Annotated in this window: 383 protein-coding genes, 6 tRNA genes, 1 pseudogene and 1 riboswitch (2 of these 391 running past the window's edge); of the genes and pseudogenes, 202 read left to right on the forward strand and 188 right to left on the reverse strand. The window is 37.7% G+C overall.

The features are described 5' to 3' along the window. On the forward strand, positions 1-1,006 hold the 3' portion of the coding sequence (locus SJY37_RS06070) for an aldo/keto reductase (RefSeq protein WP_379952892.1). 29 nt of this gene lie to the left of the window's left edge; the window shows 1,006 of its 1,035 coding nt (coding positions 30-1,035); its start codon lies off the left edge, out of view; its stop codon occupies positions 1,004-1,006. A gap of 92 nt (positions 1,007-1,098) precedes the next feature. Here SJY37_RS06070 and SJY37_RS06075 read toward each other — a convergent pair whose 3' ends face one another. From SJY37_RS06075 to panC, 6 genes are all read right to left on the reverse strand, one after another. Then, a complete protein-coding gene (locus SJY37_RS06075) occupies positions 1,099-2,244 on the reverse strand; it encodes a peptidoglycan DD-metalloendopeptidase family protein (protein ID WP_379952893.1) in 1,146 nt (381 codons plus the stop codon). A 121-nt stretch (positions 2,245-2,365) separates the two neighbouring features. Further along, positions 2,366-3,736, reverse strand: coding sequence for a DNA repair protein RadA (gene radA / locus SJY37_RS06080; RefSeq protein ID WP_035334822.1), 1,371 nt, complete (start codon positions 3,734-3,736; stop codon positions 2,366-2,368). Between the two features lie 120 nt (positions 3,737-3,856). Further along, the gene (locus SJY37_RS06085; protein WP_298322788.1) at positions 3,857-5,002 is read right to left on the reverse strand and encodes an alpha/beta hydrolase; all 1,146 of its coding nucleotides are present in this window, start codon (positions 5,000-5,002) and stop codon (positions 3,857-3,859) included. A gap of 47 nt (positions 5,003-5,049) precedes the next feature. Next, positions 5,050-5,955, reverse strand: coding sequence for a lysylphosphatidylglycerol synthase transmembrane domain-containing protein (locus tag SJY37_RS06090; RefSeq protein WP_298322786.1), 906 nt, complete (start codon positions 5,953-5,955; stop codon positions 5,050-5,052). A gap of 53 nt (positions 5,956-6,008) precedes the next feature. Next, positions 6,009-6,359 carry an aspartate 1-decarboxylase gene (gene panD, locus SJY37_RS06095; RefSeq protein WP_013750424.1) on the reverse strand — a complete coding sequence of 117 codons (351 nt, stop codon included), beginning with the start codon at positions 6,357-6,359 and terminating at the stop codon, positions 6,009-6,011. A 21-nt stretch (positions 6,360-6,380) separates the two neighbouring features. Then, positions 6,381-7,229: a pantoate--beta-alanine ligase gene (panC, locus tag SJY37_RS06100; RefSeq protein ID WP_298322779.1), complete on the reverse strand. Its 849-nt coding sequence runs from the start codon at positions 7,227-7,229 to the stop codon at positions 6,381-6,383. Positions 7,230-7,339: 110 nt separating this feature from the next. Here panC and SJY37_RS06105 point away from each other — a divergent pair, with 110 nt between their 5' ends. From SJY37_RS06105 to SJY37_RS06130, 6 genes are all read left to right on the forward strand, one after another. After that, the gene (locus tag SJY37_RS06105) at positions 7,340-8,152 is read left to right on the forward strand and encodes a glycogen/starch synthase (protein ID WP_298322777.1); all 813 of its coding nucleotides are present in this window, start codon (positions 7,340-7,342) and stop codon (positions 8,150-8,152) included. A 7-nt stretch (positions 8,153-8,159) separates the two neighbouring features. Beyond that, positions 8,160-9,917, forward strand: coding sequence for a DUF4270 domain-containing protein (locus SJY37_RS06110; RefSeq protein WP_298322774.1), 1,758 nt, complete (start codon positions 8,160-8,162; stop codon positions 9,915-9,917). A 12-nt stretch (positions 9,918-9,929) separates the two neighbouring features. Continuing rightward, positions 9,930-11,777, forward strand: a complete 1,848-nt coding sequence (gene glmS / locus SJY37_RS06115; RefSeq protein ID WP_298322771.1) for a glutamine--fructose-6-phosphate transaminase (isomerizing) — start codon at positions 9,930-9,932, stop codon at positions 11,775-11,777. A gap of 307 nt (positions 11,778-12,084) precedes the next feature. After that, a complete protein-coding gene (atpD, locus tag SJY37_RS06120) occupies positions 12,085-13,593 on the forward strand; it encodes a F0F1 ATP synthase subunit beta (RefSeq protein ID WP_108877678.1) in 1,509 nt (502 codons plus the stop codon). Positions 13,594-13,641: 48 nt separating this feature from the next. Further along, positions 13,642-13,920 carry a F0F1 ATP synthase subunit epsilon gene (locus SJY37_RS06125; RefSeq protein WP_108877679.1) on the forward strand — a complete coding sequence of 93 codons (279 nt, stop codon included), beginning with the start codon at positions 13,642-13,644 and terminating at the stop codon, positions 13,918-13,920. Positions 13,921-13,989: 69 nt separating this feature from the next. Then, on the forward strand, positions 13,990-14,481 hold the full coding sequence (locus SJY37_RS06130; protein ID WP_298322764.1) for a hypothetical protein: 492 nt from the start codon (positions 13,990-13,992) through the stop codon (positions 14,479-14,481). Between the two features lie 3 nt (positions 14,482-14,484). On the opposite strand, the gene SJY37_RS06135 is transcribed toward SJY37_RS06130, so the two are convergent. From SJY37_RS06135 to SJY37_RS06150, 4 genes are all read right to left on the reverse strand, one after another. After that, positions 14,485-15,015: a GNAT family N-acetyltransferase gene (locus SJY37_RS06135; RefSeq protein ID WP_298322761.1), complete on the reverse strand. Its 531-nt coding sequence runs from the start codon at positions 15,013-15,015 to the stop codon at positions 14,485-14,487. Between the two features lie 11 nt (positions 15,016-15,026). Continuing rightward, entirely contained in the window at positions 15,027-15,233 is a 207-nt protein-coding gene (locus SJY37_RS06140) for a helix-turn-helix transcriptional regulator (protein WP_298322758.1), read from the reverse strand. A gap of 3 nt (positions 15,234-15,236) precedes the next feature. Next, positions 15,237-15,710, reverse strand: a complete 474-nt coding sequence (locus tag SJY37_RS06145) for a DUF2975 domain-containing protein (RefSeq protein WP_298322755.1) — start codon at positions 15,708-15,710, stop codon at positions 15,237-15,239. Between the two features lie 112 nt (positions 15,711-15,822). Then, the gene (locus SJY37_RS06150; protein WP_298322752.1) at positions 15,823-17,595 is read right to left on the reverse strand and encodes a M61 family metallopeptidase; all 1,773 of its coding nucleotides are present in this window, start codon (positions 17,593-17,595) and stop codon (positions 15,823-15,825) included. An 85-nt stretch (positions 17,596-17,680) separates the two neighbouring features. On the opposite strand from SJY37_RS06150, the gene SJY37_RS06155 reads away from it, so the two are divergent. The 4 genes from SJY37_RS06155 to bioA all read left to right on the forward strand — a co-directional run bounded on the left by SJY37_RS06155 (position 17,681) and on the right by bioA (position 21,265). After that, the gene (locus SJY37_RS06155) at positions 17,681-18,865 is read left to right on the forward strand and encodes an aminotransferase class I/II-fold pyridoxal phosphate-dependent enzyme (RefSeq protein WP_298323838.1); all 1,185 of its coding nucleotides are present in this window, start codon (positions 17,681-17,683) and stop codon (positions 18,863-18,865) included. A 36-nt stretch (positions 18,866-18,901) separates the two neighbouring features. Next, positions 18,902-19,318, forward strand: coding sequence for a DUF2007 domain-containing protein (locus SJY37_RS06160; RefSeq protein WP_298322749.1), 417 nt, complete (start codon positions 18,902-18,904; stop codon positions 19,316-19,318). Further along, positions 19,305-19,934, forward strand: a complete 630-nt coding sequence (gene bioD, locus SJY37_RS06165; protein ID WP_298322746.1) for a dethiobiotin synthase — start codon at positions 19,305-19,307, stop codon at positions 19,932-19,934. Before SJY37_RS06160 ends, bioD begins: the two co-directional genes overlap by 14 nt. Before the next feature lie 65 nt (positions 19,935-19,999). Next, positions 20,000-21,265 carry an adenosylmethionine--8-amino-7-oxononanoate transaminase gene (gene bioA / locus SJY37_RS06170; RefSeq protein ID WP_298322743.1) on the forward strand — a complete coding sequence of 422 codons (1,266 nt, stop codon included), beginning with the start codon at positions 20,000-20,002 and terminating at the stop codon, positions 21,263-21,265. Positions 21,266-21,268: 3 nt separating this feature from the next. Here bioA and SJY37_RS06175 read toward each other — a convergent pair whose 3' ends face one another. Beyond that, positions 21,269-21,706, reverse strand: a complete 438-nt coding sequence (locus tag SJY37_RS06175) for a cytochrome c oxidase assembly factor Coa1 family protein (RefSeq protein WP_298322740.1) — start codon at positions 21,704-21,706, stop codon at positions 21,269-21,271. 133 nt (positions 21,707-21,839) lie between these two features. On the opposite strand from SJY37_RS06175, the gene SJY37_RS06180 reads away from it, so the two are divergent. The 9 genes from SJY37_RS06180 (at position 21,840) to SJY37_RS06220 (ending at position 31,976) form a co-directional block, all read left to right on the forward strand. After that, positions 21,840-22,994, forward strand: a complete 1,155-nt coding sequence (locus SJY37_RS06180) for a beta-ketoacyl synthase N-terminal-like domain-containing protein (protein ID WP_298322738.1) — start codon at positions 21,840-21,842, stop codon at positions 22,992-22,994. A 138-nt stretch (positions 22,995-23,132) separates the two neighbouring features. Continuing rightward, complete coding sequence (gene bioB, locus SJY37_RS06185; RefSeq protein WP_298322735.1) at positions 23,133-24,227, forward strand: biotin synthase BioB; 1,095 nt, start codon at positions 23,133-23,135, stop codon at positions 24,225-24,227. Positions 24,228-24,350: 123 nt separating this feature from the next. Then, positions 24,351-25,187 (forward strand): cupin-like domain-containing protein, encoded by an 837-nt coding sequence (locus tag SJY37_RS06190; RefSeq protein ID WP_298322732.1) that lies wholly within the window; start codon positions 24,351-24,353, stop codon positions 25,185-25,187. 194 nt (positions 25,188-25,381) lie between these two features. After that, positions 25,382-25,813 carry a response regulator gene (locus SJY37_RS06195; RefSeq protein WP_298322729.1) on the forward strand — a complete coding sequence of 144 codons (432 nt, stop codon included), beginning with the start codon at positions 25,382-25,384 and terminating at the stop codon, positions 25,811-25,813. Next, on the forward strand, positions 25,810-26,202 hold the full coding sequence (locus SJY37_RS06200) for a response regulator (RefSeq protein WP_298322726.1): 393 nt from the start codon (positions 25,810-25,812) through the stop codon (positions 26,200-26,202). The genes SJY37_RS06195 and SJY37_RS06200 overlap by 4 nt, the downstream gene beginning before the upstream one ends. 14 nt (positions 26,203-26,216) lie before the next feature. Then, entirely contained in the window at positions 26,217-28,919 is a 2,703-nt protein-coding gene (locus tag SJY37_RS06205; RefSeq protein WP_298322723.1) for a TonB-dependent receptor domain-containing protein, read from the forward strand. 16 nt (positions 28,920-28,935) lie between these two features. Beyond that, positions 28,936-30,735, forward strand: a complete 1,800-nt coding sequence (locus SJY37_RS06210; protein WP_298322720.1) for a YfiR/HmsC family protein — start codon at positions 28,936-28,938, stop codon at positions 30,733-30,735. Positions 30,736-30,857: 122 nt separating this feature from the next. Next, the gene (locus tag SJY37_RS06215) at positions 30,858-31,442 is read left to right on the forward strand and encodes a methyltransferase domain-containing protein (RefSeq protein WP_379952896.1); all 585 of its coding nucleotides are present in this window, start codon (positions 30,858-30,860) and stop codon (positions 31,440-31,442) included. A 21-nt stretch (positions 31,443-31,463) separates the two neighbouring features. Further along, complete coding sequence (locus SJY37_RS06220) at positions 31,464-31,976, forward strand: GTP cyclohydrolase (protein WP_298322717.1); 513 nt, start codon at positions 31,464-31,466, stop codon at positions 31,974-31,976. Positions 31,977-32,063: 87 nt separating this feature from the next. Here the strand turns inward: SJY37_RS06220 and SJY37_RS06225 are convergent, their stop codons facing one another. The 8 genes from SJY37_RS06225 to SJY37_RS06260 form a co-directional block, all read right to left on the reverse strand. Further along, positions 32,064-33,173, reverse strand: coding sequence for a T9SS type A sorting domain-containing protein (locus tag SJY37_RS06225; protein ID WP_298322714.1), 1,110 nt, complete (start codon positions 33,171-33,173; stop codon positions 32,064-32,066). A gap of 41 nt (positions 33,174-33,214) precedes the next feature. Continuing rightward, positions 33,215-34,657, reverse strand: coding sequence for an SLC13 family permease (locus SJY37_RS06230; RefSeq protein ID WP_379952897.1), 1,443 nt, complete (start codon positions 34,655-34,657; stop codon positions 33,215-33,217). A gap of 27 nt (positions 34,658-34,684) precedes the next feature. Then, complete coding sequence (recQ, locus tag SJY37_RS06235; protein WP_379952898.1) at positions 34,685-36,775, reverse strand: DNA helicase RecQ; 2,091 nt, start codon at positions 36,773-36,775, stop codon at positions 34,685-34,687. Positions 36,776-36,867: 92 nt separating this feature from the next. Then, positions 36,868-38,409 carry an acyl-CoA carboxylase subunit beta gene (locus SJY37_RS06240; protein ID WP_379952899.1) on the reverse strand — a complete coding sequence of 514 codons (1,542 nt, stop codon included), beginning with the start codon at positions 38,407-38,409 and terminating at the stop codon, positions 36,868-36,870. A gap of 3 nt (positions 38,410-38,412) precedes the next feature. After that, a complete protein-coding gene (gene accC, locus SJY37_RS06245; RefSeq protein WP_379953357.1) occupies positions 38,413-39,855 on the reverse strand; it encodes an acetyl-CoA carboxylase biotin carboxylase subunit in 1,443 nt (480 codons plus the stop codon). A 9-nt stretch (positions 39,856-39,864) separates the two neighbouring features. Continuing rightward, positions 39,865-40,359, reverse strand: coding sequence for a biotin/lipoyl-containing protein (locus SJY37_RS06250; RefSeq protein WP_379952900.1), 495 nt, complete (start codon positions 40,357-40,359; stop codon positions 39,865-39,867). 109 nt (positions 40,360-40,468) lie between these two features. Next, positions 40,469-40,807, reverse strand: coding sequence for a single-stranded DNA-binding protein (locus SJY37_RS06255; RefSeq protein WP_298322701.1), 339 nt, complete (start codon positions 40,805-40,807; stop codon positions 40,469-40,471). Between the two features lie 556 nt (positions 40,808-41,363). Next, complete coding sequence (locus tag SJY37_RS06260; RefSeq protein ID WP_298322698.1) at positions 41,364-43,595, reverse strand: response regulator; 2,232 nt, start codon at positions 43,593-43,595, stop codon at positions 41,364-41,366. Between the two features lie 378 nt (positions 43,596-43,973). On the opposite strand from SJY37_RS06260, the gene acs reads away from it, so the two are divergent. Then, positions 43,974-45,884 (forward strand): acetate--CoA ligase, encoded by a 1,911-nt coding sequence (gene acs / locus SJY37_RS06265; protein ID WP_379952901.1) that lies wholly within the window; start codon positions 43,974-43,976, stop codon positions 45,882-45,884. A 53-nt stretch (positions 45,885-45,937) separates the two neighbouring features. Here the strand turns inward: acs and SJY37_RS06270 are convergent, their stop codons facing one another. Continuing rightward, positions 45,938-46,081, reverse strand: coding sequence for a hypothetical protein (locus SJY37_RS06270; protein WP_013750391.1), 144 nt, complete (start codon positions 46,079-46,081; stop codon positions 45,938-45,940). Positions 46,082-46,363: 282 nt separating this feature from the next. Here SJY37_RS06270 and trxA point away from each other — a divergent pair, with 282 nt between their 5' ends. From trxA to SJY37_RS06315, 9 genes are all read left to right on the forward strand, one after another. Further along, on the forward strand, positions 46,364-46,660 hold the full coding sequence (gene trxA, locus SJY37_RS06275) for a thioredoxin (protein WP_379952902.1): 297 nt from the start codon (positions 46,364-46,366) through the stop codon (positions 46,658-46,660). After that, a complete protein-coding gene (locus SJY37_RS06280; RefSeq protein WP_379952903.1) occupies positions 46,661-47,263 on the forward strand; it encodes a thiamine phosphate synthase in 603 nt (200 codons plus the stop codon). A gap of 19 nt (positions 47,264-47,282) precedes the next feature. Beyond that, positions 47,283-47,447: a hypothetical protein gene (locus SJY37_RS06285; protein WP_013750388.1), complete on the forward strand. Its 165-nt coding sequence runs from the start codon at positions 47,283-47,285 to the stop codon at positions 47,445-47,447. Between the two features lie 125 nt (positions 47,448-47,572). Next, the gene (locus tag SJY37_RS06290; RefSeq protein WP_379952904.1) at positions 47,573-49,084 is read left to right on the forward strand and encodes a carboxypeptidase-like regulatory domain-containing protein; all 1,512 of its coding nucleotides are present in this window, start codon (positions 47,573-47,575) and stop codon (positions 49,082-49,084) included. Between the two features lie 108 nt (positions 49,085-49,192). Beyond that, positions 49,193-49,810: a DUF4230 domain-containing protein gene (locus SJY37_RS06295; RefSeq protein ID WP_013750386.1), complete on the forward strand. Its 618-nt coding sequence runs from the start codon at positions 49,193-49,195 to the stop codon at positions 49,808-49,810. Next, positions 49,810-50,298: an ATP-binding protein gene (locus SJY37_RS06300; protein ID WP_298322678.1), complete on the forward strand. Its 489-nt coding sequence runs from the start codon at positions 49,810-49,812 to the stop codon at positions 50,296-50,298. Before SJY37_RS06295 ends, SJY37_RS06300 begins: the two co-directional genes overlap by 1 nt. After that, a complete protein-coding gene (locus tag SJY37_RS06305; protein WP_298322675.1) occupies positions 50,295-50,651 on the forward strand; it encodes an MmcQ/YjbR family DNA-binding protein in 357 nt (118 codons plus the stop codon). The genes SJY37_RS06300 and SJY37_RS06305 overlap by 4 nt, the downstream gene beginning before the upstream one ends. 1 nt (position 50,652) lies before the next feature. Continuing rightward, complete coding sequence (locus tag SJY37_RS06310) at positions 50,653-52,425, forward strand: DNA mismatch repair protein MutS (RefSeq protein ID WP_298322672.1); 1,773 nt, start codon at positions 50,653-50,655, stop codon at positions 52,423-52,425. Positions 52,426-52,444: 19 nt separating this feature from the next. After that, positions 52,445-53,446: a metal-dependent hydrolase gene (locus SJY37_RS06315; protein ID WP_298322668.1), complete on the forward strand. Its 1,002-nt coding sequence runs from the start codon at positions 52,445-52,447 to the stop codon at positions 53,444-53,446. On the opposite strand, the gene SJY37_RS06320 is transcribed toward SJY37_RS06315, so the two are convergent. From SJY37_RS06320 to SJY37_RS06335, 4 genes are all read right to left on the reverse strand, one after another. Next, the gene (locus SJY37_RS06320) at positions 53,443-53,862 is read right to left on the reverse strand and encodes a response regulator (protein ID WP_298322666.1); all 420 of its coding nucleotides are present in this window, start codon (positions 53,860-53,862) and stop codon (positions 53,443-53,445) included. The genes SJY37_RS06315 and SJY37_RS06320 overlap by 4 nt on opposite strands. A gap of 4 nt (positions 53,863-53,866) precedes the next feature. Continuing rightward, positions 53,867-55,279, reverse strand: coding sequence for an ATP-binding protein (locus SJY37_RS06325; RefSeq protein ID WP_298322662.1), 1,413 nt, complete (start codon positions 55,277-55,279; stop codon positions 53,867-53,869). Between the two features lie 3 nt (positions 55,280-55,282). Continuing rightward, the gene (locus SJY37_RS06330) at positions 55,283-55,831 is read right to left on the reverse strand and encodes a response regulator (RefSeq protein WP_013750379.1); all 549 of its coding nucleotides are present in this window, start codon (positions 55,829-55,831) and stop codon (positions 55,283-55,285) included. A 99-nt stretch (positions 55,832-55,930) separates the two neighbouring features. Beyond that, positions 55,931-56,764 (reverse strand): AraC family transcriptional regulator, encoded by an 834-nt coding sequence (locus tag SJY37_RS06335; RefSeq protein ID WP_298322660.1) that lies wholly within the window; start codon positions 56,762-56,764, stop codon positions 55,931-55,933. A 133-nt stretch (positions 56,765-56,897) separates the two neighbouring features. On the opposite strand from SJY37_RS06335, the gene SJY37_RS06340 reads away from it, so the two are divergent. The 15 genes from SJY37_RS06340 (at position 56,898) to SJY37_RS06410 (ending at position 75,649) form a co-directional block, all read left to right on the forward strand. Further along, positions 56,898-57,812: a dihydrodipicolinate synthase family protein gene (locus SJY37_RS06340; RefSeq protein WP_298322657.1), complete on the forward strand. Its 915-nt coding sequence runs from the start codon at positions 56,898-56,900 to the stop codon at positions 57,810-57,812. Further along, positions 57,812-58,078, forward strand: a complete 267-nt coding sequence (locus SJY37_RS06345) for a DUF1272 domain-containing protein (protein ID WP_298322654.1) — start codon at positions 57,812-57,814, stop codon at positions 58,076-58,078. The genes SJY37_RS06340 and SJY37_RS06345 overlap by 1 nt, the downstream gene beginning before the upstream one ends. Next, the gene (locus tag SJY37_RS06350) at positions 58,075-59,571 is read left to right on the forward strand and encodes an aldehyde dehydrogenase (NADP(+)) (protein WP_298322651.1); all 1,497 of its coding nucleotides are present in this window, start codon (positions 58,075-58,077) and stop codon (positions 59,569-59,571) included. Before SJY37_RS06345 ends, SJY37_RS06350 begins: the two co-directional genes overlap by 4 nt. Before the next feature lie 6 nt (positions 59,572-59,577). Continuing rightward, positions 59,578-61,290, forward strand: coding sequence for a DUF885 family protein (locus SJY37_RS06355; protein WP_298322648.1), 1,713 nt, complete (start codon positions 59,578-59,580; stop codon positions 61,288-61,290). Positions 61,291-61,302: 12 nt separating this feature from the next. Then, positions 61,303-62,307 (forward strand): 4-hydroxyproline epimerase, encoded by a 1,005-nt coding sequence (locus tag SJY37_RS06360; protein ID WP_298322645.1) that lies wholly within the window; start codon positions 61,303-61,305, stop codon positions 62,305-62,307. Positions 62,308-62,328: 21 nt separating this feature from the next. Continuing rightward, positions 62,329-63,576, forward strand: a complete 1,248-nt coding sequence (locus SJY37_RS06365; protein WP_298322642.1) for an FAD-binding oxidoreductase — start codon at positions 62,329-62,331, stop codon at positions 63,574-63,576. 163 nt (positions 63,577-63,739) lie between these two features. Next, the gene (locus SJY37_RS06370) at positions 63,740-64,900 is read left to right on the forward strand and encodes a homogentisate 1,2-dioxygenase (RefSeq protein WP_298322639.1); all 1,161 of its coding nucleotides are present in this window, start codon (positions 63,740-63,742) and stop codon (positions 64,898-64,900) included. Positions 64,901-64,908: 8 nt separating this feature from the next. Continuing rightward, a complete protein-coding gene (locus SJY37_RS06375; protein ID WP_298322636.1) occupies positions 64,909-65,382 on the forward strand; it encodes a CCC motif membrane protein in 474 nt (157 codons plus the stop codon). A gap of 119 nt (positions 65,383-65,501) precedes the next feature. Next, positions 65,502-66,662: a 4-hydroxyphenylpyruvate dioxygenase gene (gene hppD, locus SJY37_RS06380; RefSeq protein ID WP_298322633.1), complete on the forward strand. Its 1,161-nt coding sequence runs from the start codon at positions 65,502-65,504 to the stop codon at positions 66,660-66,662. A gap of 160 nt (positions 66,663-66,822) precedes the next feature. Then, positions 66,823-67,641: a DUF3108 domain-containing protein gene (locus SJY37_RS06385; RefSeq protein WP_298322630.1), complete on the forward strand. Its 819-nt coding sequence runs from the start codon at positions 66,823-66,825 to the stop codon at positions 67,639-67,641. A gap of 103 nt (positions 67,642-67,744) precedes the next feature. Then, positions 67,745-68,683, forward strand: coding sequence for a tryptophan 2,3-dioxygenase family protein (locus tag SJY37_RS06390; protein WP_298322627.1), 939 nt, complete (start codon positions 67,745-67,747; stop codon positions 68,681-68,683). Then, complete coding sequence (locus SJY37_RS06395; protein WP_379952905.1) at positions 68,683-69,990, forward strand: peptidoglycan DD-metalloendopeptidase family protein; 1,308 nt, start codon at positions 68,683-68,685, stop codon at positions 69,988-69,990. The genes SJY37_RS06390 and SJY37_RS06395 overlap by 1 nt, the downstream gene beginning before the upstream one ends. Before the next feature lie 18 nt (positions 69,991-70,008). Next, a complete protein-coding gene (pgi, locus tag SJY37_RS06400; protein WP_298322621.1) occupies positions 70,009-71,622 on the forward strand; it encodes a glucose-6-phosphate isomerase in 1,614 nt (537 codons plus the stop codon). Positions 71,623-71,793: 171 nt separating this feature from the next. Further along, positions 71,794-75,102 (forward strand): carboxypeptidase regulatory-like domain-containing protein, encoded by a 3,309-nt coding sequence (locus SJY37_RS06405; RefSeq protein ID WP_298322619.1) that lies wholly within the window; start codon positions 71,794-71,796, stop codon positions 75,100-75,102. A gap of 112 nt (positions 75,103-75,214) precedes the next feature. Next, a complete protein-coding gene (locus tag SJY37_RS06410) occupies positions 75,215-75,649 on the forward strand; it encodes a hypothetical protein (protein ID WP_298322615.1) in 435 nt (144 codons plus the stop codon). A 113-nt stretch (positions 75,650-75,762) separates the two neighbouring features. On the opposite strand, the gene SJY37_RS06415 is transcribed toward SJY37_RS06410, so the two are convergent. Next, a complete protein-coding gene (locus SJY37_RS06415) occupies positions 75,763-76,839 on the reverse strand; it encodes an endonuclease/exonuclease/phosphatase family protein (RefSeq protein ID WP_298322612.1) in 1,077 nt (358 codons plus the stop codon). 122 nt (positions 76,840-76,961) lie between these two features. Here SJY37_RS06415 and SJY37_RS06420 point away from each other — a divergent pair, with 122 nt between their 5' ends. From SJY37_RS06420 to SJY37_RS06430, 3 genes are all read left to right on the forward strand, one after another. Continuing rightward, positions 76,962-77,906 carry a carboxypeptidase-like regulatory domain-containing protein gene (locus SJY37_RS06420; RefSeq protein ID WP_379952907.1) on the forward strand — a complete coding sequence of 315 codons (945 nt, stop codon included), beginning with the start codon at positions 76,962-76,964 and terminating at the stop codon, positions 77,904-77,906. 84 nt (positions 77,907-77,990) lie between these two features. Further along, positions 77,991-79,736, forward strand: coding sequence for a hypothetical protein (locus SJY37_RS06425; protein WP_379952908.1), 1,746 nt, complete (start codon positions 77,991-77,993; stop codon positions 79,734-79,736). Positions 79,737-79,750: 14 nt separating this feature from the next. Beyond that, positions 79,751-81,250, forward strand: coding sequence for a DUF5689 domain-containing protein (locus tag SJY37_RS06430; RefSeq protein WP_298322607.1), 1,500 nt, complete (start codon positions 79,751-79,753; stop codon positions 81,248-81,250). Positions 81,251-81,258: 8 nt separating this feature from the next. Here SJY37_RS06430 and SJY37_RS06435 read toward each other — a convergent pair whose 3' ends face one another. Further along, a complete protein-coding gene (locus tag SJY37_RS06435; RefSeq protein ID WP_298322602.1) occupies positions 81,259-82,242 on the reverse strand; it encodes an endonuclease in 984 nt (327 codons plus the stop codon). Between the two features lie 69 nt (positions 82,243-82,311). Between SJY37_RS06435 and hflX the strand changes: the two genes are divergently transcribed. The 7 genes from hflX to SJY37_RS06470 all read left to right on the forward strand — a co-directional run bounded on the left by hflX (position 82,312) and on the right by SJY37_RS06470 (position 89,020). After that, positions 82,312-83,541, forward strand: coding sequence for a GTPase HflX (gene hflX / locus SJY37_RS06440; protein WP_144782857.1), 1,230 nt, complete (start codon positions 82,312-82,314; stop codon positions 83,539-83,541). A gap of 170 nt (positions 83,542-83,711) precedes the next feature. Next, complete coding sequence (gene udk, locus SJY37_RS06445) at positions 83,712-84,320, forward strand: uridine kinase (protein ID WP_013750357.1); 609 nt, start codon at positions 83,712-83,714, stop codon at positions 84,318-84,320. Positions 84,321-84,383: 63 nt separating this feature from the next. Next, positions 84,384-84,674, forward strand: coding sequence for a septum formation initiator family protein (locus SJY37_RS06450; RefSeq protein ID WP_317047396.1), 291 nt, complete (start codon positions 84,384-84,386; stop codon positions 84,672-84,674). Then, the gene (locus SJY37_RS06455) at positions 84,664-86,022 is read left to right on the forward strand and encodes a methylmalonyl-CoA mutase subunit beta (RefSeq protein WP_298322598.1); all 1,359 of its coding nucleotides are present in this window, start codon (positions 84,664-84,666) and stop codon (positions 86,020-86,022) included. Before SJY37_RS06450 ends, SJY37_RS06455 begins: the two co-directional genes overlap by 11 nt. Positions 86,023-86,026: 4 nt before the next feature. Continuing rightward, complete coding sequence (locus SJY37_RS06460) at positions 86,027-86,611, forward strand: hypothetical protein (RefSeq protein WP_379952909.1); 585 nt, start codon at positions 86,027-86,029, stop codon at positions 86,609-86,611. Then, a complete protein-coding gene (gene scpA / locus SJY37_RS06465; RefSeq protein ID WP_298322592.1) occupies positions 86,604-88,730 on the forward strand; it encodes a methylmalonyl-CoA mutase in 2,127 nt (708 codons plus the stop codon). Before SJY37_RS06460 ends, scpA begins: the two co-directional genes overlap by 8 nt. Then, entirely contained in the window at positions 88,730-89,020 is a 291-nt protein-coding gene (locus tag SJY37_RS06470; protein ID WP_298322589.1) for a YciI-like protein, read from the forward strand. Before scpA ends, SJY37_RS06470 begins: the two co-directional genes overlap by 1 nt. Positions 89,021-89,027: 7 nt before the next feature. On the opposite strand, the gene SJY37_RS06475 is transcribed toward SJY37_RS06470, so the two are convergent. Then, positions 89,028-89,879 (reverse strand): hypothetical protein, encoded by an 852-nt coding sequence (locus SJY37_RS06475; RefSeq protein WP_298322586.1) that lies wholly within the window; start codon positions 89,877-89,879, stop codon positions 89,028-89,030. A 61-nt stretch (positions 89,880-89,940) separates the two neighbouring features. Next, complete coding sequence (locus SJY37_RS06480) at positions 89,941-90,495, reverse strand: alpha-ketoglutarate decarboxylase (RefSeq protein ID WP_298322583.1); 555 nt, start codon at positions 90,493-90,495, stop codon at positions 89,941-89,943. A gap of 97 nt (positions 90,496-90,592) precedes the next feature. Between SJY37_RS06480 and SJY37_RS06485 the strand changes: the two genes are divergently transcribed. Together SJY37_RS06485 and odhB are read left to right on the forward strand one after the other, a co-directional pair. Next, the gene (locus tag SJY37_RS06485; protein WP_298322580.1) at positions 90,593-93,340 is read left to right on the forward strand and encodes a 2-oxoglutarate dehydrogenase E1 component; all 2,748 of its coding nucleotides are present in this window, start codon (positions 90,593-90,595) and stop codon (positions 93,338-93,340) included. A 120-nt stretch (positions 93,341-93,460) separates the two neighbouring features. Further along, positions 93,461-94,711: a 2-oxoglutarate dehydrogenase complex dihydrolipoyllysine-residue succinyltransferase gene (gene odhB, locus SJY37_RS06490; RefSeq protein ID WP_298322577.1), complete on the forward strand. Its 1,251-nt coding sequence runs from the start codon at positions 93,461-93,463 to the stop codon at positions 94,709-94,711. Positions 94,712-95,015: 304 nt separating this feature from the next. Here odhB and SJY37_RS06495 read toward each other — a convergent pair whose 3' ends face one another. From SJY37_RS06495 to SJY37_RS06505, 3 genes are read right to left on the reverse strand one after another with little or no spacing between them, the layout of a single operon-like run. Next, positions 95,016-95,681, reverse strand: coding sequence for a DNA-binding response regulator (locus SJY37_RS06495; protein ID WP_298322574.1), 666 nt, complete (start codon positions 95,679-95,681; stop codon positions 95,016-95,018). An 11-nt stretch (positions 95,682-95,692) separates the two neighbouring features. Continuing rightward, complete coding sequence (locus tag SJY37_RS06500; RefSeq protein WP_298322571.1) at positions 95,693-97,603, reverse strand: tetratricopeptide repeat protein; 1,911 nt, start codon at positions 97,601-97,603, stop codon at positions 95,693-95,695. Positions 97,604-97,648: 45 nt separating this feature from the next. Continuing rightward, positions 97,649-97,807 carry a hypothetical protein gene (locus tag SJY37_RS06505; RefSeq protein ID WP_298322567.1) on the reverse strand — a complete coding sequence of 53 codons (159 nt, stop codon included), beginning with the start codon at positions 97,805-97,807 and terminating at the stop codon, positions 97,649-97,651. Between the two features lie 245 nt (positions 97,808-98,052). On the opposite strand from SJY37_RS06505, the gene SJY37_RS06510 reads away from it, so the two are divergent. Further along, on the forward strand, positions 98,053-98,451 hold the full coding sequence (locus SJY37_RS06510; RefSeq protein ID WP_298322564.1) for a hypothetical protein: 399 nt from the start codon (positions 98,053-98,055) through the stop codon (positions 98,449-98,451). Here SJY37_RS06510 and dnaE read toward each other — a convergent pair whose 3' ends face one another. The 3 genes from dnaE to SJY37_RS06525 all read right to left on the reverse strand — a co-directional run bounded on the left by dnaE (position 98,452) and on the right by SJY37_RS06525 (position 104,585). Next, the gene (gene dnaE / locus SJY37_RS06515; RefSeq protein ID WP_298322561.1) at positions 98,452-102,843 is read right to left on the reverse strand and encodes a DNA polymerase III subunit alpha; all 4,392 of its coding nucleotides are present in this window, start codon (positions 102,841-102,843) and stop codon (positions 98,452-98,454) included. 145 nt (positions 102,844-102,988) lie between these two features. Beyond that, entirely contained in the window at positions 102,989-103,435 is a 447-nt protein-coding gene (locus tag SJY37_RS06520) for a PA2169 family four-helix-bundle protein (RefSeq protein ID WP_298322558.1), read from the reverse strand. Between the two features lie 337 nt (positions 103,436-103,772). Beyond that, positions 103,773-104,585, reverse strand: coding sequence for a DUF6252 family protein (locus SJY37_RS06525; protein WP_298322554.1), 813 nt, complete (start codon positions 104,583-104,585; stop codon positions 103,773-103,775). A 130-nt stretch (positions 104,586-104,715) separates the two neighbouring features. Here SJY37_RS06525 and SJY37_RS06530 point away from each other — a divergent pair, with 130 nt between their 5' ends. From SJY37_RS06530 to SJY37_RS06545, 4 genes are all read left to right on the forward strand, one after another. Continuing rightward, complete coding sequence (locus tag SJY37_RS06530) at positions 104,716-105,231, forward strand: 30S ribosomal protein S16 (RefSeq protein WP_298322551.1); 516 nt, start codon at positions 104,716-104,718, stop codon at positions 105,229-105,231. Positions 105,232-105,426: 195 nt separating this feature from the next. Continuing rightward, the gene (gene rimM, locus SJY37_RS06535) at positions 105,427-105,951 is read left to right on the forward strand and encodes a ribosome maturation factor RimM (RefSeq protein ID WP_013750339.1); all 525 of its coding nucleotides are present in this window, start codon (positions 105,427-105,429) and stop codon (positions 105,949-105,951) included. Next, on the forward strand, positions 105,952-106,713 hold the full coding sequence (locus SJY37_RS06540) for a tRNA1(Val) (adenine(37)-N6)-methyltransferase (protein ID WP_298322547.1): 762 nt from the start codon (positions 105,952-105,954) through the stop codon (positions 106,711-106,713). It begins immediately after the preceding gene. A 58-nt stretch (positions 106,714-106,771) separates the two neighbouring features. Continuing rightward, a complete protein-coding gene (locus tag SJY37_RS06545) occupies positions 106,772-107,950 on the forward strand; it encodes an acyl-CoA dehydrogenase family protein (protein ID WP_298322544.1) in 1,179 nt (392 codons plus the stop codon). A 103-nt stretch (positions 107,951-108,053) separates the two neighbouring features. Here SJY37_RS06545 and SJY37_RS06550 read toward each other — a convergent pair whose 3' ends face one another. Together SJY37_RS06550 and SJY37_RS06555 are read right to left on the reverse strand one after the other, a co-directional pair. Next, the gene (locus tag SJY37_RS06550) at positions 108,054-110,888 is read right to left on the reverse strand and encodes a pitrilysin family protein (protein ID WP_298322540.1); all 2,835 of its coding nucleotides are present in this window, start codon (positions 110,886-110,888) and stop codon (positions 108,054-108,056) included. A gap of 149 nt (positions 110,889-111,037) precedes the next feature. Beyond that, entirely contained in the window at positions 111,038-111,940 is a 903-nt protein-coding gene (locus tag SJY37_RS06555; RefSeq protein ID WP_298322537.1) for a NifU family protein, read from the reverse strand. Positions 111,941-112,245: 305 nt separating this feature from the next. On the opposite strand from SJY37_RS06555, the gene SJY37_RS06560 reads away from it, so the two are divergent. Further along, positions 112,246-113,247: a type IX secretion system membrane protein PorP/SprF gene (locus tag SJY37_RS06560; protein ID WP_298322534.1), complete on the forward strand. Its 1,002-nt coding sequence runs from the start codon at positions 112,246-112,248 to the stop codon at positions 113,245-113,247. 93 nt (positions 113,248-113,340) lie between these two features. Here SJY37_RS06560 and SJY37_RS06565 read toward each other — a convergent pair whose 3' ends face one another. Continuing rightward, positions 113,341-114,222: an OmpA family protein gene (locus SJY37_RS06565; RefSeq protein WP_298322531.1), complete on the reverse strand. Its 882-nt coding sequence runs from the start codon at positions 114,220-114,222 to the stop codon at positions 113,341-113,343. 134 nt (positions 114,223-114,356) lie between these two features. After that, on the reverse strand, positions 114,357-115,526 hold the full coding sequence (locus SJY37_RS06570; RefSeq protein ID WP_298322528.1) for a VWA domain-containing protein: 1,170 nt from the start codon (positions 115,524-115,526) through the stop codon (positions 114,357-114,359). A gap of 208 nt (positions 115,527-115,734) precedes the next feature. Between SJY37_RS06570 and SJY37_RS06575 the strand changes: the two genes are divergently transcribed. Further along, positions 115,735-117,933, forward strand: coding sequence for a histidine kinase (locus SJY37_RS06575; protein ID WP_298322525.1), 2,199 nt, complete (start codon positions 115,735-115,737; stop codon positions 117,931-117,933). A gap of 3 nt (positions 117,934-117,936) precedes the next feature. Continuing rightward, positions 117,937-118,671, forward strand: coding sequence for a LytTR family DNA-binding domain-containing protein (locus SJY37_RS06580; RefSeq protein WP_298322522.1), 735 nt, complete (start codon positions 117,937-117,939; stop codon positions 118,669-118,671). 9 nt (positions 118,672-118,680) lie between these two features. On the opposite strand, the gene murI is transcribed toward SJY37_RS06580, so the two are convergent. From murI to SJY37_RS06620, 8 genes are all read right to left on the reverse strand, one after another. Beyond that, complete coding sequence (gene murI / locus SJY37_RS06585) at positions 118,681-119,487, reverse strand: glutamate racemase (protein WP_298322519.1); 807 nt, start codon at positions 119,485-119,487, stop codon at positions 118,681-118,683. 80 nt (positions 119,488-119,567) lie between these two features. Further along, complete coding sequence (locus tag SJY37_RS06590) at positions 119,568-120,080, reverse strand: OmpH family outer membrane protein (protein WP_298322516.1); 513 nt, start codon at positions 120,078-120,080, stop codon at positions 119,568-119,570. Between the two features lie 39 nt (positions 120,081-120,119). Next, entirely contained in the window at positions 120,120-121,127 is a 1,008-nt protein-coding gene (locus SJY37_RS06595; RefSeq protein WP_298322513.1) for an OmpH family outer membrane protein, read from the reverse strand. A gap of 37 nt (positions 121,128-121,164) precedes the next feature. After that, positions 121,165-123,846 (reverse strand): outer membrane protein assembly factor, encoded by a 2,682-nt coding sequence (locus SJY37_RS06600; protein ID WP_298322510.1) that lies wholly within the window; start codon positions 123,844-123,846, stop codon positions 121,165-121,167. Then, a complete protein-coding gene (locus SJY37_RS06605; protein WP_108877766.1) occupies positions 123,779-124,519 on the reverse strand; it encodes an isoprenyl transferase in 741 nt (246 codons plus the stop codon). The genes SJY37_RS06600 and SJY37_RS06605 overlap by 68 nt, the downstream gene beginning before the upstream one ends. 7 nt (positions 124,520-124,526) lie before the next feature. Then, positions 124,527-125,201, reverse strand: a complete 675-nt coding sequence (locus tag SJY37_RS06610; RefSeq protein WP_379952912.1) for a DUF6089 family protein — start codon at positions 125,199-125,201, stop codon at positions 124,527-124,529. A 155-nt stretch (positions 125,202-125,356) separates the two neighbouring features. Further along, positions 125,357-126,241 (reverse strand): NAD kinase, encoded by an 885-nt coding sequence (locus tag SJY37_RS06615; RefSeq protein ID WP_298322504.1) that lies wholly within the window; start codon positions 126,239-126,241, stop codon positions 125,357-125,359. 6 nt (positions 126,242-126,247) lie between these two features. Then, positions 126,248-126,904 (reverse strand): CBS domain-containing protein, encoded by a 657-nt coding sequence (locus SJY37_RS06620; protein WP_108877769.1) that lies wholly within the window; start codon positions 126,902-126,904, stop codon positions 126,248-126,250. A 78-nt stretch (positions 126,905-126,982) separates the two neighbouring features. On the opposite strand from SJY37_RS06620, the gene SJY37_RS06625 reads away from it, so the two are divergent. The 8 genes from SJY37_RS06625 (at position 126,983) to clpX (ending at position 135,357) form a co-directional block, all read left to right on the forward strand. Then, positions 126,983-127,696, forward strand: a complete 714-nt coding sequence (locus SJY37_RS06625) for a pyridoxine 5'-phosphate synthase (RefSeq protein ID WP_298322497.1) — start codon at positions 126,983-126,985, stop codon at positions 127,694-127,696. A 3-nt stretch (positions 127,697-127,699) separates the two neighbouring features. Continuing rightward, positions 127,700-128,464, forward strand: a complete 765-nt coding sequence (locus tag SJY37_RS06630) for an alpha/beta fold hydrolase (RefSeq protein WP_298322494.1) — start codon at positions 127,700-127,702, stop codon at positions 128,462-128,464. Between the two features lie 129 nt (positions 128,465-128,593). Continuing rightward, positions 128,594-129,865: an OmpP1/FadL family transporter gene (locus SJY37_RS06635; protein ID WP_298322492.1), complete on the forward strand. Its 1,272-nt coding sequence runs from the start codon at positions 128,594-128,596 to the stop codon at positions 129,863-129,865. Positions 129,866-129,876: 11 nt separating this feature from the next. Further along, positions 129,877-131,463 carry a G-D-S-L family lipolytic protein gene (locus SJY37_RS06640; protein ID WP_298322489.1) on the forward strand — a complete coding sequence of 529 codons (1,587 nt, stop codon included), beginning with the start codon at positions 129,877-129,879 and terminating at the stop codon, positions 131,461-131,463. Between the two features lie 103 nt (positions 131,464-131,566). Beyond that, the gene (locus tag SJY37_RS06645) at positions 131,567-131,917 is read left to right on the forward strand and encodes a phage holin family protein (protein ID WP_108877774.1); all 351 of its coding nucleotides are present in this window, start codon (positions 131,567-131,569) and stop codon (positions 131,915-131,917) included. A 71-nt stretch (positions 131,918-131,988) separates the two neighbouring features. Beyond that, entirely contained in the window at positions 131,989-133,311 is a 1,323-nt protein-coding gene (gene tig, locus SJY37_RS06650; protein ID WP_298322484.1) for a trigger factor, read from the forward strand. Positions 133,312-133,398: 87 nt separating this feature from the next. After that, positions 133,399-134,073 carry an ATP-dependent Clp endopeptidase proteolytic subunit ClpP gene (clpP, locus tag SJY37_RS06655; RefSeq protein WP_013750316.1) on the forward strand — a complete coding sequence of 225 codons (675 nt, stop codon included), beginning with the start codon at positions 133,399-133,401 and terminating at the stop codon, positions 134,071-134,073. Between the two features lie 51 nt (positions 134,074-134,124). Then, the gene (clpX, locus tag SJY37_RS06660; RefSeq protein ID WP_013750315.1) at positions 134,125-135,357 is read left to right on the forward strand and encodes an ATP-dependent Clp protease ATP-binding subunit ClpX; all 1,233 of its coding nucleotides are present in this window, start codon (positions 134,125-134,127) and stop codon (positions 135,355-135,357) included. A gap of 199 nt (positions 135,358-135,556) precedes the next feature. On the opposite strand, the gene SJY37_RS06665 is transcribed toward clpX, so the two are convergent. Continuing rightward, a complete protein-coding gene (locus SJY37_RS06665; protein WP_298322468.1) occupies positions 135,557-137,068 on the reverse strand; it encodes a GH3 auxin-responsive promoter family protein in 1,512 nt (503 codons plus the stop codon). 101 nt (positions 137,069-137,169) lie between these two features. Between SJY37_RS06665 and SJY37_RS06670 the strand changes: the two genes are divergently transcribed. Further along, positions 137,170-137,967, forward strand: a complete 798-nt coding sequence (locus SJY37_RS06670) for a DUF2797 domain-containing protein (RefSeq protein ID WP_298322465.1) — start codon at positions 137,170-137,172, stop codon at positions 137,965-137,967. Here the strand turns inward: SJY37_RS06670 and SJY37_RS06675 are convergent. Together SJY37_RS06675 and SJY37_RS06680 are read right to left on the reverse strand one after the other, a co-directional pair. Beyond that, positions 137,964-138,578, reverse strand: coding sequence for a LysE family translocator (locus SJY37_RS06675; RefSeq protein WP_298322463.1), 615 nt, complete (start codon positions 138,576-138,578; stop codon positions 137,964-137,966). The genes SJY37_RS06670 and SJY37_RS06675 overlap by 4 nt on opposite strands. A gap of 51 nt (positions 138,579-138,629) precedes the next feature. Continuing rightward, positions 138,630-139,259: a LysE family translocator gene (locus SJY37_RS06680; RefSeq protein WP_298322461.1), complete on the reverse strand. Its 630-nt coding sequence runs from the start codon at positions 139,257-139,259 to the stop codon at positions 138,630-138,632. Between the two features lie 164 nt (positions 139,260-139,423). Here SJY37_RS06680 and der point away from each other — a divergent pair, with 164 nt between their 5' ends. The 4 genes from der (at position 139,424) to SJY37_RS06700 (ending at position 147,703) form a co-directional block, all read left to right on the forward strand. After that, entirely contained in the window at positions 139,424-140,731 is a 1,308-nt protein-coding gene (gene der / locus SJY37_RS06685) for a ribosome biogenesis GTPase Der (protein WP_298322457.1), read from the forward strand. 431 nt (positions 140,732-141,162) lie between these two features. Then, positions 141,163-143,943: an outer membrane beta-barrel protein gene (locus tag SJY37_RS06690; protein ID WP_298322454.1), complete on the forward strand. Its 2,781-nt coding sequence runs from the start codon at positions 141,163-141,165 to the stop codon at positions 143,941-143,943. An 82-nt stretch (positions 143,944-144,025) separates the two neighbouring features. After that, on the forward strand, positions 144,026-144,943 hold the full coding sequence (locus SJY37_RS06695) for a patatin family protein (protein ID WP_298322451.1): 918 nt from the start codon (positions 144,026-144,028) through the stop codon (positions 144,941-144,943). Between the two features lie 108 nt (positions 144,944-145,051). Beyond that, the gene (locus tag SJY37_RS06700) at positions 145,052-147,703 is read left to right on the forward strand and encodes a DUF3857 domain-containing protein (RefSeq protein WP_298322448.1); all 2,652 of its coding nucleotides are present in this window, start codon (positions 145,052-145,054) and stop codon (positions 147,701-147,703) included. 6 nt (positions 147,704-147,709) lie between these two features. Here the strand turns inward: SJY37_RS06700 and SJY37_RS06705 are convergent, their stop codons facing one another. Further along, on the reverse strand, positions 147,710-150,391 hold the full coding sequence (locus SJY37_RS06705; RefSeq protein ID WP_298322445.1) for an AsmA-like C-terminal region-containing protein: 2,682 nt from the start codon (positions 150,389-150,391) through the stop codon (positions 147,710-147,712). A gap of 108 nt (positions 150,392-150,499) precedes the next feature. Then, positions 150,500-151,213 (reverse strand): queuosine precursor transporter, encoded by a 714-nt coding sequence (locus SJY37_RS06710; protein WP_298322442.1) that lies wholly within the window; start codon positions 151,211-151,213, stop codon positions 150,500-150,502. A gap of 96 nt (positions 151,214-151,309) precedes the next feature. Here SJY37_RS06710 and folK point away from each other — a divergent pair, with 96 nt between their 5' ends. Further along, entirely contained in the window at positions 151,310-152,446 is a 1,137-nt protein-coding gene (gene folK / locus SJY37_RS06715; protein ID WP_379952914.1) for a 2-amino-4-hydroxy-6-hydroxymethyldihydropteridine diphosphokinase, read from the forward strand. Position 152,447: 1 nt separating this feature from the next. On the opposite strand, the gene SJY37_RS06720 is transcribed toward folK, so the two are convergent. Then, entirely contained in the window at positions 152,448-153,860 is a 1,413-nt protein-coding gene (locus tag SJY37_RS06720) for a CotH kinase family protein (RefSeq protein WP_298322436.1), read from the reverse strand. Positions 153,861-153,954: 94 nt separating this feature from the next. Here SJY37_RS06720 and SJY37_RS06725 point away from each other — a divergent pair, with 94 nt between their 5' ends. Continuing rightward, positions 153,955-154,437, forward strand: a complete 483-nt coding sequence (locus SJY37_RS06725; RefSeq protein WP_298322434.1) for a hypothetical protein — start codon at positions 153,955-153,957, stop codon at positions 154,435-154,437. 15 nt (positions 154,438-154,452) lie between these two features. Here the strand turns inward: SJY37_RS06725 and SJY37_RS06730 are convergent, their stop codons facing one another. Beyond that, entirely contained in the window at positions 154,453-155,427 is a 975-nt protein-coding gene (locus tag SJY37_RS06730; protein ID WP_013750301.1) for a polyprenyl synthetase family protein, read from the reverse strand. 163 nt (positions 155,428-155,590) lie between these two features. On the opposite strand from SJY37_RS06730, the gene SJY37_RS06735 reads away from it, so the two are divergent. From SJY37_RS06735 to SJY37_RS06750, 4 genes are read left to right on the forward strand one after another with little or no spacing between them, the layout of a single operon-like run. Then, positions 155,591-156,196, forward strand: a complete 606-nt coding sequence (locus tag SJY37_RS06735; protein ID WP_298322424.1) for a TetR/AcrR family transcriptional regulator — start codon at positions 155,591-155,593, stop codon at positions 156,194-156,196. Continuing rightward, on the forward strand, positions 156,196-157,536 hold the full coding sequence (locus tag SJY37_RS06740; RefSeq protein WP_298322420.1) for a TolC family protein: 1,341 nt from the start codon (positions 156,196-156,198) through the stop codon (positions 157,534-157,536). The genes SJY37_RS06735 and SJY37_RS06740 overlap by 1 nt, the downstream gene beginning before the upstream one ends. 50 nt (positions 157,537-157,586) lie before the next feature. Beyond that, positions 157,587-158,753: an efflux RND transporter periplasmic adaptor subunit gene (locus SJY37_RS06745; protein ID WP_298323834.1), complete on the forward strand. Its 1,167-nt coding sequence runs from the start codon at positions 157,587-157,589 to the stop codon at positions 158,751-158,753. A 3-nt stretch (positions 158,754-158,756) separates the two neighbouring features. After that, positions 158,757-162,302, forward strand: coding sequence for an efflux RND transporter permease subunit (locus SJY37_RS06750; RefSeq protein WP_298322417.1), 3,546 nt, complete (start codon positions 158,757-158,759; stop codon positions 162,300-162,302). A gap of 143 nt (positions 162,303-162,445) precedes the next feature. Here SJY37_RS06750 and SJY37_RS06755 read toward each other — a convergent pair whose 3' ends face one another. Beyond that, entirely contained in the window at positions 162,446-163,801 is a 1,356-nt protein-coding gene (locus SJY37_RS06755) for a RagB/SusD family nutrient uptake outer membrane protein (protein ID WP_298322415.1), read from the reverse strand. A 9-nt stretch (positions 163,802-163,810) separates the two neighbouring features. Continuing rightward, positions 163,811-166,789: a SusC/RagA family TonB-linked outer membrane protein gene (locus tag SJY37_RS06760; protein ID WP_298322413.1), complete on the reverse strand. Its 2,979-nt coding sequence runs from the start codon at positions 166,787-166,789 to the stop codon at positions 163,811-163,813. A 561-nt stretch (positions 166,790-167,350) separates the two neighbouring features. Here SJY37_RS06760 and mutS point away from each other — a divergent pair. Continuing rightward, positions 167,351-169,942 carry a DNA mismatch repair protein MutS gene (gene mutS / locus SJY37_RS06765; protein WP_379953358.1) on the forward strand — a complete coding sequence of 864 codons (2,592 nt, stop codon included), beginning with the start codon at positions 167,351-167,353 and terminating at the stop codon, positions 169,940-169,942. A gap of 230 nt (positions 169,943-170,172) precedes the next feature. On the opposite strand, the gene SJY37_RS06770 is transcribed toward mutS, so the two are convergent. The 3 genes from SJY37_RS06770 to SJY37_RS06780 all read right to left on the reverse strand — a co-directional run bounded on the left by SJY37_RS06770 (position 170,173) and on the right by SJY37_RS06780 (position 170,569). Continuing rightward, positions 170,173-170,292, reverse strand: a complete 120-nt coding sequence (locus tag SJY37_RS06770) for a GIY-YIG nuclease family protein (RefSeq protein WP_366519227.1) — start codon at positions 170,290-170,292, stop codon at positions 170,173-170,175. A gap of 48 nt (positions 170,293-170,340) precedes the next feature. After that, positions 170,341-170,424 (reverse strand) — tRNA-Leu (locus SJY37_RS06775). 73 nt (positions 170,425-170,497) lie between these two features. Beyond that, positions 170,498-170,569, reverse strand: a tRNA-Gly gene (locus SJY37_RS06780). 524 nt (positions 170,570-171,093) lie between these two features. Here SJY37_RS06780 and SJY37_RS06785 point away from each other — a divergent pair. The 3 genes from SJY37_RS06785 to SJY37_RS06795 all read left to right on the forward strand — a co-directional run bounded on the left by SJY37_RS06785 (position 171,094) and on the right by SJY37_RS06795 (position 188,600). Further along, positions 171,094-185,580: a gliding motility-associated C-terminal domain-containing protein gene (locus SJY37_RS06785; protein ID WP_379952915.1), complete on the forward strand. Its 14,487-nt coding sequence runs from the start codon at positions 171,094-171,096 to the stop codon at positions 185,578-185,580. Between the two features lie 71 nt (positions 185,581-185,651). Then, positions 185,652-186,614 carry a type IX secretion system membrane protein PorP/SprF gene (locus tag SJY37_RS06790; protein WP_298330355.1) on the forward strand — a complete coding sequence of 321 codons (963 nt, stop codon included), beginning with the start codon at positions 185,652-185,654 and terminating at the stop codon, positions 186,612-186,614. A 36-nt stretch (positions 186,615-186,650) separates the two neighbouring features. Next, on the forward strand, positions 186,651-188,600 hold the full coding sequence (locus SJY37_RS06795; RefSeq protein WP_379952916.1) for an OmpA family protein: 1,950 nt from the start codon (positions 186,651-186,653) through the stop codon (positions 188,598-188,600). 122 nt (positions 188,601-188,722) lie between these two features. On the opposite strand, the gene SJY37_RS06800 is transcribed toward SJY37_RS06795, so the two are convergent. Together SJY37_RS06800 and SJY37_RS06805 are read right to left on the reverse strand one after the other, a co-directional pair. After that, positions 188,723-190,000: an amidohydrolase family protein gene (locus tag SJY37_RS06800; RefSeq protein WP_379952917.1), complete on the reverse strand. Its 1,278-nt coding sequence runs from the start codon at positions 189,998-190,000 to the stop codon at positions 188,723-188,725. Positions 190,001-190,003: 3 nt separating this feature from the next. After that, the gene (locus SJY37_RS06805) at positions 190,004-191,137 is read right to left on the reverse strand and encodes a DegT/DnrJ/EryC1/StrS family aminotransferase (protein ID WP_379952918.1); all 1,134 of its coding nucleotides are present in this window, start codon (positions 191,135-191,137) and stop codon (positions 190,004-190,006) included. A 137-nt stretch (positions 191,138-191,274) separates the two neighbouring features. On the opposite strand from SJY37_RS06805, the gene SJY37_RS06810 reads away from it, so the two are divergent. Beyond that, complete coding sequence (locus SJY37_RS06810) at positions 191,275-192,522, forward strand: 3-deoxy-D-manno-octulosonic acid transferase (RefSeq protein ID WP_298330342.1); 1,248 nt, start codon at positions 191,275-191,277, stop codon at positions 192,520-192,522. A gap of 10 nt (positions 192,523-192,532) precedes the next feature. Here SJY37_RS06810 and SJY37_RS06815 read toward each other — a convergent pair whose 3' ends face one another. Next, a complete protein-coding gene (locus SJY37_RS06815; RefSeq protein WP_298330339.1) occupies positions 192,533-193,192 on the reverse strand; it encodes a DUF2461 domain-containing protein in 660 nt (219 codons plus the stop codon). Positions 193,193-193,332: 140 nt separating this feature from the next. Here SJY37_RS06815 and SJY37_RS06820 point away from each other — a divergent pair, with 140 nt between their 5' ends. From SJY37_RS06820 to SJY37_RS06830, 3 genes are read left to right on the forward strand one after another with little or no spacing between them, the layout of a single operon-like run. Further along, the gene (locus SJY37_RS06820; RefSeq protein WP_108877803.1) at positions 193,333-193,554 is read left to right on the forward strand and encodes a hypothetical protein; all 222 of its coding nucleotides are present in this window, start codon (positions 193,333-193,335) and stop codon (positions 193,552-193,554) included. 50 nt (positions 193,555-193,604) lie between these two features. Then, on the forward strand, positions 193,605-193,835 hold the full coding sequence (locus SJY37_RS06825) for a hypothetical protein (protein ID WP_298330334.1): 231 nt from the start codon (positions 193,605-193,607) through the stop codon (positions 193,833-193,835). Between the two features lie 42 nt (positions 193,836-193,877). Continuing rightward, positions 193,878-194,117, forward strand: coding sequence for a hypothetical protein (locus SJY37_RS06830; protein WP_298330332.1), 240 nt, complete (start codon positions 193,878-193,880; stop codon positions 194,115-194,117). A 54-nt stretch (positions 194,118-194,171) separates the two neighbouring features. Here SJY37_RS06830 and SJY37_RS06835 read toward each other — a convergent pair whose 3' ends face one another. Next, positions 194,172-194,942, reverse strand: a complete 771-nt coding sequence (locus SJY37_RS06835; protein WP_298330327.1) for a LexA family transcriptional regulator — start codon at positions 194,940-194,942, stop codon at positions 194,172-194,174. A gap of 239 nt (positions 194,943-195,181) precedes the next feature. Between SJY37_RS06835 and SJY37_RS06840 the strand changes: the two genes are divergently transcribed. After that, a complete protein-coding gene (locus tag SJY37_RS06840; protein ID WP_298330325.1) occupies positions 195,182-195,574 on the forward strand; it encodes a hypothetical protein in 393 nt (130 codons plus the stop codon). A gap of 104 nt (positions 195,575-195,678) precedes the next feature. On the opposite strand, the gene fabD is transcribed toward SJY37_RS06840, so the two are convergent. The 4 genes from fabD to SJY37_RS06860 form a co-directional block, all read right to left on the reverse strand. Continuing rightward, a complete protein-coding gene (gene fabD, locus SJY37_RS06845; RefSeq protein WP_298330322.1) occupies positions 195,679-196,563 on the reverse strand; it encodes an ACP S-malonyltransferase in 885 nt (294 codons plus the stop codon). Between the two features lie 96 nt (positions 196,564-196,659). Further along, entirely contained in the window at positions 196,660-197,226 is a 567-nt protein-coding gene (locus SJY37_RS06850; protein WP_298330319.1) for a cysteine hydrolase family protein, read from the reverse strand. A 20-nt stretch (positions 197,227-197,246) separates the two neighbouring features. Then, the gene (locus SJY37_RS06855; RefSeq protein WP_298330314.1) at positions 197,247-197,729 is read right to left on the reverse strand and encodes a dihydrofolate reductase; all 483 of its coding nucleotides are present in this window, start codon (positions 197,727-197,729) and stop codon (positions 197,247-197,249) included. Then, a complete protein-coding gene (locus SJY37_RS06860) occupies positions 197,726-198,172 on the reverse strand; it encodes a 2TM domain-containing protein (protein WP_298330311.1) in 447 nt (148 codons plus the stop codon). Before SJY37_RS06860 ends, SJY37_RS06855 begins: the two co-directional genes overlap by 4 nt. Before the next feature lie 63 nt (positions 198,173-198,235). Between SJY37_RS06860 and SJY37_RS06865 the strand changes: the two genes are divergently transcribed. Continuing rightward, positions 198,236-199,306, forward strand: a complete 1,071-nt coding sequence (locus tag SJY37_RS06865) for an aminotransferase class V-fold PLP-dependent enzyme (RefSeq protein ID WP_298330309.1) — start codon at positions 198,236-198,238, stop codon at positions 199,304-199,306. A 228-nt stretch (positions 199,307-199,534) separates the two neighbouring features. Beyond that, on the forward strand, positions 199,535-199,828 hold the full coding sequence (locus SJY37_RS06870) for an isoamylase early set domain-containing protein (RefSeq protein WP_108877813.1): 294 nt from the start codon (positions 199,535-199,537) through the stop codon (positions 199,826-199,828). A gap of 63 nt (positions 199,829-199,891) precedes the next feature. Here SJY37_RS06870 and SJY37_RS06875 read toward each other — a convergent pair whose 3' ends face one another. The 9 genes from SJY37_RS06875 to SJY37_RS06915 all read right to left on the reverse strand — a co-directional run bounded on the left by SJY37_RS06875 (position 199,892) and on the right by SJY37_RS06915 (position 207,973). After that, entirely contained in the window at positions 199,892-200,173 is a 282-nt protein-coding gene (locus tag SJY37_RS06875; RefSeq protein WP_298330305.1) for a DUF427 domain-containing protein, read from the reverse strand. Between the two features lie 50 nt (positions 200,174-200,223). Next, entirely contained in the window at positions 200,224-201,189 is a 966-nt protein-coding gene (locus tag SJY37_RS06880; protein ID WP_298330302.1) for an L-histidine N(alpha)-methyltransferase, read from the reverse strand. A 39-nt stretch (positions 201,190-201,228) separates the two neighbouring features. Then, positions 201,229-202,395, reverse strand: a complete 1,167-nt coding sequence (gene egtB / locus SJY37_RS06885; RefSeq protein WP_298330299.1) for an ergothioneine biosynthesis protein EgtB — start codon at positions 202,393-202,395, stop codon at positions 201,229-201,231. A gap of 171 nt (positions 202,396-202,566) precedes the next feature. Beyond that, positions 202,567-203,028, reverse strand: coding sequence for a hypothetical protein (locus tag SJY37_RS06890; RefSeq protein ID WP_298330296.1), 462 nt, complete (start codon positions 203,026-203,028; stop codon positions 202,567-202,569). Position 203,029: 1 nt separating this feature from the next. Then, the gene (locus SJY37_RS06895) at positions 203,030-203,440 is read right to left on the reverse strand and encodes an energy transducer TonB (RefSeq protein ID WP_298330293.1); all 411 of its coding nucleotides are present in this window, start codon (positions 203,438-203,440) and stop codon (positions 203,030-203,032) included. 25 nt (positions 203,441-203,465) lie between these two features. After that, positions 203,466-204,290: a thymidylate synthase gene (locus SJY37_RS06900; RefSeq protein WP_298330290.1), complete on the reverse strand. Its 825-nt coding sequence runs from the start codon at positions 204,288-204,290 to the stop codon at positions 203,466-203,468. Positions 204,291-204,454: 164 nt separating this feature from the next. Then, complete coding sequence (locus tag SJY37_RS06905) at positions 204,455-205,735, reverse strand: carboxypeptidase-like regulatory domain-containing protein (RefSeq protein WP_298330287.1); 1,281 nt, start codon at positions 205,733-205,735, stop codon at positions 204,455-204,457. 210 nt (positions 205,736-205,945) lie between these two features. Next, positions 205,946-207,346: a NupC/NupG family nucleoside CNT transporter gene (locus SJY37_RS06910; protein WP_298330284.1), complete on the reverse strand. Its 1,401-nt coding sequence runs from the start codon at positions 207,344-207,346 to the stop codon at positions 205,946-205,948. A 12-nt stretch (positions 207,347-207,358) separates the two neighbouring features. Next, positions 207,359-207,973 carry a bifunctional nuclease family protein gene (locus SJY37_RS06915; RefSeq protein WP_298330282.1) on the reverse strand — a complete coding sequence of 205 codons (615 nt, stop codon included), beginning with the start codon at positions 207,971-207,973 and terminating at the stop codon, positions 207,359-207,361. Positions 207,974-208,193: 220 nt separating this feature from the next. On the opposite strand from SJY37_RS06915, the gene SJY37_RS06920 reads away from it, so the two are divergent. From SJY37_RS06920 to SJY37_RS06930, 3 genes are all read left to right on the forward strand, one after another. Beyond that, positions 208,194-208,340 carry a hypothetical protein gene (locus SJY37_RS06920; RefSeq protein ID WP_298330279.1) on the forward strand — a complete coding sequence of 49 codons (147 nt, stop codon included), beginning with the start codon at positions 208,194-208,196 and terminating at the stop codon, positions 208,338-208,340. A gap of 431 nt (positions 208,341-208,771) precedes the next feature. Further along, positions 208,772-217,087 carry a gliding motility-associated C-terminal domain-containing protein gene (locus tag SJY37_RS06925; RefSeq protein ID WP_379952920.1) on the forward strand — a complete coding sequence of 2,772 codons (8,316 nt, stop codon included), beginning with the start codon at positions 208,772-208,774 and terminating at the stop codon, positions 217,085-217,087. 11 nt (positions 217,088-217,098) lie between these two features. Then, entirely contained in the window at positions 217,099-218,019 is a 921-nt protein-coding gene (locus SJY37_RS06930; RefSeq protein WP_379952921.1) for a type IX secretion system membrane protein PorP/SprF, read from the forward strand. Between the two features lie 78 nt (positions 218,020-218,097). On the opposite strand, the gene SJY37_RS06935 is transcribed toward SJY37_RS06930, so the two are convergent. Together SJY37_RS06935 and SJY37_RS06940 are read right to left on the reverse strand one after the other, a co-directional pair. Then, entirely contained in the window at positions 218,098-219,060 is a 963-nt protein-coding gene (locus tag SJY37_RS06935) for an electron transfer flavoprotein subunit alpha/FixB family protein (protein ID WP_379952922.1), read from the reverse strand. Between the two features lie 81 nt (positions 219,061-219,141). Continuing rightward, the gene (locus SJY37_RS06940; RefSeq protein ID WP_339849175.1) at positions 219,142-219,882 is read right to left on the reverse strand and encodes an electron transfer flavoprotein subunit beta/FixA family protein; all 741 of its coding nucleotides are present in this window, start codon (positions 219,880-219,882) and stop codon (positions 219,142-219,144) included. 251 nt (positions 219,883-220,133) lie between these two features. Between SJY37_RS06940 and SJY37_RS06945 the strand changes: the two genes are divergently transcribed. The 6 genes from SJY37_RS06945 (at position 220,134) to SJY37_RS06970 (ending at position 229,026) form a co-directional block, all read left to right on the forward strand. After that, entirely contained in the window at positions 220,134-221,111 is a 978-nt protein-coding gene (locus SJY37_RS06945) for a pyruvate dehydrogenase complex E1 component subunit beta (protein WP_339849177.1), read from the forward strand. Between the two features lie 173 nt (positions 221,112-221,284). After that, positions 221,285-223,828, forward strand: coding sequence for a DUF5686 family protein (locus SJY37_RS06950; RefSeq protein ID WP_379952923.1), 2,544 nt, complete (start codon positions 221,285-221,287; stop codon positions 223,826-223,828). Between the two features lie 252 nt (positions 223,829-224,080). Next, positions 224,081-224,608: an inorganic diphosphatase gene (locus SJY37_RS06955; protein WP_298330261.1), complete on the forward strand. Its 528-nt coding sequence runs from the start codon at positions 224,081-224,083 to the stop codon at positions 224,606-224,608. 141 nt (positions 224,609-224,749) lie between these two features. Next, the gene (locus SJY37_RS06960; protein WP_379952924.1) at positions 224,750-227,176 is read left to right on the forward strand and encodes a sodium-translocating pyrophosphatase; all 2,427 of its coding nucleotides are present in this window, start codon (positions 224,750-224,752) and stop codon (positions 227,174-227,176) included. 166 nt (positions 227,177-227,342) lie between these two features. Continuing rightward, on the forward strand, positions 227,343-227,870 hold the full coding sequence (locus tag SJY37_RS06965) for a peroxiredoxin-like family protein (protein WP_298330255.1): 528 nt from the start codon (positions 227,343-227,345) through the stop codon (positions 227,868-227,870). 148 nt (positions 227,871-228,018) lie between these two features. Further along, on the forward strand, positions 228,019-229,026 hold the full coding sequence (locus SJY37_RS06970) for an App1 family protein (RefSeq protein ID WP_379952925.1): 1,008 nt from the start codon (positions 228,019-228,021) through the stop codon (positions 229,024-229,026). A 65-nt stretch (positions 229,027-229,091) separates the two neighbouring features. Here the strand turns inward: SJY37_RS06970 and SJY37_RS06975 are convergent, their stop codons facing one another. The 3 genes from SJY37_RS06975 to SJY37_RS06985 form a co-directional block, all read right to left on the reverse strand. Then, positions 229,092-229,610 carry a hypothetical protein gene (locus SJY37_RS06975; RefSeq protein WP_035334657.1) on the reverse strand — a complete coding sequence of 173 codons (519 nt, stop codon included), beginning with the start codon at positions 229,608-229,610 and terminating at the stop codon, positions 229,092-229,094. Positions 229,611-229,742: 132 nt separating this feature from the next. Next, positions 229,743-230,357, reverse strand: coding sequence for a deoxynucleoside kinase (locus SJY37_RS06980; RefSeq protein ID WP_339849193.1), 615 nt, complete (start codon positions 230,355-230,357; stop codon positions 229,743-229,745). A gap of 1 nt (position 230,358) precedes the next feature. Then, positions 230,359-231,147: a hypothetical protein gene (locus SJY37_RS06985; protein ID WP_379952926.1), complete on the reverse strand. Its 789-nt coding sequence runs from the start codon at positions 231,145-231,147 to the stop codon at positions 230,359-230,361. Positions 231,148-231,197: 50 nt separating this feature from the next. On the opposite strand from SJY37_RS06985, the gene SJY37_RS06990 reads away from it, so the two are divergent. Then, positions 231,198-231,587, forward strand: a complete 390-nt coding sequence (locus tag SJY37_RS06990; RefSeq protein ID WP_379952927.1) for a group III truncated hemoglobin — start codon at positions 231,198-231,200, stop codon at positions 231,585-231,587. On the opposite strand, the gene SJY37_RS06995 is transcribed toward SJY37_RS06990, so the two are convergent. Continuing rightward, positions 231,584-232,261, reverse strand: coding sequence for a response regulator transcription factor (locus tag SJY37_RS06995; protein WP_379952928.1), 678 nt, complete (start codon positions 232,259-232,261; stop codon positions 231,584-231,586). The two genes, SJY37_RS06990 and SJY37_RS06995, sit on opposite strands and share 4 nt — an antisense overlap. After that, positions 232,254-233,915, reverse strand: coding sequence for a sensor histidine kinase (locus SJY37_RS07000; RefSeq protein WP_379952929.1), 1,662 nt, complete (start codon positions 233,913-233,915; stop codon positions 232,254-232,256). Before SJY37_RS07000 ends, SJY37_RS06995 begins: the two co-directional genes overlap by 8 nt. A gap of 134 nt (positions 233,916-234,049) precedes the next feature. Between SJY37_RS07000 and SJY37_RS07005 the strand changes: the two genes are divergently transcribed. From SJY37_RS07005 to SJY37_RS07025, 5 genes are all read left to right on the forward strand, one after another. Beyond that, the gene (locus tag SJY37_RS07005) at positions 234,050-234,889 is read left to right on the forward strand and encodes a GLPGLI family protein (RefSeq protein WP_379952931.1); all 840 of its coding nucleotides are present in this window, start codon (positions 234,050-234,052) and stop codon (positions 234,887-234,889) included. 82 nt (positions 234,890-234,971) lie between these two features. After that, positions 234,972-235,880 (forward strand): GLPGLI family protein, encoded by a 909-nt coding sequence (locus tag SJY37_RS07010; RefSeq protein ID WP_379952932.1) that lies wholly within the window; start codon positions 234,972-234,974, stop codon positions 235,878-235,880. A gap of 141 nt (positions 235,881-236,021) precedes the next feature. Next, on the forward strand, positions 236,022-238,787 hold the full coding sequence (locus SJY37_RS07015) for a carboxypeptidase regulatory-like domain-containing protein (RefSeq protein ID WP_379952933.1): 2,766 nt from the start codon (positions 236,022-236,024) through the stop codon (positions 238,785-238,787). A gap of 78 nt (positions 238,788-238,865) precedes the next feature. Beyond that, complete coding sequence (locus tag SJY37_RS07020; RefSeq protein WP_298330226.1) at positions 238,866-239,489, forward strand: TMEM175 family protein; 624 nt, start codon at positions 238,866-238,868, stop codon at positions 239,487-239,489. Positions 239,490-239,554: 65 nt separating this feature from the next. After that, positions 239,555-240,097: a CIA30 family protein gene (locus SJY37_RS07025; RefSeq protein WP_298330223.1), complete on the forward strand. Its 543-nt coding sequence runs from the start codon at positions 239,555-239,557 to the stop codon at positions 240,095-240,097. Between the two features lie 142 nt (positions 240,098-240,239). On the opposite strand, the gene metK is transcribed toward SJY37_RS07025, so the two are convergent. Next, on the reverse strand, positions 240,240-241,493 hold the full coding sequence (gene metK / locus SJY37_RS07030; RefSeq protein ID WP_298330221.1) for a methionine adenosyltransferase: 1,254 nt from the start codon (positions 241,491-241,493) through the stop codon (positions 240,240-240,242). Positions 241,494-241,932: 439 nt separating this feature from the next. Beyond that, a riboswitch (SAM riboswitch) is annotated at positions 241,933-242,054 on the forward strand. 179 nt (positions 242,055-242,233) lie between these two features. Here metK and SJY37_RS07035 point away from each other — a divergent pair. From SJY37_RS07035 to metF, 7 genes are all read left to right on the forward strand, one after another. Continuing rightward, positions 242,234-243,526: an O-acetylhomoserine aminocarboxypropyltransferase/cysteine synthase family protein gene (locus SJY37_RS07035; protein ID WP_298330219.1), complete on the forward strand. Its 1,293-nt coding sequence runs from the start codon at positions 242,234-242,236 to the stop codon at positions 243,524-243,526. Between the two features lie 74 nt (positions 243,527-243,600). Then, positions 243,601-244,578 (forward strand): alpha/beta fold hydrolase, encoded by a 978-nt coding sequence (locus SJY37_RS07040; RefSeq protein WP_298330216.1) that lies wholly within the window; start codon positions 243,601-243,603, stop codon positions 244,576-244,578. Beyond that, positions 244,566-245,654 carry an aspartate kinase gene (locus SJY37_RS07045; RefSeq protein ID WP_298330212.1) on the forward strand — a complete coding sequence of 363 codons (1,089 nt, stop codon included), beginning with the start codon at positions 244,566-244,568 and terminating at the stop codon, positions 245,652-245,654. Before SJY37_RS07040 ends, SJY37_RS07045 begins: the two co-directional genes overlap by 13 nt. Beyond that, a complete protein-coding gene (locus SJY37_RS07050; protein WP_298330209.1) occupies positions 245,654-246,826 on the forward strand; it encodes a PLP-dependent aspartate aminotransferase family protein in 1,173 nt (390 codons plus the stop codon). Before SJY37_RS07045 ends, SJY37_RS07050 begins: the two co-directional genes overlap by 1 nt. Continuing rightward, positions 246,823-247,821, forward strand: coding sequence for a homocysteine S-methyltransferase family protein (locus tag SJY37_RS07055; RefSeq protein WP_298330207.1), 999 nt, complete (start codon positions 246,823-246,825; stop codon positions 247,819-247,821). The genes SJY37_RS07050 and SJY37_RS07055 overlap by 4 nt, the downstream gene beginning before the upstream one ends. Beyond that, positions 247,821-250,511: a methionine synthase gene (gene metH, locus SJY37_RS07060; RefSeq protein ID WP_298330203.1), complete on the forward strand. Its 2,691-nt coding sequence runs from the start codon at positions 247,821-247,823 to the stop codon at positions 250,509-250,511. Before SJY37_RS07055 ends, metH begins: the two co-directional genes overlap by 1 nt. Before the next feature lie 3 nt (positions 250,512-250,514). Next, the gene (gene metF / locus SJY37_RS07065; RefSeq protein WP_144782964.1) at positions 250,515-251,480 is read left to right on the forward strand and encodes a methylenetetrahydrofolate reductase [NAD(P)H]; all 966 of its coding nucleotides are present in this window, start codon (positions 250,515-250,517) and stop codon (positions 251,478-251,480) included. Between the two features lie 22 nt (positions 251,481-251,502). On the opposite strand, the gene SJY37_RS07070 is transcribed toward metF, so the two are convergent. Together SJY37_RS07070 and SJY37_RS07075 are read right to left on the reverse strand one after the other, a co-directional pair. Beyond that, positions 251,503-252,072 carry a hypothetical protein gene (locus tag SJY37_RS07070; RefSeq protein WP_298330197.1) on the reverse strand — a complete coding sequence of 190 codons (570 nt, stop codon included), beginning with the start codon at positions 252,070-252,072 and terminating at the stop codon, positions 251,503-251,505. Positions 252,073-252,092: 20 nt separating this feature from the next. Then, the gene (locus SJY37_RS07075; protein WP_298330193.1) at positions 252,093-253,232 is read right to left on the reverse strand and encodes a fibrinogen-like YCDxxxxGGGW domain-containing protein; all 1,140 of its coding nucleotides are present in this window, start codon (positions 253,230-253,232) and stop codon (positions 252,093-252,095) included. 254 nt (positions 253,233-253,486) lie between these two features. On the opposite strand from SJY37_RS07075, the gene SJY37_RS07080 reads away from it, so the two are divergent. The 5 genes from SJY37_RS07080 (at position 253,487) to SJY37_RS07100 (ending at position 257,072) form a co-directional block, all read left to right on the forward strand. After that, positions 253,487-253,912, forward strand: a complete 426-nt coding sequence (locus SJY37_RS07080) for an Rrf2 family transcriptional regulator (protein WP_108877849.1) — start codon at positions 253,487-253,489, stop codon at positions 253,910-253,912. Positions 253,913-254,025: 113 nt separating this feature from the next. After that, positions 254,026-254,289 (forward strand): DUF2061 domain-containing protein, encoded by a 264-nt coding sequence (locus SJY37_RS07085; RefSeq protein ID WP_298330189.1) that lies wholly within the window; start codon positions 254,026-254,028, stop codon positions 254,287-254,289. Further along, complete coding sequence (locus SJY37_RS07090; RefSeq protein WP_298330186.1) at positions 254,289-254,912, forward strand: phosphoadenosine phosphosulfate reductase family protein; 624 nt, start codon at positions 254,289-254,291, stop codon at positions 254,910-254,912. Before SJY37_RS07085 ends, SJY37_RS07090 begins: the two co-directional genes overlap by 1 nt. Positions 254,913-254,924: 12 nt before the next feature. Then, positions 254,925-255,824, forward strand: a complete 900-nt coding sequence (gene cysD / locus SJY37_RS07095; protein ID WP_298330183.1) for a sulfate adenylyltransferase subunit CysD — start codon at positions 254,925-254,927, stop codon at positions 255,822-255,824. Positions 255,825-255,827: 3 nt separating this feature from the next. Then, positions 255,828-257,072, forward strand: a complete 1,245-nt coding sequence (locus tag SJY37_RS07100; RefSeq protein ID WP_298330181.1) for a sulfate adenylyltransferase subunit 1 — start codon at positions 255,828-255,830, stop codon at positions 257,070-257,072. 81 nt (positions 257,073-257,153) lie between these two features. Here SJY37_RS07100 and pruA read toward each other — a convergent pair whose 3' ends face one another. Then, positions 257,154-258,785 carry an L-glutamate gamma-semialdehyde dehydrogenase gene (gene pruA, locus SJY37_RS07105; RefSeq protein WP_298330178.1) on the reverse strand — a complete coding sequence of 544 codons (1,632 nt, stop codon included), beginning with the start codon at positions 258,783-258,785 and terminating at the stop codon, positions 257,154-257,156. A 193-nt stretch (positions 258,786-258,978) separates the two neighbouring features. Between pruA and SJY37_RS07110 the strand changes: the two genes are divergently transcribed. Together SJY37_RS07110 and SJY37_RS07115 are read left to right on the forward strand one after the other, a co-directional pair. After that, a complete protein-coding gene (locus tag SJY37_RS07110) occupies positions 258,979-259,695 on the forward strand; it encodes an NRDE family protein (RefSeq protein ID WP_379952936.1) in 717 nt (238 codons plus the stop codon). Beyond that, entirely contained in the window at positions 259,692-260,702 is a 1,011-nt protein-coding gene (locus SJY37_RS07115) for a DUF6695 family protein (protein WP_298330172.1), read from the forward strand. The genes SJY37_RS07110 and SJY37_RS07115 overlap by 4 nt, the downstream gene beginning before the upstream one ends. On the opposite strand, the gene apaG is transcribed toward SJY37_RS07115, so the two are convergent. The 3 genes from apaG to SJY37_RS07130 all read right to left on the reverse strand — a co-directional run bounded on the left by apaG (position 260,671) and on the right by SJY37_RS07130 (position 263,584). Then, on the reverse strand, positions 260,671-261,057 hold the full coding sequence (apaG, locus tag SJY37_RS07120; RefSeq protein WP_013750231.1) for a Co2+/Mg2+ efflux protein ApaG: 387 nt from the start codon (positions 261,055-261,057) through the stop codon (positions 260,671-260,673). The genes SJY37_RS07115 and apaG overlap by 32 nt on opposite strands. A 2-nt stretch (positions 261,058-261,059) precedes the next feature. Then, on the reverse strand, positions 261,060-262,253 hold the full coding sequence (locus tag SJY37_RS07125) for a DUF3667 domain-containing protein (protein ID WP_298330168.1): 1,194 nt from the start codon (positions 262,251-262,253) through the stop codon (positions 261,060-261,062). A gap of 77 nt (positions 262,254-262,330) precedes the next feature. Continuing rightward, entirely contained in the window at positions 262,331-263,584 is a 1,254-nt protein-coding gene (locus SJY37_RS07130) for a type IX secretion system plug protein domain-containing protein (protein ID WP_298330165.1), read from the reverse strand. Between the two features lie 455 nt (positions 263,585-264,039). Here SJY37_RS07130 and SJY37_RS07135 point away from each other — a divergent pair, with 455 nt between their 5' ends. The 8 genes from SJY37_RS07135 (at position 264,040) to SJY37_RS07170 (ending at position 271,594) form a co-directional block, all read left to right on the forward strand. Then, positions 264,040-265,386, forward strand: coding sequence for a Na(+)-translocating NADH-quinone reductase subunit A (locus SJY37_RS07135; protein WP_298330161.1), 1,347 nt, complete (start codon positions 264,040-264,042; stop codon positions 265,384-265,386). A gap of 3 nt (positions 265,387-265,389) precedes the next feature. Beyond that, a complete protein-coding gene (locus tag SJY37_RS07140) occupies positions 265,390-266,613 on the forward strand; it encodes an NADH:ubiquinone reductase (Na(+)-transporting) subunit B (RefSeq protein ID WP_298330158.1) in 1,224 nt (407 codons plus the stop codon). A gap of 2 nt (positions 266,614-266,615) precedes the next feature. Then, positions 266,616-267,362, forward strand: a complete 747-nt coding sequence (locus SJY37_RS07145; RefSeq protein ID WP_298330155.1) for a Na(+)-translocating NADH-quinone reductase subunit C — start codon at positions 266,616-266,618, stop codon at positions 267,360-267,362. Beyond that, entirely contained in the window at positions 267,362-268,009 is a 648-nt protein-coding gene (locus tag SJY37_RS07150; protein WP_013750225.1) for an NADH:ubiquinone reductase (Na(+)-transporting) subunit D, read from the forward strand. The genes SJY37_RS07145 and SJY37_RS07150 overlap by 1 nt, the downstream gene beginning before the upstream one ends. 50 nt (positions 268,010-268,059) lie before the next feature. Next, positions 268,060-268,791, forward strand: a complete 732-nt coding sequence (nqrE, locus tag SJY37_RS07155) for an NADH:ubiquinone reductase (Na(+)-transporting) subunit E (protein WP_013750224.1) — start codon at positions 268,060-268,062, stop codon at positions 268,789-268,791. 2 nt (positions 268,792-268,793) lie between these two features. Further along, positions 268,794-270,101 carry an NADH:ubiquinone reductase (Na(+)-transporting) subunit F gene (gene nqrF, locus SJY37_RS07160; protein ID WP_013750223.1) on the forward strand — a complete coding sequence of 436 codons (1,308 nt, stop codon included), beginning with the start codon at positions 268,794-268,796 and terminating at the stop codon, positions 270,099-270,101. A gap of 135 nt (positions 270,102-270,236) precedes the next feature. Continuing rightward, positions 270,237-270,599, forward strand: coding sequence for a Na(+)-translocating NADH-quinone reductase subunit F (locus tag SJY37_RS07165; RefSeq protein ID WP_298330150.1), 363 nt, complete (start codon positions 270,237-270,239; stop codon positions 270,597-270,599). Beyond that, positions 270,599-271,594, forward strand: a complete 996-nt coding sequence (locus tag SJY37_RS07170; RefSeq protein WP_298330147.1) for an FAD:protein FMN transferase — start codon at positions 270,599-270,601, stop codon at positions 271,592-271,594. The genes SJY37_RS07165 and SJY37_RS07170 overlap by 1 nt, the downstream gene beginning before the upstream one ends. Here the strand turns inward: SJY37_RS07170 and SJY37_RS07175 are convergent. From SJY37_RS07175 to SJY37_RS07220, 10 genes are all read right to left on the reverse strand, one after another. Continuing rightward, complete coding sequence (locus SJY37_RS07175; protein WP_298330145.1) at positions 271,591-273,135, reverse strand: T9SS type B sorting domain-containing protein; 1,545 nt, start codon at positions 273,133-273,135, stop codon at positions 271,591-271,593. The two genes, SJY37_RS07170 and SJY37_RS07175, sit on opposite strands and share 4 nt — an antisense overlap. 26 nt (positions 273,136-273,161) lie before the next feature. Further along, a complete protein-coding gene (locus tag SJY37_RS07180) occupies positions 273,162-273,926 on the reverse strand; it encodes a class I SAM-dependent methyltransferase (protein ID WP_298330143.1) in 765 nt (254 codons plus the stop codon). A 3-nt stretch (positions 273,927-273,929) separates the two neighbouring features. Further along, entirely contained in the window at positions 273,930-274,751 is an 822-nt protein-coding gene (map, locus tag SJY37_RS07185; RefSeq protein ID WP_379952937.1) for a type I methionyl aminopeptidase, read from the reverse strand. Next, a complete protein-coding gene (locus SJY37_RS07190) occupies positions 274,751-275,209 on the reverse strand; it encodes a BT0820 family HAD-type phosphatase (RefSeq protein ID WP_298330369.1) in 459 nt (152 codons plus the stop codon). Before SJY37_RS07190 ends, map begins: the two co-directional genes overlap by 1 nt. Positions 275,210-275,318: 109 nt before the next feature. Then, positions 275,319-275,705 (reverse strand): DUF805 domain-containing protein, encoded by a 387-nt coding sequence (locus SJY37_RS07195; RefSeq protein ID WP_379952938.1) that lies wholly within the window; start codon positions 275,703-275,705, stop codon positions 275,319-275,321. A gap of 128 nt (positions 275,706-275,833) precedes the next feature. Then, positions 275,834-276,406 carry a thioredoxin family protein gene (locus SJY37_RS07200; protein WP_379952939.1) on the reverse strand — a complete coding sequence of 191 codons (573 nt, stop codon included), beginning with the start codon at positions 276,404-276,406 and terminating at the stop codon, positions 275,834-275,836. Then, complete coding sequence (locus SJY37_RS07205) at positions 276,396-277,007, reverse strand: thioredoxin family protein (RefSeq protein WP_379952940.1); 612 nt, start codon at positions 277,005-277,007, stop codon at positions 276,396-276,398. Before SJY37_RS07205 ends, SJY37_RS07200 begins: the two co-directional genes overlap by 11 nt. A gap of 12 nt (positions 277,008-277,019) precedes the next feature. Continuing rightward, the gene (gene gpmI, locus SJY37_RS07210; RefSeq protein ID WP_379952941.1) at positions 277,020-278,534 is read right to left on the reverse strand and encodes a 2,3-bisphosphoglycerate-independent phosphoglycerate mutase; all 1,515 of its coding nucleotides are present in this window, start codon (positions 278,532-278,534) and stop codon (positions 277,020-277,022) included. An 81-nt stretch (positions 278,535-278,615) separates the two neighbouring features. Continuing rightward, positions 278,616-279,401 (reverse strand): M48 family metalloprotease, encoded by a 786-nt coding sequence (locus SJY37_RS07215; RefSeq protein WP_298330133.1) that lies wholly within the window; start codon positions 279,399-279,401, stop codon positions 278,616-278,618. Between the two features lie 137 nt (positions 279,402-279,538). Continuing rightward, on the reverse strand, positions 279,539-280,603 hold the full coding sequence (locus SJY37_RS07220) for a branched-chain amino acid aminotransferase (RefSeq protein WP_379952942.1): 1,065 nt from the start codon (positions 280,601-280,603) through the stop codon (positions 279,539-279,541). 81 nt (positions 280,604-280,684) lie between these two features. Here SJY37_RS07220 and SJY37_RS07225 point away from each other — a divergent pair, with 81 nt between their 5' ends. Together SJY37_RS07225 and mnmD are read left to right on the forward strand one after the other, a co-directional pair. After that, positions 280,685-281,209 (forward strand): DUF4920 domain-containing protein, encoded by a 525-nt coding sequence (locus SJY37_RS07225; RefSeq protein WP_379952943.1) that lies wholly within the window; start codon positions 280,685-280,687, stop codon positions 281,207-281,209. 73 nt (positions 281,210-281,282) lie between these two features. Then, positions 281,283-281,966 carry a tRNA (5-methylaminomethyl-2-thiouridine)(34)-methyltransferase MnmD gene (mnmD, locus tag SJY37_RS07230; RefSeq protein WP_379952944.1) on the forward strand — a complete coding sequence of 228 codons (684 nt, stop codon included), beginning with the start codon at positions 281,283-281,285 and terminating at the stop codon, positions 281,964-281,966. Here the strand turns inward: mnmD and SJY37_RS07235 are convergent. The 11 genes from SJY37_RS07235 to SJY37_RS07285 form a co-directional block, all read right to left on the reverse strand. Beyond that, on the reverse strand, positions 281,950-282,333 hold the full coding sequence (locus SJY37_RS07235) for a DUF2809 domain-containing protein (RefSeq protein WP_379952945.1): 384 nt from the start codon (positions 282,331-282,333) through the stop codon (positions 281,950-281,952). The two genes, mnmD and SJY37_RS07235, sit on opposite strands and share 17 nt — an antisense overlap. After that, a complete protein-coding gene (locus SJY37_RS07240; protein WP_298330123.1) occupies positions 282,333-282,995 on the reverse strand; it encodes a DUF1361 domain-containing protein in 663 nt (220 codons plus the stop codon). Before SJY37_RS07240 ends, SJY37_RS07235 begins: the two co-directional genes overlap by 1 nt. A 2-nt stretch (positions 282,996-282,997) precedes the next feature. Then, positions 282,998-283,303 carry a hypothetical protein gene (locus SJY37_RS07245; RefSeq protein ID WP_298330121.1) on the reverse strand — a complete coding sequence of 102 codons (306 nt, stop codon included), beginning with the start codon at positions 283,301-283,303 and terminating at the stop codon, positions 282,998-283,000. Beyond that, the gene (locus SJY37_RS07250; RefSeq protein WP_298330119.1) at positions 283,272-284,696 is read right to left on the reverse strand and encodes a DUF4153 domain-containing protein; all 1,425 of its coding nucleotides are present in this window, start codon (positions 284,694-284,696) and stop codon (positions 283,272-283,274) included. The genes SJY37_RS07245 and SJY37_RS07250 overlap by 32 nt, the downstream gene beginning before the upstream one ends. Beyond that, positions 284,693-285,163: a Coq4 family protein gene (locus SJY37_RS07255; RefSeq protein ID WP_298330117.1), complete on the reverse strand. Its 471-nt coding sequence runs from the start codon at positions 285,161-285,163 to the stop codon at positions 284,693-284,695. The genes SJY37_RS07250 and SJY37_RS07255 overlap by 4 nt, the downstream gene beginning before the upstream one ends. Positions 285,164-285,213: 50 nt before the next feature. Then, positions 285,214-285,507 carry a transcriptional regulator gene (locus tag SJY37_RS07260; protein WP_298330115.1) on the reverse strand — a complete coding sequence of 98 codons (294 nt, stop codon included), beginning with the start codon at positions 285,505-285,507 and terminating at the stop codon, positions 285,214-285,216. A gap of 51 nt (positions 285,508-285,558) precedes the next feature. Continuing rightward, a complete protein-coding gene (locus SJY37_RS07265) occupies positions 285,559-286,209 on the reverse strand; it encodes a hypothetical protein (RefSeq protein WP_298330113.1) in 651 nt (216 codons plus the stop codon). Positions 286,210-286,562: 353 nt separating this feature from the next. Next, on the reverse strand, positions 286,563-287,480 hold the full coding sequence (locus SJY37_RS07270; RefSeq protein WP_298330112.1) for a glutaminase: 918 nt from the start codon (positions 287,478-287,480) through the stop codon (positions 286,563-286,565). A gap of 3 nt (positions 287,481-287,483) precedes the next feature. Continuing rightward, the gene (locus SJY37_RS07275; RefSeq protein WP_379952946.1) at positions 287,484-287,969 is read right to left on the reverse strand and encodes a hypothetical protein; all 486 of its coding nucleotides are present in this window, start codon (positions 287,967-287,969) and stop codon (positions 287,484-287,486) included. Further along, complete coding sequence (locus SJY37_RS07280) at positions 287,969-289,780, reverse strand: sodium:solute symporter family protein (RefSeq protein WP_298330110.1); 1,812 nt, start codon at positions 289,778-289,780, stop codon at positions 287,969-287,971. The genes SJY37_RS07275 and SJY37_RS07280 overlap by 1 nt, the downstream gene beginning before the upstream one ends. A 63-nt stretch (positions 289,781-289,843) precedes the next feature. After that, the gene (locus tag SJY37_RS07285) at positions 289,844-290,824 is read right to left on the reverse strand and encodes a transglutaminase domain-containing protein (protein ID WP_298330109.1); all 981 of its coding nucleotides are present in this window, start codon (positions 290,822-290,824) and stop codon (positions 289,844-289,846) included. A gap of 37 nt (positions 290,825-290,861) precedes the next feature. Here SJY37_RS07285 and SJY37_RS07290 point away from each other — a divergent pair, with 37 nt between their 5' ends. Further along, the gene (locus SJY37_RS07290; protein WP_298330108.1) at positions 290,862-291,206 is read left to right on the forward strand and encodes a DUF1801 domain-containing protein; all 345 of its coding nucleotides are present in this window, start codon (positions 290,862-290,864) and stop codon (positions 291,204-291,206) included. Positions 291,207-291,223: 17 nt separating this feature from the next. Here SJY37_RS07290 and SJY37_RS07295 read toward each other — a convergent pair whose 3' ends face one another. The 13 genes from SJY37_RS07295 to pyrH all read right to left on the reverse strand — a co-directional run bounded on the left by SJY37_RS07295 (position 291,224) and on the right by pyrH (position 306,555). Continuing rightward, positions 291,224-291,853: a response regulator transcription factor gene (locus SJY37_RS07295; protein ID WP_298330107.1), complete on the reverse strand. Its 630-nt coding sequence runs from the start codon at positions 291,851-291,853 to the stop codon at positions 291,224-291,226. After that, entirely contained in the window at positions 291,850-292,635 is a 786-nt protein-coding gene (locus SJY37_RS07300; RefSeq protein WP_298330105.1) for a sensor histidine kinase, read from the reverse strand. The genes SJY37_RS07295 and SJY37_RS07300 overlap by 4 nt, the downstream gene beginning before the upstream one ends. A gap of 133 nt (positions 292,636-292,768) precedes the next feature. After that, on the reverse strand, positions 292,769-293,422 hold the full coding sequence (locus tag SJY37_RS07305) for a hypothetical protein (protein ID WP_298330103.1): 654 nt from the start codon (positions 293,420-293,422) through the stop codon (positions 292,769-292,771). 273 nt (positions 293,423-293,695) lie between these two features. After that, positions 293,696-294,352 carry a hypothetical protein gene (locus tag SJY37_RS07310; RefSeq protein ID WP_298330101.1) on the reverse strand — a complete coding sequence of 219 codons (657 nt, stop codon included), beginning with the start codon at positions 294,350-294,352 and terminating at the stop codon, positions 293,696-293,698. 36 nt (positions 294,353-294,388) lie between these two features. Further along, on the reverse strand, positions 294,389-295,036 hold the full coding sequence (locus SJY37_RS07315) for a hypothetical protein (RefSeq protein WP_298330100.1): 648 nt from the start codon (positions 295,034-295,036) through the stop codon (positions 294,389-294,391). Between the two features lie 16 nt (positions 295,037-295,052). Beyond that, positions 295,053-295,709 (reverse strand): hypothetical protein, encoded by a 657-nt coding sequence (locus SJY37_RS07320; RefSeq protein WP_298330099.1) that lies wholly within the window; start codon positions 295,707-295,709, stop codon positions 295,053-295,055. 843 nt (positions 295,710-296,552) lie between these two features. Continuing rightward, positions 296,553-297,074 (reverse strand): hypothetical protein, encoded by a 522-nt coding sequence (locus SJY37_RS07325; RefSeq protein WP_298330098.1) that lies wholly within the window; start codon positions 297,072-297,074, stop codon positions 296,553-296,555. A gap of 1,208 nt (positions 297,075-298,282) precedes the next feature. After that, a complete protein-coding gene (gene asnS / locus SJY37_RS07330) occupies positions 298,283-299,725 on the reverse strand; it encodes an asparagine--tRNA ligase (protein ID WP_013750189.1) in 1,443 nt (480 codons plus the stop codon). Positions 299,726-299,902: 177 nt separating this feature from the next. Further along, positions 299,903-300,448: a pyridoxamine 5'-phosphate oxidase family protein gene (locus SJY37_RS07335; protein ID WP_298330097.1), complete on the reverse strand. Its 546-nt coding sequence runs from the start codon at positions 300,446-300,448 to the stop codon at positions 299,903-299,905. A 35-nt stretch (positions 300,449-300,483) separates the two neighbouring features. Beyond that, positions 300,484-302,892 carry an RND family transporter gene (locus SJY37_RS07340; protein ID WP_298330096.1) on the reverse strand — a complete coding sequence of 803 codons (2,409 nt, stop codon included), beginning with the start codon at positions 302,890-302,892 and terminating at the stop codon, positions 300,484-300,486. Between the two features lie 150 nt (positions 302,893-303,042). Continuing rightward, positions 303,043-305,163, reverse strand: coding sequence for a DUF5686 family protein (locus SJY37_RS07345; protein ID WP_298330094.1), 2,121 nt, complete (start codon positions 305,161-305,163; stop codon positions 303,043-303,045). A 77-nt stretch (positions 305,164-305,240) separates the two neighbouring features. Continuing rightward, entirely contained in the window at positions 305,241-305,798 is a 558-nt protein-coding gene (gene frr, locus SJY37_RS07350) for a ribosome recycling factor (RefSeq protein ID WP_298330092.1), read from the reverse strand. A 52-nt stretch (positions 305,799-305,850) separates the two neighbouring features. Further along, entirely contained in the window at positions 305,851-306,555 is a 705-nt protein-coding gene (gene pyrH / locus SJY37_RS07355) for a UMP kinase (protein ID WP_108877897.1), read from the reverse strand. A gap of 282 nt (positions 306,556-306,837) precedes the next feature. On the opposite strand from pyrH, the gene SJY37_RS07360 reads away from it, so the two are divergent. After that, positions 306,838-307,350 (forward strand): hypothetical protein, encoded by a 513-nt coding sequence (locus tag SJY37_RS07360; protein WP_298330090.1) that lies wholly within the window; start codon positions 306,838-306,840, stop codon positions 307,348-307,350. Between the two features lie 71 nt (positions 307,351-307,421). Here SJY37_RS07360 and tsf read toward each other — a convergent pair whose 3' ends face one another. From tsf to rplM, 4 genes are all read right to left on the reverse strand, one after another. Then, positions 307,422-308,387 (reverse strand): translation elongation factor Ts, encoded by a 966-nt coding sequence (gene tsf / locus SJY37_RS07365; protein ID WP_298330088.1) that lies wholly within the window; start codon positions 308,385-308,387, stop codon positions 307,422-307,424. Between the two features lie 91 nt (positions 308,388-308,478). Further along, the gene (rpsB, locus tag SJY37_RS07370; protein WP_298330086.1) at positions 308,479-309,315 is read right to left on the reverse strand and encodes a 30S ribosomal protein S2; all 837 of its coding nucleotides are present in this window, start codon (positions 309,313-309,315) and stop codon (positions 308,479-308,481) included. A gap of 209 nt (positions 309,316-309,524) precedes the next feature. After that, positions 309,525-309,911 (reverse strand): 30S ribosomal protein S9, encoded by a 387-nt coding sequence (rpsI, locus tag SJY37_RS07375; RefSeq protein ID WP_298330084.1) that lies wholly within the window; start codon positions 309,909-309,911, stop codon positions 309,525-309,527. Then, the gene (gene rplM, locus SJY37_RS07380; protein WP_013750176.1) at positions 309,912-310,367 is read right to left on the reverse strand and encodes a 50S ribosomal protein L13; all 456 of its coding nucleotides are present in this window, start codon (positions 310,365-310,367) and stop codon (positions 309,912-309,914) included. A gap of 291 nt (positions 310,368-310,658) precedes the next feature. On the opposite strand from rplM, the gene SJY37_RS07385 reads away from it, so the two are divergent. Further along, positions 310,659-313,352: a DUF5916 domain-containing protein gene (locus SJY37_RS07385; RefSeq protein WP_379952947.1), complete on the forward strand. Its 2,694-nt coding sequence runs from the start codon at positions 310,659-310,661 to the stop codon at positions 313,350-313,352. An 87-nt stretch (positions 313,353-313,439) separates the two neighbouring features. Here SJY37_RS07385 and SJY37_RS07390 read toward each other — a convergent pair whose 3' ends face one another. Continuing rightward, entirely contained in the window at positions 313,440-316,130 is a 2,691-nt protein-coding gene (locus tag SJY37_RS07390) for an immunoglobulin domain-containing protein (RefSeq protein WP_298330080.1), read from the reverse strand. 348 nt (positions 316,131-316,478) lie between these two features. Between SJY37_RS07390 and SJY37_RS07395 the strand changes: the two genes are divergently transcribed. Beyond that, on the forward strand, positions 316,479-316,982 hold the full coding sequence (locus SJY37_RS07395) for a hypothetical protein (RefSeq protein WP_298330077.1): 504 nt from the start codon (positions 316,479-316,481) through the stop codon (positions 316,980-316,982). A gap of 112 nt (positions 316,983-317,094) precedes the next feature. On the opposite strand, the gene SJY37_RS07400 is transcribed toward SJY37_RS07395, so the two are convergent. The 5 genes from SJY37_RS07400 to SJY37_RS07420 form a co-directional block, all read right to left on the reverse strand. After that, a complete protein-coding gene (locus SJY37_RS07400; protein WP_298330074.1) occupies positions 317,095-317,781 on the reverse strand; it encodes a tetratricopeptide repeat protein in 687 nt (228 codons plus the stop codon). A gap of 11 nt (positions 317,782-317,792) precedes the next feature. Then, entirely contained in the window at positions 317,793-320,642 is a 2,850-nt protein-coding gene (polA, locus tag SJY37_RS07405) for a DNA polymerase I (RefSeq protein ID WP_298330366.1), read from the reverse strand. A gap of 1,809 nt (positions 320,643-322,451) precedes the next feature. Further along, a complete protein-coding gene (locus SJY37_RS07410) occupies positions 322,452-323,480 on the reverse strand; it encodes an isoaspartyl peptidase/L-asparaginase family protein (protein WP_298330072.1) in 1,029 nt (342 codons plus the stop codon). Between the two features lie 24 nt (positions 323,481-323,504). Continuing rightward, positions 323,505-324,305, reverse strand: coding sequence for a sulfurtransferase (locus SJY37_RS07415; protein ID WP_298330070.1), 801 nt, complete (start codon positions 324,303-324,305; stop codon positions 323,505-323,507). 10 nt (positions 324,306-324,315) lie between these two features. Then, entirely contained in the window at positions 324,316-327,258 is a 2,943-nt protein-coding gene (locus tag SJY37_RS07420) for a GH92 family glycosyl hydrolase (protein WP_298330068.1), read from the reverse strand. A 101-nt stretch (positions 327,259-327,359) separates the two neighbouring features. Here SJY37_RS07420 and SJY37_RS07425 point away from each other — a divergent pair, with 101 nt between their 5' ends. Beyond that, a complete protein-coding gene (locus tag SJY37_RS07425) occupies positions 327,360-328,076 on the forward strand; it encodes a copper homeostasis protein CutC (protein ID WP_298330065.1) in 717 nt (238 codons plus the stop codon). A 53-nt stretch (positions 328,077-328,129) separates the two neighbouring features. Here SJY37_RS07425 and lepA read toward each other — a convergent pair whose 3' ends face one another. Then, entirely contained in the window at positions 328,130-329,926 is a 1,797-nt protein-coding gene (lepA, locus tag SJY37_RS07430) for a translation elongation factor 4 (protein WP_298330062.1), read from the reverse strand. A 135-nt stretch (positions 329,927-330,061) separates the two neighbouring features. Between lepA and SJY37_RS07435 the strand changes: the two genes are divergently transcribed. Next, positions 330,062-332,473: an outer membrane beta-barrel protein gene (locus SJY37_RS07435; RefSeq protein WP_298330058.1), complete on the forward strand. Its 2,412-nt coding sequence runs from the start codon at positions 330,062-330,064 to the stop codon at positions 332,471-332,473. Positions 332,474-332,700: 227 nt separating this feature from the next. After that, a complete protein-coding gene (dusB, locus tag SJY37_RS07440) occupies positions 332,701-333,693 on the forward strand; it encodes a tRNA dihydrouridine synthase DusB (RefSeq protein WP_298330055.1) in 993 nt (330 codons plus the stop codon). Here dusB and SJY37_RS07445 read toward each other — a convergent pair. Both SJY37_RS07445 and rbfA read right to left on the reverse strand, forming a co-directional pair. Then, positions 333,690-334,895, reverse strand: coding sequence for an ABC transporter permease (locus tag SJY37_RS07445; RefSeq protein WP_298330052.1), 1,206 nt, complete (start codon positions 334,893-334,895; stop codon positions 333,690-333,692). The two genes, dusB and SJY37_RS07445, sit on opposite strands and share 4 nt — an antisense overlap. After that, positions 334,896-335,288, reverse strand: a complete 393-nt coding sequence (rbfA, locus tag SJY37_RS07450; protein WP_013750162.1) for a 30S ribosome-binding factor RbfA — start codon at positions 335,286-335,288, stop codon at positions 334,896-334,898. A gap of 160 nt (positions 335,289-335,448) precedes the next feature. Between rbfA and mce the strand changes: the two genes are divergently transcribed. The 3 genes from mce to SJY37_RS07465 all read left to right on the forward strand — a co-directional run bounded on the left by mce (position 335,449) and on the right by SJY37_RS07465 (position 336,478). Next, entirely contained in the window at positions 335,449-335,856 is a 408-nt protein-coding gene (gene mce / locus SJY37_RS07455) for a methylmalonyl-CoA epimerase (protein WP_013750161.1), read from the forward strand. A gap of 79 nt (positions 335,857-335,935) precedes the next feature. Next, positions 335,936-336,009, forward strand: a tRNA-Ile gene (locus SJY37_RS07460). A gap of 241 nt (positions 336,010-336,250) precedes the next feature. Further along, a complete protein-coding gene (locus SJY37_RS07465) occupies positions 336,251-336,478 on the forward strand; it encodes a hypothetical protein (RefSeq protein WP_298330044.1) in 228 nt (75 codons plus the stop codon). On the opposite strand, the gene SJY37_RS07470 is transcribed toward SJY37_RS07465, so the two are convergent. After that, on the reverse strand, positions 336,462-337,049 hold the full coding sequence (locus SJY37_RS07470; protein ID WP_298330041.1) for a riboflavin synthase: 588 nt from the start codon (positions 337,047-337,049) through the stop codon (positions 336,462-336,464). The genes SJY37_RS07465 and SJY37_RS07470 overlap by 17 nt on opposite strands. Before the next feature lie 59 nt (positions 337,050-337,108). Between SJY37_RS07470 and pdxA the strand changes: the two genes are divergently transcribed. The 6 genes from pdxA (at position 337,109) to accC (SJY37_RS07500) (ending at position 342,183) form a co-directional block, all read left to right on the forward strand. Further along, positions 337,109-338,191, forward strand: coding sequence for a 4-hydroxythreonine-4-phosphate dehydrogenase PdxA (pdxA, locus tag SJY37_RS07475; RefSeq protein ID WP_298330039.1), 1,083 nt, complete (start codon positions 337,109-337,111; stop codon positions 338,189-338,191). 108 nt (positions 338,192-338,299) lie between these two features. Next, positions 338,300-338,839 carry a DUF177 domain-containing protein gene (locus SJY37_RS07480; RefSeq protein ID WP_298330036.1) on the forward strand — a complete coding sequence of 180 codons (540 nt, stop codon included), beginning with the start codon at positions 338,300-338,302 and terminating at the stop codon, positions 338,837-338,839. A 9-nt stretch (positions 338,840-338,848) separates the two neighbouring features. Beyond that, positions 338,849-339,046, forward strand: a complete 198-nt coding sequence (gene rpmF / locus SJY37_RS07485; RefSeq protein ID WP_013750156.1) for a 50S ribosomal protein L32 — start codon at positions 338,849-338,851, stop codon at positions 339,044-339,046. Positions 339,047-339,209: 163 nt separating this feature from the next. After that, a complete protein-coding gene (locus SJY37_RS07490; protein WP_013750155.1) occupies positions 339,210-340,208 on the forward strand; it encodes a beta-ketoacyl-ACP synthase III in 999 nt (332 codons plus the stop codon). Positions 340,209-340,235: 27 nt separating this feature from the next. Beyond that, on the forward strand, positions 340,236-340,724 hold the full coding sequence (gene accB, locus SJY37_RS07495) for an acetyl-CoA carboxylase biotin carboxyl carrier protein (protein WP_298330023.1): 489 nt from the start codon (positions 340,236-340,238) through the stop codon (positions 340,722-340,724). Positions 340,725-340,830: 106 nt separating this feature from the next. After that, positions 340,831-342,183: an acetyl-CoA carboxylase biotin carboxylase subunit gene (gene accC / locus SJY37_RS07500; protein ID WP_298330020.1), complete on the forward strand. Its 1,353-nt coding sequence runs from the start codon at positions 340,831-340,833 to the stop codon at positions 342,181-342,183. Between the two features lie 59 nt (positions 342,184-342,242). Here accC (SJY37_RS07500) and SJY37_RS07505 read toward each other — a convergent pair whose 3' ends face one another. Continuing rightward, complete coding sequence (locus SJY37_RS07505; protein WP_298330017.1) at positions 342,243-342,716, reverse strand: DUF1572 domain-containing protein; 474 nt, start codon at positions 342,714-342,716, stop codon at positions 342,243-342,245. A gap of 131 nt (positions 342,717-342,847) precedes the next feature. Here SJY37_RS07505 and SJY37_RS07510 point away from each other — a divergent pair, with 131 nt between their 5' ends. Next, positions 342,848-343,810 (forward strand): lipid A deacylase LpxR family protein, encoded by a 963-nt coding sequence (locus SJY37_RS07510; RefSeq protein ID WP_379952948.1) that lies wholly within the window; start codon positions 342,848-342,850, stop codon positions 343,808-343,810. Positions 343,811-343,823: 13 nt separating this feature from the next. On the opposite strand, the gene SJY37_RS07515 is transcribed toward SJY37_RS07510, so the two are convergent. The 10 genes and pseudogenes from SJY37_RS07515 to SJY37_RS07560 all read right to left on the reverse strand — a co-directional run bounded on the left by SJY37_RS07515 (position 343,824) and on the right by SJY37_RS07560 (position 354,069). Beyond that, positions 343,824-344,948, reverse strand: coding sequence for a PepSY domain-containing protein (locus SJY37_RS07515; protein ID WP_298330011.1), 1,125 nt, complete (start codon positions 344,946-344,948; stop codon positions 343,824-343,826). Positions 344,949-345,007: 59 nt separating this feature from the next. Next, positions 345,008-347,431: a TonB-dependent receptor gene (locus SJY37_RS07520; RefSeq protein ID WP_298330008.1), complete on the reverse strand. Its 2,424-nt coding sequence runs from the start codon at positions 347,429-347,431 to the stop codon at positions 345,008-345,010. A 323-nt stretch (positions 347,432-347,754) separates the two neighbouring features. Continuing rightward, a pseudogene (locus SJY37_RS07525) lies at positions 347,755-347,823 on the reverse strand (DUF2200 family protein); the annotation flags it as partial. Positions 347,824-347,856: 33 nt separating this feature from the next. After that, positions 347,857-348,774 carry a DUF4240 domain-containing protein gene (locus SJY37_RS07530; RefSeq protein ID WP_298330005.1) on the reverse strand — a complete coding sequence of 306 codons (918 nt, stop codon included), beginning with the start codon at positions 348,772-348,774 and terminating at the stop codon, positions 347,857-347,859. Positions 348,775-348,847: 73 nt separating this feature from the next. Continuing rightward, complete coding sequence (locus tag SJY37_RS07535; RefSeq protein ID WP_298330002.1) at positions 348,848-349,390, reverse strand: DinB family protein; 543 nt, start codon at positions 349,388-349,390, stop codon at positions 348,848-348,850. An 8-nt stretch (positions 349,391-349,398) separates the two neighbouring features. Then, positions 349,399-350,085 carry a GNAT family N-acetyltransferase gene (locus SJY37_RS07540; protein ID WP_298330000.1) on the reverse strand — a complete coding sequence of 229 codons (687 nt, stop codon included), beginning with the start codon at positions 350,083-350,085 and terminating at the stop codon, positions 349,399-349,401. Between the two features lie 102 nt (positions 350,086-350,187). Beyond that, on the reverse strand, positions 350,188-350,493 hold the full coding sequence (locus SJY37_RS07545; RefSeq protein WP_298329997.1) for a dATP/dGTP pyrophosphohydrolase domain-containing protein: 306 nt from the start codon (positions 350,491-350,493) through the stop codon (positions 350,188-350,190). A 24-nt stretch (positions 350,494-350,517) separates the two neighbouring features. Continuing rightward, a complete protein-coding gene (locus tag SJY37_RS07550) occupies positions 350,518-350,814 on the reverse strand; it encodes a DUF4328 domain-containing protein (protein ID WP_298329994.1) in 297 nt (98 codons plus the stop codon). Between the two features lie 258 nt (positions 350,815-351,072). Further along, on the reverse strand, positions 351,073-352,707 hold the full coding sequence (locus SJY37_RS07555; protein ID WP_298329991.1) for a 4Fe-4S binding protein: 1,635 nt from the start codon (positions 352,705-352,707) through the stop codon (positions 351,073-351,075). A 21-nt stretch (positions 352,708-352,728) separates the two neighbouring features. After that, the gene (locus SJY37_RS07560) at positions 352,729-354,069 is read right to left on the reverse strand and encodes an NAD(P)/FAD-dependent oxidoreductase (RefSeq protein WP_298329988.1); all 1,341 of its coding nucleotides are present in this window, start codon (positions 354,067-354,069) and stop codon (positions 352,729-352,731) included. A 357-nt stretch (positions 354,070-354,426) separates the two neighbouring features. Between SJY37_RS07560 and SJY37_RS07565 the strand changes: the two genes are divergently transcribed. The 5 genes from SJY37_RS07565 (at position 354,427) to SJY37_RS07585 (ending at position 360,133) form a co-directional block, all read left to right on the forward strand. Then, complete coding sequence (locus SJY37_RS07565) at positions 354,427-355,149, forward strand: DUF547 domain-containing protein (protein ID WP_298329986.1); 723 nt, start codon at positions 354,427-354,429, stop codon at positions 355,147-355,149. 185 nt (positions 355,150-355,334) lie between these two features. Next, positions 355,335-356,225 (forward strand): hypothetical protein, encoded by an 891-nt coding sequence (locus tag SJY37_RS07570; protein WP_298329984.1) that lies wholly within the window; start codon positions 355,335-355,337, stop codon positions 356,223-356,225. 219 nt (positions 356,226-356,444) lie between these two features. Then, on the forward strand, positions 356,445-357,455 hold the full coding sequence (locus tag SJY37_RS07575; RefSeq protein WP_298329981.1) for a glycoside hydrolase family 113: 1,011 nt from the start codon (positions 356,445-356,447) through the stop codon (positions 357,453-357,455). A gap of 96 nt (positions 357,456-357,551) precedes the next feature. Next, positions 357,552-358,811: a POTRA domain-containing protein gene (locus tag SJY37_RS07580; RefSeq protein ID WP_298329978.1), complete on the forward strand. Its 1,260-nt coding sequence runs from the start codon at positions 357,552-357,554 to the stop codon at positions 358,809-358,811. Positions 358,812-358,873: 62 nt separating this feature from the next. Continuing rightward, positions 358,874-360,133, forward strand: coding sequence for an outer membrane protein assembly factor (locus SJY37_RS07585; protein WP_379952949.1), 1,260 nt, complete (start codon positions 358,874-358,876; stop codon positions 360,131-360,133). Positions 360,134-360,150: 17 nt separating this feature from the next. On the opposite strand, the gene SJY37_RS07590 is transcribed toward SJY37_RS07585, so the two are convergent. Further along, positions 360,151-362,337 carry an ATP-binding protein gene (locus SJY37_RS07590; protein WP_298329972.1) on the reverse strand — a complete coding sequence of 729 codons (2,187 nt, stop codon included), beginning with the start codon at positions 362,335-362,337 and terminating at the stop codon, positions 360,151-360,153. A gap of 225 nt (positions 362,338-362,562) precedes the next feature. Between SJY37_RS07590 and SJY37_RS07595 the strand changes: the two genes are divergently transcribed. The 3 genes from SJY37_RS07595 to SJY37_RS07605 all read left to right on the forward strand — a co-directional run bounded on the left by SJY37_RS07595 (position 362,563) and on the right by SJY37_RS07605 (position 364,811). Beyond that, positions 362,563-362,718 (forward strand): YqaE/Pmp3 family membrane protein, encoded by a 156-nt coding sequence (locus SJY37_RS07595; protein WP_013750138.1) that lies wholly within the window; start codon positions 362,563-362,565, stop codon positions 362,716-362,718. Between the two features lie 222 nt (positions 362,719-362,940). Continuing rightward, on the forward strand, positions 362,941-364,047 hold the full coding sequence (locus SJY37_RS07600) for an acyloxyacyl hydrolase (protein WP_298329968.1): 1,107 nt from the start codon (positions 362,941-362,943) through the stop codon (positions 364,045-364,047). A 2-nt stretch (positions 364,048-364,049) separates the two neighbouring features. Further along, positions 364,050-364,811: a head GIN domain-containing protein gene (locus tag SJY37_RS07605; protein WP_298329966.1), complete on the forward strand. Its 762-nt coding sequence runs from the start codon at positions 364,050-364,052 to the stop codon at positions 364,809-364,811. 90 nt (positions 364,812-364,901) lie between these two features. On the opposite strand, the gene SJY37_RS07610 is transcribed toward SJY37_RS07605, so the two are convergent. From SJY37_RS07610 to SJY37_RS07695, 18 genes are all read right to left on the reverse strand, one after another. Next, positions 364,902-365,501, reverse strand: coding sequence for a nitroreductase family protein (locus SJY37_RS07610; protein WP_298329964.1), 600 nt, complete (start codon positions 365,499-365,501; stop codon positions 364,902-364,904). Between the two features lie 188 nt (positions 365,502-365,689). After that, positions 365,690-366,400 (reverse strand): TIGR04283 family arsenosugar biosynthesis glycosyltransferase, encoded by a 711-nt coding sequence (locus SJY37_RS07615; RefSeq protein WP_298329962.1) that lies wholly within the window; start codon positions 366,398-366,400, stop codon positions 365,690-365,692. Between the two features lie 53 nt (positions 366,401-366,453). Continuing rightward, positions 366,454-367,254, reverse strand: coding sequence for a DUF547 domain-containing protein (locus SJY37_RS07620; protein WP_298329959.1), 801 nt, complete (start codon positions 367,252-367,254; stop codon positions 366,454-366,456). 91 nt (positions 367,255-367,345) lie between these two features. After that, positions 367,346-368,245: a DUF547 domain-containing protein gene (locus tag SJY37_RS07625; protein ID WP_298329956.1), complete on the reverse strand. Its 900-nt coding sequence runs from the start codon at positions 368,243-368,245 to the stop codon at positions 367,346-367,348. A gap of 49 nt (positions 368,246-368,294) precedes the next feature. Further along, positions 368,295-369,185: a sterol desaturase family protein gene (locus SJY37_RS07630; RefSeq protein ID WP_298329953.1), complete on the reverse strand. Its 891-nt coding sequence runs from the start codon at positions 369,183-369,185 to the stop codon at positions 368,295-368,297. Between the two features lie 129 nt (positions 369,186-369,314). After that, positions 369,315-370,283, reverse strand: a complete 969-nt coding sequence (gene arsM, locus SJY37_RS07635; RefSeq protein ID WP_298329950.1) for an arsenosugar biosynthesis arsenite methyltransferase ArsM — start codon at positions 370,281-370,283, stop codon at positions 369,315-369,317. 81 nt (positions 370,284-370,364) lie between these two features. Then, positions 370,365-371,177: a purine-nucleoside phosphorylase gene (locus tag SJY37_RS07640; protein ID WP_298329947.1), complete on the reverse strand. Its 813-nt coding sequence runs from the start codon at positions 371,175-371,177 to the stop codon at positions 370,365-370,367. Between the two features lie 33 nt (positions 371,178-371,210). Continuing rightward, a complete protein-coding gene (locus tag SJY37_RS07645; RefSeq protein WP_298329944.1) occupies positions 371,211-371,813 on the reverse strand; it encodes a TIGR04282 family arsenosugar biosynthesis glycosyltransferase in 603 nt (200 codons plus the stop codon). Continuing rightward, a complete protein-coding gene (locus tag SJY37_RS07650) occupies positions 371,813-371,992 on the reverse strand; it encodes a hypothetical protein (protein WP_021778161.1) in 180 nt (59 codons plus the stop codon). Before SJY37_RS07650 ends, SJY37_RS07645 begins: the two co-directional genes overlap by 1 nt. Continuing rightward, on the reverse strand, positions 371,992-372,183 hold the full coding sequence (locus SJY37_RS07655; protein ID WP_013750126.1) for a hypothetical protein: 192 nt from the start codon (positions 372,181-372,183) through the stop codon (positions 371,992-371,994). The genes SJY37_RS07650 and SJY37_RS07655 overlap by 1 nt, the downstream gene beginning before the upstream one ends. Further along, entirely contained in the window at positions 372,184-372,678 is a 495-nt protein-coding gene (locus SJY37_RS07660; protein ID WP_379952950.1) for a rhodanese-like domain-containing protein, read from the reverse strand. Positions 372,679-372,681: 3 nt separating this feature from the next. Then, positions 372,682-373,509: a metallophosphoesterase gene (locus tag SJY37_RS07665; RefSeq protein ID WP_298329928.1), complete on the reverse strand. Its 828-nt coding sequence runs from the start codon at positions 373,507-373,509 to the stop codon at positions 372,682-372,684. After that, complete coding sequence (locus tag SJY37_RS07670; protein ID WP_298329925.1) at positions 373,494-374,828, reverse strand: sodium:solute symporter; 1,335 nt, start codon at positions 374,826-374,828, stop codon at positions 373,494-373,496. The genes SJY37_RS07665 and SJY37_RS07670 overlap by 16 nt, the downstream gene beginning before the upstream one ends. A gap of 114 nt (positions 374,829-374,942) precedes the next feature. After that, a complete protein-coding gene (locus SJY37_RS07675) occupies positions 374,943-376,382 on the reverse strand; it encodes a SusD/RagB family nutrient-binding outer membrane lipoprotein (RefSeq protein ID WP_298329921.1) in 1,440 nt (479 codons plus the stop codon). 34 nt (positions 376,383-376,416) lie between these two features. Then, complete coding sequence (locus SJY37_RS07680) at positions 376,417-379,632, reverse strand: SusC/RagA family TonB-linked outer membrane protein (RefSeq protein WP_298329918.1); 3,216 nt, start codon at positions 379,630-379,632, stop codon at positions 376,417-376,419. Between the two features lie 66 nt (positions 379,633-379,698). After that, on the reverse strand, positions 379,699-380,304 hold the full coding sequence (locus SJY37_RS07685) for a DUF2064 domain-containing protein (RefSeq protein WP_298329914.1): 606 nt from the start codon (positions 380,302-380,304) through the stop codon (positions 379,699-379,701). Positions 380,305-380,395: 91 nt separating this feature from the next. After that, positions 380,396-381,451: an arsenosugar biosynthesis radical SAM (seleno)protein ArsS gene (gene arsS, locus SJY37_RS07690; protein WP_108877954.1), complete on the reverse strand. Its 1,056-nt coding sequence runs from the start codon at positions 381,449-381,451 to the stop codon at positions 380,396-380,398. A gap of 79 nt (positions 381,452-381,530) precedes the next feature. After that, a complete protein-coding gene (locus tag SJY37_RS07695; RefSeq protein ID WP_013750118.1) occupies positions 381,531-381,866 on the reverse strand; it encodes an arsenosugar biosynthesis-associated peroxidase-like protein in 336 nt (111 codons plus the stop codon). A gap of 130 nt (positions 381,867-381,996) precedes the next feature. On the opposite strand from SJY37_RS07695, the gene SJY37_RS07700 reads away from it, so the two are divergent. From SJY37_RS07700 to SJY37_RS07745, 10 genes are all read left to right on the forward strand, one after another. Next, positions 381,997-382,998: an aldose epimerase family protein gene (locus SJY37_RS07700; RefSeq protein WP_379952951.1), complete on the forward strand. Its 1,002-nt coding sequence runs from the start codon at positions 381,997-381,999 to the stop codon at positions 382,996-382,998. A 178-nt stretch (positions 382,999-383,176) separates the two neighbouring features. After that, positions 383,177-383,249: transfer RNA gene (locus SJY37_RS07705), tRNA-Phe, on the forward strand. A 137-nt stretch (positions 383,250-383,386) separates the two neighbouring features. Further along, a complete protein-coding gene (locus tag SJY37_RS07710) occupies positions 383,387-384,235 on the forward strand; it encodes an alpha/beta hydrolase (protein ID WP_379952952.1) in 849 nt (282 codons plus the stop codon). A gap of 19 nt (positions 384,236-384,254) precedes the next feature. Next, a complete protein-coding gene (locus tag SJY37_RS07715; RefSeq protein ID WP_298329897.1) occupies positions 384,255-385,031 on the forward strand; it encodes a zinc-dependent peptidase in 777 nt (258 codons plus the stop codon). A 63-nt stretch (positions 385,032-385,094) separates the two neighbouring features. Then, positions 385,095-385,820, forward strand: a complete 726-nt coding sequence (locus SJY37_RS07720) for a type III pantothenate kinase (protein ID WP_298329894.1) — start codon at positions 385,095-385,097, stop codon at positions 385,818-385,820. After that, the gene (locus tag SJY37_RS07725; protein WP_298329891.1) at positions 385,813-387,060 is read left to right on the forward strand and encodes a hypothetical protein; all 1,248 of its coding nucleotides are present in this window, start codon (positions 385,813-385,815) and stop codon (positions 387,058-387,060) included. Before SJY37_RS07720 ends, SJY37_RS07725 begins: the two co-directional genes overlap by 8 nt. A 17-nt stretch (positions 387,061-387,077) precedes the next feature. Beyond that, a complete protein-coding gene (locus tag SJY37_RS07730; protein ID WP_298329888.1) occupies positions 387,078-388,457 on the forward strand; it encodes a hypothetical protein in 1,380 nt (459 codons plus the stop codon). After that, positions 388,457-389,026: an LPS export ABC transporter periplasmic protein LptC gene (gene lptC / locus SJY37_RS07735; RefSeq protein WP_298329885.1), complete on the forward strand. Its 570-nt coding sequence runs from the start codon at positions 388,457-388,459 to the stop codon at positions 389,024-389,026. Before SJY37_RS07730 ends, lptC begins: the two co-directional genes overlap by 1 nt. Positions 389,027-389,216: 190 nt before the next feature. Then, entirely contained in the window at positions 389,217-390,515 is a 1,299-nt protein-coding gene (locus SJY37_RS07740; protein WP_298329882.1) for a hemolysin family protein, read from the forward strand. Positions 390,516-390,591: 76 nt separating this feature from the next. Continuing rightward, complete coding sequence (locus tag SJY37_RS07745) at positions 390,592-392,733, forward strand: peptidylprolyl isomerase (RefSeq protein WP_298329879.1); 2,142 nt, start codon at positions 390,592-390,594, stop codon at positions 392,731-392,733. Positions 392,734-392,846: 113 nt separating this feature from the next. Here the strand turns inward: SJY37_RS07745 and SJY37_RS07750 are convergent, their stop codons facing one another. Together SJY37_RS07750 and SJY37_RS07755 are read right to left on the reverse strand one after the other, a co-directional pair. After that, entirely contained in the window at positions 392,847-393,761 is a 915-nt protein-coding gene (locus SJY37_RS07750; RefSeq protein WP_379952953.1) for a GYDIA family GHMP kinase, read from the reverse strand. Positions 393,762-393,785: 24 nt separating this feature from the next. Further along, positions 393,786-395,099: a hydroxymethylglutaryl-CoA reductase, degradative gene (locus SJY37_RS07755; RefSeq protein ID WP_298329873.1), complete on the reverse strand. Its 1,314-nt coding sequence runs from the start codon at positions 395,097-395,099 to the stop codon at positions 393,786-393,788. Between the two features lie 174 nt (positions 395,100-395,273). On the opposite strand from SJY37_RS07755, the gene SJY37_RS07760 reads away from it, so the two are divergent. The 3 genes from SJY37_RS07760 to SJY37_RS07770 all read left to right on the forward strand — a co-directional run bounded on the left by SJY37_RS07760 (position 395,274) and on the right by SJY37_RS07770 (position 399,740). Next, positions 395,274-397,463 (forward strand): S9 family peptidase, encoded by a 2,190-nt coding sequence (locus SJY37_RS07760; RefSeq protein WP_298329870.1) that lies wholly within the window; start codon positions 395,274-395,276, stop codon positions 397,461-397,463. A 40-nt stretch (positions 397,464-397,503) separates the two neighbouring features. Continuing rightward, on the forward strand, positions 397,504-399,093 hold the full coding sequence (locus SJY37_RS07765; protein ID WP_298329867.1) for a peptide MFS transporter: 1,590 nt from the start codon (positions 397,504-397,506) through the stop codon (positions 399,091-399,093). 104 nt (positions 399,094-399,197) lie between these two features. After that, entirely contained in the window at positions 399,198-399,740 is a 543-nt protein-coding gene (locus tag SJY37_RS07770; protein ID WP_013750102.1) for a thioredoxin fold domain-containing protein, read from the forward strand. Between the two features lie 6 nt (positions 399,741-399,746). Here SJY37_RS07770 and SJY37_RS07775 read toward each other — a convergent pair whose 3' ends face one another. The 5 genes from SJY37_RS07775 to surE all read right to left on the reverse strand — a co-directional run bounded on the left by SJY37_RS07775 (position 399,747) and on the right by surE (position 404,695). Then, positions 399,747-401,771, reverse strand: coding sequence for a ComEC/Rec2 family competence protein (locus SJY37_RS07775; protein ID WP_298329862.1), 2,025 nt, complete (start codon positions 401,769-401,771; stop codon positions 399,747-399,749). A gap of 58 nt (positions 401,772-401,829) precedes the next feature. After that, positions 401,830-402,339 (reverse strand): C40 family peptidase, encoded by a 510-nt coding sequence (locus tag SJY37_RS07780; RefSeq protein WP_298329859.1) that lies wholly within the window; start codon positions 402,337-402,339, stop codon positions 401,830-401,832. 23 nt (positions 402,340-402,362) lie between these two features. After that, positions 402,363-403,487: a lipid-A-disaccharide synthase gene (gene lpxB, locus SJY37_RS07785; protein WP_298329856.1), complete on the reverse strand. Its 1,125-nt coding sequence runs from the start codon at positions 403,485-403,487 to the stop codon at positions 402,363-402,365. Then, positions 403,487-403,774: a hypothetical protein gene (locus SJY37_RS07790; protein WP_035334512.1), complete on the reverse strand. Its 288-nt coding sequence runs from the start codon at positions 403,772-403,774 to the stop codon at positions 403,487-403,489. The genes lpxB and SJY37_RS07790 overlap by 1 nt, the downstream gene beginning before the upstream one ends. 147 nt (positions 403,775-403,921) lie before the next feature. Next, positions 403,922-404,695 carry a 5'/3'-nucleotidase SurE gene (surE, locus tag SJY37_RS07795; RefSeq protein WP_298329853.1) on the reverse strand — a complete coding sequence of 258 codons (774 nt, stop codon included), beginning with the start codon at positions 404,693-404,695 and terminating at the stop codon, positions 403,922-403,924. 147 nt (positions 404,696-404,842) lie between these two features. Between surE and SJY37_RS07800 the strand changes: the two genes are divergently transcribed. The 6 genes from SJY37_RS07800 (at position 404,843) to SJY37_RS07825 (ending at position 413,659) form a co-directional block, all read left to right on the forward strand. Beyond that, positions 404,843-406,999: a carboxy terminal-processing peptidase gene (locus SJY37_RS07800; protein WP_298329851.1), complete on the forward strand. Its 2,157-nt coding sequence runs from the start codon at positions 404,843-404,845 to the stop codon at positions 406,997-406,999. Positions 407,000-407,002: 3 nt separating this feature from the next. Beyond that, on the forward strand, positions 407,003-408,103 hold the full coding sequence (locus tag SJY37_RS07805) for an ABC transporter permease (RefSeq protein ID WP_298329848.1): 1,101 nt from the start codon (positions 407,003-407,005) through the stop codon (positions 408,101-408,103). Positions 408,104-408,172: 69 nt separating this feature from the next. After that, positions 408,173-409,756: a vitamin K epoxide reductase family protein gene (locus SJY37_RS07810; RefSeq protein ID WP_298329845.1), complete on the forward strand. Its 1,584-nt coding sequence runs from the start codon at positions 408,173-408,175 to the stop codon at positions 409,754-409,756. Between the two features lie 116 nt (positions 409,757-409,872). Next, complete coding sequence (locus SJY37_RS07815) at positions 409,873-410,112, forward strand: hypothetical protein (protein ID WP_298329842.1); 240 nt, start codon at positions 409,873-409,875, stop codon at positions 410,110-410,112. Between the two features lie 60 nt (positions 410,113-410,172). Beyond that, the gene (locus SJY37_RS07820) at positions 410,173-412,371 is read left to right on the forward strand and encodes a peptidase domain-containing ABC transporter (protein WP_298329839.1); all 2,199 of its coding nucleotides are present in this window, start codon (positions 410,173-410,175) and stop codon (positions 412,369-412,371) included. 1 nt (position 412,372) lies between these two features. After that, positions 412,373-413,659, forward strand: a complete 1,287-nt coding sequence (locus tag SJY37_RS07825; RefSeq protein WP_298329835.1) for an HlyD family efflux transporter periplasmic adaptor subunit — start codon at positions 412,373-412,375, stop codon at positions 413,657-413,659. Here SJY37_RS07825 and SJY37_RS07830 read toward each other — a convergent pair. Together SJY37_RS07830 and SJY37_RS07835 are read right to left on the reverse strand one after the other, a co-directional pair. Further along, positions 413,656-416,268: a CHAT domain-containing protein gene (locus SJY37_RS07830; RefSeq protein ID WP_298329832.1), complete on the reverse strand. Its 2,613-nt coding sequence runs from the start codon at positions 416,266-416,268 to the stop codon at positions 413,656-413,658. The two genes, SJY37_RS07825 and SJY37_RS07830, sit on opposite strands and share 4 nt — an antisense overlap. Positions 416,269-416,391: 123 nt before the next feature. Next, positions 416,392-416,814, reverse strand: coding sequence for a hypothetical protein (locus SJY37_RS07835; RefSeq protein ID WP_298329830.1), 423 nt, complete (start codon positions 416,812-416,814; stop codon positions 416,392-416,394). Between the two features lie 81 nt (positions 416,815-416,895). Between SJY37_RS07835 and SJY37_RS07840 the strand changes: the two genes are divergently transcribed. The 3 genes from SJY37_RS07840 to SJY37_RS07850 are packed head-to-tail and all read left to right on the forward strand — an operon-like array spanning position 416,896 to position 419,095. After that, a complete protein-coding gene (locus SJY37_RS07840) occupies positions 416,896-417,459 on the forward strand; it encodes an RNA polymerase sigma factor (protein WP_298329827.1) in 564 nt (187 codons plus the stop codon). Between the two features lie 2 nt (positions 417,460-417,461). Further along, entirely contained in the window at positions 417,462-418,253 is a 792-nt protein-coding gene (locus SJY37_RS07845) for a hypothetical protein (protein ID WP_298329824.1), read from the forward strand. Between the two features lie 32 nt (positions 418,254-418,285). Then, entirely contained in the window at positions 418,286-419,095 is an 810-nt protein-coding gene (locus SJY37_RS07850) for a DNA/RNA non-specific endonuclease (protein WP_298329821.1), read from the forward strand. A 71-nt stretch (positions 419,096-419,166) separates the two neighbouring features. Here SJY37_RS07850 and SJY37_RS07855 read toward each other — a convergent pair whose 3' ends face one another. Beyond that, on the reverse strand, positions 419,167-420,309 hold the full coding sequence (locus SJY37_RS07855) for an acyl-CoA dehydrogenase (protein ID WP_013750093.1): 1,143 nt from the start codon (positions 420,307-420,309) through the stop codon (positions 419,167-419,169). Positions 420,310-420,391: 82 nt separating this feature from the next. Between SJY37_RS07855 and SJY37_RS07860 the strand changes: the two genes are divergently transcribed. From SJY37_RS07860 to SJY37_RS07915, 12 genes are all read left to right on the forward strand, one after another. Then, positions 420,392-421,474, forward strand: a complete 1,083-nt coding sequence (locus SJY37_RS07860) for an anhydro-N-acetylmuramic acid kinase (RefSeq protein WP_298329820.1) — start codon at positions 420,392-420,394, stop codon at positions 421,472-421,474. 64 nt (positions 421,475-421,538) lie between these two features. Beyond that, positions 421,539-422,771, forward strand: a complete 1,233-nt coding sequence (locus SJY37_RS07865) for a Glu/Leu/Phe/Val dehydrogenase dimerization domain-containing protein (protein WP_298329817.1) — start codon at positions 421,539-421,541, stop codon at positions 422,769-422,771. A 24-nt stretch (positions 422,772-422,795) separates the two neighbouring features. Next, positions 422,796-424,199, forward strand: a complete 1,404-nt coding sequence (gene nhaD / locus SJY37_RS07870; RefSeq protein WP_298329814.1) for a sodium:proton antiporter NhaD — start codon at positions 422,796-422,798, stop codon at positions 424,197-424,199. 59 nt (positions 424,200-424,258) lie between these two features. After that, positions 424,259-424,963 carry a MotA/TolQ/ExbB proton channel family protein gene (locus SJY37_RS07875; protein ID WP_035334504.1) on the forward strand — a complete coding sequence of 235 codons (705 nt, stop codon included), beginning with the start codon at positions 424,259-424,261 and terminating at the stop codon, positions 424,961-424,963. Position 424,964: 1 nt separating this feature from the next. Next, positions 424,965-425,357 (forward strand): biopolymer transporter ExbD, encoded by a 393-nt coding sequence (locus SJY37_RS07880; RefSeq protein ID WP_035334503.1) that lies wholly within the window; start codon positions 424,965-424,967, stop codon positions 425,355-425,357. Positions 425,358-425,422: 65 nt separating this feature from the next. Then, entirely contained in the window at positions 425,423-426,256 is an 834-nt protein-coding gene (locus tag SJY37_RS07885; RefSeq protein ID WP_298329810.1) for an energy transducer TonB, read from the forward strand. A gap of 104 nt (positions 426,257-426,360) precedes the next feature. Beyond that, the gene (locus tag SJY37_RS07890) at positions 426,361-427,578 is read left to right on the forward strand and encodes a bifunctional folylpolyglutamate synthase/dihydrofolate synthase (RefSeq protein ID WP_379953359.1); all 1,218 of its coding nucleotides are present in this window, start codon (positions 426,361-426,363) and stop codon (positions 427,576-427,578) included. A gap of 109 nt (positions 427,579-427,687) precedes the next feature. Then, positions 427,688-427,762 (forward strand) — tRNA-Val (locus SJY37_RS07895). Positions 427,763-427,798: 36 nt separating this feature from the next. Beyond that, a tRNA-Val gene (locus SJY37_RS07900) sits at positions 427,799-427,873 on the forward strand. Positions 427,874-428,004: 131 nt separating this feature from the next. Then, positions 428,005-428,541 carry a hypothetical protein gene (locus SJY37_RS07905; protein ID WP_379952955.1) on the forward strand — a complete coding sequence of 179 codons (537 nt, stop codon included), beginning with the start codon at positions 428,005-428,007 and terminating at the stop codon, positions 428,539-428,541. A gap of 259 nt (positions 428,542-428,800) precedes the next feature. After that, positions 428,801-429,691, forward strand: coding sequence for an ABC transporter ATP-binding protein (locus SJY37_RS07910; RefSeq protein ID WP_379952956.1), 891 nt, complete (start codon positions 428,801-428,803; stop codon positions 429,689-429,691). Position 429,692: 1 nt separating this feature from the next. Then, entirely contained in the window at positions 429,693-433,373 is a 3,681-nt protein-coding gene (locus tag SJY37_RS07915; RefSeq protein ID WP_379952957.1) for a M1 family aminopeptidase, read from the forward strand. Between the two features lie 98 nt (positions 433,374-433,471). On the opposite strand, the gene SJY37_RS07920 is transcribed toward SJY37_RS07915, so the two are convergent. The 5 genes from SJY37_RS07920 to SJY37_RS07940 all read right to left on the reverse strand — a co-directional run bounded on the left by SJY37_RS07920 (position 433,472) and on the right by SJY37_RS07940 (position 439,171). After that, complete coding sequence (locus SJY37_RS07920) at positions 433,472-434,875, reverse strand: TolC family protein (RefSeq protein ID WP_298326936.1); 1,404 nt, start codon at positions 434,873-434,875, stop codon at positions 433,472-433,474. Further along, positions 434,872-436,227: an HlyD family secretion protein gene (locus tag SJY37_RS07925; protein ID WP_379952958.1), complete on the reverse strand. Its 1,356-nt coding sequence runs from the start codon at positions 436,225-436,227 to the stop codon at positions 434,872-434,874. Before SJY37_RS07925 ends, SJY37_RS07920 begins: the two co-directional genes overlap by 4 nt. Before the next feature lie 3 nt (positions 436,228-436,230). Then, positions 436,231-437,892, reverse strand: a complete 1,662-nt coding sequence (locus tag SJY37_RS07930) for a peptidase domain-containing ABC transporter (protein WP_298326929.1) — start codon at positions 437,890-437,892, stop codon at positions 436,231-436,233. A 53-nt stretch (positions 437,893-437,945) separates the two neighbouring features. Further along, positions 437,946-438,614, reverse strand: a complete 669-nt coding sequence (locus SJY37_RS07935) for a TetR/AcrR family transcriptional regulator (RefSeq protein ID WP_298326927.1) — start codon at positions 438,612-438,614, stop codon at positions 437,946-437,948. 131 nt (positions 438,615-438,745) lie between these two features. Then, complete coding sequence (locus SJY37_RS07940) at positions 438,746-439,171, reverse strand: hypothetical protein (RefSeq protein ID WP_298326925.1); 426 nt, start codon at positions 439,169-439,171, stop codon at positions 438,746-438,748. A gap of 139 nt (positions 439,172-439,310) precedes the next feature. Here SJY37_RS07940 and SJY37_RS07945 point away from each other — a divergent pair, with 139 nt between their 5' ends. After that, positions 439,311-440,150 carry an AraC family transcriptional regulator gene (locus SJY37_RS07945; RefSeq protein ID WP_298326922.1) on the forward strand — a complete coding sequence of 280 codons (840 nt, stop codon included), beginning with the start codon at positions 439,311-439,313 and terminating at the stop codon, positions 440,148-440,150. A 47-nt stretch (positions 440,151-440,197) separates the two neighbouring features. Here the strand turns inward: SJY37_RS07945 and SJY37_RS07950 are convergent, their stop codons facing one another. Next, the gene (locus SJY37_RS07950) at positions 440,198-440,737 is read right to left on the reverse strand and encodes a carboxymuconolactone decarboxylase family protein (RefSeq protein WP_379952959.1); all 540 of its coding nucleotides are present in this window, start codon (positions 440,735-440,737) and stop codon (positions 440,198-440,200) included. Between the two features lie 521 nt (positions 440,738-441,258). Here SJY37_RS07950 and SJY37_RS07955 point away from each other — a divergent pair. Further along, positions 441,259-441,945 (forward strand): hypothetical protein, encoded by a 687-nt coding sequence (locus SJY37_RS07955; protein ID WP_298326918.1) that lies wholly within the window; start codon positions 441,259-441,261, stop codon positions 441,943-441,945. A 111-nt stretch (positions 441,946-442,056) separates the two neighbouring features. Here SJY37_RS07955 and galE read toward each other — a convergent pair whose 3' ends face one another. From galE to gldJ, 5 genes are all read right to left on the reverse strand, one after another. Continuing rightward, positions 442,057-443,073, reverse strand: coding sequence for a UDP-glucose 4-epimerase GalE (galE, locus tag SJY37_RS07960; protein ID WP_298326916.1), 1,017 nt, complete (start codon positions 443,071-443,073; stop codon positions 442,057-442,059). A gap of 113 nt (positions 443,074-443,186) precedes the next feature. Next, a complete protein-coding gene (locus SJY37_RS07965) occupies positions 443,187-444,830 on the reverse strand; it encodes a solute:sodium symporter family transporter (protein ID WP_298326913.1) in 1,644 nt (547 codons plus the stop codon). A 133-nt stretch (positions 444,831-444,963) separates the two neighbouring features. Beyond that, positions 444,964-448,143: a glycerol kinase GlpK gene (gene glpK / locus SJY37_RS07970; RefSeq protein ID WP_379952960.1), complete on the reverse strand. Its 3,180-nt coding sequence runs from the start codon at positions 448,141-448,143 to the stop codon at positions 444,964-444,966. Positions 448,144-448,253: 110 nt separating this feature from the next. Next, on the reverse strand, positions 448,254-449,528 hold the full coding sequence (murF, locus tag SJY37_RS07975) for a UDP-N-acetylmuramoyl-tripeptide--D-alanyl-D-alanine ligase (RefSeq protein ID WP_298326907.1): 1,275 nt from the start codon (positions 449,526-449,528) through the stop codon (positions 448,254-448,256). A gap of 72 nt (positions 449,529-449,600) precedes the next feature. Beyond that, on the reverse strand, positions 449,601-451,262 hold the full coding sequence (gene gldJ / locus SJY37_RS07980) for a gliding motility lipoprotein GldJ (RefSeq protein WP_298326904.1): 1,662 nt from the start codon (positions 451,260-451,262) through the stop codon (positions 449,601-449,603). A 212-nt stretch (positions 451,263-451,474) separates the two neighbouring features. Here gldJ and porU point away from each other — a divergent pair, with 212 nt between their 5' ends. The 7 genes from porU to SJY37_RS08015 all read left to right on the forward strand — a co-directional run. Beyond that, positions 451,475-455,284: a type IX secretion system sortase PorU gene (gene porU, locus SJY37_RS07985; protein ID WP_298326901.1), complete on the forward strand. Its 3,810-nt coding sequence runs from the start codon at positions 451,475-451,477 to the stop codon at positions 455,282-455,284. 45 nt (positions 455,285-455,329) lie between these two features. Further along, on the forward strand, positions 455,330-456,523 hold the full coding sequence (porV, locus tag SJY37_RS07990) for a type IX secretion system outer membrane channel protein PorV (RefSeq protein WP_298326898.1): 1,194 nt from the start codon (positions 455,330-455,332) through the stop codon (positions 456,521-456,523). A 31-nt stretch (positions 456,524-456,554) separates the two neighbouring features. Further along, a complete protein-coding gene (locus SJY37_RS07995) occupies positions 456,555-457,037 on the forward strand; it encodes a cytidine deaminase (RefSeq protein ID WP_298326895.1) in 483 nt (160 codons plus the stop codon). A 208-nt stretch (positions 457,038-457,245) separates the two neighbouring features. Beyond that, complete coding sequence (pdhA, locus tag SJY37_RS08000) at positions 457,246-458,244, forward strand: pyruvate dehydrogenase (acetyl-transferring) E1 component subunit alpha (protein WP_298326893.1); 999 nt, start codon at positions 457,246-457,248, stop codon at positions 458,242-458,244. Positions 458,245-458,247: 3 nt separating this feature from the next. Further along, positions 458,248-459,936, forward strand: a complete 1,689-nt coding sequence (locus tag SJY37_RS08005) for a pyruvate dehydrogenase complex dihydrolipoamide acetyltransferase (RefSeq protein WP_298326890.1) — start codon at positions 458,248-458,250, stop codon at positions 459,934-459,936. Positions 459,937-459,999: 63 nt separating this feature from the next. Next, complete coding sequence (locus tag SJY37_RS08010) at positions 460,000-460,995, forward strand: M28 family peptidase (protein WP_298326888.1); 996 nt, start codon at positions 460,000-460,002, stop codon at positions 460,993-460,995. Continuing rightward, positions 460,995-461,373: the 5' portion of an SDR family oxidoreductase gene (locus SJY37_RS08015; RefSeq protein ID WP_298326885.1), read on the forward strand. It continues 302 nt past the right edge of the window; the window shows 379 of its 681 coding nt (coding positions 1-379); the start codon lies at positions 460,995-460,997; the stop codon falls past the right edge of the window. Before SJY37_RS08010 ends, SJY37_RS08015 begins: the two co-directional genes overlap by 1 nt.

A 461,373-nucleotide genomic window follows, 5' to 3' on the forward strand; every position in this document is an offset into this window, starting at 1 on the left:
TATAAAAGTCTCAAAAATTTGTTTGGGATCAATGACTTGGGGTCGCCAGAATACGGAAGCCGAAGGTCATGAGCAAATGGATTATGCACTTACTCAGGGTGTCAACTTTATTGATACGGCAGAGATGTATAGCGTGCCTTTTCAAGAGAAAACGTATGGAGCAACGGAAAAGGTAATAGGTACTTGGCTTGCTAAAAATAAGAACCGAGATCAGATTGTTCTTGCTTCAAAGATTACTGGCCCTAGTCCAACATTTGCTTCTGTAAGAGATAATCTTGGTTTTTCTAAAGAAGCTATTGATGATGCATTGCACAAGAGTTTAAAACGTCTCCAGACGGATTATCTTGATTTATACCAATTACACTGGCCAGAGCGTAACACAAATTTCTTTGGAAAACGAGGGTACACTCACAATCCTGATGAGCAGTGGGAAGATAATATTGCAGAGATTCTTGAGTCTCTAGACACCTATGTAAAACAAGGAAAAATTAGAAATATAGGGCTGTCTAACGAGTCTCCTTTTGGCTTGATGCGTTTCGTAGAGGAAGCTAGAAAAGGTGCTCCAAAGGTTGTAACCGTTCAAAATCCTTATAACCTTCTTAATAGAAAGGATGAGATAGGTCTCACAGAAAGCTTACATCGCGAGAATGTAGGTTTGCTACCATATTCTCCTCTTGGATTTGGGCAACTTACAGGAAAATATCTAAACGGTTATCCAGAAGATGCACGTGTGACTTTGTTTCCTAACTATAACCGTTACCATAATGACAACGCTTTTGAAGCAACACGTCGTTATAAAAAGATTGCAGATGAGTACGGTTTAAGTCTCACACAAATGGCACTAGCATTTGTGACAGACAGACCTTTTGTGACTGGAAATATCATAGGAGCTACGAGTATGGAGCAACTTAAAGAAAACATCGGTAGTGCAGACATTACGCTATCTGAAGAGGTTTTGAAAGCAATAGACGAGGTGCACGCAGCAATACCAAATCCTGCGCCATAATAAAATAAAATTGTAGTGTGTAAAAAAGGTGTGCTGTAAAGCGTGCCTTTTTCTTTTTACGCTTTCGCGAAAGCGGAATTATAAATGTATACTTAAGTATATGGAATGGGCTTGATAGCTGTTTTATATAGATATCCTTGTAAACTATCATGAACACGTACATGAAACCAATTGCCTGTTTTTTCTAGCAACAAGACAGTATCCTTTCTCTTTAATGTGCCAATTTTTTCTGAAGTTGAAGTAGGTGATACGCGCATCGTACTATTGTTCTTAAGTAAACCTAGATTGCTAGATAGCGAATCTGAAATAAGAGGTGACTCCGTTTGTTTAATGTATGGATATGGGTTGATGGCGCCTGTACGATTATAAATGCCAAAATGTAAATGTGGAGGTGTCGTTCTGGCATTCCCAGTATTGCCTACTAAGCCAAGTGTATCTCCTATTTTTACACGCTGTCCAGTGGTAGCGATTATGCTATCTAGGTGCGCATAATATAGCGACTGACCAAAAATACCGTCACGTAACCATACTTGTTTACCTCCTAGACCACGATTACCTGTGGAGGATATCATACCATCAGTAATCGCTACGACGGGGGTTCCTCTTGCTGCAAAAATATCTACACCCTCATGGCTACGCTTGCCGCCACTTCTAGAAGCTCCCCAGAAGCTTTGCACAGCCTTATTGCCTTTTCCCAGTACTGGAAAGCTGTATTGTGGTTTTGTGTATATTTTTAATGCAAAGGATGAGCTTGCGCCTATTTGAGGTTGTACGAGGAGTGTGTATAATCCGGATGCAGTAATCTCGGTAGTGATTTTTCTCTCATTAGGAGCATTGGATAACCTAGGCGTTGAATTCATTATAGAGTCATTCTTCCATGTAAAAAGATCAAGGAATATGGCGGTTGAGTCTACATTGTTTTCAACTTCCGCATGAAAAATCTCACCTGCAGCGAGTGTAAATGTATAGCGGTAGGGAATCAAATAGGTAGAAGAATAAGTGCCTACAGTAGTGTAAGGAAGAGAGGAGAGTACGTTTTGGTTTTGGATTAGTACTTTTTTTTGATACGCTTTCGCGAAAGCGGAATTCCAAGAGTTATAAATACTATCATCTTTCTCAAAGCCACGAGCATAAACTTCGCGAGCGGTAGGCTGCGTGATGGCATCTGTGGCTTTTTGAATTTGGCTACAGCTTACTATGGCAAGAAGTAATAAGGTGTATAGGATCTTTTTAAACATAGCAGCCACTATGCAGAAAAGGTGCCATGTGCATACAAGAATCAGTCAGATATTGACGCAATTGATTATATGTGAACGTTTTTAAAGACTGCTGTAAAATGATGCTCGTTTATCTAGTAGCTTATCCAAAAAGATGCCTCACGACATCATGAACTTTGGCTACTTTAATCACATTGATGTGATAATTAGTATCAGGTATCTTGCAATATTTTGAAATCACGATGCTTGTAAAACCTAGTTTTTCTGCCTCTACGATGCGTTGTTCAATACGGTTTACGGGGCGTACTTCTCCTGCGAGACCTATCTCTGCAGCAAAACACATAGATTTATCTACAGGTATATCTACGTTGCTAGATAATACTGCCGCTACCACTGCCAGATCTATAGCAGGATCATCTACAGTGATTCCTCCAGTCACGTTGAGAAAAACATCTTTTGCCCCTAGTTTAAAACCTGCTCGTTTTTCTAATACAGCGAGAAGCATATTGAGTCGCTTTACATTGTATCCTGTTGAGCTACGTTGCGGTGTTCCATACACTGCGGTACTCACAAGCGCTTGAATCTCAATCATAAGCGGTCGCATACCTTCCATTGTGGTTGCGATTGCTGTACCGCTCAAGTCTTCGTCATTTTTTGAAATGAGAATCTCACTTGGATTACTCACTTCTCTCAATCCTGAGCCTTGCATCTCATAGATGCCTAGCTCGCTAGTGCTTCCAAAACGGTTTTTATGAGCTCTTAAAATTCTATAAACGTGGTTACGATCTCCTTCAAACTGGAGAACGGTATCCACCATGTGTTCAAGAATTTTTGGACCAGCAATATTCCCGTCTTTTGTGATGTGACCTATTAGAATCACAGGTGTTGCTGTTTCCTTAGCAAATCGTATCAGCTCTGAAGTGGTCTCACGTATTTGTGAGATACTTCCAGCGGTGCTTTCTATATGATCAGAATGTAGTGTTTGTATAGAGTCTATAATCACAATATCTGGCTGCATTTCTTCTATGTGTCTAAAGATATTTTGAGTTTTTGTCTCTGTAAGAATATAACACTGGTCGCTTTCTGGATTAATGCGCTCAGCACGCATTTTTATTTGCTGCTGACTTTCCTCTCCAGAGACGTAGAGTGTTTTGTAAGGTAGTGCTAGTGATATTTGTAATAGTAAAGTACTTTTTCCTATTCCAGGTTCTCCACCTAGAAGAGTAAGCGACCCAGGAACTAAGCCACCACCTAGAACACGGTTGAGTTCGCCATTTTTAGTATTCATTCTAGCCTCAGAAGCTGTAGAAATATCGGCGATTTTTAGGGGTTTGCTGGTGCGTGTAAGTCCAGAAACCTTTGCGGTTTCAGACTTCCAGTCCTTTTTATCTGCTTTTTGTACAACCTCCTCAACAATGGTATTCCACTGCTTACAAGCATTACACTGGCCTTGCCATTTGGCATGCTGTGTGCCACAGTTTTGACAGAAAAAGGTAGTTTTTATTTTGGCCATAAAATGAGTAATGTACTTGCAAAATTAGAGAATCAAACCTCCTTTTAAAATTATTTTGATTTAAATAATATGTGATTTACAGCACAAGAATGCGCTATAAAAAGTAGATGTTATAAGTGATTAATAACCAAAGTCTTGTTTGATTTGGTCTGCTCTATCTAGCATTAAATCCTTAGTAAGAAATGATACTTCTTCTAGTAAAAAAGCATTTTGATATGCACGCATCGCCTTTTTAGGTTCTCCAGATTTCTCTAGTGATAGTGCAAGGTAGTAGTTTCCTAACATAGTTTCTGGATATTGCTTGCGAGCAACTTTTCCAAGTTCTTCAAGGCCTTCCCAGTCTCCTTTTTTCTCAAGCGCTGTAGATGTTGCTATAAAGTCATTAATGCGTATAGGGTCATCTAGGCCAAAAAGCGTTTTAACCGTTGCATATTTATCTATAAGATAGTTATAAGGAGACTCGCTAGGTAGAATCTTTTCTTTATACTCTTTTTTGCTAATAGGGCGATAAATAGAAAACATGTTTTCTAGTGCCTTTGGTATAGCGGGACCTACTAGTGAGTAGTGCGTAGCACCGTCAAAATTGTCAAAATTATATTGAACATTCTCATTTTGCACCTGTTTCATCTGAGCGTCTAGTTGGATAATAGGGTCGCGTAGTACACTTATATCGTCACTTGCTGTTGCTAGGTAATAGAATATTTTTTGCTTTGCCTGTCCTAATCTAGCAACAAGACGCTCCTCCATTTGTGGAGCTAGATCTGGACTTAAGGAAATGTATCCTTGAAATAGCGCAGGATCTTTCATTAAGTAGTAATTCATAAAATTTGCGGTCATATCATGGCCTACTGCAATTCTAAACGTACTAGTTCTGTAATTTTCATCAAGATAAGGCATTACTTCTAAGCCTAAAAATTCAAAGAATGAAGCTCCAGTATCAGATGGAAGGTTACTTACATCATCATAAAATGTATCATCATCTCTACTGTCTACTTGATTAATACCTACTACAATAACTTGTGGCATTTCTTCCCAGTAGCTATAATAATCTACATTACCAGCTACGGGTTCAAATAGGTAGTCGCCATCCATAACTACAATTACAGGATACGATTTTTCTATATTCTCATCATAATTGCGAGGTAACTGTATTTTAAGCTGTCTGGATGTGCCTAGAATTTCTGATTGAATCTCTTTGTAGTCAATTTGAGAAGAAACTAGTACACTGTAAATACAGAGTATTAGGGTAAGTAGATTTGTTTTCATGTGGGAATAACTTTTTAGTTATTAGGATAGTCCTAAAATATGAAAAATTACCGTCTTTTAATGAGTAGCAAGATAAGTGCGCAAATGCCGCCTATGATTACATTAAAAATAGTTTGGGTTCCCCAGAGGAGCCAGCCAAAGGTTGCGCCATCTTCGTATCCAAAAAAGGTAAATATTGCAGCCATAGCTATGGGATATAATCCCATTCCTGCATTTGTAGCACTCATTGCAAATGCACCTATTACAAAGGAAGCAAGAATAACCCCTAGTGGAGCCTCTGCAGTGCCAGGTACCGTATATTTCATGATCCAAAACATACCTATATACATACCCCATATAAATAAGGTGTGTAGTATAAATGCAGTGTTATGCTGCATATTTAGAATACTTTTTACCCCATCAAGAAGTCCGAGTCCAAACTTTCTAATTTTCTGAATAAAAGGATGTGAGGACTTTTTAAGTAATCGTAAACCAAAGATTCCAGCAGTAAGACCGACAGCAAGTAGTATGATAAAACCAGTGGGGTTTGCATTTTCTTGAAAATAAGCTACGAGCGCTGTAGATTGTAATATTACGGCGGTAGTCATGATGAGAAGTAGTACGATGAGATCTGCAATACGCTCTGCTACAATAGTTCCAAATGCTTTTTCAAAAGGAATATTATCTGTTTTTGAAAGGCTCATGCCTCTTAAAACCTCGCCAGATCTAATGATAAAGGTATTTGCAAAATAGCCAATCATAATAGCCATAAAGCTTGTGATGAACTTAGGCTTGTACTCTAAAGGCTCTAGTAAATATTTCCAGCGGTATGCTCGAGAAAAATGACTAAATAAACCAAATAGCAGCGAGATAACAATCCATAAAGGATTCACCATTTTTATCGCTTCCCACATATCGCTGCGCTCTACCGCAGTCATTTTACTAAGTTGATACCAAACCAAAAAAACTCCCACGAGTGGGAGTAAGATTTTAAGCGCGAGACTTTTATGTTTATTACTTATCAACGTTAGTTGAGCAAGTTTGTTTCTTCATTAGGGAAGCATAAAGTAGGTTTAAACTTTTTTGCTTCTTCTACTTCCATAAAGGCGTATACAATTAAGATAAGCGTATCTCCTTTTGCAACTTTACGAGCAGCAGCACCGTTTAAGGTGATTTCTCCACTCTTTCTTGGTCCAGGGATTGCATACGTCTCAAGACGCTCTCCGTTTGTTACGTTTACAATTTGTACACGTTCTCCTTCAATTATATTTGAAGCGTCCATCAAGTCTTCATCAATGGTAATACTTCCAATATAATGTAACTCGGCACCCGTTACTTTAACGCGGTGTATTTTTGATTTTACAACATTTACTAGCATAGTGCAAAGGTAATAATAAGTTTAATTTAGGGCTATATTATCTATAAGTCTAATCTCACCAGCATAAACGGCAAGAAAAGCTCGGTATTGTTGATTTTTACGCTTTCGCGAAAGCGTACTTAAATTTTTAATATTTGCAATCTCAAAGTATTCAAGCTCGAGACCTTCTTTTTTCTCAAAAGCCGCTGAAACATATTTTCTCAATTGTAGTGCAGAGTGCGTGTCAAAATTATTCTTCACATACTGCAGCACTTCATAAATAAAAGGCGCAATAGCAAGTTGAGTCTCAGTAAGTCGTGCATTGCGACTACTCATGGCAAGGCCGTCTTCTTGCCTGTGAATAGGGCAGCCTATAATTTCTAGAGGTAGTTTTTCTTTTTCTACAAGCTTGCGCACAATAGCAAGTTGTTGATAATCTTTCTCTCCAAAATATGCTTTGTCTGGATTTACTTGTCTAAAAAGGAGATTTAAAACAGTGCCTACACCATCAAAATGTCCTGGTCTGTGCTCTCCCTCCATAACCTTCTCTATGGCTCCAAAATTATAAGGGGTAGAGGAGACCTCACTGCCGTAAACCTCTGTAGCCGTTGGTGCGTAGACTACCACTTTATCTCCATAATGCGCTAGAAAGTCTAGATCTTTATCGAGAGTGCGAGGATACTTGTCTAAGTCTGAGGCGTTATTGAATTGTGTAGGATTAACAAAAATGCTTACTATAATTAGGGCACAATCTTTGAGTGCATAATCAATGAGTGATGCATGTCCATGATGTAGGGCGCCCATTGTAGGTACAAAACCTACGGATTTGCCATTGCTTTTTGCTTGATGGACGATCTTAGAAATCTGTTTATGAGCTGTTATTGCTTGCACTTTATTAAAATTTTAACGGGATGCAAACTTACTAATATTAAGACTAAGTGCGTAAAAATTTGTACTTTTGCGTGTTTTTTGAATAGATTAACAACCTAATTTTTACATATATGAAAGATAAGAGGATATTATACGTGTCATCTGAAGTGATTCCATACCTACCAGAGACCGAGATTGCCTCTATGTCGTTTGAAGCTCCTCAAATGGTTAATTCCAAGGGTGGGCAAATACGCATTTTTATGCCGCGTTACGGTAATATCAATGAGCGTAGACATCAACTACACGAAGTAATTAGATTATCTGGAATGAATTTGGTTATCAATGATTTTGATATGCCACTTATTATAAAGGTTGCTTCTATACCTAAGGAGCGTATTCAGGTATATTTTATAGATAACGAAGAGTATTTTAAGCGTAAAGCGACTTTTACAGACGAAGAAGGAAATCTTTTTCCTGATAACGACGAGCGTGCCATTTTCTTTGCAAAAGGAGTTGTGGAGACGGTTAAAAAACTAAACTGGGCGCCAGATATTATTCACGTTCAGGGATGGCTAGCATCTTTATTGCCATTATACCTTAAGCATTACTATGCAAGTGAGCCATTATTTTCAAAGAGCAAAATAGTGACGTCTATATACAATCAAGGATTTGAAGGGGCTCTTAATGAGGAGCTTATTAATAAAATCGCTTTTGATGGTATAGATCCAGAAACTATTAAAGAACTAGAAGATCCTACTTACGAAAACCTTATGAAGGTTACTATTAAAAATAGTGATGCTGCAATTGTAGGTTCTCAGGAGTTAAATGAAGACTTAATGAAAATCCTTAATACGACTAAAATTCCTGTTTTGTCGTATAAGAAGAAAGAGGAGTTTCCTCAGGCTTACGAAGATTTTTACACTACTCAAGTTTTAGAAGAATAGACTATTTATGAGATTGAATAAAATGCTTAAGCAAGCAGCCATGGTTTTGGGGCTTGCGCTGTTGATTATTTCCTGCGAGGACGAGTTTGGTTCTATAGGGACTAGTATTGTAGGAGAAGTTAACTTTGATACAGACCTTGCTCAAGATTTAAAAATCGCAGCTTACAGTCGCAACTATGCAGACGCCTCAGGTTTTAATGGGGTTCAAACTAGTGGTACATCCGTTGGAGTTGTTGGTTTCTATAAAGACCCAACTTATGGTTCTACAACTAGTTCGTTGTTAACTCAGGTAGCTTTGTCTAGTACTGATCCTGATTTTGGTGATGAAACTGAAATTGATTCTGTTGTTTTCTCACTTCCGTATTATTCTACATTAGAAGAAACGGATACGGATGGAAATTCTACTTATTCACTAGACTCTATTTTTGGGAATACTCCAGGTCAAATGAAATTATCTGTTTACAGATCAAATTTCTTTTTAAATAGTTTAGACCCTGCAGAAGACTTTGAGAGCTCAGCAATTTATTATTCTAATGAGATTTCTGAATTTCAAGGAGTAGAAGGGGATTTGTTATTTGAGGTGCGTGATGAGTCAGCTGATGGAATGCAAACAGAAGGTTTTGTTCCTGATGCTAGCGAAATCGTATTAACTACGCCAAATCTTGACGATGCTGGCGATCCAGATGGAACTAATGAGGTAGATAGATTGAGTCCAAGAATTAGACTTTCATATATAAACGGAAATGCTGGCGATGCCGCTGTCCTAGATTATTGGAAACAAGCAATCATTGACCAAGAAGGTCAAGGTACATTGTTAAATCAAAATACAGTAAACGATTATTTTAGAGGATTATATCTAAAAGCAGAAGCTATTGACGATAAGGGAAGTGCTATTCTATTTGATGTTGCAAACCTAAATGTTACTATATACTATTCTTTTACTAATGAGGATTCGACAGTAGATGATTCAGGTGAAGAGGTTTCAACAGGAACTGGAAACATATCTTTAAGGTCTTCAGGTGTACGTGCAATAGCATATGAAAATGATTTTAGTCAGAGTCCTATAGGATCTACTAGTTTTAATGAGTCTCAAAATCTAATTGATGGCGAAGAAAACTTGTATCTAAAAGGTGGTGATGGAAGTATTGCGTTAATTGATCTATTTGGGGCAGATGAGGATGACAACGGTGTTGCAGATCAGTTGGAAGCTTTAAGATCATGTAATATTATTGTGAACGAAGCAAACTTGCAATTTTATGTTCAACAAGACGAACTGAGTACTGGTGGTAGTGGAGAGCTAGAGCCGGAGAGAATATTCATTTATGATTATGAAAATAATGCTACACTGCTAGATGCTCTTATCGATAATACGACAGGAGATGATGGAGTAGTTGATACAAGAACTAACCACTTAGGTCGACTTTCTAGAGAAATAGATGGTGATCTTTCAAGTAATGGTGTTAGTTATAGAATACGTCTTACACAGCACATAAATAATATCATTAAAAATGACTCTACAAATGTGAGATTGGCTTTGTCTGTCTCTCAAAATGTGACTATTGATAACACTGCGTTAATTGGTGGTACTGGCGGTGTTCAAGATGGGCAGCGCGTTCCATTTTCTGGAGTGATTTCTCCAGAGGGAACTATTTTGCATGGAACTGCAAGTTCTGATGAAGAGAAGAAATTAAGATTAAGATTGTATTATACAATAACAGAAGAAATTGATCCTAACAGCCCTTGTGGTTTAGCCTTAGGACTATAATAATTTATAAGTATGTGTGGAATAGTTGGTTATATAGGGCATAGGGATGCTTACCCAGTTGTCGTTCAAGGTTTAGAGAGACTCGAATATAGGGGTTACGATAGTGCAGGGATTGCATTGTATGATGGTACTGATTTAAAGTTCTCTAAGACAAAAGGTAAAGTTGCAGATTTGCGTACAAAGCTAGAATCTGAAATTTCTACGACAGGTAGTATAGGTATTGGGCACACAAGATGGGCAACTCATGGTGTTCCTAACGATGTCAATAGTCATCCACATTTATCAAATTCTGGTGATTTAGTAATCATTCACAATGGAATTATAGAAAACTATGACGCTTTGCGTCAAGAGCTTATAAAACGTGGTTACACTTTTCAATCAGATACTGATACAGAAGTATTGGTAAACTTAATTGAAGATGTAAAGAAAAATGAAGGAGTTAAGCTAGGTAAGGCAGTGCAAATTGCACTTAACCAAACCATAGGTGCTTATGCAATTGCGGTTTTTGATAAAACAAAACCTGACGAAATTGTGGTTGCTCGTTTAGGAAGTCCTCTTGCTATTGGAGTAGGTGAAGATGAATTCTTCATTGCTTCAGATGCTACGCCATTTATTGAGTACACAAATAAGACCATCTATCTTAAGGATGGCGAGATGGCGGTAATACGCAATCATAAGAAATTAAAAGTGCGTAAAATTAAAGATGATTCTTTAGTTGATCCGTATATAGAGGAGTTGAAGCTTAATCTAGAGCAAATAGAAAAAGGTGGTTATGATCACTTTATGCTTAAGGAAATTTATGAGCAGCCTCAAGCAATTAAAGATACTTTCCGTGGGCGTATGCTCGTTAAAGAAGGTATTATCAAAATGGCAGGTATTGATGATAACATAGAGAAGTTTAAAAACGCTCGACGCATTATTATAATAGCTTGTGGTACATCATGGCACGCAGGACTTGTAGCTGAGTATATATTTGAAGAGTTTGCTCGTGTACCAGTAGAGGTGGAGTATGCTTCAGAGTTTAGATATCGTAACCCAGTAGTTTTTAAGGATGATGTTATCATAGCAATTTCTCAAAGTGGAGAAACTGCAGATACAATGGCGGCAATTAAACTTGCTAAAGAGCAAGGAGCGTTTGTTTTTGGTGTTTGTAATGTTGTGGGTTCTTCTATTTCTAGAATAACAGATGCAGGAGCTTATACACATGCAGGTCCAGAGATTGGTGTTGCATCAACAAAGGCTTTTACTACTCAGATAACAATACTTACTTTAATCGCCTTAAGACTTGCTCAAGCAACAGGTAAAATGGCCGACTCTGAGTTTAGAAAATATCTACAAGAATTAGAACGTATCCCAGCAAAAGTTGAAAAAGCATTATTATGTAATGATCAAGCAGAGCTTGTTGCTGCACAATATAAAGATGCGCCTAACGCTCTTTATCTAGGACGTGGTTATAATTTTCCAGTAGCACTTGAAGGGGCGCTTAAACTTAAGGAGATATCTTATATTCATGCTGAAGGTTATCCTGCGGCAGAAATGAAGCACGGACCTATCGCTCTCATAGATGAAATGATGCCAGTTTTTGTTATTGCAATGAAAAAGGGTCATTATGAGAAGGTGGTGAGCAACATTGAAGAAATCAAAGCACGTAGCGGTAAGATTATCGGTATTGTTACAGAAGGTGATACGGAGGTTAAAAGACTTGCAGATCACGTGATAGAAATTCCAGAAACGCTAGAGCCTCTTACTCCAATTTTGGCTACTATTCCGTTACAGTTATTATCTTACCACATAGCATTGATGCTTGGTAAAAATGTAGATCAACCACGTAACTTGGCAAAGTCGGTTACGGTTGAGTAATATTTTAATAATCTACTGTTTTGCTTAGGGTATTTTAGAATGCTCGCTAACTAGATTATTCAATTTTTTATAAAAGGACTTATTCGCTAGAAGCTGGATAAGTCCTTTTCTTTTGCATCTATTTTAAAGAAAATCAAATTATTACAGCCGCCGTGTATATTCTTTAATCGCTGAATCATGGGAATCACGAAAAGGCTTATAAAAACTTACATTTTGCATTTTTGTATAAAATATTAAACAGTATCTTTGCACCACGAAAAACGATAATTTTTTCGCTTTTATTTCGCTAAACATTAAATAGATACTAATGTCAAAAGTTACAGGTAAAGTTGCACAGATTATAGGCCCGGTAGTAGACGTCGCTTTCGAGAGCGGATCTGAGTTACCAAAAATCTACGATTCACTAGAAGTTACAAATTCAAACGGAGCACTACTTGTTCTTGAAGTACAGTCACACATTGGAGAAAATACGGTACGTACAATCTCTATGGACTCTACAGATGGATTAAGCCGTGGGGTAGATGCAGTTGCGACTGGAGCGCCTATTCAAATGCCTGTGGGGCCAGATATTTATGGACGCCTTTTTAATGTTATAGGTGATGCTATTGATGGAATGGATAACTTGCCTAAGGCAGGTGATGCTGGTTTGTCAATACACCGTAGCGCACCAAAATTTGAAGATTTATCAACATCTACAGAAGTACTTTTTACAGGTATTAAAGTAATTGACCTTATTGAGCCTTATGCAAAAGGAGGTAAGATTGGTTTATTCGGTGGAGCAGGAGTAGGTAAAACTGTACTTATTCAAGAGTTGATTAACAATATTGCAAAAGGTCACGGTGGTCTTTCTGTATTCGCAGGAGTAGGAGAGCGCACACGTGAAGGAAATGACCTTTTGAGAGAGATGCTTGAGTCTGGTATTATCAAATACGGAGATGACTTTATGCACTCTATGGAAGAAGGAGGATGGGATCTTTCTAAAGTAGATAAAATGGGAATGAGAGATTCTAAAGCTACTTTCGTTTTCGGTCAAATGAATGAGCCACCTGGAGCACGTGCACGTGTTGCACTTTCAGGACTTACTATAGCTGAGTACTTCCGTGATGGAGCAGGAGAAGGACAAGGAAAAGACGTACTTTTCTTCGTAGATAACATCTTCCGTTTTACACAAGCAGGATCTGAGGTTTCTGCACTACTTGGACGTATGCCATCTGCCGTAGGTTACCAGCCTACTCTAGCAACAGAGATGGGAGCGATGCAAGAGCGTATTACTTCAACAAAAAGAGGATCAATTACATCTGTACAGGCGGTTTACGTACCTGCAGATGATTTAACAGATCCAGCACCAGCAACAACGTTTGCTCACCTTGATGCAACAACAGTACTTTCACGTAAGATTGCAGAGCTTGGTATTTACCCAGCGGTAGATCCTCTAGACTCTACATCACGTATTCTTACTGCAGAGATATTAGGGAGCGAGCACTACAACACTGCACAACGTGTAAAAGAGTTGTTACAGCGTTATAAGGAGCTTCAAGATATTATCGCCATCTTAGGTATGGAAGAATTATCTGAAGAAGATAAAATGGCAGTAGGACGTGCACGTCGTGTGCAACGTTTCCTTTCTCAGCCATTTCACGTAGCAGAGCAGTTTACAGGTATCCCAGGATGTCTAGTAGATATTAAAGAAACTATCAAAGGATTTAATATGATTATGGACGGAGAGTTAGATCACCTTCCAGAAGCAGCATTTAACCTTAAAGGAACTATCGAAGAGGCAATCGAAGCAGGAGAAAAAATGCTTCAAGAAGCTTAAGAGATTTTTAATTACGCTTTCGCGAAAGCGTACTCAAAATAATATACTATGCATTTAGAAATTGTAACTCCAGAGGCATCTCTTGTAAGCGGTGAAGTATCATCGGTTACTGTACCAGGTGTAAATGGTGAATACCAAATGTTAGATAATCACGCAGCAACTGTTTCTTTATTAGGAGCAGGAACTGTAAAATTTGAAGGAAATCCTACTATTGCTGCAGGTCACGAAGGTAAATTTACCAAAGCGACAGACGGAAAATGGTCACTTGTAATTGCAAGTGGTACTGTAGAGATGAACAACAATAAAGTGATTGTACTAGCAGATTAAAGCGCATTGAAATAAGTTTAAAAGCCCAAACTCTATCAGGAGTTTGGGCTTTTTTTGTATTATTAAAGTATGTATAAAAAAGATGTAATAATCTCCCAAGGCTCAAGAACTCTTCTAGAGAACATCATTGCAGCTGCTTGTTACACGATAGCTCTTTTCTGTATATATCAAATCGTTATAGCATTAGAACATGTGGTAGGCTACGCTTATATAGGTACTACTAGTGTAATGTTGGGTTTACGATTTTCTATCTCTAAGAACTATCGGTTTAATTTTAAAGCCAATCGTTTTAGAGACATGTCTGCAATAGGTCTTATTGAGTGGGGTGATTGGATAAAGTATGATGAGTTAAATTATGTAGCTGTTTTTCTCAATGCAAAAGATTTTTATGAAGTCAACTTATGGTATGATGAAAATAGACGTTTTAATCTTTCTAATTATGCTGAGTTAGATGATGCACTTATGGGAGCAAAAGAAATCACACAATTGCTAGCATTAGATTTATATGACGCTGGCACAGATCCTTATAATGGGCGATGGGAAGAAGTACAAGTAAAATAGTAATTACCACTCCCAAGAGATGATTTCCCAACTTACATCTTCTGATGCATGATTTTCTAGGATTTTAAATCCTACGGCCTTATGGGCATTCAGTGATCTTGTATTTAGTGTTGCGACCTCAGTAATAAGACATTTAAATTGTGAGGAAAGCTCATCTCTGTAGTATGAATAAAGTCCCTTAAAGATGCCTTTACTTCTATATGGTTTGTCTATACAGATTTGTCCCATCACGAGATAGTTTTTATCGGGATATAGCCCATCTGCAATATCAAACATAGGTGTGAGAATAGGCATTTCGTAGCGAAAACTATGTATCATTGTTAATGCATAACCAACAACTTTCTTATCCTCCATAGCTATTATGTGAGGGTAAGCGTCATTCATTTTTTTTAAAATTGCGAAAGTATGCGGTACAGTAACATATCCTTGCTCCTTTTGCTCCTCTAGAGATACATTCGTTTTTAGCGCTTTTTTCTGAATGTTTAGAATTTGCTGGAGTTCGTTATCACTTTCTGCCCTTTTGTAGCTTACCATATCTTTCGCTTTTAAGTACTTGTATACTCCAGTATATCCCCTGGTTGGCAATCTAGTGCTTCACAGATGGCCTCAAGCGTAGAGAAGCGCACTGCTTTTGCCTTACCGGATTTAAGGATAGAGAGGTTTGCTTCTGTAATACCTACAATCTCTGCAAGCTCCTTGCTCCTCATCTCACGATCTGCCAGTACTTTGTCTAAGTTAATAGTTATAGGCATAGGTTATATAGTTAAATCGTTTTCAGATTTGAGTTGATATCCAGTTTGTGCCATATCAGCTACGATAAGGACTATGAGTCCTAGAATGGCAAGCAAAGAGTCTAGGAGTATGAAGCCAATTTTTGTGGCTTCTTCTCCTCCATTTATAAGTGCTATGATATCAAAAGTTGCATTAGAAATTCCCGAGAGTAAATATATATATCCTGCCCAACGCATTAATTTTCTTGATGTTTCTGTAAAAAAACCACTCCTTAAAATACCAAGAATACATTTAAGGCTTATACATAAACCTATGAAAATAAGTCCAGTGACTAAAAACCCGATTATCATATTGTATTTACCAAAAATAACATCATCTTCAGTTGCTTTAGATTGATTAATGTATGCTTCGGCTATATGAATTGAAGTGCCAAAGTGGATTAGAAACAGAATAATAACAAAAAGCGTAATCGCAAATAGGACTTTAATCTTTCTCATATTTTAGAATATTATCGTTTTACAATAACAATAATTTTATTTAGAATTTGCGAACAAAAAATCCCCAATACTATTTTTAGTATTGGGGATATAACTTGTAAAAGCTACCTTTTTATTTTTCTTGAAGCCAGTATTTTCTGAGCTTGCTAGGTTTTTTACTTGGGTTAGGATTCATTGTTATTGTGTAGGTGGGGTCTGCGCTTACTGTTAGTTTAGTTGTAAGCTTTCGACCAAATTGCTCATAGTTTACTGCTATCGTCTGTCCTACGGTAAGCGAATTCATATAAGTTTCATAGGCCTCACTAGTTCTTAACTCCGTGCCATCTAGTGCAGTAATAAGATCACCTTTGTTAAGGCCTGCTGTATAGGCTGGTGTTCCTTTTGAGGTAGCTCGTGCAATGCGTAATCCTGTTTCAGTAGCGTTTACTCGTATTCCTAGGTACGGCTTTGCTGCGTCTTGTGTGATTGTGAGTCCCGCATTTGTAAGTAGGTTTTGATAATCTGGCATTTGACTATCATAAATATATTGAGAGAAGAACGTTTTCGCGAAAGCGTCACCCGCATACGCAGCTAGTACGTTCTCAAGATCTTGTATAGAATAAGAGATTTCCTTCTTTCCAAACTGATTCCACACTGCTTTAAAATAATCATCAAGATTAAGTCCTTGTTGGCGTAGTGAGAGATCAAGCGCAAGACCGAGTACACTACCATACGAGTAATAGGAGATAAAGTTGTTGTTTCTATTTACAGGATCTACAGAGGTCGCGGCGTCTACAAAGGGCGCCTGGTAGCTCATCTCAATCGGGTTAAAATAGTCACGTGCAGGTGAGTTCCATACATAGTTAAACGTCCCGTTGAGACTTTTTACATAGTCTTCACTAGTGATAACACCGGCGCGGGCAAGTATAAGATTTGTGTAATAGCTTGTAAAACCTTCGGCAAACCAAAGTGAGCCACTCATATTTGCCGCTGTAAAGTCAAAAGGCTCTAAATCTGCTGGGCGTATGCGCTCTACATTCCATGAATGGAAAAACTCGTGAGAGACAGTGCCTATATTTCCTTCCATCCCTCCTGCTGCTAGTGATTCTCTATCTGTAAGAATCGTGCTGTTGCGATGTTCCATCCCATCTCCAGATACGTGAGGAGCATAGCAAGCAAGAAAAGTGTACTCGCCAAAATCATAGGTAGGTAATGTTCCAAAAACCTCTTTTTGCGCCAGTACAATGGCTTTTACCTTATCCCAATAGGTGTCAAAATCTTCTGAGGTGTCATCACTATGCAACGCAAAACGTATGTTCTGACCGTCAACTGTAAATTCCCTAAGCTGGTAATCACTTACCTCTGTAGGGCTATCTAAAAAGTATTGCAAGTTTGGTGCGCTGTAACGTGAATCGTCTATTTTTTTAAGTTGGCTCGCTACTTTCCAATTCAAATCTTTCCTTAGCTTAAAATCTATCTCAATAGGGCGGTGCTCTTCTCCCTCCATAAACATGAACGTTGCTGGCATATTAAGGTGTGCGTGCGACTCATCTACTTGTGAGTATGTGCCGTCTGCTCTATTTGCAAATAGTGTGTATGACACGTTTACCTCTCCGTCATGATCTTTAATCTCCCACGAGTATGGATCTGGGCGTGTTGCTTCTAGCGCTTCTCCCTTGCTGTTTGTAGCCTTAAAATTAAAAACGTTTTTTGCAAACTCATGTATTGCGTAGCGTCCTGGTGAGGATCTACTCATACGCACCACTACGCTCTTTTTCTTGAGTTCAGGAAAAGTGATAGCTATCTGTGCTTCATGGTGGTGTGCGTTATCAAAAGATATCTCGTACACATTAGTTTGTCCATAACAGAGGCTAGTGAGTAAAAGGGCGATACATAAAAATCTCATAGTAGAATATTTAGAATTTAAAAGTAAGAAACTAAGATCACTTCCGTGGGTTATATATGTCAAACCCGTGAAGTATCTTTACCGTATGTTACCAGAAAAACTACAGAAAAAACTTAGCATACGCAGAGACAGTGATTCTTTGCGAACACTTAATACTTCGTCAGGTCTGGTGGATTTTTCATCTAACGATTATTTGGGTTTTTCTAGTAGCCTTCCTATTGCTAGAAATATTGCGCATCGAGCACAAGAAATCTTAGACAAACATCAAATTATTGCAAATGGTGCCACCGGCAGCCGACTGTTATCTGGTAATCATACACTTTATAGTCAGGCAGAGACCTTAATTGCTGGTATTCATAATAGTGAGACTGCTCTTATTTTTAACAGCGGTTATGATGCAAACATTGGTTTTTTCCAAAGCGTGCCACAGCGCGGTGATCTCATTCTTTACGATGAGTTTATACACGCTAGCATACGTGACGGTATCCAGATGAGCCTTGCTAGAGGTTATAAGTTTAAACATAATGATATTGCAGATATAGAAACTGTAGTCACTCGTCTTAAAGCGATGCATCATCTAGATGATCAAGAAACTACAACGGCGATATATCTTGTTACGGAGTCAGTTTTTTCGATGGATGGTGATACGCCAGATCTCATGGCTATTACTCAGCTTTGTAAAAAGCATAATATCTACCTCATAATTGATGAAGCTCATGCAACAGGTGTTATGGGTGAAAAGGGGCTTGGTTTAGTGCAGGAGTTGGCGCTAGAAAACGAGATTTTTGCTCGTATTATCACTTTTGGAAAGGGTATGGGAGCACATGGAGCAGCAATTTTATGCAGTGAGTCATTGCGCGCGTATCTTATTAATTTTGCGAGATCATTTATTTACACAACGGGGTTGCCGCCACATGCTGTAGCTACGATAATAGCGGCTTACGAGCAATTAGATGTACGGAGCGATGCGCAGTTGCCAGCAGTGGGAAGTTTACAGCAACTTATAAGTCACTTCAATAGTCTTGTCAAAAATATTGGGCTTGACAACTTATTTATAGAAAGTAACTCAGCGATACATTGTGCTGTGGTGGTGGGTAATGAAAAGGTTAAAACGCTTTCGCGAAAGCTTGGACAAGAAAATTTTGAAGTGAAGCCTATTTTATCGCCCACAGTTCCAGAAGGTCAAGAGCGCTTACGGATATGCCTACACGCATATAATACGAAAGATGAAATAACAGCATTGCTGACTATTTTAAAAGCGCAGTTATAGCTTACTAATATGTGATGTGAAGATTATATTTGTGCTATGTCAAACACATTTGTAACTATTGCTCAGTTTCAATATTCAAGTGAAGCTCAAATTTTTAAAGGTCGTTTACTTGCAGAAGGTATTGAGGCTTTTCTAGCAGATAATTATACAATCGATACAGATCCGCTAGTGAGTAATGCCATTGGAGGTGTAAAACTACGAGTGCCTTCAGATCAAGAGTCAAGAGCTAAAGAAATCTTAAGTGAAATCTCAGCGTATTCTGTTGCCGAAGATGGTTCGCCTGTGCATTGTCCCAATTGCAATAGTGAGGAAGTTGCACTATTTACAACCGTTTCAGATATTAGATCTCTAGGAGCTTTTCTCCTAGGTTTTGTTTTTGGCGCGCTTCCATTTTATACAAAATACGAGTATCGCTGTGATAACTGTAAAACAAAATTTAATGAAATCAAATAAGACATATTTTATAACAGGAATCTCTACAGACGTAGGAAAGACGGTAGCTGCAGCAATAGTGACACAGTCACTAGAAGCAGATTACTGGAAGCCAATACAGGCTGGAGATCTTGATAATAGTGATACTCATAAAGTAAAGCGCCTAGTTGATAATGAAATATCGCAATATCACGATAATAGTTATTCGCTCAAGACACCTATGAGTCCGCACGCTGCTGCAGCGATTGATGGCATTACAGTTACTGCCTCCTCTATAAAGCGTCCTGAAACGACTAGACCTCTCGTAGTAGAAGGAGCTGGTGGTATACTCGTACCTATAAATAATACAGAAACCATAGCCGATTTAATAGTGCCTTCAGATAAAGTGATCGTAGTATCTCGTCATTATTTAGGAAGTATAAATCACACGTTATTGACTATCGAGCTACTCAAGGCAAGAGGGCTTTCTGTGGCTGGGATTATTTTTTCTGGAGAAGAACATCCTACAACGGAGGCAATCATTGAGAAGATGACTGGTGTTACCATTATTGGTCGCATTGATGAAGAGCCTTATTTTGATGAAAATGTAATAGCAGAGTATGCAGAACGTTTTCGCGAAAGCTTACAAGTCCTATAGATCTTTACTAACTAGAGATTTAAGATAATCAACTCTTTAGCTAACTTTACTCAAAATTTACTACTGTGACTACTCAAGAAAAAGATAAAAAACATCTCTGGCATCCACTTACGCAGCATCAGACTGCGCAGGATCCTGTTGTGATTACGAGAGCAAAAGGAGCGGTAATGTATGATGAAGATGGTAAAGAATATATAGACGGTATTGCTTCATGGTATACCGCCATGTATGGTCACGGCAATGAGCATATTACAACGGCAATGTATAAGCAGATGCAGGCGCTGGATTTTGTAATGTTTAGTGGCTTCACGCATCCTCCAGCAATCACACTTGCTGAAAAGTTAATGGAGATACTACCAGAAAATCAAGAGAAGATTTTCTTTAATGACAACGGATCTACAGCGGTTGAGGCAGCTATAAAAATGGCCATCCAGTTGTATCACAATAAAGGTGATAAGAGAGATACACTTATCGCTTTTCAAGACGGTTTTCATGGAGACACTTTTGGAGCGATGAGTGCCTCTGGATTGAGCTCATACAACGGACCTTTTGAAGATTTTTTACTCAAAGTTGTTAGAATTCCTACCCCTCAAGAAGATAATCTAGAGGAAGTGATGGCTAAGCTAGATGCGATACTCGCAACAAATAAATGCGCTGCTTTTATTTTTGAACCACTAGTGCAAGGAGCTGCCGGAATGAAATTTCACTCTGTAAATGGTCTTGATGCACTCATTAAAAAATGCCGAGAGGCAAATGTACTCACCATTGCAGATGAGATAATGACTGGTTTTGGAAAAACGGGAACCATCTTTGCCTGTGACCAATTGGAAAATAAGCCAGATATAATGTGCCTGAGTAAAGCACTTACCGCAGGGATGTTTCCGCTAAGTATTACAAGTTGTACGCAGGCAGTTTTTGATAGCTTTTTGAGCGACGAGGTACACAAAGGTTTTTTTCATGCACATACATTTAGTGCGCACCCTGTAGGCTGCGCAGCAGCGATTGCAGGAATGGAAGTATTGCAAAGCTCAGAAATTACAGACAGTCGAAAGCGTATAGAAAAGGCACATCAAGTATTTGCACAACAAGTAGCAGCACATCCTAAAGTGCGAGATGTACGCACAAAAGGTGTAATTATAGCCATAGATCTCAACATAGAAATGGAGCGCTATGGGAATTTACGTGATGAGCTCTACCAATTTTTTATGAAACGTGGCGTGGCACTTAGACCGCTAGGTAATACTGTTTATGTGCTTCCTCCGTATGTGATTACAGATAATGAGCTCACTCAGGTTTATACGGCAATACAAGAGGCTTTAGATCATTTTTAAAGACTACTCTATCGCTTTTGGCTCCAGCTCAATTACTTGGTCGCTGCCGTCTATAGTTACATTATAAACCTCATACACTTTCTCATCATCCTCACCGCTGGTGATGATATGTATGACGCCAGTTCCGTTAGGGCCTTTTATGGGAGTAGTGGCTTTACTTCTTTTTTCTCCATTATTTATAGAGATATTAAAACTCCCAAAACCGTCACTTTCTATAGGTTCGCCTAGCACAGCGATCACTTCTTGATTGGATTGAACTTGAATGAGCGCTTCGTCACTTCCAGAGGCTGTTTTAATTTTATTTGCAAAAGCAAAGGCACCACCCACTATCAAAACGACTGCGATAATGATTATGGTAAGGCATCCTCCTGCGGGCACTGCCCACTTCCAATTGCGTTTCCACCAGCTAGGGCGTTCTATAAGTTCGTTTTGATTATCCATTGTGATTGATTTTTAGATAGGTACCGTTTTGGCTGTAAAAGTTACAGAACTTTTCAAGAAAACTTGCAAATTGATGGGGTACGCTTACGCGAAATTGTACTTTTGTGTACGCAAACTAAAATTAAATTATACTTTGAAAACTCCCATAGCCATTACCGGTCTAGGTTCTATCTCTCCATTAGGTTCAAATGCTGAAGAGCAGTGGAACGCATACCAAGAAACAACTACAAAAATTGCTTGGGAAGAAGATCTAGAAGCATTTACGGCAAGGTTAACACCAGAAGGCCAAAAAGCCATTCAGGCTATACGTCGAGAAGATAAAAACTATTTACGCATAGATCCATCTGTTCTTTACGCTATATATGCAGGAAGAATAGCAGTAACACAAGCAGGATGGAAAGACGGCGATTTTGGGATTAATGTAGGGTCATCAAGAGGAGCAACGCAGCTTTTTGAAAAGTTTTTTGAGACTTATAAGGAACGTAATATTGTACCTACACAAGCATCTCCATCTACTACATTAGGTAATATATCTTCATGGCTAGCAAATGATTTAAAATCTAACGGTCCAGATATTTCTCACTCTATTACTTGTAGTACTGCATTACACGCATTACTTAATGGGGTGGCTTGGTTACAATCTGGAATGGCCAAAAAGTTTTTAGTAGGAGGTTCTGAGGCAGCGCTTACTCCATTTACAATTGCTCAAATAAGAGCAATGAAACTTACACCTACAGAAGAGGGAACAAGTGCATATCCAAGTATGGCGCTCAATCTTTTTAAGAAAAATAATACAATGGTTTTAGGCGAAGGTGCAGCAATGGCCTGTCTAGAACTGGGCAAGAAGAAAAATGCACTGGCATACGTGACTAGCGTAGGTTATGCTACAGAAAAGCTAGAACATGCAGTTTCTATTTCAAGTGAAGGTGAGTGTTTCCAGAAATCAATTGCAATGGCACTTGATGGGACTGATCTTTCAGAAATAGATGCAATTGTAATGCATGCTCCAGGTACTCTTAAAGGAGATACCTCTGAGATGGCAGCAATAAAGAAAGTTTTTGGAGAAGAGGTGCCTATGCTTACTACTAATAAATGGAAAATAGGACACACTTTTGGAGCTAGTGGGTTATTAAGCCTTGAGCTTGCTGTAAAAATGTTACAAGAACAACGTTTTATAGGAGTTCCATATCTTAAAGATAAATCTAAGGATAGCGAACTGAAAAAGATACTTGTGAATGCTGTTGGTTTCGGAGGAAATGCGGTAAGTATTATTGTGGAGAGAGCTTAGGTGAATGATGCGTACTTTTTCGCGAAAGCGTAATTAGAACCACCATATCTTATATTACACAAGCAAGGGTTATTAAAATCACAAAAAAATCAAGCGATAGCCGTTTACTTGCTTAAGACTATTTCATATTTTTACGTTATGACAGAAATAAGACACAACTGGACCAAAGAGGAAATACTCGCTATTTATAATAAACCGATGATGGAGCTTTTATATGAAGCTGCAACTACACATCGCGAGCATCACGATCCTAATACAGTACAAGTTTCTACGTTACTTTCTATTAAAACTGGTGGATGTCCAGAAGATTGTGGGTATTGCCCGCAAGCTGCGAGATATCACACAGATATAGAAGGGAATGATTTAATGTCTGTACAGCAAGTAAAAGCTCAGGCATTAAGAGCAAAGTCGTCTGGAAGTTCTCGTGTATGCATGGGAGCGGCATGGCGTAATGTAAAAGATGGACCAGAATTTGACAACGTGCTAGAAATGGTGCGCACGATTAATAAGCTTGATATGGAAGTATGCTGTACGCTAGGTATGGTAACCGAGAATCAAGCAGAACGTCTTGCAGAAGCAGGATTATACGCATACAATCACAACTTAGATACCTCAGAAGATTACTATAAAGATGTAATTTCTACAAGAGCTTTTGAGGATCGTCTTGATACCATCTCAAACGTACGTAAAACAAATGTTACGGTATGTTCTGGTGGAATTATAGGAATGGGTGAGGCAATAGAAGATAGAGCAGGAATGCTCGTGGCGCTTGCAAAACTTGATCCGCAGCCAGAATCTACACCTATAAATGCACTTGTAGCAGTACCTGGAACTCCAATGGAGGATTTAGATCCTATCTCTATCTGGGAGATGATACGTATGGTAGCAACTACGAGAATTGTACTGCCACAAACACAAGTGAGACTATCTGCAGGTAGAACAGATATGAGTAGAGAAGGGCAAGCAATGTGCTTCTTTGCTGGTGCAAATTCTATTTTTGCTGGAGATAAACTTCTTACTACACCTAATCCAGATGTAAATGAAGATATGAAGATGTTTGATCTACTAGGTCTTACTCCTCAAAAACCATTTGTAAAAAAGGCGCAGCCAGCATCTGTAGAAGCCGTGGATTCAAAGTTTGAGTCATTAGGTGAAAAGCCAAAATGGTCAAGACCTGGACACAAAATCGATAGAAACGAAGAAGCAAAGCTTGCAGGAAAATCTTTAAAATAAGGAGAACTGCTGGTTTGTAAATATCGTAGGTATATAAAATAGTTTTATACTAAGCACTAACTCCCATCAGGGAGTTAGTGCTTTTAGGTATTTAATTATTTAGGTTAATTAATTCTATTTATTATGCAGTTACAATCCATTCCCAGAGTACATTCTATAACTAAGAAGGAGTTTGTAAGGGATTACGTGAAGCCCCAAAAACCTGTAGTGATCGAGCATCTAGTAGATGACTGGGATGCTTATGAGAAATGGCGTCTTTCTTACATCAAGGAGGTAGCTGGTGATAAAGAAGTGCCTCTTTATGATGATAGACCTGTAAAGCATGATGAAGGCTTTAACCAAGCTCATGCTACAATGAGTATGAGCGATTATATAGATTTACTTAAAAAAGGACCTACTAATTATCGCATCTTCTTGTATAACCTCATGAAGGAGGTCCCTTCTCTTAAAAACGATTTTAAATTTCCTAAAATAGGTTTGAGATTACTCAAGCAGATACCTATGCTCTTTTTTGGAGGCGAGGGAAGTAAGGTATTTATGCACCATGATATAGACTGGGCAAATATTTTACATTTTCATTTTGAAGGTAGAAAGCAATGTGTGTTATTCCCTCCTAGTGAAACGCCTAACCTTTACAAAGTACCTTATTCTCTAATTACAAGAGAGGATATCAATTTTGATAATCCAGATTATGAGAAGTTCCCTAAGCTTAAGGAAGCTAAAGGATTTATTTGCCATCTCAACCATGGTGAGACCTTGTATATGCCAGAAGGATACTGGCACTACATGAAGTATGAAACGCCTGGTTTTAGTATGAGTTTAAGATCGCTTCCGCGAAATTTTTCTAACCTCAGGAAAGCCTTGTACAATGTCTTTTACATGAGACATTATGACAACTTCATGAGACGTCGAAAAGGACAAGATTGGATAGATGAAAAAAATGAGAAGGCCCTACATTAAGAGTAAATAAGTGTGGAAATGGCTCATTTTATTAACTTTTATTAATAGTTGATGCAAACAATGCTATTTGATTAGGTATTTAGCCGTTTAAATATGATATTTGGTCGAATAAATAAAAATTTTTCTTGATTGGCTAAAATGAATGCTCAACTTTTTGTTATTTGTGAGCAATTCAAATACTCCCTAGCAATAACATGATGAAAGTCCTCCTTATAGACGACGATAAAGCCGTAAATTTTTTTAATCAGCACGTCGTTATTAAGCACAACTCCTTTGAACACATTAAGACTGTTCAAAGCGGACACGAAGGTCTTGCATTTTTATCTCAGGTAAAATCAGGAGAAGCGCCTAAACCAGATCTTATTTTTTTAGACATAAATATGCCAGCTATGAATGGCTGGGAATTCTTAGACGAATACGAGAAGATGTGCTCAGATTTCAGAAAAGATATTAAAGTAATTATTCTCTCTAGTTCCTCAAACCCAGAGCACGTAAATAAAACAATTCAAAATTATAAGGTTATTGACTTTATTAATAAACCACTATCCTTCGACATACTAGATAATGTATTGAAAGTATATAACAATGTATTGTCTAATTGTACTCAGAATAATTCACTAGCTTGACTTATAAAGCCTTAATAATAGACGATAGCAAACCAATAACTTTCTTTAATAAAATAATTTTAGAGAGGTCTTCGCTTTTTTCTGAAATTCTGGTAGCTGTTAATGGAGAAGAGGCAATTAAGGTATTAGATGCAGGATTTAATCCTGATATTATCTTCTTAGATCTTAATATGCCTGTGATGAATGGATGGGAATTTCTTGATAAATATCATCTCAGAAAGATTAGAAATAGTCAAATTGTAATGCTTTTAGGGACTTTACCGTCACAAGAAAATCAAGATAGATTGAATACATATGATTGCGTTAAAGGAATAAGAGAAAAGATGCTTTCTAACACTGTACTAACAGAAATAATCAATAATACATTAGCCGTTGAGCTAAGACCATAAATTACCCCCAGTTAATGTCTTTTTTATCAAAGATTACGTTATTTATTGCGTGTATAATATCTTCTCTTAGTTTTGCTCAATCTAGAGCTACGATAGAAGGAGTGGTTACAGATAATTTTGGAATATTACCAGGTACTACCATAAGTATAGAAGGTTACAACAAGACTACTCAAACAGATATTAATGGAACTTTTTCTTTTCAAGTAGATGAAGGAGAGTATGTATTATCTGCAAGTTTTGTAATGTATAATGTACTTTATAAAACAGTTGTAGTAAAAGCTGGTGAAACACAAAAAGTAAATTTTAAATTAGAGACTGGTTTCTCTGTAGATGAGCCTATATCATTGGGTACAAGATCTGATCCTGTTTCCTCATTTCAGAACACGGCTTCTGTGGATATCATATCACCACAACAAATTACAAACTCTTCTCAAATAGAGTTAAGCCAAATATTACATTACCTCTCACCCTCATTTTATTCGACTAGACAGACAATTTCTGATGGTACGGATCATATAGATCCAGCAACACTACGAGGATTAGGTACAGATCAAGTTCTTGTGCTTATCAATGGAAAAAGAAGGCACAATAGCTCGTTACTCAATGTGAATGGTACGATAGGTAGGGGTGCCGTAGGTACAGATTTTAATGCTATCCCCATAAGTGCTATAGAACGTATTGAGATACTAAGAGATGGCGCAACTTCCCAATATGGATCTGATGCGATTGCAGGGGTTATCAACATCATTCTAAAAAACCAAACGAACGCTGTTACCTTAAATAATTTATTAAAAATTAATGATGAGGGTGATGGTCTAACACAATTTGCAGGAGCAAATTTTGGTATGAAGTTAGGCAAGGAAGGATTTTTAAATATTACAGGTGAATATAGAAAACGAGAAGCCACTAATAGAGCTGGTAATTACACGGGACGTGTATATGTAGATAATGAAGAAGAGGATAATGCGCTCGTAGATCAAAATAATTTCTTTGATCAAACTGGTTATTCAGATAGGCAAGTAATGCAGGTAGGTAATGCCGAAACACAGAATCTAGCCATCCACTTTAATGGAGAAATTAAAGTTTCAGACAGTGCCCAAGTGTACCTGCACGGTGGACGAAATTATAGAGAAGGGAAATCTGCTGGTTTTTATAGATTTCCCAAAGATGAAGACCGCGTCATTACAGATTTGTTTCCTAATGGATTTTCTCCAGAGATCCTAACAGACATTCAAGATGACGCTGTGACACTTGGTTTAAGAGGAAGTAAGCATAATTGGGGAATAGATTTTAGTCATACTATCGGGATGAATGCTCTTGATTATACTATTAATAACTCTAATAATGCGTCTTTAGGTATTGCGTCACCTACTACTTTTTATGCAGGAGGATTTTTATATAGTCAGAATACATCAAACTTAGATCTTTCAAAATCTTTTGATTGGAGGTCAGGTCTTAATTTCTCTTTCGGAGCAGAGCTAAGAGTAGAGAATTATCAGATAGGTGCTGGAGAGGAGGCTTCGTATATTAATGGCGGTAGCGTCTTCACGAATAGTGAAGGGCTTGAGGTGCCAAGAATTGCAGGGGCGCAAGTATTTCCTGGAATTCAACCAGAAAATGAACTTAATAAGTTTAGAACAAACAGCTCGTTTTACCTAGATATCGAAGCAAACGTTAATGATAAGTGGCTCATACAACTTGCGGCCAGAAATGAGCTTTATAATGACTTTGGGAGTCAAGTGATTTGGAAAGTGGCTTCTCGTTATAAGGTAACTAATAATACAAGTTTGAGAGGTGGTATTGCTACAGGATTTAGAGCGCCATCACTACATCAAGTGTTTTTTCAAAATATAAGCACGCAGTTTATTGATGGTAATATCTTACAGGTAGGTACTTTTAATAATGAAAGTGCTCTTGCTGCTCAAGCTTTTAATGTAGATAGACTAAGTCCAGAATTATCAAATCACTATAGCTTAGGTTTAAGTAGTAAGATTAATGCAAACTTTTCTCTTGCGCTTGACTATTACTACATAGCAATCAAGGATAGAATTGTACTTTCAGGACTCATATCTGATGGTTATGAAGAAATCCTAGAGCCATTTGGGGTTGGAGCAGCTCAGTTCTTTACAAATGCGATAGATACAGATACCCAAGGTGTAGATCTAGCGTTAGTTTATAAAAACAAAGTAGGTAATGGTAATCTAGAAAGTTCTTTAGGTTTTAATATCAATACCACGACTGTAGGTAAAGATATAAGAGTGCCTATTGCTTTTGAGGGAGCAGAAGAAGTCATTTTTAGTAGAGAAGAAATTGGAAGGCTAGAGAATGGACAGCCTAAATATAAATTGAGCTGGAGAAGCTTTTATGATATTGAAAAGTTTAAAATTCACTTCAATAATACATTGTTTGGACCTGTAGAATATTTCCACCCAGATGATGGAAATAGCGACAACTGGGTTGTAAATGACTTTACAGGAAATGTAGAGTCCCGAGATCAAAAGTTTTCGGCAAAGGTTCTTACAGATTTCTCTATTCATTATCAGTTCCACTCACGAGTAAGTGCGGCTATAGGAGGGAATAATATTTTTAATGTGTATCCAGATAAGCACACGCATTCATCAAATACTAGTAATGGTAATTTTACATATAGTAGACGAGTAGGCCAGTTTGGTGTACAAGGTAGAAACTACTTTGTAAGTTTATCTCTAAGCTTATAATAAGGATGTATTATTCATGAAAGACTTCAAACTATTAACGGCACTTAAGATTATGGTCGCCTTAATAATCTTTGGGTCTTCTACTCAAATTCAAGCGCAGACTAGCATTGAACAAGTTTCTAGAGTTCAACGGGCTATCTACGTCTTTAATATTGCACAGCAAGTAAACTGGTCACCTCAATCTGGAGACACCTTTAAAATAGGAGTACTAGGCCCAGATAGAACTATTATTGATTTTAAGTCAATAGCTCAAAAACGACAAATACAGTCTAAACCGGTTGAAATCATCAATTTTCTTACTGTAAAAGATATAGCAGATGTAGATATATTGTACGTCAATAAAAAGTACAATTTCCAGATGCCTTATATTCTTCAGTCTTCGGAAGGAAAAGGCATATTAGTAATGTCTGAGGGTTATGCATTTAATGCCTCGATGATAAATATTGTTAGAGTTGGAAATACATTTAGACATCAAATCAATGAGGAACTACTGCGCAGTAATGATTTTGTTATTGCTCCTTCCTTAAAATTTTACGCCATTAAAACTTCACAAAAGTGGCAATCACTTTTTATAGAAGCACAAGACTCACTTAAGATAGCTAAGCAAAACGCAAAGAGAAAGGACTCTTTAATTATTGCTCATCAAAGAGAGATTAATAGCAAAAACGAGATTATAGATACAATTCAAGAGATTGTAAAATTAAAAAATAACTCCATTCAAGATTTGCTCGATGAGGATGAGATTCAAAAACAAACCATAGAAGAAAAGCAAGAAATTGCAAAAGAGCTTGAAGTAGAAAATGAATCTCAACTGGAAGAACTTGAAAGAAGACAGCGCATTTTAGTTCAAAATGCAGAAGAAATAGAGCGCAATCAAGATAGTATTGATAATCAAAACTTAAACCTCAGTGTCCAGAAAAAAGTGCTTGATGAGCAGTCTGTGGAGCTATCTCTTAGAGAGAATATCAACTGGCTTTTAGGTATTATCGCTCTCTTATTTCTGGTGGCAGGATTTGTAATTTATAAGAATTATCAAAGTAAAAGTAATCTGGCAAAGCAGCTTGCATTACAAAATGCAAAAATACAAGCCCAATCAGAAGAGCTCAGTCAGAAAAATGAAGATCTCGAGCAGTTTGCCTACATAGCAAGCCATGATTTACAAGAACCTCTCAATACCATATCTAGCTTCATTGGGCTCATAAGGAATGATTATAGTGCACAGTTTGACGATTTAGGTAATCAGAGTCTTGAATTTATAGAAGAGGCAAGTGAGAGGATGGCTAAGCTTATTAATGTGTTGCTAGAATACTCACGCATAGGTAAGACTAGAAGTTTTAAGCAGGTAGATTGTAACAAGTTGGTAGAAGACTTAGAGAAGGATATTTATGCACTTATAAAAAGGAAAAAAGCATCTATCACATATGCTAAGCTTCCCATACTTATGGGCTCAGAAATTGAACTACGCTTGTTATTTCAAAACTTAATTACAAACGCTTTAAAGTTTTGTGCAGAGGGTACATCGCCCACATTACATATAGAAGTGAGTAAGACTGCGAGCCTAGAAAATCCTAATGAGAAGATGTGGCAATTCTCTTTTAAAGACAACGGTATAGGTATTCGTAAAGATCATCAGGAACGTATTTTTTCTATCTTTCAGCGATTACATACAACAGATCAATATAAAGGCACCGGAATAGGACTTGCGCATTGTAAAAAGATTGTCGGGATACATAAAGGAAATATTTGGGTGACTTCAAAAATTAATGAAGGGAGCACTTTTTATTTTACTATCCCTATGAATCCTGAAGCTGAGTAATGTGATTTTTTACGCTTTCGCGAAAGCGTAACTACAAGTAACACATGCTACATTTATCACTCGCTACACGTAATTTACTTAAATTGCTATGCACTAGATGTTGTTTTAAAACTAAAGCCTAAATGATGGAACTCACGTCAACATATTGGAATAATCGCTATGCAGAGGGAAGCACAGGTTGGGACCTAAAAGAGGTCTCTCCACCTATCAAAGCCTACCTCAATCAATTAGAAAATAGGGACCTTAAAATTTTAATCCCTGGTGGCGGTTATAGCTATGAAGCACAGTACTTCTGGGAGCAGGGATTTAAGAATGTTTATGTAGTAGACTTTTCTCAACTTGCATTAGAAAATTTGAAACAGCGAGTGCCAGATTTTCCTAGTTCGCAACTTATACAAGAAGATTTTTTTACATATGAAGGGCAGTTTGATGTTATCATGGAGCAAACATTTTTCTGCGCATTACAGCCAGAATTAAGACCTGCTTACGCCTCACATATGCATACATTGCTTAAACCTAAAGGAAAGCTTGTAGGCTTACTTTTTAACTTTCCTCTCACCGAAAAAGGACCGCCATACGGAGGAAGCACTACCGAATATAAAAACTTGTTTTCAAAACACTTTGATATTCAAAAAATAGAGACTTCCTATAACTCAGTAGCTGCTCGTGCAGGTAAGGAGTTGTTTATCTCAATGGTAAAAAAGTAAATCTACTAATATCGCAACACAATGATCGTACAACTCGCCGAAGGAACTATTAAAACCAAATATGGTGTCTATAAAGAGATTCTTTTTTATGACGGTATCAAGGAGTGTCACGCGCTAGTGATGGGAGATGTGAGCGGAGCGGAAGATGTGCTTTGTAGAGTACATTCCTCGTGTATTTTTGCCCATCATTTTAATAGTATAGAGTGCGACTGTCGTGAGCAAATGGAAATTTCTCAGCAACTTATAGAACGTGCAGGAAAGGGTATTGTAATCTGGCTTGAGCAAGAAGGAAAAGGAAATGGTCACTATGCACTCCTCAATACCTTACCACTTAAAAAGCAAGGAATGGCGCAAGCAGATGCGTATGAGGCCGTAGGTTTTCATAAAGACAATAGAGACTTTTCGGCAGCAGCAAAGATTTTGAAGCATCTAGAAGTAAATTCCATCACGATGATCACGGGTAATGAAAAGAAAACCAAAACCCTCACAGATCTTGGTATTACTGTAAGTGGCATTCAACCTACAGAGTTATAATATGAGTACGCTTTCGCGAAAGCGTGATTTTAAAACAACACCCTTAAATTAGAAAATGGTTTTGCAAAAATCTATAGTACCCAGTGGCTAGTTTTTTATCACTTTTTGAGTTTCTAGAACCTCACCATCTCTATTGAATAGTTTCAAAAAGTACACTCCAGAGTTTATATTGTGCAAAGTAATTGCCTCGCGATTGTGAGTTCCTTGCAAAACTATTTTCCCATTGATATCTATTAACTGAAACCTATGACTTGATTCAGAACTTATATACAATCTATCGTTAACTACAGGATTAGGATAAACAATTGAATTTTCTCTCTTGAAATCTTTTGTGTTTAATAATTCTGGATCTTCTATTAAGAAAATATTCTGTGATCCAGTGATATAATATAGATTGGATTCATAGCTAGTGATGCCTAAAGGAGCATTGTCCGGAGTTAAAAGAAATTCGGGACTAATTGGTAGCGCGTTCTCTAGATCAAACTTAATGATACTATGGTTTGCCGAGAGTTCAATTGTAGCGTATAGTAAACTATTTTTTAAGTAGACATCTTGCACAAATCCAAGATAACCATCCATATTTGAAACTAGTATAGGATCTGGAGAGCTGTCATCAATATTGATTTTATACAAGGCTAAGTTGTTTGTGGTCCCTGTGTGCTCAAAGAAATAAAGCTCATTATTAAAAACCTCTCCAATAATTATGGAGTTATTATTCTCAAAAACTATGGTCTCTGTGTAGTTAGTGTCATTTATAGAATATTTTAAAATTGTATTACCTCGTACAAAGTACAGTACACTGTTAGATAATACTACACCCATTTGGGTATTTATAGCAGAGTTGTTAATCGCCTCTCCTTGTACAGGTAATGCATCATTTAAATTCAGCTTGTACAAAGTACTAGCTGTTCCACCTATAAGAGTGTTAGAATCTTCGTCATAAGCTAGTTTTATAAAACCAACTGCAGGCGGGGCTTCAGCTACTGTAGTTTTATTAGTAGGGTCGTTAAACGGCACCTTTTGAATGTAAGCCATATTGTTAGCGTTTAGGTCGAAAAGGCCTACATATAATTCATCATCTATGGTGTGTAGTGAAAATGGAGCTCCCTGCCCCGCAAATGAATCAGTAAAAATTTCTTGAGCTTGAGCTACGACACTCTGAAACATTAATAAACCAAAGAGTAATTTTAACTTCATAGAATGATTTTTCTTACAAATATACCTTTAATGATTAAAAATCAAAACAATACTGGAACCACATAGTAAGCCAGCGCAAATAATAATCCCACCGAAATTAAATTTAAAACCACACCCACACGCGCCATCTGGTCTACGCGTACGTGACCACTTGCAAAAACAATGGCGTTAGGTGGTGTTGCCATAGGTAGCATAAATGCACAACTAGAAGCAAGGGTCACTGGAATCACCATTTGTAAAATGGGCACATCCATCCCTATCGCAATACCTACCACTAGCGGAACTAAAATGGTGACAAGTGCAACATTACTCATCAACTCGGTCATAAAGAGCATTGAGAAAATGAGTACTGCTGTAACTACCCACATACTCCAGTCTTCCTGCTGTGATATGTAGGAACCTATCATATCTATAAAACCAGATTGTGCTAGTCCGGAGGCAAGTGCGAGACCGCCGCCAAAGAGGATTAAAATTCCCCAAGGTAATCGAGAAGTATCTTCCCAATTAAGCGGAAAAGAACCTTTTTTATAATCAATAGGTACTATAAACATGAGCAGCGCCGCAATCACAGAGATGGTTGTATCTGTAAGTGTGATTTCTGGTAGTAGTTGGTTGAGATAGGAGCGTAGCATCCACGAGATTGCTGTAATGAGAAATATGGCTAAGACCACTTTCTCTCCTTTTGAAACTGGACCAAGTTTATCTAACTCGGTCTGTATGATATTTCCAGACTTTCCAATGGTGCCTAGGTTATTCTTGTAGAAGACTCTTGTAATCATAAAATATGTGATGATCATCAGTATGATGGAGAATGGAACTCCCATTTTCATCCACTGGAAAAAGCCTATGTCTATATTGTAACTCTCATTGAGAAATGCAAGCATTACAGAGTTTGGCGGTGTGCCTATTAAGGTCGCCATTCCACCTATATTAGCGCCAAAGGCGATACCTAGCATAATGCTTAGAGCAAAGTTGCGGTCGTTTTTTGTAAAACCATCCTCGTCATCTATTAGAAGTTGAATGACAGACACGGCGATTGGGAGCATCACCACAGTACTTGCCGTGTTTGAAATCCACATGCTCATTAAGCCAGTGGCAATCATAAAGCCTAGTATGATTCCGTTTGCCTTTGTGCCTGTAATTTTAAGAATAGAGAGGGCTATCCGTTTGTGCAGGTTAACTTTTTCTAGCGCTAGCGCGATTACAAATCCTCCAAAAAATAGATACACTATAGGATTTGCATAGTTACTGGCGACTTCCTTTATGTCTCCAATACCGAGTAAGGGAAACAAAGCAAGCGGAATAAGTGCCGTAACAGAGATGGAAACAGCTTCTGTAACCCACCAGATAATCATCCACAAAGCGACAGCAATCACCTTGTCTATCGCTGGATTTATGAGTTCAACGGGTGCTGCGAGTAATAAAATACATAGCAAAGGGCCGATGATAAAGCCTACTTTTCGCGAAAGCGTAAATTCTTTCATAGCCTTAAAAATAGGCAAAAAAGAAAACTACTTACCTTTTAAATATAAGGCAAGTCTTATTTTCCAATATGGTAGCTCTTCCTTGAAATATTCGTAAAAAGATTTAAGCTTATCTGCGTCTTCTACCTTTAAAATGGCGTCGTGTATTTGCTTTACTTCTACGGGCTGTATAAACTGGTAAAAGTCTACCTCCATACCTTCATCATGCAACTTCATCAAGTGATTGTACACAGAGCCTATAGTGAGTTTACGGGTCTCTGCAATTTCTTCTAGAGATAGGCCTTGCTGTATAAGTTTTTTAGTCTCTAGATACGTTTTACTACCGCTTTTAGGCTTTGGTTTTTGGACATGCTCTTTAATGACCTTAATAAAATCTGCGCCATATTTTTCCATTTTGGATTGTCCTACACCTTGAATGTCTAAAAACTGCTTTTGAGTGACGGGTTCTTGATCTTCCATATCCTTGAGGGAAGCATCTGAGAATACAATATATGCAGCCACATTTGCATCTCTAGCAAGTTCTGACCGTAGTTTGCGCAGCTTTTCAAAGAGCGTTCCTTTTGGTTTTTTAGGTTTGCGTTCTTTGGTAACAGGTTCGGTTTTAACCTTGGTGAGTTTAGCCAGTTGTATATTTTTCCCGTCGTATAAAACTTCTTTAGCAAGTGGGGTGAGTAGTAATCTTCCGCTTTCGCGAAAGCGTATTTCTAACAATCCCTGATTGATAAGCTGCACAATATATTGCTGAAGATCTCTCCATGGAACATCTTTTGCGGCTCCGTATGTTTTTATTTCTTGATAGCCTTTGTCATATACTTGAGCGTTTTGCGAACCTCTTAAAACGTCAATCACGGTACCCATCGCTTCTTTTTGTTGCATACGAGCAACGCCTGAAAGTACTTTTTGAGCAAGTACAGTACCGTCAAAATAAGCCGGCGGACTATTACAAATGTCACAGTTTCCGCAATCCTCAGAGAGAAACTCGCCAAAGTAGTTGATAAGCACTTTACGTCTACAACTCAGCGCTTCTGCATACTGTTGCATACGATCGAGCTTTGCCATTTGGTAGTCGGCATTTTTTGCTCCGTCTATAAACTGTCTTAGCTGCAAGGTATCTGCATAACTATAAAAAAGCAAGGTGTGAGCAGGTAAACCATCACGTCCAGCACGACCTATTTCTTGATAATAACCTTCAAGATTTTTAGGCATGTTATAGTGAATCACCCATCTTACGTTACTCTTGTCTATCCCCATACCAAAGGCGATGGTAGCACAGATTATTGGCGTCGTATCGTTTATAAAATCTTCTTGCACTTTTGAACGTTGCTCTGCGTGCATCCCTGCGTGGTATGCAGCTGCTTTATAACCGTTAGCTTGTAGTTTGGCAGCCAGGGACTCTGTGCTTTTTCTTGAAAGACAGTAAATGATACCACTTTCTCCAGGGTGCTCTTCAAGGAAATCAAGAATCTGATCATTACGTTTTTGGCCAGGTCTCACATCGAGATAGAGATTAGGTCTATCAAAGGAAGAGACGTACTTTTTTGCATTGCTTATTCCTAATTGATCTGCAATATCATCCTGTGTAGAGCGATCTGCAGTTGCGGTAAGGGCGATAAGTGGCGCTTGTGGGAAGCGTCTTTTTAAATAGCCCAATTGTGTGTAAGCAGGTCTAAAATCGTGACCCCATGATGAGATACAGTGTGCTTCATCTATTGCGATTAATGAAATGGTAGCGGCATTCAGAGCGCCATCCAGCATTTGTAAGCTCTCAGGAGCAACATAAATGAGGTCTATCGCGCCGCTTTGTAAATCGGCTAGTACTTGCTGAGTTTCTTCAAGTGGTTGTGTGCTATTATAGTAGGCTGCTTTTATACCATTTGCACGTAGCGCATCTACCTGATCTTTCATTAAAGCAATGAGTGGTGAGATCACAAGAGCAACCCCATCTAGCGCAAGTGCTGGCAATTGAAAACACATGGATTTACCACCACCCGTAGGCATAATGACAAGCGCATCATCTCCACTACACACAGATTCTATAATCTCTTGCTGGTTAGGGCGGAAATTATCGTAGCCAAAATGAGTTTTTAAAAGGGAGTGTAATTCTTGTGTTGCAACCATGTTACAAAGTTATTAATACCAATTAAAAGAGGCGCTCATATAAGCGCCTCTTTATACAGCAATGATGTATTTATTTTTTCTTAGATATGACGCTATAAAGGAATGTTACCGTGTTTCTTTTTAGGAAGCTCGACCTTCTTGTTTTCTAGCATGCTAAATGCTTTGATGAGTTTGCGTCTTGTGTCTTGAGGCATAATCACTTCATCTATAAATCCACGTTGTGCGGCACGATAAGGATTTGCAAACTTCTCTGCATACTCACTTTCTTTTTCAAGTAGTTTTTCCTCAGGATTATCTGCTGCGCTTATTTCTTTTCTAAAGATAATCTCGCTGGCTCCTTTTGCTCCCATTACCGCAATCTCAGCACTAGGCCACGCATAGTTAAGATCTGCACCTATGTGCTTAGAGTTCATTACATCATAAGCGCCACCATATGCTTTTCTTGTAATTACCGTTACTCTTGGTATGGTCGCCTCACTAAGTGCGTATAATAACTTTGCTCCGTTTGTAATAATTCCATTCCATTCCTGATCTGTACCTGGAAGAAAACCTGGAACATCAACAAGAACGAGCAAAGGAATATTGAAACAGTCACAGAATCTTGTAAAACGAGCGGCTTTCTTTGAGCTATCTACATCTAGCACTCCGGCAAGAAACATAGGCTGATTTGCAACGATACCCACACTACGACCTCCTAAACGAGCAAAACCTACAATGATATTCTCAGCATAATCTTTATGGATTTCATAAAAAGAATCCTCATCTATAATACCCGTTATTACCTCGTGCATATCATAAGGCTTGTTTGCACTATCTGGGATAATGGTTGCAAGTTGGTCACGCACTTCATCCTTAAGTGTAAACGGTAAATTTTTAGGTGTTTCTGTATTGTTTTGCGGCAAGTAGCTCAATAAAGATTTAAGATCTTCAAGACATTGTGCGTCGTTTGAAGAGGTGATATGTGCCACACCAGATTTTGAGCTGTGCGTACTTGCGCCACCTAGTTCTTCTGAGGTTACTTCTTCATTAGTTACCGTTTTTACAACATTTGGTCCCGTTACAAACATGTAGCTTGTGTTCTCTACCATCATAGTAAAGTCTGTCATTGCTGGAGAGTACACGGCACCACCCGCACAAGGTCCCATGATAGCCGAGATTTGCGGGATCACACCAGATGCTTGCACATTGCGGTAAAAGATATCTGCATAACCTCCTAGTGAGCGTACACCTTCTTGTATACGTGCACCACCAGAATCATTGAGCCCTATTAATGGAGCTCCAGTTTTCATAGCGAGATCCATTATTTTACAAATCTTCTCAGCGTGTGTCTCAGAGAGTGCTCCTCCAAAAACCGTAAAATCTTGTGCAAATAAGTAAATCAAACGACCATTTACAGTACCATAACCAGTAACTACACCATCTCCATAATAAATCTCTTTTTCCATACCAAAATCTGTAGTACGGTGTGTAACAAGAATACCTATTTCTTCAAAAGAGCCATCGTCTAGTAAGTAGTGTATGCGTTCTCTAGCAGTAAGTTTCTTTTTCTCGTGCTGCTTGTCTATACGTTTCTGACCGCCACCTAAGTGTGCGAGTTCAATTTTTTCGTTAAGCGTTTTTATGTTAGCATCCATAGGTTATACAGTTGGTAGGCGTAAGATATTTTGTTCTTTAATATGTTGTTTGAGAGCGATAAGAGCAGCAATACGTGCTTCTTCCTTAAACCCTTCTTTTAAAGCTTCTGGAGAATAATAATTTTTTACAAAATGTGTATCAAAATTTCCAGAGCGGAAGGCATCATGCTCGCAAACAAATTTTCCAAAAGGAAGCGTAGTTTGCACACCTTCTATTTTATAATCGTCTATGGCTTTAGATAATAATTCTATTGCCTCTTCACGCGTAGGAGCATAAACAATAAGCTTAGAAAGCATCGGGTCATAATAGATAGGAATATCCATTCCTTGCTCAAATCCATTATCTACACGTATACCTTCTCCTTCTGGGAGTATGTAAGTAGATAGATTTCCTACACTAGGTAAGAAGTCATTGAGAGGATCTTCTGCATATACACGTAATTCTAGGGCATGTCCTTTTATGCTGAGGTCTTCTTGAGCGATGGATAGCTTCTCACCACGAGCAACGCGTATCTGCAATTCTACAAGATCTGTTCCTGAGATAAGTTCGGTTACTGGGTGTTCTACTTGTAATCTAGTATTCATTTCTAAGAAATAGAAATTGAGCTGATCATCTAGTAAAAACTCTACGGTACCTGCGCCACGATAATTACATGCTTTTGCCACTTTTATTGCTGCTTGTCCCATTTCTTCACGCAGTTGCGGAGTAAGGACTACAGATGGAGCTTCCTCTACCACTTTCTGGTGGCGACGCTGGATGCTACATTCACGTTCAAAGAGATGAATCACATTACCGTGATTATCTGCCATTACTTGTATCTCAATGTGTCTAGGTGATGCAACATATTTTTCTATAAAAACAGATCCGTCACCAAAGGCTGCAGTCGCTTCACTAATAGCAGTACTCATTTGTGATGCTAGTTCGCTGTCTTTTTCTACCACGCGCATCCCTTTTCCACCACCTCCGGCAGAAGCTTTTATGAGAATAGGGTATCCTATTTCGGCAGCGATTGCTTTTGCTTTCTCTACATCTGTGATAGCTTCATCAATACCTGGTACCATAGGGATATCATATGCTTTTACAGCTTCTTTGGCTGCGAGCTTACTTCCCATAATTTCTATTGCGTGTGCCTCTGGGCCTATGAAGATCATTTGTGCTTCTGTTACCGCTTTCGCGAAAGCGGAATTCTCACTTAAAAATCCGTAGCCAGGGTGGATTGCATCTGCGTTAAGTTCTTGAGCAACTTTAATAATTTTATCACCTAGTAAATACGACTCCGATGAAGGTGCATTACCCACGCAAACGGCCTCGTCTGCATAGCGCACGTGTGGTGCATTACGGTCTACAGTAGAGTAAATGGCTACTGTTTTAATACCCATTTTCTTAGCCGTGCGAATTACCCTGATAGCTATCTCACCACGGTTTGCAATCAATATTTTCTTTATAGTTTTCATCTATTTTTCTTCTTCAAATTCTACAAGTAATTGCCCTTTATCTACCGCGTCATCTTTTACAACGTGCACGGCCTTGATAACTCCGTCTGTATGGGATACAAAGCTGTTTTCCATTTTCATGGCACTTAGAATCACCAGCGTGTCACCTTCTTTTACTTCTTGACCAGCAGAGACCTGCACATCAATAATAAGACCTGGCATAGGAGAAATAAGATTATTAAGTTGCTTTGAAGCTCCTACTGTGAAGCCCATTTCCTTAATAAGAATGTCAACCTCATCCTTAATTACAACTTCATAGTTGTTGCTATTTACCTGAATGTTGTACGTCTTTTTGCTAAAATCTGAGGAGACTACAGTTGCTTTAAAAGAAGAATTATCCTCTAGAATATGGTAAGAATTCTGAGAGGTATGTACCGCGTCTAACTGAGATAGCTGATCACGAGAAATCTCGAATTCATGCTCCTCGTTTACGGTGGTTTTATAGGTGTTGCTCATCGCTTGTATTTTAAGATATAAATATACGTAATTGCGATATTGTTATCCTAGAGCAAATAAAATAAGAAAAGGCGCTTGTGAGGGCGCCTTTATTATTAAAAATGTAATATTAATTGTTTTTACTAAGCATTAATAACTCGTTACAAACAATCTCTGTCATATATCTTTTTACACCATCTTTATCTTCCCAAGAACGATTAGTAAGTTTTCCTTCTATTGCGATTTCTTGTCCCTTCTGGATGTAGCTTTCTACCACTTTGACAAGGCCGCCGCGTACTACGATGTTGTGCCAGTATGCACGTTCTATTTTCTGACCATTTTTGTCTTTGTAAGAATCATCTGTCGCCATGGAGAATTTGGCAATTTTATTTCCATCTGGAAATGTTGTGATTTCTGGTTCTTGACCTAATCTTCCAATTAACTGTACTTTGTTGCGTAATGCGTTCATAATAATGTGTTTTTCTTGAGTAGGTTAAGCCTACCAAATTGAGTTATATTTCTTTCTCGAGCCGTTCCCGAAAAAATCATTTGTTCTTAGTAAGTAAATTATAATAACCACTTGTAAATAAGAACACTGCAAATATGCGTCAGCTCACAAACCCTAGCCGACTTTTAAACGTTTACTTACGTTTATAGTCGTTTGTAAGTATTTGTAAACGTTTAAAAACGTTTTAATGTATTGATTTAAAGTGTATTGTGGTTTTTTATGTCTGTTGAGTTAGAACTCCTTGTTTTAGAGAATTTTTAGAAGAATAGAGGTTAATTACTTGGTGTGGGGTGAAGAAGAGACTTGGATATCCTTAAAAACTTGAAGATTTTTAAAATCTTTTAGAGGATTAGATATTAAAAAACACTCCGTTATATATAACCCTCAGGCTAGAAGAAAACTTGACTGAAAGAGCCATTTTCGCGAAAGCGTAAAGAATAAAATAACCCATATTATAAGTAGGTCAGATTCTATAAGAAGTAAATAAGGAAGTTAAGTGAAATGTATATCTCACCCATTACGTGGAGCTATACATTAAGAGCATGTCTAAAAGAATTTCTGTCTTATAGGGTTTAAGTATGCTACTATTAATACCGTGTTTTGTTAGTTCTTTATTCCCATCTTTATAACTGGTGGCTGTAAGAGCAATGATGGGAGTTATGCTATCAAACTTTCTAATAACAATACTGGCATCAATACCGTTCATTACAGGCATATTAATATCCATTAATATGAAATCATAGGCATTATTCTTTACTGCGCTCACAGCTTGTTGTCCATCACTCGCACTTTCGTTTTTTATACCGTATTGTTCAAGTACCTTTTTAGTTACTAATTGGTTAATACTGTTATCGTCCACGATAAGTACTTTTTTGCCTTTGAGACGTTCGTAGCTTGAGATATCTGATTGGACTTCTAGGTAGGAGTCGGATCCAGTTTCTAGATCAATTGTAAATGAAAAAGTAGATCCTTTATTTAGACTGCTTACAAGGGATAATTTACTGCCAAGAATGTGTAAAATCTTCTTGACAATGGGAAGACCTAAGCCTGTACCTTGATGGTTTGACATAGCTCCTACTTGAGCAAATTCAGTAAAGATTTTTGCTTGTTCTTCCTTGGCAATGCCTTGTCCTGTGTCTGCTATACTAAAGAGTATGGTGTTTACATCTTTATTCTTTTCTTGAAGTGTGGCCTTTATGGTGATTGTGCCATCCTCGGTAAACTTACTTGCGTTACTCGATAAGTTCATGAGGACTTGAGAGATTTTAGTCTTATCGCCTAGTAAGGTGTCTGGTATATTAGGATCAATAATCACCTTTGTAGTGTTATTATTTTTCTTGTTTATGAACTCAAGGGTTTGTACAATGTGAGGTATTAATTTATGTAGTCTAAAGTTAGTCTTCTGGATACGCTCGCCTTCTTTTGAGTCAAATTTATTTAAGCTTAATATATCATTTACAAGTGCCAGTAGATAGTCGGCAGAGAATTTTAAAGATTTTAAATCTTCTGTATGGTTTTTGAGCGCTGGATCTTCAAGAAACACAGAAGAAAGTCCTATAATTCCATAAAGCGGAGTTCTTAACTCGTGACTTACAGTAGAAAGGAATTTAGTATTACTTCTAGCTAGTTTTTGAGATTTCTTTTTGGCTTGAAGATATTGTTTGTTTTTTGATTTTAAATTATCAAGGAGCCTTTTCCGTTTCTTTCGACCATGTAATAAAGTCCCGATAAATAAGAGCAGGATGGCTGCTAGTGCGAGTGAAGTTTTTAGAAATAATTTGTTCTCACCAGCTTTTTGAAGTGCGAGCTCATTTTCTAATTTTGAGGCTCGTAGTTCTTGTTTAAATTTATTGAGGTTAAAACGAGAGGTAGCATTTTTTTGCTGTTTTATCTTGTTTGCTTCGTATCTCTTTTCGACGAGTACATCATAGGTTTTACGTATGCTATTTACTTGCTCGTAGTTGCCTAAGCTTTCATAGGCCTTCATTAGGTTTTTATAATTATCAATCTTGTAGTTGTCATCTTGTTCATCACCAGCTACCTCCATAGAGTAATTAATTGCTTCAATCGCCTCTTTAGGTCTGTTTTGTAATAGATAGATAGAACTTTGAACGTGATAGACGGTTCCTTCAAAGTTGTTTTTCCTTCCATTAAAATCATCTTTCGTTAGTAATTCCTTTGCTTGATTTAGATAGTGTTGCGCCTCATTTGGCTGCTTCTTTATTACATATAACTCAGCTAGGTTGTTATTTGATATAAAATCAACTAGGATACTATTTTCAATTTCTGGGCTTATGGCGAGTGCTTCTTCAAAATAGGTGATGGCCTTGTCTGGATCTTCTTTAAAAAAAGTATTTCCCAGATTAGTAAGATTTCTTGCCAAATTAAAGGTGTCATTAGACTTTTTATTTTCTTCAATGGCGTTATTAAAAAGATCTTCGGCACCCTGAAAATTGTCTACTTGTATAAATGCATTTCCTAGAATACTTCTTAAACGAGATGTAGTGATAGGTGATTTGACTCTCTTAGCGTTATCTAGAAGGTGTGGTACAACCTCAATAACTTTTTCATAACTAGACTCATTAAATAAGGCAAGTATGGATGGCATCAGAGAGTCTATCTCTGCGACAGTGAATTGCTTTTCTTTTATTAATAAGATTTCTTCTTGAGAGATTGTCTCTTGACTGTAGGATTTAAAAGAGTATACAGTACTTAAAACAACTAGCAGTAGTATGGTTAGTCTAGTCATAAATATTGATTTGGGAATTAAAATTTAAGCAATTGTCCCTAGAGCAGTTGTTACATCAGAAAATGTATTTAATTAACTAATAATATTCTTTTAATCTAAAAAATACTGCTTTTCGTCGATTATTTGAGGTGTTTGATGAGTTTTTTTATTTTTCAAGATTGATTTTAAATTTTTTGTAAGCCGCTAATTATCAGTAATGAATAATTTTAATGTTATAAAAAGGCTCTCTGTTGCACATTTATAGCTTAACTAGTTAAAATTTTATATTTAAAGCAGATTGTGGTGGGTGTTGTCTTTGGTGCGCTTTCGCGAAAGCGTTAAATGTTTTCATTATTAGCCCCATACTCTATATCTTTTATCAATCAAATAGGATACATAATGAGTAATTACCACATAAAAGGTCTACAAGAGTATTTTCAAGTCTACCAAAAGTCTGTAGATAAGCCTGAGCAGTTCTGGGAAGAAATTGCCGAAGAAAATTTTGTCTGGCGCAAGCGCTGGGATACCGTGTTAGAATGGGATTTTAAAAAGCCAGAAGTAAAGTGGTTTGATGGAGCCCAATTAAATATTACAGAAAATTGTCTTGATAGACATCTTTACACTCGTGGTAATAAAACTGCATTGCTCTTTGAGCCCAATAACCCTGAAGACCCTGCCGAACATATTACTTATAAAGACCTGCATGAGCGCGTGTGCAAGTTTGCAAATGTGCTTAAGGATAAAGGGGTGACGCGCGGTGACCGTGTGTGTATTTATGTACCCATGATACCAGAACTTGCGGTATCTATGCTTGCATGTGCGCGTATAGGAGCAGTGCATTCGGTAGTATTTGCCGGCTTTTCTAGTACAGCATTGAGCACGCGTATTAATGATGCAAGCTGTAAGATGGTGATTACAAGTGATGGCTCCTATCGTGGTAATAAAACAATTGACCTTAAAGGTATTGTAGATGATGCATTAGAAAATACTCCATCTGTTGAGAGCGTACTTGTTGTAAAGCGCACTGGTGGTGATGTAGTAATGAAAGAGGGGCGTGATGAGTGGGTAGCACCACTGTTAAAGGAGGCATCAACAGAATGCCCTGCCGAAACTATGGAAGCAGAGGATTATCTTTTTATATTATACACTTCTGGCTCTACAGGGCAACCTAAGGGAATGTTGCACACTACCGCTGGATATATGGTGTATAGTGCATATACATTTAAAAATGTATTCCAATATAGAGAGGATGATGTGTACTGGTGTAGTGCAGATATAGGATGGATTACTGGGCACAGTTATATTGTTTACGGACCGCTTGCAAATGGTGCTACCTCTGTACTTTATGAGGGAGTTCCAAGTTTTCCAGACTGGGGACGCTTTTGGGAAATAATAGATAAACATAAAGTAAACCAATTTTATACAGCACCCACGGCGATAAGAGCACTTGCAAAGGAGAACTTGAGTTATGTGGAGAAGTATGATTTATCATCCCTCAAGGTTTTAGGAACCGTAGGAGAGCCCATAAATGAGGAAGCTTGGCACTGGTATAATGATAATATAGGGAAGAAAAAATGTCCAATTGTTGATAGCTGGTTTCAAACGGAAAACGGTGGGATTATGATAAGTCCTATCCCATTTGCTACTCCTACAATTCCCACATTTGCAACTTTGCCTTTACCAGGAATACAACCCTGCTTAATGGATGAACAAGGCAAAGAAATAAAAGGAAACCAAGTAGAAGGAAGATTGTGCATTAAATTTCCATGGCCTAGTATAGCTAGAACGATATGGGGAGATCACAAAAGGTATAAAGACACGTATTTTTCGGCATTTGATAATATGTATTTTACTGGAGATGGTGCTTTGAGAGATGCTACGGGTTATTATAGAATCACAGGACGTGTAGATGATGTCATTATCGTTTCTGGTCACAACTTAGGTACAGCACCTATAGAAGATGCTATTAATGAACATCCAGCTGTTGCCGAAAGTGCGATTGTAGGTTTTCCTCATACTATTAAAGGAAATGCTTTGTATGGTTATGTAACTTTAAAGGAGACTGGAGAAGGGCGTGATCATGATAATTTACGCAAAGAAATTAATCAGCTTATCACAGAAAAAATAGGCCCGATAGCAAAGCTGGATAAAATCCAATTTACAAATGGATTACCTAAAACACGATCTGGTAAAATCATGCGACGTATACTACGCAAGATTGCCTCTGGAGAAGGAGACAATCTAGGCGATATAAGTACACTTCTTAATCCTGAAGTTGTACAGAGCGTAAAGGACAACGCGCTATTATAACATAAGAAACCCCGAAGATTATTTCTTCGGGGTTTTTTATATATAGTGAGTGATTAACTCTTTAAATTATCTCGTGGCTGGGTAAACTCTTTTTTATCTTTTACCTGATTATTAATCTCTTTTCCATGGGTGGCTTCAAGATTAATCGCTTGTTCTTTCTTACTAGTTTTCTCTGGATTAGGTGTTGTGTTACTCATGACTATATTTTTTAAATGTTTACTTAAAGATAATTTGAAACTACCTTTTTGTAAAAGCAATTAATAAACCTTAACCACCCGTTGTTAAAAAATGTGAATGGAGGTATTTGAAAATTAGACCTGTAGAAGAGAGTAATTCTGAGGATGTTTGCTAGTTCAAAAATGTGCTAGTTTAGATATTAAGGAACACATCAAAAACGACTAAGGTTATAAATCTCTTAAAGCCATTAATGGTACAGAGGTATTTTATTATATTTCAATAAATCTAAAATATACACAACGATGAAATCATCCTTTTTTGATATAATCCAATCTGAAACTCCTGTCTTAGTAGACTTTTATGCAACATGGTGCGGACCTTGTAAAACACTGGGACCTATTCTAGAACAAGTAAAAGACGAGCTAGGTGATCAAGTAAAAATTGTAAAAATAGACGTAGATAAAAATCAGCCGCTTGCTGCTCAATATAATGTGCGAGGAGTACCTACTATGATCCTTTATAAAGCAGGAAAGCAGGTGTGGAGACAATCTGGAGTGCTAGAGAAAAATGCTATCATTGATGTTGTAAAAACTGCATAGATGATCATATTAATTTCTCCTGAGGAAATGAGTGAAAACGAGATTGCCACGTTGCATCAACTATTTGAAGCTGGGCTATCTCATTTTCATCTTAGAAAACCAGATGCGAGTCTTGATGATCACATAGCATACCTGAATATGGTTAATGCTACGTATCATAATCGTATAATGACGCATAACTTTCATAAAGAGCTGTGTAGTCAGTTTAATATTATGGGTGTGCATCTAGAAGAAGCGATGTGGAGAGCCCAAGGAAACCAATTAGAACAATACGTACAGTCATTTACTACTATAGGCAATAGCGTATCTTCCTCGTACCACGAACCAGAAGATCTTGCATCGCAAGCAGTACGTTTTGAGTATACCTTATTAAGTCCTGTGTTTTCGGCAATTTCTAAGAGTGATATGCAAGGAAGAGGTTTTGATGTGCGTCACATCAATAAAGATATTGTAGGTGTGGGAGGAATAAATGCAACTACGACTCCAGAAGCACTAAAACTTGGCTTTAAAGGAGTAGGAGCGCTAGGCGGCATATGGAATGCAGATGATCCCGTAGCAGCATTTATTGAGATGAAAAACGCTTTCGCGAAAGCGAATACCTAACCTTTACTATATTTGCACCATGGCAAAACGAGGAACTCCTAAAAACACGAAAAATAAAGCAAAGCATTCTAAGCTTATGGATCGTAAGAAAAAGAAAGAGCGCGAGAAGAGAGACGCTAGTGAAGCGCGATTACTCGAAGCAAAAGAAAAGATGAAAGCTCTTAAAGAGAAAGAAGAAGAATAACAAAAGCGTCCAGATGGGCGCTTTTTTGATTTTAGAGCGTAACATATTGACTATAAAGACGTCATTTTAATAGTTTAGGCAACCATTTTAATTTTTCTAGCGTCTATATATTAAATAACCATCTTATGACGACACTTATAAAATTCATTCTCACATTACTTACGATAACCTGTGCCGCTACAGCGGTAGCACAATCTTATAGTGTAACCGTAATTGATGAAAGAACTAAAGAGCCCATACCTTTTGCGACTGTAAAATTATCTAAAAATACAGGCACAATCACAAATGAAGAAGGCATCTTTACTCTTGGAGAGTATAAACTATCTGCACTTAGGGACTCTGTGTATATCTCATCTATGGGATATGAAGAGGTGGCTATTTTTCCTAAGAAAGTGATGGATACCATTATATCGCTGCGTGTGAAAACAAACGAACTAGATAATGTGTTTCTCACAAATAATCCACTGGATGCAGAGCAAATTATAGAGCGTGTTAAAGAGAATATAGTTGTCAATTATCCTAATGCGCTCACTGAGAAAAAAATATTCTTCAGACAGTCTGAGTCAGATCGTATTGATAAAATGGATATCGAAGTAGAAAAAACGACTATTCCAGAATTTAACCAAGTCTTTATGGATAGTCTAGTGGGGTCTGTGGCAAAGAAGAGTGATTACTACAGTGAGTCTGTAGGAACACTTTCTGGAAATTATGACAATCAAAAGCTCGTTATAGATAAAGCCGCAAAGCTCTACGATAAAACTAAAGAAAATGTAGGGGTGGAGAGTTTTGGAAAAAGGCTTGAAGAAATTATTGAGAAAAATGTAAAAGCAGATTCTTACTTTAAAATAAAATCTGGAATCATAGGTACAACTATTGAAGTAGATGACTCTACAAAAATGGGCAGCTCAAATGGCGGACTTAAAATAGAGGTAGATACAGAGCAAGAAGAAAATGACAAGGAGAAAGCCATTACAGAAAGTATAAAATCTGACCTTTCTGATCTGTTTGAGGCTATGTTTTATAAAGAGGATACAAAGCTTGACTTCTTAACAAAATCCAATCGTTATCAGTTTACTAAAAGAGAATTTACGGCAATAGGTGATGATATTGTTTATGTAATAGACTTTGAACCTAAGGGAAGAAAAGATTTTAAGGGAACCCTTTATGTAAATACTGATGACTTTGCAGTAATGCGACTAGAATATGAAAATGTGCGTAAGCTGTCAAGTTTTGGGATGTTTGGCATAAGCTACAAGAAGTACTTGTATAAGGGTAAAAGCATCTATGCAAAAGATGATAATGGTGGTTACTCATTGCGATTTATGGAGCTAGAAAATGGAGAACGCGTTGGTATAGATAGGCCTTTAAAAATCATTGAAAAAAATAAAAATGTAGGAGGTCGCCGAAAGCAAAATGAAGTAGCGATGGAGATTGAAATAGCAAATACTAGTTATTCAAAAAAGGAGCTAGTTGTTTTTAGCACCACTAGTATTGATCAAGGTACTTATGATGCTGTAGAAGAAATTAAAGAGATGGAGGCAACATATTTGTCTAATTATGATCCTAATTTCTGGAAAGGGTATACCATTATGGAGCCTAATGCGGCAATACAAAGCTTTAAGTCTGAGAGTAAATAATAGACTAGCATAAAGATTCTTAATATTAAATTATGATGCCAGTATCCCATTGTGGTTACTGGCATTTTATATGGTGAAGTCTTTGAGGGCTTTTAGTATCTTTACTTTATGGAATTAGTATTTATAGGGCTCGCCGTAGGAGCGATACTCTCTTATTTTGTATTTAACTTTATCTCTGGAAAATCTAAAACGCCAGATGCTCAAGCACAATCTGTTGTGCTTATGGAGCGCATAAGAACGGTGTGTAAATTTATCACCGTAGAGGGTGACTTTGCAGAGATATATCACTACGAAAGTTTAAAAAATAAATGGATGAACCTGCTCTTAGGTTCAAAAAAGGCTATTGTCCTCATAGATGCAAAAGCACACATAGGTTTTGACCTTACTAAGATTAAAATGGAGGCAGATGATAAGAATAGAACCATAAAACTATTTGATTTCCCAGAGCCAGAACTACTATCTGTAGAGACAGATTTTAAGTATTATGATAAGAAAGAAGGCTGGGCAAATCCATTTACAAGCACAGATCTTACAGAGATAAACAGAGAGGCAAAGCAGCACATACGCGATAAAATCCCACAGAGCGGACTCTTTGAAGAAGCAAAAACACAGGCGCTAGAAACAGTACAGTTAATGCAAAAACTTGTAGAAACCATAGGCTGGAAACTAGACTACTCATCACTAGAAATACCTGCGAGTAAGGAGCCTAAGAAAATTGAATCTTAGTGGTATATCTCATTACTGGAAATACAGGAGCTGGAAAAACTACGTATTCATTAGATCTTAAGAAAAGCGTTAATGGTGTCTTATTTTCCATTGATCATTGGAATAAAACATTATTTCTAGATGATAAACAAGAGACAGACGGAGTTGACTGGTTTTTAGAACGCATCGCACGTAGCGACCAGATGATTCAATCACTAGTGTTGCAGCTTGAAGAGGCGGATACTCCCGCAATTTTAGATTTGGGTTTTGCAAAGCGAGATAGAAGAGAGCGTTTTTACGCTTTCGCGAAAGCGCACCAAATACCTTACGAGCTTCACTTTCTTGATATTGATAAAGAATTGAGGAAAGAAAGAGTACAACAGCGCAATAAAGAGCAAGGAGCCACCTACGAATTTGACGTTTCGGAAGAAGATTTTGAATTTATGGAAATCTGGTTTGAGCCGCCTGTAGAAGATGAACTCATAGAAGCAACAATAATTACCAAGTGAATATAGAAGCGTTTAGAACATATTGCCTTGATAAAAAAGAAGTGACGGAGGAGTTTCCTTTTGATGCAGACACCCTAGTTTTTAAGGTGATGGGTAAAATGTTTGCACTTTGCTCTTTGAAACGAATTCCACTTTCGGCAAATTTAAAATGTGATCCAGATCGTGCTGTCGTTTTAAGAGAAGAACATGATGGAGCGATCATTCCTGGATGGCATATGAATAAAACTCACTGGAATACCTGTGTTCTGGAAGAGTTGCCACCACAATTACTAGCAGAGCTTATTGACCATTCTTACAATCTGGTCGTATCAAAAATGACAAAAAAACAACAAGCCGAACTTGCGGCTCTATAATATGACAGCACCTACAGCCTTCTACGAAGGACAAATCAAAACATATCAGAAAGAATTATCTGAGATTAAAAGGAAACTTAATATCTCAAGTACCATAAGACTTGTAGTATTCTTAGCTACAGGAGCGAGTGTGTACTTCACTTTAGGTAATACGCAATTACTTATGGGATGTATAATCGCAGGTATAATAGCTTTTTTATTACTCGTGAGTCGCCACAGCCAGTTGCAGCACAAGCGTGATCTTACTAAGGCACTTCTGGAGCGCAATGAGACAGAATTAAAAGTACTAAGTAGGGATTTTTATGATCTGCCAGATGGAAGTGAGTTTCATAATCCAGAGCATGTATTTAGCCAAGATATAGACCTTTTTGGGCGTGGCTCTTTCTTTCAGTACTTTAATAGAACAGCTCTTGACAGTGGTTCTTCAAAACTTGCTTCCATGCTTCTTTCAAACGATATTGAAGCAATATCAAAAAAGCAAGAAGCTGTAAAAGAGTTAGGCGAGCTGCCAGAGTGGAGACAACTATTTAGTGCAATAGCATCATTAGTCACCACAGACATTTCTGCAGATAGTGTGCTCGTGTGGTTAAAAGAGTACACCTCTTTTGTACCTAAGCACATGAAACTTATTTCACGTATATTTTCTGTAATCTCATTACTTACGCTTGGAGCTTATTTTATAGGTTTTATTGCAGGATGGTGGGTGTTTGTAGTATTTGGGATAGGCTTGTTAATAAGCGGCAGATTCTTTGGGAGAATAAATATGCTCTCTGCACATACGGGGAAAATTCAAACCACATTTACACAATATGCGAGCTTGTTATCTAGAATAGAAGAGCAAGAATTTACAAGTGATTTGCTAGTAAATAAGCGCAAAATGGTCATCACGTCAGAGCAATCAAGTTCGTGCATTTTAAGAGCTTTTTCAAAACATCTAGACGCACTTGATCAACGTAATAATTTTATAATTGGACTCATATCTAATGGATTTTTTCTTAGAGATTTAAGTATTGTACATAACATTGAAGGGTGGATTGCAACACATCGCGATGCGGTAGAAAATTGGTTTGAAGTAATCGCTTTTTTTGATGCTTATAACAGTTTGGGAAATTATGCTTTTAATCATCAAGCTCATGTATTTCCAGAGATTACAAAAACTGGAACTACCCTAGTTACCACTGGAGCAGCACATCCTCTTCTAGATCCTAAAACTGCTGTGCGCAATGATATTACTATAAAAAACGATGAGTTCTTTATCATCACAGGAGCAAATATGGCTGGTAAAAGTACCTTCTTAAGAACGGTGGCTTTACAGATCGTGATGGGTAACGTAGGCTTGCCCATATTTGCAACGAGCGCTTCATATACGCCTATAAAGTTAATTACTAGTATGCGCACCACAGATAGTCTTACAGATGATGAGAGTTACTTTTTCAGCGAACTCAAACGTCTTAAGTTTATTGTAGATCAGATAGAAACAGATCGTTACTTTATCATCCTAGATGAAATTTTAAAAGGAACTAACAGTACGGATAAGGCAGAAGGTTCTCGTAAGTTTATAGATAAGCTTGTAGGTGCAGGAGCGACAGGTATTATCGCTACACACGATTTAAGTTTATGTGAGGCTGCACATGATCTTAAGGAGGTTAAGAACTATTACTTTGACGCACAAATAATAAACGACGAACTCTTTTTTGATTACACTTTTAAAGAAGGTATTTGTCAGAATATGAATGCTAGTTTCTTACTAAAGAAAATGGGGATTGTATCATAGCATTATTTAATAAAATAGTATGGATAGTTTAACTCAGATAGTTCTTGGCGCTGCAGTAGGCGAGGCAGTACTTGGCAAAAAGATAGGTAATAGAGCAATGATCTGGGGAGCGGTAGCGGGTACCATACCAGATCTTGATATTGTGTGGAGATATCTCACAGATACTATCACAGCGACCGAGATGCACCGTGGTTTTAGCCACAGTATCTTGTTTTCTATACTCGCAGCTCCATTGCTTGGATGGCTCGTCCATCAGCTTAAAAAGCGACCAGATGTAGGGTGGCAAGGATGGTCAAAGCTATTTTTCTGGGGTCTTTTTACACACCCATTGCTAGATGCATTTACTACATGGGGAACGCAAATATTTTGGCCATTTAATTGGAGAGTTGCTTTTAATAGCATCTTTGTTATAGATCCATTATACACTGTTCCTTTCTTAATATGTGTCCTTATAGCAGCTACTAAAAAACGTGGTTCGCTTTCGCGAAAGCGTACTAACAACCTTGGCATTTACATGAGTACTACATATTTATTACTCACAGCCGTGATAAAATATGTAGCGCATCAAAAGGTGGTTGAAAATCTTGAACAACAGGACATAGCATATACTCAAATATCAACGCGTCCAGCCCCTATGAATACTGTGTTGTGGAATATAAATGTTGATGCAGGCGAAAATTATCTTATAGGTGATTACTCTTTCTTTGATTCCAAGCCAATTGCTTTTAAGGCATATCCCAAAAAGCGCTCAGAAAGTGAAGCGCTTGTCAATACGTCAGAAGTACAACGACTCATTACCATTTCTGAAGGATGGTATATTTTAGAAAGAAATCAAGATGAGTGGATTTATAATGATCTCCGTTTTGGACTTATCGCTATAGATCCAGATAATCCTCAGTTTGTTTTTAGATACAAGCTAGAGGAAAATAATGGTACTATCACCGCCACAGAAGACCGTCCAGATACGTCAAATATGGATGCTGTGTTAGGTAATCTATGGACGAGAATTAAAGGGAATTAATCGTCAAAACGTCCAGGGAATTGCTCTTTTAGAATTTTAAAAAGATTTTCTTGAGTAAGCGGTTTGTTGTCAAAGTGCTGCAGTAGATCATACTTTTCGGCCTTCTTTTTATCTACTGGAGATGTAGAGGTCGTAAGCATAGCAATCACCACTCCTGCTTTTTGCACATCTTCTAATTCTTCATAGTGCTCTAAAAATTCGAAGCCGTCCATGCCAGGCATATTAATGTCTAAGAAAATAAGATCAGGACGTGGGTAATCTTCATCAATGAGAGTTTTAAGGTAGGTAAGTCCTTCTTCTCCAGAATACTTGATGGTTACTCTAGCGGTAACCTTAGCCTTTTTGATTACTCGTGAGTGTACAAAATTATCAGACTCAGAATCATCTATAAGTAATATCTCTCTTAGTGGTTGCATGCTATTATTTTTTTAAAGTGAATGTGAACGTGCTGCCTTCACCTACGGTAGATGCAACACTTATTTTTCCCTTGTGTAATTCTACAATTTTTTGACAGAAGGCAAGACCTATGCCTGTCCCTTCATATTCCTTTGCACTGTGAAGGCGTGTAAACATATTGAATACCTTATCTAAGTGCTCTTTCTTAATGCCTAATCCGTTATCAGAAACTTTAAACGTATAATATAGTCTCGAGTCACTTACACTCACATGAATCTTTGGAGAACGCTCTGGCGGAGTAAATTTGATGGCATTTGTTATTAAGTTTACAAAAAGCTGTCGTAGTTCTACTGGATAGCCAGATACGGTAGGGAGTGTATCGTTAGTAATAACCGCTTCACTCTCTTCTATGCGTGTGCTTAGATCTACATTAATCTCGTTTAAAAGTTTATTGAGATCAATTTTTGAGCGAGTGCCAGACCTGCCTAATCTACTGTAATTAAGTAAGCCAGTAATGAGGCTCTTCATACGTGCCGTAGCGCCTTTTATAAAATCAAAATAAGTTGCAGCCTCGCCGTCTAATTTGTCTCCATAATCTTCTTCAAAGAGTGCAATAAAGTTATCTACGGTGCGCAGAGGTTCTTGCAAATCGTGAGAAGCTATGTAGGCAAATTGGTTAAGCTGCTTGTTCTTGTCCTCCATCTGGTGAATGAGATCTTCATTCATTTCCATTTGCGCTTCCTTGAGAGCAATTTCTTGATCTCGTGAGTGAACTAACTCGGTAAGGGCATCATTGTTTTCGGCAAGCTTTGTAAATAGTGGAATAAGCCTTTTTCTAACAGCATAAACATTAAATAGCATTAATAGCAGCGCTATAGATAATGCTATAAGACTTAAAACATAAATGGTATCATATGTCGATTTACGCTCGAGAAGCAATGCATTTTCCTCAATAAGCATGATGTCTCTCATGTTATCAATAGCGTCTATAAGGCGCAAGGTTTCTGTTCTTCCAGTGCGTTTTCTATTTTCTTCTGGAGTACGGAGCACATAATTCTCCATATTATTATCCATGCCCAGTATGCGCTCATTTACTAGCGCCTCAAACTTTCTTAAGTTTTCTTGTTGAGAAGGATTTTCAAGCGTTTTTATTTCGAGTTGATCTATCTCACCTCTCAATTTTGCTATTTGAACCTTGTAGTCAATGCGATACTCAGGGTCTTTACTTATTAAATACCCTCGCAGCATACTCTCAGCTTTCAATAATGTCTCAGATACATTGTGTATTTGAGTGGTCGTTTCATTTGCGTGAACAATCCATTTTTGAGAATACTGTGACGCGAGATATAAGAGCGTAACTAAAACAATTACAGCAAGCGTCGAAAAAAAACTTAAGTAAAGTGACCTGACTATATTTTTAGATTCGGTAGTATCCATAGATTATTTTATGGATAAAAATTTGAGAACTTTGTCTTTAAGTGATTCTATTGCTTCCTTGTGCTCGTAAGCTTCAAAGTCATGATGACGCAAGTAATCTGTAAGCTCGCGCTCTCTAGCATCTTTTTCACGTTGTCTTTCTAAACGTGTGATAAGCTCTTGCTTTTCTGAAATAAATTTCTCAAAAAGCGGTTGTAGTTTTTGTTGTAAATTTTGAAGGTTTTCTTTCAAGAAAAATCCAGAAGCCCCTTGTAAGATAAGCTCTGCTGCTTTTTCTTCATTGTTGAGGTTTCCTGTAATAATAATTACTGGGATCTCACTATTAAATTCCTTGACTTGTTTAATTACGTCAAACCCAGTAAATCCTTCAAGGTTGAAGTCACTTACCACGATATCTGGTAAAAACTGTTTGAGAGCCACAGCGAGTGAAAGCTCTTTGTCTGAAATGCTGATCTCAACATTGTTACAAAAGCGTTTAATCTGTTTTTGTACGAGAAAAGCATCAGATACTAGGTCTTCTACAATAAGTATGCGTAGTGGAGTATCAATCATTTTTGGTTAGTCTAGGTTGTTTATGTAAAGATATGAGATATTATATCGTAGCTTTCTTAACATTTTTATAAAAATCTAAGAAAAGAAAAACTTAAATAATTACGTCCTATCCTTGTCTCTAAAGGCGCTTGGAGTGATTTTCATCAATTTCTTAAAGTTTTTATTAAAATGTGATAAGGTCTTATAACCGCAGCGATCTGCAACATCTGCTATAGAAATTTCTTGTTGAGCTTCTAGTAAGGAGCAGGCATGTGCAATGCGAACTTCAGTAAGAAAACTAAAATATGACTTGTTTGTGCGCTGTTTAAAGTACTTGCAAAAGCTATGAGGCGTCATAGATGTGAGTGATGCGAGATCATTTAAATGCACCTCTTGCTTGTAGTTTGCTAGTGTAAAGTCAAAGATTGCACTCATGCGTTTTCCATCTTTTTCAGAAATATGACGTTCATAGATAAATGTCGAGAGCGAGATGCTTTTCTTGATTTTCAAGACAGTAATTAGGTCTATAAAATGCCCTAGTCTATGCATTCCTTGAGCCGTGTTTATATGTTGGAACAAAGAGTCAATTTCAGGAGTTACGGATGTTTTAAATCCCGCTTTCGCGAAAGCGTTAAAATCTGCAATACCTTTCCCTTCTTCTAGTTGTAAAAATATATCGCCAAAAGATGCTGCACTAAAGAACACAGAATACATCAAGCAATCTGCGGTGTCACTATTAAATACATGGGGCTGAAAGCTACCTAAAACAATTACCTCTCCAGCCGAAAATGAATGAACAGCATCTCCTGCCACTAGAGTTCCCGTTCCTTTCTTAATGTAGCTTATTTGGATTTCCTCATGATGATGGAGTGCATTGTATAATACACCTTGATCTACTTGAAATAGAATAGCAGCATTGCTAGGCTTCGGAATTTTAAAAGGAAGTACACGCATACATAAAGGTACTTTTTTGTTTTAAATAAATAGCTACTCACGTTAATTTGGATAATATACTATTAGTGATGGATAAAACAGTATTTAATCTTAAGCTTATGGCGCCATTATCTTTGACCAAAATAACATCATTATGAGCATAGAATGGAAAGGTGTCATGCCTGCGGTAACGACAAAATTCACAAAAAAAGACGAGCTAGATCTTGACATGTTTGCTGTAAACATCAAAGCCCAACTTGACGCGGGAGTTCATGGTATTGTACTAGGTGGAACGCTAGGGGAGGCGAGCACTCTGGAAGATCATGAAAAGCGCACACTTACTACGGAGACGGTAAAACTTGTAAAAGGTAGCGTACCGGTTATGATAAACATCGCCGAGCAGTCTACAAAAGGCGCCATCGCTGCTGCACACAAAGCTGAGGAAGACGGAGCAAGTGGCCTTATGATGCTTCCTCCTATGCGATATAATGCAGGAGACGCAGAGGTGGTTACTTATTTTCAAGACGTAGCCAGTAGTACTAGCTTACCTATTATGATTTATAATAACCCTATAGATTATAAAATAGAGGTCACGCTCAACATGTTTGAGACCTTGTTAAAACAGGATAATATTGAAGCTGTAAAAGAAAGTACTCGTGACATTTCTAATGTGACACGCATTAAAAATAACTTTGGAGATAGACTTAAAATAATGACTGGTGTTGATACTCTAGCGCTAGAGTCATTGTTGATGGGAGCAGATGGCTGGGTCGCAGGTTTAGTATGTGCTTTTCCAGCAGAGACTGTAGCAATATACGAGCTACAAAAGGCTGGTAGAATTAAAGAAGCAATTGAGATTTATCGCTGGTTCTTACCACTACTAGAATTAGATATAAATCCTAAACTGGTACAAAACATAAAACTTGCTGAAGTCCATACTGGTATAGGGACAGAAGATGTGCGTAAACCTAGACTGCCACTTTCTGGAGATGAGAGAGAACATGTCTTACAAGTAATTAAAAGTGGATTGGCTAGCAGACCTAGTTTACCTGCCTATAAAAACTTATAATGTTACAGATAAGACCATCATGTGAACATTGCAATAAGCAATTGCCGTATAATGCTAGTGATGCAATGATATGCACTTTTGAATGTACCTTTTGCAAAGAATGTGTAGATGATATATTATTACAAGTATGTCCTAACTGCGGAGGTGGTTTTGAGAAGAGACCAATACGACCAGAGCATCTATTACAAAAGTATCCGGCATCTACAATTACAGTGCATAAACCAGTAAACGTAGCATTGCATCAGCAAAAAATTAAAGCATTATGATTACAGGAAAAAATCAAATAGGTTTTACACAGAGTGCCACGGGTAGCGTGACTTATAAAACTATAAATCCTCAACTAAATAAGGAAAATCCAACCGCATTTTACGAGGCTACTCAACAAGAAATAAATACTGCTTGCGCGCTTGCTCAAAAAGCCTTTCACTCCTACAGTCAAATAAAGGGAAGTAAACGCGCAAACTTTTTAAATACTATTGCAAACGAGATAGAGGCTCTTGGCTCAGATCTTACGGATATGTACACGCAAGAGAGTGGTTTGCCAGAAGGTAGGGCACAAGGAGAGCTAGGCAGAACCTTAGGGCAGCTTAGAATGTTTGCAGAGTTAGTGTCACAAGACAAGTGGCGTAATCCTATAGGAGTTGGTAACACCAGCGGACTTAAAAAAGCATTGATTGCTATAGGGCCTGTAGTTGTTTTTGGGGCAAGTAATTTTCCGCTGGCTTTTTCTACGGCTGGTGGTGATACCGCTAGTGCGCTTGCAGCCGGTTGTCCTGTTATTGTAAAGTCACACCCTATGCATTCAGGTACGGGAGAGATGGTGGCAACAGCAATTATAAAAGCTGCACAAAAAACAGGAATGCCAGAGGGTGTTTTTTCTAATCTTAATAGTGCAGGTATTGATGTAGGAGAGCAACTCGTAAAACACACGGTAATAAAAGCCGTTGGATTTACGGGTAGTCATACCGGTGGTCGTGCACTGTATAATCTCGCTGCACAAAGAGATACTCCTATTCCAGTTTTTGCAGAGATGGGAAGTATAAATCCTGTGATTATAACGCAGGAGGCTTTAAGTAATAGAGGCTCTCAAATAGCCGAAACATATGCAGGTTCTATCACTCAAGGTGTAGGGCAGTTTTGTACAAATCCTGGACTTATTATTACAATCGCGAGTGATGAATCTCAGGCTTTTGTAAATGATCTAGCAAATAACCTGAGTAAGGTAGATGAAGGGTGTATGTTACATCCACGTATACAATCTGGATTTACTAGCGGAGAGAAAGAAATGGCAAAAGTACCTGAAGTTACTTTTGTGATGAGTACTGATAGCAGTAAAGAAAACCATGCAGCTCCCACATTGGCGGTAGTAAGCGGAGGAGATTTTATAAAGAATTCTCAGTTGCACAAAGAAGTTTTTGGCCCCTTTTCTATGGTTGTGCTTGCAAAAGATGAAGCAGAGCAATTAGCGATTATAAAAAATCTAGAAGGGCAGCTTACGGCAACTCTTATCGCTCAAGATGAAGAGGTTGCCACATTACAAGATATTACACTAGCTTTACAAGACAAGGTAGGTCGCATCATTTATAACGGAGTTCCCACAGGAGTTGCGGTAGAAGATGGTATGACACACGGAGGACCATATCCAGCAAGTACAGATAGTCGCTTTACGGCGGTAGGAAATCATAGTATTTTGCGTTGGGTAAGGCCTTTTAGTTTCCAAGACTTTCCTTCGGCGTTGTTGCCAGATTATCTAAAATAATATCTTATGAAGCATATAATTATACTGCTCGTTTTCTGTATTTCTATAAATGTTTGCGCTCAGAATTCTTCGGCGCAGCTTGCGAAAATTATAGAAGATAGTCAGGAGTTCAAGTGGCAAGATGATTTGGCAGATGAGCATCCTATGGGTGTTTTTTCAAAAGAACGGTTTGAAAAGGAGTCCGCTTTCGCGAAAGCGCAACTTAAAAAACTACAGGCTATATCATCAGAAACATTGTCTGAGACAGAGCGTATATCTCTAGAGTTACTCAAGTTCAAGCATCAAGAAACGGTAGATTACTATGCATACGAAAGTTATCTAAACCCGCTGTTATCAGACTCGGGTTTCCACAGTAGTTGGAATTATATGGTGCGTCCCATAAGTACGTATAAGCAAGCGGTTTCATACCTCAATAAGCTGAAAGCGTTACCAGACGTAGTAGATCAATATTTGCCATTGTTGAGAGAAGGAGTAGAAAAAGGTGTCTCGCAGCCGCGTGTGATTTTTAATGGATATGAGAGTACGTATGATTCACAAATTGTAGCCGATTATAAAGACAGCTTCTATTATGAGCCATTTTTAAACTTACCAAGTTCAATAGCGGGCGTGCAAAGAGATTCGCTATTGGTAGCTGCTAGAAGTGCAATAGAACAGCAGGTTGTTCCATCTTTTGAGAGGGTCAAAACATTTTTTGAAACAGAATATCTCCCTAAAACGCGCACTACACTTGGAGTTTCAGAAACACCAAATGGAAAAGCATATTACCAAAACAGAATAAACTATTACACCACCCTAGATATCACTGCAGATGAGGTGCATAATAAAGGACTCGCTGAAGTTGCGCGCATTAAAGCCGAAATGCAGAAAATTATTGAGGAAGTAAACTTCGATGGGTCTTTTGCAGACTTTTTACAATTTTTGCGCACAGATAAACAGTTTTACGCCACTTCTCCAGAGCAACTGCTTATGATTGCTCGTGACATGGCAAAAAGAGCAGATGCACAGTTACCTCGATTTTTTAAGACCTTGCCTCGTAAGCCTTACGGAGTGGCGCCAGTACCAGATGCTATTGCTCCTAAATACACGACAGGGCGATATGTAGGTAGTGCAAAGGGAAGTACAAATCCTGGATACTACTGGGTAAACACCTACGATTTGCCTAGTCGCCCGGTGTATGTGCTGCCATCACTTACGGTGCATGAAGCGGTGCCTGGGCATCACTTACAAGGATCGCTTAATCAAGAGCTGGGAGATAGTATTCCTCAGTTTAGAAGAAACATGTATGTAAATGCTTACGGTGAGGGCTGGGGATTATACTGTGAATACCTCGCTGCCGAAATGGGGATGTATACAACACCGTACGAACGTTTTGGACAATTGACTTATGAAATGTGGCGTGCTTGCAGACTTGTAGTAGATACTGGATTACACGCAAAAGGCTGGACAAGGGAGCAAGTGGTAGATTATATGTCTGAAAACACAGCGCTTTCCATACATGAAATTAATACGGAGACCGATAGATATATTTCTTGGCCGGGACAAGCGCTTGCTTATAAAATGGGCGAACTCAAAATAAGAGAATTGAGAACGCTAGCAGAAAAAGAGCTAGGTGCTAAGTTTGATATTAGAGAATTCCATGAGATCATCTTAGAGCAAGGAACGGTGACACTCGCTATTCTTGATAGACGAGTGAAACACTGGATTGAGAAAAATAGTTAGTACCTATTTAATATGAAACACACTTTTACTTGTATAGACGCACACACCTGCGGAAATCCCGTAAGACTCGTCGCTCATGGTGGGCCAGATCTAAAGGGAGCAACTATGAGCGAGAAGCGACAGCATTTTCTTAAAGAGTATGACTGGATACGCAAAGGATTGATGTTTGAACCACGCGGTCATGATATGATGAGCGGGAGCATCTTGTTTCCTCCGCATGATCCTGAAAATGATTTTTCTATTCTTTTTATAGAGACTTCAGGATGTCTGCCTATGTGTGGTCACGGAACTATCGGGACGATAACAATTGCAATAGAAGAAGGGATCATCACACCCAAAGTGCCTGGAATTATCAGAATGGAAGCCCCAGCAGGATTAGTTGAAATTGAATATCAGCAAACGGGAACTAAAGTTGACTGGGTACGTCTCACAAACGTAGCCTCTTTTCTAGCTGCCGAAAATTTAACTGTTGATTGCCCAGGTCTAGGCGAGATCTCGTTTGATGTAGCTTATGGTGGCAATTATTACGCAATTGTAGATCCGCAAGAGAATTTTACTGGCGTGCATGATTTTACGGCTGGTCAGATTATACAAATGAGCCAAGTAGTGCGTGAGCGTATTAATGAGCAATATCCTAATCAGTTTATCCATCCAGAAAATGATACCATAAGAGATGTCACTCATATGTTATGGACGGGTAACCCTATAAATGCAACATCAGATGGGCGCAATGCAGTTTTCTATGGAGATAAAGCAATTGACCGCAGCCCTTGTGGTACAGGAACTTCGGCTCGTCTCGCACAATTATATGCAAAAGGGAAATTACAAGTAGGAGAGCCCTTTGTTCACGAGAGTTTTATAGGTTCAAAATTTATAGGTCGTGTAACAAAAGAAACAATGATTGGTAATCAAAATGCCATTGTACCCAGTATCCAAGGATGGGCAAGAATATATGGACATAATACCATTACCATAGATGAGGAAGATCCTTATGCATTCGGGTTTTCTGTAATATAGCATTGGGTAAAAGAAGTATTTATGTCAAAAGAAATTATCATCATAGGTGGAGGGATTATAGGATTAAGTTGTGCATACTTTCTACAAAAGTCTGGACATCAAGTCACGGTAATAGATCAATCTAAAATGGATGGCGGCGCGAGTTATGTAAATGCTGGGTATATGTCTCCTAGTCATCTCGTACCACTGGCAGCTCCTGGAGTCATGAGGCAAGGAATAAAGTGGATATTTAATAAAAAGAGTCCGCTGTATATTAAGCCACGTCTTGAAGCAGATTTCTTAAAATGGTCGCTAGCTTTTAATAAGTCGTGTACTCAGAAACACGTAAATAGAGCTGTTCCCGTAATGAAAGAAATTGCGGTGCTGGGCCGTGATTTATATCATCAGATCAAGCAAGAAGAAGGATTTTCTTTTCACTTAGAAAAAAAGGGTTTGCTTATGCTTTGCCAGACAGAAGAAACACTTCATCACGAGGACGAACTTGTACAAATCGCAATAAAAGAAGGACTAAGTGCAAGAACCATTTCTGCGCAAGATGTTAAGAGGATGATGCCAGATGCTACGCTTGATATAGTTGGCGCCTCGTATTTTGAGTGTGATCATCACAGTACTCCTGGCGAATTTATGAAAGAAATGAAAGCGCATCTTTTATCTAAAGGCGTTGTCATTAGGGGAGAGGAGAAAGTGATTGATTTAGAGATTAATAATGGTAAAATCACCAGTGTAAAGACAGACAAAGAAGTTCTTAAAGCAGATGAGTTTGTGATGGCAGCTGGAAGTTGGACAAGTACGCTTTCGCGAAAGCTAAACATCAACCTACTCCTTCAGGCTGGAAAAGGATATCGTGTCCAAACCACCAAAGAAACAGGAATTACCTATCCATCTATACTTGCAGAAGCAAAAGTGGCAATAACTCCAATGAATGGATTTACCCGTTTTGCGGGAACGATGGAGATCGCTGGAATCAATCATACAATAAATAAGGCTCGAGTAGACTCTATTGCAGATGGTGTCAATAAGTATTTTCCAGAAGTGCATATTACAGCAGAAGAAAAAGCTGGTGCTGCCTGTGGCTTGCGACCAGTATCTGCAGATGGAATTCCATATATAGGTAAAAGCTCAAAATGTAAAAACCTCACTATTGCAACAGGTCATGCGATGATGGGGTGGACGTTAGGTCCTAGTACAGGTAAACTAGTGCAAGAAATTGTAGATGAGGTAACACCTAGTATGGATATGGCTATGTTTCATCCAGATAGAACTTTCTAAATTCCATTTTTACAACACGGTAAAAATCCCCTATATTTACGCTCATGAACGCACAAGGCTGGATAAACTTACCTATACTTCTTAATTTCCTCATAAAGAGGAACCCAGAATAGATTGCTTTACTTGATTTTGAGTAACTTTAAGACAATCTAAAAACACAACAATGCCTTTTTATCATAAGTTGGGAGATATCCCTCATAAGCGTCACACTCAGTTTCGTAAACCAGATGGTTCCTTATATTCCGAACAATTGTTTGGTACCATAGGTTTTGACGGGATGAGCACAAATAGCTATCACGTACATAGACCTACGCAAGTAAAGGAAATACGCAAACAATACTCGGTAAAACCAGAAATTGCAAAGGAAAATAACATGCAATCGTATCGTTTTCGTGGTTTTCAAATAAAGCCAGAAAAGGATTATTTAGAAAGTAGGAAAGCCGTACTTACTAACAGTGATTGTACCATCATACTTGCAGCTCCTCAAGAACGCACACAAGATTATTTTTACAAAAACACAGATGCAGATGAACTTATATTTGTTCATAAAGGCACTGGAAAACTGCGTACACACTTAGGAAATCTTGATTTTAAATATGGAGATTACTTACTCATTCCTAGAGGGGTTATCTACAAGATGGATTTTGACACGGATGATAATAGACTCTTTATAGTAGAGTCACGCAGACCTATTTATACTCCTAAGCGTTACCGAAATTATTTTGGTCAACTGCTTGAGCACTCTCCATTTTGTGAGCGTGACTTAAGACAGCCGTATGAGCTAGAAACTAACGATGAGAAAGGAGAGTTTCTAATCAAGGTTAAAAAGCAAGACGATATTTTTGAGATGGTATATGCCTCACACCCTTTTGATGTGGTAGGATATGATGGATATAATTATCCATATGCATTCTCAATTCATGATTTTGAACCTATAACTGGTCGCATTCACCAGCCGCCACCAGTGCACCAAACATTTGAAACAGATGCTTTTGTGATCTGTAGTTTTGTGCCTAGAAAGTATGATTATCACCCGCTTAGTATTCCAGCGCCATACAATCATAGTAATATTGATAGTGATGAGGTGTTGTATTATGTAGATGGTGATTTTATGAGCCGTACAGATGTAGAGGCGGGACATATTTCTTTACACCCAGCAGGTATTCCTCATGGTCCGCACCCAGGAACTGCAGAGAAAAGTATAGGAAAAGAGGGAACAGAAGAGCTTGCAGTGATGGTAGATACTTTTAAACCACTTATGGTTTGTAAAGACGCCATGGCAATTGCAGACGAGAGTTATTATCAAAGCTGGCTAGACCACTAAACATCAATATGCAAAATAAATTACCTGCAGATCCGTCTGCATTAATATTAGGAATCGTTGGCCTAGTGATAGGTATTGCCGGTTGCTGCTGTTATGGATTTACAGCAATCATTCCATTAGGCTTAAGTATCGCAGGGCTTGTGATGGCAAATAAGAGCATGAAACTATATCGCTTAAACCCAGAAGAGTTTTCTGAGTCTAGCAGGAGCAACGTTTCAATAGCACGCGTTCTTAATATTATTTCCATCATTTTAAATGGATTATTCTTACTTATCGTGATAGGAGCACTTGCATTTTTAGGAGTTGCTGGTATGACAGGAGCATTTGATGATCTTACAAATGATGCATACAGTACAGATAACAACTGGGAGTACGAAGATGATTTTAGTGACGACATGTTTATGGAGGAGGAAGTAGACTCTATAAGTACAGATTCTATTTTCTTAAACGAGGTATTTCCAGAAAGAGATAGTATTGATTAATTACGCTTTCGCGAAAGCGTAACAAAAACAACATAACAATCTGCTTAGGCAGAAGACTTATCAATTAGTATTAATAGTGAAGTAATAGCTTAAACTAACTTCACCGAAAAGTAACAACTATGAGCAAAGACTTAAAATCTGTAGACTACGGATTAGAGAAAATATTTGAAGGAGCGCAGGATTTTCTTCCGCTTCTAGGGACAGACTATGTGGAGTTTTATGTGGGTAATGCAAAACAAGCAGCACACTTTTATAAAACGGCATTTGGTTTTCAATCATATGCTTACAAAGGTCTTGAAACTGGATCTCGTGATGAGGTAAGTTATGTGCTTAAGCAAGATAAAATACGCATTGTACTTACTACACCGCTTAACAGTAAGTCACCTATAAACGATCACATTGTAAAGCATGGTGATGGTGTAAAGGTGGTTGCTTTATGGGTAGAAGATGCAAGAAGTGCCTATGAAGAAACCACAAAACGTGGTGCAAAATCATATTGCGAACCATTTGTAGAGAGTGATGAACATGGAGAGACTGTACGCGCTGGTATTTATACCTACGGGGAAACGGTACACATGTTTGTAGAACGTAAAAACTACAAAGGAGCGTTTTTGCCAGGTTTTAGAAAATGGGAATCAGATTATAATCCAGAGCCTACAGGTTTAAAATATGTAGATCATATGGTAGGTAATGTGGGCTGGAACCAGATGAATACTTGGGTGAAATTTTATGAAGAGGTGATGGGGTTTGTAAATTTCTTGTCTTTTGATGATAAGCAAATTCACACAGAATACTCGGCACTTATGAGTAAGGTGATGAGTAATGGGAACGGTCGTATTAAATTCCCGATAAACGAACCAGCAGAGGCAGCAAAGAAATCCCAAATAGAAGAATATCTAGATTTTTATGAAGGATCTGGTGTACAGCACCTCGCTCTTGCAACAGATGATATTATTAAAACAGTAGCGCAGCTTAAGGCTCGTGGTATCGAGTTTTTACCACCACCACCACAAACATATTATGATGATATCCCACAAAGACTGGGTGAGCATATGAAAGTGATGAAGGAGGATATAGAACGTTTACAAGAGCTTTCTATCCTTGTAGATGCAGATGAGGATGGATATTTACTTCAGATATTCACAAAACCATTAGAAGACAGACCAACCCTATTTTTTGAAATCATACAACGTATGGGAGCAAAAGGATTTGGTGCAGGAAACTTTAAGGCACTCTTTGAGTCTATAGAAAGAGAGCAGGCACAGAGAGGAACTTTATAAATTCTTAAGTACGCTTTCGCGAAAGCGTAAAGCTGTTATTTACACAATTACAATTATTTAACTAAAACTTCGTCTTAGAAATAGGACGGAGTTTTTTGTTATTCTATTTTTGGAATAACAATTGTATTACATGCTTTGTACAACCAAATAACGACCTAAGATGAAGTCACATAACAAATACATACCTGCCTTATTAATAATGATAGTATTTCTTGTGAGTACTGCCTTTATGCAGGCGCCAGTAAGTAATGGTGTGATGAAACATAAGGATACATATCAAGCGGGAGAATGGCTTAAATTTAGAGTGCATTACGGGTTGCTTACTGGTGGTTATGCTACTATAGATATTAAAGATGCTACCTATAAAGGAAAGCCAGTACATCATATAAAAGGTTTTGGAGAGACTACGGGGATTGTGGGTCTGGCCTTCGGAGTAGAAGATTACTATGAAAGCTGGGTAGATAAAAAGACAGATTTGCCATATAAGTTTCTTCGTAAAATAGATGAGGGTGGTCACACTAAGAATAAAGTCATAGAGTTTGATCAAGTGGCACATAAAGCGCATATAAACGATATAAAGCGTGATAAGAAAACCACTATTGATACAGAACCAGGCATTCAGGACATGGTCTCTGCAATGTATTACTTGCGTAATAATCTTACTACAGACGGGCTAAAGGCAGGTGATGAAGTCAATCTCACCATGTTTTTTGATGGAGAAAATTATCCATTTAAAATGCGTTTTTTGGAAAGAGAGACGATTCGCACGAAGTTTGGGAAGGTAAAGACATTAGTTTTTAGACCACTTGTACAGTCTGGTCGTGTTTTCCAAGAAAAAGAAAGTCTTACCATATGGGTAAGTGATGATGATAATAAAATACCGCTTCGTATTAAGGCAGAATTATCTGTAGGCTCACTTAAAGCAGATCTAGACGCTTATAAAGGACTTAAGCATCCTTTTGAGATCGTGTTTGATTAAGGATTTTGTAAATTGCCACTTAATAAATCAGGCAACACAGCGTTGATGTTTATCAAATATGAAGTATTTGATAAGCTCAATATTTACGGTCCAATAACTACTCATGAAAAAGCCCATTCAACCAGACATAGAAAAAATCATCAATCAGCTTGATGATAAGTATGAGAAGATAGATCAAGATCTTGATGACCATCTTGAAGGATTACTGCAAAGTAAGCCTATCACTTACTGGGACTACATCCATACAGACGCATTATTAAGTTTGCAGTTGCCACGCACGAGCATGCCAGATGAAAATGTGTTTATCATGTACCATCAAGTTAATGAGCTGCTATTTAAAATGGTACTTTGGGAGATTGAGCAAGTAGCTCACCATCCTAATCTTACAGTAGATTTTTTTAGTTCTCGTTTAGGGCGCATAAGTAGGTATTTTGATATGCTTACAAGTTCTTTCTCGATTATGCAAGAAGGAATGGATGTCGAGCAGTACATGAAATTTAGAAAAACCCTTACTCCAGCTAGTGGTTTTCAAAGTGCGCAGTATAGAAAAATTGAGTTTGCAAGTACAGATTTAATAAATCTTATAGATAATCGCTTTCGCGAAAGCATAGACCGCAATACTCCTTACGAACATGCGTTAGAACATCTATATTGGCAAGCCGCCGGCAAGAATTATCATACTGGTAAAAAATCTTATTTGCTCACAGCCTTTGAAGAGAAGTATAAAAACGACTTTGTAGCGTTTACAAAAGAATATAATACTATAAATTTGTATGCCCGCTTTAAAAGTTTACCTCAAGAAGTCCGTGAGAATCAAAAGTTACGTGATGCTATGCGTCACTACGATTACACAGTAAATGTTACTTGGGTAATGTCTCATTATCATGCTGCAAATCACTACTTAAATAATGGTGAGAAAGTGGTAGAGGCAACAGGCGGAAGCGAATGGACAAAATATATGCACCCTAAATACCAGCGACGTATTTTCTTTCCAGAAGTCTGGACTGCAGAAGAGCTTGCAAACTGGGGGCATGATGTATAATGAATGACAACTTACTTTTTGTGAAATATAACCACCTATATCTTTTAGTTTTTTTTAGTTTTTTAATATCTAGTTGTGGAGATAAGTCTACTGATGCCTTAAGTGATGAGGCTATTTATACGGCGCCACCAGAAGTAGTCAAAGAGTACGGTTACGTGCTTGATGATTATATTGTAGAGCGAGATACTGTGCAGTCAGGAGATAGTTTTGGAAAAATTCTTTTTGATGCAAATGTAGATTATGCAACTATAGAAGAGATTTCTGACTCTGTTGTGTCGGTATTTGATACTCGGAAAATTAGAAAAGGAAAGCCATATGTCTTACTTAAATCAAAAGATTCTCTAGAGGCTGCTCAGGTATTTATTTATGAGCAAAATAGGGAAGATTACGTCGTGGTAGATTTTCAAGAAAATGTAAAAGCTGCGGCAAGAAAACATCCTACAACAACTTATGAGCGTGAAATCTCTGGAGTAATAAACAGCAATCTATCTTCTACTTTTGATGATCTTGGCGTAAGTGTGAATGTTGCTTATAAAATGGCAGATATTTATGCGTGGACTATTGATTTCTTTAAACTTCAAAAAGGTGACCGCTTCAAGGCAATTTATGAGGAACGCTTTGTAAATGATACAATTCCTGCGGGAGTAGGTAAAATTAAAGCTGTTCTTTTTGAACATGCAGGACGTGAGATTTATGCATTTAGATTTGCAAATGACTCACTAGCTGGAGGTTTTGACTACTTTGATGAAAATGGTGACAACCTACGTCGTGCATTCTTAAAAGGCCCACTTAAGTTCAATAGAATCTCATCTAGATATAATCTTAAGCGACGTATAAAGTACTATGGTTATAAGTTGCGACCACATAAGGGAACAGACTTTGCTGGAGCTATAGGTACTCCTATTCTTGCCACTGCAGATGGGGTGGTGACTAAATCTGAACGACGTGGAGGTAACGGTAATTATGTAAAAATACGCCACAATGCTACTTATGATACGCAATACCTACACATGCAAAAAAGAGCTGTAAAAGTAGGTCAGTCTGTGCGTCAAGGAGATGTAATAGGAACTATAGGGATGACAGGAAATTCTGGTGGACCTCACGTGTGTTATCGTTTTTGGAAAAATGGAAAACAAGTGGATCCTTTTAAAGAAGATCTTCCAGCATCAAAACCGCTAGATGAGCTACTCAAGCCTATTTACGATAGTATACGTAAGCCTCTCAGATTGCAATTAGATAATATTCCATTTATGAGTGAAGCAGAAATGGAATTTGCACAACAGCAAACAGAAGAAAAACAACAATAATCTTATAGAACCTACCTAATGAAAAGTATAAACCCAACTACAACGGCAGCTTGGAAAGCATTAGAAACGCATTACAAGGAAACAAAAGATACGCTATTAGTTGATTTTTTTAAGGATAGCGCTCGTGCAGAAGAGTTCACAATCATTTGGGATTCCTTATATGTAGATTATAGTAAAAATAGAATCACAACAAAAACTCGTGAGTTACTTGTACAACTTGCAGAAGAGGTTGGCTTAAAAGAGGCAATTGACAGCTATTTTGGTGGGGATGCAATAAATACTACCGAAGATAGAGCAGTGATGCATACCGCGCTACGTGATGAAAAGAGTGACGCTTTTGCTAAGGAAGAAGTAGAAGAGGTGAAAAAGTCAATCGAAATTTTTACTGAAAAAGTTATTTCTGGCAAGCATAAAGGAGCTACCGGTAAAGAGATTACAGACGTTGTAAACATAGGTATAGGTGGGTCAGATCTTGGGCCAGTGATGGTTGTTGAGGCATTGCAGTATTACAAAAACCACTTGACTACGCATTTTATATCAAATGTAGATGGTGATCATGTAATGGAGACCATTAAAAATCTTAATCCAGAAACAACGCTTTTTGTAATAGTATCAAAGACATTTACAACTCAAGAGACGTTGAGTAACGCCACAACAGTAAGAAAGTGGTTTGTAAATCAACTAGGAGAAGAAGCGGTGAGTAACCATTTTGTTGCAGTGTCAACAAATGAGGAGGCTATTGCTAGCTTTGGTATTTCTTCAGATAACGTATTTCCTATGTGGAACTGGGTAGGAGGACGCTTTTCTCTTTGGAGCTCAGTAGGTTTATCTATAGCGCTTGCTGTGGGTTTTAAAAACTTTGAAGGCTTACTCCATGGTGCATTTAAAATGGATGAGCATTTTAAAAACACGTCATTTGATCAAAATATTCCAGTGATTACGGCACTCTTAAGTGTGTGGTATAATAATTTTTATGGAGCAGAGACAGAAGCTGTTATTCCTTATTCCCAATATTTACATAGACTTCCAGCATACTTGCAGCAAGCAATTATGGAAAGTAACGGGAAAAGCGTAGATCGCAACGGTGACCGCGTTACTTATGAAACTGGAAATATTATTTGGGGTGAACCTGGAACAAACTCACAACACGCATTTTTCCAATTGATACATCAAGGAACAAAATTAATTCCTGCAGATTTTATTGGTTTCAAAAAGTCACTTCACGGTAATCAAGATCACCATGATAAGCTTATGGCAAATTTCTTTGCACAAACAGAAGCACTCATGAATGGTAAGACTGTATCTCAAGTGGAGCAAGATTTTGAGGGAAGTACGCTTTCGCGAAAGCGTATAGAAGAACTCATACCTTTTAAAGTTTTTGAAGGAAATAAGCCTACAACCACTATTTTAGGGGAGAAGCTCACTCCAGAGAGCTTAGGGTCACTGGTAGCAATGTATGAGCATAAAATCTTTGTACAAGGAGTGATATGGAATATATACTCTTATGATCAATGGGGAGTTGAGCTAGGAAAACAACTTGCAAAAAAAGTGCTTAATGAGTTTAGTACTGGAACAAGTGAAAATCATGATGGTTCTACTAAGAATTTAATGAAATACTATAAAGAAGCGTAGTAAATAATTGACTACTAGTATTTTATTGAGAAACCCTTCAGGCTAATGTTTGAAGGGTTTTTTTTGTGCGCTTGATAGCGAATGAACCTGCTTGTATAAGTTAACGTTAAGTTAATATTGGCACTCCACAAATTTAGAGTAATTTTGCAGCGCTAATTATTAACAAATATCATGAAGAAAATTACATTTTTATCATTGATCGCCATGTTTCTAGTGACGGTATCGTCATTAGCACAAGGGGTAACGACAAGTTCTATCTCTGGACGTGTGTTAGACAACACAGAAGGTCCATTGCCTGGAGCAAACATTATTGCAACGCACGTGCCTACAGGTTCTGTGTATGGAGCAGTAACAGATTTTGATGGTTTTTACCGTCTACCTAACCTTAAGTCAGGAGGTCCTTACAACGTTACAATTACTTATGTAGGATTTGAGGATTATGCACTTAATGGATTTAGTTTATCTCTTGGTGAGACTAAGAGAATTAGTGTGACAATGCAAGAAAATGCAAATGCTCTTGATGAGATTGTAATTACTGGCTCAAACAACAGTATTTTCAACACTAATAAAACGGGATCAGAAACTTCTATTTCTGAACGTGACATTGCTACTATTCCTTCTGTTTCTAGAGGAATTGCAGACTTTGCTCGTGTTACTCCTCAAGCTCAACTTTCTGAAGGAGATGATGGTTTTTCTATCTCTTTAGGTGGTCAAAACAACCGTTACAACGCAATCTATATTGATGGTGCTGTTAACAATGATGTTTTTGGACTTGCAGGATCAGGTACTAACGGAGGTCAAACGGGTGTAAGTCCTTTCTCTGTAGATGCTATTGAGTCTTTCCAAATTAACCTAGCTCCTTTTGATGTACGTCAGTCAGGATTCTCTGGTGGTTCTGTAAACGCTGTAACACGTTCTGGTTCCAATAACTGGGAAGGTAGTGTATACGGTTTCTTAAGAAACGAAAGTCTTGCTGGAAAAACTCCAGTAGATTTAACAAACGAAGGTGACGAGCGTGAGAAGCTTGCAGAATTTTCTGCTAAGACTTACGGTATCCGTATAGGAGGACCAATTGTAAAGGATAAATTATTTTTCTTTGCAAATTATGAGCGTCAAGATGACGAGACTCCACAACCATTCAACTTCTCAAACTATCAAGGAAGATCTTCTGAAGCAGAAATTGCAAACCTTGCTAGCTTCTTGCAATCTGAGTATGGTTATAACCCTGGTACATTTGATAACAATACTAGAACTTTAGAAAGCGACAAGATAAACTTACGTTTAGATTGGAACATCAACGATAATCACAAAGTTTCTATCCGTCAAGGTGTAGTTGAGGCAACAAACTTAGAAGCTCGTAACTCAGGAGAAAGAGGAATTGGATTCATCAATGGATCTGAGTTTTTTGAAACTAAAACATATTCTACTGCATTTGAATTAAACTCTACGTTTGGTTCTAAATTTGCAAACAACTTGAAGATTGGATATACTTCAGTAAAGGATGATAGAGATCCTTCTGGAAATCCATTCCCTACAGTAGACATTCAAGATGGTGGAGGTACAATCTCTTTTGGATCTGAACCATTCTCAACTGCAAACTTACTTGAGCAGGATATCTTTACTATTAATAACAACTTCCAGATTTTTTCTGGACGTCACGCTGTAACTCTTGGTGCGAATCTTGAGATAGCATCTGCTAAGAACTTATTCTTTGCTTATAACTATGGAGATTATACTTTTGAAGATCAGTTTGATGCTGATGATAACTTAGTTTCTTCTGGACTTGATCAGTTCTTAGCTGGGCAAGATGCAGATGTATTCCAACATGGTTATTCTCTAGTAGGTAATGGTGCTGTAGGTGATGAGTCTGCTGGATCTGCAGATTTTGGAACTTCACAATTAGGTTTCTACGTTCAAGATGAAGTTCAAGTAACTGAAAACTTCAAAATAACAGGAGGTATCCGTGTGGATGTTCCTTATTGGGAAGATGGTACTGTAAATGATGACTTCAATACAAGAACTGTTGGTCTATTAACTGCTGCAGGTAAAGATTTACAAGGAGCACGCGTAGGACAAGGAGTAGATGCTTCTGCTCACATTGCACCACGTTTAGGATTTAACTGGGATGTATTTGGAAACAACACTACACAAGTACGTGGAGGATTAGGAGTATTTACTTCAAGACTTCCATTAGTATGGCCAGGAGGAACTTACAACAACAATGGTGTTACTGGAGGATTTAGCTTTATCTTCGGAGAGGAATTCCAACCTGATGTAAACCAGCAAACGCAGGTTGTAGCAGCTGGTTCTGGAGGAGTAGGTGGAAACATCGACCTTTTTGCTAAGAACTTTAAGCTTCCACAAGTAGGAAAGTATAACATTGCTATAGATCAAAAATTACCAATTTGGGGATTAATTGCATCTGCAGATTTCTTATATAATGATGTACTTACAGATGTTTACTATGAGAACTTAAACTTAGGTGAGCCAGTAGGAACTTATGAAGGAGCAGATAACCGTCCATTCTATAATCGTAGTGACGAAATCGATGATACTTACGGAAGAATCATTTTAGCATCAAACACAAACGAAGGATCTTCTTATAATGCAACTTTTACACTTAGAAAACCATTCCAGAATGGATTCCAAGGGCAAGTTTCTTATTCTTACGGAGAGTCTGAAAAAATATTTGATGGAACTTCTTCTCAAAACAGCTCACAGTGGAGAGGGATTCAAACTGTAAACGGTAAGAACTCAGATATTCCTTTATCTAGATCTGACTTTTCATTAGGAAGCCGTATCTCAGGAAACGCATCTTATGAGATTGAATATGGAGGAGATTTCGGAGGAAAAACTACAATAGGTCTTTTCTATGAAGGATCACAATCTTCGCCTTATAGCTTTACATATAGAGAAGGACGTGATTTATTAAATGACGATTCAAGAGATAATGCTCTTATCTATGTACCTACAAATGCTTTAGATGCAAATCAGATTAATATTGCAGATATTGTAGATAGAGAAACTGGTGTAGTTCTTGTTCCAGAACAAGCACAACGTGAGATTCTTGAAGCATTTATCGAGAATGATGATTATCTAAGCACTCGAAGAGGAAAGTATGCAGAGCGTAACGGTTCAAGAGGACCTTGGAATCACATTGTTGACTTTAAGTTGTTACAAGATATATATGTAAAAACTGGAGATAAGAAGAGTACATTCCAAATCTCTTTAGACATCTTCAACTTCACAAACTTTATCAATAAAGATTGGGGAGTACGTAAATTTGTAGGATCTAATGTATCTCCACTTCAAACCGTATCTACTTCTAATAGTGAGCCAGTATTCAGTATAGTTGAAAGCTTATTCAATGTTGATGAAAATGGTAATCTATTGAGTGACAATATTGATCGAGTTGATGATCAAGGACTTCAATCTTCAAGATGGCAAATGCAAGTAGGTCTTCGTTATATCTTTAACTAAGAACTATTATCACATAATTGCAATCGCAATAATAAAGCCGCTACTGGAAACAGTAGCGGCTTTTGTTTTTATGGATTATCTTTGAGCTTTAAACTTATTAAACCATTTATTTATGTACTCAGTTGTTCAATTTGTCCATTCGTACTGGGCTTACCTTGTAGTTATCGTTCTTGTGGTTGCCACATTTAATGCACTCACAAAATTCTTTGGAAAAAAAGAGTATGGCGGAAAAGATATGAGCTTAGCTTTATTCACCCTTATAACGATGCACATACAACTGCTTATAGGTCTTGTGCTGTGGTTCGTGTCTCCTAATGGATTACAAGCTATAAAAGCAAATGGTATGGGAGGACTCTCTAGTCAAGCAAGACAACTTGCGGTAGAGCATCCATTTTTAATGATTATTGCAGTGGTGCTTGTAACCATTGGTTATTCTAAGCATAAAAAACAACGCCTATCTACGCCTAAATTTAAGAAGATAGCCATATTTTATACACTTGCACTTATCGCAGTGCTAGCAATTATACCATGGAATCAGTGGTTTTAATAGCCATTGATTAACTATTTATAAAGGTTATTATTACGCTTTTGCGAAAGCGTACTAGAAAATAGAAAGCCCAAAATCATATTGATTGCGGGCTTTTAATTTAAATAATAAGATTAATCAGAGAGTTCTTTCTTAATCAAATAAATATATACTGGGAAGTGGTCACTATAGCCACCTGTATAGCCACCATTTGCAAAACTTCTGTAAGGATATCCTTTATAACGACCCTTGGGGTTGCTCAAGTAGCTTTTGTTGTAAATGCCAGCTTTATAATATCTGAAAGAGGTGTAGTCATCATCTAGTAGCGGCGCACTTATAATTATCTGGTCAAAGAGGTTCCATCCATCGCGATACGCAAGGGTTCCTATGCCCTTTTTAAATATGGATTCCATTGGGTTATAAAGTTCTTTATCTCTTACTTTTTTAATCTTGTGTTGTGTTTGTAACACTTTTTTCACACTAGCATTTGTAGGGTCATCATTGAGGTCTCCCATGATAATAATCTTTGCATAAGGATCATTGCTTTGTAAACTGTCTGTGATTTTCTTAGTTAGTGAAGCTGCGTCCATTCGTTTTTTTCTGCTCTTCGCTTCTCCGCCAGATCTAGACGGCCAGTGGTTTACAATGATATGTATCATATCACCATCTAGTAAGCCAGATACAAGAAGCTGATCCCTTGTAAACTTACGTTTTGATGAATTATCAATCTCGTAAATGAGTAACTCATGCTTGCTAGTAAATAATGGCTTAAATAGCCTCTTTTGATACAACAGCGCTACGTCTATACCTCTCCTGTCTGGAGAATCGTAATGCACGATACCGTAATCTTTCGGCAGTAATTGTGGGTCATTTGCTAGTGCTTCTACAGTTTTTCTGTTTTCGATTTCTGCTAGTCCTATGATGGCGGGGCTATTTTTTGTAACGTCTTTACCTATATCTGCAATTACTCTGGCGATGTTGCTCACCTTGTCTTGGTATATCGTCTCGGTCCAATGATCCTTTCCCTCAGGTGTACGATCATCATCATAAGTGATGGGGTCATTGATGGTGTCAAATAGATTTTCGACGTTATAAAATGCTATAGTGTGAGCTCTATATTTATTGGTTTGTTGCGCTTTCGCGAAAGCGTAAAAACATAACAATATCACAAGTAATGATAATCTCTTGGATTTTAATTTTTCAGAAAGCATTTGTGTTTTATGTAAGATTTTTCGTAATATGCAAATCAAATGTAATGAATTTCAGCGCTTTACGATTTTAAAACTTTCGTCTAGTAATATTTAAAACTGAGATATCACATGAACTGGGAGCTATGAACAAAAATTTATTACGTTACGCTTTCTTATTATTTAGCGGTGTATTGTGGTCTCAAGCACAACTTAAAGGAACGATAATAGACGCCATCAGTTCACAGCCAGTTCCAGAGGTGAGTATAAAAATCCAAGGGGCTAATAGCAATGCAAAAACGGATGCACTTGGTGTATTTATATTGAACAATATTGAGTTGTACGGAGATCAAATTTTAATTGTAGAAAAAAACGGCTTCGTTACAAAGAGGCTACCTGTCATTATAAATGATAAAGAACTATTAGAACTTCAAATTGTAACCCTAGACGTCGATATTACTGAAGAACAACGGCAGATAGGATTAATCTCATTATCAGAAAATGATTTAATTAGTGACGATACGCAAGAGAGTTTTAATACCTCAGGATTATTATCTGCTGGACGAGATGCTTTTTTGAGTGCGGCTGCATTTGATTGGAGTGCTACCTTTTTCCGGCCAAGAGGGCTAGATAATGCAAACGGAAAACTTCTCATTAATGGGATAGAAATGAATAAACAGTTTAACGGGCGCCCGCAGTGGGGAAGTTGGGGCGGACTTAATGATGCACAGCGCAATCGTGAGTTTACACAAGGATTAAAAGCGAGTGAGTATAGTTTTGGAGGGCTAGCTGGTGTAACAAATATAATCATGCGAGCATCTCAGGAGCGAAAAGGAGGTAGGGTTTCATATGCCGCAGCTAGTGCTTCTTATCAAGGTAGAATAATGGGAAGTTATAATTCTGGCTTATCTCAGAAAGGATGGGCTTATGGCGTATTGTTGTCTCGTCGTTTTGGTAAAGAAGGTTTTCAAGACGGTACTTTATACGATGCCAACTCTATATATCTATCTGTAGAAAAGAAAATAAATAATAACCACAGTCTTAATTTTTCTTCCTTTTACACACCTAATCGCCGTGGTCGTGCTTCTTGACTTACACAAGAACAAGTTAATCTTAAAGGACGCACTTACAACCCATATTGGGGTTTTCAAAATGGAGAGCAGCGAAATGCTAGAATGCGCAAAATTGAAGAGCCAGTATTCATGATTAACCACTACTGGGGTATAAGTGATAAGACAAGTATTAATACAAATTTAGGGTATCAAGTAGGCACTATAAAAAGTGGTAGAATAGATAACGGAAGCCTTAGGAATCCAGCGCCAAATTATTATCAGCTCCTGCCTAGTTTTGCACTTCAAGATTCAAGTCCTACTGCGGGAGATTTTCAAACAGCATATTTACTGCAACAAGACTTCATAAATGATGGTCAGCTAGACTGGGAGTCAATATATCAAGCTAATATAGGAGGAGGTAACTCAAAAATAATTCTTCAAGATGATGTGGTGGGAGATAAACAAATATCTGCAACTATTATTTTGAACTCTCAGCTCACTGACGCAATTACCATAAATGGAAATCTTTCTTATAGAGATTTGAAGAGTGAAAACTATGCGCAGGTAAGTGATTTACTTGGAGGCGAGGGATTTCTTGATATAGATAATTTCTCTGTAAGCGAGAGTCAGGATGGTCAAGAAGGCGATCTTGCACAAAGTGATGTGCGTAACCCTAACCGCATTGTTCAAGTAGGAGATCGATATAAGTACAACTATAATATCAATTCAAGTACAATAAGCGGATTTGCTCAAGCACAGTTTACTTTTAAGAATACAGATTTTTTTATTTCTGGCACGGCAAGTACTACAAGTTATCAGCGAGAGGGATTATTTGAGAACGGAAATTTTGTGGGTGAGAATTCCTTTGGACCAAGTGAGAAACTTTCATTTACAGATGGAGGATTAAAAGCCTGTGCGACTTATAAATTTACAGGTAGACATATAGTAACAGTAAACGGAGCTTACTATACCACTGCTCCTTCCATTAGAAATAGTTTTAGTAATGCTAGACAAAATAATGATGTAGTAAATAACCTAACATCAGAACAAATACAAAGTGTGGATGCTAGCTACATTTATAGATCGCCTATTGTAAAAGCACGTCTCACAGGATTTTATACAGGCTTTCAAAACGGAACTGATTTGGGATTCTTTTTTACTCAAAATTCGATAGCACAAACGGAGGCATCTTTTGTGCAAGAAGTGCTTACTAATGTTGCGCGGCAAAATATAGGCGTAGAAGTAGGAATAGAGGCGCAGGTATTACCTACGCTCAAGTTAAAGGCAGCTGCATCTGTAGGTCAATATACGTATGCAAATAATCCAGATATCTACTACACTTCTGATGATTTTGATGGACCTCAGACTTTTGGAGATGGGAAAGTTATATTCAATAATTTGCACGTTGCTGGCGGGCCAGAAAGAGCCTATCAACTAGGTCTTGAGTATAGAGATCCAGATTTTTGGAGTTTTGGGATCACCGTAAATCATTTTTCTAATGCTTACATAGACATTAGTAATCTAGCACGTACAGCAAATTTTAACCAAGACATAGACGGTCAGCCATTCAACGATTTTGATACGGATGTGGCCAAGGGTTTGCTTAGACAATCACAAATAGATGATTACAATCTCGTAAATATTATAGGTGGGAAATCTTGGAGGATAGGAAGTTACTTTGTAGGCTTTTTTGCAACAGTAAATAACGTGCTCAATGAAAATTATATTACGGGTGGCTTTGAAGATTCTCGTAGAGTAAATTATAGGTCAAAACTTGAAGAATCTGAGCGAGCGACTCCCATTTTTGGCGATCGGCTATTCTTTGGGAGAGGAACTACATACTACGCAAATGCTTACGTTAGATTTTAAACTTTAAAATTAAGATGATGAATTTAATCCAGAAACTATCAATAGGTGCCACGATTGTCTTAATTATAGGCTGCGTAAATGATGATGAGTTCACAACACCGCTGCTTGAAATCACTGAGCCAGCTCTAGACGGAGAAATAATCACCATCGCACAACTAGTAAATCTCTATGAGCAAGCTGTTTTGAGTGAAGCAGATAATCTTGGTATCAATGCTACTAGCGAGGCAGATATTACAGCCTTACGTAGCACATTTAGACTTGATCTTTCTGAAACCAATCGTTATGTAGAAGGTTTTGTGATAAGTAGTGATGCCTCTGGAAACTGGTTTGAAGAGCTCATCATACAAGATGCAGCAAGTAGTCCTACAGCAGGTGTTCGCGTACTTATAGATGAAAGTCCGCTGTTTACCTATTATGAAGTGGGTCGCAAGGTATTTGTAAAGTTAGGTAATGCAACACTAGACAATCAAGCTATAGGAGGTTTGTGGATAGGAGATAGTAACGGAGTATTAACGCTAGGCATGACAGATAATCTAGACAAAATCCCAGCGCCAGCACAGTTTAGCTTTATGCAGAGATCAACCATTATTGAAGAGATAATTCCGCTGGAGGTTACTATAGAAGATTTTAGTAATGAGTTAGAAAATATATTCGTCAAGCTCACAGATGTTCAGTTTATAAAGGAGGATGTCATTGATGGGAGTGTTACCTATGCGGGAGAACCTCTTGATGAGTTTGATGGAGAGCGAGAACTGGTACATTGTGCGACTGGGCAATCCACTATTGTAAGTACAAGTACCTTTGCAAATTTTAAATCCATATTGCTACCAGATGGAGTTGGCAGTATATCTGGAGTGCTCACACGTAACTTTTTTGGAGACACGTATAACCTTGCGATTAATGATCCAGAAGCCGTCATTTTTGATGGGACAGACCGCTGTGATCCCGTAGAAATAGATTGCGGCTCAGCTAGTGGAATGGGAGAAAATATACTATTTGAAGAGTTTTTTGAGACGCAAACTAATAACAACCCTATAATAGGCAATGGCTGGACTAATTATCAAGAAGACGGTACACAAGCATGGGAGGCATATACCAGCACAGGTCAAAATGCCTCATTAGGTAGGTCTGCGAGAATTGCATCTGCTTTTTCCGGAGATGCGAGAACGGTGTCTTGGTTAATCACTCCGCCATTAGATTTCACATCAAATACGGGAGAAACCTTACGTTTTAGAACCTCAAATAGTTTTGCAGACGGCAGTAGGTTGACCATACTTTTTTCTAACGATTGGGATGGCGATGTCACAACAATCGCTGCTTCTACTTGGGATGTGCTAGCCGCAGCAGATATTGTGGCAGATAATGATTTCTTTGGAAACTGGATTGACTCTGGTATTGTAGATCTCTCTTGTGTCACAGGTACTGGCTATGTTGCATTTAGATATAACGGATCTGGAAATGCAAGTTTTGACGGTACTTATGAACTTGACGAGATTCAAATTAAAGCAAATTAGAAATCTTTTTATTCAGGTCTTTTAGATAAAATACTATACACAGGAAAATGATCGCTATAGCCGCCTAAATATCTTTTTCCTGCATAGGTGCGGAAGGGTGTTCCTTTAAACTTCCCTTCATATTCTGTGAGGAAAAAGTCATTGTAAATATCTGACTTCTCGTAAAGAAGTGTGTTTTCGTGTAGCTGTACAAAATTGTTCGAAAAGATAATTTGATCAAAAATGAACCACTCAAACCTATAGTTTAAACTTCCCTCATATCTTGTTCCTAAGTACAGCATAGGGTTATAAAACTCAGTTTTAACGAGGTTGTTTTTTACGCTTTCACTGTGTGGCCCGTCGTTAAAATCGCCCATAATGATAATCTTCACTTTATGGTCTTCATTCATGAGTTTATTAATAACTTCCCTATTGCGCTGAGCTGCTGCAATGCGCTTTTGTGAGGTTTCATTCTCACCAGATCTTCGCGAAGGCCAGTGATTTACTAGTATGTGAACAGGATTTCCTAAAAGTTCTCCTTGAACATAAAGAATGTCACGCGTATAGTCTCTGCCACCTTCATCGGCTTCTAGGTAGAGTGTGATGGGCTCACTCTGTGTTACTTTAAAATCTGCTTTTTTGTATAGTAAAGCTACGTCAATACCACGCTCATCTGGAGAGTCATAATGAACAATATCATAGCCTTCATCTTTGAGGTTGTCTGTCGCAATAAGTGATTCTAATACGGATCTATTTTCCACTTCGGCAACTCCTAGGAGAGAAGGTGAGGTCTTAGTGTCATCCTTTCCTATGTTTGAGATGACTTTAGATAGTTTGGCTATTTTCTTATTAAACTTATAGCTATTCCACTCCTTAAAACCGTTCGGTGTGAAGTCGTCATCTAGCGTTTTTGGGTTGTTTGTCGTGTCAAAAAGATTTTCTAGGTTGTAAAAGCCTACTGCACATTGTATTTTTTCTTGTTGCGCTTTCGCGAAAGCGGAATCATCCTCCATAATGAATAGTGTCTATGAGTGTTACAATTTAGTCAAAAAGACTGCAATCCATTTGCTACCTTTGTTAATATGATCGAAACAGAAAAAATAGATTATGAAAAGTGTGTGCTGGTGGGGCTAGTTACCCAAAAGCAATCACACGATAAAATGACGGAATACCTTGATGAACTTGAGTTTCTTGCTTATACAGCAGGAGGTGAAGTTTTAAAGCGTTTCTCTCAAAAATTAGAAAAACCTAATCCCAAAACTTTTATAGGGACAGGGAAGATGGAAGACGTTGCTGCATATGTAGAGCAGCACGATGTGGGTACTGTGATCTTTGATGACGAACTTACTCCCGGACAACAACGTAACATAGAAGCAATCTTAAAATGTAAGATTGTAGATCGCACCTATTTGATACTTGACATTTTTGCTCAGAGAGCTCAAACGAGTTATGCACGCACACAAGTGGAGCTTGCTCAGTATGAATATTTGTTGCCTAGACTTACAGGTTTATGGACACACCTTGAACGCCAGCGTGGAGGTATAGGTATGCGTGGACCTGGAGAGACAGAGATTGAAACAGATAGGCGTATTGTGCGTGACCGTATTACCTTGCTTAAAAAGAAGATGCTTACTATAGATAAGCAAATGGCTACCCAGCGTGGTAATCGTGGTGCACTTGTGAGAGTAGCTCTCGTAGGTTATACGAATGTGGGTAAGAGTACCCTCATGAATGTAATAAGTAAGAGTAAAGTATTTGCCGAAAATAAACTTTTTGCAACCTTAGATACTACCGTACGTAAAGTGGTGGTAGGGAATCTTCCTTTTCTACTTTCAGACACGGTAGGATTTATACGTAAGTTACCTACACAGCTAGTAGATTCTTTTAAAAGTACGCTTGATGAAGTGCGTGAGGCAGATTTACTACTGCATGTGGTAGATATTTCTCATCCGCAATTTGAAGATCACATTAATGCTGTAAACCAGATTCTTGATGAGATTGAGAGTATGGATAAGCCTACGCTTATGGTTTTTAATAAGATTGATGCGTATACGGCAGAGGCTTATGATGACGAAGATCTTATGGTAGAGCGCACTGGTGCACACTATACGCTTGACGAGTGGAAGGAAACATGGATGTCACGTACTAATGGTGATGCTATCTTTATCTCTGCACTTAACAAAAATAACTTTGAGGAGTTCAGAAAGAAAATCTACGAACGCGTAAGAGAGATTCACGTAACAAGATTTCCTTACAATGCTTTTTTGTATCCAGAATATGAGGAGCAAGTGGGAAATAGCGAGGAAGAATAGGGTTATTTATTCTTAATAGCGTAATAGAAAAAATCGAAGGCTTTCTTAGGGCCTTCGATTTTTTTTTGCTCAAAAGCGATGGTTGAGCTTTTACTATTATTCTTGATTTTTTGAAACCTCTCATAAAAGACTAATCCGTAAATAGTACCTTTACCTCAAAATAATATTATATGCTTATTATAGGAATAGGCGGTGGTACCGGAAGTGGTAAGACTACCGTTGTAGATCAGATTGTGTCAGATCTACCAGAAGGACAAGTAACAGTAATTTCTCAAGATTCTTACTACAAAGATCTCTCTGCATTATCGATGGAAGATCGTAAGAAGGTGAACTTTGATCACCCTAACGCAATAGATTTTCCTTTGCTTTGCCAGCATCTTGTTGAGCTTAAAGAGGGAAGAAATATATTACAACCTATGTATTCATTTGTTGCACATAACCGCATTGATGAGACCGTCCTTACGAGCCCTACAAACGTGCTTGTGGTAGAGGGGATTCTTATTTTGACAGATCCTAATATTCGTAATCTTTTTGATATTAAAGTATTTGTGCATGCAGATAGTGATGAGCGTTTAATACGCCGTCTTAAGAGAGATATTGCAGAGCGTGGTCGTGATCTAGATGAGGTGTTAAATAGATATCAAACTACACTAAAGCCCATGCACCAGCAGTTTATTGAGCCTACAAAGGAGTTTGCAGATATCATTATACCTAATAATAGGTACAATACAGTGGCTGTAGATATCGTTCGTAGTATCATAAACGAACGATTACATTAAGGTTTTGTTATATTTACAACAATGAACATCAAGGAACTAAAACAGAAAAAATGGTTTAGAATAATGAGCAATAAATACTTGCTCATTTTTTTCATTTTTATAGTGTGGATGCTGTTTTTTGATGGAAGTTCTTATTTGTTACACAGAGAGCTCAATCAAGAATATGATAAGCTGGAAGGTAATAGAGCATACTTTAAAAAGGAAATAGCAGAGGATAATGCACAAATCTTACAACTTAAAGATAGTGCAGGTTTAGAAAGATTTGCTCGTGAAGAATACCTTATGAAAAAGGATAACGAGGAGATTTATATAATTGAATATCAGGATAGTTTATCTACAGAGAATGAAGACTAATTTATTTTCAGAATTTGACGCAGTTTCGGCAAAGGCTTTCAAGCAAAAAATACAGTTTGACCTCAAAGGGGCAGACTACAATGAGACGCTTGTCTGGCAAAGTCTAGAAGGAATACATGTAAAGCCTTTTTATCACAGTGATGAAATAAAAGAAACCGTCGCTGTTCAAGCTCCACAACAATGGTTTATAGGAGAGAAAATATTTATAGTAGATGCGGCTAAGTCGGCGCAAACGGCAAATAAAGCTATAGACAACGGAGCAGAGGCTATCTACTTTCAGGCAGAAACTTTGTTTGATCTTGAGCTGTTATTTGAAAGTTTAAAGCATAAAGGAATCCCTCTTTATTTTGAGCTCAGTTTTCTTGATGAAGATTTTTATAAACGTTTTCACGCTTTCGCGAAAGCGTATCATATCACCACAAAGCTCGATATCATTAATCATCTTGCACTTGATGGTAACTGGTATCACAATTTGCAAAAGGATCACGATATAGTGAGCAGTTTGCTAGAGGGAGAAGAAAGTAAACTTACTGTAGATACCACCTTATATCAGAATGCTGGTGCCACTATGGTACAGCAACTAGCTTACGGCATAGCTCATCTTACCGAATATTTAAATCATTGTGAGAAAGAGAAGCTTAGTGTAAATCTTGTCACTTTTGAAGTTGCAGTAGGAACTAACTACTTTTTTGAAATTGCAAAGCTAAGAGCACTCAGAAAGCTTGCTGCGGTAGTGCTGTCTGCATTTAACTACATGGATGCAGCTATTAGCATAATTGCGCACCCATCAAGACGCAATAAAACGATTTACGATTATAATATAAACATGCTGCGCACCACTACGGAGTGTATGAGTGCTGTGCTAGGTGGCGCAGACTGGGTGGTAAATATGCCTTATGATGCACTATATCACAAGACTAATAATTTTGGACAGCGCATTTCTCGCAATCAGCTCATTGTACTTAAAGAAGAAAGCTATTTTGATGTAGTTCAAAACCCTGCAGATGGTTCTTATTACGTAGAAGAGCTTACCTCGCAATTGGCTGAAAAAGCGCTTACTCTTTATAAAGATATAGAAGCGCAAGGAGGATTTTTGAGACAACTTAAAGAAGGGACTATCCAGCGTAAAATAAAAGAAAGTGCTGCAAAGGAACAGGCTAAGTTTGATGAAGGAGAGTTGATTCTTTTGGGGACAAATAAACATCCTAATCCAAAAGACGTAATGAAAGGTGAGTTAGAAATTTACCCTTTTGTAAAAATTAATCCTCGTAAAACATTACTGGAGCCTATAATTGCAAAACGCCTAGCTGAGGCATTAGAACAAGAACGTATTAAAGCAGAAAAGTAGTCTTATGAAAAAAGTGTATAACCTTATTGTTGCAATAATTATAGCAGTTGGAGTGGTATCATGTGAAAATCAAGCTTCACTTGAGTATAAACACGCAGATAAGGAACAAGTAATTAATTGTGAAAATGAAAATAATGCACTGCTTAATGAAGCACTGTACCAATTTGAACAAGATATTACAAATGCCTATGATCCAGAATCACAATTGATTAATAAGGCCTATGCAAATTTTTTATATGCTGGTTTTTCGGGAGTAGCAGAATATGAGCGATTAGCTACATCACATACTTTAGCAATAAGAAAGGAACTTGTAAAAGAAGGATTTATAAAAGACGGCGGATTTAAAAGTAATCTAGTGTATGATAATATTTTATGTGTTCTTAAAAATATAGAGGATCCGCAGCTTGCTCTTATGATAGAAGCGCTTGTTGATTCAAACACAATGGATCCAAAATTATTTAATTCTCGAATGAGAAATTTTGCATACAAATCTCAATCAGATAGATATACGGCTTTATATGTGGCTTTGGATACTTATTATCAACAGCTTACAATGACTGAGATTCCTGTAAAAAAAAGTAATGAGTAGAAGAAATATTCAACATATCACACTTTCTTCCCAAGAAGAAAATTCTCCTTCATTAGCAGAAGTTAAGATCACTACTACTGCAGAGAAGATTGATGTAAAGTCTCGTTATACAAAGGATGATGTGCAAGGGTTGGAGCATCTTGATTTTATTGCAGGTGTTGCTCCTCACTTAAGAGGTCCCTATAGTACGATGTACGTGCGTCGTCCATGGACGATACGACAGTATGCAGGTTTCTCAACTGCCGAAGATAGTAATGCGTTTTATAGAAGAAATCTCGCTGCAGGTCAAAAAGGGCTTTCGGTAGCTTTTGATCTTGCCACGCACCGTGGTTATGATAGTGATCATGAGCGCGTAGTAGGTGATGTAGGTAAGGCTGGTGTTGCGATAGATTCTGTAGAGGATATGAAAATTCTCTTTGATCAGATACCGCTAGATAAGATGTCTGTTTCAATGACTATGAACGGTGCCGTGTTACCTATTATGGCATTTTACATTGTAGCAGCTCAAGAACAAGGAGTGGATCCTGCACTGCTTTCTGGAACCATACAAAATGACATTCTGAAAGAGTTTATGGTGCGTAATACGTACATATATCCACCTACTCCTTCAATGAGAATTATCTCAGATATATTTGAATATACGGCTGCAAACATGCCTAAATTTAATAGTATATCTATCTCAGGATACCATATGCAAGAAGCCGGCGCTACTTGTGATATAGAACTTGCTTACACACTCGCAGATGGTCTAGAATACATAAAAACTGGACTCGCTGCAGGTATGGATATTGATAGTTTTGCTCCAAGATTATCATTTTTCTGGGCAATAGGGATGAACCACTTTATGGAAATTGCCAAAATGCGTGCAGCACGTATGCTTTGGGCAAAAATTGTAAAGCAATTTAATCCCAAAAACCCTAAATCTCTCGCTCTTAGAACGCACTGCCAGACAAGTGGGTGGAGCCTTACGGAGCAAGATCCTTTTAATAATGTGGCTCGTACTACCATTGAAGCTGCTGCTGCTGCCTTTGGAGGTACACAGAGTTTACATACAAATGCACTGGATGAGGCTATTGCCTTACCTACAGATTTTTCTGCGCGTATTGCAAGAAACACACAGATATTCTTACAGCAAGAAACGCATATTACAAAAACAGTAGATCCTTGGGCTGGTAGTTATTATGTAGAGTCACTTACAGATGATATTGCTCACCGAGCTTGGGAGCTTATTGAAGAAGTTGAGGAGCTAGGTGGAATGACTAAAGCGATTGAGGCTGGGATTCCTAAACTGCGTATTGAAGAGGCCGCTGCTAGAAAGCAAGCACGCATAGATAGTGCGCAAGATATTATTGTAGGAGTAAATAAATACCGACCTACAGAAGATGAGCACCTAGATATTCTTGATGTAGATAATACAAAAGTAAGAGAAGGGCAGCTTAAGCGTTTAGCAGATATTAGGGCAGCTCGTAATACCGAAAATGTAAAAAAAGCCCTCGCTGCACTTACAGAAGCGGCTCGTACGGGTAATGGTAATTTACTTGCACTGGCGGTTACAGCTGCACAGGAGCGAGCAACTTTAGGAGAGATTTCAGATGCGCTGGAAGATGTATATGGAAGGCACAAAGCACAAATCCAATCCTTTAGTGGTGTATATAGTAAAGAGATGAAACAAGATCCCGCTTTCGCGAAAGCGCAACAACTCGCAAATGAGTTTGCCGAACAAGATGGGCGTCGCCCAAGAATTATGGTTGCCAAAATGGGCCAAGATGGTCACGACCGTGGTGCCAAAGTGGTAGCGACAGGATATGCAGATATAGGATTTGATGTAGATATTGGTCCGTTATTTCAAACGCCTAAGGAAGCAGCAAAACAAGCAGTGGAAAATGATGTGCATATTTTAGGAGTGTCATCACTTGCGGCTGGTCATAAAACATTAGTGCCTCAAGTAATCGAAGAGTTGAAGGCGTTAGGAAGACCAGATATTATGGTAATTGTAGGTGGGGTTATTCCACAGCAAGATTATCAATTTCTATTTGATGCTGGTGCTGCAGCTGTTTTTGGTCCTGGAACAAAAATTAGCGAGGCTGCAATAGGTCTTCTAGAAATCATGATGAACTAATGAAGCATTACCTTCTTATATATCAATACGTAGAAGATTACCTCGAGAAGCGCACGCCGTATCGCCCAGATCATTTTACGCTTGCAAAAGAAGCAGTTGCTGCTGGTTATTTATTATTAGGTGGCGCCACAGAAAACCCTGCAGACCAGGGAATCTTAATTTTTAAAGTGTCTGATAAAAGTATCATAGAAGACTTTATCTTTCGAGACCCTTATGTGCAAAACGGCATCGTTTCTTCTTGGAAAATTAAAGAGTGGAATGTGGTTGTAGGCAGTTTACTAGAGCTGTGATTTTCTATTAATCATCACCCCAAGAGCTTCCGCTATTATGAGATTTGAAAAAATATTCTGGACGCGTTTCAATAAAATCTGTATCGTTAAACTCAAATAAAGAAGGATCTACCTCGCCACGCTGTATACTTTTTACTTTGTTTTCTTTGGTGTTTAGTTCATTAAAGACTTGGGTTATCTTGTCTTTCCATCCCTTTTCTGAGAGATTAGTTTTATTGTCAATCCCATTATCTCCAGTGTTTTTAGAGACCTTAAAAAGTAATGGGAAGTGCACATTTTCTGGCATGTTAGGAAAAACTAATGCTATCATTTCTCGTCTTACTTTAATCTCATCGGTATCAAAATTCTCTTGACGGATACTAAGATTGCTGTATAGCTTATAGTCAAGTTGGAGAGATTCAATCTCTAGTGCATTTTCTTTTGCGACAATAGCAGTATAATCGTTTAAGAAGCTATAGGTGTAATCGTAAGATGCTACAATAGGTGCGTATGGGAAGGTGTCTCTAGCTAATGCATTTTTATACCCTTCAATAGTGTATGTTGTCCATTTTGCTCCTCCATATGTGTTATATAAGATAACTTGGTCCTTATCATAATTTACGATGATACCAGCTTTATCACCTAGGAAGCCATTACCGCCTTGGTGAGTTTGCTCTCTTCGTATACTCTTTACATCTATGTGAAATGTAACTTCGGTTTTTGTGTTGCCTTCAATATTTTCAAGAATAATTTTGCCCACGAAAGGCTCATTTGTGTCACTTAGTTCTATAATTGGAGTTTTAGTTTCTGATGAGAAACCACAAGAATTGAGAACACAGAGTGCTACTAGTAATAAGAGAAAGCGAAGTTTTTGTATCATAATAAAGCTTGCATGTAATGTCAAGCAAACTTAGCAAAAACGACTTGTTATAAAAGTCTCTTTAGAAATATACTCTTACAAAAGGTTGCCATGCATCTGCATAAACAGAATCATCATTATCAAAAAGCACATTGTAACGCACTCCGATAGCGCCTAGGCTATTTCCTCCTACGTTAAGACGGTATCCCGCACCAAGAAAAAGTGCAGTATTCCAAGAGTTTGGAATATCTGGTTGTCCAGAAACCGATTGAAAAACGCGAAGCTGCTCAAACTCTCCAGAAAGCTGTAAGAAATCAAGAGGATTGGAAATCACAATAGCACTTGCTCCCACAAGTGTAGTTTTAAAATCACCAAATTTTTGATAGGTATAGTTAAGCCCTGGTCCAAAGGCAACATATTGATTGGGTTGGTATAACGCACTAGGCGCAACCGTGATATTTGTATTGTTTCGGCCAAAATTTAATCCTAATCCACCACCAAAACGCACCTTACTCCAGAAATCACTTTTTGGTGTAGTAGTAGTCTGTTGTGCAAAAAGGGTGTTGTTTCCTAATAACAGGAAACTAAAAACTAATATAGCGCAGGAAATTCTCTCTCTCATTGTTAATCGTATCATAATTAAGTGTTATAAATATAAGGATTATATGGACGAAAATGTTAATTATTGTATTTTTGCATCTCTATTGTCTCAAGACGCAGAACAAAAATATCAAATGGATAGATTTTCATTTCTGAATGCCGCACATACCGCTCACTTTGCTGAGCTTTACGATCAATATTTACTAAATCCAGATAGTGTAGAAGCTAGTTGGCGCGCTTTTTTCCAAGGTTTTGACTTTGGAATGGAGAATGCTGAGCCAGTTTCTGACGATTCAGGAACAACTCCAGCTGCTATTCCAGAAGCAATACAAAAGGAGTTTCAAATTGTAAAATTGATTGATGCTTATCGTAACAGAGGTCACCTCTTTACGAAAACAAACCCTGTGCGTGAACGTCGTAAGTACGCACCTACTCTTGAAATAGAAAACTTCGGGTTGTCACAAGCTGATATGACTTTACAGTTTGAAGCTGGATCTATTTTAGGTCTAGGTAGAACTAGCTTACGCGAAATTGTTAATCACCTTGAAGCTATCTATTGTGACCACATTGGGATAGAGTATATGTACATACGTAACCCAGAAGAGATTGCGTGGATACAAAACTGGCTTAACAAAAACGATAACCACCCAGAATTCTCTGCCGAAGAGAAAAAACATATTCTTAAAAAGCTTAATCAAACAGCTTCTTTTGAAGGATTTTTACATTCTAAATATGTAGGTCAAAAACGTTTTTCTGTTGAAGGACTTGACGCTATGATTCCTGGATTAGACACGCTTATCGAGCGTGGCTCAGATAATGGAATCGAACAGTTTGTAGTGGGGATGGCTCACCGTGGTCGCCTTAACGTTCTTGCAAATATCTTCGGAAAATCGCCAGAGGCAATTTTCTCAGAATTTGACGGTAAAGAATATGCAGAAGATGAACTTTTTGATGGTGATGTAAAATATCACATGGGTTGGACGAGCTTTCGCGAAAGCAGTAAAGGAGAAAAAATCCGTATGGATCTAGCGCCTAACCCGTCTCACCTTGAGACTGTAGGAGCAGTTATAGAAGGAATGTCTCGTGCTAAGATTGATAATCAATTAGGTGGAGATGAGAAGAAAATACTACCTATAGCAATACACGGTGATGCCGCAGTTGCTGGGCAAGGTATTGTATATGAGATTGTGCAAATGGCACAACTAGAAGGTTACCGTACTGGAGGAACTATCCATATTGTAGCGAATAACCAAGTAGGTTTTACAACAAACTATCTAGATGCAAGGTCATCTACATATAGTACAGATGTTGGTAAAGTAACATTATCACCAGTACTACACGTAAATGGAGATGATGTGGAGTCTGTATGTCATGCATTTGCATTTGCATTAGACTTTAGAATGAAATTTGGTCGTGACGTATTTGTAGATATTTTAGGATATCGTAAGTATGGACATAATGAAGGTGACGAGCCACGTTTTACGCAGCCACTTTTATATAAGGCAATTGCAAAACACGCAAGCCCGAGAGACATCTATGCAGAGCGCCTTATTAAAGAAGGTGTGATACAAGATGGACATGTAAAACAACTAGAAAAAGAATACAAAGACGATCTAGAAGAAGACTTAGAGGAGTCACGTAAAAAAGATAAAACAGTCATTACTGAGATTCTTGCAGATGACTGGGAAGGGTATGAGTTAGGTAGTAGAGAAGATATTCTTGCTCCTATTGATACTACTTATGATCAGAAAAAGCTAGACACCATTGCAAATGGTATTACAAAGCTTCCTGAGGATAAAAAATTTATACGCAAGATCCAGCGTATTGTAGCAGATCGTAATAAACAATATACAGAGACTAACAAGTTAGACTGGGGTATGGGTGAGTTACTTGCTTATGGTTCACTAATGGAAGAAGGTTTTAACGTGCGTATATCTGGTCAAGATGTAGAGCGTGGTACGTTCTCTCACCGTCATGCTATTATTAAGACAGAAGATGATGTTGAGGAGATTAATCTTCACAATCGTCTAGGCGTTGCTGGTAGAATGGATATTTACAACTCACTACTTTCTGAGTATGGTGTTGTAGGTTTTGATTATGGTTATGCAATGGCATCCCCAAAAACGCTTACAATCTGGGAAGCTCAGTTTGGAGATTTTTCAAACGGTGCTCAGATTATGTTAGATCAATACATAAGCGCTGCAGAGTCTAAGTGGAAGACACAGAATGGTCTTGTAATGTTATTGCCTCATGGATATGAAGGTCAAGGTTCTGAGCATTCAAGTGCTCGTATGGAACGTTACCTTCAGCTATGTGCTACAGATAACTTAATCATGGCAGACGTAACGACGCCAGCAAACTTCTTTCACCTGCTTCGTCGCCAGATGAAGTGGAATTTTAGAAAGCCACTTGTTGTTTTTACACCTAAATCATTATTGAGACATCCTCTAGTAGTAAGTAGTAAAGAAGAACTTGCGACTGGAAGCTTCCAAGAAGTTTTTGATGATGTAACTGTAGATAAGAAGAAGGTTACTTCTCTTGTATTTTGTACAGGTAAGTTCTACTATGATTTATTAGAACGACGTACAGAAAATGGACGTGAAGATGTAGCATTGGTGCGTATCGAGCAATTATTCCCGTTGCCACAAAAGCAACTGGAAGAGATTATTGCTAGTTATCCTAATGTAACAGATTATGTTTGGGCACAAGAAGAGCCTAAGAATATGGGAGCTTGGGGTTATATGCTTATGAATTTTGAGCAAGTAAAACTTAGAGTAGCTTCGCGCCGCGTGTATGCCTCACCAGCAGCAGGTAGTAGTACAAGATCTAAAGCACGTCATAAAAAAGTAATAGATAGCGTTTTTGATGCAACACTAGTCTAGTATATATTCAATTTTGAGAATATTGCTAATAAAAAAACACCATAATGACAGACAAAGTGCTGTTTACATGGATATTAATGAATTAAACTCCGCTTTCGCGAAAGCGTAATTATAACAACTATGGTTTTAGAAATGAAAGTCCCTTCACCGGGAGAATCCATCACAGAAGTTGAAATCGCACAATGGCTCGTTGCAGACGGCGATTATGTAGAAAAAGATCAGGCTATTGCCGAAGTAGATAGTGATAAAGCAACTTTAGAGCTACCTGCAGAAGCAAGTGGAGTAATTACTCTCAAAGCCGAAGAAGGTGATGCTGTTGAGGTGGGCGCTGTTGTGTGTCTTATTGACACATCTGCAGAAGCTCCAGCAACTACTACCTATGAAGGTGGTGACGAAGGTGGCGGTGATGCAAATGTCGAAAAGAACCTTAAGAAGGAACAAGCAAAAACTCCAGACACTGGAGCAAAAGCTCCTGCTGAAACTCAAAAAACATATGCATCTGGATCTGCTAGCCCTGCAGCAAAGAAAGTGCTTGCAGAAAAAGATATCGACCCTAAAACTGTTACAGGTACAGGTCGTGATGGACGTATCACTAAGGATGATGCAGTAAATGCTAGACCATCTATGGGAACTCCTGGACCAGGAGCTCGTGGAGAATCTCGTACTAAATTATCAATGTTACGTCGTAAAGTAGCAGAGCGTCTTGTAGAGGCAAAGAATACTACTGCAATGCTTACTACGTTTAATGAGGTAAACATGCAAGCTATTTTTGATCTTCGTAAGGAGTACAAAGAAGACTTTAAAGCTAAGCATGGTGTAGGACTTGGATTTATGTCTTTCTTTACACTAGCTGTAGTAAGAGCATTAGAAATGTATCCTTCTGTTAACAGTATGATAGATGGTAAGGAGATGGTCACTTTTGATTATAAGGACATCTCTATCGCTGTATCTGGACCTAAAGGTTTAATGGTGCCTGTGATGCGCAATGTGGAGAACCTTTCTTTTAGAGGCGTAGAGAGCGAAGTAAAGAGACTTGCAATAAGAGCTCGTGATGGACAAATCACAGTAGATGAAATGACAGGAGGAACGTTTACTATCTCTAACGGAGGTGTATTTGGTTCTATGTTATCTACTCCAATAATCAATCCACCACAATCTGGAATTTTAGGAATGCACAATATTGTTGAACGCCCTGTTGTAATAGATGGTGGTATTGTTGTAGCGCCTATTATGTTTGTGGCACTATCTTATGATCACCGTATAATCGATGGTAAAGAATCAGTAGGATTCTTAGTAGCAGTAAAAGAAGCGCTAGAAGATCCTATCAATATATTAATGAATGGAGATATCAAGAAAGCATTAGAAATGTAATATTGATATTATCTTAACTTTCAAAAAAGTCTGCTCTCGAGCAGGCTTTTTTTTATGCGCAAAAAAAACACCTATCGGTACATCGATAAGGTGCTTTTCGGTTGGGGGACCTTAGAATAGTCGTCAGAGCATTATTAAACTGTGTATAATATGCTATAAAGTTTCTTCCAAAAAAACAAATTACAAGTACTTAATAAAACATATCCTCTTGGAAGAGAACTGTAGGGTGTTATAAAGATAGGAGTGGATGGAGGTAAAATTTTACGCATTTCCTTTATTTGCGTGTTTTTATTTAAAATTTATTTTAAATAAGGCGTAAATCAGCTAGTAGTCGTATGAGATGTATGGTTGTTTTTGCCCCAAACTCCGTGCGTAACTCGCGTAGTCGCTTCTCAATACTACTCCTGCTAAAGGGTTTCATATTTTTAGATTTAAAATAATGCTGTATTTCATCTTGTGTAGCACCATCTGCTAGAAGACTCAATAGTTCAATGTCATAGTTGTTAAGTTCTACCAAGTTTTTTTGCTTAACGTTATCGGCAAGATGTTGAGAGATGTATTTCTCACCCTTTGCGACTTGTTCTATGGCCTCTTTAAGGTTTTCTAGCCCTCGTCTATCCTTGCATACATAACCATCTAGTAAACCAGACTTCCAGAGGCTGTCAAAGCGTTGAGGATGATCTTCCATAGTGTAGACGATTACTTTTATAGTAGGGTCTACATCTTTTAGTGCTTTAAAAAGATGCTCTCCAGAGGTAAGACGTTCTTTTCGGTAAGATTCTTTGAAGGAAAGATCTGTTATTAAAAGATCAAAAGGAGCATTGTCTTGAATTGCCATTTTAAACTCTAAAAAGGCCTCATCACAATATTCAACGTGTACGACTTCTGGTATTTTGAGCTGTTTAAGAATAGAAGAGACACCCAGTTTAATGTTATCTATATCTTCTGCCGCTAGTATTTTTTTAAACATGGTACCGTAAATTAAATGGGAATTGATAATTCTGCTCTAAAACCTTCGTCTATGGCAGAGTCAAACTCTATTTGTCCTCCTAAAGATTTTAGACGGGTTTGTGTATTTAATAAGCCGCTGCCGCGATTATCTCGTGATAGTGACACCCCTTTGCCATTGTCACTGTAATTAATTTCTAAAAGTTTATCTACACTTTTAAATACAAGTGCTACAAGAGAAGCTTTACTGTGCTTCCTCATATTAGTCATTAATTCTTGAAGTACTCTGTATATTTCGATTTTCACTTCTGGTTTAATAACATTCCAGTTTATAGACTCAAGACCCCTCAATATAAGTTTACGTTCTGATGAGGTATACGTTTGCAAGTTCATTGCAAGTTCAGTTGGAAAGTTCTCATCAGTCTGTATAGGTTTTGTCTCTCTAGAGAGATCCCTACTTAATTTGTAGATATCCTCAAGTCTATCTGCCACAGCCGGAGAATGTATTTCATTTTCAACCTCGTTCATTACTAAGTATATCTCGTTTGCAAGCTCATCGTGAAGTTTTTTTGCGATACGCTTTTCTGTTTCATAACGGTCTAATAGTCGCTGTTTTTTTGATCGCTCACGCTGGTAAAGTATAAAAACAACACCAATGATTAAAAGACCTCCTATACCTGCGAGAGCCCAATTTATCTTTCTAATTGCTACACCCTCTCTCAGCTGTGAAGCTGTAATTTCTTTTAAGGCCATGTTCTCTCTTTCTTCGGCCTTTTCTACATCATAACGAAGTTTTGCAAACTCAAACTTAGCGTTGTTTTGTGCTTTAGTCAGAGAGTCTGATAAGGAGGTGTATTCTTCAAAAAGCACATTAGATTCTTTGGTTACAGGTATTAAATAGTCAAGTGCCTTTATAACAGCTTCTGTATTGTTAGCTTTGGAAGAAATATTATAAGCTTGTTGCGCGTGATATGCAGTTTCTTGGGTGTTTTTTAATGCCATATAAGCTTCGGCGAGGTGTATATGACTTGCATATGTTCCTGGTATGTCATCTATACCACTTCTCAACGCTAATGCTTCCTTTAATAGTGGTATAGCGTCATCGTGTCCAGCACGTGATTTTGCAAATCCATAATTATCTTTAAGACGGAATAACGTGTTAGGAGATATACTGTCTTTATATAAAAGACCTACTTCTAGCTGCTGTATAGCCCCATCATTATCGCCAGACTTTAGGAGTGTGATGGCATAATTGTTAATAAGGGAAGCCTTGCTACTTGTGTTATTTGCAATTTGTAATGCCTTTCGATGATATCTTATGGCTTCTTGCCACAAGCCACGCTCTCTATATACCCTACCTAGAATGTCATAAAACCAAGAAATTTCTGAGGGATCTTTTAGTGCATCGCTATAGTCAAGGGCATTAACAATAGTATATTCTGCTCCGTCTATATCACCAAGACTGGCTTGTATATAGCTAGCCTTTTTTGAAATTCTTATAACCTGCAGGCTGTCCTTTATCTCACTAAAGAGCTCTATCGCGTGCACATAGTTTGTAAAAGCGTCAGAGGTATTCTGTTTCTTTTTATAAAAGTCACCTAACAGAGAATAAGATTTAGCAATAAAACTTTTGTTTTTAAGTCTTGTGGCTTCATATAACAACCTTTTACTTTGGGTAATAGCTTGGTCGTATTGCTTATCGTAATTATACAAGCTACACCTATAGTCTAGTTGCTTAAGATATACAGAGTCTGATACTTGTTTTGACCAGAAAGTAGCCTTTTCATTTGCGGCGAGCCTATCTTTGTAAGATTCTTTTTTTGTGCGGCTCAACTTCTTGTAATACAGTAAGCTATCCTCAGCTGTATGTTTTTGAGGTGGTAAGGCGCTGTAAGCAGTAAAACTATACAGCAAAAAAAGGGATGACAGAACAAGCTGTTTCATCCCTCTAATATACGAATAAGGAAAAAATATTAAGATAGAAATAGTCTAATTACCATCTTTATCTTCCTCTGTTTCTTCATTGTTATCATCCTCTCCCCAAGTGCTTTCTATGTGGTCACTTTCTTCTGTTACGGTATCTGGAGTACATGCTGTAAATGTAACTCCCATAAATAAAAATGCTAAGATGTAAATAGTTGCTTTCATAATTTTAATGTTTCAGGGTTATATACTTCTGTAAGAAAAATCTTAACAAACAAAGAGAAATGATGCATTTTATGGATTTCCTTTATGAAACCTAATGCTATTTATCGTTCTTTGTGCGCTGATTATCTTTTAGATACGTAAATATCTAGCTTGTTAAGAGTGCTAGATGGAAAACCGATGGAAAATACTTTCCAATCCCTAATTGAAAAAAATATAAGAATGATTTAGAAACAAAAATTACCATTATGATGTTTAGAAAAATTGTTTTGTCCGCTTTCGCGAAAGCGCAAACAGAAACCCCCGGAAACACAAAAACACAATGGGCAGATCACCTAGCAAATAGTCTCTGGTGTGAGTGTAATTATCAAATCTCAAGAAGAACACTTCTTAATTATTACAATAATTATATAGAAGATGGAGATAACGAAGAGCTATCGCCAAATGCAAAGATGATAGAGATGCTCTGTAAATACCTAGGCTACCCCAACTATGGAACATTTCTTTTGCATCAAGCAAGTATACAAAGTGTCGAAAGTAACGAGTACCCACAAGCGTTCACCTACACATTGCAGACAGAGAGCTACAAGGAGGAAGTGACTATACTTGTACGAAGGGAGCTAGTAGCTCCACGTAATGTGGCGTAACTAGTTGAGTTTATAATGGACGCTATTCTCTTCTAAAGTGTCAAGAAGTTCTTGGCAGATTTTTACTTTTATGCGCTTGCTGGGCATTTTCACAAAGAGTTTTTCAAGTGGTTCAAAGACTTGAAAGTGAAGTTTAGCCTCACCCACATGTAGGTCAAGAATATTCTTTATTTCTTCTATGCGAGCCTCTGCAACCTCATTAATATCGATATTAATGGTTAGTTTTTTTGCATTTGTTTCCATTACATCCTGCAATTGCTGGATGCTATTAAACTGCGTTCTTGGATCACTCTTTCTGCCAGTTTCTCTATTGGTAAAGCCATCCTTTATAAACACTTTTGCGTGTATGAAGCTATTAGGAATCAAAAAGTGACGCATCTTGAGGTACTCCTCTCCAAACATTCTAAACTCAAAGGTGTCTGTAAAGTCTTCTACTATAAAGGAAGCCCATCCTTTTCCATTTTTTGATACACGATGTTGTACATCAGATATTACACCGCCAAAGGTGAGCTCTCTGTTAATATAAGCTTCCATTTGGTGGAAGTTTGACACCGTTGCATTACAAAACGTTTCCATTTCTGTTTTGAAGTCATCTAGCGGGTGGCCTGAGATATATACTCCTACTACCTCCTTCTCACGTTTTAGTTTTTCCATAGTTCCCCATTCCTCACATGGAGGAACTTCTGGTTCTGGTATTTGAACTTCGCTAGATTCTCCAAAGAGACTTACCTGAGAGCTATTTTCATTTTCTTGGTAACGCGCACCATATTTTACTGCTTTTTCTAAAAAGGTAATGTTATCTCCGTCGTGATTAAAGAATTGAGCTCGGTGCGTGTCTCCATCCATTTCATCAAAACCTCCAGCTAGCGCTAGACTTTCGAAAGCTTTTTTATTTGCGGCTCGTAAATCTACGCGTCGTGCAAAGTCAAAGACAGATTTATAATTTCCATCCTTTCTATTTTCAACAATGGTCGCAACAGCTCCAGTACCTACACCTTTTACCGCACCCATCCCGAAACGTACAGCACCATTATCGTTTACTGTGAACTTTCTAAAAGATTCATTCACATCAGGTCCTAATACTTCAAGGCCCATGCGTTTTGCCTCTTCCATAAAGAACGTTACTTGCTTGATGTCGTTCATGTTGTTAGACAGCACAGCAGCAAGATACTCGGCAGGGTAGTGGGCTTTTAAGTAGGCAGTTTGATAGGCAATCCATGCATAACATGTAGAGTGTGATTTGTTAAATGCATAAGCGGCAAATGCTTCCCAGTCTTTCCAGATTTTTTCTAGTTTTTCTGGATCATGGCCTTTGGCAGAAGCTTGTTCTATAAACTTAGGCTTCATTTTATCAAGAACGGCAATTTGCTTCTTACCCATTGCCTTACGAAGTACATCGGCCTCACCCTTTGTAAAGTCGGCTAGCTTTTGAGAAAGTAGCATTACTTGCTCTTGATAGACAGTAATACCGTACGTTTCCTTTAGATACTCTTCCATGGCAGGAAGGTCATATTCTATCTCTTCTTCACCGTGCTTTCTCCTTACGAATGATGGTATGTATTCCATCGGTCCTGGACGGTAAAGCGCATTCATTGCAATAAGATCTTCAAACACGGTAGGTTTGAGAGATTGCATGTGCTTTTGCATCCCAGGTGATTCATATTGAAATATACCTACAGTATCACCGCGCTGGAAAAGTTCATACGTTTTTTCATCGTCAAGAGGAAAATTCTCTGGATCGAGATCTACGTCATGTCTATACTTGACGAGTTTTACAGTGTCTTTTATTAAAGTAAGGGTCTTCAGACCCAAGAAATCCATCTTTAGTAGTCCAGCCTCCTCAACTACCGAGTTATCAAATTGTGTTACGTAGAGATCAGAATCTTTAGCAAGTGCTACAGGGACAAAGTTTGTAATGTCACTAGGCGTAATAATCACACCACAGGCATGAATTCCCGTGTTACGTACAGATCCTTCAAGCTGTCTTGCTTGACGTAGCATCTGGCCTTCAAGATTATCGGCTTGTTCTAGGGTAATTAGTTCTTGTACTTTAGGTAAATCATCAGATCTAAAGGCACTGCGTAGCTCTGCATCTGTTTTGCCAAAAATCTTTCTAAGCTTACTCATCGTAGGGATAAGCTTTGCTATTCTATCTGCATCCCCTAATGATAAATCTAGTGCTCTAGAAGTATCTCGTATGGATGACTTTGCAGCCATGGTACCGTAGGTGATAATCTGCGCTACTTGATTTGCACCATATTTATCAATTACATATTGCATTACTCGCCCGCGACCTTCATCATCAAAGTCAATATCAATATCGGGCATACTTACACGATCCGGATTTAAGAATCTCTCAAAAAGTAAGTCATACTTAAGCGGATCAATATTTGTAATCCAAAGACAATATGCTGCCACAGATCCCGCTGCAGATCCACGTCCTGGTCCCACAGATACATCCATCTTGCGAGCCTCTCTAATGAAATCTTCTACAATCAAGAAGTAACCAGGGTAACCCGTCTTTTCAATAACGTCAAGCTCAAAGTCTAAGCGTTCTACCACTTCTTCAGAGAGCTCTTGGCCATATCGTTTTTTTGCCCCCTCGTAAACCAGATGTTTTAAGAAAGCGTTTTCACCGCGTTTTCCTCCATCTATGGCATCTTCTGGAGAAACAAACTCTGCTGGAATATCAAAAGCAGGAAGTAGGACATCACGAGCAAGCTCGTAAGATTCGATTTTATTTACTACTTCTTGTACATTAAGTATGGCTTCTGGTACATCTGCAAAGAGCGTTTTCATCTCATCTGCACTCTTAAAGTAGTATTCGTCATTGGGTAATCCAAAACGATATCCTCTACCACGACCTTTTGGTGTGGCTACTTTCTCACCATCTTTTACACATAATAAAACATCATGCGCATCTGCATCAGACTTATCAATGTAGAAGGTGTTGTTAGACGCGATAAGTTTTACATCATGCTTTCGCGAAAGCGAAATTAAAACAGGCATCACACGATCTTCATCTTCTTGCCCGTGACGCATGATCTCGACATAGAGGTCGTCGCCAAATTGTTCTTTCCACCAAATAAGAGCTTCCTCGGCTTGTTTTTCTCCTACATTAAGAATCTTACTTGGCACTTCACCATATAAATTTCCGGTAAGTACAATAAGATCTTCTTTGTATTGCTCAACAACTTGTTTGTCTATACGGGGAACGTAATAAAAACCATCTGTGTAGGCTATAGACGCCATTTTACAGAGATTTTGATATCCGTTTTTATTTTTGGCTAAAATGACAATTTGATATCCGTTGTCTTTTTGGCTCTTGTTTTTGTGATCAACACACACATTAAACTCGCAACCTATGATGGCTTTAAGCGGCACATGCTCTTCTGCTTCTCCAGCTTCTGTGAGTTTTGCGTTTTCCGCTTTCGCGAAAGCGTTATGACTTTTTACCGCTTTTGTAAAGTGAAAAGCACCCATCATATTTCCCATATCTGTCATAGCAACAGCGGGCATTTTGTGTAGTGCAGCAGCTTTTACAATATCTTGAACGCTTGCGGTAGATTGTAATATGGAGAATTGTGAGTGATTATGAAGGTGAGCAAACTTTACATCAGAAAGCTGTTCTTTATTTTCTTCTATCTCTGCCTTAGAAATCTCTGGAGTATCATCTTGAGCAGCGAGCGCTTGAGCAATTTTTGCAGAAGCTTTTTTAAGATTTATGTGCTTAAGCCCAATAAAAGTAATAGGCTGCGGATTAGATTGAGAGAATCTATCAAAATAATCTGGAGCAACATCTAGCTCTTCCTTTGTATAAACACGCTGGCGTATAAGTTCTAGAAAGCAACGTGTAGTTGCCTCCACATCTGCCGTGGCATTGTGAGCTTCTCCAAACCCTTCTCCAAACAAGTGCTTGTGTAGTTCTGTAAGTGTAGGTAGTTTAAACTTGCCTCCACGTCCACCGGGTAGCTGGCACAAGGTTGCTGTTTTTTCTGTACAAGTGTCTAGCACTGGTAATTCTTGTAAGTCATTACCTATGTTGAGTCTGTGAAACTCGGCTCCCATGATATTTGTATCAAAGCCTACATTTTGACCTACTACGTACTTTGATTTTGAGAGTGCAATATTGAATTTTGAGAGTACTTCAGAAAGTTCAATCCCGTCTCTTTCGGCAAGTGCTGTGGAGATGCCGTGTATACGCTCTGCATCATAAGGGATGTCAAATCCATCTGGTTTGATAAGATAATCTTGATGCTCTATGACGTTACCCATCTCATCATGCAACTGCCAAGCGATCTGAATCGCTCTAGGCCAGTTATCTGAGTCTGTAAGTGGAGCATTCCAATTTTTAGGAAGTCCTGTGGTTTCGGTGTCAAAAATAAGGTACATAGGCGTAGAAAAAGTGGATATGAAAAGTACTACATTTTAGTGCTTTTTACATGAGATTACGGCTATGAGTTATCAACTTTTATGCACAAAAAAAATCCAGCCATTATGGCTGGATTTTCAATTTTATCTGGGTTGCATAACATACTTATGCCCACTCTTCTAGAGTTTTTACTTCGTTCAATGCATTCTGGATGCTATTGCGCTGCTTCTCTAGTACGTTTCTTGTTGAGCTAGGAAGTGACGTCTCTGCGAGTACTTCGTTATATGCTTCTACTGATGCTTTTTCTCCACGAATTGCTTCTTCCAGTGTTGACTCATCGTCATCTGTAGAAAAGGCAGTTTTTACGTCCATCCATGCTCTGTGCATGTCTGCTTGGAAGCTTGTTCCCTTATCTACTTCTTGTCCAAAACTTCTTACTTCTTCTTTAATTTCATGTCCAAAGTTATATCTGTCTTGTGCACGATTTTGAAAAAAGTTTTTTAAGCCAGTATTTTTTACATTTTCTGCTGCTTTCTTGTAACCAGCTTCTGCATCATATGACTTAGTTAATAGGCTATTTAATTTATTTGCAACTTCTTCTGTATAGTTCATAATATATGTTTTTGTTGTTAGTGTTGATGTAAAGATATGAGCATAAAACACTATACATAAGTAGTTTAACTACCTTTAACCAGAAACATTTATAATTGGCTTCTTTTAACGTAAATCGATGTTAATTGTCTTAATAGTATGATAAGATAGGAAGTGATTGAAGCTGCTGTGAGTTGTTTGTTGCCATTGTAAAGACAATACATAAACTATACGCAGCGACAATCGATAGATAATTAAGAAGGTTATCTATAGCAGAGTGTTGTTTTTTGGTATTTAAAGTAATCAGTTGTTAGTTGGGCAAACTAAAATTAGGCGATATAATAGGATATCAGCTCTACTAATAATTAATGGTGAACGCACCATCAGTAATTGAAAAGCCTTGAGCAGTCATGAAGCTAAATGTTCCTACGGCAATGTTATTTTCTTGATCATTAGAAATAATCGTAATCTCGCCAGATATGGCATTTGAGATTCCAGAAGGAGTAGTATAGGCTGCGGAGAAGTCAGGATTTGTGCCTAGTGTATATGTTTCGGGGGTACTGTTTATAGGGAAACTTACAGCAATATTGGTAGAAGATGTACGGCCTAGAACCGTAAGAACATTGCCAGAGATAGCGTGATTAATAACTATAGAATTAAAAACCGTGGTATTAATGAGAGCTTCAAAATTATCGTTTATAACTTCAATTTCTGGCTCAATTACTACCGGAGTCAGGATAGGTACTTTGAAGAAAACACCTTTACTAAATACTACAGTATCTGCAAATGACGGAGTAAAAGCTATAAATTTAAAATCACCAGAAACTGCGTTGTTACCGTTAAACGAAAAGTCTAATAGACCGCTAGCTTGGGATGATGCAGTAGTAAATACCTTTCCATCTTTATTAATATAGGTAGCAACACTAGGGTTGTTCTGACCGCCGAAGGTAATTTGAGTTTGTGCTTGATTTTCTATTTGAAAGCTTATTACTTCTGCGCCAAGTTCTCCGCGTATCAATAAATCTCCGTCTTCGTCAAAAATTGCTCGACTGTCTGAAGTACGCAGTAATACAGTGTCGCGTACACCTTGCAGTGCAGGTGTATTATCTTCTATAGTACTACAAGAAATAAATGTAACAATAGAGATGAGAGCAAACAGTAGATTACGCATAATAAAAATTCAATAATAGAGGGCAAAAGTACTTTATATTAAAGATATAACGTGATGAGTGCCAGAAAAATTATAGTATATTTGCAGACTTATTTAAAAACGGGGTCGGGTACCCCACAAATTAACTTTTATGTCAGTTAAAATTAGATTACAAAGACACGGTAAGAAAGGTAAACCTTTTTACTGGGTTGTAGCAGCAGATGCTCGCGCAAAGAGAGATGGTAAATACTTACAAAAAATAGGTACTTACAATCCTAACAGTAACCCAGCAATCATTGACCTTGATGTTGATCTTGCTGTAACTTGGTTACAAAACGGAGCGCAGCCTACTGAAACTGCAAAGCGTCTTCTTTCTTATAAAGGAGCAATGCTTAAAAATCACCTAGCTGGTGGTGTACGTAAAGGTGCACTTACTGAAGAGCAAGCAGAAGAAAAATTCAATGCTTGGGTAGAGGAGAAAGCTGGTAAAGTAGAAGCTAAGAAAGGAAACCTTTCTCAAGCAGAAGAAAAAGCAAAAGCAGAAGCTCTTGCAGCTGAAAAAGCTGTAAACGAGGCTCGTATCGCAGCAGCTCAACCAGAAGTGGTTGCAGAGACTGAAGATGCACCTGCAGAAGGTGAAGCAGCAGCTTCAGATTCTGAAGAGTAAAAAATCTAGTGGAAGCGTTATGCTTTCGCAAAATTTTGAAAATGCCCTAATTTAATTATTGGGGCATTTTTTATGGTCTAAGTTTATTATTACTAATAGTAGCTGAAGCCTCTTATAAAATAAGCTTGCTGTGTGCGATTGCTTATCGATTAACTTTTACATCTTTTTATAAGATATCCCGTATTTTTACACCCTATGAAAAAAGAAGATTGTTTCTACCTCGGAAAAATAGTTAGAAAGTATAGCTTTAAAGGTGAACTCCTGGCTAAACTTGATACTGACGAACCAGAGATATACGTAGACATGGACTCTGTGTTTATTGATTTTGGTCCTAGTCTTGTGCCATATTTTATAGAGTCTTCTCAGTTACATAAATCAAGTTTGCTTCGGGTAAAATTTGAAGATATAGATACAGAAGAAGATGCAGATGATATGATAGGCGCAGGTTTATACTTGCCTCTAGACTTACTTCCTGAGTTAAAGGGTGATCAATTTTACTTCCATGAAGTGGTAGGATTTACTGCGGTTGATAAAGATTTTGGTGAGATAGGTACAATCACATATGTAAATGATAGTAACACGCAGGCCATTTTTGAAATTGACAGAGACGGTAGTCAAGTACTTATACCTATGGTAGACGAGTTTATCAAGAAAGTAGACCGCGAGAACAAGCAAATGCACTTCGAACTTCCTGATGGATTGATTGATCTATACCTGTAGATGTCTTTAAAACCTTTTCAATTTAAAGAATTTACGGTAGCTCAGGATCGCTGCGCTATGAAAATAGGCACAGATGGTGTATTGCTTGGCGCTTGGACCTCAGTGGCTCAGTATCCAGATAGCATATTAGATATAGGCACTGGTACTGGTGTTATCGCATTGATGCTTGCGCAACGCAGTGATGCTATGACCGTAGACGCTGTAGAGCTAGATGATAACGCTTATGAGCAGGCTACCGAAAACTTTGAAAATAGCATTTGGGGAGACAGACTCTTTTGTTACCATGCACATTTATACGAATTTGCCGCAGAGATAGATGATGAGTACGACCTCATTGTGTGCAATCCACCTTTTTATGCGGAGACGCTCAATGATGAGTCCACAGCGTTGCAGCGTTCACGTTCTACTAAGGATGGTGCGGCTATAGAAGCTAGAGAACAAGCACGCTCAGAAGAGTCAATGCCTTTTGAATTACTCGTAGGTGCCGTAGCAAAGTTACTATCAGAAGATGGGGCGTTTAGTGTGATTATTCCTCATGAAAGGGAAGATGACTTTATATTGTTATGCTCTCGTGCTGGTTTATTCCCATCTAGAATTACACGAGTGAAGGGGAATCCAACTTCGCCTATTAAAAGGAGTTTGATGGAATTCCGCTTTTGCGAAAGCGTGCCTAAAACCACAGAGCTTACTATAGAGCATAAACGTCACGATTATACAGATGACTACATTTCTCTAGTTAAAGACTTCTATCTCAAAATGTAGTAGGAATTTTGGGCAGTGAAAACGTTTTCGTTACTTTTACTACGCTAAAATAAATGCTATGAGACCAGATCTTTTTGAAGCTCCTGATTATTACAATCTAGACGACCTTTTAACAGAAGAACATAAGTTAATACGAGATGCTGCGCGTGCTTGGGTTAAGCGAGACGTTTCTCCTATAATAGAACAAGCTGCACAAGATGCAAAATTCCCAAAATCAATCATCCCTGGACTTGCAGAGATAGGAGCTTTTGGTCCTTATATTCCTGAACAATATGGTGGTGCGGGCTTAGATCAAATTTCTTATGGTCTTATCATGCAAGAAATAGAGCGTGGTGATTCTGGAGTGCGATCTACTGCATCTGTACAATCATCCCTAGTAATGTATCCTATATGGAAATATGGATCTGAGGAGCAACGTAATAAATTTTTACCAAAACTAGCTTCTGGTGAATTTATGGGTTCCTTTGGACTTACAGAGCCAGATCACGGGTCTAATCCTAGTGGGATGGTCACTAACTTTAAAGATATGGGGGACCATTATCTTCTAAATGGAGCCAAATTATGGATTTCGAACAGTCCATTTTGTGATGTAGCTGTAGTATGGGCAAAGAATGAAGAAGGGCGTATACATGGACTTATTGTAGAAAGAGGAATGGAAGGATTTTCTACTCCAGAGACTCATAATAAATGGTCGCTTAGAGCAAGTGCAACAGGAGAGTTAATCTTTCAAGATGTAAAAGTCCCTAAAGAAAATTTATTGCCTAATAAATCTGGATTAGGAGCGCCATTAGGTTGTCTTGATTCGGCACGATTTGGTATTGCTTGGGGAGCGATAGGAGCCGCAATGGACTGTTATGATACTGCACTGCGTTATGCAAAGCAACGTATCCAATTTGGGAAGCCTATTGCCGCTTTCCAATTGCAGCAAAAGAAGCTGGCAGAAATGATTACAGAGATTACAAAGGCACAGTTACTAGCTTTTAGATTAGGACAGCTCAAAAATGAAGATAGAGCTACATCTGCACAAATATCTATGGCAAAGCGTAATAATGTTGAGATGGCTATAAAAATTGCTCGTGAGGCACGCCAGATGCTAGGTGGTATGGGTATTACAGGGGAGTATAGTATTATGCGCCATATGATGAACCTAGAAAGTGTAATCACTTATGAAGGAACACATGATATTCACCTTCTTATAACAGGTTTAGATATTACAGGTGAGAATGCTTTTAAATAGTACGTTGCTCTGGAGTAACAATTGAAATATTTATACAGGAATAAACATAAAAAACCCGATTGTTACAAAACAATCGGGTTTTTGTATTCTATAAGTATTGAACTTAGTTTTCTTCAGGCATAAGGACAGATATAAAATACTTGTCATCTAGAAAACGTTGTGCTGCGTCTTGAATATCTTTTGCCGTTAGTTTTGCTACAGCTTTTTCAAAACCAAGAATGTAATTGTCATCACGATCTTCTTGATATTTACTTACAAGACTGGTGAGCCAGAAATTATTAGTTTTAATTTGCTCTTTATGCTGTACTAGGTAGGTTTCTTTAACCTTAGCAAGATCTTCTGGAGTCACGCCGTCTTTTTTAATTTTCTCTACTTCGGCGAGAGCGGCAGCTGTTAGTTTTTCTACATTTTCTGGACCACAAGGGAAAGAAATACTAAAATCCATATCAGAAAAAGTAATCTTACTTAACGATCCTCTAGCACCTACACCGTAGACACCACCTTCTTCCTCACGTAGTTTTTCAACTAGCTTAATTGTGAGAACCTCACCTAGTGCTTTAACAGCCATCTCTGTATCTGGATTATAGTCCATTTCTTCTCTCCATGCTATAGATACAGAACTCTTTGGGTCTTTGCCACGGTTTACAACAAACTTATCGTATGCATCTTTTTCTCTAAATTTTGTTGGTATATAATCTTCGTTACTTCCTAAACCTGGTAGAGGTGCTAAGTATGCTTTCGCGAAAGCGGAAACCGCCTCCTCTTCTACATTGCCTACAAAGAAAAAGTGGAAATCTCCGGCATCAGCATAACGCTCTTGATATTTTTTATAGGCCAGGTCATAGTCTGCAGCTTCATATTTTGCAGCAGTTGGGAATCCCGTGTAACGTGGATTTCCTTCTTGACGTCTATCGCTTACTTGACTTTGGAAGTAGAAATTAGGATTTGCCATTAGGTTACCTAAAAAGCTTTTTTGTTTTGAAACAAAAGAGTTGAATGCTTCCTCATCTTTATTGAGGTCTGTGAAGTATAAATGTACCATCTGGAAAAGTACTTCCAGATCCTTTGGTGCAGCAGATCCTCTAAAGTTTTCGGCTCCCTTTGTTAAGAAAGGTGACACATTAACAATTTTGCCACTCATAAATTTACTCATATCGGTAAGTGATAGTCCACCTATTCCAGCTTGTGAAAGTCCTTGGTTTGCAAAGGCTGTAGCTATTATTTCTTCATCAGAATATAAGCTTGTTCCTCCAGGGCTAAAAGCTGAAAATAGAATTTCATCATTCTTAAAGTCTGTTTTTTTGATAGTTACTTTTGCACCGTTTGAGAGTGTCATAGTCTTAGTTCCTAGATCTTTATTTTCAGTAGTAGAAACTATAGTTCCAGGAGCTGGCATTTTTTCAATAAGTGAGTTGCGTATTTCCTCATCTTCATAAGCTGTAATTTCCGCATTTTCCACCTCTTTAATAAGAGCGAGTACTTGTTCTTCTGTTACTTGAGTTAGACCTTCTTTTTCTGGCCCAGTGAGGGTGATTACACGGTTATCCTCGTGTATAAAGTAAGTAATAAGCTCACTTACTTCTTTAATAGTGATTCCTTCTAATAAATCTTTAGTGGTTTTAAACTGCCACTCAATACCTGGAATAGGCTGTTTGTTTAGGTAATTGCTTACGTATTGTCCTACGATACGTCCACTTTCTAGTTTATCTCTGTCGTTATATGACTTTTCTAAACGTGCAATTATACTCATTTTGGCACGGTCAAGCTCGCTCGGCTGAAAGCCATAACGCTTTACCCGCTCATTTTCCATTAGTAACGCTTTAAGTCCTTCTAGTTGACCTTCTGCACTGGTCTGTGCTATAGATTGGTAGGCATTTTTTGTACGTGCAAAGGTGCCTCCATAAAATGAAAATCCAAAAACAAAAGGGGGTTGAGCGCTATTTCTTAGTTCGCTCAAACGATTATTAATCAATTGAGAAAAAAGATTGCGTACTAGCCCTTCTCTAAAATCTCCAATTGTTTCTGAAGGTTCTGAATTTTTACGATCTTTATACATTACATTCACCCGGCTGAATGCAGCTTCCTTATCTGATGCAATGGCTATTAAAGTTTCCTTGTGATTAGGGAGTTGGTAGCTTTTACGCTCTTGAGCACTTTCTGAAGTTGGTATTTTACCAAAATGGTCTCTTATCTTTTGCTCCATTGTAGCCACATCTAAGTCTCCAACTGCAACGACGGCCATTAGCTCTGGACGGTACCACGTTTTGTAATAATTACGAACATCTTCGTAAGTAAAGTTTTCTAGATTTTCTTTGGTTCCTATAGGGAGGCGCTCTGCATATTTTGAGCCATACATAAGTTTTGGCAAAGTCTCGCGTTGCATGCGTTCATCCGCGCCAAGACGTAAGCGTAACTCTTCTAGTACAACTCCACGTTCTCCATCTATTGCTTCTTCAGATAAGGTAGTGTTGTGAGCCCAATCTTCGATAATCTGAAAGCCTTTTTCTAACTTTTCTGGATCATCACTAGGAATAGGCAAGATGTAGACGGTCTCATCAAAGCTTGTGTAAGCATTAAGATCTGCACCAAATTTTACTCCTATACTTTGTAGGTAATCTACAAGATCATTTTTTTTGAAATTCTCCGTTCCATTAAAGTTCATGTGCTCCATAAAGTGAGCAAGTCCCAATTGTCTTTCCGTTTCCATAATGGAACCAGCATTTACCGCGAGACGTAGCTCTACTTTATCTTCTGGTTTTCCATTATTACGAATGTAATAGGTAAGTCCATTTGAAAGTTTACCTACTTTAACATTAGGATCTACTGGAATCTTTGAAGTAGGGATGGATTGAGTTGTTGTTAAGTCTGCATTATTTTGGGCTAGTAACATGCCAGCGCTAAATAAAAGGCCTATTGATAAGGCTAATGTTTTTTTCATAATGATTGATGAATTTAATGTATAATTGATTGTCTCACAAAGTACTAGATATTTGCTTAGAGTCCAATAATTTTAAAAAAATTATAAGAAAAAACCCTAACACTTCTTAGTGAAGTATTAGGGTTATTCTACTTTAGAAGAAGTATTTTCTATCCGTTGATAGCTTCTACCATATTTATTTTTCCAGGTAACATTTGCTTAAGCATGTTTTCAATACCATTTTTAAGTGTGAATGTACTTGAAGGACATCCGCTACAAGCTCCCTGTAGAATTACAGAAACATTCTGTGTTTTTGGATCATAACCTTTGAACATGATATTTCCACCATCACTTGCAACTGCTGGCTTTACATACTCTTCAATAATATTTACTATTTCCTTAGAAATATCGTCTAAAGTCTCAAACTTTTCTTCGGCAATTGCTTCTGCTTGCTGTGGTGTTTTAAGTTGAGCTGCTGTTACAATTTCTTTTCCATCTTGGATGTAATCACGTATAAACTCTCTAGTTTCAGTAACAACTTCATCCCACTCTGCAACATCATATTTTTGAACAGAAATATAATTTTCATCAAAGAAGACTTCCTTTACATAAGGAAGGTGAAACAAAGCCTTTGCCATTGGAGCATTTGCCGTGTCATCTATACTTTTAAACTCAAAAGCTGTAGTTACAAGCTTCTTGTTTGCAACAAACTTAAGTGTTGATGGATTAGGTGTAGACTCTGCATAAACTGTTACCGGTATTTTCTTTGCAGCAACATCTTCTATAATAACAAGACCATTATCATTTAAGTAGTCTTCTATTTGATTTGCAACTTCTTGTTGTACATCTATCCACTCTACAATGTTGTACTTTTCTATAGCAACAAAGTTTTGAGTAATATATACTGTCTTTACAAATGGAAGATAAAATAACTGTTGAGCAAGCGGCGAATTTGCAGCTTCATCTATATTTTTAAATTCGTAGCTGTTATGATTAACTAGAAACTGATCTGCCTGAAATTTTTTAATAGCAGGGTTAGAAGTTCCTTCTACAGATATACTATATGTTGACATTGATAATTTTTTTACAAAGGTATGGAAGATGGAGCGTACTTGGTATATAAAGTATGGGTAATGGCTTTATGAATATTAACTCATTAAGTCCGTTATATTACAAATCATATATTTGCGTGTACTAGTTAATATTGAGGGTATCTACATCGTAGTTGGGGAGTTATATAGCGTGATGTATTGTAAAAAGTCCTATATTTGAGAGCTATGGAAGTATTGTCTTTTATAGATTTTACTCAAGTTTAAAGTATACAGTCGTAAGGGTCATAATATCTTCGATTTGTAGCCGTATAGAAAAAGAAAAGTCCATGAGTTTAAAGAAATCCTACTTTCTAATAGCATTGTTTTTTGCACAGTTTGCGATGGCGCAAGAAGGTATTCCAGTATATCTTGATTATTTACAGGATAATTTATATTTACTTCACCCATCAATGGCAGGAGCTTCTCAAACTACTAAGTTAAGAGGGACAGCTAGATCACAATGGGCAGGTGTAGATGATGCTCCAGCACTTCAAACAGTAAGTTTAAATGGTCGAGTAGGAGATAATATAGGAATAGGTGGTGTGCTTTTTAATGATAGCAATGGCTATTTTTCTCAACAAGGGGTGTATGCTACTTTTGCATATCACTTAATGTTAGGGCGTAACTATGTAGATTTAAATCAGCTTTCTTTTGGGATAAGTGCAGGAATTATTCAAGGTAAGCTTGATGAAACTAATTTTGACCTTACAGATTTTGATCCTATTATAGCTGGGATAGAGCAGAGTGATTCTTATTTAAATATAGACTTTGGAATGTCTTATAATTTTTTAAATTTCTCTACACATTTTACTGTTAAGAATGCAATCCCTGTGAAGCGTGATATTTTCAGTGAAGATTTTGAGCCTAACAACCAGCGTCGCTATTTAATATCTATGGCGTATACAATTTCTCCTAATTATTCTGAATGGAGTTTTGAGCCATCGGTAATGTTTCAAGCTACAGATAGTACAGGCGAAGCTACAATAGATGTAAACGGTAAGGCATATTATAAAACAGACTGGGGTAGATTATGGGGAGGTCTTTCTTATAGAAGAAGTTTTGACGGAGCAGAGTTTACTACTAATGGAGAATCTGTAGATAATCAAAAACTTCAGTATGTAACACCATTTGTAGGAGGTATGTATGATCGTTTTATGTTTGGATACACGTATTCATATCAAAGCAACTCAGTAGTGCTTACTAATGGTGGTTTTCACCAAATTACGTTGGGTATCAACCTTGGTAAAAACAAAGAACCTTATGATTGTAACTGTCCAGCTATCAACTAGCATTCGGTTAGCTATCTAGTATAGAATAAAAAAAATCCCTCGCCAGTCATGGCGAGGGATTTTTAGTTTTATAATTATAAGAGATTATAGCTCTTATTCATTTGAAGCCATTAGTGCTAGAAATTTATCAAGGTTAGGAAGAATTAAAATTCTAGTTCTTCTATTTCTTGACATATTCTCTTTACTATCATTTTCTACTAAAGGAACATAGCTACTACGTCCAGAAGCAATTAGTTTTGATGGATCTACATTGTGCTTAGTTTGCAGCTCACGTACGATTGCTGTAGCACGTTGTACACTTAGATCCCAGTTATCCTTGAGGTATGAGCCTTTCTTTACAGTACGACTATCTGTGTGACCTTCTACCATTACTTCTACAGCTGGTTCAGAATTTACAACGGCAGCAATACGTCTCAAAAGAGCATCTGCTTCCTTGCTTACTCTATAACTCCCAGAGCGAAATAGCATTTTATCTGAAATAGAAATCTGTACTACAGTATCATCTATATCTATATTAATGTCATCTTGTGCATTTGCTCCATAAACATCTTTATCAAGGTTACGTTTAAGTTTATGAGAAACTGCAAGATTCATAGAGTCCTCTAGTGTTTGTGCTTGCGCTAGCTCACTTGGATCTACATTTGCGAGTGCTGCTCTTAACTTCTGCTTTGTGTTTTCTGACATTACAGTACCATTAGTGGTAATCTCAAATTTAGCATCGTTAGAAGCTTGCAAATCAACGTTAGTGTCACGTAGAGAATTGATTTTAGTATTGTAATCATCCACACGTTGCTCTATAGCCGCATATTTTGCTTCTATTTCCTCTTTTTCAACTTTAGTTTTAGTCAAAGTAACTTTTGTAGTGTCATACTCAGATTGAAGCTGAGTGTATTTCTTCTTTGAGACGCAAGATGTAAGTGCTCCAGCAGTCATTGCAATAAGTAGGGTATTCTTTGTAACTCTTGAAATAATCATAAGTGTTTAGTTTAGTGTTTACTTCTTAGTTATACGGTGACAGGTTTTTGTATAGACGTTAAGGATATCATAAAGTAAAACATCTTGCATATGATAACATATGCAAGATGTTTGTAGTCAAATAGTTGAAGTGGTTATTCCCAGCTGTAATTTTTTAATCGACCTTGTTTTTTTATGGCATCCACTAGTGCGTTGCGAAGTTCATTGTCTTTAGCATTGGTTTTAGATTCAAGAAATTCTTTACGTTTTGTATTAAGATCAGCAATTTCTTGTTGTATTGCCATGCGTTGCTCTTTTTTCTTAGAAACGTACTTTTTTATTTCCTGTTCGGTTTTCCCTTTGAGTTCTTGAGGGAGACTAGTTTCTTTAAGCTCTACTATGATTTCTTCATTTTCTTCCATGGCATCTACAAGGTCCCAGCTAGTATTTTTATATAATCTAGAGCTTTTGCTCACTGCTCTTTTTACGGCATTTGCATTTCCATATGATTGTGCATTGCTGTCTTGACTATTTTGTAAGGCCATTTTAGAAGGGGCTAGATTACCATAACCTACATAGGTCTTATTAAGCTCCTCATTCTTGTGTAAGATTTTATTATCGTATGGAGATGGGATGTGCACTGTTGCTTTATCACTATTTATAGCAATATAATCTCCTTGTGTAAGGGATGCCCCATCTTTCCATTTAGTTTGCAAACCTTCATTATAATCACCGCAAAAAATTGTATTTATAGTGACATCCTTTCCACAGGCATTGCTGGCAGCATCTTGGTAACGCACTGGTCCTTGATCAAAAGGTTCATTACCAGCTATAAAAATAAGGTTGAGATCGTTTTTGTTTTTACCCCACTCTAATTGATTGAGCGAATTTTGAATCACATTACCGCAATATTCGTTTCCTCCATTTGTTGTGAGAGAAAAGAGGTTTTTAGAGATTTCATCCAGATCTGTACTAAAAGCACTCACCATACGTATATATCCTTCTCTTGCATTGAGCCTGTCATTCCCATATTCATAAAGAGCAATTTTAAGAGCTGGACGGCTTTCATTTCCGCATTTGGCTTCGGCTAGTTCGTTGACTAGCTCCCACAATTGTGCTCTAGCTTGATCAATCAACCCATCCATACTATTAGAAGTGTCTAAGAGTAGTGCTACTTTGATGGTATTTTGTACGGGATCTTTTTTTAATGATGAGGCGTGATTTTTTTCCGCTTTCGCGAAAGCGTGCCCATCCTCATTTCCGTTTGTGGCTAAGAGTCCGCTGTGTAAAGCAAGTGTTATTGCTAGAATAAAAAGAGTTTTCATTTGCTGATTTTTATGATGAATAGAATTCAAAATTACTAGTATGAAAAGTCAAATTTTAGATAGAATGAGGGAATAGGACAGATGAATGAGTAAACGACCCTGTGCGATTAGTGAAAGGAATGTTTTTATGGGTAAAACCATGAAAATGGGCGTGTTTGCTTCTTTTATGGTTTTAAGATGCTATTTTTTTAGAGTAAGTTTGACTACAATGAAAACAAGAAATTACATATTATTTATACTTCTTCTTTTACTGGGGTCGTACACAGCTCTTGCGCAACAGGAACGCGAGGCGGTTAGTAGGAGCACTAATAGAGTTTTTACATTGAAGGGAAGTATACTTGATACGGAGTATATGAAGCCTGTTGCCAAAGCAAATGTAGAGGTCACTGGTGGAGCTTATACCACCTCGGGGAGTGATGGTGAATTTAGAATAGCTGCCAAAGTAGGTGATGAGCTTGTGATACGTAGTGAAGATTTTGAGACGGTCTTTTACACCATAAAGGATCAACAACGCATAAAATTAGAAGTGAGACCTATAGAAAAAATAGTTGAGTTTGATGAGGTTTCAGATGTTCAAGCTCCTCCTATTACTTTTAACTCACTTATTAATCAAGCGACGTTAGTTTACAAATCAAATGCCGCAGCTGGTGTTGATAATGTTGCACAAGCACTTTCTGTCCCTACTATTACCACAAGTGAAAGAGCCAGAAGTTTCAAATTACTAGGAGATATTTATAGTCACTGGAAGCAGTACGATCTTGCGGTCACTAATTATAAGTTGAGTATTAAAAATGAGCCAAGTATTGCAGTAGAAATTGCGCTTGCTCAGGCATATTATGACAATAAGAACTACCAAGAGTCTATAAGACTATACACGAAGCTTGCAGAGAAGAAACTTACTGCAACACAACAAATAATTGTAAAAGAGGGGCTAGGTGATGCTTATGTTGCAACTGGAGACTACGTAACTTCTATTACAAATTATGAAGAAGTGGAGAAAAAAGTCACCCAACTTCAAAAGCCATCAGACGCAGCAAGACTAAATACCAAAATAGGTGATGCTTATGATCAACAAGGAGCACCGCAAGCTGCTGCTTTAAATTACTCTAAGGCGGCCGAGTTATCTAATATCGAAAAAACAGAGTCTGCTGTAAGAGCAAAGACAAAAGTAGCAGATTATTATAGTAGGAATAAATCTTATGATGCAGAGATTGAACTACGTAAATCCGCAATAGAAGATATGAATCTTGTTGCACCAGATTCTATAGCTAATGATGATGTGATAACAGTACAAAAGCAAAATTATAAAATAGGATTTGCACTAGCGGCACAAAATAAATACGAAGAGTCTATTCCTTTTTTAGAGAAGAGTATAGAAGAAGCACGTGATAAGGAAGACCTCATAGTCGAGAAAAATGCAAGGCGTAGACTCTCTGAGGTATACCGCGATAAAGGTGATATCGATAAAGCCAAAGAAGCTTATGAGGCATATAAAAATATTGTAGACCTTAGTTATAGCCGCAAAGAGCAAGAAATCTCTCAAGCAACGCGCTTTGCAAAGGATATTACCGAAAAGCAGAATAGAATTATTAGTCTTGAAAAAGACAGACAACTTAATGAGAGTCGATATCAGCTTGCTTTCCAAGAACAAGAACTTGTAGAGGCTAGAGATACCAGGCAGAAAGTAATAATTGGATCTCTCATACTGGTTACGGCATTATTGCTGCTTACTGCATTCTCTATGTATAGAAGTAGTAAGAAGCAGCAATACGCAAATAACCTCCTTGCTCTCAAAAGTTTGCGATCACAAATGAATCCGCATTTTATTTTTAATGCATTGAATTCGGTTAATAGCTTCATAGCAACTAATGATGAACGTACTGCCAATAAATATCTTTCAGATTTTTCTATTCTCATGAGAGCCGTGCTAGAGAATAGTGAGGAAGATTTTATACCTCTGTCTAGTGAGATAGACCTTATCAAGAGGTACACGATGCTAGAGCATTTTAGATTCAAAGATCGCTTTGATTATGAGATTGAGGTAGATGAAGCGCTAGATGTAAGCTCCTTTATGATTCCACCTATGTTATTGCAGCCTTATGTAGAAAACGCTGTGTGGCATGGAATGCGCTACAAAGAAGAGAAAGGTATGCTGCGCATTAGTTTTGATCAGAAAGATGAGAATACAGCAATAATAACAGTATCAGATGATGGGGTAGGGCGTACACGTAGTAAAGCATTAAAGACTGAGAATCAAAAGAAACAAAAATCTAAGGGAATGGGAAACATTAAAAAGCGAATTGCTATTCTCAATGAGATGTACGGTGATCGTATTGCTGTCGCGGTTTCTGATGTTTTTGATAATGGAGAAGGAACAAAAGTGACGCTCACGCTTAAAAAAGTATAATACATGAAACTCAAAACCATTATAGTAGAAGACGAAGAGACTAGTAGAGAGATCTTACGTAACTATCTCACTAAGTACTGCCCTAAAGTTGACATTGTAGGTGAGGCAGAAAATGTTGATGAAGCGTTGGTATTGATAAGAAATCATGAACTTGATTTAGTTTTTCTAGATGTAGAAATGCCTAAGGGAAATGCTTTTGATTTACTAGAGCAAGTAGGCGACCGTAGTTTTGAGACGGTTTTTGTAACGGCATATAATCAGTATGCTATGGATGCGCTTAATACGCATGCTTCGTACTATCTATTAAAGCCTGTGTCTATAGATGAGCTCATAAAGGCGGTAGATTATGTGAGTGAGGTAAAGACAAAAGAAAATGCTTTAGATAATAAAGTGCTCACTGCACATACCATTGACAAGCAAGGTAAAATCACTATTCCAGTACAAGATGGTTTTGAAGTACTATCTGCACAAGATATTTTATATTGCAAAGCAGATGATAACTACACAGAGATTTTTCTGAAAAATGACGAGAAGAAATTGGTAAGTAAAACACTTAAATTTTTTCAAGATGCGCTTACAGATTTTGGATTTGCACGTGTTCATAAATCATATTTAGTGAACGTAAACGAAATCACCGCCTACAAAAAGGGTAAAGGAGGAAGCGTCGTGTTGAGTAGTGGGAAAGAGGTAATGGTTTCTGCTAGTCAAAAAGCAAACTTACTGACCTATTTTCAATAATTAGGTAAGCTAAAAATCAAGTTTCTTGATAGTGATATCAAGTGGAGGGGTTACGCTTTCGCGAAAGCGTACTAATACTTTTTCTAAAATACTCGGATCCCCATTTGTAAATAATTGATGATTTCCATTCGTAGCAGTATTGCAGGCGTTTATTTCTGTAAGAACAGATTTGGTCTGGCGGGCGACGGCTAATCCGGAATCTATGATAGTAACCTCTGCAGGTAATAACTCAATTAGAAGCGGGATGAGGTATGGATAGTGACTACATCCTAAAACGAGATAATCGATCTCTTGGGCAATCATAGGAGCAACATATGACTCAAGGAGTTTTCTTAAAACAGAACTCTCAAGATCTCCCTTCTCTATAAGCGGCACAAGGCCTTCTCCTATGACTTCTATAACTTTAGTTCCCTTTGTCCACTTCTCTGAAGTATCTTGAAACAGAGTGCTGTTTAGCGTTCCTTTGGTCGCTAGAATACCAATTGTCTTATTTTTAGAATTGAGTGCCGCAGGCTTTATGGCAGGTTCAATACCTATGAATGGGATGTCATAATTTTTCCTGAGGTAATCAATGGCGTTTGTGGTTGCGGTATTGCAAGCAACAACAATAATTTTTGCGCCTAGTTGTATAAGCTTTTCTGTGTTTTTTACAGATAGCGCAATTATTTCCTCTTTTGATTTTGCGCCATAAGGTGCATGCTTACTATCGGCAAGGTATATGGTGTTTTCATACGGTAGGTGTGTGACTACCTCTTTCCAGATGGAAGTGCCTCCTATACCACTATCAAAAAGTCCAATGTTACCTTTATCTTGCATGTATCTAAAATAAAAAACTGCCCTTTAAAAAGGGCAGTTTTTAATATTTGTTTTCGCTTAAGCGAAAGAATATTTTAAAATTATATTCCTAAAGAAGCTTTTGCGTCTGGCATTAAATCATAACCATCTGCCATGATAACTCCTGCAGCTCCAGGTGTAGAATCAAGTACGAATTCAAAACCTTTTGCTCTAGCAACTTTTTGAATAGCTAATCTTGCTTTTTCAATAATAGGCTTGATGAGTTCTTGCTCTTTAGTTTGAAGTGTTTGTAATGCCGTTTGTTGGTACTTTGCAATGTTAGTACGAGTTTCTTGAACTTCTTGCATGCGTCTTCCATTTTCCTCATCAGTTTGAGTTTCTGCCTCACGGTTATAACGCTCGTATGTTTTTTGAAGTTCTGCACCCATTGCAGAAATTTCTGTATCATATGATTTCTGTAGCTTTTCTAGCTCAGACATTGCATTCTTATATGTAGGCATAGCTTCTACAAGAGACTGTGAGTTAATGTGTGCAACTTTGCTTTGTGCTTGCATAGCGCTACTCATTCCTACGATAAGTGCAATCGCTGCTAATACTTTTGTAAACTGTTTCATTTTAATCTAATTTGAGTTAAGTGTAATAATTAATAAGGGTTATCTACCGTCTCCGTCATTTCCATTTTGTGCTGGAGGCGTAGTTTTCTTTTTCCTTGCTTCTAAAATTGAATCTCTTTTTGCCTTTCTTACAGCAATAATAGAATCTTTTTTTCTTTTTCTATCTGCAATTGCAGCTTCTTTGGCTGCTTTAGCATTTGCAGGATCCGTGCCTAATGTTGGCGTGCCTCTTCCGCTAGATGTTGTGGTTTTTGCTTCACGTACAGCTTGTATAGAATCTTTCTTGCGCTGGCGTTCTTCAAGTAATAACCTTCTTCTTTCTTGAAAGGCCGCTTGGCGTTCTGCTTTTTGCGTTTCTCTATCTTTATTACGGGCTTCAAGAGCTGCATCACGTTCGGCAGTCTTTGCGTCTATTGCTCGTTGTCTTTCTTGACTGGCTTTATCTTGCTCTACTGTTTTTGCCTCATCGATGTCAAAATCTCTCTCGTCTTTCTTACTATTGATTTGATTACGTTTTGCAGCTCTAGTAATACTTCTAAGGACTTGGTCACTTATATTAAGTCTGTCTGCCGTATACAGCATCATTAAGTCTGATGATTTATCAAAAACAAGGTCAAATTTCTTTGCTGCAGATATTTCTTGTACAGCGTTAAATACTTGATCCTGTACTGGCTCAACAAGTTGTCTTCTCTGGATTGCTAAATCTCCACCTGGACCAAAACGTTTTTGCTGGTATTCTAATATTTGATCTCTTTCAAAAGTGATTTCTTCATCACGTTCTTCTATAAGCTCTTTTGTGAGTAATGCTCTTTCATTATCCAGTTGCTTTTTCATTGCAGCAACCTCTTCAAGTTTAGTTTCAATCTCACCTTTCCATTTCCCTACCTTGTTATCTAGCTGTGCAGATGCTTCTTGGTATTCAGGAACATTTTCAAGAATATAATCCATATCAATGTATCCTATACGCACACCACTAGCTCTTTGAGCTTCTAGTGAAGTAGATAACAACATTGTTGCGATTAGTAAGAGAAAAACATGTGTCTTCATAAGTTCAGAATTGCATTAGAAATAATCGTGCCAAAAATTAGAACTGCTGACCAATAATGAAGTGTGTCTCCCATCCATTTGCTCCTACAGTACCAGGAATTGGGTCGAATCCATATCCAAAATCCAATCCTAATAAACCAAAGGCTGGCATAAATATACGAATTCCTGCTCCAGCAGATCTACTCAATTGAAACGGGTTATAGTCTCTAAAATTGTCATAAGACGATCCAGCTTCTGCAAAAGTTAATGCATAAATAGTTGCCTGAGGATTAAACGAGATAGGGTAGCGAAGTTCTAAGCTGAATTTATTGTAGATAGTAGCACCATCATTTGCTTGATTTGTGCTAGAAAGCGCTGCTCCTCTATCAATAGGAGTCACCGCTTGGTTAGGATAGCCTCTAAGTCGTACGATCTCTCTACCATCTAGTGAGAAACCACCTAGACCATCACCTCCTAAGAAGAAACGCTCAAATGGAGGTACACCTCTGTCTTGATTATAAGCTCCAAGCCATCCAAATTCAATCCCAGTTTGTAAGACAAATTTGCCAACGAGCGGAGTATACCATTTACCATCAAATTTTACCTTGTAGTATTCTAGCCAGTTAAAACGCTCTTGATCTATTTCTCCTACGGTTTTACCTGTACTGCTAACGCCATCTGCTAGTGCTTCATCACGCTCCACAGCTAGGCCTTTATAATCCACACCGTTCCAAGCTGAGTAAGGGAGTGTAAGTTTTGCTGTAATGCTTATGTCTGATCCGCCAGTAGGGAATATAAGTCCACCAAATACTTCTCTTCTACCTAAACCTATTGTATATGCTAAGTTTTCTGATGATCCATCACCAAAGGTGAATAGTCCTGTGTTGTAGTTTTGTAAATCAAAATGCTGGAAACTTATAGCGTGTGATAAGCTAAAGTTGCGATCTGGCCATGAAAGACGTTTTGAGAGCCCAACAGAACCACCTGTGATTAAAAACTTTCTATCCTTGTCTACACGATCGCTAGCATTACCACTGTTTACTCCGGTAAAGAGATATTGAATCGTATGTGAAAAAGATGTAGAAAATTGTACTGGTTGTTTTCCGCCAAACCATGGGTCTGTAAGTGAAGCACTATACGTTTGGAAAAACTGACTTGCTTGCGCTCTTAAAGAGAATTTTTGACCATCTCCCATAGGAAGAGGTTGATATGCATCCTTATTAAATATGTTCTGAATAGAGAAGTTATTGAAAGAAAGACCTAGCGTTCCTACAAAACCACCACCACCAAAACCTCCTTGAAGCTCTATCTGGCTGGCACCTTGCTCTACAACATTGTATTCTAAGTCTACAGTACCTCCTACGGCATCAAAGTTATCAAAATTAGGAGTAAGCTGTTGGGCATCAAAAAATCCTAATTGACCAAGCTCTCTAATAGTTCCAACAACTGCAGCTTTACTATAGCGCTGACCAGGCTTAGTAAGTAATTCTCTATAAATTACCTTATCCTTAGTTTTGTCATTACCTTTTACGGTTACTTTATTAAAATAAGCGAGTTTGCCTTCAGAAATACGAACCTCGAAATCTATAGTGTCGTTTTGGACACTTGTCTCTACTGCATTAATATTTGAGAAGAGATAACCACTATTTTGGTAAAGGTTTGCAATGTTATCTGAATCTGGATCTGTATCGTCTTGAATACGTTCTTTTAAGAGAACTCCATTATATACATCTCCTTTGAAAAGCCCTAATTGACGGCTTAATTGCTCATCTGTGTAGACAGAATTTCCTATAAAATCAATGTCACCTATGTAGTACCTATTACCTTCTTCTACGTTCATTTCTATCGTAATACTCTTCTCGTTATTCTTGATGATAGTATCAGAAACAATTCGTGCGTCACGGTATCCTTTTTCTTTATACTTATTAATAAGTGAAACTTTATCTTCTTCGTAATCTGCTTTTATAAATTTAGATCGCTTCCATACGCGCCAGATTTTCTTTTCTTTGGTACTTTTCATAGAGCCTAAGAGGGTTCCTTCTTTGAGCTTCTCACGTCCTATAATATTGATATCAGCTATTTTTACACGCTCTCCCTTATCAATATTTACAGTCATATTGACTTTGTTTGCACCTATACTATCTACAGTAGGAACAGTATTGATAAAAACTTTTGAGTTGAGATATCCTTTCTTTTTGTAATTGTTCTCGATATAATTCTTGGCTGTTGTCTCTAGGTTTTCTGTGACCTTTGCGCCTTTATTAAGACCATTGTCTTTGATAAAGTTGGCTCCTTTTTTCTGTTTGATCCCTTTAAATCGTACTTCATTAAGTTCTGGAACTTCTTTGATATCTAGTTGTAAGTCAACCTTGTCTCCATTAACGCCAGTAACATATAAGTTAATGTCTGAAAAGAGTTCTAGTCCCCATAGCTTTTTGATTACATCTGTAATCTTTTGCCCAGGTAGAAAGATACGTTCTCCCACTCGGAGTCCTGTAAATGCAATTACAGTGTTCTCATTATAAGTAGAAACCCCACTTACTTTGATGTCTGCAATTTCATATTTAACTTCGGGGTCTAACGGTAATTGTCTTTGCGCTTGAGCAAAAGTAAAGCTCAAAAGGGCTAAAAAAATCATCCATTTGCTTGTCACTTTTGAAAAAGTAGATGCACTATTTAATTTGTTCACTTGTCTTTCCAAATCTTCGTTCTCTTTTCTGATAATTGTAAATAGCGTCATGTAAATGTTCCTTTCTAAAATCTGGCCACAGTATTTCTGTAAAATAAAACTCAGCATAGGCTATCTGCCACAACAAAAAATTACTAATTCGTTGCTCTCCACTTGTGCGTATTAACAAATCTACATCCGGCATGTCATGGGTGTAAAGATGCTCATTTATACAAGACTCATCTATTTCAGCTGGCGAAATTAGGTTATTTTTAACTTTATCGCTTATTTCTTTGACAGTTTTTATTAGTTCTTCTCTGCTGCCATAACTCAATGCAAGTGTAAGTTTAAGCCTTTTATTGTTTTTTGTTTTTTCTATAACTTCATCAAGTTCTCTTTGTGCTTTTTTAGGCAAAGAGCTAGTGTTTCCAATGGTGTTGAGGGAAACATCATTGTCTTGTAGGGTTGAAATTTCTTTTTTTAAGGAAGACACAAGCAGGTTCATGAGAGTATCTACTTCTGCCTTAGGGCGGTTCCAGTTTTCTGTAGAAAAAGCATAAAGAGTTAGGTAAGGCACGCCAAGTTCGGCTGCGGCTTCCACCGCTTCTCTTACTGCTTTAGACCCTTTCTTGTGACCTACAGCTCTAAGAAGGCCTTGTTTTTTTGCCCATCTGCCATTACCATCCATAATAATAGCGATGTGCTGGGGCAATTTTTCTTTATTAATCTGGGCAAGTACGTCCATTATATTCTTAAAATCCGCAGTAACAAGGTCTGCGGCCAAAGGTAAAACTCACGGTCAATCCCGTAAATACATACCAATCATTATTATTTTTATTTCCTAAACTTAAAGCCTCTTCTCCTGCTGGATTGCTGCCATCTATATTATCTGTAAATGTATAACGAGCACCACCTTCTAAGGCTATGACCATTGCATTATTTACTGCTACTTTATATCCTAATACAATTGGAATCGCTACATCTAGCGCGTTTCCACTTGCTGTCACACCATCTATGTTTGATATGTTTTCCTGATTAAAAATAGTAAGACCAGTATATAAATACGGGGCGTTTGCATTACGGTCTTTAAACATATCAAATTCCCAAAATGTATACTCCAATCCTAATGAAATTTCCTGAAGACTATTAGTAAAAGATAATCCTCTGCTTTGTCTTCTTGACTCATGACTATCCTCGTCATTTCCTTCTAGCTCTGTAAATAGCGCTGTAAATCTAAAGGAATGTCTTGAACTTCTATTCCACTTCAAAATAGCTCCAAAAACAGGCTTGTTAGGAGAAAAGTAGCTAGTAGAGCCTATGTCACTTACAACATTAGATCCGCCTATAAACCCTCCTATTTCATAAGTCTGAGCTTGCGTTTCAGTATTCCAAAAAATGGCGATCAATAAAATCGTCAGGTACTTCATATGGTGTTAAAAGTTTGCAAATATAACAATTCTGTGTTGGTACTAGCAATTAGGGATTGCTAAGATGCTGTGGGTTAGTTTACGCTTTCGCGAAAGCGTACTCAAATACATGCTGGTAACCCCTACAGAAAACACATTAAATGCATAAATATTGTCTAGTTTCTTTTGTCCTCTCCCCAAAGGAGCTTGCGACGAAGTGTTTTTAAAAAACTATCTCCTTCTAAACGTATGAGACTTATTTGAAATGGTGCCTTTTGCAAAGTGATAATAGTCTCATTATCTAGGGTTGCTATGCGGGAATCCAGCGAAATCAAATGTTGCTCTTCTCTTCCTGAAACGCTAAGTTCTATCACTGTGTTATCAGGGATTACTAGTGGTCGTGCGTTTAAGTTATGCGGAGCTATAGGTGTGAGTATAAGGCTCGAGGTGTGCGGCGTGATTACCGGGCCACCGCAGCTAAGCGAGTATCCAGTGGAGCCCGTAGGAGTGGCGACAATAAGTCCATCTGCCCAGTAGTTTGTTAAGTCTTCACCATCGAGCTTAGTCTTCACCGAAATCATGGAAGTAGTGTTTTTTCTACTCACAGCAATCTCGTTAAGAGCAAAGTTAAGCTCTCCTATTTCTTCTGAGGCCTTGCTAGTTGTAATCTGCAACAAACTCCTTTTAGAGATGCTGTATTTCCCAGTTAATATTTTATCAATAGAGGCTTCAATTTCATTTTTCTTGATAGTTGCTAGAAAACCTAGTCGCCCAGTATTTATTCCTACTATAGGGATGTTAAGATCTCTTACGTAGGTTACCGTCTTGAGGATGGTTCCATCGCCACCTATACTCACAAAGAGGTCATAACTGTTGTCTAATTCTTTGAAGGTGGAGAAGTGATTATAGTCTTTTTCAATAGTGTCATTCTCATGTATGAGTTTGAGAAAATTCTTTTCTATAATGACTTCTATCTGTTTTTTGTCAAGAATATCAAGAAGCTGCTGAATGTATTGCCCCGCTTCTTTATGATAAAACTGACCGTAAATACCAATTTTCATAATTTATTAGATGTTAAGGTATTTTTCTAGGTATTGAGAGCGCTCTCTTAGGTCTGTAAGAAAAGTGTCTTCATGGTGACTAGACACCACATTATAGCTATATCTTCTAAAGGCTGCGAGAATATCATTAAAATTTGATCTGCCTATTTTTACTGAAATTTCGGCAACGTCATTTTCTATTCTAGAGATAAACATACCCCAGATTTTCCCATCATTAGACTCTACAATCTGGCTTATCTCACTAAAGGAGTAATCTTGGATTCCTTTTTCTATAATTACCACACTTCCTGGCTCACTTATAAAAGGAGTGCTGTTAAAGAAGCTCATTACGTCTTCTAGCTCGTAGTAGCCTAGATAAGTGTTTTTTTCATCTAGCACTGGCATCATATTGCAGCCGTGTCGTGCAAAAGTCTCGAGTACATCTAGCCAGTTTGTATCATAACGCACAAAAAACTGCTCATACCCATGGCTGTATTCGCTTATAGGAATACCTGCATCTAGGCAATGTGTGTCATTTTCAGGTAGTGACCCTACGTAAACACCTTCCCTTTCGATAGGAACATGAGAGTAGGTAGTTTGACTAAAAATAGACTGTACTTCTCCTATATTCTGCTTTTCAGAAACTGGAGAAATATCATTTATAATGAAATCTGTTAACGTCATACTGCAAAATAATGAAAAAATAACCGCCTAGCAGCGGTCTCTTTGTATTTTTGTGATATCAAATAATACCATATTGCTATGACAAAATTAAGTGTAAACATAAATAAGGTTGCCACATTGCGTAACGCAAGAGGAGGTAATGTTCCAGATCTATTAAAAGTAGCGAGTGACCTAGAGAAAATGGGTGCTCAAGGAATAACTATTCATCCTCGACCAGATGAGCGTCATATAAGGTATCAAGATGCGAGAGATCTTGTAGATGTAGTTACTACAGAGTTTAATATAGAAGGAAATCCTATCCAGAAGTTTATAGATCTAGTTCTCGAGACTAAGCCTACGCAAGTTACCCTAGTTCCAGATGCTGTAGATGCTATTACAAGTAATGCTGGCTGGGATACTATAAAGCACAAAAGTTTCTTGCAAGAAGTAATTCAAGAGTTTAAAGATGCGGGAATTCGTACCTCGATTTTTGTAGATCCAGTGCTAGAAATGGTAGAAGGAGCTAAAGAAACTGGCGCAGACCGCATCGAGCTGTATACAGAGTCGTATGCAGATGGTTATGTGCTTAATAAGGAAGAAGCGATAAAACCATTTATAGCTGCTGCTTTTCACGCGAGTGATTTAGGAATTGGGATTAATGCTGGGCACGATTTGTCACTAGATAATATTGAATATTTTCATAATAGCATTCCAGACTTACTAGAGGTGTCTATAGGTCATGCGTTGATGGCGGAGTCTTTATATCTAGGTTTTGAAACAGTGGTGGCTTCTTATCTCAAAAAACTTCAATAGTTTATGTTGCATTCTAATATCATAGGAGAAGGTGAGCCGCTCATAATATTACATGGTTTTCTAGGAATGGGTGATAACTGGAAAACGCTTGCAAAGCAATTTGCAGGAGACGGTTTTCAAGTGCATCTTATAGATCAACGTAATCATGGTCGTAGTTTCCATAGTGATGCTTTTAGCTATAAGTTAATGGTAGAAGATCTCAAGTCTTATTGTGTAGAAAATGGACTAGAAGAATTCTATTTGCTTGGACACTCAATGGGAGGTAAGGTGGCTATGCTTTATGCTACCACCCATCCAGATATGGTAAAGAAGCTGATCATAGCAGATATAGGTGTAAAAGAATATCCACAGCATCACCAGATCATTCTTGAAGGATTAACTGCCTTGTCAAACGACGCACAAGCAATGACGAGTCGTTCAGGGGCAGATGATTTTCTTTCAAAATATATTACAGATGACGGGACTAGAATGTTCTTGCTCAAAAATCTTTATTGGAAAGAAAAGGGTGTGCTAGGTTTTAGAATGAATCTCAAGGCGCTTATAGAAAATATAGAACAAATAGGGAAGGCGCTTCCGGAGGGATCTTCATACGAAGGAGAGGTGCTTTTTTTAAGGGGAGATAAGTCAAATTATATTCTTGATGAGGATGAAAAAGGTCTTTATAACGCTTTCGCGAAAGCGCAATTAAGCACTATTTCAAATGCTGGACATTGGCTTCATGCAGAAAATCCTAAAGATTTTTATAAAGAAGTGATAAATTTTTTATAACATTGTTTCAGCAAATTTACTATGTATGCATAGTAAATTGGTAATAAAACTATCAATCCCTTATAAATACTGTATTTTTGAGGATAGATTTTTAAGAATAACACATTTCCCTTAACCTTAAATTAAATTATGAAAAAAGTATTAAGTGTCGTTGTGCTACTACTCGTATGTGCTGTAACGTATGCCGGTGGATACCGTGTAAGCTTACAAGGACAACGCGGTCTAGCGATGGGTCACACTGGTGTGGCAATGGTTAATAATGCAGAGATTGCATTTTTTAACCCAGGAGGTCTAGTTCATCTAGAAGGAAAATTAAATATAGCCGTAGGAGGTTTTGGTGTATTCTCTGATGTAAAGTTCCAGAACGCTGAGTTTGGACAAACTTCACAAACAGAGAGTCCTACAGGAACGCCTTTGTATCTATATGCAAGTTATAACGTGAGTGAAAAACTAGCAGTAGGTCTAGCTGTGTATACTCCTTATGGAAGTAGTGTAGAGTATCCTACAGACTGGTCTGGGTCGCACCTTGTTAATAATATCGATCTGTCGGCCATTTTTGTACAACCTATGGTTTCTGTAAAATTACTTGAAGATTTAAGTATTGGAGGAGGGCCTATCCTAGCTATTGGAGGGGTTAACTTTAATCGTAACCTATCTCGTAACCTTACAGATATTGATGGTAATCGCTCTAATGTTACGATTGATTCACAAGGACTCACCGCTTTTGGTTTTTCTGTAGGAGCTTTGATTACTCCTAATGATCAGTGGTCTTTTGGTGTGAACTACAGATCTAGAATCGATATTGACGTAGAGCAAGGCGATGGAGATGCAGTATTCTCAAATGTGCCTAACTCTCCACTTGCTCCTATTGCAAATGGAACTTATGACTTCACTGCAACTTTACCATTACCAGCTGAGTGGACAGTAGGGGTTTCTTACAAGCCATCAGATAAGTGGACACTTAACTTTGACTGGAACTATGCAGAGTGGGATGCTTATGAAGCATTAGATATTATGTTCCTTAATACAGATGGTTCTCTTGCATTAGAGTCTATTAACCCTCGTAACTATAAAAATGCTTCAAGTTACCGTCTAGGTGCTCAGTTTGATGTAAGTTCTAAATTTGTTCTTCGTGGAGGTGCTTACTTTGATGAGTCTCCGGTACAAGATGGTTTCTTTGCTCCAGAAACTCCACGTAACGATTCTTACGGATTTACAGGAGGATTTACTTATAATGTAACAGATAAGTTAGCGATTGACGCTTCTTTCCTTTATTTGACATTTAAGGAAATTGATGCTTCTTACGATTCTTATATAGAAGGTGGAGAGCGTGTTCCTTTTGGAGGGACTTACAAATCAAGTGCGTTTGCACCAGGTTTAGGTCTTAGTTATAAATTATAAAAATAGCATTGATGAAAAAATATTTCAATTATATAGCACTTCCGGCACTTGCACTTGGACTCGTTGCATGTGAGCCAGAATTTGATAACGATATCACAGAGAATGAGGATTTTTACACTAGTGGTAGTGCAGATTTCTCAAATTATGTATCTGTAGGAAACTCTCTTACTGCAGGATATGCAGATGGAGCTTTATATATCACAGGTCAAGAAAACTCTTATCCTAACATTATGGCGCAACAGTTTGCGCTTGCGGGAGGTGGTAGTTTTTCTCAACCACTAGTAAGCGATAACCTTGGAGGACTTACTTTAGGAGGTATGCAAATTGCTGAAAATCGTTTTGTACTTGCTACAGACGCAGAAGGTAATCCAGGACCTGCACGTCTTGCAGGAACTCCTACTACAGAGGTTTCAAATATTGTTGCGGGACCATTTAATAACGTAGGCGTGCCAGGAGCAAAAAGTTTTCACCTTGTAGCACCAGGTTATGGTAATGTTGCTGGTGTAGCTACAGGTCAAGCAAACCCTTATTTTGCTCGTTTTGCTAGTTCAGCAAATACGACAGTTATGGCAGAAGCAGTTGCTGCAAATCCTACATTTTTCTCTTTATGGATAGGTAATAACGATATCTTAGGTTTTGCAACATCAGGTGGAGCAGGAGCAGATCAAGCAGGAAATTTAGATCCATCTACTTATGGACCTAATGACATCACAGATCCTAACGTATTTGCAAGTGTATACTCTCAAGAGGTTGCGGCACTTACAAGCACGGGGGCACAAGGTGCATTGATAAACATTCCAGATGTAACTTCTATTCCTTTCTTTACAACGGTTCCTTCTCAAGCAATACCGCTAGATGAGGAAACAGCAGCAACACTTAACGCTAGTTTTGCAGCTTATAACACACAAGTATTGCCAGGACTTGCTTCTTTTGGGGTTATTACAGCAGAAGAAGCTGCTGCTCGCCAAATTAACTTTAGTGCAGGAGCAAACTTTATCACAATTCAAGATGAAGATTTAACTGATATTTCAACTATTGTTCAAGGAGCGCCTTTTAACTTAGATCCTATTACTGCTGCTTTATTATCTCAGTTACGTCAAACTACAAATGATGATTTAATTCCACTTACAACTGCTGGAGTTTTAGGAACTATAGATGAGGCTTATGTAGGATTCTTAGTTTCTCAAGGTCTTCCTGTTGAACAAGCTGGTTTACTAGCTATTAACGGTGTGTCTAGACCATTACAAGATCAGTTTGTACTTACTACGCAAGAGCAAGCATTAGTAACTGCAGCACAAACTCAATATAATGCAACTATCCAGGCACTAGCCAGTGCTAACGGACTTGCTTACGTAGATGCTAGAACTGCGCTACAAAATGTAGCAAATGGTGGTGTGGCTTTTAGTGGGGGTATTCTTTCTTCACAATTTGTGACAGGAGGTGCATTTTCACTAGATGGAGTACATCCATCACCTAGAGGTTATGCTTTTACTGCAAATGCTGTTATCAGTGCCATTAATAATACATATGGATCAACGATTCCAGGTGTAGATATAGGTGACTATGCGACGGTAACAATAAGCAATGATGTGAACTAGAATACGTTTACTAATAATATGTAAAAAGCGCCTTTTTAAAGGGCGCTTTTTTTATGTGTAAATTTGCGCTTTCGCGAAAACGTAACTCTTAAAACTCAATCTTATGAAATCTATAATCAAAATTTTACTAACAGCCGTTGCGGTAGTAGTGCTTTCGAAGCTGCTTCCAGGTGTTGCTGTAGATGGTTTTGTGACGGCGATTATTGTCGCTATAATACTAGCATTACTTAAATTTATCGTGAGACCTATACTAGTCATACTTACATTGCCAGTGACGATTTTGACCTTTGGATTGTTCCTTTTTATCATCAATGCTTTCATAATCTTGATAGCAGATTACTTTATAGGAGGCTTTTCGGTGAGTGGTATTTGGGTGGCATTACTCTTTAGTATCTTATTGAGTATTTTTCAAAGTATATTGTTTTCACTTATTAAAGACGACAGCAAGAGCTAGTTAAGCACATCTTAAAAGATTGTTGTACTCGTAAAAATATTGTATTTTTGCGCCCTCAAAATTACATCATAATGAATATTACAAAAGAGCAAATAGACGACCTGAACGCAGTAGTAAAGGTAGAAATCGTTAAAGAAGATTATAACGAGAAAGTAGAGTCTATCCTTAAAAACTACCGTAAAACGGCAAATATTCCTGGTTTTAGAAAAGGTCATGTCCCTATGGGAATGATTAAAAAGCAGTATGGAACAGCAGTGAGAGTTGATGAGGTAAATAAAATACTTCAAGAGGCTTTAGGTAAGTTTTTACAGGAGGAAAAGCTAGATGTGTTAGGTAATCCACTTCCTAAAAATCAAGAAGGTTTTGATTGGGATGCAGACGACTATAATTTTGAATTTGAATTAGGAATGGCTCCTAAGTTTGATGTAAATCTTACTCCTAAGAAAGCCGTTACAAGTTATAAAATCAAAGTAGATGACAAGATGGTGGATAGCCAGGTCACTACCATAAGAAAGCAATACGGTACGCTAGTTTCTCAAACTGAAGTAGCAAAGGATAGTGAAATCACTGGTACTTTTGTAAACGAAGAAGCGGGAATTGATAACCAAGCGACTTTTGAAATAGAGCAAGTAAAAGGAAAGAAGAATGTAGATGCATTAGTAGGAGCAAAGCCTGGTGATGTAATTACGTTAAAAACTAAAAGTTTATTTTCTGAGCCAGGAACTTACCAGGCGGCTTTAAAGATCTCTGAAGATCAAGCAAAAGAAATGAACGCAGAAGTTACCTTTACACTAGCCGAAACAAATAAGCGTGAGCAAGCAGACCTTGATCAAGAGCTTTTTGATAAGTTATTTGGTAAGGATGTTGTAAAAAGTACAACAGAGCTTAAAGAGAAGATTAAAGAAGATGGTGAGCGCCAGTTTGTACAACAGAGCGATCAACAACTTATGAATGACGTTACTGAGCGTCTTATAGATGAAACTAAGTTTGATCTTCCTTCAGACTTTCTTGCTAGATGGATAAAATCTAGTGGTGAGAAGCCTATGACAGATGAGGAGGCAAAAGAAGAGTTTACTCGTTCTGAAAAAGGTCTAAGATGGCAGCTTATAGAAGGGAAAGTAGTTACAGATAATAAACTTCAAGTAACTTTTGAAGAATTAAAAGACTACGCAAAAGATATGATCAAAGGGCAAATGATGCAGTATGGTCAAATGAACCCTGAAGATAAAGAACTTGAAGATATCGCAGCACGTATACTTGGTAATCAAGAAGAAGTAAAGCGCTTATCTGAGCAGTTTATGAATGTAAAAATGCTTGCATTCTTTAAAGAAAATGTAAAACTTAAGGAGAAGGAAGTAACCTTTGACGAATTTGTTAAGGAAGTTTACAATTAGAATACTTCCTATATAATAAGTATCTTTAAAGCGTTTTACTTGTATTAGTAAAACGCTTTTTTTTAAAATATATATTGCTATAAAAATATGGATTACGGAAAAGAATTTAAAGATTTTGCAATCAAAGATCAGGGTGTAAACTCTAATTATTACGATAAAATTATTACGAGTATGTTGCCACAAGGCCTTACTCCTAATATCATTGAAGAGCGCCAGATGAACATCGCTATCTTTGATGTATTCTCTCGTTTAATGATGGATCGCATCATCTTCTTGGGAACAGGAATTAATGATCAGGTTGCAAATATTGTACAGGCACAGTTACTATTTTTAGAAAGTACAGATGCAAATAAGGATATTCAGATTTACATCAACTCTCCAGGAGGAAGTGTGTATGCTGGTCTAGGTATTTATGATACGATGCAGTTTATCAAGCCAGACGTTGCTACCATCTGTACAGGTATGGCAGCATCTATGGGGGCTGTATTACTTTGTGCAGGAGCAAAAGGTAAGCGTAGTGGTTTGCCACATAGCCGTGTGATGATTCACCAGCCTATGGGTGGAGCACAAGGTCAAGCATCAGATATCGAGATTACTGCAAAGGAAATCTTGACACTTAAAAAGGAACTTTACGATATTATCGCAAAGCATTCTGGTCAAGACTACGATAAAGTATATAACGATAGTGATCGTGATTACTGGATGAAAGCAGATAAAGCGCTTGAGTATGGTATGATAGATGAAATATTGAAGAGAGACTAATGAGGTTTATGCTTTCGCGAAAGCGTATAATATCTCAAAACAGTAAATAAAATGGCAAAGGAAGATTTAGAATGTTCATTTTGTGGTAGAAAAAAACCAGAGACTAGCTTACTAATTGCTGGGCTTGACGCGCACATCTGTGATAGATGTATTGAGCAAGCACATGGTATTGTGATAGAAGAGTCTAAGGATGTTGCTACAAATGATCTTGAAGGAGAGCTTAAGTTAAGAAAGCCACAAGAGATTAAAGAGTTTCTTGATGGGTACGTTATAGGTCAAGAATTTACAAAAAGAGTAATGTCTGTAGCGGTATACAACCACTACAAGCGATTATTACAGCCTGCGACAGATGATGATATAGAGATCCAGAAGAGTAATATCGTGATGGTGGGACAAACAGGAACTGGTAAAACACTTATAGCAAAGACAATCGCTCGTATGCTTAATGTGCCTCTTGCTATTGTAGATGCTACAGTGCTTACAGAAGCAGGTTATGTAGGTGAGGATGTTGAAAGTATTTTGACACGTCTTCTACAAGCAGCCGACTATAATCTTGAAAAAGCACAGAGAGGAATCGTTTTTATAGATGAGATAGATAAGATCGCTCGTAAGAGTGATAATCCATCTATTACTCGTGATGTGAGTGGAGAAGGTGTGCAACAAGCGTTATTAAAACTATTAGAAGGTACCGTAGTAAACGTACCGCCTAAGGGAGGACGTAAGCATCCAGATCAAAAGTTTATTGAGGTAGATACAGAGAATATCTTATTTATCGCTGGAGGAGCCTTTGATGGTATTGAACGCCACATTTCTAAGCGTTTAAATATGCAAGCAATGGGGTTTGTGGCTAGTAAAAGTGAAGATGTAGTAGAGAAGGATAATATGCTTAAATATATTATTCCTAAGGATCTTAAAGATTTTGGTCTTATCCCAGAAATCATAGGTCGTCTACCAGTATTAACACACATGGACCCACTAGATGCTGGAACATTGAGAGCTATCCTTACAGAGCCTAAAAATGCTATTATAAAGCAATATAAGAAGCTTTTTAGCATGGATGATATAGAGCTTACCATTACAGATGAAGCTTTGGATTATATGGTAGGTAAAGCTATTGAGTACAAACTTGGTGCAAGAGGATTACGTAGTTTATGTGAGGCCATCCTTACAGATGCTATGTTCGATCTGCCTAGTTCTGACGAGAAATCGCTGAATGTAACTAAGACGTATGCAGAGGGTAAATTGAATAAATCTACGCTCAAAAAATTGAAAGCAGCTTCATAATAATGAGGTCACATAAATAGAATAAAAAGGTACTCTTATGAGTGCCTTTTTTTTATGGTTTTTAGTGAGCATTTTAGGTTTTAAAAGGAGAATGTATTGTGGTGAGTACGCTTTCGCGAAAGCGCAAAAAACAATTAATTTTGCTTCGCGGGCGTATTTTTTTAATATGAAAACCAACTTAAAAATGCCGATTGCAATGCTATGCAAGCTCAAGTAGTGCTTCTACAAAATCTCTTTTGTTTGATAATCTAGGTACTTTGTGCTGGCCGCCAAGCTTATTATTTTTTCTAAGCCAGTCATAAAATAGATTTTCTCTAGCACTATGAATCGTGGGCGCGTTTAAGGTAGTGTTATTAAAACGCTTTGCTTGATAATCACTGTTTACTTCTTGAAGTGCAAGATCTAGTTTGTGATTAAATAGTGCGATATCCTGAGGTGGATTCTTAAATTCTATAATCCACTCGTGAGCACCTTTTTCCTTTCCTTCCATGAATATAGGCGCAGCGGTATAATCCTTTATTTCGGAGCCTGTCTCTCTGGTCGCTTTTTTAAGGGCTTCTTCTGCATTCTCAATGATAAGCTCTTCTCCAAAAACGTTGATGTGATGTTTTGTTCTCCCCGTAACTTTAATTCTATACGGGCTGGTGCTTGTAAATCTTACGGTGTCACCTATTTTATATCTCCATAAACCAGCGTTTGTAGTGATAATAATCGCATAATTCACTCCTACTTCTACCTCTGTAAGTGGTATTACGTTTTGTCCAGGAGTTCCGTAGGTAGTCATGGGTATAAATTCATAAAAAATACCATAATCGAGCATGAGCAATAATTCCTTAGAGTCATTCTGGCCTTGTATGGCAAAAAAGCCTTCTGAGGCATTGTAGATCTCGTAATACTTAAAAGAATTAGACGGAATCAATTTTTGATATTGCTCCATGTAAGGATCAAAACTAACACCTCCATGAAAGTAAACCTCAAGGTTAGGCCACACTTCAAGTAAATTTGATGTACCAGTAGTTTCAAGAACATTATTTAATAAAACTAGCATCCAAGAAGGAACTCCAGAGAGGCTAGTTACATCTTGCTGGATAGTCTCGTCTACAATGGCTTGCATCTTGGTTTCCCAATCACTTAGAAGTGAAACGCCATTAGTAGGTGTACTGCTGAACTCTGCCCAAAAAGGCATGTTATCAATCAGTATAGCCGATAAGTCACCATAAACAGTTCCATTATCTTGATACAACTGCTTGCTGCCACCTAGTCTTAGTCCTTTGCCAGAAAATAGCTGTGAGCCTTCGTTATTATTGAGATACATGCACAATAAATCCTTACTTGCTGCATAGTGGCATTTTTCAAGTGATTCTGGACTTACGGGAATGTACTTGCTACGAGCATTTGTTGTACCGCTACTTTGTGCAAACCATTTTATAGGAGTAGGCCACATTATGTTTGTCTCACCTTTACGGCTACGCTCTATATATTCTTGATTTTCCTCATAAGAAGTCACTGGAATGCGGTCTGCAAACTCACGATATGATTTTATAGATTTAAAGTCATAAGCTCTACCTATCTCGGTATCTTTTGCTTTCTCTATGAGTTTAGTGCGCAATTCTTCTTGAACCTCAGAGGGGTACTTCATAAAAAGCTCCATCTGGTGAATGCGTTTTTTTAAGAACCAAGAAGCAATGGAATGCACTAAAGGGATAGCCATAAAGTTGGTATATTTACACGTATATAACGGGATAGGTTATTGCTTTCGCGAAAGCTAATTTAACCTTATTTCCCCACATTTTGTAATCAAAGTTTTCTTAAATGCAATACCAAGGTGTCCTTAGAAAAATGCAAACGGAGCACACAGATCCTATAAATTACTATTTAGTAATGGATGGTGACTTCATACAAATGAATCAACTCTTAGGAAAAAGGTTGCATATAGAATTTGTAAGATACGAATGCCTCGCTTGTGGAGAAAATAAAAAGATTTTCCGTCAGGGGTATTGCTATGATGATTTTTATAAAGTTCCACAAGCTGCCGATTGGATTATGAAACCTGAGCTTTCTAAAGCCCATCTAGGTGAAGAAGAGAGGGATCTAGAGTATGAGAAGAAGGTACAATTACAGCCGCATATTGTTTACTTAGCAAACTCAAGCAATGTAAAGGTAGGAGTCACTCGTAAGACACAAGTGCCTACTAGATGGATAGATCAAGGTGCTCATGAAGCGGTAGAGATTGTTGAAGTGCCTAATAGATACCTAGCTGGTATAACAGAACTAGCGCTTAAAGAGCATGTCTCAGATAAGACTAACTGGCGCAAGATGCTTAAAAATGATATAGAAGATGTAAGCCTAGCAGAATATCGCGATGAACTTAAAAAATATATACCAGAAGAAGCACAGCAGTATTTTATACCTAGCAACGAAGAAACTCACATTCACTTTCCAGTAGATAGTTATCCGGAAAAGTTAAAAACACTTAATCTTGATAAAACTCCTGCTTATGAAGGTGTACTAAAAGGAATTAAAGGGCAGTATCTCATTTTTGAAGATGACACTGTTTTTAACGTGCGTAGTTGGGAAGGATATGTGGTACGTCTAGAAGTACTTTCTTAAATAACAGTCAGCTTGATAACTTGTATACAAGCTAATATTATGAGGGTGATACCTATGTAACGATTAATGTTACTTCCTGAAGAAGATTTCTTTTTTTGAATATGAGTGCCAAATCTACTGTAGCCATAGAGTGTTGCAACCTTTCCAATAAATACACCACTAAGGAATAAACCAAGCCATAATGCAGAGATAGATGTAGCGCTTGATAACCACTTGCCTAATAGAGAAAACACTAAAATCCAATAAATAAGTACAGGCGGGTTGATGACACTAAGTGTGAATCCTAGGAGGTATTTAGATGATTTTTTTCGTTTGGACTCAATTTTTTCTTTTTTGTTAAGTGTAAAGTAAAGCCCTACAGTTGCAAGAACTGCAGCAACTAAATATTGTACCCAAAGATTCATTTCAAAAAAATCTTGCACAACCATACCAGAGGAAAATGCTATAAAGGCAAGTAATACCTCGCCTAGTCCAGCACCATAACTTATTTTTAAAGACTCACGGTGTGATTCATTTAGGGAGGTTTTAATTACAGCGAGATTTGATGCGCCAGGAGGAAGTGCTCCCAGAATGGTAGCGATAGTGCCAATAAGTAAAGCTATAAGAATCATAAGCACTTAGTAGTGTGCTTTTATAAAAGCTTACTCATTATTACTCAAATATTATGCAATATTGAGTTTGATAGCTTGTATCACACCAGCCACTATAAGAACTACTCCTATAATTTTATTAAGCGTTCCTTTAAACTTTGAAAAATTTGAAGTCATATACTCGCTAGCTCTTCCATACAAATAAAGCAGTCCAAATTTACCGGCAAAAACTCCAACTAAAAAGCATAGGATAAGTAGCCATGGAGAATTTTTATCTAAAACAACATATCTTGAGCTTATAGAAAATATAGCAGTCCAGTAAATAAACATCGGGATATTAAGTCCTCCTAGTAAGAGACCATTAATAAAACGCTTAGGTCTGCTTGATGATTCACTATCGTTTTCTGTTGTTTTTTTTATGAGAAAATAGATCCCTACAGCTATCATGATAACTATAAAAGTGATCTGTATCCACTCATGTTTTTCAAATATTCGCTTTGCAAGAACTCCAAAAGCAAGAGCAAGTCCAGCTATTATCACCTCTCCTAGCGCAGCTCCATAGGCTAGGTGAAGTCCTTTGGTGAGGCTTTTGTCACTTGTGTATTTTACAACAGCAAGATTCGTCGCGCTAGGTGGTAACGTGGCGATTATGGCTCCTATAAGTCCTATAGAAAGGGTGAGTATATATGCGATAATGATCATAGCAGTTGGCAAAGCTACGTTATAATCATATGTATAGACAAGAGTTTATCATATCCTTAGGATTTACGAAATTTACCTCCCAAAATGTTGGTTTAAAGAGAACAATCATTTAAATGCATAAGACTGTAGATTAACGCTATCTTTGCACACCTAAAAAATTTACAATGAGTACCATAGTAGCTATCGTAGGACGCCCTAATGTAGGGAAGTCTACTTTTTTTAACCGTCTAGTGCAACGTCGTGAGGCGATTGTAGATGCCGTAAGTGGAGTGACGCGTGATCGTCATTACGGAAAAACAGACTGGAACGGTCGCGAATTTACCGTTATTGACACAGGAGGATATGTAGTAGGAAGTGATGACGTTTTTGAAGCCGAAATTGATAAGCAAGTAGAACTTGCGATAGATGAGTCTGACGCTATTATCTTTATGGTAGATGTAGAGCATGGTGTGACAGGGATGGATGAAGAGGTTGCAAAACTACTTCGTAGATCAAAAAAACCTATTTTCCTTGCTGTAAATAAAGTAGATAATAATAAAAGAGCAGCAGATGCTGTTGAGTTTTATAACCTAGGATTAGGTGATTATTATACTATTGCCGCAACAAATGGTAGTGGAACAGGAGATTTACTTGATGCTGTAGTAGAAGCACTTCCGCCAAAAGTTGAGGAGGAAGAAAAAGATGAATTACCAAGATTTGCTGTAGTAGGTCGTCCTAATGCAGGAAAATCGTCTTTCATTAACGCGCTGATAGGTGAGGATAGATATATTGTAACAGATATCGCTGGTACTACTCGTGACTCAATGGATACAAAGTACAATCGCTTTGGGTTTGAGTTCAACCTTGTAGATACAGCAGGAATACGACGTAAGGCAAAAGTAAAAGAAGATCTTGAGTTTTACTCAGTAATGAGATCTGTAAGAGCTATTGAGCACGCAGATGTGATTTTACTAGTAGTAGACGCAACAAGAGGTTTTGATGGTCAGGTTCAAAATATATTTTGGCTAGCAGAGCGTAACAGAAAAGGAATCGTGATTCTTGTAAATAAGTGGGACCTTGTAGAAAAGGAGACCAACACGATGAAGAATTTTGAAAAGCACATTAGAGAGCAAATTGAGCCTTTTACAGATGTGCCTATTGTATTTATTTCTGTGCTGGAGAAACAACGTATCTTCAAAGCAATTGAAACTGCTGTAAAAGTATATGAAAGCAAAACGAAGCGTATCAAAACAAGCGAACTTAATGAGTTCTTCTTGCCGCTAGTAGAAGCATTCCCGCCACCAGCAATTAAGGGTAAATATGTAAAGATTAAGTACTGTATGCAACTTCCTACACCACAACCACAATTTGCGTTGTTCTGTAACTTGCCGCAGTATCTTAAAGAAGGTTATAGAAGATTCTTAGAAAATAAACTTCGTGCAGCTTACGACTTCTCAGGAGTGCCTATTTCTATATATTTTAGAAAAAAATAATTAAAAGTACACTTTCGTGAAAACGAAACATAATACAAAAAGCTATCAGACATCTGATAGCTTTTGTTGTTTATAATAGTTTCCTAATGGCTATTTGCAGCCTGTAATAAATCTCCCTAATATTAGCCTAGTAACCCTAGAAGCCAGAAAATAATAAAAAAGATGATGATGGTGCTTATGCAACCGCCACCTAATTTTTTTGCGCCATATGCGGCAATAAGTCCTTTGATGATTTTATTCATAATAATTGGTTTAAGGGTTAGTTACACAAACTTACACTTCTCTATTTCTAGTATGAGTTAATAATCTGTTATGAGTTGAGATTTTAAGAAGAATAACTTGTTAAATATTTACTAAATTTTAACTGTCAGCATATCATTTGGAAGTAAAGATTGTTTATTTGATAGACATCAATCAATCAACCGTTTATAATGCGAATTAATCAACTAGTACTCCTTGCGATAGGGTTATGCTTATCTGTAGCTATGCAGGCGCAAAACTTTTCAATTACTGGAACTCTTAAAGACAAAGATTCAAAGCAAACCTTAGAGGCTGCCACAGTTTTCTTAGAGACTGTTAAGGATAGCACACTCATTACTTATACCATTACAAATCAAGATGGGCTCTTTCAACTAGAAGGTCGAGCGCAAGAGAAAAATGCACGTGTGAACATCTCTTTTTTAGGTTATGAGAACTTCACAAAAAATGTAGATTTAAGTACGGGTGATATTGTGCTTGGAGATATAGAAGTAGCACCTTCTACAAACACCTTGGGCGAAGTCGTTGTAAAAAGTAGAGCTCCGGTAACCGTAAAAAAAGACACGCTCGAGTTTAATGTTTCTTCTTTTAAAACCAAGAAAGATGCAAATATAGAAGACTTGCTTAAGGAGCTACCAGGAGTAGAGGTAGACGAGAGCGGTAAGATTTTAGTAAATGGTAAGGAAGTAAATAAAATTCTAGTTAATGGGAAGCCGTTCTTTGGTGATGACCCTACAATTGCTACGCGCAACCTTACTAAAGAAATAGTAGAAAAAATACAAGTAGTAGATACTAAGACAGATGATGAGGCCTTTGCTGGCGAAGATGGTGATCAAGAAAGTAAGACTATCAACCTCACCATCTCCGAAGAAAAGAATAAAGGAGTCTTTGGTAGAGTGGCTGCTGGTGGCGGGACAGATAATCGTTTTGAATATGCAGGTATTGTAAATGCCTTTGATAACGAGCGACGCATCAGTGTGCTTGCTGGTGGTAACAATATCAACTCGGCTGGGTTTAGTTTTGGAGAGATAAGAAAAATGTTTGGAGGAGGAAGAAGTGTCTACTTCAACGGCAACGGAAGCTTTGGTATTGACGGCAGAAGCTTTGGTGGCGGACAAGGAATTGTAAATAGTCGTAGTGTAGGAGCAAATTACACAGATGAGTATGCAAAAGGATTTGATGCCAATATGGATTATTTCTACTCGGCTGCAAATTCTTTTGATGAGACACGTGTAGAGCGAGAGAATATTCTTCCAGATAGAAGATTCTTTACAAACAGCGATTCTCGTAATGACTCAAATTCAGATAACCATAGTATTAATACCACTATTAATATTAAAAAGGATTCTACACTACTCATTAATATAAAACCAAAGTTCTCTTTTGCAAATAGTGAGACACGCTTCCGCCGTACAGAGGAATCACTTAATGAAGACGGTGAGAGAATCAACGAGTCGGCAACAAACAACTTCGTAACAGACGAGGGGAAGAATTTTGAAAACACCTTAAGTGTCACCAAGAAATGGGGAGACAAAGGAGCATATGTGAGGGCACGTGTACAAAACGAAATCAATAGACAAGAGAGTGAAGACTTTATAGTGTCAAACACAGAGATATTTGGCGATAACCCATCAGAAATTAATCGTAATCAGTTTACGGATGGAGAGACTAAACTTAACGGTTATAATCTCAACCTTACATACAGAGTTCCTTTGGTCGCCAAAAAGCTCTTTCTTGATGTAGATTTTGGTCACCGTAATGATACTAGGAAGCGCAAGAGAAGCACTTTTGACTTTGATGAGGTAACACAGCAGTATAGCATCCTCAATCAAGAACTAAGTACAGACTTTGAAGGTCGCAATTCACGCACGACTCCGAAACTGGGACTTAATCTTGATGGAGAAAAACTCAATGTGAACGTGAGTGCAGGATACGTATTTCGCACCCTAGAGAATAACGACAACTTGCGTCCAGAATTAGACATCAAGCAAAATTTTGAAGCACTAGAACTTGATACGTATGTGAATTACAGGTTTAGTCCTAAAGCATCTATGTATGCAAGTTTAGGTAAGAGCAATAGACCTCCAGAAGTCACGCAACTTAATCCTTTTGTGGATGTGTCGGATCCACTTAATATTGTAGAGGGTAATCCTAACCTAGCTCCAGCAAATGATTATAATTTTTACGGAGGATTTAATAATTATGACTTTCAAAAAGGAGGCGGATGGTATGTTAATGGAAATGGAAGATTTACAAACGATGCTATTGTACGTAAAACTAGCATAGATGACAATCTAGTAAGTCGCACTACCTATGTAAATGTAAATGGGAATTATAGCGTAGGAGCAGGAGGAGGTTATAATAAAAATGTAAAAATAGATTCCTTGCGTAGTATAAAATATGGAGGAGGTATTTATACAAACTTTGGGCGTAATGTAAATTTTAACAACGAAGTGCAATACGCTAGTAAAACGAGATCTCTAACGCCGCGTGTAAATTTCACATATACTTGGAAAAATCTGTTTGAAGTTAAACCTAGCTATAATATCTCTATCTCAAAAACTCAATTTGGTCTAGACGCTTTTGAAGATCAAGATTTTATTTCTCATAATGTTTCATTGGGAACGGCTTTGTTTGTTCCTAAAAACTGGGAGTGGCGCAATGATATTAACTATAATTACAACCCTAACATTGCATCAGATTTTCAGCGAAGTGCAGTGTTTTGGAACTCGACACTTGCTTATTCATTTGCAAAAGATCGCGCTACCGCAACCTTAAAAGTGTATGATGTACTAGATCAAAATACAAACGCAAGGCGTACTGCAAATGCAAACTTTATACAAGATGTACAGAGCACTGTACTAGAGCAATATTTTATGCTCAGCCTTAGTTGGAAATTCAACACGCTAGGTAAAAAGGGGGAAACAAATGATGGTGGGGTATTTTTCTTTTAACGCTTTCGCGAAAGCGTACCTCAACAAAACACTCATTTCTTAATTAAAAACCTTATTTTTCTAAGCTCAAAGAGAACCCACAATGCGAGCATTAGTCATTTCAGGAGGAGGAAGTAAAGGCGCTTTTGGCGGAGGCGTAGCCCAATACCTTATGCAAGAAATGGGTAAGGATTATGATATGCTGGTGGGAACCTCTACAGGCAGTTTGCTAGTGCCTCATCTTGCACTTCAAAATATTGAAAAGATAAAGGATGTGTATACTTCTGTTAATCAGAATGCAATTTTTAATGTGTGTCCATTTGTAATCAAAAAAGATAAATGGGGAGAGCAAACCATCGCTATTGATCACTGGAGTGTATTGCGTAATTTCTTAAAAGGATCTAAAACCTTTGGAGAGAGCAAAAAACTGCGCAAACTCATAGAGCGTACTTTTACTCGTGAGGATTATGCGCAGCTACAGGCTAGTGGTAAGGAAGTGCTAGTCACTGTTTCAAATCTATCTTTACATAAAACAGAGTATAAATCTAGTAACGTAGAAACCTATGAAGATTTTTGCGACTGGGTGTGGATGTCGTGTAATTATATCCCTTTTATGAGTCTTGCGACCAAAAATGGGTGCGAGTATGCAGATGGAGGTTTTGGCGCGCTAGTGCCCATTAAGGAGGCTGTAGAACGCGGCGCAACAGAGGTTGATGTAATCATTCTAGAAACAGAAGTTACTTATTACAATAACCTCCCTTCTACAAATGTATTTTCATTACTGAGTAATCTGCATGGTTTCATGATGGATCGTATAGAAAAGCAAAATATCACCATAGGTAAATATGCTGCCAATCAAAAAGAGGCAATAATTAACTTCTATTATACGCCTACAGTACTCACCACAAATTCATTGATTTTTAACAAAGAAAAGATGAAAATATGGTGGCAAAGTGGCTTTGACTATGCCAAGTATAAAAACGAAGAACTCAACGAGATTAAGGTGGATGATGAGGGGTAGGAGCATTATCCAGTATGATATAGGAAAAAAATGAACCTTAATATATTGTCATTTTGAATGGAACCGACTATATTGTAGTCTTTTACCCACAAATCAATCATCCATATCTTGCAGCATTTTCTACGATTATTACTTGTTTTATTTTCTACAATACTTTCTTCTCAAAATCCCAGCATTAAAAGTGTTCCCTCTTGGGTAATTGAAGTTTCTTATCAAGAATCTATAAAAAATGAAGAAGCAGAGAGCGGTTACTATTATCTTTTATATGATAAGCAAATCAACACTCAGCAAAAGTCAAGATATAGTAACTCTGTCGTTAAAATCATCAATGGAGAAGGTATTGGGGAGATGTCAAATTTAACTTTTGAATTCGATCCATCTTACGAGAAGCTTATTTTTCATAAAATAGATTTGATACGCGATGGTGAGCGTATTTCTAAGCTTAATTTGAGAGATATTGAGACTATACAGCGAGAATCAAACTTAGAAAAAAACTTATATGACGGCAGACTAACGAGTCTTATTAATCTTACAGATGTTCGTAAGGGAGATATTATTGATTATGCATACACGATTGTGGGGGCGAATCCAGTTTATGACGGCGGATATAGTAATAATTTCTATTTTCAATATGCGGTACCTGTAGGTAAGTTACATTATATAGTGAACGTACCTAATGATAATTCTTTTGAGTTTAAATATTTTAATGACGCTCCAGAGGCTACAATCAATATTGTCGAAAAAACGAAAGCCTATGAATGGAGTTTAGAAAATGTAACACCTAAATTTTATGACCCGAACACTCCAGTTTGGTATGATGATTATGGATTTGTACAGTTTGGGAATTACCCTTCTTGGGAAGCTGTTGTCAATCAATATAAAGAACTTTATACATTAAGTACACCTGACAAGAAAAAACTAAAACAACTCTCAGATCAACATATCAAATCTAAGACAAAAGATATTGTTCTATCAAAAGAAGATATAGCGAAGAGTCTTATAGATTTTGTGCAGGATGAGGTGAGATATTTTGGTTTTGAAGATGGTATGAATTCACATCGACCAGAATCACCTCTAAAAGTATTAGATCAACGCTATGGGGATTGTAAAGGGAAATCTTTTCTATTGAGCGAACTCTTACAGGCTAATGGCATTGAAGCATATCCCATGCTTGTGCATAGCTCTAATGGTAAAGGTCTTGATGATAAACTTCCTACTCCTAACCTGTTCAATCATTGTGTAGTTACTTACGAACTTGACGGGAAACAATTGTATATAGATCCTACTATTTCTAATCAAGGCTCTGGAATTAATGGTAAATATTTTCCAAACTATGAAAAGGGTTTAGTTTTAAAGTCAGGAGAACAAAAACTCACAACAATTGAATTTGTAGGAGAAAGTGCAATCTCAATAAGTGAATTTTACGATGTCAAAGCTATTAATGGAGGAGGTGAGTTATCTGTTGTGACAACATATAAGGGAAGTCAAGCAGATAGGGTTAGAGCAGACTTTGAGCAGCGTAGTAATGCCTCAATCCAAAAGGATTATTTACGTTTTTATAGTGCGCTCTACCCTAATATTAGAAAAGGAGATGATATAGAGACAGAGGATTTAAGAGAAACGCGTAATGAGTTTATCGTAAGAGAATCTTATGATATAGATTCTATATGGGCCACTTCTTCAGAAAATGAAAGTCTAATTTATATAGAGACTTATCCTCTACTTCTAGAAAGCTATGTTAATCCTACAACTTCCCCTGAGCGTGCAGCCCCTTATGCTATAAATTACCCCTTAGATATCGATTTTGACATTACTGTTAATTTACCTGAGGAGTGGGAGTTTGAAGATTATAAAAATACGATTGAAAGCTCGTATTTTACATATGAACAAGAGGCAAGTAACTTTGGAACTAAGTTATTGGTTTCACACAAGTATTCAAGAAAAAAAGACTTTGTAGATGCAGTTGATGTACGTAAATATATAGCTGACCATGATGAGGTTCAAGATGATCTTTCTTACTTCATTACATACGACTTTGAAGAAGCATCTGCTATTGAAAATTCTGGATTGAGTTGGATTTCTATTTTCTTGGTTTTACTCACTATTATTTTTGCGAGTTATGGTGCTTACAGACTTTATTATGAATATGATATTCCAGCTAAAGGGAATTATAAAGAAGGAAAGAGTATAGGAGGCTGGCTTATACTACTAGCAATAGGTCTAGTATTCACGCCTATTGGAATTATTGTACAGATACTGTCTGAAGAGGGCTATTATGATGCTTATACATGGTCTGCCTTATGGAATACGGAGGGACTTAGCGGAAAGCCCATGGTTTTAGTAATCGCTTTAGAGATGATTATTAATGTTGCACTTGTAATATATAGTATTGTCCTAATCATTTTGTTCTTTAAGAAAAGAACGGTAGTGCCCAAACTTATGATTATACTTTACGCTTCTATGCTTATTTTATTAATACTAGATACTGTTGCGGCAAATTTACTTGCTCCAGATCTATACTCTGCAGAAGAAAATCAAGAGTTTTTAAAGGACATCATGAAGGCTCTTTTTAGGTGCACTATTTGGATTCCATATTTTGTAATATCAAAACGTGTAAAAGAAACTTTTGTAAATAGAGGGCCCAATTATGTTGAGCCAGAGGAAATAAACAATGATATTTTAGGACAAGAGAAGGTTTATCTTTCAGAAAATGATAAGCCTTATAACAGTCTTGAAAGTAGATTTGGAAAGGATGCCTAACAATATTTAATTAACCGTATCCTTCACCGTTTCTTTTGTTGTTTTCTTTTTCCCAAAGAGACCACCTAATATTCCCGTTGCGACATCTTTAATGGCATCTTCGGCTTTTGGGGTTATGGTGGTGTTTTGAGGAGTCTGTGTGTCAGTAGTTGTACTATCTGTTGTAGTGGTATTTGGTGTTGTTTTGTTTCCACCTAATAGACCTCCTAACACATCTGTAAGTTTATCTTCTACTTTGTCTTTTGCGCGTTGCTTCTGGATTTCTATAATCTGGTTAGTAAGTGCAGTAGTAGCTGCTTTTAGATTAAGGTCTACTTTAGGCGCAGTAAAATTTCCCGAAAGGGAAACAGGTACGTCTATATGGATATTCTCTTTTTCGGCATCTGTAAGTTTTGAGAGTAATCCGCTCACGTCTCCGCCTAGGTATTTTGCAGGAAGATCGAGGTTGAGGGTGTAATTCATCTCGTTTGTAAAGCTATGTCCACCGCTTACCTGCACATTGATTCCTTTCACATTAAAATCAAATGGCTTTACAACCACCTGACCATCATTAAACGTAAGGCTCGTTTTGAGCTTGTCTAGTTTAAGGTCATCAAGGTTTATAAAATCAAGTTTTTGCGATAGGAGATTAAGAAGCGGCATTTTATCTGCATCTACATCTGCGGTCAAAATCTCTGCAAAGGCATCTCCAGTAATGGTACTAAGGATAGGGCTGAAGTTGTCATCTAGCTGTCCTTGCAATTGTATTTTTGTATTGAGAGCGCCTTGTAGAGCTTTTGCAATAGGAGCGAGTCCTTGCAGCATCTCGAGCTCCTTAAAAGAGCGGTCTATGTCTATACTACTCAAATCTACAATCATATTAAAAGTAGGAGTGCCATTACGTGTGGTGACAGATCCAGAGAGTCCTGCCGCACCACCAAAGATGCCAGAGTTAAGATTACTCAATGATGCCTGCTCATTTGCAATGGTCACACTACCCTTTGTGTTACTAAGTTCTAGCCCATCATAAATTACCTTTGCGGCATTAAAGTTTACAGAGGCATCTAGAAAATCTGGAATTTGTATAGCTGTATCGCTTGAGCTCGTGCTAGACTGATTAGTGCCAGATGTAGTTGCTGTGCTAGTTGCAAAATCATCAAGGTTGAACACCTTTGAGGTCACGTCAAAACGCCCTTTTAAATCTTCCTTAGACATTACAAACGGGATGAGGTTTTCTATAGATCCCGTTGCATTTATATCTGAAGTCCCACTTGTAGCAGCAAATGAGCTAAGCGTGATATTGCCTGTTTTAAAACTTACAGCTGCATTTTGTATAGCAATGGGATTAGGTAGTTCTGGAGTGCTGTAAGTGAAGTTACTAAGCGTAGCGTTACCAGAGCTTTTTATATTTTGATACAGCTGTTTCTCAACAGAGTTCATATCAAAACTCGTCACAATATCTGCAACAAGTCTACCTTGTAGCGGCTGGTCTAGATTAAGTGGGTAGACTTTGTCTATATTTCCTAAATCTAGCGCACCATCTAAGTCTAGATTTACAAGCATGTTACCCATCAAGTTTTTGAGCGTTCCCTTTGCGGTAAAGGTGTCTTGGTCAATCTTAAAACGTAAATCGTTTATCTCAATATAAGTAAGTTCTGTGATGCCTGTATCGTTTTTAATCTTTACATCTATATTGATGTTGTTCATTCTTTTAGGTAGGTCTGGATACTTAAAAGAAGCATTGTTAGACACAATCTCAATATCCAGATTTGGGATGTTAGTCTCCGTTGTTTTCCCTTTTATAATTCCGCTTACGCGAAAATCGCCACTCGTTTCCACCCCATCAAGATTTGCTCTGTATTCTTTAGGGATTAGGGCTAGAAAGTTTTTAAAATCTGATGAAGGCGTTTTGAACGATAAGTCCATAAGATTGCCATCTTCTAGAAGCTCTATAAAACCATTAAACTCTAGTGGGAGTTCGTTTATTTTGGCTAAGTTTTCCTTAAAAGTATACTTCTGTTTTTCAAGCTCCATTTGGATTACAGCCTCGAGGTCTAGGTCGTGCCCGTCCAAGTAATGTGTGCCACCATAATCAAAAGATACTACAGCGTGTGTCTTTGTATCTAGCACACTCTCAATAGCCGAAAAATCTCCAGAACCCGTATGGTTTACCTCTGTAAGTTCAAGGTGGGTTTGTGTAGAGCGGTCGTCATAAATTATTTTTGAGTCTACGAGGCTGTACTCTTGTAAGTTAAAAACAAAAGGTTCTGAGCTCTCTTCACTAGCGGTATCTGTAGTTGCTGTCTCTTTTACAATGTCATAATTTGCATTGCCTAAAGAATCTACTTGTACCTGTACGTTTGCTTCCAGAAGTGATAAAGCGTCTATTGCAATAGGCTCATCTGCTGTGTTTTTAAAGAGTTGGGTAACGCCCATCTCAATGCGTATTTCTTTACCACTCGCAAGTGTGTCACCAGCAAATGGTGCATTATTAATTACCGTAAAGTCGTTTACTATAACCGTAGCATCAGGAAAACTCCTAAAAAGGCTTAGATCTAGAGAAGACCATTCTACTTGAGCGTTTAGATTATTATTGATGGTTTTCTTGAGTAGGTCTTCTAGTTTTCCTCTAAAAAGGAATGGTGACGCTGCAAGCAGTATCACAACAACGAGAAGTATAATACCTGTAATTTTGAGTGCTTTTTTCATAATATTTGTTGGCTCTTTCGAGCAAGATTTTCATCCCTTTTTTATTGTACTACTTTCTTTTTAGTACGCTTTCGCGAAAGCATATCTGTAATTCTTATAAACAACCGCCTAAATAGGTAGCTTTAATTCTTCACCTTCCTCTAGTTTAAATTTCTTTCTAAATAGTCCTACACCTAGGTATAGCAATGGGGTGTCTAAAGCGGCAATAATCACTTTAAATAGAAAACCTCCTAAGAGAAGACCTCCAAACAATTGCCACTCAATGAGTCCAAAGATACAGAGTAAAGAAAGGACCGAGAATGTATCTATAAACTGAGATAAGAATGTCGAAAAATTATTTCTGAGCCAAAGGTGTTTGCCCTTAGTTATACGTTTCCAAAAGTGATAGATGTGAATATCTACGTATTGTGCTAGTAAATAGGCTATCATACTCGCAAAAACTGCCAGCGCAGTAACTCCAAAAACCTTAGTAAATAGTGTGTCATCTACAGGAGACCAGCTCGTAGCGGGTACAGCGTTACCTATATAAACGATGAGTAGTGAAAATAGAGAGGCAAAAATGCCAGCAGTGACCATCTGGTTTGCTTTTTTTCTGCCGTAAATCTCGCTTACAATATCTGTAATAAGAAAGGTGATAGGGTAGGGAAGTATCCCTACCGAAATCTCAAAAGTATAGATTCCAAAAAAGTCCCATGAAAAGAACTTTTGAAAAATTAGATTAGATACAACTAGTGCGCAGATAAAAAGAGCGCCTAAAATCACATAAATGCGATATGCAAGTTGTAAATCCTTTGTATTTAAATCCTTAGAGGGTAGTTGCATTTTCTTAATAACTTCGATTTCAAAATTAGCGCATTGTGATTTTGATTTCCTTAATTTGTTGTGAAATGTTATTCTCGTAATTCAACAGCTAGATCTTTGCATACCACATTCTTATCATTAGGCAGTAATCAAGGAAACACTTATGAAGCACTCGATAAAGCGATACAATTGCTTTTTGAGCGTGTAGGTAGGGTTGTGAAAATTTCTCCTGTGTATCAAAGTCCTGCTTGGGGTTTTGATGGGCCAGATTTTCACAACTGTGTGGTGAGGATGGAAACATCATTACCTATTAAAAAACTCTTATACACGACACAGGCTATAGAGCAATTACTAGGTCGTAAGGAAAAGGAAGGAACAGCTTATCAATCAAGAATAATAGATATAGACATATTGCTTTATGACGATGTTGTAAAGCAGTCAGAGCAACTCACGGTTCCTCATAAGCATATGAAAGAGCGGTTGTTTGTACTACAGCCACTTGCAGATATCGCAGGTGATGAGGTTTGTGAGGCATTATCTACACCTGAAAATCCAGTCACTTACTTAGAGTTATTAGAAGATTGTAACGATGATAGTATTCTTACAAAACAGGCTAAGTGGCTTAAGAAACCACAAGACAGTATTGATTTAGGTGGTTACAACTATATCACCATAGAAGGAAATATAGGAGCAGGAAAAACAAGCCTCGCCACGATGATCTCAGATGAGTTTAATGCAAAGCTTATTCTTGAGCGTTTTAAAGACAATCCTTTCTTGCCTAAGTTTTACAAAGACCCAGATAGATTTGCCTTTCCGTTAGAAATGTCTTTTCTGGCAGATAGGTACCAGCAGCTATTAGATGATTTAGGACAATATGATCTTTTTAAGGATTTTATGTGCGCAGATTATGATCGTTACAAATCGCTCATATTTGCACAGGTAACCTTACAAGAGGAGGAGTTTTTGCTTTACAAACGTCTCCATGAGATGATGTATAAAGATATGCCGCAGCCAGACTTATACGTTTACCTTTATCAAAATACAGAGCGTTTACTTAAGAATATAAAGAAGCGTGGTCGTAGTTATGAGAAGAGTATTGATCCTACATACTTAGAAAAAATAAACCAAGGGTACCTTGATTTTATAAAGACTCAGCATAATCTCAATGTAAAGATTATTGATATTTCAGAGTTAGATTTTGTAAAAAATAGAGCTGATTTTTTATCAATTATCAACCAATTTGCAAACGAGTAATTTAGAGTTTAGAAATATAATCGTCTAGAAACGCGAGTCTTTTTTTAGTCCATTGCTGCATATAGTCTAGTCCTTCCCGGTCAGATATAAAATCTTTCCATACCAGCTGTTCTCTTTCAAAAACTAGATTAGATGAGAGTTTTTCATATACATTTCGTTGTCTAGTGAGTAGTTCTTCCTCACTCAACACTTTAGTGCGCAGTGTTGCCCATCGTGCTTTAAGACGCGCGTTAAAATCATCTGCATTTGTTTTGATAAGTCTTCTCACGAGACCGTTTGTGAGAAAATCGTCGGTAGTTTTTATTCGTTTACCACTAAAAATAGTCCCGAAGCTTCCATCTAGGTCCCAGGGCGCATAGAAGTAAGGTTCTCCTGCATCATACCGTATGAGATATAAATTCTTGCCTAAATTATCTGGTGCGCGCACAGCGTTGATGTATAGGAAATAATCAATCGCATTATCGATTACAAATTGTTCTGAAATTCCTTTCGCGAAAGCGTCATCATCACTATTCACGACAAAGTCTGTAAACGGATACACATTATCCCACGGAGCATTAGTGTCAGATGGGTATTTAATATCATAACCGCCCCAGCTTGCTAAGAAATCTTTTTTAGGAGGTATGGAGTCAAAAGAGCTAGCGCCTAGGTAGCGCGCCCCTTGAAAAATCTCACCACGTACGGTGTCACCACGATTCTTTTTTACTTGTACGAGTTTGCGATCTACTTGTTCTTGCAGTAAGAAAATCCCTTGATACCTTCCGTTTACAAAAACCTCGGAATAGGCGGCCGTTGCGCCAGCTTTGGCTGTTGGTTCTTTATCTAGATAATGTGGTGTATAGATGTCATTCCATAAATTGAGAGATAGATAAGAACGCATTCTCAGTGGCTCGTTGTAAAGCCCATCTAAAATCCAGTCGTCATCACTGCGCATACCTGCAAGCTCATAATCTTGATTCTCAAAGCCTAGGCTATCTTTATAAAAGTTGAGATCGTACGTCTTTTTTGGAAACACTAGAGAGCTGCTTCCTCTCAGTTCTATTCCTGCATGACTTGTAAATTGAGTGTCTTTATCTGCATAAGAGATTGTTGCCATACGTTTAGGCTCATTTACAATTCCTTGAGGAGCATCTATCTGTATAAGTGGATATGAAGTGAGATAGGTTTTATAAGTAGTTGCGCCATGTTTAAGTAAGTGCGATGTAGTATAAATAGAATCCTTACTTGAAAGATTAAGAGTGTATGATAGTCCGCTAATCTGGAAATCTCCGTCCTTTATTGTGGTCCCTTTAGGTATTTGGATAATGGCGATATTGAGAGAATCGTCTATTGCGACGCTTTGTGGAGTAAAGGTTACTTGCGCGCAAGAGTTTATAGAAATTGCTAATGCTAATAAAAAAATTGAATATCTCACAATAGATTGATTTACAGTAAAGATAATGCAATTGAAATGCCACAAATGAATGTTATTGAAATTTTGAGAGTCTTATAAAGTGTATTTTTATGCTATGAGATTGATAACTAGTTTTTTACTCTGCCTTTGTGCCACGCTTTTGATGGGTCAAGAAGGCGTAACATCAAGTGTAGCACTGGGTCCTCCTAACCCAAAACCAGGGGTTTGCTACCTTTCACGTGACAGTGGAGGTGAAGATAAATTATGGAAAGCGGTACTCTGCGAGTGGAAAGAGTATCAAACTTTAGATATTCTTAGTGATAGCATGGAGCCTAGATTATCTAATTATGATAAGCATTACATCAATAAAAGAGTGCGTGTATTACTTGAACGTAAGCTCTCACTAGAAGTTGAAAGTTATTATTCTTCAAGCGCCAGTGACACCACAGATGCTTGCCTTGCCAAGGCAAGAGCTGGTGAAGTAGGAGAGTATCTTATAAGTCAGGGACTAGAAAGAGATCAACTTAAGATTACCTTGCTCCCAGTTAAAGATAGCGTGGGTTTAAGTTTGAGAGTAAGAGCTATTAATGCGTTATAATTATGTTACGTATTCTTAGTAAGTACGCTTCATTAAACTCTCTCCAAAAAGGCGTAGCACCTCTTTTTTATCTTCAGATATATCAACGTTATCTAGTGCTGTAAATGCTTTCTGCGTGTATTTGGCAATTTCTTGCTCGGTAGCTTTTGCTGCACCAGAGTCTAAAAACTGTTGCTTAACTGTTTCTATTTTCTCCGCAGGATCTGCTGGTGAGATAGAGAAGAAATGCTCTAGTTGTTGTGCATCATCTTTATCTGAGTTTATAAGCGCAGTAAGATATAAGAAGGTCTTTTTGTTTTCTATAATATCACCGCCTACTTGCTTTCCAAAACTCTCTGGATCACCAAAAGCGTCTAGATAATCATCTTGCAATTGGAATGCGAGACCTAAATCACGACCATAATTATAAATTGCTTCTTGACAAGTTTTTGAAGCGCCAGCAACTATGGCTCCCATTTTAAGAGCAGCGCCCACAAGTACAGCTGTTTTATACTCAATCATTTTCATATACTCAGGGATAGTAACATCGTCACGAGTTTCAAAATCTACATCATACTGCTGTCCTTCACAAACTTCAATTGCCGTTTTAGAAAAGAGCTTTGCTAGCTCCTTAAACGTATCTCCTTCATAATTTTCAAATAGCTGGTAAGCTCTTATAAGCATTGCATCTCCAGAAAGTATACCTGTGTTTATATCCCATTTTTCATGTACAGTTTCCTTACCACGACGCAATGGAGCATCATCCATGATGTCATCATGCACTAAAGAAAAGTTATGAAAAATCTCTATAGCCAGTGCAGCATCAAGTGCGATAGCATGGTCTTTTTCAAACAGTTCACAAGCCATAAGTGTAAGTACAGGGCGCAGTCTCTTACCTCCTAAACCGAGTATATAATTTATAGGGTCATATAAATTTTTCGGCTCTTTCTCTAGGGTGTGTTTATTTAAATAATCAATAAATACCTCTGTGTATTCTGGAATGCTGCGCATGAATTGCAATTTTTTTTGTAAAAATAAGTGATAAGAGATGATTATGCCCTATTACGCTTTCGCGAAAGCGTACCGTAAACCCCTACAACTGTTAAAATTTATTTAAAATAGTTGGAAACTATAAAAACTTTAAAAGTTTCCTGCGTATTTTTGCACTCGAAATATGAAAGACCAATTATTACACACTGCAACCGAATTGTTTTTAAGTCAGGGATTTAAGAGCATCACAATGGATGATATAGCCAAAGAGATGGGTATGTCTAAGAAAACAGTGTACAGCTACTATTCAAATAAAGAAGCGATAGTCTCTGCAAGTGCGATGCAGATGTTTACAGATGTATGCGGAGGGATAGATACCATATTTGAGCGTGAGTTAAATCCTATTGAGGAATTATATGACATTAAGAAATATGTACTTGAGCACATTAATGGAGAGCGTACTTCTTCTATGTATCAGCTTCAAAAATATTATCCTAAGATACACCAGACGCTTAGAAAGAGTCAGTATGATTACATGCAAAGTTGTGTGACTAGAAACGTGCTCAAAGGGATAGAACAAGAACTTTTTATAAGTGATATAAGTGTAGAGTTTGTAGTAAATATTTACTTCACAGGGATGACAGGTATTAAGGATGAGACTATTTTTCCTAAATCTACATTTCCCGTGTCAGACTTATATGATATGTATCTAGAGTATCACATACGTGGTATTGTAACACCTAAAGGAAGAAAAATTTTAAATAAACTCATCAAATCTAACCACAACTAATGATACAGAGATTATCTATAGCGATATTATTACTAGTAAGTGTTGCCACGGTAGCACAAACTAGAAGTTTTACCGTAGAAGAGGCTGTAACCTTTGCTCTAGATAGCAATTATACAGCTATCAATAGCCGCCGAGACATCGCAAAGGCAATTAAGAGAAAATGGGAAACCACCGCTAGCGGATTACCACAGGTAAGCGCTAGTCTAGATTATAACTACCAGATAAAACAGCCTACACAGCTTATTCCAGCCGAGTTTGTAGGTGGTGATGCAGGTACTTTTATTCCTGTAGTTTTTGGAACACAACAAAATGCGACTGCAACGGCAACGTTAAGTCAGCTTATTTTTGATGGGTCATACCTTGTAGGATTACAAGCAGCCAAGACTTTTCTAGACTATTCTAAAAATGCCAATGAAAAGACACAACTTGAAGTGCGCAAGGGTGTCATAAACGCCTATGGAGGAGTGCTTCTTGCTCAAGAGAGCGTGGCTATTTTAGATAAAAATATCGCAACACTAGAAGACAACTTGAGAGAGACAAGAATCATTTTTGAAAATGGATTTGCAGAGGAGGAAGATGTAGAGCAACTACAGATTACCTTTTTGTCACTCAAGAACCAGCGAGCAAATGCACAGCGTATGGTAACCATTGCTAAGCAAATGTTTAATCTAGCAATAGGCATCGATGTAAATGAAGAAACGGTACTCACTCAAACGCTAGAAGGGCTCGCACTACCAGCATTAGGACTTCTTAATGATACCGTAAACTTAGAGCAAAACGTAGATTATAAGATTGTAAATAATCTTAATGAGCAACGCGAGCTTGAGCTTAAACTTGAGAAAAGTAAAGCGCTACCTACACTAGGAGCGTTTATAAATGTAGGAACATTTGCAGGGCGTAACGAGTTTAACTTTTTTGATAGTGATGAGAAGTGGTTCCCGCAATCTATTACTGGTTTCCAACTTAATATACCAATTTTTAGTTCTGGCATGCGTAATGCGAGAACGGCACAAGCTGCAATAGCACTGGATCAAGCCAAAACTCAAAAAGAGGAGACAGCACAGCAAATTAAACTTGCATATGCATCGGCAAAAAGTGATCATGAGCTTGCCATAGATAACTACAATACATCTCTTAAGAATATCACGCTAGCAGAGCGTATTGAGAATAAGAATCAAATAAAATTTAGAGAAGGATTAAGTACAAGTTTTGATTTGAGACAAGCGCAAACGCAACTTTACCAAGTACAACAAGAGTTACTGCAAGCAATGTTGCAAATAATTACAACTAAGGCAGATCTAGAGACCATACTTAATGTGCCTAATTATACCAATAACTAGTTCTCTCAACAAGAGATTTTAATAAGCTACCAATCAGAAATAAAATAATGATGAAAAAATATATCACACTTGCTATCTTAAGTATCGCACTCGTTTCTTGTGGAGGAGACTCTAACGGAAAATCTGTAGAGACACTCATAGAATCTGGCACAGTAGAAGAGCTTCAGTCTAAGAAAGAAGCGCTTAAGGCAGAAATAACTACTAGTAATGAGCAATTGGCACAAATTGAAAAAGTGCTAGAAGAAAAAACACCTAGAGACAAGAAAGAGGTTCTTATTACTACAATGACCGTTAAGGATACTTTATTCAACCACTTTATAGAAGTACAAGGTAATGTGGAAACTAAGCAAAACGTACTTATATATCCAGAGTATCAAGGAACACTCTCAAGAGTGCTTGTAAAAGAAGGGCAGCGCGTAAGAAAAGGGCAGTTGCTAGCTCGTATAGATGATGGAGGTTTAGGAAGCCAAGTAGCACAAGTAGAGTCTCAGGCAGCACTTGCAAAGACTACTTTTGAGCGTCAACAACGTTTATGGGATCAAAAAATAGGGTCAGAGATTCAATACTTGCAAGCAAAGACACAATATGAGTCATCGCAAAATATGGTGAATCAGATTAAAAGTCAGCTAGGTAAGACTACGGTAACTGCACCTTTTTCTGGTGTGATAGATGAGGTGATTACAGACCAGGGTACCGTAGTTGCTCCAGGAGTTGCCATTTTTAGAATCGTAAATCTTGATAATATGTATGTAGCTGCAGAGATTCCTGAGAGCTACTTACCTACAGTTACGGCTGGTAAAACGGTAAAAGTAGAGTTTCCAGTACTAGGAGAGAGTATTGATGCTACTGTACGCCAGACGGGTAACTACATTAAACCATCAAATAGAAGTTTTGCTATAGAGGTAGATGTTCCTAATAAGGATGGTAAAGTAAAACCTAACCTTACTGCGCGACTTTCTATCAATGATTATACAGCAGAGAATGCAATCTTAATTCCTCTCAATGTGATTAATGAAAATGCAGATGGTGAGCAATATGTATATATCGCTTTCGCGAAAGCGGACGAAATGATAGCGCAGCAAAAAATCATAACTACGGGTAAATCTCAAGGAGATCGCATTGAAGTACTTTCTGGAATAGAAGTAGGCGATAAGATCATCGTAGAAGGAGCACGATCTGTAAAAGATAACCAGGCTGTAAAAATCTTAACATACTAAGCGATGACAGATAAGAAAAAGAAAAATGTAGATAAGGAATTTGCAATCTCCAGTTGGGCGATTGATAATCCTACCATTATTTACGTTCTTATGGCGCTGTTTCTGGCCTTAGGAATGGGTGCATATTTAGGTATGGCACGTGAGAATTTTCCAGAAATTAATGAGACTAAAATTTATATTTCGGCTCCTTATCCAGGGAACACCGCAGAGGATATAGAGCGTCTTATTGTTGATCCGCTGGAGGATAAACTTCAGAATCTATCTGACGTGGTAGAGGTGCTTTCTACTTCGCAAGAAGATTATGCAATCATCACCATAGAGTTCAAGGAAGGAGTTGATGTACAAGTTGCAAAGCAACGTGTAAAAGATGAGGTAGACTCAGAAACAGCAAATGAAGACTGGCCTACGTTTAATAATGCAAAGGTGGAGCCTAACGTATTTGACTTAAGTATCTCTGAGGAAACACCTATTCTTAATGTAAATGTATCTGGTAACTATCCTACTATAAAGCTTAAAGAGTATGCAGAGTATTTACAAGATGAGATAGAAAGTCTTAAAGAAATAAAGGAGGCAACCATACGTGGTGCTCAAGAGCGCGAGGTAGAAGTAGCAGTAGACGTGTATAAAATGATTGCTGCTCAAGTGAGCTTTAATGATATACTTGCTTCTATAGGAAATGAAAATATGACCCTATCTGCAGGTAACCTTGTGAGTAGTGGGCAACGTCGTAACATTCGTGTGATAGGAGAAATTCAGAGCCCAGAAGAGCTTGAAGATTTTGTAATCAAATCAGATAATGGTGCTGTGTATCTTAAAGATATTGCAGAGGTAACTTTTTCTGAAGAAGATAAAACTACCTATGCTAGAGACCTCACATTATATGAAGGAGATACGGTAAATGACGAGGAGATAAGTGAGACGGTGGTAATGCTAGATGTAAAAAAGCGATCTGGTGAAAACATGATTGAGGCCGTAGAGCAAATCAACGAGATAATAGCAAATGCTACAGCAGAGGTGTTTCCTCCGGATGTGGTTGTGCGTACAGCAAATGATCAGAGTGCAAAGACAGAAAACCAAGTAAACGACCTTGTAAACAATATCATCTTTGGGATTATACTTGTGGTAGGCGTACTTATGTTCTTCTTAGGATTTAAAAATGCACTTTTTGTAGGGTTTGCAATTCCTATGTCTATGTTTATGAGTTTTATGATCCTCAACTTGATGGGTTATACGATGAATACCATGATTCTCTTTGCCCTCATTATGGGACTAGGGATGCTAGTAGATAATGGTATTGTGGTAGTAGAAAATGTGTATCGTCTCATGGACGAAGAAGGAATGGGACGTATAGAAGCGGCCAAAAAAGGTATCGGAGAGATAGCTTTTCCTATCATTATTTCCACACTTACTACGGTAGCAGCTTTCGTGCCACTAGGATTGTGGCCAGGGATTATGGGTCAGTTTATGATTTACTTCCCTATCACACTATCTGTCGTACTTGGTTCATCATTATTTGTTGCAATTTTTATAAACTCGATGCTCGTATCACAGTTTATGAAAACAGATGAGAAGGCGCTTTCGCGAAAATTTCTTATCCGCACCTCACTCATCATGTTGCCTATTGGGTTAATGATATTATTTTTAGGTGGAAGCATACGCGGACTAGGAAGTCTTGTGATTGCGACTATTATCTTCATGTGGATTTATAAATACGTACTTAAAGGTGCTGCCGATGCGTTCCAAAAGCGTTTCTTGACATGGTTAGAAGATATTTATAAGAGATTCTTAGGATGGGCAATTAGAGGATATAAGCCTATAGGATTTGTAGTAGGGATTTTCCTGATGCTTATATTAACCTTTATGGCGTTTGGAGGATCTGTAAGCGCAGGTCGTACAGCAATCGAATTTTTTCCAGATAACAAACCTAACCAGATTACGGTTTATATAGAATATCCAGAAGGTACCGCAATTACCAAAACAGATGCAATCACGAAGGAGATAGAACAACGTGTATTTAAGGTTTTTAATGATGAAGCATACTTAGAAGGTGAAGATTACAATGCACTTGTAGAAACTTCTGTGTCACAAGTAGGAGAAGGCGCAGGTAACCCACAAACAGACGGAGGAAGCGCCGCCGAAATGCCACACAGAGCAAAGATTACAGCTACTATGCGTGAGTATAAGTACCGTAATGAAGCAGATAGTGAAGAGCTACGTTTTAAGGTGCAAGACGCCGTGAGAGGAGTATATCCAGGAGTTGTAATTACAGTAGAAAAAGATGCAGCAGGACCACCACAGGGATATCCTATCAATATTGAATTAGAAGGTAAGGATTATCAAGAACTCATCATCGCAGCAGAAAAGATGCGTAACTATATTAATAGCCGGAACGTTCCTGGAGTAGATGAGCTTAAGATTAATGTAAATAGAGGTAAGCCAGGAACAGAAGTTCTTGTAGATCGCCAGAAGGCAGGAGAACTAGGTGTAGCAACTGGTCAAGTAGGGTTGCAATTACGTCGTTCTATTTTTGGGGATAAAGCAGGAGTGTATAAAAAGAATGGAGAAGATTATGATATCTACGTGCGCTTCAATGAAGAGCAGCGATATGATAAATCTGCTTTATTTAATCAGAATATTACCTTTAGAGATCCTGCTACTGGACAAGTAAAAGAAGTGCCTGTAAGTGCAGTAACCACTACAAGAAATACCTCTTCATTTAGTGCAATAAAGCATAGAGATTCTAAACGTGTGGTGACAGTATACTCTAACCTTGCCGCCGGGTTTACAGATGCAGGAGTAGTAGTTGCCGCAGTGCAAGAAGAGATGCAAAACTTTGATGAAATTCCTAAAGATATTAAGGTGAATTATACAGGTCAAATTGAAGACCAAGCAAAGGAAATGAACTTTCTGGTAAGTGCCTTTTTTGGCGGACTAGCATTGATATTTTTCTTGTTGATATTTCAATTTAGTTCCATATCAAAGCCTATCATTATTATGATAGCCATCTTCTTAAGTTTTATAGGAGTATTTGGAGGAATTATTATAAGTGGATCACCGTTTGTAATCATCATGACCATGATGGGTATTATTTCCCTCGCCGGTATTGTGGTAAATAATGGAGTGGTACTTCTGGATTACACGCAGTTATTAGTAGATAGAAAAGAAGTAGCGCAGGATCTGGAAGGAAAGCAAATGCTTGATAAAAAGACCATGCAAGAACTCATTATCGAAGGTGGTCGTGCACGTTTGCGTCCAGTATTACTTACAGCGATAACAACGGTGCTTGGTTTGATACCACTTGCTATTGGTATTAACATTGACTTCTTTGGGTTGTTCCAAGAGTTTGATGCTGGTATTTATGTAGGAGGTGATAACGTGATTTTCTGGGGGCCACTTGCGTGGACAGTTATTTACGGATTAATCATAGCGACTTTCTTAACGCTTATTATTGTACCACTACTATACTACATAGTATATCGTATTAAATTCAAAATACGAGGTGGTAAAGATGCGGTAGAAGAAGAAAAAGATTTGCCAGAAGCAGCATAAGTAATTAGTTAGTTAATTAGTGTAGAAAAGCGCATTCGGCAATAAGCTGAATGCGCTTTTTTAATGAGTAATTACGCTTTCGCGAAAGCATAAAAAAACCCTCTCAATAGAAATTGAGAGGGTTTAAATGAATTATCTGAGTTTTATTGATTCTCAGTAAGTGGTACTGGGAATTGAGAAAATACATCATCATTTGCTCTATCAATAGGTAACTCATCAAGACGATTGTAACGACGTACATCTATCCATCTGTGTCCTTCGGCAAATAGAGAATATCTACGTTGTGTTAACATCTCATCAGTAAGCTCTGTAGGGTCTGTAGTTCCAGAATATGGATCTAGACCAGCACTTTGTCTAATTAAGTCAAGTGCAACTATCGCTTCGGCAGGATCTATTGTAATATTTGCTTCTGCATAAAGTAATAATAACTCTTCGTTACGAATGATTGGAATATTATCAACATTAGTAGTGTAACGGAAAACGTCATATTCACCAGTAAGACCATCTAGTGTTAATGGGTTTGCAATAGTGTTGCCAGCATCATCTACAGCACTACGTAGTACTACTTTATTAAGTCTAGCATCGCCTGCTTCTGCATCTGTGATAAAAGATGGTTGTGCGATACGTGCACCTGCAGTAGATGAGTTAACAGCAAAGAACATAGGATTAAGAAGATCCGTCTGATCTTGTGAAAAGTTGTGATAAACACCAAGATCGAGGTTTACATTATCTAACCTTAGGAAAGAGTCATCAAGTAATGATAACACTCCTGCAAAATCTCCTTGATATGCAGCTACTCTTGCTGCAAGGGCGTTACTGACTAAAGCAAAATCTGTTGGAACTTTAAAACTTTCAAATCCATCTGAAAGTTGAAACGGAAATTCATCACCTCCACCATTAAGATCTGTAGCAGCATCTATTAATGTAGTTCTTATAAAGGTTAGTGCTTCGCTTTTTGATACAAATGGTCCTAAGTTTGCTTCGTCTGCAACATCTACACGTATACCTCCCTCATCTACTAAGTTTAAGTTAAGTAATAGCTCGTGGGCAATCATTGTCTTTAAGAATCCAGTTGTTGCGCTGAGCTCCTCTGCGGTAAATATTGCAGAAAGATCTTGTCCTTCAATAAACCCTAAGATCAAGTTGGCGTTTTTTACAGTTCTATATCTAGCAGCCCATGGGGTTGTAATATAGAAGGTGTTGTTGTCTAGCACAGCATTTTCTCCACCTAATAAATCACTTGTATATCTAGGGTCTGAGCTTGAGAATCTATAGTATTCTCTACCTATAACGCCACAATTATCAAAGTAATTTCCTAAGCCTACACGAGAGCTGTATAGCACTCCACCTACTAGATCTTGTAAGTCACCACGAGTTAGATTGTCTTCAAAGGCATCAACCTCGGGGTTGTTTAAGTCTGAGTATTCTTGTACGTCACATGAATAAAGCCCAGCGCAAATACTTAATGCAAGTAGGCTTTTAGTTATATATTTTTTCATCTTTTTATATTAAAAGTTTACAGCTAGGTTAAATAAGAATCGCTTAGAAGATGGGAAAGGTGTAACCTCTACACCAGTAAAGATACCGCCACCACCAAAGTTTGAAACTTCTGGATCATAACTATTGTAATCAAATATGTTGATTAGGTTTGTTCCTGAAAATCCTACTTTAATATTGTCTATGTTTCCTCCTAAGAAATTTTCTAAAGTTGTTGTAGGTATAGTGTAGTATAATCCCACTTCACGCAATCTTAGGTAAGATGCATCCTCTACAAATACATCTGCAGATGAACCAAGCTGACTCACTCTATATGGGCCATTTGCAAGAGCTCCAGAAGGGTCAAGCCCAGAATCATCATAATCTGCACTAGTGCCGTTTAAATCAGATAATAATGTAGTTAGGTTAATGTTATCTCCACCTTTTTTCCATTGCCATAAAAATGATAATTGGAAATCTTTGTATTGAATACTATTATTAAGCGCCATTTGAAAATCTGGCTCTGAATCTCCAAACCTTTGGAATCCATTTGCACCTGGATTAGGGCCAATTCCTACTATCTGTGTAGCACTAGAACCTTCTTCAATTCTAAATGTACCAAGTGTCGCTCCAAAAGCACCTACGTTAAAAGGATCAACATCTAAACGAGTTATTTTAGAAGTATTTTTAAACCAGTTTACACTAGCATTCCACACAAAATCCTCTGACTCAATAATATTACTATTTAATGATAATTCAAGTCCTTTGTTTTGTAATTCACCTGCATTTACAAATTCGCTCGTAAATCCAGAAGATGGAGGTAGCGCTGAGTTAAGAATTAAATCATCAACAGTTTTAATATAGTATGTTGCAGAAAAATCTACTTTACCATCAAGAATACTAAGGTCTGTACCAAATTCTAATTCTTTTTGACGTTCAGGGCTTAAATCACCATCTCCACGCACACCTACTAGGCTTATTCCTAGTAAATCATTTGTAGAGAATGATGTATATGATGTAAATAATGCTCCAAAAGGAGCAAAGTTACCTGCTTCTCCATAAGCTACACGAAGCTTAAATTTGTCTACAAAGCTATCTTCTTTCCAGAAATCAAACTCATTAAAGTTTGCTGCAAGTGATGCTTTTGGGTAATAGTTAAGCTCGTTTGCATCTCCATTATTTGAAGACTTATCTCCTCTTAACCCTATCGCTCCTATAAGCTTATCTTGAAAATTGATTTCTTCTTGTACAAAGAATCCAGCATCTTCTTGGAGTAGTCTAAACTGGTTAGTTCCAGTATTTGCAGCTTGATCAACATTAGTTTCTGAAGCTACAAGTCCACTAGCAGTAATAAGTTGCGTGTTTCTGTCAAAATACTCTCTCGTAACACCGGCTTGAGTTCTAAAGGATAGGTCATTGTCTGTTCTATAATTATGTACTAAGAATGCCGCTAGATTGTAGTTTCTGTTTTGAGTATCTCCTTGAACTGCAACTCCATTTTGTCCACCATTAGCAGGTTTTTGAAATTGTAAATCCTTTGGAAAAATAGCTCTAGATTTCTGTCCATAAGTGTCTAAACCTCCACGTAGAATTAATTCAAGGCTTGATTTTTCTTTTTTGAAAATATCAAGATTTGCAGATGCCCCAATAATAAAGCGATCTACTATTTCTTCGTTCGTTACTCTATCTCTTGTCTGTAGAGGATTTGACGCACCAGATGGATTGTCCGGATATACACCATTTTCATCTGGAAATAACTGTAGCCAAGGAGTTGTACCTGTTAAAGTTACACCAATAGTGGTGCCTGAGTTGTCATTATTAAAGAAACCACGATCAGACTTTGAGTTGATGTAGTTTGTATTAAGTGATACTTTTAAAAAGTCTGTAGCTCTATGATCTAAGTTAAGACGAAGTGAAGTCTTTTCGTAGCCTGTATTTTTTACAATACCATTTTCATTACTGTGAGTCACACCAGCATAAAAGCGAGTTTTTACATCTCCACCGCTCATGCTAAAATTAGTTTTGCTTATAAGACCTTTCTCGCCGTATATCTCTTCTTCATAATCTACTAATCTTCCCTCATCTCTAGCGGCTATAAAGAGTGGTACTGCTTCTGCACCAAAGCTATCCTCTACGCGTTGCTCATTATAATTACGAAGTCCCAGTAGTCTAGTTACCTGAGTCCATCCAAAAGATTGTCCAAATTTAAACTGAGTTTCTCCAGCTTTACCTTTCTTAGTTGTAATGATGACAACTCCCGCAGCAGCTCTAGAACCGTATATAGCAGCAGCAGATGCTCCTTTTAATATTTCGATATTTTCAATATCATCTGGATTTATATCAGCTATTCTGTTTGTAGGGTTATCTTGGTTTGAAGCACTTCCTCCAGCAGATGCAGCAGAAACTGCATTAAGACCTGCAGAAATAGAAGAGTTATCTACATAAACACCATCTACAATATAAAGCGGTTGTGTGTTACCTTGTATAGAAGTAGCTCCACGAAGTTTAATAGAGAGTCCTCCTCCTGGTGCTCCAGAATTCTGGCTTACGAGTGCTCCAGCAAATTTACCATAAAGCGCTCCATCTAATGTAGGTGGTGGTGTAGTGCCGGTAATTTGCTCTGCTGATACTGATGCTACAGCATTTGCAGCATTAGATCTCTTTACAGAAGAAGCAAGTCCAGAAATTACTACTTCATCTAGTGACTCTGAGGATTCTTCAAGAGTTACGTTTAATGTTTGTGAGCTTGAAATTAATTTTTCTTGTGTAGCATACCCTAGGTATGAAAATTCTAAGGTTCCAGAATTTCCGTTTAATGTAATGGAGTAATTACCGTCAAAATCTGAGGTGGTTCCGTTTGAACTTCCTTTTTCAATAACATTGACAAAGGGAATTGGGTTATTTCCAGCATCTTTAATAACTCCTGTAACAACAGACTGACCCATCAGGGCACAAGGAATTAAAAATAACAAGAAATAGACCATTTTGAGTAATGGGTACTTTTGTTTCATTTGATATTTGATTTAGTTTATAATCCAAATTATAAATAATATTTAACTTATTTAGCTAATAGTTAACTATATGCTAATAATATTCTAAAAATTACACGAAATAAGCGAATTTGCCAATCATCATCTTGATTCTTCAAATAAATAAGCTTTCTTTTGAGAACTTTTCATAAGGTTATTGATTATATATATGATTACAAGGGTGTTGTAAAATTGTCTTCGGCTTTTTTACTCTCACGGTTATGAGGTATCACCTTAAAATGTTAAAAATTGAATCACTAAATTTTGTCTATTAAATTTATTTTTTCGATAACTATAATCTATCTAATTTTAATCTATAAGCTCTTTTTTAAGAGAAAGTATTCAATTTTATGAGCACTACAGTCGTGGTGAGATCGAAGTGCTGTTAAAACGCTTTATTTTGCGCTTTCGCGAAAGCGTGTGTATAAAATGTGGAAAAACTAGGAAAGTCTGGTCATTTTTGAGAAAGCGAACCCAATAGAATAGTGTACTTTTATTTTTCTTAAAATAAATGATTTGGCTAAGAAAAAAGTGACCCCCTTAATGCAGCAGTATAATGGTATTAAAACAAAATACCCGGATGCTTTGTTGCTTTTTAGAGTAGGAGATTTTTATGAAACCTTTGGAGAAGATGCTGTAAAAGCAGCGGGAATTCTCAATATCACATTAACAAGTCGCAATAATGGTGGAGATCGCACGGAGCTTGCTGGCTTCCCACATCATTCTCTAAATACCTATTTGCCTAAGCTTGTAAAGGCAGGTTGTAGGGTGGCTATTTGTGACCAACTAGAAGATCCAAAGCAGACTAAAAAAATTGTAAAGCGTGGTGTGACAGAGCTTGTAACGCCTGGGGTTGCAATGATTGATGATATACTTTCTGCAAAAACAAATAACTTTCTTGGGGCTGTTTTTTTTAATAAAGAAAAGGTAGGAGTTGCTTTCTTAGATGTATCTACTGGTGAGTATCTCACTGCTCAGGGTGATATCGCTTATATAGATAAGCTATTACAAAATTTTGCTCCTAGCGAACTGCTAGTCTGTAAAAAGCAAAAAAAGACTTTTTTAGAAGCATATGGCTCAGATTATCATACTTTTTATCAAGAAGATTGGGTATTTCATATAGACTATGCTACAGAATCTCTGCATAAGCACTTTAATGTAAATTCTTTAAAGGGATTTGGGGTAGAGCATCTATCAGAAGGAGTGGTTGCTGCTGGTGCAGCGCTTCATTATTTAGGAGAAACGCAGCATCACAAGCTACAGCATATTACAAGAATAAGTCGCATTGCGGCAGATGATTATGTCTGGATGGATCGCTTTACCATAAGAAATCTCGAACTCTATAACTCGGCTTCTGGAGTAAAGGCCATTACTTTAATAGATATTATAGATAAGACCACTTCGGCTATGGGAGGGCGTCTACTTAAACGTTGGCTAGCATTACCCCTCAAACGTCTTGATGAAATTAAAAGGCGTCATGAGGTGGTGTCTTTTCTCTCAGATAATGGAGGGATTTTTGATAAAATGCAGTCTAACATTAAGAAAATAGGAGACTTAGAGCGCCTCATAAGTAAGGTTGCTACGAGTAAAATTAGTCCGCGAGAGGTTATTCAGCTTAAGAATTCGCTAGAAGCAATCGTTCCTATAAAGGGGTTAGCGCTTAGTACGGATAATGAATCACTTAAAATTATAGGCGAGCAACTTCAAGATTGTGTGGTGTTGCGGGATAAAATAAAAGAAACACTTAAAGAAGAAGCACCAGTTTCTATAATAAAAGGCGGAGCAATTGCAGCTGGCTTTCATGAAGAGCTAGATGAGTTAAGAGCGCTGTCTCAAGGAGGTAAAGATTACCTAGAGCAAATGCTAGAGCGAGAGACTAAGCGTACAGGGATTACCTCGCTTAAGATAGCGTCAAATAATGTTTTTGGGTATTATATAGAGGTGCGTAACACCCACCGTGACAAAGTACCAGAAGAGTGGATAAGAAAGCAAACACTAGTTAATGCAGAGCGTTACATCACCGAGGAGCTTAAGGAATATGAAGGTAAAATTTTAGGAGCCGAAGAGCGTATTCAGGCGATAGAACAGCAGCTATTTTCTGCATTGGTAAACTGGATGAGTAGTTTTATTCCTCAAGTGCAGGCAAATGCCTCTCAGATAGCCCAGCTAGATTGCTTGTTAGGCTTTACACAGCTAGCTAGGGAAAACAATTATGTGAGACCTACGCTAGATGAGTCACAAGCAATAGACATAAAAGAAGGACGACATCCGGTAATAGAAAAGCAACTCCCACTAGGCGAGTCTTATGTGACAAATGATGTGTATTTAGATAGTGGAGATCAACAAATGATTATGATTACTGGGCCTAACATGTCTGGTAAGAGTGCCATCTTAAGACAGACAGCTCTAATAGTCTTGCTCGCCCAGATGGGGAGTTTTGTACCAGCCCAAGCAGCACATATAGGCGTGGTAGACAAAATCTTTACAAGAGTAGGAGCGAGCGATAACATCTCTATGGGTGAGAGTACCTTTATGGTAGAGATGAATGAAACGGCTAGCATTCTTAATAACTTAAGTGACCGTAGTTTAGTCTTGCTAGATGAGATAGGTCGTGGTACCAGTACTTATGATGGAATTTCCATTGCTTGGGCTATCAGTGAGTTTTTACATGAACATCCAGGAAGACCTAAAACGCTCTTTGCAACGCATTATCATGAGCTTAATGAGATGTGTGAGACATTTGAACGCATAAAGAACTACAATGTCTCTGTAAAAGAGCTTAAGGATAATGTATTGTTCTTACGTAAACTAGTGCCAGGAGGTAGTGCTCATAGTTTTGGGATACATGTCGCAAAGATGGCGGGAATGCCTCAACAGGTACTACGTAGAGCGACAAAAATGATGGAGAAGCTGGAGAAATCTCACGGAAGTGAGGAGCTTACAGGTAAACTTAAAGAAGCTGGCGAAGAAGAAATGCAGCTTAGTTTCTTTAATCTAGATGATCCATTGCTAGAAGATATTAAAGAGGAGATTTTACATATAGATATCGACACGCTTACGCCGGTAGAAGCGCTTATGAAGCTCAATGAGATAAAGAGAATGCTTGTTAAAAAGAAGGGTGGCGCTACTTCTTAGAAGGTTAATTGAACGCTATAAAATACAAAAGGCTTCCTAATGGAAGTCTTTTGTACTCGGGATGAACCCGTTACTTATATTTTTGAACTAGTTTTTGTGCTATTTCTTTATGTTTTTTGATATTCACTAAGTATGTTGTGCTTTTTATACTCTTGATGTGTTTTTCGATGCTCCGTGCTTGTTGATATTCTAAATTACTTATTTCAAAAAATATCTCCCAATCTTGAGCTCTAGTAGTAAACCCTTTGTGTTTTGGATATATGTTCTTGTATTCTTAGTGCTAGGTCTAGGCAACTCCCTATATAGTATTTATTGATGTTTTTAGAGTAAAGTATGTAGACGGTTACCATGGTTGAAATATATAAAAATAAAAAAGGCTTCCTGATGGAAGCCTTTTGTACTCGAGACGGGACTTGAACCCGTACGTCCTAATGGACATTGGATTTTAAGTCCAACGTGTCTACCAATTCCACCACTCGAGCATTTTCACTTACGTGAAAAAAATTGGTATTTATTTTTATGCGCTTTCACGAAAGCGTTATAATTTCAAACTAGAGCGAAAGACGAGATTTGAACTCGCGACCCCCACCTTGGCAAGGTGATGCTCTACCCCTGAGCTACTTTCGCATTGCATTCTATAAGAACGACGCTATTTCTCGTAGCGGATGCAAATTTAATCTTTTTCTTCTTTTGGCAAAGGGTTTTTCAAACTTTTTTCAAACTTTTTTTAAGCTATTCCACATACAATATTAATCAAAATAATCTCTAGTGTATTTTACTTAAAATGGCTTTTTTCGAGGCTTTTTGTGTAGGAATTATCGGATGAATAGTTTTTTTTTTAGTGTTAAAATATTCAAAATCCTGATTTTAAGTCGATTATATTTGTACTTGAAATTGCAATTCGTCGACATAAAGCTGCATTTCGTCGAAAAATACATGTAGAATATCTACTAATGGTTAAATTTAATCGATTAAGTGTCTATTTTTAGTGATATAGATGCTTTAAAATGCTAATTTTGATTATGCGATTAAAGTGAATCTACATTTAATTTTAATATCACATTAATTTAATGTGGGTACATGTCTAAAATCTGATGTTTGTTAAGGTTTCAGGTTGTGCTAAAAGTTCAATTAAGTTATAAATTAATTATATGGGAAAAATTACTATTCCTTCTGGACAGATTAAATTATCATCTTTCTTATCCAATAAGAGTGAGCTGGTAATGTCAATAAATAGCGCAAAAAGTGCTCTGGGTAAACTCGGAGTTTTTTCTGTGTTGTACGTGCTTTTAATTGGTTCTTCTCTGGCTGCACCAAGTGAAGTGGGTGAGCGCTGTAGCGATGAGCTAAAAGGAAGCTCTTTATTTGCGGATCCTGTTCTGGATCTTAATGGTTCGGTGCCAAGTTTTGATAAGAATGTCCAATTTAGGCCTACCCCAGCCTCTCTTAGTTCTTTAGTAACTGTGCCAACCTTAACAACAGACACAGGTACTATAATAGCTGCAACAATAAGCTTTGCAGGTACTGTTCAGGCGACAGAAAATTTATATAGTAACTATGGAGGTGTTAACAATTTTTTCCCTTTTAATGCAGCTGCAAATACTCAGAGTTTTGTTGTTAATGGAACGACAATTCAATTAACACAAAACTTTGTAGATTTTACTATTACAGAAATAGCGGGGAATCCAATACCAAATGCTGACTTTTTAGAATTTATTAATTCATTATTTTATTATAATAACACAAATACACCTACGCCAGGGGTACGTACAGCCACTTTTGAAGTTACAGATCCTAATTTAGCTACTGGCAGTGCACAGAGTGTAATTCGTGTTTTTGATACGGCTCCTGTAGCGGTTGATGAAGTTGATAGTGTAGATGCAGATGAGATTGCAACAATAAGTGGAAATGTATTAACTAATGACACAGGTATTAGTCTAACAGTTACTGAGGTTGATGTATATCCGGGGCAGGTGAATTCTCCTTACACAACGCTTTATGGCGAAATTACTATTCAATCAAACGGGACGTACATATATGATGTTGATGAGACAAATCCAGCTGTAGTTGGTCTTAAAAATGGTGAGTCTTTGGACGATATTATTTCATATACAATTAGTGATAATATCGATATAATAGATTATGGTATACTTACGATTACAATTGACGGTGTAGATGAAGCTCCAGATGCTCAAGATAACGCTGACAGTATTACAGTTGTCACAGAAACAGACGTAAGTGGCAACATTATTACAGATGAGGGTGTGAATGGCGTGGATGCCATTGATAGGGGGTTGAGTACGCTTGTTTGGGAAAATGAGTTTCCCACAGCTGGTCCCAACCCTATGTATTCGACTCCAGTAGATGGTCAGGCTAGAAATATTAATGCCGTTCAACTTGACTTTTTTTCAACAGATATAGATAATATTGGTATTCCTAATCAAAATCAAACAGTAGCGTTAACCGGGTCTAATGGTGGACACTTTGGGTATTTGAGATTTGGTATACAGGCTAGTACTAACCCTGTGAACGATACAGAGCTTCGTATCACTTTTGATGAGCCAGTGTTTAATTTAGGCTTCTTAATTGTTGATATCGATTTTTCGCAGGCACCAGTTTGGCAGGATCAAATGCAAATTAGTGGATCATTAGGTGGAGTGGCATCTGCATATAAGTTTGTTACGACAGGAGGTGTTGTGATTATTGGGGGTGATACTTTTTATGGAACAGGAAACGCAATAGAAAGTGATGCTACAGGAAATGTAAATGTTGTTTTTGAGGAGCCTATTGATGAGTTGGTTTTCAGTTATAATTATGGGCCTAATGTCACAAATAATCCTCCTGGAGGGCAAATTGCTGGAATATCAGATTTATATTGGCAAGGTAAGGCAGAAGATGTTGTGGTTATCGAGATAGATGGTGACCCTGTCGCGGTAGGTGGTTCAGTATTTGTAGGAACTTATGGAAGTATTCAAGTGTTTCCTGATGGAACATACACTTATACTCCAGATATAAATAATCCCGCAGTTGCTGGATTGTTAACAGGAGAGACATTAACAGAAGACTTTGCATACGTATTATCTGATGGCGTTAATTCTGATAATGCAAATTTGGTAATTACCTTAAATGGAGATAAAACTGCACCTACAATCACGATTGATACTCCTATTGAAGGAGATGGTATAGTTGATAGCAATGAAGATGATGATGTGACTATATCAGGAACTACCACAGATGTTGAAGATGGACAAATAGTTACAGTAACTTTTTCCGATGGAGTAAATATTGTAACAACAACAGCAACTGTAATAGGAGGAGTGTGGACTGCTACAGATGCTGATATATCTGGACTTAATAACGGATCAATCACTGTAACTGCAGATGTTACTGATTTTGGTGGTAATCCCGCTAATGATTTAGAGTCGATAGTGTTAGGAATCCCGCCAATAGCACAAAATGATGAAAGTTTAGCCAATACACCTGGGGCAACGGTAAGTATCGATCCAACTGCTGACAATGGTTTTGGAGTTGATGCAGATCCTGATGGCATCTTAGATGTAACTTCTGTAAGTTTAGTAGTTCCAGGAGGTTCAACAATGGTTCAGACGGATGGAGATGGAGACATTATTGGATATACAGTACCTGGTGAAGGAGTTTGGGAGGTTAATCCTGTGAATGGTGAGATTAGTTTTGCACCATTGGCTGGGTTTAATGATGATCCAACATCTCCAGCCATATATACAATTGATGATAATGCTGGTAATACTTCTAACCAAGCTACAGTAATAATTGATTATGTGCCTGTTGCAACTGCAGACGAGGTTTCTGGTATTATGCCAGGAGACCCTGCAGTGATTGATGTCTTAGCAAATGATGTAGATGGGGATCTTGTTGACCCAACGACGGTAATGATAATAGATCCTGCAAATCCAGGTGTTCCTGTGACAAGCTTAGTAGAGCCTGGAGTTGGTATTTGGAGTGTTGATCCAGTAAGTGGAGCAATTACCTTCACCCCTTGTAGTGCGGCAGGAGTTCCAGATGCTAGTTGTACAGGATTATTTGAAGGTAGTCCAATGGACATCTCTTATGTAGTATCTGATGATGAGGGTAACGCAACAACTCCTACAAAAGTAAGTGCAGCTTATGCTGTTCCACCAGTGGCTCAAAATGATGAGAGTTTAGCAAATACTCCTGGTGCTACGGTGAGTTTAGATCCAACCGCTGATAATGGTTTTGGAGTAGATGTCGATCCTGATGGAACTTTAGATGTAACGAGCGTGAGCTTAGTAGTTCCAGCTGGAGCAACAATGGTACAGACGGATGCAGATGGCGATATTATTGGGTACACAGTACCTGGTGAAGGAGTTTGGGAAGTTAATCCTGTAAATGGTGAGATTAGTTTTGGACCACTAGCTGGCTTTAATGATGATCCAACAGATCCTGCTAGTTATACAATAGATGATAATGCGGGTAATACTTCTAACCAAGCTACAGTAACAATTGATTATGTACCTGTCGCAACTGCAGATGAGGTTTCGGGTGTTATGCCAGGAGACCCTGCAGTGATTGATGTATTGGCAAATGATATAGATGGTGATCTTGTAGATCCAACGACGGTGCAAATTGTAGGAACTGCCAATCCTGGTGATGATTTAGTAGAGCCTGGCGTAGGAGTTTGGAGTGTTGATCCAGTAAGTGGAGCCATTACATTTACTCCTTGTAGTGCAGCAGGAGTTCCAGATGCTAGTTGTGTTGGATTGTTTGAAGGTAGCCCAATGGATATCTCTTATGTAGTATCTGATGATGAGGGTAACGCAACAACTCCTACTAAAGTAAGTGCAGCTTATGCTGTTCCACCAGTGGCTCAAAATGATGAGAGTTTAGCAAATACACCTGGTGCTACGGTGAGTATCGATCCAACCGCTGATAATGGTTTTGGAGTAGATGCTGATCCTGATGGCACTTTAGATGTAACGAGCGTGAGCTTAGTAGTTCCAGCAGGAGCAACGATGGAGGTGCTTGATGCAGATGGTGATATTATAGGATATACAGTACCTGGTGAAGGAGCTTGGGAAGTGAGTGAAACCACAGGTCAAATTAGCTTTATACCATTAGCTGGTTTTAATGATGATCCAACAAGTCCTGCTAGTTATACCATAGATGATAATGATGGTAATCCATCAAATGTGGCTACGGTAACAATTGATTACGTTCCTGTTTCAACCTTAGATGAGAGTGCAGGTAATGACACTGGTCTTCCAGTAGTGGTAGATGTACTAGCAAACGATGTTGATGGAGATGTAGTAGATCCAACCACGGTACAGATTGTAGGTACTGCAAATCCTGGTGATGACTTAGTGGTTGTTGGTGAGGGTACTTGGAGTGTTGATCCAGTAAGTGGAGCCATTACGTTTACACCTTGTACGGTAGTTTTATTACCTGATTGTCCTGAGATTTTCACTGCAGACCCTACAGATATAGCGTATGTGGTTGCAGATGATGAAGGTAATGTTACAGACCCTGCAAGTGTAAGTGTGAGTTTTATTCCAGAGCCACCAGTTGCAATGGATGATGCGAGTAACAATAATATGACTGGAGATTCCGTGCTTATTGATGTTGCTGGAAATGATATGGATCCTGATGGTACTTTAGATTTGACGACTGTTCAAATCGTAGGTACTGCCAACCCTGGTGATGATTTAGTAGAGCCTGGCGTAGGAGTTTGGAGTGTTGATCCAGTAAGTGGAGCCATTACCTTCACCCCTTGTAGCGCAGCGGGAGTTCCTGATGCTAGTTGTGTTGGAGTATCTACACAAGATCCACAAGACATTAGCTATACAATAAATGATAATGATGGCAATGTATCTAATGCAGCTACGGTATCTGTGATGTATGATGCAGAGCCACCAGTAGCTCAAAATGATGAGAGTTTAGCAAATACCCCTGGTGCTACGGTGAGTATCGATCCAACCGCTGATAATGGTTTTGGAGTAGATGCCGATCCTGATGGAACTTTAGATGTAACGACTGTGAGCTTAGTAGTTCCAACTGGAGCTACGATGGTACAGATGGATGCAGATGGTGATATTATAGGATATACAGTACCTGGAGAAGGAGTTTGGGAAGTTAATCCTGTAACTGGTGAGATTAGTTTTGCACCATTGGCTGGTTTTAATGATGATCCAACAAGTCCTGCTAGTTATACCATAGATGATAATGATGGTAATCCATCAAATGTGGCTACGGTAACAATTGATTACGTTCCTGTTTCAACCTTAGATGAGAGTGCAGGTAATGACACTGGTCTTCCAGTAGTGGTAGATGTACTAGCAAACGATGTTGATGGAGATGTAGTAGATCCAACCACGGTACAGATTGTAGGTACTGCAAATCCTGGTGATGACTTAGTGGTTGTTGGTGAGGGTACTTGGAGTGTTGATCCAGTAAGTGGAGCCATTACGTTTACACCTTGTACGGTAGTTTTATTACCTGATTGTCCTGAGATATTCACAGCAGACCCTACAGATATTGAGTATGTGGTTGCGGATGATGAAGGTAATGTTACAGACCCTGCTAGTGTAAGTGTGAGTTTTATTCCAGAGCCACCAGTTGCGATGGATGATGCGAGTAACAATAATATGACTGGAGATTCCGTGCTTATTGATGTTGCTGGAAATGATATGGATCCTGATGGTACTTTAGATTTGACGACTGTTCAAATCGTAGGTACTGCCAATCCTGGTGATGATTTAGTAGAGCCTGGCGTAGGAGTTTGGAGTGTTGATCCAGTAAGTGGAGCGATTACCTTCACCCCTTGTAGTGCAGCGGGAGTTCCTGATGCTAGTTGTGTTGGAGTATCTACACAAGATCCACAAGACATTAGCTATACAATAAATGATAATGATGGCAATGTATCTAATGCAGCTACGGTATCTGTGATGTATGATGCAGAGCCACCAGTAGCTCAAAATGATGAGAGTTTAGCAAATACCCCTGGTGCTACGGTGAGTATCGATCCAACCGCTGATAATGGTTTTGGAGTAGATGCCGATCCTGATGGAACTTTAGATGTAACGACTGTGAGCTTAGTAGTTCCAACTGGAGCTACGATGGTACAGATGGATGCAGATGGTGATATTATAGGATATACAGTACCTGGAGAAGGAGTTTGGGAAGTTAATCCTGTAACTGGTGAGATTAGTTTTGCACCATTGGCTGGTTTTAATGATGATCCAACAAGTCCTGCTAGTTATACCATAGATGATAATGATGGTAATCCATCAAATGTGGCTACGGTAACAATTGATTACGTTCCTGTTTCAACCTTAGATGAGAGTGCAGGTAATGACACTGGTCTTCCAGTAGTGGTAGATGTACTAGCAAACGATGTTGATGGAGATGTAGTAGATCCAACCACGGTACAGATTGTAGGTACTGCAAATCCTGGTGATGACTTAGTGGTTGTTGGTGAGGGTACTTGGAGTGTTGATCCAGTAAGTGGAGCCATTACGTTTACACCTTGTACGGTAGTTTTATTACCTGATTGTCCTGAGATATTCACAGCAGACCCTACAGATATTGAGTATGTGGTTGCGGATGATGAAGGTAATGTTACAGACCCTGCTAGTGTAAGTGTGAGTTTTATTCCAGAGCCACCAGTTGCGATGGATGATGCGAGTAACAATAATATGACTGGAGATTCCGTGCTTATTGATGTTGCTGGAAATGATATGGATCCTGATGGTATTTTAGATTTGACGACTGTTCAAATCGTAGGTACTGCCAACCCTGGTGATGATTTAGTAGAGCCTGGCGTAGGAGTTTGGAGTGTTGATCCAGTAAGTGGAGCCATTACCTTCACCCCTTGTAGCGCAGCGGGAGTTCCTGATGCTAGTTGTGTTGGAGTATCTACCCAAGATCCACAAGACATTAGCTATACAATAAACGATAATGATGGCAATGTATCTAATGCAGCTACGGTATCTGTGATGTATGATGCAGAGCCGCCAGTAGCTCAAAATGATGAGAGTTTAGCAAATACACCTGGTGCTACGGTGAGTTTAGATCCAACCGCTGATAATGGTTTTGGAGTAGATGCCGATCCTGATGGCACTTTAGATGTAACGAGCGTGAGCTTAGTAGTTCCAGCAGGAGCAACGATGGAGGTGCTTGATGCAGATGGTGATATTATAGGATATACAGTACCTGGTGAAGGAGCTTGGGAAGTGAGTGAAACCACAGGTCAAATTAGCTTTATACCATTAGCTGGTTTTAATGATGATCCAACAAGTCCTGCTAGTTATACCATAGATGATAATGATGGTAATCCATCAAATGTGGCTACGGTAACAATTGATTACGTTCCTGTTTCAACCTTAGATGAGAGTGCAGGTAATGACACTGGTCTTCCAGTAGTGGTAGATGTACTAGCAAACGATGTTGATGGAGATGTAGTAGATCCAACCACGGTACAGATTGTAGGTACTGCAAATCCTGGTGATGACTTAGTGGTTGTTGGTGAGGGTACTTGGAGTGTTGATCCAGTAAGTGGAGCCATTACGTTTACACCTTGTACGGTAGTTTTATTACCTGATTGTCCTGAGATATTCACAGCAGACCCTACAGATATTGAGTATGTGGTTGCGGATGATGAAGGTAATGTTACAGACCCTGCTAGTGTAAGTGTGAGTTTTATTCCAGAGCCACCAGTTGCGATGGATGATGCGAGTAACAATAATATGACTGGAGATTCCGTGCTTATTGATGTTGCTGGAAATGATATGGATCCTGATGGTACTTTAGATTTGACGACTGTTCAAATCGTAGGTACTGCCAATCCTGGTGATGATTTAGTAGAGCCTGGCGTAGGAGTTTGGAGTGTTGATCCAGTAAGTGGAGCCATTACCTTCACCCCTTGTAGCGCAGCGGGAGTTCCTGATGCTAGTTGTGTTGGAGTATCTACCCAAGATCCACAAGACATTAGCTATACAATAAACGATAATGATGGCAATGTATCTAATGCAGCTACGGTATCTGTGATGTATGATGCAGAGCCACCAGTGGCTCAAAATGATGAGAGTTTAGCAAATACACCTGGTGCTACGGTGAGTATCGATCCAACCGCTGATAATGGTTTTGGAGTAGATGCCGATCCTGATGGAACCTTAGATGTAACGAGCGTGAGCTTAGTAGTTCCAGCAGGAGCAACGATGGAGGTGCTTGATGCAGATGGTGATATTATAGGATATACAGTACCTGGTGAAGGAGCTTGGGAAGTGAGTGAAACCACAGGTCAAATTAGCTTTATACCATTAGCTGGTTTTAATGATGATCCAACAAGTCCTGCTAGTTATACCATAGATGATAATGATGGTAATCCATCAAATGTGGCTACGGTAACAATTGATTACGTTCCTGTTTCAACCTTAGATGAGAGTGCAGGTAATGACACTGGTCTTCCAGTAGTGGTAGATGTACTAGCAAACGATGTTGATGGAGATGTAGTAGATCCAACCACGGTACAGATTGTAGGTACTGCAAATCCTGGTGATGACTTAGTGGTTGTTGGTGAGGGTACTTGGAGTGTTGATCCAGTAAGTGGAGCCATTACGTTTACACCTTGTACGGTAGTTTTATTACCTGATTGTCCTGAGATATTCACAGCAGACCCTACAGATATTGAGTATGTGGTTGCGGATGATGAAGGTAATGTTACAGACCCTGCTAGTGTAAGTGTGAGTTTTATTCCAGAGCCACCAGTTGCGATGGATGATGCGAGTAACAATAATATGACTGGAGATTCCGTGCTTATTGATGTTGCTGGAAATGATATGGATCCTGATGGTACTTTAGATTTGACGACTGTTCAAATCGTAGGTACTGCCAATCCTGGTGATGATTTAGTAGAGCCTGGCGTAGGAGTTTGGAGTGTTGATCCAGTAAGTGGAGCCATTACCTTCACCCCTTGTAGCGCAGCGGGAGTTCCTGATGCTAGTTGTGTTGGAGTATCTACCCAAGATCCACAAGACATTAGCTATACAATAAACGATAATGATGGCAATGTATCTAATGCAGCTACGGTATCTGTGATGTATGATGCAGAGCCACCAGTGGCTCAAAATGATGAGAGTTTAGCAAATACACCTGGTGCTACGGTGAGTATCGATCCAACCGCTGATAATGGTTTTGGAGTAGATGCCGATCCTGATGGAACCTTAGATGTAACGAGCGTGAGCTTAGTAGTTCCAGCAGGAGCAACGATGGAGGTGCTTGATGCAGATGGTGATATTATAGGATATACAGTACCTGGTGAAGGAGCTTGGGAAGTGAGTGAAACCACAGGTCAAATTAGCTTTATACCATTAGCTGGTTTTAATGATGATCCAACAAGTCCTGCTAGTTATACCATAGATGATAATGATGGTAATCCATCAAATGTGGCTACGGTAACAATTGATTACGTTCCTGTTTCAACCTTAGATGAGAGTGCAGGTAATGACACTGGTCTTCCAGTAGTGGTAGATGTACTAGCAAACGATGTTGATGGAGATGTAGTAGATCCAACCACGGTACAGATTGTAGGTACTGCAAATCCTGGTGATGACTTAGTGGTTGTTGGTGAGGGTACTTGGAGTGTTGATCCAGTAAGTGGAGCCATTACGTTTACACCTTGTACGGTAGTTTTATTACCTGATTGTCCTGAGATATTCACAGCAGACCCTACAGATATTGAGTATGTGGTTGCGGATGATGAAGGTAATGTTACAGACCCTGCTAGTGTAAGTGTGAGTTTTATTCCAGAGCCACCAGTTGCGATGGATGATGCGAGTAACAATAATATGACTGGAGATTCCGTGCTTATTGATGTTGCTGGAAATGATATGGATCCTGATGGTACTTTAGATTTGACGACTGTTCAAATCGTGGGAACTGCCAACCCTGGTGATGATTTAGTAGAGCCTGGTGTAGGAGTTTGGAGTGTTGATCCAGTAAGTGGAGCGATTACCTTCACCCCTTGTAGTGCAGCGGGAGTTCCTGATGCTAGTTGTGTTGGAGTATCTACCCAAGATCCACAAGACATTAGCTATACAATAAACGATAATGATGGCAATGTATCTAATGCAGCTACGGTATCTGTGATGTATGATGCAGAGCCACCAGTGGCTCAAAATGATGAGAGTTTAGCAAATACACCTGGTGCTACGGTGAGTATCGATCCAACCGCTGATAATGGTTTTGGAGTAGATGCAGATCCTGATGGAACTTTAGATGTAACGAGCGTGAGCTTAGTAGTTCCAACTGGAGCTACGATGGTACAGACGGATGCAGATGGTGATATCATAGGATATACAGTACCTGGAGAAGGAGTTTGGGAAGTTAATCCTGTAACTGGTGAGATTAGTTTTGCACCATTGGCTGGTTTTAATGATGATCCAACAAGTCCTGCTAGTTATACCATAGATGATAATGATGGTAATCCATCAAATGTGGCTACGGTAACAATTGATTACGTTCCTGTTTCAACCTTAGATGAGAGTGCAGGTAATGACACTGGTCTTCCAGTAGTGGTAGATGTACTAGCAAACGATGTTGATGGAGATGTAGTAGATCCAACCACGGTACAGATTGTAGGTACTGCAAATCCTGGTGATGACTTAGTGGTTGTTGGTGAGGGTACTTGGAGTGTTGATCCAGTAAGTGGAGCCATTACGTTTACACCTTGTACGGTAGTTTTATTACCTGATTGTCCTGAGATATTCACAGCAGACCCTACAGATATTGAGTATGTGGTTGCGGATGATGAAGGTAATGTTACAGACCCTGCTAGTGTAAGTGTGAGTTTTATTCCAGAGCCACCAGTTGCGATGGATGATGCGAGTAACAATAATATGACTGGAGATTCCGTGCTTATTGATGTTGCTGGAAATGATATGGATCCTGATGGTACTTTAGATTTGACGACTGTTCAAATCGTGGGAACTGCCAACCCTGGTGATGATTTAGTAGAGCCTGGCGTAGGAGTTTGGAGTGTTGATCCAGTAAGTGGAGCCATTACCTTCACCCCTTGTAGCGCAGCGGGAGTTCCTGATGCTAGTTGTGTTGGAGTATCTACACAAGATCCACAAGACATTAGCTATACAATAAACGATAATGATGGCAATGTATCTAATGCAGCTACGGTATCTGTGATGTATGATGCAGAGCCACCAGTGGCTCAAAATGATGAGAGTTTAGCAAATACACCTGGTGCTACGGTGAGTTTAGATCCAACCGCTGATAATGGTTTTGGAGTAGATGCCGATCCTGATGGCACTTTAGATGTAACGAGCGTGAGTTTAGTAGTTCCAGTTGGAGCCCTAGATGTTGCTATTGATGCTAATGGAGACGTAACTGGTTACACAGTACCAGGAGAAGGTTCTTGGCAGGTGAATCCAATTACTGGAACAATAAGCTTTATTCCATTAGCTGGATTTAATGAGGATCCAACTTCGCCTGCTAGTTATACGATAGACGATAATGATGGTAACCCATCAAATATAGCTACCGTAACGGTGGATTACGTTCCTGTTGCAACTGCCGATGTAAGTGCAGATAATACAACTGGTCTTCCAGTAGTGATAGATGTACTTGCAAATGATGTTAATGGGGATGTTGTAGATCCATCGACGGTACAGATTGTTGGTACAACAAATCCTGGTGATGACCTAGTTGAACCTGGAGTAGGAGTTTGGAGTGTAGATCCAGTAACGGGTGCAATTACTTTTACACCTTGTACTGCTGCGGGTATTCCAGATGCTACTTGTACAGGATTATCTGTAGAAGATCCAGCACCTATCGCTTATACAATAATGGATAATGATGGGAATATAAGTGATCCAACAGAGGTTTCTGTTTCTTTTGACGAATGTAATGGACAAGGACTTGGAGATTGTGATGGTGATGGTGTTTCAAATGATGATGAAGTAAATGGTGGTACTGATCCTAACGATCCTTGTTCTTATAATGCTATGGATCAAGATTTAACTATCGTTACTAGTGAATGGAATAGTATTGATTGTGATATGGATGGTCTTACTAATAATGAAGAGACTACGGGAATCGATGATCCTTCAACTCCAAATGATCCAAATGGTAATACAACAGATCCACAAAATCCTGATACGGATGGTGATGGTGTAACAGATGGTGATGAAGCTGGAGATATGACAGATCCTAATGATCCTTGTGCTCTTGAGATAGCTAGTCAGACAGTTACTCCTACCATGGCATGGAATGATCTTGATTGTGATATGGATGGGTTAAATAACGGTGAGGAACTTACTGGAATAGATGATCCAACAACGCCTGGAGATCCTGATGGTAACATTACAGATCCATTAGATATTGATAGTGATGGTGATGGTGTAACAGATGGTCAAGAAGCTCTTGATGGTACAGACCCTAATGATAACTGTAGTTTAGTAGTAGCAAATCAGACAGAAACGACTGATGCTGCTTATAACAGTGCAGATTGTGATATGGATGGTCTTACTAACAATGAGGAGACTACGGGAATCGATGATCCTTCAACTCCAAATGATCCAAATGGTAATACAACAGATCCACAAAATCCAGACACGGATGGTGACGGTGTAACAGATGGTGATGAAGCTGGAGATATGACAGATCCTAATGATCCTTGTGCTCTTGAGATAGCTAGTCAGACAGTTACTCCTACCATGGCATGGAATGATCTTGATTGTGATATGGATGGGTTAAATAACGGTGAGGAACTTACTGGAATAGATGATCCATCAACTCCTGGAGATCCAAATGGTAATATTACAGATCCATTAGATATTGACAGTGATGGTGATGGAGTAACAGATGGTCAAGAAGCGCTTGATGGTACAGACCCTAATGATAACTGTAGTTTAGTAGTAGCAAATCAGACAGAAACGACTGATGCTGCTTATAACAGTGCAGATTGTGATATGGACGGTCTTACTAATAGTGAGGAGACTACAGGAATCGATGATCCTTCAACTCCAAATGATCCAAATGGTAATACAACAGATCCACAAAATCCAGACACGGATGGTGATGGTGTAACAGATGGTGATGAAGCTGGAGATATGACAGATCCTAATGATCCTTGTGCTCTTGAGATAGCTAGTCAGACAGTTACTCCTACCATGGCATGGAATGATCTTGATTGTGATATGGATGGGTTAAATAACGGTGAAGAACTTACTGGAATTGATGATCCAACAACGCCTGGAGAACCTAATGGTAATATTACAGATCCATTAGATATTGATACTGATGGTGATGGTGTAACAGATGGTCAAGAAGCTCTTGATGGTACAGATCCTAATGATAACTGTAGTTTAGTAGTAGCAAATCAGACAGAAACAACTGATACTGCTTATGACAGTGCAGATTGTGATATGGACGGTCTTACTAACAATGAGGAGACTACAGGAATCGATGATCCTTCAACTCCAAATGATCCAAATGGTAATACAACAGATCCACAAAATCCAGATACGGATGGTGATGGTGTAACAGATGGTGATGAAGCTGGAGATATGACAGATCCTAATGATCCTTGTGATTTACAGGTAAGTAGTCAATCTGTAGATCCTTCTCAGATGTGGAATGATCTTGATTGTGACCTTGATGGATTAACTAATGCAGAAGAAATCACTGGAACAGATGATCCTGATACTCCTGCAGATCCTAATGGTAATACAACAGATCCTACTAACCCAGATACAGATGGTGACGGAGTATCTGATGGTGATGAAGCAGAAGATGGTACAGATCCTAACAGTCCATGTGATTTCTTAATAGATAGTGTTACACTACCTATGGATACTGATTTTGCTAGCCTTGATTGTGATGGCGATGGTGTAACTAACGCAGACGAAATAGCAGATGGTACAGATCCATTTGATGTTTGTGATTTAGTAGCAGATAGCCAGACTGTAACAACAACAGCAGAGTTTAACAATGCAGATTGTGATAATGATGGGTTAACTAATGAGGAGGAGATTACTGGAATAGATAATCCGCTTACTCCTTCAGATCCTAACGGTAACACTACAGATCCTACTAATCCTGATACAGATGGTGACGGAGTTTCTGATGGTAGAGAGGGATTAGATGGTACAAACCCTAATAACTCTTGTAGTTTAGAAGTAAGTAGCCAGACACTCGCTGCTAGTCAAGAATTCCTTGATGGAGATTGTGACGGTGATGGTATTCTAAACGGTGAAGAACTAGGTGATGAGAATGATAATGGTATTCCAGATTTCCTAGAAGTAAATAATGGAAATCCAGATGCAACAGACGGATTAGAAGTATTTGATATTATGACTCCTAATGGAGATGGTCTTAACGATGTCTTTGTAATAAGAGGTATCGAGCAGTATCCTAATAATAAGTTACGTATCTATAACAGATGGGGAGTGCTTGTTTGGGATGCAGACGGATATGGACAAGATAACGTCTTCTTCAGAGGAGAGTCTAATGGACGTGTAGTTGTAGATCAAGACAGGTTATTACCTGTAGGTACTTATTACTACGTACTTGACTATACAAACGATGCTGGTTCACTCAAGCAACTAGCAGGACCATTATATATTAATAGATAATAAAACAATAATATTTGGTACGCTTTCGCGAAAGCAAAAAAAGATAGTGTACCAAATTTAAATACACACCTATGAAAAGAACATACATCGCCATAGTAGCCCTGGCAGTAGTCGTTTTAGGTCTTACAACTGAAACTGCAGTAGCACAACAAGATGCTCAGTACACGCAGTACATGTATAATACATTAAGTATAAACCCAGCCTATGCCGGCGCAAGGGGAGGTCTAAGTGTATTAGGATTACATCGCAGTCAGTGGGTAGGTTTAGATGGAGCTCCTAGAACGCAAACGGTTTCCATACATTCTCCAGTAGGAGAGTCAAAACGTGTAGGACTAGGTTTAAATATTACTAATGATGAAATATTTATAAGTAATGAGACTTACATAGATGTAGATTTTAGCTATACGATACCTACCAGTGATGAGGGAAAGCTAGCTTTTGGGTTAAAAGGGGGTGTGCATTTACTTGATATTAATTACAGCGAGGCAAACCCATTTCAAAATGGGGACAATCTAGCTACGGCTCAAAATAATATTGACAACAAGTTTTCCCCACAAATAGGACTTGGTATGTTTTACTATACTGATAAATATTATTTAGGGTTAAGTGCTCCTAATTTATTGCGCACAGAGCATTTTGATGCTAGTGACAACTCAAATAGTACAAACTCGACGTTTCTAGCTCGCGAGAGAATCAATTACTACTTAACTACTGGATATGTATTTGACATCACTCAAGACTTTAAGTTTAAGCCAGCAGGACTTGTGAAAGCCGTTCAAGGAGCACCACTTCAAGTGGACGTAACTGCAAATGCATTGCTTTATGATAAATTAACCCTTGGACTTGCTTACAGGTGGAGTGCTGCATTAAGTGGTCTTGTAGGCTTTCAGATTACAGATAGCTTAATGATTGGTTTTGCTTATGATAGGGAGACCACAGAGCTACAACAGTTTAATAATGGTAGTTATGAAGTGTTCTTAAGGTTTGAAGTATTTAAGCAGCCTAAAAAACTTATCTCTCCACGTTTCTTTTAATTCTTAAATAGTAGAAGATTTTTAAAACACATATTTATGAAACAAGTATTCCACTATATAATTATTTTATCCTTCATTTTTGGTGGTGCCCTTGGGTATGCTCAAGAAGGTAAGGTTAAAGTTGCAGGAGAACAATTTGAAGATCTTGCATATGTAAATGCACGTGATTTATACTTAAGAGTTGCGAATAGAGGGTTTACCTCTCCAGAAGTTTTTTCAAAACTAGGAGACTCTTATTACTTTACAGCAGACTATGCAGATGCAGTGCAATGGTATGAGAAGTTAGTTGCGACAGGTGGAGAAATAGCACCTGAGTATTATTTTAGATATGCACAATCACTTAAAAGTATTAAGAAATACGATAAAGCAGATAAAATGATGGCTGTATTCGTACAAATGAGCGGGACAGATACTCGAGGGAAAATGTTTGAGAAAGAACGTGATTACCTTAAGGAAATAGAAGCACAGTCTGGACGTTATGCTATAGAGCAAGTTAATTTTAATACAGAGTTACAAGATTTTAGTCCAAGTTTCCTTGGTGAAAGAGTTGTGATTTCTTCAAACAGAAAGAGCAGTACTGGTGACTACATTCACGATTGGAATAATCAGCCATTCTTAGATCTATATGTAGTTGATAATGCAAAAAGTGATAATCCTACCATTGAAAAATTTTCAAAAAACATAAATACTCCTTATCATGAGAGTAGCTCTGTCTTTACAGAAAGTGGAGATGAGATGTATTTTACTCGTAATAATTATAGTAAAAAAACCAAACTCAAAAGAGATGAAGCAGGAACCACTAATTTAAAGCTCTATCATAGCTATAAGCGCGGAGGTGTATGGAGTATTCCAGAAGAGCTTCCTTTTAATAGTGATGAGTACTCTACAGCGCATCCTGCATTGAGTCCTGACGGTACGATATTATATTTTGCGTCAGATATGCCAGGTACAAAAGGATTAAGTGATATATGGATGTCTACTATAAACGAAGATGGTACTTATGGAACACCTATAAATCTAGGAAGCGAGATTAACACAGAAGGAAGAGAAACCTTCCCTTTTGTGAGTAGCGACAACAAATTGTTTTATGCGACAGATGGCCACATAGGTCTTGGAGGATTAGATGTGTTTGTTACTCAACTAAGTGATGATGGTAAAGTAGGAGCTTCATATAATATAGGAAAGCCTGTAAATAGTAGTGCAGATGATTTTGGACTTATATTAAGTGAATCTAGAGGGACTGGATATTTTTCATCAAGCCGAGCATCTGGTTTGGGTAACGATGATATTTATAGCTTTACAAGAGATAGAAAGATCTTGACTAATTGCGCTCAGAATATCGTAGGTACTACTAGAGATGTAAAGACAGATGAAATACTTCCTCAAACTACGGTAACATTAAGAGATAAGGTGAACCAGGTTGTGGCAACGGTAATAAGTGATGACCTTGGAAAATTTACTTTTAGTGATGTACATTGTAGTGAAACTTATGTGATACGAGGTGCAAAGGATAATTATGAGCCATACGAAGTTATTTTAACGACAAGTAGTGATGTAGGTGGTATTATAAATCGTGATGTTTATTTGAAGCCAGGAGCTCAACTTGTTATAGGAGGAGATCTTTCTGATATACTAGAACTTAATCCAATTTATTTTGATTTTGATAAATCGAATATACGTCCAGATGCTGCACTTGAACTAGAGAAGGTGATTGCGGTAATGCAACAGTATCCTACGTTAAAAATTGACGTTAGATCACATACAGATAGTCGTGCGCCAGATGCTTATAACATGAAGCTCTCTCAACGTAGAAATGTATCTACCATACGTTATATTGTGCAGCAAGGAGGTATTGAAGCTTCTAGGCTTACGGGTCGTGGCTATGGTGAAACGCAGCTTACAAATGCTTGTGCAAACGGCATAGAATGCACAGAAGAAGAGCATCAGCTAAATAGAAGATCAGAATTTATTATAATGGCAAAGTAACATCCATTTATAACTTATAAAAAAACCTCGCTCATATACTGAACGAGGTTTTTTTATGGGCAATGTCGAGCTTCTTAAACCCTTAAGAAAAATGTGCGTCAATTGATATAACTTAGGTTTATTTACTGCTTATATACAATACCGTTCTTCATGACAAATGAAACACGCTCTGTTGTTGTGATGTCTAGTGTAGGGTCATTATCTGTTGCAACAATGTCTGCAAGATACCCAGCAGCAATTACACCTAGTTGTCCTTCCATATCTAATAGCTTTCCGTTAGTAATGGTAGCAGATTGAATAGCAAACATAGGTGACCACCCATATTCTGTCATGTAGCGAAACTCTTTTGCATTCTCTCCATGAGGAAATACTCCGGCATCTGTTCCAAAAGCTATGTTTACTCCAGATTGTGCAACCATGGTAAATGTCTTTTTAAGTGTAGCATCTACTTTTTCAATCTTAGGAATAATAATGTCTGGATAGTATCCTTTTACTTTTGCCTTAGCTGCAACATATTTTCCTGCAGATAGTGTAGGCACTAGATAGGTTCCATGTTGTTTCATGAGTTTTACGGTTTCTTCATCCATAAAGGAGCCGTGTTCTATAGTTTGTACACCAGCTTTGATAGCGCGTTGCATACCTTCTTTTCCGTGGGCATGCGCAGCGACGTGCATTCCGTATTCTTTGGCGGTGCGCACAATCTCATCTACCTCCTCTTGGCGAAACTGTGGGTTGTCTCCGTTCTTACTCACGCTAAGTACTCCACCAGTTGCGGTAATCTTTATTAAGTCGGCGCCATTTTTATAGCGTTGTCTTACTGCTTTTCTAGCATCATCTACACTATTAATAACTCCTTCGGCTGGACCAGGATCACCCATATTAACCTTTTTAAAGCCATTTGTGGGATCTGCATGACCTCCAGTTGTTCCTATGGCCTTTTCGGCAGTAAAGATGCGTGGACCTCTCGTTGTGCCGTTATTTATAGCATTTCTTAAAGATACATTTACACCGCTTCCTCCTAAATCTCGTACAGTAGTAAATCCTGCCATGAGTGTTCTTTCTGCAATTTCGGCAGCAGTAAAAGCTACGTCTGCTTCATTTTTAGTAAAGGTTTCCAGATATTGTTTCGGATTGGTCTCACTCTCGACGTGCACGTGCATGTCTATAAAGCCAGGCATTACTGTCTTTGACTTAAGATCAATAATGGTCTGGCCACTTTTCGCGGAAGCGTAACCTTTCTCAACTTTTATAATGCTATTGCCTAAAATGGTTACTGTTTGTTCGGTTAAAACTTTTCCATTATTAGTGTCAATCAGTTTCCCGCAATGGAGAAGCGTTTCTTGACCTGATAGCACAAAACTTGTAAATATGACAAGTAGTAGAGAGAGGCAGTATTTCATAGCTTACTTGTTTACAAAATCAATGACAGTTTTAGTTATAAATGCAATCTGATCATCTTCTAGTTCTGTGTGCATAGGTAAGGAGATACAATCCTTCACAATGGCATTGGTTACTGGGAAGTCTGCCTCATTATAGCGAGTATCTTTATACGCTTTCTGGCTATGTAATGGTATTGGGTAGTACACTCCACAAGGGATGCCGTTTTCATTAAGGTGCTTTACTAGCGCATCACGATCAGTATCTTTTACTCTCAATGTGTATTGGTGAAATACATGGCAATCACAGCTGTCACAAATAAATGGAGTTATAATTTTAGGATCATTTGTAAAAGCGGCATTGTATTTACGTGCAGCATTTTGCCTAGCTTTATTATAGCTATCTAAGTGAGGCAGTTTTGCTCTAAGTACTGCAGCTTGGATGGAATCTAGTCTACTATTAACTCCTACAACATCATGATGATAGCGTTCGTACATTCCGTGATTTACAATTCCTCTAATCATATGAGCTAGATCATCATCATTTGTGAAAATAGCACCACCATCACCGTAACATCCTAGATTTTTAGATGGAAAGAAAGAAGTTGTACCTACGTGTCCTATACCACCAGTTTTAACTTTCTGTCCGTCACGACCAGTAAATGTAGATCCTATTCCTTGTGCATTATCCTCTATTACATAAAGATTATGCTCCTTAGCAAGATCCATAATGGCATCCATATTTGCTGCCATTCCAAAAAGATGCACAGGTACTATCGCCTTTGTTTTAGGGGTGATTGCTTTTTTTATGGCTTCAATGTCGATGTTAAAGTTTACAGGGTCAACATCTACTAGTACAGGTGTAAGTTTTAAAAGCGCAATAACTTCTACAGTAGCTGCAAATGTAAAATCTGCAGTAATAACCTCATCACCTTGCTCTAGTCCTAAGCCCATCATAGCAATTTGTAAGGCGTCTGTTCCGTTTGCACAAGGAATTACATGTTTCACACCCAGATATTCCTCTAATTCACTTTGAAAACTACGCACTTCTGGGCCGTTTATAAAAGCAGTTGTTGCTATAACTTCTGCAATTGAACTGTCTACGCGATCTTTTATCTGTGCATATTGGCCTTGAAGATCGACCATTTGTATATTTTTCATCTGATATGGCTTAAAGGCGAATGGCCTCTTATTAGAATTGTTGTTAATAAAATAGAGATAAATTTCCTTAAACGAAATTACAAAAACTACAACCGCTTAACAATTTATTTATAGAACAAAGCACTATTTTTGAAATCATGCATAAATTGTATTCTCTTTTAATCACGCTTATTCAAGCGCTAATTCCAGTAGCTGGTTTTTTTAATGCAAAGCTTAAGAAGTCGATAGTGGGGCGCAAGCATACCTTAAAAATTTTAAAAAAAGAACTCATCCCTAGTAAGCCTACTATCTGGGTGCATGCAGCCTCTTTAGGAGAATACGAGCAAGGAGTGCCCGTTCTTGTGGAGTTAAAAAAGAAGTATCCAGAGCACCAGATGGTAATTAGCTTTTTCTCCCCTTCTGGTTATGAGATTAAAAAGAATAACGCTTTCGCGAAAGCTACCGTTTACCTACCATTTGACACTCCAAAAAATGTTTCTAATTTTTTAGATATAGTATCTCCTGAGATGGTATTTTTTGTCAAATATGAATTTTGGCCGAACTATTTAAGCGAACTCCAACGTCGAAAGATTCGCACTTTTTTAATTTCAGGGGTGTTTAGGGAAAGTCAGCCATTTTTTAAACCTTATGGAAAGTGGATGACAGCATCTCTCAAAAGTTTTGAGCACTTTTTTCTGCAAAATAAAGATTCGGCAACTGCATTACAGAAGTTAGGATTTGGAAATTTTAGCGTAAGCGGAGATACGAGATATGATAGAGTGAGTCATCAAATCGAAATGGATAACACTTTAGATTTTGTTCATACTTTTAAGAATGACAAAACATGTATAGTATGCGGCAGTACTTGGACAGAAGATGATAATGTGATTGTAAATTATATCAATAGGAATGAAGGCGCAGCAAAATTTATCATTGCACCACATGAAATTAAGCCTGAAAAAATTGCATTACTAGCCTCAAGTATTAAGGGCAGAGTAATGCTATACTCTCAAATGAGTACAGCGTCACTGGCATCTTGCGATGTATTGATTATAGATACTATAGGTCTTCTTACTAAAATATATAGCTATGCAGATATTGCTTACGTAGGTGGAGCGATGGGAACTACAGGACTGCATAATATTCTCGAGCCAGCAACTTTTGGTGTGCCTATAATTACTGGAGGCAATTTTGATAAGTTTCCCGAAGCAAAAAAACTACAGCAACTCGCAGGACTTTATGCCGTAACTAATCAGGCCGAATTTGATGAGCGTCTATCTAAGTTCATCGTAGATGAAAAATTTAGAGCGCAAACAGGGATGATTGCGGGACACTTTATTAATAGTAATACGGGTGCTACAAAAGCGATTATTGACTACTTGAGTAATAAATTTACTCAAGACTAAATGATGGTTTCTAAGTTACTATAGATACAGCCTCTCTTAAGTATCTTCTAAAGGGTAGCATCTCTTTATAGACTGCAATAATTGTTTTCTCAAAATCGTCTGCTAGTACTTGTTTTTTCGACAGTGTTACCTCTACTGCAAATGTTTTGTTTCTTAATAAATCTATGTGCGGGTGCTCCTTAGAAAATCCTTTTGGAGCTGTTTTTAGTTTATCATCTTCCCATAAACCACCAAAGGTTTTTATAAAACTAGGTTTGTTGATAATAGCTTTTAATTCCTCACCATTATAATCTATAGCTTCACGGATACTTTGTAGTATCTCTTTTTTAGGCCTCCAGAAGCCTCCTGCTAGTAAATTCTGACTGAGACCTATTTCTATATAAAAATCTCCTTGTTTTGTTTTCTGGTCTAGTCCTGCGCCTATGTGGTCTTTATAAATAGGCTTGTTAGGATGAAACATCAAATTGTTATTGATGCGATTAATTGCCTTTTTACCTGGGGTGTCAAAATACTCAGGATCAAATTGGGCGAGTTTGTCATTTAAATGATTAAGCCATTTGATGTGGTTGTCTCGTACATGATGATACTCATTTCTATGAGCATCCATCCACTCTTTTGTGTTGTTCTGTTGTAGTCGTTCTAAGAAATTGTAAGTGTCTCTAAAATTCATGAAAATAAAATTAACAGTTTTTATCTTTAAATGAGCTAGATATTCAAAAGTTAACGAATGATTTGGAAAACATTGGTTATAAATTGTGCTTTACGGCATTATTACTAGGATACATTTGTACTCTAAACAACCACCAAATTATGAAAACAAGAAATATTACAATTATCGCACTATTAATTGCATCATTTACAATAGCAAGCTGCAGAGAGACTGAAGTAAAAGAAACTACAGTTGTAAAAGAAGTTCAGGTAGAAACTGAAAGAGAAAGTGAAGGTATCTTAGAAAGAGCAGCAAAGAAAGTTGATAATAAAGTAAACGAGGAAATTAACGAAGAGATAGAAAAAATAGGAGACGACAACTAAAACGTCGTGGCGTTCGTATATGGTTTAATTAACTATTTAATTTAATCAAAATGAAAAGAATTTTTTTAAGTCTAGCACTTGTAGCTCTTTTAGGAACGTCATTTACACTTACTTCTTGTAGAGAGAATAAAACTGTTGAAGTATCTACAGATAATGGAGATGATCTTGAAGATGCAATAGATGATGTAGAAGACGCTATGGATGATGCTGGAGATGCTATAGAAGAAGGTGTTGACGAGATCAAAGAGAATACAGGAACTGGCGGTACAGACGATAATTAAGTCTAACAGCTATTTTTTTTCAAACAACCAAAATTTAAAATTATGAAATCATTAAAAATAGGAGCTATAGCTCTTGGTATCCTTGCGGTATCATTTACATCTTGTAAAGAAAAGAAAACTGAAGCCGAAGTTATTATAGAAGAAGCAAAGGCTAACGGTGAGGTAACTAAGGAGAAAGATACTGACGATGGCTACAAATTAAAGGTAGAAGGCGTTGACGGTTCTGAAACTAAGGTGAAAGTAGATGAAGACGGAGAGGTAAAAGTTAAAACTGATAATTAATTATCAAGTTTATATTGTAAAAGGTCGATAACTCTATGAGTTATCGACCTTTTTTTATGCTTTAAATTGTGTCATTTGTGCTTTGAGATCAAGCATGGATTGCTGTAGCTCCTTAAGTAAACTATTGCTACTTCCTTCGTCAAGATTAAAAGTGAGCTTGCTGTTAACCTGCCATATTTCTTGAATGTCACTTACCGCTACTTCGTAAGGTACATACTCTTCATTTATTGATATTAGTAACACCTTCTTTGAATCTGGCATTTTCTGTAATTTCTTAACTACTACGGCATCTTGTAAGACAATAACGTAAACCTTATTATCACTAGCATAATCTAAGCTCTCTACTCCTTTTGCCAGAACCCAGTCTTCTGGTCTAAAACTAGGCATCATACTATCGCCTTCTATTTGAAAACCTCTATAAGTAGCATTCCGATACTGTGGGATAGGAAAATCAAAGGCTGGGAGTTTTTGATACCACTCTACATCTGCAATGTTATTAGGGTATCCTGCAGCTGCTTTTTGATTTACGAGCACCATGTTTTCATTATCATCTTTATCGACAATAACAACCTTAGGACTTACATCACTTTTATCTGTATTGAGATGTTTTTGCTTACTATAGCCATAAATCCATAACGGATTGATATTAAATAGTCTCAATAGCTCAGTAATAACTTGTCCAGATAGTTTTGTTCTACCACGTTCTATATCTGCCGTGCTATTTTTTATCCCTAATTTATCTGCAAATTCTGCTTGCGTGAAGTCGTGATCTTCTCGCACTTCTTTAAATCTGCGTATTTCTGAAGGTAAATCGTTTATGCCCATAGGGTAAATGTATGAAAATTAGGAATAATTCCTACCATAAATTGTTTTATTAATTTTTTTGGAAAAATTCAAGAAATGCATTCCAAATCAAGATTTCTCTTAAATCGTTAATATTTTGACATAATACCTAAGAAATTTGCATTTTGTCGATAAACACCTTATAAAGTAAACCTATTGTGTTAGGAGAATGTGAAATTATGTTAAATTCGCGCATCTAATTATCCAAACAAATTTCAATTATGAAAAGATTTATTTTAAATGTTGCTGCTTTAGCATTAATCGTAGGAGCTGTTTCTTGTAGAGAAATGGAAGAAAAAGCAAACGAGGCTGGAAATGCTGTTGAAAACGCTGCAAGCGCAACAGGTGATGCTTTAAATGACGCAGGAAACTCTGTGAAGGATGCTGCTGGAGAAGCTGCTGATGCTGCTGGAAATGCTGCTAACGAAGCTGGAAATGCTATCGAAAATGCTGCAGATGCAACTGTAGAAGGCGCAAAAGATGCTGCAAACGCAACTGGTGAGGCTATAAACGATGCTGCAAATGCAACTAAAGACGCTGCAAACGATGCTGCAAACGCAACTAAAGATGCTGCAACTAAAGCTGGTGATGCTGTAAAAAAAGCAGTAAACTAATTTATATATAGTTTACTAAAGCTAGAATGTTATTCAACATTATAGCTTTTAGACAATAAAAAACCAGCCCTAGGGCTGGTTTTTTTATGAATAGTATTTATTATTTATTCAGGAAGTACTGCACTACTCGCAGTTGCATCTCTATTTATTTTTCTTACAAGACCTTGTAATACTTTACCTGGTCCTACTTCTACAAATTCTGTAGCACCATCTGCTACCATTTGTTGTATAGTTTGTGTCCATCTTACAGGAGCAGTAAGCTGTGCGATAAGATTTTTTTGAATCTCGCTAGCACTTGTAACAGCACTAGCGGTTACGTTTTGATAGATAGGGCATACTGGGTTTTTAAAAACTGTATTCTCTATCGCTGCGGCTAGTTCTTCACGAGCTGGCTCCATCATAGGAGAGTGAAAAGCACCACCTACAGGTAGCACTAGAGCGCGGCGTGCACCTTTCTCTTTCATAGCCTCGCAAGCTTTGTTAATCGCCTCTACCTCACCAGAAATAACAAGCTGGCCAGGGCAATTATAGTTTGCTGCCACAACAACACCAGCAATTTCATTACAAACTTCTTCTACAATGTTATCTTCAAGACCTAAAACGGCCGCCATAGTAGAAGGTTGTAATTCACATGCCTTTTGCATAGCCTGAGCACGCTTACTTACAAGTTTAAGACCGTCTTCAAAATCCAGCGCACCACTTGCAACGAGTGCAGAGAATTCTCCAAGAGAGTGACCAGCAACCATAGATGGTTTAAAATCTGTCATCACGGTTTTAAGAGCTATAGAATGAATGAATATGGCAGGTTGAGTAACTTGAGTTTGCTTCAAATCCTCTGCAGATCCTTCAAACATTACATCTGTAATATTAAAACCTAATACATCATTTGCCTTTAAAAAAAGACTTTGAGCAAGAGGGTACTTTTCAAAAATATCAAGGCCCATTCCTGAGAATTGAGCTCCTTGTCCTGGAAATATATATGCTTTCATGGGTAATCCTATTTGAGTGCGCTTTCGCGAAAGCGTACTAGATGAAATTTAAAAGTTCAAAAATACAATAACTATTGTATTGATATAAGCAGGGTATTATAGAATCTTTAAAAGACTAGCGGTGTCAATTACTGTAGTAAATTCTTCATGTAAGCTCGCTAGTGCCGTCTGGTGGATAAGCTCAGAAGGATATATTGTGCCATCTATTCCTTTTCTATCAAAAGTTGCTGTAGCGTCAGAAACTAGGTAGGTTTCAAACCCATAATTACCAGCCATACGTGTTGTGGTAGAGATACAGTGATTTGTGGTAAGACCGACAATTACTAGTTGCTTGATGTGCTGGGCGTCTAGTTGTGCTTTGAGATCTGTATCTATAAAGGCACTATTTACGTGCTTTATAATGAGAGGTTCATTAGGTTGAGGTACGAGGTCATCTAGCATTTGAAAACCAGGTTGTGATTCATGTAGTGGTGATAGTGGATCTCGAGAGCTATGAATGCTATGAAATATAGGGAGACCTAATGAGCGCCACATTGTAAGTAATTCTAATGCTTTTTCTTCTGCATTGGGATTGTTACGATTGCCTCCCCAGTGGGATTCTTCAGAAAATCCTTTCTGTAAATCTATTAATAGTAAGGCAGTCTTTTTGTCTCGAAGTTTCATGATGTACTATTTAATGAGGATTACAGCTTTTTCCAGCTTTCGAAAGTAAATCCATTTTTATGTCTATCATCTACGTTGTGAAAAACACTGCTTACTAACTCCCATTGATTTGTATTAATCTCTGGAAAAAAAGCATCTGCTTCAAATTCGTTATGAACGCGTGTAAGTTCTATGTGTGTTGCATAGTCCATCCCTAATTTATAAATCTCACCACCTCCTATAATATAAGTATGAGCTTCATCCTTGCAATATGCTAGTGCATCTTCAAGAGAATGCACTACAACAGCATTTTCTGCCTTATAACTATGATCGCGTGTTATTACCACATGCGTGCGATTAGGTAGCGGTTTAGGGAAAGTTTCCCACGTTTTACGCCCCATTATGATGTGGTGACCAGTAGTTAATTGTTTGAAGTGTTTGAAATCATCTGGTAAATGCCAGGGGATGTCACCATCCTTTCCTAAGGCATTATTTTCTGCAGCGGCAGCGATCATTGTTATCATAGGAGCGTATTCTGATCTTCTAGAGGAAAGGAAGGATTCCTCATTACTGGACTTTTTTTTTCTGGTAATGGATGTGATAAAGCTACATCTTCTTCAAGTTCTGCTATACGCACTTTCTGTTTTGCAACAAGTCTATCAAGGTGCTTTTGTTCCCACTCCTTATTCATAAACTTGCTCATGAGCAGTACGTTTATAAGATGAATGAGGAAAAAGAATGTCCATATAAGTATTGCCCACACAAACCAAGGTTTCTGAAATGGCTTAAATTCTTCACCTACATGAAGTACTTGGTTAATAACAATAAGTAAGATTGCCCCAGCAAGAAAAGTAACAAAGTGTCTATAGAGATTCTTCTTTTGACGTACGCGTGCTTGCGCGTTTTCAATAAGTTCTTTTTGAACAGGATCAATAGAAGTAGTAGTTTTCTTTGAAAATAGTGACATAAAATGCGACCTTTAGATGGTTATATAAAATTAGCCTTTTTGAGCGTCAATCGTAAATAGCTTATGAAAAATTTTGCAAAACTCTTTCCTATTTTAAAACAGTACACCTATCTCAATACTGCGGCATCGGGCTTATTATCACTGCCTGTAATGGAGTGGCGTCAAGAGCATGATCTCGATTTTCTTATACAAGGTAGTATACTTAAAGAGAATCAAGCAAAAGTACTCACAAGCGTACGAGAAAAGGTAGGTAAGCTTTTTTCTTGTAAAGCAAACAGAGTAGCACTTGTACCTAATTTTTCTTACGGATTCAATACGCTTATAGAGGGGATTACTACACATAAAAAGGTACTCCTTTTAGAAGGAGATTATCCTTCTGTAAATTGGCCTTTTGAGAGTCGTGATTTTGACGTGAGTTATATAAAAATTACGGGAACTATTGAGGAGGGGATAGCAACCGCTTTCGCGAAAGCGCAACCAGATATTTTTGCCTTTTCCATGGTACAGTGGTTATCGGGTATAAAAATCAATCATGAATTCCTTAGAGAGTTAAAGTCAAAATATCCCAACACCTTATTTTTTGCTGATGCTACGCAATATCTAGGCACCGAAGTATTTGATTTTGACAATTCTGCCTTTGATGTGATAGGAGGTAGCACGTATAAGTGGATGAATGCTGGATACGGCAATGCGCTATTTTTATTTAAAGAATCTGTAGCAGAACGAGTAGCTCCTAGAACCTCAGGTTTCAATTCTATACAAGGGAAATATAAACCTCAAGAAGGTAGTTTTTTAGGAAGGTTTGAGCCTGGTCATCAAGACACGCTCAATTATGGAAGTTTAGGTGTTGCCATTGATGTAATACGACAGCTAGGTATGACAACCATAGATGAAAAAGTAAAAGTCATCAACAGTAAAGCAAAAGCAGCATTTGCTGAGAAAGGACTTATCTCAAAAGAAATTATAGATCGAGTAGATCATGGATCGTTTTTTAATATTAAAGGAGATGACCAGCTTGTAGCTCGATTAAGGGATGAAGGAATAATAACTATTGCACGAGGTGAAGGTGTGCGAGTAGGGTTTCACTATTTTAATACAGAAGAAGATCTCAATAAATTGCTGGCTCTTGTGTAGCATTAAGCAATGATTGGTTGTAAAATTTATGATTAATACAGCATTAATTTTGTGATGTGCAATAAGCAGTTATGATATTTTTAGGAAGTGCAAACGTTTTCGCTTTGTGGCTTTTTAATTTTAAAGCTCCCAATATTGTTATATCGTAAAAATAAGGTTAAACTATTGATTTAGTGTTTTTTAAGTAAATATCCTGCTATATTTGGGTGTATTTTTAAACCTCTTATTATGGCAGTCACAAAGAAATTTTTAAAAACAAAACCTGTTTGTAAAGTTACATTTGCAATACCTGCAGCACACGCAAGTACTGTAGCTGTTGCTGGTGATTTTAATAACTGGGACACATCTACATCTCTCAAGAAATTAAAGAATGGAACTTTTAAAGGAACTTTTGATATTCCTACAGAGAGCTCTTACGAGTTTCGTTATGTAGTAGATGGTGAGTGGGTAAATGAAGCAGAAGCAGATCGTTTTCAGTATAATGCTTATGCCGCTACAGAAAATAGTGTTCTTGAATTATAATATATAGAAAAAGCCATTTCTTATTAAGAAATGGCTTTTTGTGTATTGTTTCGACAAGTCGTTTTAATCAACTACTTGTATCCCTCGCCAGAAAGCAACGTGGTTTTTAATTCCTTTTGCTAGTTCGCTCACTTCTGGATAAAACCAAGCGGCGTCTTTATTTTCTTTTCCATCTACAGTAACGGTGTAATAAGAAGCGACACCTTTCCATGGGCAGGTGCTCTGCAGTTCACTTGATGTAAAAAATTCTTTCTTTATAGCGTCATGAGGGAAGTAGTGATTGTTTTCAATTACAACGGTATCATTACTTTCTGCTATCACTTGATTATTCCAAATTGCTTTCATAATAATTTTTTTTATAAATGTGAGAAGTTACTTCTGCGCTTATAACATTGTTATTTTTTCTTAAATAAATAGTTTTTATAATAGGCTTTGCTGTCTGAGAATTCATTGATTATCTCAAGTCCAGACTCACTTGCTAGCCACTCTACAATGTTGTCATCATATTTCTGACTAATCTCTGTATGTATGGTTTCCCATGCAGTAAAATCTACCTTAAGGTCGAGTGATTTTATAGTAACAGACTGGTCTTTTGTACTTACAAGATAACTTTTGGCAGTACCAGTTTCTGGGTCGTAAACTTCCCAGTGTTTAAAATTATCAGGATTAAAATCTGCATCCATTTCATTATTAATACGGTGCAGTAAGTTTTTATTAAACGCCTCGGTAACCCCTTCTGGGTCATTATAAGCGTCAAGAATAGTCTGCGGATTTTTCTTTTGATCAAACCCCATATAAAGCAAATCTCCTGGGGTCATTGCTTTCTGGATATTTGTAAGGAAATCTATAGCCTGTGGGTGAAGTAGATTCCCTATGTTTGAACCTAGTACCATGATTACTTTCTTACGTTCATTGTATCCTGCAACATCTTCAAGGACTTCAAAATAAGTTCCCTGCTGAGGTTTTATGATAATGTCTGGTATTTCTTTTTCTACACTTTCTTTAAGTCCATCCAGCACATTCTGGCTAATGTCAATAGGTAAATATGCAAAGGTGTCTCCTCTTTCTATTAAGTGCTTTAAAAGGACTTTAGTTTTCTTGCCATCTCCAGCGCCCAGTTCTATAAGGTCAAAACCTTTGCTATCTGTAAAAGCTTTTGAAATCGCTTCCTTATGCGTTTCAAAAATTTCAAACTCACAGTCCGTGAGGTAATAGGTAGGCATTGCCATAATATCTTGAAAAAGCTTATCGCCTTTTTTATCATAGATATATTTTGAGGAAAGAAACTTTGGGAAGGAGGTGAGTCCTTCTGTTACTTCTTGACTAAATGCAGATGTGATGGTAGTAGTTTTGGTCGTCATAGACGTTTATGTCGTGTGTTTTTATAAATACTTTCAATATTATTTGGCGAGGCGTAAGCCTGTAAATTGCCAGCGTAATCCGGTCTGAAAGAAATTGCGATATGTATGTCTTGTATGTTTAGATGGCGTGGCTACAGAGCCACCTCTCAAGACTTTTTGATTAACCATGAACTTCCCGTTATATTCCCCTAGGGCTCCTTCTTCCTTGGTGTAACCAGGGTAAGGTAAGTATGAACTTTCTGTCCATTCCCAGCGACCACCCCAGTCTAGTTGAGAGCTGGCGACTTCCCACTCAAATTCTGTAGGTAATCTCATTCCTTTCCATTGTGCAAAAGCAAAAGCTTCATAATAGGAGATATGTACAAGGGTCTCATCTGGATTAATTTTTTGTAATCCTTTATCGAGAGTGTATTGATACCATTCGTCACCTACTAGATGCCAGTACATGGGAGCAGTTATCTCATGAGTGTTTACCCAGTCCCAGCCTTCGGCGTGCCATAAGAGTGTTTCTTGATAACCTCCAGCCTCAATAAATGCTATCCACTCGCCATTGGTTACTAGTTTGTTTGATATTTGATAATCGTGCAAGTAGACTTTATGATGACCTAATTCATTATCGTAGCAAAACTCTTCTCCAGTGTGGCCTATCTCATAAACTCCTTCTTTAATGGCGATAAAGCTTGGTTGTGTTCCTTTTTCGCTTTCGCGAAAGCGTAATTCTCCTCCGTAAATAGGCGTGAGGGGATTGTTACCTAGGATATATTTAATATCTGTAACAAGTAATTCTTGATGCTGTTTCTCGTGGTGTATGCCAATAGTAAGCAGCTTTTTTACTGTAGGTGTAATTTCTTCTTCAAGAAGCTCTTGGAGTGCTTGAGTCACGTATTTACGATATGCATACACTTGGTCTACGGTTGGTCTTGATAGGTTGCCGCGATCTGTGCGCACGACTCTTTTTCCTACGCTCTCATAGTAGCTATTAAATACGAATGCAAAGTCTTCACTAAAAAGGGTGTATCCTTTTTTATGATGCTTAAGAATGAATTCTTCAAAAAACCAAGTAGTATGGCCTAGGTGCCATTTTGGGGGAGAGACGTCTGCAATGGGTTGCACAACGTAATCTTCAATTTCTAGTGGTTTACAGATATTCTCTGTGTGTGCTCGAGTTTCAATAAAGAATTCGACAAGGTTTTCTATAGCAATCATACATATGACTTTTATGAGTCATATAAATTTACGGGTTTTTACCATGCCGTGCTTGTGAGAAGCCCGTGACAGAAGGAATAACGTAATAAATGTTTGTTAAATGAGCAAGAAGAGCTACTCAAACAGATAAAACAGGGTCAAATCCTTATTATATATAAGGGTGTAAGAAATTTAATTCTTATCGTCTTCCGTAGCTATGATACCTTCATTTACAACTACAGTAAATGCTGTAGCAAATAAAGCATTTCCTGGTTTGTCTTTGTGGATAGCTCCCTCAAACCGTGGTAGATTTGATAGCGCCTTAATAGCTTCTTTTTCTATAGAAGTATACGGTGTACGCACAGATAACTGGTCGTAAGTACCGTTGTCTAAAATCCTGAATTGCACAAAAACTCTGTGCTTACCTTTAGGAAGAAGCGCCTCAAATTGTTTAAAATCAAAATTATCTGTAATAAGGGCTTCTACTTTGTTGCGAAAACATTCTTTGAGAAAGTTGGCATTTGCACCTTTACACCCTGGATATCTAGGCGGAGTATCTACTATTGTAAATGAGATGTCCTTTTGAATTTGTGCATGCACATTCTGCGAGAGAAATGTACATGCGCAAACTAAGCTTAATAAGAGGTAACGCATATTAAAATTTGAAAGGAAGTTTGAGTTTACTCTCTTTAGGAGTTCCACCTATATTTCCAGGTTTTAATTGTGGTATAGTCATGATAGCTGTTTTTACAGCCTTTTGCATTCCAGGCGTACCGCCAGTTACATTATTTACTACCGGCTTTCCTTCTTTATTGATAACCATATCAACTACAACGCGAGCTCCTTTTTGATAATCACTAGGAAATTTCATATTGCGCACGACATGCGTAGCGAGTTTCTGTCTCAGGCAGTTGTTTTTCTCGCTAATAGATCCTGTGCATCCTGGCCAGGTAGGAGGAACTTCATCTAACCTAAGTGTGGTAGATTTTTTCATGTAAACTCCTTCTTGAGCGTTTATCGTTGTGATTCCGGCTACAAGTGCGAGTACAAATAATAATTTTTTCATTAGATAGGTAGGTTAATTTTGGGGGTTAAATTGCCACTGCTCCTTTAATATGTGGATGCGGATTATAGTTTTCTAATGTAAAGTCATCAAAAGTGAAGCCAAAGATATCTTTTACATCAGGATTAATTTTTAATGTAGGCAAAGTACGGAATTCTCTTGAGAGTTGAAGTTCAACTTGTTCCATGTGGTTTGAGTAAATATGAGCATCTCCAAAGGTGTGTATAAACTCTCCAGCTTCGTAACCACACACTTGTGCCATCATCATTGTAAAAAGTGCATAGCTACCTATATTGAAAGGAACACCTAAGAAGATATCTGCACTGCGCTGGTATAGCTGGCAACTCAACTTTCCATCTGCAACATAAAACTGAAAGAAAGCGTGACATGGTGGAAGCGCGGCTTTACCATTTGCAACATTCTCTGAGAAAGATGCCGAGGTATCTGGCATCACAGAGGGATTCCATGCGCTCACGAGCATTCTACGACTGTTAGGATTAGTTTTAAGAGTTTCTACAATATCTTTTATTTGGTCAATCTCATCACCATTCCAGTTGCGCCATTGGTATCCGTAAACTGGACCAAGATCACCATTCTCATCTGCCCATTCATTCCAAATACGTACACCATTTTCTTGTAAATATTTGATGTTTGTATCTCCTTGTAAGAACCATAACAGTTCGTAAACAATAGATTTGAGATGTAATTTCTTAGTTGTCACCATTGGGAATCCTTCAGAGAGATCAAATCTCATTTGATACCCAAAAACGCTCTTTGTTCCTGTACCTGTGCGGTCACCTTTTTGATTTCCGTTTTCTAGTACATGTTTGATGAGGTCGTGATATTGTTTCATAGATGCAGCTGTAATTTTTCGTAAAAGAGTTGGTGTAATTGAGGTAGGTGCTATGTCCCATAAACGAATTAAGTCTTACTCTCTTATAGAGTATAAAAGTAAATACACCTTGCTAGTTGTACAACGCAAGGTGTATATTCTTATTATGAGTTATTAACGAGGTTTTATTTACCTCCTAGAGAAGCGCGATAATTATCATCTTTTTCTAGGTTTCGTTTTATCTTTTTTATGGCTGCTTCAATAGATCTTTCGGGTTCAATCACATTATATTCTCCCCAAAATTCTGGATCGCCAAATCCTAGATTTTCATCTGCCATGATGATTGATGGTGATATCTCTCCATCTTTACTAAATGCATCGGCAGTAGTAACTTTCCAGTCTGTTATTGCCATCTCACAAGAGAGTGTATAAATTGATTTAAAAAGTCGTCGTCGCTTCTTTACTTCAAAAGACAAGTTTGCTTTTCCATAGCCGTAATACCATTTTCCATTTTTCTCGCGATAATCTACTTCATAAGAGATCTCTCTAGCTTTTACTCGAACGCCATTGGGTTTGCTTTTTACAAACATTTTATTGACTTCAATTTCATTTGTAAGATCTAGTGTAAATGTTGCTTTTTGCAATGCTAGTGATGTAGCACTTACATAGAGTTGGCCGGCATATAAAGGTCCTACAATGTTAGGTTTTGGCTCAAAGCCCACTACTAGTACATCTTTACCGTTGAGCTCTGTAGGGGTTTCAAAACTAAAATTATAAGCTTCCATGGTTTCTGGTGTAAAGATGTATTCTGGATACTTCATCACATCTACGTACAAAGTGCTAAAAGGGCCTCCTTGCAGTTTTAAAGCAATAGTGTCTAGCTTAGCGTAATCTGTGCTTTTTCTTGATTTAAGTAAGCGTATTTGGTCTTCCTTGTTGCTTATGTATCCTTCCTTTTGGATAGAGACAACAGCCTCGGCTAGTGATGCATTTTTGTTTCTTTTCTTGATAGTCTCTCGATAGAATGCTGTCATCTTAAGCGGTTCACCTATGTAGTTTTCTCTCTTTTTATTAAAGACTTTTTTTACAAGCTCTTTAGCAGATTTATATCCCACAACTTGCACCTCGCTTAGGTCTAGGCTCTTTGGAGATAGGCGTATGTCAATATCACTATCAATATCTGTAATATCTTGTATGCTGTTTTTATATCCTAAGGCTTCAATAAGTAGGGAAGGACTAGTTGTGGCTTCCATTATTTTTAAAGCAAAATTCCCTTCGGTATTTGAGATGGTACTTATGTTTGTGCCTACTAGCGTGATGGTTGCTCCGCTTATAGCTTGTTTAGTTTCGCGGTCATTTATAGATCCGGTAATGGTCGTGGTGGCAGTTTGAGCCATTATTAATAATGGGAAGAGTAGTAGTATGCTCGCCCAAGTTAATTTGGTAACGTTGTAAATAGTTTTCATAGCAATGAGTTTAAGTGAATTCTCAAGAAGTCTTTTTAACACTATAAGTTAGTATATTTTCATGGCATATTTAAAATCCCGCTGTTAATTTATTAAAACTAAGAGGCTAAGATTTTAAGAATAAGGCACAATGAATGGGTACGCTTTCGCGAAAGCGGACTTATATAGTCGAAAAGAAAATGAATTATTTACAATGATGGATGTGGTTTCTTAACCAATAATCATCCCTGCAATAGTAGCCGAAATTAAGGAAGCAATAGAACCTCCGATAAGAGCCTTTAGTCCAAAACGAGACAGCTGCGTGCGCTGTCCAGGAGCTAGAGATCCAATACCACCTATCTGAATACCGATAGAAGCAAAGTTTGCAAAGCCACAAAGCATATAAGTCGCCATAATGATAGACTTTTCATTGTTGAGGTGAATTGCATTTGCAGTATTCTTAAGTTCTGCGAGCTGGATATAACCTACAAACTCGCTGGCTGCTAGTTTGATTCCAAGTAGTTGTCCCATCATTGTGGTGTCTTCACTAGCAACACCTATAAGCCACATTAACGGTGCAAAGATGGTTCCTAAGATAGCCTCCAGTGAAAGCTTAGGGTATGTAGAGTTTGCTGCAACCCAATCGTTTATTGTAGTTACTTCTCCTATCCAGCCTAATATGCCGTTTGCCATTGCTATAAAAGCTACAAATACTAGAAGCATCGCGCCTACGTTTACGGCAAGTCTAAGACCTTCTGTAGTACCATTTGCAATAGCGTCAAGAACGTTTGCTCCTATCTTGTCATTAGATACACTCACGTCTGTGTTTACCTCTTCAGTTTGAGGATATAGTATTTTTGATATTACAATTGCGCCAGGTGCAGCCATTACAGAGGCCGCAAGTAGGTGCTTTGCAAATATGAGACGCAAAGCCTCGTCCTCACCGCCTAGAAATCCTATATATGCCGCAAGAACAGCTCCTGCTACTGTTGCCATACCACCTATCATAACAAGCAGAATCTCTGACTTGTTCATTTTTTCTAGGTATGCTTTTATTAAAAGTGGCGCCTCAGTTTGTCCTAAGAATATATTGCCAGCAACACTCAAGCTCTCTGCTCCAGAGATTCCTAATAATTTAGATAATAACCATCCAAAGGCCTTAACCACCTTTTGAATAATCCCGAAATAGTACATTACAGAAGTAAGTGCAGAGAAAAATATGATGGTAGGTAGTACTTGAAAAGCAAATATGTACCCAAAGGTAGAGGTGTCACTTACCAGTCCTTGAAAAAGGAAGTCACTACCGGCGAGTGTAAAGTTGAGTATGGCTACAAATATTCCTCCAATGAAGTCAAAAATCTTTTCTATAAAGGCAACTTTGAGAACCCCAACAGCAATAACAAGCTGGAAGGCGAGGCCTACGGCTACTGTTTTCCAGTTTATCGCTTTGCGATTACTACTAAATAAAAAGGCAATTAATATAAGAGAAAACATCCCTAGTACACCACGCCCAAAGCTCTCAAGAGAAAACCCTTGAGAAGGAACCACATCCATAATAGCCTGAGGTGCTTCTTGCGCAAATGCGGTAAATGAACTTAATAATACCAATAGGGTAAGTAGTAATTTGCGCATATAATAAGTATGTTAGTTGCGTTTTGAGATTTCATCTCTTAACTGGGCAGCAGTTTCATAGTCTTCACTATTTACGGCTTGATCAAGTTTATCGTGTAAGTCTTGAAGCGACATTTTGTTATAGTCACTATCGCTAGAAGATGTCTCGTCTTCTAATAAGATTTCATCCATTAGGATTTCGTCATCTTCTGTAAACTCTTCAGGATTTGTATTTCCTTTTAAGAAAATCCCTGCTTTGTCTAAAATGTTTTTATACGTAAAAATAGGTGCTTGGAAACGTAAGGCTAGCGATATGGCATCACTAGTACGGGCATCTACTATTTCTTCAATGTTATCACGCTCGCAAATAATGCTAGAGTAAAAAACGCCATCTACAAGTTTATGTATAATCACTTGTTTGATAACCACATCAAAGCGATCTGCAAAATTTTTAAACAGGTCGTGAGTAAGAGGGCGAGGTGGTTTAATTTCTTTTTCTAAAGCAATTGCAATAGATTGTGCCTCAAAGGCTCCTATAACTATAGGTAATTTACGATCTCCTCCTTGCTCCGTTAGAATCAAAGCATATGCTCCATTCTGAGTCTGGCTGTAGGAGATTCCTTTTATATTTAAACGCACTAAGCTCATAGGCTGCAAAAATAGGAAAAGTTACTTTAGTTTATAAGTTTAATATAAATGCATTCATTAAAGTCATCGTCCTTTAAATTAAGTAGTTCATTTGAAGGTAGGTTATTTGTGGTTTAACTTTCTGTTTGTGAGTTGTTTGTTTCGATTGATTGCTGCTTTGTCGTTATAAGATAAGCCTTTTTTTAGACAATAAATCGATGGTTTTCTTGATTAATTAGCCGTGTTTTACTTCATAAATACCCGCTTTCTTATTGAAGATGCTGCTAGCATTGTCATTAGCACTTTGTTCGTCACGGTCGAGATGCTTACAAATGGCAATTTCTGCTCATTTATGATGGAGGGTGGTACCGCTTTCGCGAAAGCGTAAAAAACTACTATTACCAGCAGAGCTTTTTTAAGAGATTACAGCTATATGTTGTTATGCTATTTGCTGAATTGAAATAGTTATTTAAACATTTTAATAGGTAATGATGTTACTGGTTTATGTTCTGCTTCCAGTTGTAAGCTGCTGAATAGTTTTCTTTAGAAATTTAGATGAGTTTAAGCTTTAATTAGCGTGCTTCATGTCAAGTTGTTGGTTCAAAATTAGGATTCACCAAACGATACGTTTTTAACATCGCAGGTCGTACAGATTATTTTATAGGTCGGAAGTTTAGAAAATAGCGGCAAAAATGCGATTAAGAGTTGTAAATATTCGATAAGGTGCATATTGGTAATCTAATTAGTTTGATGCAATATTGACCCCTTAAAATTTTGTTAAATTGCCTCGCTTAACCTTGTTCTAAATAACATCAAACATTGAAGTACGTATTATCTCTATTATTCATTATACTATTTAGTGGTGTTTACGGTCAAACTGTTGTCTGTGAGGGATCTCCTTGTACATCAAATGACTTTACACTAGATGATTTTTATTTAGCAGGTGAGGATGGAATTCCTTTTGGACCTGGGTATTGTGAACCAGGTGATCCTGTTAATGCAAACCTATGGATCAATTTTACGGCAAATACTGCTGCATCGAGATACTCCATGTACGTTCACTTCAATTTATACATAGATGGTCTTTTTGTAGATACTATTGACCAATGTTATTTTGAAAATACTCCAATACCGGTAAATGTAAGTTTGAATACTTATCAATTTTCTTGGACATGTGGTTCAGAAATTACCATGGAAGATTTTTACGTGTCATGGCAGCCTAATGGAAGTCGGGATTGTGATTGCACAAATGCGAGTTGTTATAATGAAGAGGTTATAACGGTTCTTGCGCCACTTATAGCAAACTATGATTTTTCTGTAAACTGTTCAGGAGATTATACAATAGATTTTGAGTCAACAACTTCGGGAGGATTGCCGCCTTATACATATTTATGGGATTTTGGAGATGGAACCACAAGTGCTGAAGAAACTCCTACTCATGTATTCCCAAATTCTGGTCCATTTACTGTTTCATTAGCAGTTTTTGATGCAGAAAACACAGATTCCTTTGAGCAGACAATTGTGAATTTTCCGGAATTAATAGACGTCTCTATAGACGATTTTACAAATGAGTCATGTCCAGGAGCAAGTGATGGAACTGCTACTGCTACTGTTTCAGGTGGCGAAATGCCCTATATTTATTCTTGGGATACGGTGCCTGTACAGACCACGCAAACAGCCACAGGCCTATCAAGTGGTGTTTATACTGTAACCGTTACTGATACAAATGGGTGTGTTTCCAGTGATAATGTCATTATAGGGATTGATGATACTGCACCGCCAATTATTACTGCTCCACCAAATATAGTTATTGAAGGTTGTGCGACTGATGATGTTACAGGAGCCTTTCCATATGCAGTATCTAGCACCATACTAGCCGAAGCTCAATTTATTCTTGGGGGAGGAGCTGTAAGTGATGATGTTTCTATAGTTCAGATAGATTATATAGATACGCTATCAGGTACTTGTCCTCTTGTGATTTCTAGATTGTTTACTGTTACAGATGGTTGTGGGGCTACCGCAAGCGATACGCAGTTGATTACGATACAGGATACGACCTTACCTACTGCTTCAAATCTTCCGGATATTATGGTTTCATGTACAGCAGATGTCCCTATGCCTGATATTGCTGTCGTAACAGATGCCGCAGATAATTGTAGTGATGTAACGGTGACTTATGTTAATGATGTTTCTGACAATGCTACTTGTGCAGAAGTAATTACGAGAACTTATGTGGTAACGGATGCTTGTGGTAATACCTTTGACGTTACTCAACAAATAATTATTAATGATGAGATTAATCCTACGGCCTCAAACCCTGCCTCTATTGAGGTTTTGTGTATTGAGGATGTTCCTTTGCCAGATGTTGCTGTTGTAACAGATGCTGCAGATAATTGTAGCGTTCCTACGGTGAATCACGAAGGGGATGTCTCTGATGGTAATACTTGTGGAGAGACCATTACACGAACTTACAGTGTGACCGACGCTTGTAATAATTCTATTGCAGTTATCCAGCTTATTGTTGTAAATGATACAGTTGATCCTACAGCGTCAAATCCTGCTCCTATTGAGGTTTCATGTGTTGAAGATATACCTACGCCTAATATCGCTGTTGTAATAGACGAGGCTGATAACTGTAGTGTTCCCGTTGTAGCTTTTGTTGAAGATGTTTCTGATGGAAATACTTGTGGAGAGACTATAACACGAACTTACAGTGTAACCGATGCTTGTGATAATTCAATAGTTGTTACTCAGCAAATTATTATAAACGATACAATTGACCCTACGGCATCAAATCCTGCGCCCATCGAGGTTTCTTGTATTGCAGATGTTCCGACTCCTAATATTGCTGTTGTAATAGATGAGGATGATAATTGTAGTGTTCCCGTTGTGGAATTTGTTGAAGATGTTTCTGATGGTAAGACTTGTGGAGAGACTATAACTCGAACTTACAGTGTAACCGATGCTTGTGATAATTCAATAATTGTTACTCAGCAAATTATTATAAACGATACAATAGATCCTACAGCTTCAAATCCTGCTCCTATTGAGGTTTCATGTGTTGGGGATGTTCCTTTGCCTGATGTTGCTGTTGTAACAGATGCTACAGATAATTGTAATGTTCCTGTGGTAGAATTTATTGAAGATGTTTCTGATGGAAATACTTGTGGAGAGACGATAATTCGAACTTATAGTGTAACTGATGCTTGTGATAATTCAATAATTGTTATTCAGCAAATTATTATAAACGATACAATTAATCCTACAGCCTCAAATCCTGCTCCTATTGAAGTGTCGTGTGCTGCAGATATTCCTATGCCTGATGTTACTGTCGTAACAGATGCTGCAGATAATTGTAGCACTCCTGTAGTAGCTTTTGTAGAAGATAATTCTGATAATGCTAATTGTGCGGAGGTAATTATACGAACTTATAGTGTGACGGATGCTTGTGATAACACCATAATTGTTACTCAACAAATTACTATCAACGACGAGGTTAATCCTACGGCATCAAATCCAGCTCCTATTGAGGTTTCATGTATAGAAGATGTTCCTTTGCCTGATGTTACTGTCGTATCAGATGCTGCAGATAATTGTAGTGCTCCTACGGTAAATTTTGAGAGTGATGTCTCAGATGGTAATACTTGTGGAGAGATCATAACGAGAACTTATAGTGTAACCGACGCTTGTAATAACTCAATTGAAGTAACTCAGCTTATTGTTATAAATGATACAATTGATCCTACAGCCTCAAATCCTGCGCCTATTATTGTTTCTTGTGATGCGGGAATTCCATCTCCAGATGGTACTGTAGTTATAGATGCCTTAGATAATTGTGGTACTCCTACAGTTTCTTTTGTGTCTGATTTTTCCAATGGTACCTGCCCTCAGGTAATAACAAGAACGTATCGTGTGACTGATTTCTGTGGAAATTATGTAGACGTGGAACAGGAGCTGATTTTTGATGATATGGAAGCTCCATTATTAAATACACCATTTGATGAAACTCTTACAGTAAACTGTAATAGTATCCCTGAAGTACCAACCTTGGATTTTATTGATAATTGTTCTGTTGACTTGATGATTTCTTTTAATGAGGAAGATACAAATGTTAATGGTATAGATGATTATGAAATAACTCGAACATGGACAGTTGCAGATAACTGTGGAAATCAAAGTGTTTTTACTCAGGTGATAAGCGTTTTAAATGCAGATTGTTCTGTTACTAATTGTGCATTTGCTTGTGGAGGTTCAGATACAATTTTACCCACGGCTTCAAACCCATCTACTACTATTGTTGGTTGTAACGATGATATTCCCCCTGTTGATATATCGGTAGTGACTGATGCAAATGACAATTGCAGTAGTCCTGTTGTCGCTTTTGTTTCAGAAGTTATTAGTATTGATTGTTTTGAAACTGTGGTTAGAACCTATAGCATAACTGATGGATGTGGTAATTTTATTACTGTTGAACATACAATCTCTGTTGTGGATAACGATTTGCCTACTGCTTCAAATCCCCCTAATATCGAGGTTTCATGTATTGCAGATGTACCTCTAGTAGATGTAAATGTAGTAGTCGATGAGGCCGATAATTGTGGGGTGCCTACAGTGACCTTTGTGTCAGAAGTGTCGAATAATGATTGTAATCAGAATGTAGTAAGAACCTACCGTGTTACCGATAGATGTGGAAACTTTATCAACGTCACTCAGAACATTGTTGTAAATGACAATATTGATCCTACGGCATCAAATCCTGCACTCATTGAGGTTTCTTGTATTGAAGATGTTCCTACACCTAATATTGCTGTTGTGATTGATGAAGCTGATAACTGCAGTGTTCCCTTTGTAGCGTTTGTTAAAGATGAATCTGATGGAAATACTTGTGGAGAGACTATAACACGTACGTACAGTGTAACCGACGCTTGTAATAATTCTATTGAAGTGACTCAGCTTATTGTTATAAATGATACAATTGATCCTACAGCATCAAATCCAGCTCCTATTGAGGTTTCTTGTATTGCAGATGTTCCGACTCCTAATATTGCTGTTGTAATAGATGAGGCTGATAACTGTAGTGTTCCTGTGGTAGCTTTTGTTGAAGATGTTTCTGATGGAAATACTTGTGGAGAGACTATAACGCGAACTTACAGTGTAACCGATGCTTGTGATAATTCAATAATTGTTATTCAGCAAATTATTATAAACGATATAATAGACCCTACAGCATCAAATCCTGCACCCATCGAGGTTTCTTGTGTTGCAGATGTTCCTGTACCTAATATTGCTGTTGTAATAGATGAGGCTGATAATTGTAGTGTTCCCGTGGTGGAGTTTGTTGAAGATGTTTCTGATGGTAATATTTGTGGAGAGACCATAACGCGAACTTACAGCGTCACCGATGCTTGTGATAATTCAATAATTGTTACTCAGCAAATTATTATAAACGATATAATTAATCCTACAGCCTCAAATCCAGCTCCTATTCAGGTTTCATGTATAGAAGATATTCCTGTGCCTGATGCTACTGTCGTAACAGATGCTGCAGATAATTGTAGCACTCCCGTAGTAGCTTTTGTAGAAGATAATTCTGATAATGCTAATTGTGCGGAGGTAATTATGCGAACCTATAGTGTAACCGATGCTTGTGATAATACCATAATTGTTACTCAACAAATTACGATCAACGACGAGGTTGATCCTACAGCCTCAAATCCAGCTCCTATTCAGGTTGCCTGTATAGAAGATATTCCTATGCCTGATGTTACTGTCGTAACAGATGCTGCGGATAATTGTAGTGCTCCCACTGTAAATTTCGAGGGTGATGTCTCAGATGGAAATAATTGTGGAGAGACCATAACGAGAACTTATAGTGTAACCGATGCTTGTGATAATTCAATTGAAGTAACTCAGCTTATTATTATAAATGATGAGATTAACCCTACGGCATCAAATCCAGCTCCTATTGAGGTATCTTGTATTGCAGATGTTCCGACTCCTAATATTGCTGTTGTAATAGATGAGGCTGATAACTGTAGTGTTCCTGTGGTAGCTTTTGTTGAAGATGTTTCTGATGGTAATATTTGTGGAGAGACTATAACGCGAACTTACAGTGTAACCGATGCTTGTGATAATTCAATAATTGTTACTCAGCAAATTATTATAAACGATATAATAGACCCTACAGCATCAAATCCTGCACCCATCGAGGTTTCTTGTGTTGCAGACGTTCCTGTACCTAATATTGCTGTTGTAATAGATGAGGCTGATAATTGTAGTGTTCCCGTGGTGGAGTTTGTTGAAGATGTTTCTGATGGCAATACTTGTGGAGAGACTATAACGAGAACTTATAGCGTCACCGATGCTTGTGATAATTCAATAATTGTTACTCAGCAAATTATTATAAACGATATAATTAATCCTACAGCCTCAAATCCAGCTCCTATTCAGGTTTCATGTATAGAAGATATTCCTGTGCCTGATGCTACTGTCGTAACAGATGCTGCAGATAATTGTAGCACTCCCGTAGTAGCTTTTGTAGAAGATAATTCTGATAATGCTAATTGTGCGGAGGTAATTATGCGAACCTATAGTGTAACCGATGCTTGTGATAATACCATAATTGTTACTCAACAAATTACGATTAACGACGAGGTTGATCCTACAGCCTCAAATCCAGCTCCTATTCAGGTTGCCTGTATAGAAGATATTCCTATGCCTGATGTTACTGTCGTAACAGATGCTGCGGATAATTGTAGTGCTCCCACTGTAAATTTCGAGGGTGATGTCTCAGATGGCAATACTTGTGGAGAAACCATAACGAGAACTTATAGTGTAACCGATGCTTGTGATAATTCAATTGAAGTAACTCAGCTTATTATTATAAATGATGAGATTAACCCTACGGCATCAAATCCTGCACCCATCGAGGTTTCTTGTGCTTCAGATGTTCCTATGCCTGATATTAGTATGGTGACGGATGCTGCCGATAATTGCAGTACTCCTACCGTTTCTTTTATTGAAGATGTTTCTGATGGTAATTCTTGTGGCGAGACTATCGAGCGTACTTATCTTGTATCTGACGCTTGTAATAATTCTCTAGTTGTCACTCAGCGTATCATTATTAATGATACAATAGCGCCTACAGCCTCAGACCCAGCTTTTATTGAAGTTTCCTGTGCAGCAGAAGTTCCTATGCCTGATATTAGTGTGGTGACAGATGCTGCCGATAATTGTAGTGCTCCTACCGTTTCTTTTATTGAAGATGTTTCTGATGGTAATTCTTGTGGCGAGACTATCGAGCGTACTTATCTTGTATCTGACGCTTGTAATAATTCTCTAGTTGTCACTCAGCGTATCATTATTAATGATACAATACAACCTACAGCCTCAGACCCAGCTCTTATTGAAGTTTCCTGTGCAGCAGAAATTCCTATGCCTGATATTAGTGTGGTGACAGATGCTGCTGATAATTGTAGTGCTCCTACCGTTTCTTTTATTGAAGATGTTTCTGGTGGTAATTCTTGTGGCGAGACTATCGAGCGTACTTATCTTGTATCTGACGCTTGTAATAATTCTCTAGTTGTCACTCAGCGTATCATTATTAATGATACAATAGCGCCTACAGCTTCAGATCCAGCTCTTATTGAAGTTTCCTGTGCAGCAGAAGTTCCAATGCCTGATATTAGTGTGGTGACGGATGCTGCCGATAATTGTAGCGCTCCTACCGTTTCTTTTATTGAAGATGTTTCTGATGGTAATCCTTGTGGGGAGACTATCGAGCGTACTTATCTTGTATCTGACGCTTGTAATAATTCTCTAGTTGTCACTCAGCGTATCATTATTAATGATACAATAGCACCTACAGCTTCAGATCCAGCTCTTATTGAAGTTTCTTGTGCAGCAGAAGTTCCTATGCCTGATATTAGTGTGGTGACAGATGCTGCCGATAATTGCAGTACTCCTACCGTTTCTTTTATTGAAGATGTTTCTGATGGTAATTCTTGTGGCGAGACTATCGAGCGTACTTATCTTGTATCGGACGCTTGTAATAATTCTAAAGTTGTCACTCAGCGTATCATTATTAATGATACAATAGCGCCTACAGCCTCAGATCCGGATTCTATGGAATTCTCATGTATTGAAGAAGTTCCTGTGCCCGATATTAGTGTGGTGACAGATGCTGCCGATAATTGTAGTACTCCTACAGTTACATTTGAGGGTGATGTTTCTGATGGGAATACTTGTGGAGAGACTATCGAGCGTACTTATCTTGTGACTGACGCTTGTGGTAATTTTTTGGAGGTTGTTCAGCTCATTTTTGTTAACGATGAAATAGCACCAGTACTAATTTCTGATTATGAACCTATTGTTGATGTGCTTTGTGGTGATATACCAAGTGTTCCGGAATTAATTTTTGAAGATAACTGTGGTGGGAAAGTGAATGTTAATTATAGTGAGACATCAGATCAGTCTGCAAACCCGGATAATTATACCATAATAAGAACATGGGAGGTCGAAGATTTGTGTGGAAATGGACTAGTAACCACTCAATTGATTAATGTGTCTAATGAAGATGAAATCGAGTTTTCAAACTTATCATATTGTATTGAAGATACTGGTATTCTTTTAGATTCCTTGATTTCTAATACAAATGGAACTTGGACGATTCCTGAAGAATTTATTATTGAGAATGGAGCAATACAACCTTCTCAAACTCCTTTAGGTGAATACTCTCTTGTTTATGAGATTATAAGTGGAGATTGTAGCTTGACTCAAATCTTTAATGTGTCAATTAATGATGGCTGTATAGTCCCTCCTGATTGTAGCAGTAAAGAAAATGTAAAAATCTCTAAAGTCGTTACTCCTAATTTTGATGGCAATAATGATTTCTTTGAAGTAGCTCTAATATATCAAGGCGATTGTAATTTTTCGATTGACGTACAAATTTTTAATAGATGGGGTAATCTGGTGTATGAAGCACAAAATTATGAGAATAACTGGAGCGGAGAGTCGCCAAATGCGTCATTTGGAAATGCAAATAGGCTTCCTTCTGGGACATATTACTATATCGTTTCTTTAAATAATAGTGACTTGTCACCTATACAAGGCTACATTTATTTAGGATCAGAATAATATAAAAGAAAATGAAACTCAATTTAAAGCTTATAATGATTAGTTTTCTACTCCTTTTAGGGTTAGGAAAGTCATATGGGCAACAACTTCCGCAGTTTAGCCAGTATATGTACAACACAATAGTTGTTAATCCTGCTTATGCAGGAACTAAGGAGACTATTAATATAATGGCTTTACATAGGAGTCAGTGGGTTGGTGTAAAAGGTGCTCCTGTTACTCAGTTTGCATCCATACACGCACCTATCTCAGAAAAAAACTTAGGAGGAGGTATCTCATTCGTTAATGATAAGCTGGGATACGAAAACTCTGCACACATTTATGCAGATCTTTCATATACTATTAGAACCTCGTATACTACATTATTATCATTTGGTTTAAAAGCAGGAACAAGCCATTATAATATAGATCAAGATCTACTTAGTGATCCTGAAATTATTCAAGATGTCTTTTTTAATGATAAATTAAATAGTTGGAATTTTAACGTAGGAGCAGGTGTATTTCTTGATGGAGAATCATGGTATTTGGGTTTTGCTATACCTCGCCTTAAAAATCACGATAGAAATAAAAGTCCTTTTTATAGTTCATTAGAAAGAGTAAACTATTTTGTAAATGGAGGTATTGTACACGAAGTTAGTCCGTGGTTGACTTTAAAGCCTACTTTTATGGTTAAAATGACAAATGGTGCTCCAGTATCTGTAGATGTGACGCTTAATGCGCTCTTAGAGGATAGATTTTGGCTTGGTGCCACCTATAGACATAAAGATGCATTAGGAGCTATAGGGTCGTTTAATATAACAGATGAGTTTAGTATCGGTTATGCTTATGAGTACAATACTTCGGCCTTGTCTAGTTACTCTTTTGGATCTCATGAATTACTACTTACTTATAATCTAAAGTTTAGAGATAACTGTAGATGTGCAGATCTATATTAGGACAAAACATCAAATAAAAAAAAGCGCCTTTTGCATAAAAGGCGCTTTTTCTTTATTCGTTAATACGGAAATTTTTTCTTAAGAATTTGCAGCTTTAAATGCTCTTAATTTCTCATTAAGTTCTGGAACAACTTCAAAAGCATCTCCTACGATTCCATAATCTGCAGCCTTAAAGAAAGGAGCTTCTGGATCGTTGTTGATTACTACTTTTACTTTAGAAGAGTTAATCCCTGCAAGGTGCTGTATAGCTCCAGAGATACCTATAGCGATATACAAGTTAGACGCTACTGGCTTACCAGTTTGTCCTACGTGCTCACCATGAGGTCTCCATCCTAGATCTGACACAGGCTTAGAACAAGCTGTTGCTGCTCCAAGAATATCTGCCATTTCTTCTATCATTCCCCAGTTTTCTGGTCCTTTAAGACCACGACCTGCCGAAACAACAATCTCTGCATCTGCAATAGATACTTTATCTGTTGCTTTATCTACAGACTGTACTTCTACACCAAAATCTCCAAGCTCTGGAGAAAAGTCTTCTGTTGCTGCTGCTCCAGAAGCTTCTTTAAGACCATAAGCGTTTTGCCCAAGTCCTACAATTTTTATTGCTGTAGTTATTTCTGTGTGGCTAAAAGCCTTGTTTGTAAAAGCTGTACGCTTTACTGTAAATGGAGAAGCACTTTCTGGGAGTGATACTACATTTGATGCATATCCTGCCTCTAGCGCTACCGCTAGAAGAGGTGCAAGATACTTAGCATTTGCACTCTGTGTAAGTACTACTACTTGAGCACCTTCTGTCTTTGCAGCGGCTGCGATTCCTTTTGCGTAAGCTGCAGCATTAAATGCATCTAGCTTCGCGTCTTTTATGTTAAGAACTTTATCTACTCCGTAAGTTCCTAATGGTGCAGTATCTCCACCATTTACGGCAACTGCAGTTACAGATGTTCCCATCATATCTGCAATTCCTTTTGCATAAGAAGCAACTTCTAAAGAAGCTTTCTTAAACACTCCGTTTTCTGATTCTGTATATACTAAAACTGACATATTTATAAGAATTTCCAAAGAGGCGAACACGTGGTTCAACTATTCGGTATTATTATTAGATTAAAAAGTTACCTACGTAAATTAGATAGCTTTTGCTTCGTTGTGTAACAGGTCGATTAACTCGTCTACTGTTTCTACAAGTTTAACAGCTCCTTTAGGTGCAGGCTTTTCAAAAGAAACAGCATTTGTTTCGGTTTCAGCGCCAGAAGGTTCTACTACGTTTAAAGGCTTTTTACGTGCCATCATGATTCCTCTCATGTTAGGAATACGTAGGTCGCTTTCTTCTACAAGACCTTTTTGACCTCCTATTACAAGAGGAAGCGAAGTCTTTACAGTTTCTTTTCCGCCATCTATTTCTCTAGTAGCAGTAGCAGTTGTCCCGTCTACATCTAGTGAGATACATGTATTTACAAAGTTTGCTCCTGTAAGTCCAGCAAGCATTCCAGGTACCATACCGCCGTTGTAATCAATAGATTCACGACCTGCAATTACTAGGTCATACCCTCCATCTTGAACAACTTTTGCAAGTTCCTTTGCTACTTGAAAACCATCTTTTGCTTCCACATTCACACGGATTGCAGTATCTGCTCCTATTGCAAGTGCTTTACGCAATGTAGGTTCTGTTTCTGGTCCTCCTACGTTAATCACGTCTACAGAGGCTCCTTGTTTTTCTTTAAACCACATAGCACGTGTCAATCCAAACTCATCGTTTGGGTTGATTACAAATTGAACACCGTTAGTATCAAATTTTGTATCTCCGTCTGTGAAGTTAATTTTTGATGTCGTATCAGGTACGTGACTGATGCACACTAATATTTTCATAGAATTTATATTTTATATAAAGGTACGCTTTCGCGAAAGCGTAATCCTAAACTATTTCGTTTTCGTAACAAAAATAACATAAAAAAGTATAATTTACTGTGCGTGCATAGTAAAATTTTACAAAAATGTAATTTATTGAGGTTTTGGAATTGCTTATTTTTGTGATTGTTAAAAGAAGACAATATTAAGAAGGTAATTTTCAGTGTTATGAGAAGCCTTGATTAAATTTCCGCCAGAGCGGTTTATATACTATGAGAACAATCCAGTTTAGAGAAGCCATTTGTGAGGCAATGAGCGAAGAAATGCGCCGTGATGAATCTGTTTATTTAATGGGTGAAGAGGTAGCAGAATATAATGGAGCTTATAAAGCCTCAAAAGGAATGCTAGACGAGTTTGGAGCAGATAGAGTTATTGATACTCCTATTGCAGAGCTTGGTTTTGGAGGAATAGGTGTAGGTAGCACAATGACAGGATTACGACCTATTATTGAGTACATGACCTTCAACTTCTCATTAGTAGGTATTGATCAAATTATAAACAACGCTGCCAAAATCAGACAAATGTCTGGTGGTCAGTTTCCTTGTCCTATAGTTTTCCGTGGTCCTACAGGATCTGCAGGGCAACTAGGAGCAACACACTCTCAAGCTTTTGAAAACTGGTTTGCAAATACGCCAGGTCTTAAAGTAGTAGTGCCATCTAATCCTTATGATGCAAAAGGACTTTTAAAAGCAGCAATACGTGATAACGATCCTGTGATTTTCATGGAGTCTGAGCAGATGTATGGTGATAAAGGAGAAGTGCCTGATGGAGAATATGTATTGCCAATAGGTGTTGCAGATATTAAGCGTGAAGGGAAAGATGTAACTATCGTTTCTTTTGGAAAGATTATTAAGGAAGCTTACAAAGCGGCAGATCAACTTGCAGAGGAAGGGATTTCTTGTGAGATTATTGATTTACGTACGGTAAGACCTTTAGATAAAGAAGCTATTTTTGAGTCTGTAAGAAAAACAAACAGACTTGTGATTCTTGAAGAGGCTTGGCCTTTTGGGAATGTTTCAACAGAAATTACATATCAAGTACAAGCGCATTGTTTTGATCATTTAGATGCTCCTATACAACGTATAAATACAGCAGATACACCTGCGCCTTACTCACCAGTATTACTTAAAGAGTGGTTGCCTAACAGCGACGACGTGGTAAATGCGGTTAGAAAGGTGATGTATAAATAATATTTTCGCGAAAGCGGAATGAGATTTAATCCCTTTCATAACCGGAAGGGATTTTTTAATTTATTACATCCTTGAGTAAGGTTGTGGTAGATGTACTGTCAAAGAATTGATATTACACAATTATAAACCGATGGTGTCCCCAGTTGAAAGGCTATCCTCACAGATTATTTAGTATGAAATATAATTTTTTTCTCATTATTGCTAGCGTGTTTTGTGTAGCAAGTTTATTTGGTCAAACCAAGGTGAGTGGTGAGATTTTTGACGCAGATGGTAACGGTCTACCTTTTGTAAATGTCATATTTGTAGGGTCTAACGAGGGTACGATAACTAATGAAGATGGACGTTTTTATCTAGAGTCTGACCAGACCTGGGATCAAGTGCGATTTTCTTTTATAGGTTTTTCAAATAAGATAATTGACCTAAGTGAGAAGGTGAATTATGAGATGAAAGTAACGCTAGAAGAGGAGGCAGGAGCATTAGACGAGGTAGTCATATTTACAGGAAAAACAGATAAGAAAAATAACCCAGCGGTAGATATACTACGTAAAATATGGGCAAACAAGCGTCAGAACGGATTGAGACAGTACAAGCAGTATGCTTATGATAAGTATGAAAAGCTAGAGTTTGATCTTAACACTATTGATAGTTCGCTTATCAATAGCCGCATCTTTAGAGGGATGGAGTTCATCTTTGAGCAAACAGACACAAGCCGAATTACTGGAAAAACTTACCTACCTATTTTTGTAAACGAAGCATTTTCAAAAGTATATGGGGATAATGAGATTAATAAGGAAAAGGAGATTCTAGAGGGGAACAAGAATAGTGGTTTTAGTGAGAATCAAACGATCATAGGTTTTGTAAAAAGTTTATACAGTGATTATGATATCTATGATAACTACCTACAGTTTTTTGACAAGAGTTTTACAAGTCCAATTTCTCGTACAGGTATCCAAACCTATAACTATGTACTTGCAGATAGTGCTTACATCAATAATAAGTGGTGCTACAACATTATTTACTACCCTAGACGTAAAAACGAACTAACCTTTAAAGGAGATTTCTGGGTTAATGACTCTACATGGGCTATTAAGGAAATCAATATGCAGCTTTCTAAAAGTGCAAATGTAAACTGGGTAAAAGAGATTTACATGGAGCAAGAATTTGATATCGTAAATGATAGCACCTTCTTACTTTCAAGAGATTACTTTTTATCTGATTTCGCTTTGCGCGAAAAAGAGGAGTCCAGAGGTATGTACGGTAAGCGTACTACGTTATATGATAATCACAACTTTGATAATAAGCTAGAAAAGGACTTTTACGACAGACAGGTGTATAATTATGATAAAGATGTTTTTAATCGTAGTGATGAGTTCTGGCAAGAAAATAGAAAAGAGGCACTTAGTAAAGATGAGCTAGGAGTTTATAAGATGCTTGACACCTTAAAAACGGTAAAGAAATTTAAAAATCTTTATAACCTAGGTTCTATTCTTGCATCTGGATACTATGAAATCCCAAGTCTAAACTTTGATTACGGTCCTATATTCTCAACCTTTGGGTTTAATGAGGTAGAGGGATTACGTGTGCGCACGGGAGGAAGAACTTATTTCTCACAGAATGATCCATGGAGATTAGAAGGATTTTTAGCCTACGGATTTAAGGACAAAAAAGGAAAATTTGGAATCTCAGGAAAATGGCTGCTAGATAAGAAAAGTAGGTTTATTGTCTCTGGTGGATATAGACAAGACGTGGAGCAGATAGGAGCGAGTCTTACTACTTCTAGAGACGTGCTAGGAAGAAATCTAGCATCATCCTCGCTAGTAAATACAGCGACCAATGATAAGCTTACCTCTATCAAACTAGCAAATATTGCAGCAGAAGTAGAGATCGTGCGTAACCTCCAAGTAAGAGCAGACTTTTCTGTGAGAACTTTAGAGTCGGCTTCAGAAACCTTTAGCCTAGATTATTTTACAGATAACACGCAAACTGCCACTACAGGAGAGTTGAAACAAGCAGAAGTTGTCTTAACCACTATCTGGGAGCCAGGAAAGAAAACTTCAGGGTTTGGAGTGGAGCGTAGAGTAACTAATGAGTGGTTCCCTAGTTTTTATGCGAGCTACACGCGTGGCCTAGAAGGGACACTTGATAGCGACTTTGCTTATGATAAAGTACAGTTTTCTGCAAGGAAGGCAATCCGTATAGGAGGTCTTGGTACATTAACCGCCTCTACAGAAATAGGTAAAACATTTGATGAGGTGCCACTAGCGTTATTAAGCCCAGTACCGGGTAACCAGTCGCTGTTTTCAATCTTTAATACCTTTAGCCAGCTTAACTTTTATGAGTTTACAACAGATGAGTATGCCTCATTACAGCTAGAACATAACTTTGGAGGCCGTATTTTTAATCGTATTCCATTACTCAAAAATTTGAATCTACGTGAGATTGTAAGCGTGCGAGGTGTGATAGGAAATATCTCTCAAGGGAATATAGACTTAAACCGTCCAGCGTTTGAGAGTTTACTATTTGAAGAAGGACAACCTATTACTGCAATAACTCCGAGCATGGTAGCTCCATCTGTAGAGCCATATTATGAGTATAGTGTAGGAGTGGGTAACATTTTTAAGGTGTTCCGTATTGACCTTAACTTTAGAGGAAATTATAATTCTGTTCCAGATGCGAGGAAGATAGGAGTGACAGGAAGTTTTGGGTTTTATTTTTAACGGGATACTTCTTGTGGGATAGCTTGTTAGCATTTTTAAAAGCATGTCTTTTTTGAAGCCATAACCTAATCTTAACGCATCATAATTTGGCTAAATCGCTATTTCAGCGTATTTTTGCACGCCTTAAGAAATATGTTTTAAAGTAAATGGTTGTTATGCAGTTGTTTAATAAAGTGTAAGCTTAGGAAATTGTGAACTAATTGACACATTTCTCATGTATTTAAATACGAGAGATTTGAAATATAATATATTATGACAGCAGATAAAGTAACAACATTTGACGTATTAGTAGAGATTCCTAAGGGAAGCCGTAACAAGTATGAGTACGATTTTAAATTAAAGAGAATGCGTTACGATCGTATGATTTTCTCTTCCATGATGTACCCAGCAGATTATGGTTTTATTCCAGAAACTCTTGCGCTAGATGGTGATCCTCTTGATGTATTAGTATTAGTTACAGAGCCTACTTTTCCAGGTTGTGTGATTGAAGTAAAGCCTATCGGAGTATTCCACATGGCAGATGAAAAAGGACCAGATGAAAAAGTAATCTGTGTCCCAGTAAGTGATCCTTCTGCTAGTAAGCTTACAGATCTTTCTGACTGTAACCCACACTTAATAAAAGAGATTGAGCACTTCTTTCAAGTATATAAAGATCTTGAAGATAAGAAAGTAGACGTAGGTGGATGGGGAGATGTTCATGAAGCGAAAGCAATTATTCAAAAATGTATCGAACGTTACGAAGAATCTGATGTTCCTGTAGAAGAAGTTACTATCAAATAGATACTTTTTCATAATAAAGAATTAGTCAAAAAAAGCAGCCTTTAGGCTGCTTTTTTTGTTCTATCTTATTTCCTACATTAGTAGTTGTTAAATATTTTAAGGATTTATTTAAGAATCCCTTATAAAAACACCTAATAATATATGGAATCAATAATGATTTATGTGCCTATCGCACTAGCATTACTCGGGTTGATCTACATGCTCGTAAAAAAATCTTGGGTAATGAAACAAGACGCCGGAGACGGTAAGATGAAAGAGATTTCTGATCACATCTACGAAGGTGCGCTTGCCTTTCTTAATGCAGAATACAAGCTGCTCACCATTTTTGTAATTATTGTAAGTGTCTTACTTGCAATTGTATCATTTGTAGTTCCCACTACACACTGGCTCATTGTAATCGCATTTATATGTGGTGCAGTTTTTTCTGCTTTTGCAGGAAATATAGGGATGAAAATAGCCACAAAAACAAACGTGCGTACTACGCAGGCTGCAAGAACTAGTTTACCTAATGCACTTAAAATCTCCTTTGGTGGAGGTACTGTGATGGGACTAGGAGTTGCAGGATTGGCAGTATTGGGTCTTACGGCTTTCTTTATCTTTTTCTTTCACTTCTTCATGGGTGGCGTGTGGACTAACACGACAGATATGACGGTAGTTCTTGAAACGTTAGCAGGCTTCTCACTGGGAGCTGAGTCTATCGCTTTATTTGCGCGTGTAGGTGGAGGTATTTATACCAAAGCGGCAGATGTAGGTGCAGATCTTGTAGGTAAAGTCGAAGCAGGTATACCAGAAGATGACCCACGTAATCCAGCGACTATAGCAGATAATGTGGGAGATAACGTAGGAGATGTTGCCGGTATGGGAGCAGATTTATTTGGTTCTTATGTTGCTACAGTGCTTGCGGCAATGGTTCTTGGTAATTATGTGATAAAAGATATGGGCGGAAGCATTACAGATGCCTTCGGAGGAATAGGTCCTATTTTATTACCTATGGCAATTGCAGGTGTAGGAATCATCATTTCTATTATAGGTACCATGCTGGTGAAAATTAAAAGTAACGATGCAAAGGAGTCTGAGGTCATGGGTGCGCTCAACATAGGTAACTGGACTTCTATAGTGCTCGTTGCTATTGCGTGTTTTGCACTTTGTAAGTGGATGCTACCTGAAACTATGCAAATGGAATTTTTTGGAGAAGGAATTCAAGAGATCTCATCTATGCGTGTCTTTTATGCAACAATCGTAGGATTAGTTGTAGGAGCGGTGATATCATCTGTGACGGAGTATTACACAGGGTTAGGTAAGTCACCTATCCTTAAGATAGTGCAACAATCAAGCACTGGGGCAGGTACAAATATCATTGCAGGTCTTGCAACAGGAATGATTTCTACGTTTCCTTCCGTACTGCTATTTGCAGCTGCCATCTGGGCGTCATATGCATTTGCAGGATTTTATGGAGTAGCACTAGCAGCTTCTGCGATGATGGCAACGACGGCAATGCAACTAGCAATAGATGCCTTTGGACCTATATCTGATAACGCCGGAGGGATTGCAGAGATGAGTGAGCAAGAGCCTATTGTACGTGAGCGAACAGATGTTTTAGACTCTGTGGGTAATACAACGGCGGCTACAGGTAAAGGGTTTGCAATAGCATCTGCAGCATTAACTTCACTAGCGCTTTTTGCGGCCTATGTAACTTTTACAGATATAGATGGTATTAATATTTTTAAAGCACCTGTTCTTGCAATGTTATTTGTGGGTGGTATGGTACCCGTAGTATTCTCTGCCCTTGCCATGAATGCGGTGGGTAAAGCAGCCATGGAAATGGTGGAGGAAGTACGCAGACAGTTTAGAGAGATTCCGGGTATCATGGAAGGTACTGGAAAACCTGAGTATGATAAATGTGTGGCTATTTCTACAAAAGCGTCACTCAAGGAAATGATGCTTCCTGGAGTACTTACTATAGGTTTTCCATTAGTAATAGCTTTTTTACCTATGTTATTTGGGATGGAGCATAAAGCGATTGCAGAGATGCTAGGAGGATATATGGCGGGAGTAACCGTAAGTGGCGTGTTATGGGCAATATTCCAAAACAATGCTGGAGGCGCATGGGATAACGCAAAAAAATCATTTGAAGCAGGAGTAGAAATAAATGGTGAGATGACTTTTAAAGGCTCAGATGCACATAAGGCTGCGGTAACTGGTGATACGGTAGGAGATCCTTTCAAAGATACATCTGGACCTTCTATGAATATATTAATAAAACTTACATGTTTAATAGGTTTAGTGATTGCTCCCATATTAGGTAGTCATGGTGACGAGGGACTCGCAATCACTGCTCCGGATGGTGCCGTTATTGAGATTACTCAAGATGGTCGGATAAAAGAATCTAGGGAAGTAAAAAAAGAAGTTCGCTTCTCCATGGCAGAACAAAATGGACAATTTGTAGGAACGGTCACCATTATTACGGATGATAATGGGGAGGTGAGTACGACCAAAAAGGAATTTATGGGTACAGAAGCTCAGGTTAAACAGCAAATGGATGATTATGAAAAGGAAATAATAAACTAACATTCAAGTAATTCAAAACTAAAGCGAGCCAATTAGGCTCGCTTTTTTTATAACTAATTGGTATGGAGGTATAATGGTGTGTGTAATGTGATTTCTTAACAAACCTTTATTGTCATATTAATATACTTTAACCTTCATCTCGGGTATTTTTATAAAAAACAAGATTATGATACTACCTAAAACTAAAGTGCCTTCGCTAGAAGTGCCTTTAATAAATGATACTAATTGGAAATTGAGTGAGCAAAATTCAGAAAATTTTACGCTCATTATTTTTTATAGAGGCTTGCATTGCCCTGTATGTAAAGCACAGCTTGAGGATCTAGCGTCACAACTAGATAAATTTACAGAGCGAGGAATTAATGTAGTTGCGATAAGTGGAGATACAGAAAAGCGTGCAAAAATAGCAGGAGAAGATTGGGACGTTCCATCACTTCCTATTGGTTATAACTTATCATTAGAAAAAGCTAGAGAGTACGGGCTGTATATTTCTAAAGCAATTTCAGATAAGGAGCCAGACTACTTTACAGAGCCTGGACTGTTTTTAATAAAGCCAGATGGTACACTTTTCTTCTCATCAGTGCAATCTATGCCGTTTGCAAGACCACAGTTTGACGATCTTTTAGGAGGGATTGATTTTATTATGAAAAAGGACTACCCTGCAAGAGGAGAGGTAAAAGATATTACATCATTATAGTACATACTAAGCCACATTCTGTAGAAGGCGTACCATCTTATGCGTACGCCTTTTTTATGAGCTGTTTAATTTGCGCTTTCAGTTTGCTGAAGTTTATACTGAACCTGTCGAAGTACGAAAGCGTAATTTTAATAAAAACCACCAAACTATGTTTTTTTCATCAAAGTCCGATCCTATACAAATAGATGGCTACCAGTCGTACGGATCATCAAATCATTTATATTTAATAGGCAGAGCCCTCGAGCACGAGGGAGTAGATCTCAAGAAAACCAGCTTTCTTTCTGCACTAAAAAATGCGTACAAGCAATTTGCTAGTGATGAGTTAAGACACACAAAATTAAAGGTAACACTGCCAAATAATAGATCATTTTACACTACTACAGATGCTGAGGGATATTTTAAAATTGATGAAAAGGTTGATGGGCTAGGAGCACTAACAAATGATGAAGGTTGGCTGCAAATGGTGATTAGTTTTGACGATGTGCAAAAGGGAATTACCGTGTTAGGAGACAATAGATTCCCTATTGAGATGCTCATACCGGCAGAGACAGCTTCTTACGGGGTGATAAGTGATATAGATGATACCATCTTGCACACAGGTGTTGCCTCATTGCTTAAGTGGAGAGTGATTATAAATACATTCTTTAAAAATGTAGGGAAGCGCACTTCGCTGGAGGGAGCGCCACAACTTTATAGAAAATTACACGGAGGGAAATCTGGACAAGATGCAAATCCTATGTTTTACGTGAGTAACAGTCCATGGAATTTATATAGTTACCTCGAGTCTTTTGTAAGGAATCAAAAGTTTCCTAAAGGGCCTATATTATTGAGAGATTTACGCGGTCCTTTTGAAAAAACACCAAAACCAGAAAAACCTCATAAGCAGCATGAGATTAGAAATATACTAAATGCTTATCCTAAGCTTAAGTTTGTACTTATAGGTGATAGTGGAGAGCATGATGTAGATATTTATCTAGAAGTGGCTAAGGAATACCCAGAGCAAATAATAGCTGTGTATTTACGTAGTGTAAAGCACAAGAAAAAGGTGCTTAGAGTAAAAAGTGTTTTGAGTCAGTATGAGACTACTCCTGCTGTACTAGTAGAAAAAAGCTCCTTTGCAGAGGAGCACGCAAGATCAATAGGACTTATATCGTAAAAGCATAAAAAAACGGCTACTTGAATCAAGTAGCCGTTTTTGTGTATTATTAAGTTGCTTTGTGACTACTGTCTTTCAAAACGAAATTCTTGATTTGTTGTAGATGTTCTATCTGTACTTACGTCTACATCCATAAATTCTATTCTCAATTGGCTATTGTTAAATAAAGTCACATCTCCTGTGTTACCACCGTCAAAAGTTATTGTTTGATCTGTATCGTTTACAGTATAACTACCTGTATCAGAATCGACAATAATTTCAGTTTCTTCTACTGGGTCGTTGTTTTCTAATTGAGTAGTTGTTGTTAAACGGTATTGGAAGCTAGTAGTGTAAGTTCCGTTTGCGTTAAAAACGATGTTTGATGATCCAAAGGTGTCACCTACCTCAGTGATAGTTGTCGTAGCCGTCCCTCCTGTTACTTGCTGTTCTATTACCTCCTCACTTTCAAAAAATGTGAAGTTATATGTTCCTTCAAGAAGTGCTGGAGTAAGCGTAGGTCCTGCTGGTGTACCGTCATCATCATTACCACAAGAAATAGCCATTACAGAAATAGCAAGGACTAAAATAAATTTAAGATTTTTCATAATATTTGTTAGTTTTTCAAGGCGCAAAACTAGAGTATTTTATTCAATTAGAAAAGCTTTTTACAGATGTAAAGAAATACATTTCTATGTGTAAATAGCTGAAATTAAGCAAGTAGTAATGTTGTTTTAACTCTAGAAAAGACCGTTTAACTCAGCATCTATTCTATTAATAATATCCCCTAAGTCTTCTGGATTATCTACAAAGTTAATATCATCTACATCGATAATGAGAAGCTTTCCTTTTTTATAACCATGTATCCATGCTTCATAACGCTCATTAAGACGACTTAAATAGTCGATAGAGATAGAATTTTCATAATCTCTCCCTCTCTTATGTATTTGTGATACTAGATTAGGAATAGAGCTACGTAAATAGATCATCAAGTCTGGTGCATCTACCACACTTTCCATCAAGTCAAAAAGAGACTTGTAGTTATTGTAATCACGATTAGTAAGAAGACCCATCGCATGAAGGTTAGGGGCAAAGATGAATGCATCTTCATAAATAGTACGATCTTGAATAATCGTTTTGTCGCTATCTTTTATATCTAGTAGTTGTCTAAAACGACTGTTTAAAAAGTAAATCTGAAGATTGAAAGACCAGCGTTCCATCTCATTATAAAAATCATCTAGATATGGATTATCTACAACATCTTCATATTGTGGAGTCCAGTTAAAGTGTTTAGATAAAAGTTTAGTTAAGGTAGTTTTACCTGCTCCGATGTTACCGGCAATTGCAATGTGCATGTTAAGGTTTTTTAGGAAGTTTTAGTCGGAAAGCAGCTAACTTTTGACCGGTGTAAAGATACAGGATTTCGCCATTCAACGAAAGTTGTTTTATGGTAAAATCTGGAGTATTTAATGCAATAAAATCGTTGGATTCTTTTGGTTTGTAGTGTAATTTGCCCTGTGATAGCAAGATAACAGCGCCTTTGCTTTGAGAAATGAGCGTGATATCTTGTAAGGCTGTTTTACTTAAAAAGCTACCGTAGTTATTGTAATGAAACAACCCTATTTCATTTACTACCCACGCAAAATTAAAATTAGTTGATAGTGTCGTAGCATTGACTGGCATAGGTGGGAATTGTGTGGTTATTTGATCTGTATTCCAGTCAAAAATCTCAAGTTGTTGTAGGTCTGTATTAAATACCCATAAACGTCTATCACCATTTGTCGCAACATGACTTATGTTTCTAAAATCATCTATGGCAGAAAAATTAATGCGGGTAATCTCACTCAATGTATTGTCTAGTATTACTGCGGTATTTGTAGCTTCATGAAACACACTTATTTTAAGCGGATTAAGAATATCAACCGAAGTGATAGCACCTAGCTGTAGTGCAGTAAATTGATAACCGTCATTAATATCGTCTTTATATAAAACATCATCTTTAATATGATACAAGGCATTAAAAGTATCAACTCCTATAAAAATATCTGCCTCGAGTGTCACCTCATTAACCTTTTCTAAAGTGTAATTCTGGCTAGTTACCGTGATGGTGGCAAGCAATAGTAATATGTAAATCAGTTTGTGCATTAATGAGCAAAGTACAAAAATCTAGCCGTTATAGTTAATACCTTTGTAAGGTGAAAAAAGAGATTGAAAATAGAGAAGATGTATATACACTTGTAACCACTTTTTATGGTCGCATACGTAGTGATGTTTATTTGGGACCTATTTTTAATAAACACATTACAGACTGGCCACATCACTTTGAGCATCTCACAGACTTTTGGGAAGGCAATTTGTTCTTTAAAAAGATCTTTACGGGAAGACCTTTACAAACGCACAAACGTGTAGATAGAGATGAAGACTACACTATAAATGAGCAACACTTTGGTGTGTGGCTCAATCATTGGGTACAAACGGTAGATGAGTTATATGAAGGCGAACTTGCAGAGATGGCAAAGTTTAGAGCTCGTAAGATTGGAACTTTTTTTCTTGTAAATATGTTTCAAGCAAAGCCTTCACGCTAGCAGATGAGCTTATAGCCATATCCTCTTACGTTTACGATTTCTATAGTACTGTCCTCTTTCAGCTTTTTTCTAAGTTTTGATATAAAGACGTCCATACTTCTCGCAGAAAAGAAGTCATCATCACCCCATAATTTTTTAAGAATAAGTGATCGGTCTAGAACGGCATTACGATTTTTATGAAGATGAAACAATAAATGAGATTCCCTGTGAGTTAACTTTTGTACGCTTTCGCGAAAGTGTAATTCCTGCCTCGTAAAATCAAAATGATAATTACCGATGGTAATGGCCTCTGCCTTTTGCTGTAATGTTTTACGTTGCAGTAAATTCTGAATTCTAACAATAAGTTCTTCTACACTGAAAGGTTTTTTGAGATAGTCATTACCACCTATACTAAATCCCTCGACCACATCTGCAGTTTGTGACTTTGCGGTGAGGAAGATTATAGGAATCTCATCATCTTTTTCACGAATCTCTTTTGCCACGGTAAATCCATCTTTTTTTGGCATCATGACATCAAGAACTAAGATGTCTGGTTTTTTAAGTTGGTATTGATTCATGGCTTGTACACCATCTATACAGAGTGTCACATTAAAGCCACGGCTCTCTAGACTTTCTTTTACAATAAGCCCAAGTGCTGGCTCATCCTCTGCGAGCAAAATATAAGGTTTAGTCATTGCCATCTGGGATTGTAATTTTAAATGAGGTTTGAGGAGTAGTGAGAACTTCAATAGCGCCTCCGTGTTTTTCAATAATAGTTTTGGTGTAGTAAAGTCCTATCCCAAAACCTTTTACATCATGGGTGTTTCCCTTAGGAACACGGTAAAACTTCTCAAATAATTGAGCCGCCTGATCCTTAGTAAGTGATGTGCCAGCATCTGTAATTGACAGATGGATAGTGTTATTGCTGTTTGTTATAGCTATTACTATTGGTGGTTTACCATATTTAGTAGCATTATCTACAAGATTATCTATGGCATTTTCTAGATGAAAAATATCTACAGTAGCCCATATGGAAGACGTTGTACTCTTAAGTGTTATAGGAATCTCAGGTGCAATTTCTTTATATTTTTTAATCAGATGTTCAAGTACTTCCACTAGGTTACAACGCTCTTTTTGTAACGATAAATCATTCTTATCGAGTGTAGCGGTGTCTAGTATGCGCTCTACCATAGTATTGAGCTTGCCTAACTGTGTGGTAGACATGGCGAGGTATTTTTCTGTTTTTTCCTTGTCGTTTTCTTTGTTAAAATGCTGTATCCCCTCAATTGCTGCACTTATGGTGGCTATGGGTGTTTTAAACTCGTGCGTGATATTACTTATAAAATCATTTTTAATTTCGGCGAGTTGTTTTTGTTCTCGTATAATTTTGAGAAGGTAGAGAAGGCTAGCAATTACAGCTGCAATTAGTATAAATGAAAGTAATATACCTGCTAGGTTACGTTTTAAGATAATGGTGGTAATATCATTAAAACCTAGAGAGAGTATACTTTCTGCAGGGAGCAATTTTGAATTTGCAACCACATTAAAATCATAGGTTGGGCTGAGTTGTGTGGAAACCCCTGGAATGGGGCGTGAGATGGTGTCTCCTTTTGGGCTATATGTGAGACTGTGTGCTGCGCGATCTATTCCTAATGTCAGTAATTGCTCTTTTACAAGTGTATCTAATTTTTTTATATCAATGGTATCATCGTTAAATGATATAACGATTTTTGATGAAAGTGTTTCTAGAGCGTTTTTTCTATCGCGCAACCTCAATTCTCCAGAAGCAAGTGTGTCATATTTAGCGATACTATCTGTTTTAAGGCGTTGCTTTGCAAAGAATCGCTGCAACCTATTACTGTTGTTTTTTAATGTGTCTTTATTTGAGCCTCCATTGATGACAAGCGTAGAGGTGTTGGCATTATTTTTTTCAAAGTGCTTGGTGAGTGCTTGTTGTTGCTGGCTCTGTATTATAGAATCTATTTTTTCTGGATGAGCACCTTCTATCGTGAGAAAACCTAAGCTATCCAGATTGTTTTCTATCTGTATATGTTCAATGCTTATAACACTGCTATCCGTTTTCTTTCTAAGAAAATCTTTAAACCCATCTGTTTCGAGGTAATCCCCTGTACCTTTTTCATACTTTGAGAAAATACCTATGGTATTTTGTGCAGCTAGCTCCTCATAATATTGGTCTACTGCTAGATCAAGACCTATTTGCACATCACGCACAAGCTGTACTTTTCCAGCCTCATAGTTTTTGTAGTTCCAATATAATTGGATTGCTAGCGTCAGTGTAATCACGGTAACGATAAAGTATATAATATAAGTGTACCTCTTGTCTTCCATAATTCAAAGATGCTTTATAAGGAGCTCTTAAGCAAATTGGTTAACACTCGTTAACGGTAGTTAACGTTAGTATCTTGTTTATTTTCAGATATTTGAATCATCAATAAATCATGTCAATCAAAAAGCAATCAATTATGAAATCACTTATTATTACCATGCTAGTTACAGTTTTTGCTTTCGCGAAAGCGCACTCACAGCAACTCTCAGGAGTAGCAACCTATCAATCACAACGATCTTTTGACTTTAAAATGGATGATGATAAGAACAATGGAATGAGCGCCGAAATTCAAAAGCAAGTTCAAGCTCAGATGAAAAAGCAGTTTCAGCAAGAGTATACACTTGCCTTTGCAGGTGCAGAATCTACTTACCAACAAGAAGAAAGCCTCGCTGCTCCGGCGCCATCTACAAATGGAATTACAGTTACAGTTTCTGGAGCCAAAGGCGTTACCTATCACAATACTGTAGAAGGAAGGCTATTAAAGGAAACTCAGATTATGGGAAAGGAGTTCTTAGTGAAGGACTCACTATCTAAACCAAAATGGATATTAGAAAAAGAAATCAAAAATATAGGAGTATACACCTGTTTTAAAGCTACCATCTCTGAAGAATATGAGCAGCCATCTTTTAATGAAGAGACCGGAGAGGAGGAAGAATCTGTTACAAAGACGAGAACAATCACCGCATGGTACACGCTAGATATACCTGTAAATCATGGTCCAGATGAGTACTGGGGATTACCAGGCTTAATACTAGAAGTGAGTGATGGTAAATTCTCACTTATGTGTACAAAAGTAGTATTGAACCCAAAAAAGGAAGTGCAAATAGCTTTACCAGAAAAAGGTAAAGTGGTTGCTCAAGATGAGTTTAATAAGATTCAAGAAGAAAAAATGGACGAAATGATGGAGCGTCACGGAGGTAAAAGAGGGAAAAATGGAAGTCGTGTGTTTACAACCACAGAGATCATACGGAACTAGAGTTCTTAAAATTTTCTTAAAATTTAAAAGCTCATCAAACTATGCGCTACTTTAAAAGTCTAAAGTATAAATAATTAGAAATATGACTCTTAAAATATCCCAGTGGTTGTGCATTGCATTTGTGACACTTACAGTAGGTACAGCTGTTCAAGCACAGAAAATTGAAGGTGTTGCAACTTACCAAACTAAAACTACGATAGATATGTCACGCTTTAATCGTGGTGGACAGCAACTGACGGAAGCTCGTAAAAAGCAGATTGCAGAGCGCATGAAAAATTTCTTAGAAAAGGAATATACACTGAGCTTTAATAAAGATGAGTCTTTTTATAAAGAAGAAGAAAAACTTCAAGCGCCTGGACAAGGTGGAGGTGGACGTGGTTTTGGAGGAGGTTTTACACAAGGAGGTATCTACTCTAACCGTGCATCAAATGATTATGCCCGTGAAAATGACATGATGGGTAAGATTTTCTTAGTAAAAGACACCTTAAATAATTTAAAATGGGAGCTCGTAAAAGAGAGCAAGGTAATAGGACAATATCCAGTTTTTAAAGCGGTAGCGACTAGAAATATAGAGCAGAATATGTGGAGCCGCATGGGAAGAGGAGCGAGACAAGGACAGAGAGGTCGTGAGAAAAAAGAAGATAGTACTGCTACTGCCAGTACATCAAGCGACATTGAAATAGCAGAAGAGGAGCCTAAGACAGAAACTATAGTTGCTTGGTACACACCTATGATCCCTGCGAGTCACGGACCAGATGAGTTTGGTGGTTTACCAGGACTCATTTTAGAGTTAAGCACAAACAATACGACCATCCTTTGTACTAAAGTGGTGCTTAATCCTCAGGAGCCTATTGCTATTGAGCCGCCTGTAAAAGGTAAAGAAGTGAGTAGAGAGGAATACCAAGCCATCGTTGAGGAAAAGGCAAAAGAAATGGCAGAACGTTTTGGTGGAGGGAATAGAAGAGGGCAGCAAGGAGGAAGACGTTTTTAATAAACTAAGTAAGCTTTCAGTTAGTTGAAGTTTATACAGATCTTATGTAAAGATGAAATCAAGCAAACAATAACATCAATCAATATAATGATCATACCTGAAATCTTTTGATAGCAGGTATGACTAATCCAACCAACCTAAATGATACTTAAAAAAATAATTTTGGTAATGCTTCTAGCATTACCCCTGACGCTCTTTGCCCAGTCTATAACGCTTAGAGGTGTTGTAAAAGACTCTATAGGGTCGCCACTTGAACTAGCAAACATTATCGCTACAAATAAAGTAGAAGGTACATTAGAATCTTATGGTATTACCGATGCATCAGGACGCTATCGCCTTGATCTTACTACAGGAATTACCTATGATATTAAAGTGAGTTATTTGGGATTGCAATCTGTAAATGAAGAAATAAACGTTGCTCAAGATGCCCAAGATATCACTAAAGACTTTACGTTAAAGGAAGATCCTAATCAGTTAGATAATGTGGAGTTGGTATATGAGATGCCTGTTACCATTAAAGGTGATACCATTGTTTATAACACGGATAGTTTTACAAATGGAAATGAAAAAAAACTAGGTGACGTTCTCAAAAAGCTTCCTGGGATAGAGGTTAATGATGATGGTGAGATAGAGGTAGAAGGAAAGGTTGTCTCTAAGGTGATGATTGAGGGTAAGGATTTTTTTGATGGAGACTCTAAACTTGCTACCAAAAACATCCCTGCAGATGCACTCAAGAAGGTTGAGGTTCTTAAAAACTATAATGAGGTCTCTCAAATGCGAGGTCTAGGTAATGATCAAGATAACGTCGCGATTAATATACGTCTTAAGGAAGGTAAGACAAATTTCTGGTTTGGAGATCTTACAGCAGGTGCTGGTGATGGAGAGAAGTTTAGATATTTAGGTAAAGCAAAACTATTTTACTATAGCCCTAAAGGGAGTATTAATATTATCACAGATTTTAATAATACGGGAGAGGTGCCATTTACCTTTAGAGACTACTTTAATTTTACCGGGGGTTTTAGAAACTTTAATCAGCGAGGTGGGACTTCTTTTAATGTAAGTGATGGTGGTCTAGGTTTTCTTACTACTCAAAATAATCGCGCAAACGAGATTGAAACTGGTTTTGCAGCGGCCAATTTTACATATATGATTAACCCGAAATGGGATATAAGTGGTCTTGCGTTACTTTCGGATAACAAGACAAACTTTGTAAATAACTCGCTAAATACATTTATTAATCAGGGATTTACACAAGGTTTCAATGAGAGTACAGATCAGCGCAATCAGTTAGGTATGGCAAAACTGAGTTCTGTATATAAGCCTAACGCAAACTTGCAGTTTGATTATGATGTGCTTGTAAAAAAGTCCAAGCAAACAGAATTTTCAGACGGTACTAGTATCGTAACAAGAGATGGAGCCGTACAAGAAGATGTGGTAGATCAAAATAAGGAGAACGAGCCATTTTCTGTCAATCAGAATGTAAATTTGTACTACACACTTGATGAGAACAACATATTCTCAGGGACTATCCAGCATTTATTTCAAGATGAAGATCCGTTTTATAATGCCACGCTTTCTCAAGAGCCATTTACAGTGCCTGACCCAGCAGATATGACAAATGAAATAAGCTCTATTGATTTTATGCCTGGTGCAAATGGTCTTTTTGATATCAATCAAAACAAAAATATCAAAACCAATAAGCTAGATGCAAAATTAGATTACTATTACATCCTTAATAAAAAGAGTAACATTAATATTACTGCAGGAACAACCTTAAGTCGCCAAGACTTTAATTCTAATCTATTTCAAATTTTAGAAACAGGAACGGTAGATGATCTTACCGAGACACTAGATGGTACTATTATAGGTAACGATGTTGCATTTAACTTTAGTGATGTGTTTGTAGGACTTCACTATAAACTTAAAACGGGAATTTTTACAATTACTCCAGGATTGACATTACATAATTATACTACAAAGAGTGAGCAACTAGGCACAACAACAGAAGATAGTGATGTGAGATTACTGCCAGACTTATTTACGGTATTAGATTTCTCTCAAGGGAAAAGTTTACGAGTTAACTACCAGATGACAGCGCAGTATACAGACGTAAATAATTTTGCCGAAGGCTTATTATTTAATAACTACAATAGTTTATATCGTGGTAACAGAGAGATAGAAAATGCTATCTATCACAATGCAAGTATCAATTACTTTAGCTTTAGTATGTTCAACTTTACGAGTCTCTTTGGAGGAGTAAATTATTCTCGCAGAGTAGATCCTATAAAGACTTCTGGGTCATTTGTAGGGATAAACCAAGTAGCTAGTCCAGTAAACAACACAAACTTTGCAGATGAGACATTAAGTGCTAACGCACGTTTCTCAAAACGTTTTAAGAAGTGGAAACTTAACGTGAGTGCAAATGGAAGCTATAGTGATCTTAATAACATTATCAACGGTGAAGATAGAAACACAAAAAACCTAACACAGAATTATAGAGCAAGTGCAGAGACAAATTTTAAAGAAGCGCCAAATTTTGAAATAGGTTACAACTTTACAAGCACAAACTCAGATAATGGCGTGACAGATAGAACCTTCTTTACAAACAGACCTTTTGCAAACGCAGAGTGGAATTTCGGTAAAGGCTTTACATTAGGTGCAGACTGGAGTCTTTATAATTATGATGATAATGATGATAGTACAGAAATTGATAATATGTATTCTTTTCTAGAAGCAAACTTGTATTACCAAAAGCCAGATAGTCAGTGGGAGTTCCGTATACAGGCTACAAACCTCTTAAATGTGGATACCATTTCAAGTAACAATGTGAATGATTTTCAAATTTCAAATACAGAGTATTTTGTACAACCTAGAATAGCGATGTTTACAGTAAAATATAATCTATAATGAGCTAATTGCTAAGTAGATATTGCATAACGACCTCTGTAAAAAGAGGTCGTTTTTATTTTTTATTATTATTTTAGGATGATGATTAAAGAAACATATGATAAGTCAAGAGTAATTAATTTCTCAGACGCTGTATTTTCTATAGTAATGACGCTGCTCATTCTAGAGGTGGGTGTTCCTACTATAAGTGAGATTAATACACAACCCTTCCGTAGTGTTCTGTCGGCTAGAATACCTGATTTTATAGGGCTTTTTGTGAGTTTTATGGTTAGTGCACTCTACTGGATGGGTCACATAAAATTAATGCGTTATGTAAGTGTGATTTCTGGTAGATTACTTTGGATAAATATCTTTTTTCTACTTGCTATCGTAATTTTACCATTCTCAACAGCGATGTATATAAATGGCTTTGACCAAGCTGGCCCTTTCATATTCTACTGTATTAACCTTAGTGTGATAGGGTTTTTTAATATAGTGATGTTGCGTTATGTCTTTCACTCAGAAAAGCAACTCTCAGGTTTTACAAGGTTACGTTACCGCTGGTACAGAGCTAGAGGTCTTAATGTGATGATTGTTTGGGTTATTGCAGGTGTTGTAGCGATCTCCATGCCTAGTCTTTCTCGTTTTATATTTTTACTTCTTTTTGTAGTTCAATTTGTTATTGATCGTCGTTTTAAGAAAAAATTGACAGTAGCGAGCTAGTGTTAAAAATGTGGTAAGTATAAGGTTCACGCTTTTGCGAAAGCGTAACTTTAAAGAAAAAAGCTATGAAATACCTCTTAGCCTTACTGATCACAACGACTATGAACACGACAACGCTCTCTTTTGATTTTGGAACTTCTTGCAACACCTGTGATGACTGGTTTGTCGTCTTGGATGGTGTTATGGGAGGATTATCTACAGGTAGCATTGAGCAAACTAGCGAAAGTATCATCTTTCGCGGAAGCGTAAGTCTCGAGAATAATGGAGGTTTTGCCTCGCTGCGCACTCCTTATCAATCTTATGATTTGTCGAGTTATAAAACCGTAGCTGTACGATATAAGTCTACGGGACAAGATTTTGGGCTTACGCTCAATAAGTATAAAAGATTCTGGAGACCGAATTATAAAATCAATTTGCCGATAACAGAAGGTGAGTGGAAAACTGTCACTTACAATCTTTCAGATTTTGGAACATATAGACTTGGTGAACCTTTGGAAGGTCACCCAGGTAAAGATGACCTGGCTTCAATCATTCGTCTCGGACTTATCTCAAATACAAAAGCCGCTACAGATTTTGAGATTGAACTAGATAAAATCGTATTTGAGTAATTACATCTAAGTCATTTCGAGCCTGTCGAGAAATCACATAACAGGGAGCGCATGCGAGTAATCATAAAGCTATCGCTATGATAATGTATAAACCAAAAAAAGGGAGCCATTAGGCTCCCTTTTTAATACATATATAAGTCAATTATAGATTGAAAGCCTCTTTTACTTTCTCTACATAATCAAGTTTTTCCCAAGTAAATAATTCTACTTCGATATTCTTTTCTTTACCGTCAAAGCTCTTGAAGGTTTTTGTAACTACTTCATTTGTACGTCCCATGTGTCCGTAAGCAGCAGTCTCGCTGTACATAGGAGAACGTAGCTTTAATCTACTTTCAATAGCAGCTGGTCTCATGTCAAATAGTGCAGTAACTTTCTTTGCAATCTCACCATCAGATAAGTTTACTTTAGAAGTACCGTATGTGTCTACAAAGATTCCCATAGGCTCTACAACACCAATAGCATAAGAAACCTGCACAAGAATCTCATCTGCAACGCCTGCAGCAACAAGATTTTTTGCAATGTGACGTGTTGCATAAGCAGCAGAGCGATCTACTTTTGATGGATCTTTTCCAGAAAAAGCACCACCTCCGTGAGCTCCTTTACCACCATAAGTATCTACAATAATCTTACGACCTGTAAGACCTGTATCTCCGTGAGGTCCACCTATTACAAACTTTCCTGTTGGGTTAATGTGATACTTAATATCATCATTAAAAAGATTTGCAATATTTTCTGGTAATAAACCTACTACGCGAGGTATTAAAATATCTTGAATATCTCCACGTATGCGACCTAGCATAGCTTCGTCCTCATCAAAATCATCATGTTGCGTAGAAACTACAATAGCATCAATACGTTGAGGTACGTTTTCATCACTGTATTCTATAGTCACCTGCGCTTTTGCGTCTGGGCGTAAATAAGTAATCTCGTCGTCTTCACGACGTAGGTTACCTAGTTCAATAAGTAATTTATGAGAAAGCTCAAGTGCCAGTGGCATGAAGTTTTCTGTCTCCTTAGTAGCATAGCCAAACATCATTCCTTGATCTCCTGCTCCTTGCTCTTCTTTTGAGTCGCGATCTACACCACGGTTAATATCGTCAGACTGCTCGTGTATGGCAGATAATACACCACAAGAGTTTCCGTCAAACATATATTCACCCTTCGTATAACCTATTTTATTAATGGTTTCACGAGCGATTTTTTGAACATCTAAGTAAGCACTAGATCGTACTTCACCAGCAAGTACTACTTGTCCAGTGGTAACTAGGGTCTCGCAAGCAACTTTAGATTGCGGATCAAAAGCGAGAAAATTATCAATAAGCGCATCAGAAATCTGATCTGCAACTTTATCTGGGTGTCCTTCAGAAACAGATTCTGAGGTAAATAAGTAAGCCATTTTTTAATTTTTTGTCAAGAAGTAGATTTGACGTATGCTGGGTAGAAACATAACATAAGAAACGTTAAAGTCTTATGTTTGATTTTAGCCATTTTTTATTGAGGTTGCAAGCAGTCAAATCTGTCCTCGTAATTATGGCACAAAGGTAAAGAAACTTTAATAATATAAACAATCCATTATCCTACCAATTTAGTAGGGTTATGTTATTGTTTTGTGAAAATTTAAAGAGTAAATTTCAACGTCTCATTATCTTAATTAGAATATTATACTGTAAAAATAATTTAAGCGGAATATTTTACTGAAATAGTGATTTTAATAAAACTTTTTAGAAAAATATTCTAAAAAGTTTGTTTTTGTAGATTTGTTTTTACAATATTTGTGCTCACAAAGTTCAATGACAGTTCAGATTTTCGCGAAAGCGCAATAATGAACAGAATAAATGTTATCAAGAAAGGCTGAGGGAATGACCCTATGAAGCCTTAGCAACCCTTTCACTTAGAAAGAAGGTGCTACATTCTACCCAAGAATCGCTCATTACCGAAACTTGAGGATAGATAACATCGAGCAAGTACCTCACGGGTATGCGCTTATGTTTTTTCTTATAATATTTTTCTTTAAACATTTCCTCGACCTTGAGATAAGGATTCGCATTGGAAATATTTGGCTTTTGTTTTTAATCCTTTCGCACGAAGTGAATGGCTAAAATTAATCCTAGTAGTACTGGGACAAAAAAGAGAAAAATGAGTACACAAAAATTGGCAACCAAAGCGTTGCACGCAGGACACGATTATGCAGCAAATGGAGGAACCCGAGCAGTTCCTATCTACCAGAGCACGGCTTATGTATTTAAAGATGCAGACCATGCAGCAAACCTATTTAACCTGTCTGAGCCAGGTTTTATTTACACACGTCTCAATAACCCAACAAATGACGTGCTTGAGAAGCGCCTTACAGACATAGAGGGCGGACTAGCAGCTGTCGTGACTGCCTCAGGAACTGCGGCCATTAACACGACTTTACTTACGTTACTAAAGCAGGGAGATCACATTGTAGCTTCTAGTAGTCTTTACGGAGGCACATGGAATCTTTTGAGCGTTACTTTACCACGTTTTGGGATTACAACCACATTTGTAGATCCTTCAGATCCTCAAAATTTTGAGAAGGCTGCCCAAGAAAATACGAGAGCTTTCTTTGTAGAGTCATTAGGTAATCCTAAGCTTGACGTGTTAGATTTAAAAGGTATTTCCGCTTTCGCGAAAGCGCACAAAGTCCCTTTCATTGTAGATAACACCGTAGCAACACCAGCGCTACTCAATCCAATCGAGCACGGTGCAGATATTGTGATTCACTCACTTACAAAATACATAAATGGTAATGGTACCGCATTAGGTGGAGTTATTATAGATGCTGGAAAATTTGACTGGAGTAATGGTAAGTTTCCAGAATTTACGGAGCCTTCCGCCGGATATCACGGTTTAGTTTATTGGGATGTGATTAAGGAAGCATCGTTTATTGCAAAAGTACGTATAGAAGGATTGCGCGATCATGGTGCAGCTCTAAGTCCGTTTAATGCATTCCAAATCTTACAAGGTCTAGAAACACTAGAACTTAGATTACAGAAGCATTCTAAAAATGCGCTTGAACTTGCAGAGTGGTTACAAACTCGTGATGAGGTGGCATGGGTAAACTATCCAGGTCTTGCTTCTAGTAAGTACAACGACCTTGCAAAACAATACTTGCCTAAAGGACAGAGTGGGATTGTGACCTTTGGTGTAAAAGGAGGTTTTGAGAGCGCAAAAACAATCTCAAATGAAACTAAACTTTTCTCACTACTAGCAAATATAGGAGATAGTAAATCGCTTATAATTCACCCTGCAAGTACAACACATCAACAGCTTAGTGATGATGATCAAGTAAGCACAGGCGTGACTAAAGATTTAATACGTCTTTCTGTAGGTCTTGAGGATATAGCAGATTTAAAAGAAGATCTCGTAGCAGCATTTGCGCGAGTAGATAAAAACGTCTTAGTGTAATTAATCTTAGTTAATTAATTAGTGCGGGAGTCCCCTGTTCATAGGGACTCCCTTTTTTAACTTATAGATAGGGTATGCTTTTACACATTGATTTACAAGATTTTAAAACACACTCGGGATACACGTGTCATTTACATGTCACGTATCAATTATTTGGTGAGCCATTAGGCACAGCGCCTGTCGTGCTAGTAAATCATGCGCTTACGGGAAACTCTTCTGTAACTGGAGAAAACGGTTGGTGGAGTGACTTGATTGGTGTAGATAAAGCGATTGACATAAGTTGCTATACCATACTTGCAATGGATATTCCTGGGAATGGTTATGATAATAATCAAAATCATCTAGTGCTTAATTATAGGGCATTTACTAATAGTGATATTGCAAAGGTCCAAATTGCCTTACTTGAGCATTTAGATATTAAAAAACTCTTTGCTATTATAGGAGGTTCGCTTGGTGGTCAGATTGCTTGGGAACTTGCAACACAAAGACCTAACCTTGCAGAGCATCTTATCCCAATAGCGACAGACTGGAAAGCAACAGACTGGGTGATTGCACAATGCCATATTCAAGATAGTTTATTGAATCACTCTCAGAAACCTATCTATGATGCACGCATTCATGCGATGACTTTTTATCGCACGCCTGCCTCTTTTAAAGAAAAATTTAAGCGCACTAAAAAAGAAGCTTCTTTATATAATATTCAAAGTTGGCTAGATCATCACGGTAAGCGATTATCAGAACGATTTTCTATTGCTTCTTATAAATTAATGAATCAATTATTGCTTACGGCAGATACCACAAAGGGTAAACAAAGCTTTAATGAAGTAGTGAGCCCACTTACAGCAAAAGTGCATCTTGTCGCAATAGATACCGACGGACTTTTTCTAGCAGATGAGATATATGACACACACCTTGCGCTACAAGAAACTGGAATTACGTCTAGCTATCATGAAATAAATTCCATCCACGGTCACGATGCCTTTTTAATTGAATACGAGCAGCTCGCTGCTATCGTACAACCTATTTTTCAAAAACAGTTATGTCACAAATAAATATAGTCATCTTTGGGATCGGTAATGTGGGGAGTACCCTCATCACGCAGATCACAGATTTTAATAAAAAAACTACAAATAGAAAGCTCAACATTTTTTGTATTGCAAATTCTAAGTTGGCGCTATTTAAAGATAACGTCACCTCTGGTTGGAGTTCTAATTTTGAGACCGCAGCGCAGCCTTATACGCTAGATGATATTTACGCTTTCGCGAAAACAATAAAAGAACAAAACCATAATGAACACAAGAAGGAACAAGAATTTGTAGCAGTAGATGTGACTGCTAGCGCAACCTTTGCAAATAATTACATAGACCTCGTGGAGCATGGTTTTCATATCGTGACGGCAAACAAAGTTGCAAACACACTGTCGTATGATTTCTATAAAAAGTTGAGAGCATCGCTTACACTTAATAAGAAGAAATTTGGTTACGAAACAAATGTAGGAGCTGGGTTGCCTATTATAGAAACTATTAAAAACCTCTATGAAAGTGGAGAAGAGATCCATAAGATAAGAGGAGTCTTTTCTGGATCATTGAGTTACTTGTTCAATAATTTTTCTAAAGAAGATAAAGACTTTTCAGACATATTATTAGAAGCAGACGCGCTTGGACTTACTGAGCCAGACGCAAGAGAAGACCTTTCGGGGAAAGATGTTGCTCGCAAGCTATTAATTTTAAGTAGAGAGATAGGCCTTGCAAAGGAGTTTGGAGATGTGAAAATCCAATCTCTAGTTCCTAAGGAGCTTAACGGAAAAACTACCTTGTCTCAGTTTCGCGAAAGCGTAAAAACACTTGATACCATTTTTACAGAAAGTAAAAGTAAACTCTCAAGACATGAAGTGCTACGTCACGTGGGAGAACTCAATGTCAAAACACAAGAACTGGAGGTAAAACTAGTCCAAGAGTCTAAGTTTACCGCACTAGGTCAGACACAAGGAGCAGATGCTGTTTTTGAGATTTATACCGCTTCATATGGAGATCAGCCGCTTGTGATTCAAGGTGCGGGAGCTGGCAAAGCGGTAACGGCAAGAGGTGTTTTAAGTGATATAATTAAGATAACGCAAAGCCTTAATTAATGAGCAAGCACCACCCAGAAACACTTGCCATACGCACGCAGCTTGAGCGCTCTGTGCATCAAGAGCATGCCGCGCCGGTATATCTCACTTCGAGTTTTGTGTTTGACAGCGCCGAAGAAATGAGAGCCTCCTTTGCCGAAGAAAAAAAGCGTAACATCTACAGCCGTTACACAAACCCTAACTGTGCAGAGCTGGTGGAAAAAATCTGTTTGCTAGAGGGAGCAGAGCAAGGCGTGACTTTTGCCACTGGGATGAGTGCTATTTTTAGCACCTTTGCCGCCTTGCTTGATAGCGGTGATCACATACTTTCGGCGAGAGCGATTTTTGGGAATACGCACACTTTATTTACAAAACATCTACCTAAATGGGGAATCACTCATACCTACTTTGATATAACTGATCTAGACGAGATCTCCTCAAAAATAAAGCCTAACACAAAAATTATATACGTAGAATCTCCCACAAATCCTGCTACAGAAATTGCAGATTTAGAACGTCTAGGAGCGCTTGCGCAAAAGCATAATCTCATATTTATAGTAGATAATTGTTTTGCAACTCCTTACCTGCAGCAGCCTATACACTATGGAGCAGACCTTGTAATACATTCTGCTACAAAATTACTGGATGGGCAGGGGCGCACCATGGGAGGAATCACCGTGGGAAGTGCACAATTAATAGATACGATATATCGATTTGCAAGAGTGACGGGACCTGCATTATCTCCATTTAATGCTTGGACAATTTCAAAAAGTCTTGAAACGCTAGCGGTGCGCATGGAGCGTCATTGTAAAAACGCGCACGAACTTGCTATATCGCTAGAATCTCACGCTAAAGTGAAGCAGGTGCGCTACCCATTTTTACCATCGCATCCACAGCATAAACTTGCTCAAAAGCAAATGAAAGCTGGTGGAAATATTGTGACTATTGAGATACACGGAGGTTTAGAAAAAGGACGTGACTTTCTAGATGCTATCACAATGTGCTCCCTCACTGCAAATCTTGGAGATACTAGAACAATCGTAAGTCATCCCGCAAGTACAACCCATGGAAAATTGTCAAAAGATGAGCGTGAAGCCGTGGGAATCACTGATGGGTTAATCCGTATTTCTGTGGGGCTAGAACATATTGAAGATATTAAAAGTGACATTTTTCAAGCTCTTAATCAATTATGAAAAGCCAACTCACACGCGCATTACAAGAAAGAATCTTGGTTCTTGATGGGGCTATGGGAACCATGCTGCAAGCATATAACTTCTCTGAAGAAGATTTTAGAGGAGAGCGCTTTAAGGATTTTCACCTCTCTGTAAAAGGGAATAACGACATGCTGTCTCTCACACAGCCAGAAGCGATTGCAGATGTGCACCGCAAGTATTTTGAAGCAGGAGCAGATATTGTGGAGACTAATACCTTCTCAAGTACGACTATCGCAATGGCAGATTATGAGATGGAGGAATATGTGTATGATTTAAATTATGCTTCCGCGAAAATTGCTAAGGAAGTAGCACAATCTTTTACAGAAAAAGAACCGCACAAACCACGATTTGTAGCAGGAAGTATAGGGCCTACAAACAAAACAGCAAGCATGTCTCCAGATGTCAATGATCCAGGCTATCGTGCAGTGAGCTTTGAAGAGCTCAGAGTTGCTTATAAACAGCAGGTAGAAGCTTTACTAGATGGAGGTGTGGATGTGTTACTTGTGGAAACTGTGTTTGATACCCTTAATGCAAAAGCTTGTCTTTTTGCAATAGAGGAAGTAAAGGAAGAACGCAACTCAGACATACCAATTATGGTGAGCGGTACGATTACCGATGCCTCGGGACGCACGCTTTCTGGGCAAACAGCAGAAGCTTTTTTGATCTCTATCTCTCACATTCCACTACTTAGTGTTGGCTTTAATTGTGCGCTAGGTGCTTCTCAATTACAGCCGCACCTCGAAGCTATTGCAAATGTCACTAACTACGGGATTTCTGCTCACCCTAATGCGGGCTTGCCTAATGCCTTTGGTGAATATGATGAAACACCAGAACAAATGGCGGCGCAGATTAAAAAATATATCGATAAAAACCTCGTGAACATAGTGGGTGGTTGTTGTGGCACTACACCTGCTCACATTAAAGCTATTGCTCAACTTGTAAAAGGAGTGACTCCACGATCAATAACCTTATAATGAATACTACACCCAGATATATGCGTCTTTCAGGCTTAGAGCCACTAATAATTACTCCAGAGAGTAATTTTATAAATGTGGGTGAACGTACAAATGTAGCGGGTTCAAAGAAATTTTTGCGGCTTATAAAAGAACAGAAATTTGACGAAGCGCTATCTGTAGCTAGAGATCAAGTAGAAAATGGTGCGCAGATTATAGATATCAATATGGACGACGGCCTTATTGATGGAAAGGAGGCGATGGTTAAGTTTTTAAACCTCGTCATTGCAGAGCCAGACATCTCTCGTGTTCCTATAATGATAGACAGTTCAAAATGGGAAATTATAGAGGCTGGTCTTCAAGTCGTACAAGGGAAGTGCGTAGTAAACTCTATAAGTCTTAAAGAGGGTGAGACGCAATTTATAGCGCAAGCAAAAAAAATAAAACGATACGGTGCTGCCGTAGTCGTCATGGCTTTTGATGAGGTGGGTCAGGCAGATAATTATAATCGTCGTATCGAGATTTCAAAACGTAGTTACGAGATTTTGGTTAATGAAGTCAATTTTCCACCAGAAGACATCATTTTTGATCTTAATGTTTTTCCTGTGGCGACAGGAATGGATGAGCATAAACGCAATGCAATAGATTTTATAGAAGGCACGCGATGGGTAAGAGAAAATCTACCTCATTGTTCTGTAAGTGGTGGGGTAAGTAATGTGTCTTTTAGCTTTAGAGGTAATAACGCAGTGCGTGAGGCCATGCACTCCGTGTTTCTATATCACGCTATCAAGGCTGGAATGAATATAGGTATTGTAAACCCTGCTATGCTGGAGATTTATGATAACATTCCAGAAGATTTACTAGTGCGTGTAGAAGATGTAATTCTCAATAGAAGAGATGATGCCACAGAACGATTACTAACATTTGCAGAGACCGTAGGTCAAAAAGCAATTGCAGAAAAGGAGGCAGAAGCCTGGAGGACAGAAGATATCCAAAGTCGTATTACCAGAGCACTTGTAAAAGGAATAGATGCCTATATTCTAGAAGATGTAGAAGAAGCTCGCTTATCTGTCGATGCTCCTATTAAAGTGATAGAAGGTCACTTAATGACTGGGATGAACGTAGTAGGAGACATGTTTGGAAGTGGCAAGATGTTTTTGCCACAGGTGGTTAAATCTGCTAGGGTAATGAAGAAGGCAGTTGCCTATCTCCTGCCTTTTATAGAAGAGGAAAAACGTAGAAATGGAACATCTGGCAGTAATCAAAGTGCGGGTAAAATCCTCATGGCTACCGTAAAAGGAGATGTACATGACATAGGAAAGAATATTGTTTCTGTAGTACTTGCTTGCAATAATTATGAGATTATTGATCTTGGCGTGATGGTCTCACCAGAAAAAATCATCCAGACAGCGATTTCCGAAAATGTAGACATTATAGGCTTAAGTGGTTTAATTACGCCTAGTCTTGATGAGATGGTATATCTAGCTAAGGAGTTGCAACGTCAAGATATTAAGATACCGGTGTTAATAGGCGGTGCAACCACGAGCAAAGCCCACACTGCTGTAAAAATTGACACTCATTATAACAATGCTGTTGTACACGTAAATGATGCCAGTAGAGCAGTGACTATAGTAGGTGATTTATTAAAGAAAGACTCAAGTATCCTTTTTAAAGATCAATTAAAAGATGAGTATGCACGCTTTCGCGAAAATTTTAATTCAAGACAACGTATCAAAGAATACGTAACGATTGAGCAAGCAAGGGAAAATAAATATCAAATAGATTTTAGAGCCGAAGATATTGTAGCTCCAAAACAATTAGGTGTACAAGTAATTGAACATTTAGATCTCAAGAAACTGGTGCCTTTTATAGATTGGAGTCCATTTTTTAGAAGTTGGGATTTACACGGTAAGTACCCAGAGATTTTGACAGACGAAGTAGTGGGAACACAAGCCAGCGAACTTTTTGCAGACGCACAACAAATGCTTCAGCAAATCATAGCCGAAAAATGGCTCACTGCCAAAGCGACTTTTGGGTTATTTAAATCAAATGCAAATAATCAAGATGATATAATTATAAGTCAGGAGCAGAGTGAAGATTCGGTAACATTTAGAACGCTACGCCAACAATCCAAAAAGGCAGCAGGAAAGCCTAATATCGCGCTGTCAGATTTTATTGCACCACTTGAAAGTGGTTTGCAAGATTATATGGGTGCCTTTTGTGTCACGACAGGATTTGGAACAGCCGAAAAGGCAAAAGAGTTTGAAGATGCACTAGATGACTATAGCTCCATCATGATTAAAGCACTTGCAGACAGACTCGCCGAAGCCTTTGCCGAATATTTACACAAAGAAGTACGCACAAAGCACTGGGGATATGCCACCAGAGAAGCACTAGCAAATACAGATTTAATTAAAGAGAAATACCAAGGAATACGTCCAGCGCCAGGTTATCCAGCGTGTCCAGATCACCTTGAGAAAGAGACTATCTGGAAGTTGCTTGGTGTGGAAGAGTCAATAGGTGTTTCACTTACAGAGAGTTTGGCAATGTGGCCTGCGGCAAGTGTAAGTGGTTATTATTTTGGGCACCCTGAGGCGAGGTATTTCGGACTAGGAAAAATAAAAGAAGATCAAGTAAAGGACTATGCGAGCCGCAAAAATATTGCTTTCGCGAAAGCGGAAAAATGGCTCACCCCAAATATAGCAGAGTAGATTATGACAAAAGTAAGAGATCACATAGCAAAAGCAATAGAAGAGAAGAGAACCGATTTTTCATTTGAAATCTTGCCACCTCTCAAAGGGCAAAATATCAACACCATTTTTGATAATATAGATCCGCTTATGGAATTTAAGCCACCCTTTATAGATGTAACCTATCATCGTGAGGAATACATTTATAAGGAGCGAGAAGATGGATTGCTAGAGAAAAAGGTAGTACGTAAACGCCCTGGTACAGTAGGAATTTGTGCTGCGATACAAAACCGCTATCAAGTAGATGCCGTCCCACACGTTTTGTGCGGAGGTTTTTCAAAAGAAGACACAGAGAATTTTTTGATAGATATGGATTTTCTAGGTATTGAGAATGTGATGGCTTTGCGTGGTGATGCGGTCAAGAGTGAGACTTACTACAAGCCTAATAAAAATGGAAATATCTATGCGCAGGACCTCGTAGAGCAAATTATTGATTTAAATAATGGCACCTATCTAGATGAAGATTTGCAGAATAGCGCCAAAACAGATTTTTGCATAGGTGTGGCGGGTTATCCAGAGAAACACTTAGAAGCACCAAGTCTAGAAAGTGATATTCATTTTTTAAAGAAAAAGCTAGAAGCTGGTGCCTGTTATGTTGTAACTCAAATGTTTTTTGACAATCAGAAATACTTCGACTTTGTAGATAAGTGCAGAGCCGCAGGTATCACAAAACCTATTATTCCTGGATTGAAACCACTAGCGACAAAGAAGCAACTCAATTTGATTCCGCAACGTTTTAGTGTAGATGTTCCAGATGCATTAGTGATGGAAGTTGTAAATGCAAAAGATGCTGCAGCCATTCGGCAAGTAGGGATAGAGTGGTGCATTCAGCAAAGCAAGGAACTAAAGGCTGCGGGTGTACCCGTACTTCATTACTACTCTATGGGGAAGAGTGATAATATTAGACAGATAGCAGAGGCTGTTTTTTAAGATATGGTATTAAGAGTTGCCATTAGTTTACAACAATAGTGGCAGTACACGTGTTTGGATTTCCATCTAGAGTGATGGTGAAAACATCTGTTTGGTTTGTTGTAGGAGTTCCAGAGGCAGTGAGTGTAATCGTATTTATTCCTAAATTAGGAAAGATGCCTGTAGTACTAAAGCTATAGCCATTAGTAGTATTTGTACTTATTGTGTAGGGAGCAATGACTTTAACGAGCACATCAATAGTGATTGTATTGCTTGTGTTTAGAGTAGTCCCGCTTATATAGGTCCCATTTATTGCTGTTGACGTACAATCTAAATTATTCTCACCACGTTCGGCAAGGCATGTAGACCACGCAGTTCCTTTATAATACTGAAAACAATGATCGTCACTATTATATATAAAGAGTCCAGCTGTAGGTGAGGGTATTGCATCGCGTTCTTGGGTGGTTAATGCCGGGAGTAGGACTCCTTTGTCTTTAGATACTATATCTAGCGCAGCAGATGGATGTGGAGAGGTGGTGTTGATACCTATTTGAGCTAGGCTCACAGAAAACCAAAACAATGATAATAGTAATGAAAACTGTGTTTTAGACATTTCTTTACGTTTAAAAACTATTATCTAATATATAGTTGAACAGCATTTGAAGCAGTAGCATTTGCAGGAATACCTCCTCCCCAGGGATTTACACTTCCAATAGAATAAAACCAATTACCAAATCCTACAGAGCCGTCTAGATAAGTAGATCCTCCTGATGTTTCTAAGCCTCCCCAACCGCTTTGAGTCATATCAATACTAATGGGTACGTAACCAGCTACGGGGCTAGTGCCAGGTCCGCTTCTTGGATCAAAATCTTGTTTCCAGTGGTTTCTTAAATTAGATGTAGGATAGTAGATCCTAAACTCATAAGCGCTATCACTTTTAATGTCATCTAGTCTACTCAAAATAGAATATTTAAGTGTTGTGAGTCCTGGTAATAAAACATTGAACTCACTGGCTTGGGTGTCATTTAGCCAATATCCTCCTGCAATGTTATGATTAAAGACAAGGGTCCAACCCCCACCGTCATTTGTCATATCACAGTAACAGTCGTATGGTGCCAGCGGCCCAGTGCCATCTGTGTCAATAGTATATATGCCATCTGTTGTAGATCCGCTATTTCGATATTCTAGGCAGTTGCGTAGTATGGAATCTGTAGTGACGTCTACAGTACATAAGTTGGAATTTCCAGCGAGGGATATTGTAAAAGTATCTGTTTGAGTAATAAGCGGTATGCCAACACCAGTTAGCGTTACACTTGTTAAGCCTGCATTTGTAAATACCCCTGCTCCCGTAAAACTATAACCATTTACGGTGTTTGTTGTAATCAAATAAGGGCCTACTACATTTACTAAGACATCTATGGTGATAGTGCCATTACCAGCAAGAGGAAACCCTGTAGCAAAAGTTCCATTTGCTACTGGAGAAGTACAATCTAAGGAAGTGGTAGGGGCTTCGGCAAGGCAATCAGACCATCCAGTTGCTTTATAAAATTGAAAGCAAGTACTATCTGTGTTATAAATAAATAATCCTTCTGCAGGTGAAACAATAGCATCCCTCTCTACGGCTGTCATTCTAGGTAGTAATAATCCACGATTAGATGATGATATATCAAGAGCCGATGATGGATCTGGATTTGTAGTATTTATACCAACTTGCGCATTAGAATAAGAGATAGATAATGCAAAAAGGAATAAAAAAAAGAAATTTTTAAACATTTAATGAAGTTGAGGGATTTTTCTTTTATCAAAAATAAAGGTTCTTTATGTACTTGTAATAAATAAGTTAGGGGAATTTTGCAGAAATTTTCGGTGTGAATAGTCTATGATTTTTCGGTGTCGTTAAACATTTTAAAGCTCATGATGAGATAGAATTATTTTAGAATTAATATTCAATACGTGTATGCCAGTATTTTTTAATTATAAATTATCCCTATTTCTAAGTAGAGTTTTTTAGTACTTTCGTTTTAGATATGCTTTCGCGAAAAACTAAATACGGCATTAAAGCCTTAACGTACATTGCCCGTGAACAACGGGAAGATGCTTTGGTGCAAATAGGCACCATTGCTGAAAGTGAAAATATCTCTCAAAAATTCCTTGAAAGCATTATGCTTACGCTTAAAAAAGCAGGTTTCGTATCCAGCCGAAAAGGTAAAGGCGGCGGTTATCAACTGCGACGCGAGCCTAAGGATATCAAAATGGTTGAGGTCATGAGAGTACTTGAAGGACCCGTTGCCATGCTACCATGTGTATCTCTCAATTATTATGAACGTTGTGCAGATTGTAAAGATGAGGATGCATGTTCTGTTCATAGTTTGATGATTCAAATTAGAGACAACACACTACTCGTGTTAGAAAAGAACACGCTTGCAGACCTTGTAGCGGCTGCTAGTTCGTAGTTCTATTTGTTAGCTTTTTCCTTTAAAATAGCAATTATTCTTGTTAACCTAAGTTAATAATTTTACATTTGCTGATTAACCCTAGTAATCCGATAGGAATAAATAATTCTGAAATGATTATCGATTCGCTTATTTTAAAACAATCAAAAAATACTTCTAAAGAGAAAACTCCTGCTTCGGCAGAAAAACCTATGCGCAGTATTGTGAAGTCCATAAGCTGGAGAGCAATAGGGACACTTGATACAATCGCTATTTCGTGGTTTGTAACTGGTACGCTAGCCTTAGCGTTGAGTATAGGGGCAGTAGAATTAGTATCAAAAATGGCGCTCTATTTTTTTCATGAGCGTGTTTGGAATTTAATAAAATGGGGAAAATAATGAAGTTTACTCAAGAGCAAATAACACAATTTAATAGTGATTTAAAATCACAAAGCCCGTCAGATATTGTAAAATGGGCATTAGAACATGCTGAAAAACCTGTGATAACAACAAATTTCAGACCTTATGAGGCAGCCATCTTACACGTGGTTTCTCAGGAGTTTAATAATATTAATGTAGTATGGTGTGATACAGGTTACAATACTCCAGAAACCTATAAACATGCAGAAGAGGTTATTAATCAACTAGCACTTTCTATTGACTTGTATGTTCCACAACAAACCCGTGCTCATCGTGATGTAGTTATGGGTAATCCATCTGTCACAGATGAAAGTCATAAAGAGTTTACAGAGCAGGTAAAATTAGAGCCTTTCCGTAGAGCTATGGAAGTCCATAAGCCAGATGTGTGGTTTACTAATTTAAGGCAGGGGCAGACGGCACATAGAGATAATCTAGATATTTTAAGTTTAAGTAAAGATGGCGTTCTTAAAGTAAGCCCTTTTTATTATTGGTCAGATAGTGAGTTAGACAAGTACTTAGTAGATCATAAGTTGCCTAATGAACACAATTATAATGATCCAACAAAAGTTTTAGAACATAGAGAATGTGGTTTACATCTCTAAGCAGAGAGACATATGAAAGAGATATTAAAGACTAATGCACTCGAGAGTGAGTCCATTTATATATTTAGAGAGGTAGTTGCTCAGTTTGAAAATCCAGTATTATTATTTTCAGGAGGGAAAGATAGTATCACATTAGTGAGACTTGCTCAAAAAGCATTTTATCCAGCTGCCATCCCATTTCCATTACTACATGTAGATACTGGTCACAACTTCCCAGAGACCATCAAATTCAGAGATGATTTAGTAAAGGAACTTGGACTCAATTTAATTGTACGTAATGTGCAAGATGCAATTGACCAGGGGAAAGTGACAGAAGAAACTGGAAAGTATGCGAGTAGAAATAGCTTGCAGACTACCACACTTCTGGATGCTATTGAAGAATTTAAATTTGATGCGTGTATAGGTGGCGCTCGTCGCGATGAGGAAAAGGCACGTGCAAAAGAACGTATCTTCTCCGTACGAGATGATTTTGGTCAGTGGGATGAAAAAAACCAGAGACCAGAATTATTCGATTTGCTTAACGGTAATATAGAATTAGGACAAAACGTACGCGTTTTTCCTATCTCAAACTGGACAGAGCTTGATGTGTGGAGCTACATACAACAAGAACAAATTGAAATTCCAAGTATTTACTTTTCACACACAAGAAAAACATTTGAGCGTGATGGAATGATATGGAGTGCTTCAGATTGTGTGTATAGAGATGATAATGAAGAGGTAGAAGATCGTGTGGTACGTTTTAGAACCGTAGGTGATATGACATGTACTGCAGCTGTAGCTTCTGAGGCAGTTACTATACAGCAGATAGTAAACGAAATTAAAGTAAGCCGTATTTCCGAACGTGGTGCCCGTATAGATGATAAACGTAGCGAGGCAGCAATGGAAAAGCGTAAACAACAAGGTTATTTTTAGATTATGGAAGTATTGAAACTGGCAACTGCTGGAAGTGTAGATGATGGAAAGAGTACTTTAATAGGTAGGTTGTTATACGACACGCAATCACTTACTGATGATAAACTTGAGGCTATAGAAAAAAGCAGTAAAAAGTTAGGGTATGATTACCTAGACTTTTCACTTGCGACAGATGGATTAGTGGCAGAACGTGAACAAGGAATCACGATTGATGTAGCTCACATTTATTTCTCGACACCTACTAAAAGTTATATTATAGCAGACAGCCCTGGGCATGTAGAATACACCCGTAATATGATTACAGGAGCGTCAAATGCTTCTGTGTCTATTATTCTCATAGATGCTAGAAAAGGCGTTATCGAGCAAACATTTAGGCATTTCTTTATCAATGCGCTTTTACAAGTTAAGCACGTGGTAATTGCAGTAAATAAAATGGACTTGGTAGATTATGATCAGTCTGTTTTTGATAGCATTAAAAATGACATTGATGCACTTCGAGCAAAGAGTGGTTATAAAGATCAAGAGATAACATTTATTCCTATAAGTGCCCTTACAGGGGATAACGTGGCTTCCGCTTCCGCGAAAATGGGCTGGTATGAAGGACCATCTATTTTAGAATATTTAGAAAACGTAACACCAGAAGCAGCGAGCGATACGCCTATGCGTTTTCCAGTACAATCGGTAATACGACCAAAAACCAATGCCTTTCATGATTTTAGAGGGTATGCAGGTAAGGTATATGGAAGTTCAATAGCGGTAGGAGACGAGATAACGGTACTGCCTAGTTTAAAGTCATCAAAAGTTCAAGACATATTCAGCTACAAAGATTCTTATAAAGAGGCCCAAGCGGGTAATTCTATAACACTCACGCTAGAAGACGATATTAATGTCACTAGAGGTGATGTTATTGTAAAGTCTACCGAAGTGCCTCAGCAAACCAAAGAGCTTACGGCAACCGTATGCTGGATGGATGACATGGTGCTTACGGCAGGTAAAAAGTACGAGCTGCAGCACACGACGCAGCGCATACTTGCAAAGGTGTCTCAAATACAAGAAATTATCCCAACAGATTTTTCTACACCAGAAACTGGCGCTAGTGAAGTGGCAATTAATGAAATTGCTACGGTACATTTTAAACTTGCCAAATCACTTTTTTATGATCGTTATACAGATCATAAGCAAGGAGGTTCATTTATCATTATTGACCCTATTACAAATACGACAGCTGGTGTTGGGTTTATACAGTAAGCCAATCATCACACTGTATAGAAAAACAAAGCCCATTCTTTAAAAAGAATGGGCTTTATCATTTATAGTTGTCTTAGTGTATTACTTCTTTGCTAAGAAAGGGTATCTGTAATCTGTAGGCGTTACAAATGTTTCCTTAATCATACGTGGGCTTACCCAGCGTAATAAGTTAAGCATAGAACCAGCCTTATCATTAGTTCCAGATGCACGAGCTCCACCAAAAGGTTGTTGCCCTACAACTGCTCCTGTAGGCTTGTCATTAATATAGAAGTTACCTGCAGCGTTTTTTAGAGCTTTAGTAGCCTCTTGTACAGCATAACGATCTGTAGAAAGTATAGCTCCCGTAAGTGCATACTCACTAGTCTCATCTACTAGAGTAAGCATGTCACTCCAATCTTTATCTTCATATACGTAGATAGTCATCACTGGGCCAAAAAGCTCTGTGTGCATCGTTGTGTACTTAGGATCTGTAGTTACAATAACAGTAGGCTCAATAAAGTAACCTTTCTTCTTGTCGTGTCCACCACCTACGATGATCTCTGCATTTGCATCTTCTTTTGCTTGGTCAATGTATTTTGCAAGCTTGTCAAAAGATCCTTCGTGTATTACAGCAGTAATAAAGTTAGTCATATCCTCTGGAGAACCCATTTTAAAAGACTTCACATCTTCTATAACGTACTCTTTTACTTCTTCCCAGATAGAAGCAGGAATGTAACCGCGACTTGCTGCACTACATTTCTGTCCTTGGAATTCAAAAGCACCACGCGAGATTGCTGTTGCAACTTGCTTAGCAGGAGCACTAGGGTGAGCAACGATAAAATCTTTACCACCAGTTTCACCTACGATACGTGGGTATGTTTTGTAATTGTGAATGTTCTCACCTATTTTTTTCCAGATATCCTTAAATACATGCGTAGATCCTGTAAAGTGTAATCCAGAAAAATCTGGGCTTGCAAGTACTGTATCTGTAATCATGATAGGATCTCCGTGTACAACTTGGATTACACCATCTGGCACACCAGCCTCACGGAAGATGTCAAGAATAATCTTAGCCGAAAGCATCTGGCTATCAGAAGGCTTCCATACTACTACATTCCCCATAAGTGCACAAGCAGCAGGAAGGTTTGCAGCAATCGCTGTAAAGTTAAAAGGAGTAATCGCATAGATAAATCCTTCTAGTGGACGATATTCTAATCTATTCCAAGCTCCAGAAGTAGATTCTGGCTGCTCGTTATAGATGTCTGTCATAAACTGCACATTAAAACGTAAGAAGTCTATAAGCTCACAAGCAGCATCAATTTCTGCTTGATATATAGTCTTAGACTGATTAATCATCGTTGCAGCGTTAATCTTTGCGCGGTATGGTCCTGCAATAAGCTCTGCAGCTTTAAGAAAGATACCTGCACGTTGCTCCCATGGAAGCTCTGCCCACTCTGTACGAGCTTCTAGTGCTCCAGTAATTGCTTGGTCAATATGTGTTTTTTCTGCAAGATGATACTCACCTACCACTTTTTTGTGATCGTGTGGTGGAGTGATCGTGCGTGTATTTTTTGTGCGCACTTCTTTACCATTGATGTACATCGGTACTTCTGTGTGTGCATTAAATAATTCTTTATAAGCTGCTGCTACGGCCTCGCGTTCTGGAGAGCCTGGAGCATACGATTTTACCTCTTCGTTTACAGCAACTGGAACTTGAAAAAATCCTTTTCCCATGATGTTTTTTTTGTTTTGTTTTTTACGAGTTGTAAAGTTACAAATTTAAGATAGGATGATACAGGTCTTTGGGAAGAGTGTAACAGGTGAGTTTTTTACGCTTTCGCGAAAGCGTAACTTAGAAACAAACCTTAGGAAACCTTACTATTCTTTTTTTCGTAATTTCACCCATTAAACTGCGACTTATCCCTCAATGTGTACTGTAACCTATATTCCTAAAGAAAATAATACGTTCATTCTTACGTCTAATCGTGATGAAGCGGTGGGTAGAACCACCCTCGCTCCAGACTTTTATGATGTGGATGGAACAAAGATGCTATTCCCAAAAGACGTTGTCGCTGGCGGTACGTGGATAGGCATTTCTGAAAAAAATAGGATGATATGCTTGCTTAACGGAGGTTTTGAAATTCATGTGAGAAAGGAAAGCTATGCAATGAGTCGTGGCATCGTTGTAAAAGAACTTCTTAAGGCAGCCGATTTGTCTGAGGCTATCGATACGTTCAATTATGAGGGTATTGAGCCTTTTACGATTGTAGCTATAGACTGGAGTAATACACTCAAGGCTACAGAACTAGTTTGGGATGGTGAGAAAGCGCATGTAACAGTCTTAGGTAAAGAGCCGAAAATATGGTCTTCATCTACCTTATATGATGCCACCATGAAGGATAAACGCCGTACTTGGTTTGCTGCTTTTAAAGAAACAACAAATTGGAGTAAAGAGAGTTTATTTGATTTTCATACCAAAGCAGGAGAAGGTGATGCACATGTAGACCTGCAAATTAATCGCGGCCTGTTAAAAACAGTAAGCGTTACTCAGGTAGAAAAAATAGATGACACTTGTGAGATGACGTATAATGATCTTCAAAAGGAAGAAGTTCACACCGCTCAATTTGAAATGATACCTGCGTGATATATAATGGAAAGATTATAGTGCTCGCTTTTCCAGATACGTTTGTAAAAATGTCTGATGAGCTCATGTGTAAAATTTTACCTCTCATGGGACTTGGTACGCGCACGCACATCAAGGCGGGTCATGCTGCATTAGTCCTTATAGAAAATGAGACTGGTAAAGCAAAATATTTTGATTTTGGCAGATATATTACTCCCAAAGGAAAAGGTCGTGTGCGAGGTGCAAACACAGATATTGAGCTGGAAGTTCCCGTGAAAGCTATTGTGAGAGAAGGAAATCTTGAAAATCTAGATGAGCTTTTGCTTTGGCTTGATGCACATCCAGAAAAAACGCATGGGTCTGGAAGACTTGTAGCTTCGCTTTGCTCGAACATTAATTATGAGAAAGCACTTGCTTACATTCACTCACTGCAAAATCAAGGAAGCGTTCCTTATAAAGCATTTGGGAAAATAGGAAGTAATTGCGCTCGCTTTGTTACAGAAACGATACTCGCTAGTACTGAGGAAAAGGCAATTATTAAATACTTAAAGCGTAATAAAAAATTTACGCCAAGTACCATTGGTAATGTAGAGAAAAGCGCATCACAAGAGGGGGTTTATCAGATTTTTAATGGTGTGATTACACCTTATAATTCTACTGCGCTACGCGAGAATCTTACAAATTACTTTGATAGACGAGTTCCCGCTGCATACACTGTTGAAGATGAGGTTGTGTTGCCAGAAAACGTTCACTTTCTAGAGGGCACAGGTAGTAGTGCTTATTTTCATCTTGAGATTCTCTCTGAGATAAAAGGTATTATTAGAAGATTTACTGAGTTTGGCGAGCAGGACTTTGAAGGTGTGGCAGCATTTCCAGACGGTTTCTCTGCCGTGAGTGATTATCGTTTTGTGTATGATAGTAACTGTGCATATTGCACGCTTGAGCAGGGAGATTCACTTTTTCGCCTTGAGCTTACTTCTCAAAAATTCTCGGCTATTAGTTTAAAGCAAACGGTGCACTCAGCTTAAATACTGGGATTTTTACTCTAAAATTACGTGTAGTAGTAAAGTTTACCATTTGGTAAAAACCTTGCATTGCCCCAAAGGCAGAGTTGAGCAAGCATCCAGAACTGTAGGTGTGGCTTTCGCCAGGTTTAAGAACAGGTTTTTTACCTATGACACCTTCTCCAGCAACGGTCTCTGGTGCGCTAAGGGCATCTGTGATTCTCCAGTGACGAGCCATGAGTTGCACGCTGTCTTTACTTTGGTTTGCTATCGTTATTTTGTAGCCAAAGGCGTAGCGCATTTTATGATTTTTATAAAATGTGCCCTCAAAGGTAGTCTCTACAGAAATTTTAATTCCTCTTGTAACTTGTTGTACCATTCTTAAAATAAAAGTGCAGTAATCGTAAAGAATATAAGTGCAAAAAATATGGAGCTTATAAAAAATACGATATTTAAAAATACGAATTTTATAAGTGTCCAGCGCCTCTTCTGTTTGTAAAAATTGCGCAGTGCCTTGTAAAAGTAGAACGGTCCTACTAGAATTAATAGTATGGCGGCTAGAATATTATCTCCTGGCAGTAATAGATCTGGAAGTAAACAGATAATTAATACCACAAATATCCAACTGAATATATGGAAGATAAAAACCAAGTGTTCCATGTAGTTAAATTTCTTCTTTGAGTAAATAAGCCAAAAGAAAAGGGCTACAAAAGGTGCCATGAAAAACAGAAAGAATGGGGTTTTAGAAAGTAGATATTTTGAGAATTTCACTGGATTTTCTTGGACACGCTGGAAGTCATTTGTCTTGGTGTATAGAAATATGTTGGTCTTTGTTTTAGGGTACCTTAAGCTGTCTAGCGCTGTTGCTGGATTTGATATATCTGTATGTTTATTAAACTTGTAGAAGTATTCTGCTTTGTGTGCTAGAATATTTAAATAACTGCCTGATCCTTTGTAGGCAGCGGTGAGTGAGTCGTCTGTAATAAATGTAAACTCCTTTTCCTCTTCTTTCTTGCGTTGCGCTTTTTTGGTAGTGATAGATACAATACCAGCGTTAATTTTTTCTTCAATCTCGTTGCTTAATGAGTCGGCTTGTTCTTGGTTGTAATTCTGCACATTGCTAAAATCCATTTCCTCTATGGATTTTTGAACATTTACAATATCCTCTTTACCATCATTTACTACGAAAGCACCCTTACTCAAATCTACTTCTTTAGGCTCTTGAAAAAGTCCCACTATTGCAAGTAGAATAAAATAAAAAATAGAAGCACTTAAAAAGAATCGAAAAGGGTTTGCATACTTAAGCCTCTTCCCGTCTACGTAGTTGCGGGTGATGGTGCCGGGTTTGAAGAGTAAATCTTTTATAGTGAACCTAAATTTAGAGTCGTAGGTGAAAACGCTTAGAACAAATTCGCCTATAAAATCTTTGAGCGTAAGTCTTTTGGTGGTGTTTATTTGACCGCAGTATGCACAAAAGCGGTCAGAGAGTTCTAGAGGGTGCTTGCAGTTTAAGCATTCTACGCCTCTATATCGCATCGCCTTTCGGCTAGTTGGTTTGATTTCTGTTTCCTTCACGATATAAATATAGGATTTTTAGAAGGATACGCTTTCGCGAAAGCGTAAAGAAATAATGCTAACTACATATTTTGTAATTAGTTTGTAATCTGGCTAGAGTTTGTGGTGCCATATCCTAATAACTCATCAAAGCGCCCGCCAGGCTTGCGGTAGTATACTAGTATCTGGTAATCATTTTCTGTCTGCCAGAAATTACCGTCTATATTATCTTTCTCTTCAATACTTCCATCTGCGTTTACTAGTACGTAGCGATAATTGTAAAATCCTTGTTTAAGCAAATAGGGTAATTCATAGCGGCGTGAGTCACCATTATAAGTAAGAGCAGTGCTTTTATCGATTACATAATTATTAAAGTTTCCATAGACATGGATAGATTGTCCGGCGTTAACTTCTGGATATTGTAAAGAGAAGTGAATCCACACATACTCTGCTTCTGTAAGTGGTGTGCGACCTTGCAAAGTGTTGATTAAGAAATTACCGTTAATATCTGGATTGTACGTGTATGGCTCATCATAACGAGCAGGGTTTGTGTAGAGGTAGTTGTGGTAGAGACTTTTAAGCTCTATGCTACGTATGGCAAAAGTAGAAGATCGTACATCCTTATTTTCAAAGTTGAAAAATTCATTACCACCCCAAAAAGCTGTTTCTTGATCATAGCGGTACTCAAGCTTACTCCCTATATTATATTGAGGATCTATGCCTGTAATAGCCGTTTTTAAGTTATTATTTTGGATGAGAACGGTGTGTAAATTAGTTTTTGGGTTGATGATGAGGTCGTCTCCAGAGTCTACAAAAAAGCGCAACACTTGTTTGCTGTCTATATATCTCAAGTCGCGAGACCTCTTAACCTCTGCTCCCACACTATATTGAGGATTAAAAATCATAAACTTACGAGAGAAAACAAGATTGTCATCCTCATCATAAATACTCAAGAGGTAATTACCTGTTTTAGTAAGTCTCTTAGTCATCTGATTAGGGATGCTCAGGTCGTAATGAGTGTAAAGTTGTAGGGTGGCAACCGAGTTTTCAAACCCGAGAATACGCACATTATCCATGCCATCCATAAACTCAGAACGTACGAGATTACTAGGTGTCCAGTCTGCATTATGATGTGTTATCTTATAAAAATAATCACGCTCATCTCCTATAATATCGTCAAAAGAAAGTCGCAAACTGCTCCCCAGTTTTATAATAGGCAGCGAGGTGCCGGTAGTGCTGTTTTCATTAAACTGTACAGTTTTTATAAATGCAGGTTCTGGAACTTCTTGCACTGCTTGAGCAGCAGCAGACAACGAAATTACAATCAATAAAATGGTGAAATATGGTCTCATAAAACATGGATGGATACCAAATATAAACAATTTTGATGCCGAGATATTGCGTTAATCAATATGGTGTGGCAAATGATGATGTTAGATGATTACGCTTACGCGAAAATGTGATAGCGGGAAGTGAATCTTAAAAATGGAGCATAATGTAAGATTGCAAGCATTTTACATTCCTTTTTAAGAATTGTGCGCCTCAGTTTGATGTTATTTTAAAATTAATTTTGCAGAGTCTTAGCCAAATAGGCTTAACAAGAATCTTAAAAAGAGATATTTTTTACGGTGAAAACGTTTGAAATATAGTGTTTTGAGAAGCTTTGTTTAATGAGTTGTGTAAAACATTATTTAGAAATGTTATAAATAATACTTTCACTTAGTCACACTCGGAAATACGGACGGTATTATGTAAATTTGCAAACCTCAATTTAAGAGGATTTTAGATAACATAAATCTACTGACATATGTCAAAAGACATCAGAATCAAAAAAGGTCTTGATATCCGATTAGTAGGCGAAGCAGAAAAAACAATTTCTGAGGCGCCTAGATCGCGTACCATTACTATTAGACCTTCAGATTTTCATCTCATTACTCCTAAAATGGTCGTAAAAGAAGGAGCGACCCTACAGGCAGGAGATGTAATATTTTACTCAAAGTCTCAAGAAGAAATCAAATTTGTATCTCCCGTAGCTGGAACAATTACAGAAATCAAGCGTGGCGCACGCCGTGTGATTACTGATATTGTAATTGAAGCAGATTATGCTGGTGCTACTCGTGATCTAGGAGCTTTAGGTGCATCTGCAAGTGCAGAGGCGATAAAAGCGAGATTACTTGAAGGAGGGGTTTGGCCATTTATCAAGCAACGTCCTTATGATGTTGTTGCAAACCCAACAGTAACTCCAAAGGCGATTTTTATCTCTGGATTAAATACAGGGCCACTCGCTGCAGACCTTGATTTTGTTCTTGCAGGTAAGGAAGCACACTTACAAGCAGCAGTTTCTGCACTTGCAACGCTTACTTCTGGAGGTGTTCATGTTTCTATAGGAGCAAGCTCTTCTATATTTTCTGGACTTAAGGATGTTGTAACTCATACAGTAAAAGGACCGCACCCAGCTGGGAACGTTGGAACTTTAATAAATAAAACAAGCCCAATCAATAAAGGGGAAACTGCGTGGACGATTGCTGCACAGGATCTAGCTATTATTGGAGAGTTGTTACTTACTGGAAAATTTAATGCACAGCGTGTAATATCTGTATCTGGTTCATCTATCAAAGCACCTAAGTATTATAAAACAATGATAGGGGCAGAGGTTTCTACATTTGCTTATGCTGCGGGAGTAGAGGGTGATAACAACCGTTTTATCTCAGGTAATGTGCTTACTGGCGATAAAATTAGTCCAGATGGAGCTTTAGGTTTTTATGCGACGGAATTTGTTGCTATCCCAGAAGGTGATGATTATGAATTCTTTGGGTGGAATAAGCCTGTTTTTGATAAGATATCTCCATCTAGAGCACTTACGTTCTCATGGATGCAACCTAATAAAAAGTATGATCTTGATACTAATACAAATGGTGAGCACCGTGCGTTTGTAGTAACAGGAAACTATGAAGAGGTTTTTCCTTTAGATATTTATCCTATGCAAATCCTTAAGGCTTGTATGGTAGAAGATCTAGATGAGATGGAAGCACTTGGTATGTATGAAGTAGCTCCAGAAGATTTTGCACTTACTGAATTCATGTGTGTGTCTAAACAGCCACATCAAGAAATTATCAGAAAGGGATTAGATGTTATGTATAAAGAAATAGGGTAAGTTATGGGAATGAAAGAAAGTTTACATAAGCTTAAAATGAAGTATGAAGGGAAGAAGATGGCTCCGGCTTTCAACGCGCTTCACACTTTTTTATACGCTCCTAACGAGACAACACATAGTGGTGGTCACATTAGAGCGGTAGATGATTTAAAGCGAACAATGAACACGGTAATCATCGCATTGATTCCTTGTTTGTTATTTGGAATATTTAATGCTGGATACCAGCATTACTACGCAGTTGCAGAAGTAGCTGGAACAGCAGCAGATTATAAGGCTGTAGGTTTCTTTGATGGAAATTTCTGGAACTGGGATAACTTTGCAATGGGAGCTTGGACAGTATTACCACTTGTTGTGGTTTCTTACGGTGTAGGTCTTTTAGTAGAATTTATTTTTGCAGTTATAAAAGGACACGAGGTAGAAGAAGGTTACCTAGTAACTGGAATGCTTGTGCCACTTATTGTTCCTATTGATATCCCACTATGGATGCTTGCGGTAGCAGTAATCTTTGGTGTAGTAATAGGTAAAGAAGTATTTGGAGGAACAGGGATGAACATCCTTAACCCTGCACTTACTATCCGTGCTTTCTTATTCTTTGCATATCCTACTTGGATGTCTGGAGATAAAGTATGGGTACACCAAGCAGTAGATATGGCTGGACAGCCAGATGCAATCTCTGGAGAAACTATCTTAGGTAGTTATGCACAGAATAGTACTGTTGCTTATGACTACTGGGACATGTTTGCTGGTTTTATACCAGGTTCTGTAGGAGAGACATCAAAACTTTTAATCATTTTTGGAGCGGCATTTTTGATCTTTTCAAAAATAGCAAGTTGGAGAATTATACTTTCTGCTGTAGCAGGAGCGCTAGTAATGGGGCTTATCTTTAATGGTGTAGTTGACGCAGGATGGATTGATAGTTCAAGTAAATTTTACGGATTAATGAGTGTTCCTTTCTGGCAACACCTTATCATAGGTAGTATCTTATTTGGTGCTGTATTTATGGCAACAGATCCAGTTACAGGATCACAAACTAACAAAGGGAAATACATCTACGGATTCTTAATAGGATTTATATCTATCATGATTCGTGTATTTAACCCAGCATACCCAGAAGGAGTATTCCTTGCAATCTTATTAATGAATGTATTTGCTCCTACTATTGATCACTACGTGGTTCAAGGGAATGTGAAGAAGAGAATGAAACGTCTTAAACTTAAAACAGCATAACGATGGCAAAGACAGACGGAAACGGATATACGATTCTATTTGCAACTATTATGGTAGTTGTAGTAGGAGGAGTGCTTGCAGGACTTGCAACAGGTCTTAAGCCAGCAATTAAAGAAAATGAGCGCTTTGAAAAGCAACAGAACATTCTGTATGCAATGGGTGTGAATGAAAATATTGAAGGTGAAGGTGGTGTTAACTTTATCCCTACTGATAAGGTAGAGGCAGAGTATGACAAATACATCAAGGAAGCTTACATTATACAGAGTGGTAAAATCACACAAAGTGATGAGGCATTTACTGTAGATATGAAGAAGCAAAGTAAATTACCTAAAAATGAGCGTAAGATGCCTCTGTTTGTAGGTGAGAAAGATGGTCAGAAGTTTTATGTTGTACCTATGTACGGTAAAGGACTTTGGGATGCTATCTGGGGTTACGTAGCTTTAGATGATAACTTGATTGTACAAGGTGTGTATTTTGATCACAAAGGTGAGACGCCTGGACTTGGTGCAAATATCAAGGAGCGTTATTTTATGGATGACTTTACAGGAGAGCAGATAATGTCTAAGACACAATATTCTGGAATCACTGTAGCAAAGGGTAATAACGATCCAAAAAACGAACGTAAAGAAGATAATAAAGTAGATGCTCTTGCAGGAGCTACTATCACAGGTGATGGTGTAAGTGCAATGATTAAGAGTACTCTTAAGAATTACGTTCCATTTATTCAAGATTTTAAAACCAAAGCATAATGGCGATACTATCAAAAAAAGATCAAAGACTTATACTTGATCCGCTTGCAGATGATAACCCAATTACTATTCAAGTATTAGGTATCTGTTCTGCACTTGCAATTACAGCGCAACTAAAAGCATCTATTGTAATGGCAATTTCTGTACTCTTTGTACTCGGGATTGGTAACGTAGTAATATCGCTTTTACGTAATGTGATTCCTTCAAAAATCCGAATCATTGTACAACTTATCGTTGTAGCAACGTTGGTAATTGTGGTAGATCAAACTCTTAAAGCATTTGCTTATGAGTTGAGTAAAGAGCTATCTGTCTTTGTAGGACTGATTATTACAAACTGTATTATTATGGGGCGTTTTGAGGCATTTGCTTTAGGAAACGGACCTTACAGATCATTCTTAGACGGTATAGGTAATGCACTTGGTTATGGTGTGATACTTATTATGGTAGGTTTCTTTAGAGAGCTTCTAGGTTCAGGAACACTTCTTGGATTTAAAGTACTTGGAGATCCTATTGAAAAAACAGGACTATACAGTATAGGATATGAGAACAACGGATTCATGTTGCTTTCACCTATGGCACTTATTGTGGTAGGTTTGATTATCTGGGTACAGAGATCAAGAAATCCTGCTTTAGTAGAAGAGAACTAAGAATTAATTTTCACGCTTTCGCGAAAGCGTAAACCTATAAAATCAAAGATATGTTAGAGCATATTGAATTATTTTTTAAATCCATTTTCATCGATAACATGGTATTTGCAACATTCTTAGGGATGTGTTCTTACCTAGCGGTGTCAAAAAAAGTTACTACTGCTGTAGGACTTGGAGCTGCAGTAATATTTGTACTTGCGGTAACAGTGCCTATTAACTGGTTACTTGATCAGTACATATTACGTGACGGTGCTTTAGCATGGTTAGGTCCTGAGTATGCAGATTATGACTTAAGTTTCTTATCGTTTATATTATTTATTGCAACTATTGCAACAATGGTACAACTGGTGGAAATTGTAGTAGAGAAATTCTCGCCATCACTGTATAACTCACTTGGTATTTTCTTACCACTTATTGCAGTAAACTGTGCCATCTTAGGAGGGTCATTGTTTATGCAATCTAGAGATATCCAAACGTTAGGTCTTGCCTTCAACTACGGTATATCTTCTGGTATAGGTTGGTTCTTAGCAATTCTTGCAATTGCAGCCATTCGTGAGAAAATACGTTACTCAAATGTTCCTGCACCTTTAAGGGGGTTGGGAATTACTTTTATCATCACAGGATTGATGGCAATAGGATTTATGAGTTTTGGAGGAATGCTTACTGGAGGTGATGAAGAAGAAGCTCCAGCAGTAGAAGCTGCACAGATAGAAGTAAAAGAAGAAGGTCAACCGGTAGCTATGATCGCTGTTGACAAAATTGCTAACGAAAAAGAAAACTAATTATGATACTAGCCGCATCAATGTCCGGCGTTGTCATCGCGACAATCGCTGCCTTTTTAGTACTTACGTTACTGCTCGTGGGATTATTGCTTTTTACAAAGCAAAAGCTATCTCCATCGGGACCTGTAACAATTACAATTAACGGAGAGAAACAAGTAGAGGTTGCCTCTGGAAGTACATTACTTTCTACACTAGGTAACAACAAAATATTCTTACCATCTGCCTGTGGAGGTGGAGGTACTTGTATACAATGTGAATGTCACGTTCTTGAAGGAGGTGGAGAAGCATTACCTACAGAAACGCCGCACTTTTCTCGTAAGGAACTTGCTCATGGAGCGCGTCTTGCTTGTCAGGTAAAAGTGAAGCAAGATATGAATATCACTATCCCAGAAGAAGTATTTGGGATTAAGAAGTGGGATGCAACAGTAGTACGTAACTACAACGTAGCATCATTTATTAAGGAATTTGTAGTAGAGATTCCTGAGGATATGGGGTACAAAGCTGGTGGTTATATTCAGATTGAAATTCCTGAATGTACAATCAACTATAAAGATATTGACATTACTGCTCACCCAGAAGAGCATGAAACTCCAGATAAGTTTCAAGCAGAATGGGATAAGTTTGGTCTATGGCCTCTTACTATGAAAAATAACGAGACTGTAGAGCGTGCATACTCAATGGCTTCCTTCCCTGCCGAAGGTCGTGAGATTATGTTGAATGTACGTATTGCTACGCCGCCATGGGATAGAGCAAAGAACCAATGGATGGATGTTAACCCTGGGGTTGCTTCATCATACATATTTGCACAGAAGCCTGGTGATAAAGTAGTGATCTCTGGTCCTTATGGAGAGTTCTTCATAAACGAGTCTGAGTCTGAGATGCTTTACGTAGGTGGTGGAGCAGGAATGGCGCCTATGCGTTCACACCTGTATCACCTTTTCAAAACCCTTAAAACAGGACGTACGGTTACTTATTGGTATGGAGGACGTTCTAAACGTGAGTTATTTTACCTAGAGCACTTCCGTGAGCTAGAAAGAGAATTTCCTAACTTCAAGTTTTACCTAGCGCTTTCTGAGCCTATGGAAGAAGATAACTGGAAAGTAAAAGATTCTACAGATGGAGAAGGAGACGGTTTTGTTGGTTTCATTCACCAAGTAGTAATTGATCAATATTTAAGTAAACATGAAGCTCCAGAAGATATCGAGCTTTACTTCTGTGGTCCTCCACTTATGAACAACGCTGTTCAGAAAATGGGAGAAGATTATGGAATTCCAGATGAGAACATCCGTTTTGATGACTTTGGAGGATAGTATATAATTTCGCTTTCGCGAAAATTTAAAAACCCGATACAGCAATGTATCGGGTTTTGTGTTTCTAGCCTCCTCGATGCTTTCAAAATTATCGGGTGGTTAGGTATAATTGTACGTGAATATTATCTTTGCACAATGGCAGAACTTCTTACAGAACAAGAGCTTCATAACCTCGCGATGAATATCGTGGGTGATGATCTTACTAGTCAAGGCTACGAATTTATGGCAGTAAATTCTAAGCTCAAAAAGGACCCGCAATTTGTGGCTCTCAAGGATAAAAAACTACATTTTGTTATCGTAAGAGCTCGTACGTTTCCAGAAGATGCAAATGTGTATGACGAAGCGCAGATGATTAGAATGCGAGATCATGCCCTCAAATTTGAAGCGCGTACTTTTTATGCTGGAGTAGGGTTAGGACACGGTGATAACTATCAGCTACCTGTTGAAAAGGATAAGCCATACCGAGAGATTTATAACGGACTTCAAGAAATAATGTAATGAGAATACTTTTACTATGTTTAGCTATCACCGTATTTTCTTGCAAACAAGAAAATACCGTTGATGAGATTATCATTCAAGGAGATGCGTTTGGAACTACGTATGCTGTAAAATATTTTGGCGCAGAGCAAGAGGCAATTAAAGTGAAAAGTGGTATTGATTCAGTTATTAATGTGGTCAATACATCACTGAGTACTTATTTGCCAAATAGTGACATATCTAAAATTAATAGTGGCGATAGTACTATTGTCGTAGATAGTATGTTTAAGGATGTATATACGCTTTCGCGAAAGCTAAATAAATCCACCTCAGGCTATTTTGACCCAACTGTGGGGACACTGCGCAATGCATATGGATTTGGAGATACTGAAGCGCTTAAAGTAATTGATAGTGCAGCTCTTGATTCATTAATGCAGTATGTGGGTTGGGATAAGGTAACTCTTACTGAAGATGATAAAATCCAAAAAACCTATCCAGAGATATATTTTGATTTTAATGCCGTGGCAAAAGGTTATGGTGTAGATCGAGTTGCAATTTTCATGAATGAAGAGGGATATCGTAATTTTCTTGTAGATATAGGGGGGGAAATAGTAGCTTCTGGGTTTAACGAAAGGAAGCAGGAGTCATGGGTAGTTGGAATAGAAAATCTTGACTCGCCCTTAGAGAAACGCACGCATAGCGCATTGGTCGGTCTAAGAGATAAAGCCATGGCTGGGTCTGGTAATTATAGAAAAAACCGAATTGATGAAGCTACTGGTAAGCAATATGTACATACTATAAATCCGCTTACGGGTTCTGCAGAGCGCAGTGATGTGCTTAGTGCAACCATTATCGCAGTAGACTGCGCTACGGCAGATGCTTGGGCAACTTCATGTATGGCAATGGGACTTGACCGTGCTAAGGAAGCTTTAAAAGGTCAAGATGTAGAGGCTTACTTAGTTTATGACGGTGGAGTGTATATGACGGAGGGGTTTAATAAATATATACAGGATTAACGTTTTAATAGAAAATGTCCAGCAACGTCTTCTCGGTTATTAAACTTTAATAAAAACCAATAGTCACTAGAAGGAAGTATTTTCCCTCTGTATGTTCCATCCCATCCATTAGATTGAGGTGATAGTTGCTTTAATAATTTACCATATCGATCAAATATGTAAATGGATGCTATATCTTCTATATCACCTATGCCAATGATTTTCCACTCATCATGATATCCATCACCATTAGGTGTGAAGTAGCGAGGGTAATCTAAAATGAGTTGTCTTTTAGTAACAGTGCCACATCCATTTTTATCTCTTACATAAAAGTCATAATAATCGTTAGTCAGTCCTGTAAAAGTATTGCTGTCCTGGAAGTTGCTTGCTTCGTTAATGGCATATTCATATTCGCCTAGGCCTTCCGTATTTACTATTGCAGTGTTATTGTTTTCCTCAAAACTTGTGACAGAAATTTCTGTGATATTTGCAGTTGAACTCGCTGTTACTATTGTATTGGAAGTAGCTCTACAGCCGTTATTGTCAGTCACAATTACACTGTAGTCTCCAGGTTCATTAATGGTTATTTGATTAAGTTCTGCTCCAGATTCTCCATTGCTCCATTCATAAAAGGCATAATTTGACTCTGTGGTGAGCAAAGCAGATTGAGATTGATTTGTGCAGACTTGTAAATTCTCAGGTAAAGTAATACTAAATGGTGTTGACACAGTAATGTCAAATGAGCCAATATTGAAGCACCCCGAGATGTTGTTTTCCACACGATAATACAAAGTTTGTGGATTTGTAACGTTCATGTAATTTAAATCCAAAGGTTCGGTTCCCGTACTTACATTGTCAAGAGATTCATGAAATGTTACAGCTATATTATTTTGATTATTTATTGACGGAATAAGTGTAGCTAAATCAAAAATTGTTCTCTCGTCTACAGGGCCGTCCAAGTCACATAATTCTTGATCTGGAGTTGGGTTTATAGTTGGAGTTTCTGGTAGTTGCGCAGTTCCAGTTGTAATGATGTCAAAGCTTTCATTACCTATTGCACGATTGATAAATACATAATAAGTTTGTCCAGCGAATACATCTATAGCACTTAAGAAGCCATCTCCATCGGCTCCTGGGCCTTCCGATACGTCGCCATTTGGTTCTGCTGTGGATAAGCCAGTTGCAGCTGGAACTCCTGCAGATTGTGGATTTGTGGTAGAGCATCTTACTGCCTCTCCTAGCAAATTACAATCATTTGTTGGGCCATAGACCGCAAAATCGTAGTCATCGATATTATTAGTGGGGTTTAAGCTAAAACCAAAAGTGCCATCGGATACAAATGTAAAACGTAACCAAATTGTATCAGAAAGGCCAAAAAAACATGATGGACGTGTATTATTAGGTAATGAAAATTCGTCAAATCCAATGCCAGCGGGTTCTATGCCTAATTCTAAACTGCCACATACTTGGATAGCATTAATACAATCATTTGAGCTTTGTCCCAATAGAACGCTAGAGCTAAAAAGAATCAGTAAATAAATTATTTTAGCAAAATTTCTCATTGGATTAAAAGTACATGAAAATATGATTATTTATAACAAACAGGTAGTATCTCACCTTGAGCTAGTCTATATCTATCTACTTCTTCTTGAGATAGGGTGTTTGTGTAATCAACTTCGTCTACTTTAAACCCTACGCTTCTTAGTTTGTCAAAATAGTCGCGACCGTAGACACGAACGTGATCATATTGTCCAAAAATCTTAGCTCTTTCGTCACGATCTGTGATGGTGTCATCTTCAAATGTTATGGATCTATCAAGTTCTTGAGGAATTTGTAAAATTGCCATTCCACTAGGTTTCAATACGCGATATAATTCTTGCATCGCCTTAGTGTCATCAGGGATATGCTCTAATACATGATTACAGAATATGAGATCATAACTGTTTTCGCCGAAAGGCAAATCACATATATCTGCTTTAACATCTGCTAGCGGAGAGTTTAAATCTGTGGTGGTGTAATCTAGGTGTGCGCTTTCGCGAAAGCGTTTATAAAAAGCTTGCTCTGGAGCAAAATGCAACACTTTTCTTGGTTTAGTAAAGAAATCTGTTTCCCGTTGTAACCAAAGCCATAAGAGTCTATGACGTTCGAGTGAGAGCGTAGATGGAGATAGTACATTCTCTCTTGGAGTACCATAACCGTACGGTAAAAATTTCTTAAATGTTTTTCCGTCTATAGGATCCTCGTAACGGTCACCTTTCAAAAAGGTAGCCATAATAGGTCTCACCACATAACTAGCCCTGATTAATAAAGGTCGCGGAATGGCGTTTAAGAAAAATTTGAAAAGCTTTTTCACTAGTTACAGCACTAAAGCTTGCTGACGAAAAGGAGTTTCCTCTTCGCTCTCAATTCCTAATGCTTTATAGATGTATGCAAAAGTGGATAGTAGCTCCGGCTTTCCATCAAGTATGGCTACATCATGTTCAAAGTGGGCACTTGGTTTATTATCACGTGTAGTTATCGTCCAACCGTCATTGTGCTGTGTGATATTGCGAGTTCCCATATTAGTCATAGGTTCGATGGCTACTACCATCCCTTCTATAAATTTTTTACCACGTCCACGTTTACCGTAGTTAGGCATTTCTGGATCTTCATGCATGGTAGTTCCTAAACCGTGACCTACGAGTTCACGTACTACACCATAGCCATGATCTTCTGTAAATTTCTGAATAGCGTAGCCTACATCACCTGTGCGGTTACCTATTTTGAGTTGTTCTATTCCCACGTAAAGAGATTGCTTAGTAACTTCAAGTAATTTCTTTACTTCTGGTGCTACTTCGCCTACTTCAAATGTGTATGCGTGATCTCCATAAAAACCATTTTTTATAGCACCACAATCTATAGAGATAATGTCTCCTTCTACAAGAGGTTTATTGTTAGGAATTCCATGAACGACCTGGTCGTTAGGACTCATGCAAAGTGTGTTCGGAAAATCATATAACCCCAAGAAACCTGGAATCGCATCTTGTGAACGTATATAGTCTTCTGCTATCTTATCGAGATATAGTGTGGTTACTCCCGGTTTTACCTCTCCAGCAAGTATGCCTAAGGTGCGAGATACTACTAGCGCACTCTCACGCATTAATTCTATCTCTTCTCTTGTTTTCTGTATAATTGCCATTATGCATTTTCGTCTTTAAAAAGCTCCTCTATGCGAGACATAAAGCTCTTTTTTGATTGTTTTCTAGCAGGTTTACTGCGTTTCTGTTTAAGCGTGGGTGATGTCTCATCACTGCTACCTAATATTTGATAGATCTCACCCCATCCCATCATACCACGTACATCGCGATCGTCAATAAAAATATCTGCGTTGATCTTGCGGCTTATCTCTTCACTTAAAGCTTCCTCTGGATAACTTTTATTTATGGCATAAAATGTAATGCCATTATCCGCACAGAACTGCACGGCTTCATCTAAGCGAGCACCACTTCTATAAGTCCATAAGATGAGTCTGTTTCCTTCTTGTTGTAATTTTTTAAGAGTATCAAAAGCAAATAGCATAGGCTTACCAATTCCAGGGTATGCATTTTCTACAATGGTACCGTCAAAATCTACAGCTATGGTTTTTGTTGTTTCGATTGCTTTAAAGTTTATGCAAAATTACAAAAAGATCAACGGTTAGTTATGCATAATAGCAAAGGGCTTCTAACGATTTATTAGAAGCCCTTTATTATAAATTAAATAGTTGTTATTGTATCAAGTCACCTTTTGGGTCTGGGCCATATTGATTAGGGCCGTGAGTTCCTTCTGTAGCCATAAGTATCAATAACCAAATACCGCCTATAAACGGGACAAAGCCTATAAAGTACCAAGTGCCGCTTTTACCTTGGTCATGAAGCCTGCGCACTACTACCGCAATACTAGGTATGAATAGAGCGACTATGTACAGAAAAAGTAATAGACCTCCTATCATCATTAGTGCTTCGCTCTCCATAACTGCTCCAGCAATAAATGGTATGTACGAAAGAACTACAAAAATTACATTAAACAAGGCAAACATCCAATATTCTTCCCTACGTGCTCTTCCTTCAAAGTTTGCATAATTGTCTCTTACTACTTTTAAATACCATTTCATAAATTGATTGTGTTTTGATTAATGTTTAAGGCGCTAAACTAATAAAATTAATATCTCCTTTGAAAATTATGTCAAAAATAAAACCCTCATGAAGATGAGGGTTTTAAGATTAAATGTTGATTCTCTACTTACTCAGCATAAGCATGCTTATAATCTGCGCCAGATAGAATCTTTGCCATATCTTTCTCTAAGCTTTCTAGAGGATACTCTACAATGCGACCTAGTTCTTGACCATCTTTCATAAAAATGAATGTAGGCACATTTGTTATATCTTTTCCTTTTACTAGTTCTTCTGGAGCTGTTTTATCTTGTGAAACAGTGATAAGTTTTACTGTTTCACTTTCGTAATCTACTTCGTCAAGGATTTTGAAAAAAGCAGGCACCTCACGCTGGCTGTCCTCACACCATGTTCCCATGAAAATGGTAATTCTTACATCTTTAAGGCCTTCCTTGATAGCCGTAAGAGACTCCACGTCTATCGTGTGATTCTTATAGCTATTCATAAACCATTCGTTATATGGTTCAGACTCTAGGGTTTCTCGTTCTTGTGCGCCCAAAAGGATGGCAATCCCATTGTCGTCCACATTTTCGTCAATTACTTCTACCTCTTCTACCACCACAACTTCTTCGGTAGTGGTTTTTTCTTTACAAGAGAAAGTAAGTGCTATAATAGCTGCTAAGGCAATAATATTAGTTTTCATAAGAGTGTTTATAAGGTTCTCCATTTAAAATTTTAAGCATGTCTTCTTCAAGACTTTCTACTGGACGCTCCACAATACGGCCTATTTCTTTACCATCTTTTTTAAAGATAAAAGTAGGTACACGTATGATGTTATTACCGTCAGTATATATTGTAGGTTTCTTTTTGGTACGATCTACTGTAATAAGCTCTAAGTCTTGATTTTTAAAAGAAGCATCATCTAGTATTTTAAACATTCTTGGTGTTTCACGTTTACTATCTCCACACCATGTTCCCATAAAAGTGGTGATAGTAACGCCTTCTAGCCCTTTTTCTATATCATTTATGTAATCTGTATTTACTACATATTTTGCATAGTTAGGATTGAACCAACTATCAAAAGGAGCTTGCTTTAGTGCACTTCTATCTTCTTTACCTACTAACATTGTTTTAACTTTAGGAGCAGGTTTTACCACTACTGCTGGGAGTGCAGGTTTAACAGGTGTTTTCGGTTCTACGGTTTCTGCAACTTGAGGTGTAGGAGTAGCTTCTGCTACTTTTTTTGAGCTATCACAACTTGACATAAGTGCAAGAAGTGCGAGTGTTATATAAAAATTTTTCATTGTCTATGTAATTTATATTAGTGGTGTACAATCCATAACTGGTGGTTGGTCTACGCCTAGTAGTTTTAAAACTGTAGGTGCAACATCAGATAGAATACCATTGTTGATTTTTTTGATATCCTTATCAACTAGAATTACGGGTACTGGGTTTGTTGTGTGAGCCGTATTTGGAGAGCCATCAGGGTTAATCATTACCTCTGCATTTCCATGGTCGGCAATGATGATTACAGTGTAATCATTTTCTTCGGCGGTGGTAACGATATCTTTAACGCAAGTATCTACAGTCTCACAAGCTTTAATTGCTGCCTCCATAACGCCCGTATGACCTACCATATCCGGATTTGCAAAGTTGAGACATACAAAGTCTACGTCTCCTTTGTTTATTTCTGGAACAATTTTATCACGTATTTCAAAGGCGCTCATTTCTGGCTGTAAGTCGTAGGTGGCAACCTTAGGCGAGGGTGCTAGCAATCTAGACTCTCCATCAAAAGGTTCTTCACGGCCTCCAGAAAAGAAAAATGTTACGTGTGGGTACTTCTCAGTCTCAGCGATGCGTATTTGCTTTTTTCCAGCATTTGCAAGTACCTCTCCTAAGGTATTTACTAAGTTATCTTTATCATAGATGACTTTCATACCTGTGAACGTGTCATCATAATTTGTCATGGTAACGTAGTACAAGTCTAGCTTTTGAGTGTCTTGCTCAGGAAAATCTTTTTGAGACAACATTTCTGTTAGTTCGCGACCACGATCTGTTCTAAAGTTAAAGAAGATCACCACATCACCTTCTTGAACGGTAGATATACTCTCGTTATCTTGGGTTACGAAAAGCGGATCTATAAACTCATCCGTCTTACCAGCATCGTAGCTATCTTGAATAGACTGTACAACATCTTTAGTAGGTGTTCCAGCACCTTTGGTAATTAGACTATATGCAAGAGCAACACGTTCCCATCGTTTGTCTCTATCCATCGCATAGTAGCGACCTATGACAGATGCTAGTTGTGCGTTGTGCGCTTTCGCGAAAGCAGAAATATCTCCTATAAGTTCTTTTCCAGATTTTGGATCTACATCACGACCATCTGTAAATGCGTGGATGTAAGATTGAGGAACTCCTGCATTTTCGGCAGCGAGAATAAGACCTTTAAGGTGGTTGATGTGTGAGTGTACACCTCCATCAGAAACAAGACCGAGAAAGTGAACAGATTTATTGTTTTCTTTCGCGAAAGCGAAAGCATCCTTCAATACTTGCTCATCTTTAAGCGTATCATCTTTGAGTGCTTTATTGATTTTAGCAAAATCTTGATATACAATACGACCTGCACCTAGGTTCATGTGGCCTACCTCGCTATTGCCCATTTGCCCTTCTGGAAGGCCTACATTCTCACCGTGGGTGAGTAGCTGTGCGTGTGGATACTTATTATAAAGGCTATCTATAAATGGCGTTTGCGCTTGGTCTACGGCAGATACTTTCTTGTCTGGAGCCATGCCCCATCCATCAAGTATCATTAGGATTGATTTCTTGTTCATGATCTTAAGTTGAATAGTAAAGATAAAAACAAAACCTCGCGAGAGCGAGGTTTTGGGTATGTTTTGACGAAAACGGTTGCGCTACATTGTAGCTGGACCCGTGTAACCATATTTCTGGATACTCTCCTTTATTTGTTCAATACGATTCTCTGGATCTGGGTGTGTGCTAGAGAATTCTGGTTGGCTACTGCCACCACTTGCTGCCTTAAGTATTTTCATCACGCCAATCATCTGATACGGATCATACCCAGCGCGTATCATAAAACGTACACCTAGGTCATCACTTTCTAACTCGTCATCACGACCATTACCTAACAATACACTCTGACCTATAGAACCTGCAGCACCGCCCATGCCGCCGCCTACCTCTGCCCCCATAGAGATGGTAGACCACATACTAGAGTTTTCGGCACGTTCTGCGCTATGTTTTCCAAGGACGTGACCTATCTCATGGCCTAATACGCCAGCCACTTGATCTTCGTTTTCAAGTTTTGAGAGTAGGGCATAGGTGATGAAAATTTGTCCTCCTGGGAGTGCAAAAGCATTTACCGTTTGCTCATCTCGTAGTAGGTGAAAATCATAATTATACGGAGTCTCGCGAGCCATGCTTTCTTGTACGAGCTTATTTCCTACTTGATCTACAAAGGCTTGAAGTTGCTGGTCTGGGTGTAAACCGCCATGCTGCTCTGCCATTTGAGGTGCATACTGTATTCCCATCGCGATCTCCTCATCTGGAGACATGCTTATCGCCTGTACTTTTCCGGTATATGGGTTCTCCTCGCGGTTACTGCAATTCTTAAAAAGTGCAAATGCAACGATGGCAACTCCAATAAGTAATCTGATCTTAAGACCGCTACCTCTTTTCATATTATAAGATGGTTATTTTAGTTATGATTACAAGGTAATAAAAACTCATAAGTCTTGCAGTATTATGGGTGTTATAGAAAACAAAAAAATCCAAGCAACTTGCGTCACTTGGATTGTATATGTAGAATAATCGTTTTTTATTTTACAGCGACTCTCCAGCCATATTTATCTTCTGTGCGGTTGTACTGTATGTCGTTTAAGTCTTTTTTAAACTTCATACCGTAGCTATTTTCTGGTGCGTTGAGTTTGTGATCTTCACCTTTATAAGCAAAGCTCTTAAAAGGAACAACTACTGCGGCAGTACCTACGCCAAAAATTTCTTTAAGCTCACCAGCTTGTGCAGCTGCTACAATTTCTTTTACAGACACTGGTCTTACTTCTACTGTAATTCCTGCTGCTTCTGCAAGTTGGATAACACTTTTACGAGTAATACCGTTAAGAATTGTATCATTAGTAGGAGCTGTAAGAAGTGCATCTCCCACACGGAAGAATACATTCATCGTACCAGCTTCTTCTAGGTATTCATGTGTATTTGCATCTGTCCAGATTACTTGCTGGTACCCTTCTTCTTTTGCAAGATTAGTAGGGTAAAACTGAGCAGCATAGTTACCTGCAGCTTTTGCATAACCTACACCACCACTAGCGGCACGGCTATACTTTTCGGCAAATACTACGCTCACTTCTCCAGAGTAATAAGACTGTGCAGGAGCAAGGATAATCATAAACTTATACCTATCTGCAGGTGATGCAGATACTCCAGGTTGCGTTGCAATGTGAAACGGGCGAATGTAAAGCGAGTTACCGTCACCAGCTTTGATCCATGCTTCGTCAAGTTTAAGAAGCTCCATAAGACCTTCCATAAAAATATCTTTAGGAAGTTCTGGCATTGCAAGACGAGCAGATGATGTATTAATACGCTCCCAGTTATCTTCTGGACGAAATAAGAAGATATCACCATTATCATCCTTAAATGCTTTCATTCCTTCAAAAACAGCCTGTCCATAGTGAAAAACTTTTGCACTAGGATCCATAGAGATAGGGCCATAAGGAACTATTTCTGGTTGTTGCCACTTGCCATCTGCATATTCCACAGAAAACATGTGGTCTGTAAATACGCTACCAAAAGCAAGGTTACTAAAATCAACATCAGCAATTTTACTGTTGTTACGTTTTGTAATACGAAGTGTAGAGGTTGTTTCCATAGCAACAAATTTAATGATTTGTCATCCTTGTCGAGTGATTTTTGCATAATTTTACGATGTTCAACTAAAAACCAACCTATTATGAAAATATATGCAACGATATTCTTAATTTTCTTGACATTACTAAGTTGTAAAGAGGTTAGCAATGAGAGTGATAACGCTTTCGCGAAAGCGGAAACTGAAAATAAAGAAGCTCAAGAGATCTACGCAAGCTATGGAGAAAAGATATCTGCAGCAGGTGCAATGACCAAAATCGAGATCTCAGAAAAATATGCAGCTCTTGCCGAAGGCGATACGGCTGTAGTAAAATTTGAAGCACCAATTAATGATGTTTGCGCCTCAAAAGGTTGCTGGATGCGCTTAGATATAGCAGATGAGGAACAAGTTTTTGTAAAGTTTAAAGATTACGGATTCTTTGTGCCTACAGATACTAAAGATGGAAATGCTGTAGTAGAAGGAAAAGCTTACTTAGAGGAAGTATCTGTAGATGAACTGCGTCACATGGCAGAAGATGCTGGAAAATCTAAAAAAGAGATAGCTGCGATTACTAAACCGGAGCGCGAGTTACGCTTTATGGCAGATGGTGTGTTAATTAAAGCAGACTAAGCCACACTTTATAAAATCATTAAAAAAGGGTAGGCGTATGCTTACCCTTTTTTACTAGTATTACCTAACAGAAATGAAGAGAGAAATTATAACTACAGGAGACGGCTCAAAGACGATACATATTGCAGAGTGGGATGAGCAGTATCATTCTAAACATGGAGCGATACAAGAAGCACGTCATGTGTTTTTAATGACCGGAGTAGAACACTATGTTACACAACATCGAGATCAAAAAAAAATTGCAATACTAGAAATGGGTTTTGGTACAGGACTCAATGCGTTGCTAACCTATTTTGAGGCACAAAAGCATCAAGTCTCTTTTAACTACGTGGGAGCAGAAGCCTATCCCGTTACATCAGAGGAAGCTGCAGCAATGGATTATGCTAGTCAGCTAGAGGAAGAGGATGCAACAAGCATTTATAATAAGTTACACGATGCTACGTGGGAAGAGGAGTCAAAAATCAGTGATGATTTTAAGCTTACAAAGCGTAAGCAGCGTTTTGAAGATATTAATGATACTGAGGTTTTTGATTTGATTTATTTTGATGCTTTTGGTCCAAGAGTTCAGCCAACATTATGGACAGAAGAGATTTTTACAAAAATGTTTAATGCATTAAAACCTAACGGTGTGTTGACAACATATTGCGCTCAAGGAGCCGCAAGGAGAGCAATGCAAGCTGTAGGCTTTCAAGTAGAGCGGTTACCTGGACCTCCAGGAAAACGCGAGATGTTGAGAGCGACTAAGCTTGGTCTCTAAGTTTTTCGACAATTATAATAAAGAGATATCCGCCTACATAAGCGAGCATATCCCACCACGAGAATGAGGTGCCTAGAATAATGCGCGCGAGTTCATTATCTGCTAGGCCTGTGTAGTTTATAAAGGAAATTGCTTGTAGGCCTTCTACTATAAAAGCAAATAGTAATACCGCCAGCGCCGTAATGTTTTTGCTTTTAAAACTTCTCGGAATATTAAACAACCCCATTATAAGCACATAGATTAACACTACAACGATACTATCGCCTAAGTAAGGTCTTATGAAATCGTCATGTACGTAAATGGCAATAAATATTTCCGTTGCTAGTAGGACTAAGAATGCGATGATGTATTTAATTGATAAGCGCATTAGTTTTTGTGTTTTGAATGAGTGAATTGTAGCCCAAAAAAGGATAGAATCATGATAGCTGCATAACCAAATGTGACCATCCAAGTTTTACTATTTATAAATGGATGCCTAATTTGATTCCATATGTCGTTAGTAAGACCTGAGGGGTTTTGAATAATATCCCAGCTATTCCATCTTAAAAATCTACCTAGATAAATACCAAAGCCACAAAGGATAAATATGCCTATGGTAACATAAGGAATATATCGAGATCTCAATTTTAAAATGAGTAGATTTTGCATGTCACTTACCGTTAAGTACATTATAAATAGCGCGTACCAAACAAAGGCTGTCAGCATTAAGATGTCGTACCAAATAACATCTAGAGTACTATGCTGTAAGTGCTGTAGGTCACTTATTAAATAAGGTGTATTTGGTAAAAACAGTAACCATATCATTGCTATAGGAATCCACTTCCAGTTAGCTTGCATCCATTGTTCTTTTGATACTAGAAGTAGTGAGCAAGCATAGGGTATAAATGCAAGAAACAGGTTCCACACTAAAAAGAGAAAGAAAAATGACCCAGTCATCTTAATGCGTATTGCAAGTAAAATGAAGCATAATAAAAGACCTCCTATGAGAATATAGAATTCTCTAAGTTTTGAGATGATAATTTTTTCCATGACTATAAAAAATTAAGAACAATTGCTCCACATGCAAAAGCTAGCGGAATATTTAATAGCATAATGACTAGTGTCAAAAAATGCTCTGGAAGCTCATTGCGATGTATTGCAGCATTAAAGAATACCCATATAAAAACCACAAGATGTACGATTACTGTTGGGATTAGGTGTAAATAACCTGCCATAGCAACTTCAATATCTTTTGTAATCATATATACAAATACAAATAAGATCCCAAGACAGGCACTAAATGCTGCTAGCTTTATCGCAAATCGATTAATTGCGTGCTGCGGTGTCGGTAATTTCATAAGTTGAGGTGTTTGGGTTTAGTAGGCCTAGAAGTGTTTTGGATTGCCAGGTTTCTTCAGATAAAGAAGTTTGCCATTGCTCATATCTATGTTGAATACTTGTACGATTCATAGGTTTTTCGGGGTGCGCTTTCGCGAAAGCGTGTAAAATATCTCCATTGCTACTCCCCATAGAGAGGAGATAATTGACATCTGGAGAGGCTACTTCATGCAGATTATATGTAGTAATCACACGATCCCAACTAAAACTTGAAATCATGATAACAAGCACAAAAGCAGTACGGGTATTTGCTTTGAGCATAAATAATAGATTGAGTTTACGAGCAATTTTTACATAAGTGGTAATCATACCAGCAATACATAGTGCGAGGTAGATAAAGACACCTATTCTTTTGTAAGTAAGCCCGAAACCACTGCTGTACATATAGTTTTTGTAAGCCGTGAATAGGATGATAATTATGTTAAGCGCAATCCAGATATAGGTAAAACGTCTTAGTGTCTCACTTTTTTTGTAAAAATTAAGATTACCGCGAAAGAGAATTAATATCGTAGTAATCGCAATAATAATAGAAGTGATAAGCGCACTCACGCCATCGTGTACCGTGGTAGAAAGTGTAGCTGCATCCGCAAGCGGATCATGAAGTATATACCAAATATCTGTAGTGATAAATATTATAATGAGCGCATTAAGTGCTCCTAATAGAATGGTGCCCAGTAGTTGTTCTCTATTAAGGGTAGTAGCTTTAATGTCAGATATAGGTTGTTCAGATAGAGTAGTGGAAGCATTGCGATCTATTGTGGTAAGAACATCAAGCTCTGCTTTTGAGGTTAGATTTATAATTAAATAGTACCCCATAGCTGTAGTGAGTATCCAATTAAAGTTTATAAAATCAAGATTAATAGCCGCAATCCATTCACCTAGTATAGGGTTTGCTTTACCATAAAGCATCGCAAAAACCACTACCAGCGTAGTGACAATAGCTGTGGTAAGGATGATAAATTTATAATTGTGATTACTTTTTACCTTAGGGATGTCTTTATTAGGATTCATCGTACTATGTAAAGCACCTAGCAAAGATTGATACAGTCCGTTGAGCCACTGGACATATACTGCGTTTTTAATTCCCGAGATACTACCTGCAAATACAATAAAAGCCAAAATACAAGTGGTCATCGCTAGCAAACTATTTACTGTAAATACAAATACGGTACTCAATAGATAGAGCCCTGCAGCAAGGAGAAATGATTTGTTGGACTTGGTTTCCGGACGAATGATAAGAACCGCTACTACTGCAATTATTGAAAATAATAGCATATTGAGGCCAAGGCTTTGACCGTAAAATAGAAGACTAAAAAGTATAGCGCCTAGACATCTGATTATTGAATTTTTCATGAAAGTTTGATTTTTAAAGTATGTTGTAAATCTGCGAGTGGTTCTGTGAGAAGCTCTAAGTAATTGAGGTTATAAAATCGATTTGCCTTTTTTCCTCTCTTGAAAGCTTTTATAAATGACTTAAAATGATCTATAAATAATGTTGAACCTACGGTGAGTGCAATAAAGAGGTATAGAGATCGCTTTCCATTCCCAAAGAGTAGCCATTGCATGGCGATTTCGTCAGGCACAGTAATACTAGTAGCAGTAAGTACGTGAAAGACGTCGTGATCTTCTAGTTGAGGTTCTGAAGTGAAGTGATGAGTAAGTAAAAAGCAGCCTAGATGATAACCTAGCGTTTCTGGTGAGTACTCTAGTAATTCTTTAAGAGAAATTCCCCACGCATCTTCTTGCTTAAAAAGCATTTTATAAGGGATTTTACTCCATTCATATAGGCGTTCTAGTAATAAATAACGAAGTGTTTCCATAATTATAAAGTACTTTGTATTTCAAAGTAAAATGATAAAAAAATATATAGTTAGTTGTTGCCTAATAACTTTTCAAGCGCTTCAATGTGTTTTTTAAATGCATTTTTACCCTTTGTTGTGACACTATAACTCGTGTTAGGCTTGCGGCCAATAAATGCTTTTTGGACCACGATATAGGCTTCTTTTTCTAATGCTTTTGCGTGACTTGCAAGGTTACCATCTGTCGCTCCTAGAAGTTCTTTTAATTCTTTAAAATCTGCCTTTTCATTCACCATAAGCACGCTCATAATCCCTAGGCGGATACGATGATCAAAAGCTTTGTTTATGTTGTTTATGATGGACATTGTTGTGTTTTGTGGCGTCTATATGATGTGGTATACGCTTTCGCGAAAATTTTAGTTGCTTCTATCATATTTATTATACATGATTGCTCCATAAATAATATGAAATACACCGAATCCCAATGCCCAAAAATACAATCCATATCCTATAAATTGAGTAGCAAAGAGACCAATAATCACATTTGCAAGTCCTAGGTATTTGATATCTCCTAGTGTGTATTTACTCGCGTTTACTAAGGCTAGGCCATAGAAGATAAGTGTTGCTGGAGCAATAAGACCAACAATACCATATTGAATAAGTACGATGGAGAAGGCGCCTCCCGCAACTAATGGAATGGCAAAATTTGCAATAAGTCGTTTTGACGAACTGTCCCAAATGGACTCTTTGTTTTTAGCCGCTTTTTTATAAGTTAAAATAATACCAGTTCCTATAGCAAGAAGTAATGTAACGAGAAATAATATGATTAAGTTTCCAGCCAATTCTACAGAAGCAAACATGCGCATAATAAGATTCAAAAAATCTTCTCTATTTGTAGCAAAGAGCTGAATATGTCCTTGTATTAAATAATGAGCAATAACGGCAGCCACAAGAGCATACACTCCAGCAAGTATACCAGATAACCCACTTAATGACATAAAACGTGAAGATTTGCTCATCATCGTTTTGATGCTGGCAATGTCTTCTAGATATTTTGATGACTCCATAATAAAGTACTTTGAAATTCAAAGTTAAACTTTAATTTTGAATTTTAGCAAACATTATAAATTATTTTTTTCTAAGTGGTGTGAGATATGCGCTTAGTGGTAATCTAGGTAGGTTATGGGGGAATGTAGACTCTTGGAAAGAAGCTGTTATTGCTTATTCTTAGATAGATAAGGCATGCGTTAAGAAACAACTGCATGACTCCATAGCCCTGATTGCAATGAAAATCCCGCAATGGAGCGCTAGCGCAATAAGGAATTGTAATGTAAAGCGGGTAGTACTCGCAAAATAAACAAAGTCCCTTCCCCTTCTGCTCAAAAAAGAAAGAATGAATGTAAAAAAGGGTAGGGAATTCTTAAAAAACCGTATCCTGAGTCTCGTCTGTAAAATACTCTAGAAATTTCATGCCACGGTAAGAGTTACCGTGTTTATTGAGTTTTGGGCTCCATACGGCGATAGAAAATGCGTTAGGCAAAATAGCAACCATACCGCCACCTACACCACTTTTACCAGGTAACCCTACACGGAAGGCAAACTCACCAGCCTCATCATAAAAGCCGCAGGTTTGCATAATGGCATTTATGCGTTTTGCCTGAGCGGGTTTTACTACTTTCATATCTGTTTTGATCTGCTTACCTTGATTTGCAAGAAACCCAAAAGTATAAGCCAGCTGCTCGCACGTCATCTCTATAGAGCAGAGGTGAAAGTATAAATCTGTTACTTGATTACATGTGTTATGAATGTTCTCAAAGGACTTTATGAAATTTGCTAGTGCATAATTTCGATAGCCGGTTGCCTGCTCTGAGGCGGCGATATCGGTTGCGTATTGTAAATCCTTAATTCCTGATACTTCTCGCACGTAATCTAATAATGCGGTTTTAGGATCATCAAAGAGGTCGCAAATAATATCACACATTACAATCGCCCCAGCATTAATAAGAGGATTTCTCGGGATTCCGTTCTCACTCTCCAGTTGTACCAGCGAATTAAAAGCAGTTCCAGAAGGTTCAAAATCCATGCGTTCCCAGAGTTTATCGCCTATTTTTGAAAGCACAAGGCTTAAGGATAAAACCTTAGCAATACTTTGTATAGAAAACTTTACCGTGGCATCACCGCAAGTGAACTGTTCTCCGTTTTTTGTAATGAGACAAACGCCAAATTGATCTGGATTTACGGTCGATAGCTCAGGGATATAGCTAGCCACATCACCTACATGCTCCATTTTCAACACTTTCTGGTATGTGTTATCTAGTATGTTTTGGCAATCTATCATTCTCTAATTATTCTGCAATGTTAGTGTCTCAACGAGTCGTACGCCAGTTGCTGTTTTTTCAAATAAAAATGAGGTACTTCCTCCTTGATAAAATGTAGGATACTTTGCGGTGCGTTTACGCTTTCGCGAAAGCATTTCTATCACAAACATATCATTCTCGGTCTCAGAAACATAAAGCTGGTAGCGTGATCTTCTTTTATCTCGTACTTTTTTAAAAGCAGGAATCTCGATGGGTTGGTATAAATCACCAAAGAAGTTCTCAAAATCTTTGTCTGCAAAACGAGTGTCCATACCATCTAGCCAGAATGCATAGGCTTGATTTGTAAAACTTACGGTCTCTGCCGAAGCTGTAATTACAGTGGCTCCCGTCTGTTTAAATTCTGGCGTTTTTTTGATTAAAGCGACAGCCTTTTGATATGTCTCCGTAGTTTCTTGCGCTTGTAGTCCTAAGCTCAAACACAAAATGGTGATAAATATTGATAGTCTCATTATAGTACTTTTCCTTTTATTTTTTTCCAGACAGTGAGTAGTGATCCTCCAGATACAACGCAAATGCTCAATCCAATAAGTGCATTAGTAAGTTGGCCATAAATGAAGTAACCCGTAGTAAATAACGTTCCGTAAATTAATACACATCCTAGCAACATTGCGACAATACCCATAGGTACACTCCACTTTTCTGTAGTTTTTATGATGTTTACTTGTTCTTGGTCTGCTTGAAGTATAATTTTTTTCCATCCTGGACCTCCAGGTTGTGTTTTTCTATAGAACGCATAAAGTGTTTCTTTAGTTTCTGGTTGTGTGAGATAGGTGACAACAACCCAAATAAGCGTCGAGCTAAATACCACAAAAGGAAATTTTGCATACGCTGGCAACATTCCGCTAGCTCCAAAGAGTGTTTCACCCAGTGAAGTAAACTCTATGAGGATAGAAATCACACCAGAGGCAAGCATGGCGCTTATCTCTGTCCACGCATTAATACGCCACCAGAACCAGCGTAGTATAAAAATAAGCCCAGTACCTGCACCAAACATCAGTATGATATTGAAGAGTTGTAGTGCATTTGTAAGAGCAAGCGCGATGAGTGCGCTTATCACCATAAGAATTACCGTGGTAATACGACCTACAGCAACGAGTTCTTTTTCTGTTGCATCAGGTTTAATTTGTTGTGCATACACGTCATTTACTACATAAGATGCTCCCCAGTTGAGGTGTGTACTTATGGTACTCATATATGCGGCAGAGAGTGATGCGAGCACGAGACCTAGCAATCCGCTAGGTAACATTGTGAGCATTGCAGAGTACGCTAGATCTTGTCCTAGCTTATCTTCAGATATATTTGGGAAGGCCTCCTGTATACTTGCGAGGTCTGGAAATACTATAAGTGACGCTAATGCTACTAAAATCCACGGCCATGGGCGTAAGGCGTAGTGCATGATGTTATAGAAAAAGGTTGCTCCTATAGCGTGGTTTTCATCCTTGGCGGCAAGCATACGTTGTGCTACATAGCCTCCACCGCCAGGCTCAGAACCTGGATACCAGGAACTCCACCATTGTACTGCTAGCGGGATGATGAGAAGTGTGATAAGCATTTCTGTGTCGTTAAAATCTGGAAGGAGATTGATTTTGTCTTTTACATTTTCATGCGAAATTAGAGCTTCTAGTCCGCCTATTTCTGGCATACCTACGATGTAATATGCAGCGCCAAATGCTCCTGCCATCGCCACAAAGAATAATATAAAATCTGTATACACCACTCCTTTAAATCCTCCTATGGCACTAAAGACAACGGTAATCACTCCAGCAACAACCACTGTTGTGACAGGATCTAGACCCAGCATTACTTCGCCTATTTTTATTGCGGCAAGAGTTACACCAGCCATAGCGAGTACGTTAAATACAATCCCAAGATAGATAGCTCTGAAGCCTCTTAAAAAACGAGCAGGAGCGCCACCGTAGCGAAGCTCGTAAAACTCGATATCTGTTTTTACCTCAGACTTACGCCATAGTTTTGCATACACAAAAACCGTAAGTAATCCAGTAACGAGAAATGCCCACCATACCCAGTTACCTGAGACACCATTAGTACGCACAATATCTGTAACCAGATTAGGAGTATCTGTAGAGAATGTTGTTGCTACCATAGAAAGCCCTAAAAGCCACCACGGCATATTACGACCCGATAAAAAGTATTGTGTAGTGTTTTTTCCTGCGCTTTTGCCTACGTAAAAACCTATGCCTAAAATAATTACAAAAAGAGCAATAATAATGGCAATATCTAAGCCAGATAAGTCAATCATAAAAAAAGAAGAATGTATGGTGAATCAGAGTAGGAAGATAATGATTTAAAATAGCATCTATATTTATTGAGATGCCCTTTCTAATTTAAAATTTACAATTGCTTTGTTATCAGTAAAGAGTGTAAGAAAAGGTTGGCTGGGATTTTTGACTTTAACTTTTGCTACCAATTTGTTGTTTTTTCTGTGGATAAAAAGCTTTTTAGCAAATTTAAATGATGCATTTTGGTAATAAATTTCCTTTCCTTTTGGGAGCTTATCAAAATAAATTAGATAAGTGTCATTTTTATATTCTGTTAAAATACCTTCGTGATCATCAGCTAGATGAATATCTGATGAGCTGTAGTAGGTGTAAAATACTGGTTTTGAGAAAAATGTTTTTTTTGATATTGGTTTTTCAAGTAATTGCCAAGTTGGATTTCCAGGGTAGTGGTGCTGAATAAAAACCTCTGGAGGAGCTTTATAAAATTTATTTGAAAAATGAAATTCCCATTTCGTTTTATACTCAACTTCATAACCGGCTCCCCACGTAGTATCTATCAAGTGCCACTCCTCATTCAAGTATACAGCGTTCCATACATGATCTTTCATGCCAGGATCTGCCCCAATAAAATTGGGGTTTAGTTTTGTATAACCACGGATTTTTTTTGCGGGAATTTCTAATTTTTCGCAAAGGGCGACAAATAAAGATGCATAATCATCGCAAATTCCCTTTCTGTTTTTTAAAGCTTGAGTGATTCTTTGCTCCTCTAAGTTTCTTAATTGTCTAGCTTGTTCTTTTGATGAACGATAGATCATCAATGGAGGAGATCTAAAGCTGTAATATCTGCTTAAATCGTAGGCAATATTTTTACTAATCCAAGTGTAGACAGCTCTTGCCTGTAGTTCTTTAGAGTTGAAGTCATTGTGAATTCTATAAGCAATGTCTTCAATGGTATTTAGTGTTTTTGGATAAGTATTTACCTGTAGCTCCAGTTCTTCAATTGTCTGACCGTTTGCAAACAGTGAGAAAAAGAGAAATATAATTGCTAAATGTTTTATTTTCAAGATCTTTAGTTTTAAAAATTAAAGATAAAACAAAACAATGAACCCAGCCGAAGAATACATCCTCGCTAAACCAGAGCCTTGGTGCTCTATGCTTATGGAGTTGCAAGCAGTGATTAAGCGTACCGTTCCTGAGGTAGAAGAGGGTTATAAATGGCATTTACCATTTTATAGCTTAAACGGTAAAATGTTCTGCTTTTTAAATTTCAGAAAGACATTTATAGATATAGGTTTTCCTAAGGGGATACTTGTACAGGGATTTGATGATGTATTAATAGCTGGAGAAGGCCGCAAGCAATTACGCTCGCTTAGATATCATTCACAAGAGGAGATTGATGTGCGTAGGCTAGAGGAAGTACTCAAAGCAGTTGCTAGATTAACTTAACCTATATTTTTACCTTATTAGGGTCTAAATAGCCCATTTTTAAGTGCATAAATCACCAAGCCTGTCCTGTTTTTTAAGTTGAGTTTTGAGAATACGCTATCACGATATCCTTGCACAGTTTTTGGACTCAAAAACATAACATCTGCAATCTCATTATAAGTCATCTCTGTACAGGCATGTTTTATAAATTCGATCTCTCGATCTCGCAATGCATCTTTGTTGTTGCCATTTAGGCTTTTTACAAGTAGCTGACTTACCGTATTTGTGTGATAATAACCGTTTAGAGCAAGTTCGTTGAGAGCATTTTCAAGTGTCCTTTTTTCTGTGTCTTTAAGTAAATATCCTTTTGCGCCAGCGCGTATCATTTGTAAGATAGTGTGGTCATCCTCCTCTACAGAGAGTGCGAGTATGAGAATAGTAGGGTAGAGCTCTTTTACCTGTGCGGTAGCTTCTATACCATCCATAATAGGCATGTTTACATCCATCAAGATGATGTCTGGGCGCTTATTTTCAAAACGAAGGTTGTCAAGAAGTTCTTGCCCATTTTTACAAGTGTAAAGGACTTCAAAATTGTCGAAAGAATTTACTAGGCCGCTTATAGCTTGGCTTAATAAGGTATGGTCATCTACAATAACGATAGTTTTCATAGTGGTTGTGGTTTGTAAGTAAGCGATAGCGTTGTTCCCTCGCCTACGTTTGATTTGTAGTCTACTGTAGCTCCTATAAGCTTTGTACGGGTCTCAATATTAGTGAGTCCTATACCGTTTTTTGCTCTTGCTTGATGGTAGTCAAAGCCTACGCCATTGTCTTTTACAGTAACATGTAGTGTGTCAGATTTATAGAGTAGGTTAACGTCAAGGTTAGTTGCTTTAGAGTGCTTGATGGTGTTTGTAAAAAACTCTTGTAAGATTCTAAAGATGATGGTCTCAATCTTTTTATCTATAGTAATAGGGGTTCCTGTAATTTTGAGAGATGGTTTTAGATACGCCATTCTGTTAAAGCGTTCTAGCTCTAAGTTTAAGGCTTCCGGTAGTGACATATTTTTGAGTGCCTCTGGATTTATGAGCTTAGAGAGCGTTCTTATTTCTGTAAGTCCTTTGCCTATAGTGGCTGCTGCCTCGTCAAGATCTTGCTGACTGCCACCACAATTTTGGGTTTGTATTTTGGCAAGGGTAAGTAACTGGCCTATGTTATCATGGAGCTCCCAGCTTATATTGCGTAGTGTCTCTTCACGTATTTCTATCTGCGTCTCTGCAATTTCTTTTTCAAACTTTTTCTTTGTGTGCTCCTGTTCTAAGAGTAAGGTGTTCTTACGTTTCATAAATACAGAGAAGAGCACCACTACAACAACTAGTAGCAATAGTAATATGGTAATAGCCACTAAGACTATAAACAGGGTGCCATTATCTTGATTTTGGATAAGAAGCATAGTTTGGATTGGAGTAATTATAATGAATGTTGAAGGTACTTATTTTGATATTGATTACCCATAGGGCATTTACCCCAAAGTCAATGTGTGATGGTTTTAGAAATACGCTTTCGCGAAAGCTTACTATAAACACCTACATTTCGTAAGTACTTAATTTTTTAGGGTCTGTCCATATAAACCCAAACACTAAAATGATATTAGTTACTACGAGAGAAAATGTCTGGATTGCTCGTAAGGTGTTCAATAATTCTTTTGAATACTGAAAATCCATCTGGCCTACCATAAATGGAGCTAATGGTATAAAGGTGATACCAAATAATAAGTATCCAGCAAATACAAAAAGTTCGAGTTGGTTTTTAAGCCTAAGAGGTGCATCGCTCTTAAGACGGTCTATGGCATAATACATAAGTAAAACGACCAATAAGATCATGGCAATATTATAGATAATACTCATATAGTGCGTGACCACAGGCACTGTAAAAGCTCTAATAATAATGGCTATGATCATCGCTGTAGATAACCATGTTACAATACGTTTTCTAGTCGTATTTTCTATATGATCATACACCATCTTATAAAACAAGATGTAGAATAAGAATGCATAAAGGTTATATGCCCAGTGATTATTGTGGTAGTAGTATGAGTATATTTTAGCCATACTTTCTGTGATGACCGCTATCCAGAGAATATACAGTATGGTTTTTATAGGGAGGTGTTTGTACTTAGAAAAGAAGATAGTTGCCACAAGTGCCACTATAATTTCTGAGATATACATTAGAGTACTCAAGTAGGGGTTTCTTTAAGTTAGTGCTGAAAGGTAATAAATTATAAAGATGGATTTTGTAAGATTTTTACTCGTGGAGCGCTGTATTACGCTTTCGCGAAAGCGTACTCAACACTAAAATTTCATATCAAAATAAGAAAAACTGTATTTACGGCAATCGCGGCTTATTATCAAAACGATAATACAGCGCAATCGCACAAAACAAAGTCGCTACTAAAAATAGTAGAAACAAAATGGTCACGCAGACCAGCCATATGACAAGAACTTCTTCCTTAATCATAAGATGCGCCTTATTAAAGTTGCTGAATGTACTCCTCTATAAAAACCAAATGCAATCGTGCCATAACACGCAATTACTGCAATGAATTGAATAAGAAAAATCGCCTCATATAGAAAAACACTATCCGTAACAAGGAAGTATCTCGAAAACATTATCACGGGATATGAAATGTGGAATATTAAAAAACCAATACTTACCCACAAAAATATATCTCGAGTATATCGTACAATTTTATTACTTCTTAATTGCTCTACTAGGTATAGTGTGAGTGCTATAATGATTAAAATGGTAGATAACGTAAATGAGAACACAGGCCAGTCTTTAAAAGGGTCTTGAGTAATCGCAGTAATAGTAAATGCGATAGCGCTTATTACGATTAATACATTTGCTATAGCGATGCGTATATGATGTGATAAATGCAATCTTGTGATTATTAATAAGCCTAAACAAACGATAACCTCGTAAAAATTATAAAGTATCTCAAACCTATAGGGTGCTAGTAGTATGTGACAAGCAAACTCATTGATTGCGATATACCATAGAAGCGGTAGCATCCACTTTAAAGGGGTTGACTTGTACTTTTTATAATATACAGTGGCAGAGATTGCGGCAGCAAACTCAAATAATAGCACTATGTATATTAGGTAGTCCACAGGGTGTACAGTGTGTTGTTTTTCAGTATGACTGTTTTACTTGTCCATTTCTATCTTATTTCCATAATAGAAGCCAAAGGCAATAGTGAGGTATGATAAAATGGCCACTGTAAATTGAATATAATTTAACGATCTATGTATTTTATCTCCGTCACTTACAAACTCTCTTGCGAGTAAGATTACAGGGAATGAAATAAAAAATATTAGAAAACCGAGAGCAATCCATAGAAATAAATTTTTACTCATATTTAATACTTTGTCAGATTTTAATAACTCTATGAAATAGATTAATAATGAAATTAACACAGCAATTGTAAAAATGGTGAAAGTAGTTTTCGAGAATTGTTTAAGTGGGTTTGAAAAATAGATACTTATCAAAAAAGTGAGAAAACAAAAAGCAGAAAGTGCAAATACAATTTTCTTTCTCAATGAATCTGAAATTTGTGTGCCAATCAGATATACAAAACTTGCAGGTACTATAATGCGATACAAATTGTAAAGTAGGTATCCAGTTTCAGTTCTTGCAAATAAGTACTGACCTAATACCTCATTAATAGGTATGTACCACATTATAATTAGTAGCAATTTGAGTTTTGAGTTCTGATACTTGTAAAAGTATATAGAAGCAAATATTGCTGCAATAAACTCAGATGCAATACCTGCTATTTTAAATTCTTCATACATTTAAAACGGCTTAGTTTTATTGAAAATCATCTGGATCATTTTTTGGTGGTGGATTCCAAGGGAAACTATTCCCCGCTAAACTCTGTACGCCATTCTGTATGGGCATTGTTAAGTCTGCTCTATTAGATTTTTCAGATGGAATTTTGATAAGTTTCCCTACTGGTACAGCTGTACTTTTATTGCCATCTGTTTTAATTGCAAAAGCGACATCATCTCTTATGTCTCCTTTCTGTCCTGCCTCCATTATAGGGTTTAAAAAGACGGTCGCTCTATTGTCATTTTTACCTTTTTCATATTGAGAAAAATATATACGTAATCCTGAGATATCTGTTTTTGTAGATTTAGATTGTTGTTCAATAAAAGCCAGATATGCCTTAAGGTCTTTATAGTCCATAGATAATGCGCGAGTTGCCTGAACGTAACGTTCATCATCCGGCTTGATAGAGTCACCATCTTTATCAATGTTTACTGATTTTTCTATAAGCGGTACTCGTTGGTTACCGTACCTGTGGTACATATCTTCTGCTTCTTGCAATGAAATTATGGTGTTAGGAGCAGCCAGAGGTTCTTCATCGTGATCATCTGTGTGAGGTGTGCCCTTGGGGTCACCGCCGCAGCTTAGCATTAAGAATCCGCCCAATAAAAGGAAGGTTAGAAATTTACATGTTTTCATGTGTATTAGAATTTTGGTTAGTATTAATGTAAATAAAACGTTAACCAAGCTAGGGAAATACAAGTATACTATCCCTACTACTCATGGGGTAGGGGTAAATGTCCCTTTATGGGAAATCAGTGCTAACGCTATAATTAGTAGAGCATGTTGTAGCATAAATAAAGCAAGCAATCTAGTTCTCTTTTAACCCAGATCAGATGCTTTTTTAGAATAGATAAAGCCAAAGGAGAAGATGGTGTACATTAAAAAAACTATGAACCCCATTATGTATGAAAGTTTAATACTCATCTCAATATTATTTATATACATATTTCTTGCTAATAATATTACGGGCGTTGAGATTAAAAACAAGGTAAAACCTAATAAAAAATATGTATACAATTCCCTAAGGGGATTGTATAAGCTATTTGTTTTAAAGAGTCCTATTATATAAAGAAATAAACTTATTAGAGCTATTAGATAGCCGGTAGTTTTAGAGACAGAAAGAACTTCCTTGAAGCCTTTAAATATTAGTTCTACAAGAAAAATTAATAGCGCTATACCAGAAAGTATGAGAGTTGTATTCTTGAATTTTTTAATCTTAATGTATTTGTAACTCATCCATACCACAAAAAATGTAGTGATGAATCCATAGAGGTTAGTGAGTTGAAATCTTATAATACCTTCTCTAAGTAAGAAATATGCTACAGCTTCGTGCAATACTACATACCATAAGTACACACAAAAATATTTGAGAGGTGTCGATTTATATTTCCCAAGAGTAAATAATGAACACAATGCCGCTACTAGCTCTATTGTATGAATCAATATGCGTATCGTATTCATTATTTTAATACATTTTTATTAATGATAATCGTTAGGATCATTTTGTCTCGGCGGTGGTGGATATTCCCAGTCATCACCAGCGAGACTTTGGATACCACCATTAAGTGATTTTGTGTCAGAAGGCTTAGGTATTTTTCCATCTATCACATCACCTACCGTGATTACTTGTTTGTTACCATCTAAGTCAGTATGAATCGCATAAGATATATTACCATCAACTCCTTTAAAGGCAGCGACTGGATTTATAAAAACAGTTTCTCTGCCAGGTTTCCCTTTTGTAGGTTTTGTAGCACCAAAATAAATACGAAGCCCTTTTGGAGTTACCCCGGCTTCTTTGGATTCTTTCTCAATAAAAGCCATATATGCTTTCATCTTTTCATAATCTGCAGTGACAAATCTGGTCGCTTCATAAGGCTTATCAAGATCTTCATACATTTTATTTACTCCACCCTCTATAAAAGGTGCTCTGTTTTGACCATAAGTCCTGTAAAGGCTATCTGCCTCTTCAACAGAGATAATGTTATCTGGTACGTCTTCCATTGTTTAATTCGGTTGGTGCATTCTTTCCTAACAGTCTTAAGCTTGTTTATCACAATCTAATGTGAAGCAATATTTGAAAAAGAAAGAACACGCGTTAATAATTTGATTCCAGAAATAGTTTGGATTGTTATTTCACTACCAAAATACAACTTATGATTGTAATTGATACAATACCAAATATTTAAAGATTAATATGCCCTTTTTAACTTGAACTTGAACTTGAAGTCGAAGTTCAAGTCGAACCTAAAGCTGAAATTGAAATCATTGTCATTTCGACCTTGTGGAGAAATCACATAACGCTGAGCACACTCAAGTAATAACTACTAGTAAGCAACTTCCCTAAGCCAAATAATGAGATCTCTCCTAAGGTCAAGATGACGAAAGCTGAAGCTGAAATTGAATTTAAGTCCCCTCCTTCGAAGGAGGGCTAGGGAGGATGTTTCGCATATGAGTAAGCACACCCGAGTAAGAACCCCAACATAGCAACTTCTCCAATCTAGATAATGAGATCTCTCCTAAGGTCAAGATGACGAAAGCTGAAGCTGAAATTGAACTCAAGTCCCCTCCTTCGAAGGAGGGCTAGGGAGGATGTTTCACAAGAGTAAGCACGCAGGAGTGAGAACAGTTGGATTTGAGAACTTGAATCTGAACTTGAACTTGAACTTGAAACCGAACCTGAAAATGAAACCCTCGTCATTTCGACCCTGTGGAGAAATCACATACGAGTAAACACGCAAGAGTAAGAACCCCAACGTAGCAACTTCTCCAATCTAGATAATGAGATCTCTCCTAAGGTCAAGATGACGAAAGCTGAAGCTGAAATTGAACTCAAGTCCCCTCCTTCGAAGGAGGGCTAGGGAGGATGTTTCACAAGAGTAAGCACGCAGGAGTAAGAACACCAACAAAGCAACTTCTCTGAGCTAGATAATGAGATCTCTCCACAAGGTCGAGATGACGAAAGCTGAAATGGATCATGTATTTAAGTCCCCTCCTTCGAAGGAGGGCTAGGGAGGATGTTTCGTGCGAGTAAGCACGCTTGAGTAAGCAGGCAAGAGTAAGCACACATAATTGAGGATGTTCCACAAAAAAATCCAACATACCTAAGTACATTGGATTTAAAATAGTTGATATATTCAAATTTTCGCGAAAGCGAAAACAGGTATTTAATACTAGGGCATGAGTTCCCTCCTTTGGAGGGCTAGGGAGGATTAAAACTCCGCGTGACCAGGAAAACGTGGGTAAGGTATTACATCACGTATGTTTGTCATTCCCGTTACAAATAGCACGAGGCGCTCAAAACCAAGACCAAAACCACTGTGCGTACACGTTCCAAACTTGCGAGTGTCTAGATACCAAGAAAGCTCCTCCTCAGAGATATCTAAGGCAGCCATTTTTTCTTTAAGAACATCTAGACGCTCCTCACGCTGTGATCCTCCTACCATCTCACCTATTCCAGGAAAAAGTACATCCATCGCACGTACGGTCTTACCATCTTCGTTAAGACGCATGTAAAATGCCTTGATGTTTGCTGGGTAATCAAATAAGATTACTGGGCAGTTAAAGTGCTTTTCTACAAGGTAGCGCTCATGCTCAGACTGTAAATCTGCTCCCCATTCATTAATTGGGTATTTGAATTTTTTCTTCTTGTTAGGCTTACTATTGCGCAGGATGTCAATTGCCTCCGTATAGCTTACACGCTTAAAGTTGTTGTCTACTATAAAGTTAAGTTTCTCGCGCAGTGGCATAGGCGCACGATCTGCTTCTGGCTTACTTTTATCTTCTTGAATTAATCTGTTTTCTAGAAACTCAAGATCATCTTGACAGTTTTCTAGTGCGTAGTTAATTACATACTTGATAAAATCTTCGGCAAGATCCATGTTACCATCTAGATCACAAAAAGCCATCTCTGGTTCTACCATCCAGAACTCTGCAAGGTGGCGAGAAGTGTTACTATTTTCTGCTCTAAAGGTTGGTCCAAAGGTATAAATCTTCCCAAGTCCTAATGCATATGTCTCTCCTTCTAGCTGTCCAGAAACCGTAAGGTTAGTCTCTTTTCCAAAAAAGTCTTTGCTATAATCAATCTTTCCATCTTCTGTGCGTGGCGGATTTTCTGGGTCCAGTGCGCTTACGCGAAACATCTCACCAGCTCCCTCTGCATCACTACCGGTAATGATAGGCGTATGAGCATGGAAGTAGCCGTTTTTATTAAAATACTCGTGTATGGCAAACGATAACTTTGAGCGTAAACGCATTACAGCGCCAAAGGTGTTAGTGCGAACTCTTAAGTGTGCCTGCTCACGTAGTTTTTCTAGTGTGTGACGCTTAGGAGAGAGTATCGTGTTTTTTAATTCTTGAGGATCTGCATCGCCCTCAATCTGGATATCTTTTACTTTTATTTCTATACGTTGCCCTCCACCTTGACTTTCTTCTAAGGTTCCTTTGATGGCAACGGCAGCACCTGTCGTGATACGCTTTAAAAGTGCTTCGTCTGTATTTTCAAAATCGACTACACACTGAAGGTTATTAATAGTAGAACCATCATTAAGTGCGATAAACTGGTTTCCGCGGAAGGATCTTACCCATCCTTTTACCGTAAATTCTTGATGAATTTTGTCACTTTCGAGTAGCGCTATAATAGGCGTATGTGTCATTGTATCTTATTTAAATGAATTCTCTAGATAGAGGGCAAATATAAAAGATTTTTGTGGTAGGGTAAGGGGTAAATGGACTGAAATATACGCTAAGGCGCATTACTCTTTATTGAGATTTGCAGCAGTGCTCAAGTTGAGGTGTAAAAAAGGTTTTCACGCTTTCGCGAAAGCGTACCCTTAAGGGTTTAAGAACTGCCCGTTCCATGTTCCATCTTCAAGTGTAAAACTCGCTCTAATGTGGTTAGGTCTCTTAAGCTGAAGAAACTCTAAATGTGTAGGTGCAATCTCAATAATAGTAAAGTAGTGGGTGTTCTCAAGATAATCTACTGCATCTGGGTTTGAAATCTCTGCGCCAGGAGCATCAGTAGTAGTGTAATCTTTTTTTGATGAAGGCTGCACGCCGCTGTAATAGCGTTGCAGCTCTACGGAATCTGTAATGATAGACGCGTTTCCTGTAACTTTAATCTGCAGCAATTTTTTAGGATGGTAGAAGAGCAAGCTAGTGACATCATTCTGTAGTAACTGAGCTACTTTATTGGATCTACTGTCAGTATAAATTCTCAGTTTAAAATCGTCTGTAACTTGTCTTAGTACGACTGTTCTAAGCGCAGGAACTCCAGAAACATCTACGGTTCCCATAGTGGTGTACCTAAACGGGTGTCCCTTTTTGTTAACGCCAAGTTGTAACTCGTCTTGTGCTTTCTTAAAATACTGATCTGTCATACCTTTTTGTATAAAGATACAAAGGGAATACCTAGTTACTCAAGCTCTTTGTCAGCAGTTTCTTCATCACCCTCACGTTCCACAATTTGCAGTGCAGGTTCTTTAAAGGTGTCTTTATTTGCAATCTCTTTTTCTAGGGATAACAACAGTGACGGTAATAGTAAAAGGTTAGCTAGCATTGCAAATAATAGAGTTGCACTTACAAGACCACCTAGTGCTACAGTTCCTCCAAAGCTACTAATCATGAACACAGAGAAGCCAAAGAATAACACAATTGAGGTGTAAAACATACTTACGCCCGTCTCACGGAGCGAACCGTAAACAGACTTTTTAATCTTCCATTTATTAGCTTTTAGCTCCTGACGGTATTTGGCTAGAAAGTGAATTGTATCATCTACAGAAATACCAAAGGCAATACTAAATACAAGTATTGTAGATGGCTTGATAGGGATGCCTATAAAGCCCATCATACCCGCCGTAACTAGCAGTGGTAATAAGTTGGGAATGAGAGACACTATAATCATACGTAGCGACTTAAACATCCACGCCATAAATAATGCAATGAGTAAGATGGCAAGTGATAAACTTATCACAAGGTTCATTACAAGGTAATCTGTTCCTTTTTGAAAAACGAGTGCAGTACCTGTCATGGTAACTTCATAGCGATCTTCAGGGAAGAGCTTGTCTATTTTTAATTGAATGTTTTCCTCAGCGCGTTCCATCTTGTCAGTACCTACATCTTTCATGAAGGTAGTGATTCTGGCATATTGACCCGTACTATCTACGTAGGCTCCCATGAGGTTTTGATCATTGTCAAAACTCTTTGCATAGGGCAGTATAAAATTACGCTCGTTGCTAGTAGGTAGTTGGTAGTATTTAGGATTTCCATTAAAGTAGGCTTGCTTTGCATACTTTACAAGATTTACAATAGATATAGGAGCAGAGAGTTCTGGTTGCTCCTCTATAGTAGCGCTTAGCTCCTCCATGCGTTTAAGCGTGGCAAGCTTCATGACTCCTTGTTTTTTCTTAGTGTCAATCAGAATCTCAAGTGGCATTATACCATCAAATTCTTCCTCAAAAAACTTTATGTCTTTATAGAAGTCGGCTTTTTTAGGCATGTCTTCTATGAGTGAACCAGAAATACGTATTTGATATATACCTACAATACTCAGTGCAAGAAGTAATACACTTGATCCATAAATTGCAGTACGTCTTGTACGTACCATGCGCTCCATCCAGTTTACAAACCCTTCTATCCAAGTTTTACCTAGGTGTTTAAGGTGCTTTTCCTTAGGAGGAGACATGTAACTGTAAATAATAGGAATGATAAGTAAGCTAAGTAAAAATATAGCGATGATATTAATACTCGCGACAACACCAAACTCGCTTAGTAGCGAACTCTCAGTAAGAATAAAAGTTGCAAACCCAGAAGCTGTGGTAATGTTAGTCATCAAGGTCGCATTACCTACTTTGGTAATAACACGCTGTAATGCTTTTACTTGGTTACCGTGATTTTTATATTCTTGCTGGTATTTATTAATCAAGAAAATACAGTTAGGAATCCCAATCACAATAATAAGCGGCGGGATAATAGCTGTAAGTACTGTGATCTCATATCCTAGTAATCCTAGAAATCCAAAAGCCCACATCACACCTATGATTACCGTAATCATGGAGATAAAAGTTGCTCTGTATGATCTAAAGAAAAAGAAGAATATAAAAGAAGTAACTAGTAACGCAGCGCCTACAAAAATGCCAATCTCATCAATAATATTTTGAGCATTGAGCGTTCGTATGTATGGCATCCCACTGGTGCGTACATCGATATCGTAGTCTTTTTCAAAAGTCGCGATAGCCGGCATAAGATCATTTACTACAAAATCTAAACGCGCTGGAGTGTTGATTAAATCTTTCTTAAGATATACCGCAGAACGCACGGTACCTGTCTCTTTATTGTATATCAGATTTTCATAAAATGGTAAATCGTCAAAAAGTAATTTTCTATAACTAGCAGCACTTTCGGCAGTGAGCGTGCTATCTGTCATGAAGGGAACAAGATCAAATCGCTGCGGATTTTCTTGTTTATCTAATATCTTGAGATCTTTAAGAGAAAGGGATAATGCAACAGCATCTGCCTTTGCAATCTTGGCAGATAAGTCATTCCAAGCGGTGAGCACTTCAGGTGTAAAGAGACGTTCGTCTTGTATTCCTAACACGATGAGGTTTCCTTCTTCACCAAACTTATCTTTAAAATTCTGGTATTCTAGATTTACTTCATGGTCGTCAGGAAGTAAGTTTGCCTCTGTATAGGTAAAGCGCATATTGCGCCATTGAAAGCCTAAGAAAATGGTGAAACCCACAATAAGAATGAGAATCAAAGGACGATTGCGTAGTATTAAACTCGCTACAGACTCCCAAAAACCTTTACTCAGAAATTTTGCCATTGACTTGTTTTAGCACCGCAAAGATATTCTTTTGGATGCAGATATGCGGGCAAATTGAAAAAGGCTTGTAGGTGGTAGGGGTTACGCTTTCGCGAAAGCGTAAAAAATTAACCTAGGTTCAGTAAACTGAATGAGGTTACGATGGGTTTACTACAGTTTGAGATTGAATGTAAACTTAAACGCAATGTTATCTCCCCAGTTAGGTAAATGGTAAGCTCCGTAACGGTAGGTGAGACTCGTTCCAAAACCAAAAAGCAGCTTGTTAAGTTCAAAACCAGTTTCTGTATATCCTTTACTAAGCGAGCCAAATTCTCCAATGTCGAGATGATCTTCTGGGTTACTTATATCTCCTATGGCAAAACGGCTTATAAAAACCAATTCTGGTTTAAAGCTCTTAGAGATATTAAATGGCGCCAGTCTATGTTTTACCTGAGCAGTAAGTAGTTTGTCTGAAAAGAATTCACCAAAAAACATAGTCTCAAAACTATTAACCCCAGCCACCGAAAAACGCTGAAGTATAGTCTCCTTAGTAGGTGCATTAGGAAATGCGTGGAATAGGTGGGTGATAGGTAAATCTCCAAAACCAACATTTCCTTCTACCAGAAACTCCGTAGCAGATTTGTTGAGTCTGTCTACTCTGTAAAATACTTTGGCGGCAAGTTTTGTAAATGCAAGATCCCCTCCTAGACCATCAATAGCTTGAGATACCTGACCAGAAATTATAGGGTAGCCCTCATAAACAGGGACAATATCATTTTCTGTTTTTAAATATTTATTAGATGGACTCCAGCGGAAAGAGGCTGTTGCTTCAGAAATATCATAATTACGTATGATGTTCCCATCGTTATTATAGCGATAAGGTGTTGTCTGATCTAGTCTTCTATGAGCAATTTGCAACTCAGAAAGTAATTGTGGTGTAAGTCTGTATTCTAGATTTAAACGGGTAGTGCGGTGTTTATAAAACTGGGTGATGTTTACAAGGCGTGGCTCAAAGAGGGAATATACACGGCGATCTGTTAAGTATGCATAATTACCTACTTCTTCTAGGTCACTGTTGTACGTTCCAGAAATCCACGCTCCCTTGTCTGGATCTAGAAGATAACCAGCTCCTATACCATACTTGATATCTTGGTCTTTAAATCCATAAGCAGCATAGCCTTCTATTCGGAAACGCTTAGAGAAAGACTCATTAGTCACTCCGCCAAGGCCAAGTCTCAAACCCTCATAATTATTAAATTTTACAGGGTATGTAAGGTCAAAATCAAAGGCGTCAAAGCTAAAATAACCAATACTAAAATTATTAGTAGTCCCTAGTCTACGTTCTATGTTTTCGGCATTTACGATGCGCTCTAGTTCTGAGAAACTGCGTTCATCTTTGCTGGATAATGGGGTTGTACGATAGTTTTGCCAGAACGATTCTGGTTGCTCGCTTGCACCTTCCTTAAAAGTAATCGCATACTTAGAATCTGGAATGGTAACCTCCTTGTTCACATTGTAATTACTCATTCTTGTAGTAGCTACAAGAAACTTACGAGTAACCATATCTTCCAGCACTTCGTTTTCTATAGTACCTATAGAGATACGCCCTTTAAAGAAAGAAAGCTTGCGATCTTCACTTCCTTTATCTAGAAATAATTCTCGCTGCTGCGGTAAATAAATGTTTGCGTCTTCTATGTATGTGTACTCTTGATTAAGAATAATGTTAAGCTTATCTGTAATACGCACTTGCACGCCTTTTATAGCGAGTGTGTTTTTATCTAAGGTCATTGTCCCAGTAAGCCCAGGAATTTTCTTAGGTTTTTTAGGGCTAAAACTTACTTGGTAATCACCATTTACAGCGCTAGAAGTAACACTGTAATTATAATTGCGCATTCCTCTTTTAGACAGAATTCCCGCATAGCGATTATTAAAAATCACAAAATCATCATCATAAAATGAGCGTGATTGCACATTTACAGCAAAAACCTCATATCGCGGATTTTTAAAACCAGCAAGCTGATATCCAATAATATTCTCCGAAAACTGGTGATGCTCTGTAAATTGAAGTTGGCTTACTTTCTCAGAAAAGAAGTTGTGCGTACTTCCATTAAGGCTGTCTGTAATAACCGTTTTCTCATAAACGTCATATGTGTATGAAGCGAGTACCTCTCGCGGGTCGTTCTTTGCCTTATTGTCAATTGCTTGATTAATAATGCCCTGCACGTCTGGCTCATTCTGAGCTACCGCAGTAAAACTTATGAATAAGAGATAGACAATTATGAACTGACGCATAGAGTAGGTTGAGGGGTAAATGTATCAAAAAAGCGACCATGAGGTCGCTTTTTTATAATTGTTTAACGTCTGTAGTATTATACAGTCATGATCTCAGCTTCTTTCTTGCTAAGAACCTCTTCTATTTTCTTGATGTGAATGTCAGTAAGTTTCTGGATATCAACCTCTGCATTTGCCTTTTCATCTTCAGAAGCATCCTCTGCTTTCTTGATGTCATTATTGGCATTCTTACGATCATTACGCACCCCTATTTTTGCATCTTCAGCTTCTCCACGAGCTTGCTTTACAAGGTCTTTACGACGTTCCTCAGTAAGTGGCGGTACATTTATGATGATGTTTTCCCCGTTATTCATTGGGTTAAAACCTAGGTTTGCATTTATAATAGCTTTTTCAATCTCTTGCATAAGACTTTTCTCCCATGGTTGTACAGTAATAGTACGACCATCTGGAGTATTTACATTTGCCACTTGGCTCAAAGGAGTAGGGTTGCCATAGTAGTTTACCATTAACCCTTGTAGCATTGCTGGGCTCGCTTTTCCAGCGCGTATAGTAACTAATCTCTTTGCTAAGTGATTAATAGCATCATCCATTGATTCCTTAGCAGAATCTATTATAAATTTTAAATCTTCGTTCATGGTAATATAATTATGATAGCAAGTTTACAAAAATTGAGCCAATTCTCTTTTCCTAATTTACGGTAGTACCTATAGCGTCACCTGAGACCACTTTCATCAAGTTGCCACGAGTATTCATATCAAAAACAATAATAGGCAACTCATTTTCTTGACTTAATGTAAAAGCGGTAGTATCCATTACTTTTAATCCTTTGCGTAGCACATCGTCAAAAGAGATATGGTCATACTTAATAGCATCTGTATTTTTCTCAGGGTCTGAGTTGTAAATACCATCTACTCTCGTTCCTTTTAAAATTACATCTGCTTCTATCTCGATTGCTCTCAATACCGCAGCAGAGTCTGTAGTGAAGTAAGGATTACCCGTTCCTCCACCAAAGATAACAACACGTCCTTTATTAAGGTGTGCCATTGCTTTACGGCGTATAAAAGGCTCCGCTACTTCATTAATTTTAATAGCTGTTTGTAATCTCGTTTTTACGTTTGCTTGTTCAAGTGCGTCTTGAAGTGCAAGACCGTTTATTACAGTTGCCAGCATTCCCATGTGATCACTTTGTACGCGATCCATTCCTTTACTAGCTCCCGCTACACCTCTAAAGATATTTCCGCCACCTATAACAATAGCCACTTCAATACCTTTTTCTGTTACTGCTTTAATGTCCTCTGCATATTCTGCAAGACGGTTAGGATCTATCCCATACTGGCGATCTCCCATTAAGGCCTCGCCAGAAAGTTTAAGTAATATTCTTTTATATTTCATAGTCTGTGTAGTTATGCAAATATACTATTTAAACAGAATGATTTAAAAATGTGTGGCAATGGTTTTTCACGCTTTCGCGAAAGCGGACTTTTATAAAACAGAGATCTTCTTAAGGTCAATTAACTTGATAAAGACCGAATGTTTAATGTGTTTATGGGATTTTAGAGGGGTTTTAAGGCATTGGTAATAAGTGTTTTAGCGTTATTTTTTAAGGGTGGAGTGATATTGAATTGTATGTGTCTCGTTATAATTTTGGGGTAGTAATCATAAAAACAACATACAATGGCAAAACTACGAGCTACATTATTAAAAGTTATTGGTAACGCGTCAAGCGGTATTGATATAGAGATTAAAACAGATATTATTTTCAGTAATCTAGATAAGCAACTCGATGTTATCTACTACGTACAAGGATTTGTTTACGACGTAGATGGAGAGGAAGATATTATGATGCCGCTCATTAATGAGTTGCATTGTCAACTAGACGTTGAGCAAGTAAAAGACTCTTATTCTAACGAGGATGATATGATTTACAACAAGCTAGGCAAGAGTTATAAGGCAAGTAATGGCAATGTTACCGCTCGTTTTAAGTTCCAATTACAAAAAGACCCGAGCTCCGTTAGACCAGGTAATTTTCTTGTAAGCAATAAGGTCATTGAGGCATTGCGAGATGAAAAAGATGGCTATGCTCTTGAACTCAAAGCAATGTTTGTACTCACTAATGAACTTAATGGCATTGCCATAAGTAGAAGTAAAGAGGTGTCTGTGCCGATAATGGATCAGTACAATTCGTAGTCTTCTTTAAAGACCTAAAAAAAACGCCTCCATATGGAGGCGTTTTTAATATAAATAAGTTTGTAAAGCGATTATGCTAGAGAAACTCTTTTAAAAGCTACTACAGATGCATCACCTTTTGAAGCAACAAATTCTGCTACGTTCTGGCTTTCATCCATAATAAAACGTTGGTCAAGTAACGCTTGCTCGTGATCAAGAGTCGTGTTGTCTGCAACAAAACGAGCTACTTTACCAGGTACAATGTTATCCCAGATTTTCTCTGGCTTACCTTCTGCTTTTAATTGTTCTTTAATATCTGCCTCTGCTTGTGCCATTACTTCTTCAGTAAGTTGTGACATAGATATGTAAGAAGGAACGTTCTTAAGAGTTTTTCCAAGACGGCCTAGCTCGATATTGTCCTTTTCGATAGCAGCAATACGTGCCTCAGTTTCTGATGCTACAAATGCAGCGTCAAAATCTTTGTAAGAAAGCGTATTTGCTCCCATAGATGCTACTTGCATAGATACGCTCTTTGCAACCTCCTCAGCATTATCTGTAGCAGTGCTAAGACCTACTAGGGCACCTATTTTGTTACCATGTACATAAGAACCTACAAAAGGAGCTTCTAATGTCTCATAACCTCCTATTTCGATTTTCTCACCTATGACACCAGTTTGCTCAATAAGCTTTTCTGTAACCGTCATTCCGTCAAAATCTGCAGCAAGCATTTCTTCTTTAGAGTTTACGCTTAATGCGATATCTCCCATTTTGTTTGCTAGCTCAATAAAAGAATCATTCTTTGTTACAAAGTCAGTCTCACAGTTAAGTGATACAACAACTCCGCGTGTGTTATCTGCATTAATTTTTGCAATAACTACACCTTCAGAAGAATCTCTATCTGCTCTCTTTTCTGCAACTTTCTGTCCTTTTTTGCGTAGTACAGTGATTGCATCATCAAAGTTACCTTCTGCTTCAACAAGGGCCTTTTTACAGTCCATCATTCCAGCTCCAGTAGCTTCTCTTAATTTCTTTACGTCTGCGGCGGTAATGTTTGCCATGATATATAAGGTTTTAAAATTGAAAAAAGTCGTCTATTCGTTTTCAACAAAGAAAAGAAGTAGACGACTTTTAAGTATTATCAAATAGTTATTATTCTTCTTCTTCGCTAGCCGCTACAGGTGCTTTTGCAGCCTCAGCTTTAGGAGCTTTTGCTTCTGCCTTTGGAGCGTCTGCCTTTTTAGCTTTCTTTTCAGCCTTTGGAGAATCATCACCTTCTTTTTCTGCGTCTTTACCAGCTTTGCGATCTGCAAGTCCAGCACTAACAGCTTCAGAAACAAAACCTACGATTTTATCGATAGATTTAGAAGCATCATCATTTGCAGGTATAAGATAATCAACCTGACGTGGGTCAGAGTTAGTATCCACCATTGCAAAAATTGGAATGTTTAATTTTTGAGCTTCTTTAATCGCGATATGCTCACGCTTGATATCTACTACAAATAGTGCTCCTGGAAGACGTGTCATATCTGCAATAGAACCTAAGTTCTTATCAAGTTTTGCACGTAAACGGTCTGTTTGTAATTTTTCTTTCTTTGAAAGTGTATCAAAACGACCATCTTTTTTCATCTGGTCGATTGTTTGCATTTTCTTAATCGCTTTACGGATTGTAACAAAGTTCGTAAGCATTCCACCAGGCCATCTTTCTGTGATGTAAGGCATGTTTGCGTTACGAGCTTTTTCAGCTACGATATCTTTAGCTTGTTTTTTGGTAGCTACAAAAAGTATTTTTCTACCAGAAGCAGCAATCTTTTGAAGAGCCTCGCAAGTCTCTTCTATCTTTGCTGCAGTTTTATAAAGATTGATGATGTGTATCCCATTGCGCTCCATATAGATATACGGTGCCATGTTAGGATCCCATCTTCTTGTGAGGTGTCCAAAGTGTACACCTGCATCAAGCAATTCTTTTATTTCGATGTTGTTTGCCATTTTTGTAATAGTTTACGTTCCGTTGGACATTAAAATTAGCAACTTCGAGTTCACGAAGTTTAGATGCTAAACTAACCTTACTAAGATTTTGCTTGCGCAAAAACATAATAAGCAACGACAACATTTCAATTAATTTTTAAATTTTGATAGTAATCAGTTTCAATTCATACTCGTAAAAAGCCAAAAGGCATTGCGAGTATAGCGATATATTAACGCTTAGAGAATTGGAATTTCTTACGTGCTTTCTTCTGACCAAATTTCTTACGTTCCACCATTCTTGGGTCACGAGTAAGAAGTCCTTCTGGCTTAAGGATAAGACGATTTTCTGCGTCTAGTTCACACATTGCTCTAGAAAGAGCAAGTCTGATTGCCTCAGCTTGACCAGTAATACCACCACCGTAAACGTTTACTTTAATATCAAAGTTACCTTCGTTGTTAGTCATAACAAGTGGTTGGTTTACTTTGTACTGAAGTGTTCCTGTAGGGAAGTAGTTGTTCAGTTCTTTTTTGTTAATAGTGATGTTTCCTGTTCCATCAGAAAGGTAAACACGAGCTACTGCGGTCTTACGACGACCGATTTTGTGTAAAGTCTCCATTTACTTAATTTCGTTTAGGTTAATGGCACGAGGCTTCTGCGCTTCCTGATCGTGTTCTGCACCTGCATACACTTTAAGGTTACGGAAGATAGCACTCCCCAATTTGTTTTTTGGTAACATCCCTTTCACGGCAGCTTCTACTACACGTGTAGGATCTTTATCGTAAAGCTCTCTCGCTGTAAGACTACGTTGCCCACCTGGATAACCTGTGTGACGGATATATGATTTTTCCGTCCACTTGTTTCCTGATAATTGCACCTTTGCAGCGTTTATGATAACAACGTTATCTCCACAATCTACGTGAGGTGTAAAACTTGGCTTGTACTTACCGCGTAAAAACTTAGCTACGATAGAAGACATACGACCTAGCGTTTGTCCGTCTGCATCTATCAAAACCCACTCCTTGTTTACGGTAGCTTTGTTTGCAGATACTGTTTTGTAACTTAATGCGTCCACACTAATTAATTTTAATTAAACATTCCATTTCCCGCCTAAAAACGGGTTTGCAAAAGTACATAAATTTATTTATCACACAAACGTCTGTCTGACTATATTTTATATTGATCTTTTTATGAGCCTTATATGTCCTATTATAAAGGTGTAAACGAGTACTATTAATTGTGATTTTCACGCTTTCGCGAAAGCGTAACCCGATACATTGTGTTAATAAAACCTTAAAACAAGGAAGTTGTTGTCACATTCTGAGATGATTGAAGTCTTTCTAGTAAATCAATCAAAACCAAACCAATGTTACCTAAAATCAATCAACTCAGAGCAGTAATCGCGTTCCTTTTTCTAAGTTCCCTTAATGTAGTTGCCCAAACAGAAGCAACTGAAACTGCCATACCTAGGAAGGTGTATAACACAATTGCCATTAATGGTGAAGCTCCAGATATAGATGGAGACCTCTCTGATGCTGCATGGAATAATGTGGAGTGGTCTACAGATTACTTACAGTTTGAGCCAGATGTGGGTACACCTCCTACTAAGCAGACTAAAATGAAAATCACGTATGATGATAAAAATCTTTATGTGGCTTTTCATTGTCTTGAAAGTGATAAGTCTAGAATAGAGAGAAGGCTAGGGCGTCGAGACGATTTTCCAGGTGATTGGGTAGAGATTAATATAGATAGTTATAATGACGATCGCACGGCATTTTCTTTTACTGCCTCTGCTTCGGGAGTAAAAGGCGATGAGTTTGTGTCAAACAATGGCAACTTTGATAGTAGCTGGAATCCTATCTGGTATCTAGCCACTGGAGAAGATGAACAGGGCTGGACGGCAGAAATGCGTATACCTCTGAGTCAGCTGCGCTTTAGTGCAGAAGATGCGCAAACTTGGGGCATTCAATCTACAAGACGTTACTTTGCAAATGAAGAGCGTTCTACCTGGCAACCGCTACCTGCCAATCCTCCCGGATGGGTGAGCGAATTTGGAGAACTACGAGGAATTAAAGGAATCAAACCACAGAAACAATTAGAGATTCAGCCTTTTGTATTAGGTCAGTACGATACATTTGAGGAAGAGGCGGGTAATCCCTTTAGAGATGGAGACGATTTTGGCGGAAATATAGGGCTCGATGCAAAAATTGGAATAACAAATGATCTTACGTTAGACCTTACGGTAAATCCAGATTTTGGACAAGTAGATGCAGATCCAGGCGCTATTGCATTAGATGGATTTGAAATATTTTTTGAAGAGCGTCGTCCTTTCTTTGTAGAAAATAAGAGTGTCTTTGATTTTAGAGTAGGCGGTGGAGCAGATAATGTATTTTTCCCCAGACGTATAGGGCGCACTCCACAAGGAGGAACCACATTTGATGCTTCAAAAAGAGAGTACGAAGATTTCCCTACCAACACTACCATATTAGGAGCAGCAAAGTTTAGTGGTAAAACAAAGGATGGCTGGACTATAGGCGTGCTAGAAAGTGTGACAGGAAAAGAATTTGCCGAGATTGAAATAGACAATCGAGAAGAGATTACAGACCCTCTGGAGTTAGATGGACTTTTAGGAGAAAAGCGCAAAGAGCTAGTCGAGCCACTTACTAATTATTTTGTAGGTCGTATACAGAAAGACTTTAATGACCGTAACTCTTTTGTAGGCGGGATATTTACCACAACTCATAGAGATATGGAGCGTAGTCTAGATTTTCTCCATACCCAAGCTTATACTGGAGGAATTGATTTTAGACATAACTGGAAAGATCGCAAGTATTATGTAGAAGGTCGTGGTATTATAAGTCGTGTAAATGGAGACCCTCAAGCTATTTTAAATACGCAGACGTCACTTACACATTTATACCAGCGAGTAGATGCAAATCATCTAGAAGTAGACCCAGATGCGACAAGTCTCTCAGGAACTGGTGGTAATCTAGCTATAGGTAGAGGGAGCGGTAAGTGGAGATACGAACTAGGAGGAAACTGGAGATCTCCAGGGTTAGAGCTCAACGACATAGGTTTCTTGCGTCGCGCAGATAGAATTGTGCAATTTGCAAGTGTGAGGCGCTTTTGGAATAACTCAACTTCTTGGTATAGACAAGCAAATGTAGGGGTAGAGCAAACCACGCAATATGATTTTGATGGAAACTTCAACCGTATTCAGTATGAAGGTAGAGCAGAAATTAATTGGAAGAACAATTGGTTTACAGAAGTAGGTGGTGCGCATAAACCTCGCATATTTATAAACTCCTTTTTGCGTGGCGGGCCACGATGGAGATTTAATGAAGAGAATTTTTATTTTGCTGCTGTGGGTACAGATCAACGTAAGAAATTAAGTGCAATCGCGATATATGTAAATTCTCAAGCAAAACAAGATAACTTTTCCTTAAATAGGTACGAGCTACGTCTCAACTATCAACCTCTAGATGCATTGAGTTTATCACTCTCTACGCAATATGATATGAACCCTAATAAAACGCAATACGTATCACAGCAGTCGTATGCGCCTGCTACTTTTGGGACGAGATATATAACTGGGGAGATTGAGCAAGAAACGCTAAGTGCGACATTACGTATTAATTACAATATCAATCCTAACTTTACCATACAGTATTATGCGCAGCCATTCATTGCTAAAGGAACTTATACTAATTTCAATTTTGTAGCAGATAGTGATAATGAAAATCTAAACGAGCGAGTTACACTATTTAATCAGAATCAAATAAGTGAGATAGACGGAGGCTATGCCATAGATGAAGATGTAGATGGTACTGCAGACTATAGTTTTGGTAATCCAGATTTCAATTTTGTGCAGTTTCGTTCTAACCTTGTGGCAAGGTGGGAATACATCCCCGGCTCAGAAGTATTTTTAGTTTGGTCACAAGGAATAGAAGGAGGAGCGTCTTCTAGAGAAAATCTAACGGAAGCTTTTGATAGTCAGGTGCTAGGACAGCAAATTAGAAATACGTTTTTAGTGAAGTGGACGTACCGTTTTGTGTTGTAAGCTGAACGATTTATAATTAAAAACCCCAAATTCTTCACAGTAAGAATTTGGGGTTTATTTTTTTGTTGCGCTTTCGCGAAAGCGTAATTATTTTATGAGCACCTTTCTAGTTACAATAGTATTTTCAGATTGTAGCTTAACAACATAAATACCACTACTCCACGTCGAGGTAGGTAAGGTTGTAGCTTCAATAAACGAAGTGGAAACCACTATTTGGCCAAGTAAATTATAAACGGTAAGGCTAACTTCACTTTGTAAGTTTGCGTTTGTTTCAATACTTAGTTGTTTTTCTTTAGCATTAGATATAATAGAAACACTATTAGAAAAGTTATTATTATTAACGCCTAAAGTTATATCGAGTGTGATAGTATTTCTAGTAAGTGTAAGGTTGGGTACCTCAATGTTTTTTACTTCACAGGTATATGCTCCAGAATCTGCAAGCACAAGGCTGTCTATTGTGAAATCTGCTTCTGTTGCACCATCAATGGGGTTTCCATTTTTAAACCACTCATAAGTGTTTGTGGCACTTGAAGTTTCTGTTACAGAGAGTGTCACGGCTTCTCCTTCTGTGATAGCTAGAGTTTGCTCGTCATCAATGTTCGCTTGTCCTATATAATTAAAAATTAAAGGCCCTCCAGACGGATAGTAGTCTATTGCAGGTTCTAGGTTTTCAAAAATATACTCATTGTCATTAAGAGCAAAAAAGCTAAGTCTTGATAAATTTAATAATGGGATATCACCAGATAATTTATTGATAGCGACATCTAGTGTGCTTAAGAGCTCGAGCGCAGTTAGTGATTGTGGGATTACTCCACTTATTTCATTATTACTTATCACCAAGTCTCTTAGAGCATCTAGGTCTGCTAATTCTGAAGGTATGGTACCTACAAGATTATTATTAGGCAAGTTTATGCGAGTTACTTTGTTTTGATCATCTGTAGTGATTCCAAACCAAGTATCATATCCTTGAGTCAAGTCCCAAGTAGTACTCCAGTTTTCTCCATCTGTTGCATTATATAAAGCGATGAGAGCTTCTCTGTCTGGTTCTGGTAAAGTACCTCCAGTAAGTGTTATGTTATTACGAGTAAGTATGAGGTCAGTAATTATTGAGTTACTAACCTCACATGTATAAATCCCCGCATCTAACGAGCTCGGATTTTCTATTGTAAATGAAGGAGATGTAGCGTCCTCAATAGGGGAGCCGTTTTTTAACCATTGAAATGTATTATTCATATTTGGCACCCCCGTTACAGATAGGGTTATGGGATCATTCATTATTGAGATCTCCTCTTCTTGATTTAATTTCTTTTGATTGCTGTAGGTTAGAGTTGTAGTTTCATTGTAATAATCTACTCCAGGAATTAAATCATCAAAAACATAATTATTTTCGCCTAGAGCTAGAAAATTGAAATTTGGACTCGCAATTTGCGGAATCACGCCACTTAAGTTATTCCCACTAAAAACAGCTATTTCTAAATTTGGTAAATCTTCAATGCTACTTGGTAGAGAACCTTGTAATGAAACTTCTCCTAGCCACAGCGATCTAATAATTTGCAAGTTTGAAAATGCGTCATCTGGTAAAGAAAAAGCTTCGAAATCATTGCCTGACATGTCGAGACTGAATAATTGTTCAAATTGAAATATATATTGAGGAAAAACACCAGTAAAATTATTACTTCGCAGTTTCAGTTGAGTGAGGGCGGTTAAGCTTGATAAATCAGGAACCACACCCTCTAAGTTATTTCTCTCTAAATCTAAATATTGTAATGATGTATAATTACCATAATCTTGAGGTAATGACCCTGTAAGATTATTGAAGCTCAAATCTAAACGAGCTATTTGAGCCCCATTTGTTATTGTTTCAGGTAACTCCCCTGTAAACCCACAGCCTTTTAAACTTATAAATGCTAGATTGGGCATCTCAAACAGGCCTAGAGGTAATTGTTCATTAAAATTTGCTGTATTGTCTAATGATAAGGCAATTAAATTTTGTAGTTCAAATATAGCCTGTGGAAAAGCTCCTGTAATATTCGAATTTCTACCTAAGTAGAGTTCTGATATAGCGTCAAGTTGTCCTATTTCTTCAGGGATTTCGCCAGAGAGATTATTGTTGAAAAGGGCAAGTCTTGTTACTTTATATGTTGTTTGATCATATGATACTCCGTACCATTGTGTGTAAGGAGCATCTAAATCCCATGTATTTGTCCAGTTAGGTCCATCTAATGCATTATATATTGCAATTAGTGCATCTCGATCTGGCTCTGGTATTACCTCTGTAAATGATATATTATCTATATATACCTCAAATGCCTCATCAATAAAATTACCGAGACTTATTTCAAACTGCCAGTCCTCAGTTTCTGTAACTTCTATTTCTACTTCTCTAGTGTTCCAGTCAAAATTCTGAGGTATACGGCTGCTTGAAGTGTAAGGAGAAAAGTCTGCTCCTCCATACTTAGTCCCGATAACTTGTTGTCCAAAATTACTAGATCCTGTTTTTACTTTAAAATCATAGCTCAAAGTATAGGTTTTTCCTGCCTCTACAGGGAAGTTTAATGCGAGAAGCCTGGGAGTAGTGTCGCCATCTACAAATAGGGCACTACTTGCGCCGCTAGTGAGTTCTACAAGTTCTTGAGAAATAGATCCCTCTTGACTTTGCCAATTGTCTAGCGAAGTAGAAGACCAATTTTCTAAGTCTCCATTGGTAATTAGATTAGTTTGTGAATTTGCTAGCTGAAAGACTAACAAACAAATGATTAGTAAGTTGATTTTTTTCATGATTGATGTTTAGAAACGCTAAAGTATAATTTTATTGAGGAATTTACTTACGTATTTGAGGTTTTTGTTAGCTAGCTATTAAATGGTTTGCCGTAAGTCTTATTTTACGTAACTATGGGTTAGCATTTAAAACAAAAACCCCAAATTCTTAGTAATAAGAATTTGGGGTTTTTTCTTTTTACACTTTCGCGAAAGCGTAAAAAGAAAGCTAGTTCTTCTGATGATTAACTGCTTTTTAAAATTTATCAAGTTTTATAACTAACAAATTTGAGTAAAATGTTAAAATTATTCATGCTTACTCAATAACTCATGATAGAACGCTCTATATTTGATAGCGTAAATTTTGTTATGAAAAGAATTATTATTTTTTGCCTTGTATCATTTAGCTTCTCTAGCTGTGGTAATGATGATGTGAATAAGAAAGACAGCATTAAGGGAGGCGTGTACAGACAAATATCTTACGACCTTACGGTACCGTTAGACTTAAATAATGATGGTATTTTTTCTACCAACCTATTGGAAGAAAACGGAGCAGTTTTGAGTCCGCAACAGATTAATTTTAGCACAGATAACACGGTGATACCACCTTATCCTATTACTACCTGTGTTGACGATGATGGTAACGGACACCTGAATGAGTTTGTATGCTTAGTTGTAGTAAATTATGTAAGCCCTCCGTCATATATTCAAAACGAGAGAACAGTAACTATTAATAATGGTGTAGTAGGAACGCTTTCTGTAGATAGGGACACTTTAAGATTTGAAGAAACACTTACTAGGGATTTATTAAATAATGCTCCTTCGGGAGGTTTTGACGATACAATGGCAATATCTACTTACGTGAGAGAGTAACTAGAAAATATAAAATAGTACAATGACAAAATCCCAAACATCGTAAGATGTTTGGGATTTTGTCATTGTAAAAAAATATTAATACTCTATTTTTCTAATATTGTAGACTAATCTATTCACTTTTTTTTAAACCTTTTAATAATTTTTCCGCATCAATAAATCCATAGGTTACAGCCTCTTTTAAATGTTTTCGGGCATTTAATGTGTCATTTAATTTGAGAAATGTTTGACCCAGCCAGCTGTGGCTATTCCCAATTTCAAATCCATATTTTATTGAGGTTTTTAAATCTTCTATGCCAGAATTATAATTATTGAGATATAAATGAGCTATTCCTCTTTCGTGTATTATTTCAAAATCTTTTACACGGTAGTCAGAATCACTGTCCCATCTACCTGCATAATTAATAAATAGTCTTATACTATCACTTTTTATGGCACCTTCTGTTTTAAGAGCTTCGTTATAATAATTTATCGCTATCTGATACTTTTCAAGGCGCTTAAAATTATTGCCAATATTGTTTAAGACCATAGTGTTTTTGGGATCAAATGCAAGAATAAGTTTGTAGTCCTCAATTGCGCCTTCAAAATCACCAATCATAGATTTGTCAGCACCGCGATTAATTAATGCTGGTCGAAAGTTTCGTCTTTTGTTAATAGCTTTATTCAGAAGCCCTATAGCTTCTTCATATTTGCCATCTTCTTCTAGATCAAAAGCCTCATCGAAGTAATCATCTGCACTTCTTATATCGCAAGAGCTGAAAACTAATAAGGTTAATAAAATAATTGAAAATCTTTGCATGTGACTTAACTCTAATGCGCCTCTAGCCAATTCTGTCCTAATCCAACCTCAACATCAAGCGGCACGGCCATCTTAAAAGCACTTTCCATTTCTGTCTTGATTAGCTCTTTAATGGCATCTAGTTCGTCATTAGGAACATCAAAAACAAGTTCATCATGTACTTGAAGAAGCATCTTTGTTTTGTAGTCGCTGTTTTCTAGTTTTTCAAAAATATTAATCATCGCGATTTTAATAATATCTGCAGCACTTCCTTGTATAGGTGCATTCACCGCATTTCGCTCGGCTGCGCCTCGCACAACTCCGTTGCTGGAGTTAATACCATTAAGGTAACGGCGACGGTCTAATACTGTTTTTACATAACCATTTTCTCTCGCAAACTCAACAAGCTCGCTCATGTAGTTGCGTAGTTTTGGGTATGATTTATAATAGTTATCTATAAGTTCTTTTGCCTCGCCACGAGATAAATCGGTCTGGTTAGAAAGTCCAAAGGCAGACACTCCGTATATAATCCCAAAGTTTACCGTCTTCGCATTACTACGTTGCTCGCGAGTAACTTCTTCTAGTGGCACATTAAAAACTTTGGCAGCCGTACTAGCGTGAATGTCTTCTCCGTCTGTAAATGCTTGGATCATGTTCTCCTCCTCACTTAACGCGGCAATAATGCGCAGTTCTATTTGAGAATAATCGGCAGCAAGTAGGGTGTGGTTTTCATCTCTAGGCACAAAAGCCTTACGCACTTGACGGCCACGTTCTGTACGAATTGGAATATTCTGTAAGTTAGGATTGTTTGAGCTCAAACGTCCCGTAGCTGCAACCGTTTGCATGTAATCTGTATGCACACGTCCATCATGAGCTACTTGCTCTGGTAGTGCGTCTACATAGGTAGATTTTAATTTTGATAAGCCGCGATAGTCTAGTACTTTCTGGATGATGTCGTGATCTTTTGCGAGGTACGATAGCACATCTTCGGCAGTAGAGTACTGCCCAGTTTTTGTCTTTTTAGGCTTGTCGACAAGTTTCATTTTGTCAAATAATATCTCACCCAACTGCTTAGGTGAACCTATATTAAATTCTTCTCCCGCTTCCGCGAAAATTTCTGATGTAAGACGCTCTATATCTGCATTGAGATCACCAGAAAGGCTTTGTAAGAAAGATACATCAAGATTGATTCCTTCTACTTCCATAGCCGCTAGCACACGTAATAACGGAATTTCAATATCATCAAATAGCTTTCGAGTACCAGCCTCATCTAGCTCTTTTTCAAAATGATGTTTAAGTTGTAAAGTAATATCTGCATCCTCTACTGCATATTCTGTTTGATCATCTATAGAAACATCGCGCATCGATTTCTGGTTCTTTCCTTTCTTCCCTATAAGTTCTGTGATAGAAACAGGTGTGTAGTTAAGATAGGTCTCCGCTAGCACGTCCATATTATGACGCATATCTGGATTGATGAGATAATGTGCTAGCATGGTGTCAAAGAGTTTTCCTTTTACCTTTACATTATACTTAGCAAGTACTTTGATATCGTATTTTAAATTCTGTCCTATCTTTTCAATTTCGGTATTTTCAAAGAAAGGTCTCAACTCTTCTATAAGTACCTGAGCTTCTTCTTTACTTTCCGGAAAAGGAATGTAGTATCCTTTTCCTGCTTCCCATGAAAAAGCAATCCCTACTAGTTCTGCAACAAGCGGATCGAGACCTGTAGTTTCTGTGTCAAAACAAACAGAAGACTGATTGTTGAGGTTTTGTATAAATAATTTTCGCGCAAGCGGACTATCAATTTTCTGATAAAAATGGTTCGTGTCTTTTATAGTCTTTCGTGTTGACGCATCAGAAACTGCCGCAGCAGTCGCTCCGCTATCACCACCAAATAATGAAAACTGACCAGCTCCAGCACTAGAAGCAACCGCTTTCTTAGCCGAAGGTGTAGAAGAAACTTGCGTTCCTTGATCTGCTTCTCCAGAAAATATTTTGATAAACTGATCCTTCATTCGGCGGAATTCAAGCTCTTCAAACTTTTTCCCCACTGCCTCGGCATCTGGTTCAGAAAGTTCGTAGTCTTTTGCGTTAAAAGTCACGTCGCAATCTAGCATGATAGTCGCTAGTTTTTTTGAAAGTAAGCCTAATTCGGCATTTTCTATAACTTTCTCCTTCATCTTACCCTTGAGCTTATCTGTATTTGCCAGTAAACCCTCCATAGATCCGTATGCAGCTATAAATTTCTTTGCCGTTTTATCACCTACACCTGGCAGTCCAGGTATATTGTCAGACGCGTCACCCATCATACCTAGGTAATCAATTACCTGTAGCGGGTTTTCTACTTCAAAACGTTTTTGCACCTCCGGAATACCCCAGATTTCTATACCGTTACCCATTCGGGCAGGCTTGTACATAAATATATTTTCAGAAACTAGCTGTGCATAATCCTTATCTGGTGTGACCATGTACACCTTGAAACCTTCCTTTTCGGCTTGCTTAGATAGTGTTCCTATAAGGTCATCTGCTTCCACACCCTGACGTTCTATGATGGGAATGTGCATAGCCTTAAGAATCTCTTGGATATGAGGAATCGCAATACGTATTGCCTCTGGAGTTTCATCGCGGTTTGCTTTGTAATCTTCAAAAGCCTCAACACGTGCAGAGCTTCCACCTTTGTCAAAGGCCACTGCGAGGTGATCTGGACGTTCTCTTTTTATAACATCAAAGAGACTATTAGTAAATCCCATGATTGCACTTACATCCATTCCGGAGCTTGTGATACGTGGGTTTTTTATAAGCGCATAATATCCTCTAAAAATGAGCGCATATGCATCTAGTAGAAATAATCTCTTCTGGGTATTCTCGGTGGTATTGGTCACGTGAAGTTGTTTTGAATTACGCTTTCGCGAAAGCGTATGACGGCTAAAACTCAAATGTAAGAAGATGTGCTTAGATATAGCAGCGGTGTTGATAAATAGTAGTGCCAAACTTTATGACCTAAGCGAATTTTGCGTAAAAAATGAAGCAAGTGAAGGGTAAATCAAACTAGCGATAGCCTCACAATTATTGATTTATTGCCATATTTCGAAGTCAGCAGAATAAGACAAAATCATCAATGGCTGTTAGTTTGTGCCGCAACGAGGGAAATTTTTAGTAGAGTTCGATTAAGTCTAGACTTTTTTGGTTCGTTTTTTTTGTCAATGAAAAAAATGAACAACTTCTTTGAAAAGGACTCAATTAATGGAATGAAAACTATTGTTTTTAAAAACTACAATTGAATCCATAATTTTTTGAGAATTAACATTTTAGTTCACAATTATTTTAAATGATCTAAGCGAATTTTACGTAAAAAAAATGAAGTAAGTGGAGGGTAAAGCAAACTAGCGATAGCCTCACAATTATTATTTGCTAGTCATATTTCGAAGTCAGCAGAATAAGACAAAATCATCAATGGCTTTTAGTTTGCGCCGCAACGAAAGAAATTTTTAGTAAAGTTCGATTAAGTCTAGACTTTTTTGGTTCGTTTTTTTGTCAATGAAAAAAATGAACGACTTCTTTGAAAAGGATTCAATTAATGGAATGAAAACTATTGTTTTTAAAACTACAATTGAATCCATAATTTTTTGAGAATAAACATTTTAGTTCACAATCATTTTAAATGACCTAAGCGAATTTTACGTAAAAAAAATGAAGTAAGTGGAGGGTTGAGCAAACTAGCGATAGCCTCACAATTATTATTTGCTAGTCATATTTCGAAGTCAGCAGAATAAGACAAAATCATCAATGGCTTTTAGTTTGCGCCGCAACGAAAGAAATTTTTAGTAAAGTTCGATTAAGTCTAGACTTTTTTGGTTCGTTTTTTTGTCAATGAAAAAAATGAACAAACTTTTTAAAAAGTTTAAATGAATCGAATAAAAGCCGGGCAGTTTTTTGGGTAGCCATTGAACTCGCGATTTCTAAGAATAAACACTTTATAGTCTGCATTTATTTTAAATGACCTAAGCGAATTTTACGTAAAAAAAAATGAAGTAAGTGGAGGGTTGAGCAAACTAGCGATAGCCTCACAATTATTATTTGCTAGTCATATTTCGAAGTCAGCAGAATAAGACAAAATCATCAATGGCTTTTAGTTTGCGCCGCAACGAAAAAAATTTTTAGTAAAGTTCGATTAAGTCTAGACTTTTTTGGTTCGTTTTTTTGTCAATGAAAAAAATGAACGTATCGGGTGTTGGAACTTAACCTAAATCACAGTAGAAGCCAAGCAAGAATGAGAAATACATGAAACCGCTCGTTTAAAAAATGTACTAGCATTAGAGCTCGTCTACTCGCGACCCCGTTCTAATTTGTTGTGAAAGCCAATCCTTGACTTTTGGGTATAAAGAAAGCCAAGCAAGAATGCTTGGCTTTCACCCCAAATCATAATTGATTATTTAAAGTCAATTACAACAGTCTTAAATATTTTTTGCCTTACAGGCTCACGCAAATATATAACAATTCTTTAGATAGAATATTGTCTTGAAATAAAATGAAGTGCTGTTGCATGGTGTAACCTCCTGTTGATCAGTGATTGGTGAATTGTCATATTCAGCCTCAATTTTTTGATTCTTACTAAAATCACTGTAATTTGCGTATTTCACCGAGAATAAAGGGCAATACATCTATTTTAACAAGTAGTCTAAAAATTTATGTTAATTCGTCTTATTTTCATAGTATGATGACGAAAAGTTCTCATTTTCACCATTTTGATATCTCATCATCGTAAATCCTTTATGAATGCAATGACTTCCCGTTTCACCAGATTTATTCAAAGCAATATATGCGATTTGAAAATCTTTAAAACGAGATCCCTTCTTTGTGATTCTATGGATTGCCTCTTCGCAAGCAGCTTGTGGTGACATCCCGGAACGCATTAACTCTACAATTAAAAAGCTTCCTACTGTCTTGAGTACTTCTTCTCCCATTCCTGTTGCTACAGCACCACCCACTTCATTATCTACAAAAAGCCCAGATCCTATAATGGGAGAGTCTCCCACACGCCCTTTCATTTTATAACCTAATCCAGATGTAGTACATGCACCTGCAATATCTCCGTTGTGATCTATAGCAAGCATCCCAATGGTATCGTGATTTTCTATGTTAATTTCAGGTTTGTAATTACTAGTTTTTAGCCATTCTTTCCAAGCTTCTTTGCGTTCTTCTGTGAGTAGTTTTTGTTTCGTGAACCCCTGCTCATAAGCAAATTCTTCGGCGCCTTTTCCTGCTAAGATTACGTGTGGCGTTTCTTCCATAACCTTGCGGGCTAAAGCAGCGACATTGACAATATTTTCAACTGCAAGCACAGCTCCACAGTCTCCATCAGAATTCATTACGCAGGCATCTAGCGTGACATTACCCTCTCTGTCTGGTGTGGCTCCTATCCCTACTGTAGTATTTTCTATATTTTCTTCTTCCGCAGCAACGCCTGCTATGATAGCATCTAGAGCATTAGCGCCATTGTCTAGCAGTTCGCCAGCTTTTGCTGTAGCTCCAGAAAAGCCCCATGTGCAAATGGCAATAGGAGATGGTTTTTTGATATTTTCTTTTTGCGCTTTCGCGAAAGCGGTATTGTCCACATCACTAGTGCTTGCGCCTAGGTCATTGCATGCCATCAAACTTGCGCCTGTGGCAATCCCAGCTCCCGCAACTGCAGATTTATTTATAAATTTTCTTCTGTTCATAATGCAATATGTACTACAGTGATATTAAACAAATAGTTCTTGCTTTTCTGCCCATTCTGTCCATGAGCCATCATAAACACTAAGCTCTCTATCTGAAATTAAGGCCAAAGCAAATAAAATGATGCAGGCTGTAATTCCAGAACCGCAGCTAAAAATAATAGGCGTGTCTGCAAGATTAAGATTGTCGAAAGTGAGTTTTAATTCTTCCTTAGACTTAAACTTTCCATTATCTAAAACTTCTGTATACGGTAAGTTTAAGGAGTTTTTAATGTGGCCGCTTTGTATATGTGTCCTAGGTTCTGAATCAGTTCCATTAAACCTACCGCTAGATCGGGCATCAATGAGTTGGCAGTTTGAGGTGGTGATATTTTGAACTACTTGTGCGTAGCTCTTAATAGCAGACTCATCAAGGTGAGCTTTGAAATTGCCTGGAGATCTTTTTACATTAACAATCGTTGTAACCGGAAAATTATTTGCTATCCATTCTGGAAGGCCACCGTCTAATACAGATACATTGTGATGCCCCATTGTTTTAAACATCCACCACACGCGCGGACTGGTAAAAATCCCTTTGTCATCATATACGATAATATGACTGTCACTATCTATGCCTAAGGTTTGGCATTCTTTTTCAAACTGTGCAGGCTGAGGAAATGTGTTGGGAAAAGAACTTTTTGTGTCGCTAAAAGTGTTTTTAATATCAAAGTGTTGCGCTCCGCGGATGTTTGAAGTAGTATTAAAATGAGCGCTTGCATCTAGTAATACAATATTGTCATCATTAAGATGTATCTTAAGCCACTGTACTGAAACTACTTGATCTACCATAATTATTCTGTTACTGCACTACAATTTCGTCTACAAATACCCAACTTTTTCCTTGATAAGGAAAACCTAAGTGCCACTCTGGAAGATCTCCTAGTGTCTTTGCTATAAGTTGTATATAGCGCGCTTGTGTACCTTGTTGTATCCCTTTAATACTTTTAATAGCTATGTCCTCATCACGAGAAGCAGCATCAATTTGCTCTTGGTGATAGATTTCAAAATTTTCACCGTCCATAGATGTAAGTAATGTTACTTCTGTAGGGTAGAAAATCCAACTGCGTTGATCTTGTAAAAATGCAGTTTCAATACTAGTGATGGTTTGTGCTTTACCTAAGTCTAGCGTAGCTAGTACATCTTGAGCATCATAACCCTGCCATGTTCCTGAACGGAATTCTTTTACTCCTCTTACTCCATCTATCAATGCATTATCTCCACCGGCATTATATGCATTTGCGTAGGTAGCGTCTAGTGTGAGACTATAGTTTTCATTTAGTTTAAACAACGGAGTTTCTATGGTAGCACTTTGTCCATGACGACCCATCGCATAGGTGCGTAAGTTGTTGTGATCTTTAATTTTAATGGGCAGTCTGTATTTTTTGAAGTTATTGCCATCTTCTTCTAGAGCGTAGAAAATATCCACATTTTTATCTGTGGTAGCGAGTGTGATTTCTGTGTCTTTTTTAAAGTTGGCTTCTCCTTGTGCTATAAATGGAGCTGCTGTAAATTTATTATTCTCAATACTTGTTTTAGGACTATGCGCGGGGTGTTTTGCCCATCGGGAATGAGTAGCTGCCATATTAAATATGAGTTCGCCGCCATCCATAATATCTTCATGTTTCAAGTATGAATATGGGTAAGCCTTATCGTCCATATACGCACTTTCAATGTGTATATTTTCTTCAGAAAGATTTTGTGCAACAATGATAAAACTATTGCCATTTTCTAAATGTATGGTAGCCTTATCAAATAATGGCGTGCCAATTACATACTCATTACTTCCTGGGGTTAAAGGGTAGAAGCCTAAAGAGCTTAGTACGTACCATGCGCTCATTTGCCCACAATCTTCATTGCCAGAAATTCCATCTGGAGAATTGGTATATAATGTAGTTAGGATCTCGTGTACACGCTCTTGTGTTTTCCATGGTTTCTGGATGTAGTTGTATAAATATGCCATGTGATGGCTAGGTTCATTGCCATGTGCATATTGTCCTATTAATCCTGTGATATCTTGCTGGTGACGACCAGAAGTTGCAGTCTCGGCCGTAAATAGTGTGTCTAGTTTTCTTTCAAAAGCCTTGTTTCCACCGGTAAGATGAATAAGTCCACTTATGTCTTGAGGCGCATAGAGACTATATTGCCAGGCATTTGCTTCGGTATAATTAAAATTTACTTCAAAGGGATCAAAAGGAGAGAACCATGTGTTGCGCATGCGACCTCGCATAAAACCAGAAGAAGGATCATATACATTTTTGTAAGACTGCGCGCGCTTTGTAAATTCTTGGTAGATTTCTTCATTACCCATTTCTTGCGCCATTTGAGCAATGGTCCAGTCGTCATAAGCATATTCTAGTGTCTTTGATACAGACTCTGCTTCGTCATTTGCAGGTATAAAACCGTATTTCTTGTAAGATGCAAGGCCAAGTTTGTCTTGTGAGGCACTATGAAGCATCGCTTCAAAAGCTTTATCTACATCATAATCACGTATTCCTTTCATATAAGCATCTGCGATTACGGGTACTGCATGGTAACCTATCATACAGCCTGTATAGTTGCCAGCTAGATCCCAGATGGGCATAATACCACCTTCATCATACTTGGCAAGAAAAGTATTTATAAAATCATTGGTGCGCTCTTCTTCTATGATGGTGTATAAAGGGTGGGCTGCGCGATACGTGTCCCACAGTGAGAAAACAGTGTAGTAATCAAATACGTCTGTTTGATGAATTTCTAGATCCATCCCTCGGTAGCGGCCATCCACATCTTGATAAAGGTTAGGGGCTAGCATGGTGTGATATAGCGAAGTGTAAAAATTAGTTTTGTAATCTGAGTTTTCACTTTCTACAACAATTTTTTCTAGCTGACTTTCCCAAGTACTTTGTGCTTCTTGCTTTACTTGGTCAAAGGTTTTGTTTCCTATTTCGGTTTCTAGGTTCTTTCGCGCCCCAGCTTCATCTACGGCAGATATTCCGATTTTTATGATGATTTCTTCATTCTTGGGATTGTCAAACTGCAATGCAGCTTTGTGCGATATCGCGCCGTTCTTCGTCCCTTTTGGTTGCTTTAGGTATTTGAAACTGTGTGATGTTTTAATGTAATAAAACAGCTTTTGGTTGCTAGCCCAAGCCTTGGAGTGTCTATGTCCCGAGAGTTCTGTGCTAGAGAGTGTATCTATTTTGGTGCTCAGTACTTCATCACGGTGCTCAAGATCTAAAATCACAAAGTTTTTTAAAGAATCCGCTTTCGCGAAAGCGTACTTATGCACACCACTACGAGCAGCAACAGTAAGTGCTACATCGATGTTTGAGTTGTCAAGATGTACGCTGTAATATCCAGGTTGTGCTACTTCAGTGTCATGCGTAAAATGGTCCCGATAACCAGGTTTTCCATTTGCACCATTATTAAACATTATGGCAGTAGAAGGCATCAATAGGATATCTCCATAGTCTGAAACTCCAGTGCCGCTTAGGTGTGTGTGACTAAAACCATAGATGAAATCATCATCATAATGATACCCAGAACAACCGTCCCAGCCATCTAATCGTGTGTCTGGACTAAGCTGCATCATACCAAAAGGCATGGTCGCCCCAGGGTAGGTATGACCGTGACCACCGGTGCCAATAATTGGATTTACATAGCTTATAAGGTCTTGATCTTTTTGAGCGGGAGTAACCTCCGTAATATGCTCGCAACTAGTGACTGTAAGTAGGAGAAGAAAAAGAGAGAGTAGGTAGCGCATTGATATGGTAGGTTTGTGTCTAAGATACAGAAAAGCAGTAATTCTTTAAACCGACTTTTACATTAAAAGAAAGGGCACATATGGTTTAGTATCTTTAATGTATGAAAGTAGAAATATGTGCAAACTCGTTTGAAAGTGCGCTGGCTGCTCAAGATGCAGGAGCGCACCGTATTGAACTTTGTCAAGAGCTGTCACTTGGAGGGATTACTCCTAGTCATGGTTTGATAGAGAAGGTACTGCAAGAACTTGAGATTCCTGTGTTTGTATTGATAAGGCCAAGGTCTGGAGATTTTATGTACTCGGAAGCCGATTTTGATGTGATGTTGCGAGATATCGCTTTCGCGAAAGCGCAAGGTGCACAAGGGATAGTTTCTGGGATATTAAATAGAGACTTTACGATAGACGCGGTACGAACTAAACGCTTAATAGCTGAATGTGGCGAACTGCCTTTTACCTTTCATCGCGCTTTTGATTGGACGCCGGATGTTCTTGCTGCCTTAGAGCTGCTAATAAATATAGGAGCTAGTAGGGTTCTAACTTCTGGAATGAATGTTAATGTGAATGAAGGTTATGAAACCTTGCGGGAATTACTAGCAGCGGCTAGAAATCGTATAGGTATTTTACCTGGTGGAGGAGTTTCTGTTGATAATATTATGAAATTTAAGAATGCTGGTTTTAGCGAAGTGCATGGTAGTTTAAGTAGTAGCACGGTTGGGTATAATCATGCTATAAAAATGCACTCGCTAGCAGGTCATGAAAATAACTTACTTCAAACCTCTGATGTTTCCAAAATAAAAGCACTTTTAAATAGGCTATAAAAAAAAGGGTGCAGTTTGTAAACTGCACCCTTTGATATTATCGTAGTTGATGATTAATCATTCAACTTTAGAACCGCCATAAACGCTTCTTGTGGTATCTCTACATTACCCACGGCGCGCATACGCTTCTTACCTTTCTTTTGTTTTTCTAGTAGCTTACGCTTACGAGAGATATCTCCACCATAACATTTAGCCGTTACATCCTTACGAAGTGCTTTTACCGTCTCACGAGAGATAATTTTAGCTCCAATAGCTGCTTGTATTGGAATATCAAACTGCTGGCGTGGTATTAGCTCTCTTAGTTTTTCACACATACGTTTACCTATATCGTAAGCATTGTCTTGGTGTAATAATGCAGACAGAGCATCTACCGCTTGCCCGTTAAGAAGTACATCTACCTTCACAAGTTTTGATGCGCGTAAACCTATAGGAGAATAATCAAAAGAAGCATATCCTTTTGATACAGTTTTTAAACGATCATAAAAGTCAAAAACAATCTCTGCAAGTGGCATGTCAAAATTGAGCTCTACTCTTTCTGTAGTAAGGTATGTCTGACTTACAATCTGCCCTCTTTTTTCAATACATAAAGACATGACAGGTCCCACAAAATCAGATTTTGTAATAATTGTTGCTTTAATAAAAGGCTCTTCTACTCTGTTTAATGAAGAAGGTTCTGGAAGATCTGAAGGGTTATTTACTAAAATAATCTCCTCAGGGTTTTTATGAGTAAAGGCATGGTAAGACACGTTAGGTACCGTAGTGATAACCGTCATGTCAAATTCACGCTCAAGACGTTCTTGTATGATTTCTAGGTGTAGCATTCCAAGGAATCCACAACGGAAACCAAAACCTAGTGCTGCAGAGCTTTCCGGTTCAAAAACTAGAGAAGCATCATTAAGTTGTAGTTTTTCCATAGAGTTACGAAGCTCTTCGTAGTCCTCCGTATCTACTGGGTAGATACCGGCAAAAACCATTGGTTTTACATCTTCAAAACCTGCAACAGCATTTCGTGTTGGGTTTTTAGCATCTGTAATTGTATCACCCACTTTCACTTCGCGGGCATCTTTTATTCCAGTGATTAGGTAGCCTACATCACCAGTTTTTACTTCTTGTTTTGGGGCTTGCGTAAGTTTTAACGTACCTACCTCATCTGCGCCGTATGTGTTTCCTGTTGCAACAAACTTAATTTGTTGGTTTTTCTTGATACTCCCATTAATAACACGGAAGTAAGTCTCCACACCACGGAAGGGGTTGTAAACACTGTCAAAAATAAGTGCTTGAAGTGGCTCGTCTGGATTTCCTTTTGGTGCAGGAATACGATTGATTACTGCAGCAAGAATCTCCTTAATGCCAATTCCAGTTTTTGCAGAAGCAGGAATAATCTCAGAAGGATCACATCCCAAGAGATCAACAATATCATCTGTTACCTCCTCTGGATTTGCACTTGGAAGATCTATTTTATTAAGAACAGGTATGATTTCAAGATCATTTTCTAATGCTAGGTAAAGATTTGAAATTGTTTGTGCTTGTATACTTTGAGCAGCATCAACAACTAGTAAAGCTCCTTCACAAGCAGCGATACTTCGAGATACTTCATAAGAGAAATCCACGTGTCCAGGAGTGTCTATGAGGTTGAGAATATAATTTTCTCCCTCATATACATATTCCATTTGTATAGCATGAGATTTGATCGTGATTCCACGCTCACGCTCTAAGTCCATACTGTCTAGCAGTTGTGCTTGAGACTCACGTTTTGTAACTGTTGCAGTCTCATCTAGTAGACGATCTGCAAGTGTACTTTTACCGTGATCAATATGGGCAATTATGCAAAAATTTCGGATGTTCTTCATAGTCTCTCAAATAGATTGCAAATATACGAGATATGAGGCCATATTGTAAGTGTATTAAAGATTAGAATAATTATTATAAAAAAATGTTAAATACATTGCGCTCATTATTAGGTTTCTACCTATTTTTATCAACTTATGACAGAAATTAAGAACTCCCTCATTCTCATATTCATAGTGTTAACAGCGTTTTCCGCTTATTCTCAAGACTTTAACATTAGTGGTAAAGTGCAAGATGTTAATGCACAACCTATTCCATTTGCAAACGTAGTGTTGCTAGATGCAGAAAAGGAAATTGTACAAGGTACTATTACAGAAGACAATGGGTCTTTTGTAATTTCATCACTAAAAGGAGCTGATGAGTATTATATTAAAGTGAGTTTTGTAGGGTTTGAAGATGCTACAACTAGTGTGTTTTCCCTTTCGGGAAATAAAACGCTTCCTCCAATTATTTTACAAGCTAGTCAAGAAAGCTTAGATGAAGTCACAATTACTGCCAAGACACCTACTGTTGTGCGTAAGGCGGATAGACTTGTGTTTAATGTAGAAAATAGTATTCTCTCTACTGGAAGTACTCTTGATATTTTAAGGCGCACGCCAGCTGTGGTGGTAACTCAAGGAGGGATCAATGTAAGGAACCAGCCAGTCACTGTATATCTCAATGATAGAAAAGTGCAACTTAGTGTTGAAGAGATAAGAAGCCTACTAGAAAGCCTAGATGGAAATAATATAAAGTCTGTTGAGGTAATTACAAATCCTCCAGCCAAATATGATGCAGAGGGAGGAGCTATTTTAAATATCAATACTTCTAAGGCTGTTGCAGCTGGTTACAAAGGGAATGTAAGTGCTACAGGTACTTATGCGATTTACCCAAAACATACTTTTGGTACCAGCCATTTCTTTAAAAACGATAAGGTAAGCTTGTTTTTTAATTATAGTTATAATCCGCTTAAAGCTACAAAGCAGAGTGATAACTTAATTAATTATTTAGATGGAGGTGTTAGTACAATTTGGGATCAAGATTTTGAGCGCAAAACGTGGTCTAAGGCACATAATGCAAATCTTGTAGTCGATTATGAGTTAACGGAGAAGTCACAGCTTAGTTTGTCTGTAATAGGTTTATTTTCTCCAGATGTTTTTGAATTTACAAGAGCAACGACAGATGTTGTGTCTCCCTCGCAAGATCCATTTTTTATAAGAACACAGAGTTCTATAGATAGCGATCGTAATAATATAGCTTTTGATTTAAAGCATACATATGCCCTAGAGAAAGGAGAGCTTAGTACAAGCGCGCACTTTACTAGCTTTGATCGCAATAAATTACAGCGACTAGGGTCAGTCTATACAAATGAAAGTGATGATGTGCTCAGTAACATAAGATTTGCAACAGATGCTACTCAAGATATTGAGATTTTTACTGGACAAGTAGATTACAATACAAGTTTTGGCGAGGTGTTTTTTGAATCAGGTGCCAAAGTTGCAATTATAGATTCTCAATCTAAAATTGATTTTTTTGATTTAAACAATGTAGAAAATACCGGACTTGAGCAGGCTCAAAATGACAACTTCTTGTATGATGAAAATGTATACGCTGCTTATGTTTCGTTTAATAGAGATTGGGAAAAATGGTCTATTAAAGGTGGTTTGAGAGCTGAGCAAACAAATAGCGTAGGGAATTCTATTGTTTTAAATACGAAGACGGAGTTAGATTATTTCGAACTATTCCCTAGTGCTTATGTGCAGTATAGTCCTTTCGAAAATCACAGCTTTGCGATAGATTATTCTCGTAGGTTAGAAAGACCACGTTATCAAGATCTTAACCCTTTTGCATATTTTATAAATGAAAATAACTTTATTATAGGGAACTCTGGGTTGCAACCATCTTTTAGCCATCAATTCAATGTGAACTATTCATTGAAAGATGAATACTTTTTTGATGTTTATTACAGAGATAACGGAGAGAACATTGTATCGGTAGCCACGCAAGATAACCAGAATCAAGTGTTGAGGTCAGACAGCCAGAATGCTTTGGGGAGTAAATCTTGGGGGCTAGATTTTAGCCATGGTCGCTCTGTAAGTAGCTGGCTTTATACAAGCGTGTATCTAAGTGCTTTTCATGAGGAGGATTCATTCCTTATAAACAGATCTACAAACACTAGCTTTAAAAATGATGTAAATGGATTTTATGCCTACATAGGAAACTATCTCACATTAGATAAGCAAAAGACCTTAACGGGTTTTGTGACGTTTGAGTACTTGTCCAGTTTTATAGTAGGTTCATACACGCAAGATGAAACTATTCAATTAGATTTAGGTCTTCGTAAGTCTTTATGGAATAAGAGAGCTTCTTTGAGCTTATCGGTAGGTGATGTTCTGAATAGAGCAAATGCTAACGTGAGCGCAAAGTACGAAGGACTAGATAATCAATATTTTCCTGAATTGGAGACTCAATTTCTTAGAATTGGGTTCAAATATAATTTTGGAAACTATAAGTTGAAAGATAATAATCGCGATTTAGATAAGGCAGAGCGAAATAGGATTAATAATTAAGACAAGTATTCGTCGATAATACTATTACAAAACCACTTCAACGAAGTGGTTTTGTTGTTTAGAGACAAATCCGTTTTACAATTACTTCTTGAGCGCTTCGTTTTATTCACTTAGAAAAAGAAAGTACCTTTGCGGTTGTTACGCTTTCGCGAAAGCGTACTAAAAACATAATGCGTTTACAATAAAACAGTGGTAACATTTATTACCACACTTTTTAATACTGAATAATGGCAAAAATAGGAGATATAGATGTAGGAGATTTTCCGCTATTACTGGCGCCTATGGAGGATGTGAGTGATCCACCTTTTAGGGCGTTGTGTAAAGAGCAGGGGGCAGATGTGGTTTATACGGAGTTTATCTCTAGTGAGGGCTTGATAAGAGATGCTGCCAAAAGTGTCATGAAGCTTGATATTTATGAAAAAGAACGCCCTGTAGGAATTCAAATATTTGGTGCTGTAGAGGAGTCTATGCTGCGCAGTGTAGAGATTGTGGAAGCGAGTGGTCCAGATATTATTGACATTAACTTTGGATGTCCAGTGAAAAAAGTGGTTTCTAAAGGAGCGGGAGCTGGAATTTTGAAGGATATTGATTTGATGGTGAGTCTTACTAGAGCGATGGTTAATCATACCAAGCTGCCAGTAACAGTAAAGACGCGTCTAGGCTGGGATCACGATAGTATAAAAATAGTTGAGGTTGCAGAGCGATTGCAAGATGTAGGTTGTGCAGCCATATCTATTCATGGACGTACGCGCGCGCAAATGTATAAAGGAGACGCAGACTGGGGTCCTATTGCAGAGGTGAAGAATAATCCTCGTATGCATATTCCAGTGTTTGGTAATGGCGATGTGAACACACCAGAACGCGCTATAGAGATGCGTGATAAGTATGGACTAGATGGTGCGATGATAGGTCGTGCAAGTATAGGGTATCCTTGGTTTTTTAATGAAGTAAAGCATTTCATGGAAACGGGAACGCACAAGGCGCCTCCTACTATGAAAGAACGTATAGAAGCCGCAAGGCGTCACTTACAGATGTCTATAGACTGGAAAGGTGAGGTGCTGGGTGTTTTTGAAACACGAAGACACTATACAAATTACTTTAGAGGGATTCCTCACTTTAAGGAATATCGTATGAAGCTTGTGACATCAGATCAGAGTGAAGATGTTTTTAGCGCACTTGATCTTATCGAAAAAGAATTTGGTGACTACCAGTTCGTTTAAGAGTCTTCTATAAGTTTTCTATTTATTCTAGTAGCTGCAAGTCTGGCTGCTAGAAAACCTAATATTAATATAGTGGCGTATACGAGCACAATATTAATTACTTCAAACTTTACAGGATAAGGAAGTTCTGCGGTGATTGGTATAAAGCCAAATTGTTGCTGCAGGACTATAAGTATTGCTCCTAGTAGAATACCAATAGCTCCACCTATCACAATCATGAGCGCGCCCTGAGTAAATATTATTTTTCTTATAGTAGGTAGTGTCGCGCCTAAGTCACTTAGTGTCTTGATGTGCTTGCGTTTATCTACAATAATCATAATTAGACTTCCTACGAAGCTAAAAAGAGCGATAATAAGTACGAGCGTACATATAAAGTATAAAGCCAGATTCTCTGTATTAAGCATTTTATAAAGAGCATCGTTGAGTTCTATTCTATTCTTGATAATGATATTATTATTAAAAATAGTGCTTAACTCTTCTCGCAGATTATCTTCATCTGCATCTGGTTTTAGTTTAAACTCAATGGTGCTTATTTGGTTTACTGGATAATCAAGGAGAGAACCTACAAAATCAATATTACCAAAAACGTGATCGTTATCTAGTGCATCTCCTGCTTGAAAGACGCCGCTTACCATCGCTTTAGAGGAGTTAAAGGCCTGCGTTGGGTCTGTAATTTGTCCTGTGCCTGGTTTTGGCGTCATGATAGTGACAAGGCTTCCATAATCTCCTACGTTTATTGAAAGGCGCTTGCGTACTAGAAGTCCCATAGTAACCTCAGGTTCTCCTGGGCTAGGCCAGTAGCCTACAAATATGGTGCTGTCCATTTGAGTAACATCTAGGTAGCGCTCATCTACCCCTTTTAAGAACGCAAGAGAAGTCCTTCCGTCATACTCTAGATATGCACGTTCTTCAATAATTTTAGAATAAGAAGCTACACCTTTTAAGGAGTTGAGCTGCTGTTCTTGATCTGGAGATAGGGTGATGGTCTTTCCTGAAGCTGGAGCAATTTTTAGATCTGGATCTATAATAGAAGTTATAGATAAATTAAACTCCTTAAGTCCAGAAAAAGCCGAAAGTACTATAAACAGCACTAAGGTTCCTAGTATAATGCTCACCACAGATACTAGTGTGATGATATTTACGGCATTCGTGCCGCTTTTAGAAATAAGATATCTCTTTGCAATATAATAGGGAAATTGCATTTATATCTTTTTACGTCGCGCTAGTAGGCTAGGATCTTCAAGTGGATTTTCCTCGCGCTTAAGAGAGCGTTCAATACCGTCTAGATACTCTAGTGTATCATCTATAAAAAATTGTAACTCAGGCATACGGCGCAGCTGGTGGCGTGTGCGTTGAGAGATATTATGTCTTATAATAGGTTTTACTTGATTTACCTCCTTAAGTATATCGGCTGCTTTGTCGTTTGGGAAAACGCTTAGATATACTTTGGCAATAGAAAGGTCTGTAGGAACTTTTACCTTAGTAACGGACACAATGATGCCTCCCTTACCACTGTCACGTAGTGCGTTCTGAAGAACTTCTGCAAGATCCTTCTGAAGAACTCCTGCTACTTTTTTCTGTCTGTTTGATTCCATAGACTGCAAAAATACGTTTTTTGAATTGTATTACTTTTGTGTAAGTAAGTTATCATTAAACTTTAGTAGTAATAATGGTTGTAATTACGCTTTCGCGAAAGCTAAACCTGCCTACGCGATACTATTAGTATGAAACAACATATCATAAATTAAATAAACTATGAAAAAAATAGAGCATATAGGAATCGCAGTTAAAGATCTCGAGGCGGGAAATGATTTATACGAGAAGTTACTGGGTGTAGCTCATTATAAAATAGAAGAAGTAGCCTCAGAAGGAGTGCGCACATCTTTTTTTCAATCTGGGCCTAATAAGATAGAGCTTCTAGAAGCAACAACAGAGGATGGGCCTATTGCTAAATTTTTAGAAAAGAAAGGAGAAGGTATCCATCACATAGCCTTTGCAGTAGATAATATAGTAGAAGAAATGGAGCGATTAAAAAAAGAAGGCTTTATTTTATTAAATGAAAAACCAAAGAAAGGAGCTGATAATAAGCTGGTTGCCTTTGTACATCCTAAGACTGCTGGAGGTGTTCTAGTAGAATTATGTCAAGAAATTGATAATTTGTAATAAAAACCTTTGGTTGGGTTAAGATTTATACTAAATTTGCAGCCGTTTTCAACCTCATCTGAGAAACATAGAAAACAACGGTCCCATAGCTCAGCTGGTTAGAGCATCTGACTCATAATCAGAGGGTCCTTGGTTCGAGCCCAAGTGGGACCACTTTTTTTAGTAAGAATACTAAATTCACAATCTTTATCGTTTTACTGTACTATATTAATTAGATAATTTATCTAATTGGTATTTCAGTACGTTCTTGTATTAAATTAAAATTACAAGTAATTTGCTTGCAATTCCGTTTAAATGCGTATTATTGGTGTCGAAATACACAAATACACCCAACCCAACATTCTGAGGCTGATAAAATCAATTTACAGCCTAAGAGTATTACTTTTGAATTATTATGAGCCCCAATCTCAGAACTTTCATTGCAACTATCTTCCTGTCATTTATGGGATTATGCGCTTATGCGCAAGATGGACCGCCACCACCTGATACGCGAACTAGTTCGCTACCAGGTCTTGTTATGCCTATAGACGATAATATTATTGTATTAGTGATTTTTGGTATTCTTGCAGGAGCTTTTTATGCTTACAAGAATAACAAAGCTAAGTCTAGTAGCCCTGCGTAAGTCGCTTTACGTATTTTCCTATCACGTCAAACTCTAAGTTTACCTCCGTTCCTACTTTGAAGTCTTTAAATACTGTGTTCTCATAGGTGTAAGGAATAATAGCTACGCTAAAACCTCCTTCTGTAGAGTCTACAACTGTTAAGCTTGTTCCATTTACAGTGATAGAACCCTTTTCAATAGTTACATTTCCAAGTGAGGTGTCATATTTAAATGTAAATCTCCAGCTTCCATCCTCTTCTTCAATGTTGGTACAAGTCCCTACTTGATCTACATGGCCCTGTACAATATGCCCGTCAAGACGTGCACCTAGTTGCATAGCGCGCTCTAGATTTACAGTGTCGCTAGTAGCGAGGCTGTTAAGATTTGTTTTGTCAAGTGTTTCTTGTATGGCAGTAACTCTATAAGTGTCATCCTTTATGGCAACTACAGTGAGGCAAACACCGTTGTGAGCAACACTTTGGTCAATTTTAAGTTGGCTAGTGATAGTGCTTCTTACGGTATAGTGTATATTTTCTTGGTCTTTTTCAATAGAAACTATGGTAGCAAGATCTTCGATAATACCTGTAAACATGAATGGATTTTATTTGGTTACTTTTGTGTTGTAAAAATACAAAACGCTAGAAGCATCACATGAATAAAGATCAAAAAGTACGTGTAGGGATTTCTATTGGAGATTTAAATGGAATAGGGGCAGAGGTTGTGATAAAGACATTTTCAGAAGTGATGATGTTTGATTTTTGTACGCCTATAATTTTTGCTTCGGCAAAGACACTTTCTTATATCAAGAAGTCTTTGAGTTTACAAGCAGAGTTTCATGGGATAGACGCTTTCGCGAAAGCGTTAGATAACAAAATAAACGTCTATAATTTATGGAAGGAGCCTGTAGAAATTAAATGGGGAGAGGCGACTGAAACAGCAGGCGATTATGCTTTGAAGTCTTTTGTGGAAGCTACCAAGGCGCTGAAAAATGGAGATATTGATGTACTTGTAACCGCTCCTATAAATAAGGCTAATATCCAGAAAGAAGATTTTACATTCCCGGGTCATACAGATTATCTAGCACAAGAGCTAGAGGGTGATGCGATGATGCTTATGATTACAGATACGCTTAAAGTAGGTTTACTAACGGATCATGTTCCTGTAAAAGATGTGGCTAGTGAGATAACGCCAGAGGTGATTGTTAAGAAGGTAAATACATTATATAATGCCTTGAAGCAAGATTTTGGTGTAGATAGGCCTAAAATTGCCTTACTGGGTATTAATCCACATGTGGGAGACAATGGAGTTATAGGAGATGATGATGATAAGGTATTGATACCTACGCTTGAAAAAATGCGTGCAAATGGTCAGTTAGTTTACGGGCCTTATGCTGCAGATAGCTTTTTTGGGTCAGGAAATTATAAAAATTTTGATGCTATCCTGGCTGCTTATCATGATCAAGGCTTGATTCCTTTTAAGACATTGTCTTTTGGTAAGGGTGTAAATTATACTGCGGGATTAGATAAGGTTCGTACTTCTCCAGATCACGGCACAGCTTATGAGATTGCTGGAAAAGGCACTGCTGATGAAGGTTCTTTTAGGGAGGCTGTGTTTTCTGCAGTAAAAATTTATAATAAAAGAAAAGAATATCAGGAGATTACAAAGGATGTACTTAAGGTTTCTCCTAGACGTGCTGGTAGAGAGCGATCAGGCAGGCCGCCAGCAAAAAGATAAGATACTAAAGAGCAATTTTAGTATTTGTAGAGAATTAAAATAAAATTGAGCTTGTGCTTTGTGATATAAAAAATTATGTATCTTTGCACGCTCCAAACGGCTGATGTGATGAAAGGATTGAAACCATACACCATACAATACGTAGGTTTAAAAGAAGGAGAGCATACATTTGATTACACGATTACAAAATCGTTCTTTGATCTTTTTGAATATGATGACTTTAATGACTCAAACATTGAGGCTACACTTCTCTTAACAAAGAAGTCTACTTTTATGGAGTTTGATTTTAAAATCTCAGGTACTATCAATGTGAATTGTGATGTTACTAATGAGCCTTATGATCAACCTGTAGAAGATGTCTACACTCTTGTAGTGAAGTTTGGTCAAGAGTTTAATAATGATATTGAAGATATTTTAATCTTGCCTTACGGTGAGTATGAAGTAAATGTCGCTCAGTATATTTATGAACTCATTATATTGGCACTGCCTAATAAGAGGGTTCACCCTGGTATTGAGGACGGGACATTGCAGTCAGATATATTAGATAAGCTGGAAGAATTAAGTATTCCAGATCAAAAAGTAAAAGAAGAAAAAGAAGATACAGATCCTAGATGGGATTCTTTAAAAAAACTATTAACAGATAAATAAGAGTACGTAATGGCACATCCTAAGAGAAAAATCTCCAAAACAAGAAGAGATAAAAGAAGAACGCATTACAAAGCTGCTATACCACAAATAGCTGTAGATCCAACAACTGGAGAGGCACACCTTTACCACAGAGCACACTGGTTTGAAGGGAAGTTGTACTATAGAGGTCAAGTAGTTATTGATAAGACGGAAGAAGTAGAGGCGTAAGCTTTGCTTTTATAAAATAGAACTCTCACGTTGTGAGAGTTTTTTTTATGCTCACAATTGATCAAAAAAAGTTAATTAAAGGCTGGTTTTGATCAATTTTTAGTATTTTTCCCCTCGTTTTTGACTATAATCGTCAATATTCGAAAAAATCTAACTGAAACAAATGAGTAAAATCTCAGCGGCAATTACAGCTGTAGGCGCTTACGTTCCAGACTATGTCTTGACCAATGAAATACTGGCAGGCATGGTAGATACTAATGATGAGTGGATAACCTCTCGCACTGGTATTAAAGAACGTAGAATCCTCAAGGAAAAGGGAAAGGGAACTTCGTTTCTAGCCATAAAGGCAGCCCAAGACCTTCTTGCAAAAAGACAACTTGACCCCTCAGAAATTGATATGGTCATAGTTGCGACTGCGACACCAGATATGCCTGTTGCATCCACAGCAGTATATACTGCAACTCAAATAGGAGCCGTAAATGCATTTGCATTTGATCTTTCGGCTGCATGTTCTAGCTTCCTTTATGGAATGTCTACAGCAGCGAGCTATATTGAGTCTGGTCGTTATAAAAAAATACTTCTTATCGGGGCAGATAAAATGTCCTCTATTATAGACTATACAGATAGAACAACCTGTATCATCTTTGGTGATGGTGCTGGTGCTGTTTTGTTTGAACCTAATCAAGAAGGATTGGGGTTACAAGACGAGCTATTAAGATCTGATGGAATAGGTAGAGAGTATCTTAAGATTGATGCCGGAGGAAGTATATTACCTCCTTCACAAGAAACTATAGATAATAAACAGCACACGGTTTTTCAAGATGGGAAGACTGTTTTTAAATTTGCAGTGTCTAATATGGCAGATGTAAGTGATAAAATAATGAAGCGTAATAACCTTACGGGTGACGACGTAGACTTCCTTATCGCACATCAAGCAAACAAGCGTATTATAGATGCTACTTCAAGACGAATGGGTCTTGATGATGATAAAGTACTTATTAATATACATAGGTATGGAAATACCACGTCAGCTACCTTACCTTTGCTGATGAGTGATTACGAAAACCAACTAAAAAAAGGAGATAATATTATATTTGCTGCCTTTGGTGGTGGATTCACTTGGGGTTCTATTTACTTCAAGTGGGCATATGACTCCAACTAAAACTAAACAAGCTAAATTCAAACACTTATGGATTTAAAAGAAATTCAAAACCTGATCAGATTTGTTGCAAAGTCTGGCGCGAGCGAAGTAAAACTTGAAATGGATGACGTAAAAATCACTATCAAGACTGGCGAAGATGATAAGGCACCTACTACTTTCTTACAGCAAATGCCTGCAATGCAAATGGCACCACAAGCGCCAGTAGCAGCAGCACCTGCTCAAGAAGCAGCGGCTCCTGTAGCACCAGCTGCTCCAGCAGAGGATGAAAATTCAAAATATATCACTATAAAGTCTCCTATTATTGGAACTTTTTATAGAAAGCCTGCACCAGACAAGCCTATGTTTGTTGAAGTAGGAAAACAAATCTCAGAAGGAGATGTACTTTGTGTTATTGAAGCGATGAAGCTTTTTAACGAGATCGAAAGTGAAGTATCTGGAACAATCGTAAAGATTCTTGTAGATGATTCTTCTCCTGTAGAGTTTGATCAACCATTATTCTTGGTAGATCCGTCATAATCCCCTACGGGTATTTTAATCATTGAGGAGGTATTGTGGTATTATGCTTTCGCGAAAGCGTAATCTTACTGCTCATTTTTACGTACCACAATAAAAAATAAACACTATGTTTAAAAAGATACTTATAGCAAATCGTGGTGAGATCGCACTCCGTGTTATACGCACGTGTAAGGAGATGGGAATCAAAACCGTAGCGGTATACTCTACTGCAGATCGTGAGAGTTTACACGTGAAGTTTGCAGATGAGGCCGTATGTATAGGACCTGCGCCTAGTGCAGAGTCTTATCTTAAAATGTCTAATGTTATTGCTGCTGCAGAGATTACAAATGCAGATGCCATTCACCCAGGATATGGTTTCTTATCTGAAAACGCAAAGTTTTCAAAAATATGTGAGGAGCACGATATCAAATTTATAGGGGCATCTGCAGAGATGATTTCTAAAATGGGAGATAAGGCAACTGCAAAGAAAACAATGAAAGCAGCTGGTGTACCATGTGTGCCTGGATCTGACGGAATTATAAAAGACTTTGAAGAGTGCCAGAAACTAGCAGATGAAACTGGTTACCCTGTAATGCTTAAAGCTACTGCCGGTGGTGGTGGTAAAGGTATGCGTGCTGTATGGAAGAAAGAAGATCTTCTTAAAGCTTGGGAAGGTGCTCGTCAAGAAAGTGCTGCAGCATTTGGTAATGACGGGATGTATATGGAAAAGCTTATTGAAGAGCCACGCCATATCGAGATTCAGATTGTAGGAGACAGTAACGGTAAAGCGTGTCACCTTTCTGAAAGAGATTGCTCTGTACAAAGACGTCACCAAAAACTTACTGAGGAGACTCCGTCACCATTTATGACAGATGACCTTCGTGAGCGTATGGGAGAAGCTGCTGTAAAAGCTGCCGAATATATTAAGTATGAAGGAGCAGGTACGGTAGAGTTTCTTGTAGATAAGCATCGCAATTTCTACTTTATGGAGATGAATACTCGTATCCAAGTAGAGCACCCTATTACAGAGCAAGTAGTAGATTACGATTTAATACGTGAGCAAATACTTGTTGCTGCTGGAGTACCAGTATCAGGAAAGAATTATTACCCACAGTTACACTCTATCGAGTGTCGTATAAACGCAGAAGATCCTTATAACGGTTTTAGACCATCACCAGGGCGCATTACTAATTTACATGCACCAGGAGGTCACGGAGTACGTATAGATACTCACGTTTATAGTGGTTATATGATTCCTCCTAATTATGATTCTATGATTGCAAAGTTGATTACTACTGCGCAAACTAGAGAAGAGGCAATTAATAAAATGAAGCGTGCTCTTGATGAGTTTGTAATAGAAGGTATTAAAACAACAATTCCTTTTCACAGACAGTTAATGGATCACCCAGATTATATCGCTGGTAATTATACAACGAAGTTTATGGAAGACTTTGTTATGAAGCCAGAAGAACAAGAATAATTTTTAAAAAATCTCGATAGCAATATCGAGATTTTTTTGATTTAGATGGTAGCGGTAGATTACTTTAATTGGGCTCGCAATATTTTCTTTATAATCACCATTTGGCCAAAATGATAATGTGAGTGTTCTAGTAGGCCTACTAAGTTATGCTCATAACTGCCATATTTTTTCAACACAAATTCTTCTTTTAATTTCTCTTGAGGAAAATCTTTTGCTAGTTGTGCACAACGATGTGTCGCCGCATAGAGTTGTTCTTTTTGTAATTGCCATGCTGCTTCCGTATTGATCAAGGGAGCATTAAAACTTAAAGAATCCTTAGCAAGAAGTGGTTTGCCTTCTAGTACATCTCCCACAGCATTTATGTAATAGTGAATATGAAATACTAGCTGCGCTATACTATTGAGTCCATAGAGACTCGTGATGCCTTCTTCTATAGAAACATCATCTAGGTGTTGCGATAGATGTGATCCCGTCAGATTAGGCCCTGTAATGAGTTTCTGTAGGTGAACGCCTAGTAATTGTGAAGTAGTCATCTATGTAGTTTTATGACAAGATATTATTTATTACGCTTTCGCGAAAGCGTGCATGGTGATCATATCTTTTATGATATAAAATTTGGCTCTTATTTTGAAAACCTTGAATACAAGTTTCTCGTATACTTAGTATGAAGAATTTGTGTTATCTACTACTTATGTTATCGCTTTCATGTCAGTATTCTTGGAGCCAAAAAATTGATAATACCACTTCTTATAGAGCAATAAACGCGAATCACTATTTTAGGTTTAGCTACGACAATGACTACTTTGCTGCAACAGATGAAAATTATACCCAAGGCTATAGTTTTGAATTGGTAGCACCATCCTTAGCTAAAAACCCTGTTAATAAGCTGTTTTATATACCTGAAAACACCGAGCGTCGCTATGGATTATCCATCGAGCATATAGGGTTTACACCTAATCATTATGAGCGCCCAGAAATACAAGTGGGCGACAGGCCATTTGCTGCAGCAATAATGCTCAAGAGCTCCATGATTGCGGTAGATGTTTCTGCAAAAAATATATTTAGTAGTGGTTTAAGTATTGGAATTATAGGCCCGGGAGCGTTTGGAGAAGAAATGCAGCGAGGCATTCATGAGGCTACTGGAAATAAAATCCCGCTAGGGTGGAAAAATCAAATTAAAAATGATCTCGTACTTAACTACGAAATAGGATATGAAAAGCAACTTGTGCGATATGAAGATCTATTTTCGCTTCAAGCGAGTGCAAATGTAATGGTAGGAACCCTTTTTACTAATGGATCACTAGGAGTAAATAGTACTGTGGGAATTATTAATAATTCATTTTCATCACTATCAGAGCGTAGCGGTTTCAAACTATATGCCTATGCCGCTCCTATGGTGAGTGTCATTGGTTATGACGCTACATTACAAGGAGGATTGATTAATCGCGATAGTCCATACACCATTGAGTCTGGAGATGTACAAAGAGTAACAGGACAGTTTGATTACGGAATTATTCTTAAAACAAAAACGCTCTATTTTGAATACACTCGCTCCGTAATCACAAAGGAATTTGCAACTCGTAGCTCTTATAAATGGGGAGGTATTAGGATTGGGTTTACGTTGTAATATTTTTATTAAACTATGAGTTAGGTCTCTTTTTATAAGTTCTTCCATACCATAGTAATATTCCAGTTATTGGTAAAGTGGCTGTAAGTAAACTTATTAAAAACGCTATTATTTTACCTGCGATACCGCCTATGGCACCTATATGTATGTCATAATTCATTCTCTGAATTTTATCTGCAACACTAGCATTTTTATACGTTCCATAAATACTTGGAGTAGTTAACTCTTCAAGAGTATGTTGATCAAAAAATCTAAAATCTGCATCATAATATAGGCCTGTGCTATTAGATACTTCAACATAAATACTTTCATGAGAGGCTTGAGGGTAATGTAGTTCAAAAGCTTCTGCTTCTGGATTTTCCTTAAGTAATTTTACAATGAGGTTGTCTATAGGTAATAGTCCTACAGAGTCTTGACTACTATTTACGTTATCTGGAATTATAAACTGAACCTCCTTATCACCACCCGTCGATTTATAGACTACATATTTAAGCCAATTGTACGACATCATAGATCCTGTAAAAGCTAAAATTAATGCTAAGGAGCAAATGTAAAAACCTACGACTGTGTGTAAATCAAAGTTTTTGCGCTTCCATCTCGTTGTTTTTTTCCAGTCGAAACGCATGCGTTGTTTTATATTTTTACGCTTTTTAGGAATCCATAAGATAAAGCCCGAAATAATGATGGCAATAAATAGTAGTATGGATACACCAACTACTTGCTCTCCTATATCTTTAGGTAGCCATAGGCGCATATGCCCTTTAAGTATAAAGGCAAAGAAACCTGTAAGGTGATTGTCTACTTGAATAACCTTACCAGAATAAGGGTTGAGAAATACACTTTGATAAAATTCTGGTTCGGCATCATAAAATATTACTTCTACAGCGTTACCAGCTTTTTTAAATACGGTTCCGTGCACTGTGTTTTCTGGAAATACTTCTTGTGCAAGCATCTTTGCCTCGGTGGGAGTAAGAATAGGCAAATCTTGAGGTGTGACCGTTTTATAATCATCATAAAGGTGCTCAATCTCTTCTCTAAAAGCCCAGCAACACCCTGTAATAGCAACTATAAAAACAACTAAGCCTGTAGCTAGACCAAGTATTTTATGAATTTGAAATATGATTTTTTTGTTAGTCATTATCAGAAATTTAAAAAAGAGGACATGACCAAGTGGTCATATCCTCTTTAGTGGGCTAATTAAAAATTATATGAAATGTTTGCCATTACTGCTCTTGGCGTTTGTGGGTTGATGGTTGTCCAGCCTTTATAATATTCTTTATTAAAAGCATTATTAACCTTTAGACCTATCCTATATTTATCTGCTTGGTAGAAAATTGAGGCATTTGCAATGACATAACTTGGAAGTGTAAACGTTCCCGTTGATGCATAGTTTATTGCAAGTCGCTCACTAGCTCCATTAAATCCTAGGCCTATACCAAAGCCATCAAGACTTCCTTCATGAAATTCATAATTTGTCCAGAAGTTATAAAGTGTTTCGGGTCCAGCTTCTAGTGGTCTACGGTTGAGAATTTCGGCGTTATCAGAAGCTGTGGTTTCACTATCATTATTACTGTATCCGGCTCTAATATTTAATCCTTTTAGCGGATTTGCATTTATTTCAATTTCAAAACCACTACTTGTAACTTCTCCGCCTTGAATTTTATTGAATGGCGAGGACGGATCAGTAATCACGCGGTCTTTTACCGTAATGTCATAGTAGCTTAGAGTAGCGTTAAGCTTATTATTAAAAAGGTTTGTTTTTAAACCAAATTCAACTTGATTAGCTTGTTCTGGATCAAAAGTTTGTAGAGTTTGCGGTCCATCTTCTGGATTTCCTACGAGTTGTGGAGCTACGTTTGTAAAACCATTCTGGTAGTTCCCAAATACGGAAAGTACATCTTTTATAGGTTGATATAATAGGCCGAACTTAGGCGAGAGTGTAGTTTGATTGTAATCATCATCTGCATTTGCTAGATCACCTTCATTATCAAAATGGTCTAATCGTAATCCCACCATCGCAGATAGCGATTCGGTGAGGTTAAGTACATCAGATGCGTATAGACTATAGATGTGATATTTTGATTTGATGTTACTTACACCTTGAGTTGCAATAGCCGCATCTACGGCAGATGTAGATAATGGAAACGGAGTGTCTTCAACATCTGCGGTAAATGGATTGTCATTATTAATTCCGCCATCTGGAGTTACATTACCATAAAAAGCATAACCTGAGCTATTGTTAGTTTCGGTTGCATTGAAGTAATCAACCCCTATTACCACTCTGTTTCTAAGAGAAGCTACTTTAAAATCACCCACAAAATTCTGTTGTATATCTGTAGTCTGGGTGTTTGCATTTTGTTTATTAATAAATCGAGAGAATGTGTCATTACCAAGAATGCCAAAATCAAATAGGTATGAGTAATAGCCTTTTGTAGATGTGGCACTTTTTGATAAAAGTGTTTGGGATTGCCATGACTCAGATAACTTATAGTCCATCTCAACCCTATAGTTTTGTGTTGGGTTTTCTAGAGTAAGCTCATTACTCGTAAATGATAATTTGTTATTGTATTCTAATTCATCAAGATTAGATGCCTCGGTAGGAGCGCTTCTATTTAAGAATAGAAATGTTGGGTTTGTTTGTTCTGCTTGGGTGATTTCTCCATAGAATGAAAATGACAGTTTGTTATTTACCTTATACGATAGAGAAGGAGCAACAAAAAATGATTTTCTAAAACCTGCATCTTGAAAGCTTTGTTCAGTAGTATATGCTGTATTTAGTCTAAAGTATAGATTGTCATCCTTACTTAGAGGAGTATTAAAATCACCTACAATCTGATTGAGTCCGTAGCTTCCAGAAGTAAAAGATAATTCTCCACCAGTCCCTGCATATGGTTTTTTAGTAACTACATTTATAAGGCCTCCATAAGAGCTTACTGCATTACCAAAAAGTGTAGCAGAGGGACCTTTCAAGACTTCTATGCGCTCTATGTTTGCAGGGTTTATAGTTCCATTTGTAAGACCCGGTAATCCATTAACTAACTGTGGTTGCACAGAAAAACCTCGTAAGGAAAAATATCCTGCACCATCACCACCACGACCTGTAGAGGTCCATAACTGTTCAACACCTGTTGCATTTTTAAGGGCATCGTCAAAGTTTGTTATTACTTGAGATTTTAATAATTCATTTGTGATAGTACTATAAACTTGCGTGTTTTCAATGTCCTTTAGAGGTAGTTTGGAAACGTAAGCAGTTTTCTTTCTTGAAAATTTATTGCGTCGTTCACCTTCTAGAATTACTTCAGATAGGATTTCATTTCCTTCATACAGCGTGATCGTGTTTAAGTTAGTTGGTAGGTCATTAGCCACCGTAACTGTAAATTCCTTTGTTTTAAAACCTAGATATGAGATTGTAAGAACATGAGTTCCATCACTCACATTTTGAATAATAAAAGTTCCATCATTTCCTGTTTGTGCTCCTTGCTTAGATGTTTTGAGAGTAGCATTAACACCGTATAGATGAGATTTATTTGCATCTACTACAGTAGCGGTGATGGAGCCTTGTTGTGCAATAGCCACATTTGTAAGCAATATGAGACTTAAGATTGGTAAAAATTGTTTCATTGTTTTTATTTAGACTTAATATAAATAGTAAATTTGATGCAAACATATCCATGTCTTTTTAAATGACCAAATTATTTATAATAATTCTAAATAGTATTTTTAGCGTCAATTTGTAATCGATGCTTTATCGAGTAGTTATAAAAGTTTATTTGCAATGATTTGAGTCCAGAATTGTGGAGGGAAGGTGAAAATTATCCTCTAAATATCAAGATAAGGGTATCAGGAATTTGCGTTACATAATTGCCCGCCACTATTAAGAGTAGGCGGTGATCAAGAAATATGTGCTCATAAATGACTTATTGAATAAGCTTAAAGCGAAAATGTTATAGTGTGCGTAAGATTTTTTCCATAGAACGACCTTTGGCCAGCTCATCAACTAGTTTGTCAAGGTATTTTTAATAGTGTCTGAACGTGTAACAGCTTTTTTAATTTTCTTCAAAAGTCATCCATAGTTTAGGATATTTATTCTTCAAATCATCTCCTTCTTCATCCCATTCATCACCAGAAATAATCATGTTTTGTCGAATTCCTATAGGCATATCTATTCCTGTCTTCTCTTCAAAGGCAATACTTGGTACATAGCTTAAGCCTTCCCAATCACCATCATTAGTATCTTCAAGTGTAGCTAGGCTTTCAATATCTTGAACTGCATTGTCAAAGATTTGTTTTCCTCTGCCTATTAACCAACCTCTGAAGTCTGAGAAGCAATCATCAGAGCACCCTCCATTAATTATATACGCAGCTGCCCAAAAGTCCCAATTGTAAATGCTTCCTTTTAAAAACTTAAAGGTGTTATTAAAAGCAACAATTTCTGGAGGATTAAGGAGTAGTAATTCTTTTTTTAATTGCTCTTGCTGCTGTTCATAATCACCATGACTTTTAATATTACTAGTCTCAACGATTTGCCAGAACTTATCTAATTGCATCTGTCTCTCGTATAAGCCGGGAGCTTGGGTAATGTTAGTTTTTTGAGATTCAAAAAATGCCTTAAAACTTTTTGAAAAGCTGAAATGATAAACTGCCATTCCATAGACGAAAATCATTACTAAGAATGGTGTTTTATTTAGAAAATAAGTGTCGGTTGTAATGAATCCAAAAATGGCTCCTAATATTCCAAAAGCAAATAGAATTATAGCAATAATCCTTGCCCAATTTTTTCCTTTATAAACCATGAGTAGTAGCCCAATAGTTAATAAGAAACGTATGAATTGTTGAAGGAGTTTGGTAGGTTCTATCTCTAATACACTCACATTGTAAAAATAAATAGTATGTATGGAGACAAGTAAAATACTTAATGAAATAAGCAATGTTCGTTTCTTTCCAAGTTTAATTAAATCGTTCATTATTAAAATTTATTCGTGATGATTTTCATTTTAGAAATATGGTAGTAACCTTTTAAATACGTTCTATCTTATACTACTGATACAACATATACCGTGGCGGTACTAAGCCATTAAGGCGTAATGCAACTAGCATTTGTGCCCTGTGGTGCGTAATGTGATCGGTGAGGATAAGTAACACTTGGCGCTTTGTGCGTTGCAGATTGCCGTAAGCTACTGTGTCATTCAATTGGGATGTATCAAGCTCTTGGATTAATTTGACAGTGTGTTCAAAAGTCTTGTTTACAGCAGCAATCATTTCCTCCTTAGTTTTGGAAGCAACTTTAAGTTCGCTATCTGTCTCCCAGTTCCTTGCTGGACGCCCATTTAAAAGTGATTCACTGTGCCAGTCCATCGCCCATGCGATGTGCATTAAGTTTTCTTCAAAACTACTAGAGGCTGGTGTAACTCTGTAGCTGTAGTTCTCACTAGGCATTGCTTCTGCAACGAGATTGAGATATTCTTGGGAGTTTTCTAAACGCTGTATATAATCGTTTATGAAATTAGTTTCTTGAGCATGTAGCAAGGTGTCGCTGATACTAAAACATAAAATGATCGATAAGATAAAAAGGTGTCTCATAGTACTTACTATTTTTTACAATATAACCACCAATTCATATCCCTAGTAACCTCAAATCCTAATCTTTTATACAATGGAATCGCAAGGTTTCCTTTGTTGGTATGTAAAATGGGTGTTTTATTTTCTTTTAAAATCTCTTGAGCGTTGTGAGCAATGAGCTGACTAGCTAGTTTTTGCTTGGTGTAATCTGGATGGGTGACTACGGAGCTTATTTCTACAAAGAGATTGGTTTGCATGCGTTGTCCCGAGATGGCAACTAGTTTACCGTTTTTAGTAATTCCATAGAAATTGCCCATTTCAAAACTGCGCTTTTGATAGAAACCAGGCATTACTAACCATACGAGCTCATAAATCTCATCAATATAAGACTCGTCCAATAATATGATATCTTCCTTGATTACAACGTCACTTAACTCTTTCAACACCATCTGACAGCCATCAATTTTTCTGTTTAGAACAATTTTTGTGTCATCTATTTGTGGAGTTTGGTTTTCTGTGACGAAGAAGAAATCTTTTCTGGTCTTTATATATTCCCTAGAAGCGCTTGCAGTCTTCGCCTCATCAAAGAAAGCCCCAAACGTGCATACCGCGGGGTTATAAAACAGAACGCCATCAAAAGTAACTGCAAACTTTTTATGTGTTTCACGTAAAGAATACCAGACAGGGTTTTCTAATTGTTGAGGTAGGGTTGTCATTGAGCTGAAGGAAGATTGAGTTTTATTAAAATTTTTACAGTTTTGTAGTCGTTTATAAAGTTGATTTCTTAGCCAAAAGTATACCTTTAAGAAAGCTTAAAATTATGACTTTATATGTGAATAGCTATTATTAGAATTCTTCTTCCAAGTTCGCTTCATATTGACGGCAAGCTTCTCTTCATAGGCAATCATGACATCTTCTGCACTTATTCCCATTCTAGCTGCTACGTCAAAAATGCACATGATAGCATCTGCATATTCAACTGGATTTTTAATGTCATTGTTAATATCGTCTTCTATTTCTTTTATCTCTTCCTTAGCTTTTTCAAGCGATCCCATTGGGGTGGCTTCTGTAAATGTTCTAAGAGACCATTCTAGTCTTTTCTTTTCTAATGCGATGATATCCATGATTTAGTTGAATTAAGCTATTTACTAAATAGATTTTTGTTTTTCTATACTTGAAATTTTCTCTTCTTTGGACGAATAGTTTTTGATAATAGTTACGGTCACGATAGCTAGCGGTATTCCTAATATTGACATAACCATCTCTGCAATAGTACTACTCATTAAAGTCTCAATAGTCTGTTCTTTAAAGATACTCTTAAGTACATAATTACCTATATAGTTAGACACAATCCATAATGTCCACCAAATTCCGATAACTGTAGTATTGCTGTCTAAGTAGTTAGAGTCTTCAGCTTTTATTAAACGTGTCGTTTTTTTCCACATTTCCCTCATTAAAGTTTTCCAATGGATTAGCCGTTTTTTTAAGGTTATATATTTGTATTTGGTATGTAGCCACCGAAAATACAACACCTTAGTGCTTTGTTTTTACGGATTCCCATATAATCATATTTTTTTTGAAATAAAGTTCATATCACCTTATCAGAAGCAAGCTTTAATACACAGTTTAAAACCCAAAAACCACCACAGTTTCCTGAGGTGGTTTTTGAAATATCACATTTTCGCGAAAGCGTAATAAAATAGTTACGCTACATCTTGATCATTATTTACATAGTCCATAAGGTCTACGTCATTACCTAATAATACTTGAGTAGGGTTGATACGACCTGCTTCTGGTCCGTTTTCTAATTTAAGTACGCCACGAGGACATACTGCGCTACATACACCACAACCTACACAGCTAGAACGTACGATGTTCTCTCCTTTCTGAGCATATGCACGTACATCAATTCCTTGCTCACAATAGGTAGAACAGTTACCACAAGAGATACATTGTCCTCCGTTTGTAGTGATTCTAAAACGAGATTTAAAACGTTGTACAAATCCTAAGTAGGCTGCTAGCGGGCATCCAAAACGACACCATACACGGTTACCAAAAATAGGGTAGAATCCAGTCCCAATTACTCCTGCAAACCAAGCACCTATCAAGAAACTATACGTATCCTTAATCCACTGCGTGTTAATACCTAGTAGCGACTCTGCTCCTGTAAAGTAGCAATATAAAGTAACCACGGTCATTACAAGTGAGAAAGCAAGTACAGAATGAATGAGCCAGCGCTCCAGCTTCCAAGCTTTCATCGTTTTATTAGAATGCTGGCGGTAAGGATCTCCAAGTGTTTCGGCAAGACCTCCACAACCACAAACCCAACTACAATACCATCTTTTTCCAAAGAAGTATACCATTACTGGTACTATCACGAGTGTAAGTACAACACCCCATACAAGGATGAAAATACCTAGGCCACCACTTTCTGTAAGTGTTTCTAGATTCCACTCAAAAAAGAAATCATAGTCAAGTGGGAATGCATTTTTAAAATCATATCCTGGCTTTCCTAAGCTAGACATGATCTCTGGAATAAGGAAGGCAAATACAATCTGGAAGAATAATACAGACGTAGTGCGTACAATCTGGTATTTATTATGACGGTACTTTATATACATACGCATAGCCATCGTGAGCATGATGGTACAGTATAAGAAACCGTACACAAACCACTGGCTGGCATCTCCACCGTTAAGCGCATTACTAATAGGGTCGAGTATAAATGTCCAGTTTACTACATAGTCTGCATTAAAATAAAGCACTAGGTAAAATAGCACGAGGTATATGAGTACTAACCAGGCAATCCAGCCGCGGTTTGTAGCTGCGTCGTGGTAGATGTGGTCGTTTTTAATTCCTGGTTTACCTAATAAAACAAGGTTAGGAAAAATAAACATAAGTGCTCCTAAGATGCTTAGTCCAAAAGTTAAGAACCACATGAGCCCTTTATTTTCAACGATGAAGCCTGTTCCTGCTTTTTTGGCTAGGGAGAAGCTAAAGGCTTGAAAGTCTTTATTATTAATGCGATACTGGTATTGTTCTCCTTTTTTATCCCACTCCTTTGCAGCGTCATATTTGGCTATTTGAGCATCATAATAGGTGTTGTTTTCGGCAAGGGCATTACGTATGGCACCTGTAAAAGCAAAGGTGCCTAGGGTTTTGCCCACTACGTCTTCGGTTATTTTTTTAGTAATGAGTTCGCTTTTAATTCCTTTTTCGGAAACAAAAGCGTCTAGTTGATCTTGTTGTAATGTAAAGCCTCCCATAAACACAGAAGCAGTCCATATTGCTAGTCCAGTAAGAAAGATAACCAGGCCTAAGTTTTTAATAATTTTCATAAGTGTAAGTCGTAAGGTAGGTTATGCAAAGATTCTTTTCCAGCTCTTTTTCTTAGGAGCGAGAGAGGTTCCGTATTGTTTGTTATACTCAGCTAGGATTTCTTTTTCGTAATGAGTGTAGAGCTCTGGGTCAAAGTTTGCATCCTTAAGATGCTCTAGTACATAGTCTGTAGTTTGACCCTCGGTAAGCCAGCGGTCAAATAGTTCGTGACGTAGGCGAATCCCAAAATTATTTATTCCTATAAACTTGCGAGTACCTTCTTGCATCTCGATAGTGATACATTTATTATCATCCTTATGCATCCAGTGGAAGTGGATATTACCTTCTTTAGGTTTTGAGAACACCCATCCGTAGGTCTGGTACTCTATATCCATAAACTTAGCACTATTAAACCAGTGTCCCGGGTTATATGCTGTAGGTTTTCCAGTAAGTGTCTGAGCAAGTGCCTCGCCCATCATTCTGCCCGTATACCAGACAGCCTCTATAGGACGACGGCCGTTTATACCCTCGTGCTGCTCTGCACAATCACCTATGGCATAAATATCTTTTATATTAGTCTCTAGCATAGGATTGACCTTGATACCTCGTCCTAGCTCAATACCGCTATCTTTTAAGAAAGCCACATTAGGAGACACACCAGCGGTAAGACCTACAACGTTACAAGCAATCTCTTCGCCAGTCTCTTTTATAGTTACAGCGCGTACTTTACCATGATCATCTGCTAGAATACTGTCTAGATTAAAACCTAATCGTAAATCTACGTGATGGCTTTTTATGTGACGATTGAGCATCTGGCTTTCACCTATAGGGAGCACTCCGTTCCAGAAGTTATTCTCACGAACTAAAAAAGTCACAGGGATGTCACGAGTGAGTAACATCTCTACCATCTCAATACCTATAAGACCTCCACCTACTACCACAGCACGTTTACACGTTTTGTTATCTGGAGCATTTGCTTCTAGTTTATCTAAATCTTGTTTTGAATACAACCCTTGTACACCCTCGAGATCTTGACCGGGCCAGCCAAATTTATTAGGAGTAGATCCCACGGCAAGCACTAGCTTATCATAACTCATTTTTTCACCACTAGAAAGTAGTAATTGTTTGTTTTCATGATCTACAGTCTCTACGAAAGCGCGTTTAAGATCAATGCGGTTTTTCTTCCAGAAATAATCTTCATACGGTTTTGTATGTTCATATTTCATGTGTCCCATATAGATATACATGAGTGCCGTACGAGAAAAGAAGTGATCCGTTTCGGCAGAAATGATGGTGATCTTTTTGTCAGAAGCTTTGCGGATGTGTCTCGCGGTGGTTACGCCAGAAATACCGTTACCTATAATGACGATGTGTTCTTCCATAGAGGTTGGTTTTATATGATTTTCACCTAAGTAAAAACTAAAAAATGAATGGTTGTTGTTATCTCGCTTTCGCGAAAAAATCTTTTTGTTACCCTTTCGCGAAAGCAAAATATATAGTAGTCTAAACAAGCATTTTAAAACTTGTTTCTATGAGATAACATATCCTTGGGTCGTTTTAAAGATAACAAACTTAATGTGATGCTGTCTATTTAGAATTTATCTAAATGAAGAGAGTGCTGTAAGGAAATTATAGTCTTGATTATGAAGCGTGTTGAATTGATTATTTTAAATTTTTAATGGTCTAGTTGTAAGTCTCTCTATTTGAGCTCGACCCATTGTGCAGAAAAAAGTTTACTTATGAAATCAATTACCAACCTCGCACTACTTCTCGTAATCACCTTGTCAAGTGTGCATATCCAAGCTCAAGATACTGCATCATTTTTTTCTGATGCAGATACTTTCTTTAAGGCAAACGTAAAAAACGGTTTAGTTAACTATGCCGCTGTAAAGGCAAACCCGCAAGCGCTAGATGAGCTATTAGAAAATGCAGCATCTATATCTGCAAGCACATCTGATACGGCAACGTATCAATCGTTTTGGATTAACGCATACAATCTAGCAGTAATAAAAGGAATCACAGAGAAGTATCCAGTAAAGCAACCACTATCTATAAAAGGTTTCTTTGATAAAAACACCTTCAAGTTAGGCGGGACAAATATCACTTTAAACGATATAGAAAATAAGAAGTTAAGAGCACAATTTCCAGGTGAACCTCGTTTTCACTTTGTGCTAGTATGTGCAGGACTAGGATGTCCACCTATCATCAATGAGGCATATACACCAGCCAAATTAAAATCACAATTACAACGCCAGACTACGCTTGCTGTAAATAATCCTAACTTCATTAAAGTGAAAGGAAATAAGGTGCAGATTTCTCAAATATTTGAATGGTATAAAGAAGACTTTGTACGCAATGGTACAGAGATAGATTTTTTAAATAAATACCGCAAAGAGGCTATTTCTAGTGATGCAAAGCTGTCATACTACTCTTATGACTGGACACTTAATGATACTAAATAATAGTTTCTAGTACATTAGAGCTGGTATATATTACTTGCTATAACTCCATTAAAATTTACCTGCTAAAACTACTCGACACTAGTCGGGGTAGATAATTATTGTCTTAAAAGCCGTTCTCACCAGATAGTATTAAACCCTAGCCGTCTGGTGTGTGACGCACAAATAAATAATTAAAAACAACTACAATGAAAAAAACAATCCTACTAGTCGCTTTAATGCTTATTGCAGCAACTTCTTTTGCACAAGATAATACAGAAAACCTTGAAGAAGGAGGCTCTGTAATACAGACACTCACACCTTCTAAACTTATCTCAAAAGGGCAATTTGACATCAAATGGTTTAATAATCTGTACACAGAGACTAAAGATACCTTTGGAGAGAATGGTGAGGATCGTGATATCCCAAGAAATAATTTCTTCACATCAACACTTGAAGTGTATACCGGTGTTTCAAATAATAATAGAGTAAACGTAGGATTAATACTAGAGGCAAGATCTAGCACTATAGGCGGTCGTGATGCCTTTGATGTATTTAAATTTGATGGTGAGCGAGGCACTGCTCGTAGCGGTCTTACATCTATAGCACCATCTGTAAAGTTTGTTCCATTTAGTAAAGTAAATAACTTCTCTATCCAGAGTTCGTTTTTTATTCCTCTAGTAGATAATGAGACAGAAGAAGGTGTTTTTCTTGATCAAAAAGGATTTACATGGCAAAACAGATTTTTCTTTGATCATACTTTTGCAGGAGGAGACTGGCAACTATTTGCAGATTTGAATTCTGAGCTCAACTTTGGAGATGATGAGGATAGTTTTGCAAATGATAGTTTGCGTCTTACTCCTGGATTGTTTTTAAGTTATTTCCCAAGTTCGAAATTTACAGTATTAGGCCTTGTACAGCACTCACAACTTCTTGACCTAGGAAACGAATTCTCGCAAGACTTTACAGCTGTAGGTGGTGGGGCAAAATATCAACTTACAGACGCCCTCAACCTTGAGGCATTGTATACAAACTTTGTAAGAGGAAACGATACTGGATTAGGGCAGACTTTTAACCTAGGGTTGAGAGCCGTTTTTTAACATATAGCTAGAGCGCTTAGGTTCCCCTAATCTAAGCTCTTTACGAGTGCAATGTATATTCATATACGTTAACTACAATGAGTATACAGCACACTATGATAGACCTTGAGAGTTACCCAGCTCTTAGGGTCTTATTGTTTTTGAGATCTTCTCTTATAGCTCATATGCTTTTCAAATTTTAATCATAAACACATATCTTTAAATCAAAAAAATAAGTAGATGAAAAATATTATAGGATGTTTCTTTTTATTGATTTGTCTACAAGCATGTACCGCTCAAAAAACAGAAGAAAAGAAAATTAATGGGGTGAGTTTTGTTGCAAATCGTAATCCTGTAGATAGCACTCATGTAAGCCCTGTACAACTCGTAAATGCAAACTATGCTGCGGTAATGCCGTTTGGGTTTGTGCCACAAAAAGATATACCACAAATTATATACAATACAGACAGGCAGTGGTATGGTGAGACCAGAGAAGGAGGTCGCAACTATGTGTCAGAACTTCATAAAGCAGGTATTGAGGTGATGGTAAAACCACAGATATGGATACGTAATGGTGAGTTTACAGGATACCTTAAAATGGAGACAGAAGCAGAGTGGGAAGCACTAGAAGATTCATACCGCAACTTTATAATTGATTATGCCACACTAGCTCAAGAAGAAGGAGCAACCATCTTTTGCATAGGTACAGAGTTAGAACAATTTGTAACAAACAGACCAGATTTTTGGACGCAACTTATTATTGATATAAGAAAGGTGTACAATGGTAAACTTACGTATGCTGCAAACTGGGATGAGTATAAGAAAACCCCATTTTGGAGCCAACTAGACTACATAGGTATTGATGCTTATTTTCCTGTTTGTGATGATCAAACGCCATCTGTGGAGTGTGTTACAGCGGGATGGCAACGATGGAAGGAGGAGATGTCCGCTTTCGCGAAAGCGCAAAACCGCAAAGTGATTTTCACAGAATTTGGGTACCGCTCTGTAGATTATACAGGCAAAGAACCTTGGAAGGCAGATAGATCTATGACCACCGTAAATCTTAAAGGACAGGCACAAGCGACGCAAGCTCTCTTTGATACAGTATGGGATGAAGAGTGGATGGCAGGAGGATTTATATGGAAGTGGTTCATAAAACATGATGAGGTAGGAGGTCCAGAAAACAACCAGTTTACACCCCAAAATAAACCAGCCGAAGCTGTAATAAGACAGCATTATGGTAAGTATTAAATAAGATGCTCATCATTTATTTAAGTAAATAATGGCGTGTTGCGCAATGATTGTGCATTACTTTCGACCAACGTTTTTAATATAGCTATTGCCTTTATGAAATATTTCTCCCTCGTCTGCGCGCTGTTGATGACTTCATTTCTTTTTTCACAAGAACCTATTATAGAAGAAATCACTTTTGAAGGGTTAAAACGTGTAGATGAATCTTTATTGAGAAGGCTTATTAAAGTAAAATCACAAACGGCATATGACTCTATTAAAGTCGCAACAGATATTGAGCGTTTAAATAGACTACCAGCCATTGCAAATGCAACCGTTGTTCAAACTAAACTTACAGACAGCACGTACAAACTCACCTATAAGATTGTCGAAAACTTTACCATTATTCCAGGTTTGCGCATCTCTGAGGCAAACGATGGTAGTTTTGCTTTTCGCGTAAGCGCATTCGAATTTAATTTTCTTGGTCAAAGTCAGATACTTGGTGGCTTTTATCAGCGGGATGTTTTTGACTCTTATGGAGCTTACTGGGAAGCACCTTTCTTAATTACTAATAAATTAGGGTTAGGTGTCAACTATATTAAAAATGTGACTTTTGAACCTATTTACCTCGATGAAACTCCTATAAACTACAAGAAAGATGATGTAGGTGCAGAGATTTATGGTTTGTATGAAATAGATTTTCACAACAAGGCAGAGTTAGGAGTGAGAGTGTTGAAAGAGTCTTACGACATTGATGATACGGAGGTGCAAAGTGTACTGCCAGCTGGACTTGATGCAAATAAAGTATCTCTACGCGGAGAGTATGAGACTAATTTTTTAAACATCACGTATCAATATGTAGAGGGAGTGCGTAACCTTCTTGATGTGCGTTATGTTTTAGGCGGTGATGGTCTCTTAGAAGAAGGGCTTGTAGCACAAAATGCAACAGAGTATTTTAAAAAAATAGGAACAAAGGGGAACTGGGCAAGTAGACTACAGCTAGGGTATGCTTCTTATAATGAATCTGAGTTTGCTCCTTTTACGGTTGATAATCAGTTTAATCTTAGAGGAGCAGGTAATGATATTGATAGAGGGACATCCTTTGTTTTTGTAAATACAGAATACAGACACACGCTTATAGAAAAGGACTGGTTTGTACTTCAAGGAAATGCTTTTGTAGATGCTGGATCAATACGAAGTCCTAGAGAGGGTTTTGATAATCTAGCGAGTATTAATAATGTGGAGCTGTACTCTGGTCTTGGAGTGCGCTTTATACATAAACGTATCTTCAACGCTGTCATTAGGTTGGACTATGGAGTAGGACTGGGAGCTACTCAAAATCGCGGACTTGTATTCGGGATAGGGCAGTATTTTTAATGTAAGAGAATTTGTAGATTATGAGATAATCTAATTATAAAGCATAGTAAATCCTATCGTACATGAAATACTTTTGGTTATACATTCTACTCATGCTGTATTGCTCTATGAGTAATGCGCAAGAAGGCATTGTGGAGGATTTTACCATTCATGGCAATAAAAAACTTAAGACCTCTTTTATTAAATTAATTAGTGATTTGCGTGTAGATAGTCCTTTAGATTCTACATTACTAGAGGTAGATATTATAAGACTCAAAAGACTACCAGCAGTACGGCACGCATATTATCAAGTGATTCCTTCTTATGATAATTATGAAGTTCGCTATTATATTGAAGAGAATATAACGATAAACCCTCAGCTCAATGTCTATACTACAAATGATGATGAATTTGCCTTTAGAATAGGTCTATACGAGTTCAATACCTTAGGGAGAAATATAGCCTTTGGAGGATTTTATCAACGAGATATTTTTAATTCTTATGGGGTGAACCTTAGAGCTCCATTTTTATTTAATAATAAGCTAGGAGTTGCGATAAATGCGCAGCGATTAACTACACAAGAACCTGTTTTTCTAGACGAAGGTACCGCAGATTATAAGTACAGTAACACCTCTTTTGAAATATTAGGATTATATGCCATAAACTTTAAGCATCGGGTAGAGGCAGGTGTAAATTTATTTAATGAAAAATATGAATACCTAGCTGGTGCGACTTCTGCAGGGGTTCCTCAAGAATTTAATGTAGATAAGATTCTTTTAAAAGGTATCTATGAATATAACGCACTAGATTACTATTACCAGTATATATCTGGTTTTAGGAGCACATTTAATGTGCAGCATGTGATGGCAAATGATCGCAGATTACCCGATTTTACAATCTGGTGGAATGACTTTCAATATTATACTAGAGTAGGTGATAAGGGTAATTGGGCAAACAGATTACGAGTAGGTCTAGCATCTAATGCAGACTCACCATTTGCACCATTTTCTGTAGATAACAATTTAAATATAAGAGGAGTAGGGAATACGATAGATCGTGGCACAGGAGTAATTGTGATAAACACAGAGTATAGACATACACTGGTTGATAAAGAATCATTTGTATTACAAGGTAATGTGTTTGTAGATGCAGGATCTTGGAGAAATCCAGGTGGAGATTTTGATGATTTTGGAGATGATCAAAACCTTAGAGTGTATCCCGGACTAGGATTGCGTTTTACTCACAAAAAGATTTTTAATGCAACTTTTAGGATTGATTATGGATATGGAATAACCCCAAACTCCACTAGCGGATTCGTATTTGGAGTAGGGCAATACTTTTAATCAAGAGTGAATTACTATTAAACCTGTAGCTGACTAGTAGCAGTAGGTTGTCCAGTATTTAAATGCTGTAAATTGCGCAAGATAGTACGCTTAAAAAGAGTGATATCATATGGCTTTACGATAATATCTGTAAGTCCAGCGTTGTAGATTTTATAACGCATTTCCTTTACCTCTACAGCTGTAAGCGCTATAATAGGGATTTTTTTATCAAAGAGTCTAATCTCTTTAGTAGCTTCTAATCCGTCTTTTACAGGCATATTAATATCCATAAGGATAAGATCATATTCATTATCTCTAGCGCATTCTACAGCTTCATGACCATTATTTGCAATGCTGCAAGTAACTTCTAGTTTCTGTAGTATTTTCTTTGTCACTATTTGATTGATACGGTTATCATCTACAATAAGGATGCGTTTATTTTTGAGTTGTTTGTCATCTATAATAACTATGGGATCCACAATTAATGATTCATTTGACATCTCAAAGTCTAGCGTAAAGAAAAATGTAGAACCTTTTCCCACCTTACTTGATAAGTGTATTTCAGCTCCAGAAAGTGCTAGTAGCTTTTGTACAATAGGCAGTCCTAATCCAGTACCTTGATATGTGTAGTGTCTTGAGCTTACTTGAGAAAATTCATCAAATATACTTTGTTGTTTTTCTTCTGGAATCCCTATACCCGTATCTTGAATTGTAAAGTGAATACTAGCCTTTTGATCATTAAGACCAGACGCTTCAAGTAATATATAGATGTCCCCATTTTCTGTAAACTTACATGCATTCCCCACTAAGTTCATTAGTATTTGAGAAAGCCTAGTAGCATCACCCTTTACAAACTCTGGAACGTTGTCATCAATGTTAATATGAATGTTGTTCTTGTTTTGCTGGCGCATGTATTCAAAAGAAGAGACGATGTTCTTAATAAAATCTCTTGTATTAAAAACTTCATTATTTTCTATAACTGTATTTGAATCAATTTTATTGATTTGTAGTACATCATTTATGAGCGCAAGCAGGTAGTCTGCCGAGAATTTGAGAGACTTAAGATCTTGTTGATGAGATTTTAATTTTGGATCATCCATGAGGATAGTACTGAGCCCTATAACACCATAGAGAGGAGTTCTTAACTCATGGCTCACCGTTGAGAAAAAGGCCGTCTTAGCTTTTGTAGACTCCTCAGATTCATTCTTTGCCGTAAGATATTCTATGTTCTTTTCAGTCAGGCTTTTTACATAATCTTTCTTACTTCTATACATTCTATAGAGTAGGATTAAGAGCAGAATACTTGATGCGGTAACAACAATTAGAAATTTATTCCAGTTTATTTGGCTTCTTACGATTTCTGCCTGAAGCCTGTTTTTTAATTCATTTCTCTCAATATTCTTTTTGTATTCGGCTACTTGAAAGTTTGCTGCTATTTTTTGAGATTCCTCATTCTGATATTCTTCTGTAGTTTCCTCATATAAATTTTGATATTTCACTCCATACTCATAAGCTTCCTTGTACCTTTTTTGACCATAAAGGCTCAAACTATAACTGAGGTAGCTATCTGCAAGTTCAAAGCTAGAAGACTGTAACAAGGTGTCTTTAAAAATCCTTGATAAATGATAATCTACTTTCTTGTAATTTTTCTCATGTAAATAGTAAATGGCCCATTGATTTTCAAGGTTTGCTTTTAGCCCATTTGATAGGTGGTCTTTAAGTTGATCTGCCTTCGTTAGGTACTTTAATGATTTATCAAATCGCTCATGTTCTTGTAGCGTAAGTACAGCGTTTAGATAAGCATTACTTAAGTTAAATGAATCTTTTAATTTTCTGAATACTATAATAGACTTGTCATGGTATTGAAGAGCTTTTTCCATTGAGGACTCAGAGTAACCATAAAGATTTGCAAGATCCATATAGGTCAGACCTAGCCCTAGACTATCTTGTGCGAGGCTAGCGTACTCTTGAGATCGCTCAAAGCTTTCTCTAGCTTGTATGGTATCTAGTAAAATCAAATAGTCATACCCTAGATATCTAAAGCCACTTTGTAAATAACCAGTATCATTTATTTTTTTTGCCTCTTCAATGATTCTAACATTAAGCTCGAGCGATTTACTATAGTTATTAGCCTCGTAATAGGTGGCCGAAGAGTCCATGAGACGCTGTAATCTTTCTTTTATTTTCAAGCTGTCAATCTGTGCAGTTCCTATAGAACTAGACATAATTAGGATTAAAAAAAAAGTAATTCTCTTCATTTCAGTGGTTTAATGTCCAGCAATATACAAAACATTAATAAAAATGGTATTTAATCGTGTGATTTGATATAAATGTTAAGAAAAATCCTACAAAAATAAGATTACTTAGTTAAGACTATCTCAATTAATAATGACTTAACGTTCTCAAACACTGATGCTCGATATATTTGTGACTAACTAAAACCAAAAACAATGTCAATTCTAACCATCATTTTAAATATCATATTTCCACCACTTGCGGTTGCTTTAAACAAAGGCGTAGGTAAGGATTTAATCATAAATATTATCCTTACAATTCTAGGTATAATTCCAGGTATAATACATGCCTTTTATGTTAATAGTAAATAATTGAATATCAACATATAGTAGGGATGCATGAAAGTGCATCCCTTTTTTTTTATAGCAGTTCCTCTCTATAAATTGACTAATAAAGTATTTATTTATACTACGCTTTCGCGAAAGCGTAACTATCCATCCCATTTAGGTTTTCCATTATTAGATAATTAGAATAAAAAGCAAACCTGCACGTTCAAATTTTCGTAAGTTCACAAACACTAACCAGTGACTCTTATGAATTACTTGCGCCAGCTAGGAATTGCGTTTTCTTGTATACTAACCATCACGATATATGCACAAGAGGAAAAAGTGCGTCCTTTTGACCTCGAGGCAGATTTTTTTTATGGTACGCTCTTAGAGCATAATCCAGATATATCTCATCTTATAACAGAGCATCCGCAGGGAATAATGCTTGCCTATAACCGAAAGACTTACGGGTATGAAGCATGGGAGCGACGTTATAATTTTCCAGATGTGGGTTACACTTTTGTGTATCAAGACATGAAAAATGAAAATCTAGGGGAATTGTATAGTGCTTATGCGCATTATAACTTTTATTACTGGAAGCGTAAATTACAGTTTAGAATAGGGCAAGGAGTTGCAATTGCCACAAATCCATATGATAGAGAGACTAACTTTATAAATAATGCTTACGGTACCACTGTGTTGAGTAGTACCATGCTTAAATTTGGTTTCAAGCAGGATAATATCTTCAAAAATATAGGAGTACACGCAGGGGTTACCATTATACACTACAGTAACGCAAACCTCAAAGCGCCTAATAACTCCACAAATACATGGGCATTTACTGCGGGGATTAATTATTTTCCAAAAGCAAATGAGTTTCCGGATTACATCCCACTAGGAGAAAAAACAGCATACTCAGAGCCTATACATTATAATCTAGTAGTGAGTGGTGGTGCAAATCAAAGTGATATAAATAATTCTCCACGATACGGATTTTTAACCCTTACGGCATTTGCAGATAAGCGCATAAATCATAAATCTAGTTTTACAGCAGGTGTAGATGCTTTTTTTGCAAATTTCTTAAAAGAGCTTATTCGTTATGAGTCTGTAGCTTTTCCTGAGGGCGAGGTTACTGGTGATGAAGACTGGAAACGTTTTGGAGTTTTTGTAGGTCATGAGTTACATTTCAATGAACTTTCATTTGTCTCTCAGTTAGGATACTATGTGTACTATCCATACGATTTTGAAGGAAGGTTTTATAATCGATTAGGGCTCAAAAGAAAATTTGGAGATCACTTTTCTGGAAGTATGGTTGTTAAAGCTCACGGCGCAAAAGCAGAGGCAGTAGAATTTGGACTAGGATATAGATTTTAAAGATGAAAAATAAATATTTAATAGTAGTGTTGTTGCCAGTGATGATGTGGTTTGCATCATGCGATACTGAGGATACATTATCATGCCTTAAAACAAGCGGTTCTATAATTACTGAGGAATATGACCTAGCAAGCTTTGATAGTATCATAGTCTTTGAACGTGTACAGTTAGTCGTAAAAGATGCTCCTGAGATCTCAGTTGTACTTGAGACTGGAGAAAACCTGCTAGAAGATTTTGAAGTGTATGTAGAGGATAATACGCTCATCGTAAAAAATAATGCCTCATGTAATCTAGTGAGGGATTATGATACTTCTATATTACGGGTGTCACATCCTAACCTTAGGCAGATTAGAAATAGTAGTGGCAGTACAGTTTTAGGTGATGGCTTAATAAGCTGGAATACGTTGCGACTAGTTTCTGATGATCTTATTGAGGAAGATTTTTACCATAAAGATGGAGATTTTGATATGGAGCTAGACTCAGAAAATGTATTCCTTCAATGTAATGGCTTGTCTAACTTTTTTATACGAGGAAGCGTAACCAATTTAGATATTAACTTGCTGGAGGGTGATAGTAGATTACCACTACAGGATCTAGCAGTGCAAAATGTTACCATTTTCCATAGAGGTACAAACGACGTGTTGATAGCTCCTCAACTATCCATAAGCGGCGAACTAAGAAGTACGGGTGATTTAATATTAAGCAATACACCTCCCGTAGTTGACGTGGAAGCATTCTTTACTGGCGAGGTTATTTTTGACTAGTTCTATACTTCAGGTTTAGGTTTTAAAAAAGGAGTCACTTTAAATAAGTAACTCCTTTTTTAATGATGCTCATTTAACAACCTTAGTGACTTAGATGCTTTCTACTACTTTTTCTAAAGCTATTCTTGACTTTGGCTTTTTACTAGGTTGATTAAAATCATCCTCATCGCGATATCCTATTGCCACAGCTACTAGCGTTGCGTAGCCTTTGTTATCTATAATCTTATCGTAATTTTCTGGCTCTATACCTTCCATTGGGGTTGCATCAATGTTCATTGCAGCACAGGCGCTTAATAATACTCCTAGCGATAAATACACTTGCTTGTCAAACCATGCCTTGATTTCTTGCTCTGGTAACGGTTTTAGATATTCTTTATAGTAATCTACTGCACCTTGAGGTAGTTCTTCTTCTATTTGTTTTTCAAAAGCTGCTAGATCATTAATCCTGCTAAAAACAACTACAGTATCACTATCTGTTACCTTCTCGGTATTAATCCAAGATACTTTAGAAAGTTTTTCTTTGGTAGCTTCGTCAGAAACAAAAGTGAATTTCCATGGCTGGCTATTTATGGAAGATGGACTTAAGCGAAGTATTTCCTTAAGCTCATCTATATGTTTACTATCTATTTTTTTTGATGCGTTATACTTCTTTGTAGTATAACGTTCTTGCATTGCATTTATAAAACTCATATCAATTGTTTTTAAACCATATTAGGTATATGAGTAAAATTAAGTATCGCAATATTACATTGCAATAACTGGCTTAATAGACAGTACTATTTTAAGAGAACTTTATGCGTTTAGTACGATAATTGGGGTTTTGAATTAAATTCCAATAGTAAAAAGTATAAAATGAAGTAGTATACTATACTTTTAGGTTATGAAATTTTCTTGAGATAGTACTTATGTAAATCTTCTGCACTTGCACCAAACCATTTACGCACATAAATACTCCAAAAGTGAAATTGTAATTTCCAGACACCGTTTTCATCATAGCGTCTTGCAGAGGTGGTAAGCCACTCTTGAATTACTACAAACTTACGCTTAGCATATAACTTATTGATAAGGTCATTATCTTCATAAATAATATAACGCTCGTCAAAAGTGCCTAGCTCCTTAAATAACTGTGCGGTAATAAACTGACTTTGATCTCCTCCTCTACAGGCTCTCCACTTGAATTGTGTAAGCCATCCAGCGAGTCTTAACCACCAGTGATTAGAGTCAAATTTCATTTTAAAACACCCAGCAGGATTACCAGCAACCACTTGCTCCACGATATGCTTATCATAATCTTGAGGAGGGTAAGAATCTGCATGTAGAAAGTAGAGGATTGAGCTTGTTGCGATGGCTGCTCCTGTGTTCATTTGTTTAGCTCTGCCCTTTGCAGATTTTATCACTGTGACCTGAGGATTGTGATCGCTATAGCTGCTTACGAGCTGGTAAGTATCATCCTTGCTTCCTCCATCTACTACAATTATTTGTGTTACATAATCACAAGAAAAAGCCCTCTCTTTCAAATGTGCTAGTAATTTAATAATCGTTTCAGATTCATTAAGTACCGGTATGACAATCGAAATAGAAGGCTTCATTAAATAATTTATGGTCATCAAATCTACGCAAAAAGAGTAGAGATGGTTTTCAATTATTGTTTATTTAATCCCCAGTTATATTCTTTAAAGTTGACAGGCGCATCACCTTCAACTTCTACCGTGCTGTATTTATTTATGAAAGGGATTAAACTTTCATTAGATCCTCTATAAAAGTCCTTTGTATAAAATTTAAAAATAGAAGATAGCTCAGCTTTATTTGCTGTGATAGTATTCTTGTCGCTGTTTATAAACTCCTTTGTGGCTTTCTCTAATTGCTCATTAATTTTTCCAGCAGTATATGCTTCTCTCAATAGTGGTGGGCATGAAATAGAGGCGCAATTTATAGCAAAATGTATTCTAGGTTCGTTCATCTTACGTAGCACACCATTCTCAATTCCTCCTAGGGAAAGTTTGCGGTTTTGCACGGTTACAATTCCTTTAGTCCATACACCGTCTATTTCTTTTATGCTCGTAACATTGGGATTTTTAAGGATTTGATCTACGGTATACGCATTGTAAATATTGATGTAATAAGCCAGCAATTCTTGAACGCTCCAGTCATTATTAGGGTCTAGACTCGCAAGTTTATCTAAGTATGCATTAAGAGCTTCTTGATCTTTGGCAAATCCTTTATAATCCACCATTCCATTAGCGTCTACATGCTTTTTAAGAAGCTCGTCCCACGCAGAGTGATCTACATTTACAGTAGAGTTTGCAGTCGTTGAGGTTAGAGTTCCTTCTACTTGTTTCGTAGGCTGTCCTTGACTTGTAATTCCGCCTGCAGCCAGCGTAGCGCAACTTTGCAATGTGATTGCAAAGGCACTTAGGGTAAGTAATCGTAAGAAGTTTTTCATAATATATCTTATTGAGAGTACAATATCGCTTTCGCGAAAGCAAAACCAACACCCATTAACGTGTAGTTAAGTGAGTTTTGTGAAAACATTACTACTTATTCAATGTCCAGTCATAATCACGATAACGCACCCTTGCATTCTCTGAAATTGAGGTCGTGGAATAACGATTTAAGAAATCTATAAGAGAGCCGTCTGTTTTAAAGTCTTTTGAAAACCATGTGAAAATCTTTGAAACTTCTACGCGATCACTTGTGATAGTATTGCGGGTAGGATCATTAATAAATTTTCGAGAAAGCATTTCTAGTTGTGCATCTACCTTGCTAGGTATAAATGCCTCATTAAGCAGTGGCGGACAGGAAAAAGAAGCGCAATTTATCCCGAAGTGTATGCGAGCATCTCCCATTTTACGTAAAATCTCATGCTCAATCTCATTGAGATTATACCACTTGTCTCCTAATTTCCAAAACCGTTGATCCCATGGATCTTTAATATCTTTTATGCTTTCAAGTGGATAGTTGCGTAGTATAAGGTCTATCGTCATCGCATTGTAAGCATTCATCCAGTAGGATAGCTTCTCTTCTTGCGACCAAGTCGCTGTAGGCAGCGATTGCCCTAGGGAAGCGATATATGCACGTAAACTACCCCAATTAGATTTAATACCATTGTAATTTACATTACCTTCTATAGAAACGTATTTCTTTAAAAGTGTATCAAAAGCGTCATGATTAAAATTGGAAACTTCTTCTATAACTTCAACTTCAACAACCTCTTCGGGTTCATTATTTGCGACGGCAACTTCAACGACTTCCTCTGGTTCGGAGATTGTAGTTTCTACTTCTTCTGATTCGGTAATTACCCTTTGCGGGATTTCAACGCGGGTTTCGGTAATAACCATTGGAGTCTCAGGTTCGGGAGTAGTTGTAACATTTTTAGAACTGCTACAGCCAGTGAGCAGTGCAATTGTAAGTATGAAGTAAGTTAATTTTTGCATCAGATTTTTTCTAAGATTAGTTCGCTTTCGCGAAAGCGTATGCAATAACCTACTTTTCTTTTTCAGAAAGAGGATAGGTGATTTGACCTACAAAGTCCGTTGGAAATGTTTCATCTCCGTCAAACCCTAATTCGATATCACGACCATCATGCGGAACATGACTTGTTCCAAAAAGGTAATCCCATACACTCAACGTTAGTCCGAAATTTACGCCATACTTTACACGCTCAGGTAATTCTTTTGCGTGATGCCAGATGTGCATTTTCGGGTTATTGAGAATATACTTAAGCGGGCCATAATCCCAGCCTATGTTTGCATGGTTGAGGTGACCTACGGTAAGAGCGGTAAAATGAATGATAGCCACATATGCAAGGTCAAAACCTCCTATAATCGCAATAGGAATGTATAAAAAGGACTTATACATAATGGGCTCTACCCAGTGATAGCGCATCTGTGCTGCAAAAGCCATCTCCTTTGTGGAGTGATGTACTTTGTGAAAATTCCATAAAAATGGTACTCTGTGTAGTATTCTGTGCGTGTTCCACTGCACAAAGTCAGATATGATAAAAAAGATAAGCAACCCTACGCCAAAGGGTAGTGTGTCTACATCAAAAAGTTGGAAATCACTTAATTCTAATCCTACCACGCCTAGAATATCATCAAAGAAGAGTGCTGCGGTATTTGTGAGTGCGATAAATACAATGAGATTAAGGAAGAAGAAATTAAAGAACATGTAAAATAAGTCCATCCAGAAATCTTCACGAAAAATCTTCTGATTCTTACGCCACGGAAATGCAATTTCTAACCCCCATACTACAAGAGATACAATGATTAATCCCCAGAAATAATTATCCCAGTTATTCTCAAAGAAAATCTCGCGCTTAAAATAACTCCAATAGTCGGAGTAAGATTGTAAGAAAGTATCTAAGTATTTGCGCATATTATATTGGTGATAATAACAAATTTACAAAAATCAAAAGGCACAACCTTAGTTGTGCCTTTTGTATTATCCTTACAAGGTTTCAATAGATTTGAATACTTACAAGGGTGCTTATTTATAAGGATACGCTTAGCAACATCCACCACCATCATAATGGTATGTAGACTCACTTATAAATATATCATCACGACCTAAAGCAGCAAGTGCTCCTGCTGTCTTATCACAAATAGCCAGCGGCTGATTTTTAAGAAGTATGTGTCCTAGCTTATCATCAAAGTGATTATCCTCACCATAATAAATAGCAGCTTTTCCTGTGAAAATACAAGGTCCATCTGCTGGCATAGGATCTTTGATTGCTGCTACTTCAATAGACTCAATATATATGAGCTCATCTGTAGGATACGCCTCAGGATTAAGTATTCTATATGGTTTACGAGCTCTTATCTCTATGGTTCCAAAACCAGCATCTGTAAGTGCTTTTACATACTCGGCTATGGGTAGACTTCCAGAAAGACAAAGCGCACGTAAACGATCATCATTCCGTAGCTCCTCATTCATTTCCTGCTCACAAGTAGGGTCGCTCATTACAAGTTTACCGTGAGGTTTAAGCACGCGATACATCTCTGCAATGGCGCGTTTTAAATCTTCGGCTTTAAAGATGTTGAAGAGGCAATTTTGTGCTGCTACGTCTATTGAGTTATCTGCCACATTAAGGTTAAGGGCATCTCCTTTTTGAAGATCTACAAATTCACTCTTAAACCAAGGGTTTAACTTCTCTGCTTCTATAAAGTTTTTGCGAGACGCTTCTAGCATTTCATCCACCACGTCTACACCTACTACGCCACCTTTATTACGATTAAAATATGCAAACTGTAAAAGCTCCATGCCACCACCTACACCTACATATAGCATCTTAGGCTCATTAGTAAGATCACGAGCGTTTACAGTGCTTCCGCAACCGTAATTCATCTCTTGCATAATCTTTGGGATCTTTAATCCAGGTAATTCCCAAATAGGATTTGTAGTACAGCACAGTCCTACATCTGGTGTAAGTGCCGCTTCTTTATAAAGATCATTTGTAGCATTAAGGTAACTCATAACTCGTTGTTTAAATAGATAGTAGTTTGTATGTAATGATGATATCTTTTGGTTTAGATTCCGCTTTCGCGAAAGCGTACTTTACAAAGATTTTAGCAATCCTGTAAAGAGCGTAATCATCTCGGGCTCTGCCTTACCAGCCATTGCAATTATTTCTGGAATATTTACCGGCTTAAGATTATCTGGGTCACACTCATCTGTAAGTACAGAAACTGCCACAACAGGTAGATTCAAATGATTTGCTACGATAATTTCTGGCACAGTACTCATTCCTACAGCATCTGCTCCTATGATTTTTAAGTAACGATATTCTGCTCTAGTTTCTAGCTGTGGGCCTACTACAGATGCATATACTCCTTCGTGTAAGTTTATGCCATTATCTTTTGCAATAGTGCGTAGCGTATTGTTCATAGCAGCATCATAAGGTGCGCTCATATCTACAAAGCGCTCTCCCATTTTTTCTACTCCTTTAAAAGCTAGCGGTGATCCTCCTTGTAGATTAATGTGATCATCTATGAGCATTAATTCTCCTTTTTTGAAATCAAGGTTAATCGCTCCAGAAGCATTAGATACTAATAGGTGCTTGATGCCTAAAGCGTGCATCACACGTACTGGGTAGGTTACATCTGTAAGTGAGTAGCCTTCATACACGTGAAAACGACCTTGCATAATAATAACCTTTTTGCCTTCTAGCGTACCGTAAATTAATTTACCGGTGTGGAACTCTACCGTTGCCGTTGGAAAATTAGGGATATGATTATAACTCGCAGTGTGTTCTATCTCAACACGATCAATGAGTTGCCCAAGACCAGTACCTAAAATGATACCTACTTCAGGATTTTCAAAGCCTTTGCTTTTTAAGTAATCTGCTGTTTCTATGATGTATTTTTCCATAATATGTTTTTTTAAACGTATTAAATTCTCTTGTTATTGTAAATACTGAGCAAACTCAGCATATGGCTTTAAATCTTCGGCAAAGTCTATATCGTTAAGCGTTTCTAGTTGGTGTGTTTTTAACGTTGCTAGATTATCCATAGTGCTTTTAAATACGGTATCTCCACCCCATTCTTTGTTGTAAAACACTTCTTTTATAAGCTTACTCATGCCTAATAAATAATAACCACCATCTTGGGCTGGGCCTATTACTGCATCATTAGAGTGTAGCGCGTCAAAAGCCTCATTTATGTGAGAAGCACGCAAGTCATAAAGGTCACTGCCTACAATGAGTACATTGTCATACCCATCTGCAAAGGCCTTTTCAAATGCATTATACATACGCACTCCTAGATCTTCACCTTCTTGCTGGAATTTTTCAAAAATAGCATTATCCCACATATCATTATCGCGCACCTTCACAGAGTAGCCTACGCGCTTAGTACAATTTAAAGTGCTTACTACGTCCTTGGTGTGTGACAAGAGCTTCTTGTAAATCTCAAGAGCGTTTTCTTGACCTACACCTTTGGCTAGTCTGCTTTTTACTTTGCCTAGTTCTGGATTTCTGGTGAATATGAGTACTATGTTTTTTTTCATTATTGCTTTCTATAATTATATACGAGGTACAAAAACATAAGCGCCATCGTGATGAGCTGCTGGTATATACTCGCATTAATAGACCAACCTAGGTTCTCAAAATTTAGCTTGCTTACAGTAAGTATGAGTAATAGGATAAGGAGTATGATAAATATGAGAATGATTTTCTTTCTAGTCATTACTCATCATCTTTTTTTGTCCACTGGTCACTTTTTTTAATGGCTATAAACATCCCAATATTTGCAATAATAATAAGAATACTAGAGAGGTAGTCTTTCCAAGTGGATGTCTCGTTAGTAAGATGATAAGCCAGTAAAGCAAATCCTCCTATGGTGAGTCCTATAAAAATGAGTGGTATATATTTATTCATTTAGTAAACTTTATGTCCTGTTTTTAAATACTTTCCCCAAACTTTGGAAAATACGTGAACAGAGTCGGTTGGTTGTTTTTTCTTGTTTTGAATTTCGTAGCCTTCATCTTTCCAAGCAAATATGCTTCCGTATAGATTTTTGACATTTGTAAACCCTTTCTTCTTCAGTCGCTCGCCAAAGTCTTCAGAGCGTATGCCTACGGAGCAATAAACGATGATGGGTTGATCTTTTTTTGCTTTCGCGAAAGCGTAAATACTATCATTCACCTTCTCAGAAACCCACACCGCTCCAGGGATATGGCTTACCTCAAATTCTTCCTTTTTGCGGGTATCAAGTATGAGGTAATCTTTCATTTCCATCTTGAGTTCTTGCACAGAAATATAAGGAACAGAGCGCGTGTTGTACTGTTTTAAGAGCACATCCATATCCGACTGTCCAAATGAAACTGCCGAAACTAATAGAAGTAATATGTAAGCGATATTCTTAGTATTCACGTCTTATAGTTTTATACCAAATCCTTGTAAGCCACTCTCTACAGGTGGTAGTATTTCTGTGTTGTCCCAGATGCCAGTTACGATGGTACGCGCATACTCTTCTGGCAGTAAGCCGTTTTGCATTAACTGGCTCGTAAGCTTGTAATTATATGCAAAGGTATGATGTTCATAGCTAAGATTGCCAGAAGTGTCATCTAGAATGGCATACCAGACCTCGGTAGAGCCATCATTTGCTGGCATCCCGATCACGCCAGGGTTGAGCCAGAGTTTATCTTCTTGCTCCGTATGAAAAGGCAAGCCGCAATGTCCCGCAATAATCACATCACTTTGGGTTGTATCAAAATTTGAACCTTTTATTTCCCAAGGCGTATATTTAAATATAAATTCAGAAATATGATTATATGAGCCGTGTACAACCGTCACCTTTTTACCAGCGTAGGTAAATGTAATATGGTCTGGAAGCGCCTCGATGGTGTCTAGCGAATTCTTAGAGAGTTTGCTTTGTGCATAAGGATACCACAGCTGGCTAAAACCATCACAACGCGATCCTTCTCTAAAGTCACACCCACAATCTTCTGCGCCCTCACTCAGTTGTTTTTCTACATTACCTGCAATACCGTGTGTTCCCCATATTTTATAGAGTTGTACGGTTTCTTCTGGTTGCGCACAATATCCCACGATGTCTCCAGTGCATATGCAATTTTCTGGTGCAATCCCTTGCTGCTCTGCAATAGATTTTAGTTTTTCTAGCGCTTGTAGATTGCTATACACACCGCCATAAAGGAGTACTTTGCCAGTGAGCTTGCCTATGTTTTTTATCTTTTTATCCATCGTGGTATGAGGTATAATATGGTGCAGGCTGTGATGCCCCAGACGTTTGTCCAGAGTAACGCAGCATAAGATCCTGTTGTAAATTGTAATGATAGTGGTAAGGCATCAAAAACTAATATGAAGCCAAAAACGATACCAGTTACTACACTCAAGTAATAACTAATTTTTGGGGCTGGCTTTCGCCAAAATAAAAATACTGGGGTTAGTCCAATTACCATTGTTCCAGATATGGTCGTGGCGCTTAAAATCTCTGCATTAAGAAATACGGGAATGGTTCCCAATATGGCAATTACAGCCATAGATAATCTCCCAAACGAAAGATTTTTACCCAAATTTAAATCGACTGAAAGTAATTTTGAAAATGAGGAGAATGTACTATCTAGCGTAGATGCCGCCGAGGTAATCATAATAAAGTTGATGACTAACAATATGACTACACCAAAAGCTTTACCAACTTCTACTGCGGCTTGGCCTGCCATTCCTTGTGACTGGGCATACACACCTATAACACTAAACAAGATAATACAAGCTGCTCCCAATACCGAGGCGATTAAAAAGCTACGTAGGGTAACCTTAGGCGAACTTAAAAAAGCTCTGTCTGTCAATACTGGATCGTGAAAGGGATATGAAAATGACTGTAACAAGGCTGCAAAAAGTAAATTAAGACCAAGATCAAAACTCCACGTTCCAGAAGTCGCAACCTCCTTCACACTAAAATCATCTACCGAAAATATACTCCATAAAATCACACATAGCAGTACGGAAAATAATCCCATTTGTATCACATCTGTAAATATAGAACTGCTCAACCCGCCCTTGAGTGCATATGCCAGGGTGAGTATGGTAAATACAAGAATCGCCCAATAGTAAGGAGTGCTTCCCATTTCTCCAAAATAAGAACCTATAACCATCGTGTTACTCCACACCTCATTAAAAAGCCGAATGGCAATGAGCACAGAAAATAAGCGCATCGCTCCTTTTCCAAATCGAGTAGTCAGAAACTGATGTATACTTGTAAATCCACCTTGCAGGCGCATCTGGTAGATAATAATACCAGCCACGGCAAAGGAGAGGTAATAACCCGCATAAGCCACACCACCTACAATCCCAAAACTCAGGCCTAGGTTAGCAGCATTGGTTATACTCTTTGCAAAAATCCATGAGATAATGAGACTACCCGTAAGCATCCATACATTAGGAGACTTCTTACGATGCGTAGCCTTAAAAAACTCATCAGGACTTTTGGCAAGCGGGGACAGCACAAACATCAACACACTCGATGCTATAATTAATCCCCATTGCCAGATTTCTACATTCATATAGTAATTACTTAACTAGTTGTAATCGCTTTTGCTTTGCAAAAGCTTGGTTCTTGTGTTCCCCTCTTTGAAGAGGGGCTAGGGGAGATGTCCGCAGTACCCTCCCGCAATTCCTTAATCTACATCCCACCACACGCGCACATTAAGGCTATTGCCATCTGTGGCATCAAATGCTGTCTGGTAATTATCTGCATTGAGCGCTTCTTCTTCAGATGGGTAAGGCATACGTACGGGAATTAAACCGTCGTTAAGACTTGCTTGCACATCCATAAACTCAGGAAAACCGGTACGTCTATATTCTATCCAACCTTCATAGCCGTTTATGATGTTTGCAATCCATTTCTGAGTAAGTATTTGTTCTAGCGGCGAACTATCTGCACTATTGAAAGCAGCATTGATTGTGAGATAATCTGCTGGCAATGGTGTTTGCCAGTATTCAAAAGCGAGTGTCACGCCGTTTTCATAAAGTGCCTGCGCATCTGCGGTGATAAGTCCGCGCTGGGCAGCTTCGGCTAGAGCTAGCGAAGTTTCCCAAGCCGTCATAAAATTGGCATCTAATACAGAAGTATCTTCTCTAAAAGCTGTGCCTGCAAGTGATAAATCTCCTAGCACGGCAGCCGTTGAGGTTGCATCTATTCCGTTTATAAGTCCGTTAAAATCATCAGTATTTGATGCTGGTCTAAAAAACGTATTAAGCCTCGTGTCTTCAAGGTCTACAAGAATGGTTTCCATTGTTTCAGAAAGTACGAAGTTGTTAAAGTCACCCACACGTAATTGTGCAAGTCTAAAACTATTAGGCTCTGTGTTGCTAAAGTTAAAAACAGCATTATCACTATTACTAGTTATAAAGTTATCCTCATTAACCAGCGCTTGTAAATCTGCACTTACATCTACACGATCTGAGATACGTAAAAGATGTTTTATTTTAAGACTGTTTGCAAAGCGTACCCAAGCTTGTAAATCACCACCATAAAGAATATCTCCTTCTAGCGGGATCACATCTTCATAAGCTTCTATAGCAGCAATTCCCGCATCTAGATTTGCTAGAATGCCATCTGCACCTGTATATATAGCCTCCTGCGTTTCATAAGCTGGTGTTACCGTTCCATCTATTCCGTTAAATGCTTCTGAGTAAGGAACATCGCCAAAAAGATCTGTAAGTCCAGCCGCCATATACGCCTTGAGGATAAGTGCAGGCCCTTCATATACAGCAAAGGTCAAATTAGTTTGCGCCTGCTGTAAGATAATCTCATTGTCTCTTAAATTCGTATAAAATATAGGCCAAGGATTTCCGCCTAGCTGAGGTGATTTTAAGGCGTGACGATCAAAGAGGTTAAAGTCAAGAGCAGTTCTGTGCTGCGAGAGTAAATCTCCAGCCACAAAACCTTCGTAACTCATTTGCTCTCCGTAGTCATAAATAACTTGTCGCAATAACAAGCTAGGTTGCACGCTTACGGGATCATTTGGGTTGGTATTTATTTCTTCAAAATCTTCTGTGCAACTGCTCATTCCGAGTAAAAGCAGGAGGGAAGTGATGTATAAAAATTGTTTCATTTGTAATGTTTTATGTTACGCTTTCGCGAAAGCGTTAAAAGTTAAATCCTGCCTTAAATCCGAAGCTTCTTGTTGTAGCATAGCTCAAATCTTCTACTCCGCTCACAAATCCTTGTCCCTGCACTGCGAGTTGCTCAGGGTCAAAATGTGGATTTTCTGTGATGGCAAAAAGATTGCGCCCTATAAGTGATAGGTTTACGTCTACACCTTCTTTAAGACCGATAAATCCGTCTTTAAGCTTGAAAGAATATCCTATCGAAAACTGACGAAGTTTTAAGAATGATGCGTCATAAATGTTGTTTTCTTCGTGGTTGCGGTCATAAAACTGACGGTAGTAGCTCTCTGCCGAAACTGCCGTGGTGTTTGGAACAAAATTTGGATTTGCCGCAGTGCCTGTGTTTACAACTCCTTGCGCAATAATTCCCTCTTCCGGGCGGAAAGCAGTTTCTGCTAGTTGGCCTCCTACATTACCTAGCGCTCGCGTTCTTGAGACAATATCTCCACCTTGACGCCAGTCAAATAAGAAAGAAGCACTCCATTGCTTGTAACGGAAATCATTGTTCCAGCCTAGGTTGAAATCTGCTGTGTAGTTTCCTATTTTCTTGAGGTTGTTATCTGCGATAAAGCGACCATTATCATCAATGATAAAATCGCCATCGTCATTACGTAGGTAACCTGTTCCATAAATATCGCCAACTTCCCCGCCTTCTTCTACTTGAAAAAATACGGTTTGGTTTGCGCTGTCATAAATACGACTAAAGGCAAGCGTAAGACGACCGTCAGATTGTGGTAGACTTTCAACTACAGATTTATTGGTGCTGAAGTTAAAGGTCGTGTTCCATCTAAAGTTTTCATTTACGATAGGAGTGATGCCTGCAATGACCTCGATACCCGAAGTGCGTACCTCACCACCATTTACCACCTGCTGATTAAAGCCTGAGGAAATAGCAATAGGCAAAGAGATAATCTGATCTTTAGTAAGGGCGTTGTAGTACGTGAAATCTACATTAAACCTGTCTTTAAAGAAACGTATATCTGTACCTATCTCGTACGATGTAGTTTGCTCTGGTTTAAGGTTTGCATTAGGGATGAAGTTTTGTGCGCTAAAAGTAGGTTGTCCTTCAAAAGGAGTTTGTGCGATAAATGCCCCAGAAGTTTGGAAAGGATTAGTGTCATTACCCACCTGCGCAACACTTGCTCTTAATTGCAAGTAGCTTATCGCTTCTGGAAGTTCCCACACATTAGATCCTATAAAACTCAAACTAGCCGAAGGATAGAAAAACGAAGTGTTATCTGCACTAAAAGGTGTTGCAAGTGCACTAGACCAGTCATTACGTCCTGTAACGTCTAGGTATAAGAAATTCTTGTAACCCAGTTTTGCCACTCCGTAAAATGAGTTGATACGCTTTTCAGATTCAAATTGGAATGCTTCTATAGGTGATGCGGCATTATTAAGGTTAAAGATGCCTGGTTGTGCAAGGTTTGTAGTTTGCACCTGTTTTGTAGAAGCCACTTGAGATAAACGATTACCACCAAGGCTTACATCTAGCGAGAAATCGCCAAACTTGTTATCATAGTTAAGTAAGAAGTCTGTATTGATCTCACGATAAAAAACATCGTGCTCTGCATAGCCACCATTCTGGAAACGGTTAGAACTAAAGTTTCTTAAAAACTGTCGTTTCTCACTACTGTAGTCCATCCCTGTGCGAATAGTGAGGTCAAGATTTTTGGCGAGTGTTTGTGTAAGGGCTATGTTACCAAAAACACGGTCACGGTTAAAAGAGTTCCTGTTTTCTTGTAAGATAAAAAACGGATTGTCAAAGAAAGTGTAGTTAAAAGAGTACTGCTGCACACCTTCTAAACCTGGCTGCCAGTAATCACGGAGGCTGTCTATATTAAGAGAACGAGGTCCCCAGGCTACGAGTGAGTAATTTACATTCTCACTTCCGTATCCGTTTGATGGGCGGTTGTCGCTTCCAGAATTCACATAGCTAATGCTCGCCTTGATTTTAGTTTTGTCTGTTGGCTTAAAGTTGAGTTTAGTCGCGATGGTTTGTCTATCTAAGTTCACACCAGGGATGATAGACTCACTGCGTAGGTCTGTAAACGATATACGGAAATCACCTTTATCAAATCCGCTAGAGACAGATACATTATTTATGGTGGTTACACCAGTTTCATAAAAGTCTTTTAGGTTATCTGGGTTTGACCTAAATTCGGTAGGAGTGATGGCAAGTCCATTGTATAAAGCTGTATCTCCACCACGTACAATCGTCCCATCTGGAAGCGTCACCGGACTATCAAACTGCGGAATTAAATTTCCTGCATCAAGTCTAGGTCCCCAAGAGTACGTAATGTTATCTGAGATTCCTGCTCCAAGACCATCTACATATTCAAAAACTCCACCTTGTCCTTGTCCGTACTCGTTTTGAAAATCTGGAAGTTGGAAAGCACTGTCAAAAAAGATAGAAGAGTTAATACTTATGCCTAATCCTTTTTTCTTGCTACCATCTTTAGTCTCAATAACAATGACTCCGTTTGATGCACGCGTACCGTATAATGCAGCAGCACTTGGACCTTTAAGTACAGAAACAGAAGCAATGTCATCTGGATTTACTTCCATTGCGCCGTTCCCAAAATCTACTTCTTGGAAACCTGCGGCTGCTTCATTTGTGAAGTTAAAAACAGTGTTGTTATTAATAGGTACACCATCTACCACAAACAACGGATTATTATTAGAAAAAGAAGCTTCCCCACGTATGCTTATGCGTGATGAAGATCCTACTCCTGTTGCGCCTTGTGTGATGGTAACTCCCGCAAGCTTACCAGAAAGGTTGTCCAGAAAGTTTACAGACTTTACCTCGTCTATATCTTTTGCATTTATGGTTTGTACTGTATATCCTAGTTCTCTTGTGTTACGTTTTACACCTAGAGCAGTTACAACGACTTCGTCAAGTCCCTCCTGGGAGATGCTTAGTGCAACGTCTATTTGAGTTCTGCCAGCTACAGTGATTAATTGTGAGCTATAACCGAGCGAAGAGAATTTTAAAACGGATGCATCCGTAGGTATGGTAATGGAGTAAGCACCATTTTCGTCTGTAATGGTTCCTTGGTTTGTGCCTTCTACAAGGACATTTACAAATGGTATTGTAGTGTTATCTTCTGCGCTTGTAACGGTTCCGGTAACGGTAGTTTGAGCATACAAACTTGCTGTAAAAAGCAAGAGCATACTAAGATAAAATGATTTCATCTGAGTGTATTAGTTGGTAATTAAGAAAATCTAAGAATAACTGTAAGCTGTTGTGGCTTACAAGATTTAAATACGAACTAATGATGGTGATCCTTTATTAAAGTGGCTTTTAGTGAGCGACTCAAAGAATCGGTTTGTAGTGTGATAACCAAGAGAAAGACCTTGATTTACTATGTTTTTTATAAGTAGTAATAGTCTTTTTGATAATGTGGAAGTCTCTTTGAGCATCTGCTGCAAATCTGCAAATGTGTCAAGATCTGAAAGGGTCTCAAGGAGGTAAAGGTTTGTACGCTTTCGCGAAAGCGTATCAGAAATAATAGCACCCAATTTACTAGACTGCCACGGTAGATTTTTAAACTGCTCAGGCTTAAAATGGTTCTTTTTAATCCCCATTAGATAACAGCCGCCATCTGTACTTGGGCCAATAACAAGCGCAGACTGTTTGAGCTTTTCTTGTGCTAAAAGAATATGCCCTGCCGAAAGGTGCGGCGTGTCATTACCTATGGTTATAATTTGGTCATAACCACTGTCAAAAACCGAGGTAAGCGCATTTGTAAAACGCTCGCCAAAGGTGTTTCCTACCTGCTCATTTTCAGAAAAAATGACGTAGGGGATTCCCGTCTTGCGCGCGGTAGCAATAGTTTGCCTATTGAGCTCTTTAAATAAAGCCACAGACTGCCCGAGCTTCTTGCGAGAAGCTTCGGTAGTTGCTGTTTGAGCAAATATGAGTATGGCGGTTTTTGGTGTCGTGATTCTCTACGTATTAAGCGACGGTTCCTTGACAACTACTTCCTGCACCTGCAGTACAACCATAACAGTGCTGAGAGATCATAATGTTACGATCATTAAGTAAATCTTCATTATAATCTTTAATGTGCTTTACACTACTCGCCACTGGCAATTCTAGCATTTGATTAAAATCACAATCAAATAAATAACCATCCCAACTTATTGAAATTGTGTTTTTACACATCACATTCTCTACTGCTGCAGGGTTATATGCCTCTACGAGTTGATACATATAATCCTCATAGTTTTCTGATGCGATGAGGTAATCTAAAAATCGTGCTATAGGTAAGTTTGTGATTGCAAAAAGGTTGTGGAACTGGATATTAAAATCTTCCATCAATCCTTTTTTAAAGTCTTTTTCCATGCTTGCTTGGTCTCCCGGTAAGAAAGCTCCAGATGGATTGTAAACTAGGTCAAGTCTTAAGTCACTGCCTGGCATACCATACCCGCGCTCATTAAGTTCTTGAAGTGCCTTTATTGATTTATCAAAAACACCATCACCACGTTGCTTGTCTGTCTTTCCGCGAGTCCAGTGTGGCATAGATGAGATGACGTGTACGTTGTGTTTTTTAAAGAAATCAGGGAGGTCGTAGTACTTTTTATTTGCACGAATAATGGTAAGGTTAGAACGCACAATAAAGTCTTTAATTCCAGCCTTACTCGCTTCTTCTACAAAACGTCTAAAATGCGGATTCATCTCTGGCGCACCACCAGTAAGATCTAGCGTGTGAGCACCAGTATTGCGTATCACTTCTAGACATTGCTCCATAGTCTCCCAAGTCATAATCTCCTTGCGATCTGGGCCGGCATCTACGTGACAGTGATCACACACTTGATTACACATGTACCCCACGTTAATTTGGAGTATTTCTAGCTTGTTAGGGCGTAACGGTAGCTGATTAGTCTCCTTTATTTTCTTAGCAAACGTAGGTAGTTCATCTTTGAAAATACCATTAGATAAAATTTCTATCTGCTTGTTTGCTTGTGCGAGTTCGCTACCTTCTTTCTTCAGTGATTTTGTTGCTGACATTTAAAAATATTTGTCGTTTGTAGTGTTGATTTCTTTTGGTTGGAAATCTGTATGAGTACGCTTTCGCGAAAGCGTAAAACTACCCGTCTAGTTTATTTACTTTATTCATCATCATCACTCCGTGTACCAGCGTCGCACCACTTTTTATAGCGGCACCTACGTGCACAGCCTCCATCATCTCTTCCTTAGTGATTCCTTTCTGTAGGCCGTCTTTAGTATATGCGTCTATGCAATATGGGCACTGCTCTGTGTGGGCAACGGCAAGCGCGATGAGCGATTTCTCACGTGCAGTGAGTGCTCCCTCTTCAAAAACTTTACCGTAGTAGTCAAAAAACTTAGTTCCTAACTCTTCACTCCACTCTGTGATTTTTCCGAATTTTCTTAAATCTTTTGGGTCGTAATATTGATCTGCCATAATAAAATTGTTGTGTAAACACACGAATATACCTTTAATCGTAATCACTCACTATTACTTACGTAGAAAATTAGATTCAAGTTTTGATGTCTTGAAATTCTAGCAGTACATTAGCATACGAACCATTGATATGACTATAACTAAAACAACTTTTGGCTTCACATCGAGCGGTGAAGAAATTTTTAAATTTATTTTAAAAAACCATCGCGGACTGCAAGTAGAGGTGCTCACATACGGAGCAACTATACAGAAACTTTATGTTCCCAATGGGGATGGTGGAGTAGTGGATGTAGTTTTAGGTTTTGATACTTTACCAGAGTATGAGGCTGCACATCCGTATATAGGGAGTTTTATAGGGCGCAATGCAAATAGACTTAAAAAAGAGGTGGTTATCGCGGGTGAAAAAATAGCGTTAACTGTAAATGAAGGAGAGAGCCAACTTCACGGAGGTATTAAAGGTTTTGATAAACGTGTCTGGGATGCAGCAATAGTAGATGACAGCTTGGTGCTTTCTTTATACAGTAAAGATGGTGATGAGGGCTTTCCAGGTAATTTAAAAGTCCAAACTACTTTTAAGCTTGTAGACCTACGACTAGAAATGCAATTAAGTGCTACTACAGACCAGCCAACTATCGTAAACTTCACCAGGCATGATTATTTTAACCTGTGTAGTGGAGTAAAGAATTCTGTTGTAAGTCATAAGTTGCAAGTTCATGCAGGCTCGTATACTGAGCTAGATGGGAATAAGATTACTACTGGTCACTTAGTGCCAGTTGCGGACACTCCATATGATTTTATGGAAGTGAGATATGTGGGAGATGCAGATGATGGTTTTGATTTAAATTACGTGCTAGACAACGCACCAAGTAAACTTAGGCTAGCGGCTCAAGTATGGGCTCCAGATAGCGATATTACTTTGAAGGTATATTGCACGCAACCGGGATTACAGTTTTTTAGTGCAAAATCTATTATGCTTGCAAGTGGTAAAGAGGACTATGAGCCTGTAGAAAGTCCAGGATTATGTTTAGAGCCACAATATTTTCCAAATTCTCCATCCCATTCACATTTTCCTTCAACAATCCTTTTGCCATCGGAAGTGTATGAAGAACAGATAGTTTATGATTTTGAATGAGCTTTATTTGATTATGGGTGTGAAATTAATTTTAAAAAAAATGAATTTTATTTGAAAAAATACTTGCCAGAGTTCAGAAAGGTTTTATATTTGCAACCGCTTACGAAAGCTACTAGAGGTTATCCTAATAATAATTAGAAAACTTGAGTAACAAACATAAGCAACCTAAAAATATTTAGGTGCCTTAGCTCAGTTGGTAGAGCAATGGACTGAAAATCCATGTGTCCCTGGTTCGATTCCTGGAGGCACCACTAAAAACCCGATCTTTTGATTGGGTTTTTTGTTTTTACATCTCACGCTATCTCTAAGTTGTGATAATTATAATATTTGCTTACCATATGCTTAACACACAGTCGTGATATTCTAAAGTAGCTTCGCATAAAAAAATATGCGTCCATATATCTATATAGCAATGGCAATTTTAAGTGTGACTATGCTGAGCTGTTCAAGTACTAAGCATAAAAACATCTCTTATCTAGGTGAAGAAATTATAAGCACTAGTCAAGCAGAAAATCTTGAGGCACCTACCCTTAACATCTACGAGCCTTCTGGTGATCAAGAAAAAACACCTGTACTTATTTATGTGCACGGTGGTAACTGGAATCAAGGTAAAAAAGAAATATACTGGTGGCTAGGACGCAACTTTGCACAAAAAGATGTTCTTGCTGTACTGCCAGGATACACGCTCAGTCCAAACGCTACGTATGATGATCAAGCTGCACAAATCGCAAAAGCAATAGCGTGGACAAAGGAAAACGCTGCTCGATATGGCGGAGACCCTGAAAAGATTTTTGTTACGGGACATTCGGCTGGAGGGCACCTCGTGGCGCTGGCGGTAATGAATCCCAAGTACAATATCAATCCTGATGATATTTCTGGAATTATCCTTAATGATGCAGCTGGACTTGATATGTATCATTACTTGAGTGAGAATGCTCCAAGTGCGAGTGATAATTACAATGCCACGTGGACTACTAATCCTGAGTTGTGGAAAGATGCCTCTCCCAAATATTTTATTAATGATAAAACGCCACCTATACTTAGTTATTTAGGTAGTAAAACGTATCCTTCTATTACGGTGGCAAATAATCGCTTTAAAGAAGAGCTAATTAAATTTCAGCCAGATGCACGCAGGATCACGCTAGACAAAAAGCACGTGCCTATGATTACTCAATATATTTTTGGTTCAAATAATAGGTATGATGAGATTATACAATTTATGAGCGAGCAAGAGTAGGATGACGTATTTTTAGCAAATGATTTTATTTATAGCTAGTGCAGCTCTTTTTATATTTATGGGCTACGGCCTTTTTACGCTTTCGCGAAAGCGTACCCCACAGCAATTTCCTGTAGCATGGGAGGAGATTTTAAGTAATGAGGTGCTATTTTACCAGAAATTATCTGCAAAGAAACAAGCATTTTTTAAAAAGCGCATGATGGCTTTCCTCGCGGAAGTAAATGTGGAGGCCGTGCAATTTGAAATTACAGATAGAGATAAGATTTTTGTCGCTGCAAGTGCTGTCATTCCCATTTTCAATTTTGGAGATTGGCATTATAATAACCTTGATACGGTTTTAATCTACCCAGATTATTTTAATGCAGACTTGGAGTTTCACTCAGAAGGAGAGGGTAGAAACATAGGCGGTATGGTGGGCTCTGGCCAGTTTGAAAATCATATGATTTTATCGCGCAAAGCACTGGTGTTTGGATTTGCAAACAAGACAGACAAGGGTAATACCGCCGTTCATGAATTTGTCCACCTGCTGGATAAGATGGACGGAGAGACCGATGGGATACCAGAGTTTTTATTAGGAAAAGAAAATATAGCTCCTTGGTTAGACCTTATGTATAAGGAGATGGATGCTATAAATAATGACAAGTCAGACATAAGGAAATACGGAGGAACTAGTGAGATAGAATTCTTTGCGGTGGCCTCTGAGTATTTCTTTGAACGTCCAGAATTGTTCAAAAGGAAACATCCTGAACTTTATAAAATGCTAGAGCTCTGTTTTGTGACAGGTGTTTCGGCTTAGTTTTATCATTCCCTTAACACCCTAGGTGCTTTGCTTTTGTATTTTTGGTGCTTACTTTAATTTATGCAACTTATTATTGATGTTGGAAATACTAGGGTCAAGGCGGCTATCTTCCTTGATGATGTATTGCAGGCGCGACACCATTTTCTTTTAGAAAATTTTATAGAAGAGGTAGGGGAGTTTGCAGGTTTGTATCCTGTGAAGAAAGCTATAATTTCATCAGTAGGTAGATTATCTGAGGAGCAAGCGCAATCTGTGCAGCTGCGTTTTCCTACTATTATTCTTAGTCATAAAACATCGCTTCCATTTAAAAACGACTACGGCACTCCACATACACTTGGTGTAGATAGGATTGCGTTGGTAGCCGCTTTCGCGAAAGCGTACCCTCAAAAAAATGGACTCATAATAGATGCAGGTACGTGTATAACGTATGATTTTATTACTGCAGAAGGCTCTTACAAAGGAGGGGCGATATCACCGGGATTGCGATTGCGATATAAAACTTTAAACAATCTCACGGCAAATTTACCACTACTTGAAAAGCAAATGCCAGAGAGCATTGTGGGGACAAGTACTCATGAAGCAATACATTCTGGCGTTGTCCAAGGGGTTTTACTTGAAATTGATGGGGCAATAAATCATTATAAAGAGCATTATAATGTAGAAACCGTAATAATAACAGGGGGTGATGCCGAATTCTTGGCAAAACGATTAAAAAATAGCATCTTTGCGCACTCAAAATTTTTGTTAGAGGGCCTCAATTATATCTTAACATATCAGAATGATTAAAAAACTTTTTATAGTAGCAGTGTTGATGGTGGCCTTTAAGGGTCTTGCACAAGAGGGAGCTACGACATCTCCATATTCATTTTACGGAGTAGGTTTACAGCAGTTTAAAGGTACTGTTGAAAATAAATCTATGGGAGGAATACAGTCTTATAGTGATAGTTTACACTTGAATTTACTAAACCCAGCTTCGTTAGGTAAACTGCGTTACACAACTTTTACTGTGGGTGGTAATCACCAAGAGGTTACAGCAAAAGATGCATTTACAGAAGAGGGTTCTTCAAAATCTACATTTGATTACCTAGCGATAGGTTTTCCGGTTTCTAAAAAAGCAGGGGTGAGTTTTGGACTCATGCCATATACTACTGTAGGTTATAAGCTTGATGATAGTGATGAGGATATTGTAAACGCCTTTAGTGGTCGTGGAGGTATCAATAGAGCATTTTTATCTGCTGGATATACAGTGGCGCCAGGTCTAACTGTAGGTGCTAGTGCAAATTATAACTTTGGTAATATTCAAAATGAGGCATTGAGATCTCAAGAAGGGGTGGAGCTAGCTACACGAGAAAGTAATCGTAGTGACTTTTCTGGATTTACATTTGATCTTGCAGCTCAGTATGAGCGTATGATATCAGATAAGCTTCAACTTACGTCATCTGTTAAATATTCGCCATCTTCAAGTATAGGCACAGAAAATTCACGTCAAGTGGCTTCTGTGATTTTTAATAGCACTGGTATAAGCGCAGATGTAGATTCTGAGCAAATTGATGTACAGGATACAGATTTTGATTTTCCTTCTACTTTGACGTTAGGATTAGGAATTGGAGCAGTAAATAAGTGGTTTGTAGGTGCAGAATATACATCTCAAAAAGCAAGTAATTTTAGTAATAGAACATTTACACTGGATGATGTGGCTTTTGAAGATGCAAGCCAGATGCGTATTGGAGGATTTTATACTCCTAAATATAACTCTGTTACAAGTTACTGGGATCGTATTGCTTACAGGGCTGGTTTCAGATATGAAGAGAGCGGTATTGTAGTGTCTAACGAGGACATAAACGAGTTTGGCATATCTTTTGGAGTAGGACTACCTACAGGACGTAGAATAAGTAATTTGAATCTTATGTTTGAGATGGGCCAGCGAGGAACGACAAGTTCAGGTCTTATTCAAGAGAACTTTATTAATGTAGGAATAAGCTTATCAGTAAACGACTTATGGTTCGTCCAAAGTAAATTTAATTAATTGAAAAACCCAACACTATGAAAACTAAATTAACCACACTTTTTGTAGCTATAGTAATGACAGTAGGATTTACTGCTCAAGCTCAAATAAGTGAAGAATGTATGACCACAGGTTCTATATTCAACGAAGCTGCAAAAGTTAAGAACTGGGATGCTGCGAGAGCACCATTTGCAAAACTTAGAAAAGATTGTCCTAACTGGTCACTTGCATTATACCAGTATGGTGAGAAATTATTAAAAGCAGATCTTAAAGCCGCAAGCGGTGAGCAAGAGAAGGCAGTAGCTCAAGATTTAATCTTATTACTACAGCAAAGAGAGCAGTATTTCCCAGGAAAAACTGACAAAGGTGAAAATGCTGCAGATCAAGCTCAGATAATGTTTGATAGCAAAATAGGAACTAAGAAATCGCAGTTTGATGCATTTCAAAAAGCATTTCAACTAGACGCAGCTTCTATTTCAAGCGCAAAAAGCATCTATACTCGTTTTAAACTAGCTGTAGATTTATATAAAGAAGGAGAACAAATTCCATTACAAGATGTTTTTGACCTTTATGATGATACTCAAAGTAAATTAGGAAAAGAGGCAACTGTTCTTGATTCTAAGCTACAAGCTCTTTTAGATAAGGAAGAGGCTGGTACAGCACTTAGTGCTAAGGAGAAAAGAAGAGTAAAAGGTTATGAAACTAACCTAAGAGCTTTTGGAATCTTTGGAGGAAGTACTGATGGTGCAATGGGAGCTTTAGGTAACTGTGAGAACTTAGTGCCACTTTACCAAAAAGATTTTGAGTCTATGAAAAATGACAAAGAATGGATTAAGAAAGCTGCTGGACGTCTTGCTGGAAAAGATTGTACTGATACAGATTTATTTAAGCAAATGGTTGAAAGTTTACACAGACTTGAGCCTTCTGCAAAATCTGCAAAGTATTTAGGTATCTTAGCTGGAAACAGAGGAGATTCTGCAGCAGAGTCTAGATATTACCAAGAAGCAATTGATCTTGAAACAGATCCTACAGAAAGAGCAAATGCTTATTACAGACTTGCAGAAAAAGCAAGAAAATCTGGAAGCTATGGTAAAGCAAGAGGTCTTTATAATAAGGCGCTTAGTGAAGATGCTTCTTACGGAATCGCTTACTTGAGAATTGCAGCAATGTATGCAGCAAGTGCAAATAACTGTGGCGAGACTGCATTTGATAAGAGAGCGGTATACTGGTTAGCTGCTAGTACTGCAGAAAGAGCTGGACGTGTAAGTCCATCACTAGCAGGAACTGCAAATAAGACGGCTGCAAGTTATAGAGGAATAGCTCCTAGTAAAGCGGATATATTCCAGTCTGGAAAAGGTGGTCAAACTATCAAGATAGGATGTTGGATTGGATCAAGCGTAAGAGTTCCAAGTAACTAATGTATCTACTACATAGAAATATATTAAAATTCTTAGTCACGGCTTTTGCCGTGACTTTGTTTTTAGGTTGTGGTGATAAAGGAGAGGAGATACGTAAAATGAGTATCAAGTCTGATGGGCCTGTGACAGAAGGAAGAGGTATAAACTTAAAGTATACAGACTCTGGGAAGGTAACGGCTCATCTCAAAACACCATATATAAAGAATTATGCAAACTCGCCTTTTCCATACGAGGAGTTTCCAGAAGGGGTAGAGGTTATTTTTATAGATGACGATAAAGAGAATGTGATTACCTCAGATTATGCAATACGTTATAAATACACAAATCTCATAGATTTGCAACAAAACGTAACCCTTGTAACTAGTGATTCTGTTACACTTAAGGCAGAGCAGTTGTATTGGGATCAAACTAATAACTGGATTTTTACAGATCAACCATATACCATTATTACGAAAGACGGTTCCCGCAATGATGGAGACCTTTTTGATTCTAATGAAGACTTTACAAATTTTGTATCTTTAAACAACGTAAGTAAACAATACGTTAAAGAAAATAAAGAAGACTTATGATGCGATATATAAAATACACGGAGTACGTTTATATCATAGTAGCTGTGCTAGCGGGGTATAAGGTGGCGACACTTTGGGGGGAAGATCAGCCCAAGGCTTATTTCTTTTTGTTTTGCTTTGCTGTAAGTGTTGGTATGTATTTCTTTAGACGTCACTTCCGAAAGAAATTTGAAAACAGGAAAAACTCTTAATGGGCAGCTTTGAAGTCCAGGTTATTGTCGTTTGTTGCTCATTAATATTATCTGCATTCTTCTCAGGAATGGAGATTGCATACATTTCGGCAAATAAAATCCATATTGAAATAGAAAAAAAACAGAATGATTTTCTTTCTATTGTATTAACTCGCCTTACTGCGAGACCTTCAAAGTTTATCGCAACCATGTTGCTGGGTAATAATATTGCTTTGGTGGTTTATGGTTATTTTATGGGAGCACTCCTGCAAGGGTGGCTTGAGAGTTTGCCTTTCGGCGAAAACTTGACGTGGTTAGCTACATTCGTCCAAGAATTTAGTCTATTAAGTCAGACTATTATTTCTACCATTGTCATTCTAATTACTGCAGAATTTTTACCCAAAGTATTTTTTCAGATTTATGCAAACAAGCTGTTGAAGTTTTTTGCAATACCTGCCTATATTTTCTACCTGCTGTTTTATTTTTTAAGTGCTTTTATAATCTGGGTTTCAGATTTAGTACTTAAATATTTGTTTAAAACAGATGGAGATGAAGTGCAGCTGGCTTTCACGAAAGTGGAATTAGGAAATTATATTTCTGAACAAATGGAATCTGTAAATGATCAAGATGATGTAGATACAGAAATTCAAATATTTCAAAATGCACTAGAATTTTCTGAGGTGAAGTCTAGAGAAGTGATGCTTCCACGTACTGAAATTATCGCTGTCGATGAACGTACTACGCCAGCAGCGATTAATAAAATATTTATTGATACCGGTTTGTCTAAGATATTAGTCTATAAAGACACCATAGATGATATTATAGGGTATGTACACTCTTTTGAGTTGTTTAAAAAGCCTAAAACGATAAGTAGTGTCCTTATGCCTGTGGTGTATGTGCCAGAAACAATGCTTGTAAAAGACGTGTTGAATATGCTCACAAAGAAGCGCAAGAGTATTTGTGTCGTTATTGATGAGTATGGTGGTACTAGTGGTATGATGACCGTAGAGGATATTGTAGAAGAGCTTTTTGGAGAGATAGAGGATGAGCATGATACTGCAGAGCTTATAGAAGAGCAACTAGGAGAAGATCACTATAAACTTTCTGCTAGACATGAGGTAGATTACCTCAATGAAATGTATAAATTAGACCTTCCAGAGAGTGAAAATTATGAGACATTAGGAGGTTTAGTAGTGAGTCACGCAGAAGAAATACCACAAGAAGGAGAGAACATAGAGATAGACGGAATAATCTTTCATATCCTTGAGACTTCAAACACAAAAATTGAACTCTTGGAAGTCCGTATTTCTAAAGACTAAATTGGCTTATTTTTTTATTTTTTATTATGGGAGAAAATGGTATTTTCGCCCACTATTATAGCATAAACAACAGACAATGGCAATTTTAAATAAAATACGTAGCAAGAGCATCTTTTTGATAATCATTATTGCACTTGCGCTATTTGCATTCATTTTTTCTTCAATTTTAGATAGTGGAGGTTTTAATGCTGATAAGCAAAACCGAGTAGCTTCTATTAATGGAGTAAGTATTGATCGTGAAGCTTTTGCTTCAAAAGTAGAGGAGCAAACACGTAGATTAGGAGCAAATGCCTCGACTACACGTGCTGTAAATACAGTGTGGGAGCAAGAAATTAATCGTGTTGTCCTTGAAGAGCAGTATGAAGAATTAGGTATTGAAGTAGGTAGAGACCGCACTCAAGAATTATTAAAGCAAGCATTGCAAAACGATACACGTTTTCAAGATGGTGATGGTTTCTTTAGTGAGGGTAAGATGCAAGAATTTATCGCAACTCTTAAAGACAGCCAGAATCCTAGTGATTACCAAAACTGGTTAAATTTTGAAGAAAACTTAAGAAATCAAGAAAAGCAAAGTATATACTACAACCTTATTAAGGCAGGAGTAGGATCTACACTTAAAGATGGTGAGATTGCCTACAGACTTGATAACAATAATGTAGATATACAGTTTGTACAAGTTCCTTATACTTCAGTTCCGGATGAAGAGGCTACAGTAAGTAAGGAAGAAATTCAGAAATATGTAAATGAGCATAAAGAAGAATACAAAACAGACGAAACTCGTAGCATACGTTTTGTGAAGTTTTCAGAAGAGGCTTCTTTAGAAGATGAAAATGCACTTAAAGCTGAATTATCTAAACTTAGAAATGAATACACATCTCGTAACGGTGCAACTGGAGTAACAGAAACACTTGCAGGATTTGATAAAACAGATAGAGTAGAAGATTTCTTACTAGATAATTCTGATATCCCTTATGTAAATCGTTGGTTCTTTAAAAATAACTTACCTGCAACAAACGCAGATACATTATTTGCTCTTGGTAAAGGTGGCGTGTACGGTCCTTATAAGGATAACAATTACATGAACCTTTCTCGTGTGATGGATGTGAGAAAAATGCCAGACTCAGTAAAATCACGTCATATCTTAGTTGATTTTAAGGGAGCAGTAACAAATACACAGAGAGGACCAGTTCCTTCATCTGCTACTCGTTCTAAAGAAGATGCAAAGAAACTTGCAGATAGCTTACTTACGGTAATCAAAAGAAATAAAGGGAAGTTTGAAGAACTTGCAAAAGAATTTTCTTCAGATAAAATTAATAGTGAAAAAGGAGGTGATCTTGATTACCAAAATCCAAATCTTTTCGCTGAAGGTTACAGAGACTTTATCGTAGATAACAGAACTGGATCTGTAGGCGTTGCCGAAACAAACTTTGGTTACCACGTGATTGAGATTACAGATCAAAAGAACCTTCAAGATGTAATCAAAGTTGCAACGGTAGTAAAAGAGATTGTACCATCAGATAAAACAATTTCTTCAATCTACAATACAACACAAAAATTTGAGCTAGCTGCTGCAGATGGAGATTTCCAAGAAGTAGCTACAGAAAATGGTTACACAGTAAGACCAGTACAACGTATACGTGCAATGGATGAGAATCTTCCTGGTGAGGGTGCTCAACGTTCAATCGTACAGTGGGCTTTTGAAGAAGAGGTTTCAGTAGGAGATATTAAGCGTTTCCCTGTAAACAATGGATACATTGTAGCACAAGTTACTCGTCGCACTCCTAAGGGAACAGAGCGTGTAGAAGATGTATCTACTCAAGTTACTCCTATACTTCGTAACATGAAGAAAGCAGCTATCATTAAAGGGAAGCTTTCTGGAGCTACGCTTGCAGAGATGGCACAGTCACAAAGCCAAACTGTAAAAACTGCATCTGCAATATCTATGAATGCACCAACGATTGCTGGGGCAGGCAATGAACCTAAAGTTGTAGGAGCTGCATTTGGATTAAAAGAAGGAGAGATTTCTGATCCAATTGAAGGTTCTAGAGGAGTATATGTGGTTCAAGTAACAAAAATTACGGAAGCACCAGCACTTGAAAACTACGCATCTTTTGCAACTCAAGAAGCTCAAAAGGCAAGAGTAGCAGTAAGTTCTAAAGTACTTAATGCACTTAAAGAAGCTGCAGAAATTGAAGATAACAGAGCTACTTTCTACTAGTAGACATTTTACACATATATTAAAAAGGCTCGAACGTAATGTTCGAGCCTTTTTAGTTTGTCATCGTTTAAGTGCGCTTTCGCGAAAGCGTAAAACTTACAGGTAAATCGTTCTTAGAAGTTTAGTATCATCTCGTTGTACGGGATGATAGTATGGAAGCCTTTGTTTTTAAAATACTCCATTTCTTGAGCTTCTCCGGTAACCATTACAAAATCACCGCCCCAACCTCCTAAACTCTTAATGAGGTGTGGATAGTCAGAAAATAGCTGACTTTTAATAGTAGGAGTTTTGATGATTTTAGAAAGTCTATCCTCGTGTTCAGTAAGCAGTTTTTCAAAAGCTTGAAGTGTTTTGCATTCTTTGACTGCTGTGGTGAGTTGAGAAAAATGAGAAACCTCACTAAGCAATAGCTTGCTGTCTAGGCTTCTATAGTGCTTAATGCTTTCTCTACTATTCTGCTTCTTATTAAGGTGTATAAAGAAGATATTTTCTTTAAAGTCAGGGTCAAATGCTACACTTTTAATAATTGGATCGCTTTCAGCTCTCTGGTAAGTAATGGCGCCCTCTGAGGTGGCGCAGGCAATATCATAGCCACTTCCTCCAAAAGTCATTTCAAGTAGCTTATAAGGGTTAATCTGCGCCCATAAAGCAATATTTGCAATAAGAGTAGAAGAGGAGCCTAATCCCCAATCTCTAGGAAATTCCAAAGAACTCGTAACGCTATAACCTTTTTGCGTGTTTAAAAAATCAGGGTTGAGTTGTTGTGCTGCTTGTAATATGGTAAGTAAGCGCTGCGGGATATCACCGTTAGGGATTGCGCAGTCATTTATTGGTAATGTGAAATAGGTTTCAAACCATGTGAAGCCATCGTGTAGCTCGCTTTTCCAAAGTAAGCCGTGGTCCTGCGTTGTTGTGACTGTAAGTTTTTGACCTTTGGTAGTTGGAAGCGCAAGTGCTTCTGCTCCATCAAGAACCAGATATTCTGCGGTTAATAGTAACTTACCGTGGCTATAAAAAGAAGGGTTCACTGGGTATATTTTTTTATTAACTGCTTATGAGCGTAGTGCTTCTATAAAAGAAACAACAGCACTATGAGTAACTGTGTTAGTCTTAAAATGAGTGACTGTTTCTTGTTTCTCGGCGTCTGTGGCTTCCATCTGATTAAGGATATTCATGAGGTGCATTTTCATGTGGCCTTCTTGAATTCCTGTTGTAGTAAGTGATTTTAAGGCTGCAAAATTCTGTGCAAGTCCAGCGACAGCCACAATTTGCATAAGCTCTTGTGCAGATGGATTTTCCAGCAATTCCATAGACCACTTTACCAGCGGATGTAATTTTGTAAGTCCGCCTACGGTTCCTAGTGCGAGTGGTACCTCAATCCAAAATTTAAATATCCCATCATCTACACTAGCATGTGTAAGACTTCTATATTGCCCGTCCCTAGCAGCATATGCGTGTACGCCAGCTTCTACAGCTCTAAAATCGTTTCCAGTGGCAAGAATTACGGCATCAATACCGTTCATAATCCCTTTGTTGTGAGTCACTGCGCGGTAGGGCTCTTCTTCGGCAATGGAAATTGCTTGGATGAATTTTTTAGCAAATTGTGCACCATCTATGTTTTTTTCAGAAAGATCAGCTACTGGGCAACTTACCTCTGCTCGTACTACACAATCTGGGACGTAGTTTGATAAAATAGACATGATTACAGAGAGATTTGCACCGCTTTCGCGAAAGCGTGCTTCTGCCTCAAAACCTGCTTTAAGCGTCGTTGCAAATTGTTCTAGACAACTATTTATAAAATTGGCTCCCATTGCATTTAGCGTTTCAAACGTGCAATGAAGTTGGTAGTAATCTGCTACTGCTTGGGTTTTATTAACGAGCGTGATGTCTTTAATGCCACCTCCACGTTTCTCCATGTTTTTTGTAATAGCAGCGGTATCTGCAAGTAACTGTGGCTTGATGGATTCAAAAAATGAAGTCAAAAGCGACGCATCGCCATCATATGTGAAGTGTACCTGTCCTACTTTTGTAGTTCCTAAAACAGTAGTTTTAAAACCTCCTCTATCTTGCCAGAATTTTGCCGCTTTACTTGCGGCAGCCACCACAGAGCTCTCCTCAATCGCCATAGGGATGGTGTAAATACGGTCATTAATAACAAAGTTAGGAGCAACACCTAGCGGTAAGTAGTAGTTAGTAACGGTGTTTTCTATAAACTCGTCATGTAGCTGTTGTAGTTTTTTATCATCATTCCAGTAAGATGATAGTACTTGAGTTGCCTGTGTTGGATTTTCAAAATAGGTAGACGTGAGCCACGCTATTTTCTCCGTTTTTGAAAGTCTTGAAAATCCTGATATTGCCTTTGTCATTAAGCTGTATTTATAAAAGTGTCAAAGATACTGAGAATGAGGTAAACCTAGCTTTGTGTAAGTAATCTAGTGATTTTATTTCTTAACAATATGGCGCTATTTAACAGCTTTTACGGGGGTTTTTGTGTTATTTTTAGTAAAATTGAGATACATTACTAGAATTAGCAATTATATATGAAAATACAACTCTTTTTGAGTGCCATTTTACTCATGGCAATCCAGAGCGCAACTGCGCAAAAAAAGCAAATCACCCTTGAAGATATATGGAAAGAAGGCACTTTTAGTGCAGAGAGACTCCAGTCTATTCACTCCATGGCAAACGGACAAGAGTATGCCGTTCAAAACTTTGATAGAGCAACACGTACAGGAAGCGTAGATATTTATAGCTATGCGACAGGAGAAAAAGTGCGTACAGCGGTAAGCAGTGCAGATATTGATGGCCTTGACTATTTTATTAGCTATGAGTTTAGCGGTGATGAAAAGCAAGTGTTACTAGCGACTAAGCTACAGTCAATCTTTAGAAGATCTACGTTAGGAGAGTTTTATGTTTGGAATACGCTTTCGCGAAAGCTAACAAAAGTTTCAGATGATCTTATCCAAGAGCCTACATTTTCTCCAGATGGGACGATGATTGCTTACGGAAAGGGTAACAACTTATATGTATTTAACATCGCAGAAGGTACAACGCAGCAGCTTACTACGGATGGAAAGAAAAATAGTATTATAAACGGTATTACAGATTGGGTTTACGAAGAAGAGTTTGGTTTTGTGCGCGCCTTTGATTGGAGTGCAGATAGCAAGAAGATTGCTTATGTACGTTTTGACGAAACAGATGTGCCAGAATTCTCTATGGATATTTATGGTAAAGAATTATACCAGACGCAGTCAGTTTTTAAATACCCAAAAGCAGGTGAGGCAAATGCAAAAGTAACGCTACGCCTTCATAACCTAGATAGCGGAAATAGTCGTAAAGCAAAAGATGTTGAGATAAATCTAGGAGATAATGCTGGGTACTATATTCCACGTATATCTTGGTCAAAAGATCCAAACGTACTTTCTGTACAAACTTTAAATCGTCATCAAGACACATTAAAGCTTTCTCTTTTTAATGCGGCTACTTATCAAACAAAACTCGCTGTTCTTGAAACGGATAAGGCATATGTAGATGTAACAGATAATCTTACTTTTCTAGAAGATAACAGCTTTATCTGGACGAGTGAAAAGGATGGATGGAATCACGTGTATCACCACAATGCAGATGGTACTCTTAAAAGCCAAGTAACTTCAGGCGACTGGGAAGTGACAGGATACTATGGTTATGATGCAAAAACAAAGAGGATATTTTATCAGAGCTCAGAAAATGGTTCAATCAACCGAGGGGTTTACGCGATAGGACTTAACGGTAAAAAGAAGCAAGCACTCGCTATAAAGGAAGGAACAAATGATGCCGATTTTAGTGCAAACTTTAGCAACTTCATCCATACATATTCAAATACGACAACGCCTTATCGTTTTACACTTAACGATGCTAAGGACGGAAAGCAAATACGTGTTATAAAAGATAATAGTGATCTCAAGGAGCTTTATGCTACTTATGATATTTCTCCTAAAGAATTTTTTGAGATTGACGTAAACGGAGTTTCTCTTAATGCTTATATCATCAAGCCTACAAACTTTGATCCTAATAAAAAATATCCATTATTTATGACTCAGTACTCTGGACCTGGATCGCAGAGTGTGGCAAATAAATGGGATACAAGTAATGATTACTGGTTCCAGATGCTTGCTCAAAACGATTATATCGTGGTTTGTGTAGACCCTAGAGGTACAGGTTTAAAAGGGCGTGATTTTAAGAAAGTTACTCAGAAAGAATTAGGAAAGTACGAAGTGCAAGATCAAATAGCAGCAGCTAAACAATTAAGTGAGCGTCCATATATAGATGAAAATCGCACAGGAATCTGGGGATGGAGTTACGGAGGTTTTATGGCATCTAACTGTCTTTTCCAAGGAGCAGATACTTTTGAAATGGCAATAGCAGTGGCGCCAGTTACTTCATGGAGATTTTACGATTCTATTTATACAGAACGATACATGCAAACACCCCAAGAAAATGCAAGTGGGTATGATAACAACTCTCCTATGAGTCATGTAGATAAAATGGAAGGTGATTTATTACTTGTGCATGGAGGTGGTGATGATAATGTGCATGTGCAAAACTCTACACGTCTTGTAGAAGCTTTAGTACAAGCCAATAAGCAATTTGATTACTTCAATTATCCAGATAGAAACCACGGTATCTATGGTGGGAATACGCGTTTTCATTTATATACAATGATGACAGAATTCATAAAAGAGAAACTTTAGAGATAAACAACTTATATTAGCAGTAAATAAATAATACAATATGGAATATAGATTCGGTGGTTCTGAAACCAACCAAAAGACTGTGCTAGGGCATCCTTCAGGTCTTTTTGTTCTCTTTTTTACAGAAATGTGGGAGCGTTTTTCTTATTATGGAATGCGTGCATTACTTGTTTTATTTCTAGTATCTGCTATCATTGATGGCGGCTGGGGCTGGGAAAGAGCAGAGGCTTTACAGCTGTATGCTTTTTATACTGGACTTGTTTATGTAACTCCTATTCTTGGAGGATTAATAGCAGATAAGATTACAGGTTATAGAAAAGCTGTTGTTATAGGGGCATTTTTAATGACTTTGGGTCATGCTTCTATGGCATTTGAGATAAGCTCAGACTTTTTCTTTTATGCTGGACTTGTACTACTTATTATAGGAAACGGTATGTTTAAGCCGAATATTTCTTCAATGGTAGGGCAGTTGTATAAAGATCAAGGTAAAGAAAAGGATGCTGGTTATACCATATTCTACATGGGTATCAACTCAGGAGCATTTTTAGGTATTTTACTTTGTGGTTATATTGGAGAATCTGTAGGATGGCATTACGGTTTTGGACTTGCTGGTATTTTTATGCTAGTAGGTATGCTTCAATTTCATTTTGCACAAGATATTTTTGGAAAGATAGGTCTAGCTCCTAAAAAAGCTGGTGATCTTGATGACGTTATTGAGGATGGTGTAGAAAATGCAGCAGATACTATTGAAGACGTAATAGATGAGGCCGAAAAGTCAAAAATCACTCGTGATAGACTTATTGTAATTAGTGTGCTAGCATTCTTTACTATATTCTTCTGGTGGGCTTTTGAGCAAGCAGGAGGGTCTATGACCATCTTTGCGGCAGACTATACAGATAGAGTTTTAGAAGGAAGTAGTGGTATGACTTTTAAAATAGTAAATACACTACTCACAGTAGTTCCTATGCTTATTATTACATGGGTTCTAGGAATGTTATTTAAACAAACCTATGCTAAGTTTGCACTCGCAAACATTATTTTAGGTTTAGGTTTCGTTATTATTTGGGCAATTGTAATCTGGATGTTATCTCGTCAGTTTGCAGATGATGCACCGGAGGTTCCTGCTTCTTGGTTTGGAATATTAAACTCATTCTTCATCATTGCATTTGCTCCATTATTTTCAAAAATATGGAAGAGTAAATACAATCCTAGCGGACCAGTAAAGTTTGCTATTGGTCTTATTTTATTAGGTCTTGGATTTGGTATTCTATCTTTTGGATCTATGGGAATTCCATTAGGAGCAAAAACAGCTTCTGTGAGCATGGTATTTTTAGTACTTGCATATTTATTCCATACACTAGGAGAGTTATGTGTATCTCCAGTAGGACTTTCATATGTAAGTAAACTTGCACCTGCAAAACTTGTTGGTCTTATGTTCGGTATCTGGTTTGTAGCAAACTTTATTGCAAACTTTGCAGCAGGTATAACAGGGAGTTATATAGATCCTATAGTTGAAGAGCATGGAATGGCAATCTTCTTTTTGATATTTACAGTAATACCAGCAGCAGCAGGTGTAGTAATGTTATTATTGAATAGAACACTTATTAAAATGATGCATGGTATACGCTAAGCACATATAATAGTATAATTTAAAAACGTTCCCTATTTTGTGGAACGTTTTTTGTCTGTAAGAATTTGAAATATAAACAGACTATACCTAAAAGAAAGAATTCAATGAAAAAAGTATTATACCTTCTTCTATTTATTGCGACGGGAACTATGAGTGCCCAGAAGATTAACTGGATGACCATGGATGAGGCGCTTGCTGCCCAACAAAAAGAGCCTAAAAAAATCTTTATGGATGTGTACACTGTATGGTGTGGGCCTTGTAAAATGTTAGATAAAAATACCTTTGCAAATCCTGATGTAGCTGCTTTTATAAATGAAAACTACTACGCGGTAAAATTTAACGCAGAGGGTACGGAGGTAATTAATTACTTAGGTAACACATATACTAACCCGCGTCATGATCCTAAAAAATCAAGAGGGCGTAACAGTCAGCACGAACTTGCACAGGCTCTTAAGCTTCAGGGGTATCCAAGTATGGTATTCTTTGACGAAAAAGGTAATTATATCCAGCCTATTGTAGGTTATCACTCTCCTAAGCGTTTAGAAATATACGTGAAGATGGTGGGTAATGATGATTATAAAGAGATTACTACTCAAGAGAAGTGGGCAACCTATCAAGAAGAGTTTGAGTACTCATGGCCTAATTAGAAAAAATCATTCAATTATATAAGCTCCCTTTTCATAAGTACTATGAAAAGGGATTTTTTTATTTAAACATGTTGTTTTCCATCTAGTGATGTAACTTTTGTAGTTTGATGCATCTGCAATGATTTGAGCTTTCGGAAATCTCTCTGTAAGTCTATTTATATTAATCTTTGGGGACTGGGTGAGAAGTATGTAATCTGGATTTGCATTAGCTAATTGGTATATACCAAGGCTATCTACAACGAGTATTTCTTTTCGCTTAAAGCGAAAATAGTTCTGCATGCATTCTACGGCCACTTCATCTATACGTAAGCCATCCTTATAATTGCGTACTCTGCTATCTTGAATTATAGTGTGTAATGAGTCAGTGCTATGTATTTTAAGCGTGGAGTTGTGGAAAGTACCTATCATGGTAGATTTACTTTTGTTGAAAATAGTGAGATGAGTAGCGGGAGGATTGCTTTTCTCATAAATAATAATAGAGGTCAACAATACCATAGATAGGGATGCCGCTACAAGTCTGGGATTATTGTATTTCTTGAATAAAGAAATACTAAAAATAATGCAGAGGTATAAGCCTATAAGAAATGCAAAACTTATCGTGATGTGATTTGTGATAAAGGCCTCCTTGCTAGCCACCCAAAAAATAAATCCATTCATTAGGTCTATGGCGTAGCCATACGTGGTTGCTAAAGCATCTGGTAAGATGTTTAATACAGCAAGCAATGCAACTAGGATACCACCGCCTAATATGATTCCTAGAAATGGAATAATGATAACATTAGATAGAAAAAATAATCCAGGAAACTGGTGGAAGTAAAATAAACTCAAGGGTAGCACGCCTAACTGAGCAGCTACTGAAACCGTAGCTATACCCCAGATAAGCCTATCTATATAATACCGCGGAGTATAAAAAGAAGACAGCCATGGCTGAATCCATAAAATTCCAATAACAGCGAGATAACTAAGTTGGAAGCCTACTTGATGTATGAGAAATGGATTGTATATAAGTAATAGTACGGCAGAAGCCATAACGGCATCTGTAGTTTTTCTTTTTCCGCCTAGCTGTTGTCCTACCTCAAGAAAGCTAAACATAGTCGCTGCCCTCAATACAGAGGGTGATAATCCAGTGATAAAAGCAAAAGCCCAAATCATAACAATAATAATTATAGACCGAAGCCATCGTAGTTTGTAGTCTGCTATTGGTTTGGTGATAAAGCGTAGCAATAAAAGCATAATTCCTACATGCAGGCCCGATACGGCGAGTATATGCATCATTCCAGCAGATGCGTAATTAGTGCTCATTTGCTTATCTATACCATTTTTCTGCCCAAGAACGAGTGCATCTATAACTGCAAGCTGGTTGCGACTAAATGAATGAGCGTGAATTGCTTTTAGTACGCTTTCGCGAAAGCGTGATGACCACACCCTCAATCCGCTAGAGGTGTGTTGAGATATAAGTAACTCGTCTTTATTGATTGACAGCTGTCCGTGTATTTGTTTTCTTTTTAAATAGCTCCCGTAATCAAATTGATATGGGTTTTTGGATTTGGGGACGGGTAAGAGTAAAGCTCTTGTGTAGTACCATTCTCCTACGCGAAGACGATGCGATATGCCATCTCTATTGACATTGAGAATTACCTTGCCCGAAGTAGCTTCTTTGTTTATCGTCTTTAATGTAACAACATACTTTTCTTGATATATTGTGGGTTTTAGTACTTCGTCTATAGAGAATAAAAAAGTACTTGGGTTGTTGGTGTTTGTGTGGGTAAAATGCGTCTCGTTGTTTAGCGCGTTTGCTCTTTCAGAGGTTGCATAGCCTATGGTTATAAATACAATGGAAATACCTGCGGTAAACGCTATGGCGTTCAAAGGTCTTTTAAAAGCAAGTCTGTGTATTAGAAAAAGTAACGCAATAGCTAGTAATAAAATAGCAGCTATCCAGAACAAGGATACGCGGTAGGCGTCATAACAAATTATCCCAACAATGAGCGCTAGAAGTATTACTAAAATGGGCGTGTTAATCCTCTTCAATATATTACTAATTAACCTTTTGTAAGGTGTAACTGTTAGTAATATAGCAAATTATAATTTACAAGACGCGTCTGGCCATGATATATGCGTCGTTCCAGTAACGCTCATTGAGGTTAGAAGTAAGAACACCTTTTGAGGTAGTGGCGTGTATAAAGTAAATGTCATCGCCCGTAACTTTAGTGACGAGTCCCACATGATTTATGCGTTTGCTACTTTTGTTCGTCTTAAAAAATAATAAATCACCCTTAGAGATTTCTTTGTCTTTTATAGGCTGTCCTCTTTCTGCCATCTGTCTGGAGATACGAGGTAAGACTATATTTTCTTTTTGAAAGGCAATGTAAATCAATCCAGAGCAGTCCATTCCTTTGCTTGTGGTTCCGCCAAATTTATATCGAGTACCTGCAAAGGATTGTGCTTGGTTAATAATGCGTTCCGTCTTTGATGCGCTTATATTTTTAATCCTAGCAGTAGTTCTTGTCCTAGTTCTGTTCGGAGATTTTGTCGTTTTTGAACTTCCACATGAAGTAAGTAAGAAGAGTAAAGAAAGCACTATGAATAATTGTTTCATATAGTAGATGGGCTTGTAGGTTTTTAATTGCTAAGCTGTGCTTCGGTAGTTGCAACAATGAGAGATGCAGTTTTTTGACTTGCTCCAGCTCCACCTAATTTTTTCTCAAGCGCAAAATAGTCTTCAAAAAGAGTGGCGCGATAATCATCATTAGTAATCTTGTCAAGTTCCTTTTTTAATTGTGCAGTATTGAGATCCCCTTGAATTAATTCTTTTACCACCTCACGATCCATAATAAGATTTACTAGGGAGATGTATTTTGTTTTGATAATGCGTTTTGCAATACTGTATGAGACTGCATTTGCTTTGTAACAAACTACCTGTGGTACTTTGAAAATTGCCGCTTCTAGCGTTGCCGTACCAGAAGTAATTAAAGCTGCATTTGCAAAACTTAAGATGTCGTAGGTTTTATTCATCACCAGTTTTACTGGGTAATCTTTAAGGAAAGGTTGGTAAAAAGATACCTCTTGGCTCGGCGCTCCAGCGATTACAAATTGATAGTCTGGATAATCATTTACTACACTTAGCATGACATCTAGCATAGCGCTTATTTCTTGCTTACGACTTCCTGGAAGTAGGGCAATCATAGGTCGCTCATCAAGGTCGTGTTCTTTTGTAAAAGTAGCGGCATCTGCTTGCTCACGACCAGCAACCGCATCTAGAAGTGGGTGACCTACAAAATGTACTTTGTAGTCATGCTTGTCATAAAAGTCCTTTACAAAAGGTAATATCACGTACATATGATCTACATAGGCTTTAATTTTTTTGACACGGCTCGCACGGGATGCCCATACCTGCGGACTGATATAATAGTGCGTAGTAACACCTAATGGTTTTGCCCACTCTGCAATGCGTAAGTTAAAACCAGAGTTATCTATAAGTATGAGCGCATCTGGTTCAAAACGGGCAATATCTCTCTTACAATCTTTAATGAGACCTGTGATTTTACGCAAGTTTGTGACAACCTCCACAAAGCCCATAAAAGCACGCTCTTTGTAATGTGTCACAAGAGTGCCACCTACTTCCTGCATGAGATCACCACCCCAAAAGCGTATATCTGCCTCTGGATCTTCTTTATACAATGATTTCATAAGGTTTGCACCATGTAAATCACCACTGGCCTCGCCTGCAAGAATGTAATATTTCATTAGGTAAACATTAATATCATAGTTACAAATGCAATAGTAATCGTAGCAAGAAGAACGCCTCTCGCTCTCGCATCTTGTCCTTGTCTAAGCATCATAAAAAACGCAAGCAGATTAAGGACGGCACCTATTGCCATAATTTTGCCTAGACGACCTTCGGACACTGCTGTTTGAAGTACGTTTGTGATGGTTCGGTCTTGTGTGCTGCCTATGTATAGAGAAAACAACAGTACACCTATTGCGTTTGCAATGAGTCCTACTATGATTCCTATAATGATGTCTTTTTTCATATGTAATGTTTCGGCTTTCGCCAAAATTTGAATTCTTTACAAATATGCTTATCGTTTTAAAATTTTCGCGAAAGCGGAATTCTCAACCTTAAGCTATAGAAAGATATTGATGTGTGTCAAAGTTACGATTGCTTTGTAAACTTTAGACTAGTCTTCCCACTCATTTAATTCTTGTAAAAAGTGATGCGCCGTGAGGTCAAATTGCACTGGCACAACAGATACATATCCTTGAGATAGTGCCCACTCATCTGTATCTTCTCCCTTGTCTTGATTTACAAACTCGCCAGTGAGCCAGTAGTAATCTCTGCCCATAGGGTTTGTGCGCTTGTCAAAATCTTCTACCCATTGCGCTTTTGCTTGACGGCATACCTTAGTACCTTTAATTTCGGCTGCTGGTAGTTTTGGGATATTTACATTTAAAACAATTCCCTTAGGAAGTCCATTTTTTAATACTTGGCGAGTTATACGCTCCACATATTTTTTTGCAGGCTCAAAATCGGCATCGTGACTGTAGTCTAATAGTGAAAATCCTATTGCTGGGATGCCTTCTACACCAGCTTCTACTGCTGCGCTCATCGTACCACTATAAATTACATTGATGCTGGAGTTGCTGCCGTGATTTATGCCGCTCACACAGATGTCTGGCCTGCGAGGTACAATCTGCTGGTTTGCAAGTTTTACACAATCTGCTGGAGTTCCAGAGCATGTGTATTCTTTATGTGTCGCCGCAGAATCGAGTTTTACAGGGTCACAGTAAAGTGTATCGTTTATGGTAATGGCGTGTCCCATGCCACTCTGCGGGCTATCTGGCGCTACAACAATAACATCACCTATGGTAAGCATTACATCTATAAGGTTGCGTATTCCGGGAGCGGTAATACCGTCATCGTTGGTAACAAGTATTAATGGTTTATTGTTCATAAGAGGAGTTGTAAACTAAGCACGAAAATACGTAAATTGTACTTCAATTCGAGCGACAGTCGGGTTTAACAAAAGATTACGAAGGTTAATCTTATCGTGGCACAATTTTTAATGTACATTGCTAGTTACATGCAAATAAAAGATTTTATGAAAAGGAATTTAAAATTAATCGCAGTAGTACTCCTCTTCTCGGTAGCGAGTTGCAGCTTTACTACAAAGTCATTTGATGATCCAGATAAGGATAAGACATTACTTGATCTTATTTCTTATTTACTTGAGAGAGGTCATTATGATGCAAAAGATATTAATGACGAATTCTCTGCAGCGGTATTTGATGATTACATAGATGCATTAGATCCATATCGCCGTTTCTTTTACAAAAAAGATATTGAAGAATTTGAGAAATATAAGGACAAGATAGATGATGCTATTAGAGATAAGGACTTGACGTTCTTTGATCTTACTTACTCACGTCTTATGGAGCGCACAAAGGAAGCAAATGAGATTCAAGCAGACTTGCTAGAAAAGCCATTTGACTTTACCGAAGATGAAATCTTAGATACAGATTATGAAAAGCAACCCTTTGCAAAAAATAAGAAAGAGCTTAAAAATCGCTGGAGACAGCAATTAAAACTCAACGCATTGAGTTCTTATTTTGATAAAAAGGAAGAGCAAGAAAAAACACCAGAAGAAGGTGAAGAAGAGGTTGCTGCAGATGAACCTAAGGAGGTTCTTTCAGACAAGGAGCTCGAAGAGAAAGCTAGAAATGAAGTAAAGGATAATACAAAGGAGTTTTTTGAATTTACAGATGAACTAGAGCGTCAAGATTATTTTGCAATATTCTTGAACGCAGTAGTTGAGGAATTTGATCCTCACACATACTACTTTGCTCCTGTAGCAAAAGATCGTTTTGATACTCAAATGAGTGGTCAGTTTCAAGGAATAGGTGCGAGACTTCAAAAGAAAAACGGAGAGATTAAAATTACAGATGTTATTTCTGGAGGTCCAGCATGGAGAGGTGATGAGCTGCGCGAAGGTGATGTTATTATGAAAGTGCGCCAAGAAGACGAGAAAGATGCCATTAGCATTGTGGGGATGCGTTTACAAGATGCAATAGAATATATCAAGGGCCCAAAAGGTACTAAGGTGATTCTTACGGTAAAAACAAAACTAGACGGAAGCACTCAGAATATTACTATAGAAAGAGACATTGTTGAGCTTGAAGAAACCTATGCAAAATCTGCCGAGGTTGAAAAAGATGGTAAAAAGTATGGTATTGTAAATCTTCCTAAGTTTTACTTTACGATGGATGATTACAAAGAGAAGAACGCTGCAAGTGATGTAAAGAAAGAAATAGAGCGTCTTAAAGAAGAAGGAATGGAAGGTCTAGTTATCGACCTTAGAAATAACGGAGGAGGATCTCTAAAAACAGTAGTAGACATTGCTGGATTATTTATTAAAGATGGACCTATTGTGCAAGTAGCTTCTAGTGGCGATGAGCCAGAAGTACTTGAAGATGCAGATTCTTCTATTTTATGGGATGGACCACTTGTGATTCTTGTAAATGAAATATCTGCTTCTGCAAGTGAGATTCTCGCAGCAGCAATGCAAGATTATAAACGAGCAATCATCATAGGAGGTAAACAAACATACGGTAAGGGAACTGTGCAAAATGTTGCAGACCTTAACCAGTACTTACGTAAAAACCCTTATGGAGATCTTGGAGCTCTTAAGTTGACTACGCAGAAATTCTACCGTGTAAATGGTGGGTCTACTCAGCTAGAAGGAGTGAAGAGTGATGTAGTGGTTCCGGATCGTTTTAAGTATATCGACATAGGAGAGCGTGATCAAGAAAACCCGCTTCCTTGGGATAAAATAAAAGCTGCAAGTTATGACGTGTGGGATGGTTATGTAGATTTTGATGAAACTATCGAAAACAGTGTACAACGTATGTCTAAAAGCGAGCATTTACAACTAGTAGATGATTATGCTAAGTGGATTAAAGATCGTAGAGATGATCAACAATGGTCACTTAATTATTCAAAATACAAGGAGCGTCTCGCGCAAAGTGAGGAGTTTGCAAAGAAATTTGATGCGATAGATGATTATGATACGAAGCTATCATACAAGTCACTTCCTTATGAGCAGAAGCTTTTTGAAAGTGATACTATTTTAAAGGAAAAGCGTGATCGCTGGCACAAGAATTTAGCCAAAGATGCTTATGTAGAAGAGGCATTAAATGTGCTTAAGGACCTTAAAATAAATAATATAAGAAAAGATAAACTTGCTGCGATAAAAGATTAATTAATGTCGCAACGAGCAAATTCTTTAACAGGCTTAGCGCTCCAAAAATTCAAAAAGAATTTTTGGGGCGTTTTGAGTTTACTATATATTGTATTGTGTGGTCTTGCAGCATTGTTTGCCTATGTGATTGCCCCAGATAGTAGTGAGAACGCAAATCAAATGCACCTCTCTATTCACTCTCAAGGCCCAGGATTTACGGTAGATATACTCACCATACCCGCTCAGGTTGATGCAAGTCAAAGTTTCTTTTCAAAATGGTTTTCTGGCAGTAAGAATGCGAGTACAGAGATTCCTGTTACTTCGTATACCATTTCAGAAAGTAGTATTTCTTACATCCAGTATGTAGGCGACGGTGTAGAGGGAATGCCTAAAACGCTGGAGATAGATGGTGTTGAGGATTATAACGCTTTCGCGAAAGCGAATATCTCCTCACGTACATTTTTGTTAGGTACAGATAAGTATGGTCGGGACTTACTAAGTCGTATGCTTATAGGTGCGCGTATTTCCTTTTCAATTGGATTTGTTGCTGTATTTATTTCGCTTATCATAGGCTTACTTATGGGGTCGCTTGCGGGGTATTTTGGAGGGAAGATTGACGCTGCAATCATGTGGGTGATTAATGTGACTTGGTCTATCCCTACATTATTACTTGTAATTGCTATAACACTAGCTCTAGGAAAGGGGTACTGGCAGGTGTTTATTGCTGTAGGTTTAACCATGTGGGTTGAGGTTGCTCGCGTAGTACGAGGTCAAGTGATGGGAGTAAAACAAATGCAGTATGTTACCGCAGCGAGAGCGCTAGGTTATACAGATGGACGAATCATCATCAAACATATATTACCTAATGTAATTGCGCCACTTATTGTGATATCTGCAGCAAATTTTGCGGGAGCTATCTTAATAGAAAGCGGACTAAGCTTCCTGGGGATAGGTGCGCAGCCACCTACGCCTAGCTGGGGAGCGATGATTAAAGACCACTATAGCTACATCATTCTTGGGAAACCTTATCTTGCGCTCATTCCTGGTGTAGCAATCATGCTTCTTGTAATGGCTTTTATGCTCGTGGGGAATGCGCTGAGAGATGCGCTAGATGTGAAAAGTTGAAATTTTAATTTTTTTTGGGGTAAGATTTTCATTATTGAATAACATACTTGTATATCCAATGATAAAAGTATGACTGATCTTCTCTTGAAACTCCTGAAAAAAGCTGCAATTACTAGTGTTAATAAGCAAGATCTACATTTACAATTATTATCTCACACAGATTACCCAAGTCTTAAATCTATAACCGATTCTCTTGATTATTTTGGTATTGAAAATGTTGCTGCAAATGTCCCACATGATGCATTAACTCAACTTCCCTCATCATTCCTAGCACTCATTCAATTAGAAGATAACAATGAACTTGTACTAGTACATCAAGAAACATCAAAAATTCATATAACCTTTGATTCAGGAAAAACAAAGAAATTTAAGGTTGATGAGTTTAAAAATTTATGGATGGGGACTATCATAGCAATTGAAGTTCCTGAAAATATATCTTCAAAAAATCAATATCATATACCAAGAGAAAGGCTCTATGTAGTATTATTTACACTTCTTATTTTGGGAATTTATAGTCTTCAAGAAGTTAGTCTAGTGTCTAATATCTATATGGCGTTAAGCCTTTGCGGTCTTGGAATTAGCTACTTGGTAGTTAAGGAGGTAGAAGGCGCTGGAAATCCAGTTGTCGCAAAAGTTTGTGGTGCAATCACCTCTGATGTAAAGGGGTGTGGTACTGTTATAAATAGTGCAAAAGAAAAATTTTATAGAGGTTTAGGACTAGGCGATTTATCATTAATGTATTTTTTAAGTATTACAGTTTGTAGTGCAATCTTAGGGGTAAGTACTAGTACATTTTTTGTAATCGCCTTTTTGTCCTTACCAATAATTATATATACTCTGTATACACAAGCGGTAGTTTTAAAAAGTTGGTGTGTGCTTTGTTTAGGTATAGCTGCAGTATTGCTATTGCAATTTACAGTTTTAGCTATTTCATTTTCCGGATGGGTGTTTTCTTTGTCATACACAGTGAGTGGGTTACTCATAACCACATTGGTCAGTATGGTTTGGCTACTAGTAAAACCATTACTTGAAAGTAAGAGGTTACTTGTTGAAGTTCAAAAAGACTACTTAATTCTCAAGCGTGATACGTCAGTTTTAGACGCTATTATTAATGAGAATAAAATTGAAGGTCTCGAGGTATTAAGCGAAGATTCTCAAATCTTTTTCGGTAATAGAAAGGGCATATTACAACTTACAGCATATACAAATCCTCTCTGTGGCTATTGCACAGAAGCTTTTCAAGCTTATAATAATTTATTATCGCAATTTCCAGAAGATGTAGGAGTACAATTTATCTTCAGTACACCAGACGATGCTACAAACCCAAGTACAATTATTTCAAAACGAATTGTAGAGCTGTACAAAGAAGATACTTTAAAAGCTCTTCAGGCTCTTAAGGATTGGTTTTCTATTAAAGATTTAGATCTATGGAAAGCGACTCATGGAGAAAGTAACTCGATGTTACTTATTTATGATGACATTTTAGAAGCGCACCGTAATGTAGGAGTTACAAACAATATAAATTACACCCCAGAAACGCTTATAGGAGCCTCTAATTTTTCTAGAAAGCATTATGATTATAATGATATTCCCTTATTCATAAATCATTTGAAAGAGCAAAAGGAAGAGGAGCCAGTTACGGTTTCTGCATAATTAAAATAAAAAAGAGCCCAGCGGTAACTGGACTCTATAAACATCTTGCAAGGACAGACACAAACCGTGAGTGTCTCTAAATGTTCACGGTAAAATTAATATTTAAATTTTACATTATGTTAAAATCAATTTTAAATTTAGAAGGTGCTCAAGGGCTTACTAAGAACGAGCAGAAAACGATTAATGGAGGCACAGGAACTCAATACTCTTGTGAAAGCGCAGGTGGTAATTGGGAATGTTGGGAGGATCCAAACTCCACTCCTCTTGGAAGTAGTAATGATAGGTGTTATTGCGTAGGCGGCAGTGGAACCACAGGACCTAAGCAACATCCTGATGGAACTACAATAATGGAGTAATTGAGTAACAGTATAACAGGTTATTATAAAATATAGCCTGTTATATTTTATATTTTTTTAATGACAACATTTCCCTTCTATAAGCAACCAGATTCTAAAGATTGCGGTCCCACCTGCTTACGTATTATCGCGAAGCATTACGAATACCATTTTTCGATAGAGGAGTTACGCGCTCTTAGTGAGACTACGCGAGAGGGGAGCTCATTATTGAACATAAGTAACACTGCAGAGCATATAGGGTTTAGAACCTTAGGGGTAAAACTCAATGTAGAAGTTCTGAAAAAAGCAGATTTGCCTTGTATTCTGCACTGGAACAATGATCACTACGTAGTTCTTTATAAGATAAAAAAGGACAAATACTATATTTCAGATCCTGCACACGGTCTAATCACATACAACAAATCAGAGTTTCTAGAGCGTTGGATAGGTGTAAATGCAAAAGATGAAGATGTAGAGGGTATCGCACTTCTGATAGAGCCCACCCCAAAAATTAAAGAATACCAAAGTGAAGATCTAGAAGAGGAGAAAAAGAAGTTTGGGTTCTCGTTTCTTTTTCAATATCTCTTTAGATATAAAAAATTTATAGTCCAGCTCATTATTGGATTAGGAGCAGGTAGTTTACTGCAGCTCGTGGTTCCATTTCTTACCCAGAGTATTGTAGATGTAGGGATCCAAAATCAAGACATTAACTTTGTATACCTTATTCTATTTGCTCAAGTAGCCCTTTTTATAGGAAGAAGTAGTATTGAGATTATAAGAAGTTGGATACTCCTTCACTTAAGTACGCGAATAAACATCTCCTTAATATCAGACTTCTTTATTAAACTTATGAATCTTCCCATCGCATTTTTTGACACAAAAATGACTGGAGACATTATGCAACGTATTAATGATCACCAGCGCATTGAGAGCTTACTCACTACTTCATCTCTCAACGTGCTATTTTCTGCAATTAACTTTATCGTGTTCAGTTTTGTGCTTGCATATTATAGTGGTCAGATATTTGGAATTTTCTTACTGGGAAGTGTCTGTTATTTTGGGTGGATACTACTCTTTCTTAAAAAGAGAAAAGAGTTGGATTACAAAAGATTTTCACACGTAAGTGCAGAGCAAAGTAAAGTGATTGAGCTTATCAATGGGATGCAGGAGATTAAACTCCATAATGCAGAAAAGCAAAAACGCTGGCAATGGGAACACGTACAGGCAAAATTATTTAATGTGTCCATAAAAAACCTAGCCTTAGAACAATATCAGAGTGTAGGTTCTGGACTTATTAATGAGCTTAAAAATATATTGATCACGGTCTTTTCTGCTACCTTAGTGATAAAGGGTGATATTACACTAGGGATGATGCTAGCCATTACTTATATAGTAGGACAGCTTAATAGTCCTATACAACAGTTTATCAATTTTATACGCCAGGTACAAGATGCGAGAATTTCTATAGATCGCCTTGCAGAAATACATAACAAAGAAGAAGAGGATAGGATATCTGTTAATCAAATTACAAACCTAACAGGGGCGTCTGGATTTGATTTAGACACTGTAGATTTTAGGTATGTTGGGACATCTGAACTTGTTCTTAAAGGGCTTACCTTAACAATACCTGCAAATAAAACGACAGCAATTGTAGGAACTAGTGGGAGTGGTAAAACTACTTTAATGAAACTTCTATTGAAGTTCTATGACCCTATTGCTGGAACGATTCATTTAGGATCACATAACCTACAAGATGTGGCAAATAGAACGTGGAGATCTCACTGTGGAGTAGTGATGCAAGAAGGATATATTTTTAATGATACGATAGCTCATAATATCGCAGTAGGAGAAGATCACATAGATCGTGAGAAATTAAAAAAAGCCATTCATCTAGCAAATATTCAAGATTATATTAATGGGCTCCCTCTTGGCTTAAATACTAAAATAGGGATGGAAGGTGTAGGTTTAAGCACAGGACAGAAGCAACGTTTACTTATTGCGCGGGCAATATATAAAGATCCAGATTATCTCTTCTTTGACGAGGCAACCTCCGCCTTAGATGCAAATAATGAAAAAGTAATAATGGAGAACCTCAATACTTTTTTAAAAGGGAAAACGGCCGTGGTGATTGCTCATAGATTGAGTACGGTAAAGAATGCAGATCAAATACTGGTACTAGATCAAGGAAAAATTGTAGAACAAGGTACACACCAGGAGCTAGTAAACCAGCGAGCAAACTATTTTCATTTAGTAAAAAACCAACTTGAACTAGGAAGTTAAGATGCCAGAGATACAATCAAACATACGAAGTGAAGCGGTTCAAGATATCTTGACAGCAGTACCTAACTGGATGATTAGATGGGGTAATACGCTTATGTTAATAGTATTACTTTTATTTTTTGTCCTTAGTTGGGTAATCAAGTATCCAGATGTTATAGAAGCTGGCGTATTAGTAACTACAGAAATGCCACCACAAAAGGAATATGCACAAGTAGGCGGTAAGCTTAAACACATATTAGTTTCAAATGCAGATACTGTAACTCAGTCTCAAGACCTCGCCGTAATTGAAAATACAGCAAATTATCAAGATATCTTATACATAAAAAGTATTATCGATACATTGTCATTTACAAAGGAGCGTTTTGATTTTCCCATTAATGAGATTCCATTGCTGTTCTTGGGAGAAGTAGATGGTAGATATGCCACTTTTGAAAATAATTATATCGCTTATAATCGTAATCGTACACTCAAGCCATTTAGTAATAAACAAGTAAACCAGCGATTAACTCAAGTAGAAATTAGATCTAGATTGTCAAATTTATATACGCAACAATCTATTCAGAAAAAGGAATTAAGGTACCAAGAATCAGATTACAAGCGTCATAAAGACCTTTTTAATAAAGGAGTTATTTCATTACAAGAATTTGAACAAAAGGAACTTGTATACCTCCAGTCTAAGCGGAATTATAATGCTTTAAGAAATAGTATCTCACAATTGCGAGAAACGCAATCAACCACTATTAGTAGTTTTGAGATAGAAAAAACAAACCAATCGGGTGAAGATATAAGACTGTTAAGAAGCACTATTCAATCATTTAATCAACTTAAGAAAGCGATTTACGATTGGGAGTCCACCTATGTGTTGAGATCAGAAATAGAAGGTACTGTATCTTTTTTAGATTTCTGGAGTATTAATCAACAGGTGCGACCAGACGATTTGATTTTTACTATAATTCCGAGTGATAATAAAAGGCATATTGCTAAGCTGAAGATCCCAGCACTCAATTCAGGGAAGCTCGCCATTGGTCAAAAGGTGTTCTTGGAACTTGAGAAATTTCCAGAGAATGAATATGGGAGGTTAACTAGTTCTGTTGATAAAATCTCTGCAGTTACAGATAGAGAAGGTAATTACCTTGTAGATGTTATCTTAGAAGAAAAGCTTATAACTACGTATGGGAAAGAAATTCCATTCCAAAGTGAGATGAGAGGGACTGCAGCGGTGATAACAAAAGATCTAAGGCTATTAGAGCGTTTTTTTTATCAAATACGTGGAATCTTTCAAGGTTAATTTTTGTTGCGCTTTCGCGAAAGCATAACACTTATAATTACTGTAATTATAATACTACCTAGCACATAATATCTCCAGTTATTGTTGCTTAATGGCACAGGATCAATAGCTCCAGTTAATATAAATGAGGACCAGTAATAGGGAGAAAGTTCTGATCCAGAGTGGGTAGCTAGGTATGTTAATTTTGCCTCTCGCAATGCCGAAGATTTTGTTTTTCCCTTACTTAGATGTTCATAAAAGGCATCCATTAATTGGTAGGTTGCTTTGTCATCTACTTTCCATAAAGAGGATAGTGTCCCTTGCGTTCCTCCATGAAAGAATCCTCTGGCAAGACTTAAAATGCCTTCTCCAGCAGCGATCTCTCCAGTTGTAGTCTCACAAGCGCTCAATACAATTAATGATGCATTATTAGGGAGTGCACTTAATTGGTCAAGATAAATCTTATCATCAGAAAACTGTATCCAAGGGTCATCATTGTCTGAACTCGCGTGTGTAGCTAGGTGTAGTATTTTTGATTTGTCAACAGTGTTTATGAAATTTGTAGTAGATGCATTAGTTCCTGAAAACAATGTACTATTTATATGATTGTCAATCATTTCAATTTCACGTTCAGAATTTTCAAGTGATGGCATATTTTGAAATCGTACGGGAGCAAACGCGTTAAGATTATCTGTCGTTGTAGGAGTATGGGCTTTTTCTCTATTCAGTTTGTTAAAAGATACACTAAATAAGTAATGAATCTCGTTATCTTCTATGAGATACTGCACTGGTTGCTCTACCGGACTCGTCACTAGAGCCTCAAAGGGTATCGTGTTCAAGTATCTGTCTGGAATGATGGTAAGATGTTTATCCTTCAGGTGAGTTCTTATTTGCTCAGGAATAATTTTATCATAAAGTGATATTGATACGTTTTGAAATTCTTTGAAATCGATTGTTGTTTGTTGTTTGACTCTTAATTTCTTCAAGAAGCTATTAGATAAATCCTTTAAAATACTAAGGTCATTAATTTCAAAGATGAGTTTTTCTTTACTCATGATAAGGATACCATACCCCGTTTCTGTATTTGGCGCTAGACCAAAACCATTATCTGCCGAAATATGATAAGTTAGTATTGCTTCATCCTTATTTAATGATTTTTGTGTTCCTGCAATCGTATAAAATGAAAAATTAGTAGTCAGACTATCCTTTTGATATAGATTGCTTTTAATAATCTCTTTATGAATCCAGTCTAGGCTGTCTTGCAATACAATCGTTTTTTTTAAGGAGTCTATTTGTATAGCTGTAGATCGTTCCAAACGGTTGATCTGTGATTTCCATAGTCTTCGCTTTTTTAAAATAAAATCTGGAATATTTGAAGATTGTAATTCCTTTAAATTTGCTCTTTCTTCATAAAGAAGTAAAGCTTTACTTTTCTCCATAAATAAAAAAGCGCTTTCTAGATCATTTGCTGTAAAGCAAGATCGTATGGCTCTGCTATAAATTAGTGCTGCTTGTTCTCTCCATAAAAGTTTTGATTGTATACTTACATCACTATTAAAATAGTTGTCAATAATGCGATCTGAGTATTTGAAGAACTGAATAGAGGTATTTAAATCTATTTTGTTTTTACTCTTTAAATATCTCAAATAGTATGTTTCTGCTAGATTAGAGAGGGTGGTCTTCAAATTAAACGTAGATTTTTCAATAGAAAGTAAGTTGTAAATTTCTTTATTATCTAAATATTGAAGACTTTCATTTAAAGCTAATTCTATTGCTTTAACTTGTGATTTAATAGATTGGTCATAATTCCCTAACCTAGCTTGGTTGAGACCAAGATTTGCGTAAATAACACTGCGTTGATTGTAGTCATTTTGGTCTACGTATTTTAGAGCTTCCTCGAGGTTATGAATACTTTTTTCTGGTGACTCAATGTCTAAAATTGTACCATAACTCATATAAGCTTGGGCAATAAAACTAGAATCTTTTATTTTTTTTGCTAAATCAATTGCTTTTAATAAATAAGGTTCACCTTTCTGAATATTTCGGTTTTCGTAAGCGGTGTAAAAGTTACCAAGAACTAAATTTAGTCTATATAAATTCCTGGTAGAAGGTGTGTAGTGTATTGATAAAGAATCGGCTATGAGAAGTTTACGTTCAATTTCTGATCTTGCAGTTTCTCCGCTAATTTTATTATAAGTATAAGTAGAGTAAATAGTATTTTTTATTAATTTATCATAGTCACAAATGTTATGTAACTCTATTTCTGAAAGGTTATAATATATCATAGAAGTTTGGTAGTCTCCTATTTCATTATAATCATCAGCAATCCGATATAGTGCTTTTAAGTAATAGCCGTCATAATTTTTTTCTTTTATAATAGATTTCAGCGTAAGAATACTTGCATTATAATTTCCTGATCTCCTGTAAATCGTACTGCTTTGAAATCGTCTTTGTTCGAGTATTCTTTTATCAGAAGGCGGAGTGTTTTCGATTAATTTTAAAAGAGTTGATAAGCTTTTTTCTAATCTGTTTTTCCTGTAGAGCCAAACCACAAAAGAATCTGATATTCTAAAATAATCTGAACTTTCTTTATTTTTTGATTCAATCTGTACTAATGAATCTATTGACATTATTTTAATGTCAATAGATTTATTAGTGCTAATAATTTGTTTGTAAACTGCGAAATTTTGAGAGCTAACTTGTAGTGTTAACAGACAAAAAAGAGTAAATAAATATTTCAAATACAGTGATTTTTAATGGTCACCTTTACTAGAATCATATTCCACCTCTTCAATATCTCCATCTTCTTTGTCTTCTTCTAATTTGACAATAATTACTGTCGTCTTACACTGAGTTCCTGGCGGAATCATGCCGGGACTCATGTTGTCTAAGTTAAAATTCCAATACTCAATATTTGGATTTGATATACTTACTGGAATCATATTAGTATTTAAACCATATTGTATGTAACTATTACGTATACTTGTTTTTTGGAATTCTTTCAAAAATGGATTCCAAGTAACTGTTACCCCAAAATTTCCAGAATTACAATCATAGAAGGTGTTTGTAGTAAATACATTTCCAGTGATTTTGGGCTCCGTGTGATTTTTGATAAGTGAAATTGGCCTTAATAAAAAAGTAATCATAATCGTTGTGGTGATAATAAAAGTTTTCATGTTCATAATTTTTTATTTGTTTAATTATGTAAATAAGTTCCTTGTTAACTAAAATCTTACCCGAAACTTCTTAGAATATTTATGTCACTCCTTTCTAATCAAGAATATTTAGACGGCCTTTTGTCTGGAGATCAATCTGTTATTCTTAGTATCTATGACAGAATTTTTTCTAAAGTAAGGTATTTCATTTTAAAAAATAATGGCTCGCAAGAAGAATGTGAAGAAATATTTCAAGAAGCTTTATATCAGCTCACTATTAAACTGAGAAATAGTGATATAGAAATTAAATCTTCATTTGAGGCTTACTTCTTTACTATTTGTAAAAATCTTTGGCGCAAAGCGCTTAATTCGAAAAAAAGATGGGTAAGAAACGATGAAGTTATAGCACTAACCAGAGAAGAAGATACAATTGCAGAGTCGTATGAGAATGAAGAACGTTGGAATTTGTTTGAAGAAAAAATTCAAGAACTTTCAGAAAACTGCAGAGAACTCTTAAAAGATTATTTCCAAAAGGTATCTTATGATGAGATTGTAAGGAAATTTAATTACTCATCAGAGAATGTAGCTTTTCAGCGTATGTTTAAGTGTAAGAAGAGACTCAAAGATCTTATTAAGAATGATGTGAGATTTAAAAATTTAAGTTAGTAATGGAAGAAAATCTAGAGCCTGAAATAGAACAATACTTAGGGGGAATGATGACTCCAGAACAGGAACTTGCATTTGAAAATAAAATGAGTGCAGATATAACCTTGTATGAAGAAGTGTTGTTAATAGAAGATATTAATCTCTATCTTAATGATAAATTCTACGATAACTCAAAATCTCAAGACATTGATTTAAATACAAACGTTTCACTATTATCGGAAAAAGAAATCCGAGAACGTATTGAAGAAGTTAATAGTCTTTACAAAGCCAAGAATTTTTCAAAAAATAGAAGGAGTAGGATTGTTTATTGCATATCGAGTACGGCAGCTATTATAATGCTATGTATGGGAATTTATTTTTTTTACTCTAAGAAAAGTAATCTCGATTTGTATACTGCTTTTTATAGTGAGAATGATCTTCCTTCATTTACAACGCGTTCTGTAGATGTGAATTTGCTTTCTCAGATAGAAAAGAGTTTTAAAGCTGGTGACATAGATATCGCTCTTGAAAACTTGAATGCCTACATAAATACTTCTGAGTATGTAGACCCCCTTAGCTATATTTATAAAGGACTTATCTATTCAGAGAAAGGTCAGCTTTCTGAAGCTATAAAGCAGTTGGAAATACTGAAAAATAGCGATTCTCTTGATGCAGAAAAAGCAACTTGGTTTGAGGCCTTAGTGTATTTAAAATTTGAAGATGAGAATAACGTGGAATTATTACTTAGAGATATTGCTTCAAATCCCTCACATTATAAATATTCAGAAGCTATTGCTCTACTTGATAAATTGTAAATCCATTACTTTGTAGTTCTATACTAATAAGAATGAAAAGAAAATACACCTATCCGTTACTAGTGCTATTATTTACATTGGGGTGGTACATATTTGAAAATTATGCTCATCAAGCTATTGATGCACCAGTTGTAGAGGAAGGAAAGCAGCCTAAATCTACTACTAACACTTACTTTTTGCCTACGTCAACTACGGGTCAGATTGTACATCATAATTATTACTCGCTTAGTTATAGTGAGAAAGATGAACAAGCAGAGTGGGTTGCGTACGAGCTTAAAAAAGAGCACATCGTTAATGCCGATTTTAAACGCCCTTACTTTGAAGTAGATCCTAAAGTTGGAACAAAGTCTGCTCACTGGCGTAACTACAAGAAATCTGGCTATGACAGAGGGCATCTGTGTCCGGCTGGAGATAGAGAGTTTAGCAAGGCGGCTTATGACGAGACGTTCTTGACAAGTAATATTAGTCCGCAGCGGCATGATTTTAATGCTGGTATTTGGAACGAACTAGAACAACAGGTACGCTATTGGGCAAAAAAGTATGATGGTGTATATGTGGTAACAGGAGGTGTTCTCAAAGATAAAATGGGTGCTATAGGAACAGAAGGTGTGACTGTTCCAGAATCATTTTATAAAATTATTTATGACCAATCTGGGGGTAATGTAAAAATGATTGCCTTTTTAATGAATCACTCGGCATCAAAGAAGTCATTAAAAACATTTGTAACCTCTGTAGATCAGATTGAGAAACTTACGGGTATTGATTTCTTTCCTGAGCTAGAGGATGGAGTAGAAGATAGGCTTGAAGCGAGTACAAGCACTAGTGGCTGGAAGCTTAGATAGTAAAGTGATATTATATAAAATAAAAAATGCGGCAATTGCCGCATTTTTTGTTGATCTATATAGAAGGAATTTTATCCTTTAATTACACCTCTTGAGATTACGATTTTCTGGATCTCACTAGTTCCTTCGTAAATCTGAGTGATTTTAGCATCACGCATAAGACGCTCTACGTGGTATTCTTTTACAAATCCGTTACCACCGTGTATTTGCACAGCTTCTACAGATTGTTCCATTGCAACTTTTGAAGCATAAAGTTTAGCCATTGCACTCGACATATCGTAGTTATTTCCTTGGTCTTTATCCCATGCTGCTTTCATTACTAGATGACGTGCAGCTTCAATCTCCACATACATATCTGCTAGTTTAAAAGCGATTGCTTGGTGATTGCAGATTTCTGTACCAAAGGCTTTACGTTCCTTAGAGTATTTAAGAGCAAGCTCATAAGCTCCAGATGCAATACCTAATGCTTGTGCAGCAATACCAATACGTCCACCAGAAAGAGTTTTCATCGCAAATTTGAATCCAAAACCATCTTCTCCTATTCTATTTTCTTTAGGAACTTTTACATCGTTAAACTGTAGCGTGTGTGTGTCACTACCGCGTATTCCTAATTTGTCTTCTTTAGGTCCTACTTCAAAACCTTCCATGCCTTTCTCTACGATAAAAGCATTGATTCCTCGGTGACCTTTTTCTCTGTCGGTTTGTGCAATAACTAAATATACATCAGAACGACCGCCATTTGTAATCCAGTTTTTTGTTCCGTTAATCACGTAGTGATCTCCTTTGTCTATTGCAGTGGTAGCTTGTGATGTTGCATCAGATCCAGCTTCTGGCTCAGAAAGACAAAAAGCACCCACCATCTCACCAGTAGCAAGTTTAGTTAAGTATTTTTGTTTTTGCTCTTCACTTCCGTAAGCTTCAAGACCGTAACAAACTAAAGAGTTGTTTACGGAAACTATAACAGAGGCAGAGGCGTCAATTTTAGATAATTCCTCCATAACAAGTACGTAAGAAGTAGCATCCATACCAGCTCCACCGTATTTAGGATCTGTCATAATACCCATAAAACCTAAGTCACCCATTTTTTTAACGAGTTCATCAGGAAACTGCTGGATGTTATCACGTTCAATAACGCCAGGAAGTAATTCTGTACGGGCAAAATCGCGAGCCGCATCGCGTATCATTATATGTTCTTCTGTTAAGCTAAAATCCATCGTGTTTGAATTATTAAGAATTATCTAAAAAATCTACACAAAGATACTTGTTTCTTGCCTTTTTCTCAATAGATTTAGACCAATGGGACAAAAAAACTATAACGTTATAGGAGTGATGAGCGGCACAAGCTTAGATGGTATTGATTGTGCCTATGCAAAAATTGGTGTTTCTCCATCAAAAGATGACTCGATATATCCATCATTTACCAGTGATATCATCGTTGCAGAAACTGTTCCCTATCCTAAAAAGTGGAAAGATATACTTTCTACGGCTCATTTGCTTAGTAGAGAAGACCTAGACGCTCTTAATGAAGATTATACAGCTTATCTAGCCCACGTAATTAAAGATTTTATAAAAAATAACAAACTTGTGGATGTTGATGTAGTTTGTTCTCATGGACACACGGTGCTCCATCAGCCGGATCAGGGAGTTACTTTGCAAATAGGAAACCTGCCAGAAATTGCCTCTTTAATTAACCACCGCGTGGTTTGTGATTTTAGGGTGCAAGATGTAGCAATGGGTGGTCAGGGAGCGCCATTGGTGCCTATTGGCGACCAACTATTATTTGGCAATTATGATTATTGCCTAAATCTTGGTGGTTTTGCAAATGTTTCTAAAGATGAAAATGGTGTGAGAATTGCGTATGATATCTCTCCTGTAAACGTAGTGCTCAATAAATATGCACAAGAATTAGGTAAGGAGTATGATGATGGTGGCGCTTTCGCGAAAGCAGGAAAAATAAATCAACCTCTTCTAGAAAAACTCAATAAACTTCCATTTTATGCGCTACCAGCTCCAAAATCTCTTGGGATAGAATGGGTACACGCGCATATTTTTCCACTTATTGAGGCTGTTCAACTTTCTCCAGTAGATGTGCTGGCTACATTTACAGAGCATATTGCTATTCAGCTTGCGGCGCAGTTTAAAGAAGGCGCTACTGTACTCGTTACTGGTGGAGGTGCTTATAACACTTATTTATTGGAACGTGTCCGCTTTCGCGAAAGCGTAAAACTCATAGTGCCAGATGGTAAGCTGGTTGAATTTAAAGAAGCGCTTATTTTTGCATTATTAGGAGTGTTAAAACTTGAAAACCTCCCGAACTGTCTAGCAAGTGTGACGGGTGCAAGGCAGGATCACGCAAGCGGAATGTTATATCAATCTTAAATTATTAACACTTCTTCTACAAGGTGTTTCTAAATTGTATATTTGGGCTTACCAAATAGAAAGTATGAGAGCTCTTTTACAGCGTTACGAAGATAAATTACCAGAAATAGTTTTCCATTGGAATGACCCAGAAACAGAAGCAGAAGGCTGGGTTGTTATCAATTCACTACGTGGCGGTGCTGCGGGTGGAGGAACACGTATGCGTACGGGTCTGGATATGAATGAAGTATTGTCACTTGCCAAAACAATGGAAGTGAAGTTTACCGTCTCGGGACCTGCTATAGGTGGAGCGAAATCTGGAATCAATTTTGATCCTAAAGATCCACGTAAGAAAGGAGTTTTAGAGCGCTGGTATAAAGCAGTGTCACCATTACTAAAAAGTTATTACGGTACAGGAGGCGATCTTAATGTAGATGAAATACATGAAGTAATCCCAATTACCGAAGAAAGTGGAGTATGGCATCCTCAAGAAGGAGTCTTTACAGGTCACTTCCAACCTACAGAGGCAGATAAAATTAACCGCATCGGGCAATTACGTCAAGGTGTGATTAAAGTGATTGAAAATCCAGTTTACTCTCCAGACGTAACACGTAAGTATACGGTTGCAGATATGATTACTGGATATGGAGTTGCAGAAGCCGTACGTCATTATTATGATATTTATGGCGGTGATGTAAAAGGAAAAAGAGCCGTTGTACAAGGTTTTGGAAATGTAGGAGCAGCAGCAGCTTATTACCTTGCTCAAATGGGAGCAAAGGTGGTAGGAATCATTGATATAGTAGGAGGTTTTATTAACAAAGACGGTTTCTCTTTTGAAGAAATACGTGATATGTACCTCAATAAAACTGGAAATACACTCAACGCAAATGCAGAAGGATTAATTCCATTTGCAGATATGAATGAGCAAATATGGAATCTTGAGACTGAGATTTTTGCTCCATGTGCGGCGTCTAGACTTATTACAGAAGATCAAATCAATAGCATGATAGGCACTGGACTTGAGGTTATCTCTTGTGGTGCAAACGTGCCGTTTGCAGATAAAGAAATTTTCTTTGGACCTATAATGGAGCATACAGATGCAAAAGTGAGTTTGATACCAGATTTTATTTCAAACTGTGGTATGGCTCGTGTATTTGCATACTTTATGGAGCGTCGTGTACAAATGACAGATGATGCAATCTTTAACGATACATCTCAAACCATTAGAAACGCTATTGAAAATACGTATAACAACAACAGTAGTAAGCAAAATATAAGCAAAACTGCTTTTGAGATTGCACTAAAAGAATTACTTTAATACTTACAATTAACCAGACAACTTATGGAATCAGTAATTATTCTCATTTTTATCATTGGGTATCTTTCTATAACCCTTGAACATCCTCTTAAATTAGACAAAACGGTACCTGCTTTAATTATGGCATCGCTTATATGGGCTTTCCTAGCGGTAGGTTTCCATTTAGGCTGGTTTGACGTAATTGATACGTATGAAAATGCTTATAGCATTTTCCCTAATGGCACCGCCCTCACGGGAGATGCATTGCACGAAGCAGAGCATGGTTTTGATAACACACTGTTACACCACTTAGGTAAAACTGCAGAGATACTTATCTTCCTTATTGGAGCGATGACTATTGTGGAGATTATAGATTTACACCGTGGTTTTGAGGTGCTTAAAGGTGCTGTGCGTACTAAGAGCAAGAAAAAATTATTGTGGATTATAGGGATACTAGCATTCATACTTTCTGCTATTATTGACAACCTTACAGCAACTATTGTACTTATTACATTATTACGTAAGCTTATTGTAAATAGAGAGCAGCGTTTATGGTTTGCAGCAATGGTGGTAATTGCAGCAAATGCCGGTGGTGCATGGTCACCTATTGGAGATGTTACAACGACCATGCTTTGGATTGCAGATAACGTAACTGCAATGGGACTTGTGAAGTTTGTAATTGTTCCTTCTGTGATTTGTTTTGTACTTCCATTTATAATTGCTTCTTATTTACCAGCATTTAAGGGTGAGATTATTGTAGACACCACAGAAGACGAAGAAGCAGGTAGACTACTTAGTAGTAAGACCATGCTGTTCTTAGGTCTAGGTATGATTGTATCTGTGCCTATTTTTAAGACTATAACACACCTTCCTCCTTACATGGGAATGATGCTTGCACTTGGAGTAGTATGGTTAGTATCAGAATATATTCACCCAGAAGAAGATTTTACAAAAGAACGTAAGCACTTATACAGCGCTCACAAAGCATTATCTCGTATTGAGATTTCTAGTATCCTGTTTTTCTTAGGAATCTTAATGGCTGTTGCTGGACTAGAGAGTTTAGTATATGGAGTATCAGAATCTGGAGATCCAGTGGGAACTTTACGTTACGTAGCCGAAATCTTAAATGGAGCAGTACCTAATCAAGATGTTGTTGTTGTACTCCTTGGTATATTATCTGCAATTATTGATAACGTTCCTTTAGTAGCGGCATCAATGGGTATGTATGAAGCGCCTACTGATAGTTTATTATGGCACTTTATAGCATATTCTGCAGGAACAGGTGGAAGTATGCTTATCATAGGATCTGCGGCTGGTGTTGCAGCAATGGGAATGGAGCGTATCGATTTTATCTGGTACCTTAAAAAAATAACATGGTTAGCATTTATTGGATTTGCTGCAGGTGCAATTGCTTTTGTTCTTCTTACGGGAGGAACAATGGGATCTTAAGCTCATACAATTTAATACCATAACCATCGTTTCATATTAAAGTCACAACGACCTAATTTATGATTAATATCTTATTACAAGACGGCGCTCAAGATGCAGCAGACGTTCTTACAACAGATGAGCCTGTAGAGCAGACTTTATCAATAATAGACTTGCTTATCACAGGTGGTACAGCAGGAATCATCATAATAGCAGTACTTTTTGTACTGCTATTTGTTGCTATTTATATTTATTTTGAACGCTTATTTGCAATCAAAGCAGCTTCAAAAGTTGATAGCAACTTTATGAATCAAATACGCGACAATGTACAATCGGGTAATATTGAAGGTGCAAAAATATATTGCGCTCAGGCAAATTCTCCAGTTTCAAGACTTACGGCAAAAGGAATCTCACGTATAGGTAGCCCTCTAGAGGATATCAATACAGCAATAGAGAATCAGGGTAAACTTGAGGTGTATAAGCTAGAACGCAATGTAAGTGTTCTTGCTACCATAGCAGGAGCTGCACCTATGATTGGGTTTTTAGGAACCGTAATTGGGATGGTACTTGCTTTTCATACACTTGCTACTAGCTCAGGACAAGCAGAAATGGGAACACTAGCCGAAGGTATCTACACAGCAATGACCACAACTGTAGCGGGTCTTATTGTAGGTATTATTGCTTACATGGGATATAATCACTTAGTAGTGCGCACAGATAAAGTAGTGCATTCTATGGAGGCAAATGCTGTAGATTTCTTAGATCTTCTAAACGAGCCAAGCTAATATGAACCTGCGCGGAAGAAATAAAGTGAGTCCAGAGTTTAGTATGAGTAGTATGACAGATATTGTCTTTCTATTACTCGTGTTTTTCCTCTTAACCTCACCAGCCATTACGCCAGATGCTCTAGACCTAATTTTGCCTAAAGCAAAAGGGAAAACCAGTAACAAACAGAACCTCTCCGTAAGTATTACTAAAGACTTAGATTACTACGTAAATAAAGAACGTGTAACTGAGAATAGTATAGAAGGGTTTATCACAAGCCAACTTGTAGGAGTAGAAGATCCTACCATTATTTTAAGAGCAGAGGAGGGAGTTCCTATCGAGAATGCAGTTAAGATAATGGATATTGCAAACCGCAATAAATACAAAATTGTCCTTGCGGTACGTCCTAATTAATTAGTTGATATTTCTTTTTTATACGCTTTTGCGAAAGCTTAATTTTAAATTTTTTAGTACATCAATTGGCATTCTTAGATACCATACATAAACGTAAATCCTTTACCATAAGCACTATTGTGATGGCTATCATACTATTGCTCATGTTTGTAGTGGGGATGAAATACCTCGATCCACCTGAAGAAGGAGGAATCGCTGTAAACTTTGGTACGTCTGAGGTAGGGTCTGGTAATGTACAACCTACAAAACCGGTGGCTTCTGCGCCTAAGAATACGGCTCCACAGCCTAAGCCTACAGTGCAAGAGCCGGAGATAAAGGATGAGGTAGTAACTCAAGATATTGAAGATGCTCCCGTTATCGAAGAAAAGCCAAAAGAGAAGCCTACGCCTAAGGTTGAAAAGCCAAAAGAAAAGCCTATTGAAAAACCAGTCGAGGAGGCAAAGCCAGATCCAAAACCAGATAAATCTACTACGAGTGCTTTAGATGCATTAATTAACGGGCCAAAAAGCGACGGAGCTTCACAAGCAGGAGAAGGTGATGATAATCAAGCGGGAGATAAAGGTGATCCTAATGGAGACCCAAACGCCTCAAGTTACTACGGAACTGGAAAAGGCCTTGATGGAGATGGTAATTACCAACTAGGAGGTCGTAAAGCACTTGGGAAGCCTAAGCGCCAGCAAGAGTGCAACGAAGCAGGTACTGTAGTTGTGAGTATCGAAGTAGATCGTAATGGAAAAGTAATTAAGGCAACTCCTGGAGTACGTGGAACTACTAATAATACACGCTGTCTTCTTGAGCCAGCAAAAGCCGCAGCGCTAGCAACAAAGTTCAATGCAGACTCTGGCGCACCGTCTAAACAAATAGGAAAAATAGTATATCGTTTTAGTCTCTCAGACTAATAGGTTTTCTCATTAATGGAGCGATATATAATGCTCTCAGTTCTTTACGTCAATTATCTAGGTAATATCTACCTATCTTTGCATACACTTAAAAGCGACGCACTATCACTTACCAAGAAACTTTAGATTGGCTATTTGCTCAATTACCAATGTATCAACGCAAAGGAGCAGCTGCTTATAAGGCAGATTTGGATAATATTAAATTATTATCAGAATACCTCGGCAATCCACACACTCAGTTTAAAGCTGTTCATGTGGCGGGAACTAATGGTAAAGGTTCTACAAGTCATATGATGGCGTCTGTGATGCAAGAAGCTGGATACACTGTAGGTTTATATACGTCTCCACATCTCAAAGACTTTAGAGAGCGCATCAAGATTAATGGAGAGATGGCAAGTAAGCAATTTGTCATGGGGTTTGTAAAAAAGCACAAAGCCTTTTTTGAGGAGCACCAATTGTCATTTTTTGAAATGACGGTAGGAATGGCTTTTTCTTATTTCGCAACAAAAAAAGTAGATATTGCTATTATTGAAGTTGGCTTAGGAGGTAGGCTAGATGCAACAAATATTATAACGCCTGTGTTGTCTGTTATTACAAACATAGGTATTGATCATACTCAATTCCTGGGCGACACATTACCACTTATCGCCACCGAAAAAGCAGGAATTATAAAAGAAGGTGTTCCCGTAGTGATAGGAGAGTATCATGAGGAGACAGAAGATGTTTTTAGTACGCTTTCGCGAAAGCGTAACGCAACACTATACAAAGCCTACGATTTTGATTTAATGTCAATGCAATCGGATTTGATAGGTTCGTATCAAAAACATAATATTAGAACCGTTCAAGTAGCATTTTCAGTATTGCAAGGTGCAGATTTCCATGTAGGAATACAGCATATTGCAAAAGGGCTTAAAAATGTAGTTAAGAATACAGGACTTTTAGGTCGCTGGCAAGTATTACAAGAATTGCCAAGGGTGATTTGTGATACAGGGCATAATAAAGAAGGTCTGACTTATGTCATGGAGCAGCTAAGTAAGGAGAAATATAAAAAATTACATATTGTATTAGGTGTCGTATCTGATAAAGATTTATCGAGCATTTTACCTCTTTTTCCAAGTTATGCAACTTATTATTTTTGTAAACCTGATGTGCCGAGAGGAATGGAGGTACAATTGCTAAGAAAAACGGCAGAGACTCACCGATTGAATGGGAAAGCGTATCCTAGTGTAAAAGAAGCATTTAGTGCTGCAAAAAAGATAGCTGGCGCAAGCGATCTTATATTTATAGGAGGTAGTACATTTGTGGTGGCAGAAATAATTTAATTTTTCTTCAAAAAGATTTCAAACTATTAAACTTTAATTCTATATTTGCACCCGCAATAAGAGAAAGGCAGTAGTCAAGATTTTATTGTTACCTGATTATAAAATATCGGGGCGCATAGCTCAGTTGGTTCAGAGCACTTGGTTTACACCCAAGGGGTCGGGGGTTCGAATCCCTCTGCGCCCACAAACAAGAAGCGACACTCTTGTATAAAAAATAGTCGGGCGCATAGCTCAGTTGGTTCAGAGCACTTGGTTTACACCCAAGGGGTCGGGGGTTCGAATCCCTCTGCGCCCACAAAGGCTTCCAGAAATGGGAGCCTTTTTTGGTTTGTATGAGTTTCTACATCTACATATTATTTTCTTCTAGTCTCAATCGATATTATATTGGTTCGACTAATCATAAAGAAATTATTTAGAAATTGTAAAATGATTTTAACTGACGGGAATATTGATAGCAAGAAGATTGATAAACTTATAGGTAAAGCACTTAAGTTTAATTGGAAGAACCGCAGAGTAGTAGGTGGTGTTGGGATGTTTCTCAGTTCTTTTGAGAATAAAACGAGTAGTTCAGAAAAATTGAAAGTTAACTCTAAATGCAATTTAGAAATTAGAGGTAAAGGGCTGCTACTTCACTCAAATTTTTCAGGAAAACGGTCATTAGTGCCAATTGTCAAAGCAGATATTTTAGAGATAAAGTTAATACGAGGTGAAGAGAAGATTAATCCAATTCCTTTCTCTCCCATGTGGATTTTATTAAAGCTTGGTTTTTCAGTATTACAATCACGCTATTTGGGGCTGACAAAGCAACAGTATTCTATAGAATCAATGGAGATGAGTTTAAAAACTGATAGTTATGAAATGGTCTTTAATGCAAATGGATTTCTATTTGAAAGGCAAGAAGCTTTTTTAGAATGTTTAGACTTAGGCGATAGATTGGCTATCATAAAAGGTTTTTCCAACTAAGGTTCGTATGCTATTTATTGCTAATGCTTTTTGAGCAATATGAAACTCATATCCTCTTTGAATTACATTGGTTTAACAAATAACGTAGAAGAACGTCTCGGGAAACATTCTTCTATAAAATTAAATTAAAGAGCGAGATTTTCTCAAAGCAATGTGCACTCAAATAGGCTGTCTTTAGCTATTTCTTCTTTATTTATATAATTACTTGTAACAAACTCTATATATGTCATACCTATGCTACAACTAAAAAGCAACAGGTATGATTCTCAGTTTAAAGAATGTTTCAAAAACGTATAGTAATGGTGTAAAAGCCTTAGATGATGTAACTATAGATATTAAGGCAGGAATGTTTGGTCTTTTAGGACCTAACGGTGCGGGAAAATCATCTCTTATGAGAACCATTGCCACGCTTCAAGAACCAGATACAGGAAGCATAGAGTTTAATGGACTTGATATTCTTAATAATAAAATTGAGTTTAGAAAAACCTTGGGCTATTTACCACAAGAATTTGGGGTGTATCCAAAAATGAGCGCAAGCGACCTCTTGCATTATTTTGCAAGTTTGAAGGGGATTACAAATAAAGCAGAGCGTAACGCAATTGTTGATAAAGCATTAGAAGTTACAAACCTTAGTGATGTGCGTGATAAGCACGTTGCAGGCTACTCTGGAGGGATGAAACAACGTTTTGGTATCGCACAACTCTTACTTAATAATCCCAAACTTATTATTGTAGATGAGCCTACTGCTGGTTTAGATCCTGCAGAGAGACATCGATTTTTAAATGTATTACGTGAGATAGGGACCAATCACATTGTTATTTTCTCTACGCATATTGTAGATGATGTTAAGGAACTATGTACTGATATGGCAATCCTTAATGGAGGAAGAATTTTATCTCAGAGCACACCAAAAGAGCTTGTACAAAGTCTATCTGGTCGTATCTGGAGGATAAGTGCTTCTAGAGATAAAATAGATGAGCTGCAAAAGCAATACAATGTGATTTCTTCAAGCTTTAATGATACCAATGATCTAGATGTAAGAGTATATAGCACTACCTTACCTGGAGAAGGTTTTGAATCTGCTGTTGCAACCCTAGAGGACGTATACTTTACTACGTTAAATCAGAACCAACCTGAAAACGTACAGTAATATGTTCAACACAATATATCTACACGAAATAAGAACGTGGTTTAAGAAACCACTTTTTTACATTTTTGCAGCAATCATGTTTTCACTAGGTGTCTTGATTATGGCAGCTGGTTTAGGCGTTTTTAGTAGTGATAATGTCACAGTAACCAGCAATGTATATCTCAATAGTCCCCTGGCAATAACGGGTATTTTATCCCAGCTGGCATTGTTATCCTATTTATTAATTCCATCAATTACTGGAGGAACTATAGATAGAGATTTTAAAAATAATATGCATAATGTATTGTATTCTTATCCTCTTACAAAGGTGCAATACCTTCTTGCAAAGTTTTCTGCTGCAATAACGGTAAATCTTTGTATTGCCGCTGCGACTATTTTAGGATTATTGATAGGTTCTATATTGCCTGGCGCAAATGAAGAACTTTTGGGACCTTTTGGATTATGGAACTATATACAGCCATTTGCGTTCATAATTTTCCCTAACGTACTTTTTTATAGTGCTATAGTTTTTGCTATTGTGGTGTTCACACGTAACATGAATATAGGTTTCATGGCCATACTTACCATGATTATCATACAGCTTATCGCTACAAGCATGGCTGATAATGCAGATGACAAATTTTGGTTCTCATTATTAGACCCTATGGCAAATGTGGCACTGGCAGATGCAACAGAGTACTGGACTCCAATTGAGCAAAATAGTCGTTCTATACCTATGGTAGGAGCATTACTGTATAACCGTTTATTATGGGCGGGGATTTCATTTGCAATCTTATTTGGGGTTATAGCACGCTTTAATTTTTCTCAACATGCAATGACCATTCGTCTTTTTAAGAAAAAGACGGTAAGAGCAACTAAGAAAAACTTTAGTGAAGTAAGAAACATTGAAATGCCAGCAGTATCTACAGATTTCTCTCTCGTTGGGCAATTAAAAACATTGTGGCTATTGGTTAAAAGTGATACTAAATATATAATTACAGGCTGGCCATTTATTATCATTAGTTTTCTAGCCATTGTACTTACCATTGTAATGATGAGTTTTTCTCAGCTCATTTTTAACACGGCTATACTACCAAAAACATGGACCATGCTTGCAGAGCCATCTGCATACATTATAATATTTTCATTTTTACTGATTCACCTGTATGCTGGATTCTTGATGGATCGCTCCAGAGCAGCTCATCTTAACCAGATAGTCGATGTAACGCCTACAAAGGACTGGGTGTTTCTAGTGTCAAAAGGGATATCGCTATTTCTCATGACAGGCTTTCTACAAGTAGTACTTATTCTTTGTGGTCTAGCATTTCAAACGGCAAATGGCTTTTATGATTACCAGATAGACCTTTATGTATTTCAAGCTTTTTTCATCAATATCTGGAAGTGTATTCCGTGGATTTTGATGGCGCTTCTTGTGCATACATTGATTAAAAATAAATGGCTAGGCCTTGTAACTTTATTAGTGCTTGCTGTTGCGATTCCGTTATTACAGAATGCAATTGGAGTAGAGCAGGCTATCTATGATTTTAATTCGGGAGGTACACCTAGTCCCTCAGATTTTGATGGTTACGGTTCTGTATTACCTCGTTTCTATACGTTTAGGGTCTATTGGATCTCATTTGGTGTTATTCTTTTAATGGCAGCTATTTTATTCTACAGACGCGGTATGGGGACAAATGTAAAAGGTCGTATCGCTTTCGCGAAAGCGAGATTATCTACACCCATCATAGCAACGGCAGTAGTTTCTCTAGTGATATTTTTAGGGATAGGTAGCTACTCTTGGTATGTAAATAACGTGGAGAATGAACTACTCACAGGAAAAGAACGTGAAGAACTACGCGTGCAAGCCGAAAGAGATTTAGGAAAGTATGCAGGAATACCACAACCTAGACTCGTAGCTGTAAATACGTTTATGGATATGTATCCAAAAACTAGAGACTTTAAAGCAGGAGCAACCTTTACCATGGTTAATAAGGATAGTGTTGCCATAGATACATTACATGTTAATCTCACAGATTACCCTACAGAAATCACGCTAGACAGAGATGCAGAAGTGGTTTATGATAACGAAGATTATAACTATAAGATGTATGCTTTTAGTAAGCCTATGCAGCCTGGAGATACTTTAGTGTTTAAGTTCACCATGCATAATGAGGAGAATAAATTTCTAGATGATAAGTCGCCTATTTCTACCAATGGAACCTTTGTAAATTATGGTATGTTTCCTTCTATAGGTTACAATGATAATTTTGAATTGAGAAACACACAACTACGTGAAAAGTATGAGCTAGCACCTAAGGATCGCTTACCAAATCCAGATGCTCCTGGGGCAAGAGATCGCAGTTATATAGGTGGTTATAGTGACTGGATAGACTTTGAGGCTACATTGAGTACTTCTCCAGAGCAAATAGCGATTGCGCCTGGTTATCTCATTAAAGAGTGGGAAGAGGATGGAAGAAAGTATTTTCATTATAAAATGGATTCAAAAATGCTCAACTTCTATTCTTTCTTAAGTGCAGAGTATGAAGTGATGCGAGAAGAATATCAAGGAATTAATCTTGAAATTTATTACAATCCTGGTCACACTTATAACCTTGATCGTATGATGAATGGTATGAAAAAGGGCCTCGCTTATTATAATGAGAATTATACACCTTACCAGCATAAACAAGTCCGTATCATAGAGTTCCCTAAAGCTTATGGAAGCTTTGCACAGGCCTTTGCAAATACAATCCCTTTTAGCGAAGGGGTAGGTTTTGTGGCAGATGTAGATGATGAGGATCAAGATGCAGTAGATTATCCGCTGGCGATAACTGCTCATGAGCTAGCACACCAGTGGTGGGCACACCAAGTGATAGGAGCACAGGCTAAAGGAGCAACATTACTTTCAGAAAGTATGTCTGAGTATAGTTCGCTCAAAGTGCTTGAGAAAACCTACGGTAAAAACCAGATGCGTCGTTTCTTAAAAGACGCGATGGATGGATATTTGACAGGTAGGACTAGTGAGCAGATTAAGGAGCAGCCGTTAATGTATAATGAGAATCAACAGTATATTCATTATCAGAAGGGATCATTAGTTTTATATGCCATGAGTGATTACTTAGGAGAAGGTGTCTTTAACGGTGTGGCAAAACGCTTTGCTGAGAAGTATCAATTTAATGGACGTCCTTATCCAGTAGCTACAGAGTTTGTGGCAGATATAAAAGCGGTCACACCAGACTCGCTTAAATATCTAGTTACAGATATGTTTGAGACCATCACGCTTTATGATAACAAAGTAGAAGATGCCACTTATACAGAATTACCAGATGGTAGCTATGCTGTACATATAGATGCGATTATAAGTAAGTATCGTTCTAAAAAGAAAGGAAAAAAAGAATATAAGTCCATCGCAGGCGATAGTCTTTCATTTACTCCAGAAGGTGAGGAGGATGCCATTGCATCCTTACCACTAGCAGATTATATTGAGCTAGGAGTTTTTGGCGAAGAGGATGAGGAAACAGGAGCAGAGAATGTGCTCTATTTAAAGAAAGTAAAAGTGAGCGACATCAATAATAGTTTTGATATTATAGTTGATGAGAAACCAGTAGAAGCTGGAATAGATCCTTTTAATAAATTAATAGACCGTCGTGGTAGTGATAACCGTAAGAAAGTAAAAGAAAACGGGAGCGACAAGGAAGAATAACTTGTGGTGATTTTTAAAAGTAAAAACCGTAATTCTTATATAGAATTACGGTTTTTTTATGCTTAATAATAAGTTGCTATCGCAATGTCATGATGGATTTATAGCCCTGCCGCATTATACAACTTAGCCTTTGCCGTAAGCTCCTTTACAGAAAGTGCATTTGCTTTAAGTCTTGCATCTATTAACTTTTGCTCGCGGGAGTTAATGAGGAATAGTGAACTTTCTCCTAGAAAAAATTTACGCTCCTCTCCTTTTACAAGGGCTTCATAATCTACCACAATCTCAGTAATGAGGTTGTTTTGTTCTAAAAGCGATGTAATCTCTGCCTCTGTGGCGTCAAGCTTATTTTTGATAGCTAGAGAAGTGGCTGTACGTTCAAACTCGGCGTCTTGTACTTTAAGCTTAGCAAGATTTAAATCTCCACGTTCCTTACGCAAGAAAATAGGAAAGCTTACATCTACAAAAGCCTTGTAATTTGCCGTATTAAAACCATCTAATCGATCTGCATCTGGTGATAGAAAATTGTATTGCAAGTTTACCTTAGGAAGCAACTTATTTTTCTTTAAAAATCGATCTACTTCTAAGCCATCTATTTTTGCGTCTAGACTTTTAAGCTTAGGGTGATTATTTAAAAAAACAGAGGTATCTGTAATCCCCACTAATAATAATGAAGCGTCTAGCACTGAAAGCTCTGGCTTTTCTGGGTACACGGTTTCTTGTATTTCTAGAGGAATACCATCTATCCATAAAAAATTACTAGCAATAAGACGTGCCTTCTGCGCGTTGAGTGACGCAGCTTCTAGGTCAAGTCTTCTTGTCTGAGCAGTGATTCTAGCTTCTGTGATATCTATCGCTGCTTTGTCACCTTCGGCTACGCTTCTTGTTACGGCATCTAGTCTGGTGGTAGCATTCTTCAAAAATGTATCATAAATGACTTTCTCATTTTCTGTTTCTACCCAGTCAAAATAAGCTAAGCTCGCCTCATAAATTAAGTTGTTTACGAGTAAGTCACGATCTGCGATGGTTTGCTGTTCAAAAAAGCGTGCTTTCTTTAACGTAGCCATACGTTCATTAATAAGAAGCCCTTGTGCCAGTGCAAAGGAAACTCCGGCGCTATATAATCCATCTTCTGGAACGGTAAGATTAGGGTTGAGAAACTCTCCTGTGTTTTCCTCAAAGCTTCCTTTTAACTCAATTCCGTACCAGGTAGGGATTTTAAAAGTAGCGTTAAGCTGATCAAAATATTCGGTGTCTTTAAATTTTTTACGGTCATAGTCTACCTCAATTTTTGGATCAAAACCTCCTCTTGCTTTAAGTAGATTTGCTTCTCCTGTGCTTAATACTAATTCTGCTTGTTTGATTAATGGATGATGTTGCTTTACATACCCTAAGTATTCCTCAAAAGAAATAGTTTGTGGAGAAGGTACAAGTGTTTGAGCTAGTCCCGCTTTCGCGAAAGCGTAACACAACATAAGTACTGTATATTTTATAAGTAACCTCATTTTTTCTCTTTTCTAGGAGTTAATGTGCCTTCTGGTAAATAGTAATCTGGTGGAAATCCGTTGAGTTGTCTCCATAACTCGTACCAGATAGGAACATCTTGTAGTAAGGCGATTGTTTGTGCTCCAGAGCCTACACGTACATTTTTTGGCCATGCTTCTGCTTCTTTATCTGGCGCGATAAGCACTCTAAATTTTCCATTAGTGCTAATGAATGTTTCTACAGCAACTACGGTTCCTCCATAGGTTCCGAAAGAGGCGTCTGGCCATCCACTAAAAACAATTGCCGGCCATCCGTCAAACTGGACACGTATTTTTTCTCCAGCGTGTATGAGTGGTAAGTCTATAGGTCTCACAAAAGTCTCCACAGCTAGGTCATAGTCGGCTGGCATGATTCCTACTAGTTGCTCTCCTTCTTTAAATGTTTCTCCTAGCCCTGCTTTAATCGCTTTATTTATGAATCCATTTTGAGGAGCCGTGATATACTGCAGCGCGCTACGCATCTCGTAGTTGGTGCTTGCATTTGCTAGTTTGCTCACTTGAGCTTCTGTGTCATATTGCGCACTAGATGCGCTAAACTTATCACTTTGTGCTTTGCTTATCTTCTCGGCATAGGTGGCACTTGTTCTAGTTATATCTATAGATGCGTTGAGTACATTGTTTTGACTCGCGAGTAGCTTGTTGTTTTGAGAGATTAGTTTTGCCTCTGTCTCTTGTAGTTTTAAGCGTTTATCCTCTACATCTGCTGTAGATTTTAAACCTTCTGCCTCTAGCGTAGCAGTACGTTCATATTGTTTTAAGGCAATATCACGATTAGTAGTCGCAGCAACAAGATCAATACTATCACTTTGCACCTTAAAACGAGCTTGCTTTAATTTGTTTTCTGCCTGTTGTAGTTTTAATCCACGTTCGCGCTGCAAAGCTCCTAGCTGATTTTCTAGCGCTATTACTTTAGATTTATAAGAACCTACCGCATTACTTTTTGCATCGCGTTGCTGTCTCGTACGTTCAGCAAGGAGAGGATCTTGATACTCATTTTTGATTTCAGAAATGCGTAGAATAGTATCTCCTTTTGCTACATAGTCTCCTTCTAGCACGTACCATTGTTCTACACGTCCAGGAATAGGAGACTGTATGGTTTGCGGTCTTTGATCTGGCGTTAAAGTGGTCACATATCCTTTGCCATTCACGTTTTGCGTCCATGGTAAGAAAAGTACAATAACACCTATGATAGCAAATGCTAGCAAAAATCTATTGAAGTATTTGTAGTGACGTGCTTTATACGCCTTTGTAAATGCAGAATACCCTTCTACATCTACCGTTTTATTAAGCTGATTATTAGATATGTTAAGCATCGCTTATTTGTTTTTTGAAATGATGTTACCTTTATCTAGCACTATATGTTGATTACACATCTCTTGCCAGTCTTTATTATTACTTGCTACTATAAGCGCCCATGGTCTCTCAGGACTTGCTAGATATGTCATGATCTCTCTAGCTTGTTTTCCTTCAAAGTGTTCTAGAGCATCCTTAAGTAATAATATCCTTGGGTTGTGTACAAAAGCTCTAGCTAGCAGTATGCGTTTAGAGATAGTGTGTGGTATTTTCTGTCCCTCTGGAAACAGTTTAGTTTGTAAACCATTAGGCTGCGTGCGCACAAATTCTTGCAGTCCTACTATTTTGATCACCTCATTTACACGAGTTGTAGAAACATCTGGATTACCAAAACTTATATTTTCAAGAATAGTCCCTTCAAAAGGGTTTTGCTCTGGTAGTACCTGGCCTATTTTTGATCTATAAGCATTAGGTCGCATTCCTTTGAAAGAGAAGTTGTTTACATAGATACCTCCAGAAGATGGCTGTATAACTCCAGAAAGTAACTTTAATAACGTGGTCTTACCAGATCCAGATAATCCTGTTATTAATATGCGATCATTATCTTTTACATTTAAGTCAATCTCATTAAGAATAGCGCCAGTTTCCTGAGTGCTATAGCTTACTTTATCCATCTGGATATCGATAGTATCGTTAATCTCAAAAGGATCTGAGCCGTCTTGTGGTTCCAGTTTTTTATCAACTACTTGCCCTATTTTTTCAAGAGAAGTAAGTACATCATAAAAACTTTCTAATCCAGAAATGAGTTTCTCGACAGAACTTATAACTAAAAGTATAATGATCTCAGCCGCTACAAACTGTCCTATATTCATTTGCTGGTTGAGAACTAGTAAACCACCTATGACTAAAAGCCCTGCCGTAACGAGTACCTTAAAACCTATCATCTGTATAAACTGTATCATCAATACTCTAAAGTGACTTTCACGCGCCTCTAGGTATGATTGTGTGAGCTTATTGTTGCGATTCATAGCAAGTGAAGTACGACCAGAAAGCTTAAAGCTTATAAGTGATCGCGCTATTTCTTGTAGCCAGTGTGCAACTTTATACTTACTCTTAGACTCTGCAAGGCTAGTTTCGAGCCCCTTCTTTGCTGTAAACTTGAATACTAAGTACACGAGTATCACAAGTAGAAAACCATAAATGATGAAGAATGGATGGTAAAAAGAAAGTAGTATTAACCCAAAGAGTATCTGCAGTATAGCCGCAGGAAAATCTAATAAGATTTTTGATAATCCTTTTTGCACGGTAAGTGTATCAAAAAAACGATTTGCCAGCTCTGGTGGGTAGTAATTGTCTAGTTCGCTCATTTTTAATTTAGGAAAGCGATACGCAAACTCAAAAGAAGAACGAGTGAAAATCTTTTGTTGTATGTTTTCAAGGATACGTACTTGCATTAATTGCAAGATTCCTTGAAAAGCTACTCCTAAGGTTACTAGTATAACAAGTACAATCCAAGAAGTACTCACCTGAGCACCCTGAATGAGGTTAATAATAGCTTGGATACCTAGTGGTAACGTAAGCGCTACAAGTCCAGCAAAAATTGCGTAAAATAAAATTTGTTTAATATCTCGTCTATCTAGTTCGAGCATATTTACAAATCGTTGCCAAGGTGTCATTTCTTTCATTGAAAAACGGTGTTTTTCACCTCCATAACAGAGATTTTTGTTTAAATAATATCTTAGTTGATGGCTTTAAAAACCATGTCTGTATAAAACTTTTCTATTGTATTCAATCCTTCTTCTACGTTAGTAAGCGCAGGAAGATGTTTTGAGAAATAACGTTGATGGTGTGCTCCTTCTATCACAGTAGAGATAAGCATGTGAGGAAATGCATACGCTGGGTTAATCTCAAGAACAATATCACTTATGCGTTGTACCACACGTTTATACGTTTTATAATACCCCTTTGCGTTTTCCTTGTCTACATCCTTTGTGTGGTATGCTTTTGACGACTCTGAGATAATAATACGATGTAGCAGCATCTCATTTACATAAGAAATTGCGCTATCTTGAGTAGCATCCTTAGTGATAAGCGCTAGTGCACTTTCAAGCTTTATCTCAGGGTTAGAAACGTTTGTAGTAGAGAATACAAGCTTATACTCTACCCAGCTCCAGTACCAGCTTGTAAGATAGACTAGTAAAGTGTGTTTACTATCAAAGTATCTGTAAATCGAACTTTCATTTGAGTTAATTGCTACACCTAGTTTCTTAAATGTAAATTTCTCAAAGCCCAGCTCATCAATCATTTCTATACTCTTGCTCACGATATTCCTGCCCAGTTCTGTAGTCTCGGGATTACGCGTATACAACGCTGGATCAATAGTAATTTGTACATGCAATTCTTCCATGCATCAAAGATATGATAGTAATACTATTATAATATAAAGTTTAACTATTTATTATGAAAATATAACTATCAAAAAAAGCCCTGAGAAGGGCTTTTGATTTTATGAAGTAACGCTTTCGCGAAAGCTAAACTTTAAAGAATGTTAGGCAAGGTTGATAAATACCTTGCTATCGTCTTCTCACTGAATTTACTGTACAAAGCATTAAGTTCCATTGGTGTGAGTTGGCTATAAATGCTTGGGTAATTAGTAGCTAAATACTTATTGAATTCCTGCTGCTCGTTAGACTTCCTGCTTGCTTTTCTAAAAATTTTGACCAATTCTTTTTTAGAGATTTGCTTCCCATCCACTTTATAAACTGATTTTGATTCTTTGCTTTTGGTTAAAAACTGTTTGTAACTAACGCTTTCGTCATCTATTACTTCTATGGTAAATGAAGATAAAGTGGTCGATGATCTAGAAGAAGATGTTAGCCTGTTTCCATTACTAGCGATGTAATCTTGTGAAAATGTTTGGCCAGTAATTAATATGGATAGGAGTGTGATGTATAGTGTTTTCATAGTAAATTTAATTTATAGCATAGTCTGTTAGTACTATTGTGATTAAAGATTGTACAAAGTTATCGTAAGGTTACCTGGTATAGTATGGACATACTTCCTAGCCTCTTGTACATTTTGTACATTGTCTTAATTTATATTTATGAAGCTCACATATACATCTATAAAAGAGGATAGCAAACTAGTGCTTACTGACTTTAATTGTGCGCCGTCGCAGCAATTGCTTTCAGACAAAGGAATGTATAAAGTGCTATGGGCAAAAGACGCTTCTAGGGATATTGTAATTGATGGATATACGCTTCGTTTAGAAAAAGGGCAGCTTATCTTTTGCACGCCACTCAATGTATTAGAGATTACACAGAGTGATGGACTACTAGCGCTAGTTTTTAATAGAGAATTTTACTGCATAAGAGAGCATGATGAGGAGGTTTCTTGTAACGGTTTTCTCTTTTATGGATCATCACAACCGCCAGTAATAACGTTGAGTGAGAAGGAACTCAAAAGTTATGATGCTATGTTTTTAATGATTCAAGAAGAGTTTGAGACACGAGATCATATACAAGGAGAGATGTTGCGAGTACTGCTCAAAAGGTTATTGATAACCTCTAGCAGGCATATTAAAAGCCAATTACCAGAACCAGAGATGCCTAGCAATCAGTTTGATTTAGTGAGGAAATATCATATTCTTGTAGAGCAACATTTTAGAACCTTGCACAAGGTCTCAGATTATGCAGAGCTACTCTTTAAATCGCCTAAAACGTTATCAAATCATTTTAAAAACATGGGTGATGCATCACCACTTAAAGTGATTAATGATCGAATCATTTTAGAAGCAAAACGTTTGCTTCTTTACTCAGATAAAAATGTAGAAGAAGTCTCTTATGACATTGGGTTTAACGATGCTGGGCACTTTTCAAAATTCTTTAAAAAGCACACGGGAGTCCCGCCAGGAACTTTTAAAAAGTCAAAAAGCCCACTATAAAGTGAGCTTTTAAACAAAACAATCAATCTAACTAGTATCACTACTATTTACTTGCTCAATAAGGTTACTGCAGGGAAATCTACAGGAATCTTTGTAGTATTATTAATGTAGTTTGAGATAGTTTTATCTCCTACTAATGAGATGGTATCTATAAGATTTTCCTTTGTCCATCCAGCGTTAAAAAAGTTTTCTAAAACCTCTTCACTCGTGTTACCACGATTTTCTGTGATGTTTTGTGATAGCTTAGCTAGTGCATCTAGCTTGGTGTCAAAAGAAGCTTTTCCAGCTCTCAACTCTAATATTTGCTCTGGTGTATAACCATTCATGCCAGCAATAACAGTGTGTGCAGAAAGGCAATACTCACAACCGTTAACCTCACTCACAGCTAGATTTACAACCTCTTTTTCCTTAGCCTTAAGGGAACTTGGCGCATTTGCAAAGTCTAGATAGTTTTTAAGAGCATTGTTTGAGTGTGCATATGTTGCATATAAGTTTGGTACAAAGCCCACTGCTTTTTTAAGATTATCAAAAATTCCTTGGTTAGTCTCGCTTACTTCTGCTCTTGTTGGTACGTTAAATGTGCTCATAATTTTAAATTTTTATAATTAGAATATTATTAGTGTGATGTATTTATATTTTTTCTGCGTCGCAGTAATAGTCATCGTTAAAGTTGGTCTCGCAATTAGTTTTAAAAAGTTGCTTTGAGACGCGATTTGTAGTATTTCTAAAAATCTCAATGAGATTAAAAATGGAGTTGGTTTTTGTTTTCATAATGTTGTTACTCTTTTGGTACACAACAATAGACGAGCAGTTACAAGCAACCTTATTGTGTATACTTCCTCGCTTATGGTATATTATTCCCTTCCTTATATTAAAAGAGTTTACTTAGGAGCGATTGGATATTTTGTATTTGCATTGTAGTATCCCGCTTTACATTGCAATTCCTCGCGTCTGGTCGTGCCAGACAGCTGCGGGATTTACATTGCAATCGGGGCTAGAGACTACTGCCATTGCATTACTGGGTAATTTATCGTGGTTCAATAATTATACAATTCTTAACTATAACGAGACTAGCTTTTGCATACCTTCAAGTAATAAATAATGTACTATGAAAATTAATTTTAAAGTATCACCAGATCACGTAAAAACTATCGAAAAGCTTCCAGGCGCTTGGAGTGTGGATGACTATAAGAAGCTTTTAGAGATTATGGATTATGGCGATACTACAGGTATGACGGATGCAGAGCTTGAAGAAATGGCGCTTCTTTCCCTATCTGATAATGAAACCAACGATGCTGCCGAAATCGTACTAGAATACCTTTTTAAAGACGAACTCAATAAAGGGCAAAGAGAAAACCTATCGCATGAGATGCTTAATGAGCATCCATGGGAAGAATACTCAGACCTGTCTATGCATGAAACATTTTTTAATGCAGGGCAAATTTTATACAAAGCCTACAATGGAAAGTTTCCGCACCCTAAAGCGATACATTTTAATGTTACTTTTAGTGTAAAGAGTAGTATGATGCTTGATGTATTTAATGAAGATACAGAAGAGCAAGTTATACGTATACTAGCTCAAGGAATGCCAGAAAACACACTTCTCAAAAGACTTTTTAAAGATGAGTTAGCACACGGAGGCTTAACTGATGCGGCAAATATTATCTGGCAACTTAAGAAAGTGTCACAAGAAGAAACGGCTATTACATTTGATGTACTAAGTTCAAACCGATGGTTTGAAGATATTAAATATGTGGAGGATTTTGAGGCAACTATTGACTTTGAACAAGAATAAATAGTACTTGCTATCTCAAACAGGAATTTTTTAAGAGGTGCTTATTAAAAGCTGCACATAAAAAAAGCTCTCAGTGTTCCTGAGAGCTTTTTTATTATTACATCATCCTTATCAGGATCTAATTTTTTGCTCCCATTTCCAGGCAGAAGCCATGGCCTCATCTAGCGAGCTTTCTGCTTTCCAGCCTAGTTCATTATTTGCTTTGTCTGTATCTGCATAAGCAGCTGTGACATCACCTTCTCGTTTATCTGCAATCTTATATTTAAGTGATTTTTCGGCTACTTTTTCATAAGAGTTGATCACTTCTAATACAGAGCTACCTGTGCCTGTGCCCACATTAAAAACTTCATAATTAGACTTGTTGTTTTCTTTAATGAGCCGTTCTAGCGCAATTACATGTGCCTTTGCAAGATCTACCACATGTATGTAGTCACGCACAGCAGTACCATCTGGAGTAGGGTAGTCATTACCAAAAACAGAAAGCTCCTCCCTTAGCCCTATTCCCGTTTGTGTGATAAAAGGAACTAGATTTGCAGGTACTCCTAGTGGTAATTCACCTATCTCTGCAGTAGGATGCGCTCCTATGGGATTAAAGTATCTTAAGGAGATAGCATTAAGCTGTGGTTGTATACTGCAAGTGTCACGTATAATTTCTTCGCCTACTTGTTTCGTGTTCCCATAAGGGGATGTCGCTGGTTTAACAGCTGCATTTTCTGTTATAGGTAATTCATCTGCCTGCCCGTATACAGTGCAAGAAGAGCTGAAAATAAATGAAGCCTTCTCCTTTTTTTGTAATTCTTGAAGGATGTAAATTAAGGTAACAAGATTGTTTTCATAGTATAATAAAGGTTCCTTTACGCTTTCACCCACCGCTTTTGATGCCGCAAAATGTATGACACCCACGATATCATTATGACGATTAAAAAAGTCTTGCACTTTTGACTTATCGCGAAGATCAAATTCTTCAAAAAGAGGAGTCATCCCCGTAATATTTGAGATACCCTTCAACACCTCTATAGATGAGTTTGAGCAATTATCAATAATGACCACATCGTGTCCAATTTGTTGAAGTTCAACAACTGTGTGTGACCCTATAAAACCTAGACCTCCTGTTACTAAAATTTTCATTCTATAACCTATTTAGATATCTGCTAAAGTAATTGATTTTGTCAGTCCTCTATTAACACTAAGTACTTAATGATGCCACTTTCCATTTTCGCGAAAGCGGATATTTACCATATTTAAAAAATGAGGTAGGTACTTAATACTAGTAATACGATTAATGCGCCTACGATGTATGCATATTTCCACGGAGTAGTATCTATCGCTTCTGTTTGCTTAGGTACGTAAATATCTGTTTTAGGTTTTATAGCGCCTACTATGAGCATGATAATTACATTCACCACAAATAAAATTCCCATAATATGTAAAAAATGAGGGAATGCCTCCGCTTTTATGATTGCGAGTTGTGCAGCATCTGTTATGCCATTTGCATCTGCCTCTGCAAGGGCAGTTGCTTGATAGCTAGGTCTCATAAATATGGTACATACGTACATAATTACACCAGCTATTAAAACAATTTTTGCACCGATTGCGGGCACTTTTTTTGTTACAATACCTACAAGTACTACTGCAAGAATAGGAACACTAAGACTTCCTAAGGCTTGCTGGATGTAATCAAATAACCCTGCAGGTGCATTTGCAATAAACGGGGCAATTATCATTGCGATAATAGCAACAACAACTCCAAAAAGCTTTCCAGCCTTTACCGCTTTATGCTCTGAAGCATCGCGGTTAAAGAATTTTTTATACAGATCAAACCCAAATAGCGTTGCACTACTATTTAATAAACTATTAAAAGAACTAAGTACAGCTCCAAATAAAACAGCCGCAAAAAAACCAACAAGCGCTGGAGGTAGCACCTCTTTTACAAGTTCTGGATAAGCTTTATCTGCAGAGCTTAAATCCCCTTCAAACAGGTGCCAAGCTATGATACCTGGTAATACTACAATCACTGGTATTAAAAACTTTACAAAGGCCGCTAGCATCATCCCTTTTTGCCCTTCTTTAAGGCTTTTTGCTCCAAAAACACGTTGTAAAATAGCTTGATTTGTTCCCCAGTAATACATCTGCGCAATCATCATACCTGTAAAAATAGTCCCTACAGGAATAGATGATGTTACATCTCCAGTTACATCAAATTTATCTTGATTTTCTGTCCATAACTCGTTCAGACCAGCACCTACACTACCATCACCTATCATTTTGAGACCAAAATATGGGATTAGTAATCCTCCTATTAAGAGACCAACGGCATTTACTAAGTCTGATACGGCTACTGCCTTGAGACCTCCAAAAATCGCATATATAATTCCTATAACACCTATTGTCCACACACAAAGCCAGATTACTGCTCCCTCAGACATACCTAGTAAAGTAGGTAAGTCAAACATAGTGCTGAAGGCGAGCGATCCAGAGTAGAGGATAGTAGGCAGTAATACGATACTAAAAGCGATAAGAAATAATACAGAGAGAATAGCTTTTGTATTTTCATCAAAGCGTTCTTCTATAAATTCTGGAATCGTGGTGATTCCTTTGTGCATATATTTAGGTAGAAAATAAACTGCTGTAATTACCATTGCAATTGCTGCGAGTGTTTCCCATGCCATTACAAGTATTCCTTCTGAGAAAGCTTGACCGTTAAGTCCAACAATTTGCTCTGCAGAGAGGTTTGTAAGTAATAATGATCCTGCAATTGTGAGTGCGCCTAGACTTCTACCACCTAGGTAATAACCGTCTGCACTTTTTTCATCAGTACCACGTGTTTTCCACCAAGCGTATCCCGCTACAAGTAATGTAAATCCAAGAAATGAAATGAGTCCCATGTAATTAGGTATTTATTAGTATAGCGTGTAAAATATGACTTTTTAATATAATATTATGAGTTCTATTACGAACCTTTTTACGATATCGTTTTCGCTAGTGTCTTAGTATGAAATATTTTTTTTAGAGTTTGTGTTACTCAAATTCTTCCTCATAATATTCACTAGCATCCTTTAAGAGAATATGGAGATATTCATTTTCCTGCAATACTCTCTTTTCATCCCAACCTAAATATCGTATCATATCCTCTTGAACGAGGTCACGGTATTGATGCACAGAGTATATATCAAAATATAATCTACCTGTACGTCGCACAAAAAAGTCAGCTAGGCTGTTTGTCATCTCATGATGGATGCTGTACCAAACTTCTGCACGTATTAAGCGCTCCTCTGGATTTTCATTTAAGAAATAACTCATCTTATCAATGATGGTATTGCTTTGCTTCCCATACGTAGTTGCTAGGTACCAACTTTGATATTCATTTACAATACCTATATGTTCAAGACGCTTTTTAATCTCTTGTTGGTAAATATCTACTTCTACCGTGTTTTTTAAAGGCTCAGAGGTAAGCGGTATTTTTTCTGTGTATGATTTTACGAGGTGTGCTTTCTTCTTCTCTGGCACATCTTTAAGAACGCGATCTATAACTCGCTGTGCCATTTTACGATATCCAGTAAGTTTGCCGCCAGCAATAGAAATCAACCCTGTGTCAGATACAAAAATCTCATCTTTACGACTCAATTCGGAAGGGTCTTTTCCATCTTCATGTATAAGAGGTCTTAGTCCAGCCCAGTTAGACTCTATATCGTCTATCGTAAGATTTACACTTGGGAACATATTATTAGTCGCATCAAGTAAATAGGTTGCATCATCTTGAGTAGCTACAACTCGGTTGAGGTTTCCGCTATAGTTCGTATCTGTCGTTCCTACGTAGGTCGATCTACCGCGAGGGATGGCAAAAATCATACGACCATCCGGCACATCAAAATAAATAGATTGAGTTAATGGAAAACGCTCTCTAGAAAATACAATGTGCACTCCTTTTGTAAGGTGTAAATACTTGTTATTCATGGAGTGGTCTTTCTTCCTTAAAAGATCAACCCAAGGTCCTGCAGCAGATATGTAGTGCTGTGATTTTAGTTTAAAATTCCTTTGTGTATTGTGGTCGTAACATTGTAAGCTTTTTATTTTTCCTTGCTCATCATATTTAAAGGTTTTCATCTCGCAATAGTTAATAATAGTAGCGCCAAAACTGGCTGCCTTCTTTAATAACTCTACGGTAAGTCGTGCATCATCTGTGCGATACTCTGCATAATAGCCACCACCTATTAATTGGTCTTTGTTAAGTAAAGGTTCTCTAGTAGCAGTTTCTTCTCCACTTAACATTTTACGTTTATCATCACCTTCTACATTTGCAAGAAAGTCATAAACCTTTAAGCCTATTGCCGTCATCATTTTGCCATAGGTGCCACCTTCTATAAGTGGAAGTAGCATTTTTTCTGGAACAACAAGGTGAGGAGCAAGGGTATGCAATATTGCTCGTTCACTTCCCGACTCTTGTACTAAGCCTATTTCCATTTGCTTAAGGTAACGCAGTCCACCATGAATAAGCTTTGTAGATTTATTACTTGTTCCAGAAGCAAAATCATTCTTTTCTATAAGACATACATTCATACCACGAGACGAAGCGTCAAGTGCAATTCCAGCTCCAGTAACACCACCACCTATAACAATAAGATCAAATTTTTCTTTTTGTGCACGAGCTATCTGGCGCTGTCTGTCAAGTACAGAGAAGCGCATCGGGATATCTTCTTGGGTTGTGAGCATCTGGTTTGTAGTGCTCTTTGTGCGTGCTACGACATTTTTCCAGCCGGTATATTTCTTGTTTCGTTCATATTCAGTGATTGTTGGTTCAAAAATGGAATCTACTTGACGTATTTTAGAAATATCTTTTTTGTTCCAAATCCCTGCTTGAATTCCAGCTAAAAATGCAGCTCCTAGTGCAGTAACTTCTAGCATCTCTGGACGATCTACAGCTATGTTAAGAATGTCTGATTGAAATTGCATGAGGTAATTATTTGCAGTGGCCCCGCCATCTACTCGTAGCGCTTCCATTTGCTTGCCAGAATCTTCAATCATTGCATCTAGAACATCTCGTGTTTGATAGGCAATCGCATCTACCGTAGCTTTGATAATATCTTCTTTGCCTGAGTCTAGTGTTAATCCATAAATAGCTCCTTTTGCATCCATGTCCCAGTAAGGTGCTCCTAATCCTGCAAAAGCAGGAACTACGTATAAATCATCTGTAGCTGCTGTATTCATACAGATATCTTCTGTGTCTCTTGCATGATCTATGAGGTCAAGTTTATCCCGTAACCATTGTACAGATGCGCCTCCCGCAAATATGGAACCTTCTAGAGCATATTTAACTTTGCCACCAGGTAAGCTAGCACATAAAGTGGTAAGCAGTCCATTTTTTGAGGTAACAGGTTTTTTTCCAGTATTCATAAGTAGGAAGCAACCGGTACCGTAGGTGTTTTTAGCTATTCCAGATTTGTAACCTCCTTGTCCAAAAAGCGAAGCCTGTTGATCTCCAGCAACTCCACAAATAGGAATGCTGTGGCCGTCTAGTATGATGTTTCCAAAATCTGAGGCGCTATGTTGAACCTTAGGTAACATAGACGCTGGAATGTTTAATGCCTTGAGCATCTTTTCATCCCATTTGAGGTCTATAATATTGTAGAGTAGCGTTCGGCTGGCATTAGAGTGATCTGTTGCATGTACAGTACCATTGGTGAATTTCCAAATAAGCCAAGTGTCTATAGTTCCAAAAAGTAAGTCGCCTTGTTGCGCTTTCGCGAAAGCGTTATCTACATTATCTAAGATCCACTTGACCTTAGTTCCAGAGAAGTAGGAGTCTATAATCAGTCCCGTATTCTTATTTACATATTCTTCTAGATCTTGAGATTTTAATTGTTCACAAATCTCTTTAGTGCGCTTATCCAGCCATACAATAGCATTGTAGACAGGTTTTCCAGTATGCTTATCCCAGACTACGGTAGTCTCTCTCTGGTTAGTAATACCTATCGCAGCAATCTCATCGATAAATATGTCAGACGTTTCGATAACCTCTTTGAAGGTCGCTTGCTGTGCTTCAAAAATCTCTATAGGATCGTGTTCTACCCAGCCGTGTTGCGGGTAATGTTGCTTTAGTTCCTTTTGGGCAATGTTTTTTATGGTTCCTTGATGGTCAAATATGATAGCTCTAGTACTCGTTGTGCCTTGATCAAATGCAATAATATATTTCTTTTCCATAGAGAGAAGCTTCATTAATGAAGTCGCCTAAAGTTAAGAATTACATCTTTAATTGATCTAGAGTTAATATTTAGAAAATCAAAAGTTATCTCTATTGAGAATCTTTGGGGTTAATTTTCTAAGAGATTTAATATTCGCTCCATTTTCATTCCTCTAGAACCCTTTATAAGTACGGTTGCGCCGGTTGGAATTTGGTTTGAGTACGCTTTCGCGAAAGCGTTATAATCTTCATAAGTCTCTTGGTTCACATGAGGTACCGAAGTGCCGAAATCTGGACCTATTGCATACACTTGGTCAATACTAAGGTGATGCGCTAAATCTAACATCGCTTGATGTTCTGCTTTTGAGGTGACACCTACTTCAAACATATTACCTATGAACGCAATGGTCTTAGTGTTTGTAGCCTTTAAATTTTCTAGGGCTGCCGCTATGCTCGTAGGGTTTGCATTATATGCGTCTAGAATTATGCTATAAGAATCTTTCTTTATGATTTGAGAGCGATTATTTGCAGGTATGTATTTTTCAACTCCTGACTTAACCTGATCAACAGACAGGTCAAAATAAGTGCCTATCGCAATGGCAACAGCAATATTTGTATAGTTATAGATGCCTATGAGTTGGCTATTGATAGTGGTTTCCTTAAACGATAGTTTGAGATTCTCAGACCCATCTATTAAGCTGATAGGGTAGTTACTTTCTGTAGAGCCAAATGTTTGTAAAGTAATGCCAGTAGCTTTTTCCACTTGTAGCTTGTCTGTGTCGTTTATAAAGGCCATTTCCATATTAACTCTAAGGTAATTATAAAGTTCACTTTTTCCTTTTATAACACCTTCAAACCCTCCAAAACCTTCAAGGTGTGCCTTTCCAAAGTTTGTGATATACCCAAAGTTAGGTTGGGCAATCTCACATAGCATTGCAATTTCGCCTTGATGATTTGCACCCATTTCTACAATACCTATCTCTGTAGTCGTATCCATAGATAAGAGGGTAAGTGGTACTCCAATGTGGTTGTTAAGGTTTCCTCTAGTAGCTACAGTTACATACTTTTCAGAAAGGACTGCGTTTATAAGCTCTTTTGTAGTGGTTTTTCCATTGCTTCCAGTAAGACCTATTATAGGTAGGTTAAGATAATTGCGGTGGTAGTTTGCTAGTTGCTGCAATGTTTTAAGAGCGTTATCTACCAGCACAGTATAATCGTCTTCATATTCTTTTTCATCAATCACTGCGAGCCTAGCGCCATCTAGTAATGCTTGTTTTGCAAACTTATTACCATTAAAATTATCTCCTTTTAAAGAGATGTAAATCTGATTTTTTTGTAAAGATCTTGTGTCAGTACAAACTCCGTTACTGTTTAAAAAATGGAAGTGTAGCTCTGCAATGGTCATAATGATAGTGAAATTTTAATATGAAAAAAGCCCTCGTAAGAGGGCTTTTAAAAATACTGTAAAAAGAGAATGTTATCTAGCTCTTTTTCCTTTTTTAGATTTTGAGCCCACTCTTGACATAGCGCAACGGAAACCAATATCGTCTGACGCCATTCCTTGTGGAAGGAATCTTCTTTGTGCTGGATCTAACCAGTATGCTCTATCTCTCCAAGAACCTCCTTTGTAAACACGTACTTCGTCATTTACTAAAGATGTTCTATTGTTAGACTCATCATAACGACGGTCCATTTTTCCTGCGCTGTCTCTCTCTACTTTATGTTGAGGAGCGTTATACATGTTCTTTCCAGAATCTGGATTATCTACATCTTCATTAAAAGATTCAAAATATCTTGTAGATCTTCTATCTCCATCTCTAAAGTTACGGTTGTCACTTGTAGAGAATTGTGTTCTTAAATAAGTCTCATCTTCGTCTACAGGTACTTGAAGGATCTCTCCTGGTAAGTCTCTAGCGATAATGCTTCCATTTGCTAGTGTGTCATATACGATAGAATCTACAGTAACGATTTTTACTTTACCATCTTCTCCTATAGCGTTCTTTGTATATACGTTACCTCTGTAGTAGTTAAAGTCGTTGAACTCATCATCTACAATAGGACGATAAACATCTGCAACCCACTCAGAAACGTTTCCAGCCATGTCGTAAACGCCAAAATCGTTAGGTTCATAGCTCTTTACTTCTGCAGTAATATCTGCATTATCATCAGACCATCCAGCGATACCACCGTAATCTCCATCTGCTTGTTTAAAGTTTGCTAAATGATCTCCACGTGTACGACGATCTGAAGATCTTGTGTAAGAACCATCCCAAGGATATTTCTTACGACCACGGTATACATTGTAGCTTCTTAATTCTGTAAGACCAAGAGCTGCATATTCCCACTCTGCCTCTGTAGGGAGTCTGTACTTAGGAAGAAGTATTCCGTCTGTACGTTGTATAAAAATATTTGTACTATCATTTTGCTTCATACGACGCTCACTAGAACGACCACCTCTTGCAAGGCTATCACTTCCACCATACGTAAGTGTAGGGGCATTTAAATAAGTTTCTGTATCAAAAGTAGAACCAGCATCTACATCAAAACGAGCACCTCTTGCTGTATAACCTTGTTCTTCTAGAATAAGTTCATTTACTCTGTTTGATCTCCAGTTTGCATATTCTACAGCTTGTATCCAGCTCACACCTACCACAGGGTAGTTTGCATATGCTGGGTGACGAAGGTAATTTTCTGTCATAGTTTCATTAAAACCAAGACGATTTCTCCATACTAACGTATCAGGTAGTGCACCTTTGTATATGTTACGGTAATTTTCTTCTTCTGGAGGAAATACTTTCTTTAAGTAATCTAGGTATTCTAGATACATGCCGTTAGTAACCTCAGTTTCATCTATGTAAAAAGATTGAACGTGTTGCTGGTTTGGAGAGTTATTCCAATCATGCATTACATCATCTTGTACCTTACCCATAGTAAAAGTACCTCCTTCTACAAACACAAGACCAGGTCCAGTGGCCTGTTCTTCATAGTCTGTTTTAAGCTTAAAACCTCCGTTTTTACCGTCGACTTTCCAGCCAGTTCCTCTAGAACTGTCTTTGTAATCGTTTGATTTGCTACAACTTGCGACTGTAATCGAAATCACGGCAAGTGCCAGCATTTTTAATGCAAAGTGTAGTTTCATAGGTAATTATGTTCAATGTATTTGGGGTTGCAAGATAGTAATAACTCGTTAAATTGCAAGCATTTTGCGTTATGGAGCCCAAAAAAATTCGTTGGTTATGGTTAACTCATTAGTAACGGCGTTATTTATTCTTTATTATTGTCTTAAGTAAAAAAAACTACAGTACAACTATAAGTTAATAATAAGCCATGCAGGCTTTCGTTATCCTACTAATGAAAACGTTACTCTCACTATTTTTAATATTTATAGGGATTTGCACATCTGCACAGTCAGAGCAAATGGTTATAAACTGGGAAGGTGCTTTAAAAATCACCCAGAAAGGTAGTACGCTAGAAGTAATGAATCTTGTGGTGAGTGAACAAGGTGAGTACACTTATAGTATGCAGTGGGATGCTAGAAATGCAATTGATCCCCAATCTTCAAAATTTGTAAATGTAAAATTAGAGCCTGTTCCTCAGTCGTGGCTCAATGCTATTGATAAAAAGCAATTATCCTCAGAGGTTAGCTATCAATTTCATACACCTAAAGCACGTAATACATATTATAGTGTATTAGAAATTTCACCTTTCATAATAAAGAACGGTCAGGTGATGAAGGTGATCTCTGGTGATGTGATGTTCGCTTTCGCGAAAGCGCAACAACAACAACGAGCGCCTCTTGTAATAAGTAATTCATTGTTGGCTACTGGAGACTACTATAAATTCTACGTGGAGGAATCTGGAATACATGCTATCAATAGAAGTTTTTTACAGAGTTTAGGAGTCGATGTAAATGGAATTAATCCTGAGCAGATAAAAGTGTATGGTTATGGAGGTTCTCCTTTGCCATTGCGTAATAGCGATAACGAGAATTTTGACCTTAGGGAAATTCCTATTCAAGTACTAGGAGGTGGTGATGGGACTTTTGATAATGATGATAGGATTCTCTTTTATGGCGAGAGTACAAGAAAATATCATGAAGAATTAGATACTCATATTAATCCATACGAGGATAGATCGTATTACTATGTAACAGTTGCTGGTGTTAACGGTTTGCGTGTGAGTACTTATGTAGAGCCATCTGGAGCTGCGGTTATCACATATGATACATATAAGGACTATCAATTTCATGAGGAGGATGAAAATAGCTTAGTAAAAATAGGTAGACGCTGGTTTGGTGAGCGTTTTAGTTTTGAGAATGAACAGTCTTTTGATTTTAATTTTGAAAATGCAGTTCCGGGACAAACAGCCACTTTGAGAGTAGAAGTGGCAGCTACATCAGAAAGTGTAACATCTTTTGATGTGCTTATTAATGGTACTTCTGTGGGATCTATTAACATTCTTGCGATAAGTGATATTGTCCTAGCCAGAGGTGGTTCTCTTAATCTAGAGGTGCCTGTGTCAAGTAATGAAATGGTGGTGACTCTCGTTTATAATAATAATGGGAACCCATCTAGTGTGGGATACCTTGATTTTATTAGTCTCGATGTAGACTCACAGTTAAGTGGTACTGGGAATCAATTTACCTTTAGTAATCCAGATGCAGGTATGCAGTCAGGAGTAGGTGCGTATTCATTAAGTAATATGCAAGGCTATACTCAAATCTGGGAAGTTACCGATCAAACAGCGATAAGAACTTTGGAGCTAGATGGGGAGCAGAATGTCTCTTTCAAAAGTTTGTTAGGTACAGAAAGAACATTTGTGGCTGTTAACCCATCTGATTACTTGACACCTTTTCGCGAAAGCGGAAATACGCAGTTGTCTAATCAAAATTTGAAAGGGACTATTTTTCAAAATAATAGCGGTGATTTTGAAGATGTAGATTACTTAATGATTACAGGTAATACCTTGTTGTCTCAAGCGGAAAGACTAGCGCAACATAATAGAAATTTTAGAGGGCTCAATGTGAAAACAGTTACACTTGAGCAAATTTATAATGAATTTGGAGGTGGTAAAGCAGATATAGGTGCGATTAGAAACTTTATAAAATATGTTTATGATAATGCATCCTCAGACGCTGGGAGATTAAAATATGTATGCCTTTTTGGCGACACCTCGGTGGACTATAAAAATCGTATTTCAGGGAATAATAATGTGATGCCTACCTATCAAACTTTTGATAGTTTTAGCCTGGTGCGTTCCTTTATGAGTGATGATTTTTATGGCTCATTAGATCCATCTGAAGGAACAATGATTGCGTCAGATAAGTTAGATCTAGCTGTAGGAAGAATTGTTGCCGATTCTCCTAGTCTTGCCGCTACGGTGGTTGATAAAATTATTAATTATGATGCTCGTGAGTCTTATGGTCGCTGGCGAAATAATTTTGTACTGGTATCAGATGATGTGGATGAGGTCTTTGAATTTGCTCAGTTGCAAGGAACTTTAGATAATCTTGGTGATCAAATAAGTGTAGAGAAGCCTTTTGTAAATGTTATAAAAATACATAGCGATGCGTTTCAGCAGCAATCATCTGCCGGGGGAGACAGATATCCTCAGGTAAACGAAGCCATTGAAAATGCCGTTGAGGTAGGTTCGCTTGTAGTGACATATCTAGGTCATGGAGGTGAAGAACTTCTCGCAGCCGAAGCTATAGTGACACAAAACGAAATTAATAACCTAGATAATGGCGCACGTTTGCCGCTTGTGGTAACTGTTACGTGTGAGTTTGGAAAGTTTGACAACCCTGAACGTCCTACGGGAGGAGAAGCATTGTTTTGGAATGCCGATGGTGGAGCAGTAGGTCTAGTTACCACGACGCGAGAAATCACAGTAACTCTCGGGGTTAATTTTAATAACTCACTAGTCGAGCAGCTATTTTCCTTTGGTACAAATGAAGTGAAAAGTGTAGCCGAGAATATTAGAGCCTCAAAAAATGGAATATCAGATCCGTTACGTAGGGTGATTTTCTTTGTAGGTGATCCAGCCATGAAACTTGCTTTCCCTAAGCCAGACATACAGCTATCTGCAATTAATGATGTGCCAGTAGGGACTGAGCTTCCTGTGTTAAAGGCGCTTGACCTAGTTAAGGTAAATGGTCGGGTTACCTCACAGGGAGGTCAAACGCTTACAGATTATAATGGCACACTAGCAGTTACTTTGTATGACAAACGTATAGATAGACAGACGCTGGGTAATGATGGTGTAGTAATAGGTGGAGAGCTCGCAATTATGGATTTTACAACCCTAGGTGCTATTCTTTATAGAGGTCAGGCATCTGTGACAAATGGTAATTTTGAATTTACATTCAGAATGCCACGAGATACTGCAATACCGCTAGGTAATGGTCGGCTTAATTTTTATTCAGAACGATTAGGAGTATTAGAAGATCAGACAGGTGTAGATGAAACTATAATTATAGGAGGTCTTAACGAGAATGCCCCAGAAGATAACCTAGGCCCTAGGATTAAGTTATTTATGAATGATGAAAACTTTGTAAATGGAGGTATTACAAACGACTCTCCTATTATACTTGCAAAACTAGAAGATGAAAACGGGATTAATACCGCTAGTGGTATAGGTCATGATATTGTGGCAATAATAGATGGTGACGAGACGAATCCTATTATAATGAATGACTTTTATGAGACAGAGGTGGATGATTTTATGAAGGGTACTGCTGCTCGTAAGATTAGAAATTTAGAGCCTGGACCACATACATTGTCATTCAAGGCATGGGATGTATATAATAATTCATCTACTGCAGAGCTGCAGTTTGTGGTGCTGGGAGATGAAGAGTTAGAACTCGAAAATGTGCTTAATTATCCTAATCCGTTTGTAAATTATACAGAATTTTGGTTTAATCATAATCGTCCTTTTGAGCCTCTTGATGTGCAGGTTCAAATTTTTACGGTAAGTGGTAAAGTGGTGAAAACCATTAATCAGACAGTCGTAACAGAAGGGTTCTTGTCACGTACAATTACATGGGATGGTCTTGATGATTTTGGTCAAGCTATCGGAAAAGGAGTATATGTGTATAAGATAACTGTTAAATCTACGTTAACTAACAAGCGGGTGGAGAAAATAGAGAAGCTCGTAATCCTCTAATCATAATCATAGAAAAGTCTATATTTGTTTTAAATGCCTCAACATATGAATAAAGTTTTTACACTATTAGGAGTAGTTTTTTGTAGCGTGTTTGCTACTAGCGTTCAAGCGCAAGATCAACCTAATACTATTACAACGGCAGTACCATTTTTAATAATAGCAGGAGACGCGCGAGCGGCTGGAATGGGAGAGCAAGGTGTTGCTACTAGTCCAGATGCATATGCTGTACAGTGGAACCCAGCTAAACTTGCATTCTTGCCTAACAAACATAATGTAGGTATTAATTATACGCCTTATCTCGGTAACCTCGTAAACGATATCGGTTTACTGCAGGCGGTTTATGCAAATCGTATTGATGATCGTAGTGCTTTTGCGGCTAGTGTAAGATATTTTAGTCTTGGTACAATCAACACGAGAAACAGTGCTCAAGATCCTGGTCTTGATGTAAAGCCTAACGAATTTTCTATAGATGCAACCTACGCGCTAAAACTTGATGATCAGTTCTCTATGGCAGTTTCTGGACGTTTCTTGCAAAGTAATCTTCGTTTGCAACAACTAGATCAATTTGCAGATGCAAGTCCAGCGAGTTCTTTTGGGGTAGATATCTCGGGTTATTACCAGTCTGAAGAGCAAGTGTATAGTAATTTTGATGGTAGATGGAGAGCAGGTTTTAATATTTCCAATATAGGGCCTAAGGTTAAATATGACGATGCTGGGCAAGAAAATTTTATACCAACCAATTTAAAACTTGGTGGTGGATTTGACTTTATACTAGATAGCTATAATAAGATTTTTGTAGGTCTTGAATTTAATAAATTACTAGTGCCTACACCGCCTATTCGTGGTCGAGCAGATACTAATGGTGATGGAGAAATCACTCAAGATGATGACGTCGTGATCCTAGCGGGTCAAGATGATGATGTAAACTTCTTCTCGGGAATCTTTCAATCTTTTGGTGATGCGCCAGATGGATTTAGTGAAGAACTTAAGGAAGTTACATGGTCACTTGCTACAGAATATACTTATAATGATGTTTTTGCGTTGAGAGCTGGTTATTTTAATGAAAGTGAGTTAAAAGGTTCTCGCAAGTTTGCAACACTAGGAGCAGGTTTTGAGTTTAATGCGATAGATGTAGATCTTTCTTATCTTTTCTCAACTGGCTCTGTTATTAGTCCTCTAGAAAGTACACTTCGTTTTGGACTTACCTTTCATTTTGGAGATGAGTACGACGAGTATTAAAACATGATATTTGCGAAAGCGAAAAAAGCTTATGAAAAAAATAAAAATTGAATCGTTTCTAGATGTGTACCCTTCAAAAGATGCACTTCCAGAAGCGATTTCATCATTAATGGATGCTGCTTTTGAGGCAAGAGAAAAAGCCTATGCGCCATATTCAGAATTCTTAGTTGGAGCCGCGTTACTTTTAGATAATGGAGTGGTAGTCACAGGAAATAATCAAGAAAATGCCTGCTATCCTGGTGGTCTGTGTGCAGAGCGTACGGCTATTTTTTATGCATCTTCACAATATCCAGATGCAGCGATGGTTTCTATGGCAATCACGGCAAGAGCAAAAGATAAGGAGACTACGGTACCTATTCCACCATGCGGTATTTGTAGACAAGCAATTGCAGAGTATGAAATAAAGCAAAAAATGCCTATTTCACTCTATTTTATGGGAGAGCGTGGAGAGGTTTTAAAAAGTGATTCTTTAGAAAACATTCTTCCGCTATTGTTTACTTCAAAATATTTATAAGGATTATTAGTGCTAGATTAGGCCTTTCGGTGTCATAAATTAAATTGTTGTTTTTGTGTTGAGTACGCTTTCGCGAAAGCTTGATCTCTCTAGTTTTAATCTACGAAACCGTTTGCGTAATTTTTCTTTGAAATCAACTTTACCATATCTTCTTAATTGGTTATTTTTGTTATTCGCTCAAAAATGTGCGGCATTTATACGCTTTTAAATGAAAAAGATAACCAAAGAAACATACCTTAATTGGTACGAGGAAATGCTCTTCTGGCGCAAGTTTGAAGATAAGCTAGCTCAAGTATATATACAGCAGAAAGTCCGCGGATTTCTTCACCTATACAACGGTCAAGAAGCGATCCTTGCAGGTTCATTGCATGCAATGGATTTATCTAAGGATAAAATGATTACGGCATACCGTAACCACGTGCAGCCTATTGGTATGGGTGTAGACCCAAAACGTGTGATGGCAGAGCTTTTTGGAAAAGCAACTGGTACTTCACAAGGTCTAGGAGGTTCTATGCATATTTTTTCTCGTGAAAAAGGATTTTATGGAGGTCACGGGATTGTAGGAGGTCAGATACCTTTAGGAGCTGGAATGGCTTTTGGAGATAAGTACAATAAAACTGGAGCGGTAACACTTTGTTATTTTGGAGATGGTGCAGCTCGTCAAGGATCTTTGCATGAAACGTTTAACATGGCAATGCTCTGGAAACTTCCAGTAGTATTTTGTGTAGAGAATAACGGGTATGCGATGGGAACATCTGTGGCTCGTACTGCAAACCATGAAGATATCTGGAAACTAGGATTAGGATATGAAATGCCTTGTGGCCCTGTAGATGCTATGAATCCAGTTGCTGTAGCCGAAGCTATGGACGAGGCAATAGAGCGTGCTCGTCGTGGTGATGGCCCTACATTTTTAGAACTTAAAACATATAGATATAGAGGTCACTCTATGTCTGACGCTCAGCACTATCGTACTAAAGACGAAGTAGCAGAGTATCAAAAAATAGATCCTATTACTCAGGTTAAAGAGACTATTCTTGAAAAGGGATACGCAACCGAAGAAGAGATCAAGGTAATGGACAAGCGAGTGAAAGCGCGTGTTGCAGAATGTGAAAAATTTGCCGAAGAAAGTCCGTTCCCAGATGTAAACGTGATGTACGATGTAGTGTACGATCAAGAAGAATATCCATTTATACCTCATAGACTTTAAGTTATGGCAGAAGTAATAAACATGCCGCGTCTAAGCGACACGATGGAAGAAGGAACAGTCGCTACTTGGCTTAAAAAAGTAGGTGACAAAGTAGAAGAAGGAGATATCCTTGCTGAGATCGAAACAGATAAGGCAACCATGGAGTTTGAATCTTTTAACGAAGGTGTGCTATTGCACATCGGGATTGAAGAAGGTCAAACTGCAAAAGTTGATGTTCTTTTAGCTATCATTGGTGAAGAAGGAGAAGATATTTCTGGATTATTAAATGGGGGTGACGCTTCCGCGAAAAGTGGAGAAGACCAAGCATCATCTTCTGATGAGAAACAAGAGACTGCAGCTCAAGATAAAGCCAATGACGAATCTTCTGATGAAGAAGAATCTGCCGATGCTGGATCAGATATTCCTGAAGGAGTTGTCGTAGTAACTATGCCACGTCTGTCTGATACGATGGAGGAGGGAACAGTTGCTACTTGGTTAAAAACCATAGGAGATAAAGTGGAAGAAGGAGATATCCTTGCTGAAATAGAAACCGATAAGGCGACTATGGAGTTTGAATCATTCCAGTCTGGTACATTATTACATATAGGTATTAATGAAGGTGAGACAGCAAATGTTGACGAACTTCTAGCAATCATAGGCCCAGAAGGAACAGATGTTTCTGGTGTGGTAAAAAACGGCGGAGCTACTAAAAAAGAAGCTCCAAAGAAGGAAGAAAAGAAAGAAGCTCCAAAAGCTGATAAAAAGGCAGATGCTCCAAAGGCAGCGCCTAAGAAAGAGAATAATACAAACTCTGCTTCTGGATCTTCAAAGCCTGCGGCAAATACTAATGGAGGACGCATATTTGTGTCTCCACTAGCAAAGAAAATTGCAGACGAGAAAGGAATCAATCTTTCTCAAGTAAAAGGATCTGGAGAAAATGGACGTATCGTAAAGAGTGATGTAGAAAACTTCACACCTAGCGCTAGCCAATCTTCGGGAGCTGGAGTACAGCAATTTGTTGCAACAGGAGAAGAAAGCTTTGAGGATATTGATAACTCTCAAATGCGTAAAGCAATCGCTCGCGGACTTGGTAAATCTAAGTTTACAGCGCCTCATTACTACTTGAACGTTGAGTTCAATATGGAGAACATGATGAGCTTCCGTAAGCAGTTTAATGTATTGCCTGACACAAAAGTTTCTTTTAATGATATGATCATTAAGGCAACGTCTATCGCATTAAAGCAGCATCCTCAAGTAAACTCTCAGTGGTTTGATGATAAAATGCGTCTTAATCACCATGTGCATATTGGTGTGGCAGTAGCAGTACCTGATGGTCTTGTTGTTCCTGTAGTAGAATTTGCAAACGAAAAGTCATTACAGCAAATTAATGCTGAGGTAAAAGTACTAGCTGGAAAGGCTCGTGATAAAAAGCTTACTATCCCAGAAATGGAAGGTTCTACCTTTACGATTTCAAATTTAGGAATGTTTGGAATTACAGATTTTACATCTATTATTAATCAGCCTAACTCTGCTATCCTATCTGTAGGTGCTATTGTAGAGAAGCCTGTGGTAAAAGATGGAAAGCTTGCTGTAGGACACACTATGAAGCTTACGCTTGCTTGCGATCACCGCACAGTAGATGGTGCAACTGGAGCACAGTTTTTACAAACACTTAAAACGTATATTGAAAACCCAGTGTTAATGCTGGCGTAGTCAATAATAAATATAGAATGATAAACCCACGCAACTGCGTGGGTTTTTTTTATCTTTAGCTTTATGAAAAATATCTTAGTATTAGTAGGAGCCCTTGTCTTAGTGGGCTGTGGGTCACCCGCTCCTTTAGTAGGTGTTAAGGGTGAAAATGTGAGTACTGCACCAGCAAGCCAAGTAACGATGGTGATGCCAGACATCAAAGAAATGAAGTCTGTAAAGAGTACGATGGAGTTTCTAGCTTCAGATGAGCTTCAAGGTCGTGATACGGGAAGTAGAGGAATTGAGATGGCTGCTCAGTTTATAGAAGCTCGCTTTAAAGATGCTGGAATCAAGCCATATTTTAAAAATTACCGTGACCCATTTGATGTTAATGGTGTGGAGGCATTTAACATTGTAGGTGTGATTGAGGGAAATGATCCTAAGCTCAAAGATGAGGTTATTATCATAGGCGCACATTATGATCATATTGGTACCGCAAAAGCTGATGGTGATGATACCATCGCAAATGGAGCAAATGACAATGCTGCTGGAACAACTACAGTACTTGCACTTACAGATTATTTTACTAAAGCAAAGACTAATAAACGTACTATTATATTTACACTATACTCTGCCGAGGAAAAAGGACTTTTAGGGTCAAAAGATTTGTCTAGTAGACTTAAGGCTGCTGGTATTGACCTTTATACGATGATAAGTATTGAGATGGTAGGAGTGCCTATGGTAGGTAAAGATCACTCGTTATATGCTTCAGGATATGAGAAATCTAACTTTGCAGAAAAGTTTAATGAATATGCTGGTGAGAAGGTTATTGGATTTCTTCCTAAAGCAAAAGAATTTAATCTTTTCAAACGTAGTGATAACTACCCTTTCTTCTTAGATTTTAATATTCCTGCGCATACCATTTCCTCTTTTGACTTTACAAACTATGATCACTACCATGGCGTAGGTGATGAGGCAGATAAAATGGATATTGATTTTATGGAAGGACTTATCAAAAAGCTAATCCCAGGAATCACTGGAATGGCAAATAGCCCTAACAAAGAGATTAAAATGAACTAATGAAAAGAATCATAATTACAGGCACGAGTAGAGGGATAGGTTTTGAGCTTGCAAAGAAGTTTGCAAAAGAAGGGCATCAAGTACTTGCGCTTTCGCGAAAGCATACTCCTTGTGCAGATTTAAATTTACAGAATCTTACTGCATTTCCATTTGATATAACAGATGCTTCACACTTTCAAAAAGTAGTAGATTTTATAGAAAGTGATTGGGAAGGAGTCGATGTGCTCATAAATAATGCGGGTGCTTTACTTAATAAGCCGTTTGCTGAGACTACCGTTGCAGATTTTGAAATGGTGTACAAAGTAAACGTCTTTGGCGTTGCCGAGTTAACGCGAACGGTACTTCCATACATGACCTCTGGTGCACATGTAGTAACGG

Origin of the sequence: Dokdonia sp. R78006, assembly GCF_042466145.1 — a bacterium.
Taxonomy (GTDB): Bacteria; Bacteroidota; Bacteroidia; order Flavobacteriales; family Flavobacteriaceae; genus Dokdonia.

Excerpts from the sequence above, each read along its gene's own strand:
- SJY37_RS06460 (WP_379952909.1), top strand. The coding sequence starts at position 86,027 with ATGAAAAAAGTGTATAACCTTATTGTTGCAATAATTATAGCAGTTGGA.
- SJY37_RS06800 (WP_379952917.1), bottom strand. The coding sequence starts at position 190,000 with ATGAAATACTGCCTCTCTCTACTACTTGTCATATTTACAAGTTTTGTG.
- SJY37_RS07515 (WP_298330011.1), bottom strand. The coding sequence starts at position 344,948 with ATGACTAACAAAAAAATCATATTTCAAATTCATAAAATACTTGGTCTA.
- udk (WP_013750357.1), top strand. The coding sequence starts at position 83,712 with ATGCTTATTATAGGAATAGGCGGTGGTACCGGAAGTGGTAAGACTACC.
- SJY37_RS07100 (WP_298330181.1), top strand. The coding sequence starts at position 255,828 with ATGGAAGTATTGAAACTGGCAACTGCTGGAAGTGTAGATGATGGAAAG.
- SJY37_RS06770 (WP_366519227.1), bottom strand. The coding sequence starts at position 170,292 with ATGGTAACCGTCTACATACTTTACTCTAAAAACATCAATAAATACTAT.
- SJY37_RS07755 (WP_298329873.1), bottom strand. The coding sequence starts at position 395,099 with ATGACAAAGGCAATATCAGGATTTTCAAGACTTTCAAAAACGGAGAAA.
- SJY37_RS07035 (WP_298330219.1), top strand. The coding sequence starts at position 242,234 with ATGAGTACACAAAAATTGGCAACCAAAGCGTTGCACGCAGGACACGAT.
- SJY37_RS06915 (WP_298330282.1), bottom strand. The coding sequence starts at position 207,973 with ATGAGCTTAGTGCGTTTAAATATAAAAGGAATCTCCTACAGCCAGACT.
- metF (WP_144782964.1), top strand. The coding sequence starts at position 250,515 with ATGACAAAAGTAAGAGATCACATAGCAAAAGCAATAGAAGAGAAGAGA.
- dusB (WP_298330055.1), top strand. The coding sequence starts at position 332,701 with ATGGCAAAAATAGGAGATATAGATGTAGGAGATTTTCCGCTATTACTG.
- SJY37_RS07580 (WP_298329978.1), top strand. The coding sequence starts at position 357,552 with ATGAAATATTTCTCCCTCGTCTGCGCGCTGTTGATGACTTCATTTCTT.
- SJY37_RS06155 (WP_298323838.1), top strand. The coding sequence starts at position 17,681 with ATGTTACCAGAAAAACTACAGAAAAAACTTAGCATACGCAGAGACAGT.
- trxA (WP_379952902.1), top strand. The coding sequence starts at position 46,364 with ATGAAATCATCCTTTTTTGATATAATCCAATCTGAAACTCCTGTCTTA.
- SJY37_RS06710 (WP_298322442.1), bottom strand. The coding sequence starts at position 151,213 with ATGCAACTACCCTCTAAGGATTTAAATACAAAGGATTTACAACTTGCA.
- tsf (WP_298330088.1), bottom strand. The coding sequence starts at position 308,387 with ATGGCAAACATTACCGCCGCAGACGTAAAGAAATTAAGAGAAGCTACT.
- SJY37_RS07340 (WP_298330096.1), bottom strand. The coding sequence starts at position 302,892 with ATGGCAAAATTTCTGAGTAAAGGTTTTTGGGAGTCTGTAGCGAGTTTA.
- SJY37_RS06690 (WP_298322454.1), top strand. The coding sequence starts at position 141,163 with ATGCGAATTAATCAACTAGTACTCCTTGCGATAGGGTTATGCTTATCT.
- SJY37_RS06225 (WP_298322714.1), bottom strand. The coding sequence starts at position 33,173 with ATGAAGTTAAAATTACTCTTTGGTTTATTAATGTTTCAGAGTGTCGTA.
- SJY37_RS07320 (WP_298330099.1), bottom strand. The coding sequence starts at position 295,709 with ATGAAAACATGTAAATTTCTAACCTTCCTTTTATTGGGCGGATTCTTA.
- SJY37_RS06205 (WP_298322723.1), top strand. The coding sequence starts at position 26,217 with ATGTCTTTTTTATCAAAGATTACGTTATTTATTGCGTGTATAATATCT.
- SJY37_RS06995 (WP_379952928.1), bottom strand. The coding sequence starts at position 232,261 with ATGACTAAACCTTATATTTTGCTCGCAGAGGATGAGCCAGCACTTGGG.
- SJY37_RS06680 (WP_298322461.1), bottom strand. The coding sequence starts at position 139,259 with ATGATCATTATCGCATATATACTCACCCTTTCTATAGGACTTATAGGA.
- pgi (WP_298322621.1), top strand. The coding sequence starts at position 70,009 with ATGAAAAGTATAAACCCAACTACAACGGCAGCTTGGAAAGCATTAGAA.
- SJY37_RS07345 (WP_298330094.1), bottom strand. The coding sequence starts at position 305,163 with ATGCGTCAGTTCATAATTGTCTATCTCTTATTCATAAGTTTTACTGCG.
- arsS (WP_108877954.1), bottom strand. The coding sequence starts at position 381,451 with ATGTCAGCAACAAAATCACTGAAGAAAGAAGGTAGCGAACTCGCACAA.
- SJY37_RS06825 (WP_298330334.1), top strand. The coding sequence starts at position 193,605 with ATGAAAAGAATTTTTTTAAGTCTAGCACTTGTAGCTCTTTTAGGAACG.
- SJY37_RS07145 (WP_298330155.1), top strand. The coding sequence starts at position 266,616 with ATGGCAAAGACAGACGGAAACGGATATACGATTCTATTTGCAACTATT.
- SJY37_RS07875 (WP_035334504.1), top strand. The coding sequence starts at position 424,259 with ATGATTAATATCTTATTACAAGACGGCGCTCAAGATGCAGCAGACGTT.
- tig (WP_298322484.1), top strand. The coding sequence starts at position 131,989 with ATGAATATTACAAAAGAGCAAATAGACGACCTGAACGCAGTAGTAAAG.
- SJY37_RS07315 (WP_298330100.1), bottom strand. The coding sequence starts at position 295,036 with ATGTATGAAGAATTTAAAATAGCAGGTATTGCATCTGAGTTTATTGCA.
- SJY37_RS06820 (WP_108877803.1), top strand. The coding sequence starts at position 193,333 with ATGAAAACAAGAAATATTACAATTATCGCACTATTAATTGCATCATTT.
- SJY37_RS07675 (WP_298329921.1), bottom strand. The coding sequence starts at position 376,382 with ATGAAACAATTTTTATACATCACTTCCCTCCTGCTTTTACTCGGAATG.
- SJY37_RS07245 (WP_298330121.1), bottom strand. The coding sequence starts at position 283,303 with ATGAAATTACCGACACCGCAGCACGCAATTAATCGATTTGCGATAAAG.
- pdxA (WP_298330039.1), top strand. The coding sequence starts at position 337,109 with ATGAATAAAGATCAAAAAGTACGTGTAGGGATTTCTATTGGAGATTTA.
- SJY37_RS07220 (WP_379952942.1), bottom strand. The coding sequence starts at position 280,603 with ATGGAAACAACCTCTACACTTCGTATTACAAAACGTAACAACAGTAAA.
- SJY37_RS07780 (WP_298329859.1), bottom strand. The coding sequence starts at position 402,339 with ATGAAACAATTATTCATAGTGCTTTCTTTACTCTTCTTACTTACTTCA.
- dnaE (WP_298322561.1), bottom strand. The coding sequence starts at position 102,843 with ATGTACCTTATTTTTGACACCGAAACCACAGGACTTCCTAAAAATTGG.
- SJY37_RS07195 (WP_379952938.1), bottom strand. The coding sequence starts at position 275,705 with ATGAAATGGTATTTAAAAGTAGTAAGAGACAATTATGCAAACTTTGAA.
- SJY37_RS06405 (WP_298322619.1), top strand. The coding sequence starts at position 71,794 with ATGAAGAAAATTACATTTTTATCATTGATCGCCATGTTTCTAGTGACG.
- SJY37_RS07530 (WP_298330005.1), bottom strand. The coding sequence starts at position 348,774 with ATGAACGATTTAATTAAACTTGGAAAGAAACGAACATTGCTTATTTCA.
- cysD (WP_298330183.1), top strand. The coding sequence starts at position 254,925 with ATGAAAGAGATATTAAAGACTAATGCACTCGAGAGTGAGTCCATTTAT.
- SJY37_RS07920 (WP_298326936.1), bottom strand. The coding sequence starts at position 434,875 with ATGAGGTTACTTATAAAATATACAGTACTTATGTTGTGTTACGCTTTC.
- SJY37_RS07710 (WP_379952952.1), top strand. The coding sequence starts at position 383,387 with ATGCGTCCATATATCTATATAGCAATGGCAATTTTAAGTGTGACTATG.
- SJY37_RS07480 (WP_298330036.1), top strand. The coding sequence starts at position 338,300 with ATGAAAGGATTGAAACCATACACCATACAATACGTAGGTTTAAAAGAA.
- SJY37_RS06605 (WP_108877766.1), bottom strand. The coding sequence starts at position 124,519 with ATGGACGTACTTGCCCAGATTAATAAAGAAAAATTGCCCCAGCACATC.
- SJY37_RS07640 (WP_298329947.1), bottom strand. The coding sequence starts at position 371,177 with ATGGAAAAATACATCATAGAAACAGCAGATTACTTAAAAAGCAAAGGC.
- SJY37_RS06735 (WP_298322424.1), top strand. The coding sequence starts at position 155,591 with ATGAAAGACCAATTATTACACACTGCAACCGAATTGTTTTTAAGTCAG.
- SJY37_RS07825 (WP_298329835.1), top strand. The coding sequence starts at position 412,373 with ATGCCAGAGATACAATCAAACATACGAAGTGAAGCGGTTCAAGATATC.
- SJY37_RS07520 (WP_298330008.1), bottom strand. The coding sequence starts at position 347,431 with ATGAAACAATTTTTACCAATCTTAAGTCTCATATTGCTTACAAATGTG.
- SJY37_RS06890 (WP_298330296.1), bottom strand. The coding sequence starts at position 203,028 with ATGCGTTACCTCTTATTAAGCTTAGTTTGCGCATGTACATTTCTCTCG.
- SJY37_RS06985 (WP_379952926.1), bottom strand. The coding sequence starts at position 231,147 with ATGCACAAACTGATTTACATATTACTATTGCTTGCCACCATCACGGTA.
- SJY37_RS07040 (WP_298330216.1), top strand. The coding sequence starts at position 243,601 with ATGCTTTTACACATTGATTTACAAGATTTTAAAACACACTCGGGATAC.
- glpK (WP_379952960.1), bottom strand. The coding sequence starts at position 448,143 with ATGGAAAAGAAATATATTATTGCATTTGATCAAGGCACAACGAGTACT.
- SJY37_RS07815 (WP_298329842.1), top strand. The coding sequence starts at position 409,873 with ATGTTAAAATCAATTTTAAATTTAGAAGGTGCTCAAGGGCTTACTAAG.
- SJY37_RS06900 (WP_298330290.1), bottom strand. The coding sequence starts at position 204,290 with ATGAAACAATATCACGACCTCATCAAACATGTACTAGAAAACGGAAAT.
- SJY37_RS07845 (WP_298329824.1), top strand. The coding sequence starts at position 417,462 with ATGGAAGAAAATCTAGAGCCTGAAATAGAACAATACTTAGGGGGAATG.
- SJY37_RS07730 (WP_298329888.1), top strand. The coding sequence starts at position 387,078 with ATGAAAACTAAATTAACCACACTTTTTGTAGCTATAGTAATGACAGTA.
- SJY37_RS07905 (WP_379952955.1), top strand. The coding sequence starts at position 428,005 with ATGATTTTAACTGACGGGAATATTGATAGCAAGAAGATTGATAAACTT.
- SJY37_RS07545 (WP_298329997.1), bottom strand. The coding sequence starts at position 350,493 with ATGGATATCATCGCATTAGAAAAGAAAAGACTAGAATGGTCTCTTAGA.
- SJY37_RS06130 (WP_298322764.1), top strand. The coding sequence starts at position 13,990 with ATGTATAAAAAAGATGTAATAATCTCCCAAGGCTCAAGAACTCTTCTA.
- SJY37_RS07240 (WP_298330123.1), bottom strand. The coding sequence starts at position 282,995 with ATGGAAAAAATTATCATCTCAAAACTTAGAGAATTCTATATTCTCATA.
- SJY37_RS06450 (WP_317047396.1), top strand. The coding sequence starts at position 84,384 with ATGAGCAATAAATACTTGCTCATTTTTTTCATTTTTATAGTGTGGATG.
- SJY37_RS07255 (WP_298330117.1), bottom strand. The coding sequence starts at position 285,163 with ATGGAAACACTTCGTTATTTATTACTAGAACGCCTATATGAATGGAGT.
- SJY37_RS07765 (WP_298329867.1), top strand. The coding sequence starts at position 397,504 with ATGGAATATAGATTCGGTGGTTCTGAAACCAACCAAAAGACTGTGCTA.
- SJY37_RS07955 (WP_298326918.1), top strand. The coding sequence starts at position 441,259 with ATGAAAATTAATTTTAAAGTATCACCAGATCACGTAAAAACTATCGAA.
- porU (WP_298326901.1), top strand. The coding sequence starts at position 451,475 with ATGAAAACGTTACTCTCACTATTTTTAATATTTATAGGGATTTGCACA.
- gpmI (WP_379952941.1), bottom strand. The coding sequence starts at position 278,534 with ATGAACAAGAAATCAATCCTAATGATACTTGATGGATGGGGCATGGCT.
- SJY37_RS06520 (WP_298322558.1), bottom strand. The coding sequence starts at position 103,435 with ATGAACTATACAGAAGAAGTTGCAAATAAATTAAATAGCCTATTAACT.
- arsM (WP_298329950.1), bottom strand. The coding sequence starts at position 370,283 with ATGAGTTACCTTAATGCTACAAATGATCTTTATAAAGAAGCGGCACTT.
- SJY37_RS07655 (WP_013750126.1), bottom strand. The coding sequence starts at position 372,183 with ATGAATAAATATATACCACTCATTTTTATAGGACTCACCATAGGAGGA.
- SJY37_RS06355 (WP_298322648.1), top strand. The coding sequence starts at position 59,578 with ATGAAGCATATAATTATACTGCTCGTTTTCTGTATTTCTATAAATGTT.
- SJY37_RS06955 (WP_298330261.1), top strand. The coding sequence starts at position 224,081 with ATGACAGCAGATAAAGTAACAACATTTGACGTATTAGTAGAGATTCCT.
- SJY37_RS08010 (WP_298326888.1), top strand. The coding sequence starts at position 460,000 with ATGAAAAATATCTTAGTATTAGTAGGAGCCCTTGTCTTAGTGGGCTGT.
- SJY37_RS07025 (WP_298330223.1), top strand. The coding sequence starts at position 239,555 with ATGAAATACCTCTTAGCCTTACTGATCACAACGACTATGAACACGACA.
- SJY37_RS06190 (WP_298322732.1), top strand. The coding sequence starts at position 24,351 with ATGCAGTTACAATCCATTCCCAGAGTACATTCTATAACTAAGAAGGAG.
- atpD (WP_108877678.1), top strand. The coding sequence starts at position 12,085 with ATGTCAAAAGTTACAGGTAAAGTTGCACAGATTATAGGCCCGGTAGTA.
- SJY37_RS06980 (WP_339849193.1), bottom strand. The coding sequence starts at position 230,357 with ATGCACATTGCAATTGCCGGTAACATCGGAGCAGGTAAAACTACCTTA.
- SJY37_RS06110 (WP_298322774.1), top strand. The coding sequence starts at position 8,160 with ATGAGATTGAATAAAATGCTTAAGCAAGCAGCCATGGTTTTGGGGCTT.
- SJY37_RS06550 (WP_298322540.1), bottom strand. The coding sequence starts at position 110,888 with ATGAAAAAAACATTAGCCTTATCAATAGGCCTTTTATTTAGCGCTGGC.
- SJY37_RS06260 (WP_298322698.1), bottom strand. The coding sequence starts at position 43,595 with ATGACTAGACTAACCATACTACTGCTAGTTGTTTTAAGTACTGTATAC.
- SJY37_RS06530 (WP_298322551.1), top strand. The coding sequence starts at position 104,716 with ATGTCAGTTAAAATTAGATTACAAAGACACGGTAAGAAAGGTAAACCT.
- SJY37_RS06370 (WP_298322639.1), top strand. The coding sequence starts at position 63,740 with ATGCCTTTTTATCATAAGTTGGGAGATATCCCTCATAAGCGTCACACT.
- SJY37_RS06815 (WP_298330339.1), bottom strand. The coding sequence starts at position 193,192 with ATGAATTTTAGAGACACTTACAATTTCTTAGAACGACTACAACAGAAC.
- SJY37_RS06480 (WP_298322583.1), bottom strand. The coding sequence starts at position 90,495 with ATGATACGATTAACAATGAGAGAGAGAATTTCCTGCGCTATATTAGTT.
- SJY37_RS07050 (WP_298330209.1), top strand. The coding sequence starts at position 245,654 with ATGAGCAAGCACCACCCAGAAACACTTGCCATACGCACGCAGCTTGAG.
- SJY37_RS06960 (WP_379952924.1), top strand. The coding sequence starts at position 224,750 with ATGGAATCAATAATGATTTATGTGCCTATCGCACTAGCATTACTCGGG.
- SJY37_RS06525 (WP_298322554.1), bottom strand. The coding sequence starts at position 104,585 with ATGCGTAATCTACTGTTTGCTCTCATCTCTATTGTTACATTTATTTCT.
- bioB (WP_298322735.1), top strand. The coding sequence starts at position 23,133 with ATGACAGAAATAAGACACAACTGGACCAAAGAGGAAATACTCGCTATT.
- clpX (WP_013750315.1), top strand. The coding sequence starts at position 134,125 with ATGGCAAAGGAAGATTTAGAATGTTCATTTTGTGGTAGAAAAAAACCA.
- SJY37_RS07995 (WP_298326895.1), top strand. The coding sequence starts at position 456,555 with ATGAAAAAAATAAAAATTGAATCGTTTCTAGATGTGTACCCTTCAAAA.
- SJY37_RS06565 (WP_298322531.1), bottom strand. The coding sequence starts at position 114,222 with ATGATTATTTCAAGAGTTACAAAGAATACCCTACTTATTGCAATGACT.
- recQ (WP_379952898.1), bottom strand. The coding sequence starts at position 36,775 with ATGGTTGCAACACAAGAATTACACTCCCTTTTAAAAACTCATTTTGGC.
- SJY37_RS07295 (WP_298330107.1), bottom strand. The coding sequence starts at position 291,853 with ATGAAAACTATCGTTATTGTAGATGACCATACCTTATTAAGCCAAGCT.
- SJY37_RS06240 (WP_379952899.1), bottom strand. The coding sequence starts at position 38,409 with ATGGATGCTAACATAAAAACGCTTAACGAAAAAATTGAACTCGCACAC.
- SJY37_RS06135 (WP_298322761.1), bottom strand. The coding sequence starts at position 15,015 with ATGGTAAGCTACAAAAGGGCAGAAAGTGATAACGAACTCCAGCAAATT.
- SJY37_RS06855 (WP_298330314.1), bottom strand. The coding sequence starts at position 197,729 with ATGATAACAATGATCGCTGCCGCTGCAGAAAATAATGCCTTAGGAAAG.
- SJY37_RS06575 (WP_298322525.1), top strand. The coding sequence starts at position 115,735 with ATGAAAACAAGAAATTACATATTATTTATACTTCTTCTTTTACTGGGG.
- SJY37_RS06675 (WP_298322463.1), bottom strand. The coding sequence starts at position 138,578 with ATGATTCTTATAGCTTTACTTATTGGCACTATCGCTACCATTCTGGGA.
- SJY37_RS06610 (WP_379952912.1), bottom strand. The coding sequence starts at position 125,201 with ATGAAGTACCTGACGATTTTATTGATCGCCATTTTTTGGAATACTGAA.
- SJY37_RS06425 (WP_379952908.1), top strand. The coding sequence starts at position 77,991 with ATGCGCAAAATTGAAGAGCCAGTATTCATGATTAACCACTACTGGGGT.
- SJY37_RS07590 (WP_298329972.1), bottom strand. The coding sequence starts at position 362,337 with ATGTCTAGTTCTATAGGAACTGCACAGATTGACAGCTTGAAAATAAAA.
- murI (WP_298322519.1), bottom strand. The coding sequence starts at position 119,487 with ATGCAAGATAAAGGTAACATTGGACTTTTTGATAGTGGTATAGGAGGC.
- nqrF (WP_013750223.1), top strand. The coding sequence starts at position 268,794 with ATGATACTAGCCGCATCAATGTCCGGCGTTGTCATCGCGACAATCGCT.
- SJY37_RS06280 (WP_379952903.1), top strand. The coding sequence starts at position 46,661 with ATGATCATATTAATTTCTCCTGAGGAAATGAGTGAAAACGAGATTGCC.
- surE (WP_298329853.1), bottom strand. The coding sequence starts at position 404,695 with ATGAACAATAAACCATTAATACTTGTTACCAACGATGACGGTATTACC.
- SJY37_RS06195 (WP_298322729.1), top strand. The coding sequence starts at position 25,382 with ATGATGAAAGTCCTCCTTATAGACGACGATAAAGCCGTAAATTTTTTT.
- SJY37_RS06805 (WP_379952918.1), bottom strand. The coding sequence starts at position 191,137 with ATGAAAAATATACAAATGGTCGATCTTCAAGGCCAATATGCACAGATA.
- SJY37_RS07670 (WP_298329925.1), bottom strand. The coding sequence starts at position 374,828 with ATGAATGTAGAAATCTGGCAATGGGGATTAATTATAGCATCGAGTGTG.
- gldJ (WP_298326904.1), bottom strand. The coding sequence starts at position 451,262 with ATGAAACTACACTTTGCATTAAAAATGCTGGCACTTGCCGTGATTTCG.
- SJY37_RS07600 (WP_298329968.1), top strand. The coding sequence starts at position 362,941 with ATGAATTACTTGCGCCAGCTAGGAATTGCGTTTTCTTGTATACTAACC.
- SJY37_RS06785 (WP_379952915.1), top strand. The coding sequence starts at position 171,094 with ATGGGAAAAATTACTATTCCTTCTGGACAGATTAAATTATCATCTTTC.
- SJY37_RS07695 (WP_013750118.1), bottom strand. The coding sequence starts at position 381,866 with ATGGCAGATCAATATTACGACCCAAAAGATTTAAGAAAATTCGGAAAA.
- SJY37_RS07930 (WP_298326929.1), bottom strand. The coding sequence starts at position 437,892 with ATGAAAGAAATGACACCTTGGCAACGATTTGTAAATATGCTCGAACTA.
- SJY37_RS07270 (WP_298330112.1), bottom strand. The coding sequence starts at position 287,480 with ATGATAGATTGCCAAAACATACTAGATAACACATACCAGAAAGTGTTG.
- panD (WP_013750424.1), bottom strand. The coding sequence starts at position 6,359 with ATGCTAGTAAATGTTGTAAAATCAAAAATACACCGCGTTAAAGTAACG.
- SJY37_RS06140 (WP_298322758.1), bottom strand. The coding sequence starts at position 15,233 with ATGCCTATAACTATTAACTTAGACAAAGTACTGGCAGATCGTGAGATG.
- SJY37_RS07200 (WP_379952939.1), bottom strand. The coding sequence starts at position 276,406 with ATGAAAACTAATATTATTGCCTTAGCAGCTATTATAGCACTTACTTTC.
- SJY37_RS06485 (WP_298322580.1), top strand. The coding sequence starts at position 90,593 with ATGGATAGATTTTCATTTCTGAATGCCGCACATACCGCTCACTTTGCT.
- murF (WP_298326907.1), bottom strand. The coding sequence starts at position 449,528 with ATGACCATTGCAGAGCTACACTTCCATTTTTTAAACAGTAACGGAGTT.
- SJY37_RS07625 (WP_298329956.1), bottom strand. The coding sequence starts at position 368,245 with ATGCAAAAATTAACTTACTTCATACTTACAATTGCACTGCTCACTGGC.
- SJY37_RS06340 (WP_298322657.1), top strand. The coding sequence starts at position 56,898 with ATGAGCATAGAATGGAAAGGTGTCATGCCTGCGGTAACGACAAAATTC.
- SJY37_RS06950 (WP_379952923.1), top strand. The coding sequence starts at position 221,285 with ATGAAATATAATTTTTTTCTCATTATTGCTAGCGTGTTTTGTGTAGCA.
- SJY37_RS06510 (WP_298322564.1), top strand. The coding sequence starts at position 98,053 with ATGATGTTTAGAAAAATTGTTTTGTCCGCTTTCGCGAAAGCGCAAACA.
- SJY37_RS07015 (WP_379952933.1), top strand. The coding sequence starts at position 236,022 with ATGATACTTAAAAAAATAATTTTGGTAATGCTTCTAGCATTACCCCTG.
- SJY37_RS07700 (WP_379952951.1), top strand. The coding sequence starts at position 381,997 with ATGACTATAACTAAAACAACTTTTGGCTTCACATCGAGCGGTGAAGAA.
- SJY37_RS07535 (WP_298330002.1), bottom strand. The coding sequence starts at position 349,390 with ATGAGACACCTTTTTATCTTATCGATCATTTTATGTTTTAGTATCAGC.
- SJY37_RS06935 (WP_379952922.1), bottom strand. The coding sequence starts at position 219,060 with ATGTCAGTTTTAGTATATACAGAATCAGAAAACGGAGTGTTTAAGAAA.
- SJY37_RS06910 (WP_298330284.1), bottom strand. The coding sequence starts at position 207,346 with ATGCGCAAATTACTACTTACCCTATTGGTATTATTAAGTTCATTTACC.
- SJY37_RS07420 (WP_298330068.1), bottom strand. The coding sequence starts at position 327,258 with ATGCGCTACCTACTCTCTCTTTTTCTTCTCCTACTTACAGTCACTAGT.
- SJY37_RS06665 (WP_298322468.1), bottom strand. The coding sequence starts at position 137,068 with ATGGCTATCCCTTTAGTGCATTCCATTGCTTCTTGGTTCTTAAAAAAA.
- fabD (WP_298330322.1), bottom strand. The coding sequence starts at position 196,563 with ATGAAAGCATATATATTTCCAGGACAAGGAGCTCAATTCTCAGGAATG.
- SJY37_RS06630 (WP_298322494.1), top strand. The coding sequence starts at position 127,700 with ATGTTGCATTCTAATATCATAGGAGAAGGTGAGCCGCTCATAATATTA.
- SJY37_RS06615 (WP_298322504.1), bottom strand. The coding sequence starts at position 126,241 with ATGAAAATTGGTATTTACGGTCAGTTTTATCATAAAGAAGCGGGGCAA.
- SJY37_RS06210 (WP_298322720.1), top strand. The coding sequence starts at position 28,936 with ATGAAAGACTTCAAACTATTAACGGCACTTAAGATTATGGTCGCCTTA.
- SJY37_RS07645 (WP_298329944.1), bottom strand. The coding sequence starts at position 371,813 with ATGAAAAAAAACATAGTACTCATATTCACCAGAAATCCAGAACTAGGC.
- SJY37_RS06790 (WP_298330355.1), top strand. The coding sequence starts at position 185,652 with ATGAAAAGAACATACATCGCCATAGTAGCCCTGGCAGTAGTCGTTTTA.
- SJY37_RS07505 (WP_298330017.1), bottom strand. The coding sequence starts at position 342,716 with ATGACTACTTCACAATTACTAGGCGTTCACCTACAGAAACTCATTACA.
- pruA (WP_298330178.1), bottom strand. The coding sequence starts at position 258,785 with ATGGGAAAAGGATTTTTTCAAGTTCCAGTTGCTGTAAACGAAGAGGTA.
- SJY37_RS07130 (WP_298330165.1), bottom strand. The coding sequence starts at position 263,584 with ATGAGACCATATTTCACCATTTTATTGATTGTAATTTCGTTGTCTGCT.
- SJY37_RS07665 (WP_298329928.1), bottom strand. The coding sequence starts at position 373,509 with ATGGATAAAAAGATAAAAAACATAGGCAAGCTCACTGGCAAAGTACTC.
- metH (WP_298330203.1), top strand. The coding sequence starts at position 247,821 with ATGAATACTACACCCAGATATATGCGTCTTTCAGGCTTAGAGCCACTA.
- SJY37_RS07445 (WP_298330052.1), bottom strand. The coding sequence starts at position 334,895 with ATGCAATTTCCCTATTATATTGCAAAGAGATATCTTATTTCTAAAAGC.
- SJY37_RS07010 (WP_379952932.1), top strand. The coding sequence starts at position 234,972 with ATGACTCTTAAAATATCCCAGTGGTTGTGCATTGCATTTGTGACACTT.
- SJY37_RS07560 (WP_298329988.1), bottom strand. The coding sequence starts at position 354,069 with ATGGAAGAACACATCGTCATTATAGGTAACGGTATTTCTGGCGTAACC.
- SJY37_RS07055 (WP_298330207.1), top strand. The coding sequence starts at position 246,823 with ATGAAAAGCCAACTCACACGCGCATTACAAGAAAGAATCTTGGTTCTT.
- mce (WP_013750161.1), top strand. The coding sequence starts at position 335,449 with ATGAAAAAAATAGAGCATATAGGAATCGCAGTTAAAGATCTCGAGGCG.
- rimM (WP_013750339.1), top strand. The coding sequence starts at position 105,427 with ATGAAAAAAGAAGATTGTTTCTACCTCGGAAAAATAGTTAGAAAGTAT.
- SJY37_RS07235 (WP_379952945.1), bottom strand. The coding sequence starts at position 282,333 with ATGCGCTTATCAATTAAATACATCATCGCATTCTTAGTCCTACTAGCA.
- SJY37_RS06580 (WP_298322522.1), top strand. The coding sequence starts at position 117,937 with ATGAAACTCAAAACCATTATAGTAGAAGACGAAGAGACTAGTAGAGAG.
- SJY37_RS07300 (WP_298330105.1), bottom strand. The coding sequence starts at position 292,635 with ATGCTTCTTATCCAAAATCAAGATAATGGCACCCTGTTTATAGTCTTA.
- SJY37_RS07020 (WP_298330226.1), top strand. The coding sequence starts at position 238,866 with ATGATGATTAAAGAAACATATGATAAGTCAAGAGTAATTAATTTCTCA.
- SJY37_RS06970 (WP_379952925.1), top strand. The coding sequence starts at position 228,019 with ATGTTTTTTTCATCAAAGTCCGATCCTATACAAATAGATGGCTACCAG.
- SJY37_RS06455 (WP_298322598.1), top strand. The coding sequence starts at position 84,664 with ATGAAGACTAATTTATTTTCAGAATTTGACGCAGTTTCGGCAAAGGCT.
- SJY37_RS07595 (WP_013750138.1), top strand. The coding sequence starts at position 362,563 with ATGTCAATTCTAACCATCATTTTAAATATCATATTTCCACCACTTGCG.
- SJY37_RS07965 (WP_298326913.1), bottom strand. The coding sequence starts at position 444,830 with ATGGGACTCATTTCATTTCTTGGATTTACATTACTTGTAGCGGGATAC.
- SJY37_RS06395 (WP_379952905.1), top strand. The coding sequence starts at position 68,683 with ATGAATGACAACTTACTTTTTGTGAAATATAACCACCTATATCTTTTA.
- SJY37_RS07415 (WP_298330070.1), bottom strand. The coding sequence starts at position 324,305 with ATGGTAGATCAAGTAGTTTCAGTACAGTGGCTTAAGATACATCTTAAT.
- SJY37_RS07880 (WP_035334503.1), top strand. The coding sequence starts at position 424,965 with ATGAACCTGCGCGGAAGAAATAAAGTGAGTCCAGAGTTTAGTATGAGT.
- SJY37_RS06145 (WP_298322755.1), bottom strand. The coding sequence starts at position 15,710 with ATGAGAAAGATTAAAGTCCTATTTGCGATTACGCTTTTTGTTATTATT.
- hppD (WP_298322633.1), top strand. The coding sequence starts at position 65,502 with ATGAGCAAAGACTTAAAATCTGTAGACTACGGATTAGAGAAAATATTT.
- SJY37_RS06640 (WP_298322489.1), top strand. The coding sequence starts at position 129,877 with ATGAAAAAATATTTCAATTATATAGCACTTCCGGCACTTGCACTTGGA.
- rpsB (WP_298330086.1), bottom strand. The coding sequence starts at position 309,315 with ATGGCAAACAACATCGAAATAAAAGAATTGCTTGATGCAGGTGTACAC.
- SJY37_RS07085 (WP_298330189.1), top strand. The coding sequence starts at position 254,026 with ATGATTATCGATTCGCTTATTTTAAAACAATCAAAAAATACTTCTAAA.
- SJY37_RS06725 (WP_298322434.1), top strand. The coding sequence starts at position 153,955 with ATGAGATTGATAACTAGTTTTTTACTCTGCCTTTGTGCCACGCTTTTG.
- SJY37_RS07935 (WP_298326927.1), bottom strand. The coding sequence starts at position 438,614 with ATGGAAGAATTGCATGTACAAATTACTATTGATCCAGCGTTGTATACG.
- SJY37_RS07045 (WP_298330212.1), top strand. The coding sequence starts at position 244,566 with ATGTCACAAATAAATATAGTCATCTTTGGGATCGGTAATGTGGGGAGT.
- SJY37_RS07820 (WP_298329839.1), top strand. The coding sequence starts at position 410,173 with ATGACAACATTTCCCTTCTATAAGCAACCAGATTCTAAAGATTGCGGT.
- mutS (WP_379953358.1), top strand. The coding sequence starts at position 167,351 with ATGCAGCAGTATAATGGTATTAAAACAAAATACCCGGATGCTTTGTTG.
- SJY37_RS06295 (WP_013750386.1), top strand. The coding sequence starts at position 49,193 with ATGGAATTAGTATTTATAGGGCTCGCCGTAGGAGCGATACTCTCTTAT.
- SJY37_RS07135 (WP_298330161.1), top strand. The coding sequence starts at position 264,040 with ATGTCAAAAGACATCAGAATCAAAAAAGGTCTTGATATCCGATTAGTA.
- apaG (WP_013750231.1), bottom strand. The coding sequence starts at position 261,057 with ATGGTACAACAAGTTACAAGAGGAATTAAAATTTCTGTAGAGACTACC.
- radA (WP_035334822.1), bottom strand. The coding sequence starts at position 3,736 with ATGGCCAAAATAAAAACTACCTTTTTCTGTCAAAACTGTGGCACACAG.
- SJY37_RS07605 (WP_298329966.1), top strand. The coding sequence starts at position 364,050 with ATGAAAAATAAATATTTAATAGTAGTGTTGTTGCCAGTGATGATGTGG.
- SJY37_RS07470 (WP_298330041.1), bottom strand. The coding sequence starts at position 337,049 with ATGTTTACAGGTATTATCGAAGATCTTGCTACCATAGTTTCTATTGAA.
- SJY37_RS06905 (WP_298330287.1), bottom strand. The coding sequence starts at position 205,735 with ATGAAAACTATTTACAACGTTACCAAATTAACTTGGGCGAGCATACTA.
- odhB (WP_298322577.1), top strand. The coding sequence starts at position 93,461 with ATGGTTTTAGAAATGAAAGTCCCTTCACCGGGAGAATCCATCACAGAA.
- SJY37_RS07615 (WP_298329962.1), bottom strand. The coding sequence starts at position 366,400 with ATGAAGCCTTCTATTTCGATTGTCATACCGGTACTTAATGAATCTGAA.
- SJY37_RS06125 (WP_108877679.1), top strand. The coding sequence starts at position 13,642 with ATGCATTTAGAAATTGTAACTCCAGAGGCATCTCTTGTAAGCGGTGAA.
- SJY37_RS07680 (WP_298329918.1), bottom strand. The coding sequence starts at position 379,632 with ATGAAATCATTTTATCTTAGTATGCTCTTGCTTTTTACAGCAAGTTTG.
- SJY37_RS07435 (WP_298330058.1), top strand. The coding sequence starts at position 330,062 with ATGACAGAAATTAAGAACTCCCTCATTCTCATATTCATAGTGTTAACA.
- SJY37_RS06360 (WP_298322645.1), top strand. The coding sequence starts at position 61,303 with ATGAAACACACTTTTACTTGTATAGACGCACACACCTGCGGAAATCCC.
- nhaD (WP_298329814.1), top strand. The coding sequence starts at position 422,796 with ATGGAATCAGTAATTATTCTCATTTTTATCATTGGGTATCTTTCTATA.
- SJY37_RS06795 (WP_379952916.1), top strand. The coding sequence starts at position 186,651 with ATGAAACAAGTATTCCACTATATAATTATTTTATCCTTCATTTTTGGT.
- SJY37_RS06895 (WP_298330293.1), bottom strand. The coding sequence starts at position 203,440 with ATGAAAAAATTATTATTTGTACTCGCACTTGTAGCCGGAATCACAACG.
- frr (WP_298330092.1), bottom strand. The coding sequence starts at position 305,798 with ATGAACGAAGATTTAAAATTTATAATAGATTCTGCTAAGGAATCAATG.
- SJY37_RS07265 (WP_298330113.1), bottom strand. The coding sequence starts at position 286,209 with ATGGAGTCATCAAAATATCTAGAAGACATTGCCAGCATCAAAACGATG.
- SJY37_RS06865 (WP_298330309.1), top strand. The coding sequence starts at position 198,236 with ATGAAAAATTTTGCAAAACTCTTTCCTATTTTAAAACAGTACACCTAT.
- SJY37_RS06620 (WP_108877769.1), bottom strand. The coding sequence starts at position 126,904 with ATGACGTTAACAGATTTCATTATAAATGATATTTCTCCAGTTTCTGAA.
- SJY37_RS06875 (WP_298330305.1), bottom strand. The coding sequence starts at position 200,173 with ATGAAAGCAATTTGGAATAATCAAGTGATAGCAGAAAGTAATGATACC.
- SJY37_RS07835 (WP_298329830.1), bottom strand. The coding sequence starts at position 416,814 with ATGAAAACTTTTATTATCACCACAACGATTATGATTACTTTTTTATTA.
- SJY37_RS06345 (WP_298322654.1), top strand. The coding sequence starts at position 57,812 with ATGTTACAGATAAGACCATCATGTGAACATTGCAATAAGCAATTGCCG.
- SJY37_RS07840 (WP_298329827.1), top strand. The coding sequence starts at position 416,896 with ATGTCACTCCTTTCTAATCAAGAATATTTAGACGGCCTTTTGTCTGGA.
- SJY37_RS07070 (WP_298330197.1), bottom strand. The coding sequence starts at position 252,072 with ATGTCTAAAACACAGTTTTCATTACTATTATCATTGTTTTGGTTTTCT.
- SJY37_RS06310 (WP_298322672.1), top strand. The coding sequence starts at position 50,653 with ATGACAGCACCTACAGCCTTCTACGAAGGACAAATCAAAACATATCAG.
- SJY37_RS07715 (WP_298329897.1), top strand. The coding sequence starts at position 384,255 with ATGATTTTATTTATAGCTAGTGCAGCTCTTTTTATATTTATGGGCTAC.
- SJY37_RS07790 (WP_035334512.1), bottom strand. The coding sequence starts at position 403,774 with ATGAAAAAAGACATCATTATAGGAATCATAGTAGGACTCATTGCAAAC.
- scpA (WP_298322592.1), top strand. The coding sequence starts at position 86,604 with ATGAGTAGAAGAAATATTCAACATATCACACTTTCTTCCCAAGAAGAA.
- SJY37_RS08005 (WP_298326890.1), top strand. The coding sequence starts at position 458,248 with ATGGCAGAAGTAATAAACATGCCGCGTCTAAGCGACACGATGGAAGAA.
- SJY37_RS07400 (WP_298330074.1), bottom strand. The coding sequence starts at position 317,781 with ATGCAAAGATTTTCAATTATTTTATTAACCTTATTAGTTTTCAGCTCT.
- SJY37_RS06645 (WP_108877774.1), top strand. The coding sequence starts at position 131,567 with ATGAAATCTATAATCAAAATTTTACTAACAGCCGTTGCGGTAGTAGTG.
- SJY37_RS06760 (WP_298322413.1), bottom strand. The coding sequence starts at position 166,789 with ATGAAACAAAAGTACCCATTACTCAAAATGGTCTATTTCTTGTTATTT.
- SJY37_RS07860 (WP_298329820.1), top strand. The coding sequence starts at position 420,392 with ATGGGACAAAAAAACTATAACGTTATAGGAGTGATGAGCGGCACAAGC.
- bioD (WP_298322746.1), top strand. The coding sequence starts at position 19,305 with ATGAAATCAAATAAGACATATTTTATAACAGGAATCTCTACAGACGTA.
- SJY37_RS06470 (WP_298322589.1), top strand. The coding sequence starts at position 88,730 with ATGAAGCATTACCTTCTTATATATCAATACGTAGAAGATTACCTCGAG.
- SJY37_RS06595 (WP_298322513.1), bottom strand. The coding sequence starts at position 121,127 with ATGAAGACACATGTTTTTCTCTTACTAATCGCAACAATGTTGTTATCT.
- SJY37_RS06495 (WP_298322574.1), bottom strand. The coding sequence starts at position 95,681 with ATGTTTAAAAAAATACTAGCGGCAGAAGATATAGATAACATTAAACTG.
- lpxB (WP_298329856.1), bottom strand. The coding sequence starts at position 403,487 with ATGAAATATTACATTCTTGCAGGCGAGGCCAGTGGTGATTTACATGGT.
- SJY37_RS07850 (WP_298329821.1), top strand. The coding sequence starts at position 418,286 with ATGAAAAGAAAATACACCTATCCGTTACTAGTGCTATTATTTACATTG.
- SJY37_RS07205 (WP_379952940.1), bottom strand. The coding sequence starts at position 277,007 with ATGAAAAATTTTTATATAACACTCGCACTTCTTGCACTTATGTCAAGT.
- SJY37_RS07940 (WP_298326925.1), bottom strand. The coding sequence starts at position 439,171 with ATGAAAACACTATACATCACACTCCTATCCATATTAATTACTGGCCAA.
- SJY37_RS06750 (WP_298322417.1), top strand. The coding sequence starts at position 158,757 with ATGACAGATAAGAAAAAGAAAAATGTAGATAAGGAATTTGCAATCTCC.
- der (WP_298322457.1), top strand. The coding sequence starts at position 139,424 with ATGAGTACCATAGTAGCTATCGTAGGACGCCCTAATGTAGGGAAGTCT.
- SJY37_RS06420 (WP_379952907.1), top strand. The coding sequence starts at position 76,962 with ATGAACAAAAATTTATTACGTTACGCTTTCTTATTATTTAGCGGTGTA.
- SJY37_RS06475 (WP_298322586.1), bottom strand. The coding sequence starts at position 89,879 with ATGATACAAAAACTTCGCTTTCTCTTATTACTAGTAGCACTCTGTGTT.
- SJY37_RS07620 (WP_298329959.1), bottom strand. The coding sequence starts at position 367,254 with ATGAAAAACTTCTTACGATTACTTACCCTAAGTGCCTTTGCAATCACA.
- SJY37_RS06745 (WP_298323834.1), top strand. The coding sequence starts at position 157,587 with ATGAAAAAATATATCACACTTGCTATCTTAAGTATCGCACTCGTTTCT.
- SJY37_RS06670 (WP_298322465.1), top strand. The coding sequence starts at position 137,170 with ATGCAATACCAAGGTGTCCTTAGAAAAATGCAAACGGAGCACACAGAT.
- SJY37_RS07225 (WP_379952943.1), top strand. The coding sequence starts at position 280,685 with ATGAAAATATATGCAACGATATTCTTAATTTTCTTGACATTACTAAGT.
- SJY37_RS06335 (WP_298322660.1), bottom strand. The coding sequence starts at position 56,764 with ATGCGTGTACTTCCTTTTAAAATTCCGAAGCCTAGCAATGCTGCTATT.
- SJY37_RS06600 (WP_298322510.1), bottom strand. The coding sequence starts at position 123,846 with ATGACGCTATTTACAATTATCAGAAAAGAGAACGAAGATTTGGAAAGA.
- SJY37_RS07280 (WP_298330110.1), bottom strand. The coding sequence starts at position 289,780 with ATGATTGACTTATCTGGCTTAGATATTGCCATTATTATTGCTCTTTTT.
- SJY37_RS07165 (WP_298330150.1), top strand. The coding sequence starts at position 270,237 with ATGGCAGAACTTCTTACAGAACAAGAGCTTCATAACCTCGCGATGAAT.
- SJY37_RS07610 (WP_298329964.1), bottom strand. The coding sequence starts at position 365,501 with ATGAGTTTTATAAATGCAATGCAAGAACGTTATACTACAAAGAAGTAT.
- SJY37_RS06740 (WP_298322420.1), top strand. The coding sequence starts at position 156,196 with ATGATACAGAGATTATCTATAGCGATATTATTACTAGTAAGTGTTGCC.
- SJY37_RS06625 (WP_298322497.1), top strand. The coding sequence starts at position 126,983 with ATGACAAAATTAAGTGTAAACATAAATAAGGTTGCCACATTGCGTAAC.
- SJY37_RS07335 (WP_298330097.1), bottom strand. The coding sequence starts at position 300,448 with ATGACAGATCAGTATTTTAAGAAAGCACAAGACGAGTTACAACTTGGC.
- SJY37_RS06285 (WP_013750388.1), top strand. The coding sequence starts at position 47,283 with ATGGCAAAACGAGGAACTCCTAAAAACACGAAAAATAAAGCAAAGCAT.
- accB (WP_298330023.1), top strand. The coding sequence starts at position 340,236 with ATGGATTTAAAAGAAATTCAAAACCTGATCAGATTTGTTGCAAAGTCT.
- SJY37_RS06230 (WP_379952897.1), bottom strand. The coding sequence starts at position 34,657 with ATGAAAGAATTTACGCTTTCGCGAAAAGTAGGCTTTATCATCGGCCCT.
- accC (WP_298330020.1), top strand. The coding sequence starts at position 340,831 with ATGTTTAAAAAGATACTTATAGCAAATCGTGGTGAGATCGCACTCCGT.
- SJY37_RS07650 (WP_021778161.1), bottom strand. The coding sequence starts at position 371,992 with ATGACTAGAAAGAAAATCATTCTCATATTTATCATACTCCTTATCCTA.
- SJY37_RS06635 (WP_298322492.1), top strand. The coding sequence starts at position 128,594 with ATGAAAAAAGTATTAAGTGTCGTTGTGCTACTACTCGTATGTGCTGTA.
- SJY37_RS06975 (WP_035334657.1), bottom strand. The coding sequence starts at position 229,610 with ATGAAAAATCTTAAATTTATTTTAGTCCTTGCTATTTCTGTAATGGCT.
- SJY37_RS07550 (WP_298329994.1), bottom strand. The coding sequence starts at position 350,814 with ATGTGGAAAAAAACGACACGTTTAATAAAAGCTGAAGACTCTAACTAC.
- SJY37_RS06160 (WP_298322749.1), top strand. The coding sequence starts at position 18,902 with ATGTCAAACACATTTGTAACTATTGCTCAGTTTCAATATTCAAGTGAA.
- asnS (WP_013750189.1), bottom strand. The coding sequence starts at position 299,725 with ATGACACATACGCCTATTATAGCGCTACTCGAAAGTGACAAAATTCAT.
- mnmD (WP_379952944.1), top strand. The coding sequence starts at position 281,283 with ATGAAGAGAGAAATTATAACTACAGGAGACGGCTCAAAGACGATACAT.
- SJY37_RS06315 (WP_298322668.1), top strand. The coding sequence starts at position 52,445 with ATGGATAGTTTAACTCAGATAGTTCTTGGCGCTGCAGTAGGCGAGGCA.
- SJY37_RS07945 (WP_298326922.1), top strand. The coding sequence starts at position 439,311 with ATGAAGCTCACATATACATCTATAAAAGAGGATAGCAAACTAGTGCTT.
- SJY37_RS06320 (WP_298322666.1), bottom strand. The coding sequence starts at position 53,862 with ATGCAACCACTAAGAGAGATATTACTTATAGATGATTCTGAGTCTGAT.
- SJY37_RS07910 (WP_379952956.1), top strand. The coding sequence starts at position 428,801 with ATGATTCTCAGTTTAAAGAATGTTTCAAAAACGTATAGTAATGGTGTA.
- rbfA (WP_013750162.1), bottom strand. The coding sequence starts at position 335,288 with ATGGAATCAAACAGACAGAAAAAAGTAGCAGGAGTTCTTCAGAAGGAT.
- SJY37_RS06695 (WP_298322451.1), top strand. The coding sequence starts at position 144,026 with ATGCGAGCATTAGTCATTTCAGGAGGAGGAAGTAAAGGCGCTTTTGGC.
- clpP (WP_013750316.1), top strand. The coding sequence starts at position 133,399 with ATGGATTACGGAAAAGAATTTAAAGATTTTGCAATCAAAGATCAGGGT.
- SJY37_RS07005 (WP_379952931.1), top strand. The coding sequence starts at position 234,050 with ATGAAATCACTTATTATTACCATGCTAGTTACAGTTTTTGCTTTCGCG.
- egtB (WP_298330299.1), bottom strand. The coding sequence starts at position 202,395 with ATGATTGCTATAGAAAACCTTGTCGAATTCTTTATTGAAACTCGAGCA.
- SJY37_RS06350 (WP_298322651.1), top strand. The coding sequence starts at position 58,075 with ATGATTACAGGAAAAAATCAAATAGGTTTTACACAGAGTGCCACGGGT.
- SJY37_RS06705 (WP_298322445.1), bottom strand. The coding sequence starts at position 150,391 with ATGAAAAAAGCACTCAAAATTACAGGTATTATACTTCTCGTTGTTGTG.
- SJY37_RS06375 (WP_298322636.1), top strand. The coding sequence starts at position 64,909 with ATGCAAAATAAATTACCTGCAGATCCGTCTGCATTAATATTAGGAATC.
- SJY37_RS07465 (WP_298330044.1), top strand. The coding sequence starts at position 336,251 with ATGAGCCCCAATCTCAGAACTTTCATTGCAACTATCTTCCTGTCATTT.
- SJY37_RS07630 (WP_298329953.1), bottom strand. The coding sequence starts at position 369,185 with ATGCGCAAATACTTAGATACTTTCTTACAATCTTACTCCGACTATTGG.
- SJY37_RS07540 (WP_298330000.1), bottom strand. The coding sequence starts at position 350,085 with ATGACAACCCTACCTCAACAATTAGAAAACCCTGTCTGGTATTCTTTA.
- SJY37_RS06850 (WP_298330319.1), bottom strand. The coding sequence starts at position 197,226 with ATGAAACTTCGAGACAAAAAGACTGCCTTACTATTAATAGATTTACAG.
- SJY37_RS06215 (WP_379952896.1), top strand. The coding sequence starts at position 30,858 with ATGATGGAACTCACGTCAACATATTGGAATAATCGCTATGCAGAGGGA.
- SJY37_RS06880 (WP_298330302.1), bottom strand. The coding sequence starts at position 201,189 with ATGACGACCAAAACTACTACCATCACATCTGCATTTAGTCAAGAAGTA.
- SJY37_RS07410 (WP_298330072.1), bottom strand. The coding sequence starts at position 323,480 with ATGAACAGAAGAAAATTTATAAATAAATCTGCAGTTGCGGGAGCTGGG.
- SJY37_RS07260 (WP_298330115.1), bottom strand. The coding sequence starts at position 285,507 with ATGTCCATCATAAACAACATAAACAAAGCTTTTGATCATCGTATCCGC.
- SJY37_RS07250 (WP_298330119.1), bottom strand. The coding sequence starts at position 284,696 with ATGAAAAATTCAATAATCAGATGTCTAGGCGCTATACTTTTTAGTCTT.
- glmS (WP_298322771.1), top strand. The coding sequence starts at position 9,930 with ATGTGTGGAATAGTTGGTTATATAGGGCATAGGGATGCTTACCCAGTT.
- SJY37_RS07215 (WP_298330133.1), bottom strand. The coding sequence starts at position 279,401 with ATGAAAAGAGGTAGCGGTCTTAAGATCAGATTACTTATTGGAGTTGCC.
- SJY37_RS07175 (WP_298330145.1), bottom strand. The coding sequence starts at position 273,135 with ATGAGAAATTTTGCTAAAATAATTTATTTACTGATTCTTTTTAGCTCT.
- metK (WP_298330221.1), bottom strand. The coding sequence starts at position 241,493 with ATGGCTTACTTATTTACCTCAGAATCTGTTTCTGAAGGACACCCAGAT.
- SJY37_RS06555 (WP_298322537.1), bottom strand. The coding sequence starts at position 111,940 with ATGTCAACATATAGTATATCTGTAGAAGGAACTTCTAACCCTGCTATT.
- SJY37_RS07865 (WP_298329817.1), top strand. The coding sequence starts at position 421,539 with ATGAGAGCTCTTTTACAGCGTTACGAAGATAAATTACCAGAAATAGTT.
- SJY37_RS06840 (WP_298330325.1), top strand. The coding sequence starts at position 195,182 with ATGAAAAGATTTATTTTAAATGTTGCTGCTTTAGCATTAATCGTAGGA.
- SJY37_RS06435 (WP_298322602.1), bottom strand. The coding sequence starts at position 82,242 with ATGGAGGATGATTCCGCTTTCGCGAAAGCGCAACAAGAAAAAATACAA.
- SJY37_RS07150 (WP_013750225.1), top strand. The coding sequence starts at position 267,362 with ATGGCGATACTATCAAAAAAAGATCAAAGACTTATACTTGATCCGCTT.
- SJY37_RS07140 (WP_298330158.1), top strand. The coding sequence starts at position 265,390 with ATGGGAATGAAAGAAAGTTTACATAAGCTTAAAATGAAGTATGAAGGG.
- SJY37_RS06870 (WP_108877813.1), top strand. The coding sequence starts at position 199,535 with ATGGCAGTCACAAAGAAATTTTTAAAAACAAAACCTGTTTGTAAAGTT.
- SJY37_RS07925 (WP_379952958.1), bottom strand. The coding sequence starts at position 436,227 with ATGCTTAACATATCTAATAATCAGCTTAATAAAACGGTAGATGTAGAA.
- SJY37_RS07080 (WP_108877849.1), top strand. The coding sequence starts at position 253,487 with ATGCTTTCGCGAAAAACTAAATACGGCATTAAAGCCTTAACGTACATT.
- SJY37_RS07110 (WP_379952936.1), top strand. The coding sequence starts at position 258,979 with ATGTGTACTGTAACCTATATTCCTAAAGAAAATAATACGTTCATTCTT.
- SJY37_RS07760 (WP_298329870.1), top strand. The coding sequence starts at position 395,274 with ATGAAAATACAACTCTTTTTGAGTGCCATTTTACTCATGGCAATCCAG.
- SJY37_RS06250 (WP_379952900.1), bottom strand. The coding sequence starts at position 40,359 with ATGAGCAACACCTATAAAACCACCGTAAACGAGGAGCATGAATTCGAG.
- SJY37_RS06965 (WP_298330255.1), top strand. The coding sequence starts at position 227,343 with ATGATACTACCTAAAACTAAAGTGCCTTCGCTAGAAGTGCCTTTAATA.
- rpsI (WP_298330084.1), bottom strand. The coding sequence starts at position 309,911 with ATGGAGACTTTACACAAAATCGGTCGTCGTAAGACCGCAGTAGCTCGT.
- SJY37_RS06325 (WP_298322662.1), bottom strand. The coding sequence starts at position 55,279 with ATGGATACTACCGAATCTAAAAATATAGTCAGGTCACTTTACTTAAGT.
- SJY37_RS06945 (WP_339849177.1), top strand. The coding sequence starts at position 220,134 with ATGAGAACAATCCAGTTTAGAGAAGCCATTTGTGAGGCAATGAGCGAA.
- SJY37_RS06220 (WP_298322717.1), top strand. The coding sequence starts at position 31,464 with ATGATCGTACAACTCGCCGAAGGAACTATTAAAACCAAATATGGTGTC.
- SJY37_RS07720 (WP_298329894.1), top strand. The coding sequence starts at position 385,095 with ATGCAACTTATTATTGATGTTGGAAATACTAGGGTCAAGGCGGCTATC.
- SJY37_RS07565 (WP_298329986.1), top strand. The coding sequence starts at position 354,427 with ATGAAATCAATTACCAACCTCGCACTACTTCTCGTAATCACCTTGTCA.
- SJY37_RS07425 (WP_298330065.1), top strand. The coding sequence starts at position 327,360 with ATGAAAGTAGAAATATGTGCAAACTCGTTTGAAAGTGCGCTGGCTGCT.
- SJY37_RS07325 (WP_298330098.1), bottom strand. The coding sequence starts at position 297,074 with ATGGAAGACGTACCAGATAACATTATCTCTGTTGAAGAGGCAGATAGC.
- SJY37_RS07950 (WP_379952959.1), bottom strand. The coding sequence starts at position 440,737 with ATGAGCACATTTAACGTACCAACAAGAGCAGAAGTAAGCGAGACTAAC.
- SJY37_RS07275 (WP_379952946.1), bottom strand. The coding sequence starts at position 287,969 with ATGAGACTATCAATATTTATCACCATTTTGTGTTTGAGCTTAGGACTA.
- acs (WP_379952901.1), top strand. The coding sequence starts at position 43,974 with ATGAGTAATTACCACATAAAAGGTCTACAAGAGTATTTTCAAGTCTAC.
- SJY37_RS06150 (WP_298322752.1), bottom strand. The coding sequence starts at position 17,595 with ATGAGATTTTTATGTATCGCCCTTTTACTCACTAGCCTCTGTTATGGA.
- lepA (WP_298330062.1), bottom strand. The coding sequence starts at position 329,926 with ATGAAGAACATCCGAAATTTTTGCATAATTGCCCATATTGATCACGGT.
- SJY37_RS06365 (WP_298322642.1), top strand. The coding sequence starts at position 62,329 with ATGTCAAAAGAAATTATCATCATAGGTGGAGGGATTATAGGATTAAGT.
- SJY37_RS06385 (WP_298322630.1), top strand. The coding sequence starts at position 66,823 with ATGAAGTCACATAACAAATACATACCTGCCTTATTAATAATGATAGTA.
- SJY37_RS07725 (WP_298329891.1), top strand. The coding sequence starts at position 385,813 with ATGATTAAAAAACTTTTTATAGTAGCAGTGTTGATGGTGGCCTTTAAG.
- SJY37_RS06255 (WP_298322701.1), bottom strand. The coding sequence starts at position 40,807 with ATGAACGCATTACGCAACAAAGTACAGTTAATTGGAAGATTAGGTCAA.
- SJY37_RS07570 (WP_298329984.1), top strand. The coding sequence starts at position 355,335 with ATGAAAAAAACAATCCTACTAGTCGCTTTAATGCTTATTGCAGCAACT.
- pdhA (WP_298326893.1), top strand. The coding sequence starts at position 457,246 with ATGAAAAAGATAACCAAAGAAACATACCTTAATTGGTACGAGGAAATG.
- SJY37_RS07395 (WP_298330077.1), top strand. The coding sequence starts at position 316,479 with ATGAAAAGAATTATTATTTTTTGCCTTGTATCATTTAGCTTCTCTAGC.
- SJY37_RS06590 (WP_298322516.1), bottom strand. The coding sequence starts at position 120,080 with ATGAAACAGTTTACAAAAGTATTAGCAGCGATTGCACTTATCGTAGGA.
- SJY37_RS07575 (WP_298329981.1), top strand. The coding sequence starts at position 356,445 with ATGAAAAATATTATAGGATGTTTCTTTTTATTGATTTGTCTACAAGCA.
- SJY37_RS06570 (WP_298322528.1), bottom strand. The coding sequence starts at position 115,526 with ATGAAAACTCTTTTTATTCTAGCAATAACACTTGCTTTACACAGCGGA.
- lptC (WP_298329885.1), top strand. The coding sequence starts at position 388,457 with ATGTATCTACTACATAGAAATATATTAAAATTCTTAGTCACGGCTTTT.
- SJY37_RS07090 (WP_298330186.1), top strand. The coding sequence starts at position 254,289 with ATGAAGTTTACTCAAGAGCAAATAACACAATTTAATAGTGATTTAAAA.
- SJY37_RS07555 (WP_298329991.1), bottom strand. The coding sequence starts at position 352,707 with ATGAAAATTATTAAAAACTTAGGCCTGGTTATCTTTCTTACTGGACTA.
- map (WP_379952937.1), bottom strand. The coding sequence starts at position 274,751 with ATGGCAATTATACAGAAAACAAGAGAAGAGATAGAATTAATGCGTGAG.
- SJY37_RS06175 (WP_298322740.1), bottom strand. The coding sequence starts at position 21,706 with ATGGATAATCAAAACGAACTTATAGAACGCCCTAGCTGGTGGAAACGC.
- SJY37_RS06810 (WP_298330342.1), top strand. The coding sequence starts at position 191,275 with ATGCATAAATTGTATTCTCTTTTAATCACGCTTATTCAAGCGCTAATT.
- SJY37_RS06830 (WP_298330332.1), top strand. The coding sequence starts at position 193,878 with ATGAAATCATTAAAAATAGGAGCTATAGCTCTTGGTATCCTTGCGGTA.
- SJY37_RS07170 (WP_298330147.1), top strand. The coding sequence starts at position 270,599 with ATGAGAATACTTTTACTATGTTTAGCTATCACCGTATTTTCTTGCAAA.
- SJY37_RS06430 (WP_298322607.1), top strand. The coding sequence starts at position 79,751 with ATGATGAATTTAATCCAGAAACTATCAATAGGTGCCACGATTGTCTTA.
- SJY37_RS07770 (WP_013750102.1), top strand. The coding sequence starts at position 399,198 with ATGAAAAAAGTATTATACCTTCTTCTATTTATTGCGACGGGAACTATG.
- rpmF (WP_013750156.1), top strand. The coding sequence starts at position 338,849 with ATGGCACATCCTAAGAGAAAAATCTCCAAAACAAGAAGAGATAAAAGA.
- SJY37_RS06540 (WP_298322547.1), top strand. The coding sequence starts at position 105,952 with ATGTCTTTAAAACCTTTTCAATTTAAAGAATTTACGGTAGCTCAGGAT.
- SJY37_RS07915 (WP_379952957.1), top strand. The coding sequence starts at position 429,693 with ATGTTCAACACAATATATCTACACGAAATAAGAACGTGGTTTAAGAAA.
- SJY37_RS06415 (WP_298322612.1), bottom strand. The coding sequence starts at position 76,839 with ATGCTTTCTGAAAAATTAAAATCCAAGAGATTATCATTACTTGTGATA.
- SJY37_RS06390 (WP_298322627.1), top strand. The coding sequence starts at position 67,745 with ATGAAAAAGCCCATTCAACCAGACATAGAAAAAATCATCAATCAGCTT.
- SJY37_RS06545 (WP_298322544.1), top strand. The coding sequence starts at position 106,772 with ATGAGACCAGATCTTTTTGAAGCTCCTGATTATTACAATCTAGACGAC.
- SJY37_RS06290 (WP_379952904.1), top strand. The coding sequence starts at position 47,573 with ATGACGACACTTATAAAATTCATTCTCACATTACTTACGATAACCTGT.
- SJY37_RS07075 (WP_298330193.1), bottom strand. The coding sequence starts at position 253,232 with ATGTTTAAAAATTTCTTTTTTTTATTCCTTTTTGCATTATCTATCTCT.
- SJY37_RS07490 (WP_013750155.1), top strand. The coding sequence starts at position 339,210 with ATGAGTAAAATCTCAGCGGCAATTACAGCTGTAGGCGCTTACGTTCCA.
- SJY37_RS06730 (WP_013750301.1), bottom strand. The coding sequence starts at position 155,427 with ATGCGCAGCATTCCAGAATACACAGAGGTATTTATTGATTATTTAAAT.
- SJY37_RS06835 (WP_298330327.1), bottom strand. The coding sequence starts at position 194,942 with ATGGGCATAAACGATTTACCTTCAGAAATACGCAGATTTAAAGAAGTG.
- SJY37_RS06505 (WP_298322567.1), bottom strand. The coding sequence starts at position 97,807 with ATGAAAGCAACTATTTACATCTTAGCATTTTTATTTATGGGAGTTACA.
- SJY37_RS07810 (WP_298329845.1), top strand. The coding sequence starts at position 408,173 with ATGACTGATCTTCTCTTGAAACTCCTGAAAAAAGCTGCAATTACTAGT.
- SJY37_RS06085 (WP_298322788.1), bottom strand. The coding sequence starts at position 5,002 with ATGAAAACAAATCTACTTACCCTAATACTCTGTATTTACAGTGTACTA.
- hflX (WP_144782857.1), top strand. The coding sequence starts at position 82,312 with ATGATCGAAACAGAAAAAATAGATTATGAAAAGTGTGTGCTGGTGGGG.
- SJY37_RS07510 (WP_379952948.1), top strand. The coding sequence starts at position 342,848 with ATGAAGAATTTGTGTTATCTACTACTTATGTTATCGCTTTCATGTCAG.
- SJY37_RS07390 (WP_298330080.1), bottom strand. The coding sequence starts at position 316,130 with ATGAAAAAAATCAACTTACTAATCATTTGTTTGTTAGTCTTTCAGCTA.
- SJY37_RS07800 (WP_298329851.1), top strand. The coding sequence starts at position 404,843 with ATGAAAAGGAATTTAAAATTAATCGCAGTAGTACTCCTCTTCTCGGTA.
- SJY37_RS07745 (WP_298329879.1), top strand. The coding sequence starts at position 390,592 with ATGGCAATTTTAAATAAAATACGTAGCAAGAGCATCTTTTTGATAATC.
- SJY37_RS07000 (WP_379952929.1), bottom strand. The coding sequence starts at position 233,915 with ATGGAAGACAAGAGGTACACTTATATTATATACTTTATCGTTACCGTG.
- SJY37_RS06270 (WP_013750391.1), bottom strand. The coding sequence starts at position 46,081 with ATGAGTAACACAACACCTAATCCAGAGAAAACTAGTAAGAAAGAACAA.
- nqrE (WP_013750224.1), top strand. The coding sequence starts at position 268,060 with ATGTTAGAGCATATTGAATTATTTTTTAAATCCATTTTCATCGATAAC.
- SJY37_RS07360 (WP_298330090.1), top strand. The coding sequence starts at position 306,838 with ATGGCAAAACTACGAGCTACATTATTAAAAGTTATTGGTAACGCGTCA.
- SJY37_RS06755 (WP_298322415.1), bottom strand. The coding sequence starts at position 163,801 with ATGAAAAAATATATAACTAAAAGCCTACTTGCATTAAGTATTTGCGCT.
- porV (WP_298326898.1), top strand. The coding sequence starts at position 455,330 with ATGAATAAAGTTTTTACACTATTAGGAGTAGTTTTTTGTAGCGTGTTT.
- SJY37_RS06940 (WP_339849175.1), bottom strand. The coding sequence starts at position 219,882 with ATGAAAATATTAGTGTGCATCAGTCACGTACCTGATACGACATCAAAA.
- SJY37_RS06860 (WP_298330311.1), bottom strand. The coding sequence starts at position 198,172 with ATGTCACTATTTTCAAAGAAAACTACTACTTCTATTGATCCTGTTCAA.
- SJY37_RS07290 (WP_298330108.1), top strand. The coding sequence starts at position 290,862 with ATGAACCCAGCCGAAGAATACATCCTCGCTAAACCAGAGCCTTGGTGC.
- SJY37_RS07385 (WP_379952947.1), top strand. The coding sequence starts at position 310,659 with ATGTTACCTAAAATCAATCAACTCAGAGCAGTAATCGCGTTCCTTTTT.
- SJY37_RS06560 (WP_298322534.1), top strand. The coding sequence starts at position 112,246 with ATGAGTTTAAAGAAATCCTACTTTCTAATAGCATTGTTTTTTGCACAG.
- SJY37_RS06930 (WP_379952921.1), top strand. The coding sequence starts at position 217,099 with ATGAAACTCAATTTAAAGCTTATAATGATTAGTTTTCTACTCCTTTTA.
- SJY37_RS06075 (WP_379952893.1), bottom strand. The coding sequence starts at position 2,244 with ATGTTTAAAAAGATCCTATACACCTTATTACTTCTTGCCATAGTAAGC.
- SJY37_RS06105 (WP_298322777.1), top strand. The coding sequence starts at position 7,340 with ATGAAAGATAAGAGGATATTATACGTGTCATCTGAAGTGATTCCATAC.
- SJY37_RS06410 (WP_298322615.1), top strand. The coding sequence starts at position 75,215 with ATGTACTCAGTTGTTCAATTTGTCCATTCGTACTGGGCTTACCTTGTA.
- SJY37_RS07740 (WP_298329882.1), top strand. The coding sequence starts at position 389,217 with ATGGGCAGCTTTGAAGTCCAGGTTATTGTCGTTTGTTGCTCATTAATA.
- pyrH (WP_108877897.1), bottom strand. The coding sequence starts at position 306,555 with ATGAAATATAAAAGAATATTACTTAAACTTTCTGGCGAGGCCTTAATG.
- galE (WP_298326916.1), bottom strand. The coding sequence starts at position 443,073 with ATGAAAATTTTAGTAACAGGAGGTCTAGGTTTTATAGGGTCACACACA.
- SJY37_RS07830 (WP_298329832.1), bottom strand. The coding sequence starts at position 416,268 with ATGTCAATAGATTCATTAGTACAGATTGAATCAAAAAATAAAGAAAGT.
- SJY37_RS07805 (WP_298329848.1), top strand. The coding sequence starts at position 407,003 with ATGTCGCAACGAGCAAATTCTTTAACAGGCTTAGCGCTCCAAAAATTC.
- SJY37_RS07585 (WP_379952949.1), top strand. The coding sequence starts at position 358,874 with ATGAAATACTTTTGGTTATACATTCTACTCATGCTGTATTGCTCTATG.
- SJY37_RS06500 (WP_298322571.1), bottom strand. The coding sequence starts at position 97,603 with ATGAAACAGCTTGTTCTGTCATCCCTTTTTTTGCTGTATAGTTTTACT.
- SJY37_RS06330 (WP_013750379.1), bottom strand. The coding sequence starts at position 55,831 with ATGATTGATACTCCACTACGCATACTTATTGTAGAAGACCTAGTATCT.
- SJY37_RS07855 (WP_013750093.1), bottom strand. The coding sequence starts at position 420,309 with ATGGATTTTAGCTTAACAGAAGAACATATAATGATACGCGATGCGGCT.